This is a genomic window from Vibrio atlanticus, from assembly GCF_024347315.1.
Taxonomy (GTDB): Bacteria; Pseudomonadota; Gammaproteobacteria; order Enterobacterales; family Vibrionaceae; genus Vibrio; species Vibrio atlanticus.
This window is the reverse complement of the sequence record NZ_AP025460.1, coordinates 1,153,432-1,614,804: the sequence shown is the minus strand read 5'-3', so window position 1 is coordinate 1,614,804 and position 461,373 is coordinate 1,153,432. Positions and strand designations below refer to the sequence as shown.

Here is a 461,373-nt window from a genome sequence, read left to right as displayed (position 1 = left end):
ATAGAGACGATAGATAAGTTCATTGGCTCGACCCTTTCTAAATTTATCATCAGCTTCCTGACCGTGTTCGGTACCGCTATCGTGTTGCTATGGTTAGAGTGGCGTTTAGGACTGTTCATTTTACTGGTCAATCCTGTTGTGATTTATTTCTCCCGTAAACTAGGTAGCAGAGTTAAACACCTTAAAAAGTATGAGAACCAATCTTTCGAGCGCTTTCAAAACCGTTTAGTGGAAACCTTAGACGGTATTTACCAACTGCGTGCGGCAAACAAGGAACGTATCTTTCTCGATGAACTTAAGGTTCAAGCAAACCAAGTGAGAGTCGATGCAGACAAATACGCTTGGCAATCAGAAGCTGCTGGCCGTGTTTCGTTTCTGCTGTTCTTATTAGGTTTCGAGCTTTTCCGTGCCGTCGCGATGCTAATGGTGTTATTCAGTGACTTAACGATTGGTCAGATTTTCGCGGTATTTGGTTACTTGTGGTTTATGTTAGGCCCGGTACAAGAGCTGTTAGGGATTCAATTCTCTTGGTATAGCGCAAAAGCAGCACTTCAGCGCATCAACGACCTTCTTCAGTTAGAAGAAGAGAAGCGCCCTATCAGTAAAGTGAACCCATTTAATGAAGATCAAGAAGTGACAGTCGACATTGAAGACGTTACATTCTCTTACACATTAGAAAACACTGTTTTAAATAGGCTGTCGCTGCACATTCCAGCAGGTAAGAAAGTCGCTTTGGTGGGTGCGAGTGGTGGTGGTAAATCTACGTTAATCCAGTTACTGATTGGGGTTTATCAAGCGGATTCTGGATGCATTCGTTATAACGGTGAAACCACCGACGACATCAGCTTCGATGTAATACGCAGTCAAATTGCCGTTGTTTTACAACAACCTATACTTTTTAACGATACATTAAGGCATAATCTGACGCTTGGTGCTGAATACGATGAAATGTCGTTGTGGCGTGCACTTGAAGTCTCTCAAATGCAAGATGTCATCAAGCAACTGAGTAATGGCTTAGATACACAAATTGGTAGGAATGGCGTTCGACTGTCTGGCGGGCAACGACAACGCTTAGCGATAGCCCGAATGGTGCTGAGCAATCCTAAGTTTGTTATTCTAGATGAAGCGACATCAGCACTCGATACAGCAACAGAGTCAGCACTGCATAAAGCGCTGAGCGAGTTTTTGAAAGATCGCACAACTTTGATAGTGGCTCATCGATTATCAGCGGTGAAACAGGCCGATCTAATCTATGTTTTAGAAGATGGGCAAGTTACACAGACAGGAACACATGGTGAATTGGTTGAACAACAAGGATTATATCAAACACTCTATGGCAGTGTGCAATCGCACGCCTGATGTTTATTGTTCTAGAGATTTAAATCAGTGTTGTTCTAGGCATTTAAATCAGGTTAAAAGTCTGATTAGTGTTTCAACTTGGGAGGTCGCGTGACCTCCCCATCCGTAACCAACTCTTTATCAACTAAGCAGCAGTTATCGACTCAGCACCAGTGCGACAGTAGCTCTGTACGTCTTTGTCAGGGCTGCGAACTTCCCGTTGATAAAATGGAAATCCCTTTGGGGAAATCCGCTTACTGCCCAAGATGCGGTACTCAGCTTTATAGAGGCGGCACCCCTAGCCTGTCTGGAAACCTTGCAATCGCTATTACCTGCTTATTGCTGTTTATCCCCTCACACTTTTTTGAATTCATCAGTATTCGCCTGATTGGTGTCATGATACCTGCGACATTACCATCTGGCGTATTTACTTTGATGGGTGAAGGCTTCCCTCTACTTGGCTTGTTGATCTTATTCTGCAGTTCGATCGCCCCGTTACTTGTTTGTACCTCGGTACTCATCACCCATTTATCCTTGCGCTTTAAGATTTTCACACCATTTCGTTATGCATTAGCTATCATTCAGACACTTAAGCACTGGATGATGTTGGATGTATTTCTGGTGAGCGTGGCAATCTCGTGCTTCAAATTACAAGATTACTCAGATATTTTCGTCGGCCCTGGTTTAGTTGGTCTGATTCTACTGCAGCTTTTCAGTGTGTTACTGGTAAGTCGGATCAGTGTGCGTCGCTACTGGGAAGCTTGGGCTCAAGAGTCTCACTACTCTTTTGATAAAAGTAAGAACGTACACTGTCATAACTGTCACCTGTCTCAGCCTGACGGACACACTTGCGTGCGTTGTCACCATGACTTATATCATCGCAAACCCTACTCTGTACAAAAGACATGGGCTCTACTTTTTGCCGCCTCAGTGGCTATCGTGCCGGCCAACGTTATTCCAATTTCTATCGTGATAACAAACGGACAAAGATTAGAAGACACCATCATCTCCGGTGTCGCTTCGCTAATTAATAGCGACATGTATGGCATCGCAGCAATCATTTTTATTGCCAGTATCGTCGTGCCTGTCGCGAAAATACTTGGTCTAACGTATATCTTAATTTGTATCAAAATGAAGCGTGCGGTTTACCATAGACAACGTATGACCATCTATTTCATTGTGAAATGGGTGGGGAAGTGGTCGGTAATGGATCTGTTCGTTATTTCGATCATGATGACCTTGGTCGATCGTGGACAAATTTTAAACTTTACACCAGGTTATGGTGCAGTCGCTTTTGGCGTCGTGGTTGTTCTCACGATGCTAGCGGCGGAAAGCTTAGATCCTAGGCTAATTTGGGATAACTACACCTCTAAAGATGAGTCAGTGAATGAACAACGATAACCAATCACAAACGTCATATTCACCAGAAGTCAGGAAAAACAAAGGTATTTCCCCTTTGTGGATCCTGCCGATACTAACCGTCGCATTAGCGGGTTGGTTGGTCATGAAATCGATACACGATGCAGGACAACGTGTGCAGATATATTTCTCAGATGCCGCAGGTTTAGTCGCAGGTCGAACGACAATTCGCTACCAAGGCTTAGAGGTAGGTATGGTGCGCGACATTACCTTGTCCAAAGATTTATCGAGCATCTATGTCGATGCTGACATCTACCCAGAAGCGAAAAAGCTACTCTCAAAAGGCACGCGTTTCTGGCTCGTAAAACCAACAGCAAGTTTATCTGGTATCTCAGGGCTAGATGCGCTTGTTTCAGGTAACTATATTGCTATCCATCCTAGCGAAACCAAGCAAGAACCAGAAACCGTTTTCCAGGCCTTAGAATCATCCCCTTCTGACTTATTGGCTTCGGAAGGCCTGAATATTTCATTGACGACCAAAGACCTGGGGGGTGTGTCTGTTGGCTCTCAGATCGTTTATCGTAAAATTCCAATTGGTGAGGTTTACAACTATCAGCTAAACGACAACGCAAAATCCGTGACGATTCAAGCGGCGATTAAAGATGAATACAGCCACATCATTACCGACCAAAGCCGTTTTTGGAATGTCAGTGGCTTAGGTGCCAGTATCGGATTTTCTGGTGTCGACGTACGCTTAGAAAGCCTCAGTGCTCTGCTTGGCGGTTCAATTGCGGTCGACTCTCCGGGAGAAGGTCAACCCGTAGAGATGAACACCAAATTCAAACTGTACCCAGATTTGAAAACAGCCGGTCGTGGTATCTCGATCAAGATAGCCGTACCCGACGACAACAAGATCAGTGCAACGGGCGCTCCGATCATGTATCGAGGCATCGAAATCGGTCAAATCACTGACCTATCTTTAAGCGAAGGGCGTGAAAACGTCGTGGCATCGGCTGCAATCCAACCGGCATTCAGTGACTTTTTAAATAGCGGCAGTCAATTCGTTTTAGAGGAAGCTGAACTATCACTTACTGGAATGAAAAATATTGCCAACTTAGTCACGGGCAACTTTCTAACCTTGGTTCCAGGTGAGGGTGAAAAAGCGCGTCGATTTACTGCAATTCGCAAAAATGAGTTCAGTCAGGAACAAGAAAAATCCGTTGCGATTCGCTTAACGTCGAACAATTCATTCGGGTTAGATGTCGGTACACAGCTACTCTACAAAGGCATTGCTGTTGGCTCTATCATCCAAGTAGGTTTAGTCGATGGTGTAGGTACTGGCTCTGATAAGCACGAAGTGTTTTTGGATGCGCTTGTCGATAACGAATATGCTCACCTAATCAAAAGCCATAACCGTTTCTTTGTGACAGGCAGTGCGACTGCAGAGCTAACCGAATCTGGCTTAAGTGTAACAGTTCCACCGGCAAAACAACTTCTTACTGGCTCAATTAGCTTTGTTAGCGAAGGTCAGTCGAAAGCACGAACTGACTATCAGCTTTTCCAAAGCAAATCGTTAGCAGAAATCGCCAAGTTTAATCAGTCTGGCTCAAAGACGCTTTCGTTGTTTGCGAGCGAGCTACCTTCAATTTCTAAAGGAAGCCCACTACTCTACCGCAACCTACAAGTGGGTAGCATTTCTGATTTTCAGCTTGTCGATGGTGGCGTGAGAATCAAAGTCACGATCGAAAATCGTTACACACACTTACTCAATGAACATACTGTTTTCTGGAACCGCTCAGGCGTTGAGATTGATGCGTCGCTATCGGGTATCAGTATTAAAGCAGCCCCCGTTAAAACGCTTATTCAAGGCGGTATTGCTTTTGACTCTCTTCCGGGAATAGACAACAAACTCGGTGATGTATGGAAACTTTATAAAGATTCGAAATCCGCGCGAAAATTTGGTCGCGCGATTACGATTACCTCTTCTGGCGATCAAGAAGTCAGCAAAGGCATGGCGATCAAATATCAAGGCGTCACCGTCGGTGAGGTTACCTTGGTGATTCCTAACTTCAATAAAGGCGGTATTGAAATTACTGCGCGTATTTTACCTGAGTACGTAGACAAGATTGCCGTTGCGAAGAGTCACTTCTGGTTGGCAGAACCAGAAATCGGCCTTAATGGCATCAAAAACGTCTCTGCACTGCTCTCTAAGCACATTAACGTAGACCCGGGCAATGGTGAAAGAAATACGAAATTTAAGCTTAGCAAGGGGCCAGTACAGCCTGAAGGCAAGATATTCCAGCTACAAAGCGAAACGCGAGGCTCGGTATCAGAGGGCACACCGATCCTATTCCGAGAACTAGAAATCGGTAGTGTTATCGATGTTCAACTTGGCGAGTTTGCTGATCGAATCATCTCTACGATTCAAATCGAACCTGACTACGCGTATCTGATCCGCGCAAACACTGTGTTCTGGAACGTGTCGGGGGTCGATGTCTCTATCGGTCTCTCTGGTGCAAACATCAAAGCCGGAACGGTAGACAGTTTATTAAGGGGCGGAATTACCTTCTCAACGCCACCGACGAGTGAACTTCAGCCTGTGGCAAGCGAAGATCAGTCTTTCTATCTCTATCCTAAAGCCGAAGATGAGTGGAAATCATGGAGAACCGCAATTCCTCGCCCATAGAGTGAATCCTCAGAAGCTCCATGCAAATTAATACCGCTTGACGAAGAATAATTCATCATCAAAATGCAGCCATTCGGCTGCATTTTTGTTGTTTACTATAAATATGGTTTAGGACGGCCTCATTTTGCTTTAAACTCCCCCGCATTAATGCAATAAATCGAGACACTCTTTTGCACGCTAACGTATATATTCCTGAAGAATTCCTAACGCACATCGAAGCAATCATGCCTAGTCATCTAGATATGGCTTCTTTTGTCGCGTCATGCCAAAAACCACTTCGTAAAAGTATTCGAGTCAACACATTGAAAATCAGTGTTGAGGACTTCTTAGTACGAGCAAAAGAGAAAGGCTGGGAACTGGAACCTGTACCTTGGTGCGAAACGGGGTTTTGGATTACAGCGGATGAAAGTGAAGCGCCACTAGGTAATACGGCAGAACACATGTCTGGCCTTTTCTATATCCAAGAAGCCAGTTCTATGATGCCACCGTCAGCACTTTTCCAAGGTGAGGCAGACTACCAAGCCGTATTAGACACTGCGGCTGCACCCGGTTCTAAAACAACGCAAATCGCAGCGCTAATGAATAATCGCGGCGTATTGGTTGCCAATGAGTACGCAGCAAGCCGCGTGAAAGTTCTTCATGCCAACATCGAACGTTGTGGCGTTCGTAATGCCGCACTCAGTAACTTTGATGGTCGAGTTTTCGGTGGGTGGTTACCAGAACAGTTTGATGCTGTTCTGCTAGACGCGCCCTGCTCTGGTGAAGGTACGATTCGCAAAGACGCTGATGCGATGAAGAACTGGACGTATCAATCTGTAGTCGATATTGCTGACACTCAAAAAGATCTGATCGAAAGTGCTTTTCATGCTCTCAAACCTAACGGCGTGCTGGTTTACTCAACCTGTACGTTAAGCACGGAAGAGAACCAACAAGTATGTCATCACCTAAAAGAGACCTTTGGTGATGCGGTTGAGTTCGAGTCTTTGGAAAACTTATTCGACAATGCTAAAGCAACCACGACAGAAGAGGGCTTTCTACACATTTTCCCACAAGTGTATGATTCAGAAGGTTTCTTCGTTGCACGCATCCGTAAACTAGCGTCTGTGACACCACCAGAAGTGAAAAAACGTCTGGGCAAATTCCCATTTGAAAAAGCGTCAAAGAAAGCTCAACAAGAAGTCGCTGAACAACTGCTGGGCGCACTCGATATCGAACTACCAAGTGATACTCAAGTTTGGATTCGTGACAAAGACGTTTGGCTATTCCCGGAAGCGCTAGAACCTATGATCGGTGAGTTCCGTTTCTCTCGCATGGGCATCAAGATCGCTGAAACCCATAAAAAAGGTTACCGCTGGCAGCACCAAGTCGCGACAACGCTCGCAACAGGCAATGAAGCCAACATTGTAGACCTTAGCATTGAAGATGCTCGTGAATGGTTCATGGGACGCGATGTTCGCCCTGAAGGCTTGTCAGGCAAAGGTGAAGTACTAGTGAAGTACAATGGTGCAATCATCGGCCTTGGTAAGTGGGTTGGCAACCGAGTGAAGAACGGTTTACCACGCGAACTCGTGCGCGATAAGAACCTATTCTAAATAGCTTTCGGGCTTAACGGCTTAACGGCTTAACGGCTTAACGGCTTAACGGCTTAAAGAATCGCACAAACAAAAAGCCCAAACAATGTTAATTGTTTGGGCTTTTTGTATTCTACCAGTCATGTAACTCAATGTGCGAGCGCTTGTAAATCAACGACTAATTATACAAACATCAATTCAAGTCACTATTTCAAATAAGAAAAATCGCACTTTAGGGAATCTAAACTAGACTTCAACCTAATAGTCAAAAGATTGAAACGATTAGCGTAGGCTCTTTGGAGCCCTTTCCCCTAAGCCCAAACAGGAAGGTTTGGGCTTTTTTTTGACCGAAAGGATCGCTTATTTAACTAAGCTGATACCTTCTTTGTCGATAGTGATCTTGCCAGATTTGTACAAACCACCAATTGTCTTCTTGAACGTACCTTTACTTGTTCTGAATGCAGAGAAAATAGCTTCAGGAGAAGACTTATCATTCAAAGGCAGGTAACCGCCCTTCTTCTCAAGAAGATCCAGAACCTTAGTGCTTAGGTCATCCATCTTAGCGACACCAATTTTCTGAAGAGACAAATCGATCTTACCGTCTTCTTCACGAACGTTTTTAATGTAGCCTTTTAGTGTCTTACCAATAAACAGCTTACCGATGATGTCTGATGGGAAAATCATACCCCAGTGTTCACCGTTCACGATCGCTTTGTAACCAAGTTGGCTGCGCTCGGCGATAATGAGATCAACTTGTTCATTTTGCTTATAAGTCGCAGGCGTGTTGTCTAACCATTTGTTGAACTTCGTTGTACCAACGATACGGCTCGATGCTTTATCGATATACACATATACTAAGATTGACTGGCCTTCGTTTAAACGGCCGCGCTGCTCGCTGAAAGGAACAAGAAGGTCCTTACCTTTCACGCCCCAGCTCATGAATGCACCAGTGCTGTTAACACCTTCAACCGTCATCAAGCCAAACTGCCCTACTTGAGCGATTGGTTTTTCAGTTGTGGCAGCGATCTGGTTGTCAGAATCAATGTATAAAAAAACATCTAGCTTTTGACCAATTTCAACACCTTCAGGAGTAAATCGTTTCGGCAGCAACACCGTTCCATAGTCGCTCGCGTCAAGGAATACACCGAAGTCTGCTTGTTTTACTACTTCTAGGTTGTTTATTTGACCAATATTAATCATCAAGATTGTCTCTACTTTAAATTTGGCGGTGATTATACGTGATCTCTGATATGCTTTCGCTAGTTTCATTCATATTTTTATATTCTAGGAGACATCGTTGATCACCGTTGATAAACAAGATGCGATAACACTTAAAATTAACCATGCGATGGCGAAGAGCAAAAAGCTCGATATGGACGTTTATCTATTCATTCCCGGTGAACTCGGACTAACTCCGGAAGTACTTTCTGAAAGTGCCTTCTTCTACAGTTCAATTACTCAAAAGCGCGCTTACTACAGTGATAAGACACTATTACCATTGGTACACAGCCGCTTGGCAAAACGCGGACGCTTATCGACGACACAGTATCGTGTGAGTTTGAGTTTGTTCGCCTATCAATACGTGATTGCTTTAGATAAAGCCGTGAGCAGCTTGAACAAGACAGATAGTGACGACGTAACGGCTGATGACGTCGATGAAGTCATCGAACTGGCTTTGGATATCCTCAAGAAGCTTCGTCGTAGTATTCCTTATGAAGAAAACCTAAAGCGCTATTATGCCAATATTGATAATTACCTTTCTTGGTACACGGAGCAAAAGTTCTTATCTTTGGTATCACATATGCCACGTGGCAGTGAATACTCGACGATAAAAGAGCGACTCTTGACGCTTTGTGAAAAAGAGACCGCCCATCGAAAACTTAATCGCTATAACTCAGCGAAGGTACGAGAAGACGTAACACGTTTGAGCAACAAGATGCGACTGTTGCGACGTTTGATCGAACACCCTATCGTCCTAAAAGAAAAGACGACATCAATGGGTAAGAACGTGAAGAGAGCCGTTAAAGGCATCGCCACAGGCTTGGTCATGGTGGTAGTTACCACAACCGTTATATTAGCTCGCGACTTTCTAGGAGAGATTACTGCATCTTTCATCGTATCGATGTCATTCATTTACGCTTTGCGTGAAATCTTCAAAGATGATTTAAGAGACATACTGTGGCGCTGGCTGCGTAAAGGCAAACCCAAGTGGAAGCGTCGCTACTTTGATCCAACAACCAATAAATCTGTCGGCCATAAGCTTGAATGGTTGGACTACGCGAATTTTTCTAAGTTAGCAGACCGTATTCAATCAATACGCAAGAAACGTGTTGTTCAACGTGAAGAGCAAATTTTGCACTATCGTTCGCATACAGAAATGTCGACATCGACATTCATGAGTGGTTACGAAGAGACTCGTGAAACGGTATCGATCAGCCTCAGAGCACTGACACGCTTAATGGACAAGGGTTCAAATAACGTATATCGAATGAATGAAGGGCAAGTAAACCGAGAATCAGTAGAAAAACGCCACCTGCTCAACCTGATCATTAAAGAGAACAATCACGATGATGAGCCTACCTATTACCGCTGGAAAATAGTCATGAACCGTTCAAAAATCGTTGATATCGAGCAAATCACTCAAGAATCATAACGTTGTTAGGATGTGCGGTACGGTATGTGGGTATTCAATTCACATACCGCTCCTCCACTTGTTCAACGACTTCTGTCGAACTATGATCTTCAGATTCAGCCCAACCTTACACTTCCGAGCTATGATCTAGCTGGGACTTTCTTAATCGAAAGTGTTAGCGTGAATTCCGCCATTGGTTCGTCGCCATGCAAAGACGGGCAGGTCGCTATGATGGTCACTGGTTGATTCACACGCTCGCCAGTAGACATGGTTTCTGCCAACATAGTGTTGATCAGCTCACCATCGTTACAAGTGAAGTGTACGTCACCTTCTGGACGCTTCAAGAAATTACCTGTCACCTCTTTAAATGCCAAAGAAATCTTTTCGCCCTGCTGCTGAGATTTACTCATAGCAAGGAAACCACCTGCTACGTCAGCTCCCACAGCTAACACACCAAAATACATACTATTGAGGTGGTTCTTAGTTCGCCTTTTGAGAGGAATTTTCACTTCAACATGTTGATTATCCAGCGCGAGCAGTTTTGGTCGACATAGCCAGATCAGAGGTACTTTGAAAAAGCCAAACATGCTCAAGTAGAAATTTGCTTTTTGTAGAGGGGTCAGCATTCGGATTACCTAGTCAAATAAGTCATCAGACCAGTTAATCGATTAGCGATGTACATGTCAAAAAAATGTTACAAAAAAGAGATATCATCGCATAATGATATCTCCATTTTTCTCTAAGCTTTAGTGACTTAGATAAACTCAAACAGCAAGTTGATTTATCTAAACAATAAGCTGGTTTATGCAGTGATGACTGTTTCTACACCTTCGAGATCCGCAATGAACCCTTGTAAGCGCGGGTAGTCCACTAAGCCTTGAGTCACAAGCAGGACGGGCTTCTTTGCGTTCAGCGTTGCTTTAACAATCATACTCAACAAGGTAATAACCGCCTCGTTTTGAGGATCAAAAGCGTGTTGCTGAGCTTCATTGTGCTTGTCTACACCTAAAGTGAAAGACGCTAAGCTATCAACGTTCACCACAACACCATCGAAGTAATGAAGTAACCTTTCGCTTAGTAGCACAGCAGACGGCACATCGCACGAGAACAGAACTTTCAAGCCATTAAGCCCGCGTGGTAAGCCTTGCTCTGCAAGCAAATCAATAATCTTAGCGGCATCGCTTAATGCTCGTACATACGGTACAACCACTTCAACGTTATTACCCTGCTCTCGCAGCACTTTAATAACCTGACACTCTAAAGCGAAAGCCTTGCTGTACTCGGCTGTCGCATAACGCGCAACCCCACGAACACCTAGTGCCGGGTTTATCTCTTCGGCTTCACAGCTACCACCAAGTAGCGAACGGAAGCCATAGCTATCAGCACTACTTAACGCAATACGAACAGTGGCGTGGTTTGGCTGAACGGCTGCTTGAATGGCAATAACCAAGGTCGAAACAAAATGCTCATCGACTGTTTTATCGCCAAGGATCGCATCTAAAGAGGTTTTTTCGATATCAGTCAGTGTTTCTAAATGACTTTCAATACTTGGATGATAGAAGACACGATCCATGACCAATTCAGATAATGAAACGTATAAATGGTTGGAATTATTATTATCGTTGTAAGAAGGCAGCACATCACCTAAGACAAGTTCTGGGTGCAAAGTGCTTTGATTTTCTTGAGTCATTGCTGCTCCAGCATTTTTATGTTGTGTTCAAACGAAAATACCGATAGCTGCCTGTTAATACAAGTGAAAATCCCCCATTTGACGTTGGCCTGCTGATAAAAATGAGAATATTAGCAATAACAGAGATAACTTTGACTTAAGAGAGTTTATTCCTCTGTTCAATTCCGTTATCTTAACCACTTCGCAATAGAATAAAAAAGCTATCACATGCCATTAAAAACTGATGAGTTGAGAACCCAAGCTCTGGGTCCTATGCCAACTCCTGCCGAACTAGGCAATGCACACCCTATTACTGACGACGTTGCTGAGCGCATTAAGAATTCTCGCCGCCAAATCGAAGATATCCTAACGGGTCGTGATAATCGCCTATTAGTTATCGTTGGTCCTTGCTCTGTTCACGATACAGATGCGGCACTTGATTACGCTGAACGTCTAAGCCAGATTCAAGATCAATACAAAGACGAACTGTTCGTTGTAATGAGAACCTACTTCGAGAAGCCTCGTACTGTTGTAGGTTGGAAGGGTTTGATTACCGATCCGAACCTCGATGGTTCATACGCACTTGAAACAGGCTTGAATAAAGCACGTAAGCTATTGCTAGATATCAACAAGCTTGGCCTAGCTACCGCGACTGAATTCCTTGATATGATCACCGGCCAGTACATTGCAGACCTTATCACTTGGGGCGCAATTGGTGCTCGCACGACTGAATCTCAGATTCACCGTGAAATGGCTTCTGCACTGTCTTGCCCAGTTGGCTTCAAAAACGCGACTAACGGCAACATCAAAATTGCCATTGATGCGATTCGTGCTGCGCATGCTTCACACTACTTCTACTCGCCAGATAAGAACGGCCGCATGACGGTTTACCGTACTTCTGGTAACCCATACGGTCACGTAATTCTACGTGGTGGCGATAAAGGCCCTAACTTCGATGCTGAATCTGTAGATAACGCATGTAAGCAACTGGCTGAATTCGATCTACCTCAACGTTTGGTTGTAGACTTTAGCCACGCTAACTGTCAGAAACAGCACCGTAAACAGTTAGAAGTTGCACAAGACATTTGTGAGCAAATCAAATCTAACAAGAATCAAATTGCAGGCATCATGGCGGAAAGCTTCATTGTTGAAGGTAACCAACCAATGACAGATATCAACAACCTAGAATACGGCAAGTCTATTACTGACCCATGCCTAAGCTGGGAAGATACTGCAACAATGCTAGATATGCTTGCAACAGCAATTAAAGATAGAAACTTAGCTTAAGGAAACAACACAATGCCATCATTTGACATTATCTCTGAAGTAGAAGCAGTAGAACTGCGTAACGCGGTAGACAACGCAAACCGTGAACTATCGACTCGTTTCGATTTTCGCGGCGTTGAAGCAAGCTTTGATTACAAAGATGAATCTGTAAAATTGACTGCTCAAGACGATTTTCAACTGAAGCAAATGCGCGATATCCTTCGTAGTAACCTAACAAAACGTAATGTTGATCCTAACGCGATGGAAGCGAAAGCAGCAGACCAAACAGGTCGCACTTGGCACCAAACGGTTATCTTTAAGCAAGGTATCGAAACGGATGTTGCTAAGAAGATCGTTAAGCTAATCAAAGACAACAAAGTTAAAGTTCAAGCTTCTATCCAAGGCGACAAAGTTCGTGTAACGGGTAAAAAGCGTGATGACCTACAAGCTGTTATGGCTCTAGTTCGCAGCGGTGAACTTGGTCAACCTTTCCAGTTTGACAACTTCCGCGACTAATTTTCGAGTTTGAGCGACTGCTTATTGTGGTTGCTCATTCATCAGCACAATGTCGTGTTTAAAATCACAAAAAGCCACTTCTTTTAGGAAGTGGCTTTTTATTTATCGGTCAGTCTTATTCAGGGTCTCTAGCCGATTTGCAAACAACTAAAAAGCGCTCACTTCAACTAAAATCTATCAACTACCACTCACCTGAGCACTTTTGCAGCAGACAGTTTCAGGTCTTTACCTACCAATAGATTAAACTCTACGCTTGCTGGTGGAATAAACACACACACTCGTAATTTCTCAGCTCTGGCTTGCTCAAGCTTGGTTGATAGCTCTCCGCTATTAACATAGCTCTCTCTTTCTGCATCTCGACGGCATAAGTCTATAAATTCGAATGGACAATCGATTGGTGAAAGTACTAGCTCTGCCTCTTGCATCAGACGTAAAGCCTTCATAGAAAGTAGCTCAACATCTTCTTCAAATTCGATCCAAGTGACCTGCCCTTCACTATCAACTTGCTCAGTCAACGACTGTTGATAGTACGATTCAAGTTGATCCCTATCCGTCACTTGATTAATAAAACTGGACGACAAAAAGCGCTCCCAGAATTTTCGGCGTTCATCAACAGTAGGAAAGGACTCTTTAATTGAATTGCGTTTTGATGCACCGAAGTCCGCTATCAAACCTATGTTCTGTGGCAATACAGTTTCGAGTTTTTCTCTAATATTTCTCACCAAAACAGGTGATGCTCCCCCACTTGAGATCGCTATTTGGATTCGTCCGCGATTTATCATTGAGGGTGTGATGAAGTCACAATAGGGTAAGTCATCGACCACATTGACAAGAATACCCATTTTTTTTGCATCATTATGTACTTGATGATTTAGGTTTGGGTTATCTGTAGTTGCCCACACTTGTAAGTAGTTTTTCGAGATAAGCTGTGACGAGTAAAAATTTTGAACCCAACGAAGTTTGTCTTCATCGGCTAGCTCTTTTAAGTAAGGTGCGACCTTAGGAGAAACCAAAGTTACATTAGCACCCGCTCGCAGCAAACTGTCGACTTTTCGGCAAGCAACCTCGCCCCCACCAACCACTAGAATTGGCTTATTCTCTACATCCAAAAACATTGGGAAATAACGCATGTTCTTCCTTGAGACTACTTCAATAACTATTCAGACATGCTACCAAATTTGGAGCATATTCATAACTATCCAAGCGTAATAAAAATATTTATTGACCAAATTTCCACCTTTCTTAAGGCTAATGCGCCACCAATACGACTTTAATTCAGAATATTTACCTAGCCCACCATCAATATAAAAACCTAAATCTCGTTGCACCAACAGTGTGAACCGTTGCACTATTTACATTCAGTTAACATTTGGTCATTCTAATTGTGTTCGGATTTGTGATTTCATTCAAAATTCTTTTTAAATTATACATTTGTGAAACTACGGATCCTTTCCTAACCTTATAAACAGTTGTTTAAATCGCACACGGTTTCATTTGCAAAATGCAACTCGCTTAATTTGAGCAACAAGGTCATAGACAACGCAACACACAAGAGACACTCAAACGAGTATGAGTATCAGGTGTCACCTGGTTAACAAGGAAGGATACAAATGACAAATAAACTAACACTTCTTGCTTCAGTAGTAGCTGCATCAACTGCGATGATGGCAACATCAGCATCAGCGGCAGAAAGCACTCTGGACAAAGTCACATCTCAAGGTTTTCTAACTTGTGGTGTAAGTACAGGTCTTCCAGGGTTCTCTAACCCTAACTCAAAAGGTGAATGGGAAGGAATTGATGTTGAGTATTGTCAAGCTCTTGCAGCGGCTGTACTCGGTGACAAGACTAAAGTTAAGTATGTACCGCTAACAGCAAAAGAGCGTTTTACCGCGCTTCAATCTGGTGAAATAGACGTACTATCTCGTAACACAACATGGACGCTACATCGTGACACTGCTCTAGGTTTGAACTTCGTAGGCGTTAACTACTACGATGGTCAAGGCTTCATGGTTAAGAAAGAACTTGGACTAACAAGTGCTCAAGAACTAGATGGCGCTTCAGTGTGTGTTCAATCAGGTACAACGACTGAACTTAACCTAGCCGATTACTTCCGTAACAGTGGCATGTCTTACAAGCCAGTGGTATTTGATACGGCAGCACAAACATCAAAAGGTTTCGACGCGGGTCGTTGTGATGTTCTTACAACTGACCAATCTGGTCTATATGCACTTCGCCTGAATCTAGCTGATCCTAAATCTGCACAGGTACTTCCTGAAATCATCTCTAAAGAGCCACTTGGCCCTGTTGTTCGTCAAGATGATGACAAGTGGTTCAACGTAGCTAAATGGACCCTTTCTGCAATGATTAACGCAGAAGAATACGGCATCTCTTCTAAGAATGCTGACGAAATGCTTAAGTCAAAAGATCCAAACATCAAGCGTATTCTTGGTGTTGACGGTCCTAAAGGTAAAGGCCTTGGCATTCGTGACGATTGGGGTTACCAAGTCATTAAACAAGTTGGTAACTACGGTGAGAGCTTCGAACGTACTGTTGGTACAGGTTCACCACTACAGATCTCTCGTGGCGTAAACGCACTATGGAATGCGGGCGGCTTTATGTACGCTCCACCAATCCGTTAATAAATTTACAAGCATCAATTAGGGCGGACTTTTCCGCCCTATTTATTAAATGGATTTGAGGTTATAGCAGTATGAAACCTAATGAAACTATTTCTCCAACTCAAGAAAAACCACAGCCCAAAAGTGCCAACCTTTTTTACAACCCCACTTTTCGCTCAATTGTTTTCCAAATTCTCGCCGTCGCGGCGCTTTGTGCTTTCTTTTACACGATTGTAAATAATGCACTCACAAACTTAGACTCCCGTGGTATCGCCACTGGTTTTGATTTTCTCTCCCAAGAAGCTGGTTTTGGTATCGGCTTAACACTGATTGAATACGACGAAACATTCTCATACGGTCGTACATTCTTTATCGGTCTTCTCAATACAGCTTTAGTTTCAGTATTAGGCATCATGTTAGCCACAGTACTGGGCTTTAGTATGGGTATCGCTAGGCTATCTTCAAACTGGCTAGTTAGCCGATTTGCAGCTGTCTACATTGAGATATTCCGAAATATCCCTCTTCTTCTACAAATATTTTTTTGGTATTTCGCCGTTCTACAAGCATTGCCTTCCGCTCGTCAGAGTATGAGCCTTGGTGAAGCTATTTTCTTGAATGTACGTGGTTTGTACTTCCCAGCTCCAGTGTTAGAACAAGGCAGTAGCATTGTCATCGCATCATTGATTGTCGGTATCATCGCTACTTTTGTTATCAACATCTGGGCTAATAACAAACAAAAGCTAACCGGCCAACAAACACCAATGTTGCGAATTGCTGCAGCGCTGATTGTGGGCTTACCATTAGTCACTTACTTTGTTATGGGTATGCCTATCTCTGCGGAGTACCCTGTTCTGAAAGGGTTTAACTTCAAAGGTGGTATCAGCATCATTCCTGAATTGGCTGCATTGATGCTCGCTTTAAGTATCTACACAGCGGCATTCATCGCCGAGATTGTGCGTTCAGGTATTAACGCGGTAAACCATGGGCAAACAGAGGCTGCTATGTCTCTAGGGCTCCCGCGAACAAGAACTCTTAAGCTAGTCATTATTCCGCAAGCATTAAGAATTATTATCCCACCACTAACCAGTCAGTATTTAAACCTGACCAAAAACTCATCACTTGCGATGGCCATTGGTTATCCCGATCTTGTCTCTGTCTTTGCAGGAACAACATTGAACCAAACTGGACAAGCTATCGAAGTAATCGCGATGACAATGGGCGTCTACTTAACCCTAAGCCTATTAACATCTGCTCTAATGAACATATACAACCGCAAAGTAGCGTTGGTGGAGAGATAAGATGAGTACACATCAATTTCAACCTGATCTTCCGCCTCCAGCGAATACTGTTGGACCTGTCGGTTGGTTAAGAAAAAATCTATTTAATGGACCAATTAACAGTGTCGTCACTGTGGTGCTTGCTTACTTTGCTTTCACTTTATTATGGGCAATAGCTGATTGGGCATTCTTGAGCGCTGATTGGATAGGAACTACACGCGATGCCTGTACTAGCGAAGGCGCTTGTTGGGTTTTCATTAGCGTCCGTTGGGACCAATTCATGTACGGCTTCTACCCAGAAGCGGAACTGTGGCGTCCTCGCTTTTTCTACGCAACATTAGCTATTTTTGTTGCTTTGTTAGCTTACGAAAAAACACCTAAGCGTACGTGGATTTGGTTATTCTTCGTAAACATCTACCCGTTTATCATTGCAGGCTTACTATACGGTGGTGTATTTGGTCTAGAGGTTGTTGATACCCATAAATGGGGCGGCCTACTGGTTACACTAATCATCGCACTTGTTGGTATCGTTGTATCACTGCCTATCGGTGTCGCACTGGCGCTAGGGCGTCGTTCAGAGATGCCAATCATCCGCAGTATGTGTACCGTTTACATCGAAATCTGGCGTGGTGTACCACTGATTACGGTTCTATTCATGGCCTCGGTAATGCTTCCGCTCTTTTTATCAGAGGGGACGGAGACCGATAAACTGATACGTGCGCTTGTTGGGGTAGTACTGTTTAGTGCTGCTTATATGGCGGAAGTAATCCGTGGTGGTTTGCAAGCAATACCAAAAGGTCAATACGAAGCCGCTGACGCTCTAGGGTTGAGCTATTGGAAAAAAACGGGGCTTATCATTCTGCCTCAAGCTCTTAAAATCACGATTCCTTCAATTGTGAATACCTTTATTGGTTTGTTCAAAGATACCAGTCTAGTTTTGATTATCGGTATGTTTGATGTACTAGGGATTGGCCAAGCCGCGAATACCGACCCTGAGTGGCTTGGGTATTCAACAGAAAGTTATGTATTTGTCGCGTTAGTGTTCTGGGTGTTTTGTTTTGGCATGTCGAGATACTCGATTTGGCTGGAAAACAGACTTCACACCGGTCACAAACGATAATTAACAAGATCAAGGACGTATTATGACGCAGCAAACAGAAAACAACTCTCAAGGTCTTATGATCGAGTTAAAAGACATGAACAAATGGTACGGCGAATTCCACGTACTTAAAAACATCAATCTAGAGGTTAAGAAAGGCGAAAAAATCGTTATCTGTGGCCCTTCTGGCTCAGGAAAATCAACGATGATCCGTTGTATCAACCGGTTGGAAGAACACCAAAAGGGTCATATCTTCGTTTCAGGTAATGAATTGACGGAAGACCTAAAAAACATTGAAGCCGTGCGCCGAGATGTTGGTATGTGTTTTCAACACTTCAACTTGTTTCCACATCTGACGGTATTAGAGAACTGTACTCTAGCCCCTATTTGGGTCAAAAAGATGCCTAAAGAGGAAGCCGAAGCCATCGCGATGAAATTCCTTGAGCGTGTAAAAATCCCTGAACAAGCGGATAAATTCCCAGGCCAACTGTCAGGTGGACAACAGCAACGTGTGGCAATCGCTCGTTCTTTGTGTATGAACCCTCAGGTTATGCTATTTGATGAACCAACATCGGCACTAGACCCAGAAATGGTTCGTGAAGTATTAGACGTAATGGTCGAATTGGCCGAAGAAGGGATGACAATGTTGTGTGTAACGCACGAGATGGGCTTTGCTAAAGAGGTCGCAGATCGCGTTATCTTTATGGATGCCGGTGAAATCATAGAAGAGAACAACCCGGTCGACTTCTTTGAAAACCCACAATCGGATAGGACGCAGAACTTCTTGAGCCAAATCTTGCACCATTAATATGTTATGATGCATAAACTACAGAGGCGGCTTAGGTCGCCTCTTTATTTTTCGATGTTCTTTTTATTTTTCGATGTTATCGTTCGTTTTCCAAAGGTTATAAATCATTAGCCAGTAACTATAAAAGTTTGAACATCGAGTGTTAGCGACACTTTATCGTCATTAGAAATACTTTGTTACACCTTCAGAAACACTTAACCGACTATTTTGATTATTATTTTAGGTATACAAGAGGAATGAAAGACTTGATTTTTCGAACTTTCAGCCCCATAAATGTACTAATAACTATTGAAGTCACCTTACGAGGAAGATTATGAACAGCCCTATGTTTTCACGCACAGCATCTCAAGAAAGTGCTCTGCAAACCAATAAAGTGTTGCGTAACACCTACGCACTACTGTCTATGACATTACTTTGGTCTGCTGTAGTAGCAGGCGTATCTATGGCGATGAACCTTCCTCGCCCTGGTCTTATCATTATGCTAGTTGGTTTCTACGGCCTTCTATTCCTAACAGAAAAGAACCGTGACAACAGCATGGGTCTAGTCTTCACATTCCTATTTACAGGTTTCTTAGGCTACACCATCGGTCCAATCTTAAACATGTACGTTGGCGCAGGCATGGGTGATGTCATCCTAACTGCACTTGGCGGTACTGCACTGGCATTTATGGCTGCATCTGCTTACGCCCTAACAACTAAACGTGACCTTTCATTCCTTAACGGTATGCTAATGGCTGGTTTCGTTGTTCTGCTAGTCGGCATGGTTGCAAACATCTTCCTACAAATGCCACTACTATCACTGGCAATGAGCGGTATGTTTATCCTATTCTCGACTGGTGTAATCTTGCTAACAACGCAAAGCATCATTCGTGGTGGTGAAACGAACTACATCTCTGCAACGATTAGCTTGTATGTTTCTATCTACAACATCTTCATCAGCCTACTAAGCATCTTAGGCATTATGGGTAACGACGACTAATCGCTCCTATCATTGAATCATATCTAGCCCAAGAGCCTATCTCTTGGGCTTTTTTTATCCATAAGTGCAATATTTTTTGAGATAGCTACAATTTCTGTTGAGAAAGATAAACTTGGTCATATACTCTATCCGGATAGTTAATTGGACTCTGGATTAAACATGTTTGAATATAACGGCAAGCAAATCGAAACCGACGCTCAAGGTTATCTGTTGGATTACACTCAATGGGAAGAAGGTATGATTGAAATTCTTGCTCAAGATGAGGAAATTGAACTTACTGATGCACACTTAGAAGTCGTACATTTTGTAAGGAGCTTTTACGAAGAATTCAAGACATCTCCAGCCGTTCGCATGCTCGTTAAAGCAATCGAAAAGGCGCATGGCCCAGAAAAAGGCAACAGTAAGTACCTTTTCAAATTATTCAAAAAAGGCCCTGCCAAACAAGCAACCAAGCTCGCCGGTTTACCTAAACCAGCAAAATGCTTGTAGAACTAAAATAGCGCTAGGTTGATCTCAACGTAAAAAGTTAAATACTGTAGTGTCCTACAGTATTTTAAATTCCCCTACACATACGTCCTGCCGCTCACTATCTTTAACTTGATGCATGACGACATTGTCTACTGTCGCGCTCGATGGTCCAAGATTAAGCCAAGCGTGTAACTTCTCAAGTTTCAGCTCCTCTCCGACCGCTAACACTTCAACTCGACCATCATTTAGGTTCTTTGCATAGCCGGAAATGCCCAAATCCAGCGCCTGCCTACTGGTGTGATAACGAAATCCAACACACTGAACTACGCCTGACACGACAAAAATATACTGCAGAGTTTCCATAACGTTGCCTCATAAATTATATGGATGATATAGTTGCGATTCTATTCATTCACCATTTATTGGTGGGCTTACTTCGAGTATTACAATTATGAAAGAAATCCCGTTTCGTTGGATTGACAAATATCTCATTCACCTAAAAATCCAAGAAAAGTTCTATCTACTATTCTTATTACCTCTTATCGCTCTGGTTATACTTACTCTAGTTTTAGATAGCGCCGCGGACTCTTTACTTGCTCACCTTTACCAGGATGAATTACACCTGATGAAAGGGCTGATTGAAGCTGGACAACTCACTAAAGATCAGGTCGCTCAACTCGTTAGCAATTCTGACACCATCTCTTTAGGATATGGCGCAGGATCTGTTTCTGTCATGAATGGCGCCTTCAGTTTAGTCGCAAGCCATGACCAAAACTTATGGTCAGCTCTGTCTACTACTCAGGTATCGATTATTGCAGTAACTCTCACGCTGATAGCTCTGGGGGTTTACTACATCATGACTTTCATTGGTGGTGCTATGTTCTCGATGAACAAAGCACTCAGCACACTTGCGAGTGGCGATTTAACTTGTCGCATGAACTACTTTTTAGTTCGCGATGAGTTCAGTGAAATTGCTATTACTATCGATAAGGTAGCCGAGCGTGAACAAAACATGGTTCTCTCAATCCAAGAGTCCGTTGCTCTCATGCAGCAAATCAGCTCGGATTTGAACCAATCAACGCAACAAAGCTCAGATATCTCAAGTAATCAACAAGAGCACTTGAATAGCCTCGCCAGCGCAACTGAACAAATGGCAGCAACGATTCGCGAAGTCGCTACCCTTGCCCATGATTCAAGCACTCAAACAATGGACGCTCGTGGTGTCGCACAAAGTGGTCAAGTTAAGGTTTCTAATACTTTGGAATCGATCTCTAGCTTATCCCAAGAGATCCAATCGGCTTCGCAAGCAGTAGAAGAACTCGATGCTAATGCAGCGCAGATCGATGAAGTAGTCGCAACCATCAATGGTATCTCTGAACAAACTAACCTGTTAGCGCTAAACGCTGCGATTGAAGCTGCTCGAGCTGGAGAGCAAGGCCGTGGTTTTGCAGTTGTTGCTGATGAAGTTCGCGCTCTTGCCGGACGAACTCAACAAGCGACAGTTGAAATCCAGAGCATGATCGAGTCGTTACAGCGTAACAGTCAATCATTAACAAAACTGATGGAAGTGACAGTAAACAATGCCAATGAAGGCCAAACACTGATGTCGGAAGTGAACGTTGAGATCGGTTCTTTAGCTGAGAAAAACCAGTCTATTTCTGATAGTAGTACGCAAATTGCTACTGCTGCAGAAGAGCAAGGTGTCGTTGCGGATAACATTGCACAAAGTGTTGAAGAGATTCGTCATCAATCAGACGGCATCTGCGAGATGATCAGTAAGAGTAACTCTAACGTTGACCAACTTCGTAAGCAGAGCGATACGATGGAAGGTTTGCTGACAGGTCTTAAAGCTTAATACTAACATCTAACCACCATCTAATGATGGTTCAATACAAGGGCTGCTTTTGCAGCCCTTTCTTATTTGCTTTTCCCTTGTACTTCCCCGACAATACCCCTCCTTCAAATTCAACAAACAGAGTAAATTATGACTCCTTCAATTCATCTAGCTAAAGGCCGAGATAAATCACTACGCCGTAAACACCCTTGGGTATTTTCACGCGGTATCGATAAGGTCGAAGGCGAACCACAACAAGGTGAAACTGTAGACGTATATGCTCAGAATGGTCAATGGCTAGCAAAAGCGGCTTACTCACCAGAATCTCAAATTCGAGCTCGTGTTTGGACATTTGAAAAAGAAGAAATTAACAAAGCGTTCTTCGTAAAACGAATTCAAGACGCGCAATCACTGCGTGAAGACATCATTGAGCGTGATGGTTTAACTGGCTACCGTCTTACCGCTGCAGAGTCTGATGGACTGCCAGGTATCACTATCGACAAATATCAAGACTTCTTAGTTTGCCAACTACTAAGTGCGGGCGCTGAATTCAATAAGAGCGTATTGGTTGAAGCTTTAATCGAATGCTTCCCAGACTGTAATATCTACGAGCGTTCTGACGTAGCGGTCCGTAAAAAAGAAGGCCTAGAACAAGTTGTTGGCGTACTTCACGGTGAAGAGCCACCTAAGTCAGTGGTTATTGAAGAGAACGGCGTCAAAATCAGCGTAAACATTATGGAAGGCCACAAAACTGGCTTCTACATGGACCAACGTGATAGCCGTAAGGAGTCTATGAAGTATGTTAAAGGCAAAGATGTGCTTAACTGTTTCTCATACACTGGTGGTTTTGGCCTTTACGCACTTAAAGGCGAAGCGAAGCGTGTGATTAACGCTGACGTATCTCAATTAGCTCTTGATACTGCTAAGTTCAACGCCGAACTTAACGAGTTTGATATCTCGAAAAAACATGCGGTATTCCTAAATGCAGACGTATTCAAATTACTTCGAGAATACCGAGATCAAGGCACTAAGTTTGACGTCGTGATCATGGATCCACCAAAATTCGTTTCAAGTAAGAACAACCTAACGTCAGGTGCAAACGGCTACAAAGACGTGAACATGCTTGCAATGCAAATCCTAAATCCTGGTGGCACTCTACTCACCTACTCTTGCTCTGGCTTGATGGGCACTGATTTGTTCCAAAAAATCATCGCTGACGCAGCTCTAGATGCAGGCAGAACTGTTAAATTTGTCGAGCGCTTCGAGCAAGCCGCTGACCACCTAACGGATACAGCGTACCCAGAAGGTTTCTACCTGAAAGGATTTGCCTGTAAAGTCTTGTAACTGCAGCATGTTATAACTTCAATGTAAGGTCTTCTTCATCGTGATGACTTTACTAAATTGAGATATAAAAAAAGGGCCTTTCGGCCCTTTTTGTTTAGTTGCTTGTTGTGTCGTATATCTTCAGCAAGTCACTTAGGATTGCACTCTCAGATAGCCCCGCGTACTGGCCAGCAGCACCTTCAAGAACAATTTGTTGACTATTCTCACCAGCCGAAGTCCCTGCCTCAGAGATCGTAACGGTTAAATCACCATTACTCTCGACAACATCAATTTGATTGTTTTTTAGTAAACTATCAACAGTATCATTCGCACCTGTGTGAAGTAGTTCTGATAAATCAATCTTATCCTGCCCCTTTGTAAAGTCAGTAATAATATCTCTTTCACCATCTCTAATATCGTTCTGAGAACTAGCCTTATCCTGATCTACAAACTTAAAGATGTCGTCATCACTGCCGCCAGTTAATATATCGTTACCAAGACCACCGATAAGAATATCATCACCAGATCCACCTTTAAGTGTATCGTTGCCAGTACCACCTCGGAGGCCATCATTACCTTGTCCACCATCTAGGTAGTCATTACCAGCACTACCGAAAATGACATCAATACCTTTTTCACCGTATACATAATCATCGCCAGCACCACTATGAGCAATATCTAAATAAGCGTTACTTTGACTCGGCATAGAGTTATTAAAGGCAGCGCCTTCACCATTGCTGTTTGATGCTAACAAGCTACTGTCTGAACCGTTAGTAAATGATTCTAATGTTGCTTGAGCGTTAGCCTGCTTAGATGCAATATCGCCCGCTTCATCCAGCTTTGAATGACTGTCACCAAGCCAAATGATATCGTCGCCCTTTCCAAGGTGTACATGATCTCCTCCAGCGCCAACATTTACTTTAAATCCATTAGCCACTTCTGATTTCGTGAAATACTCTGTTGTTGAATCCGTTCCAACAGAGCTCCATTGGAGCTTAGCATTACCATTTTGATGATGGTATAGCTTAAGAGTATCGACCGCATCACCTGGCGCACTAATATCTAAACCGGATTTACTAGCAGGAACATTAAACACCAACTTATTACTACTAGTATCACCATCACCGTCTTTCAGTGTGTAATCAAAATTAAGTGTTGAAGGCTTATCTTGGGGTTTACCACTAAACTCATACGCTCCGGTGTCAAGGTCAATTACGAATGCGAACTTACCATCGACGGTTATGGTTAATTTGTTCGTTGCTTCATCCTTAGAGTAGCTTATATTCGAAGGCATAGTTCCCGACGTTGAGATAGTCGAACCATTAAAGTTAAATGAACCAGTTCCAAATTTGATCTGACTTACGTAACCACCATCTGCTCCAAAACCAGAACCAGAACCGCTATCTGAGATTGAACCTGTTACGTTTTGTACGATTGAATGAATAAGTGCATCACTCAGCTGAGATTCATCATCAATAAACTCTGCGTTTTTATCTTTGGGACCTGTTCCATCATATGCAACTTTGTTTATCTGATTTTTGCTACCTTTTAGATCAATTCCAACTGCATGCGCGGTAATATTGTTAGTAGTTAAATGCCACTTCCATGAAGCCTCTTCATATCTATCAATTTTATCATCGTCATGTGTTGCGCCATCGCTGATGAAATAACTGACGTTATTTGCGTTAGGTATACGTAAATTGGAGTCCGTATTCCAATAATTCTTACCACCCTGTATCGCATCATCATAAGCTGTACCACCGCTGGCCTGTAGTGCGTTGATATAACCCCTCACTTCGTCGACAGTCATCCATGCTTTGTTATTATGCTCAACTAGAGAAACGTTATAGTTGAATGTTATAAGCTGAACACGGACATTATCTGATGCTCCTGCATATTGACTAAGCATTTGCAATACAGATGCTTTCAGAACATCGAAACGATCTCCTTCCATTGAGAGAGAAACATCCAAAATAAGCTGAACATTAGTGCCTTGAGTATGAATAGTCGTATCAATTTCTTGATATTTAGCATCTGGCTGGTCGTCTTCAATTGAAACCGTAATCTGACCTCCAGAGCTAGACAACCCGGAAGTATCCTTAGCAATCACTGGAATATGAATCGATAAGTTATCTTCCCCACTGGTGTTAGGGTGATCAATAGGAGCTTTAAGTTGTACCGTATAATGTCCACTACTATTTAAAGTCGCTTCGATAACAACCTTTCCGTTAGCAGTGCCAGTAAGTGCATGACCATCAGGCGATACCGCCCAATCAATAGTATGCCCTTCTGATGTCAAAGGCTGACCGGTCGATGTTGTAATGTTGATTGAGCTTGTTTCACTAAACACAGTGTCAGACAAGTTGTTATTAGCGTCAGTAATAACAAGATTACCTTGTATAGAGTGACCATCCGTAGAGTCGCTAGGAATACCGGTAATATCTGCGATCCCTTCAGCCAAACCTTCTTCAGACACGCTAACAAATTGGTTCCTGATAACAGGTGCAACTTCATTATCTAGTATTGAACCTGTACCGGTATCGCCACCAATAGTAATCGTATAACTTTCAGTAGTTTCTACAAGAACGTCATCTAATGTCGGAACAATAACTTTAAAGTAATATACGCCTTTAGGCACGACAATAGATTGTCCATCGGCGCTCAATGTGACGCCATTAGTAAACGAAATGTCTGATTTTTTAACGTCACTACTATTAGGGAGGTTTATTGAGTATGTTACGTCTACATCAGAAGAACCAGTAAGTAAAACGCTATACTCTAAGGTCCCACCCTCAATTACCGAACGAGCATTGGCAACATTTACAGTTGGTTTATCAGCAGCGTCTTCGTTTATAGAACCCGACGCGCTAACACCGTGCTGACCGTGATTAATGATTACATCCTTACTAGCATCTGTTGAAGATTGGAAAGGTATCTCACTCAACTTAATCCCAAAGTCTTCAGATGTTTCGAAACGGTTGTCATTTATTGTATCTACATTAACTTTGAAATCCGTAACTTTCGCAGGAAGCGTGAATGTACCATCCACTTCATTTACCGGAATAGTCTTAATCACTCCGCCAGAAACATAAGTGACTGTAACCCCAGAAAACGGCTTACTACTGTCTGCGGCTAAATCCTCAAGGTTTGCTTTACCAACGCCATTAGAAAATTCGAACTCGACTTTCATCTCAATCGACGCTTCAGACACCTTCGATAGTTGCCCATCAAATATGGCCGTACTTCCTTCATCAACAGCATTAGCATTCGTCAATGTAAGTGTAGGGTTATCTGTATGATCTAACTTGATTGTACCCTGACCTTTCAGATCAGAATTAGCTTCATCAATACTTGACGTTCCGCCGACCTGAGATTTTGTATCTACAATGTGTAGTCCAAAACGTTCAGTCCATTCAAATTTATCGTCTTGCACGGTTTGAACCGTTACACGAAGCTCAGTTCTTCCTGCTGGAATTTCTACATAACCGTTAACGACATTAGCAACTTGGAATGTACCGCTAGCATCTTTGTACTCGTAAGTTAAGCTGTTTGGGTCGATGTCATCCGACTCGGCATCATAAATATCTTTTTGTGGGTTACCTTCCAAAAACTTAGTGAAAGCTTTGAATTTAACATACTGATTTTCAGAGGAAGCTTGGTTCAACGTCACCTTAAACTCAGCTACTTCACCCTCGTTCACAGCTACAGCATCGTGGACTGTTATTTTATCAACAAACTCTGTTTCATTAATCGTAACTGTCGCTGTTGCTGTGTCTGTTCCATCTGTGACTGTATAAGTAAATGTCGGTGGCGTTGTTAGTGGATCTTTACCATTTTGCGCATAACTAAAGTTACCAGCGGCATCCACAGTCAAAACGCCGTTACCAACGACAACATGAGCTTTTCCGTTCAAATCAAAGACTAAATTTTGCCCATTAATTTGAGTAACAGTTAAGGTGTCACCTTCAAAATCACTATCTACGCCATTACCTGTATCATCAGTTACCAAATTACCAGAAACAGATCCACCTTCAATTACGGAATAAGTTTCTGAGGTAGCAATAGGGCCATCGTTGATCGCTGTGATGTCGATCGTCAACGTCGACGTATCGTCCGACGAGCCATCCGTCACCACGTACGTCACCACTGGCACGTCACCGTTGTAGTTCGCCACTGGCGTGAACACATAACCGCCGTCCGCGTTCATCGTCAGTGTACCCACGCCCGCAATCGTCGCCGTTTGACCGGCATTGAAGGTGGTCTGTGTGCTGCTGCCATCCAAGCTCAACGTGAACGTTTTCACCGTCACGTCGCCGTCCACACTGCTGGTGCCGCTTAACACCGTATCACTCAACACAACATCTTCATTCGTTGTGTGAGTTTCGTTCGCATCGGTAAAGTCGTCGTTCACGGCATTGATGTCGATCGTCAACGTCGACGTATCGTCCGACGAGCCATCCGTCACCACGTACGTCACCACTGGCACGTCACCGTTGTAGTTCGCCACTGGCGTGAACACATAACCGCCGTCCGCGTTCATCGTCAGTGTACCCACGCCCGCAATCGTCGCCGTTTGACCGGCATTGAAGGTGGTCTGTGTGCTGCTGCCATCCAAGCTCAACGTGAACGTTTTCACCGTCACGTCGCCGTCCACACTGCTGGTGCCGCTTAACACCGTATCACTCAACACAACATCTTCATTCGTTGTGTGAGTTTCGTTCGCATCGGTAAAGTCGTCGTTCACGGCATTGATGTCGATCGTCAACGTCGACGTATCGTCCGACGAGCCATCCGTCACCACGTACGTCACCACTGGCACGTCACCGTTGTAGTTCGCCACTGGCGTGAACACATAACCGCCGTCCGCGTTCATCGTCAGTGTACCCACGCCCGCAATCGTCGCCGTTTGACCGGCATTAAAGGTGGTCTGTGTGCTGCTGCCATCCAAGCTCAACGTGAACGTTTTCACCGTCACGTCGCCGTCCACACTGCTGGTGCCGCTTAACACCGTATCACTCAACACAACATCTTCATTCGTTGTGTGAGTTTCGTTCGCATCGGTAAAGTCGTCGTTCACGGCATTGATGTCGATCGTCAACGTCGACGTATCGTCCGACGAGCCATCCGTCACCACGTACGTCACCACTGGCACGTCACCGTTGTAGTTCGCCACTGGCGTGAACACATAACCGCCGTCCGCGTTCATCGTCAGTGTACCCACGCCCGCAATCGTCGCCGTTTGACCGGCATTAAAGGTGGTCTGTGTGCTGCTGCCATCCAAGCTCAACGTGAACGTTTTCACCGTCACGTCGCCGTCCACACTGCTGGTGCCGCTTAACACCGTATCACTCAACACAACATCTTCATTCGTTGTGTGAGTTTCGTTCGCATCGGTAAAGTCGTCGTTCACGGCATTGATGTCGATCGTCAACGTCGACGTATCGTCCGACGAGCCATCCGTCACCACGTACGTCACCACTGGTACGTCACCGTTGTAGTTCGCCACTGGCGTGAACACATAACCGCCGTCCGCGTTCATCGTCAGTGTACCCACGCCCGCAATCGTCGCCGTTTGACCGGCATTAAAGGTGGTCTGTGTGCTGCTGCCATCCAAGCTCAACGTGAACGTTTTCACCGTCACGTCGCCGTCCACACTGCTGGTGCCGCTTAACACCGTATCACTCAACACAACATCTTCATTCGTTGTGTGAGTTTCGTTCGCATCGGTAAAGTCGTCGTTCACGGCATTGATGTCGATCGTCAACGTCGACGTATCGTCCGACGAGCCATCCGTCACCACGTACGTCACCACTGGTACGTCACCGTTGTAGTTCGCCACTGGCGTGAACACATAACCGCCGTCCGCGTTCATCGTCAGTGTACCCACGCCCGCAATCGTCGCCGTTTGACCGGCATTGAAGGTGGTCTGTGTGCTGCTGCCATCCAAGCTCAACGTGAACGTTTTCACCGTCACGTCGCCGTCCACACTGCTGGTGCCGCTTAACACCGTATCACTCAACACAACATCTTCATTCGTTGTGTGAGTTTCGTTCGCATCGGTAAAGTCGTCGTTCACGGCATTGATGTCGATCGTCAACGTCGACGTATCGTCCGACGAGCCATCCGTCACCACGTACGTCACCACTGGCACGTCACCGTTGTAGTTCGCCACTGGCGTGAACACATAACCGCCGTCCGCGTTCATCGTCAGTGTACCCACGCCCGCAATCGTCGCCGTTTGACCGGCATTGAAGGTGGTCTGTGTGCTGCTGCCATCCAAGCTCAACGTGAACGTTTTCACCGTCACGTCGCCGTCCACACTGCTGGTGCCGCTTAACACCGTATCACTCAACACAACATCTTCATTCGTTGTGTGAGTTTCGTTCGCATCGGTAAAGTCGTCGTTCACGGCATTGATGTCGATCGTCAACGTCGACGTATCGTCCGACGAGCCATCCGTCACCACGTACGTCACCACTGGCACGTCACCGTTGTAGTTCGCCACTGGCGTGAACACATAACCGCCGTCCGCGTTCATCGTCAGTGTACCCACGCCCGCAATCGTCGCCGTTTGACCGGCATTGAAGGTGGTCTGTGTGCTGCTGCCATCCAAGCTCAACGTGAACGTTTTCACCGTCACGTCGCCGTCCACACTGCTGGTGCCGCTTAACACCGTATCACTCAACACAACATCTTCATTCGTTGTGTGAGTTTCGTTCGCATCGGTAAAGTCGTCGTTCACGGCATTGATGTCGATCGTCAACGTCGACGTATCGTCCGACGAGCCATCCGTCACCACGTACGTCACCACTGGCACGTCACCGTTGTAGTTCGCCACTGGCGTGAACACATAACCGCCGTCCGCGTTCATCGTCAGTGTACCCACGCCCGCAATCGTCGCCGTTTGACCGGCATTGAAGGTGGTCTGTGTGCTGCTGCCATCCAAGCTCAACGTGAACGTTTTCACCGTCACGTCGCCGTCCACACTGCTGGTGCCGCTTAACACCGTATCACTCAACACAACATCTTCATTCGTTGTGTGAGTTTCGTTCGCATCGGTAAAGTCGTCGTTCACGGCATTGATGTCGATCGTCAACGTCGACGTATCGTCCGACGAGCCATCCGTCACCACGTACGTCACCACTGGCACGTCACCGTTGTAGTTCGCCACTGGCGTGAACACATAACCGCCGTCCGCGTTCATCGTCAGTGTACCCACGCCCGCAATCGTCGCCGTTTGACCGGCATTGAAGGTGGTCTGTGTGCTGCTGCCATCCAAGCTCAACGTGAACGTTTTCACCGTCACGTCGCCGTCCACACTGCTGGTGCCGCTTAACACCGTATCACTCAACACAACATCTTCATTCGTTGTGTGAGTTTCGTTCGCATCGGTAAAGTCGTCGTTCACGGCATTGATGTCGATCGTCAACGTCGACGTATCGTCCGACGAGCCATCCGTCACCACGTACGTCACCACTGGCACGTCACCGTTGTAGTTCGCCACTGGCGTGAACACATAACCGCCGTCCGCGTTCATCGTCAGTGTACCCACGCCCGCAATCGTCGCCGTTTGACCGGCATTGAAGGTGGTCTGTGTGCTGCTGCCATCCAAGCTCAACGTGAACGTTTTCACCGTCACGTCGCCGTCCACACTGCTGGTGCCGCTTAACACCGTATCACTCAACACAACATCTTCATTCGTTGTGTGAGTTTCGTTCGCATCGGTAAAGTCGTCGTTCACGGCATTGATGTCGATCGTCAACGTCGACGTATCGTCCGACGAGCCATCCGTCACCACGTACGTCACCACTGGCACGTCACCGTTGTAGTTCGCCACTGGCGTGAACACATAACCGCCGTCCGCGTTCATCGTCAGTGTACCCACGCCCGCAATCGTCGCCGTTTGACCGGCATTGAAGGTGGTCTGTGTGCTGCTGCCATCCAAGCTCAACGTGAACGTTTTCACCGTCACGTCGCCGTCCACACTGCTGGTGCCGCTTAACACCGTATCACTCAACACAACATCTTCATTCGTTGTGTGAGTTTCGTTCGCATCGGTAAAGTCGTCGTTCACGGCATTGATGTCGATCGTCAACGTCGACGTATCGTCCGACGAGCCATCCGTCACCACGTACGTCACCACTGGCACGTCACCGTTGTAGTTCGCCACTGGCGTGAACACATAACCGCCGTCCGCGTTCATCGTCAGTGTACCCACGCCCGCAATCGTCGCCGTTTGACCGGCATTGAAGGTGGTCTGTGTGCTGCTGCCATCCAAGCTCAACGTGAACGTTTTCACCGTCACGTCGCCGTCCACACTGCTGGTGCCGCTTAACACCGTATCACTCAACACAACATCTTCATTCGTTGTGTGAGTTTCGTTCGCATCGGTAAAGTCGTCGTTCACGGCATTGATGTCGATCGTCAACGTCGACGTATCGTCCGACGAGCCATCCGTCACCACGTACGTCACCACTGGCACGTCACCGTTGTAGTTCGCCACTGGCGTGAACACATAACCGCCGTCCGCGTTCATCGTCAGTGTACCCACGCCCGCAATCGTCGCCGTTTGACCGGCATTGAAGGTGGTCTGTGTGCTGCTGCCATCCAAGCTCAACGTGAACGTTTTCACCGTCACGTCGCCGTCCACACTGCTGGTGCCGCTTAACACCGTATCACTCAACACAACATCTTCATTCGTTGTGTGAGTTTCGTTCGCATCGGTAAAGTCGTCGTTCACGGCATTGATGTCGATCGTCAACGTCGACGTATCGTCCGACGAGCCATCCGTCACCACGTACGTCACCACTGGTACGTCACCGTTGTAGTTCGCCACTGGCGTGAACACATAACCGCCGTCCGCGTTCATCGTCAGTGTACCCACGCCCGCAATCGTCGCCGTTTGACCGGCATTAAAGGTGGTCTGTGTGCTGCTGCCATCCAAGCTCAACGTGAACGTTTTCACCGTCACGTCGCCGTCCACACTGCTGGTGCCGCTTAACACCGTATCACTCAACACAACATCTTCATTCGTTGTGTGAGTTTCGTTCGCATCGGTAAAGTCGTCGTTCACGGCATTGATGTCGATCGTCAACGTCGACGTATCGTCCGACGAGCCATCCGTCACCACGTACGTCACCACTGGCACGTCACCGTTGTAGTTCGCCACTGGCGTGAACACATAACCGCCGTCCGCGTTCATCGTCAGTGTACCCACGCCCGCAATCGTCGCCGTTTGACCGGCATTAAAGGTGGTCTGTGTGCTGCTGCCATCCAAGCTCAACGTGAACGTTTTCACCGTCACGTCGCCGTCCACACTGCTGGTGCCGCTTAACACCGTATCACTCAACACAACATCTTCATTCGTTGTGTGAGTTTCGTTCGCATCGGTAAAGTCGTCGTTCACGGCATTGATGTCGATCGTCAACGTCGACGTATCGTCCGACGAGCCATCCGTCACCACGTACGTCACCACTGGTACGTCACCGTTGTAGTTCGCCACTGGCGTGAACACATAACCGCCGTCCGCGTTCATCGTCAGTGTACCCACGCCCGCAATCGTCGCCGTTTGACCGGCATTAAAGGTGGTCTGTGTGCTGCTGCCATCCAAGCTCAACGTGAACGTTTTCACCGTCACGTCGCCGTCCACACTGCTGGTGCCGCTTAACACCGTATCACTCAACACAACATCTTCATTCGTTGTGTGAGTTTCGTTCGCATCGGTAAAGTCGTCGTTCACGGCATTGATGTCGATCGTCAACGTCGACGTATCGTCCGACGAGCCATCCGTCACCACGTACGTCACCACTGGTACGTCACCGTTGTAGTTCGCCACTGGCGTGAACACATAACCGCCGTCCGCGTTCATCGTCAGTGTACCCACGCCCGCAATCGTCGCCGTTTGACCGGCATTAAAGGTGGTCTGTGTGCTGCTGCCATCCAAGCTCAACGTGAACGTTTTCACCGTCACGTCGCCGTCCACACTGCTGGTGCCGCTTAACACCGTATCACTCAACACAACATCTTCATTCGTTGTGTGAGTTTCGTTCGCATCGGTAAAGTCGTCGTTCACGGCATTGATGTCGATCGTCAACGTCGACGTATCGTCCGACGAGCCATCCGTCACCACGTACGTCACCACTGGCACGTCACCGTTGTAGTTCGCCACTGGCGTGAACACATAACCGCCGTCCGCGTTCATCGTCAGTGTACCCACGCCCGCAATCGTCGCCGTTTGACCGGCATTGAAGGTGGTCTGTGTGCTGCTGCCATCCAAGCTCAACGTGAACGTTTTCACCGTCACGTCGCCGTCCACACTGCTGGTGCCGCTTAACACCGTATCACTCAACACAACATCTTCATTCGTTGTGTGAGTTTCGTTCGCATCGGTAAAGTCGTCGTTCACGGCATTGATGTCGATCGTCAACGTCGACGTATCGTCCGACGAGCCATCCGTCACCACGTACGTCACCACTGGCACGTCACCGTTGTAGTTCGCCACTGGCGTGAACACATAACCGCCGTCCGCGTTCATCGTCAGTGTACCCACGCCCGCAATCGTCGCCGTTTGACCGGCATTGAAGGTGGTCTGTGTGCTGCTGCCATCCAAGCTCAACGTGAACGTTTTCACCGTCACGTCGCCGTCCACACTGCTGGTGCCGCTTAACACCGTATCACTCAACACAACATCTTCATTCGTTGTGTGAGTTTCGTTCGCATCGGTAAAGTCGTCGTTCACGGCATTGATGTCGATCGTCAACGTCGACGTATCGTCCGACGAGCCATCCGTCACCACGTACGTCACCACTGGCACGTCACCGTTGTAGTTCGCCACTGGCGTGAACACATAACCGCCGTCCGCGTTCATCGTCAGTGTACCCACGCCCGCAATCGTCGCCGTTTGACCGGCATTGAAGGTGGTCTGTGTGCTGCTGCCATCCAAGCTCAACGTGAACGTTTTCACCGTCACGTCGCCGTCCACACTGCTGGTGCCGCTTAACACCGTATCACTCAACACAACATCTTCATTCGTTGTGTGAGTTTCGTTCGCATCGGTAAAGTCGTCGTTCACGGCATTGATGTCGATCGTCAACGTCGACGTATCGTCCGACGAGCCATCCGTCACCACGTACGTCACCACTGGCACGTCACCGTTGTAGTTCGCCACTGGCGTGAACACATAACCGCCGTCCGCGTTCATCGTCAGTGTACCCACGCCCGCAATCGTCGCCGTTTGACCGGCATTGAAGGTGGTCTGTGTGCTGCTGCCATCCAAGCTCAACGTGAACGTTTTCACCGTCACGTCGCCGTCCACACTGCTGGTGCCGCTTAACACCGTATCACTCAACACAACATCTTCATTCGTTGTGTGAGTTTCGTTCGCATCGGTAAAGTCGTCGTTCACGGCATTGATGTCGATCGTCAACGTCGACGTATCGTCCGACGAGCCATCCGTCACCACGTACGTCACCACTGGCACGTCACCGTTGTAGTTCGCCACTGGCGTGAACACATAACCGCCGTCCGCGTTCATCGTCAGTGTACCCACGCCCGCAATCGTCGCCGTTTGACCGGCATTGAAGGTGGTCTGTGTGCTGCTGCCATCCAAGCTCAACGTGAACGTTTTCACCGTCACGTCGCCGTCCACACTGCTGGTGCCGCTTAACACCGTATCACTCAACACAACATCTTCATTCGTTGTGTGAGTTTCGTTCGCATCGGTAAAGTCGTCGTTCACGGCATTGATGTCGATCGTCAACGTCGACGTATCGTCCGACGAGCCATCCGTCACCACGTACGTCACCACTGGCACGTCACCGTTGTAGTTCGCCACTGGCGTGAACACATAACCGCCGTCCGCGTTCATCGTCAGTGTACCCACGCCCGCAATCGTCGCCGTTTGACCGGCATTGAAGGTGGTCTGTGTGCTGCTGCCATCCAAGCTCAACGTGAACGTTTTCACCGTCACGTCGCCGTCCACACTGCTGGTGCCGCTTAACACCGTATCACTCAACACAACATCTTCATTCGTTGTGTGAGTTTCGTTCGCATCGGTAAAGTCGTCGTTCACGGCATTGATGTCGATCGTCAACGTCGACGTATCGTCCGACGAGCCATCCGTCACCACGTACGTCACCACTGGCACGTCACCGTTGTAGTTCGCCACTGGCGTGAACACATAACCGCCGTCCGCGTTCATCGTCAGTGTACCCACGCCCGCAATCGTCGCCGTTTGACCGGCATTGAAGGTGGTCTGTGTGCTGCTGCCATCCAAGCTCAACGTGAACGTTTTCACCGTCACGTCGCCGTCCACACTGCTGGTGCCGCTTAACACCGTATCACTCAACACAACATCTTCATTCGTTGTGTGAGTTTCGTTCGCATCGGTAAAGTCGTCGTTCACGGCATTGATGTCGATCGTCAACGTCGACGTATCGTCCGACGAGCCATCCGTCACCACGTACGTCACCACTGGCACGTCACCGTTGTAGTTCGCCACTGGCGTGAACACATAACCGCCGTCCGCGTTCATCGTCAGTGTACCCACGCCCGCAATCGTCGCCGTTTGACCGGCATTGAAGGTGGTCTGTGTGCTGCTGCCATCCAAGCTCAACGTGAACGTTTTCACCGTCACGTCGCCGTCCACACTGCTGGTGCCGCTTAACACCGTATCACTCAACACAACATCTTCATTCGTTGTGTGAGTTTCGTTCGCATCGGTAAAGTCGTCGTTCACGGCATTGATGTCGATCGTCAACGTCGACGTATCGTCCGACGAGCCATCCGTCACCACGTACGTCACCACTGGCACGTCACCGTTGTAGTTCGCCACTGGCGTGAACACATAACCGCCGTCCGCGTTCATCGTCAGTGTACCCACGCCCGCAATCGTCGCCGTTTGACCGGCATTGAAGGTGGTCTGTGTGCTGCTGCCATCCAAGCTCAACGTGAACGTTTTCACCGTCACGTCGCCGTCCACACTGCTGGTGCCGCTTAACACCGTATCACTCAACACAACATCTTCATTCGTTGTGTGAGTTTCGTTCGCATCGGTAAAGTCGTCGTTCACGGCATTGATGTCGATCGTCAACGTCGACGTATCGTCCGACGAGCCATCCGTCACCACGTACGTCACCACTGGCACGTCACCGTTGTAGTTCGCCACTGGCGTGAACACATAACCGCCGTCCGCGTTCATCGTCAGTGTACCCACGCCCGCAATCGTCGCCGTTTGACCGGCATTGAAGGTGGTCTGTGTGCTGCTGCCATCCAAGCTCAACGTGAACGTTTTCACCGTCACGTCGCCGTCCACACTGCTGGTGCCGCTTAACACCGTATCACTCAACACAACATCTTCATTCGTTGTGTGAGTTTCGTTCGCATCGGTAAAGTCGTCGTTCACGGCATTGATGTCGATCGTCAACGTCGACGTATCGTCCGACGAGCCATCCGTCACCACGTACGTCACCACTGGCACGTCACCGTTGTAGTTCGCCACTGGCGTGAACACATAACCGCCGTCCGCGTTCATCGTCAGTGTACCCACGCCCGCAATCGTCGCCGTTTGACCGGCATTGAAGGTGGTCTGTGTGCTGCTGCCATCCAAGCTCAACGTGAACGTTTTCACCGTCACGTCGCCGTCCACACTGCTGGTGCCGCTTAACACCGTATCACTCAACACAACATCTTCATTCGTTGTGTGAGTTTCGTTCGCATCGGTAAAGTCGTCGTTCACGGCATTGATGTCGATCGTCAACGTCGACGTATCGTCCGACGAGCCATCCGTCACCACGTACGTCACCACTGGCACGTCACCGTTGTAGTTCGCCACTGGCGTGAACACATAACCGCCGTCCGCGTTCATCGTCAGTGTACCCACGCCCGCAATCGTCGCCGTTTGACCGGCATTGAAGGTGGTCTGTGTGCTGCTGCCATCCAAGCTCAACGTGAACGTTTTCACCGTCACGTCGCCGTCCACACTGCTGGTGCCGCTTAACACCGTATCACTCAACACAACATCTTCATTCGTTGTGTGAGTTTCGTTCGCATCGGTAAAGTCGTCGTTCACGGCATTGATGTCGATCGTCAACGTCGACGTATCGTCCGACGAGCCATCCGTCACCACGTACGTCACCACTGGCACGTCACCGTTGTAGTTCGCCACTGGCGTGAACACATAACCGCCGTCCGCGTTCATCGTCAGTGTACCCACGCCCGCAATCGTCGCCGTTTGACCGGCATTGAAGGTGGTCTGTGTGCTGCTGCCATCCAAGCTCAACGTGAACGTTTTCACCGTCACGTCGCCGTCCACACTGCTGGTGCCGCTTAACACCGTATCACTCAACACAACATCTTCATTCGTTGTGTGAGTTTCGTTCGCATCGGTAAAGTCGTCGTTCACGGCATTGATGTCGATCGTCAACGTCGACGTATCGTCCGACGAGCCATCCGTCACCACGTACGTCACCACTGGCACGTCACCGTTGTAGTTCGCCACTGGCGTGAACACATAACCGCCGTCCGCGTTCATCGTCAGTGTACCCACGCCCGCAATCGTCGCCGTTTGACCGGCATTGAAGGTGGTCTGTGTGCTGCTGCCATCCAAGCTCAACGTGAACGTTTTCACCGTCACGTCGCCGTCCACACTGCTGGTGCCGCTTAACACCGTATCACTCAACACAACATCTTCATTCGTTGTGTGAGTTTCGTTCGCATCGGTAAAGTCGTCGTTCACGGCATTGATGTCGATCGTCAACGTCGACGTATCGTCCGACGAGCCATCCGTCACCACGTACGTCACCACTGGCACGTCACCGTTGTAGTTCGCCACTGGCGTGAACACATAACCGCCGTCCGCGTTCATCGTCAGTGTACCCACGCCCGCAATCGTCGCCGTTTGACCGGCATTGAAGGTGGTCTGTGTGCTGCTGCCATCCAAGCTCAACGTGAACGTTTTCACCGTCACGTCGCCGTCCACACTGCTGGTGCCGCTTAACACCGTATCACTCAACACAACATCTTCATTCGTTGTGTGAGTTTCGTTCGCATCGGTAAAGTCGTCGTTCACGGCATTGATGTCGATCGTCAACGTCGACGTATCGTCCGACGAGCCATCCGTCACCACGTACGTCACCACTGGCACGTCACCGTTGTAGTTCGCCACTGGCGTGAACACATAACCGCCGTCCGCGTTCATCGTCAGTGTACCCACGCCCGCAATCGTCGCCGTTTGACCGGCATTGAAGGTGGTCTGTGTGCTGCTGCCATCCAAGCTCAACGTGAACGTTTTCACCGTCACGTCGCCGTCCACACTGCTGGTGCCGCTTAACACCGTATCACTCAACACAACATCTTCATTCGTTGTGTGAGTTTCGTTCGCATCGGTAAAGTCGTCGTTCACGGCATTGATGTCGATCGTCAACGTCGACGTATCGTCCGACGAGCCATCCGTCACCACGTACGTCACCACTGGTACGTCACCGTTGTAGTTCGCCACTGGCGTGAACACATAACCGCCGTCCGCGTTCATCGTCAGTGTACCCACGCCCGCAATCGTCGCCGTTTGACCGGCATTAAAGGTGGTCTGTGTGCTGCTGCCATCCAAGCTCAACGTGAACGTTTTCACCGTCACGTCGCCGTCCACACTGCTGGTGCCGCTTAACACCGTATCACTCAACACAACATCTTCATTCGTTGTGTGAGTTTCGTTCGCATCGGTAAAGTCGTCGTTCACGGCATTGATGTCGATCGTCAACGTCGACGTATCGTCCGACGAGCCATCCGTCACCACGTACGTCACCACTGGTACGTCACCGTTGTAGTTCGCCACTGGCGTGAACACATAACCGCCGTCCGCGTTCATCGTCAGTGTACCCACGCCCGCAATCGTCGCCGTTTGACCGGCATTGAAGGTGGTCTGTGTGCTGCTGCCATCCAAGCTCAACGTGAACGTTTTCACCGTCACGTCGCCGTCCACACTGCTGGTGCCGCTTAACACCGTATCACTCAACACAACATCTTCATTCGTTGTGTGAGTTTCGTTCGCATCGGTAAAGTCGTCGTTCACGGCATTGATGTCGATCGTCAACGTCGACGTATCGTCCGACGAGCCATCCGTCACCACGTACGTCACCACTGGCACGTCACCGTTGTAGTTCGCCACTGGCGTGAACACATAACCGCCGTCCGCGTTCATCGTCAGTGTACCCACGCCCGCAATCGTCGCCGTTTGACCGGCATTGAAGGTGGTCTGTGTGCTGCTGCCATCCAAGCTCAACGTGAACGTTTTCACCGTCACGTCGCCGTCCACACTGCTGGTGCCGCTTAACACCGTATCACTCAACACAACATCTTCATTCGTTGTGTGAGTTTCGTTCGCATCGGTAAAGTCGTCGTTCACGGCATTGATGTCGATCGTCAACGTCGACGTATCGTCCGACGAGCCATCCGTCACCACGTACGTCACCACTGGTACGTCACCGTTGTAGTTCGCCACTGGCGTGAACACATAACCGCCGTCCGCGTTCATCGTCAGTGTACCCACGCCCGCAATCGTCGCCGTTTGACCGGCATTAAAGGTGGTCTGTGTGCTGCTGCCATCCAAGCTCAACGTGAACGTTTTCACCGTCACGTCGCCGTCCACACTGCTGGTGCCGCTTAACACCGTATCACTCAACACAACATCTTCATTCGTTGTGTGAGTTTCGTTCGCATCGGTAAAGTCGTCGTTCACGGCATTGATGTCGATCGTCAACGTCGACGTATCGTCCGACGAGCCATCCGTCACCACGTACGTCACCACTGGCACGTCACCGTTGTAGTTCGCCACTGGCGTGAACACATAACCGCCGTCCGCGTTCATCGTCAGTGTACCCACGCCCGCAATCGTCGCCGTTTGACCGGCATTGAAGGTGGTCTGTGTGCTGCTGCCATCCAAGCTCAACGTGAACGTTTTCACCGTCACGTCGCCGTCCACACTGCTGGTGCCGCTTAACACCGTATCACTCAACACAACATCTTCATTCGTTGTGTGAGTTTCGTTCGCATCGGTAAAGTCGTCGTTCACGGCATTGATGTCGATCGTCAACGTCGACGTATCGTCCGACGAGCCATCCGTCACCACGTACGTCACCACTGGTACGTCACCGTTGTAGTTCGCCACTGGCGTGAACACATAACCGCCGTCCGCGTTCATCGTCAGTGTACCCACGCCCGCAATCGTCGCCGTTTGACCGGCATTAAAGGTGGTCTGTGTGCTGCTGCCATCCAAGCTCAACGTGAACGTTTTCACCGTCACGTCGCCGTCCACACTGCTGGTGCCGCTTAACACCGTATCACTCAACACAACATCTTCATTCGTTGTGTGAGTTTCGTTCGCATCGGTAAAGTCGTCGTTCACGGCATTGATGTCGATCGTCAACGTCGACGTATCGTCCGACGAGCCATCCGTCACCACGTACGTCACCACTGGCACGTCACCGTTGTAGTTCGCCACTGGCGTGAACACATAACCGCCGTCCGCGTTCATCGTCAGTGTACCCACGCCCGCAATCGTCGCCGTTTGACCGGCATTGAAGGTGGTCTGTGTGCTGCTGCCATCCAAGCTCAACGTGAACGTTTTCACCGTCACGTCGCCGTCCACACTGCTGGTGCCGCTTAACACCGTATCACTCAACACAACATCTTCATTCGTTGTGTGAGTTTCGTTCGCATCGGTAAAGTCGTCGTTCACAGGGGTTACTGTCACGACAACATTCGCTGTATCTGAACCACCACTTCCGTCACTTATTTCGTAACTAATCGTCGCAGTTCCGGTGAAGTTCTCTGCAGGCGTAAACACGAGCTGGTCATTGATGATCGTAACGTTACCTTCTGACGCTTGCACAGTTGCCTTAGTAATAGTTAAACTGTCATTATCTACATCGGTATCATTTTTCAATACATCGATTGTCACTGATGTATCTTCCGCCGTTGTTTCTACATCATCAGTAGCTATGGGGCCATCATTAGTCCCATTAATTGTAATTGTAATTATGTGGTTATCTTTACCATCGGCAGTTTTAACCTCATATGTTTCGACTATTTTTTCGCCACTAGTTAAACCTTGAATTAACGGGTTGTCATTATTAGCAATGTACTTCCAATTGCCATTAGCATCGATAGTGAAAGAACCAAGTGAATCTAGCGGGCTTCCATTCTCATCAGTACCTGTTGTACTTTTTAGTGTGGGGTTACTATTAAATCCACCATTTGAATTACTAGCATTCAAGCTACCGGTTGCAACAAGATCAATCTTCGCTGTCGTAGGATCGGTATCTAAATCTTCTGTCACAGAACCTCTATCAGCTAAATTATCGCCATGGATAACTGTTTGTCCTGTTACCGAAGAATTACTAGTGTTCCCTCCAACATTGGTTATCTTAATACCAAAGTTTTCGTTTAACTCATCAATTTGATCTTGCTTAGCCTGCACATTAACTTTAAACGTCGTCACACCTGCAGGTATTGTTACTTTCCCATTTTCGAACTTCGCGACTTCTGTTGTAGTAATACCGTTTTTAGTCATTTGGTAAGTAATACTATCAATTGAAATGTCATTTTGACTTGCGGTATATCTGCTTCCAACCAATGCCTCTATGTTATACGTCATAGGAATTTCTGTAGTGCTATCTATAGAAACATCAAACGTAGCGATATCTCCTTCATCTACAGAATTAGGGCTATCTATGCTCAATTTAGGTTTATCGTTATCTGGCGTCACCGGCTTGGTTGGGTCTACCGGATCTGGATCTACTGTACCGGTGCCATCGTCTTTGATGGTCGCCGTCGCACTTTGTTTCGCGCTATCTGGATCCGTGATGGTGCCGGTTGCCCCCGCCACGCTGACGTTGAAGCTTTCGCTACCTTCGTAGACGTCATCATTTTCAGTGACTACGCGAACGTTCACATCTTTCACGCCCGCGGCAATGGTCAAGATGCCGTTCGCTGGCACCACGGTCCACACGCCTGGTGCGGTTTCGTACTCGTACGATTTGATGTCCGCCACTTCCACTTCGTCGTGGTCTAACGTCAATTGCACGGTCACGTCTGTGTTCGCTGCCGCGCTCAAGCTCACAGTGAAGTTCGCGGTGCTGCCTTCGTTCACATCACCGCCACCGGAGATGCTCACCGATGGGCGGTCATCTGGATTCACTGGCGGAATAGGATCGGTTGGGTCAACAGGGCCGGTGCCGTCATCTTTGATGGTCAACTCGCCCGCACCTGAGCCTGTCACGCCGGTGGCTCCCGTCACTTTAAGGCTCAGCTTCTCATCGCCTTCGTATGTGCCGTCGTCTTTGGTCTCGACTTCAACGACTAACTTAGTTTCACCCGCTTTGACGGTGTAAGAGCCGTCAGCGTTCTTTGTCACTACGTTACCTGCGGCATCTTTCACCACGATGCTGGAAATGTCGTCCGCGGTTGCGGTGCCGTACAGGGTTTCTAGCGTTACGCTCACGTCGACAGATGCGGCTTTGCTTAAGCTCACATCAAAGATCGCTGTCGAGCCTTCGTTAATCACTTTACTGTCTTCGATGCTCACCGATGGGCGATCATCTGGATTCACTGGCGGAGTAGGATCGGTTGGGTCAACAGGGCCGGTACCATCATCTTTTATGGTTAGCTCGCCCGTACCTGAGCCTGTCACGCCTGTTGCGCCGGTCACTTTCAGGCTCAGCTTCTCATCGCCTTCGTACGTACCGTCGTCTTTGGTCTCGACTTCAACGACTAACTTAGTTTCACCCGCTTTTATGGTGTAAGAGCCATCAGCGTTAGGTGTTACTACGTTACCTGCGGCATCTTTTACCACAATGCTGGTGATATCATCCGCTGTTGCAGTGCCGTAAAGGGTTTCTAGCGTTACGCTCACGTCGACAGATGCGGCTTTGCTTAAGCTCACATCAAAGCTCGCTGTTGAGCCTTCGTTAATCATTTTACTGTCTTCGATGCTCACCGATGGGCGATCATCTGGATTCACTGGCGGAGTAGGATCGGTTGGGTCAACAGGGCCTGTACCATCATCTTTAATGGTTAGCTCGCCAGTACCTGTGCCTGTTACGCCGGTTGCGCCGGTCACTTTCAGGCTCAGTTTCTCATCACCTTCGTACGTGCCGTCGTCTTTGGTCTCGACTTCAACGACTAACTTAGTTTCACCCGCCTTTACGGTGTAAGAGCCGTCCGCGTTAGGTGTTACTACGTTACCCGACGCATCTTTCACCACAATGCTGGTGATATCATCCGCTGTTGCGGTACCATAAAGGGTTTCTAGCGTTACGCTCACGTCGACTGACGCGGCTTTGCTTAAGCTCACATCAAAGCTCGCTGTCGAGCCTTCGTTAATCACTTTGCTGTCTTCGATGCTCACCGTTGGGCGATCATCTGGATTCACTGGGGGAGTAGGATCGGTTGGGTCAACAGGGCCAGTGCCGTCATCTTTGATGGTCAACTCGCCAGTACCTGAGCCTGTCACGCCCGTGGCACCGGTCACTTTCAGGCTCAGCTTCTCATCACCTTCGTACGTGCCGTCGTCTTTGGTCTCGACTTCAACGACTAACTTAGTTTCACCCGCTTTGACGGTGTAAGAGCCGTCAGCGTTAGGTGTCACTACGTTACCCGCGGCATCTTTCACAACAACGCTTGTAATGTCGTCCGCTGTTGCCGTTCCGTATAACGTCTCAAGCGTAACGCTTACATCGCCTGACGCAGCTTTACTTAGACTTACTTCGAAAATTGCTGTTGAGCCTTCATTAATAATTTGGCTGTCTTCAATACTTACGGTTGGCTCAACTTCAACTGATCGGAACAGATCAAGCAAACTCAAGCTTTGAGTTCGAGACAAACCCAAGCCTTCGAAACCAGTTGTTACAAATTCGGTAACTGGGATGGTTTCGTCACCATCACGCTCAATGGTTCCACTGCTCACTAGGCTCGATCCACGTACACCAGCAGCAGTTGCGAACTCTTCGCCTAACTCTGTAGGATCTTGCCCTTCTTCTAAAGCGGCAAAAATATTTTCAATGTCTTGGTCAAGTTCCACTTCATCGCCATCTTTTCCTTGTGGCGTAAAGCGCTTAACTGAAATCTGAGATTCAGAATTTGCATTTTGGGATTCTAAAACGACATCCCCAGCTTGTAATGGCTGGCCGTCTTCTAGGACCTTGATTGTGCCATCTATCGAAATAACAATGCGTTGACCTAATGCTAATGCACCGCTCGCATTCAATACTGTCATGTCCATATAAATCCCTAAACTCATTTTCTGTTTGTGACGTCAAAATAGTGACATCAATTTTATAATCTAGTGACAATATAACATCTAATGTCATATAATTCCTAGCTATGAATTGCATGTTTAATAACTTACAATGTAAACGAATGCTAACGGTCACTGAGTGATAATTAGGATGACGAAAACTTGCATATAAGTTATTGTCTTAGGGAAAGATAACCCAAACACTCAAATCAAATTTAAGTACTCAAAATCGACTTAAATTGTACGGCGATCGGTTAACAACTTTACAACCATTTACGAATGCTCATCGGGCATTCGTTGTTTTTTTGGCGGTTCATCTAAATTTGATATATTCAAGCTTAAAAGCGACAAACTTAGGTGATACTCCATTTTTGGGAGATTGAAATTGAACTGGATTAAAAAGACTACATTAGGGTTGGCTATTGCACTCAGTTTACCGGCTAGCGCGCAAACCTTAGAGCAAGCCGTCGCGTTTACTTTAGAAAGTAACCCTGAAATCAAAGCGGCATATAACCAGTACATTAGTCAACGTTACCTTAACGATGCTTCAGGTGGAGCTTACCGCCCGAGTATAGATTTAGACGGTGGCATTGGTTACGAATATACGGATTTGGCGACGAATTCGAGCTCAACAGATCTAACGCGTAAAGAAGCAGCAATTACGTTGACACAACTCATTTGGGATGGCGCGAATACTTCTAACGACATTGATCGTACCGCTGCTGATGCAGAGTCTGTCCGTTATCAATTGCTATCTAGCGCTCAAGATATTGCACTGCAAGTAACCAAAGTCTATCTTGATTCAGTTAAAGCTTATGAAGTGCTTACACTTTCTGAAAACAATCTGGCGACGCACAAAAATATCTATATAGATATCAAGAAACGAGTTGATTCAGGCATTGGATCTACGGCAGACATGTCTCAGGTAGAAGCTCGTATTGCAAAAGCGCACGGTAATTTGCTGGCAGCTCAAAATAATTTATTTGATGCCCATACTCAATTCAAACGCCTTGTTGGCCAAGCCCCACTAGGCTTGGTATACCCACGTGCTGATGCAGGCTCTATTCCTTATACGATCGACGGTGCTTTGGCAAAAGCCTTTAACCAACACCCGGTTATCAAAATTGCACAGGCTGATGTAGATTCAGCGAAGTTCCAGTACAAACAGTCGAAGAGTACCAACTACCCAACTGTTTCTTTTGAAGCAGCTCAAAGGTGGCGTGATGATGCAGGTGGTACGAAAGGCAACAGCGATGAATTTTCTGCGATGCTTCGCTTAAAGTACAATCTCTATAACGGTGGAGCCGATCAAGACCGTGCCGAAAGTGCCGCTTATCAACTCAACAAAGCAAAAGACCTACGTGAGAGTACTTACCGTAATGTAGAAGAAAGCTTACGCCTTTCATGGAGCGCTCTTGACTTAACCGTTCAGCAGAAAGATTTCTTGTCGGATCACGTAGATTCAGCTTCTGACACCGTTATCTCTTATGAAAAACAATACCGAATTGGTAAGCGTACCCTTCTCGATCTACTTAACACTGAAAATGAACTCTTCGAAGCACGTAAGGGATTTTTAGACGCTAAGTACGATGTACAGTACGCAAAATATAGAGTCATGAATGCAACAGGTAACCTATTAACAGGGTTACGTGTAGAGACTCCACAAGAATGGAACGAAAAGGTAGAATATTAATGAAGCTTCTCAAAACTATACTCCCACTATGCTTCGTGGTTGCTTCTGCCAACATCATGGCTGAAACAAATGATGAATTCACTTATCGTGGTCTTCCTAGCACCACACAAAGTTATGATCTCGAAGATGATGATAATGATGGTGTTATCAACGCTCGCGATTTATGTATAGACACACAAATAGGCGCTGAAATAGATAATGATGGCTGTGGCTCGTATCTAGAGTCTAGCGAAGAAAAAGATCTTCATATTTTATTTGCCAATGACTCAGCAGAAATTAAACCTGTGTTTCTGAGCCAAATTCGTCAAATGGCTGCGTTTCTAAAGCGTTACGAGAACACAAGTATTCAATTGCAAGGTTATGCTAGTAAAGTAGGTAATGCCGAATACAATCTCAAGCTCTCAGAAGAACGTGCGGTCAATGTAAGACGTGCGCTCATCAGCAATGGTATCCCGCCATCAAGAGTCTATACCGTAGGGTACGGAGATGCAGGCTTCCGTGATAATGACACTGAAACTAATCATGCATTGAACAGAAAAGTCGTAGCCTCTGTTGTCGGATTTAAAGGCAACATCAAAGAAGAGTGGCATATATTTACTAAAATCGGCAAATAGATTCTACCACACCCAAACCATACTGAAACGTTTGGTAAGCGTTTCAGTATCCTTATAATTCCTTGATCGCCATATACCTACCCCTTGTATAATGTTAATCTTGTCTTGTTATCAACATAGAGAAATTATTCATGAGCAAACTAACCGCTGATACTCAAGCAAATCTAGAACTTTTCGTTTCTGAAACACAAGAAACTAAACTGGTATGGGGCCTTCGCAACGAAGAAGGTTGGCTAGCATGTGACTCAAGTGAATTCGAAAACAGTGAAGTGATGCCGTTCTGGTCTTCAAAAGAGGACGCTCAGACTCACAACGTTGAAGAGTGGGCAGACTTCGAAGTATTAGAAATCCCACTAGATATCTTTGTAGAAGATTGGTTACTGACCCTAGCTGAAGATGGTGTTCTTGTTGGTACTAACTGGAATGCAACATTGGAAGGCAAAGAACTTGAGCCTTCTGATCTAGCGAAATTATACATCTAGCTTCCAAGATCGGTCGTACAATAGCGTACGACCGGTTACCTATGATAAGCCATTGAGAATTAGAGATTTACCTCACATAAAAAACCATTAACTCGTCAAAAAAATTGAAGCAATATCAAACTAACAATAGAATACCGTTCTTTATCTGATTGATATTATCTCGTGATTCACTCCATTTTCATTGCCTTTCTGCTTTTCATCAACCTTTATTCCTTTAGCCAAGCATCAACAGCGGATCATGAATCTTCTCCAACAATTAGCACCTCGGTAATAGATCCCCACACAACTCCAAATGCTGATTGGAACGCACTCTATCTCTCAACTCTAACTCATTCCCCTTCGCGCGCATTGAACATGCTGCAAACACGCTACACGAGTTCAACAACCTACGGGGATAAGCTCTACCTATCGGCACTGCTATATCAATACATGAGCCAGCGCGATCAACCGTTTTATGGAATCGCTTCAAACGACAGTGACTACCAAGCAATAGAACAAGCGTTTATTAATGCCTTAGTAAATGATGGACAAGGTCAGTACAAAGAAGCTCAGCAAGGCTTTTTGTCCATATTAGTAAAAATGCAATCAATCAACGATGTTACAGGTAGAGCATTATTAAAATACCAATTATGTCGTTCTCTCAATGAGCAAGCTAAATATCATCAAGCGAACTATTATTGTTCTGCACTTCAGTCGGATTTGCATGACATTGCTGACCCTGTATTACCAAAATTTGGCACTTATCGAGTGATCGCTAACAATCACCATTTCCGCAGCGACTATCAAGCCGCGCTAGATACTTACCTATCACTGATAAGCGTGTTCCCACAAGGACATGATATTTCGGGGATCTATAACGATGTGGGTAATTTGCTCAAAGAGTTAAAGCAATATGATAAATCGGCTGAGTACCTCATAGAAGCACTCGCTCTGAGATCGGATGCTTCTGATTTGATGAAAGCACAAGTTCATCATAGCCTTGCAGATCTTTACCTTAATCAAGGACAAAGTGACCTAGCAATTAATCACTTTCAAAAAGCAAAAGCACTGTTGACTACGTCATCTCATAGCTACGGCATTGCGCTAACAACTCTTGGTTTAGGAAAGGCATACACGCAGACGAAGAACTATGATTTGGCGAGAGACTACTTAGTAGAGTCTCTGTCGGCTTCAAGCAAGCTAAACAACGATGTCATTCGAATCAACGCTTTCTTAGCAATCAGCGATATGTTCGAAGACCAAAAACTTAAAACGGAAGCGCTCAATTATGCACAACAAGCTTTGGAGCTATCCGAACAAGTCACAAGACATAAGTACACAGCTCAAGCACTACTTCAACTATCTGATATTCATCAGACACTCAGCGATTACCAACAAGCTTTCTATTTCTATCAGCGATACTCCTTAATACAGTTCGAAACCCGAGATATAGATAACAGGTTGGCTTTTGAAGCACTAGATCTAGCTCATGCTAGGTACGAAAAAGAACTAGAGAGTTCTTTCCTGAGACATCAAGCAAATTTAGACCGACTTCAAATCGAAAAGATGGAACATCAAAGGATGGTGTATAACATCATTGTTATTCTATTACTGTGTGCGGCTAGCTTTATGATCTTCACAAACAAAGCCATTCGTGCGAAAGCAGCAATCGATGCCATGACAAAGGCGTATAGTCGCACCGAGATAATACGAAGAGTCAAGCGTATCAAAGCCTGTAAAGGAACAGAAAAACAACATGTTCTCGTTTTACTCGATCTAGATAAATTCAAGAAAATTAATGACCAATATGGCCACCCTACTGGTGATAGAGCACTCGTTCATATAAGTCAGCAAATAAGACAACATTTAATTAAAGGTGAGCTGTTCGGGCGCTTAGGCGGCGAAGAATTTCTGATTATGCTTACTGATACAAAACCAGCTGAAGTACAAGAGCGTGTAGAGGAGTTACATTATGCTATTTCGAGTGCAGTTTTCTTATCAGAAAGCAAAAAGCCACTTAATGTAACCGCGAGTTTTGCTTATCTAGCAACCTCAAACGCATTAAGTGACTTTGATGACTTGTATTCAGTGCTTGACCAGGCGCTGTATCAAGCAAAGAGCAACGGCCGAAACTGCATCATTGATGCTTATAACGAGCCTATTGACTCATGAGGTTATTTATTCTGACCCTGCTTGCGAACCAATTCAGCCATAATACCTTGGCGATCACCTAGGTAATCGCTAAGGCCTATTTTGCGTAGTTCACACGCAGGGCAATCGCCACAACCATCACCAACAATGCCGTTGTAACAAGTCAGTGTTTTGTTTCTAACAAGCTCAAGTGCTGAGTACTGGTCTGCTAACGCCCATGTCTCAGCCTTGTTTAACCACATTAACGGTGTTTTAATATCAAGCGGCTTGTCCATACCTTGTACAAGCGCAGAGTTCATCGCTTTCACAAAGTCATTACGACAATCAGGGTAGCCTGAGAAATCAGTTTCACACACGCCCGTGATTACGGTATTTGCACCGATTTGGTAAGCGTAAATACCCGCCAAAGTTAAGAACAGAATATTACGACCAGGAACAAAAGAGTTTGGTAGTCCATTCTCTTGTAGCTCATGAGACACAGGGATATCGTCGCGAGTCAGAGAGCTGATAGCCAGTTCATTCAACAGAGTCACATCCATCACTTTGTGTGCTTTCACACCAAGATCTTTTGACAACGACTCAGCCACTTCAATCTCGAGTCTATGGCGCTGGCCATAGTCAAACGTAATCGCATGAACTTCATCATACTCTTTTAAAGCTTGAACAAGACACGTTGTTGAGTCTTGACCACCACTGAATACTACCACTGCTTTTTTCATCTTAAATCCTTACGAGAATCTTCTACTAGCGACTTATCTAGGCCAGTAAACAAATGCAACCTATGCGATGCTCAAATATTTGTGAGTTTGTATTGATAAGCGCCAATTACGCTCAATGCAGGTATCAATACAAAGCTGAGTAGCGCGGTCTTTTTGGCTGATTGGTTGCAGAGCGATAACAGTGTCGCTAGCAACCGCAGCTCGCTCCAATAAACCGTCAAGCTGTTCGATGTCTTTGCTTGTGCCTACTGGATGCTTAATTTCGTTAGCACGTTGTAAGGCGCTATCTAAAATTTCCAGTTTCGCTTTCATCGCCACCTTCGGTGACACCGTAATCCAAGTGTCCGATGTCGCTTTTACTTCCGATGTTCCGCTGGTCTCAATCTGACAGCGACAACCGTGTTGCTCAAATGCTTCAGTGAGAGGGACAAGATCATAAATGCACGGCTCGCCACCGGTAATCACAATGTGCTTAGCTGTGTAACCTTGCTTGATGTATTCATTCACGATTCCTTGAGCATCAATTGCTGACCAAGTCGGTGAATCTTCTGTCTTAACCATAATATCGCCAAGGCTAGTTTCATCTTCAGGTAGTGCTTCCCACGTCTGTTTGGTGTCACACCAAGAACAGCCTACTGGGCAAATTTGTAGACGAACAAACACAGCAGGAACGCCGGTAAATACGCCCTCGCCCTGGATGGTTTCAAACATTTCATTAATCTTGTACAACTTACCCTCAGCTCAATCATTTGATGAAATTAATCAACCGCAGACCTTAAAGCACTTGCCCCTTTTGGTCAAACAAATGAGTACTGATAAATGAGTTGATCAAAGCCCTAGCCTGAGCTTTCAAGTTCCCTTATCCTTTCGCCCATTAGATTTTGTTAGCTTTTAATTTTTTGGTAAGGAACAACATGTACAAACTGATTGCTCTTGATATGGATGGCACACTACTTAACAGTGAAAAAGTGATTTCTCAAGAGAACAAAGACGCGATAGTTAAAGCTCGCGCTGCAGGTGTGAAAGTGGTTCTGGCTTCTGGTCGCCCTTTAGAAGGCATGCAGAGTAAGCTAGACGAGCTTTCCATCAACGGCGAAGATGACTTTGTACTCTTCTACAACGGCTCTATGGTTCAGAATGTATCTACAAAAGAGATCATTCACAGCGAGATTAGCAATGGTAAAGCCGCGAAACAGATTGCTGCATTAGCACAAGAGCTAGGTGGTTATGTGCATGCCTTCAGCAAGGTTCATGGCTTAATAACACCTGAAAACAATGAGTACACCGCTATTGAAGCGCGTATTAACGGCTTAGAGATTACCGAGTTCGACTTTTCTCAACTAGAAGACGACCATGAAATTATCAAAACAATGATTGTCGCAGAACCAAGCAAGCTAACCGAAATCATCGGCAAGTTGCCACAAGAGCTTAAGACTCAGTTTACTATCGTGCAAAGTGCACCATTCTTCTTAGAGTTCTTAAACCCAAATTCAAACAAGGGTGTAGGTATTGAAGCAATCGCTAAACATTTGGGGATTACAGCGGAAGAAGTAATCTGCATGGGTGACGCTGAAAACGATCATCATATGCTTGAATACGCTGGCCTTGGCATTGCAATGGAAAACGCAATGGAAGAAACCAAGAAACTGGCGGATCACATCACAGCGAGCAACGACGACCACGGAGTCGCCGTCGCGATTGAAAAGTTTATCTTCAACTCGTAAACGGTCAATAGGCTCGAGTGAGAATTACTTTTTGCTTGTTTCACAAATGACAAAGGCTGTGCACTGCACAGCCTTTTTTTGATTTTATGTTCGTCGGTTCGCCTACTCTCTTTTCCATGGCAGACGAAACGCCACGACACCAAATAGAATCAAGATTGGGAAACGTAAGGTCTCAACAATAAATGAAGCGATGCCACTGAATGAGACAAAACTTCCTGCCCAGCTAATCAGCAGATTCCCCGCTAACAACATCGCCATCACTCCAAATACAATCTTGAACGAGAACTGGCCGACCAAAGGCTTCGAATCCGTTAACGTTACTAAGCATGCAATCGTCATCAAAATTGCTACCCAGAAAGAGAATGTCGGCAATGGCCATATAACAGTGAGAACAATCGACAGTAAGCACAATGCCCACCAAATACCTTTAGAACTCAATAAAGCACTAATATCAACATCAGGTTTCGCGTCCAATCTCACGATGTGCCACGTCGTTAATGCGCCTAATACGCCACCCATTAATACATCACTAAAGAATGCACTACCTGAATAAGACTTAAATAACATGATCCATAGCAAACCAGCGAGCACTATCAGAATAGCTTTTTGCTCCAAGAGGCGCTTTAGTTCCCAAAAAACTAACAAGGTTAAACTGACCCATAAGGCAGCCAGTAGACTTGGGAAGCTATACCCACTGCTCATCACCAGTTTCAATGTTGGTAAGTAAGCGTGCGGACGTGGAAAGCTAAACCCTTGATGTGCGATTAAAGTGAGCAGTGTTACTGAAATCAAAGTGAAGCCAAACTTCAACGCGAAGTTACGGCCAAAGTACCAAGCAATTAGTGGCAATATTACAATGAAAACCCATGGCTTCGCTAACGAGTCAGTTAAAAGTACAGTATTCGCAAACAAGCTTGGCATGTTATCGAACGCGTTTTGAAGCGACACAATCCAATTTAGTTCAACTTGATGGATTTGGGGTGCCGCGCCCACCAGCTCAGTCACATACGTCACAGGTTGATCTGTCGCAGATAAAAACAACTCATTAATCTCTGACCACTGCTCTGGGTAACGATATTGCTTTGCTTCCAACTCAATGGGAGGAAGTAACATCGCTCTACTAACTTCCACGCCATAATGAGGAGCAAACCATATAGGTAGTTCAAAACCACCTAGCTCATTTCGAGTTTGAAAACTGATCACTTCAGAGTCAGAGACACAATCATATACAACGGCACTGTCGGTATATCCCAACACATCACCGACCGTCACGGACAAGCCCGCCTCTTCCCAAGTTTCTCGTTGCGCTGCGATGGCAGGCGGCTCACCAGAAACCACAGTGCCTCCCGGTAGAGACAATTGCCCCGTGATCAATTCATCAACCAACACGATTTGGTTATCAGCACGTACTACACACAAAGCGCCCGCGATATGATCGGGCAAAGTGTTGTTAGCCCAAGCGGAAGTAGTACTCAAAAGAGACAGTATGAAAACGAAAAAATATCTAATAACCAACGAGTTTACCTAAAAAATAATAGAAGAAATTTAAGACTGCTAATACACGAGTCTATTGTAATCAAAGCCACACAAAATCGCTGTCTACGTTTTGTGCAAAGCCTTCCTCATCCATTGAATGTGAGGTGTGAACCCCATTTTTTGATAGAAGTCCTTGGCAGGTGAATTAAAGTCCCAAACCTCTACAAAGACTTGTTCAACGCCATAATCATCAAAAGTACTTTCAACTTTGTTAAACAACTTTTCAGCAATTGATTCTTTTCGATAATCAGGTAAGACAAACAGTTCATCGACACTCCCCATCGGCACCGGTTTACTCACCGTTGAGATAAGCTCACAAAAATGTCCGGAGATAAAGCCAACAATGAGCTCACCTTTTAATGCCACGTAGACTAAGCATTCAGGATCATCTAAGTAACGTGCAATGCTTTTTTCCTGCTCAATCTCTTCTGCCGTTTTAAAGTGCTCTGGGCTTGCAAGGTGGTGGTGATGGTGGAGATCGAACATTAACTCGTTAAGTTGTTCCAAATCCGCGTGCTTTGCGGCCCTTAAGGTGACATTCATGACTATTGCGCTTCTCAAACCAAATTAATATCTAAACTGAGTCTAGTTTACTTGGCGTGAGTATCTATACAAGTTATTGAATTAATTCATTGTTTGAAGTGTGTATTTTAGATACAAAAACGACCACATTACGTGGGCATTCTGTTTGAATTATTTTGAATTAAACGAATATCGAAGCTATGGCTTTTGCTGTAGCTTCAGATTTATGCACCGTTATCTTCTTTCTCTTCTTTGAGATCAGCAAGTTGTTGTTCCAGTTCAATAAGCTTAATTTCCGCTTCTACTTCAGCGACACGCTTTTCTGCATCAGTGCGGTTATCCTGTGCCAAACCATCAGCTGTAACTTGGGTTCTTTGAGCATTTCGAGCGTCGTCAGTATCTTTCATCGAACCAGCAACACCGCCAGTCACGCCCCCCAGAGCTGCTCCCTTAACGGCCAAACTTGCATCTCCAGTCAATGCACCAGCCGTAGCACCTAGCAATGCACCACCTATCGCACCGCGATTACGCGCAGCGTTTTCATTTTCGTTGTCTGTCGCTGGTGATGCACAACCAGAAAGAGTCACAATTAATGTTGCTAGCAATAAAGGTTTAGTGAATGTCATGAGTGTCTCGCTTAGTTCTTCGTTTGGAATGAAGCTATCTTAAGCAGAACCGTTAACCAGATAAATAAAGCCACCTTTAGACGATACATCATACTTAGCTATGTATTTCGCAGTTAACACATAACCGATTGATGACGTATCGCATTGGTGTACCTAATTCATCAGACACAAAAAAGGCGACCAACAAGGTCGCCTCAAGAATGATTGCCGTTCAGGTTTAGTCTTTAGACCAAAAGTTCTGCATATCCGCAGCACTTGGAGGTGGTCTTACGCCACAATCTCGATAATGATTTTTATCACCTATTCCCAGTATTTTACCATTTTCATCATTAATCATCGCTGCGACTTTCACACCATCACCAACATGACGGGTCAACACGACAATTTCACCGGCTCTTTCAGATCTTACCGCGCCCAAGATTTGGTATTCATAGCGCCCTTTCCTTGAATTAACAATCATCTTCGAGTTAATAGGATCTGCTTCATACCCGACACCAATATCAAAAACCGCTTGATACAAATCGACACCAGTCTTAGATACGCATCTAAATACCTTGGGGTGACTCAAGGGTTCTAACAACGCTCTGCTCGCTTCATCCTTTGAAATACTGGCACTAGCAGCACCACTGACCAATAAAGCAATCAACAAAAAATAAGCTCGCATAAAAAGACCTCAATATGTGGGGTTCATAATGAGGTCATATTAAGCGCAATGGGTAAGCGGATGAATAAAGTAGAGTTTAGGTAAACCATCACGCTGGGTTATGCATAAATCAACAAGCCGAAGACCAGATTACCTAAACTACGACGTCTATTTGCCGAGCTTTTCTGCAATTTCCGTTAAGCTTGTTGGATCATCAATAGTAGAAGGCACCACATATTGCTCACCTTCGGCTATCTGTCGGATAGTTCTACGCAAGATCTTACCTGAACGCGTCTTAGGCAACCTCTCAACCACCAAGGCTTGCTTAAAACAGGCTACAGCACCAATCTCGTTACGAACCTTACCCACTAGCTCAGCTTGCAGTTCAATGCTATCTACTTTCACACCATCTTTTAGCACAACTAAACCCAGCGGCAATTGCCCCTTCAAATCATCGTGAATACCAACAACAGCACATTCAGCAATCGCAGGGTGACCTCCAACGATCTCTTCCATTTCACCAGTAGACAAACGATGTCCTGCGACATTAATCACATCATCAATACGACCCATGATAAATAGATACCCATCGTCATCGAGATAGCCACCGTCCCCAGAAACATAATAGCCCGGGAACTGACTCAAATAGCCGGATTCAAACCGATCATGATTGCGCCAAACCGTTGGTAAGCAACCTGGTGGCAATGGGCGTTTAAGAGCCACAAATCCTTGTTGATTAGGCAGAGCTACTTCGCCTAGTTCATTGAGGATCTCCACTTGGTAACCCGGTACGGGCTTCGTTGAAGAGCCGGCTTTCACGGGCAAAGACTCCAGCCCTGTTGGATTGGCAGAAATAGCCCAACCCGTTTCGGTTTGCCACCAATGATCGATAACCGGCTTATTGGTATGAGATTCAACCCAATCCAATGTTGGCGGGTCTAAGCGCTCTCCCGCCATGAAAATCGACTTGAGCGATGATAAGTCATACTTGGTGAGCAACTCGCCTTCGGGATCTTCTTTCTTGATTGCCCTAAACGCTGTTGGCGCAGAAAACAATACATCGACGTTGTACTCTTCACACACACGCCAGAATGCACCGGGATCTGGCGTTCGTACTGGCTTACCTTCAAACAGAATCGTAGTGCAGCCGTGAATCAGTGGCGCGTAAACAATGTAGGAGTGCCCCACAACCCAGCCGACATCAGAAGCCGCCCAAAATACACCATCTTGCGGCATATCGTAGATAGTACTCATTGAGTATTTCATCGCAACCGCATGACCACCGTTGTCACGCACAACACCTTTTGGCTTACCCGTAGTGCCTGATGTGTAAAGGATATACAACGGATCGGTTGCCAAGACAGGAACACAAATGTGTGGCAATGCATCGTTAACCGCTTGCTGCCAAAGTACATCGCGTTCATTGTTCAACTCGGCTAGAGACTGCTCTCTTTGGAATACTACCACTTTCTCAGGCTTCCAGCGGCTGTCCATGATTGCGCGATCGACCATCGGCTTATATGGCAAGACTTTGTTTATCTCGACACCGCAGGAGGCAGCAATCAACACCTTGGGCTCGGCATCTTCAATTCGAACAGCAAGCTCATGAGGAGCAAAACCACCAAACACCACCGAATGCACCGCGCCTAGTCGTGCACAGGCCAACATTGCCATCGCCGCTTCAGGAATCATTGGCATGTAGATCACCACACGATCGCCTTTGGTTACGCCTTGCGTGGCTAACATACCTGCGACTTTAGCCACTTGATCACGCAATTGGTTGTAAGTGTATGAGGATTGATTTCCTGTAACTGGAGAGTCGTAAATCAGTGCCACTTTATCACCACGACCATTTTCGCAATGATAATCCAACGCCAACCAGCAGGTGTTCATCACCCCATCAGGAAACCAACGTTCAATACCGTTATCGTCAGTTTGTAATATCGTTTTTGGTGGTTCAAACCAATCGATCGCTTGTGCTTGTGTTTCCCAGAACGAATTGGGGTCTTCCCTAGCCCATTGGTACTCGGTGATATAGTCTGTTTTTCTGTTCATTCGATTCGTAGCAGACATAGTGCCTCCTCCATGATTTATCCATTAGTCCAAGTGCCTAGCTTGTGGCCGTTCACTTGGGTGCACTCTTTTCTCAGCGTTGTGTTCGTGAACATTTAACCATTCACGAGAATCGCTTTACTTAGGAAAAGGCACACGGATGGCACCTTCCATGATCACTCGGGCACTACGACTCATGATCGCCCTTTCAATTTTCCAACCGCTTTCCGTCTGAATAGCTTTAGCTCCCACCTTTAAGGTTCCTGATGGATGACCAAAGGTCACAAAGTCACGGGAACCCTCACAGGCTGCCAAGTTCACTAACGTACCCGGAACACTCGCCGCTGAAGCAATGGCGACCGCAGCTGTGCCCATCATGGCGTGATGCAGTTGCCCCATAGACAAAGCTCGCACCAGAAGGTCGGTATCGTCAGCTAATACCGATTTACCACTGGAGGCTTGGTACGCTTGAGGATTAGCAACAAACGCGACTTTAGGTGTATGTTGACGTGATTCAGCTTGTTCTAAAGAATCAATAAGACCCATCGCTACTGCACCATGTGCTCGTATGGATTCAAACAGAGCCAAGGCTTTGGTATCACTATTGATATCTGATTGAAGTTCAGTGCCTTGGTAACCAACCGATTCAGCATCAACAAAAATGGTGGGTATCCCAGCATTAATGTATGTCGCTTTGATGCAACCCAGATCGGGAACATCTAAAAAATCGACAACATTCCCTGTTGGAAACATAGAACCACTCGCATCGGCTGGATCTAGGAAATCGACTTGGATCTCAGCAGCGGGGAAAGTGACACCATCGAGCTCAAAGTCACCTAACTCTTGGACTTCCCCATCAGCGATAGGTACATGAACAATAATGGTTTTCTCTATGTTCACTTGCCATACTCGCACCTCGACCACACCGTTTTCTGGAATACGATTCGAATCGACCAGTCCACTATGAATTGCAAATGGGCCCACTGCAGCAGACAGATTGCCGCAGTTACCGCTCCAATCAACGAACGGCTTGTCTATTGCTACTTGGCCGAATAGGTAATCAACATCGTGATCGGCTTTACTGCTTTTCGAAACAATAACAGTTTTACTGGTACTGGATGTTGCGCCACCCATGCCATCGGTTTGTTTACCATAAGGATCTGGACTGCCAATTACTCTCAACAACAACTTATCTCTCGACTCTCCAGCAACTTGAGCTGATTCAGGTAAATCACTTAGGTTGAAGAAAACGCCTTTGCTCGTCCCGCCTCGCATATAGGTCGCAGGCACTTTTATCTGTTTAGTGTTCATCACAAGCTCCTACTGGGCGAGAAAGTCTTTAGCGAAACGTTGCAATACGCCACCAGCGCTGTACACATTCACTTCGTCTGCCGTGTCTAGTCGGCAGGTCACAGGAACATCAAGCTTTTCACCGTTTTTACGAGTGATGACTAGAGCTAAATCAGAACCTGCTTCAATGTCACCGTACACGTCGTAAAGCTCGGTGCCGTCCAACTCTAAGGTATTGCGATTCGTTCCTACTTTGAACTGCAGAGGCAATACACCCATGCCAACCAAGTTGGTTCTGTGGATTCGTTCAAACCCTTCAGCCACAATCACTTCAACACCCGCTAAGCGCACCCCTTTGGCTGCCCAGTCACGTGATGAACCTTGTCCATAATCAGCACCAGCAACAACAATCAAAGGTTGTTTACGGTTCATGTAGGTTTCTATCGCTTCCCACATTCGCGTAACTTGCCCCTCGGGTTCAACTCTTGCCAATGAACCTTGCACGACTTCTCCAACGTCCTGCACCATTTCGTTATACAGCTTAGGGTTGGCGAATGTTGCTCGTTGCGCGGTTAAGTGATCACCTCGATGGGTCGCGTAAGAGTTAAAGTCCTCTTCCGGCACTTCCATTTTGGTGAGGTATTCCCCCGCAGCGCTCGAAGCGAGAATCGCATTTGAAGGGGATAAGTGATCCGTAGTGATATTGTCACCCAGAATCGCTAAAGGTCTCATACCAGATAGGCTTCGTTCTCCCGCAAGAGCACCTTCCCAATAAGGTGGTCTGCGAATATAGGTACTTTGAGGTCGCCAGTCATAAAGCGGTTCAGTCGTCACCTGTTCCTCGTCTGGCTGGAACATTTTCACGTAGATTTGTTGGAATTGCTGAGGTTTAACATGCTCACCGACAACCGCATCGATCTCAGCATCACTCGGCCATAAATCACTTAAGTAGATTGGCTTACCATTGTTGTCGGTGCCTAAGCTGTCTTTCTCGATATCAAAGCGCATCGTACCCGCTAAGGCATAAGCAACCACCAATGGCGGTGACGCTAAAAAGGCTTGCTTTGCGTATGGATGGATTCGACCATCGAAATTTCGGTTCCCCGATAACACAGCGGTTGAATACAGGTCGCGGTCGATGATCTCTTGTTGGATTTTAGGATCCAGCGCCCCACTCATTCCGTTACAGGTCGTACACGCATAACCCACGATACCAAAGCCTAATTGTTCAAGTTCAGGAAGCAAACCTGCCGACTCGAGGTAGAGCTTGGCAACTTTAGAACCCGGAGCAAATGACGTTTTCACCCACGGCTTACGAACTAATCCAAGTTGATTGGCTTTCTTCGCAACCAATGCCGCGGCGACCACATTTCTTGGGTTACTGGTATTAGTACAAGAAGTAATCGCCGCAATGATCACGGCTCCATCTGGCATTTGTTGATCAGAATATTGTTCAGCGTGTTGCTCTTTCCAAGAAGCTTGGCTGATACCTTGCTGGGCAAGTTCGCTGGTAGGCAAACGGCGATGAGGATTCGAAGGCCCCGCAAGATTTCGCTCAACCTTCGATAAATCAAACTCAAGCACACGTTCGTATTGAGCGGAATCTAAGTCATCAGCCCAAAGTCCGGTTTGCTTGGCATAGCGTTCGACTAGTTCAACTTGTTCAGGCTCTCGTCCTGTGAGTTTAAGGTATTGAATAGTCTGCTCATCGATGTAGAACATCCCCGCAGTCGCACCATACTCAGGCGTCATATTGGAGATGGTTGCGCGGTCACCAATGGTCAGTGCACGAGCCCCTTCACCGAAGAATTCCAAATAGCTTGAGACCACTCTCTCATTGCGAAGGAGCTCAGTAATCGCAAGCACAATATCCGTTGCCGTTATCCCTTCTTGTCGTTGACCCGTTAGCTTCACGCCGACGATGTCCGGCAATCGCATCATAGACGGACGACCGAGCATCACAGTCTCGGCTTCCAAGCCACCTACACCGATAGCGATAACGCCCAGAGCATCAACATGCGGAGTATGACTGTCGGTACCGACACAAGTATCAGGAAACGCTATGCCTTCTTTAGATTGAATAACTGGAGACATTTTCTCCAAGTTAATCTGGTGCATGATCCCGTTACCCGCTGGGATCACACTCACGTTTTTAAACGCGGTTTTACACCATTCAATAAAATGAAAACGGTCTTCGTTTCTGCGCTCTTCAATCGCGCGGTTTTTATCAAATGCTTCGTTATCAAACCCAGCATGTTCCACTGCCAAAGAGTGATCAACAATCAGTTGAGTTTCGACTACTGGGTTCACCTTGGCAGGGTCTCCGCCTTGATCGGCAATCGCATCGCGTAAGCCAGCTAAATCAACTAAAGCTGTTTGACCAAGAATGTCATGACACACCACGCGCGCAGGATACCAAGGGAAATCTAGGTCGCTCTTACGGTCAATGATCTGCTTTAAGCTGCCTTCAAGGGTTCTAGGGTCACAGCGTCTTACTAATTGCTCTGCCAATACTCGCGACGTATAAGGCAAGGTTTTATAAGCGCCCGGGGATATTGCTTCTACCGCTTCGCAAGCGTCGAAATATTCTAAACCCGTTCCCGGTAAAACCTTTCGATACTTGTTTTCATCAAGCTCTTGGTTTCTTTCAAGTTTTACATCAGACATACATCCACCATTATCTGTTAAATTCTATTCGTTGTTTCTTGAGGCCTTGTCGTATGAAGACGGAAGTCACCTCAGACATACATCCACCATTATCTGTTAAATTCTATTCGTTGTTTCTTGAGGCCTTGTCGTATGAAGACGGAAGTCACCTCAGACATAAGTCGGCTCGATATAGAGGACTAACGTAGATGGATAGGTAGCCAGTCTTGGTGCTCTGGCCCGGTGTAGTCTGCACTTGGACGAATGATGCGATTGTTTTCTCTTTGTTCGAACACGTGTGCTGTCCAACCCGTAAGGCGGCTCATCACAAAGATCGGAGTAAACAATTTGGTTGGGATGTCCATGAAGTGGTAAGCCGATGCATGGAAGAAGTCAGCATTACAGAACAAGCCTTTCTCGCGCTTCATAACAGCTTCAACACGCTCTGAAACGGCATAAAGCTGTTCATCACCCACCTCTTGAGCTAGCTCTTTCGACCAGCGTTTGATTAAGGCGTTTCGTGGGTCGCTCTCACGATAAATGGCATGCCCGAAGCCCATGATTTTGTCTTTGTTGGCGAGCATATTCATGATGTTCGCTTCCGCTTCATCGGCGGTTTGCCAATCTTGGATCATTTCCATCGCAGCTTCGTTTGCACCGCCATGTAAAGGACCTCGCAACGTACCAATCGCTGCGGTGACACACGAGTGAATATCCGACAACGTTGATGCACACACACGAGCAGCAAAGGTTGAAGCATTAAACTCATGTTCCGCGTAAAGAGTTAGCGAGCAGTGCATCACCTTCTTATGAAGTTCACTAGGCGCTTTATCCGTTAGCATCTTCAGGAAGTAGCCACCCAGACATGCTTCACTTTGATCTTCAGTATCAATTCGCACGCCATCATGGCTAAAGCGATACCAATAACAAATAATCGCAGGGAAAAGCGCGAGCATTCGTTCAGTCGCAGGCAGTTGCTCGGAGAAATCAGTCTCTTGCTCTAGGTTACCCAACATTGAACAACCCGTTCTCATCACATCCATCGGATGAGCGTCTGCTGGGATAAGCTCTAGTGCTGCTTTCAAAGGTTGAGGTAAGCCGCGCAGACCAACCAACAGTGTTTTGTAATCATCTAGCTCTTTTCCACTGGGTAAATGACCTCTTAGTAGCAGATGCGCCACTTCTTCGAACTGAGCGTGATTAGCAAGGTCAGTAATATCATAACCGCGGTAGGTTAAGCCGGTTCCTGATTTTCCTACCGTACATAGCGCTGTGGTTCCCGCACTCTGGCCACGTAGACCAGCACCACCGATTGCAGATGTGCTTGTTGTTTTTGTGCTTTGTTGTTCTATTTTTGAAGCATTTTCGACAGCTGCTTTATCACTCAAAGATACAGACATGGTGAACTCCTTTTCTGTGTTAGCCGCCTGCACTCTTTGGTGCTGCCTGTTTATGTGTCCGATGATCTTTATCATCGTTACTGGATATGGCGACTAACCATTTCACGTTATTGGATTAAGTTGATTTTTGATTAATTGAAACTGGTTTACCCTTCACTTGAAAACAACTGATCAAGCTTGTTCTCGTAGTCGTGGTAATTAAGGTGCTCGTAAAGCTCTTTACGGGTTTGCATTGAATCCAACAGAGCTTCTTGATTGCCTTCAACTAACAAGTGCTTGTAAACATTCTCCGCCGCTTTGTTCATCGCACGGAACGCACTCAATGGATAAAGCACCATGTCGACACTTGATTGGGCTAACTCGTTACAGTTGTAGAGTGGTGTTTGGCCGAACTCAGTGATGTTCGCGAGAATAGGCACATGCTTACCCGTTGCTGATTTCAAAGCTGCCGAGAACTTCACGTATTGGTCGAGTTGATTCATCGCTTCAGGGAAAATCATGTCCGCACCCGCTTCAACACACGCAATCGCTCGTTCAATCGCACTGTCTATTCCTTCAACCGCCAATGCATCCGTACGCGCCATAATCACAAAGCTGTCATCGGTTCTGGCATCGGTTGCCGCCTTAACTCTATCGACCATCTCTTGCTGACTAACAATTGCTTTATTTGGTCGATGACCACAGCGTTTCTGAGCTACTTGGTCTTCCATGTGAATCGCAGCTGCGCCCGCCTTCTCCATCGCGCGAATCGTACGCGCAATATTGAACGCGCCGCCAAAACCTGTGTCGATATCCACCAGCAAAGGCAAATCACACGCATTGGTAATACGTTCAACATCGACCAATACATCGTTCAATGTCGTAATACCTAAATCAGGCAAGCCATAAGACGCATTGGCGATGCCTCCGCCAGACAAATAAATCGCCTGATGACCCAAGTTCTTTGCCATCATCGCGCAATACGGATTCACAGTACCGACAATCTGCAATGGATTGTTGTCTTGCACAGCTTGTCGGAACTTAGCTCCTGCTGATAACTTCATAATGACGCTCCCTGTTAATTGATTATTTCTAGCTAACCTTTAAGACTTACGGCTTTTGGTTATCGCCAGCTCTGACCCGCTGACAGATACCAGTCGCCAGTTATTCAAGATCTTTGGATTGAATTTGTTGCTCTATAAGCAGTCGACTGCCCGAAATGTGTCTTCGCATTAGCATTTCTGCTAGCTCTTCATCACGATTGCGAATTGCTTGTAGGATGTATTTGTGTTCATCGAGCGCCTCTTTAGGTCGAGACTGAGCCCTAGGCGATTGATAGCGGTACATGCGTAATAAGTGATAAAGCTCATCACACAACAACGAAATCAGTTTGCTGTTACGACTCGCTTTGATAATGCGGTAATGGAAATCGAAATCCCCATGTTGATGAAAGTAAGAAGAGCCTTCGACTTCATCGATATGTTTAGAATGTGTCGACAATAAGCCTTCAAGCCCGATCAACTCTTCTTGTGTGATGTGTCTCGCCGCTAATCGAGCAGCCATGCCTTCCAATGCCTCTCGCACGGCGTAAAGCTCTAGCAGTTTGTCTGCCGAAAAGGTAATAACTCGCGCGCCAACATGTGGAATGCGTTCTATTAGGCCAAGCCCTTCAACACGCATTATCGCTTCACGTAATGGACCTCGGCTTACCTCAAAGCGTTTAGCCAGCTCAGGTTCCGAGATCTTACTGCCCGGTGCTAATTCACCGTTAACAATCGCCTCAACGAGGTACTCAGTCAGATTTTCCGACTTGGTGTTTTCTTTGTCGCTCACACGTGTTTTCGTGTTTGCACTTAAGGTGAGATCTTTTATCGCAGTATTCATATTCACGCTGCTCACTTCTGATTGCCGACCCTAACTGTCAACAATTTCATAACATGAACATAAAATACACGATCGAATTGTCGACAATCAAGTAGATTGTCGACAATTTAGACTAAGGTAGTATTTTTTATAGACGATAAAAACTCACCCAAAAGGACACTAAAAACAACTTAACTAATTGTTATTTATCGCTTCAAACAGATTAACAACCACCAACCCGATACATACTCTAAAATTATTTGGAATCGATGTGTCGACAACTTATCGCCAAACTTGTCAATCGCAGCTCCCTCTGTGTCTATCCACCTGCTCACCGATAAACAGATATAAAAAAGGCGCACTCATGTGCGCCTTTCATTCATCGAACCCGTTCTAACAAGCCAACCTTTAATCAAGCTATCTGACGAGTAACTTCTAGGTATTTATTGATATCAACGAAATCAATTTGTTCCGGTTTCAGATATTCTTCGGCATAACGCAGGTGAGTACCGCTAGTTAAGAACAATCTAAACAGCTCGATATCGAGATGCTCGTCTAATGCCATTTTGTACATGATGTCGACAGCAACACTAATCGGCTTCGCTTTCTTATAAGGCCTATCCGCAGCGGTTAACGCCTCAAAAATATCGGAGATCACCAGAATACGTTCTGGGATTGATAGGTCATCACCAGTCAATTTCCTTGGATATCCCGTACCTTTAAGTGTTTCATGGTGCGTCGAAGCATAGCGAGGAACACGGCTTAGCTCTTTCGGGAATGGCAGATTCTCAAGCATCTTAATCGTGCCAAGCATGTGCTCGTTTATCTTGAACCTATCTTCAGCGGTCAACGTGCCGCGTGCAATACTCAGATTGTAGACTTCGCCTAGGTTGTATAAGTGCTCAGGTACATCCATTTTAATTTGATGTTTCGGGTCAAACTCTAACGGCCTATCTCTTTTCACTATATGTTCAGGCTTATCACTTAACAGCAGCTCTGTCGCTGGCAAGCTTGAACTCGATTCTCGATTCAAGGCTTCTATCGGTGATAGACCAAGTTGGTCATCAAAATTACGCATCCAAGTCGTCTCAGCTATCGAACGAATACGAGCAACTTTGTCGTCACTCATGAACTCACCACCAACGTTCGACGTAGCGATAAAGGCAAAGTCATCTTGTAGCTGCTGCTTCGTTGCCGTAAGTTCATCGGCTATCAGTTGCCTTGATAGCGTACCATCAAGTTGTTTTCTCAAAGCGGTGATTTCCGCATCACGCCAAAGTACTTCAAATCGAGTTCTCACCTCGTGGATTCGGTTGTAGTTCGCTTCTAACTTCGTACCTTTATCGACGATGTGTTCCGGTGTCGTGATCTTGCCACAATCATGAAGCCAAGCCGCAATTCTAAACTCACGGCGTTCGTCATCATTTTTAAACTCAAAGTCTTTGAAGTGCTCAGACTGTGATTTTTCAGCCACATCAGCCAGCATCAAACCCAGTTCTGGTACACGGTTACAATGCCCAGCCGTATAAGCGGACTTATCATCGATAGCTTGAGCGATAAGTTTAATGAACGACTCAACAAAGGCTTCTTGGGTCTGTTCATGCCGCTTAATCTCTGCAGCCATACCTTTCACCGCAATAGACAGTTCCCATACCTCTTTAATTCGAGTCTCAACAAGCTCGACACTGTCATAATCACGCATCTTGATCTTATGAGTCTCCTCCTCTAATTGACGAATAGGACGCACTATCGGTGCACCAAAAACCCAAGCAATAGGCAAGGTCAAACTCATCAGTAACATCGTTACGCCAACAGAGGTTGCTAGACGTTTATTGACTGTACTAAAGATTTCAGTTTCGGGAATCAATACCGCAAAATACTCGGAGTAGTGTTCGCCCGTGTCTATTTTCTTTAAATAGAGATGCTTGACCTCGCCATTCAACTCTACCCTTATCATACTGCCTTCAACCGTTGCTTCCTTAGCCAAATCATAAAGTTCAGTATAAGGAACCGTCGTATTCGTATTAAAGCCGGTATCATGGAGCCACTTTTTCGCTAAGGCATCAAGTTGTTCACCACTTAACTTGCTGATAGCTTGATCAATGATTGGAAGCAATTGTTTATGCTTGCTCTGCAGCACCAAATGGAATTGATTTGAGTAGTTCTGTTTTAGATCTTCTAGAGACCCATTGACAACAAGGCCTGGCTGGAAAAACCTATCTAATGCAAACGAGAGCACGGGTTCTGCTTCTAAGAAAGCAAAGTTCTCTTCGCTTTCAATTGAATTAAATGCAGACTCTAGGTTTTCAAATTCAACTAAATCAATGTTCGGAAAGTCCTCTCTCAACTTAGGAATAATTGACCACCCAGATAAAATGGCAACTTTTTTACCCTCAAGCTCGGCATAATTAGTGACAACCTTCGCACCGACCCTTGTCACGACAGAAAATGGCAATTCATAAATTGGAGTCGTGTATAGGCCATCTATGCCATTATTTTTATAATTTTGAACCGATTGCAGGCCATCGATGCTTCCTTCTTGAAACTTACTGACAAGCTCTCCCCAAGAAAAGCCATTCACAAATTCAAACCTGATCCCAGTCATCTCACCGATCATTTTGAGAAGGTCTATCGCATAACCGTTTGGTTTTCCCGCCACAGAAAAGTCCATCGGCCCCCAATCATTTTGATTAGACACTAACAGCGGAGGGGTATCGTTAACCAAGGTTTGTTGCTCAGACGATAGCATCAATGTTGATACATCAAACTCCGATTCCTGATTGTTAACCTTGAGGTTAGACGCAATAATATTACCCGATTTCGAATATAAGAAAGACTCAACCTTACTATCTTCTGCTAAGCCAAGCGCCGTACCTGAGAGTTTGCTAGCCAAAGAAGACAACACAATATCAATACCAATCACATGTTGAACTTCAGAGTCGATTTTCGCATCAAACGCTAAAGAATAAGTTTGCCCGGTAATTTGTAAATGCTGAAAAAGATATGGCTGAGTTTTTTCGACCGACTGAACATTGGCAGAAACATACCAAGGCCTGGTTGTTGGAAAGTAGTTGCTCTGCTCTGTAGTTGAATCTCTTAGCGTAAACTCTTGGTCAAAATATTTCGTCGTACGGACGCGCTCCTCCCCTCTATTATGAATCTCAACCACAACCCAACGGTCCGTTTGTTGTGCACCGATTTTCTCTCTAACGACAGGGGCAGATTCTAGATTAATAATTTGGAAGAAGTTTTCATTGGATGAGCCAATGTAAATACTATAAAAGAGAGGGTTATCTTTAATGGCTTCAGAAAGAATACTACGCGACTCTTCTTTCGATATTTTGTTACTGATAGACCGTTTCACTGAAGCAAGTAAACGCGCGGTGTTGGCTGCGTCAGAATCAACCGCGCCGATATAGTTACTCAACTCTTGGGACACCATCGTCAACTTGGATAAGGTATTCTCAGTCGCCATTTTTTTACTGAAGTAATATTGCAGTGAAACCGCAACAACAGCGGTAAGAAATGTCGCGAGTAAAAACATTCCTCCAACAGTAAATCGTAAAGAAACTTTTTTGTCTGTCATTATTCGATCCTTGAATAACCATTAGCCCAGAAATGTAACATGCCAGCAATATTTATATTATTACAGTAGCATACCCCACCTAGCAACACATTATTCTATATATACAAGAGCGTCTCCCTATCCCTCTCTCTGTGTCACAATAAAGTACCTACTTTAATGATACCCAACAGTATAAAACGGCTAATAGTCAAAACAAATTGTTCACACAACCTTAAGAAAAAATGAGAATAATTATTTCTTGAAGAATCCTAGAGCCACGTCCCCGTGAACTTTATGCACTTTATTCACCCAATGTTCTTTATTCTCAATATCGCCGCATTACAGACAATTCTTTAACACATCGTTAACTTTAAAGTCATCTGCTAACCAACACCCTATTCGTGTAATTAGTAGCTGGATATAAAACATAAGTTTCTCTCCATTGAAGAGATCCCCTACATAAGGAACGTGAACCATGTTCAAGGCACTGAAACCTACTCTTGCGGCTTCTATCATCGCAGCAACCTTTTCTTTTAACACTTTTGCTGCTGACGTAGAAAAAATCCACTTCCTAATCCCTGGCGGCGCTGGTGGCGGTTGGGATATGACGGCTCGTGGTACGGGTGATGTATTAGTTAAATCCGACATCGTAGAAAATGTCTCTTTCCAAAACTTGTCTGGTGGTGGTGGCGGTAAAGCCATTGCACACCTAATCGAGACGGCTCAACGTCAAGAAGACACGCTAATGGTGAACTCAACGCCTATCGTTGTTCGTTCACTAACGGGGATCTTCCCACAATCTTTCCGCGACCTAACTCCTGTAGCAGCAACTATTGCCGACTATGGCGCAATCGTTGCGTCTGCGGATTCGAAGTACAACACTTGGGAAGATGTAGTAAAAGAATTCGAAGGCAACCCACGTAAAGTGAAAATTGCAGGCGGCTCGGCTCGAGGCAGCATGGATCACCTTGTTGTGGCGGCAGCGTTCAAAGGCGAAGGTTTTGATGCGAAGAAAGTACGTTACATTGCCTACGATGCTGGCGGTAAAGCGATGGCGGCACTGCTTTCTGGCGAAACACAACTGCTTTCGACAGGCCTTGGTGAAGTGCTAGAAATGTCTAAATCAGGCCAAGTAAAAGTATTGGCAGTAACGGCACCAAAACGTCTTGATGCGGCACCAAACATCCCAACACTAACTGAGTACGGCAACGAAACAGTATTTGCTAACTGGCGTGGCTTCTTCGCGGCACCTGGCACTAGCCAAGCGAAAATCGACGAGTGGAATGTAGCTCTAGGCAAGATGTACAAGACCGATGAATGGCAAGTGGTTCGTGACCGTAACGGTTGGATTGACAACTACAAAGCTGACAAAGATTTTTACGCCTTCCTAGAAGACCAAGAAAAACAGATGGGCGACCTAATGCGTGATCTTGGTTTCTTGAAATAACTAACAACCATAGAGGGTCTATGTGCCCTCTTACTCTTTCCTTGTTTCGCCGTACATGAGTTAACTTCAAACTCCTTTGTTTATTCGTAGACGTATTACTAACGCTTGCCGATTCGTTGTAAACGCAAGTGGCTGATAAACCAGTACCGTAATTCGCTTACCTTTGGTTAGTGATCCCAGACATTCTTCATTAACTCGCTCATGTACGGCTTTTTACTATTTATACCACCCCAAATGGAGTTGGATATGTCGGACTTACCAACCAAATTTCTGAGTAAGGAATCTTTGCTTTCAAAGGATCGCATCGGAGCCATGATCTTTATGCTGGCGTGCTTGTGCTATGGCTACCAAACCACGCTAATTCCTTTGTTCCCCGGTGACGAGTACGAACCCTTCACTGCAAGAACTTTACCTACCCTATTAACGTTTATCGGCATCGGCCTGTCGTTGATCCTACTAGTTACAGGACAACCGGACCAGAAGGTTTCATGCGACACCACGCCGTTGAACTGGAAGCTGCTCATTGGCTTTTTAGTGTTGATGGCTTTGTACGGTGTAGGACTGACTTATCTTGGCTTTGTTTTAGCAACTAGCTTCTTCTTGCTTGCTGGCTTTTACCTATTGGGTGAGCGCCGTAAATCTATTTTATTTAGCGCGTCATTTCCTTTCGTTATCGCGTTCTTTTTATTATTAACTCAAGGCTTAGATATCTACCTAGAGCCTGGCTTAATCTTCACTCTTTGGTAGGGATAACATTATGTTAGACGGAATTTTACAAGGACTTTCTACCGCTGTGATGCCAATGAACATCATGATGGTAATTGTGGGCTGCTTCGTGGGTACCTTCATTGGTATGCTCCCGGGGCTAGGTCCAATTTCAGCAATCGCGTTGATGATCCCGATTACATACGGCCTAGACCCTTCTTCTGGCTTAATCTTAATGGCAGGTGTGTACTACGGCGCTGTATTTGGTGGCTCAACGTCATCAATCTTAATCAATGCTCCAGGTTGTTCTTCAACGGTAGTAACCGCATTCGACGGCTACCCAATGGCACAAAAAGGCCAAGCAGGTAAAGCGTTGGCACTAGCAGCCTACTCTTCTTTCACTGGCGGTACTCTGTCAGCAATCATGCTTTTGATTGCAGCACCGGCTCTAGCAAGTGTCTCATTGAGCTTCCAGTCGTCAGACTACTTTGCATTGATGTTGTTAGGTCTATCGGCTGTAGCGGCTTTTGCAGGCCCGGGTCAGGTAATAAAGGCATGGATGATGACCATTCTTGGTTTGATGTTATCTACTGTTGGTATCGACAAAGGCGTTGGTGTTGAGCGTTTCACGTTTGGTCTAACAGACCTAATGGATGGCTTTAGTTTCCTACTTCTTGCTATGGCAACATTCGCTTTAGGTGAGACTTTAATGGGTATTTTGAAACCAGAGAAAGACACCAGCGGCGAAGAAAGCCAAAAGATGGCCGATATTGGCAGCATGAAAGTGACCAAAGAAGAGTTCAAAGAAGTCGCGCCCGTTTCGATTCGTTCTTCAATTCTTGGCTTCTTCACTGGCGTGCTTCCGGGTGCTGGCGCGACTATCGCAGCTTTCTTAAGCTACGGCATGGAACGCAGCCTAGCACCAAAAGACAAGCAGAAAGAGTTTGGTAAAGGCAGTATTCGTGGTCTTGTGGCTCCTGAATCAGCAAATAATGCAGCTTCGAGTGGTTCATTCGTTCCGCTACTGACACTCGGTATTCCGGGCTCTGGTACTACAGCAATTATGCTTGGTGCACTCATCGCTTATGGCATCCAACCCGGTCCTCGCTTGTTCGTTGAGCACCCAGATGTATTCTGGTCGGTGATTATCTCGATGTACTTTGGCAACATCGTGCTGGTTATCTTGAATCTGCCTTTAATCCCTTACATCTCTAAACTGCTAGCGGTACCAAGAACGGTACTACTGCCAATGATTATTTTCTTCTCAATCACAGGCGTGTACTTGGTGTCTTTCAACACGATGGATGTTTTTGTAATGCTCATTGTTGCGATGGTTGCGATTGCGCTGAGGTTAGCTAACTTCCCACTTGCCCCATTACTCCTAGGCTTTATCCTTGGTGGATTAATGGAAGAGAACCTACGACGTGCATTGATGATCAGTGATGGCGAGCTGAGCTTCCTATGGGAACGACCAATCACGATGACCTTCACTATTCTGGCTGTGCTGGTGCTATCTAGCCCAATCTTAGTAAAACTATTTAGAAGCTTTAAATCGAAGCCAGTAGAAGTGTAAAACTCTACCAATTCAACGAAACCTCAACGAAAGGAGCCATTGGCTCCTTTTTTCAATTAGGTGCTCAATTTGAACCAACGGTTAAAGATGGTAGCAAACTCACAAACCTACCTTTACAACACACATGACACTGATATTCGTAACGAAATCAAGTAAGGTAAACGGTCATTTAACGCATTGGATTCAAAACTATGGATTGGTTGATTCTATTCTTATCGGGAGTGATTGGCGGTGTGCTCAACTCAATTGCAGGAGGAGGCAGCTTCATCACCTTCCCCGCTCTATTGTTTGCAGGCGTTCCACCAATAGCAGCCAACGCGACCAATACCTTTGCTTCGTGTGCTGGATACATTAGCGGAGCCTACGCTCTACGCCACGAAATTCAATCTGGTACCAAACAACTCAAGCTCATTGTTGGACTATGTATAATTGGCGGCAGCATTGGTGCATTTTTACTACTACACACACCAGAAGCGCTATTTACTCAATCCGTACCTTGGTTATTGCTGTTCGCCGCTCTGCTTTTTACCTTTGGTGGCACTCTCAACAAATGGCTCAAAAAAGTAACAGCTAAACATAAGCACGCCACCAGCGCAGGCGCGTTCTTTTCAGCTGTATTGCTTTTGATCGTGTGTGTTTATGGTGGTTATTTTAATGCAGGCTTAGGCATTGTGACATTGAGCTACTTGGCACTGGCAGGGTATACCAATATCAACGTGATGAATGGCATCAAATTGTTGGTATCGGCATGCGCATCACTCGCGGCAATCGTGTTCTTTGTTGTGAATGGTTCGATTGATTGGCCGTCAGGCATGGCCGTTTTGTTTGGGACATTAGTCGGTGGTTACTATTCAGCAAAAGTTTCTCGTCGTATCCCACAACAATATGTTCGCACCACAGTGATCATCGCGAGCTTTTTGATTACCGCTTACTTCTTCTATGCTAACTAGGTTCTATACCAACTAGCTTTTATTCGAACTACTTCATGCAGCAATCACGGTTTTCGTTAGCAAAACACAACGCAAATCGTTAAGTATAAAGAATTGACAAAGCCCCTCGACTGGTTATTTTATGAACTATAAAATAGCCAAGCTAAAATATGTGAGGCGAGTCCTTCAATTAGCAAATTTGATAACAATTTAGACTATTTTTTAGCCTTTATTTTGCCAAAGGTGGGATAATTCTCCTGTCGAAAGTGAGACTTCATTAGGAGGCGTTATGAACATTAAACTCGGTCATGTCATGTCATCAAGTCGACTCATTTGCTTTGTCGCTTTTCTCGCTGCCACATTCGCGTGGATTCTAAAAATGCCCGCTCTGTTTTCTGTGTCAGCGCTATTCTTACTGATCAGCGCTATTGTCTATGTCGTTGATCTTTGGAAGAATCAAAGAAAGAACCGCGAAGCTTAAGACGAACGACTAAAGCAACACGCATTAAAAAAGGAGCACTTAGGCTCCTTTTGTATTTTTCAGTCAAGGCTTTGTCTATCTAACGATGCTCAACTTACGCCTTTACATAAAGACGTTAAAACTAACGACGCCCTATTAACGACGGAAATTACGACCGTTGCCGCCACGACGCTCTTTAAATGCTGACGCTGCTTTAGCTTGTGATGCTAGAATCGATTCAACCGTTAATTCCATTGGCTCACGAGGTTCTAACCCGTGACGGAATGTACGTGAACGCGGAGGCATCTGGTATTCGATATCAGAAGCTTTAGGCATGCGCTTGAAACGGTAAAGGTAGAAATTCTCTACTTTCTCACGAGCCCACTCTGTTTTCTTCAAGTATTTAACGGCACTTGCTACTGTCGGCTTAGTGTTAAAGCAGTTCATGCGCATTGCTGCATCCAAAATTTCCCAACCGTAATGATCCACTAATTCGTTGATCATAGTTTCAAGCTTTAAGCCATGCAGTGGGTTGTTTTGTTGCAGTTCGATTCTTTCTTCTTCAGTCATAACATTACCTTTTCCAAGGCAACTAAAGGCCTTGAATTTACTCTAGAACACCGTCATCACTGACCATTTCTAGCTCAATCACTTGGGCATTACATCCATTGCCCTTATTTATGCCTTTATGATGGCATAAAGCATACTCGTTATCCTATTTATCTTTGAAATTAATTTCGAATTGGTCACTTAACACCCTACCTTAGCTCGCTATACAGACTAAGACATTTTGCGAACAAAACTATCTCTTAAAGATTATGAAACTGGTTTAACTTAACAAAACTTATGGTAACCGTATGCAAAAGCCATATATTTAGTGATGACATTAAAGCTTTTCAGTACGCAGTGTTACATTTTAATAACACAGTGCTATGGTTTTATTGAATATCGAAACGGTAAAAGACCGGATTAAACAATGACATAATTATAAGTAAAGGTTGGCTTGCCACATGTTTGACTACTCCCATTTCAGTAGAGCAGCAGCCCAAGACAAGGACATCGTCGCCATAGTCGATGACCTCTTCCAGCTAGCTCGCGAACACTACCCCATATTATCTCGGCTATCCGTGGTGCTGTGCAGTGAAAATAAAGCATCCAACTATTTTGTTTCAGATTCACTGTGCCAAAACGCCAAGCATCACTACATCGAACAAGAGATCAAACCCAACTCTGCTTTGAGTCGTCTGGCTGAATCATTGGAAACAAGAATTGTTGATGACCTCTCTTTGATGAATCCGACGAAGCAAATCTCTCATCTACTCGAGCTTGGTCACCAAAGTAGCTATACCACTCCAATCCACTACCAAGAGAGTAACCTCGGATTCGTTTTCATCAACGCATCATGCACTGACTTTTTTGCTAAGCAGACAATACAAAGCGACATCGCCTACCTCACCCAAGCGATTTCGAACCTGTTTGTGCAACTCTTCGAACGCCAGAGACATTTTCAGTCCTCATTAGCCATCGCCCTAAACATGGGGCACGCACGTGATCCTGAAACCAAAGAGCATCTGATTCGCATGGGAAAATACAGCGAACAGCTCGCACGTACGCTTTCGCATAGTAACAATGAGATTACCCACCAATTCGTTCACCGCATTCGCTTGTATGCCCCGTTTCACGACATAGGCAAGTACCGAATCCCAGACAAAGTGCTCTTCAGTGCTGAGCGTTTTTCGGAAGAAGAAAGAAACATCATGAACAATCACACCTTGTATGGCGAAGATATGATTGATGACGTGGTTGCCCTTTCCCACCACAGCTCGATGTGCAGTGAAGAGATTCAATTCATCAAGAATATTGTGCGCCACCATCATGAACGGTTCGATGGCTCTGGATTGCCTGATGCTTTGAGTAACACAGCGATACCACTAGAGGCTCGAATAGTGACATTAGCCGATGTATTCGATGCGCTGATGAGCAAAAGAGCTTATAAGCACGCGTGGTCACTCGATGAAGTGATGGAATACATAGAAGCGCAGAACGGTTCAATGTTCGACCCAGAGTGTGTTGAGGCGCTTAAACAGAGCCTAGACGGCTTTATGGCAATTCGGGAGCAATACAACGACGATGTAAAACCCCAGGCCATGATGGCTTAGCCTAAGTGAATTTCTAGTGACTTATGGTAGATAACAGCCAACAAAAAAGGATGCCAATTGGCATCCTTTTGTTTTCTAGTTTCAGCTGAAAGAACAAACGTGTTCTTTACTGATTCTAACTAATGATTATACGTCGTAAGTTGTAGAAGCAGTGTCGCCGCCTGTACCAGTCCAGTTTGTGTGGAAGAACTCACCACGTGGACGGTCAGTACGCTCATAAGTGTGAGCACCGAAGTAGTCACGTTGAGCTTGTAGAAGGTTCGCTGGAAGACGAGCTGTAGTGTAGCCGTCTAGGAACGTTAGTGCAGAAGTCATACATGGCATTGGGATGCCTGATTCCATAGACTTAGCTGCAACTTTACGCCAAGCGCCCATGCAGTTGTCTAGGATGCCTTTGAAGTATGCATCTGAACCTAGGAAAGCGATCTCTGGGTTCGCTTCGTAAGCATCACGAATGTTGCCTAGGAATGCAGAACGGATGATACAACCGCCACGCCACATAAGAGCAACGTTACCGTAGTTTAGATCCCAGCCGTTTTCGTTCGACGCTTCACGCATTAGCATGAAACCTTGAGCGTAAGAGATGATCTTAGAAGCAAGTAGAGCCTGACGGATTGCATCAACCCACTCTTGCTTGTCGCCTTCAACTGGAGCAACAGTCTTGCCGAACAGTTTCTCAGCTTCAACACGTTGATCTTTAAGTGCAGACAGGCAACGAGAGAATACAGACTCAGTGATTAGAGTCAGTGGGATACCCATGTCTAGTGCATTAATACCTGTCCATTTGCCCGTACCTTTTTGGCCAGCAGTGTCTAGGATCTTCTCAACTAGCGCTTCACCGTCTTCATCTTTGTAACCAAGGATATCAGCAGTGATTTCAACTAGGTAGCTGTCTAGCTCAGTTTTGTTCCAGTCAGCAAATACAGCCTGCATTTCGTCGTGGTTCATACCTAGGCCATCTTTCATGAACTGGTATGCTTCAGTGATAAGCTGCATGTCACCGTATTCGATGCCATTGTGAACCATCTTAACGAAGTGACCAGCACCGTCGTTACCAACCCAATCACAACAAGGCTCACCCGCGTCAGTTTTCGCAGAGATACCTTGGAAGATAGGCTTAACCGCTTCCCAAGCTTCAGGAGAACCGCCTGGCATGATAGAAGGACCGAAACGAGCGCCTTCTTCACCACCAGAAACACCCGTACCGATGAAGTGGATGCCTTTCTCGCGAAGAGCGGCAACACGACGGTTAGTGTCTGGGAAGTTAGTGTTACCACCATCAATGATGATGTCGCCTTTGTCTAGAAGTGGTACAAGCTTGTCGATGAACGTATCTACAACATCACCAGCACGAACCATAAGCATCACTTTACGTGGCGCTTCTAGCTTCTCAACTAGCTCTTCTAGAGAGTAAGCACCAACAATGTTAGTACCTTTAGCTGGGCCTTCTAGGAACTCGTCTACTTTCGCAGCAGTACGGTTGTGAGCCACAACTTTGAAGCCGTGGTCGTTCATGTTTAGGATAAGGTTCTGACCCATTACTGCTAGGCCAATTACACCGATATCACCTTTCATTATTTTATCTCCTTGCGGCTATTCGCACTTATGCGATAGCACTTGCTGCATTTGAATCTAGGAACCACTCTGTCTCACCAGTTTTAGACTGGATTTTCGCTGCCGGGTAAGGCAGTTCTGAAGCAGGAGTTGTATGAATTTCTTTAACGATCTCAACTTTACCTGCACCCAGTACTAGGTAGCTGATTCGTTTTGCTGCTTCTAAAACTTTCGCTGTTTTAGAAACACGGATCTGGCCCGACTCTGGGTGAGAAGCTAATACAGATAGGTTCTCGTCTTGGTAGTGAGTTGCACCCGGGAATAGTGAGGCTGTGTGGCCGTCTGCGCCAACACCTAGCAGGATCCAATCGAAAACAGGCGTGCCGTTTTCTGTTGGAATCACGTCTGCCATTTCTTTCGCGAAACGCTCTGCTTCTGCTTTTGGCTCATCTTCACCATGGATGCGGTGGATGTTTTCAGCAGGAAGGTTCACGTTCGAGAAAAGTAGCGCGTTTGCTTCGCCGTAGTTGCTTTCCGCATCGTCTGGTGCCACGCAACGTTCGTCGCCCCACCAGAAATGGAGGTTATTCCATTGAATGCCTTCTGCGTATGGCGCTTGAGCTAAAAGCTTGAAAAGCATTTTTGGCGTGCTGCCACCCGACAATGAAATGTGAACAGGTTTGCCCTGCTCGCTGTATGCTTTCATTTCATTTGCTAGGTTTTCAACGACCAATTCAGGCGTTGCAAAGATCTTGTGATTGATCATAGTTCGCAGTAATCCGTATCTGTTAAGTTTTTGCATGGGAAACGCCATGCGCGGCCATCACGCTGCAGAAGCTCATCGGCTTCTTGTGGGCCCCAAGTACCACAAGCATAGCCAAACAGTGCTTGAGGGTCTTGCTTGAAATCTAAGATCGGTTGAACGTACTTCCAACATGCTTCTACTGCATCGGTACGTGCAAACAGAGTCGCATCACCGTTCAGTGCGTCAAGAAGAAGACGCTCATAAGCCGTTAGCATCTGAGTCTCAGGCAGATCAGAGTAAGAGAAGTTCATTTTCACTTCTTTTGCTTTGAAACCTGCACCTGGCTCTTTCAAACCAAAGCTCATCTGAATACCTTCATCCGGTTGGATACGGATAATCAGCTTGTTCTCTGGTGCATCTTGACCAAACACTGGGTGTGGCGTGCTCTTAAAGTGAATCACGATTTCAGTCACACGTGTTGGTAAGCGTTTACCCGTACGTACGTAGAAAGGAACACCATTCCAGCGCCAGTTATTGATGTGTGCTTTAAGACCAATGTACGTTTCAGTACGAGAGTCGTCTGCGACACCATGCTCTTCACGGTAACCTAGTAAGTGCTGACCACGAACATCTGATGCTGTGTACTGACCTAATACTAAGTCTTTACGCAAATCATCTTCTTCTAATGGTTTCAGACACTGAAGTACTTTGACCACTTCATCACGAATAGAATCTGCATTGATTTGAGCAGGTGGCTCCATACCAACCATTGCTAGCACTTGTAGCAGGTGGTTTTGGAACATGTCACGAACTGCGCCAGAACCGTCGTAATATCCGCCACGCTCTTCAACGCCAAGGAACTCAGCACCTGTGATTTCAACGTATTCAATGAAGTTACGGTTCCACAGAGGTTCAAACATCGCGTTTGAGAAACGAAGCACTAGAAGGTTTTGTACCGTTTCTTTACCAAGGTAATGGTCGATACGGTAGATCTGGTGTTCTTGGAAGTGATGATGGATCTCTTCATCCAGCGCTTGAGCTGATGCTAGATCGTAACCAAATGGCTTCTCAATAATCAGACGACGCCAGCCGTTCTTCTCATCGTTTAGGCCATGTGCAGCAAGGTTTGCTGGAATCACACCGTAAAGGCTTGGCGGGGTTGCCAAGTAGAACAATGTGTTATGGTTTTCGAATTGGTAGTCTTGCTCAAGCTTATCCAGACGTTGTGCTAGACGAGCGTAATCGTCTACATCTGAAGTGTTGATCGCTTGATAATGCAGATGTTCAATAAATGCATTCAGCGTCTCTGGCTCAGTTTTTTCCATTTCCTGAAGAGACTTCTTCAGCTTCTCACGGTAAGACTCGTCGCTGTACTCAGTACGGCTCACTCCAAGAATCGCAAAGGATTCTGGAAGTTGATTGCTAGCATACAGGTGGTACAAAGCAGGAATTAACTTGCGGTAAGTTAGATCTCCCGACGCACCAAAAATAACGATGCTGCTGTTTTCAGGTATTACCATCATCTTTCCTATAAAAACAAGGTTTTTAGTATTCGCTAAAGGTATCAGCGACATACGAAAATAGATAATAGGTCTTAGCTATTACATCAATAGCGAGTGCCTATTACACTTGAGAATGCGTTTGGTAAACGAGGGTGAAAGCTATCACCTCTATTCGGGACAGTATTGTCTATGAGTATTTGATTTACATCAACCACTGTGAAAGCAATCGATTAAATATTGACTGATTTCGAACAAATTATAATCGATAAGTCAGCTGTTCTATCTGGAAGAAGAAGCAAATCGGCATTCTCAAACATTGTAGTCAAGAAAGAACGGTATCTGGTCGGTGGAGTGAGCAATAAGAAAGGGAGAAAAAACCAAAACCAGCTTACTCAACTGGCTTTATATTTATTTGATAGCATCGCGTTTATCTTTGTGACTTGTTGTCGCTAAATCTATCTTCTAGCTTTGTTGTAGCAGCGTTCTGGGCGACCTACTGACCCGTAATTTAAGTCAGCCACTAACTCGCCAGTCGTGATAAGGAATTCCAAATAGCGTCGAGCGGTGGTTCGACTAGCTCCAATACGTTCACCTGCCTCATCAGCTGTAATATCAGCAATGTCGGCTTGTTGGAAAATAGCTCTAATTTTATCAAGCGTTACACCATCGATCCCTTTAGGTAACGTAGAAACCTTTCGAGAGTCTGCCTTGGCATTGGCTTACAGCATCTTGTCGACCAAGCCTTGGTTCAAATCAGACACACTTTCAAATTCTTGTTGTTGCGATTGGTACTTTTTCAGTGCCGCTTCCAAACGAGGAAACATCACAGGTTTCAGTAAGTAGTCGACGACTCCACCACGCATCGCCTGTTGCAGTGTGTCGACATCTCGAGCGGCGGTAATCAAAATCACATCACAGCCCTGATTACTGCCACGAACGTGGTTCAAAATATCAAGTCCGCATCCGTCCGGTAGATACACATCCAATAAAACCAAATTAGGCTTTAAGATGTCCAATTGCATTAATGCTTCAGACTGTGTGGTCGCAATCCCGACCACATCAAAGCCTCCCATCTGTTCTAAATAACGATGGTGAAGCTCTGCAATCGCAATATCATCTTCAATGACCATGACTCTCGTGATTGCGTTCATTTATGTTCTTCCTTTAACCATGCTTTTTCCGTCACTACGATCTTTACTCGATCGCTCCGTGCTCAATTATTATTGTTGTTCTTCTTTCGGTAAATACACCGTCATGCGTGACCCAAAATCAGGGTTATCAACCATTTCTAATTGCCCTTGATAACGATCTGCAAGTTGCTTAATGAGATACAAACCAACACCTCTGTTCTGCTTCGCTTTGCTCGATACGCCTTTTTCGGTGAGTGCTTTGGTCGCCAAGTCTTTCGGCAAACCACAGCCCTTGTCTTCTACTTCTACGATAATTTCATTGCCAAAATCACTGATCGACACATCGATTACGCGACGAGCTGGTGCTATTGGCCCTTCTTGTTTAATCGCCATCATGGTGGCATCAAACGCGTTATCAATCAGGTTGCCAAGAATCGTCACGACATCCTCTGCGTTTAACCAAGCGGGTAATGCCTCAAGCCTTGACCCCTCTTCAACTTTAAGCTCCAAACCAATCTCTCGAGCTCGCTCTGTTTTGCCTAAAAGCATGCCTGCAATCAATGGATCTTTCACCGTCTCTCTTAAGAACTCAATTAAGCTCTGGTAATGAGCGGTTTCTTGACCAATCAATTGTTGAACAGAGTCCAGCTCGCCCATCTGAATCAAGCCACTAATGGTGTTTAGCTTATTTTGATGCTCATGGGTTTGCGAACGCAGTAGATCAGCATACTCTTTGGTTTGTGAGAGCTGGTCTGTTAAATCGTTGATTTCATCTCGCAATCGGAAGCTGGATACCGCCCCAACCACCTCACCAGCCACTATAATTGGGCTGCGATTAGCAATGATTCGCTTATTGTTCAGGTACAGCTCAACATCATGATCAGTGTCACCCGTTGATAACAGCTGCTCTAAATCACTGCCCACCAACACATCTGATAGACGTTGCTGATGGAGTGCTTTATCTCTGTCTATCGATAAAATATCGCAGGCACTCTTATTAATTGAACGCAAAATACCGTTCTTATCGATACTTAAAATGCCCTCTTTCACAGTACTCATAGTCACATCAAGTTCTACGTATAAACGGCCAATCTCTTCTGGCTCAAAGCCTAAAATAGCACGCTGAAAACGACGAGATACATAGCTTGAAATCACAGCATTAACCGCAACCACCAGCAAGGCCATCACAATCAAAAAGGCTAAGTAAGGTTCAATTCGATCTTGCAAAGAATCCAATAGATAACCCACCGACACTACCCCAATAACGGCACCTTGGGGGTCTTTTACCGCAGATTTACCACGGACAGAGAAGCCAAGTGAACCTTTAGCCGTCGACACATAAGACTCGCCCAATACCAACGCTTTTTGGTTATCGCCACCACGCATTGGTTTACCGAGCCTGTCATCATAAGGGTGAATCAGGCGGATACCTTTGTCATCTCCCACAACGATAAACGCCGCGCCAATGAGCTGGGTAAGGTTTCGAAATTTAACTTGAGTTTCTTCAGGCAGAACGTAGGGAACGCCATTAGGATCCAACGTTCCATTTCCTTGAATAATGCTGGTGACAAGTGGCGATTCAGATAGAAATTCAGCAACACCTAACGCTTTCAAACCCATCTCTTGCTCTTGAGATTGTTTGATGTAGTAAAAACCAGCACCTGAGAGTATCAAAAGCTCAACAAGACCAGTGACCGTCATGATAATCAGTAACCTTTTACGGAAACTGATACTGCTCCATTTCATATTCCACCGTCCCTAGTGTTAGACGAATGATGTTAACACCAAGTTAATCGCATGACCTTTCTAGGTACGTGAATTTGTGACTGCTACTCAACTAAATAATTGAGCAGGTTGTTAATTGATAACCCTTTACGTTATTCACTTCGATTAATCGTTCATTTTTAGAACGAATTAGCCTAAAAAGAAAAATAAACGAATAAATATTGAGCTAGATCACTAAGCTTTTAGGTGTTTTTTAGGTTGTTTAAAATAAATACAATTATAATAGTTGCATATGAAGAAGTTCGTTGTTGCCAAGCCATAAGTCATGATTTTCAGACCGCGCTTTAAATCGAAATTTAGATTAACAAAAAGGCAACAACCCTTCGCTCACTGGACGTATCTATAACTAAAAGTTGCACGCTCGTCGTTACGATTGTTGAACAAACAGGTTACCTACCTAACCTCATTCATACATCTCTATTTACGCGACAGGCCAGTAGACAACTCAGAGGTGACAGATAAATCAGCGCCCAATAATAAAACATTGATGAGCAGGAAGTATCGATCAGTGGCAACGTCCAATAGAAACAGGATAAAAAACATAACGTATAAACATTGTTGAAAAGGAAACCAGGCAATGAAACGCGATAACTTTGGAATTTGTCTTACTAAGACTATGCTGTTCAAACACTTACAATCGACTTTTACTCATGTAAGAGCCTATGAGAAAGACGGAACCTCTCCTCTTGATCTCAAGGTATTGTTAGCGTTCCCGCAAATGTCAGGTAGAGATTTATTACAAACAATGCAAGGTTCAAGACAATTGGTGTGGCGCGCCGATCACCATTGTCCTAGCTTTAAATAAGCCACTTCATTTTGTAAGAACACTTCTATACTGAACTTAAAGAGCACGCTTTGTCGTGCTCTTTTCGTTTCAGTGATCTTTGTAGCCCACATCACGTACTTTATTACATTAACTTAACGAGTTATGAGAGTTTCTAAGCATGTGAGACAATCATCTCAAGACAAATGACTATCACCCTGTTAACATTAGAGCTAATACTCTAAATGGTATTTAATGCAGATGACCAAACCAAAATTTCGATACCTTGCGATCGCCAGTATGCTTCTCGGCACCATGACTTCGCCAGGCTATGCTGCCCCGCTCACTTTTTCTGAAGCGTGGCAAATATTACAAGAAAACAACAACTCACTTGCGGCTCAACAAGCCAACGTTGAACGTTATCAACACCTTCAGAACTCAACGAGTAGCCTCAACTTGCCTTCTATCACCTTAGGGGCTAACTACACGCACCTTGATAGTGACGTGACGATTAATGGTGAACAGTTTTCAAACAGTTTGAGTGGCGTACCAAATTTGGGGGCTATTGGAGGGATTCTTCAGCCCATATTAGGTGGCGTTACCTCAACGATTACAGAACAAGACATCTTTAGCTCTTCCATTCGCGCGGTTTGGCCTATCTTCACAGGCGGGCGAATTACCGCGGCGCAAAATGCAGCTGAAGGTAAAAGCGAAGAAGCGCAAAGCCAGCTGTTGATGGAAAGACAAGCTCGCTACGAAGACTTAAGTAAATATTACTTCTCGGTGATCTTAGCGGAAGACGTCGTGAAAACGCGTCAAGCCGTTGAAGCTGGCTTAACTCAGCATCGTGATTTCGCCATCAAGCTTGAACAACAAGGGCAAATCGCACGAGTAGAACGCTTGCAAGCGGATGCTTCACTAGACAAAGCAGTTGTCGAGCGAACTAAAGCTCAAAACGATCTTAAGATTGCTCAATTAGCGCTGACTCAAATCCTTGGTCAGAGCCAAAGTGTAGAACCTTCAGAGCAACTGTTTATCAATAAGAACCTGCCTCATATGGATGTGTTCATTGACCAAACACTCATGACCTATCCCGGCCTTAAGATTCTTGATGCAAAAGAGAAACAAGCAAGCAGCTTAATTAAGGCAGAGAAAGGTAAATACTATCCAGAGGTATACCTTTACGGTGACTACAGCCTGTATGAAGATGACTCTCTAGCCAGCGAAATGAAACCCGATTGGTTAGTTGGCATTGGTGTGAATGTGCCGCTGCTTGATACTTCTGGCCGTTCAGACAAAGTAGCCGCCGCTCACAGTGCTGTCTCACAGGTTCAATTCCTGAAGTCGCAAGCTAAGCAAGACTTAACTGTGTTGGTACAGAAGACTTACCTTGAAGCAAACCAAGCAATTGAAGAGGTTCAAGGCCTGAACTCAAGCTTGGCTTTGGCTCAAGAAAACCTATTACTCCGTAAAAAAGCCTTCACACAAGGGTTATCTAATTCGTTAGAAGTGGTTGATGCAGAGCTCTACCTTGCGAGCATCAAAACCCAGCAATCTGCTGCGCGATTCAAATACCTAATCTCTCTGAACAAGCTATTAGCGCTAACTAGCGAAATGAATGCTTACTCGAGTTACTTAACCTCTTCTGTTCCGTCTGACTTCGACTCAAAAACAGACACCGATAGCCAGTCAAAAGGATAATTCATGAAACCTATTAAGCCCCTTCTTCTATCTTTAGTTGGTATCGGCGTTATTGGCTGGGTCGGATACAGTTTTTACCAAGCTTATCAACCTCAGCCTGTTAAGCTTCAAGGTCAAATCGATGCGCAGCAATACAGTATCTCCTCGAAAGTACCTGGCAGAATTGATGAAATATTCGTGCGTAAAGGCGATTCAGTTGAAAAAGGCGAATTGATCTTTTCTCTTCTTAGCCCTGAGATTGACGCGAAGCTAGAACAAGCAAAAGCAGGTCAAAAAGCTGCGGGCGCATTAGCAAAACAAGCTGAGAATGGTGCGCGTACTCAACAGATCCAAGCAGCTAAAGACCAGTGGTTGAAGGCAAAAGCAGCAGCCGATCTCATGGACAAAACTTATCAACGTGTCAATAACCTTTACAACGATGGTGTGGTTGCCGAGCAAAAACGCGATGAAGCCAAAACACAGTGGCAAGCTGCGAAGTACACTGAAAGCGCTGCGTTCCAAATGTATCAATTAGCACGAGAAGGTGCGCGTGACGAAACCAAAGTCGCGGCCGCTCAAAAAGCGTTAATGGCAGCTGGCGCAGTAGCGGAAGTTGAAGCTTACGCAAAAGACACACAGATCCACAGCTGGTTTAATGGCGAAGTCTCTCAGGTTCTATTGAGCAGCGGTGAACTCGCACCACAAGGCTTCCCTGTTGTCACTGTTATCGACACCAAAGATGCTTGGGCCGTGCTCAATGTGCGTGAAGATATGCTTAAGCATTTCGATAAAGGCAGCCAGTTTGAGGCATACCTACCAGCTCTGGATAAATCATTAACTTTCCAAGTGACTCACATTGCCGTAATGGGTGATTTCGCGACTTGGCGTTCAACAGACGCAGCACAAGGCTTCGACTTACGCACTTTTGAAGTAGAAGCGCACCCTGTCGATACCAACGAAACACTGCGTATGGGCATGAGCCTAGTGGTTGAGCTTTAGGTGACGTATGTCTGCTAACTTTCGATCGATAGGCTCGCGATCTAAAGGCTCACAATCTAGAAGCTCACAATCTAAAGGCTCGCAATCTACAGCCTCGCAATCAACTGAGCATCATAGAGCGAAGAATACCTTGCTTAGGCAGTGGGCGATTGTCCGCAAAGACAAATGGTTGTTGTCTTGCCTAACTTGGATACCTTTACTGCTTGCTGCCAGTATTTGGCTGATTTTTTCGCAAGGGATCGCTCGTGACTTACCGGTTGCGGTTGTTGACTTGGAACACAGCCAAATTTCGCAGCAGTTCACACGCCTTGTTGATGCGTCACCAACGCTGCAAGTCACTCAGAAGTACAGCTCGGCGAGTGAAGCGGCGAAAGCGATGATTGAACGCGATATCTACGGTTATGTTGTGATACCAAGGCATTTTGACCGAGACCTTCTGCTCGGATTGAATCCGCAAGTGTCTGTGTTCTACAACAGTCAATTTATCTTGATTGGCAAACTGGTGAACTCGGCTCTGTTGCAGGCTCAAGGAACATTCAACGCGCAACTCGAAGTGGTTAAACAGCTTTCACACGGTGATACCACGGTACAATCTGCATTGGGGCAAGCGGTAACGGTACAAAGCCAGATTACGCCACTGTTTAACAAGAACACCAGCTATGCTCAGTTCTTAGTGTCTGCGGTTATTCCGGCTCTATGGCAGATCATGATTGTGGTGGGCACGATATTGGTTTTGACGGCGAACGTTAGAGCTCGTGGTCTTCATGCTTGGTTATCCAACGCCCCGATGAAATCACTAACATCAACACTAACGCCCTACCTTGTCTTGTTTTTGATGTTTGGTATCGCGTTTAGCTTTTGGTTCTATGTCCTCTTAGACTGGCCGTTTAACGGCAGTTTTGTGGCACTGACCGTCGCCCAACTGCTTACCGTCATCAGTTGTATCATCATGGGTTGTTTGTTTTTCTTCTTAACGCTTGATCCAGCGAGGGCGATGAGTTTCGCTGGCGCCTTTACAGCGCCAAGCTTTGCGTTCATGGGCATTACTTTCCCAGTCACCGACATGAACACGGCAGCGCAAATCTGGAGAAGCTTATTGCCCGTGAGTCACTACATCGAAGTACAAACAGCACAATCCAGTTATGGCGTGACCGCGGCACAATCGCTAATCAGCCTCTCCTCGATGTTGTGGTATGCAGTTCCTGCTTTCGTGGTGATGTTATTAATTAAGAAACATCTAATGCAAGCATCACTCTCAGATAAAACTAAAAACGAAGCAGAACAAGGAGTAAAACGATGAGCTTTACTCAACTACTCAAGCAAGAACTGTTAGCGGTACTGCGCAACCCTGTTGTACTTCTTACGGTATTTGGTGGTGTGTTCTTCTATTCATTCTTGTATCCGTTGCCTTACGTAAACCAAGTTCCTCAACAGCTTAAAGCTTCCGTTGTGAACTTGGATAAGAGCCAAAGCAGCTACCAGTTAGAAAGAATGGTAGATGCCACATCTCAAATTGACTTGGTACGCCGCGACTCCACCATCGCCGATGCTAAGCAAGCTGTTCTTAATCAAGAGATTGGTGGGTTCCTCGTCATCCCAGAGAACTTCTATAAAGACTTGCTCCTAGGTAAGAGCCCGACGCTTTCTTACGCCGGTGATGCATCTTACTTCTTGGTCTACGGAACCATTGTTGAAGGGCTTGCCAAGGCTGGTGGCACGTTAGCTGCGCAAGTTAAAGTCAGCCACTTGTTAGTTGAAGGTGTGCCGTTAGAATCCGCAGCCAAAGGCTACAGCGCGTTTAGCTTGAACCTAAAACCAACCTTCAATAGTCGCATGGGCTACATCGATTACGTAGTTCCAGCGGTGTTTGTGTTGATCCTACAGCAAACCTTGGCTATGGCTTCTGGCTTAATCGGTGCAACACAAAATGCTCAATCTACGTTTGGCTATTGGAGTAAGACCTCTTCGGCGAAACTGATGCTTGCTCGCTGTTGTACCTTAGTTGGCATTTATTACCTGTTGTCGATGTATTACTTCGGCGCAAGCTTTTCGATGTATGGCATTAACCTACTTGCCTCCATAACAAACATTTTGACCTTACTGCTGCCCTTCTTATTGGCCAGTTGTTTGATCGGGATTTTTATTGGTGAGCTAGTGCCAAGAAGAGAGTTAGTCACGGTTGTGGTGTTAATCAGTTCAATGCCGCTGATCTTCTCTTCAGGTTTTATCTGGCCTGTTGAAATGATGCCTGAATGGTTAGTACTGCTGTCACAGTTATTCCCAAGCACACCCGCTATCCAAGGTTTTTTAGCGCTCAATCAGATGGGTGCATCTTGGCAAGAAGTAGCGTCTCAATGGACATTGCTATGGATACAAGTCGCTCTATGGGGCTCGTTACTCGCACTTAAGCTTTACCACAAATCGAGTAAACGTATCATTGGCTCTGTTTAAATCTAGTCTCTATTCGTCAATCACTGAACCTCACGCTCATCGAAACCATTAACAAAGCTCTGATAAAGGGCTTTTTTAATGTCCTTTAGCTTGATTACATCTTCAGTTATCAATTGTTTAAACACCTCCACTATCATTCACCTTAGTTCATGCTATAACAGCCACTGCATATGCCTTTTCCAACCTAAAAAACACCTGCTTATTCCCAAACAATGACAAAACCCGAACAATTGTAAATTTATTGTAAAAAAATCTTTGATGGTATTATTTTTGTGTATAGGATTATCAGTAGGACTTGGCAGGCCGAATGCCATAGTCTAATTGGTGCACATACCAAAAGGATATCCATATAAAGCAAGATCAGTACTCATATTTATTTCATTTTTCGACCTAGCTACAGCCGTTTATGTTGCCGTCGAATTGCAATAAATAAGTCGCTGAAATGTAAAAAATCAAATAGAAAAAACACAACAGTAACAAACATAATTTAATAAAAAGACAGGGAAAACCATGAAAAACATACGTGAATTATTTTTGGGGTTTATATTATTATTTAGTTCCAGTGCATTTGCAGAAGAAGGATCATTTAATCAAGCTATCAGTAACTTAAGTCAAAGTGTTGATGGTTTTTTCAACGAATATACAGGTTGGTTCGTTGGACTGATATTTAAAAGCGTACCGGTAGGTGAAGCAAACTTCCCAATTATTGTTGGCTGGTTACTGCTCGCTGCGATCATCTTTACTGTTTACTTTGGCTTTGTTCAATTTAAACGTGTCGGGATGGCCATAGACATTATTAAAGGTAAGTACACAGACCCTAACTCCAAACACGAAGGGGAAGTTTCTCACTTTCAAGCGTTAACAACCGCGCTTTCTGGAACTGTTGGGCTTGGTAATATTGCCGGTGTGGGTGCTGCACTCGCAATTGGTGGTCCTGGTGCAACATTCTGGATGATCTTGTGTGGTCTTCTGGGTATGGCGTCTAAGTTCTGTGAGTGTACCTTAGGTGTGAAATATCGAACTATCCTACCTTCAGGTGTGGTTTCCGGTGGTCCAATGTACTACCTAAGCCAAGGTCTTGGTGAAAGAGGGTTGGGTGGACTAGGTAAAGCCCTTGCTATTGGTTTTGCATTAATGTGTATTTTAGGCGCATTGGGCGGCGGTAACATGTTCCAAGCTAACCAAGCACATGCCATGTTAACTTACGCATTCGATGTACCAAGTGAATACGGTGTCATCACAGGCCTTGTACTCGCCGCTTTAGTTTTCTCTGTGATTGTTGGTGGTATGCCTTCTATCGCATCGGTAACGGAAAAAGTTGTTCCTTGGATGGCTGCTCTGTATATCGGTATGGCTCTGATTGTTATCGGTTCTAATCTTGATCAAGTGGGTCCTGCGTTCAGTGCAATCTTTACAGGTGCGTTTACTGGCGAAGGTGTGGTTGGTGGATTCATTGGTGCCTTAATCCAAGGTCTAAAACGTGCAACGTTCTCAAACGAAGCAGGTGTAGGTTCAGCAGCTATCGCTCACTCAGCGGTTAAAACAAAAGAGCCAATCACTGAAGGTCTAGTATCACTATTAGAACCGTTCGTTGATACAGTCATCATTTGTACAATGACAGCCTTGGTTATCACTATCGCTGGTCTAAATACAGGTCCATTCGATGGTTCTGGCTTAACGGGTGTAACGCTTACTGCTGCATCGTTTACTGAAACGGCAGAAGTGTTCAAATACACACTCGCTCTAGCGGTAATCATGTTCGCGTTTTCTACCATGATCTCTTGGTCGTACTACGGTCTTAAAGCGTGGACTTACCTATTTGGTGAAGGCAAAACAACGGAACTGATTTTTAAAGTGATGTTTTGTGTGTTTGTTGTTATCGGTGCGACGATTCAGTTTGGCGCGGTAATCGACTTCTCTGACGCAGCTATCTTTGCCATGTCTATCTTCAACATTCTTGGTCTGTACTTCTTGATGCCAGTTGTGAAGAAAGAACTGCAATCATTTGTTGCTCGAGTTAAATCTGGCGAAATCAAAACTTACGAAAAATAGTGACTCGTCAATAATTTATTGTCGAATAACACTGTTCTAAAAATTTTTGTAAGACCCTTTGCTTGAGAAAGCGAGAACAGTACTGCAACTTAAAAAATCCCTACAGGCTCTGCTTGTAGGGATTTTTTATGTCTGAAGAGAAAATCAGCGGTACGCCTATAAGCTTTGACGACTCAGCCTAATATCATACCAATCGTAGTAAATAACTGGCCACCCTAGCTTGTTAAAAACCTCGATAACTTCGTTAGAATTTTTGATTGTAGAATAACTACTTATCGAAAAATTCCGCCTTGTTCTCAAGCTTTTTTCCTACGCTATGCTTGATCACTTACTTACTGTGATTGGTATCAGACCCGTTTTTATGTACTTACTCTCGAAAAATTGAGTACAACGCAAAACGCCCACATCACGTGTGCGATGTGGGCGTTCAAATTCTTACTGCAAGCAGTCGTGATATAGATATATTAAGCGCTCAGCTTATAGACCCATCTCTTCAGTTAGCGTTTTAATTTGCTTGATATCCATGGTGTGAACTTCAATCATTTGTCTGATGTCACTTAAGCGGGAATTGGCATTATCCTGTTTCTCACAGGCGTCAGATTTTGTATCCCATGACGTACCATCTAAGAAAACATCACACGCTTTCTTCAAAGAACCAAGATTCTGTTCAATGTCATCTCTTTCTTTCTCGAGTTTTTCAAGCTCTTGAGATATCTGTAATTCTTTGCGGAAAAGCTCACGCGAACGTTCAAAAAGGGTCGACTGCATATCAGCTTGACGGCTCAACTTTTGATTATTTTGTTGAGTTTGTTCTAACGTTTGCTTCTGTTCGTTTAACTGCTGCTCTAACGAGTAGTTTGCTTTCTCTAAAACTGCAGATTGTTTCGCTAAATCTTGGAGTTCTTTTTGATGCTCTTCTGCCTGTTTCACTAGAGCAGCTTCTACTTTCGCATCAATTTCGGTATCAACTTTTGCCACATTCTCTTCAACTGATGTCACCAACTGAGTTTTACTATCACGCAGTTCTTGATAACGAGTTTCTAGTACCTGATAAGTAGATTCCCACTTCGAAGCCGTGACTGTAGATCCGATTAAGCCTCCTAACGCCAAACCGATAACCGCAGCAATGCCGATATAGAGCTGACTACGTTTATCGCGTTCCTCAATAACAACCACTTCATCTTGTTCGCCTTGTCCAGATTGCTGGTTCACTAGCGGGTACTCCCAAAAATTTGTTTAACGTTACACGGTCACTGATACTGATACTGATACTGATACTGATACTGATACTGATACTGATACTGATACTTTAAGCTCAGTTAAACCTATTGCCCAAGCCAGAAGCACTTGAGCTTTGCTAACACGTTTATCCTATCTGCTCACAGACAGACTTAACGAGTTAACTCCGAAATCATCAGGCTGGCAGTATACAAAAGGAAGCTGCTAACGATAACTATCACTACCCATTTTTGCAGTTTTTCGTTTGTCCGGTAACGAAACAGCACAAATGCCAAAGCCAATAAAAAAACAATCGCTATTAATCGAGTCATAACTCCTCCTTGTTTCTCTATTTTATACCATTTAAATAAGCAAGTTACGTCAGAGACTCGTTGTTTGATCATTTAGTTGAACAACATTTGAGCAAACAGATATTTTGTAGCTGACATCACATTTTATATGATCTAGGATACGCCTACAGATTACCTAATTATTTAGGTAATTGTTCCGATGAAGACTGCAGGAGAGTGGTTTTTAACTAAATATTAACATTTAGTTAGATAAACCCGCCGAAGAAGTAAATCTTTCAGGCGCTTTATGCTGGAGAAATCCAGAAAAGTGAGGACTGTCGTTGGAGGAACCTCTGGAGAGAACCGTACTACTTTTTTTGTAGCAAGCGGTCGCCGAAGGAGCAAGCTTAGTGCCCGTTACTTATCTGTAAGTGATTCGCTAAGTGAAACTCTCAGGCAAAAGGACAGAGGAGTGGAAAGCAACAGCCTTAATTAACAAAAGAATTCTATCTAGAAATCCGTATGTATTAAGTAGTGCTCCCGATCCCTGTGATCTGCACTGCCTTCCCTCTTCTCCTTAAATTTTATATTTATTAAGGGGAATCTATGAACCACCTACAAGCTACACTACAAACCATCAACCAATTCGTTTGGGGACCACCACTACTTATTCTGCTAGTGGGTACAGGTATCTATTTTACTTTTCGCTTAGGCTTACTCCAGTTTAGACACCTCCCAACCGCGCTAAAAATGGTGTTCAGCAAAGACAAATCCGGTACGGGTGACGTATCAAGCTTCGCCGCTTTGTGTACAGCGCTTTCCGCAACGATTGGTACAGGCAATATTGTAGGCGTAGCGACCGCAATCAAGATCGGTGGTCCTGGCGCCCTATTCTGGATGTGGCTTGCCGCTGTATTTGGTATGGCGACCAAATACGCAGAATGTCTACTTGCTGTTAAATACCGTAGAACCGATAGCAATGGCGAAATGGTTGGCGGCCCAATGTACTACCTGCAATACGGTGTTGGCTCAAGAATCTTAGCGGTAATGTTCGCTGTCTTCGCGTTAGGTGTTGCCTGCTTCGGTATTGGTACCTTCCCACAAGTCAACGCTATCTTAGACGCAACTCAAATTTCATTCGGTGCTTCTCGTGAGATGTCTGCTGTCGTTCTTACGATATTGGTGGCAGTTGTAACCCTTGGTGGTATTCAATCTATCGCTAAAGTAGCAGGGAAAGTCGTTCCTACGATGGCGGTGATGTACGTCGTCGCGTGTTTAAGCGTTCTTATTTCAAATGCAGACCAACTACTGAATGCCATTACCCTTGTTGTTACCTCTGCGTTTACTAATACAGCAGCAACCGGTGGTTTCTTTGGTGCGAGCATCATGCTTGCTATCCAGTCAGGTATCGCTCGTGGCGTGTTCTCGAACGAGTCTGGCCTAGGTAGCGCACCAATGGCAGCCGCCGCGGCTAAAACAGACTCATGTGTGAAACAAGGGCTTGTCTCTATGACAGGCACCTTCTTCGATACCATCATCATCTGTACGATGACAGGTCTGGCACTTATCTTAACAGGCGCTTGGCAGACGGACCTTTCTGGCGCTGCGATGACCACTCACGCGTTCGCTGTTGGTTTGAATGCAGACACCCTTGGCCCTATGTTGGTTTCTGTTGGCTTAATCTTCTTTGCGTTTACAACAATTTTAGGTTGGAACTACTACGGTGAGCGCTGTGTTGTTTTCTTGCTGGGTACCAAAGCAGTATTGCCTTACAAGATTATCTTCATCGCCTTGGTTGCTTCTGGTGCATTCTTAAAGCTCGACATGATCTGGATAATGGCGGATATCGTGAACGGCCTAATGGCAATTCCGAACCTAATTGGGCTTATCTTACTGCGCCATGTTGTTATCGAAGAAACCAAGCTATTCTTCAAACCGTTAACTTCCTCAAAGGATTGCGAAGCAGTTAAAGCATAATAAGAATTGAGCGATCAAAAACGCCCGCAATGATGTGCGGGCGTTTTATTGTAAAACTAATGGCTATGTGCCAGTGATTTAGATTCCAATAAACTAAGTCACTATGACTTAGCTAGGTTCTTCCATTAAAAGCTTCACACCCAGCCCCACCAGCACCATGCCAGTCACGCCTTCCATCCACTTCATAAAACTCGCATTCTTAAGCAAGTTTTTAGCAGAATTAAGAGCCCCTGCCAAACCGCATTGCCACACCATCGCAATCATAAAGTGTACCGAAGCCATCAACATAGATTGCAATAAAGGCGAACCTTCAGGGTTGACGAACTGAGGTAAAAAGGCCAAATAGAAAACTGCCGTTTTTGGGTTCAGCACATTAGATAAGAAACCTTCACGCAAAGAACGTTTGGCACTGTAGGCTTGATGAGCTTGTTCACCCACCTTCAAACCGCCACCGTTTTTCATCAAAGCTCGTAAACTGCTTAAGCCAAGCCAGATCAGGTAAACCGCACCCACCATCTTAACGGCTTGAAAGAGTTCAGCTGACTGGGCGAGGATTGCAGAAATACCCACAGCAGAGAAAAACGCGTGTACATAGAGGCCGCTACAAATACCAAAGCTGGTCATCACGCCGTCAGATAAGCCCGAGCGGCTCGTATTGCGAATCACCAAAGCCGTATCTAAGCCCGGCGTTAGCGTTAAAATAGTGATGGCAATTAGAAATGCCTCAAAGTTCAAAATATCCATATCATTGTCATTGTCATTGTTGTTCAGCGATCTATCATCAATACCGTGTATCTGAACAATTCGCAAGCAACAATTGCCACCCGCTATACAACTCACTGATTTTGTGCACAATAGAACAGTTTAATTTGTTAAGAAATAGTAAATTCAAGGCATCGTACCGCCTCATGCTTTTCTCGCTATATCTTCGACTCCGAAGTTCAGCGTCTTTTAAAAGTAGAGCCCTAATCAAAGTACATGAGAGATGAACCTTAACGCTGACGCAGTCCTAAGGATCATTTACAGAAACCAAATTAAGAGTAGTCAAATGAGCGCATTCAAAAAACTAGTCGAGCACTCTCAAAAATGTTCACGCTTTCAACATCTAGCCTCTATTTGTGGTTGGGACCAAGCTTCAATGATGCCTGCCGGTGGTAACCAAGCGCGTAGTGAAGCGATGGCCGAGCTTTCGGTTCATATTCACGGGTTGATGACGCAACCACAACTTGGAGATTGGATTGCAGACGCTGAAAACGAAGCGCTAAATAGCGAACAACAATCATCTCTGCGTGAAATTAAACGCCAATGGCAACAAGCCAATCTACTCCCAGAAAAGCTGGTTGAAGCCAAATCTCTAGCTGGCTCAAAGTGTGAACATGCATGGCGCAGCCAACGTGGTAACAACGACTGGGTTGGATTCGAAAAGAACTGGCGTGAAGTGGTTGAACTGTCTCGTGAAGAAGCGCAAATCCGCGCCGATGCGGCGAACCTAACACCTTATGATGCCATGCTTGATATCTATGAACCAGGCACCAGCTCTGCTTCACTTGATGTCTTGTTTGCCGACGTTAAGACATGGCTGCCAAACCTGATTGATGAAGTCATCGAAAAACAATCGAGCGAGCAATTTAATGCGCCATCTGGCATCTATTCGACCGAGAAACAGAAAGCACTTGGTTTAGAAGTCATGAAGCTGCTTCAGTTCGATTTTGAACACGGCCGATTGGATGAAAGTGTTCACCCATTCTGTGGCGGCGTGCCTTCAGACGTGCGTATCACAACCCGCTACGACGAAGCGGAATTCGTTCAAAGCTTAATGGGTATAGTGCATGAAACAGGGCACGCGCGTTACGAACAAGGCTTACCTAAACACCTAGCAGGCCAACCAGCCGGTGAAGCTCGCTCTATGGGTATCCACGAATCTCAGTCTCTGTTCTTCGAGATGCAAGTTGGCCGCAGCGACCCGTTCATTGGACACTTAGCAAACTTAGCTGGTCAGCAATTCTCAGGCTCAGAGTTTGAAAAAGAGAGCTTCCAAAAGATCTACACACGCGTGAAGAAAGACTTCATCCGTGTCGATGCCGATGAGCTGACCTACCCTGCACACGTTATCTTACGTTACGAAATTGAACGTGACTTGATTAACGGCAAGATCAAACACACCGATGTCCCTGAACTTTGGAACACTAAGATGCAGTCTTACCTTGGTTTAAGCACTCAAGGCAACTTCACTAATGGTTGTATGCAAGACATTCACTGGACAGACGGCGCATTCGGCTACTTCCCATCTTACACATTAGGTGCGATGTACGCAGCTCAGTTCATGGCTTCAATGAAGAAAACGGTGGATGTGAATTCTGTGATTGAAAGTGGTGACCTATCACCTATCTTCACTTGGTTAGAGTCAAACATTTGGAGCAAGGGCAGCCTGCTGAGTACCGATGATTTGGTGAAAGGCGCAACGGGTGAAACCTTGAATGCTCAATTCTTCAAAGACCATTTAAGAAGCCGTTACCTTTAATGGAATAGGCTGTATAGAACAACGAATGAATTAAAGGCTGAGCAGATTACTGACTCAGCCTTTTTAATCACATTTTCAAAACATACTTAGGTTGATTTGAAGGCTTTATCCCTTCATCGAACTTAACAATCACGGAATATCCTGGTACCTGCTAGCACGGAATTGGACAAAGACGTGTTTCGGTTTTCAACGGAAGATGAGACTTCGGATAGCCTCTATTGATGAAAAGAGTCTAAACTCCCAACTTTACTTACTCACTCCAATCCTGTGGCTAAATGTCCAATTCACTAAGCTCACTATTACTTAAACCACTTTATAAGCGTTTGAAAGATGGCATAATTAAAGATATGAGAATGCCTCAATCAAATACACTTGGAGTACAACAATGCGTTACCTATTGAGTTTACTATTAGTGGCGACTTTATCAGGGTGCGGAACAGTACCAATGGCTTATCAACCAAAAGATATGTCATTAGAACAGGCATATATAGTTGTAGAGCAGATGGTTATGACACAGCACCGTAATTGGAAACCAGATTACTTTGTTATGACTGAACATTATATCGGTTGGGACTTCGGTACTGTGTCAAAGTCAGTAGGTACTGGTACAAGTTTTGGTAATACAACAACAAGAAATGTTGGTGAACGCGTTTACTACAATCAAATAGAAGAAGTAAAGTTATTAAGTTGGAAGCGAAAATTTAAACAATGGTACGTAGTATCATTAACTGATCTGAATGGCAGAGTATTAAAGCATATTTTTAGAACAAGACAATTACGTGATGCTGAATTAGCTACTGATGCATTAAACGTCATCCTAAAAGATCGCCAAACAACTAACTAATCTGAAACCCCATGAAATTTACAAGCCCATCGGTAGAGATATCAGTGTGTTTTTGAGTTCTACTTCGACAAAAGATATGAACTAATAAGCCTTCAAATGACGCAAATATTTAGCGTTGAGGTCAGGGCGTATTAAGTGACGTTAAATTAGACAAATAGTAATCATAATTGAGAGCCAAGTAAGAGCATTGCACCAGCTTGCTGTTGCCCTGAAAATGATTGCATTTTAGTAACATAAATGATTTTGCATTGCTCATTATTACTAAAAGTTACACCTCGACGCTCTAACTCTGCAAACGCAACGTCTCTATTCGCGTCATAAGCAGCCTCTGAACATAGCTTGGCGGTAGTCATGTTTTCAGCAGATTTTGGAGTGAGAACACAGCCAGCCAACAACAAAGGCAATAAAAAAAAGATAAATCGAAACAACATTAGATCTCCGTAATCCTAATTTTTTCCACACTAGTGAAAATAACTTCAATATCTTTGCAAGTCGCCCATCCTTTTCCTTCGGTACTTAATTTATTCAGAAACTGAATAGCCTCCATTGGCTTTTTTGATAATTTACCATCGAAAGATTGCAGTTCTCCATCATCTACAATTAACCATCGGCTTTTTTCCTTTTTAAGATTAATAAATATTGTTCCGTCAGGAAATGGGGGGAATGTATCAGCAAAAGATGCCCCAACACATACTGGACTGAAAGCTTTTTTTTGAAAAAATGATTCACTCATATCTCTTCCCTGTTTAATAAACGAGTTATTGATAATCAAAGTACAACAAAAAGGGGAGAAGGCAAGCATAAAAAAAGCAGCTCTAGCTTCAACCTCATTGGAAAACCTACGCATAATTTCTAAAGCACATGGATTAGATTAATTAGGTTTATTCTAGATCATTCAAGGATGTCGATTTGACGGGGCTGAGAAACTTTGGGGCATAAATGAGCTACAACTTCCCCTAAATTAACAATTCAGAGATAACTAAAGGTATGGAAAGTCGCTTAACGTAGCGTCCAGTATTGATGGTGCAGATCAATGCAACATCGACCAGTTAAACAAACGAATAAAAAAGGCTGAGCAGGTTATCTGACTCAGCCTTTTTACTGTTTAGAACTAGATCATTTATCGCCAATGAGCATATCGAAGAAGATCTGTCTCGACTCTGGGGTGTTGTCTCGATGAGTTTCGTATTTTATATGCGAATTGGCATCAACAGATTTTGATAACTTGATACTCCAAAGTGCTTTCATTTGATTCGGTACAATTGAGTATCGGACGTCGATAATACGCAACTCGTCCGTTGGGTCCTGAGCAATATAACCATTAGAGAACCAGCGGAAGCGTTCAATATCTTTTGCTTGTTGTGAATTAGGGTCAAGCCAAGGTAAGTCCCTGCTAACATTCAGCTTAGCGATCGACTCTCCTGGATATACGTTTACCGATGTGCCAACCCGCACTGCGTCTACATGATAATGAGCCTCTGTTTCGTACACCACTTTCCAAACCAAGATATTAGCAAAGCTCGGTTTTGCCTCTAATCGAATCGGCGTATGTTGTCTTTGTTCCGCTAATTGCCACCCAATCGCCTCAGCCCTATCTCTTTGTATCATCCCTAATGTTGGATAAATTAGAGCCCAAGCAAACGCAACACGTGCTAGCCAAGGTGCTCGTTTCCATGTTGCAAACACAAGCAAAACTAAGATGGGCAGCGTATAAACAGGATCGATGATTGATATGGTATTCCAAGCAAAACGCGCATTAGTCAAAGGCCAAAGTAACTGCGTGCCATAAGTGGTACAAGCGTCTAACAGTGCATGAGTGCCATAGCCCAGAGCGCAAAACAGCCAGCTTTGTTTGAAAGAAAGCCCACGCCTTTTTGCAATCAGGTGATGCAGAACCAAGGCACATATCAAACTGCCAATGGGGATAAAGAAGAGTGAATGGGTAAATTGTCGATGAAATTCCAACGCCAACAAAGGGTCACTTTGAGACTTAATCAGTGCATCTAGATCTGGTGCCAATCCAGAAAGCAGCCCTAATACCCCAGCAACAACCAAATGTTGTTTTTTGCTTGCCGATTGTGACAAAGAAGCGCCTAACACGCCCTGCGTTAAAGGATCCATAAATCACTCATTGATAGCATTCCGTTGAATCAAATAAGATACATTTAGCTATAGCAGTGAATTGGGTTAAATAACAATGTTTTATCAAGATAATAATGTTGATAAAACACCCTGACATTAATGGATTCCATGAAGAGTTAGCGTTAAACGTTTTGCTGTGTGGCCTTGCTTAACAGCATTTCCCAATCAGATTTATCAACCTGTCCTTTGTGAACATTCACTTTGTAATAGCCATTTTTAGTCAGTGATTTAACTTGAATATACTGACGAGAAAAGACAGAGTTTTTGATCGCTAAGTTCGCTTTAACGTCATGTAGATGTATCTCTTCACCGACTAAAGATAAATGTCTTCGGGTGAACTTGGAGACCAAAGCATAGACAGTGATCATGATTAAGATAGAAGTAACGAAAGGGAAAAACTGGAGCTCAGTCTGATAAAATAAGTTGATAGCTAAAGATGCGATCACGTAACTTATTGTCATTGATAGAGCCACGTTCCAACGTGGGCCGTTGCCCTTAAATGAAATTTCTCGTGCCATCGCTCGCTCCTTTAGATAAGTATTTGACCACATTTGAATATTTATTAAACGCGAACAATCTTATTATGAACTATGGTGCATTAAAAGGAGTGGCTCATATTATTGGAGGGCTCAGATCGCAATTAGACATTTACATGCATTTTTTCGCACCTAAATGTCTAATGAATAAAGAAACTGAATCAGTTACAGGTTACTGAATTCTTTAATTAACGAGCAACCATGCTGGTTGCGATAACCACCAACAGTACTGAGAAGATCTTCTTAATCGTTGGAACCGGTAAATGGTTAGTTGCTTTTGCGCCTAGCGGAGCTGTAAACCAAGATGTGCACACGATGCCTAGCAGCGCAGGCAAATAAACAAAGCCAGCAAAACCGTCGGTTAGCGCAAAGTGGCTGCTGCCTGAACTGATGTAACCTATCGAGCCAAACAACGCGATGACAATGCCACAAGCCGACGCACAACCAATCGCCTTTTTCATATCGACAGAGAAGAACGTCAATAGCGGAACCAGCAATGCCCCACCACCAATGCCTATCATGGCTGACAAGCCGCCCGTAATAGTTGTAAGAACCGTTAGTACGCCCTTGTTCGGTAGCTTTCGTTCTTTAGGCGCGTCATTTTTGCTGCTTAAGAACATCTTGATCGCAATAAGAACCACACTTACGGCAAACACAATACGAACAACTTTTTCCGGTAAAAGAGCCGCCATAAAGCCACTAATCAATGCACCCAGAGCAACACCCAACATGATCCAAGGTGCCAAATCCCAAGGCACGTTTCCATTCTTATGGTGAGCAAGCGCAGAAGAAGTGGAAGTAAACAGTATCGACGCCAGCGAGGTTGCAATCGCAGCGACAACAACTTGATCGGACGGTAGAACTTCTAAATAAAGTAAAATGCTACTTAACACAGGCACAATGAGCAGCCCTCCGCCAATCCCTAACAAACCAGCTAGAAACCCAACACCACTGCCTAATAATGCACAGTATAAAATCAACAACAGCAACTCACTCATTTCGTCCATCTCTTAATTAAATTAATTGTCTTAAATAACGCACTATTAATGTGGTTATATTTCCATCAAGCCAATTAATATAACTGACACCACCTAATATTTTCAAACATAATAGATCATGAATATTCCTCATGTTGAATGTGAAGGAATACCATTGTTAATCATTTATCGAACCAAGTATAAAAATACCAAGCGATTAACTTAATACCGTATTAATTTTCATACAGTATTGCCTTCAACTATTAATCCGGTCACAAGCAAAAATAAAAGCAATTTTAATTCTAAAGACCGCGAAAGTCAGACAACAGATTGGGATATCAGATCAACATGAATACAGAATTTAATTTTACAATTAAGAGCATTAGCCTCGACGAGAACTATCAACCTGCGGACAGCACACGTATCACCACCAACTTCGCTAACTTGGCGCGTGGTGACAGCCGCCAAGCAAACTTGCGCAATGCACTGCAGATGATTGACAACAGTTTCAACGCATTAGCACACTGGGACAACCCAAAGGGCGACCGTTACTCTGTAGAGCTTGAAATCATTTCTGTTGATATGGACATTGAAAGCAACGGCGAAGCATTCCCTTCCATTGAAGTACTGAAAACCAATATTCTGGACCGTAAAACCAACGAGCGTATTGAAGGCATTATCGGAAATAACTTCTCTTCTTATGTTCGAGATTATGACTTTAGCGTACGTCTATTGGATCATAATAAAGGCCAAGATAAATTCAGCATTCCAGAAGATTTTGGTGATTTACACGGCAAGCTTTTTAAATATTTCGTTAACTCTGACGCTTACAAAAAGAACTTTAATAAGCCACCTGTTATTTGCTTAAGCGTGTCAGATAATAAAACCTATTACCGCACTGAAAACCAACACCCAGTATTAGGTTTTGAATACCAACCGAATGAGTCTTCTTTAACTGAACAATATTTCAAGAAGATGGGCTTACAGGTTCGTTACTTCATGCCGCCAAACAGTGTTGCACCTCTAGCTTTCTATTTCTTTGGTGATCTACTGAACGATTACTCAAACCTAGAGCTTATCAGCACCATCAGCACCATGGGTACATTCCAAAAAATCTACCGTCCTGAGATTTACAACGCGAATGCAGTTGCGGGCAACTGCTACCAACCAAACTTGAAAAACTTGGACCACTCGCTAACTCAAATCGTGTATGACCGAGAAGAACGAAGCAAATTAGCTATCGAACAAGGTAAATTCGCAGAAGAGACTTTCATTAAGCCATACCAGTCAGTTCTAGAGAACTGGTCTGCCAACTACGCGCTTTAATCGAGCAATTACGCTCTTAAATCACCAAGGATAGGCAGTATTTATATGAAAACATTATTACCGACTTCAACCGCAGGCAGCTTACCTAAGCCATCTTGGCTTGCACAGCCAGAGACACTTTGGTCCCCATGGAAACTGGAAGGCGACGAATTAACCGACGGCAAACAAGACGCGCTACGTGTCTCTCTTCAAGACCAGCAACAAGCCGGTATTGATATTGTGAGTGACGGCGAACAGACACGTCAGCACTTTGTAACAACCTTCATTGAACACCTGAATGGCGTGGATTTTGAGAAGCGTGAAACCGTTAAAATTCGCGACCGTTACGATGCGAGTGTACCAACAGTTGTTGGCCCCGTTTCTCGTCAAAAATCGGTTTTTGTCGAAGATGCTAAGTTCTTACGCCAGCAAACGGATCAACCAATTAAGTGGGCTCTACCGGGGCCAATGACCATGATAGATACGCTTTACGACGCGCATTACCAAAGCCGTGAAAAGCTAGCATGGGAGTTTGCAAAAATCCTTAACGAAGAAGCAAAAGAGTTAGAAGCTGCTGGTGTTGATATTATTCAGTTCGATGAGCCTGCGTTTAACGTATTTTTTGATGACGTGAACGATTGGGGTATTGCTTGTTTAGAAAGAGCCATTGAAGGGCTTAAGTGTGAAACTGCAGTCCATATTTGTTATGGCTACGGCATCAAAGCAAATACGGATTGGAAAAAGACACTAGGTACCGAGTGGCGCCAATACGAAGAGGTATTTCCTAAGCTTCAGCAGTCAAATATCGATATCATCTCATTAGAGTGTCATAACTCTCATGTGCCGGTTGAATTGCTTGAGCTCGTTCGAGGTAAGAAAGTGATGGTCGGTGCTATCGATGTTGCAACCAATTCAATTGAAACGCCGGAAGAAGTTGCCGACACTCTACGAGAAACACTGAAGTATGTTGATGCCGATAAGCTCTACCCGTGCACCAACTGCGGCATGGCTCCCCTTCCTCGTGAAATTGCCTCAGCTAAGCTCAATGCGCTAAGCGCTGGCGCAGAGATCGTTCGTAAAGAACTTTCAGAGTAACGGTTTAAACTCAAACTAAAACCGAATTCTTGAAGCCTAAGTATCCTATTAATACTTAGGCTTTTTCTATATTAGTACATGATCTTTATAAGCAGCGGCTTACCAGGTTTTATCTAAGTCTTGAGCATATAAAGAGATCGCGCGTTGGTACTCTTTAATCGCATCGCTATTAGTCGTAGATACCAAAAGCTCAAGTAACAGCGACGTCGCCTCTTTATGGCGACCCAAATTGTACAAACACATTGCGTAGAAAGGTTTCACCTCTATCGAGTCAGGATACTCAGCCATAGTCTGTTCGAAATAGCCTAAAGCCTCTGCATAAAGACCAAGGCTTCGATAAGTACTCGCCAAACCGAACAGCGCATCAAAACGCTCTACTGAAGAAAGCACGCCAGACAGAGATAGCACATAGTGCTCAATCGCCTGTCGCTCTTTACCTTGATTATCGTAAGACCACGCGATCTGCAAGTGCGCTTTCGCGGCATAATTTTCATCAGTGAGTAGCGTTGCCAACAAATCACGTGACTCTTGGTACTTCTCTTCTTTTCGCAATTCGATTGCTTGTTTGATAATGGTGTCCATAGTTCTTCCTAAAATCAGTTCCATTTCAACAGTCCTTTCACTTCAGACAACTGAGTAAAACCTTTTGATTGATAAAGCTTAATAGCGGGGTTCTCACTGAACACTCGCAACACTAACTGAGCCGATGATTGATTGTTCGCATGTTCAATAGCTAAATCGAGACACTTAGAACCAAAGCCTCTATCTTGATATTCAGCTAATATCTGCAAGTCCCTAAGAAACGTTGTATCACAGTTGTAACTGAAGCGGATAACACCAATACGGCTATCCCCTACATAAACTTCATAGTTATCCAGTTCATCCCAGCTGCGTAAAAACTGACTATGACCCCAAGCGATGCCACGAGCTTGGTAGTAACTCGCCATATTCGTTTTAGTGATCGATTCAGCGAACTTAGGATCGGAACCTTTGACTAACCTTACTTCCATATTGTGTCCTTTGTTTCTAAATCAAACATTGAGCAATACGTAATTTAAGTACCAAGAGTATTGCATCGTGTTTAAACCATCCTAATCAATCTGGTTCCTTGGTTAACGCCTTCTCTAACCACATTGAACTGATGTATTGACCGTTTTTCTTCGCATATTCATTGAACACTCCGACTTCTCGAAATCCAAAACGTTTATGAAGTGCTATTGAAGCCTCATTAGGTAAAGCAACACCTGAGAGTACGCGGTGAACACCATAATCACTAATCGATGCAAATAGCTGAGAATAAAGCTTAGAGCCTAAGCCTTTACCTTGAGCTTCTGTCGCAAGATAAATAGTGACCTCTGCGGTATCTTCAAATGCCGACATAACCCGGTATTGCTGAGAACACGCGAAGCCTAATAACGCATCACCTTCTGTCGCGACATAAAGTTGATATTTACTTTGACTAGAAAATTGAGAAAACCACTGCTGGCGATTTTCCAACGACAACTTCTCTTCTTCAAAGCGCGCATTGGTATGTTCAATATAAAAGTTGAAGATATCGGTGATGCCTGCAATATCAGGTAATGTCCCTACTCTGATTTCCATGTAATGTCCTTTTAGTTGTCTATTTTGAATGACTAGTAAACAGGCATCAATAGTGACTGCAGAACTGACTCTCGCAAGGAATACCATCACGATCACCATCTATTTTCACATTGGGACAGTTTGCCAAATAAAACTTTGCTTCATCACAAGATAACATCTCACTGCAGTACATTTTTCCTTGGCAGCTAAAACCCATACTCTCATATGCCGGATTTAACTTTGGCTCTAACAAAAAAAGATAAAAAGCTGCCCCTATAAGACCAACGATAAGTGCAGACAAAATAAGTGATAAAGGATTGGATTTGAGTGGTTCTATACCAACTAACTGAGCACTCGAAGCGCTGAGTTTAGAAGAACTATGTGATAGTTGAAATTCAACGCTATCTCCCACTTTTGGAGAACGATAACCCTTTCGAAGTTTGGATATATGAACAAAAATATCGCCCTTTAATTCATCTGAGTTGATGAATCCAAACCCCCTCTCATCAACCCATCGAACAATTTTTCCATTCATAACTATTCCTCTCCAAACCGTCTCTTGGTCTTAGTTCAAATCACTAACAATATTCCGTTACGCTTAATAGGGTTCAAGTTTTCCCATTAAGGACTCTTAACTTTACCCATTTTAGTCAGGATGCCTTTGCCCTTCTCATAAACAAAAGATAAACCAAAGTAGACTGAAACCCACAAGACAAAATCAAGAGCGGCTAACTTGATATCAAGTGGATCTGAAAAGATGTTATAGGTGTGCCCAAACTTTGCTTCAATTGATTTAACTAAAATCACTGTAGCGATAAAAATCACAATCCTCATGGGTTTCCCTATCTATACGTTTAAACTAAATCGTACACATGCGCGTGGATATTGTTTAAGTTATTCCAAGTATATAATGCGTTTATAGCCCTACATGTCGTTGGCTTTTTCTATAAACCAAGTGCCTTTACACGGGCCATTGGTTAAATGCCAACGACCATCAAATCTATTGCCACTGCCATGTGCGGAAAAACGATAATCCCATTGGCGATGTTTAGCATATAAACGTAAGTCGCCGCTTTCCGTAACCCAGCCCTCTAACGGTGTTCCGTTGTAGGTAAACCTTAGAGTAGCCTTACCCCCACGAATGGTTCCGGTGATGGTTGTGCGTTCACACATATTATTGCCAGTGGTGTTAATACGGCGGCCTAGCCACTCACCGTCGAAATCGGTAGAAGGAACAAATTGGGGACTATCAGGAAGTTTAGGAAACGACTCGGAATTACTGGACCCGAACCACTGGAGTTCACGACCAACAAAGAAGAAGACAACAAAGCCGATTGATATCGCTATCACAAATCCCTTTTTCATGAGCCTCTTCCTAATCCACTGACCTTAAGAAAAGAACCCTAACATAATGAAAAGTAATAACTTACTATCAATTTAATTAATTTTGATATATTCCACAAATTGCATTCAAATGTTGAATATAGAGAAAGCGGCATCGTACGAAGTTCTGCTGCATGTTCAGGGAATAGTTCGTGAAGAAAATACAATGCATCTGTTGGTGTTGGCGTAGCGCATGAGTTTTAGACTTAAGCCAGCAACCAGTGTGTTAATAACTGAGTACTAAAACCTGAACGACTAAAAGAGATAGGTAATATATGCACCGAAAGATTACATCTTTCAAAGACAAAATCCTTCAGAAAGCGTCCTTCGGTGCATATAATTTCAAGCGACTGACATAGATGACTAGCGCAAGAACCTAACGTAAATGGCTAACGTAAGCGTCTCAATACAACCTGCTGGTCAAGCTCATTCTGATAGTCCGTGTAATCAAGCCCTTGATCAAATATGTACTCAGTGACAAGAGTGCGAATACATTCAACTAACGTGCTTGCTTGCCAAGGCTTTTCAAAGTAACGGTCGATGCCTGCTGCATTAATCGCATTGATGGTATCGGTGTGAGTGGCCTGCCCCGTAAGAAGAATTTTCTTTGTATTCGGAAAGCGGCTGTCATGGAACACTTCAGTGAGTAACTCCACACCCGTTTTCCCTGGCATCACATGATCAGACACGATGACGGTAATGTGTTCGCCTTCTGCGTCAAGTTCATCAATGAGATCAAGCACTTCTTGTGCTGATTCACAATCTTCAATATTCAGCCAACTCGCCAGCGGCTCTAAATCTTGTACCACTGCGCTCAGTACTTCTCTCTGGTCATCGACACAGATTAAATTAAGCTTCTCCATGTTCACCCTCTACTGGTAACTTGATTCTAAATACAGTTTTAGAAGCATCACTTTTCACAATGATACTTCCGCCATAACCCGCCACAATCCGCTTAACGATTGATAAACCCAAGCCCAACCCAAACGATAAACCACCCTTTTTAGTGGTGAAGTTGGGCTGAAATACCTTTCTACGAGTCGCCTCGTCTATCTCAGGGCCGTTATTCGTGATCGTAACTAATATTCTTTTCTTACTTAATCTGGTTTGAATTTCTATTGCAGCATCGTCTGAATTCGACATTGCATCGCAAGCATTCTTTACAATGTTGACCCAAATCTGAACGAGCTCTGTTTTCGAGCCTTTAAAAGTCGGCAAATCCGCAGGGCTCAATCGCACAGAAACTCTACGTAACTCACTTTGTAACAACGATAAGGCATGGTTAATGGAGTCGTTAATATCAACCGCTTCTTCGGTGTCGATATCAATTCTGCCAAGTTGTTTAACCGATTTTACGATGCCAACGGTGTGTCTAGATGCCAAGCGTAAATCATGTAAATCACAGCCCATCTGCCAAAAGCGAATCGCTTCTTCTGGGTTTTTCAGCCAATGTTTTGAAATAACGTCTGTTGCAGATAAAGCCTCTGTTGTAGATAAAGCGTCAATTGGAATCGCCTTTGCAAGAGAGCGAGCAATGTTTTTGTCTAAACCATATTTTCTTTCAAATTGTCGCCCACGTGTTCGTGCTTCTGACGACGACGTTTTCTGTCCATGCATTAACCCAAAATCGAAAAATTGACTGGCTTCTGGATGCACTTCTTCAAGTAGATCCATGATGACCGTTTCAAGTCGACCAGATTTACTATTTACTACACCAATAGCGTTGTTAAGCTCATGGGCAATCCCTGCAGCCAATTGACCCAAGGTCGTCATTTGCTCTGCAGTATGTAACTTCTCTAGCGCTTTTTGTTTCGCTATCGCTTCTTGTGTTGCGCGGCGTTGACGACGCGACAACTCATTGACAATCACAGGTGTGAACTGTGCGGTAAGAGGGCCAAATTTCCGTTCATCTTCTGCAGGCGTGTCTTTGTCGATCCACGCTAACTCAACATCGGTTTTAGCAACAACCGTTGAAGATGCTGTCCAATTACCTGAAAAGAAGCTATGAACACCTATAAAAGCCCCACTACCCGCGCTAAACACTCGCACTTGCGGTGTATTCGCTTCGGTATAAAAACCTTCCAGTTCTCCACTAAACACATAATATAAACGAGTGTTTAACGCTGATTGTTCAATAATGGTGTTACCGGCACGGCACGTCACCCGACGTTCTGTCTGATTAAAATAACGCTCGATAAGTGCTTCTAGCTTTTGTTGATACACGTATCGTTATCCTATGTGACCAATTGAATGTAGCAGCCACACCATAACAAAACTCAGTAGCACACCAACCACACCCAAAATAATACCGATTCTGGCCATTTGATTACTTTGCACATGACCCGTGGCATGAGCCAACGCATTCGGTGGCGTACTGATTGGCAGCGACATACCTAATGAAGCGGCAAAAGTCACAACCAGAATTAACGTTAACTCACCGCCTAGTGGCGTGAGTGAAGCCATAGACGAACCCAATGCAGCCATAATTGGCATTAACAAGTTAGCCGTTGCGGTATGAGACATAAAGTTTGCCATTACCAAACACAAGAACGCCGCTCCGAACAACACCACATAGGGTGAGTAAGCATCAAACGGAATGCTGTGTACCACGAGCCTTGCTAAGCCAGTTTTATCGAGAGCTAAACCAAGCGCAATACCACCTGATACAAGCCACAGTACGTCCCAAGAAATCTTTTTCAGATCTTCTTTATTGATGATCCCTGTGAGTGAGAACACAGCGACAGGAATCAGAGCGACGGTATAAGAGTTCATGCCATGGCTTGAGCCCATTAACCAAAGAATGATGGTCAGCGCAAAAGTGACGTATACCGCAATGGCTTTGGGCGTTTTAAGGAATTTACCTTTGATGCTTAGCTCGATTTTCTTTTGGTCAGCTTTGTACATAAAGCCTATTAAAAACCACGCTAACGCCATCATAATCACGACAAACGGCACACCAAACGCCATCCATTCACCGAACGTAATGAGGTTATCGCCAACTAAATATTTAAGGGCGATAGCGTTCGGCGGGGTACCGATCGGGGTACCAATGCCACCGATGTTAGCGGCAACAGGGATACAAAGCGCAAACGCTATCCGACCGGGGTCTTTCGGTCCAAACACAGCCAGTACCGGCGTTAAAATAGAGAGCATCATTGCCGTTGTTGCTGTGTTAGACATAAACATCGAAAAGATACCAGTGATCAACATTAAGCCGAGCATCACAAACTTTGGATCTTGTCCAAATGGCTTCAATAATACACGGGCTAAGTTTACGTCTAATCGATACTTAGTGGCGGCCATCGCTAAGAAAAAACCACCTAAAAACAGCATGATGATTGGGCTGGCGAATGTCGCCATGATGTCGCTGTATTTTAACAACTCACCAAAATGTTCCTGCCCATGCTCAAACCTTAAAAAGATCAGCCCTTTATCCGACAACATCAATAATTGCAGAACGATAATAACAACAGACGTCGCGTAGATCGGGATGGGCTCGAACACCCAGCACAATGCCGCTAATAAAAAGATCGCAATAACGCGTTGTTGAATAATCGTAAGGCCTTCAAATGGAAACGCTGATAGCGGCATGACGAGGATAATGAAAGGAATTAAAATAGGGATGATGTATTTAATATAGGGGCGCATAGCACAAAAACTCTTCCTGAGATAACAACTACTTAAAAATTAGATTTAAAGTTCTAATTTAGTCCGACAACGAATTATCGACCTCTTATCACTATCTCACTATCGGCTAGATCAATGATTCCGTAATCGCGATATCCCCTTTTTCGATTCTGTGCACTACCTCTACGTTTGTATATGATTTACTGTTGCAATACAACTTGATCAATCTCATCGTCAGGATCTTCCAAAGGGCTATTGGCCTGTCGATAAAGATTAAAAAGTATTACGTCAACTGCGAAATCTGCCTTGAAGCATTTACGTGCGTGGTTCAGATAGGTGTTCTATGCCCAACTCTCGTTGTTTACGTTTACTTAAACCACTAGCAACAATACGATAAGACTCAGACAAGTAATACTTTAGGTCATCGTCTAATTGACCGGAAGTTTCAACTTGCTGTATCCATTTCATCCCACGGTTAGCAAAGTACGGAGCCGGTTTATAACCCTCACATTCACTGAGAAAATCATAATTTAAGTTGGATGTCTTAAAAGTGAATGCCGCTTTTTTGCCATCACTCCAACCGCCAATGGCAAAGACTTTACCACCCACCTTCCAGACATCTGAATTGCCCCATTGAACGACATGACTCGTCCCAGTAAATGTCCCGCAAAAATGGTTAAACTCATCGTAATTCATACTCATTTCCTTATGCACACAACCTCGGATTAAATGGCTAACGTCAGTTCTTGTATGTCAATTAGATCGACTTCCCTACCTAATATTCGCTTGTACTCTACTAAATGATGAACTGGGATTACTGGCAATTCGATACCGAGATAGCTTTTAATGACTGACTCTGAAAAATCGATTTCGAGTTGATGCCAAGCCCCATCTAGAGCCGACTGTATCTTCGTATTATGAGATAAACCAATTTCAATTTTTTGGTCTTGGTAAACTAACTGGAAATACTCGAGATCCCAACCGTATTCTGCATAGTGAATTAACGGCTTAGATATGAATTGCGATACGCGAGCCAAAACCTTGTTTGCGTCAAAGTTGTGGATATAAAGGTCTATGTCTGCGATTTCACGACTACCACCATGTATCGTTGCAGCTAGCCCTCCGACAATTTGGTACTCAACACCCTCGGCATCCAAGAGCTCTTTGAGCCACTTCAGAGCTACTTTCACTTTTTCACTCATCTAATTCCCTTAGCTGAATTTTCCCTATACCAAAACATCTAATTGAGCAGCAATCATCAGTTATAGATGCCGTGTACGTTTGTTATGCCGCTATTTCAACTTAAATGGCTCTTTGAATATTCAAACAACTTGAAATCATCTGATTGGTCTGGCTGAACTTCACCGACTTTGATATAGCCTAACTTTTCGTAGAAATGGTGGTTTCTGTATGACTGTTAAGGGGGAATTAAAAAGTTAAATATCACTTTTATTTCAGTTGCTTAATAAAAAATCAAATCTAAAAATATATTTTATATAGCAAATATGTAGCTTTATGGCTCTACAGACTTGAACTTCCCACAAACTGTTTCTGCCACATTTCTGTATTAGTGACTTTGCTAAATTAGAAATTAATGGGTAAGCACAGGTATGGAAACTCATTGATTTAGTGTCCAGCGTGAATGGAAAAGATCAAAAATGATAATAGGTAACCATGAGTATTGTTACATCTCGCCTATAACTCTGTCTCCAAACAATTGCCTAGAGCACGTACCAATGCGCTTCAAAAATCAATTTAACGCCTGAAGAGATTCACCTTAATTTTATTATCAAATATTGTATCCTTTTTCCAAGTTGAAATAATTCTCCTAGATTCAAGCCATCTAACTAACTCTTGATTCTGTTGGTTGTCTATCAGTCGCGGCGAGCTATACCCAGTTTTTATTTCACAATATGGATCTGGAAGTTTTGTCAATATGTAACGAACGTCATCATCTGAAACCAGAGTATGGTATTTGTTTAACATCAATATCTGGGTTTCAATAGGCGAGGCGTTGATTATTAAATCACGTGCCGAATCTTCATTGACATTTTTTGGATTTGAATCACTTTCAGCGATTATATTAGCTATTAGAGCAGATCGTGAGCGGTTGTCAAAAAGAGAGGATAAATCCATCTGCTCTATGACTTTCAACTTTGATGTAATGGGAATTTCCGTTTCGAGTAGACTTTCTAAGTAATCATCATTCAGCAAAAACTCATCATTTTCTGCTAGATATTCATCGATGTAAGATGCTATAAAATGGATTTGTAGCTCTCTGTGCTCATAAATTGAATCAAAATTATCTTCTGAGAACTTAACTTTCTTCTGATCTATCAATATCCTAATCTTTCCAGGCTCGAGGCTACTTGGAAATGTTTTATAGATACTAGGTAAAACCTGAATATAATCGCTATAACTTGCATTTGTAAGCGAGTTCGCCTTAAGAATGAATGAGCGCAGGCTTTGCGATTCTTCATCACGTGGGATGGGTTGCTTCAGAATGACAGTACGAACATCATCTCTATCTAGAAATGTCGTTAGGGCATCTTCTGAAAAAACCGGACTTTCCATGAAAGAAAGGCAATTTTTCCAGCTTGGTTGTATTTTGTTCGATTCGAATAGAGGACAGTACATCCTTTCTGGGATGTGGTCTAGAGTCTGTAATTTGGTTGCCTGCTGTTCGATGAAGGCCCTAAGCACACTTAGCTCAAGGTCATCATGAGTAAGAACACTTTGAATGGCCGAAGAATCTTCTTCCGTGTTAGTTTTGAGAGGCAAAAGGATGTCTTGTAAATAGTAAGCAAAGTTCTCCTCAATCTTTTGATTCAGGACTTTGTTTTCTGTTGCTCGTATTGCTGTGTAGTTGTTTTTATATAGAGATTCACGATCATCAAAGATAAGAATTACTTCAAAAATGAACTCTATGTTTTCCATCGTAAGCGCGAAAAGACCTTCCTCGAATAATGCATTAACTATGTCGGAGTGCTGATGGATCGTCGAAAGCTCTTTGACTTCAAAGTTTAAGCATGTGAGACGTTCCGGCTCTAGTTCAGGTAAATTCAACAAAATTTCAGATAGGTTGTTTGACACAAATACAGGTAATTCTTCGAAATCCCTAGAATGCGACCTAAGCGTTGTTGTCGGTATATTCGATATCAGTTTCATTACATGCTCTTTGCTATTGGGACTTGAGAGCATAGCTGGTATCAAGCGACCCCACTTAGTCGCTAACTCAGTAAGAAGTTGCTTAACGTAAATCCCACTAGAGTAATAGGTATCTAGGAACTCTTCACAACGTTCAAAATCTGACATAACATGATCTAACAGCTTCTGAACTTGACTTTGGTAGCGAATCAGATTGCTCAAAAAGCTATCTACGAGCACAACATTTAAGACATAGCTTTGTTGAAAATCTTCGCTTCTCATCGCAGCTATGACTTCATGTGGATTGTCTATAAGGAAATCTGGTTCAGGCGTTATAAATGCACGTATTTGAATAAGAAACTTATTGTCATTTGGAGACATTCGCCCTGAATGAAAAAGTGATGTGTATTGATAGTACGTATCATCCAAGTAGCCCTCTAGTATTAAAAACCGTGCTAGTTCCCCGTTGTCGCCGAAGCCTTCGAACAAGTCTTGTTCGTGATCAAAGTCGACACGTAGTAACTCGTTGAGTTTAGCTGTACGAATTGAAGCAATCTTTGGTCGCAAGTCGCGAATTTTACTTAGAATTTTGGTTTTGTTCTCTTCTGCCTTAGCCTCTATTTCTTCTCTACGTTGTTGATAGCTCTTTATAGAGTTTACTTCATTCTGTAGGTTACTCACATTTATTGACGGTACGTAGTTATTATTCGAAGATTTGTAGTAAATAACCTTTGATTCAATAAACTCATCAAAGTTCTCACTCGAAGATAAATTAAAAACTTCAACGAACTGTGCATAGTTTTGATTGACATTTATAGATAATGTATTGGATGGTAGCTTTTCTAATAAAGCCATAGCATATATATTACGTAGTTCTTTTAGATCTCCGGGAACTTGACGCTCTCCTGCTTCAAGCGTCTTTTCAAGTCGCATAATTTCATTTCTATGTTTTCTTTCTCCATCTTCAACTAGCTTGTCTCGGAGGTCTAGTATTTTGGCTAAAGTGCCCAAGCCACGGTGGAGTTGCTCAAAGTCTTTTGGGTAGACATTTTTGTATATCAAAACTGCTAAGAGCTTATTAGTATCGAGAAGGTTTTCACCGTCAGTTTCTAAATTAGCTACATAAATTTTGTATTCATTGAAGATATTTTGAATCAATCGTAGGTCATTTAGATACCGAGATACTTCACGAAGAAACTGTCTATCGAGACCTACATCAAGTGATAATCGCTGCCCTTGAGCTAGAACCATGTCTATAGAGTTAGATGTATTAATGATTGGGATAACAGGTATAATAAACTCAAAAAACTTAGTCCGCTCAGTGCTGACGAACATATCGTCTCGTAGTGCATAGAGAAACCTAATGTGCCTTTTAACTCCCGAGTTGGCATTTACTAAGCTATTTATTTCACGTAAGGTTACAAAAATATCAGCATTGTTAAATCGGTCAAGGTCCTCGATAATAACCAGATCGTAATTGGTTCTTTGAAAGAAATATATTATCTCATCAAGGTGCCTGTTCAATATTGAGGTTTCGTCATCATTTGCTGGTTTTATTTCGACATCTTTTAGTGAAATACCTTTGAGTGATAAACCAAAACTCGCGACATAAAAATGGTGTAATACTACCCATGCAAATACGATTGAAAAAGAAAAAACGCCTAAGTTAAACCAATTTTCAAGAGAAAATGGAGTAAAGTAATCACCATTGACTATGTTTTCTTGAAAATTAAAGACATACGTAACCGATAGGATACCAAGCGTGATGAATAGAGATTTAATAATTGAAGTTACATCAGGAGATTGTATCCTCTTAAATCTAGATAATGGAAGTTTATTTGCATCAGCACCATAGAGCATTTGTTGTAGAATACTTCTCTCGATCTCCTGACGGTTTGCACTAACTCCTTTTTCATCAGTTTCAGAAATAAAAGTCGCTAGTGATATCTGTAGTGCATCTCGCTTATATCTTTTAAGAAATGATTGGATTATGCTACTTTTTCCCGAGCCGTAGGGGCCTGTTATGGCGATATTGAAGACTTTCGGACTATTCATTGCGAACTCTATCGCTTCTGCGTATATCCCTTTTTCATCTGCCTCATCTGTTGGAGCAAGATCTACAAATTTCGAGCGTTGAGTTGGGCTATTTTGTCTTCTTTCGAGCAACAAGATGACGCGATTAAGTCCATCAGAAAGTCGACGTATTAGAGAAGTGATCAGTTTTGTCATATGATGCAGCACTTTATGAATGATTGATATCGTATCCCAAATGATATCTATAGCATATAGCCAACACAAAATCACATAGATTTTATGCTATACAACAGTAACTTATCTATGAATTGAGCATTAAACTACAGCTATCTACTATTTTAGTTCTTGTGAGCTTTTGACTTTATCAGCCGCAATTCATAGCTAGCTTCTAAAATGTAGTAGATGAGCAAATTGAGTTACATAACTAAAGCTTCGCCATAAGGAAAAGTAAGTCAAACATTAAACTGAATGTCGTACAAAAAACAAACCTAAGAAACAAAAGGGCACTTTCGAGTTAGAAAGTGCCACAGATAAAGATTCAACCTATGAAAGTTCTGGCCAAAAGTAAGTTAATTCAATGAAACTCCCTAAACCTCAATAGATTAGAATAAGTATTTTAATATCTTAAACACTTGCTCACCGCTAGCCCGGCTGCTCAGGGAAAACCTTTACATTAGTTGGTATTTGGTACCAATCTAGTTTTTCACTAACCCAAACATGTGCTTGAGGTTCGAAAATATCAGCTGCCGACATATCAGTTGGTTTTAGCTTTAATTTAACCGTTTGCGGTGCATCTGGATTGAAATGGTAAATTCTGTTTCCACAATTTGGACAGAACATCGCGCAATTACGATTGCCACTATCAGCTAAACGTTCCCAAGTTTTCAGTTGACCAGAAAACTCTATTTTCTCGGCATCGACAACTGCTGTAATGCTAAATGGGCTGGTAGACAGTTTTTGGCACTCTGTACAGTGACAAGCAAAGACCATTAGTGGTTTTTCATACAAGTCATAGGTCACTTGCCCGCACTGACATGCTCCTATAAGTGGATATTCCATTTATTACTCCTCCTCACAACATGAGTGGCAGCTAACTCCGAATTAAGTAACGAGTAACACTACCGTCTAACCTAAGTCATTGCATCGTAAACATAAAGCTCAACTTGAATTAAAAATCCGAGAAGTATGTCCCTCCCCTAATTGTACGAGGAGTTTACCAAGACCATAACACCTAACAGTATAAAAATACTACCAGACCACCTTGAGAAAAAATCAACCCAATTACTTCTTGCTTGAAACTTTTTCTGTAGATGACTCGCCATCAAAACACTTAACAGATCAGCACTACTAAACAATAAATTCGTAACAACTCCCAAAATAAGCAGTTGGAGCCAAACAGCAACACTTCCTGCTTCATTCACAAACTGTGGGAGAAAAGCAAGATAGAAAATTGCTGCTTTAGGGTTCAGAATATCTACAATGACACTATCAATAAACGTTCTTTTAGGAGAGGTAAGACTGCTTTCGCAAGAAGTAATACGTAATTTTTTTGATAGATAGATACGTTGGAAACCCAACCAAACAAGATAGAGAGCTCCTAGCTTTTGAATGGCAGAATAGAGAGAAGGATTAGCTAAAAGCACAGAAGACAAACCTAATACAGCTAAAATTACATGAAAATAACCTCCTATATGAAGGCCAAAAGCCGCCATAATTCCTACTTTCTTCCCTCCTGACACAGCTTGAGCAATACTGTAAAGCATTGCAGGACCGGGCATAAACGCATATAGCAATGTAACAAATAAGTAGGTAAACAGTTCTGTAATTGAAATCATCGTCCACCCTCCAAGCTATATTTAAAGCCAGAAAATGTTGAGGCTAACTCACTTACTACATTACGCGCCTCCTTCAAATTGTAATTACCTTGTAGAACGCCTGCGATTACCTCAGCTAAAACAACTATTTGACTTTGTGTAATCCCTAATCGAGTAATTTCTGTTGCACCAAAACGTATCCCAGATAACAACTCTCTATCTTCAGGAAGTGGGACTGCATTAGCAAAAACCCCAACATCAGCTAAACGGTAGCATGCTAAACGCGCACCTTCTTCTCGAGTCCATTTCACAACAACTTGATGAGTTTCAGTAAAGCCTTCATCAGAACAGAGCACCTCCAACCCGTGCGCCTGTAAATTACTAGCAAGTTGCCTTGCATTAAGTATCCCTTGAGCCATATATTCAAGGCCATATTCCTTTAATTCTAAGCATGAGACCGTCAGGGCAGCAATTCGATTAAGTTGATGTGAACCAGTTAGCTTTGGGAATATAGTCGTGCTAATTGGAGAAGAAAACTTTTCCGAATTCCAACAAATTACTCCTCCCTGAGGGCCACTAAACGTCTTTCCTGTCGATGCAGTGTAGATATCAGCTCCCAAAGACAGAGGGTTTGGATAAACTCCACCAGCAATTAACCCTGCTTGGTGTGAGCCATCAAAAAGTAACATCCCTCCCCAACGAGAAATAATGTCTTTTATCTCTTTTACAGGAAAGGGAAAAAGGTTGAGACCTGATCCTAAACTCACTAATTTCGGTTGTCTAAACTTAGCCATGTATTCAAAGGCGTTTAAGTCAATTTCGAGGGTATTCGGATCCACAGGAAGATCTGAAATGGAATAGTTCAAGATCCCCGGGGGGCCTAAACTATGGTTACTTGAGTTACCACCATAAAATGTATTGAGGGTGGACATATCTGATACGTTGAAATGGTTTTTGAGAACTGCATAGACAACCGTATTAGCATGAAGCCCTCCTAAAAGCCTAGGGTCTGCATGATTGCATTCAAATAATTCCTTAAGTAATACTATGCAAAGTGCCTCTATTTCATCAGCTTGATCAAGCCCCGTAAAAAAGCGGTTATTTCGTCCAATAGAACCGCCTGAGGCTCTAGACCCCAAGTCACAACTTAGTAGTCCCCGAGCTTGTAAACGGCTTTGTTGCGTAATTCAGTGGAACTAAATCCAGAACCTACGATCTGATCAGCTACATTCACTCCCTCTCGTAGCCCTATGCCTAAACCTCGTTATAAAACAACCAACTGGAAGCAATACAATCAATCACTCATTAACCGTGGCTCTCTGACCTTTTGGATTGATGAAGAGGCGATAAGCGGCTGGGCGCAAAGCAAACAGAATAAGCGCGGGAGGCCGCGTCGGTTCAGTGATTTAGCTATCACGACAGCACTCATGGTGAAACGAGTTTTTTCTATGCCATTGAGAGCGCTGCAAGGATTTATCGACTCGATATTTAGGTTAGCCCATGTACCGTTAAGTTGTCCGCATTACACCTGCATCAGTCGTAGAGCCAAGCAAGTTGAGGTTTCATTTAAGACTAAAACGAGAGGAGCGATACAGCACCTAGCTATTGATGCTACTGGCCTTAAGGTTTATGGCGAAGGTGAATGGAAAGTCAAAAAACATGGGACGGATGGCAAGCGTAGAGTCTGGCGAAAGCTTCATATTGCCGTCGATACCAACACTCATGAGATCATTGCCGCTGAGCTAAGTTTATCGACGGTTACAGATGGAGAAGTACTCCCGAACTTACTGAAACAAACACGCCGAAGTATCCTTGAGGTGTCTGGTGATGGCGCTTACGACACGAGAGCGTGTCACGCTGCTATTAAGATTAAGGGAGCTATTGCGCTTATTCCCCCAAGAGAAGGGGCAGCCTTCTGGGAGCGTGGTCACTCTCGAAATCTCGCCGTGGGTTGCCAGAAATTATACGGCTCAAATAAGTATTGGAAAGAGCGGTATGGATACCACAAACGTTCACTCTCAGAAACAGCGATGTATCGAGTTAAACAGTTGCTAGGAGGGAAACTGAGCTTAAGAAATTACAATGCCCAGGTGGGTGAAACTTACGCGATGATAAAAGCGTTGAACAAGCTTACTGGGTTAGGTATGCCTGAAACTTGTCGTATTGATTAAGAAATACGCGAAACGGGGTAGTTCTATCTTTAAATTTAATTACGCAACAAAGCCCTTGTAAACTCATAGGGCCTTCTGCTGCCACAAGGTTTATTCCTGTCTTCACTCTCACAGTCTCGTGTCGCTCTATTAAGGCTCTTAATTTTTGATAGAGCTCTTTAGAAGTCGAACACCCAAGTAAGGCAGAAGCATCATTCAGAATATTCATGTCATGCATTTGTTTGCTGATAATCACTTTCTAACCTCCCTTCTCACGTATAACTGTTACGTGCGTTAGACAGATCCTTACCACAGAGCAGTAAGCTCGAATGTCTTGTGATATCTATGTTTGAGCCATCAATAAAGTCGCCTAAATATCGAAATGGATAAATTTCCGTATCCGTTGCCGTTACTCTAAAATTAATGCCAAACCGGTCATTAGAAGATGTATTAGGAAGAGAACCATGCATGGTTCTTTCCGTGAAAATAACAAATTCCCCTTTTTTCATAGGGATCGTCACTATATCTTCTTCGCTCTCGTCTACACCCAATGTTTTTTTTGCAGGTAATTTTGCAAGTTCAGCTCTAACATAGGTTTTAACATCCTCGAATGATTTCCCACTAATTTGATAATTTTCAAAAAGCCCACTGGTATCAACGTCCAATACTAGTGTGTGATTATTCGCCCTTTCGACAACATCTTCGATTGTTTTACAGTCAATAAATGGATCATGCCAAAACTCAGATTCCGTCATTGGAACCATGGTTTTAGGATATTGTTTTTTATGTGAACCACGAATGAAACGCAACGGAGCGCAATCAAGCTCAACATCAGTAAGGGCTACCCAAACAGTTAAATTCCACCAACGATCCCGCCTTTCATGTTTAGGCCTTAAACTAGGCTTATTATTGCCAATTTCTTCACCATCAAATTCTCCCCACTCTTGGTGCCAACCTGTACCGTTTTCTCCAGATTTCTTGTGAAAAATTTTTGAGCGCCAAAGAGCTAAATCGTCTCCAATCAGAGTCTGTAGCTTTGGGATCAAAGCTGAATCTGTGAGCAACTCTTTAATTTTCGTCGATACTAAATGCCAATCCCGGACAGAATAACGACCATACAGGGGATGCGGCTCTGGGCTTTGAGCTATCTCCCTAACTTCCGTTAAAACATCTTGAATTAATTCGACATTTGCGAACCTCGGTAATGGTCCTAAATAACCATCTCGGCGAAAACACCTTATTTGCTCTCTCGTCAATCCTTTACTCGTTTCCATTAATTTGTTGCCTACCCTCTGATGTTAAACAAAGAGTGTCGAACGTATCAGTCTTTATCGAATGGCCTAAAATTAATAATTAATAATTTATATTTAGAGAAAAGCGTTAGTCCTCGCGTACACTTATTCACAGAACTCCAAGTTAAAAAGCATAACGGGGAGTTGATTCCAATCGCCACTGAAATGTTCGCGTGATGATTTCACGCCCCGCAATCATGACTCCTTTCAACACTCTCACCATTTCATTTTCGTCATATAAACTACTTTTGATTACTCCAGTAGTTAAATCAAAAGAAAGAGCGTAGTAAGGCTTACAGACCTGATTCTTACGCAGACTGAACACACCACCCATCATCTCAGTAAACCGCTTCCAATCACCTTTGTCCGCCGCTTTTAAAATCCCTTGAGCAAGTAACGGTAAACCTTGTCTTTCTTTTAGGCGTCTCAACTCACGCCACACTGTCACAGAACAGCCTCCCAGTTGTTGAAATTGACGTATGCCCCAACAGGCCGCCCACGCATCAACTCTGGCGGCCGCGTCTTGAGGGTCTTCTTCGTAAACACCTTTATCAAGATCAGTTCCATCAATGTTCTTTGAAATGTACTTAGCGATATAACCCGTAGCGGAGCCCTTTGATGGATCTATCTTGATTTCAGTAAATCGGTGCTCAGTCGCGCCTTTTTCTTTACTATCTTCTCGTAACGCATAGTCCTGCATTACCTCTATCATTTGACGATAAGATTCCGGCTCCACAAACAATAATAAATGCCAATGTGGCGTGCCGTCATGTTGTGGCTCTGCTACACGGAAACCGTAAAAACGGATCCCTAAACGATTCAGTTTTGAACGTATTAATTGCCAGACCTTATTTAAGTAAGAGTGACCGTCTAGCGGGGTAAAGCCTCCCCATTTTGGATTGGCATGACCCGAAGCTGAATAGCTTCGGTGATACTTCGAAGGGCAAGTAAGAGTTAGAAAAGTTGCTACATGGTTAAGTTCTTGAGCAAGGTCTTCAAATCCCCTTGCTCTAACCATTAATTCAGCTTTACGTATCTTCGGATCAGAGACACCCTTTTGTGCTAATTCAAGCAACGAAAAGCGTTGCCCTAGCTCATTAACAGCAACGGTATTTTCTAAATAAGCGTTCTGATAGGCTCTTTGGTTCCTTCTTGCGATTAATGTCGGATAGGAGCAATACAGGCTTGTTTTCTTATTGATTTGGTTAAGATGGTGCAAAACAGTTTCTATATTACGTCTTAACGCCTTTCTGAGCTTTCTAAGCCACCATTTGGGGTCACTGTAACGGGCGAGCTCACCGGAGTGTGAATACAAATCTGCTTTAACGGGAAGTCCTTGTTGCTTGACTAGCTGACGAATATAAACAAGGGAAACGGATTCATTCAAATGTTGGCGTCGTAATGCAAGCGTCGAGGCCGCTAAGCGTTTCGCTTTGACCCTTAACTCCTCTTCAGAAAGGTTGAGTCCCACTTTCTCCAACGGGACAGATAAATGATTCGAGAGTGTGTCCGACGTTACTCGCAAATAAGTATTTCGTTCAAACTTGGTTGGCTGACGACAATACTCATTGAGTAAGATCCGCTGAATTTCAAATGGAAACAATGCTAACCTTTTAGTGACAAAAACTCTGTCATCAGGGTCAACGCACGATAAATCTAACACATTCATACTCGCTCACTCCCTTTCTGAGTCAAGGAGAAAACATCCCAACGAAGTCCATAAGATTTGTTGCTCACATAAGTTATCAAACCGGCTTGGAAAAGCTTCTCTATACTCTCTTTAAAGAGGCGAATAGGCAGTCGGTGTTTTGGGATCACCTCGCCATTTCTCGGGCAATAATCTGAGCACACTTCAAATGTATGTCCTCTTTTCATCCAAGCCAAAAGGGTCAATTGTTCTTTGCTCAAATTAATCATGATATCCCCCTCTGTGAGAGAGTTGTTCGCATTTACTGTGACTCTCTAGCCACTGGTCTAAATCTTCTTTTAGATAGCGTACCGCTCGCCCTATCTTAATAAAAGGTGGGGCGTCTGTTCGATTCTTTCGATGTCCTTCCATTCTTGATTGGCGTAAAAACGAACGACTCATACCAATGTAAGTCGCAGTCTCTTGTTCGGTGTAAGCACGTTTTTGGGTTAATTCTGAATTCATCTCTTTATTCCTCTTAGTCGATTCGAGTTCATCTAAGCAGAAATAAATTCGCAGTGTTAGAGGGTTGTACCTATTAGGTTTAGAGTTATACCTATTAGGTTAAACGATGAAAAAACGCGCTCTCAAAGGGAGTCATTTCTCGGTTAGGTACGATATAAATAAAATCAATGGGTTAATAAAAGCTTAACCGAAAGTAACCATTACCAAATCATGCGGTAACAAATCATCAAAGCCCCGTGTTTATTGGTTTCATCGGGTTACCTAACCGAAAATAACAACATGGTAAAAGATCCAGATGGGAATAAGACGGGATACAGCTGCTAACCAATCAAATTGACCGCATTGGCTTGGTGCTCAGGCGCTAAATGCGCATACCTAAGGGTCATCTTTAAATCAGCATGGCCAAGTAGCTCACGAACGATGTTTAAATCCACTGCCGCCATAACAAGTTTACTGGCAAAATGGTGGCGCAAATCATGAAAGCGAAAATGTTGTATACCTGCTTCTTTTAATAATTGCTCCCACTGATATTGATAGGTTTCCAAAGGCCTATTATTGACAACAAAAACAAATTCCGTAGTTGGATTCTGCTCTCGCCAAACGTTAAGCATGTCAAAAACTGTATTATTCAGAGGGATCGTTCGTTTGTTTTTGGACTTCGCATTTTCAGAACGTACCGTTAGATAACGATCCTCCATATTGACGTGCTCCCAACATAAAGAAAGTAATTCACCTTTCCTCATACCAGTATTCATCGCCATTAAAACCAGTGGCTCTAGATAATCGATATAACGTACAGAAAACTGTGTCGACGCCCTTTCTCCAAAGCGCTTTTTGATATCATTTTTCAGACGCTCACTACGATGATGTAGAGTGTCCAATAGTGACTTTTCTTCTTGATAGGAAAGGTAACGAACTCTCTTATTATCTTCCCTAGTTATTTTTACATTATTCAGATTATGTGAATCAATAAAATTCCATTCAACGGCACGGTTGAAAACCGCTCTCAGGCGATTATAGGCGTACGAAACCGTTGCTGGAGCACGCCCTAAGTTCCTGCGTTCAGTAACCCATTGTTGAATATCCCACGCAGTGATCTCTGCTAAGGGTTTATTCGCCAGATGTTTAAAATTGTTTGTTATACACATAAACGACTGCTTAGCCGTCTTAGGGTTCATAGCTATTAGGTAGGACTCATAATGTTCATCGAGAAATTTTTTTAGGGTTAGGCTACTTCTTTGCTCTTGCCTTTTAGCTTCATATCGGGCCTCTTGCACATCTTCACCACTTGCAACTAAACCCACTTTCTCTTTAGCTAAGTCTCTTGCTTGCGCCGGAGTTAAAGCATTAGCAGAACCAAGGAGATAATTTCGCTGCTTCCCGTTGAGACGGAAGTACAGATAATACTTAATCGTACCTAAAGGAGAGATCCGAGCATGAAAGCCACTGATTTCAGTATCATTCAATCGCTTCTGTTCAACCTTGAGGTTCTTAATTGAATTAGCTGTGATTTTCTGCTTAATCGCCATAACACTCTTCCTTTGTGTAGCGGATATGTAGCAGAATAATTGTATATCGATAGACTAAAGCGAACGAGCATGAACAAACATAATTAATCTAAATTATTGTTGTATAAGGTATTGCTATTCATTGTTGTATACTGCTGTCTACAGAGGAATATTAGTCAATTCCACTGATAAGGGGTGAACAAAGTCCAGTTTGTGATATGCGAATACTGGTGTTCAATAAGGCTCATGGCTTGAGAGCCAATATGTTTATTTTGATACTGAACATCAATGTAGAAATATCGGATCTCAATACTGCTCTGCTCACCACACTCTACGCAAATTGCCCCAGCATAGTCGCTGTTGTACAGCACTTTATAAAAGTTGCCTTTACTAACCTCAGCTTGGAACCACTCTGTTGATTCTATGTTTGGCGGGAACGCACCGTATTTTTCCACATCGTCTGCAAATGCGCTGAGTGCCGACCTCTGCAACTGTTGGATATCGTCAGTGCTGGCAAGTTCAAGTTGGAGGGAGATATCCGGCATAATTGTCCTTAATTCATATACTTTCGACCAAGTGCCCATTTATGTAACGCATTGTACCAGCGCAACATTTTCCTTTAGCACATAGATATTATGGAAATATAAACCATTCACACTGCCAATAAAATCGCTAACTTAACATGATCAAGCATAGCTCTCATGCTTAAGCCTTTGTGCTAGCGAACCAATAAGCTCATTAGCTGTAGACTTAAATGCTTCTGGCCAAATAACACTATTCTCGTTTTCAGATTTTAAAGTAAACGGGACAACCCATAACCTAAGCTTAGGTGGCGATTCTTTATCAAAGTCAAAGCTGCACTCAACCGCCTTATCAAAACCATCATGAGCAGGATAAATCAAAAACAGATCCCCTTCTCCCCCTAGGTATTTATGGCCGTAGGCAAACATTTGATACATGTCAGACTGCGATATACCGTAATTAGAAGCGGTTAGGTTGATAAGCTTCCATTTGGTGTCTAAAATCACTTTCAAATTATCTGATTTGGTAAGCACTAAATCAGGGCGAAGTTGGAACTGACGATCACCATTGTGGTGAACCAAATATTCAGACTTAACTTGCGTGCTAAGAGTAACGCCATCAGCTAAGTTCCTGCGTAATATCGACGCGACGTAACTTTCAAACACCGACTCCATAGGGAAAAGTAAAGACTGCGCATTCGCCGTACCTTTCATGCTAAGAGGTGAAAAACCTTCAAGGATCAACCTAGCCCATGCAAGCGGTGACTGGTAATAGTCCATGCCTCTGTCTAGTTTTACACGCGCAAAATCTTGCTTCACATTGGTACTTGCGGGTATGTCATCAAACGCAAAATCCAGCTCTCGAAGTAACCTTTGGCTTTGGTTTCTTCGGGTGTACGCCGCTACTTTTTTTAAGGCGGCGCGTATTAACCGATTGGCAGGTCTGTCTTGCAAAAACTCATCAAACTCACAATAAAATTTGTGTTTGTTCACTGAATTATAGCGCACCTGTTTGGCCACCAATAACTTGCCTTTTTTAAAGCCTAAGTTGTCTTGCTGTTTTACGTAGTCACTGCGTAAACCGCGCTTCACCAATTGGTTAACACTGTGCAAAAACTGCTGAATAAACACTTCAAGCAGCGGCATTCTCAAGGTATCAACGTTAGCCGACTGAGTGGCAATATGCCTAAATTCACCGAGGTGTTTGAGCATCATCAGCAAGAGTTTTCGCGACTCGTCGATGGCCTCTGGTGAGTTATCTGTTTTTTTCGCTACTTTGGGTAATACTTCAATGTGTTCACCATTGGGCGTAAACAATACGCCCACGTAGTTTCTTACTTGCAGCAACTTGTCGCCGTAACGGCTGCACAGCTTTAAAAAACGCCCTACATTACCTTTGTTTTCATTTAAACAGAGCCGTTCTAAATATTGAAACGCATTGGCTGAAATAAGCGTGTAGTCATCATTTGCTTGCGCGGCTTGTTCATCGCACGTTAAGTAGCCAAATTCAAAAACAATGGAAGTGGTCATTTTTTATCGTTAACTTCTGATGATTCTGATCCAGTGCTATCGGTCTGAACATCACTGGTTTGGGTTGCTTTCACGCTTTTAGGGTTGTAAATACCAATATAAGCGTCAGCGTTTTTCCATACTTGGTTATCTTTCTCTTTTAATGAATACTGCTGATAGTCTTCACCAAATTGATCCAACGTATGTTTGTCGCCAAATAGCGCTTTTAGGCTGCTTTGATTCATCGATTTTTTAGTAACGAATTGCAAATCATCTGGTTTTTGATTGTCGGCTAACACTAGACGGATCTTGTCCCAGTCTTCAAAAAAGTATTCTTCTAGAAGTGGAATGATCTTATTCTGAAATGCTGAAACCAACTCAGAAAACGCCAAGTGTTTTTGCTCTTCATCTTCCAGCTTGTTTTTGACAGGCATAAAAAAGGCGTGACCAAGGGTGTGTTCTCGGTCGTATAAAATCTCGATACGTTCATTGATCACCTTAAGCAGTCGCTCAAGGTCAATACCATTGACAACAACACCATTCAGAAGCTCGGGCTTTGGCATCATTTCCACAAAGTCGAAACGACGGCGCAGTGCCGTATCCATCATGGCTAACGAGCGGTCAGCGGTATTCATGGTGCCGATTAGGTACAAGTTATCAGGTACTGAAAACAGAGGTTTACTATGAGGCAGCTTGATTTTAAGTGATTCATCTTCGCCTTTTTTATCAAACGACATCCGTTTACTTGGCTCTATAAGCGTAATGAGCTCACCAAATATCTTGGAGATATTGCCGCGGTTGATTTCGTCGATAACTAAAACATAGTTTCCTACTTCTCGTTCTGAGTTCACAGGGTTTACATCAATCCCTTGCTTCTTCAATAAGTCGAACACATCAGAAACGGAGAATCGCCAAAGTTCATAGAATGTTTTTTGTGTAAAGTTCACACCACCATTCAACTCATGAAAATCGACATCAATATCGGTTACAAGCCAATTCACTGGTAACTGATTACAGTAATGATCGTACTCTGAGGTACCTGCTTGTTCAAAATGGTAACCTCCAGTAATCACCCCTACCGCTTGAACAGTGCGTTGGCTACCAATACACAGAATTAGATCGCCTACCGACGCACGTTGAGAGAACTCGAACAGAGAGCTTTTCACTTGAGGGCCAAGCTTTTGATAATACTCATTGCTGCTATCTAAATCTTCAGAAAGGAGGTCTCCAGCCTCTCCCCAACCGATTGCTGCAAGACCATTAGCTAAACAATAGTCTGATACTTCACTTTGACCAGTACCATCGATTGAAATTTTCCATATTGTTGCATCAGCATTAACGTCAAACGCTTTTCTTAAGTCACTACTTTTTGCATCTTCAACTATTGCCTTAAACACACCATTTTCAACGACATATTCAATTGACTTTTCTTCCGTTGTTTTTGCTTTTAACCCCTCAACAAATTCTTCATAACCGTAGCTTTGGTGAAAGGTGACAAAGCGAATGCGTTTTTGTGCCACCAACGCATCGTATCTTTTTTTAAACTCAACTCGGCGATCATCTGTAGATAAACCATCAACGGACGATCCATCCCTAAAGCTAGGATCGATAGCCATAACTGCGGCTTCAATGGTGTGGTAGGTTTTTCCTGTACCCGGTGGGCCATAAAGGATTTGATTAAGTGAAAGTTCTGACACTGACTTACAATCAGTTTTGTACCTCACTTTTTGAGGTTTTGAAGAATTATCAATATCAACAAATTGACTCATGCTTCCTTCGTTTGTAAACTCGGAACTAATCCGACCCGCTATTTGAGTCAGACCACTGGAAGGCTTAGCATGTTTTTTAGCTTGTTCTTCTGCTGCTTCAACGAGATCTGGGAAATACTCTTGTACCAATTTTGCCCACTCATTAACTGTCACCCAGCCTTCGGCATGACTAAGCGCCTGCAAATATTTTTCGTATGTTTTCATTTGCCAACTCTGTTTATCAAATACAAAAAAGCACGCTATTCAGCGTGCTTATAAATTTATCAATTAGCCTTTAGCGGCCGCCTTTTCTGCTTTCTTCTTTGCCGCCTCAGCTTTTTTGGCCGCCTTCGCTAGGGCTTCGGCCTCTTTACGAGCCTCGGCAATGCGCTCTAGCAGTTTTTCGGCTGGCTCATCGTTTGGATCTTGATCCACCAGCTCACCTCGGAAGGCTTTTGCCAAGATGCTTTGGGTTAGGTTGTCTACCCTCACCTGCGCTTTTTTCACTTGCGCTTCAATGGTGTCAGCGAAAGTGAAATATTGGCCGACGAGACGAACGATTTCTTTTTGTTCATCTACTGGGGGCAATGCTATTGGTAGCTTTCTCAAAATACCTAAATTCAAGATCTCCATCGTCCCTCCATGACTAAAGCCCTTAAAAAACTGTTTTGCGACAGGGCTGTCTAGATATGCTTTCACATACTGACGTTGAATTGATTCATTTAAGCTCAGCTTTACTAACCGTGGGTTAATAATTCCTTGTTCTACTTTGTCACTCAGGATTAAAACTTTACCGATAGTTCCAACGAGACTTATAAGTATATCTCCAGATTTAACTGAACAAGCTTCTAACTGTGTATATTTATCTTCATTGATGTAATAAGACACTAATGTTTCATCACCGGCGATTACCTGCTCTTGACCATAAACCCTGTAACCAGAGTCCGTGCAGTCACTTTTCTTTAGAGCAGAGCCAAATGGTCCAGCTTTAAGAGCATTATTTACATTGGCTGATATTTGGTCGAAACAAACCCACGACCAACTATTTGGTAAACTGGTTTCTGGATAAGTTATCGGCTCGTGCTTACCGAAACTAGGCTTCAACTTCTTTGCTGCCTTAAGATCTTTCCTTTCAGACTCAATATCTGAGATCAATAAGTCTACACTTTGACCACGATTTACTTTTCGCCACTCTTCCGTCAACTTCCCCGACACCGCAGAAGCGAGTACCGATTGGCGGAAGCGTTTTAGTAAATCTGGGATACCATCTAGGCGGGCTTTGATGGTGTCCACCTGTGCCAATACCTCATTGAGCTTTTCAACAATGCGTTTTTGTTCGGCTAATGGGGGCAATACGATATTAAGCTCACGAAGCTTTTTTAGATAGATGCCTTTTTGCGCAGTGCCTTTTGCATTTTCAATAACTTGTTGTTGGAACTTCGGGCTCTCAATATTATATTTTAAGAAATATGGCGAAATTAAAGGTGCACCCAAGACCGCGACGCTTCGTTGTAAAGTAAACTTCTCTGATGTAGATACAACTGCTGCACGTCCCAATGCTCCAACAATAGTCAGCAACACATCCCCTTCAACTATTCTGGTACGCTTATCTTCGGTAATAAACTCATCTTCAGAAATCAACCGCGAACCCAAGTCAAAATGTAACTTCCCATCTTGAATATTCTTTGCACTAAACATCGGAAAACCCGAGTCTTTTGCTTTAGGTGGATTATGTGAACCGTCAGTCACTTTTGTACATAAATCCCCTAACGCAGTTTCAATCCACCCCTTCGGCAACTCTCTCATTACTCTGCCTCCGGCTTTTCTGCCAAGCCAAACGCTTCTTCAAGTAACTGTTTTTGCCCCTCTGCTTCGTCATTCGCGCCAAGTGCTTGCATCAGTTGGTAAATCTCTGACATAGCTTCTGTGAGCTCTGCCATCGCCTCACCTGCTAATACTTCTGGCTCTGGCAGGTTTTCTGCGCTGGTCGCTTCTAGGTCTTTAAGCCAAGAGATCTCTAGACTGTCACCTTTCTGATCACGAATGTATTCACGGCTGAATTTGCGGAAACGCGCGTTTTCGAGGCTATTTTCCTTGTGCGCTTTCTCGCTCAGGCTTTCTACTGTTTCGCCTTCTGCGTAGATTGCACCCAGAGTTTCATAAACGCCCTCTTCACGAGGTGACTGACCGTTTTTATCTGCGCCATAAACATTGATAAAGGCTTCAAAGTGTTTTTCTGTTAGCGGGCGGCGTTTACCAAAGGTGTTCATGTTGGTACGCATATCGAATACCCATGTTTCCTTGGTACAGCCTTTATCTTGGTTCTTGTTCTCTGGCGTGCCTTTTTGGAAAAAGAGTACGTTAGTCTTTACCCCTGCGGCGTAAAAAATACCAGTAGGCAAACGCAAGATGGTGTGCAAGTTACATTTGTCCATTAAATCACGACGAATATCGGTACCTTTACCGCCTTCGAATAACACGTTATCTGGGATTACCACCGCTGCACGGCCGCCTGGTTCTAGCGCATCATAGATATGTTGCATAAAACAGAGCTGTTTGTTACCCGTTGGGTGAACAAAGGTACGAGTGACATTGGTACTTGATGCGCTGCCAAACGGAGGGTTAGTCAAAATCACATTCGCTTGTGGAAGCGTTTCACCTGCACTGCCCAGCGTGTTGCCAAGGCGAATTGCGCCCTCTTCTGCATCGCCTTCAATATCGTGCAGTAGGCAGTTCATCAGAGCTAAACGGCGTGTTTCTGGCACTAATTCTAATCCAACGAAAGCTTGTTTCATTTGGAAATCTTGGTCGTCCTCATCCATGCGAATTTTTTCGCCATTGACGACCTTCCACTCTAAATCACCAGTGTGTGATTTGATGTATTTATCCGCTTCAATTAAGAAGCCTGCGGTACCAGCGGCTGGATCTTGAATCACTTCACGCGGCTGAGGCTGCATCACTTTGATGATGGTGCTAATCAGTGAACGTGGCGTAAAGTACTGGCCCGCACCCGATTTTGTCTCGTTCGCGTTCTTTTGTAGCAAGCCTTCATACATGTCACCAAAGTCATCACGTGATTTACCTTGCCCTTCACCATCAACAGAGTCGTCAAACCATTCTAGTTTGTCCATGTTATCCACCAACTCGGTCAATTGAGCAGGTTGAGTAATGGTGGTGTTTACGTTTTGGAAAATCGCACGAACAATGGCATGGTCATCAGCACCAAGCTGAACCAGCATGTTACGGTAGAACTGGTGCTGCTCTTGGCCTAGCTTGGCTTTTAGATCTGCCCAGCGAAACCCTTCTGGTAACAAGTCATCTTCTTGCCCTGTCTCTTCACACATTTTGAGAAACAGTAACGACGCCAACTCGTTTACGTAGTTTTGATAAGACACACCGCCATCACGTAGGTTGTCACACAGTTTCCACAGTTTGGCGACCAGATCATTATTGTTCATGCTTGTTCTCTTGTTTGTACTGACTCGTGCCAGATAGATAATTCGTTTAAGACAAGTGCTAGCCAGAGATTCCAGATAGTTCGTGCCTCACTTCTGGAATGACGATACGGCGGCCTGAATTGTCAAAGGCACCGACTAAAGATTCCAGACAGTTCATTCCTTATTTTTGGAATGACGATGCGGAGTGCACTTGTTAGTTCGCACACTCCTTACTGAGTGTGCACTTTACGTTTGGTTCGATTGTACTGAGTTACGCGGGCTCGTCCCACATAAACTCGTTGAATTGGGTGAGTATGCTGTCTAATTCATCATTGAAGACGTTCATAAGCTTACGTTTGCCACCTTTACGCTTGTAGTTGCCCGTTTTAAAGGTGTCATCGTCGAGTACTACTTTGTCTTTAATAGATGACGCTAGGCGATCGAGCCAATTTAGTTGCTCGTCACTCCACTCTTTTTGCGCTTTGATTTTATCTAACGCTAACTCCACTCGATCTTCGAATGGTAGTAATGCGTCACCAATCGCTGCTTGTCGAATATGGCCAATTAAGCGCGCTGCTACATCTTGGTTTTTGGTCTCTTTCCACGCTTTTTTAAGGGTGGGTTCATTGAAGTTTTGCGCATCGAACCACTCTTGTAGTTCTAGCAACCCTTTACGAGTTAAGTCCCTTGGGCGGTTGATGACCACATCTAACGCTTCTTGTTGGTTCGACGATTTGTCCACCAGCGCATCAAAAGCTTCTAAGAAATCTTGCGCGGTTTCATGCTCGCCATACACGGTTTCTACTCGCAGCAGTGAATCGTCCACATCGGTAAAGATTGGCATATCACGCAAGTCATTAATCTCTTGCTTTAGCTGCTCTAAACGGCCGACCATATTGGTGACTTTGTTGAACACTTCTGCCGACCATTTGGGGCCTTTTTGTTTGAGTGTTTTCGCAAGGCTAGCAAAGTTACAGCCTGCTGAGTCTTGGCAAATCTCGTCAAAGCGTTTGATTTGGCTGTCTATCTCGCGTGATTTAAGGCGGCTAAACTCCGCGTGGCTTGAGATACGTTGTAGCTTGGCAATCAACTGTTCGTGGCTGTGCTCTGCAAAGCTTCGACCATCCGCTTCCATCACTTTATAGGTTTCAGAATCCGTAATTTCGTTGACTAAGGTTTGCAGCTCTACTTTAGGGCGAACAACCACAGGGCGCATGGTATCGACACTTTGCAGCGTGGAATACAGATCAACCGCATCGAAAATTTTAAAAGCGGTTTTACCGACGGCTGGGCATAAACGCGTTGCACGGCCTTTCATCTGCTCATACAAGATACGGCTACGAACCTTACGCATGAACACCAAGTTACAAATGCTTGGTATGTCGATACCGGTTGTCAGTAGGTCCACCGTTACCACGATGTTAGGCAAACGCTCTTTGTTAAAGCGAGTGATCATAGATTGTACTTTGGTGGAATCTTTGTCTGAGTCGCCAGTAATTTTGATTATCGCATCGTGCTCTAGCTGCGGGTATTTGGCTTTAAATGCCGTGCGCAGCTCTTCGACCACTGAATCGGCATGGGTGTTGTTCACACAGAATACGAGCGTTTTTTGTGGGCTGGTTGGGTCGATATGATTAACCAGCTCTTCACACACCACTTTATTGAAGTTTGAGGCAATTAGAGCACGGTTGAAATCCGCGACTTCAAAGCCTTGCTCATCCTCTAACGTATCGTTGATTAACTCACCTTGGTTAGACAAACGCTGAACTTCGCTACCTTGAGATAAGTACAAACCTCCTTCACTTAATTTGGTGATAATGCGAATTGGCGGCTCTTGATCGGTTAAGTAACCGTCGACGACCGCTTTTCGGTAACCGTAACGATAAACGGGTGTTTTCTTCTCGCCGCCAAAAATATCAATGGTGTGCGATGCTGGCGTAGCCGTTAACGCAATTTTTACCGCGTCAAAATGATCGATAATACGGCGATACGAAGAGATAAAATCTTGGTCGCTTCTGAACTTCTCTTCGCCTTCGGTTTGTTCTTTATCAAGAATGTAACCACGGTGCGCTTCATCAATAATAATGCAGTCGTAACGCCCTACTGGCATCACTTCATCGCTTTGGAGTGTGCGCTTCACTAAAGACTGAACGGTGGCAACGTGGATCTTGGTGCTGTCTTCAGGAAAGCGATCGGTTAACCCTTTCACATTGAAAATTGAGTTAAAGGTATCCCCTTTTATGTTGGTGTCTTCAAACGAATCGAGCGCCTGCTTACCAAGAGAGGTGCGATCGACCAAAAACAGAACGCGCTTAAAACGTTGAGACTGAATAAGACGATACATCAAGGCAATCGCGGTACGCGTTTTACCTGTACCCGTCGCCATGGCTAACAAAATATCTTGCTGACCATTCACAATGGCTTGCTCGGTCGCTTGCACCGCTTCTTCTTGGTAGTAACGTAAGCCGAGTTCGCTCATTTCAGCATTTTTGGTAAACCAGTTGTTGGTTAGCTGGTCATCGCTTTCGAGTTTGGCCACTAACTCTTCAGGTCGGTGCCATTCTGGTAATGCTTTGGGCATATTGGTGGCATGACGAACATCGCGATACCAAATACCACTTTTGGTTTTCACTGCCGCTTTGTAGCTGCGCCCGTTAGCCGAAAAACAGAATGGGATTTTAAACGTTTGCTGTTGAAGCGCCGAGGAGCCGTTTGAGTCGCTCCACGTCAGCAAGTAAGTAGGAAAAGCGTCAGCCACTTGATCAAGTTCATCTTGGCCGTTCGCGGCTTGTTTTAATTCGGAACGTAGGAAGTCATTATCGAAGTATTTACTGTAACGGTAAGCTTCTGTCAGCTTCGCCGACACATCTTTGTTTTTCTTTTTCGCCTCAACCACGCCGATCGGTTTCAAACCAACAAACAACACGTAATCGGCAAAGCCTGTTTTACCTGTTTCGTCTTCGCCAGTTGGCCACTCTGCGATGGCGATATTACGACCCACTTCTGGCCTTGTGCCGTTGGCGAAGTTAAGGATTTTACTGTCTGCATCCCAACCCGCTTTGCGTAGCTGGTTATCGATCAGGTAGCGAGTTTCATCTTCACTTAAATCTAGAGAGCGCGACTTCGCCTCTTCGATGATCTGTTTCTTATACGCTTTACGTTCGACTTCTGTCTTCTTAGACAGCTCAGTTTCTTGTTCTTTAAGTTTTGCTTCTAGTGCGCTAATTCGTGCTTGAGACTGCTCGTGTGTTTCTTCTTGCTTACTTTCTAAAACGGAGATGTAGCCATTTAACGCCGTTAACTTAGACTGTTGCGCTTCCAGCTCTGCTTTCGATTGTTCTTTCGCTTGATTTTCACTTTGACGAGCTAACGCCAACTCGTGCTTTAGCGACAACACTTCTTGTTCAAACTGTTCACCGCTATCTGAGCTTGGCAAAACAAACGGAGGGACAGGAAAGTCGTATTTCTTAGTGACAAGTCGGTAATACCAAACCGCAACGCGGAAAGCGAAACGCAAACACATTTCCGCATCTTGTAGGTCGTCATGATATTCATGGACGGCTTGGTTGCCAATTTTGCGTAGCTTATGGAAGACATTGAGAATGCTGTCGTCGACAAAAGGGATTTTACCGAGTTCACGTAGCAGTTCGTGCTGGTTATCGGGCACGTTGATGTCTAACAGCTTGGCTAAATGTTTAGCGGTAGCTTCACCAAAGATACGCAATTTAACGAGCGTGGTGTTTGGGTCATCTGGATAGTTTTTTTCTGCTGCGCGAGCAATAGCGTACAAGAAATCGTTAACGCCCTTGAGGAATTCGAAGTTTGATTTTTGCATTAAATACCAACCGACTCGTCGTAATTTAAAATGTAATTTTTATTGAATAAACCGTATCTTACAATAAAACCTTCATATAACACGATGACATTGGTTGCTTTTAAACAATTGATTGCGATTAAACAAATGATTGCAGTTAAATAAGGGGGCGCGATTAAATAATTGCTCACTATTAAACCATTCGTTTCAACAGTATTCCCCACCACTCACATCAAGTCCCTCCTCACAAAGAACCTCCCGCACTGCTTAATTTCCCAAGACTTAAATGTGGTTGGTTAGTTATCTATCGAATCGGGGGGACTTAACCATGGACCCTGAAACCTGAACCAATAAAACTGAGCTACAAAACAAAACAAAAACCACTGATTAACTTCAAACTCATTCGGATTACTGATAGATTAGAGCTGTAGAGTAAAAACCCTATCAATATAAAAATTCGAATAAGGGTTATATATGAGACTATCTTTTTCTATCAGTATGGCGCTTGCAACGACAGTGGTTGGCTTCCAGTCTTATGCAAATAATATCGACACGGCAAAATCAATCTCTCCCGTAGATCCACTCTCTATTTCAGAGCTGCACTTTATTTCAGAGCCCACATCTATTACAAAGAGCAGTGCTGCGCAAAAACAATCTTTGGCTTTGCAAATCAGCGAGCGTTATTCCGACCTTGAGATCCAATTAAAAGATCAGATCACAGAGAAACACCCATCAACCTCACTCGACACACTTGGCGCTTCTCAAGCTTATTCTGCATTTTCTTACGAGATGGAAGAAGCTGACCTAAGCTATCGTAAAATGAAAGGTATTGAAGATTTTAGCGACTCTGTATTAGAGATTCGCATGGCTGATGAAGCGATGATCCAAGCGTGGAAAAATGGCGAGAACCCATTATTTGCATTCGAACCATCGGGCGATGATTCAAATTGGCAATACATTGAAGCGTATGATGTATACGGACAAGTTCATCAATTAGACGTGTACCAAATGCCTGACGTTCCTGTGTTTGTTGTGGACAGCAATGGTGCTGAAGAACTCAAAGCAGGCTTAATGGCGATGCAAGCTGAGATGCAAAAGCTAGGGACAACCACGCAAATCAATGCCGATACTGACAGTGATAGTCGTCAATTTAATAACAAAAACAATCACGCTAGAACTTTCGCTTTTGTCGACCAGTTTGAACCAAAACCGTTAAGCACAACTCAATTAACTCAGATTCGTTTGGAAGTAGACCAAGAACCTTGGATCTCAGGTAAAGCGGAAATCTACGCCATTGTGACAGGTGTCGATTCAAGTCGTTTAGAGCCACAAATTGATCTCGTTGATATGCCTTATCTCGATTACGACAAGCAAACATATTACCCAAATCAAACCGTCGTCTTTTGGCCTCGCTACCGTTGGGGTGCTGCGGACATGATTTTGATGGAGCAGGATGATGGTACTGACTATAAAGCGCTAGCAAAACTCTTGGTGCAAGCAGCAGAAGAGATACTCAAGATGATTCCAGACCCTGAAGCTCAGGGCTATGCAATCATTCCGCAAATCACAGGTAAGATTATCGATGTAATTCCTGACGGCGTATTAGTAAATGATGATGACTTCGTAGACGTGTACTACAACTTAATGCAAAACACGCCTTATGCAGACCGCCCAGGCGCTGGTGGAAATGCTGTTGCATCGTTTGCCCCTGTGACTATCTCGCCGACAGAGTAAGTCGTTTCTTATTCAGTTAGGGCTTAATCGCTAGGCCCTAACTCTTCATTATCGAAGCTAAGTAAAACACAAGAGACCTACTCAGAACCTAATTACAGGGAGTAATCAAACACAATGATGTCTTCTAAAAGCGGACGAAACACATCTTTCAGCGCGTCATGCTCTGGGTGCGGAAGGTAGTTTTGACGCCCCGCTTCATCTGCGAACGTCATTAAAACGGAATGGGTATAACCTTGATTCTTGTTTTCTGGGCTGTCATTCAAGCCCCACTCTACCGAGTCAACACCTTCCACCTTACTGGGCATCGTTTCAAACAGTCCTTTCAGTTTCTCTATTTCAGAAGCTTCAGCATCTTGTTTAAACTTAATCAGTAAAATATGACGAATCATTCCCGTTTCTTTTCGATTCATTCCTAGGGCGTGTTGATCTTTGCTGTACATTTCGCGTTCAACAATACATCGGTAGCCACATTAACATGAATGCCAGCGATAACATGCTGGCATAATTCCTTTCTAGCTTGTCATATCTACTTGAAATAGCTCGATAATGCTTAATTCTCCCAAAGGCATTTTCGACCAAGTGACGATACTTGTATAGACACCAATCCATACTGTCTTTGTCTATATCTTGTCCGTAATTGCGTTTAGCAATTACCGTTTCTCCGCCACGTTCCTTAACAAAAGTACGGAAAGGTTCGCTGTCATGTCCTTTATCACAAACGATGGTATTAACTTCATCGAGTTGCTCAACTAAGCTTTCAGCATGCACTATATCGTGGCGTTGTCCCTCTGATAAATCAAAGCAAATCGGCAGGCCACCACTATCTACGGCTAAGTGAATTTTGGTTGAGTTGCCCCCGCGACTTTTTCCTATTTGCTCTGAACTTTCAGTAGCTGCACCTGTACTATGCTGATGTGCTCTAACTATAGAGCCATCAAGAAATACCCATTCAAAATCAGCCATGCTAGATAAGCTTTTGAAAAGATTATCTAAAATCCCTTTCTTTGACCAAAGATTAAATCGTCTGTAAACGGTACTCCACTCTTTGAACTCAGAGGGTAGATCTCGCCAAGGAATACCTGTTCTCATTCGATAAAGTATTCCTTCAAATGTCATTCGATGTTCAGTTTTATCGTAAATACGACCTGTACTTTTCATAACTTGGAGTAGCAGTTCCCAGCGAATATCAGTTAGCATTGTTCTTGGCATGGTATTGGTTATGGTTTTACTTTTGGCGAAGCAAATTATAACTCTTTACCATGCTGTTCAAAAAACACTCACGAAAGATCAACACGCCCTAGTCCTTTTCGAGTTTTCGTTTGCTCGTGTGTCATGCTGAGCCCACACTTCGTCACGAATTAAAGTTAATAGGAAGACAAAATGCCACACGTTACACAACATGCCAAGGCTAGATCGCTAGAGTTTATAAAATACTCCACAACCCAATAACGAAAAATGCTGCACCCGAGGGCGCAGCATTTTCATAATTATGTACTGGGTGTTCAAGCCCATCCCGATCGTAAGCACGATGTGAGCGTTAGTCACGACGACCTGTAAGCTGGATCGTTTGGTCTTGATCAACGTTCTTTTGGAATTGGATTCCGCCGTTAGACGCTTCATTTCTTCCTTCAAGTGTTAAGTCAGATTCAACACGCTCAGCCTTTACTTGATTACCTTCACTTCTCGTCATATCGAGAGTACTCGCATAAGTACCGTCAGCCGCGAAAGCTGTGTTCATTGATAGAGCCATCAATCCAAGTGCGATTAACTTGTTCATACATCACCTCGTTGTATTTTTAATTCTTTGTTCGTTTGGTATCTGTGTTTTTGTTGGAGTAACTTTAACAATCGAACATGAACCATTCGAGGAAAATCAAGGGATTAGCGAAGTTCTGACGCTGTGCTGTCTTATCCGTTTTGTACTGCCATTATGATATTAGAGTCACATATTTTCTGTACGCCAACCGCACAGAGATTGCTGCCTATAAAAGGAATCATTTGGAGAAAATGTGGACATCAATCTAGATATTCAAAATATCCTCGTCATCAAGCGTATGTATGAACTTCGCAATGTTGGACTGGTGGCGGAGTCGCTAGGAAAAACCTCTGGGGCGATCAGCAAGAACCTCTCGAAGTTAAAGTTGCAGCTCGACGATCCACTGTTCATTCAAACCAAAAACGGTTTTGAACCCACGACTTTTGTTGAAACCAACATCGAAAATTTTGAGCAGATACTCAGCAGTATCGAAGCCATAAAGCATCAAGTATTTTCGCCAGAGACTTACCAAGGCAATATCAAAATCTATGCGAATACGCTATTTTGGGAGCGCTTTGGCTCGAAACTCTACTTTGCTTTGAGTAAACAAGCGCCGCACGCAAACTATTCATTTGTTCGATGGGGAAGCAATGTTAAGAACCGATTGATTAACGGGTTAAGAGCTTAAAAGCGTAAAGGCTTAGCTGCTTAACGACATAACTCCCCTATCATCCAATAAAGAAAAGGCTCCCGAGGGCTGTCTCTTATACACAAATCCCTAAGCCACGCTTGGGGATTTTTTTTGAACTATTTTTAGGTTTCATGATCTGATCATCTAAGCAATGACAAGGATGATTATCATGACCTATATAGAGCCAACCCTTTGGGCACAAAAACAGTTCGGTCAAGCCCACCTTAATGACCCTAGACGCACTCAAAGACTCGTTGCTCTCGCAGCCTCACTGGCCGAGCAACCTGGCGTACCCGTCTCGAAACTCATTATCTCCCCTGCTGAAATGGAAGGGGCTTATCGCTTCATCCGTAATGAGCAAATCAAAGCAGAAGATATCGCAGAAGCGGGTTTTTATGTCACTGCACAAGAAGCATTAGAGCAACAGACACTTCTTGCCTTAGAAGACACCACTTCTCTCAGTTACTCCCATCGCAGCATTCGAGATGAACTCGGGCACTCCAATCAAGGTAATCGACATCGCGCCATGTTCGTACACTCAACCTTACTTTTTGCTCCCGACACTCAATCTGTTATTGGTTTAATTGAACAACAGCGCTGGACTCGTGATATAGAAAAGCGAGGTCAAAGGCACCAGCATGCGACTCGACCATACAAAGAGAAAGAAAGTTATAAGTGGGAACAAGCCTCTCGCCATGTCGCTGAGCGACTTGGCGATAAAATTTCGGATGTCATTTCTGTGTGCGATAGAGAAGCCGACCTATTTGAATACCTCACTTACAAGCGAGAGCAACAACAAAGGTTCCTCGTTCGCTCAATGCAAAGCCGCTGTATTGAAGAGCATGATAATCGTCTTTATAGCTATGCCTCTACCCTGTTATCAGCCGGAGAGAAAGTGCTCGAAATACCGCAAAAAGGCGGTCGTAAAGCTCGCAAGGCTCATTTAGATATCAAATATGCCCCCGTGACACTCAAGTCTCCTGCTAACAAGAAAGAGTTCGATAACATTCCGCTTTACTACGTGGGATGTATAGAACAAGGAGAGAGTGGTAATAAGCTCGCATGGCACTTACTGACTTCAGAGCCGATAACGAGCAAGGAAGAGGCACTCAAAATCGTCAGTTATTATGAGCGGCGCTGGCTAATAGAAGATTTTCATAAAGTCTGGAAAAGTGAAGGGACTGAAGTTGAGCAACTGAGAATGCAAAGTAAGGATAACTTAGAAAGGCTCAGCGTCGTTTTGGCTTTTATCGCGACTCGGTTACTCCAATTGAGGTTTATGAATGAATCAGACGAGTTATCTAAGACCAGTTGTGAGCAGGTATTAAAAGGCAAAGCGTGGAAGTTAATGTGGCTCAAGTTGGAGAGCAAAAAACTACCGAAAGAAGCGCCTAATATATCATGGGCTTACAACGGTATTGCTCGGTTAGGTGGTTGGAAGAATACCAAGCGAACAGGTCGCGCTTCTATAAAGACGTTATGGCAAGGATGGCTTAGGTTACAAACCATCCTTGAAGGGTATGAACTCGCTAAGTCTCTTGATTAACCAGACTTGTGATCAAGAGACAGCCCGAGGGCTGTCTCTTATACACAAATCCCTAAGCCACGCTTGGGGATTTTTTTTGAACTATTTTTAGGTTTCATGATCTGATCATCTAAGCAATGACAAGGATGATTATCATGACCTATATAGAGCCAACCCTTTGGGCACAAAAACAGTTCGGTCAAGCCCACCTTAATGACCCTAGACGCACTCAAAGACTCGTTGCTCTCGCAGCCTCACTGGCCGAGCAACCTGGCGTACCCGTCTCGAAACTCATTATCTCCCCTGCTGAAATGGAAGGGGCTTATCGCTTCATCCGTAATGAGCAAATCAAAGCAGAAGATATCGCAGAAGCGGGTTTTTATGTCACTGCACAAGAAGCATTAGAGCAACAGACACTTCTTGCCTTAGAAGACACCACTTCTCTCAGTTACTCCCATCGCAGCATTCGAGATGAACTCGGGCACTCCAATCAAGGTAATCGACATCGCGCCATGTTCGTACACTCAACCTTACTTTTTGCTCCCGACACTCAATCTGTTATTGGTTTAATTGAACAACAGCGCTGGACTCGTGATATAGAAAAGCGAGGTCAAAGGCACCAGCATGCGACTCGACCATACAAAGAGAAAGAAAGTTATAAGTGGGAACAAGCCTCTCGCCATGTCGCTGAGCGACTTGGCGATAAAATTTCGGATGTCATTTCTGTGTGCGATAGAGAAGCCGACCTATTTGAATACCTCACTTACAAGCGAGAGCAACAACAAAGGTTCCTCGTTCGCTCAATGCAAAGCCGCTGTATTGAAGAGCATGATAATCGTCTTTATAGCTATGCCTCTACCCTGTTATCAGCCGGAGAGAAAGTGCTCGAAATACCGCAAAAAGGCGGTCGTAAAGCTCGCAAGGCTCATTTAGATATCAAATATGCCCCCGTGACACTCAAGTCTCCTGCTAACAAGAAAGAGTTCGATAACATTCCGCTTTACTACGTGGGATGTATAGAACAAGGAGAGAGTGGTAATAAGCTCGCATGGCACTTACTGACTTCAGAGCCGATAACGAGCAAGGAAGAGGCACTCAAAATCGTCAGTTATTATGAGCGGCGCTGGCTAATAGAAGATTTTCATAAAGTCTGGAAAAGTGAAGGGACTGAAGTTGAGCAACTGAGAATGCAAAGTAAGGATAACTTAGAAAGGCTCAGCGTCGTTTTGGCTTTTATCGCGACTCGGTTACTCCAATTGAGGTTTATGAATGAATCAGACGAGTTATCTAAGACCAGTTGTGAGCAGGTATTAAAAGGCAAAGCGTGGAAGTTAATGTGGCTCAAGTTGGAGAGCAAAAAACTACCGAAAGAAGCGCCTAATATATCATGGGCTTACAACGGTATTGCTCGGTTAGGTGGTTGGAAGAATACCAAGCGAACAGGTCGCGCTTCTATAAAGACGTTATGGCAAGGATGGCTTAGGTTACAAACCATCCTTGAAGGGTATGAACTCGCTAAGTCTCTTGATTAACCAGACTTGTGATCAAGAGACAGGCCCGAGGGAGCCTTTGATTAGGGTTCTAGTGACTATTCGCTTATGTTTTTATTTTAAAATGCTTCTTCGAGCGTTTGTTCGTTCTTTTTTTCGGTTTGTTTTTCAACGGTTTCAACCTCTTTCAAGCGCGCAGTGAAGTGTCTTAACACCGGCGGTTCGTAGGTAAAATCGAGCCCTTTCACTTGTCCTGCATTCTCTTTCACTTTTTCGAATGCTTCGATAATGAAGTCCATGTGTGTTTGTGTGTAGGTCGCGCGAGGAATGGTAAGGCGCAACAACTCAGCAGGACATGGGTGTTGTTCACCGGTTGCTGGGTCGCGACCTTGCAGCAATGAGCCAATCTCAACCGCTCTGATACCCGCGACTTTGTACAACTCGCACGCCAAAGCATGTGCTGGGAACTGACCTGCTGGAATGTGTGGAAGTAGTTTACCCGCATCCACAAACGCAGCGTGACCACCTGCTTGTTGGCACACGATACCTATCGCTTCTAAACCATCGACTAAGTACTGAACCTGACCAATACGGTACTCTAACCAATCTTGGCGCATGCCGTCATAAAGGCCAACCGCAAGACGCTCCATTGCGCCACCTTCTAAACCACCATAGGTTGGGAAGCCTTCTTGCACCACACATAAGGTTCGACACTCTGTGTACACATCCATGAAAGAGTCGTCTTTAAAGCACAGCAAGCCGCCCATTTGTACCATGGCATCTTTCTTGGCAGACATGGCTAAGCCATCCGCGTATTTGTAAGACTCACGCGTGATCTGTTCGATTGTCCAATCTTGATAACCCACTTCTCGTTGCTGAATGAAGTAAGCATTTTCAGCGTAGCGTGCCGAGTCCATGATCACAGGAATATCGTACTTCTGAGCGATTTCATAAACGGCTTTTAGGTTGGCGATAGACACTGGCTGTCCACCAGCAGAGTTACAAGTAATGGTGCTCACAATGTAAGGAACATTTGCCACTCCCGCTTCTAAGATTGCTTCTTCCAGCTTCACCACATCGAAGTTGCCTTTGAAATCCGCGTTCACTGAGGTATCAAACGCTTCTTTGGTATAAACGTTTTTCGCCACACAGCAATTCACTTGGGTGTGACCTTGTGTTGTATCGAAGAAGTAGTTCGACAAGGCGACCATTTTGCTGCGATCAAGCCCTTTCTCCATTTCGCGCTTTTTGATAAGAACCGGAATGTAGATCTGCTCTGCACCGCGTCCTTGGTGTGTTGGAATCGTCAACTCGTAACCGAAGATATCCTTAACCGCGTTCGACAATGCGTAGTAACTGCGACTACCACTGTACGCTTCATCCCCCATTAACATCGCGGCTTGCATACGTTGGGTGATAGATCCGGTTCCGCTGTCTGTCAGTAAGTCGATAAACACATCATCACTATCCAGTAAGAATGGGTTCATGCCCGCTTCAACAATGGCTTGCTCACGATATGCAGAGGTTGTTCTTTTTACTGGTTCTACAACACGAATACGAAACGGTTCTGGTAGATGTTTGAAGTTTTCCATAATAGTACCTTTCTATACATTCCAATCAGGTCGAAATCTATTTTCTTTAGATGTCACGAATCCTCACCATTAATTTAATAGCTCCGCATAAGGATAGACGGAAATTAACAATGAAAATAAACAAGTTAAATAATTAGTTATTAATCGAACCTAAACAGAGGCTGAGATAATTAGCGATAACGACAAAACAACGAATATTCTGCACGAAATAATAAGTGCGCCATTCATGCGTTCAAAGGTTATCAAAGCTGCTGATAGGTAAACAAAGCATGCTGCTTTGCTGGCGCGTGACGCCTAGAGGGTACTACTCTGAAGAAAGGCGGAACGAGAGCTGGTGATCTAAGGTATACCAAGCTAACAAGGTTAGCCATGTTGTTGATTGCCATTTCAGATACATATTCACAATATATCCCTACGTTGAAATCAAGATGATCCGAAATTTAAATATAGTGCAATTGTTTTATAAATAAAGCTTAGAGAAGTATAAATGTGATCAATATTTAGAATGGTAATTAAATACGATAGCGTGTTATATAAACTGTGAATCACAGCCATTTATATACTATTAAACTAGTTCAGAGAGTTACTTAATAATATCGAATCTCTTTTAAACTCAATACCTCTCTAATTAGGGGCGAAGATGGCTGTTTTCTAAAAAGCTATCTTCTAGAAATCTACTGAGCTAAAAAGCCTAACTATAGAAAAGATAAGTTCTGATGAGGCTCAAACCTCACCAGAACCGTATTCGCAATGAATAACTTACTTTTTCTTCACGACTTGTTTGATGGCCATTTCAGCCAGTTTTGGCGTCGCTGCTTTCAATGCACTGGGGGCAACCTTCTTACCCGCCTTGACCGCTTTATTCAGTTGGCCTTTAACCGACGTGCCTCTTTTCATGGCTTCTAAACGTTGGCGATTTCTCTGAACGTTATTTGCGTCAGCGATACGCTCGATCAACGTCTGCCTTAAAGTATCTAAACCAAACTGTACCTTTTCTGGCGCAATCGCCAGCGGTAACACGATATCGGTTTGCAGCAATATATGATTGTATTCGAGCGCTTGAGCAATGATCTTCGCTTTGGTCGATGTTGGATTCTCTAAGTCATACGGCGGCTGCCAATCGTCTACAGGCTTTAATCTGTCTACCTGATTCACAACCGACACCACAATCGGCTTCTTGCGTGAGATGTTCTTAGGATCGTCATAGAAAGCATCAAATCTATCTTTCAATTGCTTATCCAAATCACGCGCAGATTGATTGGCTTTAAGCACCCATAACACCACATCGGCTTGGGTCATCTCTTTCAGCATTAAGGCTTCGGTTTTAGGATTGCCATCAAGCCCCTGAAGATCAACCACGCGAACATCATTGTCGTCGACAAACGCGTTGTAAACCGTTGAAGTGTCGGTTGATGGCAGTACATCCACTTCAGCTACCAACTCTTGCTTAAGCGCATTGATAAGCGAAGATTTGCCAGAGCTGGTTTGCCCCACCAGCACGATTCGCACAGGCTCTAATTCAGGAGCAAAGCGTTGTTCGTCGAGTTCAAACACATCGGACGCTTTAAGTGCTTCATCTTCAATGCTGAAACGTCCGCTATAGAGATCAATCGCCACCGCCGCAACTTCATCTAATAAGGCTTGTTTAGCGGCGTATTGCATGTCATCAACCACACCTCTTGTCATCGATGCGGTCGCTTGTTCTCGACCCAAATCGGAAATCACTTTTAGTGGGTTCAAATAGAGGTTTTTAAGGTGATTCCCCCAAATAGCGGCCTTAACGATCTTCTGCCCTAGCTCGCCATATTTATCATAGGCTTCGTAGCCCGCTTTGATGTAAGAAACCTTTAGATACTCAATGCCGGGTATATGCTCTCGCACTACCAGTTTGTAGCGTCGGCTGACCTCTTCGAAGAGTTTTAGCCCTTCAGGAATCGAGAAATCGAGCGATTTCTTATCAAACTTTTTCGCCACAAACTCAAGTACTTCTAAACCGGTTTGGTCTAGGTTGCCCCACTCTATGTCGACCATTAATTGTTGGCGTACATGGTGTTTTGAATCATTCCAGATCGACAGTTCTTTTTTAGACCAATCAGTCGAAGCCTTAACCAATGCATCGTTGATATCAGCTTTGTTATGTTGTGAATCAGATTCAGAACTTCCCTCGCCAAGGCCGTCGCTCTCTTTATTTGAGAAGGGCTCCGTACTTGAAGATCGGCGTGAAGAGCGGCTTGAAGAATCGCGTGAAGAACGGCTAGAAATGAATAAAGGAATGGTGAACACCAAGGTACTCACGGCAATGGCAATCGACATTTCGAGTAGGTAACCGTATTTGATCGCCAAGAAGACACCAAAACCCATCATGATAATGCTTGGGAAGATAGCCGAAATCAGGGCAATGCCCCAACGGCCGCTCGATAACACCGCCAGTAATCGAAATAGGTTTCTAATTTTCTTCATAACCCGACGCCGCCTTTCCTTTTTTCAGGGATTCTTTGTAGATCTTCTGCATCTCTTGCTCAGACACTTCTTCGCCTTTGTTCTTATGATAGAAGTAAAAACAAGCCGCGCGACCTAAACCATAAGAGGTACCGAAACTCATTGCCGCTGCAGCCACCGCCCCTACCGTTTGACCATAAACTGGAATCAGCTTTATCAACTGTCGAGTGCCCAGCTTCATTCCGTATTGCAACGCAAAGCTACTTCCCAAAGTGCCTATCAATTCACTGAAGACTCTCTTGTTCCATTCGACACCATATTGATTCGCCAAACTATGTAGCATTTTCGCTTGAATCGCAGGTACCGACACCAAACCAACACCCGGAATCAAGTCACTGGCGGCGGCACTTCCTGCGTACCAAAGCACTTCATTTTCTACTTGATCAAAGTTGGCTTCTTCTTGCGTGGAATGCTCTTTGTCTTGCACCATCATTCCAATAACAGGAAGAATACTGGTTAGCTTTTCTAACAAGATGTCATAGTTGTAAATTGAACCACTGTTATTGCTCGAGTCATCCGTTTCGAAATCGACCGCTACCGATTCAAACTCTTTACCCCAAGCCTTCTCTACTTGGTTGGTGTTGAACTGAACCTGCCTTGCTCGATCTGTTTCACCGGAAGACAACACTGCAGTATGAACAAGCAGCAAGTGTTTAATCTTCTTCTGTTTCTTAATCTGCTTTAGAGCCGCAAGCACTGAGGATTGTTCAGGTTCGTCGGCTTTCATTACAACGACTAACGCATTACCTGCCTGACCAATCTCTTCCAGATCCTCTTTCGCATCGTAATTCGCTTCGCTTAGTCCTCTGGTATCGAGAAAGCGCATCACCGGTTTGTCTTGTGGGAATTCATAAGACATCGCCGTCATGGTACAAGGCGCAAAACCATTGCCGACTTCAACAGAGGAGTCCCCCGTGACCGCTTGAATAAACGATGACTTGCCCGCCCCCGTTTTTCCCAATAGCCACAATGTCGGCAGATGCTGACGCTGGTATTCATGGGCCTGAGTAAGATCTGGGTTCTTGCTCGGATTAATGAAGTCTTTTATTTGGTCAAACATGTTTAGAGTAACGCTCACTTGATGTTGAGATTCGAGTTGATGACAAAGCAATACTGACTTATATAATCACAAATCATATTAAACTTATGTTTGTTCAGTCGCACAGGTTTACAATGCCTAAACGCTTGTTTTTATTTGCGCGCTCATTTTTATAGACGCTTTTTTATACGTGCGGGTATCATCGTATTGATTCACGCATCGAACAGACATAAGCAAACATCGACAAACACAGAGAAGTAAAAGGTAAGTATGGAACAAATTTATTTAGCTGGCGGTTGCTTATGGGGCGTACAGGAATTTATTAAGTACGTTCCTGGTGTTATCTGCACAGAAGCAGGTCGTGCCAATGGAAGCGCCCAGCTAACAGAAAACGGGACGACACAATGCGATAGCACGCAATGCAATGGCACACAAAGCGATTACGATGGCTACGCAGAGTGCGTACAAATAGAGTTTGATCCAAGTATCACGTCAGTAACGATTCTGATGGAACACTTGTTTGAGATTATCGACCCTTACAGCGTCAATAAACAAGGTGTCGATGTGGGAGAGAAGTACCGCACAGGCGTTTACAGCACTAACGCAGAACACTTAACCGAAGCTAAGCACTATATTTCTTCAAGAGATGATGCCGACCGTATCGCACTCGAGATATTGCCGTTAACTCACTATGTCGCGAGTGATGATATCCACCAGCATCACCTAAGCCAGTTCCCTGAAGATCACCACTTGTGCCATATCCCTTGGGATCTGCTGCATAAGTACAAATCCTAGACTTAAACGTTACGCCTTGAGCCTTGAGCCTTGAGCCTTGAGCCTAGAAACAGAACACTAAAAAGCCCCAATAAGCATTTACCTATTGGGGCTTTTTAAATTATTTCAGTATGAGCTAAAGCCAGAAAGCTTATTGAGTGATTTTCAAAAGCTCTCCGTACATATCACATTAAACTTTGGCAGTTCAAACGAACGGCTACCGCAATCGGTAGCAGCTGTAAAAAGTTATAGTTTTTGATTTAAAAGGAATTAGCCTTCGGCTGGCGTCACTTCGTCTTGTTGCTCGACTTTGTCATCGACCGCTTTAACAAGTAACAGGCCGACAGAGAACACAATCAAACCACACAGAACGAATACCATGCGTCCCCACATTGGGTTTGGCAGTACAAACATAGTCATTACGCCCACACCCGCTACCGCGATAAGTGAACCCAACATACGACGTTGCTTGTTATCCAGTTTCTTCTGTTCATTACTCTCAGCAACTAACGGTGTCGCTAGGTTATTGAAGAACTTGTCGACGTCTTTCTCACGGTGTTCCGGTAATGGCTTGTAGAACAGTGTTGAAAGAACGAAGAAGCCAGCAGTAAATACGATGTGACCGATAAGGCCGATAGCCACTTTCAGGTCAGCCCACTCACGGCCAGTTAGTTCGTTTAGACCGAACCAGTTTTGAATCATGTCCGCTGTGATAACGAAACCAACGAAGTAAGAAACCACACCACCGACTACTAGCGTACCCCAACCTGCCCAATCCGGTGTTTTACGGATGAAGAAGCCACAGAATGCTGGAATCGTCATTGGGAAGCCGATCAATGCGCCCACGTACATCATGGTGTCGAAAAGGCTCAGACCTTTAAGAGAGTTGATGAACAGAGCAACCAAGATGATCGCGATACCGAAGAAAGTAGACGTTAGCTTAGAAACAACCATTAGCTCTTTCTCTGTCGCTTTAGGACGAAGAATCGGCTCGTAGAAGTTCTTAACAAAAATACCTGAGTTACGGTTTAGACCAGAGTCCATTGAAGACATAGTCGCAGCAAACATCGCGGCAATCAGAAGGCCAACCATACCTGCAGGCATGTATTCTTGAACAAAGTAAAGGTAAGCGAAGTCAGCGGCTTTGCTGCCAGCTTCTGGGTAAGCTGCTGCTAAATCAACACCTTGACCTGCCATGAACCAAGAAGGCATGAACCAGATGATTGGACCAAGCGTCATTAGTACACAAGCAAGCAGTGCCGCTTTACGTGCGTTGTTTGAGTCTTTCGCTGCAAGGTAACGGTAAGAGTTCAGCATGTTATTGGTGATACTGAACTGCTTCAAGAAGATGAACACCGCCCAGATGCTGAAAATGCTTAAGTAGTTAAGGTTATCACCCGTAATAAATGAATCGGTTGGGAAATCATTGATGATTTGCGTGACACCGCCACCGTGGTAGACCGCTACTACAGCACACGTTACCGTTACCGCCATGATGATAACCATCTGCATAAAGTCAGAGGCGACAACCGCCCAAGAGCCGCCTGTTACTGACATTACCAGTACAACCAGACCCGTTAGGACAATCGTCGTTGTCATATCAAAGCCGAAGATACCCGATGCGATGATCGCAAGGCCGTTCAACCAGATACCAGCAGAGATAACGCTGTTTGGCATGCCAGACCAAGTAAATACTTGCTCATTCACCTTACCAAAACGCATACGAATCGCTTCAATTACCGTCACAACGCGCAGTTGGCGGAACTTCGGAGCGAAGTAAAGGTAGTTCATTAGGTAACCGAATGCGTTCGCGATGAAGATAATCGCTACGGCAAAACCATCGGTAAAAGCTTTACCTGCTGCACCTGTAAATGTCCAAGCACTGAACTGGGTCATAAATGCGGTTGCACCTACCATCCACCACAGCATATTACCTCCCCCACGGAAGTAATCACTTGTCGTACTTGTAAACGTTCGGAACATCCACCCTATCGCAATTAAGAATAGGAAGTAGATGCCAACTATCAGGGTATTGAGTTCCATCTTGAGACCTTTTTATTTATGTTTTTTTGTTAAGGTCACTATAGATAGATGGCAACTATATTTGTACTACAATAATTTAAATACGTGACAGTGATCTTACAGTCCAGCACTCAAATAATCATACAAGTGATCGAGTTCAAATTTGCAACAACAGTCAACACGATGCATCAAACTTACACCTCCCAAACGTTAATTTTCAGTTCAAACATCAAAGACAAGAACCATAAAACACTAAGATACTGATAGATAAGAAAATAAACACAAAGGACAAATAACTAACATAGATGCCAACGTCATATACGATCCATCTACAAGGTAAATGGATAGAGAAACTCCATTTACCAACAAAGTGAAAGTGTTTATTTTGTATGATTACTAGAATCTACAACTAAATAAAAAACCGAACCGCTCCGAAGTTCCGCAACTTGGCACCTCAATAATGAAAACTTGAAAACCACTAATAAAAGCTGACAGTCTTTCACGGAAGTGAAATGCTTTTAACACACCGATTACACTTTCCCCGTCCATTAAAAATGGTGCAACTGCAGTAGCGGGTCAAACGGATTTACTTGAACGTGCGGTGAGCAACCGAAAAGCTTAATCGTTAATCGTCTTGATAGATGCCCCAGATAACCCTCAACTCAAATTTCAGACAAAAAAACGCTCATGTTGCCTGTATCAACATGAGCGCAAGGGCAGATCTTCACTACCATGTCCTACCTTTCTAAACGAAAGCAGAAGTTATAATTAAAATAGTTGGGAGCAATAATTAAGGTGTCACCTAAAACACCTTAATCATTTTTTTTAACATAGACTGAAGACTGACAGCCTTCTCCACCTCTAGCTTACTGTCCCCAAAACAGATAAAGCCCACATGTTTCAATTCATTCAAAAATTCACATCGTCGATGGTTCATCCGACAGCATTAGACAACCTGCCCTCATACCAATCTCAAATTCAAGATCAGCTTTGTCGCTCAGCCATCATAGTGATCTTATTCACCCACCACCCGAACGCCAAAGAATAATAATGTATTACAAATAAAATCTACAGTGAAACATTACTATTTTTGCTATAGCGCACATTACAGAAAGAAGCCCCAACAAATAAATTAATATTTATTCTTTTAAAACAATGGATTACTTAATCATATCAATTTGTAACGATCTGTGTAAATGAGATTTATGATAACAACAAGATCTAATTCACAGATCGACCTTCACATTACCTATAGCATATTTGTATTATTTTAACGCAAACAGGACTCGGCGAATTCAACAGATTCAAAAAGACTGTTGCATTAATCAAACGAATTACCCTATTTGGCTCGAACTTGAGGCCAATACTCAACCTATAAATATGGAATTAATACCATGAATAAAACTAAAATCGTGATTGCTGTGGCATCTGTACTCGCTGCTGGCTCTGTATGTGCGGCGTCTTTCGATATGAGACACGAATACAAGAGTCATACAGATCAACATGCTACTCGTGTAAAACTGGGCGATAGCATTGGCAACTTCCTTGTCGATATCGAAGCGAAATTCAAGGGAGAAGACGGCGAGTTTATGGAAGATTTGAAGAATAATGGTTGGGAACTTGGTCTTAATTATCGCCATGTGCTTAACGATAACTGGACGATGACTTACGGTATGCCAATAGAAGGTCGCGAGTCTGGTGTCACATACAAACCTCAAGTTCGCGCGACATACAGTGTCGACAGCATTGACGGTTTAAGCCTAAGTGCACGTTACCGTTACGATATGAGACAGAACACAAAATCAATTGCAACTGACTCAGACGGCAAACCAATCTTAGATAACGGCTACTTAACTTATCAAAACGATGAAAACCAACGTCGCCATCGCTTAACAGCAAACATCAACTACTCAATGGAGAACTGGCGTTTCGGTTTTGAAGGTAACTACTACAAAGCAGATGATTACAACATCTACGACAACGATGATACAAACTACGAGTTAAATGCAAGTATTCGCCACATTATGGGTCAATGGGCACCATATGTAGAGTTTGGTGATGTGAGTACTTCATCGACTAAAGCGACTCGTGAACTGCGTAGCCGTGTTGGTCTAACTTACAGCTTCTAATCGATAGCTATATAAATAATCTAAGATAATTACTGTCCTAATTTTCTAAGACCTAAACAAAAGCCAGCTTAATCGCCTGTCTCTTGATCACAAGTCTGGTTAATCAAGAGACTTAGCGAGTTCATACCCTTCAAGGATGGTTTGTAACCTAAGCCATCCTTGCCATAACGCCTTTATAGAAGCGCGACCTGTTCGCTTGGTATTCTTCCAGCCACCTAACCGAGCAATACCGTTGTAAGCCCATGATATATTAGGCGCTTCTTTCGGTAGTTTTTTGCTCTCCAACTTGAGCCACATTAACTTCCACGCTTTGCCTTTTAATACCTGCTCACAACTGCTCTTAGATAACTCGTCTGATTCATTCATAAACCTCAACTGGAGTAACCGAGTCGCGATAAAAGCCAAAACGACGCTGAGCCTTTCTAAGTTATCCTTACTTTGCATTCTCAGTTGCTCAACTTCAGTCCCTTCACTTTTCCAGACTTTATGAAAATCTTCTATTAGCCAGCGCCGCTCATAATAACTGACGATTTTGAGTGCCTCTTCCTTGCTCGTTATCGGCTCTGAAGTCAGTAAGTGCCATGCGAGCTTATTACCACTCTCTCCTTGTTCTATACATCCCACGTAGTAAAGCGGAATGTTATCGAACTCTTTCTTGTTAGCAGGAGACTTGAGTGTCACGGGGGCATATTTGATATCTAAATGAGCCTTGCGAGCTTTACGACCGCCTTTTTGCGGTATTTCGAGCACTTTCTCTCCGGCTGATAACAGGGTAGAGGCATAGCTATAAAGACGATTATCATGCTCTTCAATACAGCGGCTTTGCATTGAGCGAACGAGGAACCTTTGTTGTTGCTCTCGCTTGTAAGTGAGGTATTCAAATAGGTCGGCTTCTCTATCGCACACAGAAATGACATCCGAAATTTTATCGCCAAGTCGCTCAGCGACATGGCGAGAGGCTTGTTCCCACTTATAACTTTCTTTCTCTTTGTATGGTCGAGTCGCATGCTGGTGCCTTTGACCTCGCTTTTCTATATCACGAGTCCAGCGCTGTTGTTCAATTAAACCAATAACAGATTGAGTGTCGGGAGCAAAAAGTAAGGTTGAGTGTACGAACATGGCGCGATGTCGATTACCTTGATTGGAGTGCCCGAGTTCATCTCGAATGCTGCGATGGGAGTAACTGAGAGAAGTGGTGTCTTCTAAGGCAAGAAGTGTCTGTTGCTCTAATGCTTCTTGTGCAGTGACATAAAAACCCGCTTCTGCGATATCTTCTGCTTTGATTTGCTCATTACGGATGAAGCGATAAGCCCCTTCCATTTCAGCAGGGGAGATAATGAGTTTCGAGACGGGTACGCCAGGTTGCTCGGCCAGTGAGGCTGCGAGAGCAACGAGTCTTTGAGTGCGTCTAGGGTCATTAAGGTGGGCTTGACCGAACTGTTTTTGTGCCCAAAGGGTTGGCTCTATATAGGTCATGATAATCATCCTTGTCATTGCTTAGATGATCAGATCATGAAACCTAAAAATAGTTCAAAAAAAATCCCCAAGCGTGGCTTAGGGATTTGTGTATAAGAGACAGGCTTAATCGCTGGCTTTTCTTCTTTTAAATCAGGTCATTCAACAATGATTCGCTTACAGGAAGATACAACCCTAACGGCTGATCCGATATAAAAAGGAAAGTGTCACTTCATCATTAGGCACGACTCGCTTCTGCTGAGCCAAAAACAATTCCGCTGTCGAAACGGCATCGGCTAATGCATTGTGGCTGTTGTACTCAGGAAGCCCATACCTGTCTCGCGTACCCGCTAGAGTTAAATCCACCTCTTCATGGTTACTGATCGCTTTCTCCATGCTCTTCTCAATACATAGTGTATCTAGCCAAAGTAAAGGCAACTGCCTTAAGCCATAGCATCTTAATAGATACTGGCTAATGAACTTCTCTTCGACCACACAAGCGTGCGCGACGATGATCTTACCTTTTGCGGCTTCGAAAAACGTCAGCATAGCATCATGAATTGAAGCGCCCTCTTCCAGCATTTGTGGTGTGATGTGGTTGATAACTGCAGTTTCAGCATTGATCTGCGAATCGTTATCCAGATAAATATGCTTGGCGGACGCTAAGTCTATTCGCCCCTTGACCACATCGACCCAACCCATAGATAGAATAAGGTCTTGCTCGCTGTCTAAGCCTGTAGTTTCAAGATCTAAAACGATATATTCGCTATCTTTGGCCAAGTCCGTCATCTCTGGGCAAGGTTGATCCACAAGAGCATGTAACGCCTCTGGCAGCTTAACCGTATTCAAATATTGCTTTCGTGTGCGCTTAATTTTCTCAAGAGGATGAAAGTAATTTAAAAACGATTTCATTAGCGTGCTCCGAAACGGATTTTCGCGGCTTCTTGAAGGTCAGCAATGATCCTAAAGGCATCTTTCAAGTGTTTACGCTCAAAGCTACCAAAGCTATCTGGGTTGATGTTGTTGTCAGGCACATCCCCGTTCTTCAGCGCTTCAAGTTGATGACCAAATCGGAAAGAGAGAATGAACTGGTAAGCGCCCAGAATGTTCTTGAATGCGTCGTCGCTCAGCATGCCTTTTTCATTGGCAGCTGCGAAACGTTCATCAGTGGCCGACAAATCACATTCCACCGCTAATCCGTAAATACGCGCAAGATCGATAATCAAGTTAATGGCGTACTTCTTCACATTGAGTGTTTTCTTGTTCTCACCCGATTTCTCTAGAACCAAACTATTGAAAATACCCAATGGCGGGTTGGTGTTTACCGCATCTTTCACTAGTGTGCTTAAAAACTCACGGTTACTGCGAATGTTAGAATGCAGCTCATCACGAAGAATACCTTCGAACTCACTGTTGCCATAGATAGTACGGATCTCTAGGAACACACTGATGTTGAGTAGGCGTTCATACTCAGGGTTAGCCACCCACTTCTTGTAGTAGTGCTTCCAAACGCTGAGTGGCTGACACCATTTTGGCGTCGCAGCCATGAATTTACCCGGACACAATGGATAATCACAACTCGCTAATCCGTTAGTCACCATCATCGCTAAATGTTTGAAGTAAATACGGTCACTGTCTGTCGCATCGTCAGAGAGTACAATAGCACTATCTTGATCCGACAGCATATGAACTTCATTACGAGCGTGCGAGCCCGCAACAATCCAAGAAAAATCACAAGGTGGTGGGCCTAACTTATCAATCGCTATCTGAATCAATCGGCGTGTGTAGGCGTCCATAATCATGGTCATGACCTTACCTACGGTTTCCGGTGCAACCTTGCCTTCCACCAGCGCTTCAAAAATAGCTTGTCGCTCTGGGGTAAACGAAGACATGGTTTTCACACTGCCCGCGTATTTGATTTTCTCGATTAAGAAGATCGCTTGGACACGGTGGTTTTGAACTAAGTGAGACGTAGTGAGAAGACCAACGACCTTATTCTCTTTCACAACGGGCAAGTTACGGATGTTGAATTGCATCATGATAGACGCAGCATGCAGCACCAGATCATCCGGTTTTACCGTCAGTGGAGAATGCGTCATCACCTCGGAGATCAGGCTATCAGTGCTGACACCGTGGGCGATCACTCGCTTAGTCATGTCACGGTCAGTAATCAAACCAACAATGGTTTCACCCTCATAGATCACGGCACATGGCGAGCGTTGATGAAGCATTTCAACCGCGACCGACTGAATAGTTTGTTCAGACTTAACGATAGCCACCTGCCCGCTTGCCACTTCTTCAACCTTACGAATGAACAAGCCTTTTTCTTTATTTGACCACACAACATCAAGTGCCGACTTCAACCGAACCTGCGCCTGTGATGCAAAGTGTTCTGCGCAGCTTGGGAATGCCTTGAACAACGCTTGAAGCGCCGAATGTGGAATCACATAAAGTAAGCTATTTTCGATTGCGATCGCTCTGTAGCCTTTCTCGTCATTAACTTCAGAATCTAAGAACGTAAAGCCGAACAAGTCTTCACTGCCTAAACGAGCACGAAGTACACCGTCTGACTTTCTTTGCTCCATAGAACCGGTTCGGATGATGTAAAGCGACTTTTCTTTACCCGACTCACATAGATCAACCACATCCCCCTTGCCGAGATAAGTGATCTGAACATTGGAGGCAAGTTCACGAAGTGCTTGTTTAGGGATCTTATCGAAAGGATCTATCTGACCGATAAATTGAAGAATATTTGGCAAAAGAGATTGAGGCATAACCATACTCGCATTTGTTTGATTAGTATTATTATATAATTAATATATCGAGTTGCGAGTTGATTTTTAGGTTGAATAGCAGAATTGATCAAGTTTTAGAGATCAGAATAAGAAGTGCAATGTCAGAAACATAAAAATACAGATACAAAAAAGCACGCTAAATGCGTGCTTTAAAATTTGTAAGGGCACATCAAGTGCTTTCAGTTAGCTTGTTACAGGCAATCGGTGATTTGATTCTTGCAAGTGACTTGCCGAAACTTGGCGTGCTTTATCACTATTGCCTGCCATAATGGCTTCGTATATTGCGCGATGTTCGTTAATGCATGTGCTGCCTTCTTCTGAAGAGTGCACAATAAAGTTAACAAACATCGTCGTCAATATGTTGCCAAACGGTAAGTAGAAATCATTACCCGTTGCATTGAAGATAAGGCTATGGAACTTCATATCAATATCTAACCAGCGAGCTTGATCAAGCGTTTCTTCGCTAGAAATCTCTACCATTTTTTGGAAAATTTCTGATAATTCAATACGTTGCTCTGCAGTTGCAAACTTAGCTGCCAATGCACACGCTTCAGGTTCAATCGCACGACGTAAACCTAAAAACTGATGACAAAACTGATCGGTATCAGCTAGTCCATCCATCCATTCGATAAGCTGAGGATCTAAAAAGTTCCAGTATGCACGATCAACAACGCGAGTGCCGATTTTAGGGCGTGACTCTAAAAGGCCTTTTGAAGTTAGAAGTTTCACCGCCTCTCGCAACGCCGTGCGGCTAATACCAAACTGCTCACACAGAGCCATCTCACCAGGGATAATCGAACCCTGAGGTAAATTACCCGACAAAATACCACGAGCGATTTCACGTGCTACCTGCACATGAAGGCTTCGCTTAGAGCCTGAAATAGATTTGAAAGTTTCTGCCATGAGTCTACTTACTTATTAGATATGTATTATTTAACTCGTACTATAGCATTGAAAGTATAATGCACCAAATGAGGGGGATAATAACGTGAGCTCCCTTATACTCTATGGTTCTATCAAAATCCCACAAACTTTTCGAAGCTTATCACTACCAGTCGTACCTTCTTATTTATACATACAAATAGTTCCTATTTACGCAATTTTGGCATGCGTAACATCACAAAAATCACCTTAACTTGTGAGTTCCCCTTCACTGCGACGCATTTCTATCGTTATACACTTGATTGAGCCAGGTGTTATTGTATGATTTATTAAAAATAATAGGTGACTGTAGATGTTTGACTCGATAGCCGCTACAAGCATTATCCCTCAAGCTTAAAGTCGCGCTAACTTAAATCTATCCGCTGTTTTTATACTTAATACGTCAGCCTGAGGTGGTTTATATGGCTATATTTTCATTGGTGGCAGATTCAAGCCGCCGAATTCATGTTCAAGTGGCTCGACAGATTGCGCGTAAAATTCTGTCGGGAGAGCTCAAAGAAAAAGAGAAATTACCCAGTGAAATGGAGTTGTGTGAAGTCTTTGGCGTCAGTCGAACTGCACTTCGCGAATCGACAAAGCTACTTTCAGCCAAAGGGCTTATCGAATCAAAACCTAAAGTGGGGACTCATATCAGGCCACGTACTCAATGGCACTTTTTAGACCCTCAACTCCTAGATTGGATTCAAGATCTGGAAGACACCAAACCCTTCTTATCTCAATTTTTAGGCTTAAGAAAAGCGATTGACCCAGAAGCGTGTGCGCTTGCGGCATCCAACGCTACGGTAGAGCAACGTAAAGAGCTTTCGATTCTTTTCCAAAAGATGACCATCGCTGCAAATGGCTTTGATTATGAAGAGTGGACAACCAACGATCATCTGTTTCACCAAACGATTTTCTTGTCGACGGGTAACCAGTTTTACATTCCGTTCGCGAACATTCTGTCGACGATTTTCAAACAGTTTATCGACCACTCTGCCGAAGGCGGTCGCTTCTGTTTAGAAGAGCATAAAGCGATATATGATGCGATTATGTCAGGCAATGCGAATCAGGCTCGAATAGCCTCTCAAGCTTTACTTGATGATGAAAATCAAAAGCTGTCTAGGGTTGAATTAGCCATCGCATAACCAAGATTGACCAAACTGACTCGTGTATCCCAATACACGAGTCAGTCAGTTTTAGCGCCCATTTTTAACCATCCATTACCGTAGTGTTTCATCTTTAAATGTTGAACTCGGGTCCTCTCAGAGAAAACTTACGGTTACACACATAAGGTGTTGTTTGTGTCTACACAATCGTATGTAAGGAAAAATTTCTCTCTCGCCTGGCCCCTAGCCCTAAACGGTATATTGATGCAGTCGATGTTGATGATCGATACGCTGCTGGTCTCTCCTCTTGGTGAAATACCTTTGGCTGCCATGGGAATTGCGACGACTATGGTTGCCTTTGTACTCGGTATTCAAATGGCGCTGGCAAACGGCACTCAACTAGTATTAAGCCGCGCCGTAGGTTCTGGCATCACCGCTTCATTATCCAAAGCGTTTTGGGCAGGTCTGTTCATTAACTTAGGTATCGCGACAATATTTTGGTTTCTACTCACCTTTTTAGAACAGCCTTTAATTCAAGCCTTAACCGACGATAAAGCCCTTTACTTAGAAATCAGCCACTACCTTGATATCTCAAAGTATCTCGTCATTTTCACAGCATTAACGCAAGTGATTATCGCCCTATTTAACGCATTAGGAAGAACCAAGATACCGTTTAAAGGGTATTTGATTGAATTGCCGATCAACGCTGTACTTTCTTATGGGCTCATTCACGGCTTTTCAAATTTCGAAGGTATTGGTGTTCAAGGCGCCGCGCTAGGCAGTGTTATTGCTATCACCCTTCGCCTTGTGTATCTGGTTCTTTGCGTGTATTTCAGCTCAGCAATTTCACTCAAATTAGACGCCCAACGATCAGAGTTCATGACAAACGTTCGCCGTCACTTTATCGAGATATTCCCTGTCGCAGCAAATGTAACCATGCTGTTGATTGGCGCAACGATTTATCAGTTACTGTATTCGCAACTTAACATCAACGCGTATGTTGCGATTACTTTGGTGATGCCTTGGATTAGGGCTGTCTCTCAATTTATTACCGCTTGGGCTCACTCTTCCGCAATTACTATCAGCCAAGCGATTGGCTCTAAAAAGATGGATGACCTAGTCAAAAACGTCGATACCAGCATTGATATTGCGGTAGTCATTTCTTTTGTGTGTGCAATCTTGTTCGCAGGCTTAAGTATGGTGATTGGTGACATTTACCCGAACTTGGACGAGTCTACATATCAAGCGTTGGCCGTTATCGCCCCACTCTACATCTTTTTACCGATTGTTCGTGGCTACAACACAGTCCATGGAAATGTATTGAGAGCACTAGGAAAAACAACCGCAGTCTTCAAAATCAACTTTACTGGTCAATGGGTAATTTCAATTCCATTGTGTGCATTGATCATCTTTGGATTAGACGGCTCTATCTTTTGGGCATTTGCCATTCAGCCCTTTGAAGAGCTAGTAAAAGCGCTGCCCTTCAGACATCTTGCTCGCAAGTCATTGATAGAGTTCGACTCAAACAAAGCCAACGAATTGATGTATGACTGATCGCCATCAAAAAGTAACAAAGTTACTGTCCCGAGAAAATGTCTGAACTGCTTGTGTAGTCTCAGGCTTATCTCATTTAGATCGATATAGCTCAAACGAAGAGCCTAGACATTTCGCTACGCCATAAAGAATAAGGCTGCATTAAGTACACTTCCTTAAAAAATATCGTTCCAAGAATGTCTAAAAACAAGCATAAAAAAACCCACTCAAATGAGCAGGTTCTTTATCCAACCGTGTCTAAACGACGTGATTACTTCTCTAGTTTAGCGAAGTAGTCGAAGATTACTGGTACGTCGTTTTGACCAAGGCCAGCATCTACAGCAGCTTGTAGGCTTGTTGCGGTACCTTGAGCGATTAGAGACTCAGTACCTAGTTCTTCGCAAAGAGCAAGGAAGTAACCAAGATCTTTGTTTGCGTTAGCAACAGAGAAACCTAGCTTCTCTTCGCCGTCTACCGCGTAGAATTTACAGAATTGCATGAACGGAGAGTTAGATGGACCTGCAGACATAATGTCAAACAATTGCTGACCATCAACACCAGCGCGTTGAGCGACAGCGAAAGCTTGAGACATAGTCGCAACCGTTGTCATACCCATGAAGTTGTTTACAAGCTTAGTCACGTGCCCAGCACCTAGAGCGCCTAGGTGGAATACGTTTTCGCCTTGCTCTTCAAGAACAGGTTTAACTTTGTTGAAAGTTTCCATGTCGCCAGCAGCCATGATGTTCAGAAGACCATCTTTAGCATGGGCTGGAGTACGACCTAGAGGTGCGTCGATCATACCCGCGCCTTTTTCAGCAAGAGCTGCACCGATTTGCTTAGTAGAAGCAGGGATAGACGTACCGAAGTCTACGAGTACTGCACCTTCTTTGATGCCCGCTAGAACACCGTCTTCGCCGTAAACGATTTTTTCAACAACAGCAGAGGTGGTAAGGCAAAACTGAACAATATCACTTGCAGCTGCAAGCTCTTTAGCGGAAGTGAAAGCTGTAGCATTGCCACGAGCAGTAACACGAGCCATCGCTTCTTCGCTTAGATCCATTACGTTTACGTGGTAACCGCGTGTTTGCAGGTTTTCAACCATGTTGCCGCCCATAAGACCTAGGCCAATGAAACCGATTACAGGTTTAGTCATGTTCAACTCCAAATATGTTATTGTATGATTATATGCTCATTATAATAACTAGCCGAATCCGCTAAGGCAACCGTTTTAGGACTTTCGTGCGTGATCCAGCGCATGAATTTCGAATGCGAATACTGACATCACTTATCGAATTGGCCTCATATAAACCCAAAGAATAGGTCTTGTGATTAATAAGTGACAAATCAGATAGCAACTCAGTCTTTCGTCCTTCATATCCGACAATATCTAACCGGATACGAATCAGTAAATCACTTACAGATAAAGCTTGATAGGTTTAATTAGTGTACATTCCTATCGTTCTGACCAAAGAAAAATGAGTCAGGCACACTCTTAAAGTTCCCCCCAATAAATCAAAGCGTCTGACACCTTTCCCTGCCCCCTAAAGGTACTAGAGTAGCTCACAACAAGAACTTGCTGAGTCAAGAATAATGCGGCAAAAACACTGTCATTTTTCAACAACCTTATCCAGTAAGTAATAAATTTCGGACAATACAACACCATCAATTGTATTACTTATAAGCACTAAAAGTCATTGGAAGTTATCGTAACAATACTCGCAGAACCAGATAACAACGTTCATTTTGTTAAATCGTTTCGTTGTCAATGCGCCGCTGCAGCATTGAACGTTTCTCTAAATTTAGGGGCTGTTGATCTTTCGAGCTGGGTTTTGCAGCATCTTGTGGAAAATTTATACAAGGAAGAGGCTTTGACGTGTAGCTGGCCTACATGAAAAGCCGATAACGCTGTAGAAATGAACCACAAGAGCTGCCCGAGGGTTCGGCTAAAATCGTTTTATGCTTTGTTGAAGAATATTTGCTTAGAATGCTAGGCTACATACTCTTCGCCGCGCCTAAAACGATTTTGACTAGGCGTCCCCATCCGAACAAAATTTAACCGCGAAAAGTCAACACGCCCTAGTCAATAAGATCAAAGCCTACTCACTGAGTAGGCTTTTTGTTTGTTGAACGTTCCATTTGTTTCCTACACACATAAAAAAACCGAGCAACTCGCAGTGAGTTACTCGGTTTGACTTATTCCCGATGTTTCAGTCGTTGTTGGTATCAACGAACGATTTTTCAATCACGACTGAATTTCAATGTGATGCTTCGTTCCCGCAAAGCACCACATCAATACATGCCCTCGTTAAACAGCATGTATGTTATACCAATCGTAGTAAATAACTGGTCATCCTAACTTGTTAAAAAGCTCGACAACTTCGTTAGAATTTTTGATTGTAGAATAACTACTTATCGAAAAATTCCGCCTTGTTCTCAAGCTTTTTTCCTGCGCTATTTCTGATCACTTACTTACTGTGATTGGTATTAATCATTTACAGTTGAGCAAATGATCCTTCCCACGAGTATGCCTCTCCCGCGAACTCAACAGTGTGAGTTGCTTGCTGCGTGTCTTCAGCTTGGTTTGAAATACCGTAATGGTAAGTGTTACCAGAAGTAGTCTGAATGCGAACAACAGTCCCGACACTGTTATGGCCCACAACAGACACTGATTTAACCAGACCACGAGCGCCTACAGAGGCTTCGATAGACTCGTTAAAGTAACCATGCGTTTCTAGTACAGAAGCAAACACGTGGTTTTGACCAGACTGACGTAAGATAAGCGCAGGCTCACTCTTAAGGTTAAAGTCTGGATCGTTAGCACCAGTGCGAGCAAAGATTACTTCACTGCCCGCATTCGCGCTGGTTACTAGGCTGTAGTAGCTGCTGTCATGTAGCCAGCTCACCAGAGAGCCCTCTTGGTTCACTTTGCCTGAAGCAACGTTCCATAAGTGCTGGTAACCGTTGTCTTCACCTAGCGGCTTCAGCGTGCTTTCGATGTTGTAGTCGAAGTCAGTACGGATGATTTGACCCGAGTGGTGAACGGGTAGGTCGTACTGGTGTTCAGCGTCAGCTTCGATGCGGTATACATCGATAACTAGTGGCTTCTCGAACTCAGGAAGTTCAGCAAGAATCACGCTGCGTTGCATGTCTACGCCGGTGTAGTACTCAGAAATTGTGCCGCTCATACCTTGCAGAGACTGGTCGTCTGCTACGAAGAAGTGCTTCTGACCAAACTTAGATTCAGCCAATGCCGTATCGAAGTTGTTCTGTGTTTTCTGATCAACCGTTACTGTGTTGTGAGCAACTGTCTGCTTACAGTAAGACTTGTTCTCTGGGATGTAACGACCGCCAAACTTAGGCTCAACGTTTACCCAGCGACCGAAGCCGTAATCGTGCAGCACTTCGTGGCCACGGTTGAATACGCTTAGGTGTAGCCCATCGTAGTGACCGTGGTCTAGCGCAGAGTGGTACTGGTGATCGCTGCCGTGCTGACCAAACCAGATCAACGCCATCGTGTCGTCGTCTTGTTCGTCACGGTGACGAAGAATGCTTACGCCGCCTTTTTCGCCTTCAGGCCCGTCCGTTACAAACAGGCTACCCCAGTTGAATGCTTTGATGTCGTCTGCTGCATTGACAGCGTCAGATAGCGTTTTACCTGAAGCATGGACCCAAACATCTTGTTGGTGATTAGCCATACCAAGTAAAGTTTCAGTCTGCTCATAGCGGTGGTAACACACAGACGTTGCCATAATAACGCCTTCATCGTTAATAGAAATCGTCTTCGATGAATCGTTCAGAGCTGGCAATGTACCGTCTGGGAATGCCGTTTTGAATACCGCGTAAGACGTTGTCTTGATCACTGAGTCGTTGAATTCGTAAATACCAAGATCTGGCTGACGACGTTCAATCGCTTCTGCGAACAAGTAGATTGGACGTAGTGAGAAACGGTGGTAGTAAGGACCTTCCATGTAGTAGCCGTCTGGCGAAAACAGTTGGTCAAGTTGCGCTAAGAAACCGCCGCTTACTTTGTCGAGTTTCAGGCCGTAAAGCGCTTTGTCTACTGACTCTTGATCGTTGATTGCGTAACCACAGATACCTACCGCTGCCACAGCCCATAAGCCGTGGTTGTGTACGATATCGAAGTCGTGTGCGTAAGTAACAACAAACATTTCGATCATTTGCTTAAGAAGATCGTCTTCAATCAGACGCTTTTGTTCTTCAGAAATGGTGTGGTAGATGCAGCTGTACGCACAAGAAGCGTAAAGCATCCACATATTTTCGTTCAACGTTTGGTGGAACAGCTTACCCGGAGGGTTAGAGTCACGGCTTACGTTACTTTCAAGTGTTGGGTACACCTTCGCGTACGCAGTTAACATATCAACGATGTAATCACGGTACTTTGTTTCCTCAGTGATAAGGAACAAACGACCCGCTAGATCCATGTGGATGTAGTTTTGTTTATGACGGTTATGTTCGTAGCCGCCGCCTTCACCGTGACCTGGAACTTCAATGCCAACTTCCGCCATGTAAGCGTCAGTTTGTTTAATATCGCGAGTCAGTGCGTTACCTAAAAGGCTATCCTTGCCAAGTTCTTTACGAAGCTCTGCTGCTTCCTCAAAGTTAAGTAAAAGTGGTTGATAGCTCATTATTATTTCCCCTGCTCTGCTGTGCTTGCTAATTCTGGGTTTAAAATTGTTTCTACTGAGTAGAAGCCTGTCCAGCTGTATACTTTACCGTTCAGTTCTACTTTGTGTTCAGTGCTCACAGTCGCGCCAAGTTGGTTGCTGATCATCACTGTCACGTTTGATTTCTCTGTGGTGATCTCAACTACCGAACCGACATTGGTGTGAGCCACTACTTTGATGTCTTTCACAACACCACGTGCATTAACTGATTGCTCGAATTCTTCGTTGAAGTAACCGTGCGTTTCTAGAACAGAAGCGAACAGTGTTGTTTCGCCTTTGCTACGCAAAATGAATGCAGGCTCTGAACGTAGGTTGAAGCTTGGATCGTTAGCACCAGTGCGAGTAAAGACAACTTCAGCATTGTCGTTAGACGTTGCACCTAGCCACGTGTAGTAGGTGTTGTTCTGTAGCCAGCTTACCAGTGCTGTGCCCTTCACTTCACCGCTTGCGACGTTCCATAGGTGTTGGTAACCGAAGTCTTCACCTAGCGTGTTCAGCTCTTTGTTTGCTTGGTATTCAAAGTTAGTGCGAACAATCTGACCTTGATATTGGTGTGAGTAGTCGTATTGATGCTCGCCTTCGCCGCCTTTCTCAGAATCTAAACGGTAAAGGTCTAATAGTAGCGGAGATTCCAATTCTTCAAGGTTTAGCATGAACACGCTGCGTTGCATGTCAAAACCTTCGTAATGATCGTTAGCAAATGCACTCATGCCGTTGATTTGCTCGCCTTCTACTTTAAAGAAGTGAGGCAAGCCGTGTACTGAGTCTGCACGCTCAACGTCAAAGTTATTCTGACATTTTTCATCAATGGTTACTGCATTATGAGCAATCGTTTGACGTGCGTAAGATTTGTTTTCATCTAGGTAACGACCGCCGAATTTTGGCTCAACGTTCACCCAACGGCAGAAGCCGTATTCACGTAGTACTTCTTGACCGCGGTTGAAGAAAGAAATACCCAGCGTATCGAAGTTGCCGTGACCCATGCCGTGTTGGCCGTAGTTCATCACTAACTGAGAAACGTCGCCTTTCTTATCCTGCATGCGGATAAAACCTTGCGCGCCGTTGTGACCTTCAGGGCCTTCGTTCAATTCAACACTTGGCCAGAAAGGCATGCCGATTTCTTTTTCAGCAGAAGCCGCTTCGTATGCTTTAGATAACTCAAGACCACATGGGTGCATCCATACTGCGTCTTGAATCTTCGCCATACCCAGAATGTTTTGGTCAACACCCTCAGCTGAAGAGTAGTGCTTACTGTAAACACTGACTGCAACCTGAACACCCATGTCTGTGATACCCATTGTACGAGAAGCATCATTCAGAGCCGGGAACTCACCGTTCGGATAAGCCGTCGCAAGCATGGCTTGTACCGTGTTACCAATCACGCCGCCTTTGTAGTTGTAGATATCTACTTCAGGCATATGACGGTGAATCACTTCCGCGAATACACACGTTGGACGAATTGCGTAGCGGTGGTAGTAAGGACCTTCCATGTAGTAACCAGAAGGTGCAAACAATTGAGAAATTTGCGCTAGAAAGCCGCCAGTATCGTTACGGTCGATGCCGTACACTGACATTTCAAGGTACTCGCGCTTGCCTAGAGCAAGACCACAGATACCCACAGCGGCTACTGCCCAAATACCGTGGTTGTGAATGCGGTCGAAGTCGTGTGCGTATTTAACCGTAAACATTTCTAGCATTGGTTCGAAAATGCGCGATTCAATGTTGTCACGCTGCTCTTGTGTCAGTGTTGAAGCAACACAAGAGTAAGCCAAACTTGAGAACATTAACCAGCAGTGTTCGTTCAAGATTTGGTGGAACAAACGACCTGTAGGGTTAGTGTTTTTCTGTACGTGGTAATCAAACGTTAGATATTTGTCTGCGTATTCTTCTAGTAGTTCTGTAACAAAGTCAGCGTACTTTTGCTCTTTAGTGATCAAGAACATGCGACCAGCTAAGTTCATGTACGTGTAGTTTTGCTTATGGCGGTTATGCTCGTAACCACCCGCTTCTCCGTGACCAGGAACATCAATAGGTAAGCACATGAACGCTTCTAGGTCTTTCGCGTTCGCTGCAATGGTTTTGCCCATTAAGCTAGAACGGCCCACTTCAAGGTGAAGTTGCTCTATTTCTGCTTCAGTCAACAATACTGGTTTAGTCGTCATATTCTTTGTCACCCTCAATAAAGAGTTTATCGGTTTAAACTTTGATTAAATTTTCAAACTCCATATAAAGTAATACAATATTAGCTTTAATTGTACCTGTTCGTCGCAAAATGATGAGCAGAATCACATAAACCCGCATAAGCCATTGATATGAATAGATAACACTAAATATCAGGCATTTGTTAAGTTGTTGATTTATTTGCGATATATAAAGTATCGCTTGATCAACATCACACAACTCTAGATATATTGTATTACAATTAAACTCATTCCCTTATGATGAACACAGTTAAGTAACACTTAAAAGATTTAAACAGATTAGGAGATACACAATGAACTCTTTCTTTATTCTAGATGAAAACCCATGGGAAGAATTGGGCGGTGGTATCAAGCGTAAAATCGTCGCGTACACTGACGATCTTATGGCTGTACACCTATGTTTTGATAAGGGCGCAATTGGCCATCCTCATACTCACGAAATTCACGACCAAATCGGTTATGTTGTTCGTGGTAGCTTCGAAGCTGAAATCGAAGGAGAAAAGAAAGTGCTTAAAGAAGGCGATGCTTACTTCGCGCGTAAACACATGATGCACGGCGCCGTTGCTCTAGAGCAAGACAGCATCCTTCTTGATATCTTCAATCCTGCGCGTGAAGATTTCCTAAAATAATAACTAGCGCAACCTCAGTTGCTAAGGTAAGCATATGAAATCATTAAACATCGCGGTCATTGGCGAGTGCATGGTTGAGCTACAACAGAAAAAAGACGGGCTTCAGCAGAGTTTTGGTGGCGATACACTGAATACAGCACTTTACTTGTCTCGCTTAACAAAAGAACAAGATATCAACACGAGCTACGTAACAGCACTAGGCACTGACCCATTCAGTACCGACATGTTAGAAAAGTGGCAAGCGGAAGGTATCGACACTAGCTTAATTGCTCAGCTTGATCACAAACAACCAGGGCTTTACTACATCGAGACCGATGAAACTGGTGAACGCAGTTTCCACTACTGGCGTAATGATGCTGCAGCAAAATTCATGTTTGACCAGCAAGACACGCCAGCTCTACTTGATAAGCTATTTTCTTTTGACGCGGTTTACCTAAGTGGTATTACGCTTGCTATCTTGACAGAGAACGGACGCGCACAGCTATTCAGCTTCTTAGACAAATTCAAAGCTCAAGGCGGCCAAGTATTCTTCGACAATAACTTTCGTCCAAAACTTTGGGAAAGCCAACAAGAAGCGATTTCTTGGTACTTGAAGATGCTTAAGTACACCGACACAGCGCTACTGACGTTCGATGACGAGCAAGAGCTGTACGGTGACGAAAGCATTGAACAGTGTATTGCACGTACGTCTGAGTCTGGTGTGAAAGAGATCATCATTAAGCGTGGCGCGAAAGACTGCCTAGTGGTTGAAAGCCAAAGTGCTCAGTACGTTGCACCAAACCCAGTAGACAGCATCGTTGATACAACAGCGGCTGGCGATTCGTTCAGTGCAGGCTTCTTGGCTAAACGCTTGAGCGGTGGCAATGCGCGTGATGCAGCATTAGCAGGTCACATTGTGGCAGGGACTGTGATTCAGCATCCAGGTGCTATCATTCCTCTAGAAGCGACCCCTGATTTGTCTCTATAATTGCGCACTTTAACTATTAATCAAGGGTTTGCTTAGTTGAAAGCAGACCCATTATTAACGTGAGAAAGAATTCATGACTACATTAAATGAACAACTAGCAAACCTAAAAGTAATCCCTGTAATCGCTATCAACCGTGCTGAAGATGCCATCCCCCTAGGCAAAGCACTGGTTGAAAACGGCATGCCATGTGCAGAAATCACACTGCGTACAGAATGTGCAATCGAAGCGATTCGTATCATGCGTAAAGAATTCCCAGACATGCTAATCGGTTCAGGTACTGTACTGAGTAACGAGCAAGTTGACGCATCTATCGAAGCTGGCGTTGATTTCATCGTAAGCCCAGGTTTTAACCCACGTACTGTTCAATACTGTATCGACAAAGGTGTTGCAATCGTACCGGGTGTTAACAACCCAAGCCTAGTTGAACAAGCAATGGAAATGGGCCTTCGCACGTTGAAGTTCTTTCCTGCTGAGCCTTCTGGCGGTACAGGTATGCTTAAAGCACTAACAGCGGTTTACCCTGTTAAATTTATGCCTACTGGTGGCGTAAGCTTGAAGAATGTAGATGAATACCTATCGATCCCTTCTGTTCTTGCGTGTGGCGGTACTTGGATGGTTCCAACTAACCTTATCGACGAAGGTAAGTGGGACGAACTAGGCAAGCTTGTTCGTGACGCTGTCGAGCTAGTCAATAGATAGGTTCGCGTTAACCGGCTGACACTTGTTCAACGACGAAAGCGAGCTCTGTGCTCGCTTTTTTATTACGTGATATAAAGTGGACACACCTATTTTATTTTTAACCATACTTATTAGAGTTTTGTCACTTCTAAATCAACACGCTCGCTCAACTAACCCCTATAACCACATGGATATTTGTATTATTATTTTAAATGCTTACTTTCAAGCATTTATCCGACGACAACGATGAAGTTTGAAATAATTGCAAAAAATTAAGCTCTTAAACGGCTTTAAGTGCCATCTATGATGAAATAAACATGCGCCCCAGATCACGCTAAAGACATATTGTAGTACAAATAGACAGGCGAAAGGAGTAATCTAGGTGTCAGTTAATTATGAAACTTAAAAGGCTGAAAAGATGACTATTGATACTTTTGTTGTTCTCGCCTACTTCTTCTTTTTAATCGCGATTGGTTGGATGTTCCGTAAGTTCACCACCTCTACAAGTGATTACTTCAGAGGGGGCGGCAAAATGTTGTGGTGGATGGTTGGTGCAACCGCCTTCATGACACAGTTTTCAGCATGGACGTTTACAGGTGCCGCAGGACGCGCGTTCAATGACGGTTTCGTTATTGTAATCCTATTCCTAGCCAATGCTTTTGGCTACTTCATGAACTATATGTACTTCGCTCCAAAGTTCCGCCAACTTCGTGTAGTAACGGCGATCGAAGCCATTCGTCAACGCTTTGGTAAAACGTCTGAACAGTTCTTCACATGGGCAGGTATGCCTGACAGTCTTATCTCTGCAGGTATCTGGCTAAACGGTCTCGCTATCTTCGTAGCTGCTGTATTCAACATCCCAATGGAAGCAACCATTGTGGTAACGGGTATGGTTCTAGTATTGATGGCAGTAACAGGCGGCTCTTGGGCGGTTGTTGCTTCTGACTTCATGCAAATGCTTGTAATCATGGCCGTGACAATCACTTGTGCGGTTGCGGCTTACTTCCACGGTGGTGGCTTAACTAACATTGTTGCTAACTTCGACGGCGACTTCATGTTAGGTAACAACCTAAACTACATGAGCATCTTCATCCTTTGGGTTGTGTTCATCTTCGTGAAGCAATTCGGTGTAATGAACAACAGCATCAACGCTTACCGTTACCTATGTGCAAAAGACAGTGAAAACGCACGTAAAGCGGCAGGCCTAGCATGTATCCTTATGGTTGTTGGTCCACTAATTTGGTTCCTACCACCATGGTACGTAAGTGCATTCATGCCTGAGTTCGCATTAGAGTACGCTTCAATGGGTGATAAAGCGGGTGATGCTGCTTACCTAGCATTCGTACAGAACGTAATGCCAGCAGGTATGGTTGGTCTTCTTATGTCAGCAATGTTCGCTGCAACGATGTCTTCTATGGATTCAGGTTTGAACCGTAACGCTGGCATCTTTGTAATGAACTTCTACAGCCCGATTCTTCGTCAAAATGCGACTCAGAAAGAGCTGGTTATTGTAAGTAAGCTAACGACTATTATGATGGGTGTTATCATCATCGCGATTGGCTTGTTCATTAACTCTCTACGTCACTTGAGCTTGTTCGATATCGTAATGAACGTAGGTGCGTTAATTGGCTTCCCAATGCTTATCCCTGTACTACTTGGTATGTGGATTCGTAAGACGCCTGACTGGGCTGGTTGGTCTACTCTCGTGGTTGGTGGTTTCGTTTCTTACATCTTCGGTATCTCGCTTCAAGCAGAAGACATCGAGCACCTATTCGGTATGGAAACAGCGCTTACTGGCCGTGAATGGAGCGACTTGAAAGTAGGTCTTAGCTTAGCTGCTCACGTAGTGTTTACTGGTGGTTACTTCATGCTAACTTCTCGCTTCTACAAAGGCCTATCGCCTGAACGTGAGAAAGAAGTTGACCAACTATTCACTAACTGGAACACACCATTAGTAGCGGAAGGTGAAGAGCAACAAAACCTAGATACTAAACAGCGTTCAATGCTTGGTAAGCTTATCAGCACAGCAGGTTTCGGTATCCTAGCAATGGCTCTGATTCCAAACGAACCAACAGGACGCTTGTTGTTCCTACTATGTGGTTCGATGGTACTAACCGTTGGTATCCTACTGGTTAATGCGGCAAAAAGCCCTGCAAAAAAGCTAAATGATGGAGCGATTCTCAAATAGTATAGAGAAAGAACACTATTCGCTTAGCTGATATAACACATAAAATAATGCCCATGCTTTCCCCCGACAGCATGGGCTTTTTGTTGTTTTATCGAGGCTATTGTTTTATCGAGGCTATTGGTTTATCGGGGCTATTGGTTTATCGGGGCTATTGGTTTATCGGGGCTCATTCAGCAAGATTTAATAAAAAATAGGCCAGCATTGCTGGCCTATTTCGTTATGGTTTAGTTATTCACTTCTAATCACTAGCGCTTATCAATTGAGCGTTAACCGTGAGTCATAACATTCTGCTGTACTAGCGCATCCAGAATATCAGAAGGCATGGTGCCATTTAACGTCAGCTGAGGCGCAAGATCTTCAACCACAATCACTTGTTCTGTCGTGCCTAAGCCATCAGGGTTAATCGTAAGTTCAATATCATCCCCGTCGACCTTCGCATCAATGTGTTGCAGCAGTGTTGTTATATCTGGTGAGGCACTTTTCAGCTCAGGTAACACTTCTCTTAGATCGAGTTGGTCTCCTTCAGATAGGCTAAAGTCGGTAATCGTATCTTCGACACCATCTTCGATGTTGAACCATACAAACGAATCCATACCGTCGCCACCAGTCAGAATATCGGAACCGTCTCCACCGATGAGAGTGTCGTTACCATCACCGCCAACTAACGTATCGTCACCCGAACCTCCTTCCAGACGATCATTTCCAGATCCCGCTGTCAGGTCGATATTGCCAGCCCCTGCCAATAACTGAACATCGTCGGTTTCTGTAGCTAAATCGATATCAACACCGTTAGACACAATGTTCAAGTTGAGGTCTATCGAAGCCGATGTTGCAGTATCGCTGTTATCTAGCTCTTCTGAAACCGCCTCCACTTTGAGTGTGTAGCTTCCCGGCGTATCAGAAAGCCCGACCACTTTCACAGTGTCAATCGCATCCGCCGTGGCAATCCAAACTCCACCACCGACATCAGTCACTGAACCCACATCACTCGTAATTTGAGCACCAACAGGCACATCACTGATACGTAGCGTTAGCTCTTCCGTAATATCGGTCAAGGCAGCAATAATACCAACCAAAGGAACGCCGCTAGCGCTTACTGACTGGTTAGCGGTGATATTTCTGACGTAGTTAGACGCAGTATCAATCGACAAGGTCGGCGCATTCGCCACAGGAGTCACTGCTATATCATAGATAACTGGCGTGGTTTCAATGACGATACCAGAAGGGTTTCCGCTATCTTTCGCGATGACTTCCAAGCCAATGCTATTGGTTGGAGACAGGCTCGTATCCAGATAAACACCCGCAGGGCTAGTCGGTGTGTCAATTAATGCATTTAGGTCGCTCAACGTACCTACTAAGATAACCGAACCTGTGTTGTTGCCGTTCACCATCACAGTTGTCACGGCAGGCAGCGACACATTTAACGTTCCGTAATCCACCGTCAAAGTGACCGTCATCAAGTCATTAGAAAATGAATCAACATAATCAGGATCACTGACATTGATGCCACTCAGCAGCTGTCCCGATTCTTCATCAATAAAATCAGTGACATTGTCACCATTAACAACAGGTGTATCGTTAACACCTTGTACCACAACGCTGATTTCCGCGGTATCCGTTAAGAAATCATTTGAGCCATTGGTTGTACCGTTATCTTCTACTGTATAGGTGAATGTAACATCGCCATTGTAATCATCAGCTGCCGTAAATACCCAGTATGGGCCATTAATCGAATTGTCATCCGCCCCACCAACGTTCTCAAACTTCTGAATTTGCCCTTGACCTTGATCGATTTCGACCTTAGTTACCGTAATGGCATGCCCCTCAGGGTCTGTCGTCGCTGTAATCAGGTCTTCAGCTTTGATGATTAGCTGACCTTCTTCAAGCATGGTGCCCAAATCAATATCGGTTGCCACTGGTTGGTCGTTAACTTCTGTAACTACAAGACTGATTTCCGCACTGCCCACTTTGAAGTCCGGCGAACCGTCGGTTGTACCATCATCGATAATGGAGTAATTGAATTTGACGTCTCCATTATAATCATCAGCTGCCGTGAACACCCAGTATGGGCCATTAATCGAATTGTCATCCGCCCCAGCAATGTTCTCAAACCTCTGAAGCTGACCTTGACCTTGATTTTGAGTAAGGCTGATATCTGTTACGGTAAGATTATGATTTTCGATATCAGAGCTTGCCGTAATCAAGTCACCCTCAACAATCACGATTTGGCCATCTTCCGGAATCGAGCCCAAATCAACATTGGCCGCTATCGGAGCATCATTATATTCCGTCACTTTAATAGTGAAGGTAGTTTGATTCATTTGAGCGGTATTCGGATCACCCGCATCAATCAAACCGTTATTACCACCGTCATCGATCGTAGCATTAATGGTCACTAACCCACCCTGATTGAGATAGTTCTGATCCGGGTCCGGTTTGAACGTAACCTCGCCATTAGTTAGCGCTGCATTGATGTCAGCTTCTTTACCTGTCATGACAAGTGAGCCATCAGCCTGCAATACAAACGTTACGCCATTAGGATTAGTGCTTGGGAGCACAAACTCGCCCTGCGCACCCGGCAGTGTTTGGTCAACTTTCAGCGTCAGTACATACGGAGCATCTGGATTATCAAAGTTAGCGTCGATATCGTAGATACTAAAGTTGTTAATCGGGACCCCATTAGAGTCTTCTGTCGTTTCAAGGTTAGTCACATTGACAAAGGTCGGTTGATCGTTGATAGGATCAATCACTAAATCAACATTGAAACTCGTTGGTGTGCCTAAATGCTCCGTGTTATCAGCATCTGTATCCACAGAACGAACGGTAATCTGCAGTGGACCATTAATACCCAAAGCATTACCTGTATCACTATTATGTTCGCCAGAGTTAAATACGATCTTATCTAACGACTGAGCTGGAACGTTTAGTGTCCAGAGTTGCGTCGCTGGATCATAGCTACCTATAGTGGTTCCGTCAGGGTAGTAGATAGAAGCATCTTGAGGAACACCTGCCACTTCGACTCGAAGGGTTTCGGGTGCATTTTCGGTATACGTTCCGCTTCCTGTGGCCGACAACTCTTTATCTAAAATAGTCGCATTGATTTCGATATCAATATTCTGCCCTTCGTTGCCTGTTACAGAGTCCGTAGGATTGGTATCAACATCGTCACCAACAGGCACCACGTGTAGTTTGAAGCTTGGTAAGTTTGCAGCCGCAGTCGGTACGCCAAGTAGCGACTCTTGAGTGAACACTTCAACACCAAACTCAGCAGTACCACTGAAGTTTTTAGGCGGTAAAATCGAAATTTCACTTAAGTCGAATGAAAGTCCAGAAGCTTGAGGCAATTGAACACTCCACTCACCGCCACCGTTGTTTTTCACAGTGTAAGCAGAGCCAGCATCTACACGCATCTGGAAGCCATCAGGTACATCGGTAAACTTAATCGATACAAACTGTTCTGATCCATCAAGGTCAGTCAGTGCAATCGATACAGGTCCTGTACCTGACAAGGAAATAAGCTGGTCTTCGTTGCCGGTAATCTCGATTACATCAGGATCACTACCCGGCCCAGAGACAAGTACATCATCAACAACCGGAACAACATCAAAACGAACACTTGTATTGAAGGTATCGGAGTCGGTTGCAGTGCCTACCGGAAAAGCAGAATCATTGTAGGTTGCGGTATCTGTAACTGTACCACTTACATTAATCTGCACTTGGTTAATATCATTTCCAGTTGGGTAGTTTTCTATCGCCCTAAAGAGGACATTATCGAGCGCCCCCGCCGCGATTTCAGCTTGATTAAACGTGACTGAGGTACCAAGTGAGGTGCCCGTATTGTCATAGAATGCCCCTATTGAAGGGTCATCCAACGTCAAGGTAATAGATGTAAACGCCTCTTGACCCCCTTCAACGCCTGATACCTGATCCGAAATAGTCGAATTGAAGTCGAGTTGAATGTAGGTGTCTTCGTAACCCACCTGATCTTGTCCAGCCTGACCGTCGTTATCAACAGGATTAAAGGCATCATCAAGCGAACCGACGACATTCACCTCAATCGTAGGGTCCGTCTCTGCATCTGGTGCGACTTTGATGACGACGTCGGTAACTAACGTTTTCTCATCACCAGAGAGCGTATCTTTGGTCACTATGGTTAGTGGTAATCTAAAGTCACCAGAGTAGTCTGCCGGCAAGTTAAGTAACAGCCCTGAGAAATCAGTTGGAACGCCCTGTTCAACGGTTGTTTCGAATACATATTTTCCATTAACAAAATCGACTTCACTGCTTCCCGCTAAACTAATTGGGAAAGTGCCTCCTGGGTTAATGGTCACAGAGTCATCAATAATAATGGTAACTAGATCTTTTGAAGCATCTTCTCCAGAGAAAGTGACCAGACTATTTAGCGCAGATCCCAAATCTAACTGTGTGTCCTCAATGGCATCGACAACACTGTTTGGTGTCATCGCAATGTCTGCAGCAACCTGTGTACTCCCAGAAACCACTTGAGGGAATGTTAGAGTTACTTGCCCGTCTCTGCGAGCCGCTGAAGATGCTTCAACCTCAACACCATCACCTCGGTCAATTACTGTGCTAAAGATGGCCATATTGATATCATTAAGCCCGTTGGCCCCGTTACTTCCTGAAGGAAAAACAAGACCATTCGGAGCACTGATACTAAACAGGTCTTCGTTTGTTACAACCCAACGACCATCGCCTTCATAAAAAGCACCAATAACGAGTAATTGATTCAATACGTCATCTGACAATGGAGTGCTATTCGTGTCATTATTTGTTAATTGAATCACCAGTTGGTCGACTTCTTCAATAGCAGAGGATCCATCGGTTTCTTGGTATCGAATGACAAATTCATCCGTAGCGGATGGGTTATCACTGTTGGTTGTAAACTTAAGTACACCAGTCAGAGGATCAGCGCTCACCGTTCCCAAAGAACCTGTTCCCGCCACGTCGTCGACGATAAGCTGATTATCGATGCCATCATGAGTCTCAACAACGGGTCTTACGATAACATTGATCGTACCTGTAACCGTCGCAGTCGCAATACCCTCACCAGGGTTAGATGAATCCACATATTCGTGATCACGCTCCTCAACGTCTACCTCTGTCGTCAATGTGAAATCAACGCTAGAGTCAGTTGGCGGAGTCATTTGAATAAAGTTATTCGCTAGTGCAATTTGGGTAAATTGTTCCGGCGTTTGATTCGCGTCTTTAGGGGTAATCGTTAACGTACCAGCACCATCATTCACAACAGTCACATCACCATTTACGGTGGGTGTGACACCCGGTGGAATACCGGAAATCTTAATTGAAGTGAAATGCTCGTCAGAGTCGATATAGTCAACGCCTTCAGGATGCCAATCGATGTTGATAGCAGTATCTTCGTTCCCGTTTGTGACGTTGTTGTAGGTTGCTGAGGTATCGATGATAGGCTCAACCAACACTCGAATTTCTTGATCAAAAGAAAGTGTGTGACCGTCGTTTTCCGTTACGATCACTTTGCCTTGAATATGGATATTCTCGGTCGAAGAGTCGACAGGTCGAATACGAATACCTGACGTTGTACCCGCCTCCGTAATGTTGGCTTCGTAGATAGGTTTTGATAAATCAGGGCTACCGCCAGGTCCGGTTTCGTAACCCACAAAGTTAAGATCAATAACCGTACCGTCACCATCTTCGATTATAACGCCATCAGGAATACCCGATAGAATGACAGTGATAGCTTCGGAACCATCGTCCGGTAATGGTGTTGTGCCTGAAGCAGGCTTTCTCTCACCCGACAATACCGTGAAATCAAGCAGAGCAAAGCTGTCGCCGTTTTGACTCTCTTGAATCGTAGTTTGAACGCCGCTTGCAGTGCCATCTGTAATTGCGGTCCAATCGGTACCATTCGTCCCACCATAAGGTGTGTCAGCAACCCCTTTCACTTCAACGTTAACCGTTTTAGTACCAAGTATTTCTACATCGACTTGTTGTGGGTTGGTTGACAGGTTTGCAGTGTCCTTCACTACACCTGTAACATCAAAAGTGAAATCCACATTGCTGTGTTTAGTTGGAACCACTTCAACGTTAGCCAAATCGGAATACGCTATTTCGTGGTAATTGGTACCACTGACAATAGGAACTGCCGTGTTTGTACCTACAAAGTAAAGCACTGCGCCTTCTGTAATATTGCTGATACGAACAAACAGTTCTTCAGAGCCATCCGTATCTACCGATCCTGTCATGGAAATGACTTCATCTAACGTGAATGCATCTTTGTTAGCTAGCGGACCTATGTAATCAGGATCATCTATATTGTCTTCATTGATTTGAATGCGATTAACACTGAATTTTCCAGGGTCCGCGTCAGCGGTGACATCAATAATGATGTTTTGCTCTACAGAACGGGCCTCAGTTTTATCATTTGCTCCGCTGTTGTCGGTATCTTCATAAGAGTTCAGTGTTTCCTCTGTAACTGCTGTTGCTTTGAACTCTATCTGACCCGAGAAATTATCAATTGGGTTAACCACGGTGCTGTTAATATCAGCTGCCGCTATTTTGTATACACCATCCGTCAGCGTAAGTACGTTACCGCCTGCATCAAGAAGCTCAAACTTCCCGTCACCTTCGACAACTTCTAACTCATAAGTGATCGTTTCAGTTCGGCTATTATCTTGCGATTCAGCGTTTAACTGTAACGTGACGTTGTCTTCATCTTCGTTGACTTGATACTGATAAGTGCTATTACCATCATCCCAAGTCGCAATATCCGCTACCGCTTCAATCTCGATTCTGAAGTTTGAGTTAATGGTGTGATCTAGGGTGCCATCATTATCAATTTCAAGTGCATAATTGATGCGTACCCCGTTGTCATTTGAACCAAAGTTTTGGTCAGGGACAAAGAACAGGTTATCGATAGTCGCAATAGTTTGTCTTACTTCATTTGGGTTTGGAGCAAAACTTTGTTGCATTTGAGGTGGCCCAAATAATATTTGACCATTAGGTTCAGCTGTTAGCTTGTGATATTCACCGTTCTCAAAGTAATAGAACGTCCCTCTATGGTTACTATTCTTAATCGTTAGTTGGCCTATAGACTCGTTGTTATCTTGGTCATACAGGTTAACTTGCAGCGAAACTTGAGCTGGCGCATTAGGTAAACCATTCTGGTTGTCTTGAACATTCTCAAAAGTCGGCTCATCACCAGTAGCATAAGGTATTGTTGAGTCTCTACCCGCGTCCTCGAAAGTGGTCACTTTCAGCACGATTCTCGACGAATTCCTATCGGTAATTGTGATATCCAGTGGCGTCGATGACGTATCTGAATCGCTGTCCTTAGCTGTTACGTTAATAGAGAAGTTAATTTCATCACCAACATGCTCTAAGTAATTATTGGCTCTAAATTCTATCTCACCATTTGAGTTTATTTGAAGTCGACCCAATTCACGAGTATCAACGCCGCCATTGCTCTGCTCGTATACTCGAATCTCCTGAGTTCCACTATTTAGATCGAAACCACTACTGTAAGGCCCACTAGTTCCAGAGCGGAAAACAATATTGACTCCATTATCAGTAATTCCTTCGATTCGACTTAAAGCCGCCCCATCAGCGCCTACATCAGTGGCATCAGCAAACATATCGACTATAGAACCGCGATAACCCTGACCTTCAACACGAGTAATCGATTGTGTTGTCACTAATGGAACATCATCCGTCACCGTGATCTTCAGATCGATCGCATTCGATTGGTCTTGATCAAAATCTTCAGCAACGATGGAGAAATCAAGATCTATCGTATTCTCGTTTGCACCGTCAGGGTGCTTCAGTGGTTTAAATAATTCGAATTGATAGCTGTTATCAGAGGTATCGAAAACAATCTCAAACACCGCTTCATTGCTGGTCACAGTTTGAGCAACGTATGTGAATTTTGTGCCGCTTTGTGAAACAGCTAGCCACTCTAAGCTTTCTCCATCGGAGGTTAAACCGGTCAAGACTAAATCTTCATCAACCAGTTCATACTTCACAACGCCATCGGCACCTTCATCGACGGTGAACAGTCCATTGATGATAGTGTCGTCAGATTGATCCGAACCTATGCCTGAAAGATCGTCTTCATCGACAACCGTTTCGCCCGTCGGCGGCGTCATTTCCGGAATATCATCAATGACTTGAATTGGTAATTGATACTGGTTGGAATCATCGCCATCACTGTCAACAGCCACTACATCAAAGGAGATAGGCAGCTTATTTCTCGCCTCTGAGCTAGGCTCATGATCTAGAGGACCAAGCAAGGTAAATGTGTATGACCCATCGTTACCCAGTGCAAAAGTAAAAATCGGAGTCCCGCTTATGGTCGCACCTTGGTAGGTGGTTGTGTTCGCCCCCCCAGTAACCTCTGTGATCGAAATCGCTTCGTTGCCTGATGTCAGAGCATCTTCTAGGTCAGATATATTACGTAGTTCATAAGCCTCAACTTTGTCTGCACCTTCTGTGCTCACAAACGAACCTGTCGCTTGAGCCACAACAGAGCCTAAATCATCTTCATCAACAACAAACGTACTCGCGACTGTTGTATCAGTGATAGTTGGCGCATCATCTAGCACCTCGATTGGCAATACATATTGGTTAGAATCATCGCCATCACCATCAACGGCCACAACATCAAACAGCATTGTTAATTTATCGAGGTTACTCGGTGTCGTAGCGTGATTGAGTGGGCCAAGCAAGGTAAAGGTGTAAGCACCATCATCAGTCAACACTAGTGTGAAAATTGGTGTTCCACTAGAGTCAGTTGTCCCTTGGTAGGTAGTCGTGTTAGCGGCACCTGTGATCTCAGTGATCTTGATACCTTCATTGCCCGACGATAGTGTCGCTTCCAGCATTGAGATATTGCGTAGTTCGTAAACCTCTACTTGGTCTGCACCTTCTGTGGTAACAAACGAGCCTGTCGCCTGAGCGATAACAGAGCCTAAATCGCCTTCATCAACGACAAACGTACTCGCGACAGTCGTATCAGTGATGGTTGGCACATCATCCGTCACCGTGATCTTCAAATCAATCGCCTTCGATTGGTCTTGATCAAAATCTTCAGCAACGATTGAGAAATCAAGATCTATCGCGTTCTCATTTGCACCATCAGGGTGCTTCAGTGGTTTAAATAATTCGAATTGATAGCTGTTATCAGAGGTATCGAAAACAATCTCAAACACGGCTTCATTGCTGGTCACAGTTTGAGCAACATAGGTGAATGTTGTGCCGTTTTGTGAAACAGCTAGCCACTCTAAGCTTTCTCCATCGGAGGTTAAACCGGTCAAGACTAAATCTTCATCAACCAGTTCATACTTCACAACGCCATCGGCACCTTCATCGACGGTGAACAGTCCATTGATAATGGTGTCTTCAGATTGATCCGAACCTATGCCTGAAAGGTCGTCTTCATCGACAACCGTTTCGCCCGTCGGCGGCGTCATTACTGGAACATCATCAATGACTTGAATTGGTAGTTGATACTGGTTGGAGTCATCGCCATCACCGTCTACCGCCACAACATTAAATGGTATGGTTAGGTCATTTGATCCAGTAGCGTGATTTAGAGGGCCAAGTAAAGTGAATGTGTATGACCCATCATTACCCAGTGCAAGAGTAAAAATCGGAGTCCCACTTGTGGTCGCACCTTGGTAGGTGGTTGTGTTCGCAGCCCCAGTGACCTCAGTGATCGAAATCGCTTCATTGCCTGATGTCAGAGTAGTTTCTAGAGTGGCTACGTTACGCAGTTCGTAAACCTCTACTTGGTCTGCACCTTCTGTGGTCACAAACGAGCCTGTCGCTTGAGCCACAACAGAGCCTAAATCATCTTCATCAACAACAAACGTACTCGCAACAGTCGTATCAGTGATGGTTGGCACATCATCCGTCACCGTGATCTTCAAATCAATCGCATTCGATTGGTCTTGATCAAAATCTTCAGCAACGATGGAGAAATCAAGATCTATCGCGTTCTCGTTTGCACCGTCAGGGTGCTTCAGTGGTTTAAATAATTCGAATTGATAGCTGTTATCAGAGGTATCGAAAACAATCTCAAACACCGCTTCATTGCTGGTCACAGTTTGAGCAACGTATGTGAATTTTGTGCCGCTTTGTGAAACAGCTAGCCACTCTAAGCTTTCTCCATCGGAGGTTAAACCGGTCAAGACTAAATCTTCATCAACCAGTTCATACTTCACAACGCCATCGGCACCTTCATCGACGGTGAACAGTCCATTGATGATAGTGTCGTCAGATTGATCCGAACCTATGCCTGAAAGGTCGTCTTCATCGACAACCGTTTCGCCCGTCGGCGGCGCCATTACCGGAACATCATCAATGACTTGAATTGGTAGTTGATACTGGTTGGAGTCATCGCCATCACTGTCAACAGCCACTACATCAAAGGAGATAGGCAGCTTATTTCTCGCCTCTGAGCTAGGCTCATGATCTAGAGGACCAAGCAAGGTAAATGTGTATGACCCATCGTTACCCAGTGCAAAAGTAAAAATCGGAGTCCCGCTTGTGGTCGCACCTTGGTAGGTGGTTGTGTCCGACGCCCCAGTGACCTCAGTGATCGAAATCGCTTCATTGCCTGATGTCAGAGTAGTTTCTAGGTCAGAGATGTTACGTAGCTCATAAGCCTCAACTTGGTCTGCACCTTCTGTGGTCACAAACGAGCCTGTCGCTTGAGCCACAACAGAGCCTAAATCATCTTCATCAACAACAAACGTACTCGCGACTGTTGTATCCGTAATGACGGGTACATCATCAGTAATAGTCACCGTAAGAGGCTTAATTACTGAATCCGTATTGTCTTGGTCGACCGCAATAACTGGCAAGGTGAAGATTTGAACGTTATTACCTTGCACAGGCAGGTGATCTAACTCTTCTAACAATGTGAAGGTATATTGACCAAGCACCAAACTATCAAAAGTGATGGTGAAAATGTCCGTTTGGACACCACCGTTTTGTACGAAACCAATATAATTGTCGCTGTTTAGAGGATCTTCTTTTAGCTGAACGACCAGACCATCCGATTTTAGATCACCAGTTGTATTGAATTGGGCAGTATCAATACGGAAGTGGCTCACATCATCACTACCAGATGTAAACGTCATTGTTCCGGTTTGAGTGACCGTTATGCTCGGAGAGGTGCCATCAAGCAAGTTTGCTTCAGCCAAGGCGACTGGTGGTATGTTATCAATAACAGGTGGAGCACCATCTGAAATGGTAAGCGTAACGGTCGACGTGACTTCGTCACCATCTTTATCTTCAGACGTGACCGTAATAGTCTTAACAATATCGCCCCCTGAATGATTGAGGTTGCGATTAGGTTCGAAACGGACATCACCTTCCAGAGTGATATACAGGACACCTTCATCGACTATAAACTGCTGTTCCCCTGTATTTGTCTGCACCAACGCCTTTTCAGCTTGATTGTCATAAACAAACTTAGTGATTGTCGCCCCGTCGGCACTTTGGTTTGGCATCACATCGACGGTGCCAGTCGACACCGTTCCAGCTGCCAGATCAGCCACCGTTGGTTCAGAAATACTCAGCGTTTGATTTTGCATGCCTTGAACGTCATCGCTGACCGTCACTTTCAGTGGCGACATTAACGAATCATCACCATCACGGTCTACCGCATAAACAGGCAGTTCAAAGCTCAGATCGTTCTTCGCTTGGCCATCAGCATGATCTAATGCTTCAAGTAGAGTAAAGGTGTACTCACCCACCGTGCTGGTAGAAAAGCTAATAGTAAAGACGGGAACCTCTGGGTTGGCTCCATCTTTCACAAAGCCGATGTACTCTCCAGTAGTGTTTGGATCAGCTTTAAGCTCAACAACCAACCCATTCGATTTAAGTGTGTCGTTGGGGTTAAATAAGCTTGGCTCAATACGAAAGCTGGTCACATTGTCGCTTTGATTAGTAAACTGAATAGTCTCGGTTTGACTCACAGGCACGGTGCTTGCTGCCGAGCCATCTGCAAGGTTAGATTCTGATAGCGAGACGCTTGGAATAGTATTGATGATTGGAATATCACCATCAGTGATGGTCAAAGTAACGGTGGATGTCACCGGATCTTTATCAAAGTCACTTGACGTCACCACGATGGTTTTAACGATGTCTTCGCTGCTCGTGTGGTTTAAATCGCGATTGGGTTCAAAACGCACTTCACCTTGAAGGGTGATGACTAACGTCCCTTCAGTGAAACCGAAGCGCTGCTCACCAGTATCTGTTTGAACCAATGTTCTAAGTTGCCCGTCATAAACGAACTGGGTAATCGTTGCCCCATCTGCACTTTGCACTGGCATCACATCAACCGTGCCTGTCGTGACAACACCAGCAGCCAAATCAGCCACCGTTGGCTCAGTAATGGTCAACGTTTGATTTTGCATGCCTTGAACATCATCGTTGACCGTCACTTTCAATGGCGACATCAATGAATCGTCACCATCGCGGTCGACCGCAAAGACAGGTAGTTCAAAGCTCAGATCGTTCTTCGCTTGGCCATCAGCATGATCTAACGCTTCAAGTAGAGTAAAGGTGTACTCACCCACCGTGCTACTTGAGAAGCTAATCGTAAAGACAGGAACTTCTGGGTTGGCTCCGTCTTTCACAAAGCCGATGTACGCTCCAGTAGTGTTTGGATCAGCTTTAAGCTCAACGACCAACCCATTCGATTTAAGTGTATCGTTGGTATTAAATAAGCTTGGATCAATGCGGAAGCTGGTGACATTATCGCTTTGATCGGTGAACTGAATAATCTCAGTTTGGCTCACCGGAGTATTGCTTGCTGCCGAGCCATCTGTAAGGTTAGATTCTGATAAAGTGACGCTTGGAATGGTATTAATCGTTGGAATATCACCATCGGTGATGGTCAACTTCACAGTAGATGTCACCGGATCTTTATCAAAATCACTTGACGTCACTACGATTGTTTTAACGATGTCTTCGTTGTTTGTATGAACTAAATCGCGATTGGGTTCAAAACGCACTTCACCTTGCAGGGTGATGACTAACGTCCCTTCAGTGAAACCAAACCGCTGCTCACCCGTATTAGATTGAACCAATGTTCGAAGTTGTCCGTCATAAACGAACTGAGTGATGGTCGCGCCATCAGCACTTTGAACGGGCATCACATCAACCGTGTTGGTCGTGACAACACCAGCATCCAAATCAGCCACCGTTGGCTCAGTAATGCTCAACGTTTGATTTTGCATGCCTTGAACATCATCGCTGACCGTCACTTTTAATGGCGACATCAATGAGTCGTCACCATCACGGTCGACCGCAAGTACAGGAAGCTCAAAGCTCAGATCGTTCTTCGCTTGGCCATCAGCATGATCTAACGCTTCAAGCAGAGTAAAGGTGTACTCACCCACAGTGCTAGTAGAGAAACTAATCGTAAAGACAGGAACCTCTGGGTTGGCTCCATCTTTCACAAAGCCGATATACGCCCCAGTCGTGTTTGGATCTGCTTTAAGCTCAACGACCAACCCATTCGATTTAAGTGTGTCGTTGGGATTAAATAAGCTTGGCTCAATGCGGAAACTGGTCACATTGTCGCTTTGATTAGTAAACTGAATAGTCTCGGTTTGACTCACAGGCACGGTGCTTGCTGCCGCGCCATCGGCTAGATTGGATTCTGATAGCGTAACGGTTGGAATAGTATTGATGATTGGAATATCACCATCGGTGATGGTCAAAGTCACGGTGGATGTCACCGGATCTTTATCAAAGTCGCTCGACGTCACTACGATTGTTTTAACGATGTCTTCGTTGTTTGTATGAACTAAATCGCGATTGGGTTCAAAACGCACTTCACCTTGCAGGGTGATGACTAACGTCCCTTCAGTGAAACCAAACCGCTGCTCACCAGTATCTGTTTGAACCAATGTTCTAAGTTGTCCGTCATAAACGAACTGAGTGATTGTTGCACCATCTGCACTTTGTACTGGCATCACATCAACAGTGCCTGTCGTAACAACACCGGCAGCCAAATCAGCAACCGTTGGCTCAGTAATGGTTAACGTTTGGTTTTGCATGCCTTGCACATCATCGCTGACCGTTACTTTCAGTGGCGACATCAATGAATCATCACCATCACGATCGACCGCAAGTACAGGAAGCTCAAAGCTCAGATCGTTCTTTGCTTGGCCATCAGCATGATCTAATGCTTCAAGTAGAGTAAAGGTGTACTCACCCACCGTGCTGGTAGAAAAGCTAATAGTAAAGACGGGAACCTCTGGGTTGGCTCCATCTTTCACAAAGCCGATGTACGCTCCAGTAGTGTTTGGATCAGCTTTAAGCTCAACAACCAACCCATTAGATTTAAGTGTGTCGTTGGGGTTAAATAAGCTTGGCTCAATACGAAAGCTGGTCACATTGTCGCTTTGATTAGTAAACTGAATAGTCTCGGTTTGACTCACAGGCACGGTGCTTGCTGCCGAGCCATCTGCAAGGTTAGATTCTGATAGCGAGACGCTTGGAATAGTATTGATGATTGGAATATCACCATCGGTGATGGTCAAAGTAACGGTGGATGTCACCGGATCTTTATCAAAGTCACTTGACGTCACCACGATCGTCTTAACGATATCTTCGCTGCTTGTGTGGTTTAAATCGCGATTGGGCTCAAAGCGTATTTCGCCTTCAAGGGTAACAAACAGTTTTCCCTCAGGCACAGTGATAAGCTGCTCTCCCGTTAAGCCCTGATTCAAGGTGTAAACGGTATTGTCGTACGTGATCTGGGTAATGGTCGCACCATCAGCACTCTGATCAGGCATCACATCAATGGTGGCAGTCGTCACCGTACCAGCAGCCAAATCCGCAACCGTCGGTTCAACAATATTGAGCACACCATCTTTCATGATTTGCACATCATCACCGATGGTCATTGTAAGCGGGGAAATTTGCGAGCTATCGCCATCAGTGTCCACGGCGTAAACAGGCAGTTCAAAACTTAGCTCGTTATTTGCAAGGCCATCTTCATGATCTAACGCTTCAAGCAGCGTGAAGGTGTATTCCCCTAATGTACTTGTAGAAAAGCTAATCGTGAATACTGGGACATCAGGGTTTACCCCATCGTTAACAAAACCTATATAAGTACCTAAGTTCTGAGGGTCTTCCTTGAGTTCAACGACAAGCCCATTCGATTTGAGCGTATCATTGGTATTGAATAAGTTTGGATCAATCCGAAAACTCGCGACATCATCACTACCGGCTGTAAACGTAATCGTTTCAGTGGCGCTAACCGCATTTCCGCTTGGCGAAGATCCGTCACCAAGATTCGTTTCAGATAATGTCACTGGTGGAACTAGGTTAATTACCGGATCTTGGCCATCAGTAATACTAAGATCAAGCGTTGAGAAGCTCTCGTCACCATCAGCATCTTCAGCTAAAAAGGCAAATTGTTTTACTATGGTTTCGCTGCTTGAGTGGTTGATGTCACGAGCGACTTCAAAACTAAAATCACCATTGAGTGAAATCGTTGCAACCCCTTCTGTAAATGGGAAAGTTTGTGCCGCATCTGGGAGTAGATTTTGGTCTAACTTGTATTCGACCCCATCGTAAGACAGTGATTGGATTGTCGAACCATCCGCACCCTCAAAGTTGAATAGATTGTAAGAAACAACAGTATCACCAGCTAAGGTCGGTTCATCGACGGAAACGACATTATCGATGAGTTCGACCACATCATCTTTTACACTGATTAAGATCTCAGCAGCTTCTGGTGTATTTGACCCACCAGATAGTGCAGAACGGTCACCATCCGCGTCAACCGCGTAAATGGGCAATACAAAGGTTAGCAACTCACCTTCAGAACCTTGATGTGAAAGCGATTCGTACAGAGTAAATTCATAATTCCCCAATGATGGACTATCGACTTTAACGTCAAAGACCGTAATTCGAGATCCATTGACCTCAACATAACCTTCATACGTTCTCACACCATTGGTTTGACTAACTAACTCTAATTGAACGGCAGCACCATTGGAAACCAAAGCTCCCGCTGTATTAAATTCAGTCGGTTCAAGTTCGTAATGGTCAATAATGTCACTTTCAAAAACACTTGCTGTGATACTGCCAATACCGCCTACTGGGGTTGTTCCTTCTTGTGAGCCGCCAACAATGCCTGACTCATCAACATCGATGCCATCAACATTAATAATGAACGGGCTATCACCATCAGAGATATCAACCTTAATCGTATTCGTTACGACATCCTGGTCAAAATCGGTAACCGTGATCGGTAGAGAGAATGAAAGCGTGTCGGAGCTCACTTCTTCTATTGGTTTAAACTGTTGGAAATTATATGTGCCATCGGTATCGAGAGAGATTGTGAGAACAACCTCACCTCTCCCTTGAATAGACAGAGTGATCGTTGTTCCGTCATCAGACAGTCTTGCTACCGTATTTTGGTTATCACTGAGCAACCCATCAAACTCTCCTAACGCACTTGCATCAAAGACAGCAGATTGAAGTTTATCACTTCCAATATTAGAAAAAGTGCCTTCAATAGGTGCACTACTCGTTTCTACATTATTGATATTCACGCTTTCAGCAGACGGATTCACCCCGTCAAATAAAGTAACCAGCGCATTAATTGGTGATGCTATTGGGTTTCCTGCGGAGTCTTCACCTTGAATATCAAAAGCAAAGTTAATTTGATCGCCAGTATAAGAGACCTGCCCACCACCGATAGACGGAACATGATCAATAGATTGAGAAATCGTGGTGGTTAGCGTGAGCTCAATATTATTGCCAACACTAGTCGCATCAATATCGATACGTAATACTTCGTCAGTACCTTGAACGCCAACAATGGAATTCGCCACCGAGTCGTAAGTAAACGTGACAACTTGGCCGCTTGATGTAATGTCGTTATTAAGCTCACTTAGGAGTGAAGCAAGGGAGAGTGTGTCTGGGACAAAAGAATCTGGGTCTAGAGCTAAACTGCCCGCAATAATCGTTTCTGTGGTTGTAATAGATTGGGGGTAGGTATTGCCAGAAATGGAACCTTCAGTGACTGATTCGCTGATCGATTGACCACCAGCTGAACGGGTGATCGTTCTAAATTCCTCTCGAGTTTCCTCTGCCTCTTCTTTCGCAAGCCCTGATGTCTCAAAGAATGTCGAGGGCTGAGTTTGAATATTATTGTATTCAATCGTAACAAAGCCAGCATTTGCAGAGCCTAGCCCTTCACCAGCAGCCGTTGCTTCCAAAATTTCAGTCGGATCGGCGCCGCCTAAAATAGCTTCTTGGATTGCCGCAATATCATCGTCAGTAAAGGCTCCGTCGTCAGATTGCTCTAGATCGAAATTGACCTCTCCGGCGATAGGGGCATCAGCCCAAGACAATTCTTGGTCAATACATCCAACACAATTCTCGCCAACCAGAACCTCACCATTTGGAGCACCTAATACAAGTTCTGCATTATTTGCGGTAATGACTATCTCATTTTCACGGATGATATCGCCAACTAGAACTTTTTTTGGGTTGCCGTCAGGTGTTACTACAACCACATCCCCACTTACTGCTTCAACAACCGCAGCTTGGCGCGAAACCTCAATATCCATATATCCCCCGTTATCACAAGCACTCTTATCTAGAGCTGTACAAATTATTTTTGTTAATCATTACAGGCTTTAATCAAATTCATACTTACCCCTCATCAATGGCCAATCTTTTGTTGTGCCTCTTCGAGTTGAAAAGAGATAAGTATTTAACCTGTTTTTTTTATAGTTTACTTACTGTTAAGCCTAGTCTTCCCCATAAAAAATGCCATGTCTGTGCTAAGAGACTCCTTTTCACAAATTCACTTATTCTCTATGGATTTCTAAAACACAAATTAAACGTTAGTAGTGCATTGATTTATATGCAAATAAACTCACAGCAATGTTACATCTCTTTAATCCTATAAAGATATACAGGAATAAAGTAGATAAATCATGAGCGAATATAAGACATTGCTTGAGGCAAACGATGTGATAGCAATAAAGCAGAGAGTAGTCCCAAACTTGAGACAATGTTCAGCACAAAGCGGATGAAAAACCATTTATTAAGCGTATATTTCGCCAATTTCATATATGCCCATCAACATATTAAGGTGCTATGGAGGAACAATAGTCATGACTTATCATTCGATATACACATATCAAAAGGAATACGTTTTAGGACAAAACAATAGATACAAAAAAGCCGCCCGAGTTTAACTCGGGCGGCTTTTAGAAGATCATGTACCGCAATATGGTGTTTATCCGTAAAACGAGATTGTCACGTTCAACATGGCTCGCTAACTATTTTATTTTGTTAAGCGATTTGCAGTCCAAACATAAAGCAGCTCAAGTGCGATAGTTGCGCCAGCTAGAGCCGTAATTTCGCTTTGGTCATACGCTGGAGACACTTCTACTACATCCATACCAACCATGTTGATACCTTGTAAGCCACGGATGATTTTGAGCACTTTATCTGAATTCAAACCACCACACACTGGTGTCCCAGTACCCGGAGCAAACGCAGGGTCCAGACAGTCAATATCAAACGTTAGGTAAACTGGCTTATCACCAACAATGCCTTTCACTTGAGCAATGATCTCATCCACGCTCATGTCATTCGCTTGCATCGCATTGATAACATTAAAGCCATGACCTTCCTGCTTATACTCTGTACGAATACCTATTTGCACAGAATGCTCAGGCGAGATTAACCCTTCATTTGGCGCATGGTAGAACATAGTACCGTGATCGTAACGACTACCCTGACTGTAAGTATCAGTGTGCGCGTCAAAATGAATCAGAGCCATTTCACCGTACTTCTTGCCGTATGCTCTTAGCAAAGGCAATGTAATGAAGTGATCGCCACCTAACCCTAACAGTGTTTTACCGCTGTTTAGAATCGCATCAGCGGCTGCTTCTAAACGCTGAGTTAAGTCTTCTGCATCACCGCAATCAAACACAAGATCGCCAGCATCAATCACCGAGGTGTGTTCAAATACATTGAAGTCCCAAGGAAATTTTTTGCCTTCCCACGCCAAGTTTACAGACGCACGACGAATCGCATCAGGCCCCATACGAGCACCCGGACGACCCGACGTCGCCATATCTAACGGCGCGCCCAACACAACCACATCAGCATCGTTATCAATTGGGTTCTGTACCAATGGACGACGCATAAAAGTCATCGCGTTGGAGTACAGCGAGTAATCTGGTTTGGTAAATAGATCGTTCATTAAAAATCCTCAAGATAGGTGTAACCCATCAAGCCTTGCTCTAACTCTTCAAGTACGCTTTGCTGCTCTTGTGCTGGTACTTTCGCCGTGACCAAATCTTTGTAGTTCTGACGAATCAGATCCGTATCAATGTGAACATAACGCATCATGTCTTCAACCGTATCGCCTTCATTGATGTAGTCGATATTCGCTTGACCACTTTCATCAACATTCACCACTACACTGTGGGTATCACCAAATAGGTTATGCATATCACCCAAGATCTCTTGGTATGCGCCTACTAAGAAAAAGCCCATCAGGTATGGTTCATCTGGGTTCCATGCAGGAACTGGCAGAGTCGTTTCAATACCTTGGCCATCAACATACTGGTCAATCGTACCGTCAGAATCACAAGTAATATCCAGTACTACAGCGCGTCGCTCGTCCGCATTATCCAAACCACTTAGAGGCAATACAGGGAACACCTGATCGATACCCCAAGCATCTGGCAACGATTGGAACAGCGAAAAGTTCACGAAGAACTTGTCGGCTAAACGCTCGCTCAACTCGTCCAAAATAGGACGGTGGTAACGGTTCTTAGTACTCATACGAGAGCTAAGTTCGTAGTTAATACGCAAAGACATCTGCTCTGCCCAAGCACGGTGCTGAAGATTCAGCATGCCTGTGGCAAATTGGTTGTGCGCTTCTGCGATATCGCTTTGCGTGTCATTGTAGATCTCGATCAACGCTCGATCATCGTTACCTGCATCTAGCTCTAAGAAGTTCTTCCACATGTTGTTTAGCAACATTGGTGCGTCAGCTTCAGGCGCAGCCATATCTTCCGGAGAATAGCTTTCTGTACCGATCACGTTAGTAACAAGCACAGCGTGATGCGCAGTCAACGAACGACCAGATTCAGAAATGATCACAGGTTGTGGCTGATTGTAGAGCTTACAAATATCCCCTACTGTCATTACGATGTTGCGAGCGTACTCAAGCAAGCCGTAGTTCATTGAGTTTGAAGACTGGCTACGTGTACCGTCGTAATCCACAGCCAAACCACCACCAACATCTAAGTACTTCAATTGAGCACCGATATCGCGCAGTTCACAGTAGAAACGAGCCGCTTCGCTCACACCATTTCGTACATCACGAATATTGGCCATTTGTGAACCAAGATGGAAATGCACTAACTCTAAAACATCGAGTTGGTCTTCTGCTTTCAAGCGTTCAATAACAGTCAGCACTTGTGATGCAGACAAGCCGAACTTCGACTTCTCGCCACCACTTGCTTGCCATTTGCCTGCGCCTTGAGAAGCAAGACGAATACGCAAACCTAAACGAGGTTTCACGCCAAGCGCTTTCGCTTCAGAAAGAACAAGATCAAGCTCTGATAGCTTCTCTAGAACGATAAAAACTTTATGACCCAGCTTTTCACCAATAAGCGCAAGACGGATGTATTCTCTGTCTTTGTAACCGTTACACACGATCACTGAGCTTGCTTTTTGAGCCAGCGCCAATACCGCTAATAGTTCAGGCTTGCTACCTGCTTCTAGGCCTAATTGCTTCTGCTCTAATTGAGCTTGGCTCGCTAAGATCTCGTCAACCACTTCTTTCTGTTGGTTAACTTTAATCGGGTAAACAAGCAGGTAACGGTTGTCATACTGATACTCGTCGATCGCTTGGTTGAATGCGTTACAGATATTGTGCACACGTTGATGCACTATTTGAGGAAAACGCACAAGAGCAGGCAAACCAATATTTCGCTGCTCTAACTGTTTTACGATCTGACTTAGCGGAACTTGATGATCGGTTTCGCTCGGTGAAACATACACCTCGCCATTATCATCAATTCCATAAAAACCTTGGCTCCAGTGCTTTACATTATACTCAGCACGGATGCGTTCCAAATTAACCGAATTTTCCAATTCTAGAGACCTCACACTATAGGGCCATCGACAGAAGATACCTCATTGGAATAGCGAGGTATAACCCAACAAAAAACGTTCGAAAACGATTTGTTGGCTGCATTAACCGATATTATTAAGAGTGAGTCCAACCATTGATATTTGTGGTTACGATTACGTTTTTTTATCGACGATCCGACTTAAAGTGACAGGTAAGGTATTACAAGGTTTTAGGCCAAAAAACAGGCTGAAGCGCATTAGATTTAAAGCACTTTCTAACAAAAAATTAGGTGAATAAAATAGCAATCACATCTAAAATTCTTGATTAATTTGGTGATGTTAAGTCAGGGTTGTGACAAATATGCGCACTTCCCAATCTGAACTCTCGCTATCACAAACACAACTTGTATCCCGTGATTCGATACCTATAAACACTTCGTTCTTCCAACTAAAACTCGCTCACTTCAATGTTGTAACCGCTCAATTATTGAACTTTTCTCGTGCATATCTTGTATTCGATTCGATCTTCTTGTAAATTCAACTGACCGACCAATCGGTCAGCTTTCGAATTTAGGGGATACTATGAGCCATAATCTAGACCTTGAACCAACCACGTCGAACATCAACGACATGGATCAAATATTCAACCGACAAAAAGATCACTACCGCAGTAATGTTAATCCAGCGCTTGAGCAGAGAAGAAAAGACCTCTCGGAATTAAAAGCGTTGCTAATGCGCTACCAAGGGCAATTGATTGATGCGGTGTCTGAAGATTATGGCCATCGAGCAAAACACGACAGCTTGATTGCTGATATCACCCCTTCTCTTCACCAGATCAATTACAACCTAAAGAACCTTAAGAAATGGTTAAAGCCATCTCGTAGAAAAGCTGGCTTAATGCTGACACCCGCGAAGATCACCGTTCATTATCAGCCAGTGGGTGTTGTCGGTATCATTGTTCCTTGGAACTTCCCGGTGATGCTCTCTTTAGGGCCTCTCATCACGGCGCTGGCGGCAGGTAATACTGCAATGCTCAAGATGTCTGAGTTCACTCCAGCGACCAACCGAGTTTTAAAAGCGATGTTGGCTGAAGGATTTAACGAAGATCAGGTTGCGATTATCGAAGGCGAAGCTGATGTTTCCGCGAAATTTAGCCAACTCCCGTTTGATCATATTCTATTCACAGGGTCAACCTCTGTGGGTAAGCACGTAATGAGAGCAGCAGCCAACAACTTAACGCCAGTAACTTTAGAATTGGGTGGTAAGTCTCCCACGATTATTGCTCCGGACTTTGATGTCGCTGACGCCGTTGAACGCATCCTGTTTGCAAAAAGCTTGAACGCTGGACAGATTTGTGTGGCGCCCGATTACATCTTATTACCACGAGAAAAAGTCGACGCGTTCATCACGGCTTATAAGCAGTACTTCAAAAAGCTTTACAAAGCCGGTATTGAAAGCAAAGACTTAACCTCTGTGATCGATATGCGCCAATACAATCGTTTGAAGGGTGTGATTGCAGATGCTCAGTCTAAAGGTGCGGTTATTCACACTGTCACCGAGCAATCACAAGACGATGTGAACCACAGAATGACGCCACACCTTCTAACCGAAGTGAACGACGACATGGTCGCAATGCAAGAAGAGTTGTTTGGCCCTATTCTGCCTATCGTGCCTTATGACTCTATTGAAGAAGCGATCAGCTATATCACAGCAAGAGAACGTCCACTTGCTCTGTATCTGATGAGTCATGATAAACAGACCCAAGAACAGTTCTTATCGAATACGCATTCTGGCGGTGTTTGTATTAACGACTCGCTAGTGCATGTGGCGGCAGAAGATGCGCCGTTCGGTGGCATTGGCCCTTCAGGCATGGGACACTACCACGGCATTGAAGGCTTCAAGACCTTTAGCCATGCCAAAACCGTTCTAAGTAGAGGAAAAATTAACTTCACCAAGTTAATGCACCCTCCTTACAACAACCCAATTAAAAAGATTCTGTTCAAAGTACTAAATAGATGATTACGAAAAGGCAAAAAATCCTAGATGCTGCGCTCCTGCTCTTCTCTCAGCAAGGGCTAGAGGGCACATCTACAGGACAAATAGCGAAAACAGCAGGCGTCGCAAAAGCGACACTGTTTCATCACTTTGAGAACAAATCTCTACTGATTGATGAACTGTTTCGTGAACTGAAAATAGAGCTATTTTCTACCCTTGACCAGCACACAGAAATCGCTGAACAAGATCGCTACCAAGTCTTTAAATTCATGTGGATCACAGGGCTTGAATGGGCATTAGAAAATCCAGTTGCGATGAAGTTTTTCACCAATGTTCATTTCGACCCGACGACTCAAACTCGAGAAGTGATTGTTTCAAAGATGTTCGCATCGTTAGACGAGATCATTTTGAAAGGACAAGAAACTGGTGAGCTGATGGTGTTAGACATCAACCTTGTTAGGCACTTCATCCACAGCCACTTTTTGATTTGTGCAAACTGGTTGATTGAGCAGAATGAGTTACCACCAGAGCAGTCAGGCAAGTACATCAGCGATAGCTTTGATATGTGCTGGCGAGGTGTCGGCGGACAAAACCTGTAATTTCCACATTCGTTGAAGCCCTTGCTTTCAAAGAACACTCTAAAGCGCCTCATGGCTATATCTATATAAAGGCATGAGGCGCTCTAATTATTTGGATACATTTTAATCACATCACCATATTGACTTTAAGCACCCTCTTTCAGTAACATCCCACCATCATTTCAAAAGAGAATAACGCCATAATGAAGTACTAACATCCTGACATCCGATTTATTTTTATAAAAATCATTTGGACACTCGGGGTTAGTGGGCGTTACTTCGTCATCTATTTTCGCGACAAATCAAGCTCTTAAAGATCCGTTTTTTGACAAGCTACATCTTTAAGATCAGTACCTTAAAGACAGAAATCAGATCAGCACTCTATTTCCTATCTTTGATTGGTACGCTACCTAAGTAACGTCTTGGCGATCTATTCTTAGACTCCTATGTTGGAGTCTATGTAGAAAAGCGCCTCACCCCTTTTACTCGTTTACACGTAAAGGGAGGTATTTTATGCCTACTATATTAGCCAACAATCTCTCATTCCAACTCGATACTGGTGAGTGGTTATTCAAAGACATCACCTTTAGTTTGAGCAGTCGCCTGACAGGCTTAGTCGGAAGAAATGGGGCTGGAAAGTCACTACTGCTTTCGTTACTGGTCGGGCAAACACAACCCACATCAGGCAGTGTTTCCAAACAAGGCTCGATCGGCTTTTACTCCCAGTTGCCATCAACGCTACTGGATTCCGCCACCACCATCGCTGACTTCTTAGGGCTCACCGAAAAGTTAGACGCATTGCACGCCATAGAACAAGGCAGTTGCGAACTTCAGCACTTCAATATCGTTGGCGAGGATTGGGATTTACAAGCGAACACGAAGCAACTTTTAGCCACATTGAAAATAACCAGTGGGTTAACCACGCCGTGCCATACATTGAGTGGTGGGCAACTCGCCCTTTTACAGCTTCATCGGTTATTCGCATCAAACCACGACATACTGATTCTCGACGAACCTACAAACCATTTGGATAACGAAGGGCGCAATTGGTTACTAGAACAATGCCAGTTGTTTGAAGGAAAAGTACTTGTCGTCAGTCACGATCGAAGCTTGTTGAGACACATGGAAGGGATCTATCACCTCAACAGTTTGGGCATGCGTTTCTATAAAGGGAATTACGATGATTACTTCACGCAAATGTCGAGTCAAAGTGAAGCACTGGACAAGCAGATAACGCATCACCAATCGGAGAAGAAACGACTCGAGCGCCAAGCTCAGACTAACAAGGAAAAAGCACAACAACGTGAATCTCAAGGTAACCGACTCCGAAAATCAGGTAGCCAACCCAAGATATTATTGGATGCAATGAAAGATAAAGCAGGACGAACCCAAGGAGCATCGGCAACAAGCCACAGGAACTTAAAGGATCAAAACCAACATAAACTTCAATCTCTTAAAGAACAGCAAGAGCAACTGAAGCCGCAAGCCTTGTACCTACAACAAGCGAATAGTTCTAAAAAACACTCACTATTAACCGTTGAAGAGTGTCGCCTGAGTTTTGGTTCTGGTGCTCCTATTAGCTTCTCTCTATCACAAGGGGAACGATGCTATCTAACCGGGGCTAACGGGTGCGGAAAATCGACACTGTTAAAAGCCATTCATGGCCAACACTCGAACTATATTGGATCCATTAAGCGCTTAGGGGCGACGGTATACTTGGATCAACACTTTGGTATGTTGGACACCAACGACACCATGTTCGATAGTTTGATGACACACAGCTTTGGGTTAACAGAAAGTGACGCTCGAACCTTGTTGGCAGGGATTGGGTTCAGACGAGACTCTGTATACCGAAAAGTGGCTTATTTAAGTGGTGGTGAAAAAATGAAACTGGCGATGTTGATCGTTAGCCATAAGCAAGACACCCCGCTTCTATTACTCGATGAACCGGACAACCACCTAGACATCGACTCAAAGCAAATATTGGCGTCCGCTTTACGTGAATACCAAGGCGCATTTATCTTGGTGAGTCATGATGCTGATTTTGTTAAGGAGGTCGGCGTCAGCCAAAACCATATACGACTTTAACCTTCGTAAATTCGTTCACTTAGTTTAGTTAAGCGAGCATCGCTCCGGTGCTCGCCTTTCTCGATTGAGACAAGTAAACTACGCGCCTCGAACATCTATTCATAAGGCTAAGGTTTGCATACTCTAGAACAACTTAAATCAGGGCAACTTAAAGGGATTAAGCACTTAAAACTGTCAGCAGATCTCACCGAATTTCCATTAGAGATCTTAGAGCTTGCCGATTCTCTAGAGGTTCTAGACCTTTATGGAAACCAGCTATCAAGCTTACCAGACGAGCTATCACAGCTGACTAACCTGCGTATCATTTTCGCGTCGAATAACCTGTTCACGCACCTTCCTGATGTTCTAGGTACTCTTCCTAAGCTCGAAATGGTTGGCTTCAAATCTAATCAAATTAAAACCGTCAGCGAGCAATCTTTACCTGCTCAATTACGTTGGTTGATCCTGACAGACAATGCAATCGAGGTTCTCCCTCACTCACTAGGTGAAAGATCACGCCTGCAAAAGCTCGCATTGGCAGGTAACAAGATTCGTGTTTTACCAGAAAGTATGGCAAACCTATCAAACCTTGAACTGGTTCGTCTGTCTGCAAACCAACTGACTGAATTCCCAGAGTTCCTTATCAAGCTACCAAAACTGGCTTGGTTAGCGTTTGCGGGTAACCCGTTTTGCAAACACCCAAGCAGCTTAGATAGCGTGCCTGCCGTAAGCTCAAAATACTACTCACTCAATCAAGTGCTGGGCCAAGGTGCGTCTGGGGTAATTTCTCATGCTAACTGGTTAAATCGTGACTTTGATTTCCCACAAGAAGTGGCGGTTAAAGTATTCAAAGGCGAAGTAACAAGCGACGGTTACCCACACGATGAACTCGAAGCCTGCCTTCAAGCTGGTCATCATAGCAACCTAGTGAAGTCTATCGCTCAAGTTGATGAAGAGAACTACCTAGCATTGGTGATGGAGCTTATCCCGAGCAACTATTACAACCTAGGCTTGCCCCCTACTCTTGAAAGCTGCACTCGCGATACGTTCAACGAAGGCTTCGAGCTTTCAATTGCTCAGATCAATAGCATTACCGAACAGATGATTGATGTGTTTGAACACCTTCATGCCAATAAGGTGTGTCACGGTGACTTATATGCGCACAACACCCTGGTCAATGAGCAAGGCCAAATGATCTCTGGCGATTTTGGAGCAGCGACTATCTACGGTTACCTAACAGAAGAGCAGCAACAAGGCATTCGACAAATCGAAGCTCGCGCTCTCAAGTACTTTATTGAAGACCTATTGACCGTATGTGTAAAGCAAGACCAAGACAGCGAGCTTTATACTAAACTGGCGAACTTCGAAGCTTAATAGTTCATTGATCAGAAGTACTCGGTCGAATTGAAAACAACAAAGCCAACATCACTGTTGGCTTTTTATTTGCTCATAAAACGAATCGGCGTTTAACTTTCAACTTGAACAAGTTTCAAGTACGAATGTAGCTCACCGTTCTTATACTCAACCGCAGAGTGGATATTGAGGTTTTTACACGCGACAACATCAAACTGGTAACGATTGTCACCTTTATTGATTTCGACTTGCAGCAACCCGCTTTTCAGCAACCAATGACCTTCGGTTTCAAATCGATCAAACAAACGATACTCCGTTAGACTACCATCAGAATGAAAGTGAACCTCGGTAATGTACCCTGCAGGGCAACTTTTTACCCAAGTCCGCCCTAAGACATCTTCTTCAACAAAGTTTCTTTTGCTCTCGCACCACTTTAAATAATCGGCACTCTCACTAAGATCGCTATTAAGGTCATTCTTAGACAGTAACGTTTGGTCTTGTTGTTCACGACAGTAAAGCTGAAGCAGTGTCTGCTGGTTATTACTCATTAATCGCCATCCCTAGCTAGTCAATCTAATCCAATCAGGCTTAAGCTACCAACTCATAAGAGACAACATACAGTTCAGAGATCCCTGGGTAGATATCTTGAATCACCCCCTTCAGGACTTCTAGCGTCATGTTCTCTTGCTGAGCATGGAACTCACCTAAGTCATCAAACAGGATTGGTTCAACGCTAATGATCTTAAGATTACAGAATACACGTCCCTGCTCTAGCGTGGATACTTCTACAACACTGCCCGGCTGGTAATCGCGCTCAGATTCATCGCGAATAGTAATGGTCTTTTTGCATGAAAGGATATCGGTTTCAAAACGTTCGAAGAACGTCATAGTGGTAGGTGCGGTCATTTATCTCGGTCGCTTAACATTTAGAGGTTAGGTAAATGTTTATATACCAGAATGCCTGTTCAAGCGAATAAAAATTAGATGCGGAATTTTATCTCGTCATTCCCAAGGCTGACGAAGGAAGGATTAGGGAAGCTCTAGCAAGAGCCAAATTACAGGCAATAAAAAAGGAGAACCGAAGTTCTCCTTTTATTAAACCTTTAAGCTAACTCTAAATTATAGAGATGCTTTCGCTTTTTCAACTAGAACAGCAAATGCTGCTTTGTCGAATACTGCGATGTCAGCAAGAATCTTACGGTCGATCTCGATAGATGCTTTCTTAAGGCCATTAATGAAACGGCTGTAAGATAGACCATTTTGACGAGATGCCGCGTTGATACGTGCAATCCAAAGTTGACGGAATTGACGTTTCTTGTTGCGACGGTCACGGTAAGCGTATTGACCAGCTTTGGTAACTGCTTGGAAAGCTACGCGGTAAACACGTGAACGTGCTCCGTAGTAACCTTTAGCTTGTTTTAGAACTTTCTTATGACGTGCACGAGCTTGTACACCACGTTTTACGCGAGGCATTATGCTTCTCCTAAACTAAACGAATTTATAAACTAAAAAGAATTAAGCGTATGGCATCATACGTAGAACTTGAGCAACTTCACATTTAGGAAGGATCGAGTTCGGACGTAGCTGACGCTTGTTCTTAGTAGTACGCTTAGTCAGGATGTGACGTTTACCAGCGTGCTTAAACTTAATACCACCAGCAGTTTTCTGGAAACGCTTAGCAGCACCTTTGTTGGTTTTCATCTTAGGCATGATGAATAACTCCGCATTGTTGAGTTGTTAATAACATAGTAATTAGGGCGAATAAAACCCCGCAACCTGAGGCTGCAGGGTTTAATTACTTGCAAAGCCGTTAATTACTTCTTTTTAGGGGCCAACACCATGATCATCTGGCGACCTTCAATTCTCGTTGGGAAAGATTCGACAACTGCAAATTCTTCAGTATCTACTTTCAAACGATTAAGAACGTCAACACCGATTTCTTGGTGAGCCATTTCGCGGCCACGGAAGCGAATTGTTACCTTCACTTTGTTGCCGTCTTCAAGGAAACCAGTCAGGTTGCGTAGTTTTACCTGATAGTCTCCAATATCAGTTCCAGGTCGGAATTTAATTTCCTTGATCTGAACCTGCTTTTGCTTTTTCTTCTGCTCTTTCGCAGCTTTGCTCTTCTCGAAGAGGAACTTACCGTAGTCCATCACACGACAAACTGGCGGCTCGGCGTTAGGGCTGATCTCTACAAGATCCATACCAGCTTCATTTGCAGCTTCCATCGCTTCAGCGATTGTTACTACACCAACAGCTTCGCCGTCTGCGCCAGTTAGACGCACTTCACGAACGCCACGAATGTCACCGTTTAAACGGTGCTGGTTTTGTTTGGCCGGTTGTTGGCCACGTCTTCCGCCTTTAATAGCTATTCCTCCAGATTGAGCTTACGGCTTGAAACCTCGGCTTGGATGTATGAAATAAAGTCATCCACTTTAAATTTGCCAAGGTCCTTACCTTTACGTGTACGTACTGCAATTTCGCCGGCTTCCATTTCTTGGTCACCACACACAAGCATGAACGGTACACGTTTCAAAGTATGTTCGCGGATTTTAAAGCCAATCTTCTCATTTCTCAAGTCTGCTTTGACTCTAAATCCACTTTTTTGCAGTTTTTTCGCAATTTCTTGTACATATTCAGACTGTTTGTCTGTAATGCCCATAACAATTGCTTGTTCTGGCGCCAACCACGTTGGGAAGAAGCCAGCGTATTCTTCAATAAGAATACCGATGAAGCGTTCTAGTGAACCTAAAATCGCGCGGTGAATCATAACTGGCGTGTGACGCTCGTTATCTTCACCTACGTAAGTTGCACCTAAACGTTCTGGTAATGCAAAATCGAGCTGCACTGTACCACATTGCCATGCGCGGTCCAAACAATCATGCAAAGTAAATTCAATCTTAGGTCCGTAGAACGCACCCTCGCCTTCTTGAATCTCGTATGCAATCTCCATCGCCTCAAGCGCTTGCTTAAGATCGGCCTCTGCACGGTCCCACATTTCGTCTGAACCTACACGCTGTTCTGGACGAGTAGATAGCTTAACAACGATGTTTTCGAAACCGAAAGTTGTGTAAGTATCGTAAACCATTTCAATACAAGCTTTAACTTCTTGTTGAACTTGGTCTTCAGTACAGAATACGTGAGCATCATCTTGAGTGAAGCCACGAACACGCATAATGCCGTGAAGTGCGCCAGACGGCTCGTTACGGTGACATGAGCCAAACTCAGCCATACGTAGCGGTAGATCACGGTAAGATTTCAAACCTTGGTTAAAGATTTGAACGTGACCAGGACAGTTCATTGGCTTGATCGCGTATTCACGGTTCTCAGAAGAAGTAGTGAACATCGCTTCAGCGTACTTATCCCAGTGACCAGAGCGTTCCCAAAGAACACGGTCCATCATTAATGGGCCTTTTACTTCTTGGTAATCGTACTCAGTCAGCTTCTGACGAATAAATACTTCTAGCTCACGGAAGATAGTCCAACCGTTGTGATGCCAGAACACCATGCCTGGTGCTTCTTGCTGCATGTGGAATAGATCTAAGTGCTTACCGATTTTACGGTGATCACGCTTAGCCGCTTCTTCTAGGCGCACTAGGTGAGCCTTAAGCGCTTTCTTGTCGTGGAATGCAGTGCCGTAGATACGTTGAAGCATCTTGTTGTCACTGTTACCACGCCAGTAAGCACCCGCTACGTTAAGTAGTGTGAAGTGTTGGCAGAAGCCCATATGTGGAACGTGTGGACCACGACACATATCGATGTATTCTTCATGATGGTACAGGCCTGGACGATCGTCTTTAGAAACGTTCTCATCCAAGATTTCGATTTTGTAAGTCTCGCCGCGAGCTTCGAATGCGTCACGCGCTTCCTGCCAGCTAACTTTCTTCTTAACAACCTGATACTTGGTCTTCGCTAGCTCTTTCATACGCTTTTCAATCTTTTCTAGATCTTCTTGCGTTAGAGAGTGCTCAAGGTCGATATCGTAGTAGAAACCGTTATCAATGGTAGGACCGATCGCCATTTTCGCTTCTGGAAAAAGCTGCTTAATCGCGTGACCTAAAAGGTGAGCACAAGAGTGACGAACGATCTCAAGGCCATCAACTTCATCTTTAGCTGTGATGATTTCTAGGCTTGCATCGTTTTCGATAAGATCACAAGCATCAACACGCTCGCCGTCTACACGACCAGCAATGGTTGCTTTCGCAAGACCAGGACCGATTGATAGGGCAACATCTAGAGTTGATACAGGGTTGTCAAATTGACGCTGACTACCGTCAGGAAGAGTAATAATTGGCATTATTTGTCCTTTACAGTGGTGTTGCACACCAAGCAACACATGAAAATGTTTAATATATGTTTTTCAACCAACAAGTATGTTGATCGGAGATATATGCATAATAAAGATACCCACATAAAAGCAAATACAGATGCCTCATTTGTGAGTAGCCGAACATTGTAACGAAATTATATGAAATGACAATGTTAGTCCCACAGCGCTACAAAAACTACATAACTTAAATGTCTCTTCTATATAGCGCCTTCTAACACCCTAAGCTAACGTTCAATGATTGATTCTTTGTCTTTATTTACAAACAAAAAAGCCGAACAGTTAAGTTCGGCTATGGAAATCGTACTATCTTGTCTCTATTAATAGAAAAGGCGACTACTTACAGAAAGGCAACTACGCACTCATGATTCTTGAGACGGCGTTGCGAATGTCTGAGTCAGCCGCGTTTGCAGGCAAGCTGAATGAGATGTATTGGTCGCCACGGAAACTCATTGAACGGTCGATTTCTGCTAGACAGTGAACCATTGAACCTTCAACGATGAATGACAGCTCGATCTCTTTATTATTCATAAAACCGCCGCTACGAAATTCAATCTCTTGGTAACAACCCGAACGTGAACCAAAGCTGTTGCCTTTTAAGAAGCCCTTCTCTACGTCGGCTTTCACCATTGCCATGCCCGATGCTTCCACACCTTGGATAATTTTAGCGACTGTTGGCAATGGGTGTACGGAGATGAAGTCACGGTCTTTAGGGTCAATCGCGAAGCCAATATCTAGGTTGGTTTCTACCCACACATGGCATTGGTTCATTTGTGCGTTCAACGCGGTGACTGGCGTTTCATCATTTAACTTGAGGCGGAATGGAACCAGTTTGGTTTCGCCCGGTTGGATAACGAAAGGCTCTACCGCTTGAATACGACCCAGTGAAAAAGTTTCGTAGCTGGTGCTGTCTTCCGTTTCTACTTTTACTTCTGTGTTGAGAACTAAGTTGATCAGGTCAATTTGTTGCTCAACGTCGCCGCCAACAATGTGAACATTGCCAGACAACTCTCCACCTTGGAAAACTTCAATATTATCTAAGACGGTATCAACTTTTGCTGCACCGATGCCCAACGAGGCCTTTAATTTCTTAAACATATTATTTCCCTTTCTAATTATTTGATTTGCGAATAGTTATTGCGTGACAATTTGCGACACTTGCCTTACAGAATCAAGCAATTTGCCCCATCTATGTTGAATAAGGTCACATTGCCCGAGGAAATGTTGAAATCGTGAAAAATTCCGTTACTCTATTTGTATAGTCAAATAAGGTTTCATTATGTCGAAAGCGCCGCTCTACCTTCAGATAAAACAGTTCATAGACGATAATATCAACAGTGGTCACTGGCCAGTGGGTTACCAGATAACCACAGAACTCGAACTTACCGAGCAGTTCAATGTGAGTCGAATGACGGTCAATAAAGCGATTCGAGATTTGGTGTCTGAAGGCAAACTCATCAGGAAGCCAAGGCTAGGTACTTTTGTTTGTGAACCAGACGAAAAGGCGCAATCTCCGCTGCTTGATATCAACAACATCGCGCAAGAGATCAAAGACCGTGGCCAAACGTATACTAGCCAAGTTATCAAACACGATAGCATCAAAGCTGATGAAAGCACGGCTACACGGTTAGGTGTGATGATTAATGCAGAAGTGTTCTATAGTGAAATCATACACTTTGCCGACAACGCACCGATTCAATTGGAAGCGCGTTGGGTGAACTCTCAAACCGCTCCAAAATACCTAGAGCAAGATTTTTCAACCTCTACACCCAACGAATACCTTTCAAAAAGCTGCCCGTTGAGTGCTATCGAGCATACGGTTGAAGCCATTATTCCTGACTCTCAAATTAGAACGTCACTAAAACTTTCTGAATCAGAGCCTTGCCTACTTTTGAATAGAAGAACATGGAGCAAAGAACGTCTCATCAGCTTTGCGTTGCTCTACCATCCTGGTTCTAAGTACAAATTAAGCTCCAAGATACTTCTAGATTAAAGAACATCATCCTGATCGCCGATCACATTTTTGCAACATCAACTTGATTCGGGTCAGAGTTTAGCCTATTTATTTGTATATACATTTAATGTTTAGCAAAGATCTAGGTGATTATGAATTTGATCCTCAAAAACGCACGAGTGGTCTCGATGAGCTCGGGAGCCGATGGTTATCAGCCCTCTTCCCCTAAAGATATCGTTATCGAAGACGGTAAGATCGTGTCCATCTATTGTTCAAACCAAGGCGTACGTGCTTCTGAGTTAGAACAAGTAAGTATTGATGGTTCTTTGGATTACATTACCTATGATTGCAAAAACAAGTTAGTCACCCCTGGGCTGATTGATTGCCACACTCACCTCGTATTTGCGGGTAATCGTGCCAATGAATTTGAGCAGCGTTTGAATGGTGTGTCTTACACCGACATCGCCAAGCAAGGCGGTGGTATTTTAGCAACAGTCACTGCGACGCGAGCAGCACAAGAAGCCGAATTGGTTGAGATGGCGCTGCCTAGATTAGACGGCCTGCTAAGAAGTGGCGTCACCAGCATCGAAATAAAATCGGGCTATGGTTTAACACTTGAAGATGAGCTCAAGATGTTACGTGCAGCGAAAGCGTTAGAAAATCATCGCCGAATTAAGATCACCACTACTCTCCTTGCAGCACACGCTGTGCCGCCCGAATATAAAGAGCAGCCCGATCGTTATATTGATCTGGTTTGCCAAGAGATCATTCCTAAAGCTGCAGAGCAAGGGCTCGCCGGTGCTGTTGACGTGTTTTGCGAATCTATCGGCTTCAACCTAGAACAAACCGAACGTGTCTTTGCAACAGCCAAAGAATATGGGCTCGCGATTAAAGGCCACACTGAACAACTTTCTAATATGGGTGGCAGTGCGCTTGCAGCAAAATACGGCGCACTCTCTGTTGACCATGTTGAGTACCTTGATGAAACCGGAGTAAAAGCACTGGCGGAATCAGGGACAGTAGCCACCTTGCTACCCGGAGCTTTCTATTTCTTGAAAGAGACTCAACAGCCGCCCGTTGCCCTACTTCGTGAACACAAGATTCCAATGGCGATCGCGACCGACTTAAATCCCGGTACTTCACCCTTTGCTGATTTAACGCTGATGATGAACATGAGCTGCACCCTGTTTGGTACGACGCCTGAAGAGGCGCTACGCGGTGTAACTTGTAACGCTGCCGCTGCCATTGGTGAGTCACAAACCAAAGGTAAAGTCGAAGTGGGTTATGCCGCTGATTTGGCTATCTGGAATCTCGAGCACCCAGCAGATCTGAGCTATCAAGTTGGTGTTCCTCATCTGCATAAACGCATTGTTAATGGCGAGGTGTGTCATGACTCAATCTAATTCCAACGGCATTCAAAAGAACTCAGAAACCGTACATAACTTCGTGTGGACGGGACGCAATGATCTTGAAGATGGCGCACTCGGCACACGCGTACATCACATTACCAAGCAAGTGCAACATAGTGACTTAAATAACGAGCTTACTGACGGCGCTATCGCCTTAGTTGGCTTTGCCAGCGATGCAGGTGTTGCAAGAAATAAAGGACGAGTGGGCGCAAGACAAGCACCTAACCTAATTCGTCAAGCGTTAGCTAATATGGCTTGGCATAGTGACGATCACATTGCGGACCTTGGTGATATCGAGTGCAATGATGGTCAATTGGAAGTCAGCCAAAAACAGTGTGCTTCTGTGATTGCCAATGCTCTATCAACTAACAAAGTGATTACCCTTGGCGGTGGTCACGAGGTTGCTTGGGCGTCGTTCCAAGGTCTTGCGGAACATTTACATAAAACGGAACGCCTACATAAAGCCGAACACCTTTATAAAGATCAGCCAGTACACAAACCTAAGATCGGCATCGTTAACTTTGATGCTCACTTTGATCTTCGTGAATTTGAAAGCGACATCGGTGATGTTAAACCCAGTTCAGGTACGCCTTTTAATCAAATCAGCGATTACTGCCACAAGCATCAATGGCCGTTTCATTACGCTTGTCTTGGCGTTAGCGCGGCCAGTAATACCAAAGCACTGTTTAACAAAGCTGACCAACTGGGTGTTTGGTATGAACATGACCGCAACATGACCCAAGTTAACCAAGTTGCTCAACTGGTTAAGTTGCAAAAATTTATCGCTGAGTGTGATTACCTCTATCTCACTATCGACCTTGACGTATTCCCAGCGGCGACTGCGCCGGGCGTAAGTGCACCAGCGGCAAGAGGCGTGAGCTATGAAGCACTCGCTCCTTTTCTAGAACAGATTTTCAAACACAGTGAAAAACTCATTATCGCGGACATTGCGGAATACAACCCAGACTACGACATCGATGGCCAAACGGCTCGATTGGCGGCACGTTTGTGTTGGGATATAGCCAGTGCAATGGCCAGCGACTAATCCAGCTATACCGATAACTACAACTACAACTACAACTACAACTACAACTACAACTACAACGATATAACGTGAAACAGAAGGAATTCCAAAATGACGGAACACCACAACAGTGACCCTCGTCTCGACACGACTCGCGAAATTCGCGCACCTCACGGCACCACTTTGCGCGCTAAATCTTGGTTAACAGAAGCACCACTGCGTATGCTGATGAACAACCTAGACCCTGATGTGGCAGAACACCCACATGCACTGGTTGTGTATGGCGGTATCGGTCGCGCGGCGCGTGATTGGAAATGTTATGACAAGATTGTTGAAGTATTAGAGCGTTTAGAAGACGACCAAACGTTGCTTGTTCAATCAGGTAAACCTGTAGGTGTGTTCCCGACTCATAAAAACGCACCCCGCGTACTAATTGCTAACTCGAACCTTGTTCCACACTGGGCGAATTGGGAGCACTTCAACGAGCTCGATAAAGAAGGCTTGATGATGTACGGCCAAATGACAGCAGGCAGCTGGATTTACATTGGCTCACAAGGCATCGTTCAAGGTACTTATGAAACGTTTGTTGCTATCGCGAAAAAGCACTTCCAAGGCGAAGCAAGCGGCAAGTGGGTTCTAACGGGTGGTCTTGGCGGCATGGGTGGTGCTCAACCTCTTGCTGCAACTATGGCTGGCTTCTCAATGATCGCGGTTGAATGTGATGAATCACGAATCGACTACCGCTTGCGCACTGGCTATGTAGACAAAAAAGCCACCAGCATTGATGAAGCGATGGCAATGATTAAAGAATCAGACACACCAATCTCTGTTGGCTTGCTTGGTAACGCAGCAGATGTATTCCCAGAGTTAGTTGAACGCAATATCACGCCTGACGTCGTGACTGACCAAACCTCTGCCCACGATCCACTGAACGGCTACTTGCCTCAGGGTTGGACGATGGAAAAAGCGGCTCAAGAGCGTTTAGCTGATGAAGCAAAAGTAGTGAAAGCTGCTAAGCAATCAATGGCGATTCAAGTTCAAGCTATGCTAGATCTTCAGTACCGTGGTGCTGCAACCGTAGATTACGGTAATAACATTCGCCAAATGGCACTTGAAGAAGGCGTGGAAAACGCATTTGATTTCCCAGGTTTCGTTCCTGCTTATATTCGTCCTTTATTCTGTGAAGGCGTCGGTCCGTTCCGTTGGGCTGCCCTTTCTGGCGACCCAGAAGACATCTACAAAACAGACCAAAAAGTAAAAGAGCTGATTCCAGACAACCCACATTTGCACAACTGGCTAGATATGGCGCGTGAACGCATTCAGTTCCAAGGCTTACCAGCTCGTATTTGTTGGGTCGGTTTGAAAGATCGTGAACGTTTAGGCCAAGCATTCAATGAAATGGTTAAAAATGGCGAACTGAAAGCACCGGTTGTTATCGGTCGTGACCACCTAGATTCAGGTTCAGTAGCGAGCCCGAACCGTGAAACAGAAGGCATGATGGATGGCTCAGATGCCGTATCAGATTGGCCTCTATTGAACGCTCTGCTAAATACTGCAGGCGGCGCAACATGGGTTTCTCTACACCACGGTGGCGGTGTTGGAATGGGCTTCTCGCAACACTCAGGAATGGTGATTTGTTGTGACGGCAGTGAAGATGCATCACAGCGCATTGCTCGTGTACTTCACAATGATCCGGCCACTGGCGTTATGCGTCATGCTGATGCGGGTTACGATATTGCCAAGCAGTGTGCTAAAGAGCAGAAGCTTGATTTACCTATGCTAAACGAAGAACTTCGTCGCCTTTAATGTCTGGAGAAAACATGTTGAATTTATTACTTAAACCAGGACTTCTAGGCCTACCTGAACTGCGTAAGATTAGCCGTAGCCCTGTGAACTTATCACTTGATCCAGCAGCGATTCCAGATATTGAAGCGAGCATGCACGTTGTCGAGCAAGTGATTGCTGAAGATCGCACCGTGTATGGCATCAATACAGGTTTTGGCTTATTAGCGAATACCAAAATAGCCCCTGAAGATTTAGAAGTACTACAGAAAAGTATCGTACTTTCTCACGCGGCGGGCATTGGTAAATTCATGTCTGATGAAACTGTGCGCTTGATGATGGTGCTAAAGATTAACAGCTTGTCTCGTGGCTACTCGGGTATCCGCCTCAAAGTGATTAATGCCCTTATCGATCTTGTGAACGCACAGGTTTACCCATGTGTTCCACAAAAAGGATCTGTGGGTGCTTCAGGAGATCTTGCCCCCCTCGCCCACATGAGTACGGTACTGCTAGGTGAAGGCCAAGCTCGCCACAACGGTAAGATCATCACGGGCTTAGAAGCAATGCAGATCGCTGGCTTGGAACCAATCACACTTGCGCCAAAAGAAGGTTTGGCGCTGTTAAACGGCACACAAGCATCGACAGCATTTGCATTAGAAGGTCTATTCGCCGCTGAAGACCTATTCGCGTCTGCAACCGTGTGTGGTGCAATGTCTGTAGAAGCTGCGCTGGGTAGCCGTCGTCCGTTTGATCCGCGTATTCACCGCGTTCGTGGTCATCGTGGCCAAATGGATGCAGCACTTGCTTACCGTCATATGCTTGATCAAAAGAGTGAGATTGGTGAATCACATACTTGCTGTGAAAAGGTTCAAGACCCTTACTCGCTGCGTTGCCAACCTCAAGTGATGGGTGCTTGTTTGCAGCAGATTCGTAACTCAGCAGAGACCTTAACGATTGAAGCAAATGCCGTATCCGACAACCCGCTTGTTTTCGCTGATGATGGCGACATCATTTCAGGCGGTAACTTCCACGCAGAGCCCGTCGCAATGGCAGCAGATAACCTTGCACTAGCGATAGCTGAAATCGGTAGCTTGTCAGAACGTAGAATGGCGCTGCTGATTGATAGCGCACTAAGCAAACTTCCACCTTTCTTGGTCGATAACGGCGGCGTGAACTCTGGCTTTATGATTGCTCAGGTTACCTCTGCAGCATTGGCAAGTGAGAACAAAACCTTGGCTCATCCGGCGTCAATAGACAGCCTACCTACTTCTGCCAACCAAGAAGACCACGTATCAATGGCCACCTTTGCCGCGCGTAGGCTTAGATATATGGCTGAAAACACCCGTGGGATATTGGCAGTAGAATATTTAGCAGCAGCACAAGGACTCGACTTCCGAGCGCCTAATCTATCTTCTCCTCGTGTGGAAGAAGCGAAGCAGATTCTGCGTGAGAAAGTGAGTTTCTACGACAAAGACCGATATTTTGCTCCAGATATTGAGCAAGCTAACCTGTTACTCAAGTTATCCGTTCATAATCACCTCATGCCAGAAGGTACATTGTCAAGTTTTTAGTACTTTCCGTATACTGGGCTGTACTCTCGTTACAGCCCACTTGTCCATAAAAAATGAATACACTTATTGATAGGAGTGATACTATCCGAAAAATCATCACTCACCGTCGGAAGGTTCATTACCAATGATAACAAAAAAATCCCCAATCCTGCTTACAACAGCCCTTATCAGCGCCTTATTCTTAGCCGGCTGTGGATCTGACTCAAGCAATAAAGCACCCGCAAAACCTACGACTCCTACGACTCCTACGTTAACGAAAGTCGCGACCTATACCAGCATTAAAAACTGTTCAACTGCTGCTGAAGTGCCAAACTGTGCTTTTGAAAAAGGTATTTACATTCTGCCGATTGGTCCAAACATTACTCAAGTTCAGCAAGATGCCGTAAAACTGCAAGTCGAAAATTTACTTAAATGGGCTCATGATGATGTGAGAAAACAGTTTAGCCAGAAAAAAATACTCATTGGCATTTCCGAAGAAGAGCCAAACCCATCAACAGCCCACGGTAAGTTCATTATTGCACTTGCACAAAACATCTATGCGAGCAGCCCTAATATCAATGGCTTAGAATTGATTTACACTACAAGATCGGGGATGGATGAAACGCAAAGTACCACAACATATCAAAAACTGCTGCAAATCTTCGATTACTACGTTGATGGTGATAACAATACAGCCGTGGGTGCTGAATTAACCAAAAGCTACGAAGGCTTCAAAACTCTTGTTAATAAGAAAATTGGAACCGGCACACAAGCTTTAGGTTACCTAAAATATAACGAATGTAATTACGGTAACGGACAATTAGGTTCAGATCGTATTGATGGCACTCCGAGTAAATGTCTGGCCGATAATGGTACGAGCATTAACGACGAAGGCGATGATATTTCAAACGGCAAGTTAGACTATACCCACACTATCAAAAAGAACCTCAACCCTGGCGCATTTTTGGGGTTAATTTATGAATACAAAGTAAACCCTGCTAACGGTAAGTTCCCGAATGAGCTGAAAGACGCAAACCAGCCAAAAGGCTTTACTGCGGTCGGTAAAATCGCAAGTGGTGAAACAACAACCGCTAATTACCCATTTAACTATGCGAACCTTGCTTTTACACCAATGAGTGATTATTTAGATAAGTGGTTCTTCCCTAATAAAAAATAAGCTTATATAAATAAAGGTCTAGATTTTCTAGACCTTTATTATTTTTCTCACCAGCCCGCCTTCTCATCAATCTCCCTCCTTTTCGGCCCTCGTAAACTGGATAGACCATTAAAACCAAGTTAGTTAGCTATAATCCCCGCCAGATTTGATGACTAATAGCGATACTATGTTTCTGACACCTTACTTTTCTACTGAAGACAATCAATTTCAATTCACTCGTGAACAGGCTAGCCACTTTGCTAAAAAAGTAGCTGCTGACTTCAACCCAATTCACGATGAAGACAACAAACGCTTCTGCGTGCCTGGCGATCTTTTGTTTGCAGTACTTCTGCAAAAAGAAGGCATCAGCCAAAAAATGCGTTTTGATTTTTCAGGTATGGTGGGTAACGGTATTGCGCTAAGCGTTGACAACAAGTGTGAGAAAGAAAGCTCACTGGTTGACGAGAAAGGCAAAGAGTACCTACACATGTCTTGTGAAGGTGAAAAGAGCCACGATCAAGCATTCATCGAACACGTAGTAACAAACTACGTTAAGTTCTCTGGTATGAACTTTCCACACATCATGGTTCCTCTTATGGAAGAACAGCAAATGATGATCAACTGCCAACGTCCTCTTGTGATTTACGAGAGCATGGAAGTTGAATTTACTCGCCTAGACCTATCTCACCCAGAAGTTGAGTTCTCTGGTGCGACTTTTGATGTTGAAGGCAAGCGCGGTATCGTGACACTAAACTTTGATTTCAAAGAAGACGGCGAAGTAGTCGGTAAAGGCGTAAAGCGCATGGTAGCAAGTGGTCTTAAGCCATACGACCAAGCTTCTGTAGACGACCTAGTAAACCGCTTCAACGAACGTAAAGAGATGTTTCTAGCTCAGTTCGCAGCTGCCGCTTAATCAGCACTCTTATTTACATCACTTGATGTAAATAGCTAGAGACAAGATCAATAAAGCCCAGCTTGGTATCACAAGCTGGGCTTTTTCATTTCGATGACTCATGACACTAAGCCACTAAGCCACTAAGCCACTAAGCCACTAAGCCACTAAGCCACTAAGCCACTAAGCCACTAAGCCACTAAGCCACTAAGCCTGCAGTCAAATCAATACTAAACCCAGCGCCTAACCTTTTGTTTATAGTCAACATACTCTGCGCCAAATAGCTGTTCTAGTGCTCGCTCTTCTGGCTTAATTTGGAACTGATTCATGTAAATTACGAATACAAAACTGAGTAAAACACTGAATAGGTTTTGGAAGAAATAGCCAAAGCAAAACAGTAGGATAAATAGCCCTAGATACATTGGGTTTCGCGTGTAGCCAAAGATTCCACTGTCCACAACTGCAGAAGCGGTGTCGACTTTGATCGGATTAACGGTGGTTTTCTGTTTGCGAAACTCCCATATGCCTGATATTCCAATAACACCACTCAAGACAATCCCGATACCGAGCACAACCATTCGATAAGGCAGTGCCAATGTTCCTTGGCTCAACTGCTGAGCGCAGAAGTATGATGCTACGAATACAATAATGAACAGTGCAACGGGTGGTACTTTTAATTCTAGAAATTTCATACTTTTCCTTATTAACATTCCTTTGTTAGTTTAGAAAAAAGCCCAGCAATTGCTGGGCTAAATGTATTAAAGAATTTTTGCTAGCGCTTGTAATGGGTGAGCAAGCTTCTCACCTTCAAAACGCTTCACTTGGCTACGGCAAGAATAACCCGTCACCAAACAACGATCTTTTGGTAAGTCCTGCATTTGAGGCTTCCAGCTTAAACCGTATATATCTTTCGACATTTGTAGCTTATCGACTTCATGCCCGAAGGTGCCCGCCATGCCGCAACAGCCGACAGGAACGCTGGTTAACGCAGCACCAAAGTGTTTGAAGATAGCGCCCCACTCTTTTTCAGCGTTCGGCATTTTGGTCTTCTCAGTACAGTGAGCGAACAAGTACCACATCTCTTCATTTGCAGAGCGCGCTTCAAACTCACCCAACGATGGAATTAACCATTCATGCACGGTAAGCACATCAAAGTGGCCACGTTTGTCACCTAAGATCTCAACATATTCATCGCGGTAACAAAGCACAAGAGCAGGATCAACACCCACCAAAGGAATACCGATATCAGCAACCATTGACAAGAAATCCGATGTTGATTTCGCTTCACGCGCAAAACGGCTTAAGAAACCTTTAATGTGCAGTGCTTTACCATTTGGTTTAAACGGCAATAACACCGGTGTTTTGCCAAGCTTCTGAGCCAAGGTAACGAAGTCTTCAACCACCTCGGCATCATAAAAGCTAGTAAACGGGTCTTGAACGATCAACACGTGCTGTTTCTTCTGCTCAGAAGAGAGCCCTTCTAGATACTGTAGATCGAACAGTTGCAGCTCTTTGCTCGCCAGACGATTTTTAAGTGTAGGTACCGACATCAGTGGTGCATCAACATAACCGACCGTTTTCGCCGTTGCGGTTTGTATCCATTTTTGACCCAAGGCAGCGTTAACAACCTTTGGCGCTTTCGCCATTAGCGGCAGCATGGTTTCAATGTTGGCGACTAAATAGTCTTTTGCAGGGCGTTGGTAGCGTGAGTAATAAATGTTTAAAAATCGAGAACGGAAACTCGGAACATCAACTTTAATAGGACACTGGCTCGCACACGCTTTACACGCCAAACAACCGTTCATCGCTTCATGAACTTCATGCGAGAAATCGTACTCATGGCGTTTGTTCATCGTGTTACGAACACGTTCCACCATGGTTTTAATCGGAGTATTGTCCTTCAGCGCTTCTTGCTCTAAATCGAGAATATCGACGCCTTGTTCCGTTAACTGACGTAACCATTCACGAACCAAGCCTGCACGGCCCTTTGGTGAATGACGACGGTCAGCCGTGACTTTCATCGAAGGACACATTGGCGAACTCGTATCGTAATTGAAACACAAGCCGTTACCATTACATTCCATCGCTTGCTTGAAGCTATCACGGACTTGTACGTCGATCTGGCGATCGTAGAAACCACGCTTGGTATCAGTGACTTTCACCAACTCAGCATCGCTTTCTAACGGCGTACAGATCTTGCCTGGGTTCATCTTGTTATGCGGGTCAAATGCCGCTTTAACTCGTCTTAATTCTGTAAACAGCTCTTCACCAAAGAAGTCCGGACCATACTCAGAACGGAAGCCTTTACCGTGTTCACCCCACATCAAGCCGCCGTATTTAGCCACCAGTTTAACCACTTCATCAGAGACTTCATGCATCAATGCTTCTTGCATCGGATCACACAAATCTAAAGCAGGACGAACGTGCAGTACGCCCGCATCAACGTGACCAAACATGCCGTAGTTCAGCTCTTTTGAATCGAGCAGCACTCTAAATTCAGAGATGAAATCCGCCAAGTTTTCCGGTGGTACACAGGTATCTTCAGCAAAAGCGACTGGCTTAGCTCGGCCTTTCGCCGCACCTAATAGACCTACCGCTTTCTTACGCATGTTGTAGATTCGGCCAATGCTCGCCAAATCACTGCACACTTGGAAGCCAATCACACCCGCTTCTTCAGTTGCTACCATGCTTTCAAGCTGTGCGGTTAGCGCTTGAACTTGTTGTTCAACTTCCGTTTCATCTTGGCCTGCAAACTCAACCATGTTGATGCCAAGCATCTCTTTATTTGGAACATCCATCAGCAAATCGCTCACGGTGTGCCAAACAATGTCTTGTTTCGCTAGGTTCAATACTCTTGAGTCAACGGTTTCAACAGACAGCGCTTTCGCTTCTACCATGAACGGCGCATTACGCAGTGCAGAATCGAACGTGTTGTATTTCACGTTGACCAACGTTCGCGCTTTGGGAATCGGCGTTAGGTTTAGCTTTGCTTCAGTGATGAATGCTAATGAACCTTCCGCACCACATAGAACACGAGTCAGGTCAAAGCTATCGTCTTGTTCGTTGATTGCATTCTTTAGATCGTAACCGGTTAAGAAGCGGTTCAATGGTGGGAATTTATTAAGAATTTGAGCGCGCTTATCTCGACAAACGGCCTCAGTTACTGCAAGTGCATGATGAGCAAATTCACCCTCAACAGGTAAGCCGTGTGATAAATCGGATTCGAGACATGAACCATCTGCGAAGACCGCTTGCAGCGACAACACATGGTCAGACGTTTTACCGTACTTCAATGACCCTTGGCCCGAAGCATCGGTATTGATCATTCCACCTAAGGTTGCTCGGTTACTGGTAGAAAGATCTGGAGAGAAAAAGTAACCATACGGACGCACAGCATCGTTCAATTGGTCTTTAACGATACCTGACTGAACTCTTACCCAGCCTTCTTGCTCGTTAATCTCAAGAACCTTGTTCATATAACGAGACAGGTCAACCACGACGCCTTTTGTTAAAGACTGTCCGTTAGTACCGGTACCACCGCCACGAGGGGAAAAGGTCACGCGTTCGTAAGCAGATTTTGCACCCACTTTACCGATCAACACAACGTCTTGAGTTGTTTTAGGGAGAATAACTGCCTGCGGCAATTGCTGATAGACACTGTTATCAGTCGCCACAGCCAAACGGCTCGAATATTGAGACTCAATGTCGCCAGTAAAGCCCGCTGTTTTTAGTTCATCTAAAAAGCGTACGACAACTGGATCGACATCAGCATTGAGTTGAAGTCTTGGTAACATTTGCTTCCTGCCCCTACTTCGCTGATCCTATCAGCATTGGGTTATCTGAGATTTTTAATATTTTTCTTTGAATTTCGTCACTTTACTACTATTAAGATCATATAAAAAGGTGATCAAATAAGAATCTCGGTGCAAGAATGGAGAAATAGTCACTTTCGTCTTAATTCAGTAGTAAGATAGTAGATAACTTTTTTACGACATCTCCATGAGCAAATAACAATGAAAAAAAGCAAAACAGTCACAACTGAAGATATTCTTCTTAAGCTATGCCAATCAGTCTCAAACGTACTTACTTCAGCGACGGCTTCACAGGTGTCCTACTCAGCAATGGTTCAAAAGATCAACAAGACAAGCCTTAAGCCAGATTTTGGTTGTTTCGTCTTGTTCGACGGCGGTTTTTCAGGTCTTGTTGTTATCAATTTTACGTCGAAAGCAGCGCTAGAGATCTATACAAATTACATGCGTAATATGGGCATGCCTGAAGACGAACTCGCTGTACTTCATACTTCAGACGAAGTAGGTGATGTATTAGGTGAGTTGATGAACCAGTTGGTTGGCGACTTTACCAACAAAATCCGTAAAGAACTGCAAACTAACATCACACAAAACCAACCGAAAATGCTGGCACTGAACAAGCAAGTGAACCTTTCTGTTGATACTAACTTAGATCGCCCGCAAGCTCGTCGTGTTACTTTCTCTACTGCCGACAACAACATTTTCTACCTTGAGCTTGCAATGGACAAAACAGAATTCATCCAATTGGAAGAATTTGAAATCGCTGAAGACGAATGTCCAGACAGCATTCTTGAAGCGACTCAGAAAAAAATGCAAGAACCAAAGCAGCCAGAGCAAAGTTCAGGCAACGATTCTGCAGCTGATTTACTCGATGAACTTGGAATCTAGTTTGCGAAAGCTCTAGCACTTCCTAAAAATCGTGTCACTAACGCCATCAATCCTCTTGATGGCGTTTTGTTTTGTCCGGGAGTCGCTACTTCCTTCATATATCCTTATCTTCCATAATCGTTCACCACATTCCTACAAATGACTTTTGACTTTGCTGTTACTCGCCAAAACATGTAAAATGTTGGACTTTTAAAAATTTGCGGTAATGATTAAGTTGTCGATGGATAAGAAAAAAGCCCTAAAGAAAATTGCCAAGTGTCTTGAGCTTGGAAACTCTGCGAACGTCAATGAAGCTGCCAATGCGATAAAAATGGCGCATAACTTGATGCTGAAATATGGTCTCGAAAAGGACGATATTGAATTTATCAAGATGGGAAAAACTCAATCCAGTCACCTGTTACCTGCAAATATCAGCTCTACACTGCTGCGTGTTATTCGTGGTATTAACACCAAGTTTGGCGTAGAAGCCGTGTTACTGAATCACAAAGGCCTTAAACGCGTTGAATTCATTGGTGAAGCCGATCGCGCTATCTTCGCGGCTTTTGCGTTCGATATTATTTATCGCGAACTGAATGAGCACACTGGCCAATTCAGAAACAGTTTTGCGGGCTCGGGAACAGGGACACTAGAAGTAACACGTCGCGTAAACTCTTACGTTTCGGGTTGGGTAGAAGGTGCGCTTGAAAAACTGCCTGTTATCACCCCAGACGACGAGTCAAACAACAAGATCAATAACTACATTGATAAAGAATTCCAAAACATCGACCGCGAAACGTTCAAACAACAACTCAGAGAAGCGATGAAAAACCTCACCGCAGACTATGAAGTTGGTTTGAAGAAAGGTCGAAAACTGTCTGTAAATCGACCTGTTGGCGGAACTCAAGCCGTTAAAAAAATAACTAAATCATAAAGCCACTTTACATTGCTTCAGCGTATTGATAAAAACCACCAATAGGACTTATTGTTGTCTTTCGTAATTCATGCGTTTGACAGAAGTACATGATGGAGAAATACGTTGAAAAAAATCACACTAGCCCTGGCACTCACTGTTGCTCTAACGGGCTGTCAAGCGACACAACGCCAAAACGCTACAACTGGCGAATCTGAGACTAATTCCGCAACTCAAGGTGCTTTAATTGGTGCAATCGCCGGTGCTGTTGCTGGTGCTGCTACGGGTGACGACTCTAAAGACCGCCGCAAACGTGCACTCATCGGTGCGGCAGGTGGCGCCGCTGTCGGCGGTGGTATCGGTTACTACTTTGACCAGCAAGAAGCTGCACTTCGTGAAGAACTCATGAACTCAGGCGTTCAAGTAGAGCGTGTTGGTGAGAACCAACTTCTACTTCGCCTAGAGAACGGCATTGGCTTCGATTCTGGTTCTTACGCTTTAGAATCAAGCATCCACAAAACACTTCGCGGCGTTGCGCGCATCTTAGTTGAATACCCAGACACTAGCCTAGTGATCGAAGGTCACACTGACAGCACAGGCAGCGAGTCTTCTAACCAAGTTCTTTCTGAGCGTCGTGCTGAATCGGTTCGTGCATTCTTGATCTCTCAAGACGTTGCTGCAGGCCGTGCCATTGCTCGAGGTAACGGTGAGCGTTACCCTCTATGTGACAACAACACCTCTCAAGGTCGCGCTTGTAACCGTCGCGTAGAAATTCAAATCTTGCCGCTTAAGTAGCACGATTAAAGCCCAGTTCGTCTTTATCTATTGAATTAACCTCTATATAGTTGCTTATCGTCGTGTTGCTTGTTCAAAGTCACACGACTAGCCATATTCATACTGATATACCGACTCTGGGCTTTTTTACGAGACTTATCTATTGTTTATCCTATCCAACTTTCTGTCATCATCACTTCTTAGAACTCTATTTTTCACCCTCATCTTTTCTACAATACAGTTCTCTACTGCACACATCGTTCATGCAGAAAGCAACGTTGCATTCTCGATAGAATCTCAACCTCAAGATCCAGTTTCTCAATACCAACTAGCTCAAGCTTATGAATCAGGTAATGATATCCCTTTGAGCACCAACGATGCATTTTATTGGTACTCGCAATCCGCAGAAAACGGCAATGCAGATGCGCAATTTAGGCTAGGTGAATGGTACTTGGCAGGTTCAGGTGTAGAGCAAAGCAACAAACTAGCTTTAGAATGGTTTATTAAATCAGCCTTACAAGGTAACCAACGCGCGCCTATCGAAGTCGCAAAGCTCTACGAATCCTCACTTGAGGAAGAACTCCTAAAACCATTAGATGAAGCACAGCTATGGTATGAAGCGGCCTTAAAAAACAATCCAACAGCCGAAGATGGCTATAACCGTATTCTGGAAGCGCAATTCAACCAGCAACGTGCCAAGCAGATCTCTTCGATTGAGAAGCTCAATTACAACGTCATTGCTGAAAGCAGCACGAATCATAGGCTATCTAATCCAGAGCGAGCAAGTAGCTCCCCTTCTTATCAGCCCCCTAGAGAGCAGGCAACACGTTCTAACCTAACGTATTCAGACTATCTGATTGGCGCAGCCTTAGCCGTGTTGATTTCAATTGTCAGCATTATCATGACTCTGGTGATATCAAAAAAAAGACACGCTCTAAAATCGGGTGAATTGGGGCAACAAAAGCAGACACTTGAAGCACAGCTTAGCTCGAAGGACTTCACTATTAAGCAGCAGAAACGTCAGCTGCACACGATGTTCCATGAGTTAAAAAAACAGAAAAATGACAACAGCCTGAACAATTTACAAGTAGCCTGCGCTCTATTTGGGTATACAACTAGCTCAATTCCGAATCAAAAAAGCATTAAAATTCGATATAAACAGCTATCCAAAATCTACCACCCAGATGGTTACGGATGTGACGAAGAGATGAAACGTTTGAACAATTCGCTAAAAACCATCCTTAAGAGTGTTGCAAAAACGTAAACAACCAAGCGGACTCGATTTCCAAAGTCGCAAAGATATCGATTTTATTAGTACTGCAATCGATCCCCCTCTCAAAAACAAGTAACAAACTATTAACTAATGAGTCTTACTTGTGTCATAATTTGCGCCGAAAATACACCTGACTTAAACAGGTGAGGAGAGAATATGTTCACAATAGAAGGCGTTTGTGATTGGTGCAAAAAGCCAAGCCTAGTTAAAAAGCACGACTACTTAGATGGTAAGTGTCATCATGCATGTCAAGAGTGCAATGATATGGCCACCATTGATGTTCGCCAGTTCAATATTGGTGAAATGGAAATGAGAGCAAAACTCTCCCAAGCGACATTGAGATAAGCAACACCGTTGAAATATAAGAAAGCGCCTAAGGCGCTTTTTTTGTATCTGAGATTTATCTTCTTATCTTCTTATCTTCTTATCTTCTTATCTTCTTATCTTCTTATCTTCTTATCTTCTTATCTTCTTATCTTCTTATCTTCTTATCTTCTTATCTTCTTATCTTCTTATCTTCTATACAGGTGTATACAGTACTTTTCTGTCAAAACCACTGTATACACCTGTATAAAGCTCACATTTCTTCAACTTATGAGACAAAACAACAAATTCATTCAAATTTAATTTTCATCCTATTTTCAATCACTTAAATAAAAGCCACCTCCATACCCAAGCAAGATCGTCCAATAATCCCTCAAAAAACGCTTGATCTTATAAGCAACAAAAACTACTGTATACACATACAGCATGTATATAAGGACAGCAAAATGATTCCAGCACACGTTAAAGCACAACACTCTAGCCCGCTAACTCACTGCGCATTTACATCCGTCTCTCGTGACACAAAAAGTTCAAACGAAGAAGCGTTGTTTGCCAAAATGGCGTTGCTGTCCAATCAACATCAGTGGTTACTGTTTACGGCTCAAACACCAAGACCATCGGCTAAACAGCTGCAGCAACATAATGTTTGCTGTGATCGTGTTATTCACATGAAAGCCTCTAATCAAATGACAGAAGTAGAAACCGTCGAGAAAGCCATTCGATCTAAGAATGCGAGCGCGATTGTTGCGAGTGCTTCGATTGATCAATTCAGTCAGCAATACCTAAGAACATTAGGAATGCGCTTTCAGTGCGAAGTCTTCTTTATTGATGCCAATTCAGAGCGTATTCACTAGACCGCCTGACTTAATAACATTTTGGATCAAAAACATAGCCCATAAACATAGCTTAATCTTTTAGCTAACAAACTTAAGTTAACTTAACAGCATAGCTCCAAAACACAGTCCAAATATACTGCCTTCCCCTGCCCTACAATTCGCCAATTTTCTAGCGAATAGTTAGGCGGGGGTTTTTATTTGATCAATAGATTTAGCAATCGTTTGCTTTTTCTCTGGAAGCAAATAGTAGATTGGGTATAATGCCCGTCTAATCATGTGCACACCGCACTTCTCTGTATGACGTTTGATAAAAGATAGGAATGTCTAAATGAGCCTTGCTGATCAAGTTCTTGCCGTAAATGATGACCTACCAATCCGTACTGATAAACCTGTCCACAGTGGCAAGGTTCGCTCAGTCTACTGGTTAACTGAAGAAGATAGCCAACGACTAATTAAAGAGAAAGGCTACGATGTAGCACCAGATGCGCCTTTAGCAATCATGGTGATCAGTGACCGTATCTCTGCATTTGATTGTATCTGGCGTGGTGAAGGGAATCTAAAAGGTGTTCCAGGTAAAGGAGCGGCTCTGAATGCTATCTCTAACCACTGGTTCAAATTGTTTAAAGACAACGGCCTCGCTGACAGTCATATTCTTGATATCCCTCATCCGTTCGTATGGATTGTACAAAAAGCTCGCCCAGTCATGATCGAAGCGATTTGTCGTCAATACATCACAGGTTCAATGTGGCGTGCATACGCAAACGGCGAACGCGAATTCTGTGGTATCGAGATGCCAGAAGGCCTTGAGAAAGACAAGAAATTGCCTGAGCTACTGATCACGCCTTCTACAAAGGGGATTTTGAAAGGGATTCCTGGCGTTCCAGAAGCTGATGATGTGAACATCACTCGCAACAACATCGAAGACAACTTCGCAGCGTTCAACTTTACTCAAGCAAGTGACATTGCGCATTACGAGAAACTTCTAAAAGAAGGCTTCAACGTAATTAGCCAAGCGCTAGCAAAAGTCGATCAAACCTTTGTCGATACGAAATTTGAGTTCGGCTACGTGAACGATGCCCAAGGCAAAGAAAAACTTATCTACATGGATGAAGTGGGTACGCCAGATTCATCTCGCATTTGGGATACTCAGGAATACAATAACGGCAACATCGTTGAGAATTCTAAAGAAGGATTCCGCCAGTTCTTACTTAACTACTTCCCTGACGCGGATATTCTTTTGAACAAAGAACGCATGCCAGAACGTGAAGCATTAGCTCGTGACAATGAACTTCCTTTGGATGCATTGATGTCTCTGTCGCGCACTTATCTTGATATTGCGGCGAAGATTACAGGCGCGGAAATCGTACTGAGTGAGAATCCTAAGCAAGAGATCATCGATGTATTGCGTGCTGACTATGGTCTAGTTGACTGATTGCATTCTAGAAAGCGAGTAAGCTCGTAAACACAAGTTCCAGATACTAAAAGGGCCTCATCATTATTGAGGCCCTTTTTCGTGTGCGATTTTTAATATTCTTTGAGCTCGCTCCTAAGCTCTAAGCTCTAAGCTCTAAGCTCTAAGCAATACTGATAGATTAAAGCTTAATAGTAAACTCTTCTCCAGTATTCTCGGCAATCACCAAATGACTGCGCGATTCAATGTACTCGATCTGCTTTTCTTCAAGAGAATATGGCATAGCAACTTTGAGTTCATTGATCCCCTCTAGCTTGGCTAGCTTGAGTAAGGTAACAATGTTTGACTCATCACTTTTACGCGTCGACATCGATTTCAATGCCATCTGCCATAAACGATCTTCAGGGCTTGCGAGCTCTTTAATGCTATCTCGCCAGACAGTACTAAATACTGGCGCAATCGTGGTTAGTGCTTCCAGAAAAGTCCATTTTTTACTGCATGAGGCGCCAAGAAATGTTGTGTAATCAAACTCTACACGCGTCTCTGTCTGTTTATCCATGATGTCCCCCGACACTTTGACAACACAATATACTCAATATCTATCAACTCTTTCTTTATAGCAATAGGATATAGAAGAATAGTCTTTTATGACCTTTTGATTGGTTAAAAAGGCATATAAAAATCAAACTTGTAACAAAATAAGCACTGAAAAAACATATATGCACCTATTTGATTAATATTTTAGAGATAAAACTAATCCATCTATTTGATATCAATTATCCGACTCGCTTTTTTGTACTGAATACGCCAGCCAGACCATGTCGGGAGCTCCCAACGTTTTGGCGATAACTTTCGACTGCCCGATTGATAATGAACGTAAATCAGCTTGCGTGCCGGCAGGTATTCGACTTCGAGTTGCAAGTCGGCAAGGCTCAATGCAAACGGGTACTTTTCCGAAAACTCTGAATAGAGCCAAGTCGGGATACCATCGAATGGAATATCTGCATGGTCGAACATTTCCAATTCGCTCACATCAGTGACACCTAACACTTCAAGCTGTTCTATAAACCATAACTCAAAGTTCATTTGGTCAATTTCTGGTGTGTATTGGGTTTGTTCATTGAGACCGAGTTTCACATACAGCTGCCAATGTTTGATTTGTTGAGTGCGAGCTTCTGCAAAACCGGGAAGTTTAACCCCATTCGATACAAGATCGACGATCGGCTTTAACGATAGTTGCCCTTCCGCTGCCACGAGCTTGGTCGTGATCGTACGGCCAGCGTACACCAATGTCATCTCAGTAAAAACGCCATCATCATTGACCACGGTTTCACCTTGTTGCCACTCTCCCATCTCCGCTTCAATCATAAGATCCAAAGGAATAGGTGCAGTGACCGTCGCTAAGGTCAGTGTTTGCTTAACGCCTCTTCCCGGCAAACTATGGGTATCAAGCACCAACATCGCTTGTTCATTATCAGGGAAACGATTCTGACGGCCGAGTACTACCTCTAAAACTCCATTAGCAAAGGCTTCTTTTCGTTTCAGTCTGCGTACGAACACCAGTTCAGGGTGAAGTTGAACAATAGTGTTAAGCAGTTCAATACGCTGGAAACGGGACGCGACTTCTAATTGAGGAAGTTCAAACACCTCACGCATTTGCTTAGCCAGTCCCTGTGCTTCATTCAATGCCTGCTGATCGATTTCTAGATTTGGATACTCGCGACCGCGAACGATCTGAATCAACAGGCTTAGATCACACCCTTCCTTTTCTTGCTGAGCGAGTGCTTCCAAATGTTCTGCATTGTTCGGTAATTGATACAAGCGAGCCGGAACGGACAACGCAGCTGTGAGATCGACCATCGCTTCTTTTAATGCTTTGGTTTTGATTCGAGTAACGATATCGGCATACAAAGCATCAATCGGCAGCGGATACAGCTTTTTGCCATGCTCGGTAATTTGATGGTCGGCTTTAATCGCTTCCATCGTCAGCAAGGTTTGAGTAGCACTGTTTAGTGATTTTTCAGGAATCGGATCAAGGAAAGACAAGCTCTCAAGCGGAGCACCACAACAGGCCGCGGCCAACATCGGTTCGATCAGCTCTTCACGCTGCAATTCAGGCGGTGTGACTAACTCTAACGCCGCATGCTCACCATACAGACGCACACAAGCGCCGTCCATTACCCTACCCGCGCGACCAGCTCGTTGCTTGGCACTGGCTCGTGATATGGATTTAAGCATCAGAGTCGTTCTACCGTTTCGTTGAACGGTGCGTCTTTCTAATCCTGAATCTATCACCACACCAATATCGGGAATGGTTAATGAGGTTTCTGCCACGTTGGTTGCAAGAATGACCTTTCTCAGGCCATAACCGTTAGCATTGATATCGATATTACGACCCGATAACGCTAAATCTCGCTCCTTATCACTGACCGACGCATGCAATTTCACCACTTGGATATCTGGATTTTTCGCTAAGGCTTGTTCGCATTGCACGATCTCTTTTTTACCCGGCAGAAAAACCAACATGTCACCAGAAGATGCTATCAGTTGGTGGTTCACTTCTTCGGCAATGCGTTGCTCTAGGTGTCGAATATCGGGCAATGCTCTGGACTCATTCGCTCGGTGTTCAATAGCAACTTGATAAGTTCGGCCTTCACAGCTTATTCGATTCGCATCCAAATAATGAGCAAGGCGTTCCCCTTCGATGGTTGCAGACGTGATCACCAAGCGATGGCTCGCTTTTTGTTTGAGAATCGCCACCAGCAAATCGATATCCCAACGCCTTTCGTGAAATTCATCGACTACGATGACATCAAAGCCAGCAAGCCCATCTTCAGATAGCCAACGCAGCGCGATACCGGGCGTCACAAAAACAACGTTAGTTTTCTCGTTGTATTCAGACTCAAGTTTGATCGCATAACCAATTTTGTCACCAAGCTTTTCGCCCGATTGTAGGGCGAGATATTTAGCTAATGAGGTACAAGCTATTCGTCTTGGTTCAACCACCAGCACTCGCCCATGTTGGCAAGCCCAAATTGGCAAGCGCGTTGATTTGCCCGATCCGGTTTCAGCTTCTACTACTAGGTGAGAATTAGCGATTTGTTCGTGAAATACGTTTTGATAAGCATCGATGGGAAGTAATGACATAAAAAAGAGGCGTCGCGAAAAAGTGTGAGCAAAGTATAACGAATTATGGTGCTAAAATTCGATAAGTGTGGGACATGGGTAAGAATATCATTTTGTTTGCAAAGATCGGAGGTAAACTATTTACAATTGAATAACTAAACCGTTATCATTTTTCGGTTACCCTTTCTCCCATATTAGGCATCTAATGAACAACGATAAACGCCCTCTATATATCCCTTATGCTGGTCCTGCTCTACTAAGTACCCCTCTTCTAAACAAAGGCAGCGCATTCTCTGCTGAAGAGCGCAGTTCTTTCAACCTTGAAGGCTTGTTACCGGAAACAACCGAAACAATCCAAGAGCAAGTAGGACGTGCATACAAGCAATATTGTAACTTCGAAAGTGATATGGATAAGCATATCTACCTTCGTAACATCCAAGACACTAATGAAACGCTTTTTTATCGTTTAGTTCAAAACCACATCTCTGAAATGATGCCTATCATTTACACGCCAACAGTTGGCGCAGCATGTGAGAACTTCTCAAATATTTACCGTCGTGGCCGTGGTCTGTTTATCTCATACCCGAACCGCGATCGTATCGATGACCTACTGAACAATGCGACAAACCACAACGTTAAAGTTATCGTGGTTACGGATGGTGAGCGTATTCTTGGTTTGGGAGACCAAGGTATCGGTGGCATGGGTATTCCAATTGGTAAACTAGCACTTTACACAGCTTGTGGCGGCATCAGCCCAGCTTACATGCTACCAATCGTGCTCGATGTGGGTACAAACAACCCGCAGCGTCTTGCTGACCCAATGTACATGGGCTGGCGTCACCCTCGTATCACAGGTGCAGATTACGATGCATTCGTTGAAGAATTCATTCAAGCCGTTCAACGCCGTTGGCCAGATGCTCTAGTTCAGTTCGAAGATTTCGCACAAAAGAACGCAATGCCACTGCTTGAACGCTACAAAGATCGCCTCTGTTGTTTCAACGATGATATCCAAGGTACAGCCGCTGTAACGGTTGGTTCTCTACTTGCAGCATGTAAAGCAGCGAACAGCAAACTGTCAGACCAACGCATCACCTTCTTGGGTGCGGGTTCTGCAGGTTGTGGTATTGCTGAAGCTATCATTGCTCAAATGGTGTCTGAAGGTATCAGCGATGCACAAGCTCGCTCTCAAGTTTACATGGTTGACCGTTGGGGTCTGCTACAGGAAGGCATGCAAAACCTACTTGATTTCCAACAGCGTCTAGTTCAAACCAACGCGAACACCAAAGATTGGGAAAGCGACGGCACTGGTTTCTCTCTACTAGACGTTGTTCGTCACGCGAAACCTACGGTTCTGGTTGGCGTATCTGGTGCTCCGGGTCTGTTCAGTAAAGAAGTCATCAAAGAGATGAACCTACACTGTGAACGTCCTATCGTGTTCCCACTGTCAAACCCAACAAGCCGTGTTGAAGCAACACCAAATGACATTATTCGTTGGACTGACGGCCAAGCGCTTGTTGCGACAGGTAGCCCGTTTGAGCCAGTGGTTCACAACGGCACCACTTACCCAATCGCTCAGTGTAATAACAGCTACATCTTCCCAGGTATTGGCCTTGGTGTATTGGCTGTGAATGCTTCACGCATCACTGACGAAATGCTAATGGAATCAAGCCGAGCACTTGCAACGTGTTCCCCACTTGCTATCAATGGCTCAGGTGCTCTACTTCCACCATTGGAAGAGATCCACACCGTATCTAAAAAGATTGCTTTTGCCGTTGGTAAAAAAGCGATTGAGCAAGGTGTTGCTCTAGAGATCACTGAAGAAGCACTACAACAAGCGATAGACCAGCACTTCTGGCAGCCGGTTTACCGTCGCTACAAGCGTACTGCATTCTAATAAAGCGTACTGCGCTTGGAATAAAGAGCGTTAACTACTCTTACAAGAGCCTCTGCAACTGCGGGGGCTTTTTTCTTTACACTGTCTTGTCTTTTTAACTGATTTTTCTCATTTTTATTTGGTATTATCGAGCACTCAAAAATTAATGCTCAGTCAAAGGACCATACCGAGAGTGAAATTTGATTCTCACATTTTCCGTAGCCACTTATTAAAAGCTTACAAAAAACTGCAAAGTTTTCTGTTTGGCGCTTTCCTCGTGTTCTTAGTAGGCAGCGCTGCGGTTATTGCGATCGATTATTGGGTTTCATGGCAAGCGGAAGATCGCATCATCTACGATATAGATGAAGTGCCCGAGCTTGAGGTCGCCGTTGTGCTTGGCACGAGCAAATATTTGGGTCGAACACTCAACGACTATTATAAACACCGAATCGAAGCCGCGATTGAGCTGTTCGATCGTGAAAAAGTGGACCAATTTCTACTGAGTGGCGATAACGCTCATCGCTCTTACAATGAACCGTGGACGATGAAACGCGACTTGTTAAAAGCGGGCGTCCCCGATGAACGCATCAATCTAGATTATGCGGGGTTCAGAACCCTAGATTCGATTGTTCGCGCCAAAAAGATATTCGATACCGATAACTTCCTAATCATCACTCAGAAGTTCCACTGTGAAAGAGCGCTATTTATCGCTAACTCTTACGATATTAATGCGCAGTGTTTGGCGGTTTCAGGACCAACCCATCATTCAGGAACCTCAATACGTTTACGTGAAGTGTTTGCACGTACCAAAGCGTTTCTTGATCTGTATATTATTGGTACTACGCCAAAATTCCTTGGCCCTAAAGAGCCGATCCAACCCAGTCCAAAACCAGAATCATTGCCGATTCCTAGCCCTATTACGGACCCCAATGTAAATCCTATAGCAGACCCCAATACAAACCCTACTGAAAATCCGATTGCAACTCCTTCAGTAAGCCCTATTTTAGAACCAGCAGAGACCGATGTGTAGAAAACTACACATTTTGAATTTGTTGCCTCACACTTCCCCATTGTTAAGCAAAAACACACCAACACTCCTTTATTAACTTGAGTAACATTCTCCCAACAAAGTCTGACCCTACATCAAGTCTATATACCTCGAAAATAATAAGCACCGCTCAACGAAGTCGTGCACCAATAAAACGAGGATAAACAAAAGGAGCGTCTTATGACGGCACTTGTTACTACACTGAAACACTGGTTGTTTACCCGCAACAGCATGATATTAATTGGTAATTTCACGCTATTTGCAGTTTTGCTCAATTCCCTGCCATTCGAAGCGCAAGTGAATACGGGTTTAAGTATTCTCGTGTTCGTTGCCATTCTATGGTTAACAGAAGCTATCCACGTCAGCATCACCGCTTTGCTCGTTCCCCTATTGGCTGTCTTATTTGGTGTATTCAACACGCCCGCAGCACTGGCTAACTTTTCGAATCCCATCATCTTCTTATTCATGGGCGGATTCGCGTTGGCAGCCGCACTGAACAAGCAAGAGCTGGATAAAGCGATAGCTGACAAAGTATTGCTGATAGCAAAAGGCAGAATGTCGGTCGCCGTGTTCATGCTGTTCGGTGTGAGTGCGGGCTTATCAATGTGGATCTCAAACACAGCCACCACAGCAATGATGCTCCCTCTTGTACTAGGCATCATGAACAAAGTTGACCAAAGTGAAGACCGAAACACCTACGTGTTCGTGCTATTGGGTATCGCTTACTGTGCTTCAATCGGTGGTATCGCAACTTTAGTTGGTAGCCCACCAAACGCCATTGCTGCGGCAGAAGTTGGCTTAAGCTTCACAGAATGGATGGCACTTGGGCTACCTATCTCGATGATCTTACTGCCAATCACGATGATTATTTTGTACGTGATGACTAAGCCAAAACTTGACCACAAATTCGAGCTAGACCATGCACCTGTTGAGTGGACAAACAGCAAGAAAATCACACTGTCTATCTTCCTTTTAACCGTAACGCTTTGGATATTCGGCAAGCCAATCAACGCAATGATTGGCGGATTCTCTAAGTTTGATAGTTTGGTCGCAATTGGTGCCATTGTACTGCTTGGCGCTTCTAGAGCCGTGGAATGGAAAGACGTTGAGAAGACAACGGATTGGGGTGTACTTATCCTGTTCGGTGGTGGTATCTGCTTAAGTAACATTCTAAAAGCGACAGGAACAAGCGTATTCTTAGCACACTCACTAAGCGGATTTTTAGAAACAGCAGGCGTACTTCTTACAATTCTAGCTGTGGTAGCCTTCGTGGTATTCCTAACGGAATTTGCAAGTAACACAGCGAGTGCGGCACTGCTTGTCCCAGTATTCGCAACCATTGCTGAAGCGCTAGGTATGTCGCCAGTTATCTTGTCTGCACTGATTGCGGTTGCCGCTTCTTGCGCCTTCATGCTACCAGTTGCGACACCACCGAATGCGATAGTCTTTGGCTCGGGTCATATCAAGCAGAGAGAGATGATGCGAATCGGTATGGTGTTGAACCTAGTTTGTATCCTAGTACTGACTCTGTTTGCTTGGATCTTCTGGTAAGCACTAACGCTTATAGAGAAAGCTTTACAGGCAAGTGCTTAGAAACACATATTTATAGGTAAATACTTATAGATAAATGTTTACAGGAATGCCCCCTCTCAAAAAATCTGGTTGCAGCTTCCCCCGGCTCAACCAGTACAAAAATGCCCGCTCTGCTAACAAGATCCGTTTAACTAACAAGATCAGCCAAACGGGCATCTAAAAACAAGAAACACTTTTCCCTTTTGGTGGCCCCGCGCCACCTTTTTTGTTTTGGCTATTGGGATAAGAACCATAAAAATGCCACACGTCACATATGCACGTGTGGCTTATAAACCAATAAACTCTACTTCCGATTAGTGGCTCAAGACCACCTGATTTCGCCCTGAATGCTTCGCTTGATATAAGGCTTCATCAGCGCGGGCAATGGTCTCTGTCACCCGCTCTTGTTTCATCTCGGCAATGCCGATACTGCAAGTGAGAGAATCCCCATGAATCCAAAGATGTTGGCTAACCAAAAGTCGGATTTTCTCTGCCTTTCTCTGCGCTTCGCCAGCTTCGGTTTCAGGGCAAAAAACAATAAACTCTTCACCACCCCAACGTACAAGTTTGTCCGTCGCACTGATAGAACTGCCAACCACCATACTGAATTCACGCAAGATATGATCACCCATCTGGTGTCCGTATTTGTCATTCACACTTTTAAAGTAGTCAATGTCCAGGTAGATCATACTTAACTTGCCGTGGCCTTGCTTCACCTGTTGCGACTGCATTTTCAACCAATCACGAATCGCGTGTCGGTTAAGTATCCCAGTCAATTCATCACGATGAGCCTTTTCAGAAAACTCGAAGTTTTGCTCTCTCAATGCCCGATTGACGTTTTTTAAGTGATGGTGTCTTTTTTCAGCGATCGCGATACGTTTTCTTGAGCGGTGTAATTCTGAAAGCAGAAACACAGTGCCTGTACCCACCCAGATAAACAGCAAGATCAGGAACAGGCTTTCAGCCGAAATATACGAACCCTCAAACTCAATACTTCGAATAATTATTCGATGATGACCTAATTTGGCACCAGAAGCGGTCGCAAATTCGACCATGTTAACGTTCGAATATTCAGGTGCTGAGTGCTCTAACGCAATCTCGTTATCCGCTAACCACCACGTCATGACTTGCAAGTTTTTGATCGGGATCTCGATCACGCCACCATCGATTCCTGGAGAGAACTCCATCCCATTGTACTTATGTGTGTACTCATCATCGGGAACCGAATAAGCAGGATTGTAATTACGTAGGTACGTTCTCAGACGACCACTAGAATCAGCCTTCGCATGGTAATCAATATTGACTCTAAAGGTGTGGTACTGCGAAAGGTCAAGACCAGTGGTTATATCTGGGCTAATACGAATCGATAGCCCACAGTAAGGCCACGGATATTCGGATTTTTTAAGCTCACAATCGAGAATATACTGCCCATTTTCATAGGACAATTGGGAGGTACTGACTCCTCTATCAACTTGATCGCTGGTCGCGATAAATTCATATTGTTCAGGAGTAATTGTTGTTATCACACGATTTCCACTTACTTGGTAATACTGCACAATGGCGAGTGTTGCGATAACTAGAAAGATAACAATTTTATGAATCCACTTCACATCTAAGCTTCCGGCTTTTGGTCCCTATAGTTGGGATTTGACGATATAAACAAGCAAAATTAATCATTAGATTGCATACTAACAATTGACTTAAAAACGTTATATCACACCTTAACAAAATGTCATACTATAATTTAGATGACGTATTTCCAGTCAATTATTCACTGCATGAATCAAGTAATATTGCGTATAAATTGAGGCTCTATTTGTTATACTCATCGCATAATCATCGTTAACCGTAGCGACTGCTTACAAGGCGTTCGAGTCGACGAAATAATAATCAAAATACAACGAGTAATGTCATGTCTTTATTAGCAAAAGGAACACTCAAGAAAATGAGTGCTTCCCTTGATGGTGCGGTTACCTACCGTTTACCTGTAGGGGAAGAGTTTGTAGAGCTAAACCCTCTGATTGGAAAAACCATCAACCTTACCCACACTGGTAATATTTTTTGTTGTTCGTGTGGTAAGAAAACTAAGAAAAGCTACTCTCAAGGTCACTGCTTTGTGTGCATGAAAAAGCTAGCGAGCTGCGATATGTGCATCATGAAGCCGGAGACTTGCCACTACGATCAAGGCACTTGTCGTGAACCTCAATGGGGTGAAGAAAATTGCTTCGTCGATCACTTCGTTTACCTGTCGAACACATCAAGCCTTAAGGTAGGAATCACTCGCCATACTCAGATTCCAACTCGCTGGATTGATCAAGGTGCCACTCAAGGTCTACCTATTTTGAAGGTAAAAACGCGTCAGATTTCTGGTCTTATTGAAGTCGAATTAGCGAAGCATATTGCTGACAAAACCAACTGGCGCACGCTGCTAAAAGGCGACGGTGACGATATGGAGTTGGTTGAAAAAGCCAAAGAACTATTGCCACTTGTAGAAGATAAGATTCAAGAGATCAGAACGAAGTTTGGTGATGATGCTATCGAGGTACTCAGTGAGAGCATTACTTCATTGAGCTACCCAGTTGAACAGCACCCTGTGAAAATTGTATCGCACAACTTTGATAAGAACCCAGAAGTGACGGGCGTACTTCAAGGCATTAAAGGCCAATACCTTATCTTGGATACTGGTGTGATTAACATCCGTAAATTTGGCTCTTACGAAGTGGAAGTGTCTGCCTAATTTATAGAACTAAGGCGTTTCTCATAGTGAGAAGCGTTCAGTTAATAGCCAAAAACTAAAATGCCGTCAAGTGATGACTTGAGGGCATTTTTTGTTGTCGATTCTATTCGTCTTTGGGTGACGGTTTTAGGCGTTAAAGCGCGACTACATCTCCGTCTACACAATTCTTGCCATTGGCTTTCGCGCGATAGAGAGATTGGTCGGTTAAATTCACGAGTGCGTCAATAGTGACACCGTCTTCACACGCTCGGCTATCGCTGATTCCGATACTCACGCTAGAGTTAAAACGAATTTGTTCACCCACTTTGAACTCGACTTGATTGAACTGTTGGCGAATCTCTTCTGAAACTTCGAGAGCTGTTTCAAGAGGCGCATTCGGGATAAATATAATGAACTCTTCACCACCCCAACGGCCTGCTACTCCACCAACTTTCTCGGCATTGCGCTTGGTTATACTAGCCAAAGCACAAATTACCTCATCACCTACCATATGACCATAAGTGTCATTAATCGACTTGAAGTCATCGATATCTAATAGCATACAGACAAGGTAGTTTTTAGAGAACATGTGCTCTCTCAACCATTCATAAATCGCCCTACGATTAAGCAGATCCGTCATTTCATCGTAATTCGCTTGGTGAACCAACTGCTTCTCCAACATCACCTTTTGAGTCACATCTTCGAGTACCACTTGAACGGCCCGCTGACCTTTCCAAGTAATAGCATTATCGTAAATATTAAAAAAGCGATGAACACCGTCAAAGCCAATGTTTTCAACCACGGTACTGGTTCCCGACAACTCACCCGACACGATCGCTTGATAGTGTTTATAGATGCCGTCGCTATTCTGCTGTGGTACTAAGTCAAGAATCGAATCCAGCGCTAAGACTTGCTCTATGGAAGATCCACCTTGCAGTTTTACCCAGGATTGATTGACCATCAACGGTTTGAAATCTCGGTGAACCAAGATGCCCTGCCCTGATTGCATGATCATGTCGTGATACATCTTATCTTGCTCACGCACTGCATTTTGCAGCTGAATCGCAGGGGAAAGATCGATAACCGTGACTTGCAGTGCAGGTCTTCCCTGCCACTCCGTCACATGATCGATAGAAAACACGGTGAACTCTCTGCCATTACGATCAATATTAGTATAGGTGTGAACCTGAGGATCTCGTTGACCACTGACCGTTTCAAGGTAATTTTGATAGGCTAAAACATGGTACTCTTCTGAGATGAGATCTAGAAAGCTATCGATATCAGAAAGTAGTTCTTCCGGTGATTGGTATCCATAGATGCGAGCATAGTTAGCGTCAACACTCACTACATTCATATCTTGAATCGTTATTACACCATACGTGGATTCGAAATTTATTGAAGACATTGCCAACTCCGCATTCTCGCTACACTTCATAAGCCGAAGCATAACAACACATCCTGCCAACGCTTCCACACAATCTATCACGCGCTAGGGACATTAATATGATATCTAGTATATCGTACTGCTTTAGGCTTCTCTACAACTCAATCGTAAGCATAAGTCATCAAAAGTAGACAAATAGCACCTTCTTATTACGCACATCAAAAAACAACAAGGATATTGTATAGCTATGTAAGCACTATCTATTCGGTTACTCATTCCAATCGGAAAAATAAGCAACTAAGAAGTCGATAGCCAGCCTTGCTCTCTGTGGAAGAAAGCGACGGTTTTGATATACGATCCAACTGCTTGTACCTGCTCCCCAATATTCTTCTAGCACTGGAACGAGCTTCCCATTGGCAAGACCGCCGTTGAAGCTGCTTTTGGGAAGATAAACAATGCCAAGCCCTTCTTCACAAGCTTTAAGTACCGCACTCGAGTTATTGCTTTTCCAACGCCCATGTACTCGAACTGCATTTAACGGTTTTCCATCTTTCTCAAACAACCACTGATCACTGTTGGCAATAATACAGCTGTGCAACTTCAACTGTTCAGGCTGTGTTGGAGAACCGAATTGATCGATATAGTTCTGACTCGCGGCCGCTGCCATTGGGCGATCCACCAGCTTCCTTGCCACCAAACCCGAATCATCAAGTCGGCCATAACGAATCGCGAAATCAATACCATCTTCGATGAAGTTAACCATATTGGTATTGAAGTTCATTTCGATAGTCAGATCAGGGTGGTCTTTCGCAAATTCCATCAGCGCCGCGGCAACATGATTTTCAGCAAACGCACCCGCCGCACTGACACGTAAAGTACCGCTCAGCTGAGCTTGTTGAGACGTGACTTGTTCATTCGCCTGTTGCAGCCCGATAACTAGATCTTTGCACTGCTGATAATAGGTGTGACCCGATTCGGTCAGGCTCACCATTCGTGTAGAGCGTGCCAGTAAAGCCACACCCACCCGCTCTTCTAATCTCGATACTTGGCGACTGACATGACTGGTACTGCAACCCAGTTGTTTCGCGGCCGCAGAAAAGCCGTGACATTCGGCTACCGCAACAAATTCATTAATACCTTCAAAGCTATCCATACTTCACCTGTTACATCTAACGAATTCACATCCGATTAATTCACACCCACTATTGCTATATAGCAATAATGTTTTGCCTGCTCGGCATATTATCACTCAAATGGTTTACTACTAGTATTACAGGTAACGAAACAGCGGTATCTAAATTGAAAGCTTTGGTTTTCTAAATAAAAGCCACGACGCTGAAACCAAACAAACGTGCTCAAAGGAACGAATCATGAAAAAAATACTAATCCCAGTAACTAACCACGCAACACTAGGCGATACAGATCAAGCGAACGGTACATACGCTCCAGAACTGACTCATGCACTGAAAGAGATCATTGCTGCGGGTTTCGAGTACGACATCGCGTCTATCAAGGGTGGCAAAGGTCCACTGTATGGAACCGATATTGAAGGTGATTCAGTAAACGCAGAGATCTTAGCTGATGATGACTTCCAGAACCGCATTAACAATACAATTCCGGTAAGCCAAGTTAACATAGAAAGCTACGATGCTATCTTCTACCCAGGTGGATTCGGCCTACTTTCTGACTTAGCAACCGACGAGCAATTCGCAACGATTGCTGCTAAACATTATGAAGATGGTGGTGTGATCGCATCAGTATGTCACGGCCCAGCAGCACTGCTTCCGATTGTTTTAAGCAACGGCGAGAAGCTATTAAGCTCTAAATCGGTGACTGGTTTTACACGTGAAGAAGAAATCGACTTTGGCACCATCAACGACATCCCATTCCTATTGGAAGAGTCTCTTGCTCGCAGCGCAGCGCGTTTCAACAAGGTTCAACCTTGGCAAGAGCTTGTGATTGTTGATGATCGAGTGATTACTGGCCAAAACCCAACCAGCGCGCACGCTGTAGGTGCAACTCTGGTTAAGCACCTGTCTTAGTTAAATCAAGGGCTTATTCGAATAACTGGCGTTGATCAAATAAGCTCAATCAAATAAAAAGAGCATACTTACACCTCAATATTCATGAGAGAAGTATGCTCTTTTCTAATTCTGTCGCTATTAAGTGATAGCGACTTCTTGCTAATTACTTCTGCTAGTGGCTTCGCAAGATCCCTTCAAGCACATTGAACAACAAGTCGATCTCTTCAATCGAGTTGTAATGCATACAACCAATACGCACCACGCCCTGCTCTTCGATACCTAACTGTTTCACCAAACCTAATGCGTAGAAATGACCATTCCACACACAGATATTATGCTCGCCCAGCTTCTTAGCGATGAACTCTGGAGAATGGTTTTCAAAGGTAACCGCAAAGGTTGGCGTTCTTAGGTTCGAGTCAAACTCGGCTTTTCCATAAAGCTTTGCCCCTTCTAGATCAGACAAGCGTTTAAGGAAGTACTCGCTGAGTTGGCTTTCATGCTTATTATACAGCGCGTAGCTTTGCTCTAAACGAGAACGCAATGAATCGGCAGGATCACCTAACTGCGCCAAGTAATCCACCGCTGCAATCACACCGGCAAGGCCTTCGAAGCTTTGCGTGCCTGTCTCAAATCGACCTGGGCCAATATTAGTTGCAGGCTCTACCTTGTATGGCTTTAAAGTATGCAGCCATTGAGGCGCGACATAAGCAATGCCAACATGCGGGCCGAAGAACTTATAAGCTGAACACGCTAAGAAATCACAATTCAATTGCTGAACATCGACCAAATGGTGTGGCGCGTAATGCACTGCATCGACATAAACCTGCGCGCCATGCTGATGTGCAAGCTCAATAACTTTTGCCATGTCGACAATCGAGCCTGTCGTGTTCGAAGCAAACGTCACCGCGACAAGCTTGGTTTTCTCGTTAAGCAGCGATTCAAAATGCGCCATATCCAAACTGCAATCCGACTCGTCTACGCGAACTTGGCGAACAATCGCGCCTTTGTCGTCTGCCGCTTGCTGCCAGCTCGACACGTTCGAGTAATGATCTAGCGCAGTGACGATAACTTCATCGCCCTCTTTCCAATCGCGGCTGATCGCTCGGCTTAGTTGGAAGGTCAGCGATGTCATGTTCGCTCCGAACACAACGTTGCCAGAAGACTCCGCATTAAGCAGTGCTTGCGCCGCTTCTCGCGCTTGCTGCATTAAACTTGTGGTCTTTTGGCTAGAAAAATAGTGCCCGCCTAGGTTTGAATTGAAATGCCCTAGGTATTCGGTCATTGAAGCTAAAACATTCTCAGGCACCTGAGAGCCACCCGGCCCATCAAAGAAAGTGACTGGCTTGCCATTATGATATTGGCCTAACGCGCTAAACTGTTGGCGCACGTCATTAAGAGTGAAGGACATTGCGCGCATCCTTAGCCGTTAGAACAAACACATCCATATAGCCCATCTCGCCGTGGTCTATGGTACGAATCGGTTGTGCATTGTGCCAAAGCTTACTGTCTGCCAGCATCGCAACCTCACCATCGCCTAATACTTTTCTGAAGAACGGTGCTTCGTGGCTATCTTGATAAAGCATCACTTCACCACCAACGATGTTGTGACGAGTAACACCAATGATCGCGATGTGGTCAAAACCGTCTTGGTGAACACCTTCTGGTGCAACCTGAGTTTCTTCAAAAATAGCGGCAATACGGATTTGATGGATTTCGATTTCTTGTCCGTCTTCAAGCCCGTTGGTTTCAATAAACAGTTCACACATCTCTTGCATGCCTTCGCTGCCTAAAATATTCGCTTCAATCGGCTCGAACTGACGAACGACGTCACCTTGAAAGTGATTAATGTTTTCAGACTGAACAAAGTTATGTTTGTCTAGCTCAACGACTTGTCCATTACTGAATTCAACCACTGAGTACCTTCTCAATCGGAACTGGCCATCTGCATGCTCTGTGCTTGGTAGCTTAGAGAATGATGGTGACAACTCCTTAACTGCATGGTTACTGAGGTGGGTAATATGTAGGGTATTTTCGTGAGCATGTAACATCATCGACTCCTTAATGATTGTTAATTAACTTTCGATATTTAACGTTTTATTTACATAAAGGATACTTGAAGATCTTGCCAAATCAACATTAAACAATCATTTATCCCGCCAGATTTAATAATTCAGACACTAAATCCAATCTAGAAATAAAAAGCAGTGTATAACACCAGAATAAAAGATGACCAACTCTTAAAACTAGCACACTCCACTAGCCAGTTATAAATACCTACAATTTAAATAATAACGATATTATTAACTAGAAAGACAAGTTTCATATTGTGTCGGCCCTTTCACTTCAATACGCCAGCCTCCTTGCATGAACTCAGGCACCACGGTTGCCACATTCATTTCTATGATTTGCACATCGAAATACGATCTACCTATCAGTTGCCAAACTATTGATTATTTACACAACAAACTGAAATTGGTTAATTTATCAGTAAGCCAGAAACCAAACGCCTTTGCTTGCGCGTCTGGAACAGGTCGAGTTCGGGGGGAACTCGGCCGCCCTCAAATCAAACTGCTTCCTTTCATGCAGCGGTTCTGCTGATCTTTCTGTCACGAAAACGTCTGTCTCTATTAAGCTCTAGCCTCACACACCTATCGTTATGCTCAATAACACAACTGAATAATGAGAATGCTCAGCTTCAGACGGCGTGCCGCCTAATTCGAATTAATGATGTGGTTTATGTTAAGTGCTTGAAGTGGAATATTGCGAAGGAAATTTACTTAGTGGATTCTGAAAACTAAGAGCATGAAGCTTTTGAAGTCGACTACAACAATGGCCGTAATTTCAAGATTATCGTCAGGTATTTATCAATGTTTGGTGTTCTCCGCTAACACGTTTATGCCCCTTTATGCGTTAGACATTTTACACATTCACATTCTGTTCATACACTTATTTAAAGCTATCCATTTACCTAATCCTGCTTGCAGAGATTTCAGTGATGTAATACGGGTGAAAGTCTGGTACTTAGTTTATGTGACTAATCCAATTTACAAATCATCCATCTCAAAGTACTGTATATACATACACAAACCAACTTACACCATATGCAATAAAGAAAATTCATTGTAAAATAACACTTTAGTTTAATTTTCACTTGAGATGGCAATGAATTTTTACGCGTTAAGGGTTTCATTAGTAGCAATGGAACCGCAGTTGTTTGTTAACAAGAACATGTCTGAGGACATTTATGCGTTTGAAGACGCACTGAGATATTCAGAGCACTCACCTCCAGAAAATGAGCATAATGAAAAGCTATTCTCTCTGAAAATTATGATCGATGGCCGAGATGAAGGTGTTATGGCAGGGATGGTAGCTAAAGCAAAGTCCCTACATGGTCATGATGCAAACTTTAATGAATATAGTGTTGATGACTTTCCACCTATGGTTTGGCTGTGGGATAGAGAACAACAGGTGATTCTTGTTGAAAAGAAGACTAATGTTTTTTCTACACCGACTGCGGCATGTAAAGCGTTTCAATCTCTAGCTAATAATATCGAATTGGCAGAGATTAACCTAAGGGCAGATATTACCCCTGTGTTGAACTCCACGGTTCATACATTCTGGGAAGAGTACGATAGATTTGAATCAGTTCAGACAGTTACTTTTGATTTAATACCACCAAACCTCTTTGGTAACACAGAAAAAGAGATGAAGAAGGCTCTGTGTGATACTACAGAGAATACCAACGCTAACGTAATTAGAACCACGTTTGAGAATAAAGATTCAACTTTAAAGCTAAAAAGTGAGGGTTGGCTAAACAATATGGTTAGGTGGTGTAGAAAAGGTGGTGGTGAATGGACATTAAAAGGTCGCTTAGCCGGACACAAAAAGAAACTAACTAGTGTTGGTAGTGAACGCGTAGCTAAGATTGTAGCTATGTCGGGTAAAGGGGTTACAGAAATAGAGTTGTCCAACTATAGTGCCGGAGATGTTGTAGAGGTTTTATCATTATACAGAGAAAAATACGACTACCACGATGAGGTTTTAGAAGAAAACAAAGATGTTTAGAACAATACTAATAACAGCGTTTATATTTTTAGTTTGTCTTGGCTTCTCAACTGATAGTGAGATGGCATATAAACTATTAGAATCTTCGACTCCAGGTATTATCGGAGCCATACTTGGCGGCCTTACTGCCGGAGTATCTGTTATTTTTAGTGTTTTGATTACTCTTGCAACTACGACTGGCTCAACAATTCAGTTGAATAGATTTACCAGTTTTTTAATGTGCTTGAAGCGAGACATACTTATACTTGTTTTCTGTCTTCTAGCTTCCCTTCTCCTACCATATCTGAGGGTTACGGGTATTCCTTTAATGTCCTATCCTGCGCACCCTCTAGTTCCTCCAAGAGATACTCTAATCACGGCGGTTGAGTTGACAGTTATTATTGTTTCCGTGGCAATTATCATCGAAGTTATAAACATCATGTTTTCTTTGGTTATCCAATTCCCTCAACTTATGTCAAGAAAAGACACCGATAAAGAATAAGGCTCCTTAAGGCTGTCTCTTGATCACAAGTCTGGTTAATCAAGAGACTTAGCGAGTTCATACCCTTCAAGGATGGTTTGTAACCTAAGCCATCCTTGCCATAACGTCTTTATAGAAGCGCGACCTGTTCGCTTGGTATTCTTCCAACCACCTAACCGAGCAATACCGTTGTAAGCCCATGATATATTAGGCGCTTCTTTCGGTAGTTTTTTGCTCTCCAACTTGAGCCACATTAACTTCCACGCTTTGCCTTTTAATACCTGCTCACAACTGGTCTTAGATAACTCGTCTGATTCATTCATAAACCTCAATTGGAGTAACCGAGTCGCGATAAAAGCCAAAACGACGCTGAGCCTTTCTAAGTTATCCTTACTTTGCATTCTCAGTTGCTCAACTTCAGTCCCTTCACTTTTCCAGACTTTATGAAAATCTTCTATTAGCCAGCGCCGCTCATAATAACTGACGATTTTGAGTGCCTCTTCCTTGCTCGTTATCGGCTCTGAAGTCAGTAAGTGCCATGCGAGCTTATTACCACTCTCTCCTTGTTCTATACATCCCACGTAGTAAAGCGGAATGTTATCGAACTCTTTCTTGTTAGCAGGAGACTTGAGTGTCACGGGGGCATATTTGATATCTAAATGAGCCTTGCGAGCTTTACGACCGCCTTTTTGCGGTATTTCGAGCACTTTCTCTCCGGCTGATAACAGGGTAGAGGCATAGCTATAAAGACGATTATCATGCTCTTCAATACAGCGGCTTTGCATTGAGCGAACGAGGAACCTTTGTTGTTGCTCTCGCTTGTAAGTGAGGTATTCAAATAGGTCGGCTTCTCTATCGCACACAGAAATGACATCCGAAATTTTATCGCCAAGTCGCTCAGCGACATGGCGAGAGGCTTGTTCCCACTTATAACTTTCTTTCTCTTTGTATGGTCGAGTCGCATGCTGGTGCCTTTGACCTCGCTTTTCTATATCACGAGTCCAGCGCTGTTGTTCAATTAAACCAATAACAGATTGAGTGTCGGGAGCAAAAAGTAAGGTTGAGTGTACGAACATGGCGCGATGTCGATTACCTTGATTGGAGTGCCCGAGTTCATCTCGAATGCTGCGATGGGAGTAACTGAGAGAAGTGGTGTCTTCTAAGGCAAGAAGTGTCTGTTGCTCTAATGCTTCTTGTGCAGTGACATAAAAACCCGCTTCTGCGATATCTTCTGCTTTGATTTGCTCATTACGGATGAAGCGATAAGCCCCTTCCATTTCAGCAGGGGAGATAATGAGTTTCGAGACGGGTACGCCAGGTTGCTCGGCCAGTGAGGCTGCGAGAGCAACGAGTCTTTGAGTGCGTCTAGGGTCATTAAGGTGGGCTTGACCGAACTGTTTTTGTGCCCAAAGGGTTGGCTCTATATAGGTCATGATAATCATCCTTGTCATTGCTTAGATGATCAGATCATGAAACCTAAAAATAGTTCAAAAAAAATCCCCAAGCGTGGCTTAGGGATTTGTGTATAAGAGACAGCCTTAAGGAGCCTTTTTGACTAAATCGTCTAGATAAGGGATACTTGAACGTCATCATTGCCGAGGTTCTAGTCTGAGCTAAAAGTGATTTAAAAAGTTGACAAACTTTGACGCTAAGGTCGATAATCAAGTTTGATAACTATGTTTTGGTTTTATCGTATCCTGAGTTTTGAGAGTATTTATGAAAGCAGTTAGAAATTCAAGCAATTGTATCGATGTAATAATTAGAGGTTCAAACACTCCAAGCAAAGTGTCTATGAATCTTAAAAAGCTTGAAAAATCTATCTTTGATAATGTGCGTCTATCTTTCGAACTAGAAGGACACAAAATCTCTGATGCAGATTGGAAACGAATCGCAAACGCTAGTAATCGTTTGGCTGCTTTGATATAGGTTATTTGCAGCTCTAACCTAGGGCTGCTGCAATGATTCTTCTCAAGTGACTCCTATCTTGGTTCCCTTCTCTAACACAAGATCGTACTGCATAATGATAGTATCTTTTGTTCTTTGAAATTGCTTTCATCAGGTTAAACTCAAAACCACGAGTTCTTGCTACGATCTCAAGGTACAAGCGAATTGTCCTCCCATTCCCATCGGAGAAGGGGTGAATCCAAGCCAACCTTTCATGAGCAAAAACTAAAGCATCTATCAACTTTTCTTTGTCGTTTTTTACCTTACTTAAATACTGTGAAGCAAAATCAGAACAAAAAGATTTCATCTGTCCTGGTACTTCATCAGGATGCATTGTTGGAAAATTTCTAGCAGAAATAACAACTTCATCATTTCGATACTTGCCACCCCAGTCATAAATCCCCCCAAACAGCTCAGTGTGACATTTTATGAAGATGGATTCACCAAGACTTTTGCTCCGTGTCATATATTCCTCAATCAGCTTTTTAGACTTGATAGCTGAATATATGAATTCAATTTTCTCTAACTCGTCTTCATAAGCTGCAAACACTTTGTTTTTTGTCGCTAACCTTCTATTGAATTTTTTGTTATTGGACACAATAAAAAATAGCGATTTATCATAAGGAGCTAAAGTACCAACTATAGGACATTGAGCTGATGTTGGCTCAAGATAAAGCCACAGCTTACCGTGTTCTCTTTTTTTTCCAATCACTGAAGCACACATTATTGGTAAAGCTTCCGCGTACAAAAGATACGCTACAGAGTCACCAATCTGTATTTCACTACGAGGGAATGCATAACAAGCCTCTCTTGTTACAGAAGCAGATGCTAGAGACTCAACAGGAAATTGGACTTTACTACCACAAATCAGCTCAGAACGGCTTTTGTTCCAATAAAAGTGGGTTCCCCCTTTTGAAGCTGGATCAGTCTTAATATGGACAATTTTTCCATTCGCCTCATCGATATTGAGAGCACTTCGATTCTTGATATGTTTCATTGTGTATAGTTTTGTGACTCTAGTTTCTGTTGCTCAATAATATATAACTTTTTCTCTTTCAACGATATGCATAAAAACAATTCAAAGTGTTATACTCTTTCTTTAATGATCAGAACATCGTACCAACGCTCTAGCTAATTTAAGCAATTTAGAAGATGTTCTTATCTCCAATTCGGACTTGATATCTAACAAGCAAACTGCGGTAAGTAATTTATTGTGAGATACCTTTCGACCAATAGGAAGCTCTAGTTTCTGATTGCACGTTCTAAAACCATCCTAGTCTTTGACAATCCTTGCACTTTCAAAAAATTCGCAGTCTCTGTAATTGATTGCCCGCATTCAAATCCACGAAAAGTCTATTTTTGGTCATTTCGTGATACTTCATGGTTCACTTTCTCAAAAGCGAAAGAGTTTATAAACTCATAAATTATAATGACCCGAGTTGTATTAAGCACAGGAACACAAAGTATGTACTGTAAAAAACGTACTGACCGTTGTTGTACTCTCTACCTCAACACCCCATAAACCTTTTCGTGCTTTCACCGATCTTTCAGCCACGAAAACGTTTGTCTCCATTAAGTTCTAACCTATAACGATTAATTACACCTCAACCCTTGTTTAACCTTTTATTGCCTCCATATTTTCCATACAATCCTAAGCGATTATAAATAAAAACAATTTCAATTTCGGAGTCCTCATGAGCGACGTAAAGCACTGTAATTTATTGATTCTTGGTTCTGGCCCTGCTGGCTATACAGCTGCAGTTTACGCTGCTCGTGCAAACCTAAACCCTGTACTTGTTACCGGTATGCAGCAAGGTGGTCAGCTTACAACCACAACAGAAGTGGAAAACTGGCCGGGTGATCCTGAAGGTTTAACGGGTCCAGCACTGATGGATCGCATGAAAGAGCACGCAGAGCGCTTTGAAACAGAGATCCTGTTCGACCACATTAACGAAGTCGATCTATCAAACCGCCCTTTCCGTCTTAAAGGCGATTCTGGCGAGTACACGTGTGATGCATTGATCATCTCAACGGGCGCATCGGCTAAGTACCTAGGTTTAGATTCTGAAGAAGCATTTAAAGGCCGTGGCGTTTCTGCTTGTGCAACGTGTGATGGTTTCTTCTACCGCAACCAGAAAGTAGCGGTAGTTGGTGGTGGTAACACGGCTGTTGAAGAAGCACTTTACCTATCTAACATCGCATCTGAAGTTCATCTAGTTCACCGTCGTGACACGTTCCGCGCTGAAAAGATTCTAGTGAAGCGTTTAATGGACAAAGTAGAGAACGGCAACATTGTTCTTCACACAGACCGCACGCTAGACGAAGTTCTGGGCGACGACATGGGCGTGACTGGCGTTCGTATTAAAGATACTCAGTCTGATAAAACAGAAGACATCGAAGTAATGGGCGCATTCATTGCTATCGGTCACCAACCAAACACTGAAATCTTCAAAGGCCAAGTCGACATGAAAGATGATTACATCATCGTTCAGTCTGGTCTTGAAGGTAACGCAACACAAACTAGCATCCCAGGCGTGTTCGCTGCTGGTGACGTAATGGACCACAACTACCGCCAAGCAATCACTTCTGCTGGTACAGGTTGTATGGCTGCCCTGGATGCTGAACGCTTCCTAGATGGCCTTAACGATAAGTAAATCTGAGATTGCAGATTTGATTATCGGTGCTCTCGCCTCAGTAGATGCAGGGCGTCATCACATTTTGTTGTAAATCCCTAGAGCCCAGTGGTATATCCACTGGGCTTTCTTTTGTATACTAGCCGCCCTCAACAAATAATAATTATCATTAAGCCTTCATAATGGATAAGAAAAAACAACGCAGCTTGAACAAGTGGCTTAAGCAACAGAGTAAGTTAGCGAAACGCTGGCTTATGATTGCGATTAGCCTTGGCGTACTTTCAAGCGTGTTTTTAATTGCTCAAGCAGCTCTTCTCGCCTCTATTCTTCACCAGCTGATCATCGAAAATGTCGATAAATCTGAACTGGTTGGTCATTTCGCAGGCTTGGCATTATCGGTCGTTGGCCGTGCTGGCTGTACATGGGGACGTGAAATCGCAGGTTATCGCTGTGGTGAACAGATCCGTGTCTACATCAGGCAACTCATCCTAGATAAATTACGTGAGTTAGGCCCTGCTTACATTAAAGGTAAACCTGCTGGTACGTGGGCAACGCTGTTGCTAGAACAAGTCGAAGACATGCAAGACTTCTTCTCTCGTTACTTACCTCAGATGTCTCTGTCGGTAATGATTCCATTCATTATTTTGGTTGTGGTGTTCCCAGTAAACTGGGCAGCAGGACTGATCTTCTTGATTACTGCTCCACTGGTGCCGATGTTCATGGCACTTGTTGGTATGAAAGCGGCCGATGCAAACCGTAAAAACTTCAAAGCGCTGCAGCGTCTTTCAGGTCACTTTTACGACCGTTTGCAGTCAATGACAACCATTCGTCTATTTGACCGCACCAACGCTGAAACAGAAGTACTGAAAGGTGCATCTGAAGTGTTCAGAACGCGTACTATGGATGTGTTGAAAATCGCTTTCTTGTCTTCTGCGGTACTTGAGTTCTTCACGTCTATCTCTATCGCGATGACGGCGGTTTACTTTGGTTTCACTTACATCGGTGAGCTTAACTTCGGCCACTACGGCGCAGGCATTACGCTATTCGCGGGTTTGTTTATCCTTATTTTAGCACCAGAGTTTTACCAACCTCTGCGTGATTTAGGTACTTTTTACCACGCGAAGCAACAAGCGGTTGGCGCAGCCGAAAGTATTGTCGAGTTCCTAGAAACCGACATCACTAAGGTTAAATCAGGCAACACTCAGCTCGATCCGGCTCAAGGCATTAATATTGAAGCTACCGACCTAAAAGTGTTAAGCCCTGAAGGTGTTCAATTAGTTGGTCCTATCTCGTTCGCACTGAACACTCGCCAATCGACTGCATTAGTTGGCCCAAGCGGTGCGGGTAAAACAAGTTTGATCAACGCTATTCTTGGTTTCATGCCTTATGAAGGAAGCTTGAAAATCAATGGTATTGAATTGCGTGACTTAGACTTAGCCTCTTGGCGTAAAACCATTAGCTGGGTTGGTCAAAACCCGTTGCTACTGCACGGCAGCATTCGTGACAACGTCACTCTAGGTAAGCATAATATCGCTGACCAAGTTGTTGAGAATGCACTTGAGCAATCATTTGCTAGCGAATTTGTAAACGAGCACGGCTTGGATTACATGATTTCTGATCGCTCTGGCGGCCTGTCTGTTGGTCAATCTCAACGTTTGGCGTTGGCTCGTGCAATGATTCAAGACGGTCAGTTCTGGTTGCTTGATGAACCCACTGCCAGCCTAGATACTCGCAGTGAGCAGCTCGTGATGAAAGGCATCAACAGCAACATCGAAAGTCGCACTGCCCTGCTTGTGACGCACCAACTTGCCCCTCTTCAATCGGTCGATAACATTCTGGTTATGCGCGACGGTGGTCTTGTAGAACAAGGTCATTACTCTCAGCTTTCGACTGCGGGTGGTTTGTTTGAAGAGATGCTGAACGCGAACTTAGCTCAACAAGATAATAAGGGTAATTTAGATGCGTGATTTACTGCCTTACCTGAAACTCTATAAAAAGCATTGGTTTGGCCTATCGCTAGGCATGCTATTGGCTTTTGCTACTCTGTCGGCTTCTATCGGCTTGTTAACGCTATCGGGTTGGTTCATTTCAGCTTCTGCGGTTGCAGGCCTGACGATTGCACGTGAAACCTTCAACTACATGCTACCGGGTGGTGGTGTACGTGGTTTGGCAATGAGCCGTACTGCGGGTCGTTGGGGTGAACGTGTTGTCAGCCACAATGCAACATTCAAACTGTTAACTGATCTGCGTATCTTCTTCTTCAAGAAGCTAGCTCCGCTGATCCCAGGTCGTATCTCAAACCTTCGTGATGCTGACCTTCTCAACCGCTTGGTTGCAGATGTAGACGCCATGGATCACGTGTACCTGCGTTTAGTAAGCCCAGTGACGGTGGGTGTGTTCGGGATTTTCTTCCTGACTCTATTCTTGATGTGGTTCGATAGCTCGCTTGGTTTGATCTTGGGTTCTATCCTTCTGATCATGCTTTTGGTTTGGCCAATCTTGTTTTACAAGCTGGGCAAGCGTAACGGTGGTGAACTGACACAGAACAAAGCGGATCTTCGTGTGACTACGCTAGATTGGATTGAAGGCTACAGCGAACTGACTCTGTTCGGTGCGGAAGAACGTTACCGTAATGCGATTTTAGAGACGCAACAGAAGCTGATGGCGAATCAGTTTGTGAATGCCAACCTAACCGGTATGGCGTCAGCAGCGCTAATGCTGTTCAACGGTTTGACACTTGTTCTTATGCTTTGGCTTGCGGCTGACGGTGTGGGTGGTAATGCACCAGACCCGTTCATCGCGCTAATGGCGTTCGCAACCATGGCAAGTTTTGAACTGCTGATGCCAATTGCAGGCGCGTTCCAGCATTTAGGTCAAACTCTGTCTTCAGCACGTCGCTTAAACGAAGTGATTCTGTCGGAGCCTGAAGTTCAGTTTGCTGAAGAGAAACTCGACATCAACAAGCCGCTTGATATTACGTTCTCAAACGTGACGTTCAACTATCCTGATTCTGAGCGTAGTGTTCTTAACGCTGTTGACCTAACGATCCCTGCCACGAACAAGGTTGCGATTGTGGGTCAAACGGGTTCAGGTAAATCGACTCTGATTCAGCTTCTGACTCGCTACTGGGATCCTAAAAAGGGCTATATCTCAATCGCGGGCATTGAACTGACACAGTGGAATGAATCACAGCTTCGTGAATCAATCAGTGTGGTAAGCCAGCGTGTCGACATCTTGAATGGCAGCCTACGCGACAACTTGTTGATTGCGAAACCAGATGCCAACGATGAGCACCTAGCTAACATCCTTAAAGACGTTGGTCTAGAAAAGCTGCTTGAGAATGACGGTCTTGATAGCTGGTTGGGTGACGGTGGTCGTCAACTGTCTGGTGGTGAGAAGCGCCGTATTGGTATCGCACGTGCGATTCTTCATGATGCCCCTATCCTGCTTCTAGATGAGCCAACAGAAGGCTTAGATAAGCAAACTGAGCAGAGCATCATGGCGCTGTTCGAGAAGCACTTCGAAGGCAAGACGGTTATCTTCATTACGCACCGCTTGATTGGTCTGGAATCGATGGATTCGATCGTTCTGATTGAACAAGGCGAGATTGTTGAAAACGGCTCTCATGAGAAACTGTTAAACGAAGCAGGACGTTATTTCCAACTTCGTCAGGCAATCTAGCTCCTCATAAGTTATAAAGAAAACCATTCAAAGCCCGAGTTTATACTCGGGCTTTTTAGTGTCTTTATGTTTTTGTATCTTCACTCTTGAGCAATCTATTAGGCAAGTTTGGTTTTAAGCCTCTTTACTAAATCACTGACTTATCGAATTGGTTTTAAACAAAGTTCTGTTTGAGCTTCTCTTCCAACGCTTGAATACAAAGTTTAATGGCGATAGGTGTGTTTGAAGAGAATGGGTTCAACGCATAAACTGTGTTGGTTGGTAATTGAAAACTTGGGATGATATCGACCACCTCACCGGATAGCTGATGAAGGTAGAAGTCTGGGATCACACCGATGCCAACGCCAGATTTGATCAATGCGAGGCAACTATGAAAGGAGTTCGTAGTACAGCTTGCTCGTTGTTGGTAAGTAAAATCTTGTTCAGTTTGAGAAGTAAAGTGATGAGAGACTTGCTTGCCTTGCCATGAATTAGCAATGTAGGGAATAGCGTCCAGCTTACGAGAACGCATGCTTTCAACGCCACACAACACGTCTTTGAACTCGCCCAAACGTTTCTGCTTTAGGTTACTGTCACGAGAACTGCCCACTCGTACTGCGAGGTCAATATCGTGTTCCATGAAATCTAAGTGCTGATCATCGCTGATCAGCTCTGGTTTTAACTTCGGGTATTGCTTCATCAAGTCTGCAACAACAGGCGCGACCAATAAATCCATCAACGCATTCGGAGCTGTAATTCGAATTCGACCTTGTGGCTCTTCTAGCTCAGCTTTGGCCATATCCCAAGCCGAATCAGCAATCACGTTAATGTCTTTGCAACTCAAATAAAAACGTTCACCCATACTAGTCAGAGTTTGTCTGCGTGTTGTGCGCTTGAGAAGTGAAGCCCCTAACTCTTGTTCCAGAATTTTGAGGTGCTGACTGACGACGGACTTTGACAACTCAAGCTTTTCAGCTGCAGCTGATACTGAACCCTGCTCTACGATGTGAGCGAAAATCGACATCTGCTTTAGCTTACTCATTCCATTGTTCTCTTTTTACATACAGTATTTTCTATTATCTCTGTTTTTCAATTTAATTTCCAAGGCTAAACTTAATCCAACTTATCGAGACACCCAAATCAAAGACGCAGTGTTTGAAAGAAGACTGCTATGGAGAAAAGCAATGTTAAACAACCAGGTATTAGAAGCATGTAAGCAAGGCATTAACGCATGGCAGAAAGCATTCAACAGCCAAGATGCGAAAGGTTGTGCAGATCAATATGCTGAAAGCTGTGTAATGGAAGCGCGTCCATTTGGTACTTTTGAAGGTCGAGAAGCGATTCAAGCATTTTGGCAAAACATCATCGACCAAGGCTTCAAAGACGTTGATTACACAGACGTTACGTGGGAAGAGCACCCAGAAGGCGGCTACATTTTGACGGCTAGTTGGACAATGAACAAAGCGTTTGGTGTTGTGCATCGTGAGCACTGGGCACTAGAAGCAGATGGTTGCGCTCGTTTAGTCAGCGATGATTTTGAGGTTCAAGGCGAACGCTAGCCTGCTCGCTTTTAAAAGAACAAGCCGCTTTAAAAAATAATGCGATAACAGTAGTTATGTCGCTAAAAATAGTTATGTCGCTAAAAAACAGTTATGTCGCTAGAAAAACAAAGGCCGGTAGTCTGAATCAGACTACCGGCCTTCTCTTTTTATTCCAGCCGGTTATCGATTGCTTACGAAAAACAACCGTTATAGTGCCGCTTTCTTCGCTTCTGTAATCCAAGCATCAAACGTATTTCGGTTCGCTTTGATCCAACCGTTTACGTGCGCTTCGATATCAGCCGAGCTGTTCTTACCTTTACTCATCATCATGTTCTGAGCACTTACATCATTGATGTTAAGTTTGATGATTTCAAAAAGCTTCGCCGCAGATGGGTTGTTCTTAGCAAACTCTTTGTTCGCAATAATACGCATCGAGTTCATTTCGAAGCCGTAGTTCTTACCGTTAGACAAAGTAGTATCAACATTCGCACGATCACCCGGAAGTGAAGAGAATGGAACTTCTAACCAAACTACGTCTTCGTTAGGAACCAATACACCACTTACCCAATAAGGTGTCCACGTGTAGTAAAGAACTGACTCGCCCTTTTGGTAACGTGAAATCGTATCTGCGATGATCGCTGCATAGTTACCTTGGTTGTGAGTAACGGTATCGTCCAATTTGAATGCAGAGATTTGGTGTTCGATGACCATCTCACAACCCCAACCAGGGTTACAGCCCGTCAGGTCTGCTTTGCCATCACCATCAGCATCAAACAGCTTAGCGATTTTTGGATCAGTCAATTGACCAATGTTAGTGATGTTGTACTTTTCAGCGGTTTTCTTATCAATAAGGTAACCTTGAGCGGCACCACTTACATACTGGCCTTCACGGTAGAATTTGTCATCGCCACCCGCCATTTTGTATTTGTCAGCGTGGAGTGGGAACCAACCTACTGTTAGGAACGTTGCGTCACCTTTTGCGATAGAAGTGTAAGCTACGTTGTAGTCCACTTCTTGCGTTGATTTCACATCATAACCAAGCTCTTCTAAAGCACGGTTAACAATCAGTGTTTGGAACGTTTCTTCAGCAACTGAAGATTGAACAGGCTGAACTGATACACCTTCACCCGGTAAGCTTGCAGCCCACACGTTCGTTGATACAGCCAGTGTCGAAACGATGCTAACGGCTAGCTTACTCTTCCATGAATTATTCATTGGTGTTTTTCCTTAGTTGTAGTTCTGATTGTTTACCGCGATTTAAAGCTTTTAGCACAAGGGAAACAGGCCCCATGTGATACCAGCGTAATTTTGTATTACCTGCATTTACCCCGAGAACTTGGGTAATGCGGTCAAGTAGGATTGCAAGAATAACAATGCCTAGGCCACCAACAGCGGCCAATCCCATATCCAGTCGGCCAATACCTCTCAGTACCATTTGACCTAATCCACCTACCGCGATCATTGATGCGATAACCACCATCGATAGCGACAACATCAGTGTTTGGTTCACGCCCGCCATGATGGTTGGCAGTGCAAGCGGTAGTTGAATTCGGTAAAGCATCTGCTTTTTGCTGGCACCAAATGAGTGACCCGCTTCGATCAACTCTTCCGGTACTTGCTGAATACCCAAGATAGTCAAACGTACAACAGGAGGAAGTGCGAATATGATCGTCACCACCACACCCGGAACGTTACCGATACCAAACAACATTACGATGGGTACAAGATAAACGAAGGCTGGCGTCGTTTGCATGGCGTCGAGAATTGGGCGTACGAATTTAGCCGCGGTATTGCTGCGGGCGAGCCATATCCCCATGGGTAAGCCGATCAGCAGACAGAAGAATACCGATGTCATGACCAGTGAAAGCGTGGTCATCGCTTCAGACCAAGCGCCAATCAAGCCAATAAAAGTCAAAGAAACGGCTGTAGCCAAACCAAGCTTCAGGTTTGAAAACTGCCATGCAACGAGAAACAAAATGATCAACATGAATGGTGCAGGTGTCGACACCAACGCTGTTTCAAATGAACTTAGAATGAAATCGATAGGCACACGGATTGCTTGAAACAATGGACGTCCGTGCTCAACTAACCAATTCAGTCCAGACTCTACCCAAGTGTCGACGGGCAACACTGCTTCTGCAAAAGGGTTAAGTGGGTCAAAAGGTGTCGTTTCGACTGTTTCGCTGCTTAACCAATCTGCTGATGGTGAGGTATCAGCTGCTTGACCCCAAGGATCACTTGCAGGTTGAGCTGCTGGAGCTGATTGAGACCATGGGTCATTATTTGTTTGTTCAGACGACATGATCTACCCCTTATCCAATGTTTGTAACAGTCGTGACTTAGTTACCACGCCAAAGTAATTACCTTGCTCATCCACAACAGGAACGGAGTAAGGCACACCGCCAACAAGGCCAAGCACATCATTGATTGGTAAATCAGGGTTCAGCGTTAGGCCATCATCGAGCTGCGCACTGGCCAGTGATTTGTTCTCTTTGTGTGCTTTACGAAGGGAATCAACAGAGACAATGCCGGAGTAACGACTGCTTTTCTCAACAACAATGCCGTATTCACGGTCGTTATCCATCAAGATTTGTAGAGCGGACGCTGGGCCGTCATGTTCTGATTTTTTAAATACCGCCGCTGGCTTCTTACGTGCAATGTCTTTCACCGTAAGAACACTTGCTACATTCACACCGCGGAAGAAAGCTTCGACATAATCGTTCGCTGGGTTGTTAAGAATTTCGTCTGGGGTACCCACTTGAACCACCTCACCGTTTTGCATAATGGCAATACGATCACCGATTCGCATCGCTTCATCCAAATCATGGGAGATGAAAACAATGGTTCGTTTATCGTCATTTTGAAGGCGAATAAGCTCATCTTGCATTTCAGTACGAATCAAAGGATCGAGCGCCGAGAATGCTTCATCCATCAACAAGATATCAGGGTCACATGCTAGAGCACGAGCCAAACCAACACGCTGCTTCATACCGCCAGACAATTCATCAGGGTAAGATTCTGAATACGGCCCGAGACCGACTCGTTCCAACGCTTCAAATGCGGACTGTTTTCTCTTATCGACTTCAACACCCGCTAGTTCAAGACCAAACGCGGCGTTTTCAATCACTGTCATGTGAGGCATCAATGCGAAGTTTTGGAAAACCATGGAGATGTTGTTGCGACGGACTTCGCGGAGCTCATCTTCTGAGGTGTGGGCAATGTCTTTGCCTCGAAGAAGCACATTACCTTTGGTAGGTTCAATCAAGCGGTTAAGAAGGCGTACTAGGGTTGATTTGCCAGATCCTGACAGTCCCATTATGACGAAAATCTCGCCTTCTTGAATGCTAAGAGAAACATCGTTAACGCCGATCGTTAACCCTGTTTCTTCGAAAACTTTATCTTTGTTCGCGCCTTCATTAATCATTGTAAAAGCACGGTCGGTGTCTTCACCAAACACCTTGTACAGTCCCTTAACTTCCAGTATGGGATCCATGTAATTTAATCCTTTCTTAGTTATCTAAACTAATAGTTATTTAAACTCAAAACCGATTATTTAAACTTAAAAACGGTTATTTAAACCCGAAAAACGATTAGCACTCTAAGCAATTAACCCATGCAAATTAAGGGGCATCGTTCTGTAAAGCCGATGAAAAACCGTTAAAACCCCAGCCCAAACAAAGGTCAAATATCAAGCCCATACAAGGCAAAATATTGATAATAAAGAAATTTAAATCACACTCAACACCTGCGGCATTATGTATTACTTACAGATAGATTATTGAATATTTATTTCACATCAGAACAATTAATAGGCTAAATAGACCAAGAATATGCACAAATAGTTCGTGTACAAATAATTCGAATACAAACCAATTAAGAGGATTTAAACGCCACTAAGACCGGTAAATTAACACCATTACGAGGCGCGCACTCCCAATGACTTTTACACACATATGAAGGGCAATCTGGATAGAGTCCGTCCAATTAGGCACAGATCGGATTGATACCTTCATCTCCGATATAGAAGACATAACACCAACTGTGATACTTGCTGCAAACTGTCAAAGTCGATTACCCAGGCCGAAAGACAACTTGTAGAGTACACATTGCTGTTCCATTCTTTATCTAAAGGTTGGGCACTCTTTCGGACGGATAAAAGGACAGGTATTAGAATGATAAAAATGCTGGTGTGTGACTTTGATGGAACGCTTGATGGCGGCTCGTCTCATGGGGTTGATCAGTTGTTTAACTACTTAACAAAGCAACCGGATATCCGCTTTATCATCGCGACAGGTAGAACACTGCCCTCAATTCGTGTGGGTTTAGCTTCTGACAACTACCCGAAACCACACACGATTATCAGCGACGTAGGCACGAGAATTCATCACGAGCACTCCCAAACACCGGATCACACCTGGCACAATCAATTAGAAGCGTCTTGGAACAAGTCAAAGGTTGAGTCTGCACTTGCATCGCTCGATTTCATGGGAGAGCGCTTAGAGATCCATCAAGGGGAATACAAGATCACTTTCGAAGGAAAACTCTCAGAGCCTCAACATGAGCTGATCGCATCTCGTCTGGAATCACACGGTTTAGATGTACACCTTACTTATTCCCACGATTGGTACTTAGATATCACGCCTAAGGGTGTCAACAAGGCCACAGCGATTCATCATCTACTTAAACAACATCAGTTAAGTATTGAAGAGGTATGCGTGGCTGGCGACTCAGCGAACGACACCTCGATGCTAACCATAGATGGCGTAAATTCAATATTGGTCGCGAATCATTACCCTGAGATCGCTCACCTGTCCGATCGAGATAACGTATACACCAGCAGAGCAACACATGCAGAGGGTGTGTTAGAAGGCCTTAAATACTGGCAAGGGCTTGCTGCGTCGGGTAATTAATACAAGTGTATCAAGCAGATCGCCTCGACTTGATACACTTATTTCCAACCAGGAAGCCAATGATCCTTATCGGTTAGATCGCGCCAGTTAATGTCTTCTTCTCGTTTCGTCATCACTGCTTCTATCAAACAACGAATGACCTCCCCTTCCTCGAATTCGACCTCCGTGATCATAAAGTGCTTTTCTTTCTTTACTGGGCTAACGGCCGTCCATTTACTGCGAAGTAGTTTCTTTGGATTGATTCGATTCATTTATCTTATCTCTCGCTGTGATGTCGTTGATTAATATTAGTTGTCTACTCGACACTGGGTAATAGTCTCTATGACGCAAAAAAGATCATAAAAAAAGCCAGCGATTAAAGCTGGCTCTATTCTGGTGATTGTTTCTCGTTAGAGATTAACCATTTTTAGGTGGATCAAATGCCGTCAGTTCTAATGCTGGGCCTGTGTATTTTTCAATTTTCACAAGCGCAGAATTCGCAGCACAACCATTTGCCAAACGAGAAGTTGGAATATCCAACGTGAGCACGTTACAGCCACCATTTTTACATAAACCTGTCTCTTTATCTAAATCTGGCCAACCGCCTTCATGGATACATACAGCACCCTGTTTGATACCATCAGTCACTAATGCACCAACCAGTACTTGTCCACGATCGTTATATGCACGAACCAAATCTCCGGTTTTGATGCCACGTACTTTCGCGTCTTCTACGTTAATGGAGATAGGTTCACGGTTACCGATAGCGTACTCTTCACGCAGTTTTGCATAGTTAAATTGACTGTGTAAACGGTGCGCCGCATGCGCTGTCATCAACTGAAGTTCATCACTCTTCGCTTTACCAAAGAACTCTGTAGGCTCAATCCACGTTGGATGCGCTGGACAATCCGCAAGATTGTAGCCTTCGATTGTTTTAGAGAAGATCTCGATCTTACCACTTGGTGTACCTAGCGGATTCATCACAGGGTCTTTACGGAAATCAGCATGGCGAACGAACTGTGCAGCTTTCTTGTTGTATTTCATTTCAATAAGCTGGTTATCATCCCAGAACTTACCAAACTTAGGCATACGTACACGTGCAGATTTACCCGCTTTTTGCGCTGCATCGTAGAAGCCTTTCAACCAAGCCATTTCGTCTTTACCTTCAGTAAAGACATCGCGACCACCGGCTTTGATCATCTCAGACATATCTGCAAATACATCAAAGTCGTTACGCGCTTCACCTTGAGGTTCAACTACCTTCTTCATTGGTACTAAATGTTGGTTACTGTAGTCACCTGTCATCGTCATATCATTACGTTCAAATGACGTAGTGATTGGCAATACAATATCCGCATGCTTAGCCGCTGCAGTCCAGTAGATCTCAGAGATAACCACAAGTTCAGGTTTTTGCCACGCTTTGATCAAACGGTTGGTATCTTGGTGATGAGTAAAGTTACCACCGCCCGCCCACCAAATCATTTTCAGGTCAGGGAACGTCAGTTCATGACCATTGTGCATATATGATTTGCCTGGGTTTTCCAGTGCTTCTGTAATACGAGCAACAGGGAAGCTGTTCACCGCACCTGAAACTGCCCAGTCGTTACCTGCTGAAGAACCACCACCGATCGAAGCTGAAATCGCAGGTAATACACCAGCATCGCGTGTTGGGTTACCACCATTAGAATAGTGGTAAGACAGACCAAAACCACCGCCAGGAAGACCAATCTGACCAAGCATTGCAGCTAACGTCGCAATCATCCAGTGGCGTTGCTCACCGTATTGTTGACGCTGAATGCCCCAACCAGCCATAAGCATAGTGCGGTTCTGGCTAAAGATGTCTGCTAGAAGCTCAAGTTGTTTCGCAGGAACGCCTGTGATCTCTTCAGCCCATGCTGGCGTCTTTTCAACACCGTCTTCTTTACCCATTAGGTACGCTTCAAACTTATCGTAACCACTGGTGTACTTATTCAGGAACTCTACGTCATGCTTACCCTTCTTAACTAAAGAGTGCGCGATACCCATCATCATTGCGACATCGGTCATTGGGCGCGGCGCAATCCATTGAACTGTATCACCAAAGAAATCAACGGTTTCGGAACGCATAGGGTCAATCGCGATGATTGTCTTGCCGGACTTCTTAAGTTGATGGAAGAACTCTAGGCCTGAACAGTCGGTTGAACTCCATGCAATCTTAAGCGTGTTCATGGGGTTCATACCCCACAACACAACAACGTCTGAGCTCTCTAGTACCACAGGGTGAGTGGTTTGCTGTTCATAAACTTCGATCGATCCCATTACGTGCGGCATGATCACTTGTGCCGCGCCCGTTGAGTAATCACCTAAGTGACCAGAGTAACCACCAGCCAAGCTCATGTAACGTTGCAGCAACGTTTGTGCTTTATGTAGTACGCCACTTGAACGCCAACCGTAAGAGCCCGCAAATACAGATTCAGGTCCGTTCTCTTTACGAATACGCGTTTGCTGTTCGTGGATCAGCTTATAAGCTTCATCCCAAGACACTCGAACGTATTCATCTGCACCACGAGTTCCTGTTGGGTCGGATGGATTGTCTAGGAAACCTTTACGTACCATTGGGTATTTGATACGCGCTTTGGTATGAACCTGATCAGGGCCTGTCGTTTGCAAGCTGTTTGGCACTGTTTGTGCCAGAGCATTAGTCGTTGAAACCAACTTGCCATCTTTTACTTCACACAACATCGGTCCCATGCGGCCTGCAGTTAATACACCTTTACCACGCTTATTCGCAGCTGATGCTGTCATTGGCGTCAATGATGTAAATGCCAGCGCACCAGCAGCCATGCCCGATCCTTTGAGGAATCCGCGACGAGTAATATCTGTCATAATTATTTCCCTTTTGTTTCTTAGTGGCCAGCCACATCTTTTGCGTGGTTCTGGAAGTATTTAGTAAGAAGTTCTAAATCTTGGTCTGAAATGTCAGTTCTTTCGCCCATGCCTTTTGCAACAGGGCCCCAAGCATTAACGGTGAAGTGGTTCGCGCCAATTTTTGCGTGGCATGTCGAGCAGTAAACGTTGTCGAGTTCTTCTGCGTACTCCCAGATTGGCTCGAGTGAATCCAGTACAGGCGCATCAACGTTCGCGGTTAGCACCGCCGTTCGCCATTCATTACCGTACGCATCCGTTTTAAAATCACCAACGTCAAGGTTCTGTTGCCCTTGGTCTGTCAGCATCGCAACGATTGAGCGTTGACCTTCGCCGTAGTAAAGCACCTGTTCTGCACCCTTCATTTGGTAAGCATGCAACTCGATTGTGCGCTCAGTACCTTCAACACTTTTCACATCTAGGCGTGCCGTTGGATTAATAGTGCCAAGGTCACCAATACTGATGGTTTCTGCTGAGTAAACGACTTTCGCATTCGGGTCTGTTTTTTCGGTGAATGCCATCAAATTATCAAAGGCTTCGCTGTCCATTTCTGGCTCAGGAGCAAAGTGAGCAACACCTTTGTGGCAGTCGATACAAGTCTGATTATTCTCTTGTCCGTACTCATGCATTTTTGCTGCATCTTCAGATTGCTCGTAACTGTCCATCGCATCGAAAGTATGACAAGAACGACACGTGGCTGAATCGCTTTCACGCAGTTGCGCCCACACTGTTTCTGCCATTGCCATACGATGTTCTTCGTATTTATCTTCTGTATCAATTTTGCCGGTTACGAACTCATGATAAATATCTTTAGACGCACGAATTTTTGTGATTACGTAGTCAATTGGATCAGAAGGAATATGACAGTCAGAACACTCAGCTCGAATGCCTTTTGCATTGCTGAAGTGGATTGAACCTTCATATTCTTCATACGGAATTTGCATAGTGTGGCAAGAAGTACAGAACTCAGTACTCGATGTGTAGTGCATAACGGCTGCAGTACCGCCCAGCGTTAGCCAACCAATACCTATACCTATACCAACAGCGGCAATAAGAGCGATATATCGTTTTTTAATAGACATATTTAGAAATCATCTTCAACAATTAGTAACAATTGCGATCAGAATAATACTTTAGGGGTAGTCACTATTGATTCACGTCATAAATTGTCTTTATTGACAATAAAGAAAGTGAGCAATGAGACTTCAATACAACTCACTTATAACCGTGACTGCGCAACCAATTGGTTTGATATTCACAAAACAAATAAAGCCGATCTCATTTATAAAATTCAACTAAAAATAACTACACGCCTTCCTATTTAAATCGCACTAAAATCAAGATAAGGAGTAATGAACCCGCCTATAATATTTGCAAAATTACGGCATTGAATTAGGCATGAACCAAACAGAGTTCCAACAAAAAATAGCGAGTTTTACTTCGATTGAACAAGCCCTTGATTACTTTGAAATTGGGTTTGATAGCAAGTTCATCGACCAAAATAGAATAGAGCTTGTGAAGCGCTTCAATGGTTATCTGATCCTGTCAAAGCCGGATGATTGGTTTGCTGGAAGAAGAGCGCTGAAAAATGCGTACTGTAAGGTGCAACGCAGTAAACTCGATCGCTATACACGCTCTGCCTGTCGTGGTTGCACGACTTGCCAACGTCGATAGCTCAAAGTTAACCGTTAAATAGCTGTCGATTTAAAAGTAGGCAGCTAAAAAACAGATAGCTGAAATAACATCTCATTACGATTTAGTTAGTGGTTTGCTCGAAAAAAAGTGTGCTAATCTTACGGCAACTCAACTACGAGATAAAAACTACAATGAAAATTTTCAGCAACTTCGAAAGCGGCAACATTCACGTCGTTTCAGCAGATTCACCACAAAACATTCAACTAACTATTCCAGCGGATAATCAAACTGAAATCGCACAATGGTTTCATTTCCGCTTAGAAAGTGAAGCTCAACAAGCTCACCACTTTGAAATCGGCCAATTGGCAACATCTGCCTACCCTGAAGGCTGGAAAGATTATGATGTGGTTGCATCGTATGACCGTGAAGAGTGGTTCCGCATTCCATCTCAATTCGATGGCGACACATTAAGCTTTGATATCATTCCTGAACACGATTCAATGTACTTCGCGTACTTCGCACCGTATTCATACGATCGTCATCAAGATCTCTTGCACAGTGCTCAAACGCACCCTGCTTGTAAGCTAGAAACTCTGGGCCATACGTTAGATAACAACGACATCACTTTGCTAACCATCGGTGAGCCAAGTGCAGAGAAGAAAAACATCTGGGTTATTGGTCGCCAACATCCGGGCGAGACCATGGCTGAATGGCTGATCGAAGGTCTGCTACAACGCTTGCTTGATGAGACAGACACAGTAGGCCGCTCACTGTTAGACAGCGTTGTATTCCGCGTTGTACCTAACATGAACCCAGACGGCAGTATCCGTGGCCACCTACGCACTAACGGTATTGGCGTTAACCTAAACCGTGAATGGCAGTCACCTTCTATGGAACGCAGCCCTGAGGTTTTCCTTGTTCGCGAGCGCATGCTAGAGACTGGTGTTGACCTATGTCTAGACATCCACGGTGACGAAGCGATTCCATATAACTTTGTTGCTGGTAGTGAAGGTACGCCTTCATACAATGAGCGCATTGCAAAACTAGAGAATCACTTCAAGCAAGCTCTTCTGACTATCACGCCAGAGTTCCAAGATGAATTTGGCTACGATAAAGACGAACCGGGCAAAGCAAATATGACCGTCGGTACAAACTGGATCGGCGAACAGTTCAAGTGTTTGGCATACACTGTCGAGATGCCATTTAAAGATCACATCAGCCACGCTGACGAACTGTACGGTTGGTCTCCAGAGCGCAGTGTTGCATTTGGTCACGACATGCTAGCAGCGGTTTGGGCAACAGTAGACGAGCTATAAGACGAAACAAACTCGTTAGTTTGTCTTTAGAAGTAGTTTGTTCATATAGATGACAAAGCCCAGCACTTGTCAAAGTGCTGGGCTTTTTATATCAGATAACGATGAGTTACTTGGGTTTTAGGCGTTTAGAAGCTTTGCTTATGCCACTCTGAGGTTCGCGAAGAAAACCGGGTACCTTTGCCTAATGTGTCGTTGTTCAGCCACCATATCTTTGAAACTCGGGCCTTGTGATAACAGAACGATCACTTCATCGCCTTCTTGCCTCAATACAGAACCACGAATATCAATGCTGTTATTACCATGCAACCATAAAGTGCCTGCCATTGAGAAGCCTCGATAGACCGGGATGATGTTACTCATCATCAAGCGCACGCCTTTTTCAGAAACTTCACTGACATGAAAAAGTTCATCTTTGATTCGTATCACTGGGCGCGCCTTTTTAGGGTACTTCAGGCGGTAATACTCACGTTTCTGGGTGAATGACTCTTCACTCATCGATGACTCCCTATCTTTGTTTCATGTTTCTGTTTCTTGGTAAAAATGAACAAGCTAACTATCCGTTGTTTTCTGTTTCAAATCTAAGCTCGAAACATACACATTCATCCAATTGATGACTGTCCATTATATCGACTTTACATAGCAATGCTTTAGCCATTTATGAAGAGACTCTAAAATTCCTGAGGATTCAGTAAAAAATGAGAACTGAATAGAATATGGTATATGCCCCATTCTTAGCAACACTACCTCAGAGCTGAAACAATGCTAGTTGAATACTAAAGCCCACAAATAGAACACCACAAACAATGTTCATCATTTGTGAGGTTCGCTTTTGAACCAACAAGCACTTGAACGTATCCGCCATTAAGATCACAATCAAGAACCACATCGACACTACTGTCGCCTGAATCCCACCAAGCATCAAACTGTCTGTCACAATCGCATCTTTTGAAACAAATTGAGGGAATATAGAAAGATAAAACAGGACGATTTTAGGATTCAGTAGATTAGTGAGGAGCCCTTTGATAAATTGATTGTATAGCTTACTTCCCGATGCACTTACCGCATAAAGTACACCCTCTTGAGCACGCAGGGCCGCGCGAAAATGGTTATACCCAAGCCAGACAAGATACAAAACCCCAGCCCACTTAAGCCCTTCAAAGGCCATTGGGGTGTTCGACAATAACAAACTTATGCCGTTGGCCGAGATAAAGGCGTGAAAAAAGAAACCACATGACACGCCCAACACGTTCACAAATGCGAACAGCTTCCTTTGAGTTAAGGCTGTGCTTAATACCAGCAAAGCATTAGGGCCTGGAATAATGGCAATAAAAAACACGATAACAATAAACAGCGATATACTGTCCCAACTCATTTCGAACTCATTTCATGAACATTTTTAGGGCGGACATTGTACGTCCATTCAATGCCATTACAATATGATGAACGTTTAATTATCGCGTATGGCTAACATGCATAATTCACGCATATAATGAGAGCGTTTATCGTGTAACGTTACAAAACTGATTTTCTAACATTTGCAGCCCTGTTAGACTCCACCTCCCTTTTGATACTTGGTTCATTTATGTCATTTGATAGCCTAGCCCTTAACCCAAAAACCGTCTCCGCGATCCCATCTCAATTCAATAAGCCGACAGAGATACAGCAAGCGGTAATTCCTACAATTATTGCGGGGAAAGACGTGCTGGCGTTGGCTCAAACGGGTAGCGGAAAAACGTTGGCATTTGGCTTACCTTTGCTGAACAGCATCAAGCATGATGTAAATGAACTACAAGCGATAATCATTGTTCCAACCCGTGAACTTGCCTCTCAAGTAGCCAAAGCACTAGAACCCATCGCAACCACACTTGATATCAAAACAGTGACACTGACTGGTGGAGTTGATATCGAGATCCAGCAACAGCAATTGTTAGAAAAGCCACAACTCGTGATCGCAACTCCTGGCCGAATACATGCCGTTATTCAAGAGAACAAGCTCGAGCTAACCCAATGCAAGTCTTTAGTTCTTGATGAGGCAGACCGTTTACTCGACATGGGATTTTGGCCAGATGTTCAAACCATTATTTCTGCTCTTCCTAAAAAGCATCAAACACTGTTGTTTTCGGCTACGCTGCCAATAGAGCTGATCAGTCAGACTGAGGCGCTTCTTGTTAATCCAGTAAAGGTCACAACGCATCAAGAAAACAGCGTGGTCGCGGCTATTGAAGAAACTCTGTACTTAGTGAACAAAGGCAGTAAAGCTCAAGCGCTGATCGCCCTACTCAATCAGCACACATGGTCGCAGGTATTGGTATTTATTGGCGCAAAAGATAATGCAGATGCATTAACCAAGCGATTGAATAAAGCCAAAATCAGTGTGAATGCGCTACACGGAAATAAGAGCCAAGAAGAGCGAGAGCAAGCATTAGAGAATTTCAAAAATGGCACGACTCGTGTGCTTATCGCCACCGACGTTATGGCTAGAGGCATCCATATTGATCAACTACCTGTCGTAATTAACTTTGATTTGCCATCGCATTCGGCGACTTACGTACACCGAGTTGGTCGCACAGCAAGAGCAGGAAGCACGGGGCGCGCAATCTCTCTGGTTAGCCACAGCGAAACTGACTACCTGAATGCAATTCGTACTCTGACCAATAAACCTCTTATGCTACAAGCGTTGGAAGGTTTCCCTGTTACAGACAAACCTGCATCTGAAGCGACAGCTCGCAAACGTCCGCCTAAAGACAAAATGGCTAACCGAAGAACCGCAAAAAAGAAGAGTGTTAAGCAATTTAAGAGCAAACCAAGTTCTTCGAAATAACCAGTTCTTCAAAATAACCACAGAAAATCGATTAGCCCAGTTTGCACTGGGCTTTTTTATGGTTCATCTCATATTAACAGGACAAAAATACAAACTTACGCCCTCAAACCTCCATAACGTTGCCAACCTAAATGACACTTTTATGAATTATGATGCCAAGGTATTGATTCTTGGTTGCTCAAAAAAAATACTCTGAAATCACGTTGACGCCCCTATATCTGACAACTAGATTTTTCTATTAGTGTCTAAAAACCGGGAGGTCATTGAAATGAAACGTGCAAGCTCTACATATCGATTACAACTGATTAAGGAAGTGGCCACTCGCCGAGATCGTCAGCGTTCTAATGACCCGATGGCAAACTACATACAAAACCTAATAGACAACAAAGATGACTGTGATACCTCGGTGGAGCGTAAACAGAGATTCAGTGGCAGTCATTTTGATGAGCATATTGGTGGTTGGGTTAGCGACCATTGGGGTAGCAAGTAAGCCTATATCTCTAGTCACTGATATAGTCGATAGAACAGCATCGTTAGCTGTAGAATTAATATCCGTATTAACCTATCATCTGCAACAATTCCCTATCCAAGAGTAAGCAGAAAGTGCCTGAGTTAAAAAGAGAAAAAGAAGTGATGGTTGCCTTCCAAGTGATCCCTCGCGTTAAAGAAGGCAACAACTTCGAAGTGGTTGATAAAGCCATCGAAGTTGTGAAAGCTGCTGATGTGCCTTTCCAAGTCGGAGCTATGGAAACCACGATGAAAGGTGAACTCAACCAACTCCTCGATATCGTTAAAAAAGCAGAACAAGCTTGCTACGATGCAGGGGCTGTAGAAGTGATCACAAACATTAAAATTCACAGTAAAACCACGGAAGCCGATGATACATTTTGCACGTATCATCGTGGTGTAACGAAAGCGAATCACATGTTTGTTTAATAACATTTTTATTTTAGAAAGCTGTTTATTTAAGAAAACAGGGCCTTTAAGAAAGACTCTGAAGAACCAGCGGTATTATTGAAAAGGCATGTCTGAAAGGTGAGAAAGGATTTCCATTCGCTCTTCTTCTGACATCGAATGCCAATCACGCGGAGTCTCTTCAGGGTCATCTTTCGCCCCGATTGGTTTTCGATCCAGTGCTTTAACTGGCTCTTTTTTGAATTTTCCGTTCTTTTTATTCATACCGACACCACTCCTTCAGGTACAAAGGTACCTACCTTAATATTACACCCCAACCATTATGTAAAGTAATAGTTACCTCGAGGTTAAATAAAATTTCAATACTTCCTCTTTAGCCGAAAAGATCTCTTTGGGGACTTGTACTTCCCTCTTCGTCAACCGAGTTACCAACCAAGTTTTTTTGCTTCATTATTTTTCTTCTATAGCGTTGACGACACAGCTTTATGACGTGTAACTGTTCTGACGGCGTCATCGACATCCAATTAAAGCGCTCCTCCCTTTTACGCATACAGCCATTGCAATAGCCTTTGTCATCGCTTGAGCAAACCCCAACGCAAGGGCTTGGAACTTGGAAAAACTCTAACTGCTCCACCGCGCCTCCTTACATATTCAAAATTACGCTTACTATCTCAAAAATAAGCGATTAATTTGTCGCCTAGCTCATAAAATCCATACTAAACTATGACCTTATACTGACACATATAGTGTTTTGTAAACTATACTTTGAACCCATCAAGTTACACTTATTCGGTAACTTCGTTCTTTCCTTTGGAGCCTTATAATATGAAGTTTAGTTCAAAAAAATTACTAGCAGTAGCCGCTTTACCTATGATGCTAGCAGCATGCACAACAACAGGTGATAACGCGATGCAAGTAACACCAACCGATCTACAGCACCATAATTGGGAACTTGCGCAAATTGATGGCAAGAACATTGAGAAAAGCGAACACCAAGCGACACCTCGTCTAGAGATCGGCGAAAAGATGACGGCAAACGGCATGGCTGGTTGTAACAACTTCTTCGGTCAAGGCGAACTAAAAGACGGTCAATTCCGCATTAAGCAAATGGGCATGACCATGAAAATGTGTCACGGCTCAGCAATGGAAATCGAACAATCGGTTTCCGCGACTCTAAGCGAGTGGAGCGACGTAACACTAACAAACGATACGCTAGTATTGAAAAACGATGTACACACGCTAACGTACACAATTCGTGACTGGGTAAACTAATCAGTCAGAGAAACCAAATATTGATTGAAGGAGCCCTAGTGGCTCCTTTTTTATTGCTTTTTTACACTCATGATTCCTTCAAAACTGACACTCATCGCTTACTTTTCGTACCAACCTCCAATAAACCTAAAAAATCTATCATTTGAGTGCAATAAATTCATCAGTTCAACGGTCTGTTGCTAGGATGGTAAGAGCCCTTAAGTAATTGATTGAATTTACTGTTGAATTAGAAATTATTTCAGAAACAGATAGAATAACTGTAGGGAGTTCGAAATAACAATGCTCTTGCCCGTTCACTACCAAATGGAAAAGTTTATGAACAAGATAGTAAGTACGTTAGGAATCATGGCAACCGTTGCATACAGCGCAGCCATTTACGCTGATGAAGCAACATCAACCAATAGCTGGAACCAAATAGAACAGCAGGCAGAGGGACAAACTGTCTACTTTCACGCTTGGGGCGGAAGCCAAGAAATTAATCGTTACCTACAATGGGCAGGCAAGGAGTTACAAAGTGACTACGGTGTGACCTTAAAGCATGTAAAAGTAACCGACATTGCTGAAACGACTACTCGACTACTTGCAGAAAAAGCCGCAGGCAAGAACAGCGAAGGCAGTGTCGATATCGTTTGGATTAATGGTGAGAACTTCCGCTCGATGAAAGACAATGCGCTGTTATTTGGACCATTCACAGAATCACTTCCAAACTGGCAGTACGTTGATAAATCTTTACCAATTGATGTCGATTTCTCGGAGCCAACCGAAGGCTTAGAAGCGCCTTGGGGCGTCGGACAACTGGTGTTCATCCACGACCAAGAGACGCTAAACAATCCGCCACAATCGTTTTCAGAAATGTTGAGCTACGCTCAAGCTTTCCCTAACCGCTTAAGCTACCCTCGCCCACCTGAATTTCATGGCACCAGCTTCATCAAGTCTCTACTCATTGAGCTAACAGACAACAACCCTGCGCTGGCTCAACCTGTTTCGGAAGACAACTTCCAAGAAGTTACAGCACCACTGTGGGCTTACTTAGATAAATTCCATAAAGTGGCATGGCGTGGTGGCAAACAATTCCCAGCAGGCACATCTGAAAGTATCCAACTTCTGGATGATGGACAACTCGACCTAGCCATAACATTCAATCCAAACTCTGTTTATTCAGCACAATCAAGTGGCCGCCTAGCTGAAACTACCAAGGCCTATGCTCTAGAAAGTGGCGCTCTGTCTAACATTCACTTCCTTGCGATTCCTTGGAATGCTAATGCAAGTGCTGGCGCTCAGGTAACCATCAACTTCTTGTTGAGCCCAGAAGCACAATCGCGCAAAGGCGACCTCAATGTTTGGGGTGATCCTTCTGTATTAAGCAGCAAGTACCTGACTGGTAGCGCTAAGAATACTCAACAATTTAAATCGATTGATGAACCACACCCAAGCTGGCAAAACGCGCTCGAGAAAGAGTGGCTTAAGCGATACGGTAACTAAAATTCATGCTACGCGCTCTATATTTTGTTGTTATAGCTGTGTGCATTGTCCCTACGATTCCTGGGGTAGCGGGAGTAGTGGCCTCGTCACTGAGTTTCATCCCGCCCCTAGGTTTAGAGGAACCAACACTCAACGGTTTTAACCAAGTCTTTCAATGGGAAGGGGCTTGGCACTCTATTGGTTTGAGCCTCGGTTCAGCGGTCGCCAGCAGCTACATTGCCTGCTTCCTGACCTTTTGTATTCTTCAGGCTTCTTGGGGAAACAAGTTTTGGAGAAAGATTGAGCTAACGCTATCGCCAATGCTTGCCATTCCGCATGTGGCTTTCGCTATCGGCTTTGCTTTTCTGTTTAGCCCAACAGGGCTTGGCGCAAGAGCCGTACATCACTTGCTCGGCGAATCGGCTACGAGCTCTGAATTGGCGCTATTGGTAAAAGACCCATACGCGTTTGGCCTTATCATCATGTTGGCGCTCAAAGAAGTTCCTTTCTTGTTGCTGATGAGCATATCGATACTTCAGCAAGTCGATGTTGAACGCATCACTAAGGTCAGTGCCTCTCTGGGTTATAGCCGTGCTCAGATCTGGTGGAAGTGTATTTTCCCACAATGGTTTACCAAGCTTCGCTTCCCTATGTTGGCGGTGCTTGCTTACAGCGTGTCGGTTGTCGATATTGCTCTGATCATTGGCCCAACCAATCCGCCGACCTTTGCCGTTTTGGTATGGCAATGGTTTAACGACCCAGACCTTAATTTATTGCCACGAGCTGCCGCTGGCGCGATCGTTTTATTCGGTTTAGCTTCGTTGATCATCGCCTTAGCGCGTTTAATCGAATGGTCAATTCTGAAGTACTTTAGAACTTGGCAATATTCAGGAAGAACAGGTATTAACCTTCCAGGAAAAACGATCTTCGCAGTGCTTGCTGCATTGTCACTGCTGATCATTCCACTAATGGGGATTTGGAGTGTTGCCCAACGTTGGCGTTTCCCTGATTTACTTCCAAGTCGCTACAGCATGCGTTTTTGGGAATTTGAGTGGGATGGCATCATGAGTACTGTCGGGCAAAGCTTATGGATTGGCCTTATTGCTGCTTCAGTCGCTTTGTTGCTTGCGCTGGTAGCTCATGAGTATCGAATCAAATACAAGTGGCAAGTTCCGGGCTTTATTATCGCGATTCCCATGTTGATACCTCAACTCTCGGTTTTGTTCGGCATGCAAGTGACCACGCTTTATATCGGCAGCAGCGCCTATGAGTTCTGGGTGATTTGGGCGCATGTTTTCTTTGCTTTCCCGTTTGTGTATCTGTCTTTGGATGGCCCTTGGAAAAGCTTCAATAATGGTCTGATAAAAGCCTCGCTGAGCCTTGGTAAATCTCCATTTCAAAGCTGGTACTCCATCAAACTGCCTATCTTGTTACCTGCTATTGCCTTTGCTTGGGCGGTCGGGATCAGCGTGAGTTTGGCCCAGTACCTTCCAACATTGATGCTCGGCGCAGGCCGTATTAGCACGATCACCACAGAAGCCGTTGCCCTAACCAGTGGTTTCGACCGCAGGGTAACCGCAATTTATGCTATCTGGCAGGCCCTATTGCCTCTGTTCTTTTTCTCTTTAGCGATATTAGTCAGCCGACTTCAACTCAGATATCGCCGTCTTACTTTTAAAGGTTTTCTAACGAATGAGTCTGCACCTCAACGACCTCGCCATCCGTAAAAACGATGGTGTATCGCTGTTTTCAGCGCTAAACGTAACATTAGAATCAGGCCAAGTATTGGCTTTGATGGGGCCGAGCGGCTGCGGAAAATCGACCTTGTTGGACGCCGTAGCTGGGCACTTAAATGATGAGTTTTCGTATTCTGGCACCGTTATTTTGAACGACATTCAGCTGGATGACCTGCCTTCACATCAGCGTGAAGTCGGTATTCTTTTTCAAGATGACTTGTTGTTCCCTCACCTCAAGGTATGGGAAAACTTGGCGTTCTCTCTGCCTAATTCAATTAAGGGCTCCGCTCGTCAACAGCAAGCGATGGCTGCACTAAAAGACATAGAGCTAACTCACTTGGCAGAGTCTTTCCCGGATCAAATATCTGGCGGTCAACGTGCAAGAATCAGCTTAACTCGTATGTTATTGGCGAAGCCGAAGCTCGCCCTACTCGACGAACCGTTTAGTAAGTTAGACCAAGAGTTAAGAGCACAATTTCGCGATTGGGTCTTCGAACAGCTGACAAAAGCAAATATCCCAACATTAATGGTCACGCACGACGAAGCTGACGTACCTCAAGGGGCGCAAGTGCTGTCTTGGCCATGGAGAAGTCATCATGCTGGATAAGTACTCCATCAAGGTCATTAAGTGGCCATTAAACCAATCAGCTAAGTTGCTGAGTCAATTCGGTATCACGGCAAATCAAACCACCTTATTTGGCTTTCTGGTCGGGTGTTTAGCGTTTCCGGCGTTGGCATTTCAACATTACGAATGGGCGCTAGGCTTCATTGTGTTCAACCGAGTATGTGATGGGCTTGATGGGGCCTTGGCTCGAATCCAAGGCATTAGTGACGCTGGCGGTTTTCTCGACATCAGCCTCGATTTCCTTTTCTATTCGTTAATTCCTTTTGGCTTTGTTATTGCGAACCCAGAACACAACGCCATTGCCGGTGCGTTTTTGATCTTCTCTTTTATCGGTACTGGCAGCAGCTTTTTGGCGTTTGCCGTGATGGCAGGCAAACGAGGCATCGAAAACCCAGTCTATAAGCATAAGTCTCTCTACTACATGTCAGGGCTAACCGAAGGCACTGAAACCATCGCTTGTTTCATCGCGTTCTGTATTTGGCCTCAACACTTTGCGGTTATCGCTTACACCTTTGGTGCAGCTTGTTGGCTAACTACATTCATGCGAATTTACTTTGGGTTCCAGACACTCAAAAATCAAACTGAGTAGCCTATTGCTTATGTGTTAACAGTCCCGACTAGAGGCTGTATTCCTCATAATAAAGCGCCACTCAAATGAGCGGCGCTTTTTTTCATAACGTATTTCTAAGAATTAGCTATTAAAACCCAAAACACAACTTATGAAGAATCATTTAGTAAGCAATTACTTAATAAGCAGTTATCTAATAAGCAAAGCGAGCCTCTTCTTTAAATAAGCTAGCTATAACCTCTTGGTATTGCATAAGGTTAAACGTAGAGTTGTCATTGTTATATTTTTGTTGCTTATTTGCTAAGTATGGTTGAGACACTAACGACGTAACCAACATCTGGTAATAATGAAAGTTTGACTCGTTACAGCCATCAACTAAATAAAGAAGATTTTCAAGAGTCTTATTGTAGGTGTAACCAAACTTAGACTCTTTAAGGCGTTGAACATTTTCGTAATTGTATGAGCTTCCGCCAAAAGTGAATAGTAAAAAGATGTTAGGCGAAGCTTCCCAAAACTCGATAAGTTCAGAAAGTAAGTGTTGTAGTTGTATTCCATCCACTCTCTGATACTTTGAGAACTGATCTTGAAAACGACTTGTATGCTCTTCGATGAGCTGATCAAACAATTGCTCTTTGTTATTAAAGTAATAAAGAATTAACGCGGGGCTTACACCCGCAGACTTAGCAATAGACCGAATTGAAACTTTACTATAAGGCTGAGAAATAAATAGCTTTTCTGCTGAGCTCAAGATTTTCGTTCTTTTGTCATTTAGCATCAGATTGTATCCTCACCTATTTGTTTATATTACCCGCGCATTCTATAACCCAAGCAGATAATCTCAACATGCCCACTTTTATATCAAACAAACTAAATGCATAAAAATATAAAAATTTTGGATTTTTTAGAAAATAGAACAAAAAACAACCAGCAAGATTGCCTTATAAAACAATAGGATAGGAAATTGACAAGCGAGTGTAAGCGGTAAGTAAGAGAGTTCGAGCAGTATGTAAGCCAATGTAAGAGTGGCGCCCTATTAGAGCGCCACACGAAAAGCCTTTACTTTTCAGCTCAAGCTTTTATTTTAAAGCTCAAGATTAAAGCTTTAGAAGAACCTTAACTGAACTATCAACTAAAGAGTCATCGATATAAGCAATTTTGTTTGAAGAGCTAGCGACCATGTCTTTCGCTAAGCTTTCTTGACCTACAGCTTTAGGTGGTTGACCTTTCCCCGTAAATACTCGCTTTGCCCAGTAAGCTTGAAGCTGTGCTTCTGTCTTCTTTGTAATTGCTTGGTGAAAAGTACCCTTAAGTGGGTGACCGTCTTCCAAGTCTACCGCTTCAATCTGTAGAGACTTTGCTTTACCTAGATACAGTTTTTTAACTGTTGAAGCGTCCAGCTCACTCATTGATGGATTACCAACAACAACCAAACCAGCGAAAGCGTTCATGCTGCTCAGAAGAGCAGCGGCTACCAATGCTTTTTTAAACATAATTCTCTTCCTTAAAATACAGCGTCGACTTTAACCGTGTACAAGATGTTGTCTTCGTTCTTGTAAGACGCGTTAACACCACCATTAGTTGAACCGAAGTTGGTTAGGTAGCTAACATCACCTTTCAGCGCGATATTAGGCATAAAGTCCCAACGAGTACCGATGCTGTAAGTTGTGCGTTGGATATTCATGTTGCTAGAGATAGCGGCTGCAGAGCCGAAAGCATATTTAGTAGCAGCACTTGGGTTCTTAACCATGTTTACGTATTGACGTTTAACCTGGTTGTTACGTTCTGCATCGTCTGTCGATTCCATGTGCGCTACAGTTACGTAAGGCGTGAATTCGTTCACACGGTAAGCCGTTGTCAGGTAAGCAGAATCTACATCGTGATAGAAACCTTCAACCGTTGTACGAGTAACTTCTGAAACTAGCGATAGGTTACCGTTGTCGTATCGACCACCAACACCGTAGAACTTCGCTTTCTCATCGTTAAACGTTGTGTTTAAAATAGGTGGCTTATTCTTAACGTTCCAGTTTGTTGTTGAGCTTACCACTGCTTGAGCGTAAACCGTACGTAAAGTCCAAGTGTCGTCTGTCCAGTTGATCACACCACCAGCGATGTCATCAAACTGCGTATCAGCATTGTAGCTATGCTTAGACGCTGAAAGCTTTTGTGAACCTACGAAACCTTGGAATGATACTGTGCTGTCGTCTAACTCAACGTCATAGATGAAATCACCACCAGTAAGTGACGTAAGAACCACAGAACCATAAACTTCACTAGGAACGCGAACGCTTGTTTGAGCGTAACCCACTTCTAGGTAGTCAGAGTACATGAACAGAGGAAGACGTAGCTTACCGCCACGGACTGTCAAATTTGGTGTTACTTTATGGCTTAGAAATGCCCACTCAACATCCGGTGTCCAGTTTTCTTTCTTGTTACCGCGAGCAACCATTTGCACTACAGCTGAAGTAGAGTCGTTAACTTCAAACTCACCTTGCAAACCAATTAGAGAACCTTCATCAAAGCGTACTTTGTTTTGTGACTTCATGAAACCATGGCTATTGTTACCAAGTTGCATGTTCAAAGACGCAAAACCATTGAAGCTAAATTTATCAGCGACTGAATTTAGTTCTTTTGCTTCAAGAATAGCGACCTTGTTCTCAAGCTCAGCCAATTTTTGCTCATCTGTAGCGTGTACAGCGAATGAAGTCGCAAGTGCTACCGCTAACGGCAATAAGCGAAAAGAGGAGTTAGTCATTGTTGTTCTCCGTTATACTTTAAATTGTGATGTTGATTTACTCAGCTCTGTAACGATGCCACTCAGTTGGTGACTTAGAGCTTCGAGTTGATCTGTCGACTGAGACACTTGATGAGAGCACTGTCTAAAATCATCCATATGGGTGTGGATTTGTTTTGAAGCACGAGCTTGATGCTCTGTAGTACTTGCAATTTGTTTGTTGAGCTCGGTAATTTCTTCTACCTGGCCACTAATTTCTAATAGATAGTCACCCGCGTTTTGCGCGTCTCCAACCGCCTGTGACGAGCTCGCTAAGCCTTGGTCCATAGCGCCAACAGCAGCGTTAGAGCCGGACTTAAGGTCGACCAACAAGGCATTAATTTCTGTTGCGGATTGTTGAGTATTGTTCGCTAACACGCGCACTTCGTCGGACACAACAGCAAAGCCTCGGCCATGTTCACCAGCTCGCGCAGCTTCAATTGCAGCATTTAGTGCTAACAAATTCGTTTGCTCAGCGACACTTTGTATTGTGTTTAGTATTGAGCCAACATTGCTTGCATTCTGATCGAGTTCTTTCAACTTACAGGCTGTATCACGGATGTTTGTCGCAAGCTCTTCAATTTCTTTACTCGTTTTAAGAACCACTTGTGTTCCTGTTTGAGCACTAGAATTGGCTTTTTGAGCTTGAGAATCTGCATGCGATGCAAAGTTAACAACTTGTTCTATGAGGTCGATGATGTTATTGACCGCCTCGGTAACCTCTTCGATGTGATCACGTTGAGTGCTATTTAGAGCCAAGGTTTGATTCGACTCGCTACGAATCTTGTCGCTGACAACCTCAAGCTCGTGTCCAATGCTTAACGTACTCGCGATAATGCCTTGTAGCTTTTCAATGAATTGATTGAAACTCTCAACAAGCGTTGATATCTCATCTTTTCCTGCGTAGTCGATGCGTACTGTTAAGTCACCATCCCCAGTCGCAATCGCCTTCATCTTTTCTGTCACAAGCAGTATTGAGCTAATAACCGATTTGAATATTGCGTAACCAACCGAAATCACAGAGATCAAAAAGAACACACCTAACCAAATAGATTGATTCGCAGCGTCGTTTGCGGCTTTTTCAGAGTGCAAGATGGTGTCTACGACCTTCTGACTCGCGGATGCACGTAACGTCTCGCTTAACGCAACTAATGAATCATATTCAGTGCTAAGTTGGTTCGCTCTGGAGGTCAGGCTCTCGAAAGAGTCATTGAGATTAATAAAATCTTCGCTCAGCGCGTACGCAGAATCCGTGTACCTTGCTAGTTGTTGTGACAGTTTATTAAAAGCTGTCGCTTGTGAAGGTAAAACATCGGCACCACGACTCGCTTCAACTTGCAGTTCAGAAGAAATTTGACGTGCAAAATCGAGAGCTTGCTCATCTTCCATCACGACAGCAGCTTCGAACTGTTGCTTCACGTTAGGTAAAAGAGAATATATTTTCGTCGCATGCTCAAGTGCAGGGTAGTAACTTGACTCTAACTGCTTTAGGCGCTGACTATTATCATTATGAATAAAGACATTTATTGAGATAATGGCAGCTAGGCTAAGAGATATTATTGAGAGCAGTACAATAAACTGTACTTTAATGTTGATATAGCGAGACAATAGCATAAGGTTTTTTCATTAGCGCTGGTAGTGGCTGATGGTAACGTTTGTTCATATTTAATAGCGAACACATTCACTAAACAAATTTACCGTTATGTTCAAAGCCCGCTTATTTAATTTCTTTAATTAAGTTCAGCTCTTTAATTTTTCTGTCCCAGTCTTCTTTCCACTCTAATAGTTTACGAGCAGGCATTGGACGAGCGATAAAATAGCCCTGAACCAATGTGTCGACATTACTGATTTCACGAATGTCCATCCAAAGAGAATGGTCCTCAACCCCTTCAGCAACCGTACTCAGTTCTAATAAGTGAGCCAAGTAGAGAGTAGCGCGAACAATGGCATGGCTTGAACGACTGCTCTGAATGTTTTTCACAAAGTCGATATCCAGTTTCAGTGCTGAAAATGGCAGGTCATCTAATTGCTTTAGTGAAGAGTAACCTGTTCCAAAGTCGTCAATCGCCAGGGGAATACCGCGCATGCAGATCCTCGTGGTGGACGCTAAAGCAAGAGCGACACTTTCAACTAAATCAGATTCTGTTAATTCCAATTTTATCTGCTCTGTCTCAAGTTCACCTTGGTCGATCAAAGCGAAGATATAATCAACAATATCACCGTCAATAATATCTTTAGCTGTCAGGTTTATTGCAAATCTCCGCTCTCCGAGAAATGACTTCTCATTGATCGCTTGATTGATTAAATACTTCATCACCTCTCCCATTTTTCCTGACTCAAGTAACCGAGACAAAAAGAAAAAAGGGCTGAGTACGCCATAACGAGGGTGCTGCCATCGAATTAGCGATTCACTTTCTCGCCATTCACCACTATGGATACACACTATCGGTTGGTAATAGAACATAAACTCTTGGTTGCTTACCGCTTTTGCTATGTCTTCATCCGTAATAACGATGTCGCTATTAGAATTGGAAGCAGCCGCTTCTTTTGTAGAGTTAAGGTTAATTAACTTTGACAGCGACTCTTTTGCTATTGGCTTCTCAAGAACACCAAGCAAATTCAGGTTAAACGCTTTACACATCTTCCTTGCGGCATCGAGCACTGTTTTGCTTTCCGCACTTGTGATGATGATATTGCCTTGAAAATCGGCCTCAGCAAGGCGTTTTAGGAGTTCGATACCATCGATCATCGGCATATTCAGATCACATAAGATCAAATCGACAGAAGAGGCTTCAATAAACTCTAGAGCCTTATATCCACATTCAAAAGGTTGGACATTTTCCATACCCAAACTTTTTAAAACCATCCCCATTACATTCAATTGAAAAGGGTGATCTTCTATCACTACAACATGCTGGTTCATGGTAGCTCCTTAAATGGTTTGATTGATTCTGAACAATAAGTCTTCAATTGGTTCGTCAGCTGTTCGAGGTTATCGTAATGTGCTTGAATACCATCTAAGTCACTTAAGGAGACCAATTCCATTGTTTGCAATTGATTGGCAATGTCCTCTGTGCCTACCATTTTTGCAGCTCCCTTCATCTTATGAGCTACCTGTTTAATGGCTTCGAGATCTCGCTGTTCACACGCAGCTTGAAGCAAAGGCATGTCAGCTTGATGGCTCTTGATAAAGTCAGTGATGATCTGCATGACGAGCTCTTGGTCACCAAACAATTCAGTTAAGTTGGCGAGATCAATCGGAGCAGAGCTCGGCTCACTTTTAGGCTCCGAGGAACTAATACAAGGCTTATCGACAACAGATTGCACCTTATCAAGATGTTTGATTATGGTGTCGCCAATCACCCTTAATTTGGTTGGTTTTGATAAGAAGTCATCCATACCAATCTCAAAGCACTTATCATTTTCACCTTGCACAGCGTTTGCGGTTAACGCAATGATCGGAAGACGAGGTTGGTTTTGGCTCTGCTCTTTTACTCGGATCTGCCTTGTTAACTCATACCCATCCATCTCTGGCATGTGGCAATCAGTAATTAGCAGCCCATAATCTTCATTATCTAAGGCAACAAGTGCTTCCTTGCCGTTATCTACCATGTCGGCATGGAAACCTAATTGCTCAATTTGTTGAAGAATTATCTGTTGATTGATTGGGTGATCTTCCGCTATTAAGATAAGTCTTTGATTCTGTTTGGCAGACTCGCGCGACTCAGTACTCAATTTCAGATTATTATCATCTTGGACAACATCTTCCACAAACGCAGGACAGTTGTGCAAACAGTGCATCAACTGCGAAGGCAACAATGGGTTTGCTGACAGATTCCAGCCCAATTTGCATGGCGCAGGCGAAAGCATTCCTTGTTCACTGACACAAATAAACTGCACGCTTTCGGCGAACGTATCAATGCTCTGATCTAGCTCATGAGGAATAAACACAAAATCAGGCTCAATGGTATCGACCCAGTGTGCGAGCTCTTTAGTCACCTGAACATTCTTTGAGATAACCTTAATACCCCAAGATGTTAGATAGTTCTCTAATTCAGATTGCTGCATGAACGTTTTGGTAAGTAGCGCCACCTTGCCATTCATGTCCGCCCTGTTATTTTCAGCGAGCGTTTTAAGCGGCAGCGTAATAGAGAACGTTGAACCAATGTTGATCTTACTCGTTACGTTAAGACTCCCACCCATTTGTTCAATAAGTTGCTTCGAGATAGTCAAACCAAGGCCTGAACCACCATATTTCCTCGTGGTTCCTTCATCGGCTTGAACAAAAGGTTGGAATAGGTTTCGAATGTGTTCTTCACTGATACCGATGCCACTGTCAAACACCTCGAAACAAATTTGTTGCTGTTCACCATCCAGGTCGAGTAACTTTGCCGCTAAACCTACGGTTCCATATTCTGTAAATTTAATGGCATTGCTCAACAAATTATTCAGAACTTGCCCAATACGAATGTCATCCATTAAGACTAAATCATTCAACTCAGGGTCTAACCAAAATTTGAACTGTAACCCTTTGGCGTGAGCTTGCCTCGCCTGCAACTGAGTCACTCTAAGAGTCAATGTATCTAGACTTGCAGGCTGATAATCTAGGGTCAGCTTACCGGCTTCAATTTTCGAGAAATCGAGTATATCGTTAACAATATGCAGTAGGTTATTCGCCGATTGACTCAGCGTTGTATGGATTTTCTGAACTTCATAACCAACTTCATATTGCTCAGACAATTCCAACAAGCTAACAATCCCTCCCAATGGAGTTCGGATTTCATGACTCATGTTTGCCAAAAATCGAGACTTGGCCTCAGTAGCAGCGATAGCACTTTGTCTTGCTTGTGTTAACTCTTCTTGCTGCAATTTAAGCTCTGTAATATCAGTCAGTACCGAATCCCATTCATAATACTCACCCAAGTCAGAAATCTTACTCTGTAAGTTAAGCCATCGATTTTGATTATCAATATTCACCCCAATATCGAGGCTTAGTTTCCCCTCTTTATTCCCACTACGTACTTTCTTAATTAGGGTTCGACGATCTTGAGCATTAAGCGGCGCGAAAAAACTAATTGGAGAGCGGCGCAGTTGAGCAGGCGTAAGGCCCAAAAGCTCCTCTACCCCATTACTAATAAAGACGAATTCAATGTCATGTAGACTTCGTTTGGGCTGAATATGCTGTATAACCGCACCATGTAAATTGTTCGCAAGTTTCTGAACTCGGTCATCGGCACTTTTAGCAACTTTTTTCGCTTCGTAAAGCTCAGTAAGATCATCAAGAATGGTCACTGAACCTTCGATATTCCCGTTAGAGATATACGGGCACTTCCAATACGCGTAGTGTTTACTGCCTTGCGGCGAAGCGACTTCTTTTTCTAAGCGAGGCAAAACAACCCCGTGATGGATCATTGTGTCTTCATCGGAGTTATTAACGATGGCTCCTTCTATCAACTCAAAACCGGTAAGCTGCTGCGCGGCACTGTTCAAACTGATTATCTGGTTATCCAAGTTACGCACAACAATGGGAAACGGCATTGCGTCCAACAATGAACGCTCGAACTCCACTTGATGTTTGAGGGCGGATTCAGTTCGCTTTCTGTCTTCAACTTCACGTCTCAGTTTCCAGCTCCATGCCATAACAAGCATAATGAGCACCGATGCGACAGAGATTAAAATTGCAGCGCCCAAGACAACATCTGCCGTATCCACGCCCGATTCATAAGATACATCCAACCAATGTTTCTTAATCTGCTGATACTTGTGGTGGGGTATGGCGAACAGTGCTTTATTGATAATATTGTTCAGCACTTCTTGGTCGGCTTCGACACTGTATGTTACAGGTACATCATTGTCCTTCGACAGTAAGCTCGTTACACGTAGATACCCAGAATATTGCCCTTGTAATAGAGGTGATGCCAAATAAAGCGAAAGCATCGCTGAATCAATCTCACCTTTATCCACAGCATCGAGTAAAAGCAACTCAGAGCTATAGGTCTTGATTGGACAAGCCTCACAATAACGCTTAACAAGTTGTATGCCGACACTGTCATTTATGGTTCCAATGATAGAGCTCTTCGTTAATTCACCGAACACAGCCAATTTACTCGTATCACTTTTACCAACCAGTGCCCATGGTTCAACCATGAACGGTTTAGAGTAGAGGTGATGATCATCGCCACCAGCAGAAGGTGTCGCCTTGGTGTGAATCACAGGAAGAGGTACGGGGTGAGCTTGGTTACCTTGAAGGTCGAGGTCGTTTTCAAAAACAAAATTTAACCCAGTGAGTCGGGATATCTCGTTCAATATATCAATTGAAATACCATCTGGCTTACCTTCACTATTCTCGAAAGAAATAGGCTTCGAGTCTGTCTCAGATGATACATATATGTTCGGATTGAGAAGCAGGAACTGCTGCTCTTTTTCAGTTAATAGCAGCTTATTTTTACTAACGACCAACAACAAACGTCTCTGTATTTCATTCAGCCACTTCTTACGAATATTAACAAGTTTGTTAGAGTTATCTTGGTTTATAGCGGTATTGATAATACCCAACACCTTCCTATTCTCAGGAGTATCCAGCAAGGCAATAACATAATTATTTAGGGGTAAATCATCATGCAAGTTAACCGACAAGAATAACTCATAGGGGCTATTCATTAACTTATTGTGTAGTAGCACACCATCATCAACAATGGCTAATGCTTTCTCGCGAGCAACATCAGCGATCGCGCTTTGATAAGATGAATATGACGAAAAAGAAGAGAATGGAAGGAGTGACTTAACAGAAGACGCGTTACTTGAGCCTTCAAAATAAGCGAGATTTCGGCCCTTCATCAATAAATGAGTTTCAATAGGCTCGCTACTTAGACTAACCATTCGGCTAGATAAAATAGGTTTAGAGTAAATAACACCGCTACTAGAAATATTTTGTTCAGCCGTAATTATGGCACCAACTTGCTCCGTTTTAAGCACGTTGTTTAGATCAGACGGAGAATGAAAACCAACAAACTCCAAGCCATTCAATTCGTCTTTAGCATAAAAGTTAGCTAATTCAGGTAACAGTCCCGAAATCTCTCCACCTTGTACAACTACATACGGAGAAAAGCCTGAAGTTTGAACTCCGATGGTAATCGAACCACTAGCCTTACCGAAAAAAGATACGGAAGAAGCCAGAATAATTAGAGAAAGTAGATTAAAAGCGCGGAACATGAATAACCTAGAGTTTTATTTATTAATGCACCTTATATCGTATTAACCGTATCAACTCACCAATTTGCACTGAACAAAAAGTAACTTTCGTTCAACGCAATCGATTGCTCAGCTTAAGTAGGTTCAATTATAAATAGAAATGTAAGCAGTTGATACAAAGCTTAATAACAAGATCAGCTACTGGGTTGATCTCACCGATATTAGATGAGGTTCCATAACTATGATTAAATTCCTACAAATCAGCGCAATTATACTACCCATAGCTTTGATAGGTTGTGGAGGGGATAGTTCTAAAAAATCAACCACTACTTCAAAGCCTAAAACCCAGCAAGTGACCGCGACAAAATCTACTCTAAACCAAAAACTGAACAAGGTAGATTTGCAATCAAAAAAACTGAGCTCTGAAGGCGTTGATACGATTATGAATTTGCCTGTAGGCAAGACGAGTCTATCTATTTCCACACCGACTAAATTCAGTCAAGTTAAACAATAGATATTGAAGGATTAGCATTATGAAAAAAACAGTTTTAGCTTCAACCATTTGTATAGGCTTGCTCTCTTCATCTATCGCTAACGCCAACTATAACGGTGCTCATGAGGTAGGTCAGAACATGCGTAGTAGCATAGATGAGATGATTACAACTAAGCTTAAAGCGTCATTTTTTGACTCAGCTGCACTATATATGGATGCGACAAATGCTACGCAACTAAAAACATCACCAAGTGGATTGCTAACATCTTTAGTTACAGGATCTCAAAATACTCAACTTCCATTGGAAACAAGGCAAGAACTGATTGACGCTTCTCAAGAAGTTGGTTTTGTGGTCGACTATTTGAAGAAAAACCCTAAAACAAAAGGTGTCGATAAAGAGGTAATGGATTTCTGTATTGCAGAAAACATAGAAGCGAAAAACTGGCCGGGTATTGATTATGTTGTCGATCAATACGGCACAAAAAATGGTATCACAACGCTCCCCGTATCAATTATCTATTTCGCATCTAAGGGCAATTGCCAAGATCCAAATGACTGGGCAGTGAAATTAAGTAAGAGCACAACGAAATCAGAGTTTGAATCTTCTATCCCTTCCGAAGTGATTGCTTACAGCTCTAATGTAGGTAATACCGGTGGTGAACTGGTCTACATTCTTGAAAACAGTTATAATTTCAGTGACGAGCCCGAAGAGCAATTTGAGTCTTTTACTTTCTATCAGGAATCAAGTGATGACACTCCTGGGACTGGTCTATTTAGACGTACTCAAGTTATGAAAAACTCGATAGATCCTAACCAAGCGTATTCAAAGTTTACGAATGTAGTATGCAAGGATTGTAATAGTGATAACGAGAAATTTAAGGTTGAAAGTCGCTCTGAATTCGGCAGTAATCAAGTATCACTTGCTTCGAGTGCTGTTGTATCCGGTGGTAAGCTAATTCCAGGCTTTGTGAGCGAAACATCCACCGAAGCTGAATATTTTGTTCAAGTAAACTTGGACCCTGCGACCCCAAATGTTGCAACCTCATTGTTCATTGATGCGTTTAAATTCGAAGACTCTTTGGTTCATGGTCGTTATTACTATGATGGGAATAGTGGCGTTAAATTCAACGCAGAACAGCTAAAAGCAACAAACCTAGTAGGTGAATTTTCCCTTGCGGACTCGCTCAATCAAAACAACATTTTTTCTATTTCGGAGCTTGAAACAACGCTAACCAGTAGTTCTTACGCCTTGCAGAAACAAAGTGACAATTCAGTCATTGTAGATCCAGTAACTGTGACGGACGCAGAAGATATTCAATTATTAAATGAGATATCTAAGGTTACAGCAGAAGCTATCAATTACGACAATAGCGATGTGACGATTGCTGATTGGAATAAAATATACTAATCAGATCATTAGTTACGATTGTTCGCAAGGCACTGCCTACTTTCCTTGCACTAAGCCACTCAGTCGAGTGGCTTTTTTTGTACGTCTCTTCTCCCCTTCCCAACTACACACCTAAACACTTAAGCAATGGTCTTTTGGAGCCAATAAAAATCCGAGAGCCTCACAGCCCTCGGGTTTTTATTTGTGTTCTACTTTCAGATGTTAGGCGAATTACAAATCAGCGCCATAGATATCAAATGTGAAGTACTTCGCTGCGATCTTATCATAGGTGCCATTTGCTCTAATCTCTTCAATCGCGGCATTGAATTGTTTCGCCAGTTTTGAATCCTGCTTTCTTAGTGCTAAAGCCGTACCTTCGCCAATGTAGGCTTTGTCGGTAACTGCTTTGCCTTTGAACTCAAAACCCTCACCTTCTTTCTTGTCTAAGAAAGCCAATGACAGTTGGTCTGAGTTGCCGAAGGTTAGATCTAAACGGCCGTTTTGCAGATCCAGATACACTTCATCTTGCCCTGTGTAACGCTTAATGTTGGCAACACTGCCAAACTTATCCGTTACGTAGCGATCGTGAATCGTACCTTGCTGAACACCGATGGTTTTGCCCGTTAAGCCAGCCTCATCAACGCTGAACTCCGCGCTTTTAGCAGCAACAAACACGGCTGGTGTTTGGTAGTACTTATCAGTAAATAAGATTTTACGCTTACGCTCTTCAGTAATGCGCATCGAAGCCATAATCACATCTGACTTTCTTGCCAATAAGCTTGGAATTAGCGAGTCCCAGCTTTGTGAAACCCAAGTACAATCGAGTTTGGCTTGCTCACACAGTGCATCAGCTATCTCAATATCAAACCCGACAGGCACACCGTCACTGTTTTTATAGTTGAATGGCGGATACGTAAAGTCTGACGCCAAACGGATTTCTTTCGCCTGTACCGTTGTACCAAGTAAAGCGGCCGCACAAGCGAGTCCTAGTATTATCTTTTTCATCATTGCCATCCTAGATATGATCTTTATCGAGTTGAGTTTGAGTTTCTATATATTGTTCTTGTTGCTCCTGTCGCTTCTGCTGATCTTGTTGATTCTGTTGCAGCTCGGTTTGGTAGCGTGTTAGTGACGTTATCACTTCTAGCATGCTCTCTTGGCTACCAATACTGATTCGTACACAGTTACGCAAAGCAGGTTCGTGGTTTTGGTTCCTTGTCACAATGCCATCCTTCGCCAATACGCTAAACACATGGTGCCCCGGTTTTTGACGTAGCAAAACGAAATTGGTCGATGACGGATAAACCTGTTCTATAAATTCAAACCGCGTTAGCTCACAAGCAAACCGATTACGCAATTCGACCAACTTTAACGTCGCGCTTTCCATCAACGCAATTCGTTCATCAGACAATGCGTCTAGTACAATTTGAGATGAGCAATCTGGCATCGGATAAGGTGGAATCAACTTCGCGACATACTGCATCACATTTTGACTCGCTAAGATAAAGCCACAACGAACCGCAGCCAACCCAAACGCCTTAGACAAGGTGCGAATCACAACCAAATGCGGATAACGCGCAATAAGGCTCACCGCTGACGTTTGTGGTTCAAATTCGATATACGCTTCATCGACTACCACTAGCGACTTGCCAATCGTGCCTTCCAGTACCTGAATCAAATCCAATTTAGGGATCACATTGCCCGTAGGGTTGTTTGGTGAGCAAAGAAACACGATATTAGCCAATTCCGCTTTATTCACGATATCAGCAACATTAAGGCTGAAGTCTTCCTGCAATGGAGAGTCTAAGGTATTAATCGCCAATGCATCGGCGCAAAACTCATACATCGCATACGTTGGAGAACAGATAAGTATGTTATCGCTCGCCGGTTTACAGAATGTTCTGATCAGCAAATCAATCGCTTCATCTGCACCACGGACAGCAACCGTCGCGGCATCAGTGCCACAGTAATCTTGGTAAGCCTTAGCAATATCTTGTGGTAAGAAGTCCGGGTATCGGTTGTGACTTGCTTCTCCTTGAAACAGCGGGCTTTCCAATTCATTAGCGTTTAGCCAGACACGTCCATCACCACCAATTCTTCTTGCCGATTGATAAGGTATTAATTTTTTTACAGCCTGAGGCACTAAGCTATCAATAAAAGATGTCAAGAAGCTATCCCTTTCACAAAATCACAATGTCTTCATCATTGCCTTCATATTCAAAAAATGTGACTTATACACATATTGAATCACTAATGATGAGTAAGTATTTACATTCAAACAGAACACCATTGATAAATGAATCGAAATAATCACATAATAGCCATGATAAAAACTCATAGGTAAAGATATGAATCGCACACTTCCTTCAACCAAAACCTTGCTCGCATTTTTGTCTACGGCAAGGCATCTCAACTTTACGCGCGCGGCACATGAGCTCAATGTTACGCAAGGTGCAGTGAGTCGTCAGGTATTGTCGTTTGAAGAAAGTCTTGGCTGCGATCTTTTCTACCGACATGCTCGCGGGTTGTCATTAACACCTAAGGGAGAAGAACTGGTTCCGCTGATTCAAGATACCATCCAACAACTGCAATCGGCGTTAAATCAAATTGCCAGCTCTCCATCGAAGATCAAGCTCAACGCACCAAGTTGTATCACCTCTTGGCTACTGCCTAAGTTGATGTCTTTTCAGCAAGCCTATCCTGAAATTGATGTCGAACTCACGTCGACCATCAAGCACGTCTTCGAACCAAGCTTTGACCCGTTTGACGCCGTAATTACCTATGGTAAGAAGCCAAACCAGCAATCGATTATCAGCCAGTTATTGTTTAACGAGCAGCTAGCGCCCGTTTGCCAAGCGCAAAGCATTACGCAAAGCCATCTTGTCAACGACGCGTCGACCATCATCAAGCCACATCAGCTCGCCCAATACACTTGGTTGCACGCCAACAATGAGCAGAGTGATTGGCGGCTTTGGTTGGAACACATAGGCAGCCACGACCTTTCAAGCAAGAACAACCAACAATTCGCGACGCTCGATCAAGCGATGAACGCAGCCATTCAAGGGTTTGGTATTGCCATAGGCGACATCACACTGGCCAAGCAAGATATTGATTTGGGTAGATTGGTGAAAGTGAGTGAAGGCAGTGTCTTCTCTGGAAATGGTTACTTCTTACTGCAACCCAAGAATCGACAAAATACATCTTTATCTACGCTGGTTGATTGGCTCGTCGATTAGCGGCAATCATCTTTGGTAAGTCCCCACTGTAGCTTTAATAGATCGTCATAATGAGAATTTTACCCTTCTCAAAATGAAACTATTTTCCGGTAGCTACGTATTGGTGTTTAGAGTTTAGAACGGACGTTTCTTTAACTAGTTGAAAAGAAAATTAATTCAACTTTTTACGTCAGAAATTCTATCCCAATGGATAAAATGGCATTCGAATTGCTTTGTCATAGATAACCCAACCAATATACAGCAGGTTGCACCAATAACATTGCAGCTTGTCACGGAGGATAGGCTATGACCTTACAAAGACATACATATTACGGCTTAATTCACCATGGAATTAAAACCCTATTAATGGACAGAATTGGCCACTTCACAGAGCGTGAATATCACGAATACCTTGACCTAACGACCGGCAAATCGACATGTTTTGCCATGAGTGAACAAGAGCTCGAGAATACCTTAGACAGTTTAAAGAGCGAAGGTTACCTTGAAGATATCAAGAAGCTAATACCTCGCTACCAAACCACATCAATGCAATAACGTTCTTAATCTCGATTGGGCGCTTCAATCCTTTATTGGGGTTAAACTCGCCAAAACGGTTAGATGTAATTAATTGGCATCCAATTGTCTCGAGCTATTTAGCATCGAGACAGTTTTGGTTAGACTGTCTGCAACTCAACTAACTGGATAGTCAGTGTCACATGAAGCAAATTCTTGATTTCATTCCTCTCATTATTTTCTTTGCGCTTTACAAGATGTACGACATCTACACGGCTACAGGTGCATTGATTGTTGCTTCCACAGTACAAATCATTTTGACGTACATCATCTACAAGAAAGTAGAAAAAATGCAGATCATCACCTTTCTAATGGTTGCCGTATTTGGTGGCATGACCATCTTTTTGCATGATGACAACTTCATAAAATGGAAAGTGACCATCGTTTATGCGCTATTTGCTATCGGCCTTACAGTCAGTCACCTAATGGGCAAATCAGCGATTAAAGGCATGTTGGGTAAAGAGATCTCTCTTCCTGAAGCAGTATGGGGCAAGATCAACTGGGCTTGGACTCTGTTCTTCACATTGTGTGCGATCCTCAATGTTTACGTTGCTTTCAACCTGCCATTGGATGTGTGGGTCAACTTCAAAGTGTTTGGCTTACTGATCGCTACTTTTGCATTTACCTTACTAACGGGCGTTTATATCTATAAACATTTACCAAAAGACACGCTTCCGTCAAAAGATCAAGAAACACAAGACGATAAGCAACAAGAGCTCTCAGGTAAAAATACCGACGAGAAATAACCCTTAGGGATGAGTCCTCATCCCCTTTTTGATACAATTATTATCAATATGCGATTTAACAGTGGCCAATGATACTCGTGATCATTGGCCACTGATTGTTTGTGTTCGGTGAATACGTTAAAAATACGACCACCGCGAACCCCGCAAACACATCTATTTAAATTTAAAACAATCAATACCATTAAGAGTACAACAATGACTATTCAATCAACTTTGAACCCGATTGGTTCTTTACTTCTTCGCACTTTGGCGATGCCTTCTGATACCAATGCAGCAGGCCAGATTTTCGGTGGTTGGATAATGTCTCAACTGGATCTGGCTGGCGGAATATTGGCTAAAGAGATCTCAAACGGAAAAATAGTCACCGTGTCAGTATCAAGCATCGAATTCAAACAGCCAGTGTCGGTTGGCGATGTAGTCTGTGTTTATGGCGACTGCACCAAGATTGGTCGCAGCTCGATGAATATCGACCTAGAAGTATGGGTTAAGCCAGTACTTGATCACGGCATTGGTGATCGCTATAAAGTTTGTGGCGCGACATTCAACTACGTTGCTGTAGACGAAAGCGGTAAACCTCGCCCAATCAAAAAATAGCAATTTTCGTTGAGCTCATGATGTCGATGGTCTTTAGTTTTTATAAATGAAATTACTAGAGACCATACAATTCTCTTGTACCAATTCACCTCGCACCAATTCACAATTTCTTATCATTGGCTCTTCCAATACCAATTAGTTCGCGTAAATTAGCCAGATAACTAATTTAATCGCTCTAATTCAGTGAAGTAACATAAGGATATCTCAACATGTGGTACGTAATTTTTTCTCAAGACGTCGAAAACTCATTAGAAAAACGCCTAAGTGTTCGCCCACAACATCTAGAACGCCTACAAACACTTCACGATGAAGGCCGACTGTTAACAGCAGGCCCAATGCCAGCCATTGATTCAGATAACCCTGGCGAAGCAGGCTTCACAGGCTCTACTGTTATTGCTGAATTCAACTCTTTGGAAGACGCACAAGCATGGGCTGATGCAGACCCGTACATCGCTGCTGGTGTCTACCAGAATGTAATTGTTAAACCATTCAAGAAAGTATTTTAACGTGAAAAAATGGATTATTGGGTCACTGGCTATTGCCCTACTCGCAGGCTGTAGCTCATCAAGTGAACAAGACAAACAAAGACAGTTAGAGATGATGGCTCACCATCGTGCGGGCGTTTTATCTGCCGGCCTACCTATTGAGTATGGTCCACTCTCTATCATGCGTGTGCTAGCAAAAAATACTGTCGTCGAAATCATGATGATCTACAACCAAGATGCAAAAGGTGCTAAGCCTTTAAACCAAGTTGTAGATATGAGTGTGAATAGCTACTGCACCAACTCTGAAGTAAGAGCTAACCTCGACATGGGCTTAGCTTACAACATCAAAATTCGCAATACACGCGGACAACTGATGGTTGAAAAGCTGATCAGCAAAGAGACTTGCCAGAGCAGCAGCTAGATTCGATATTCGAACAAGCATAAAACCAGAAGGCCTCGCAAATGCGAGGCCTTTTTTGTGGTTCATCGTGGAGTAGAGGGTCAATCAAATCTTAGACTAAATTATGCCTCAGCGGATCCCCACTCTTTACGCAGTGTCTTCGTCGCCGAAACTAAGTTAGTAAGTGCCGCTTCTGTCTCTGCCCAGTTACGAGTCTTTAATCCGCAATCAGGGTTTGCCCACAAACGTTCTGCAGGTATTTTTTCTGCCGCTTTCTTAAGTAAATCTACAATCCACTCTTCTGAAGGGATGTTTGGCGAGTGAATATCATAAACGCCAGGTCCAATCGCATTCGGATAGTTAAACTCTTCAAACGCTTTCAGCAATTCCATGTTCGAGCGAGAAGTCTCAATGGTAATCACATCGGCATCTAGCGCGGCCACTGAATCAATGATCTCGTTGAACTCGCTATAACACATATGGGTATGAATCTGAGTTTCTGGTTTAGCACTCGCCGCTGAGATCTTAAAGGCATCCACTGCCCATTCTAAGTACTCTGCATGGTCGCGTTTTTTCAAAGGCAAACCTTCGCGAATAGCAGGCTCATCGATTTGGATTATGTTAATACCTGCGTCTTGTAAATCAGACACTTCATCACGTAGAGCAAACGCCAGTTGGTTAGTGATCTCTTTGCGTGAGATGTCTTCACGAGGGAATGTCCAACATAGAATAGTGACTGGTCCGGTCAGCATGCCTTTCATCTGTTTCGAGGTCAGGGATTGCGCATAAGTCGACCACTCGACCGTCATTGGTTTTTCACGCTCGATATCCGCAACCACAATCGCCGGTTTCACGCAGCGAGAGCCATAGCTTTGTACCCAACCAAACTTAGTGGTTTGGAAGCCTGCTAGGTTTTCTGCAAAGTACTCCACCATGTCATTGCGTTCCGCCTCGCCATGCACAAGCACATCCAAATCTAAGGCTTCTTGGCGTTTAACCGCATCAGCAATATGACCTTTCAATGCGGTTGTGTATTCCGCTTCATTCAGTTTGCCAGTTCGGTAAGCACTACGCTGAAGACGAATCTCTCCTGTCTGTGGGAACGAACCAATGGTTGTGGTTGGTAACAGCGGTAAGCCGAGAACTTCAGACTGATGCGCTGCACGCTCTGCGTATGGAGCACTGCGTTCTGCCAGTGCTTTGGTAATGGTATTGATACGAGCCTGAACTTGTGGCTTGTTCACATGAATCGCGCTCTTACGGGCAACAATTGGTTGGCTGTAAGTCTCACACGCCAAAATGGCCTTTTGATCGCCGTCTAACGCCGCACCCAACAAGCTCACCTCGGTCACTTTCTGTTTTGCAAAGGCAAACCAACTCTTCACTTCTTCGCTAAGCGTTTCTTCTAACTCCAAATCAACAGGACTATGCAGCAATGAACATGAACTTGCGATCCAAAGCTTATCTCCTAGTTTGTCTTTCACAGGTTGCAGTAACTCAAGCTGCGCGGCTAAGTCAGCTCGCCACACATTGCGTCCATTGATTGCACCCGCAGAAAGTACCCAATCTTCCGGTAGTTTATTAACCACTTCATCGAGTTGCTGCGGTGCTGCTGCTAAGTCGATATGTAAGCCGTTGATAGGCAGATCTACGATTTTATCTAATGTATCTGTGACCGAATCAAAGTAAGTGGTAAGTAGTAGTTTTACATCGCCTTGAATCACTTGGTAAGCCAGCTTGAATGAATCTACCCACTGATTATCAAGCTCCAAAGCCAGGATTGGCTCATCAATTTGGACCCACTCTACGCCAAGCTTTGAGAGCTTTGCCAAAATGGCTTGATACGCGGTAAGAAGGCGAGGAAGTAGAGATAAGCGGTCAAACCCATCTTCCACTTCTTTGCCTAGGTATAAGTAAGAGAGTGGCCCAAGGAGTACAGGCTTAACTTTGTGTCCTGCTTTAATCGCTTCATTCACTTCATCAAACAGTTGAGGCCAACTTACTTCAAAAGAGTCATCTTTGCTGAACTCAGGAACAATGTAGTGATAGTTAGTGTTGAACCACTTGGTCATGTCAGAAGCAGCTGAACTGTCTTTAGTGACATCATTCGACGTATGCGAACCACCGCAGCAAGTAGATTGAACTTGAGACTGACCACGACCAACGCGGAACAAGGTATCTAAATCTGGGAAGGCTTTTTCATCTTCTGATCCACCAGCATGGCGCTTGGGAACGTGGCCTAGAAGTAGAGTCGTAGTTAGTACATGGTCATACCATGCGAAGTCACCCGCAGTTGCAAAGCTTAGATTCGCGTCAGCTTGTACATTCCAGTTACGATTTCTTAATTCACTGCCGGTCTGCTTGAGCTCAGATTGATCGATCTCACCGCGCCAGTACTTCTCGAGAGTGAATTTGAGTTCGCGTTTTTCACCGATACGTGGGTAGCCAAGAATATGCGTTGTTGTCGTCATGTGTCTGTTCCTTATTCGATAATTTTAATTTCCGGTCAGACGGTTTAGTCCGTAGTTTTAACTTTCAACCGAGGCGTCTGGATGGCTAAACTATCTCCCTAATCTGAACGATGAACAAGGTCCAAATATTCATCTTGTTTATTAATAATTTTCATCTTTGATAATCTAACTGCTAATTTATTAAATCCATCTGGACATCTAGACGTTTACAAATGAAAGAAAACACCGTAGGGTGATTATTAAGAAATATTGAATTGGCTTAGGGAATATGAGGAATACTCATGATAGAGCTTAAACACCTTCGGACATTGACCACCTTGAGAGACAGCGGCTCGCTAACCGCGACTGCAACTTCTCTTCATCTGACTCAGTCGGCACTTTCTCACCAGTTGAAAGACCTTGAGGCCCGTATTGGCGGTCAGCTCTTTTTGCGTAAAACAAGGCCGGTTAAATTTACCTCGGAAGGCGAAATTTTGTTAAAACTGGCTGATGAGATACAGCCACAAATCGCAAAAGCTGAAAACGAAATCGCAAGCCTAAAAGAGGATGTGAATGGCCGATTGCACATGGCGATCGAGTGTCACTCATGCTTCCAATGGCTAATGCCCGCTTTGAAGGAATACCAAGTTGCTTGGCCAAGCGTGACCTTAGATTTCTCGTCAGGGTTTGGGTTCGAGCCTCTACCGGCATTGATGGCTGGAGAACTCGATTTGGTGATCACCTCTGATATACAGCCCCGTTCTGAAGTTCACTACGAACCGCTTTTCGATTTTGAGATGCGTTTGATCACCGCGATCAACTCTCCTTTAGCCGAAAAGCCGAGTATTGAACCGCAAGATCTTAGTGATATTACGATGCTCTCTTATCCGGTTCAAAAGCAGCGTCTCGATGTAGTGAAACACTTTTTGCAACCAGCAGGCGTTGAACCAAAGAAATGGAAACAAGCAGACAACACATTGATGCTGGTGCAAATGGTATCGGCAGGCTTAGGGGTTGCTGCGTTGCCAAATTGGGCAATCAGTGAATTTTCGAGACAAGGGTTAATCGCCAGTAAACCATTGGGTAACGGGCTTTCAAGAAGGTTGTTCGCAGCGGTAAGAAACTCAGAAAAAGACAAACGTTACCTACAAGCTTTCTTTAGCACGGCAAGACAGCAAAGTAAGAGTCACCTAGATGGCATTGAGGTCGTTTAAGAGACTCGTTGTTGGGTTAATTTATGCATGCGTTGAACCTGATAGGTATGCGCCAAAAACAAAAAAGTCACAGATTATCTGTGACTTTTTTATTTCCAATACCGACAACAGGCAATGAGTGTTAATTCGCGATAGAAGAAACTCTCATTGTGAGCTTATCTTGAGTAAGACTTGAACTGGTTAGTCAATGGATCGTATTGATAGCCCAACATATCAAGCTTGCCTACAACACTTTCTATATCCATTTCATACATACTGATCAGCTCTTCAAAGCTATCGCATTCTAAGCGAAGTTTTTCATTCACGATTCCCAGCAAAATAATGCTATCGAAACCTTTGACGTTGCTTAAATCCATCCCGTACTCCTAACGAACACACCGACTAGATTTAAGTTTAGAACGCTTACCAACACCACGCTAAAAAACAGATCACACTTTTTCGATTCAACACCGAAAGGCTTGTGAGATCAGTAACCGCCTACATCGCCCAAACTGGCGTTAAACCAACAGCCGCCGCCAATAACATCAACAATGAAATAGTCAGCTGAAGCTTTTCAGGGGTTTTAACGAACAATAAATGCCAACACCACACCACGATAGCTGAGATTAGCAAAGCAAAGCTAAACAGCAGAGTTGAAATCATGGGCTCTAATTGAGCTTCAGACAGAGAGTAAACATTGATGACCGTCGCCAAAACCACCAACATCCCCGTCAGCACACCAACAACGGGCAGAACACGGTGAAAAGCCTGTAAGCGTGTTCTTGCAATCGTCAGCAGTAAATGACCAAACGCTGCCCCCAATAAAACCACGAGTAATAAAGTGCTAATAATACCGACTGTGGTTGCTTGCTCCGTCGCTTGTATAGCAACGTATGACAGTGCTAAACCACAAGCTAAATACATCACCCAAATAGGGCCAGAATCTCGAGTCTTCTTGGTTTGAACTTGAGAATAGAAATAAAAGATCGCGAACACGACAAGAAATGCTTCAATTCTTAATGAGGCAACGGCAAGCCAAAGCACGCCAATTGCAGGCAACATCTTGTGAATGCGGCCACGTTGTCCCGGGCAAATATCCCCTTTCACTAAGATGAGGGTTAAGATCAGTTGGGCTCCTAATAGCATCGGAGCAAATTGTACTAATAACGTTTCGACCATTGTGGATCTACTTCTTCAAACTTATTTTCGCGAATAATATCAAAAACTGGTGCGAACACTAATCAAAATCATAAATTAGAGACGAGATTCAAGGCTTCAACTATGCTGATGTATGGCTCTTCTGTCGCCATTTACCGTAAAAACACGAAAGACATCAAAACTAACATGGGCATGTTCTACTGGCTAGTCTAGTCTCATGCCGCTATAATTCCCGCCTCAAAAATCAGAGGTTGAAATATGTACAGCGATATCACTCCTATTCACGAACACAAAAAATACTGGGCCGAGTGCTACGGAACTGCACCTTTTTTGCCTACCAGTAGAAAGGAGATGGATGCTCTTGGATGGGATAGCTGTGACATTATTATTGTAACTGGTGACGCTTATGTCGATCACCCGAGCTTTGGCATGGCTATCATTGGTCGCCTTCTTGAAGCTCAAGGATTCCGCGTGGGCATTATTGCGCAACCAAAGTGGGACAATAAAGACGCCTTCATGAAGCTAGGTAAACCTAACCTATTCTTCGGCATTACAGCGGGTAACATGGACTCCATGATCAACCGCTACACCTCTGATCGCAAATTACGTCACGATGATGCTTATACGCCAAACAACGAAGGTGGCAAGCGTCCTGACCGTGCAACTCTAGTTTATTCCCAACGTTGTCGCGAAGCCTACAAAGGCACGCCAATCGTTCTTGGTGGTATCGAAGCAAGTTTGCGCCGTGTGGCTCACTACGACTACTGGTCAGATAAAGTTCGTCGCTCTGTATTGTTTGACGCAAAAGCAGATATTCTTCTTTTTGGTAACGCTGAGCGTGCACTGGTTGAAGTGGCACACCGCATTGCCGATGGCGAAGACATGTCTACGCTGACCAATATCCGCGGTACTGCTATCAATCTTCCTGCTGCCCCAGAAGGCTTCAAGATCATTGACTCTTCTCGTATCGAAAAGCCGAACAAAGCGTACGTTCCGGTTAACCCTTACGAAGTTGAAACCCAGTGTGATACTAAGAAAGACGAAAAAGAAGAAGTAAAAGCGCAACCTATTACTATTCGTCCTTCTCGTCACGACGCAAAAACAACCGCGGTTCGTATCCCAGGTTACGAAAAGCTAAACAATGACCGTATTCTTTACGCTCACGCTAGCCGTATTCTGCACCTTGAGACAAACCCGTACTCAGGTCGAGCTTTGATTCAACGTCACGGTGATCGCGAACTTTGGGTTAACCAAGCGCCGATTCCATTGACCACAGAAGAGATGGACTACGTGTTTGGCCTTGCTTATAAGCGTGTTCCGCACCCTATGTACGGCAAAGCGAAAATCCCTGCATACGACATGATCAAAACCTCGGTTAACATCATGCGTGGTTGTTTTGGTGGCTGTTCTTTCTGTTCAATCACAGAGCACGAAGGTCGCATCATCCAGAACCGTTCGAAAGAATCTATCTTGGATGAAATCGAAGACATTAAAGATAAAGTGCCGGGCTTCACCGGTACTATTTCTGATTTGGGCGGCCCAACGGCGAACATGTACCGTTTAGGTTGTTCAGATCCTAAAGCAGAAATTAACTGTCGTCGTCCATCATGCGTGTTCCCGAAAATCTGTGAAAAGCTAAACACAGACCATCAACACACCATCGACCTGTACCGCTCTGCGAGAAAAGTACCGGGCGTTAAGAAGATCATGATCGCTTCTGGTGTACGTTACGACTTAGCGATTGAATCTCCAGAATACGTTCGTGAGCTTGTGACTCACCACGTTGGTGGTTACTTGAAGATTGCTCCAGAGCATACTGAAAAAGGTCCACTGGATCTGATGATGAAGCCGGGTATGGGCACTTACGATCGTTTCAAAGAGATGTTCGAGAAATACAGCGCTGAAGCCGGTAAGAAACAGTACCTAATTCCTTACTTCATCTCTGCTCACCCGGGCACAGAAGATGAAGACATGCTTAACCTTGCAATGTGGCTGAAAAAGCACAACTACGAGTGTGACCAAGTACAGAACTTCTATCCATCGCCAATGTGTAATGCAACGTCGATGTACTACTCAGAGACCAACCCTCTGAAACGCGTGAAATATAAGAAGCGTGAAGATGTTCCTGTACCGAAAGGTGATCGTCAACGTCGTCTGCATAAAGCGCTGCTTCGTTACCACGATCCTGAAAACTGGAAGATCATCCGTGAAGCGCTGATCAGCATGGGTAAAAAACACCTAATTGGTGACAAAGCAAACTGTCTAGTACCAGAAGAAGATTTTGAAGCTCAGACACCGGCGCAGCGTCGTAAGTCTGGTCGTCACGGCTCACAGCGCTTTGCGACTAAGCACAGTAAGTCTCAACCAGGTCTTGGTGGCGAAAGCCCACGTAACCATTCTAAGCCTGGAGGCAATAAGCCTAAGCCAGGTGGCAATAAGCCAAAACCGGGCGGTAAGAAGCCAACGGGTAGCCAAGGTAATGGCAATCAGGGCAACGGAAAGCAGAACGGCAATGGTAACGCGCATAAACCAGCGACGGGCTTCATCAAAAAAGCCCCTGCTAGTCAGCAATCTCAAGGCAATAGCGGCGGGAATGGCAAGCCAAACCGTAACAAAGCGGGTAATGGTCAAGGTGGTAAACCTGTGAGTAACGGCAAGAATCGCCAACGCGCAGCACAACGTTAAGACAGCAACCCATTGACTTCGCTATGGTAAAAACACAAAGCGCAGCTTTTTAGCTGCGCTTTTTTGTGCCCGTTGCCAATGGCTAGCTCCTTAGCCACGTAAATACTTAGATACCAAGGGGGTTACCTACTTATCTAACGCGTAAACACCCAATACTGGCTAAATAGGTAATTGGTGACCATTCCGACAAGAGTCCCCACTGCCATTGCGATAAAAACAGCTCCGATAAAGGTAGGAAGCAATTCCGTCATCAGCTTAAAGCACAGCAAATTAGGTACCGCTGATATTGATGCGGTAAACATGAACTTTTGCCACTGAATCAGCTTCTCAGACCAATGACCTCGCCCTTTATATTCAAAAGTCAGTATACGATTACCCAACCATGTCGTCGTTGCAGCAGCAATAAAGGAGCTAATTCGCGCCATCATTAAAGGCAGCCCAACAACATAATGCAGCAATGCAAAAACCAAACAATCAACAACAAACCCACCAACACCAACCACAGCAAATCGAACCATCTTGTGGTGGGACTGTAGTCTTTGGCTATGTGATTGAAGCTTGTCATTGAACATTCGTAGCCTTGAGTTAACGCTGAACATCATTTTCACTTTCAATATGATTCAACGAAAAATTTGGTGTGTTGCTCTGGTTATGGCAGCTGAACAAAGCACGCTTTATTTTCACCGTTGGCTCTAGAATACACGTTAATGCGTTCTCTTTAATCTTGGTTTCCACTTCAGATCTTTTACCAATCAGATAGAACTTATCAATGCCATCTATCTGCTCGATATCGAGAAGTCTTTTCGCTTGACCATGACTGTAAAATTGCCCAGAGAATGGTCGTTTACCCACGTAAAAGCTTGGCGCAGAATCCGTAATCTGTTCGAAAATAATACGGTCACTTTTCTCGTTCGCCTTTCCGAGATTCAGGTAGACCATCGCAATCATTAGCAACACAGGTAGAACCAAAGCCACGCTCGAGAACCACTTCTTATCTTTTTCCACTACGAGTATAGCAATCAACAAGCCAAGGGCCGGAATACCTGGCAGGACGTAAGCTGGGAGAATATTGCCCGCCATAGTGAAAAGAATCAGAGGTGAAATCAACCAACAGACAAGAAATGAAAACAAGCCGCGATTTTCAGTATTAATTTCTGCAATTTTCTTACGACGAGCGAAAGTTAAAATAGGTAATACAATCGACCACGGCGCAGCGGCCTGAATCCAAAATACCCAGATCATGCCTCTGGTTTCATCATGAGCAGAACCGTATAAATCGCCCTCCCAACCACTCACAACAAAACGCTTAAAGTGTTCGCCAACAATAAAATAATCAATAAAGCCCGGAGTAGCCATTTCAGCCATAATGTACCAAGGCAAGGCAATCGCCAGCATGACACCTAAACCAGACAACAGTGGAAAGCGTTGCCACAACACTTTAAAAGCCCCAAAAATACCATGTTGTAATAGCAACCAAGGGAATACTGCGATACCCATGATCACAATCGCAACAGGACCTTTTGCAAGCAAGCCCAACGCCAAGCCTACAAATCCAACGTAACCCCAGGTTTTGTTGGTTCTCTCACTTCCTTCGCCTTTACAGTCTTCTCCACCGAGCCAACATAAGTAAAAGCCCAGCATCGCGATGGTCATGGCTAACGTTAACGCCATGTCGGTCATCACAGCACCCGCGGCGATAGAGAAAATCCCACATGTTGCCAATACAACAGCCGCCACTAAGGCACTTTGTCCCGTACGCTTCGCCAGATACGCGACCAATAGAATCGTCGCGAAACCTGCTAACCAATGCGGAGCACGCACAGCAAACTCACTCAAGCCGAACAACTCAATACCAGCAGCACTCATCCATGTGAACAACGGTGGCTTACCCCAAAAAGGAATACCGTAATCAAACTGAGGGGTTAACCAATTGCCAGTTTCTACCATCAAGCGAGCCATTTCTCCATAGCGAGCTTCAGTGGTGTCCATTAACGGATAAGTCGCCAAAGATAAAAGCCTTAAAACTAGTGCAAAAGCCAACAAATACCATAGATGCGTTCTGTTCAAACTCATGCTGATTCCTCTAATTTAAAATGTGTTTTCAATGCGGGAGTATCAACGACCGATTGGATCAGATAAAGAGGGCGATTCTTGGTTTCGATGAAAATACGACCTATGTACTCCCCCATTAAACCAATACTCAACAGTTGGATTCCGCCAAGTGCAAGTTGCACGACCATCATTGACGGATAACCCGTAATTGGCTCGCCAAACATCATGGTTTTGAACACGATGAAGACGCCATATACAAAAGCAGTAAGAGCCACTAAACCACCAACGGCCGTCGCAATACGCAGAGGGCGGATAGAGAACGAGGTAATCCCATCCATCGCCAAACCGATTAACTTGAGGTAGTTCCACTTGGTCTCGCCACAGAAGCGAGCATCACGCTTAAATTGGAGTGTCGCTTGTCGGAAACCCGGCCATGAAAAAATGCCTTTCATGTAGCGGTTACGTTCTGGAAGCTGATTGATATGGTCGACAACCTCTCGGCTTAACAGTCGAAAATCACCCACATTCTCAGGAACATCAATCTTCGCAGCCACGTTCATGACTTTGTAAAAGCTCGCTGCTGAAAACTTCTTAAACCATGTTTCACCATCACGCTGGCTGCGCTGCATATTGACGACGTCATAACCTTCGCGCCACTTGGCAATCATTTGCGGGATAAGCTCAGGTGGATCTTGTAAGTCAGCGTCTAGCAAAATCACCGCTTGTCCACGACAGTGCTCAAGGCCTGCGCTCATCGCTGATTCTTTGCCAAAATTACGGCTTAAACCGATAACAGAAATTGAGCTATTGATTGAAGTGAATGAACTCACCAACTCCAAGCTGTTATCTTTGCTGCCATCATCGACATAAACGATTTCACTGGTGATGGGTAAGCTATCCAGCACCTTGGTAAGGCGAGAGTGGAACTCTTCCAATACCTCTTGTTCATCGTAAAAAGGCACAATGATAGACAGAGAAACCGCAGGGTTGATCTGCGATGTAGATATCTTAGGGCGGCTTATATGAAGTTCAGACATAATACGTTCTTCTATTTTTTAATCTGAATCCAATCTACCCTCCCATAAGTGAAAGTTATGTTATTGACATATTTTTCACGCTCACTCAGGATAATGTTACCGTCTATTTCTGTATGAGAATCAAAATGAAACGAGTTCTATTAGTCGAAGATAACCGTGAAATCGCAGGTGTCTTGATTGATTATTTTGAGTGTATTGGTATGGAACTCGATTATGCGGACAACGGCGAACTCGGCCTGCAACTCGCGTTGGAAAACTCATTTGATATCATCATATTGGATCTGATGTTGCCAAGAATGGACGGCCTCACGGTTTGTAATAAATTGCGAGACCAAGGCAACGCGACACCTATTTTGATGCTGACCGCGCTAGATAGCCGCGATGATATGTTGAAAGGGTTTCAGCATGGTGCCGATGACTATCTAACCAAGCCTTTTGATTTGGATATTTTAGAAGCAAGAATGAACGCACTAGTTCGTCGTTACCGCGGAAAAGTAGCCTCTTCAAAACTTCAGTTCGGTGAACTCACCATCGACCAAAAAACCCGTAAAGCTTACCGCCAAGATAAGCTTCTTGCGCTAAACCCAACCACTTACACCATACTTGAGATGCTCTGCCAAAACGCACCGGAAGTGGTGACTCGTGAAGATATCTCCTACAAATTATGGGAAGAAGATGAACCCAATAATGATGTGCTGCGCAGTCACATCTATCAATTACGAAATCAACTCGACAAGCCTTTTGACAGTCAAATGTTGATTACGGTTCCTAAAATAGGATTCCGCTTGGAGTCATCGAATTGATTTCCAACTTTCTGACAAGCACTAAAACCCTCACCGGCCGCTTAGCTGTTTTCTTTGGGCTAATGGCCGTGATTGTGTCTGCGTTCGTCTATATCGTTTTTATTGTCGCGCTCTACATGTCTGAAGACCGGGTCGGAGAAAGACGCATCTTGATTGACCGCAATTACGCCGTCGAGCTATTTCAAGCCGGAGAAAGTGGTGAGTTAAGAATTGATGATCTGACAGTCGCCTATAACGACCCGTCATTCGTACCTCCCGAATATTATAAGCTCATTGCAAATAAAGAGAGCTTTCTCGGAGAGATCGGCGAAGAGCCAGAGTCAAGAATGGTCTATGTTGGCGAGTATTCTGACAAAGGAAAAACCCACCCAATAATCCTACTTTCCGAAATAGACCGTGTTGAATTTGCTATTTCTGAACTTGTGTACGCGACCGCCTTTGTGCTCACGTTACTTTCTATCTTAATTTTTAGTTTTGGTGCTCTGCTCTATCGACTGTCAAAACGACTGATTGAACCATTCAACTCTCTCTCTGAGCAACTTGAGTCGAATAAACTCAATCTCAACGAAGAGTTCGGTGTGAGTGATGATGCGGCAGTTGAATTTCGTCAGCTAACCGATCAACTGAATCAGTATCGTCGAGAAATCAATTCCTTGGTCAAGCGTGAACAAGCCTTTGCTCGATACTCAAGCCATGAGTTAAGAACACCACTAACCGTTGCTCGTGGTGCGAATAAATTACTATTAAGAAGCGAAACCACCGAGTTTCAATCTCGGCAGGTTGAACGCATTGATGAAGCCATTGTTCAGATGTCTGAGATGGTCGATGCCTTGCTTGGCCTAGTTCGTTACGAAAGAAATAGTGACGATGCACCGCTGCGCTTGTTTAGCCAGCAAGAATTAGAGACCATCGTTTCCAAAAATACATTACAAGCAAATGAGAAAGCAGTCGAAATATCCCTACTCGTTCAATCTGAGCCTATAATTCAAGCCACCAGTGCGATCATGAACATGTTGGTTGGCAACTTGTTGAGAAATGCGATTGCAGCGACCAATAGTGGCACAGTGAGCATCACTCTCTCACAAGACAATCTGGTAATTGAAGACCAAGGAGAAGGCCTTCAGGAACAGTACAATCCGAATGGTCATGGATTAGGTTTATTGATTGTCGACGACTTGTGTCAGCGCTTCCATTGGGACTTTGAGTTGGTCAATCGCAACTCTGGAGGGTGTACTGCAAGAATCGCCTTTCAGACAGATTCCTCCTTATCCACATTAAAGCAAGCAAACTCGTAATACGAAGCTCAATACCCTATGAAAACTTGATTTAGCTGGTTTACAGCACTCGCTAGCTACTAGATACTCAGTAGTCCTTTTTGATTTAAAAATGCTGGCTCTTGAGTCAGCATTTTGTCTAAGTGCGATGAAACTAAATAATAGCCCTGTAACTCAGCATCAATACAACGATCACACCTTTTTCTTAAAGCGAGACGATAAGCTTCACTCCCACTTTTGCGGCAACAAAGCCAGAAAGTTCATGAAGCTACTGGAAGACGATCACCCAAACACCACCACTCTAATAAGCTATGGGTCCGCTCAAGCTAACTCCTTGTTCTCGCTAGCCGCACTTGCAAAAATCAAAGGCTGGACGCTTGAGTTTTACGTCGACCACCTTCCTCAATGGCTACAAGAACGCCCACTCGGCAACTACCGTGGCGCTATCGATCTTGGGGCTAAGGTTATTTCAGTCAAAGAAACAGGCTCTGAGCTTCATCCACAAGCGTATATTGAACAAATAAGGCAACCAGGTTCCGATTGTATTGTGTTACCTGAAGGTGGACGTTCTCAGCTTTCTGAATATGGCGTGAAGCAACTGGCGATGGAAATACTCAGCTGGACGCGCTTCGAAAACAAACACGATTTTGTGGTTGCACTGCCCGCTGGTACTGGTAGCACAGCGCTGTATCTTCATAAGCATTTAAAACTGCACAACATCCCGGTTTTAACCTGTGCTTGTGTTGGTGGCAGTGACTATTTAACGCAGCAGTTCAATGAGCTTGGCGAGACCGATCACCCGCAGATCTTACCGCTCAAAACCAAACACCACTTTGGTAAGTTGTATCAGCAGGATTATCAAACTTGGTTAGATCTACAAGAGCAAACCGACATTGAATTTGACCTGCTCTATGACCCTTTGATGTGGCAATGCTTGGAACGTTGGCAAGAAGACAACCCGACCAAAACCATCATCTACATCCATCAAGGCGGCATCTTAGGCAACGAGTCGATGTTGCCGCGCTATCAGCGGAAGTATCCGGAGATGAGCATTAGCAAAACCAACGCATCTTGGTAATTTTTTTCCTTTATTCTCCAGTTTAGCTATTCAAGTTATAAACTGAAATCTGGCGAGAATCATCGCGTTATCTATACTTTCGATTGGAACGTCAATTGTCATCGAAAGGAATAACGCATGCGAAAACTCACAACGCTCGGCCTGTTTTCAGTTTTACTGCCCTTCTCTGCGATTTCAGGAGAAAACATCACTTACCAAGTCGATGGTATGGATTACGAAGGTTATTGGAGTGAGGCCAGTGACCAAGCGCCTTTGGTGCTGCTAATTCACGATTGGGATGGCTTAACTGATTACGAAAAGAAACGTTCTGAGATGCTCAACGAACTCGGTTACAACGTGTTCGCCATCGACCTATTTGGTAAAGGCATTCGCCCTACCGAAGTGAAAGACAAAAAACAACACACAGGCGAGTTGTATAAAGACAGAGAAAAAATGCGTGCACTACTTAATGCGGGAGCGATGGAAGCGAAAAGGCTTGGTGGTAACTTAGATAACAACGTGATAATGGGTTACTGTTTTGGTGGCGCAGCCGTTTTAGAAGCCGCTCGTGCTGGCATCCCATCGAAAGCTTATGTCACCTTCCATGGCGGTTTATCGACACCTAAAGGACAAGACTACTCTGAGACAAAAGCTCCAGTTGTCGTGTTCCATGGTACAGCAGACGCCATGATCTCAATGCACGACTTTGGAAGCCTCGCAGCTCAACTTGAATCAAGCAAGGTTCCGCATGAAATGATCACCTACAGTGGTGCGCCACATGCCTTTACCGTATTCGGCTCAAACAACTATCAACAAGAAGCTGACCAGAAATCGTGGGATAGATTTACCCATGTACTAGGGCGTGTTGATCTTTGCTGTACATTTTGTGTTCAACAATACATCGGTAGCCACATTAACATGAATGCCAGCGATAACATGCTGGCATAATTCCTTTCTAGCTTGTCATATCTACTTGAAATAGCTCGATAATGCTTAATTCTCCCAAAGGCATTTTCGACCAAGTGACGATACTTGTATAGACACCAATCCATACTGTCTTTGTCTATATCTTGTCCGTAATTGCGTTTAGCAATTACCGTTTCTCCGCCACGTTCCTTAACAAAAGTACGGAAAGGTTCGCTGTCATATCCTTTATCACAAACGATAGTATTAACTTCATCGAGTTGTTCAACTAAGCTTTCGGCATGCACTATATCGTGGCGTTGTCCTTCTGATAAATCAAAGCAAATCGGCAGACCACCACTATCTACGGCTAAGTGAATTTTGGTTGAGTTGCCCCCGCGACTTTTTCCTATTTGCTCTGAGCTTTCAGTAGCTGCACCTGTACTATGCTGATGCGCTCGAACTATAGAGCCATCAAGAAAGACCCATTCAAAATCAGCCATGCTAGATAAGCTTTTGAAAAGTTTATCTAAAATCCCTTTCTTTGACCAAAGATTAAATCGTCTGTAAACGGTACTCCACTCTCCGAACTCAGAGGGTAGATCTCGCCAAGGAATACCTGTTCTCATTCGATAAAGTATTCCTTCAAATGTCATTCGATGTTCAGTTTTATCGTAAATACGACCTGTACTTTTCATAACTTGGAGTAGCAGTTCCCAGCGAATATCAGTTAGCATTGTTCTTGGCATGGTATTGGTTATGGTTTTACTTTTGGCGAAGCAAATTATAACTCTTTACCATGCTGTTCAAAAAACACTCACGAAAGATCAACACGCCCTAGAAACCACCACCAAATAATCTTCTCCTTGAGAACCCATAACCCCATTCTACAGTTTAAAAATGGGGTGACTTTAGTTAACACGGTGTCATGCCGCTACAAATAACGATGGATACTTAAGTCATCAGATTTAATATCACTGGCAGAGCCACTGACTATGCTTGCTAAGATCTTTCCTGAGCCACATGCCATTGTCCAACCTAATGTCCCATGACCTGTATTGGTAAATAAATTTTTGATAGGCGTCTTGCCGATGATAGGCGTGCCATCTGGCGTCATTGGTCTTAGCCCAGTCCAGTATTCAGCCTTAGAAAAGTCCCCCGCTTGTGGGAAAAGATCTTTTATCACCATATCAATCGTGGCTTTACGTTTTTCTGGGATTAGGTAGTCAAAACCAGCGAGTTCTGCCGTACCCGCGATACGAATACGATCATCAAATCGCGTCATCGCGACCTTGTAGGTTTCATCCATAACAGTCGAAGTCGGTGACTTATCTACATTCACGATAGGCAATGTTAGTGAATATCCTTTCACTGGGTAAACCGGTATAGACAAGTCGACTTGCTTTAATAGTTCTCGAGAATAGCTTCCTGACGCGACCACGTAAGCATCCGCTTTAAACTCGCCTTGAGTCGTTGTAATAGTCTCAATGGCTTGATTCTGGTGATTCAAACTTACCACTTCAGTATCAAACACGAACCTAACACCGAGTTGCTTGGCTTTCTCAGTCAAGGTTAAACAGAACTGATGGCAATCACCGGTTTCATCATGAGGTAAGTATAAGCCGCCCACCAGCTTGTCTTTGACGTCCGCTAAACCCGACTCCACTGACAGACACTGGTCAACATCAAACAGCGAGTGTTCGATCCCACTCTCTGTTAATAGCTTCATATCCTGCTGAATAGCATCGAGTTGCTTCTCGCTTCTGAATACTTGCAAGGTGCCTTTCTGCCTGCCCTCATAAGCTAAATCTTCACTGGTTCTTAGATGAGTAAGACACTCTCGACTGAAGTTTGCCACTCTTAACATGCGTGACTTATTCATGGCGTACTTGGCTTCATTACAGTTGGCCAACATCTTAGTCGCCCAAGCAACTAATTCAGGAGAAAGTGACGGCTTCACTTTTAGAGGCGCATGCTCTTGGGTAAGCCATTTCATTGCTTTCAACGGAATCCCCGGTGCCGCCCATGGTGAAGAATATCCGTAAGAAATTTGCCCTGCATTCGCAAAGCTGGTTTCCTTGCCACTGCTATCTTGACGATCAATAACCGTCACTGTATGACCTTCTTTCGCAAGGTACCAAGCACTGGTTAACCCAATAACACCGCTACCAATTACAATAACTTCCATTCTCTTCTCCTAATGCCCGACAAAGCCAAAATCTGTCGAACACAGCTGTCAGTCTAAAACTCGTTTCGTTAATAATTTGTAACTTATTCCGCGCATGTTGACTTAACAATAGAGGTAGCGTTGACAAAAACTCAATTCAACTTAAAAACGAATTCGGCAATTTGGAACTGTGATATTGGCGGTATTTGGTCGCTTAGGAGGAGTCGCGAAGTAAATCTACTATTCTTAGATATTGTAAGCGTCATGACTCAAGAAAGTGGCGTTTTCAAGTAAGAAATCTAACAAGGTTTCGGCCTGTAGCGTGAGTGCGCGGTCTTTTAAAGATTGAACCTTAACCGTCGCCTTCGATAGCATCTCCAACTCGGTCGCAACCACTTCAATCTGCCCTGACTTTATTTCATCGATCACCGTGAGCTTAGGCATAAAGGTGACACCCAACCCTGCTGAAACAAAGTTAGTCAGTGCAGTGACTGAGTTCGTCTGAAGCTTAGGTTCTAACGTGAAATGTGACATTTGCTCGGCATGCTTGACCAATCGACCCATCCCTGTTGAGTTGTCGATCAACGCCAAAGACACATCCTTAATATCTTGCAGTGTCACAGGTGCTTCTTTCATCGTAAGGAAGTGCCCCTTCGGAGCAATCAATTCGAGCGGATGGCTACGTTCAACGTGGGAGTGCAGTTTAGGATGTGGAGCAGAAGCATAGGTTATTGCGAAGTCTATCTGTTGATCTTCCAACATCTTGACCGCGTCCAATGCCCCTGCAATTTCAATAGAAAGGTTGATATCAGGATAACGGGTCATAAAGGTTTGCATCGGCTTTGACACCAAGTTGGTAATAAACCCTTCACCGATGGCAATACTTACACTGCCTCCTTTGAGGTTTTTAAGCTTGGCTAGTCGAGTAAGCACTGCAGCCTCTCCACGAACAATGGAACGATAGTAATGCAGCAGCTCATTACCCGCCTCAGTTAACAGTGATTGGCGGTTGTTGCGTTCCCAAACTTTCATTCCCGCTTGCGCTTCGAGCTGGGTCAGCATTCTGCTCATTGCAGCAGGGTCAACATTCATCATCTTGGATGCCTTACGCAATGAGCCATACTTAGACAACGCGTTTAAATACTCAAGAGCGCGGATATTAAAGTGATGCATTCAACTTCCTTGTGATTCGACTGACACTAGATCAAGCGTCTCACAAATTGGCTGCGAACATGTATCCCATTTTATCAAGAACGTATTTACACTTACTAACTTGTGCACCGAGTCACTTCAAGACAGCTAAAGGCTCATGCTCGTTTATTCGATCTACTCTTGATAGACAGATGGAAAGAGCTTAAAGAACCTGTTTGAAACCGCTTAACGAAACATTTTCGATGACATGGCACCTTTGAAGTTCGGCTTTCACTTGAGTAATACCAATCACAGTAAATAAGTGATCAAACATAGCGTAGGAAAAAAGCTTGAGAACAAGGCAGAATTTTTCGATAAGTAGTTATTCTACAATCAAAAATTCTAACGAAGTTATCGAGGTTTTTAACAAGCTAGGGTGACCAGTTATTTACTACGATTGGTATAATACCAATCACAGTAAGCAAGTGGTCATAAATAGCGTTGGAAGGCGTGATAACTAGGCAAAGGACTTTGGGCTAGAGATAGAGATAGAGATAGAGATAGAGATAGAGATAGAGATAGAGATAGAGATAGAGATAAAATATAGGTGCTCTAAAACGAGAAAACCCCAGCATTTCTGCTAGGGTTTTGAATAGTGGTGGAAGGATGGGGATTTGAACCCCAGATACGCTATAAACGTATACTCGCTTTCCAGGCGAGCGCCTTAAGCCACTCAGCCATCCTTCCACAAATTGTGTGTTGAGCTTGTCACTCAACGAGGCGCTACTTTATTGATTCTGCTTGCTTTGGTCAAGAGGCATTATCAAAAAAAGTGCTTTTTTCAGTTTGTTCGATTACAAATTAACTCATTAGATCAAAAACAAACCAAATTTCATTCTATCGTTGTACTTACGCTTGTTGCTTTTCTTAAGCTTGTTGATAGTAGCCCGGAACTCTAAACCATTTACGGCACATATCTAAGAAGTAACCGTACAGCACGCCCATACCACATGAGATAACAGCGTTACTGGTTACAGCCGTAACAATCTGGTCGCTCGAAGCACCTACTGCCAATAAAATACCGGCATACACAGGTGACTGGAATAACACGTACGCCACCAAGTCAGACAAGTTTTTCATCAATGAGCTTTGTGAAAGCTTTGCGCCGTTACGCAAGAACCAATCACGAAAGACTCCATAAGGCCAAGCGATAGCTATGTTTACCGGAATAGATAACGTTCGAGAAGCAAGAGACTGCTCAAACGTCATACCAGAAATAAACACTTCAACAATCATTCCAGAAATAAAACAGAAAACGACCATAGCGAATGTATCCGCAGCTGCGTTTCGAATACAGAATGGACCACGAGACTTCATTGACGATAAACCTAAAATATACCACTACTTAATTAGTGATTTAACAACACATAAACAAGGTGAGATTACACCTAGCCAGATAATGTCACTATTAAATCACAACACAAGCAGTCATACATTCCAAATTAAAAATAAAGTTGTAAATTAACAACCAAAAACCACTTTAAAAGCAGTCACTTCCACCAAAAAAAAACACAAAGGTTAAATAACGAGCGATTTGTTATTATATTTCCGTAATTAAACAACAACTATGCCATAGGAAGATTTACCGTAATGGTATTGATGATTTCTTGTTCAGGAGTGAAACCGAGAGAAACCTGTTCTAAAGCTTTATCGACGTGATCTGTGAGCTTTGCATTATTCATAGGTTCAGCATGAACACGCAAGCTCTCTAATGCAGACTTAATCAGCGCTAAGTTATTATCTTCGAGCGCAACGTACAGCGTGACGAGTAGCTCTTCTGTGTTATCTTTGTTTCGTAGATCAGGTTTAGGTAGTGACTCGCTGTTACTTTGCGAATCGTTTTTTTCCACATCCAGGCAATCAAGATCATGAGCTTTAACTTCATGGTATTGGTAAAGCTTGTTTGAATAGCGGAATAACGCATCATCCAACTCACGCTCATCAATCGGCTTGGCAATAATATAATCCACACCCGCACCAAGCATACGTTCGCGAGTCTCTTTAAAGACATCAGCCGTACAACCAAACACCAGTACCGATGATATCTCGCCTATCAAAGCTCGAATTGCAGTGGTTGATTCAACGCCGTCCATCACTGGCATATGGTTATCCATTAATACCAAATCAAAGCGCTCAGCCACCACGGCTTGTATCGCAAGTTCACCATTTTCGACGCTCTTACAAGTAAATCCTTTACTGCTCATAAAGGTTTCAATAATGACGGTATTGGTTCGGTTATCTTCGACAATCAGTACCTTTAAGCCAGAGTAATCTAACTTCTTATGTGGCAAGCTCTCTATTTCGCCAGGCTGGCAAGGCTTAATCTTCAAGCGAACATCGAAGCTGGTGCCTATCCCTTCTTCACTGGTGACACTAATACTGCCTTCCATCAATTGGGTAATTTTCTTCACAATCGCTAACCCGAGACCAGTACCGCCAAAGCGTCTCGTAGTCGAAGACTCAGCTTGTTCAAACGGTTTAAAAATACGTTTTTGTGCTTCTTTAGATATACCAATACCGGTGTCGCGAACTCGAATACTAAGGTAGGTGTCACTCCCCTCTACGACTTCTTTAAGGTATACCTCGACAAAGCCTCGAGAGGTAAACTTGACTGCGTTGTTTAAGAGGTTAAATAAAATTTGGCGAAGGCGTGCTTTGTCTGAGAAGTACCAACGGCCAGAAGGCACTTCTGAGTACACTTTGAATTGAAGCCCTTTCTCGGAAGACAATGTGTAATAGACACTATTGATACTGCCTATGATTGAATCAAGCGGGAATCGTGTTTCATCCAGATCTAACCGACCCTGCTCTATCTTTGAAAAATCCAAAATTTCATTGAGTAACGTCATCATATGATCACCCGAATCATACAGGCTCTTAAGATGCTTCTCTTGCTCTGTGCTCAAAGGGGTTTTAAGTAAGATCTGAGCCGTTCCTAATACACCATTCATCGGGGTACGAATTTCGTGTGACAAGGTCGCAAGAAAGGCCGTTTTGGCATTGGTTGATGCTTGAGCTTTAACCTTCTCAGCTTCGAGATAGATGGTTTTTTCGTTGAAGGTTTTGATCAAATGTCCGATTTCATCATCACTGGAGTAGTCAACATCGATGATCTCGCCTGCTTTAGAACTATCAACTTGGGCGGCAATCGTTGTGATTGGGCTTATCAAATAGCGATTCAGTAAGTAATAACCTGCCATGACACACAATAATAACAGCGGCACAATACCGCCTTCAACGCTCATTACCTGACGAAACACTTCGTCTGCTACTCGTGATTTTGAGTTGACGACATCCACTTGCCATCCAAACTCTCCAAATTGGTTACTACTAATATAAATCCCATCAACGAGATTGAAGTTATGAGAAACCAACACTTGGTTGAGTTTGTCTCTTAGAGTAATACCAAGGTTGTATTCTTCCGCATGGTTCTTGATAAAGCCGAGTAACTCTTCGAGTGAGAGATCCACCGTCGCGACACCTGCAAAAGTTCCATCGTAATAGTAAGGTGAAGATGCTGTGATCATTTGAACATGTGTATATGGGTCAATATACACATTGCTCCATGCAATGGTTCCCTGCGCTTTGTTTAATACAGATGTATACCAATATTCGTTTTGATAAGGCGTATTTTTGGGGTTGTTATAAGAAAAGATCTGGTCAATATCACCATCGTCGGCTTTGTTGAAAAAATAACTGTTAAGGATTTTATCAGAATCCAATGCATGCGGTTCTGGCCAAATACCTGCGCTGACGATCGTGTCATCGCTAGCCGCCAACATTGACTTAATAAATAACGGTATAACATCAGTATCACTGCGCTGCGCCTGAGCGAAACCAACCAAACTATCAACAAAACCTTGAGAGCTGCCGAGGGGTGCTGTAATCAATTCCGATAACAGTTGTGTACGTAAGTCGAGGTTTTGTTGCAACTTAGCGCGTACAGGAGATTCTACGACGTAATACGTCACACTACCGACAATAGCAATGAACATTGCGAGGTATACACCAAGCGCTACCATACTTTTTTTCTTGAGAGACGAGCGTATTTGCATAATTATCTTGTTATTTTCTTTTCTGTTTAACCTAGTGTTTATCACTAATGACATCAAGCGTTTTTAGATGAAGCTTGATTGGCGCAAGTTCATTGGTACTATAAGCACAAATATGTTCCCTTTTACGGTACCTCACTTTGACTTTACAAGATATTCTTGCGCTTCCAGAGTTGGAAGGAAAGCTAATCACAGAACACAAAACCAAGGGCTTTGTCACTGCAATGGCAGCCGCTCCAAATGTGTTAACCCCTCATGAATGGCTGCCATTCCTTTGGGGTGGCGAAGAAGTCGCACCTTTTACCGACGGTGAACAGCTGGAAAGCTACATTGAAGTTATCATCGCGCTTTGGAACAAAACCCGCCCAGAACTGATCGAAGGTACTTGGGTATGGCCTGAAGCTTGTCAATTAGATGATGCAGAAGTTGTAAATACAGCAGCTCGCGATTTTTGTGAAGGCTTACTTCAAGGTTGGCAGATAGCCCGTGATGATTGGGAAACACTGATGCCCGAAGACAGCGAAGACAACGCATTGGTCGGCGGCGTGTTGCTTTCACTAAGCATGCTTTACGATCCAGAAACTTCCATTGCTACGCTTGCAGAACAAGGCATCGAAGGCCTTGAGCAATTTGAAGAGATCTTTAATGCTGTGCCAGTGATGCTTTGCGGGTTAACGCAACGCGGTATCGCATTAGCCGAAGCTCAATAATTTTCCATTCTCTCTAAAGCGAGAGATATAAAAGAAATAAGCTGCGCTATATTCGAACGATAGTAAGAAGGCCTCACAATGAGGCCTTCTTTCGCTTCAGGAGAGACTAAATAGCCGTCTAAAAGCCTTTCCAATCGAAATGATCAATTCGCTCATCGGCAATGTAAAACAACTTAGTGCCGCTGCTGACAACTTGGTCTAACTCCGGATTAAGCTCTATACCACTCCCCGTATCAATCGCGATCAGCGTTGCTTTATACTTCTCTTTGAATACAGAGAAAATAGGCGCGACGGTTACAGGTTCGGCATCTTTAGGGTAATACGTCGAATACTGTGTCATACCTCTAGTTGAGCTTAAAAGCTCTTGATGAAGCGCACTTGAACCGGGATCAACCGCAGATTTAGCCAGCATTTCGGCACCCACTGCCGGAATACATTCAGAGTTTGGGCAATGTTGATGCAGTAAATCGCTCAACGCCTCATCTTTAAAGTAAACCAGAAGATGAGCCTTAGGGTTTCGGTTCGCACAATAAAGCGCTGCAGACAGCGTGATGTCGTCTTCGGGGTTATCAATAAGAATACAGCTGGCTGACTCAATGCCCGTTTTCTCCATCTCTTTACCATCGGTGTAGCTGTTTACCTTAACGAAATTGATCTCACCGGGTAACGGATTTTCGATATCTGAACGCGTACATAATACGATTGGTCGCTTGCCCGTTTCTTCATGTTGCAGCATACGGATGAGATGAATGGTTCTTTGTTCATTCCACCCCAACATCAAAATGTGGTTTTCCACTCTAACTCTCCTTTTACCTAACAAGCCCGCTCGCCAATATTCAACACCTTCTGTTGCCACCTTACCCAGTAAAGCAGCGAAAAGGCTGAGCCCTCCAGGGATAACAAACAAAATAACAATCCATCGCCCCGCTTCCGTTGTCGGTGACAAATCGCCATAACCAACCGTAGAAGCCGTCACGACTAAATAGTATGCAAATGTAGTAAACGAGTTGGTTAAGTCCGTTTCACCCGCTAAATACAATGTCGACCACGATAAAAACACGTAGCCGAGGAAAGTAAACAGTAGGTTTTTACCATTCAAAACAAAGATATTCGCTTTGACCCAACGTTTGAGTTGTAACCAGATTATCATTAGAGCCTCTAATCCATTTCTCTTAGTTACATGCTAGAAAAAATAAATGATATCAACAAGATGTATCTTAAGAAAAAGGCACATGAGCCCAAAATAATGCCAATAGTCCACATTTAGGTACAAAAAGACTTAGAAATATCTACAAACAATTTCTGGAGTTAATCAAAACTGAGCAAAAAGTCATATGAGTTACTTCCCCAAAGGCACAATCAATGGAGTATGACTTACGGGATCATCAATAATAACGCTATCTAAGCCAAATACTTGCTTAACGAGTTTGGCGTCAATTAAAGACTTAGGTTCCCCTTGTGCGACAATTTCTCCACCAGCAAATGCAATCAGATGATCCGCATAACGACAGGCTTGATTCAAATCATGCAGCACGGCGACGATAGTGTGTTTTTTCTCTCTATTGAGGCTGCGGAACAACTCCAACAAATCGATCTGGTGTGCGACGTCCAAATAAGTTGTCGGCTCATCAAGTAATACTATCGGTGTCTTTTGTGCTAATACCATTGCAATCCAAACTCGTTGTTTCTGACCTCCTGATAGTTCATCAACCTGCCTCTCGGCCAAATCGGTGACACCAGTATCTTCCAGCGCTTGGAAGACCGCCTCTTGATCATCTAAGCTCCACTGCTTAAATAGTTTCTGATGCGGATAACGGCCTCTTGCTACCAAATCAACGACTCGAATCCCTTCTGGAGCTTGTGAGCTTTGCGGCAGTAACCCCAACTCTCTCGCCAACTCTTTAGCTGGTACTTTTTGGATATTCTGACCATCTAGACAAATTTGGCCTTTAGAAGGTTTCAATAAACGGCATAAGCTTCTCAATAAGGTCGACTTTCCGCACCCGTTGGGTCCGACAATGACCGTAAATTTACCTTCAGGAATATGAAGTTCGAGATTTTCACAAATAACGCGATTCTCGTATGCAAGTTTAAGGTTACTTCCATTTAGTCGAGAGATAGTTTTGGATTTAACCGGTGTCGATAGGCTCATAAGTTTCTGATTTAATTTATGTTAAACAATATCCCCAAGTAACTTTTAGCTATTTGCTTATTTAGCTAATTACTTAACTAATTAGCTCTAACTATTCAGTTACTTGGGAAAGCGTAGCATCAAGAATAGACTTGTTGCTGCTCAAGGTTACGCTTGGTTTCTTCGGGGCTAAAACAGGCAGCGTTACACAATTTCAAGTTCAGTTGGGTACCCCATAACCCATTGGAGCAACTTGTCATTTTTGAGTACTGATCTAACTCGGTAAACTTAAGAGGTATCGCTCTCATTGATCGTATGAGTACCTATGCTTAAAACTGGCGAGATCGGGTCAATAGCCAAATTAAATATATGCCACCAACAATACCCGTCATCCTGCCTATGGGCACGCTTGCTTGAAAAGGCAACCATTGAATTAAAATGTCCGCAGTTAAGACCAACAACGCGCCCATAAGGGCTGAGGAGAATAAGGATAATGCTCGCGACTTTCTCAATCGACCAACTAATTGAGGAGCAGCAAGGGCAATAAAGGCAATAGGCCCAGCAGATCCTGTCGCGAATGCGGCTAAAACCACAGCAAAGAAAATCATAGAAAGACGGACTCGTTCAACTCGGATACCCAGCTGAGTTGCAATGTCATCCCCCATCTCTATCATGGCAAGCGCACGCTTTAGCATCATCATAAAAGGGAGGAGGAGAAATCCCCCTATAAGTACAGGATAGACATGTGTCCATGTCCTAGCATGCAGTGATCCTGCAAGCCATAGATTAGCCAAAATGGCATTGTCCAAATTACCCTTAACTAACATCAGGCTGTTCAGCGCACTCAAAATGGACCCGATCCCAATACCAGTCAGTATTAAGCGATACCCTCCAACCACTCCTGCTTTTACCGCGAGTAAGTAAACGATAACGGCCGTGATTACTCCGCCGACTATCGCCGCGATTGCCACTTCGATAGCCCCTTGCTCAAACAAAACTATTTGAGCAATTGCCCCGGTAGCAGCCCCCGTTGTAAAGCCAATGACATCAGGAGAACCAAGAGCATTTCTTGATACCGATTGAAATACCGCACCAGAAATGCCTAACGCAGCCCCAACAAAGACCGCAGTAAGAACCTTAGGTAGTCTTATGTTAAGAATTATTCGATCTTTTACGCCCCTCTCTCCAGCCCCAAGAATGATATCGGCCACTTGAGGCAACGAGATATTAAACTTACCCAATGTCATGGAATAAGTTGCAATAGCGCAAACTGATATCAACAAAATCAAAGCGATAAGTATATGAGACGGTTGATAACAGAAAGAAAACTGACCGAAGCGTACAACACTTCCCGAGCCAGAATTTTGAAGAGTGTAAGGCTCAATCATCATAGGAGAGATATCTTCCAACGTTTCACTAAGAATACAAAGAATGGCCCGCCGATTAGAGCAATCATAATACCTACACTGATCTCATTGGGATACCCGACGATCCGGCCTAGCACATCGGCGACAACCGCCAGAATGGATGCAATCAGTAAAGAGAAAGGCATCAACCATTTATGATCCGGCCCCGCCGCCATCCTTGCAATATGAGGGGCAGTAAGACCAACAAAGCTGATAGGACCAGCCGCCGCAGTAGAGGTCCCCGCTAAAACCACAATAGCAATAGAAGCAAAACACCATATTTTGATCGGGTTAACACCTAAGGCGTGACCAATATCGTCCCCTAACGAGACAGTATCTAAGGCTTTACTTAATGAAAATGCGATTACTAATCCAATGGCTATTAACATGGCAGCCGGGATCAAGACATCGTAACCTCGCCCTTGAAATGACCCCACAGCCCAATGTCTATATTGTTCAAACACCATTTCATTGCTGTTTATTGTGATCATATGAGTCAGTGCAAGCAACACAACCGACAAAGCAGTTCCCGCCAATACAACTCTTACAGGGTTAACCCCTTTATTGACCCCAGCAAGTGCAAAAACACCCGCTCCGGAAACAGCCGCCCCAAGTAAACCAAACCACATCACATAGGCCATATCATGGATGCCCAGAAAGGCTATCGCTGAGACTATGGCAACTGTCGCCCCCGCATTGACACCGAGTATCCCAGGATCTGCTAATGGGTTACGAGTTAAGCTTTGCATGATAACGCCAGCAACACCAAGCGCACCGCCAACAACTAAAGCTAACAAGGTGCGTGGAATTCGAAGGTGGACAACCAATAGATGATCACTGTTGGTTGGATCAAAAGAAAAAATCGCATCCAAAGTCACTACCGGCGATATGTAATGCGTGCCGATAAAAAGGCTAAAACACGAGGCAAAAAATAACAACACGACTCCCGCCATCAGCCATCGTCGTCGTTGTCCATTTCTTATCTGTTCAAATGCTTCTGCAGGACCAGCAATACTTGTCATTACGGACATCCTTTACCCATTGGCATTAGCCATTAACCTGCATTTGTATCTCGTTCAAAAAGCTGAACAATGTCGTTAACGATTTCAGTGGCACTATACATATCGATACGAAATGAATTCTCACCTAGGCCAAAGACTTGTTTATTCTGGACGGACGGAAGGTTGATCAAGATTGGGTCATGCATGAATCGATTAGCGCTATCATCACTCGCTTCTAGCAAAAATGTCGTATCGGCTTTAAGTTGAGTCAGCAGTTCAAAGTGGACGCGCATAAAATCTGATAAAGGCACGGTGTTGTCATGCCATTGACGATTTTGCACTTCCATTTTAAAACCAAGATCAGTGAGCAAGTCCGCATGAACGCCATCCTCTAAAGCGATAGCATTGGTAGCTCCAGGTCCAAAATACGCCACAATATTGGTTTCGCCTTCTGGTATCTGTAGCTTGTTTTTACTCTGGTTAACGAACAACTCAAACTGGCTAATTTTTTGTTGGGCTTGTTCTTCTAACCCTGTCGCCTGTCCAAGCCTCAAAGCCAAGTCTTGCCATGATTGTGCGGTGTAATCCAAAATAATGGTTGGTGCTATTTGCTTAAATTCAGCGATTTGATCTCTCGCCGAATCACCGCCGCGCCATGCTACAACAATCAAATCAGGTTCATAGATATAGGCAGACTCTAAATCAACGCTGCCGGCAGGCCATGCCTTTTCCACGCTTCTCTGTTCAGCAATATCTGCCCATTGACTAAAAAACTTCCCTTCATAAGTGAGTGCTGTTGCGGCTAAAGGAGCATCAATAGCCAGTAGCGTCCCACTAATCGTCACCGAGGTAGAAAGGATTCGAGTCGGTTTAGATGGGATCACTGTCTGTGAGCCATCCGCATTAACGAAAGTCTTGGGGTAAGTATTTTGAGATGTCATTTCGGTTTCTGCGAAAACAGAAGCCGAAGCTGAAATCAAAAAAACAACAACGAACTTAAACACAATATTGATTTTAAAAATTACATTGATTCTCATTTACTACTTGCACTTCATTTAGTCTGCGTTTAATTATTAAGATGGACTTGCTGTGGTGATTACTAGATCAGAAAAATCATGGCTGAAACATCTATCGAATAACTTCAATAAAGCTGATTAGTACTCTTCATCCATAACTTCATGACGTTCATCATGGTACGCTTCTTCATCCTTACCTCGTTTCCAGTAAGGAATCGCATACATATCTTTTTTAGACAGCTTGTACTCTTGTTTAAGCGCTTTACGACACGCAATCACGCTTTCATTTTCACCCGCAATGAAAGCCGAAAGCGAGTGAGATCCATTCGGTGCAATTAAGCCGGAAATAGCTTCGCTCAATAGAGATTGATCGCTATTTTCGTCTCTAATTAGCCACTTCAGAACCAGACCTTGCGGATGCTGAATATCATGCTTATCTGCGGCATCCTCTATCTCGATAAATACATAGCCTTGAGTGTCAGAGGGAAGGCTCTCCAAAATCGCACTAATGGCTGGTACTGCTGTTAAGTCTCCCGCAATAATATGCCAATCTGCGGGTTCAAGTAATGGGTCAGGCCCAGCAGGACCTACAAGGCCAATTTGGAAACCTTGTTCTGCTTTAATTGCCCACCCGCCGCCGGGAGAATCGGTTCCGTGGATCACGAAATCGATATCAAGCTCATTCACATCAGCTCGATACTTTCTTACGGTATAGGCTCGGGGCACGGGTTTATGCTCAGGCCAAATCACAGTTTCACCTTCTCGGTAAGGTAACTGCAATATCCCACTAGCTCTATTGGGGAAAAACACTTTTATGTGTGTACCATTTTGATCTTCAGGGAACCCTTTTAAAGAGTCGCCCGTAACAGTTACTCGCAGTAGATGCTTTGAGATCTTCTCCTTACGAACAAAGTCCAACAACATCGGATGTAAACGCACTGGTTGATCGCTCATCAATTTTCCTCTTAAAGAGATCTACAGTATTGAGGGGAAAGCATGACTTTGGTGGGAGCCTCTCCTAATGTTCAGAGTTTTACTCATAGGGTCTTCGCCACTTTCCATGCTAATGATTTCAAAATAAACGCCTTGTTTTGAGCAAGGCGTTTTCTTATATCTAACCGATTAGAAGTACAATTCTACTGAACCACCAATTTGGCGAGGTGCTTGCTTCGTAATATCGTCTCCACCAAAATTGAATGTTTCTTTTTCAGAATCAAACAAGTTTGTAGCGAATAAAGACATACGTCCGTTAGTAAACACATAGGCAACTTGTGCATTTGCAACCCAGTAAGCATCAATACTCTGGTTAGCTGAGTTTTCAACGTCACTGAAGTAATCTCCAGTGTAATTCGCATTACCACTCAATTCGAAATTCTCAGCAAACATGTATAAAGCACCGAAGCTTGCCGTCAAAGAAGGGGCTCGAGCGAGTTCTTTTGAGCTATTAGCATGATCTTTGTAACTTGTTTTCAACAAACCAAGTGAAGCCAATAGTTCTAAGTTAGATGTCGTTAACCAACGGCTTCCTAGTTCTGCACCGTAGGTATATGCTTCATCAACATTATCAACTTTCACATCACCTTTTGATGAAGTCTCCAGAACTTGGAAATTATCGTAGTCGTTGTAGAAGACGTTAGTTGTTAACTCAAGTTCATTATCTAGCAGACTATGGCGAGTGAAGAATTCATAGTTCCAAACGTATTCGTCTTCGTACGTATATGAAGAAAATGCCCACGTTTTGTTATTGAAGCCAACGCCGGCACCTCCAGAGTTAAAGCCCTTAGCTGCTCGGATACCCACGGTTTGGTCTGATTCAGGCTTATAGGCAACTTCAAGCTTGGGAAGGAATACATTTGATGTTTCATCATAATCTAAGCCAAAACGACCCGGGGCAACATAGCGTTTTTTGCTTTCGCGTTCGAATCGCCCTGCCGCTACAACTTCGATGCTCGGCATCACCAAGTACGTCACTTCAGCGAATGCCGACATAGCACGGTTTTTGCCTTCCATTGGTATAGATGACCCAGTCTGTTCAAATACATCGTCATCTTCAGATTTGAAGTAGCGTAAACCAAACAAACCAGAGAGATCTTCGCTAAGGGAATCAAATCGAACCAAAGGCTCTATTTGGAACTCATTACCTTTGGATTTGAAATCCTGCTTTCTGCCTGCAGGGTCAGTGATTCGGTCGTAAGTGCGATCGGTGTAGATCAAATTATTTTCAAACACTAACGTATCTGAGATGTCATAAGATACATCCCAAATGCCGCTTGTTGACTGAGTTTCGTAAACAGCTCTATTGATCTTTGTTTGTTGAGATTCAGATTGAGGTCCCACAGTATCCATATGGGCAATCGTTAACGTGGTTTTGAACCCAGGAAGGCCTGCTGGCTCTAGCAAAAATTTACCACGAGCTGTCGTCATTTCAATGCGATTAGGGTCACCGACAGGTTCATAAGCAGTAAGGTCTGCGTAACTACTGCGTTTTTGTTGATCAACACTCAATCTGAAGGCCAGTTGATCTTCTAGTATTGGCGCCGAGATAACCGCTGCGGTTTGAGAATAGTCTTGCTGACCAATAGCAGCCTTTACTTTGCTCTCAAAATCGTAAGTCGGATCATTAGATTTTAAAACGATCGCACCCGCAGATGCATTTCGGCCTTGAACGTAGCTTTGCGGTCCAAGATAAATTTCCGCTTGCTGCATATCCCATAAAGAACGAGGGCCAAACGCAACTTCAGAATAGCTGAGTGAACGTCCATCAATTGAAAGGTTCAACCTTGGCACGGAGCCACCAAAAGCAGCCAACCCGCCAATAGAAGGTCCAGAACCATCAACACCACGAATCGATGGTAGGTTATTACCCTGCCCTGAATCCACAATGTTTGGTGTTAACTGCAGCAGATCGTCGACCTCAGATGAGCCTGGAGTACTCGCGATACGATCTTCATCATACACATGCACGCTTGAGCCTGTATCATAAATCGAACGTTCTATTTTTTCGCCATACACGGTAACTTCAAAAGTAGTTTTGTCTTCGTTAGTGGTAGTTTCATTATTATTGTTTGTCGCTGCAAAAGCTTGACCACTTACACTAAGTCCCATGATGATTGCAGATAAGGTGCGAAGTTTGAATCTGCTATTTCCTAGCTCATTCACTGTCGCGGGGCGTAATGCTGTCATTTAAAATTCTCCTTGATTAAGCATTAACTTTAGGTGGGCTCATGTAACGGCATTTATAATGAAAACTAGGGAAGACATTCAAAAGGTGTTGAAAACGCAACAACTCAAAATGAGTATAAGCTGTACTTCCTTAGCTCCTTATTGACCACTGCTTTAATACATGAGCCAAAATTCCGACTGAAAACCGTCACATTGAACAAGCCCTAAGTCACTCAACGAATAAATTGAAAAATGATTTCCCTTTCAATGACCTGACGAATTTTCAACCGTACCTTATCGGTTGCATATTTAAATGTAAAGCATTCTCATTTAATATTGATAATAATTATCACTGACATTAATTAACTTGAATTGAGAATTCTGATTTTTGATGGTTCGAGCACCTAACGAGACGCCCTATTCATGAAGAAGGGAAGAAAAATTAAAAATAAGACAGTATTAAGCTTATGTAGAGTTAATCTGAGACAGAGTTAAGAGCTTTAGAGAGGTACTTGAGCAAATGATTAGCAGGCTGAGTACGTAATCCTACTCATCTCATGAACAGTTAAGCGGTAACCTGCAATTCCGCTATCACTGACACCAATAATCGAATATTGCTCTCCTCCTAAAGCGCTCGTGCGGACTAACCATCTCGCTGATACTGGCTCGTGAACACTCTGTCTCAGACGTACCATGTCCATAAAAATCAGGACTTATTAACTGATAGCTATTACTAATAGTGGTATTTGCTACGATTGGTCATACCTAGTGTAAATTGCAGCAGCTAATGAGACTAGACTAAGGCTAATATTCAGATACAAAAAAACCAGCACTGCGGCTGGTTTTTTAATGATGACAAATGCACCACATTATAAAGACTGCATAGTTATAAATATTGGATTATTTATAACCTCACGTCATTAGATTAAGCGTTGCCTTTCACTTGCACGTTAAGCTGCTCAGCAAAATCTAGCATGCGGTTCAATGGGATAAGGGACTTCACGCGCAGTTCGTCAGAAACGAAGATCTCGTGTTGCTCGCCACCATTCTCAAGCGCATTTTCAATCGCTTCAAGGCCGTTCATTGCCATCCAAGGACAGTGTGCGCAGCTACGGCAAGTTGCACCGGCACCTGCTGTTGGCGCTTCAATCAGTTCTTTTTCAGGAACCAGTTGCTGCATTTTGAAGAAGATACCTTTGTCTGTCGCGACAATCATCTGTGGATGAGGCAGCTCTTTTGCTTTCTTGATCAGTTGACTTGTTGAACCAACAGCGTCAGCCAGTTCAACCACGCTTGCTGGTGATTCTGGGTGAACCAAAATAGCCGCTTCTGGGTATACTGATTTCATTTTCTTCAAAGCATCAGCTGAGAACTCGTCATGAACAATACACTCACCTTGCCAAAGCAACATGTCAGCGCCAGTTTGATTTGCGATGTAAGAACCTAGGTGACGATCTGGGCCCCAAATAATGGGTTTGCCTTCAGCGTCTAGGCTTTCAACGATTTCTAAAGCGATGCTCGACGTAACTACCCAGTCTGCACGAGCCTTAACAGCCGCAGAGGTATTCGCGTATACAACCACTGTATGGTCAGGGTGAGCATCACAAAATTCTGTAAATTTGTCTGCAGGACAGCCAAGATCAAGAGAACATTCAGCTTCTAGTGTTGGCATTAGAATGCGTTTTTCAGGTGTAAGAATCTTTGCTGACTCCCCCATAAAACGAACGCCAGCGATGATCAAAGTGCTTGCAGAATGGCGGTTACCAAACTTAGCCATTTCTAATGAATCGCCAACAAAACCACCAGTTGCTTCAGCCAGGGCCTGAATTTCAGGATCTGTGTAGTAGTGTGCAATTAGAACTGCATCTTTTTCTTGAAGTAGTGTTTTTATGTTTGCGATGTGGGCCTGCTTCTGAGCGTCGCTCGGTGGAACTGGCTTAGGCGGAAACGGGTAAACTGTATCGATTTTATCTAGTATATGACTCATTGCTCTTGCTCTACGCAACTTCTTCCGAGAATTAGAGTATTCTACACAGGACAGCGATTGGGATCAAAAAGGATTGGTTTCAAGCGATGACTAACTAATGCTTAAAACGCATAAACAAAGCGATGCGTTGGCATTACAAAGAAGAGAAGTAGACACAAAAAGAAAGTGATCAGATATAAAAAAGAGGTACCTGAGCACCCCTATTTTGTTTACAAATGGGTTTTAGCCACTTTAGCCGAAGCACTGTTTGGATACTCGGTTACAACTTGCTGGTAATATTTCTTAGCTTGCGTCGCGTTGTTGTTACGCGTAGCTATGTCACCAAGCTTAACCAGAGCATCAGAGCGCTTGTTGGAGTCTTTGTATGACACAACAGCGGCAAAGCTCTTCACAGCTTCCTTATCTTGCTTTTTAGCGAAATAAAGCTGACCTAACCAATAATGGGTGTTAGGCGTGAAGGTCGAGTCTGGGAAGTCTTTTTGAAACTTTTGGAATGCTGCAATCGCACCCGTGTAGTCTCGCTGCTTTAGAATCATATCTACAGCATTTTGATAAGCGGTTTGCTCATCAACATCAGTACTGAACGTACCAGAAGCATCCTTAGAGCCTTCGCTCGCTGCTACTGCTACCGTTGCTGTTCCTGCTGCTTTCACCTCGCCTCTCACACGATCCAGTTCAATGAACAATTCACGTTGGCGATCGAGCATTTGTTTCATATCGTAGCTGTTTCGCTCCAACTCACCACGAAGTTCACTGATCTCCAGTGACATATCGTCGATTTGCTGCTGCATTTGAAGCTGAACGAGATTACGATTTTGAAGCAAGCGCTCTAAACGCTCAATATCTGATTCGTTAGATGCTGATCGAGAGGAAGATGATGAATTTGTTGCGGTGCTATTGAGATCGGATACTGGAGCTGGTGCAGCGAACGTAGTGTTCGCTGCACTTGCCAGTAACGAAAGCAAAATGACTCGCTTTGTGTTACTGAACATGAGGCAATTCCTCAATTATATAGCCTACTGAAATTAGTAAACTAGTACTGCACGACGGTTTTTAGCGTACACGTCTTCAGATTGACCTAGAAGAAGTGGCTTCTCTTCACCGTAGCTTACGATAGAGATTTGGTCTGCTTGAACACCTAGAGCTTGTAGGTATTTCGCTACAGCTTGTGCACGACGCTCACCAAGTGCGATGTTGTACTCAGGAGTACCGCGCTCATCAGCATGACCTTCAACAGTAACGTTCATATCAACGTTCTTAACTAGGTATGCTGCGTGAGCTGCAAGCATTTCTTCGTAGTCGCCAGCGATAGTAGAGTTATCGAATGCGAAGTAGATTGTTTGAGTTTCGCGTAGCGCTTGCTCTTTAAGCTCTTGCTCAGACAGTTGACCGTTAGCGTCAATTGGCGTTACAACAGTTGTATCTACGTTGCCTTCTGAACCTGAAGTTGTTTGGTTGCTTTCTGTGCCAGATGTAGCAGAAGTTGCTTCATCAGTTGAGCTACATGCCGTTACTGCCATCACTGGTAGTGCAATCATCAAGCCTTTAAGAACTTTGTTAAGTTGCATCTTTTTTTCCTTACGTTATCAAACTTAGTTTCTACAGCGACTAAGTGCTATAGATAGTTAAATGCCACAATAGTTAACACTATCAATAGCTAAAAGAATATATCAAATCAACTAGAGAAACGGTGACCACGAAGGCGCTCTTACGCGTCCGTTCGTTGCTGGTAATCTAGCCTTAAAACGACCATCGATAGAAACCATCGATAGTACGTTTGTTTTATTGTAAATAGAGCTATAGATAACCATACCTCCATTCGGTGCAATACTTGGAGATTCATCTAACAATGTTTTTGTTAGCACCTGAACCGCACCGGTTTCCAAATCTTGTTTAGCCAAATTAAAGCCCGAATTGCTACGATTAACCATAATCAGGAATCGTCCGTCAGGGGTGATCTGGCCACCTAAGTTTTGGCTACCTTGCCAAGTAATACGAGATGTCGAATTATTTGACAAATTTACATTATAAATCTGTGGTTTACCACCACGATCAGATGTGAAAATTAGAGACTTGCCATCTGGGTGCCAGAATGGTTCAGTATTGTTAGAACGACCGCGGGTAATTTGAGTCAGCTTACGGCTAGCAAGGTCGAGAGTGTACACCTGAAGACTGCCTGTTTTCGACAATACCAACGCCAATGTTTTACCATCTGGCGAGAATCTTGGCGCACCATTATGACGAGGGTATGACGTCACTTTCTCGCGCTCACCCGTATAAATATTCATTATAAATATTTCTGCTTGGCCATTTTGGAAACTCACATACGCAAGCTTCTTACCGTCTGGCGACCACGCTGGTGACATAAGAGGCTGCTTAGAACGAAGCACCAAACGCTCGTTAAAGCCGTCGTAGTCAGCAACACGAAGCTGGTACGGGTATTTGTCTTTGTCGTTCACAACTACGTAAGAAATACGCGTTAGAAACGCCCCTTTCTCACCCGTTAGCTCTTCATACACTAAATCAGAGATTCGGTGTGCGTACTCTCTCAAGCGTTTACCAGGCACTGTCGCTTTCTTGTTGAACAGCACATGATCTTTAGAAAGTACTAATTGGCCTTCATCGCTTAGTGCACGGCTTTGCCCTTTAGTCAGTTGACCACGGACAATGTCGATCAGTTGGTAGTTCACCACATACTGCCCTTCGGCATTTTTAGTGATGCTACCTGTTAGTAGTGAATCAACACCTAGGTTAGTCCAAGCATCAAAATTCACCTCGGTTTCGCTGTAAGGCGTTTGAGGCATTTTACTTGTCGCAACTGGGCTGAATTTACCACTGCGTTGCAAGTCAGAAGCGATAACTGCTGACACATCGTGAGGCAATGGTCCTGCGCCTTCCCAACGGAAAGGAACAATAGCGATAGGTCGTGCAGAGTTAATACCATCTGTAATAACCAGCTCCAGTGCCGCATGGGCAAACTGGCTGCTTGTAGCTATTAAGAAAACAAAACTCAGTAATAGTTTCTTTAACACAAGTTCGTCCTTTTACTCTGGTGATACAGTTAAGTTAATGTCTTTCAGTGATTTTATAATGTCTGGGTCCTTAGGTAACGGGTAAGATTGCACTTGTGCTACCGCACGCTTCGTTGCGGCACATAAACGGTTGTCGCCATCTAAGATACTCAAACTACCCAAAATAGCGCTTGAACCCGCAGGAATAAGCTTAAGATTCACTCTACATGAGCGCCCTCTATAGCTGTCTTCTAACAAGAGGTTCTGCTGAATCAGTTGGGTATAGATAGCACCAATACGCTGCACTTCATCACTAATAAATCGTTGTCTTGCTGAAGAGTTTTGAGTCGCCTCAGTTTCAAGCCCAGCAAAAATATCATTCAATGCCGCTTCTTGCTGTTTACGCTCTTTCTCCGCTCTTGCTGCCGCTTCTTTCGCTTTACGAGCTTTTTCTGCTGCGGCTGCCGCTTCTTTCTCTTTCGCTATACGTTGTTTCTCAGCACGCTCAGCAGCTTCTTTTTCTTTACGAGCTTTTTCAGCGGCCTCTTTCGCGGCTTTTTCTTTCGCCACGCGTTCTTGTTCAGCTTTAGCAATGGCCGCTTCTTTTGCCTTGCGTTCTTTCTCTGCTTTCACAACCGCGGCTTCTTTCAACTTACGATCAGCTTCTGCTTTAGCGGCTTTCTTTTTCTCTTGTTTTAAGCGAGCCTCTTCAACTTTACGTTGCTTTTCATTTTCAACTCGACGCTTTTCCGCGTCGCGAGCCGCTTTGGCTTCTTTAGCTTGCTTTTCTTTCAGCTTTCGAATGTTCTCTTCTTCAGCTTTACGGTTTTTTTCAAGTCGTTCGCTTTCACGTCTTAGTTTATCTAAACGCTCTTGCTCTTTTTTGCTCGCCGCTTCTCTTTGTTGACGAATCTGTTGAGCTTGTTGGCGAACCAACTGAGGATCAATCACCACAGCTTGAACCATCTGCCCTGTAGGCTTTGGCTCTGACATGGTGAAATCCGCTCCCCAAATGAGCGCAACGAATAAAACGACGTGCAGCCCAAGAGAAATAAGAAGCGGTGATCTAAAATTATTGGATTTTTTATTATTCGCTTTCATGAATGCTACGGAGCTATTCCCTTATATCCGTTAAAAGGCCAACCTTTGGCACACCTGCACGGCTTAATTCATCAAGTAAGATAACCACTTCAGCGTAAGGCGTTGCAGCATCACCGCCAACCGCCACTGGAGAATTTGGGTTCAGAGACAGTTCCGCCTTCACTCGGACGATAATATCTTCCAGAGACAAGCCTCGCTGAACCTCTTCGTTATTAACGCTCAAACCAAGCTCACCATCTTTGTTCACTTCAACGATAATGAAACTCGCGTTGTCGTCACCCAATAGATCTTGTGCAGATTTGGCCGTTGAAGCTTGAGGCAATTCAACATCTACGCCTTGAGTAACAAATGGCGAAGTCACCATAAAAATGATCAGCAAAACAAGCATAACGTCGATGTAAGGTACAACGTTAATCTCTGCTGTCATTTTGCGTTTTTTAGGTTGGTATCCGGCCATCTATTATTCCCTGCCAGCCATCGCTTGACGGTGAAGAATGCTATGGAACTCTTCAGAGAAAGTCGCGTAGTTGTGCTCTAGCTTACCAACTCGGCTGCTAAAACGGTTATACGCCATCACAGCTGGAATCGCCGCGAATAAGCCCATTGCTGTCGCGATCAGTGCTTCTGCAATACCAGGAGCAACCATTGCTAATGTCGCTTGCTTCACTTCACCTAATGCAATGAATGAGTGCATGATGCCCCAAACCGTACCAAATAGGCCAATGTATGGGCTGATAGAACCGACGGTCGCCAAAAAAGGTAAGTTCGTTTCCAGTTCATCAACTTCGCGAGCAACCGCAACACGCATTGCACGACCAGTGCCTTCCATGATGAAGTCTGGAGACGCTGCATTTGATTTTCGAAGGCGAGCAAACTCTGTGAAGCCGGCGTAAAAAATCTCTTCAGTACCAGAGAGTTCGTCTTTGCGCTTATTACTCTCTTGATACAATTTAGCGAGATCAACTCCAGACCAGAACTTATCTTCAAACACGTCAGTTTGTTTAGTAGCTTGAGATAATACTTTGCTTCGTTTGATGATCATCGCCCAAGAAACAACAGACATGCCCATGAGAATTAGCATGACCATCTTAACTAGTAAGCTAGCTTCTAAAATTAGGCCTAAGATTGAGATTTCAGCAGTCACTATTCGTTAGCTCCGTGAGAATAAATGTTGGCATTGCTTTGGGTTTCATTTTTTGATTGTCGATACATGCTACCTTAACCATTGCTTTACACAATGCTTTGCCATCAGGATTTACGATCTCTTGACAGAAGACCAAGGTAGCTCGCTTCAACTCGTAAATATTTGTAATGACTTGTAAAGAATCATCAAGGCGCGCACCTTGAATAAAATCGATGTCCATATGTCGGACTACAAAACCGATATTTTGTTCTAACAAGACTTGCTGAGAGACGCCAATTGAGCGCAACATCTCAGTTCGAGCGCGTTCGAAAAACTTAAGATAGTTTGAATGGTATACAACACCACCTGCATCGGTGTCTTCGTAATACACTGTCACTGGCCACGTAAATGGCTTAGATAATCCCTGCAATTTGATACCACAATTCAAAACGATAAAGATCTCACTATAACCTAACTCCTTATCATTAATAGTATATCGCTGTGAATTTTTTGATTTAAGAGACGAAAAAAAAGGCCATCTGTATAAGATGACCTCTTTTTGGCTAAAAACCCAACAAGTATAAAGGTTCACGTCGTTATGAACCTAAATCCTTTGCCTTTTATAAAAGGCGCAGCACCGTTAGGTAGAGCAAAATTGTGAGTGAAACGTATGGGCTGAACAGTAGTTGCCACATCCAAGCTCTCGGCTTAAATCCGATACCGTAAACCATGCTTGAACATGCTGCCCAAATGAACATTGGCCCGATAATCGCGTTAAAGCCACCGATGCTTGTCGCATACGCTTCAGGTTCCCACATCACTAAACCTACATGCATGAAACCCAATACTAGAGATAAAGCTCTTAACAGAGTCTTATCCATTGGTTGATGCAGTTTAGCGATTTGCTCTGCGAGATTACTCACTGTCTTTATCCATCATTTCTGAATGCTCTAACCATAGAGCATTGATGATGCCGAATGCACATGCTAGAAGTACACCCAAAATCCATGCGAAATACCACATAAAATTTCTCCTAAGTTATTTAACTTCTAGCTTAGTAAGCTGAAACGTCGTTATCTTCGATGTGTTTCTTATCTAGACGACCGAACATTTTGTAGTATGTCCACGTTGTGTAGCCAAGAATCACAGGAACCATTACCGCCGCAACTCCAGTCATAAGACCAAGCGTTAGCTCACTTGCTGTTGAATCCCACATAGTCAAACTATGGTTAGGGTTCCAGCTTGATGGCATTACGAATGGGAACATTGCAAAACCAGCCGTTAGAATAACACCAGCGTTAGATAGGCTTGAGAACAAGAATGCGAAACCACCGCGTTCAAAGCGAGATGCAATCACAGCAAGCAGTGGCATTGCTACACCAAGAATCGGCGCAGCCCACATTGCTGGATACGTTTCGAAGTTTGTCATCCAAGCACCAACTTGAAGTGATACTTCTTTATTTAGTGGGTTTGAATCAGCAAACGTGTCTATCGTGCTTGTAATTACATAGCCTTCGATAGATTGAACCCAGAAACCACCGATAACGAACAGAGCAATAGCAATTAGGCCAGTGATCTGAGCAACGTTACGTGCGCGGCTGTGCAGTTCTTCTGTTGTCTTCATTTGAAGCCATGTTGCACCTTGCATGACGAACAACATCAGAGCCAACACGCCACATAGTAATGCAAACGGGTTTAGCAGAGCGAAGAACGTACCATGATACTTAGACATCATCAGGTAGTTCAGTTCGAATGGAACACCTTGCAGTAAGTTACCAAACGCTACACCAAAGATGATTGGCGGAACTGTGCCACTAAAGCAAAGTGCGTAGTCCCATGCCTTACGCCATTTTGGCTCTTCAATCTTTGAACGGTAATCAAGAGCAAGTGGACGTAGCCAAAGTGCTGCTAGCGTCACGTACATTGCGAAGTAGAAACCAGAGAAAGACGTCGCGTAAACCAATGGCCATGCAGCGAACAATGCACCACCAGCCGTAATTAGCCATACTTGGTTGCCATCCCAGTGAGGGGCAATCGTGTTTAGCATAATACGACGTTCAGTGTCGCTCTTACCGATAACAGGAGACAGAGCAGCAACACCCATGTCAAAGCCGTCAGTTACGGCGAAACCAACCAGTAGAACACCGATCAATACCCACCAAATAAGTCGTAAGCTTTCGTAATCAAACATAATATTCCCTCACTTATACTTCGACTGAACGGCTAACTTTGTCTTCAACAGAGTTATCGTTTTGTTCAAAGTGGTAACGGCCTGTCTTTAAGCTACTTGGACCTTTACGTGCGAATTTCAGCATTAGGTAAACTTCAGCAATCAAGAACACTGTGTACAGTGCAAGAATTGCAAATAGAGAAGTCCAAAGCTGTTCAATAGTCAGTGCTGATGCAGCAACGTTAACCGGCAGGATTTCACCAACCGCCCATGGTTGACGACCAAATTCAGCAACAAACCAACCTGCTTCAATCGCAATCCAAGGTAGTGGGATTGAGAATAGCGCCGCTTTAAGTACCCATGGTTTCTGTTCGATCTTCTGACGACACGTTTGAACAAACGCCGCACCGAATACAAACAGCATGATGAAGCCACAAGCAACCATCAGACGGAACGACCAGAATAGAGGCCAAACTGTTGGGATAGAATCATCCGCAGCCATTTGGATTTGGTCTTCTGTTGCATCAACAACGTCGTCTGTATAGCGCTTAAGAAGTAGTCCGTAACCTAGGTCACCTTTTACTTCATCAAATGCTGCTTTGTTCTCTTCTGAACGATCACCACCACGTAGCTTTTCAAGCAGCTCGTATGCGTACATACCAGTACGGATACGATCAACGTGATCATCACGTAAGTCACGCAGGCCCGTAACTTCAGTATCAAGCGAACGCGTTGCGATGATACCCATTACGTAAGGGATTTTAATTGCGTAGTCAGTATTCATTGTTTCTTGGTTTGGAATACCAAAAACAGTAAATGCTGCTGGAGCTTCTTCAGTGTGCCACTCTGCTTCTACCGCAGCGAGCTTCACTTTTTGAACTTCACCAAGCTCGTAACCAGATTCATCACCTAGTACGATTACTGACAGGATCGCCGCCATACCGAAAGATGCTGCAATCGCAAAAGAGCGACGAGCAAAGGCAAGGTCACGACCTTTAAGAATGTAGTATGAGCTGATACCAAGGATGAACATTGCACCCGTTGTGTAACCAGACGCCACTGTGTGTACGAATTTAACTTGCGCTACTGGGTTTAGTACAACTTCAGCGAAGCTCACCATTTCCATACGCATGGTTTCAAAGTTAAATTCCGCACCCACTGGGTTTTGCATCCAGCCGTTCGCTACCAAGATCCAAAGCGCTGAGAAGTTAGAGCCAAGTGCTACTAACCACGTTACCGCTAAGTGCTGACGCTTTGACAATCTGTCCCAACCGAAGAAGAAAAGACCAACAAAAGTAGACTCTAGGAAGAATGCAACAAGCGCTTCAATAGCTAGCGGAGCACCGAAGATGTCTCCAACGTAGTGAGAATAGTAAGACCAGTTCGTACCAAACTGAAACTCCATGGTTAAGCCCGTCGCTACACCAAGAGCAAAGTTAATACCAAACAATTTACCCCAGAACTTGGTCATGTCCTTGTAAATTTGTTTGCCAGTCATTACATATACTGACTCCATAATGGCAAGAAGAAATGCCATACCTAAAGTCAGTGGAACAAATAGGAAGTGATACATCGCTGTAAATGCAAACTGCAATCGCGACAGATCAACAACATCAATCATGGTAACTCCTTTGTGTCGGCTGAATGACACTTGTGTGATTATTCACCGCAAATATCCATGTTAAAACAATTTATATAATTGTTATTACAAATTGAAATTTGTAGCAAAAACGTACCGTTATAGTTAGATTATTGTTAAGCATGAGCTAATATAGCTGGCGCTAATATTACTGGTAAAATCAGTATGTTTCAAAAGGTTTATAGGAGAAGTCTGCGTTGATTTGTATCAATTTTATTCAAGCAAATTAGAGTTATTTTTAAACAATCATGATTAAAATCACACCAATTTTAGCGTTGTTAATAACCGCGCATGATATCTGTGACAAAAGCTCAGCACCACTTCAACATCCAAATTACAACTACCTATAAAGTATTAACAAAAGATATGACAGTTTATTTCATTTTTTGTTGGCTAAATCAAACTTGAAATCAAAGTTTCCATTTTTGAATTTCTCTATTTAGCCTTTTTATCGATTTGCTCAAAGAGTTGTTATTCAATAAAAACCAAAAAATCCCAGCGCTTATGCAACTGGGATCTTTAGACATGAATAAGTTAACGATTTGAGGGCTTGTCTATTCCGAAGTGTAAATACGCTCTGTCGGTAGCAATTCGACCTCTTGGTGTTCTTTGCAGATAACCCTGCTGAATCAAATACGGTTCCAATACATCTTCAATCGTATCTTTTTCTTCACCAATCGCGGCTGCCATGTTGTCGATACCGACCGGACCACCACCAAACTTTTCCATAATCGCAAGTAGAAGCTTTCTATCCATGTAATCAAAGCCTTTGGCATCCACGTCCAACATGTTGAGTGCCTTATCCGCTACGTCCGGGCAAATATGTCCGTCGGCTTTCACTTCCGCGTAATCTCGTACACGGCGTAATAAACGGTTCGCGATACGCGGTGTACCACGAGCACGACGAGCAATTTCTAATGCCCCATCCGACTCCAATGAAAGTCCAAGGCAATCAGCGCTGCGCTGAACGATGTTTTGAAGATCTTCAACCTTGTAGTACTCAAGACGCTGAGTAATACCAAAACGGTCACGTAATGGCGATGTCAGTGAGCCAGCACGAGTGGTTGCACCAATCAAAGTAAAAGGAGGAAGGTCAATCTTGATAGAGCGAGCCGCAGGGCCTTCACCAATCATGATATCCAGTTGGTAATCTTCCATTGCTGGATACAGAACCTCTTCAACCACAGGGCTTAAGCGGTGGATCTCATCAATGAAAAGCACATCGTTTTCTTCGAGGTTAGTTAATAGCGCGGCTAAATCGCCCGCTTTTTCTAAAACTGGACCTGAAGTCGTGCGGATGCTCACATCCATTTCATTGGCAACAATGTTCGCCAACGTGGTTTTACCTAAACCGGGAGGGCCAAAAATCAACAGATGATCCAGAGCTTCATTTCGCATTTGAGCGGCTTGAATGAAAATCTCCATCTGGTTACGAACGTGGTCCTGCCCTTGATAGTCGGCTAACGCTTTTGGACGTATTGCACGGTCGATAACATCTTCATCTTTGAATACTGGGTTGTCCGGTGCAATAAGGCGATCGGCTTCAATCATAAATTCTGCTATTCCTAACTATGCTCTTGTTGACTCTGCGCTTCTTGATTCTGTGTAAAGGCAAAGTGAATGAGTCTATTTTGTAGAACAAGTATATCGGGTATTAAACCATCGATTTCAGAGCTTCGCGAATCAACTGTTCGCTGGTCATGCCATCTTTAGCTACTTGAGAAACCACCTTAGAAGCTTGAGTCGGCTTGTAGCCTAATGCAAGTAGCGCACTTACCGCTTCTTCTTCCGCGTCGTGCACAGTTGGCATAGAGTCAATAGGAGCTGCATCCGTCGCTGGAGTAAACAGGTCCCCCGCGCCCCACCCTTTTAGGCGGTCTTTCATTTCAACAACCAGACGTTCTGCGGTTTTCTTACCAACACCCGGCAGTTTAACCAGCGTAGAGATATCTTCTCGTTCAACACTTTGAACGAATTGGCTAGCGGTCATGCCTGAAAGAATCCCAAGACCAAGTTTAGGACCGACACCATTCGCTTTAATCACTTCGCGGAACAAGGCACGCTCCTTAACCGTGTTAAAACCATAAAGTAGCTGAGCATCTTCACGTACCACAAAATGAGTGTAGATAATTGCTTCTTCGCCTACGTTTGGTAACTCATAAAAACAGCTCATTGGCATTTGAACTTCATAACCAACACCACTGACTTCAATCAATAATTCTGGTGGCTGTTTTTCTATTAATGTACCGCGGAGACGTCCGATCACAATTCACTCTCTTGATGGAATTTAATTTGGAAGACAGAATATAAAAGAACTGGATACTTATCCAGTTCTTTGTGTTTTTTCGAAGTGAATTATTTGAGCTTGGGGAGCTACATGCTTTGAAAACTATATGCTTGGAAAACACATGGCTCAGTTTTTTAGAAAACGCAGAACCTAGATTAACGGTAACGCCCTTTTCTTGCTCCCGTTGCTTTTCCTGCAAGTGCGACCAAGGTTTTATTGGTGTTAGCGTGAGTGATCGCTACGCCTAGAGCATCGGCTGCGTCGGCTTGTGGCTTAGCGGGTAGTTTGAGCATGCTCATCACCATATTCTGAACCATAGACTTATCAGCGCCACCATTACCAGTCACCGCTTGTTTGATCAAACGAGCCGCATATTCATGAACAGGTAAATCTGCATTCACCGCTGCCACAATCGCGCTACCTCGAGCTTGTCCAAGCTTAAGTGCAGAGTCAGCGTTCTTCGACATAAAAACCTGCTCGATCGCAAACACATCCGGTTGGAACTGAGTGATGATTTCGCTCACACCGGCATAAATCTGTTTTAGTCGACCTGGCAGTTCTTTTTCGGAAGTACGAATACAACCACTACCTAAGTAATATAGATGGCGACCATTTTGACGAATCACGCCATAGCCGGTAATGCGAGAGCCAGGGTCAATCCCCAAGATAATAGACATAACTTCAATACTGATTATTTATACATGCTTTTCAGCTTAGTATATCGAACGCAAAAAAAAATGCCCGTCAAATTAACGGGCATTTTCTAATTTACTCACAAATCTTGGCTAATTAATTAAGAGCTCTCTATCAACTAGGATCTCTTCATCAACGAGAAAGATAACAGGCTTACGCTTGCTCTTTCTTCTCTGCCAATTTAACAGCGATTGCTAGCTCTTCCAGTGATGCTGGGTTTGCTAGGCTTGGCGCATCTGTTAGTAGACATGCTGCTGCTGTTGTTTTCGGGAATGCGATAACATCACGGATATTCTCTGTACCACAAAGAAGCATAGCTAGACGGTCAAGACCGAATGCTAGACCTGCGTGTGGTGGCGTACCGTACTTAAGTGCTTCAAGTAGGAAGCCGAACTTCTCTTGTTGCTCTTTAGCTTCAATACCTAGGATACCGAATACAGCCGTTTGCATTTCTGCGCCATGAATACGTACCGAACCGCCGCCTACTTCGTAGCCGTTGATTACCATGTCGTATGCATCAGAGTTTGCTGCTGCTGGGTTCGCTTTTAACTCTTCCGCGTTCACACCTAGTGGCGATGTGAATGGGTGGTGCATTGCGTGTAGGTTACCTTCGCCGTCTTCTTCGAACATTGGGAAGTCAACAACCCACAGTGGAGCCCATGCAGATGTGTCTGTTAGCTCTAGATCAGTACCTAGTTTAAGACGAAGTGCGCCCATTGCTTCAGCAACGATGCCCGCTTTGTCTGCGCCAAACAGAATGATATCGCCAGATTCAGCTTGAGTGCGATCTAGAATACCGTTGATTACGTCTTCGCTTAGGAATTTAGCAACTGGAGATTGAATACCTTCCATGCCTGCAGCACGGTCGTTAACCTTCATCCAAGCTAGGCCTTTCGCGCCGTAGATGTTTACGTGTTCAGCGTAACCGTCAATTTGCTTACGAGTTAGCTTAGCACCACCTGGAACACGGATAACCGCTACGCGACCTTTTTCGTCGTTAGCTGGGCCAGAGAATACTTTGAACTCAACGTCTTTAACCAAGTCAGCAACGTCCACTAGCTCTAGTGGGTTACGTAGATCTGGCTTATCAGAACCGAAACGACGAATCGCTTCAGAGAAAGGCATTACTGGGAATTGACCTAGTTCAACATCTAGAAGTTCTTTCCACATATCGTGAACAAGCTTCTCAGTCACGTTACGCACTTCTTGAGAAGTCATGAAAGATGTTTCGATATCGATTTGAGTAAATTCAGGCTGACGGTCAGCACGTAAATCTTCATCACGGAAACATTTAACGATTTGGTAGTAACGGTCAAAACCAGACATCATCAGCAGTTGCTTGAACAGCTGAGGAGATTGAGGAAGTGCGTAGAAGCTACCTTTGTGAACACGGCTTGGTACTAGGTAATCACGAGCACCTTCTGGTGTCGCTTTCGTTAGTACTGGCGTTTCGATGTCTAGGAATAGGTTCTCGTCTAGGAAACGACGAACGAAGCTAGAAGCACGCGCACGAAGCTTGATACGGTCGCTCATTTCTGGACGACGAAGATCGATGTAACGATACTTAAGACGCTGCTCTTCAGAGTTCGTTTGGTTGAAGTCTAGTGGAAGCGCTTCTGAACGGTTGATGATCTCAAGGCCTGTTGCGTAAAGCTCAACTTCACCCGTCGCCATATCTTTATTTACTTGGCTGTCCGGACGAACGCGTACTTCACCAGTAAACTTGATACAGAATTCATTACGCAGTTGGTTAGCGATCGGGAAGATATCTTTCATATCTGGATCGACAACAACCTGAACGACGCCTTCACGATCTCGCATATCGATAAAGATAAGACCGCCTAAATCACGGCGACGGTTTACCCAGCCGCACAATTCTACAGTTTGTCCCGCCAGGGACTTGTTCAGGTTACCACAGTAATGGGTACGCATAATGAATTTCCCAATCTCTTAATTATTTACTAATTTCCAAGCTGTCAGTGGTCATTCCACACAACAGAGCAAAGGAACATTTATACGCGGAAACTCGCTTAAAATCGACCTTCCACATTCGAATTTATTGTGTTTTATCTGGCTTTGCTGATTTTTAGCCCATCAAGTGCGCAAAGATTCATCAAAACCGAAAAAATTGCGATAATTATATCTCGAAAGTACCTTAATCAGCAAAACTCTCGTAAAGTAGATTTTAGGGCGCGTTGACCTTTCGTGGTTAAATTTTGTTCGAGATAAAAGCGTTTTAATCGCGGCGAGGGAGAAGTAGCCTAGTCATTCTAAGCAAATCTCCCTCAACAAAGAGTAAAACGCTTTTTGCGGGGGCGCCCAGCTCGAACCCTTCGGGCAGCGTTTGCTGGTCATTTCTACTACGTTATCGGCTTCTCATGTAGGCTAGCTACACATCAAAGCCTCTGCCTTGTATAAATACCCAGCAACTCGCTGCAAAAACCAGCTCGAAAGATCAACACGCCCTAATTTCAACCCAAAAATTTTTTGTAATGACTGATGGCGTGATAAATAACGGTGTAATAGATGGATGCTCGTGTAATAACAACAGAAACTTTACCTCTAAGACTTGGGTTAACAATGTGGTCTCACTCCGAGTGGCAAAGTCAGTTCTATGGTAAAGGAACAAAACCCGCTGAGCGCTTAGAAAAATACTCCCAAGTTTTTCATACCGTTGAAGGCAACACGACTTTCTATGCGACACCCAGTGTCTCAACGATCAATAACTGGAAAGCCGCGAGTCACGATGATTTCAAGTTTACTTTTAAGCTGCCTAAGTTCATCACCCACCAGCAGCAACTCAGACACTGCCAAGCCGAACTCAAGGAATTTCTGCTCACCATGTCGCCCCTACATAGGCGCATTGGTCAGTGGACGATTCAATTGCCCCATAGCTTCGAACCCAGCATGCTTCCTGCCCTGCAAAAATTTTGTACCTTGTTTCCAAAAGACATGCAGCTCGGCGTTGAAGTTCGTCACCTTGGTTTCTTTGATAAAGGCGATGCTGAAAAACGTTTCAATCATTGGTTAATAGAAGAAGGGATCAATCGCATCATTATGGATAGCCGTCCTGTTTTCTCCGCACCACCCACCACAGAAGCGGTGATCGACGCGCATCAAAAGAAACCACGTGTTCCGGTTCATGCCATTGCGACGGCAAACAATCCGATGGTTCGCTTTATTGGTCATCCAGATAAGGAACCCAATCTGGCTTTCTTTAAACCTTGGTTCGCGAAATTACAGACTTGGTTAAACGAAGGAAAACAACCTTATTTAATGATCCACACCCCAGACAATAATCACGCCCCTGAGTTGGCGATTGCTATCTATAAGCAATTACAGACGCAAGTTGCTGAACACACAAAGATAACCTTGCCTAATTTGGCGGAGTTTCCTGCTCAAAAAGGCGACCATCAAATCTCGATGTTTTGATAGTAAACAACTACTAACAAGCGTTCACTTTCATCAATCTCAGTTTTCGTGACAGCCGCGCTTTTTTTACGTAAAATACGTCCCCTTTTATTTGGTATAAATTTTGTGCCAATTACGCTGACTGTCGAGAGAAAATGCCATGAGCAACACAGACAATATCTTTTCCGCTCCTATTGATAAAATTGGAGACTTCACCTTTGATGCAAGGGTTGCTGAAGTATTTCCGGATATGATTCAACGCTCGGTGCCTGGTTATAGCAATATCATCTCTGCAATCGGCATGCTGGCTGAACGCTTTGTAAAGCCACATTCAAATATTTACGATCTTGGCTGCTCGCTTGGTGCTGCGACACTTTCTATGCGTCGTCACATTCAGCAAGAAGGCTGCACGATTTTCGCTATCGATAATTCAGAAGCCATGGTTGAACGCTGTAAGCTGCATGTAAACGCCTACCGCAGTGACACACCGGTAGAAGTGATTGAAGCCGACATCCGTGAAGTGGAAATCAAAGACGCCTCTGTTGTGGTGCTTAACTTTACACTGCAATTTCTGTCTCCTGACGACCGATACGCTCTGCTTGAAAAAATTCATGCAGGCTTACGCCCGGGCGGAATCTTAATCCTTTCTGAAAAGTACGTATTCGAAGACGAAAGTTCAAATGAACTGCTTATCGACCTGCACCATGACTTCAAGCGTGCAAACGGATACAGCGAGCTTGAAGTCAGCCAGAAACGCAGCGCAATTGAAAACGTGATGCGTCCTGACTCGATTACAGTTCACAAGCAACGTTTTGAAAAGATTGGCTTCTCAAGTCGCGAAGTGTGGTTCCAATGCTTCAACTTCGGTTCAATGTTCGCGATTAAATAGCGCACATACCCAGTCAGCTCGTACTAAAATGTCATCCTCAAGAGCGAGGAAGGAGCGTGTTGGGGGTCTCTATCAAGTACGATAAACCGAGACTCCCTATCATGTTCGTCCCTCACTGTAGGGAATGACAAATTTAATTTCTATTTTAGGGTTTATTGACCCTATTAACTCAGTGAAAAACTATGTTTAATTTTGCCAATTTTTATCAACTCATTGCCCAAGACACTCGCCTTCAGCCGTGGCTTAATGTTCTTCCTCAACAGCTGACGGATTGGCAAAATGCAGAACACGGCGACTTCGACCGTTGGTTGCGTGCACTGAATAAAATCCCGCAAGGTGTGCCTGACCAAGTTGATCTGAAAAACTCAGTGACGATTGGCAGCTCTACACCGTTCCACACGGGTGAACTTAAAAAGTTAGAAAGCTTACTGAAGACTTTCCACCCTTGGAGAAAAGGCCCTTACACAGTTCACGACATTCATATCGATACAGAATGGCGCAGTGACTGGAAATGGGATCGTGTGCTTCCACATATCTCTCCATTGAAAAACCGTTCGGTTCTCGATGTAGGTTGTGGCAACGGCTACCACATGTGGCGCATGCTAGGTGAAGGCGCTCGCTTGACGGTGGGTATCGACCCTTCTCACTTATTCTTGGTTCAGTTTGAAGCCATTCGTAAATTGATGGGCGACGACCAACGTGCTCACCTATTACCTCTAGGTATTGAGCAACTGCCAAAACTGGAAGCTTACGACACTGTATTCAGCATGGGCGTGCTTTACCACCGCCGTTCACCACTTGATCATTTGATTCAACTAAAAGACCAATTGGTATCTGGTGGCGAACTGGTACTTGAAACGTTAGTGATTGAAGGTGACGAAAACGCTGTTCTTGTGCCTGTGGATCGCTACGCGCAAATGAGAAACGTTTACTTCTTCCCATCTGCACGCGCACTAAAACGCTGGCTTGAACAGGTAGGCTTTGAAGACGTGCGTATCGTTGATGAAAATGTCACAACGATTGGCGAACAACGCACAACAGAGTGGATGACACACAACTCTTTACCGGATTACTTAGATCCTAATGATCCAAGTAAAACCGTAGAAGGTCACCCTGCACCAAGGCGTGCGATTCTAGTAGCGACAAAACCTTAAGCTCTGTTACACAAAACCATAAGCTCTGTCGTCATACAGCCATCGTTATTTATATGTGGGAATTTTGATAAAAAAGAGAACTAATTGTACAAAAGTTGCGCTCATGTTTAATAAGTAAGCGCCCTTAAGTGACAATAATTTTCGTTGCGCTCACATTGCGATTCAATATGACCAGACTCTTACAATAGGATGCTTCACGCATCCTTTTTTGTGGGATAAACTTCTAAATAGTCTGAACTATTCTCTAATTTCCAAAGGTTTTTATATGTTTAAGCGATTATCGCCTATCGTGGCGGTTGGTTTGCTCTCTGGTTGCACCCTCACGAGCGGTGCTACCTACCATCAAGAAACTCTCGACGCTATTTCCCGCTCAGAGACAAACATCGCAAACAAGGTTCAAAATCTTGAACTGCAGCTAAGTAATCAAAGTGACTATATTGAAAGCTTGGAAGACGAAATTACCACTCTTTCTAGTCAATTAGATGTTCACCTGACCAGTATGGAACACAGGGTCATTGAAGAGCTAAAAGAAGCCGAGCCTGTTGCCGTTGCAGCTGCACCTACCGCTCCTACATCACAGCCGACTATTCTAGGCGGTATTGAAAAAGTATCGATCGACTCTATCAAACAAAGCTTCGATGCTCGTGTTGATACTGGCGCAACCACCTCTTCTTTAAATGCCGTCGACATCAAAGAATTCGAACGCAACGGTAAAGATTGGGTTAAGTTCCATTTGGCAGATAAAGCACAAGCAAAAGAAGACCAAAAATGGATCGAAGCGCCCGTTGTACGTTATGTGAAAATCCGTCAGTCAACCAATGACCAGACAGAACGTCGAGCTGTGATCGAATTATGGGTAAAAGTCGGAAAAATCCATGAAAAAGCGCAATTTACATTGGCGGATCGCTCTCAAATGAGTCACCCTGTATTACTAGGGCGCGAATTTATCAAAGACATAGCGCTAGTAGATGTAAGTAAAAAGTACGTACAAACGGAAGTTAAATAACAATAGTAGGGTAAGCTATGACGTCAAGAATTCCATTTTATATCTCTATTTTCCTGCTCATCGTGGCAGGTATAACCCTGAGTATGTTCAGACATACAACCTACGGTGTACCCTGGACTCCAGGCGAGACTAATCAGGTTTGGGACATTGAAGCTCGTATCGAATTCAATGCAGTGGGCAAAGAAGCAAAAGTTTCACTAGCCGCACCTCACACACAGTCTAACTTTACACTTATCGGCGAGTCAGCTTCATCACCAGGCTATGGCATTTCGTACTTGAATACAGATTCAGGTCGCCGTGCTGAGTGGTCAATTCGTCACGCAGATGGTCCGCAGACTATCTACTACAAGACACAGTTCTTAGTCGATAGCCAAGCGAACGTTACCTCAACACCTCCAGAAGGTGATGTGGCTCAACCAAGCTTTGATGGTCCTGAAGAAGCCGCGGCCCTTGCTTTGATTGACAGAGCAACCAAGCGCTCAGCAGACAACATCACCTTTACTCGTGAGTTAATCAAAACGCTTAACGATCCAGACAGCCAAAACTCAGCGCTGATTCTGAATAACATGACCAAAGTGGAAGCGACACACAAGCTACTTTCTGCCGCTAAAATCCACAACAAAGTCGTCGGTGTTATTGAACTGGAAGACGGACGTCGTCGCCAATCAATCCAACACATGAACCAAATTTGGGATAATAACCAGTGGGTTCTATTCTCTCCTGAATCGAGCGAGCAGCAAGTTCAACCAAACCTGTTAATTTGGGATGAATCAAATGTATCTCTATTAGACGTGGTTGGCGGTCAGAACAGTAAAGTTCACTTCTCTATGATTGCTCAGGAAGTTACTCCAACTGAAGCAACCAACAGTAAAGTATCAGCGGATCAACTGTTAAACCTTTCCATTCATAGTCTACCGCTAGAAGAGCAAGCGATGTTTAAAACCATCATGCTGATTCCTATCGGTGCTCTGATTGTTGTGTTCCTACGTGTCATCATAGGTCTTAAGACTTCTGGTACGTTCATGCCCGTTCTGATTGCTGTGGCATTCGTTCAAACACAGTTGGTTACCGGTATTGTTGGCTTCCTACTAATTGTCGGTACCGGTCTTGTAATACGAAGTTACTTATCCAAACTCAATCTATTGCTCGTGGCCAGGATATCCGCTGTAATTATTACAGTAATTATGATTATTTCGATATTTACTGTAGTCGCGTTTAAAATCGGACTTACAGAAGGCCTATCAATTACGTTCTTCCCAATGATTATCTTGTCTTGGACTATCGAACGTATGTCTATCCTTTGGGAAGAAGAAGGCGCGAAAGAAGTTGTACTTCAAGGTGGCGGCTCTCTATTTACCGCGGTGCTTGTTTACTTAGGTATGACTAACCCGTTCATTCAGCACTTAACGTTTAACTTTATTGGTTTACAGCTTGTTATTCTAGCGACCATCTTGTTACTAGGTAACTACACAGGCTACCGTCTAACCGAGCTTCGTCGCTTTAAACCGCTAACGGAGGACTAAGTTATGTTTGATCAATTTACTTCACCGTTTAAGTTGAAAGACAAAGGCATAATGGGAATGAACAAGCGTAACCATAGTTATATTGGCCGCTACAATGATCGTTCCAAGTACCCACTCGTTGATGACAAGCTTAAGACTAAAATCATTGCTGAACAGGCTGGCGCCACAGTGCCAAAGCTTATTGGCGTTATTAGTCACCAAGCTGAAGTAAAAACAATCCACAAGATGGTTAAAGAGTGGCCGGGTTTTGTAATCAAGCCCGCTCAAGGCAGTGGTGGTAAAGGCATCCTTGTTGTGATCTCTCATAAAGATGGGGTTTACACCAAACCATCGGGTTCTACTATCAATGAAGAAGACGTGGAGCGTCATATCAGTAACGCGCTCGCGGGTCTTTTCTCTCTGGGTGGTAAGAACGATGTAGCCGTGGTCGAAAACCTCATCAAGTTTGACGAGTGTTTTGAGGGCTTCAGCTACGAGGGTGTGCCAGACGTACGAATCATCGTATTCAAAGGCTACCCTGTGATGGCGATGATGCGTCTGTCTACTTCAGATTCAGATGGTAAAGCTAACTTGCACCAAGGTGCTGTTGGTGTGGGTATAGACATTGCGACAGGTAAAGCGGTTCGAGCTGTTCAGTTCGACCAGCCAGTTACACACCATCCAGATACAGGTAAAGAACTCGCGTTATTACAAGTTCCTCACTGGGAAAAGCTGCTAACTCTAGCGTCGAGTGCATGGGAAATGACAGGCTTAGGCTATATGGGTACTGACATGGTATTAGACCAAGAAGAAGGCCCAATGGTACTAGAACTTAATGCACGCCCTGGTTTAGCTATCCAAATCGCGAACGGCGCAGGGCTACTTCCTAGACTGCATCATATTGAAAACCTTGGCACACCAGCGGAATATCCAAAACCTGCCGAGCGTGTTGCTTACGCTGCAAAACAGTTCGGTCACAACTAGTCAAATTTTTGTCACTCAACTTTTAGGCTAAAAATTGGGATGCAAGAGGCTATAGCCTCTTGCATCCCAATCCTTTCTATACACTTACTTCAGCAACATATTCACGCCAAAAATAGATTAAAAGGTACTTATTTGTGCTAATTCCGCTTAGGAAGTAGAAAAATACGCACCATCAAAATCAATTAAAACCCATCAAATTTGTGTAGATACCCTATTCACTGTAAATCCCACGCATAAGTATTCACACCGCCTATTTGTAACGACTTTCCCTTACAAAACGACCAGCAAATGAATTATAACCCTATGTTAGCATACGGATAATTTAGTCAATAAAATAAGCAACAACTGTTAAGGAAATGCTCTGATGACCGTCAAAAATAAGATTATGCTAACAATTAGCGGCCTAATCTGTTTAACGATTTTAGTTATATCTACGATAGGATATTTCGAATTTAAGTCTGCCACCACGGATGACTACCGTCATAACTTGTCTACGAAATCGTTTCTTGTAGCCAAAGCTGTCGAAGGGAAAATGGAAGCGTATTTCGGCGCTTTGGAAAGCATTTCAACCAGTATCCATACTGATAGATCCGGTAACATCATGATCAACCCGATGCTGTTGAAAATGATGACGAACAGTAAAGAATCTCTTGGTGTTCTTAATATTTACATCGGTCTTCCTGATGGCAAAACTTACGACGTTAAAAATCAAGGTATCATTCCTAATTTTAATGCTAAGCAAAAACAACGCGAATGGTTCAACCTTGGGTTTTCAGGTGCAAAACGATCAGTAACTAACCCTTACCTAGCAACAACAGGGCATTTAACCATGTCGGTTGTTATTCCTTTTAAAGCCAGAGGCGAAACGAAAGCAGTTATTGGCCTTAGTCTTAAAATGAGTGATATTACAGACTATATAAACGAGCTATCTGAAGAGCCAAACTTATTTGTCTCTCGCCAAGATGGTTTCCTTGTTGCCGCTAGCTATGAAGATTTTATTGGTAAAAATATCTACGATCTTCGACCATCATACCGTGAACACGGTAGTAAGATGACCAGTGAGCACTCTTACAATGTTCCAGATAAAGGTGACTTTTATGTGGTTTCGTCTCAAATTGAGTCATTAGGTTGGAATACCTGGGCTTGGGCAAGTTGGGACGACATTGAAGCGCCTTCAAATGCGATGGTGAAAATAAATACTGTAGTTGGTCTAATTTTCGCGGTTATGGCAACCGGAATAACATTCTTATTAGTCACCCGATTAATGTATCGTCCTATTGGCGGAGAGCCGCAATACATCGAAGCTCTTGTTAGTCGAATCTCGGCAGGAGACCTGACCAATATCCCTAAATTAAATGGTGACGAAACAGGGATCTATCGTTCAACTCTTGAAATGGCAGGTAACCTCCAAGGCATTATTGGCAATATTGAGCAGTCTTCAAACTCTCTCTCATCACAATCTTCATCTCTTGAGACCTCGTCAAATCAGTTAAGCACCTCATCAGAAGAACAAATGATGCAGCTAGAGCAAGTTGCAACCGCGATGAATCAGATGACCGCGACTGTTGCGGAAGTGGCTCAAAATGCGATGCAGGCGTCATCATCATCCAATGAAGCAAGCCTTTCATCTCAGTCTGGTCTTGAAACTGTGGGTGACATGAATCAACAAATCAGCTTACTTGTAACGAATATTGAGCAGGTTCAAGATTCAATTCTTGGTGTTGAAAAAGAAACTCAAAATGTAGGTAGCATACTTGATGTTATCCGAGGTATTGCTGAGCAAACAAACTTGCTGGCACTAAACGCAGCAATTGAAGCAGCTCGAGCGGGTGAGCAAGGTCGCGGTTTCGCCGTTGTGGCTGACGAGGTGCGTAACCTCGCTAACAAAACACAAGAAAGCACGAACGAAATACAAACCATGATTTCATCACTTCAAACTCAAGCAAAACAATCTGTTGAGCTTATGGTTGAAAATGCGGAAACAGCTAAAGTAACTCGTGAAAAGTCAGATCAAGCGAGTCAAATGCTTAATACTATTCAGCATGAGATTGGGACGATTCAAGACATGAACAACCAGATTGCAGCGGCAGCGGAAGAACAATCGCAAGTAGCCGTTGAAATCAACGAAAATGTAGTGAATGTAAATGATTTGGCGCGAGCGACTGTCGATGACGTCCAGCAAAATGTTCAAACAGCGCAAAATGTTAATAATGTTTCGGACGAACTGCATCAAACGATAAAGATGTTTAAGATCTAATCTTAGACAAGCTAAACGTACCGACAACCTATACGTTAAAGCCCTAGTATCAAAACCTTAGGTATCAAAACCTTCGGCTTGAAAAAGATAACGTAAGTAAAAACCGCCTTCTCTTCCGAGAAGGCGGTTTTTTATATGGTAATAAGTTCTGGCTGAGTCATACCAATCACAGTCAGTGATTATAAATAGCTCAGGAATACCACCCTCACCCTCACCCTCACCCTCACCCTCACCCTCACCCTCACCAAAAGAATACGAGACCCGTGAAGCTGCCAAACAAAAAAAGCTCCGAAGTGTATACTTCGAGGCCATTAATTTAAGGTAGATAGATTACGCTTCTAAGGTGTTTCGATAAGCTCTTGAACAGGAGATACCGGTTTGTTTTGAGCAAAACCACGCAGACCAACAACGTGTACGTGTTCGTGATCTTTGAAAACCTTACGTACCAGTTTGTAGGTAGTACCTTTCTCTGGGCTAATGTTCTCTGGCGCTGCAATCAGAAGTTGCATACCTAAACGGTCACACAGTTCAAACAGCGTAGAGATCGACTTAGAATCCAGACGTGCGGCTTCATCAAGGAACAACAAACGACATGGAACAATGTCTTTACTACGAAGTCGACGAGACTCTTCTTCCCAGCTCTGGATAACCATCAATAGGATTGATTGACCAGTACCGATCGCCTCACCCGTAGACAATGCACCCGATTCCGCTTGTAACCAACCGTCTGAACCACGGTTAACTTCAACACTTAACTCTAGATAGTTACGGTAATCCAGTAACTCTTCACCAAGAACTTGTGGAGAACGTTGACCCATATCGATATGCGGATTGACACGTTGGAACAACTTCGCCATTGCTTCTGAGAAGGTAAAGCGCGTTGATTCAAACAAGTCTTTGTGTTGCTCTTGTTGAGTCGCTAAGCCTGATAGCAAAATCTCGTGGCTTTCACGGATCTTAACGTTCAGACGCACGCCCTTAACCTGACCAAAATAGATGTTAGACAGACCTTGGTTGAGCATACGAATACGGTTCTGCTCGCGCTGAATCGTTTTCTTTATGATACTTGCTACCGACTCAGAGCTGATCGCTAAGCGGTTTTCACGCTGCGTCAGTTCTTCTGTTAGTCGAGCTAGCTCTACTTCCATCTCTTCGATTGCTTCAACCGGATCATCCGTATGAATGATGTCTTGGCGAATGCGCTCTCGAAGGTGTTGGTAAACCGCAATGTAGAACAGAACCTTACGCTCTGGATGTGCGTTGTCTTCAGAGAGACGCAGCGAATCACGCAGGTCGTCATTGTCAGCTACAGCCAGACGTAGCGCACCCAGTGATTTATCCGACATAGAGCGAAGTTCGCCCGCCGTTAGATAAGCCAGTTCACGTTTGTGCAGACGACGTTCAACGTCATTCTCACGAGCTAAACGAAGTACTGAACACCAGCCGGCTTTTGCTGCAACAACGAAGGTACGAAGCTCTGTGTACTCTTTCTGAACTTTCTTAAGACGCTTAGCCAGCGCTTTCATCTCAAGTTCAGTTGAGGTAATCGTGCGTTCGTATTCACTCTTACGGCTACGAGAAGTATGCAAACGCTCTTGAAGCTCGTCACGACGACGAACCGCGCGCTCTTCAGCACCTTCATCAGCGTTAACACCGAACTCTTGAAGCTCTTGCTTAAACTCTTGAACCGTCTCTTGCTTCGCTTGATGTGAGCTCTTCAGCGCTGCCAATACTTGGTTGTACTGGTTCATCTGTTCGCGAGCTTGCTTCAAACCATCACGGCCTTTTGCTCGTGCTTGTTCTGCTTGAACCAATTTCGCTTTCAACTGCTCGCTCAGTTCGCTGCTCTTGTTAAGCAGGTCAACAGAGTCTGCGTAAGCAAAGTAGTGACGACGCTCAATCAGGTCAGACAGTGCGAACACTTTGCCTTTTAGCGTTTGCAGAGCGTTGTCTGCTTGACGGTACTCCGCTTCCAAAGCTTCAAATTGCTCTGGGTCAGCGTCTAGTGCAGAAACGATTTGCTCTAATGACGCAAGCGCTTTGCCGTGAGTGTTCAGGTAAGACTTAGCTTCACTCAAACGCTCTAGTTGTGCTTCTAATTCAGCAAGACGCTCAGCTAATGTTTCGTCTTCAAGAATACGAACCATAGGCGCGAGTTTGTCTAATGCACCAAGTGCCTGCTTGCTTTGTAGAAGCTGACTGCGTTGTTGTTGCTCTTTAGAGTCAAGCTCAGCCAGAGAGCGAACAATTTGATTACGCTTATCACGAATAGCAGCCAGTGCTTGTTCTGGATCTGCGTTGAACGCAACGTGCAGGTGCTTCGCAACAAAACTGTTGAATGCTTGGTATAGACGATTCAGTTTTTGAGAGTCAAACGCTGCTTTGGCGTGGTTTTCAACGACTACATCACGCTCTTCACGCAGTTTCTCAAGGCGTTGTTCACGAGCTGCACGACCAAACAGTGGAATCTCAGGGAAGCGAGAGTAACGCATTTGACGATCGTTCAGTTGAACACACACCGCACCTTCAAGCTCATCGGCATTGAATGAGCTGTCATCAAACGCATCTACATCACCTTCTAGGATGTAAAGATCTTCTGGACAATCATCAAGATCCACCAGCTTCTCTTTAATGCCATCAAGGTCCGAAACCACAATTGCGTGACGAGCCGGGCCGTACATCGCACTGAAGTACGGCGCATCGCCAATCGTGATGTCATCGTAGATCTCAGAAAGCAGCACGCCACCAAGCGTATCCGCTAGACCTTTCAGGCGAGGATCGTTAGAACCACCTGGAGAAGCTAAGCGTTCAATCTCTTGCTCAAGTTCAGCTCGGCGCGTAGCCAACTGATCTTTTGCTACCGCTTGAGATTTCTCGTCTTCAAGCACTTGCTGCATTTGAGTCATTACTGCTTGGCTATCTTCTAGCTCAGCTTCTGTTTGATCTCTTAGGGCTTCAAGTGCATCGTTCGCCGTGATCCACGCTGGAGCAATGGACTCAAGTTTTTGAATCTCTTGGTCTTGGTTTTGTTGCACACGACGTTGCTCACTCTTCGCTTCACGCAGCTCTTCTTGAGCATACTCAAGAGACTCGATCTGCATTGCATGGCGTTCACGTTCTTCATCGAAAACCGCTTCATCAGTCAGCGAGATGTTGTGTTGCTTTTGGTATTCAGTCGCAAGCTCTTTTGCTTGACGCTGCTGTGCTACATCACGAGCCATATCGCGGTGCTGTGCACGCCACTGCTGTTCGTTTTCAACAACGTGTTTTGCGTTACGGCCTTTCTCTAACGCTTGTTTAGCGCTGTGAGAGGCATCTTTACGCTCAACATCACCAACAATGCTTTTAACAAGAGACAGCGCTTTGTCGAATTGTGCAGAGGCAGCAGAAGACATGTCTAGCTTATGTTTAGTCGACAGTAGCGTTTGAGTGCTTGATTCTTCTTGTGCTTTTAGCTCAGAAACCAAAGTTAATGCGCTTTCTGCGGTAATAGAGTCGTCACCCAGCAACTGCTTGGTTTTTTCTAACGCTTGAACTGCTTGTTGGTATTGAAGTGCACGAGTCTGCTGAACATCCAACGCTTGTTGGTAGTCAGCAAGCTGAGTTTTCAGGCTATCCACTTCTTCTTCAGTAATGGTTGCCTGTTCTTCAGCAAGAAGTACTCGTTCTTGAGCTTCTTCAACCACCATCATCTGCTCTTCTAGACGCTCATTAAGCTCTTCTAGATCTTCGCTATAGCGAGCAATTTTCTCTTGCTGACGAAGTGCAGTTTGAACCAATTGAAGATGATCCGACGCCGCTTGATAGTCTTGCTCTAGTGCCGATTCTTGATCGACCAACAACTCAAGCTCTTCTTGAACGCGGTTCAACAAGTTGTTTTGATCAAGCAAGGTTTCGCGAGAACCAAACAGTTCACCACGGAACTTCATGGTTTGATCAAGCTTGTTACGACGATCGTTGGCATGGCGCATGTAATCTGCTGCCACGTAGTTCGTAGATTCAGTGATCAAGTGCTTGAACAGGTCACGATCCGACTGAGTCGTTTTGATCGCTTCTAGCGTCATGCGGTTTTCGCGCAGTGCTGATTCCATATCTTGGAATGCTTTCTTCACACCGCCATTTTGCGGTAGAAGGTAATCACGCAGAGAACGTGTAATCGCACTTGAGATACCGCCGTAAAGTGATGCTTCAATCAAACGGTAGAACTTAGAACGGTCACTGCTGTTACGCAGTTTCTTAGGAACAACACCGTACTCAAACATCTGTGAGTGGTAATCAACAATCGAAGAGAAAGCTTTAAAGTACGCCCCTTCATATTGCGCTACCGCTGCTTTCACGTCGTTCAGTTGACACACACGAGCGTGGCTGTTTGAAACGTTCTGAATCAATACATCCGTTGGCTTCACATGGCTTGGAAGGCCTTGGATTACAAACGGTTTGATGTCGACCTTCTTATCACGACCCGCAACTTGCTGCAGTTTTACTGCAAACAATAGGCGTTGATTACGAGAGTTCACAACATCTAGCGCGGCATAACATGCACCCGGCTGAAGCTTACCGTAAAGGCCTTTATCGCGTGATGACTGTGAGCTACCCGCTTCCGTTGTGTTACGGAAATGCAGAAGGCTTTGGTCAGGAATAAGTGCAGTGATGAATGCCGCCATTGTGGTCGACTTACCCGCACCGTTACCGCCAGAAAGCGTTGTAACCAATCCATCGATATCAAAAGTACGCGCAAAGAAGCCGTTCCAGTTGATCATGGTTAATGATTGATACTTACCTCTTTCAATCATGCTTCACCTTCTACTTTTGTTTGTTCGCCATCGTTTGACTCAAGGTCAAAGCCGGCTTGATCGTTAAAAATATCTTGTTGACCGTTTTCGTCTACGTCTAAATCTATTTCTGATACGGCTTCTGCTTGTTCTTCATTCAACAAGCTACCTTGGTTAGGCTCTTGAGTATGAACAACAGCTTCGCCATCACGAATAAGACGTAATTGTGCTTCTTTCATATCATCGCCAACACGAACGTCCGCACCAAAACGGAACACCGCTTCGCTGATACGGAATTTACCTGTTTCACCAATTACGATCAGCATGCCGATACGACGTAAACGGCGTAAAGAAGTACGTACTTTTTCAAACAGCTTTTCTTTGTCTAAGTCAGAACCAGACGCACGGTTGGTTGCTAGCTTCATGAGTTTTTTCTCATCCGCTAACGACATCAGTTCATCAAATAACTCTTGATTGGTGAAGATGCCTTCATGAGCCAAACGCTCTGGGCTTAGGTATAAGAAACACAATACTTTGCCAACCAGCATGTCGAGCTCAGACAACACACTACGACCAATTAAAGACGTAGAACGCGGGCGCAGATAGAAGAAACCTTCAGGCGCTTTTACCAGTTCCGTATTGTAGCGTTGATAAAAATGCTGAAGCTCAACTTCAAAATCAGAAAGCAACGCATGGTTATCGAGGTCTTCTGTTGAAACATGCTTGCCTGAACGCAACATGCTATCTAGCGCAGGAAACAATGGGTTCGCTATCGCTTTTACCAGTTTCTCTGGCATGTAATCATCAGTACTTGTTAATGACATTTGCTTGTACCTTTGCACCGAAATCGTTGATTGCCTGCCAATCTGGCTGAATAGCCTGATAGTCAGACTCTGAGTAACCTAAGCGAACGGCTTGGTCGACAACAATTCTGGCTAAATCAAAATGGTGTGTGCGAGGGTGCGCTGCGAGGTAATCACGCAGCACAAGGCCAAGATCAATTGGCGCACCTTGCTGTTTGTGAGCTTTCAACATATCTGCGATTCGTTCTGAAAGTAGATCGTTCACTTGCTCAAATTCTTCGTATTCTACGTCGATTGGGGCTTGCCCCATCACTTCGTCATCACGGAGCACAAGTGCTTCATCGCGAAGATCCGTGAGTTTTTCTGCGTCTGCGTAGGTCAATAACCAAGGCGCATCAAAGTAGTCAGTGACTGACTGACGCAAGCGTTGGCTAAAGGCACGGTTTTTATCCATATCGATCGCGGTACGGATAAATTTATGCACGTGGCGATCGTAGCCGATCCACAAATCAATCGCTTGTTGGCCCCAACTAGTGATTCGGTCTAGCTTCATTTGCAAACCAAATAGGGTTTCGCCAACGAACTCGAGCTCATCGTCACCATAAACAATTTCTTGAATATCAAGAATCTGGGTTTGCAGTTCATCACCCGCCGCTTGCAAGGTGTCTTGCAACTCTTTTAGCGTGGCTGAGGTTTCTGATAGCAAAGACTCACAGTTGTTGATTGCTTCTCGCCAATCTTTATTTAACAGATCCGCAATTTGCTGCTTGACGGTTTGTTGCTGTTCATCCATAACCCGCTGGTTGAGATCGATCTGATCAAAAATTTCGCCAACAGAATACTTGAGCACGCCGTAAACATTCTTTCTCCAATGCCCTGGAGTTCCACCTTTCTGGGCGGCTTCAATGGCTTTTGCCATTTCATCGGCAACCATAGAAAGCTGGATAGACAGTTTTAATTTAGAAAACTGGCGGTGACGTAAGTAATAATCTGAGATACCAATCGCCAATGGCGATAAGCGATAAATGCTTGCACCATCTGTGATTTCGCTGGTAAAGCGGCTGATCAACTTCTGTTTAACCAACTCATTGATAGCGTTGTTGGCACGAAACGCAGACGCTTCGCCAGTATCTTCAAACAGTCGAGTGACAATAGTGAATGCATCGTGCAGTTCACCCTCGCCCAACTCTTCATCGAACCTTTCATTGCTTAGTACGGCGATAGCAATCAAAAATGCTAAGCGCTCTGGTGGCAAGTTTAATGAAAAATCATGCTGCTTGACCCAGCCCACCAACTCATCAATTGGCTGCTCTTCGGCAGTTTGAGTCATTTCACTCATTGTGGTTCCTGTTACTGTTGTTCGTCATATCGAACGTATTAGATATGACGCCTATTTCTTTATGACGCGGCTTCTTACGATGGCATAGCGCATGTTGTGGCTTCTTTTACCACATTCACCGCTGTTATTGCGCAGGTTTTTGAGCCCAAACGTGAATATAACGGCCTAGCGACAGATATGGCTCTTGGCGACATAGCTGTTTCTCTAGTTCCAACACATCTTCAAATTGGTAATCGCCCATGTACTCCATATTACCTATGTAGTCACTGAAAGAGCGAATACCTGATTTACCACAGATATCTAGACCAGCGTCTTCTATCCATTGATAAACCTCTTCAGGCTTCAAGCCTTTTTGTGGTTGCAGCTTAAACCTTTTTCGATGTGGCATCCCATTCAATACATGAGGAATGTTGCCACAAATCACATTTTTCAGGACTAAACCATGGTGGTTGTAAAACATTATCGAGGCAATACCACCGGGTTTTACTTGTTCCAACAATAAATCAAGTGCCTGTTTAGGGTCTGCTAACCATTCCATTACGGCATGAAACATCACAAAATCGACTTTCTCTTCGAGATGCTCTGCCACTTTTTGTACCGGTGAATGAATAAATCGATATTGATCGAGCAAACCCGCTTCGCTGATACTTTCTTCTGCGAGCTTCAACATTTCAGAAGAGAGGTCGCACAAAGAAACGTTGTGGCCTAGTGTCGCAATTTTTTGTGACATCTGTGCAAGTCCACCACCGGCATCAAGCACATGCAACGGCGAAGCGGATTGCTCAAACTTGCTCAAAGCTTGTTCTAAATCTTCCCATACGATGCACTGACGGATCTCTCCTTTGTCAGAGCCGTATATGTTTTTTGCAAATTTGTGGGCAATATCGTCGAAATTACGGTCTTCAGTCACGGCTACTTGAGTTATTATGTCCTATCGTGCCTGCTATTCTGTCACAGGAATTTCAGGAATAAAGAGGCGATGTCTCTTTTTACTACTAAGTGATGTTTTTTCGGACTATTCGGATATGTTTGAGCTGAAAAAAGTAGTGTCTTCGTTACTGATGCCACTGCCAGCAATGTTAATTCTCGCTTTTCTGGGTTTAGCCCTAGTGATGTTTACTGCAAAAAGGAAGACAGGTTGCCTAATTACCCTTTCAGCCCTCTGTGGTATTTTCCTAATCGCTTTCCAGCCTGTTTCTAGTCAACTTTTAATGCCAATGGAAAGGCAACACACCGCTTTTTTACCTATCGATGATACCGTCGATTACATTATGGTTCTTGGAAGTGGTCACGTTGTTGATGACCAAATCCCACCAACATCAGAACTTAGCCGCACCGGTCTGATGCGCTTAAGTGAAGGGATTCGTATCTTACGTCTTTACCCTGGAGCTAAACTCATTTTGTCTGGTTATGGCGCAGGCACTGAGGTGAGCAACGCAAAAATGATGGCTAAAGTAGCGCTAGCACTCGGCGTGGCAAAACCCGATATCATTCTGCTTGAAACTGCGAAAGATACGTGGGAAGAAGCTCGCCAAGCCGCTGCATTTGTTAAGAATAAGAAAATGGTGCTCGTGACATCAGCTAGCCATATGACTCGCGCCCTTAATGAATTCAATGCCGCGGGCATGAAACCATTACCAGCACCAACCAACTACCTTGCACAAGAAGGCATTGTTGAACCATGGAATAAGTATATGCCTAAGGCTATCTATCTCGAGCAGACTGAGCGCTATTGGCATGAGACGATGGGATTGGTTTGGCAAAGCTTGCGAGATTGGCTAGACACAAGTAATGACCCTGTCGAGAGCAGTACTCCGATAATAAACAATTAAAAAGTTCAGTAACAAAAAAACCGAGGCATCATTGATGTCTCGGTTTTTTTACGTTCAAGTATCGTTACTGAAACCAGCTTTCCACGGAAAATTAGTCACCAGCAAACATGTAACCTTCACCGTGAACCGTCACAAAAATTTGTGGGTTCTTAGGGTCAAACTCCATTTTTGCACGCATACGACGGATTAACACGTCGATAGTGCGGTCATTCGGCGCGTCTACTCGATGGCTGATCATATTCAAAATACGTTCACGGCTTAATACTTGGTTAGGGTAAGAAGAGAGTGCAACCAATAGTTCATATTCAGCTTTGGTCAATTTCACCGGCTCGCTGTTCTTGCTTAACGCACGGCGAGGTATATCAAACGTCCATTCACCAAAACGAACCACAGATTCGTCTTCTGTTTGTTCTACCGCAACCGCTGCAGTTTTACGAGCAGCCGAAATACGCCACAAGAGGTTTTTAACTCGAACCAACAACTCGCGAAGTTCGAAGGGTTTAGTAACGTAATCGTCTGCGCCCATTTCAAGGCCAACGATCTTGTCAATGCTATCCGTGCGTCCAGTAACTAAAATTATTCCAATGTCTGATTGACTGCGTAATTCGCGAGTTAGCATCAATCCATCTTCGCCTGGCAAGTTGATGTCTAACATAATGAGGTCAACGTTATTTTCTTCTAACATTTTTCTCATTTGAGCCCCGCTTTCAGCTTCGCTCACTGTGTAACCTTCGTTCTGGAAATATCCAACCAGTTTACTGCGGGTTACCACATCATCTTCTACGACTAATACGTGATAGCTCATCTACACCACTTTTCTTATTTAATAGTTTCAGTGACCATTCTATTCATAACTCGTAACAATTCTAGTACTACAGAAGATAAAAGCCAGAAACATGATTTTTTTTTGATACAAGACAATCTTAAACCTTGCTATTTGTCTCCCATCGCAATTCAATATAGGCATTACTACTAACGAGTAACTTTGCGTTTCGCAAATAACCTTGTTATTCAGCCTTGGTGTGCCTATACCCAAATCACTCGACGATGCTAGGTATACACACACCACAAGACTAAATCAGGATCTAAGAAATGAAAGATACGAAAGCATTCAACGAACAACGAGCAGAAATATACTGGTGGCTATCAAGCTTGTTCGCTAAAGAGCTCACTCAAGAAGAACTCGATCACTACCACTCTGTTGAAATTCGTTCTTTCCTAACTGGTTTAGGTGAAAATGAAACACTAAAGCCGGCGATTGATAGCTTAGTGGATGCGCTAAACCGTCTACAAACACGTGAAGATGCTCAATTAGAATTGTCTGCTGACTTCTGTGACTTATTCTTAAAGACTGATAAACATGGCGCACTTCCTTACGCTTCTATGTATATCGGCCAGACTGGCCTTTTGAACGATAAGCCAGCAAAAGATATGGAAGAGATCATGGCTAAACACAACTTAGTGGTTAACCAAGACCTAAAAGAGCCAGCTGACCACATTGCTATCGAACTCGATTTCCTAGGTAATCTAATCATTCGTTCGAACGAAACTGAACTTGAAGAAGAACTAGAGAAATCCTTCGCTGTTCAACAGCAATTTATCGAACAGCAACTGCTTACTTGGGTACCAAAGTTCAACGTTAAATGTCATGACATTGACACATTCGGTTTCTACGCTTCAGTCTCATCTCTGCTATTGGCATTCTGTAAATTAGACACTCAATACCTAGCGGGCGAATAAGCTTTTTTTGACGACTCGATAAATAAATTCAATAGAATTGTGACCATTCACCCGGATTTCTGGGTGAATTTTATTGCGAGTAATTTCTAGTCAGTCTAAAATTGTGACCGCAAACGATAAAATATGAAACATTCACGAAATGCTACACTTATTGAAGTTCAGAGCATTTCGGTGTTAAGACAAGCCGCTCAATAGCGGTTTTTTGTTTTTTAGCACTTTAGTACCCAAAGAGCCCTACAAATTTAAGCTCTTAGTTAGGTAGCTTAACGGCTACTTCATTCCGTACTTTGGGAAAGTAGCTTCTAATAGGATAAAAACATGGCCACTATAAAAGATGTCGCACGCTTAGCCGGCGTATCAACAACAACCGTTTCTCACGTAATCAACAAAACTCGCTTTGTTGCTGAAGCGACTCAAGAAAAAGTAAACAAAGCCGTAGACGAACTGAACTATGCGCCAAGTGCCGTTGCTCGTAGTTTGAAGTGCAATACAACACGCACCATCGGTATGCTAGTGACTCAATCAACTAACCTATTCTTCTCTGAAGTTATCGATGGTGTTGAGAGCTACTGCTACCGTCAAGGTTACACTTTGATCTTGTGCAATACGGGCGGTATCTACGAAAAGCAACGTGACTACATTCGAATGCTTGCAGAGAAACGTGTAGATGGCATCTTAGTTATGTGTTCTGACCTGACTGAAGAACTAAGAGAGATGTTAGACCGTCACGCAGACATCCCTAAAGTTATCATGGACTGGGGCCCTGAAAGCTCTCAGGCTGATAAGATCATCGATAACTCTGAAGAAGGTGGCTACCTAGCAACCAAATACCTCATTGAGCGCGGTCACTCCAAGATTGCATGTTTAAGTGGCCACTTAGACAAAGCAGCGTGTGTTGAACGCATCTCAGGTTACAAGCGCGCACTCAATGAAGCGAAGATTACTGCCGATGAAAATATGATCATCGAAGGCAACTTTGAATGTGACACAGCTGTGATTGCTGCTGACCAAATCATTGAGATGAAAGATCGTCCTACCGCAGTATTCTGTTTTAACGACACGATGGCATTAGGACTGATGAGTCGATTACAAGAAAAAGGCATTCGTATTCCTGAAGATATCTCAGTGATCGGTTACGACAACATAGAATTGGCTGAATACTTCTCTCCACCGTTAACGACGGTTCACCAACCTAAGCGCCGTGTTGGTAAAAATGCATTCGAAATACTACTAGAGCGTATAAAAGACAAAGACCACGAGAAACGCGTCTTCGAAATGCACCCTGAAATTGTTGAGCGAAGTACAGTTAAAACGTTAAATTAATTGATGTAATGAGTTTAGTTTAATCAAGCGCACCTTTAGGTGCGTTTTTTTTTTCAACAAACAAAGTGCACTTGCATGCATAATTCAAAGATCATTAATTGAAGCAACATCACATTTTGAAATAAGAAGTGTGAGCCTAATTCAACAAAAACTTTATTCTAATAACCCAGTCACGCACAGGGCAAACCACTTGAAAAAGTGGGACGCAAAGCTTCCGGCCTAAACCACTCGTTGGTATGGTAGCGGGGTTACCGATGGCAAAATGCAGTAACTACTAATACTTTAGTAATTTACAGCCTATTGACAATTTAATTGCAACATTTTGCTAATCTCTCGGACCTGCTTATTTGGTGGCGTAGTTCAAATACACCGAGATAAATAACATGGATAAACCGATACTAAAGGACTCAATGAAATTATTTGAGCCCCTAGGAAAAATTAAGTCACGCTCAATGTTTGGTGGATTCGGGCTTTTTGCTGATGACACTATGTTTGCCCTGGTTGTGAATGACCAGTTGCATATACGAGCTGACAAATGCACAACGCAACAATTCGAACAACAAGGATTTCAACCGTACGTCTACAAAAAACGTGGTTTTCCTGTCGTTACTAAATATTTCGCTTTACCTGAAGGCTTATGGCAAGACCAAGAGAAAATCTTGCAGCTTGCGACTACGTCTTTAGGTTTTGCTAAAGAAGAGAAAGCTGAACAATCTTCTGCTAAACCAACTCGACTCAAAGATCTGCCTAACCTTCGACTCGCCACCGAGCGGATGTTGAAAAAGGCAGGGATCGATTCTGTAGAACGTTTATATGAATCTGGCTCTGTAAACGCATTTAACGCCATCAAAGAATCGCACGCGTCTTCTGTCAGTATTGAACTGTTATGGGCGCTAGAAGGCGCGATCAATGGTACACATTGGTCTGTTATACCGCAGCAACGTCGTGAAGAGCTTATCAATCACGTCAATTAACATTGTCAGTGCAAACTATCTAGATAACTAAGCCGCATTTTTGCGGCTTTTTTTATATCTGGTGAAAGTTATTCTATGCTTTGCCTGTCTATCTATACTAATCGTATACATTGAAAAACTAATGGTATGCATTGAAAATTTAGAGGAAGTATCAATGAGTAAAAAAATGATATTGGGTATTGTGTTGGTCATAACCATCATCTTGTTAGGCGTCAATTTCGGCCAGTACTTAACGCTTGAAAATGCAAAAGCCCAGCAAGCTGTTTTGAATGACTACATCGAGAGCAATTTCATTGCCGCTGCCGCTATCTACTTTGTCGCGTATGTCATGATTACGGCTTTCTCAATTCCTGGCGCCGCCGTTGTTACGCTGTTAGGCGCAGCGCTGTTTGGGTTTTGGAACAGTTTACTGCTGGTGTCTTTCGCGAGCGCTATTGGCGCAACCCTCGCCTTCTTAAGTAGCCGTTACTTGTTACGTGACTGGATCCAAACCAAGTTTGGCGACAAGTTAGCTACCATCAATAAGGGCGTTGAAAAAGACGGTGCATTTTACTTATTCTCGCTACGTCTAATTCCTGTTTTCCCGTTTTTCCTTATCAATCTATTGATGGGTCTAACACCGATGTCGGTGAGTCGTTACTATATTACTAGCCAAATCGGTATGTTGCCGGGTACCGCCGTTTTCTTGAATGCCGGAACTCAACTCGCAGAAATTGATTCACTTTCGGGTATCGTGTCTCCCTCAGTACTGTTGTCATTTGCCTTACTGGGTGTGTTCCCAATTATTGCTAAATGGTTGATGAACAAATTTCGCTCAGCACCTGTCGCTGAGTAACGTATATAGCTAAATAACTAAATAACTAAATAACTAAATAACTAAATAACTAAATAACTAAATAACTAAATAACTAAATAACTAAATAACGCATGCAGCCAAATAAGGTTCTATTTCAATGAAAATCTTCAGTGCATCGAATCCGACAGAAGCTCATATCATCTGTGGATTGTTAGAAAGTGAGAATATTGCGTGTGAAGTCCGTGGTGAGGGTTTGTTTGGTTTAAAAGGTGAAATCCCATTTACCGAAGATACAGACCCTTACGTATGGTTATATGAGCCAGAACTCGCTAGTAAAGCCCGCACGATCGTCAATGACTACCAAAAACAGCAAGATTCGATCATCTATGAAGAGTGGCGTTGTGGTGAGTGTCATGAAATCAATGAAGCACAATTCGGGTCTTGTTGGCAGTGCGGCGCTGCTTCGCCTGAATAGCAGAGTTTCAGTTATTACAGACACGATTCGATCAAATACCTCCTCCAAATAAAAACGAGAAGCTAAATTAGCTTCCCGTTTTATTTTAATTCTATTGGATCATCTAGTCTGATAACCAACCCAGAGAATCACTGAATTTGCTTTTGGATAAAAGCGATTGATTGTTGATTGAATTCTTCAGGATTTTCTACATTACATACATGCCCACAGTTGGCAATTTCTACCAACTCGCTCGACTCGTGCGCTTCGACCATTTCTTTAACGGGTTTGATGAACATGTAATCGCGCTCGCCCATCAAATACAAAGTCGGAATCGGCAACTCCCTGTCTTTAAAGTATTTCATCAGTGGGTTCACATCAGCCGTGAGGATAAACCAGCGCTTGAACTCTTTTTGGCACAGCTTTTTCGCTTCGCGGATAAACAGGTGACGTGATTCTTTCTGACTTTTTTGCGGCATCACAACATAAGCAAAAAGGCTGTATAGCCACATATAAGGAATGATGTGCTTACTCAGGTTTCCTAATTTGATTAAGACTTGAGATCGAGTGTTGAGTTTAGTGACAGCACCACCAAGCACCATCGAACGTACTCTGCTTGCCGCCAGTTCGGCCACGTTACGAACGATAATTGTACCCAAAGACATACCCACAAAGTGTGCGGATCGGATTTTTAGATGATCTAACACTTTAAGAATATCGAGCGTTACTGATTTGAACGTATAACGGTTCGAAATCAGATCTTTAAGTATGTTGTCTGATTTACCGTGCCCTCTCAAGTCAATGAGAAGCAAGTTGAAATGCTGTTTATACGCTTTGATCTGCTTAAACCAAATGGAGGAACTGCCCCCTGCGCCATGCACAAACACAACCCACTCATCACTCGTAGGGTGAGTAAATGTTTTATGAAATAATAAACTCTCAGACATACCTATCGCTTAATTTATTTATGGAGCTAAGCCTCATCACAAGGCGATGACTAAGGATATCACGCAATTAAGAATTTTAAGTGATAATAGTGTCAAACCCAACACTAGTCATGTGAATACCTGACCACCTTTTCTACCTGACTAAAATGAGTTTGCAAGCTTTGTCTTTGGAAACGTGATGTGATCTGACCAGAAAACAAAAAGGCACTCTATCAGTAGAGCGCCTTCTTTTATTATGAACGGTTGTTATTCAACAACTGAATTTTAAAGCTAAGTCAACAAGTTAAAATGCAGAATGGTACATCGCAAGATATTCTTGTGCCGCATCTTCCCAACTAAAGTCTTGTTGCATCGCGTAAAGTTGAACGCGCTTAATTTCAGATGGATTTTGAGCATAAAGTAGTAATGAACGATGCAATACCGCTAGCAATGCTTGCGGTGTTGGCTCTTCAAAAGCAAAGCCTGTTGCTATCTCGGGATCCTGATCGTAATCATTCACACTGTCCTTTAAACCACCAACAGAGCGCACAATAGGCAAAGTGCCGTAAGCCATGCTGTAGATTTGGTTCAAGCCACAAGGCTCAAATTCAGAAGGCATCAAGAAAAAATCAGAGCCCGCTTCAACCAAATGCGCTAGTTCATTATTGTAGGCTTCTACGAATGAGAACTTGTCTGAATGAAGTGCTGATAACTCTTTCAATTGACTCGCCAAAACCGGATCACCAGTACCGACAATCACGATCTGCAATTCGTTTTTCAAGAACTGCTCGATGATAGGCAGTAAGTAATGAACGCCTTTTTGGTTGGTCAGACGACAAACCATGCCATAAACCGCACAATCGGTAACGGGTAAACCAACATCTTGTTGCAGTTTTTGCTTACAAGCAGATTTTCCACGAGTCATGCTGTGTTTCGTTGCTTTGAATTTACGAGGAAGGAAAGCGTCTGTTTCCGGGTTCCAAGCTCCATAATCACAACCGTTGAGAATACCAAATAAGTCGGCCGAACGATGTTGGAACTCTGCTGCCATGCCATGGCTACCTAACTCCGTTTTCAGCTCTTCTGCATACGTTGGGCTTACTGCATTGACCTTATCGGCACACATCACCCCTGCTTTTAGCATGGTGACATGTGTGTCACTTACAGATGCTTCAGGCACATTGTAACTGTGCATCTCTGGCAGACATTGCAGTTCATCGTATGCGAACACCCCTTTGAAAACTGCATTGTGAATCGAGATAACACTGCGCGTATTTTCAAAGAAATCATGTTGTTGATAACGTGATTTAAGCAAGAAAGGCACAAAGCCTGTGTGCCAGTCATTTGCATGAATGATATCAGGTTGGAACGCGAGCTTAGGAAGCATATCCAAACAAGCCGTACTGAAGAACGAGAAGCGCTCTCCGTTATCAGCATACGCTTGATTGTTCTCTGCGTACATTTCAGGACGGTCAAAATACTTGTCACATTCAATAGCGAAGATTTGAACACCTTCGACACTCAACTTTTTGACTTGATAAGCAGTATGAGGCCAATAATCGAGCTCGGTCGACAAAATCACTTCAGCTGAATCAATGTTTGGAATGTTTCTATAAGCAGGGATGGTCACTCGAACATCTTGTTCGAGTGTTTGTAACGCTTTTGGCAGTGCCTTGGCTACATCAGCCAAGCCACCACTTTTAATCAAGCCTTCAACTTCAGACGCTACAAAAAGTACCGAGAGAGTCTTAGTAACCAACTCGAGCTCCTTTGGAAATAACTACTACACCATCGTCAGAGACATGGTAATGCTTTTTATCTTCTTTCAGATTTACGCCAATCTGTGTTCCAGGTGCGATATCTGCATCTTTATCGACGATGACACGACGAAGTACGCAACCTTCACCCACTTTCACATCACCGAGTAAGATACTCTCACTAATATCACACGCTGATGCGATATTACTGCGGAAACCCAATACACACTTCTCAATGCGAGAACCACGTACGTAGCTGCCGTTACACACTAAGCTATCGATGATCTGAACACGGCCGTTTGCCGAATCAGTAAACGTAGCCGGCGGTAGTGGCGGATAGTACGTATGTAGTGGCCACTTGCGGTTGTATAGCGAGAATGGCGCATCTTTCTCAAGAAGATCCATATGAGCTTGCCAGTACGCGTCAATCGTACCTACATCGCGCCAATAAACTTCTTCTTTCTCACCAGTAATACGGTTAGTACTGAAGTCATAAACAAACACATCACCACGCGGAACCATGTTTGGAATGATGTCTTTTCCGAAATCATGTGTCGAGTCTTCTTTATCTGCATCTTCAACAAGTTCTGCGAACAACTCGTTAGCTTCAAATACGTAGTTACCCATAGACACAAGCGCAGACTCCGGGTCACCTGGAATTGGTTTCGGGTTAGCCGGTTTCTCTTCAAAACCAATCATACGGCCTTCAGCATCCACTTCGATAACGCCGAATTCAGATGCTTCAGCAAGCGGCATACGCAATGCAGAAACGGTTAAAGCCGCTTTCTTCTCTTTATGGAAATCAAGCATCTGCTTAATGTCCATTTTGTAAATATGATCTGATCCAAAAATACAAACTTGATCAGGTTCTTCCAACTGCATGAAGCGAAGGTTTTGATAAATAGCATCTGCAGTACCTTCATACCAACGCTTACCTGTACGCATTTGCGCAGGGATTGGGTCGATAAAACGGTCGGTTATACCACTGATATTCCAACCTTTTTTCATGTGATGGAACAGTGATTGTGACTTAAACTGTGTTAATACGTAGATCTTCATTAGATCAGCATTAACGAAGTTATTCAGAGCGAAATCAATTAAGCGGTAACTACCACCGAAAGGAACCGAGGGTTTGCTGCGAGATTCAGTTAAAGGTCTTAAGCGAGAGCCTTCACCACCAGCAAGAATCATTCCCAATACACCAGCCATTTTATTCTCCATATATTTATAGCTTGTCGATGTTAGTGCTCTAAGAGGTATCTTCCTCTGGGGGATGAGCACCAACACTTATTTCGGTACTTAACGAATATCCATTCACATGCAGTGAAAATATCCTAAGCCAAACGTTGTTAAGTGTGCACTATTGTTTGCACTTGGTTTTATATACGTTATCGACTTTCCGGCCGATTTCAATTTTTAATACGCCATTCTGTGTTATGTAAGCCGATTGCTTTCCTAAGACTTAAAGCAGCTCACATTACACCGTTTTTATGAAACATTAAGTTAACACCCAGAACACATCAGGTATACAACTAAAACCTGATCTGTGACTTACAATATTTTAATTAAGTTACAATCACGTTAAAGTTGCATAATTAAAGATTATTATCCATTTCATTTATTTCATGACCTGAATTTAACAAATAGACACAGGTAAGGCCGACGATCGAGAGACAGCATAATTAGTCATATTTAGATCAAAAAAAAGCAGCCTAATGGCTGCTTTTTCATCAATAAAATGCCAACCCATATCAGATCGGGTCACACATTCAGTTACTTCTCTTTAGGCTTTTTACGCTTATCCGTAACTTCCCACTTACCGTCGATGTACAAAGCGGTCCAACCTGAAGGTTTACCGTCCACTTCGGTACGAACGTAGTTTTCTTTTGTCTTACGACTAAAACGAACGACTGTCGGCTTGCCATCAGGATCAGCAACCGGTGCTGATGCCAGATACTGGAATTTAGGTGAAATACGGTCTTTAAAACGAACCAGCTCTTCCACTAATGGTGCACGTGTTTCACGTGATTTAGGGAAATTACTCGCGGCCATAAACAAACCAGAAGCCCCGTCACGAAGTACGAAGTATGCATCTGAATTTTCACATGGGAGTTCAGGGAAATGCACTGGGTCTTCTTTAGGTGGCGCTACTTCGCCATTCTTCAGAATCTTCCGAGTGTTCTTACAATCTTCACTCGTACAGTCCATGTATTTACCGAAACGACCATTCTTCAAAACCATGTCAGAACTACATTTGTCACACTCAACAAGCGGACCATCATAGCCTTTCACTTTGAATTCGCCGTGTTCAACCACATAACCTTCACAGTTAGGGTTGTTACCACACACATGCATCTTACGCTTATCATCGATCAGATAAGCATCCATTGCCGTTTCACAAATCGGACAACGCTTTTTCGCTCGAAGTGCTGCGGTTTCAACGTCTTCTTCAAGAACGTTGATAATACCGTCTTCATCGCCAAGGTTAATGGTTGTCTTACAGCGCTCTTTTGGTGGAAGTGCATAACCAGAACAACCTAGGAATACGCCAGTCGAAGCTGTACGAATACCCATTTTACGACTACAAGTTGGACACTCAATATCGGTTTCAACGATATGATTTGGCTTCATGCCACCAGCGTCTTCATCTAAATCGGCTTTTTCCAAATCGCCTGTAAAGTCTTCGAAGAAGTTATCTAGCACGCCTTTCCAGCTTGCTTCGCCTTCTGCAATTTGGTCTAACTTCTGCTCCATACGAGCCGTAAAGTCATAGTTCATTAGGTCATTGAAACTGCCATCTAGACGGTCAGTAACAATTTCACCCATCTTCTCAGCATAGAAACGACGCTGTTCAACTTTTACATAACCACGGTCTTGAATCGTAGAGATGATTGATGCGTACGTTGAAGGACGACCAATACCACGCTTCTCAAGCTCTTTAACTAGCGCCGCTTCAGTAAAACGGGCTGGCGGCTTAGTGAAGTGCTGTTTAGGGTCTAATGCGATTAGGTCTAGCTTTTCACCAACCTGTACAGCAGGAAGAATCGTATCTTCATTTTTACCCATTGGACGTTGAACGCGAGTCCAACCATCAAATTTAAGAATACGACCTTTCGCTTTTAACGTGTACTCATCCGCTTTAACGCTTACCGTCGTTGAATCGTACTGCGCAGGTGTCATTTGACATGCAACAAATTGATTCCAAATCAGCGAGTAAAGCTTGTGTGCGTCTGCGTCTACGCCGTTTAGGTCTTCAGACTTAACATCTACACTTGAAGGACGAATCGCTTCGTGAGCCTCTTGTGCGCCCTCTTTGCTGCCGTATACAAGCGCCTTCGGTGGAAGGTATTGTGCGCCAAACTCAGAACCAATATATTCACGAGCGGCTTCTACAGCTTCTGAACTCAAGTTAGTTGAGTCAGTACGCATATAAGTGATGTAACCCGCTTCATACAAACGTTGAGCCAACATCATGGTTTTCTTTACGCCGTAACCAAGACGTGTGCTCGCCGCTTGTTGCAGAGTCGACGTGATGTAAGGTGCAGACGGCTTACTCTTAGTTGGGCGGTCTTCACGTTTACATACTTCGTATTGCGCTTTTTCTAAAACGCTTACTGCAGCTTGTGTTTGCGCTTCATTATCAGGTTTAAACGCAACACCGTCTTTTTGAGCGACTTGCAGTCTGAAATCTGTTTTCTCTGCCGTTTTGGTATCAGCATGCACATCCCAGAACTCTTCAGGGATAAAAGCGTTGATCTCGCGCTCACGTTCAACCAGTAGTTTTACAGCTACAGATTGAACACGGCCAGCGGATAGGCCTCGTGCTACTTTTTTCCAAAGCAGTGGTGACACCATAAAGCCAACAACACGGTCCATAAAACGTCGTGCTTGTTGTGCGTTTACGCCGTCGATATTTAGCTCGCCTGGAGTTTCGAAAGCTTGCTGAATAGCATTTTTAGTGATTTCGTTAAAAACCACTCGTTTGTATCGCGTTTCATCACCACCGATGATCTCACGAAGGTGCCATGCGATAGCTTCTCCTTCGCGGTCCAAATCGGTTGCGAGATAAACATGGTCTGCGTTCTCAGCCAGTTTTTGCAATTCAGCAACGACTTTTTCTTTGCCCGGTAAGATTTGGTAATTCGCTTCCCACTCTTGATAAGGGTTGATACCCATCTTTTTAATAAGCGCTTTGCGATCTTTTTCTTTCTTGATACGAGCTTTATCTTCTGGGCTCATACCCTTGGTTGAAACTGCAGCAGCCTTTTGACCTGTACTTTGACCCGCCGTTGGTAAATCACGAACGTGACCTACACTCGACTTAACGACAAAGTCTTTGCCAAGATATTTATTGATAGTTTTAGCCTTGGCTGGCGACTCCACTATAACGAGCGATTTACCCATATTGACTCTAACGTCCTTAATCACGATGCTTCACCACCAACAATTTTACTTGTGGGCTTTTACGCATGATATTCTAAATTCATTGCTTCTTTTTTTACTATTGTGCGAGATTACTAGAAGATCAACCGCTTTTTTCAAAATTGGATCTGATCGCTCGACAATTCGACGACTCATAGAGAAAAGAGTCACAATATAAAGAAGCTATAAAGTACTCACTAAGAATACTTGCAAGAGCCTATTCATCAGGCATTACGTCTAAACGCGCTCATACTAAGCTTGTCGGCGAATCTAACGCGAGCCCCATTCAATTATTTTTGTCATAAATCACAAAATAAATTGTGGATGTTTGAAAAGACTCTCTTAATCGGTTGTGAAATCATTGAATTTCTAGTTCGACACCATAAACTCAACGTTATATTCAGTTATCAGAGATAAACTCATGACAAAGAAAGTAATAGCAGAATTTGATTTACTGCTTATCGCAAACCAAATTATCCAATCACATGATGACTACATTGAAGGCATGCGCGCAAACAGCGTAGTAGAAAAAGACGATGTACTCATTTTCAAAGGTGAATACTTCTTAGACAACAATGGAATGCCAACAGAAAATACAACCGCGGTATTTAACATGTTTAAGTACTTGGCGCATCACCTTTCGAAAGAATTTACAATTCAGCAATAATTAAAAAGCTTGCCATCTAGGCAAGCTTTTTTGTTCCTGGACCTTTATATACTTATCATTTTTATAGACTTAGTATTTTTATAGACTCAGCATTTTCAGCTTATCGAAGTAGTCAGGGAATGTCTTGGATGTACAACCTGGATCATTGATCGTCACCGGGGTGTCACTCAAAGCAACCAATGAGAAACACATCGCCATGCGGTGATCATCGTAAGTATCAATCGCCGCGTGCGTCAGTTCAGCCACAGGGTTAACAATGATGTAGTCTTCACCCTCTTCCACCTCAGCGCCTACTTTACGTAGCTCTGTTGCCATTGCCGCTAAGCGATCCGTCTCTTTCACACGCCAGTTGTAAACATTGCGGATTGCGGTTGTTCCTTTAGCAAACAGAGCCGTTGTCGCAATTGTCATCGCCGCATCTGGAATATGGTTATAGTCCATATCAATGCCTTTTAGCTCACCACAACGAGAGATAACGTAGTCATCACCCCACTCGATTTCAGCACCCATTTTCTCAAGTGCATCAGCGAATTGGATATCACCTTGGATACTGTTTTTGCCAATACCTGTCACTTTAATCTCGCCACCTTTGATAGCAGCGGCTGCAAGGAAATATGACGCAGATGATGCATCACCTTCAACCAAGAAATCACCGGGTGCTATGTAAGATTGCCCAGTTGGAATCACAAATTCTTGGTAGTCATTGTTGATAACATCCACACCAAATTGCTTCATGATATGCAGCGTAATATCGATGTAAGGCTTAGAAACCAATTCACCTTCGATTTTGATGGTCACTTCGCCTTCAGCTAAAGGTGCAGCCATCAAAAATGCCGTCAAGAATTGACTAGAGATAGAACCATCGATAGAAACTGTACCACTCTTTAGCCCAGTACCCGTGATCTTCAGCGGTGGGTAATTTTCGTTCTCTAAGTATTCGACGTTGGCGCCGGCCTCTTGCAGAGCAGTCACTAAGTGACCAATTGGACGCTCTTTCATACGTGGCTCACCAGTAAGAACGTATTCACCGCGACCTAAACAAAGTGCAGCAGCCAATGGACGCATTGCTGTACCCGCGTTACCTAAGAAAAGCTCTAGGGCTTTGTCACTTGAGAATGCACCACCAACACCTGTCACTTCACAAACTGTTTTGTCTGCAGACAACTGATAATCAACACCTAACTGTGTTAATGCATTCAACATATGACGAATGTCATCACTGTCTAGTAAGTTTGTTAGGCGAGTTGTTCCCGTTGAAAGTGCAGCCAAAAGAAGCGCACGATTAGAAACACTTTTTGAGCCAGGTAGGTTAACTTCCCCGCTCACTTTCTGAATTGGTTGTAACGTAAGGCTTTCCATTAGTTCTTATAGTCCTTGTACCACCCGAAGTCACTGGCGCGTATTTATTTTCGGGTGATGAATAATTCTTCGTACTTGCAGACTAACGAACTTTTCCGACGAACTCCAGAGCTAATCCCCTCAATAAAGGCGATTAATTAGCCAACCAAACACATTTACATACTAGTACACTAGATCAACTCGAACGCCATCTGAAAAATAGAGAATCCGCACATCATCACCCCTATTGAACAACATCGAATTGTCAACGTCTTGAATGATGTTAACCAGATTGTCATCCTTGGTTTTAACCAATAATTCAACGAGTTTATATTCCACCCGATATTGCGTATTGCCGCGATTACGAGCGATCCCCGCCCCCGCTACAGCACCAACCGCCGTTGCGACTTCTTTACCTGTGCCGCCACCAAACTGATTACCAACCAAACCACCAATTGCCGCACCCAACAAGGTTTCCCAACCATTCGCTTTCGACTCTACGATCTCCTGTTGGGTAATGTACCTGACCGTATCAACCTCACCGTAAACGACCTCATTCACTGGTCTGGCTTGGTTTCTGTTGTAAGCTGCATTTGCCAACATGGGCAAAACAAGTAAAATCCAAAGCAACTTCTTCATGGTAAAACTCCTAAAGACCTCTTGGTCAATGATTAATCTGTAATGCGGTACTTATGACTATATACCTAACCGAACTTGATACTACTAGTATAGAGTTTCCTTCGCCCTTTGACGCGCTTGATGAACCCAACGGTCTACTCGCGTTCGGTGGTGATTTGTCACCGATACGAATTCTGAACGCTTATAGCCAAGGTATATTTCCATGGTATGGCCCAGGAGAGCCTATACTTTGGTGGAGCCCTGCACCGCGAGCGGTATTTAATCCTAAGACATTCGAACCATCAAAAAGTCTTAAAAAATTTCAAAGAAAGCATAATTACCGTGTCAGCATCAACCAAGCGACGAACAGAATAATTGGTTATTGCTCTTCACTGAGACCCAAAGAGGAAACTTGGTTAAACAATGACATGCAAGCAGCCTACCGTGAACTCGCTTCATTAGGGTTCTGCCACTCAGTTGAGGTTTGGCAAGGTGACGAGCTAATTGGCGGGCTTTATGGGTTACAAAGAGGCCAAGTCTTTTGCGGTGAATCGATGTTCAGCCTGAAGACTAATGCCTCTAAAATTGCGCTATGGTACTTTTGTGAGCACTTTACACAATTCGGCGGACAACTCATTGATTGCCAAGTCATGAACCCACACTTGGAATCCTTGGGCGCTATCGAGGTTGATAGGGATGAATTCCTGAGTTCTCTTCGATTACTCAAAGAAACGTCCGTTAACGATGCATGTTTTAAAAAACAATGGCTAAAGGAAATGCCTTAATGAATCCAGATTTACAACAAATCAGAATTGGATTAACAGACAATCACGCTTGCAGTTACTTACCCCATCTCGAAGAAAGAGTGGCAGTCACGCTTGATGAACACATGCACACCGCAGATAACTATGAAGTTCTGCTTGCGAATGGATTTCGCCGCAGTGGAACAACCATTTATAAACCACATTGCGATAATTGCTCATCGTGCCAAGCGATTCGACTGTCGATTCCCGAGGTCAAGTTTTCCAAGAGCCAACGACGAATACTCAACAAGGCCAAAGCGCTGCGTTGGGAGCTGAAAGATGAAATGGATGACAACTGGTTTGACTTGTATAGCCGCTATATAACCGCTCGCCACCGTTCGGGAACCATGTATCCACCGAAGAAAGAAGAGTTTCTGCATTTCTCTAAAAATGAATGGCTTGCTACAAAGTTCATGCACATCTATGATGAGGGGCAGTTAGTCGGCATTGCCGTTACAGACATCATGTCTCACTGTACGAGCGCGTTTTATACCTTCTTCGACCCTGATATCGACATTTCCATGGGAACTCTTGGCGTTCTATTCCAGATCCAACATGCCCAGAAAGAACAAAAACAATGGTTATATTTGGGTTATCAAATCGATGAATGCCCTGCGATGAACTATAAAGTACGATTTCAACGTCATCAAAGGCTAGTAAATCAGCGGTGGCAAGGGTAGAATACGCGACAACTTTACATATTTTGATTTTAACGGCACAATCAAGCCGTTGAAAACCGCCAAATTTCGAAAGAGGATTAGATGGCTAAAGAAGACGTAATCGAGATGCAAGGCACTGTCCTTGATACTCTACCAAACACAATGTTCCGTGTTGAGCTTGAAAACGGTCACGTAGTGACAGCACACATCTCTGGTAAAATGCGTAAGAACTACATCCGTATTCTTACTGGTGATAAAGTAACTGTTGAGATGACTCCATACGACCTTTCTAAAGGCCGCATCGTCTTCCGTGCTCGTTAATTTTTAATTACCGAATACGATAAGAAGCGGAGCCCTCAAGGCTCCGTTTTTTATCGCCTGAACTTTTTACCACTCCAACAACACCAACCTCGCATCTAGCATCTAGCATCTAGCATCTAGCATCTAGCATCTAGCAAGCATAAAAAAACGCACAACCGAAGTCATGCGTTTAATATCGTGATTAACTGTACTCAGTGCTCTTTATAAGCCGTTAGTGTTTAAGGAGTATGCCTAATGCATAACCTCTTCTTTCGCACCAACATAGATGAAATCCAGTTCGTCTTTTTTCAGAGATACTTTAACCGTACCGCCGTCAACCAAACTTCCGAACAGCAACTCATTAGCAAGAGGCTTTTTAAGCTTCTCTTGAATCACACGTCCCATCGGACGAGCGCCCATGGTCTTGTCATAGCCTCTTTCGGCTAACCAATGACGAGCATCCTCAGAAACCTCTAAAGATACACCACGAGCGTCCAGTTGGACCTGAAGCTCAACAATGAACTTATCAACAACTTGACTGATCACACTTGGATCAAGGCTGTTGAACCAGATGATATTATCAAGACGGTTACGGAACTCAGGAGTAAATACCTTCTTGATTTCACTCATTGCGTCTGGCGCATGATCTTGTTGGATCAAACCGATCGATTTCTTCTCGGTTTCTGCAACACCAGCGTTGGTCGTCATCACTAGGATCACATTGCGGAAATCTGCTTTGCGACCGTTGTTGTCGGTTAGCGTACCGTTGTCCATCACCTGTAATAACAAGTTAAAGATATCTGGGTGTGCCTTCTCGATCTCATCAAGTAGCACAACAGAGTGTGGGTTCTTGATAACAGCATCGGTTAGCAGACCACCTTGATCATAACCAACATAACCAGGAGGCGCACCGATCAAGCGGCTTACCGAGTGACGCTCACCGTACTCAGACATATCAAAGCGCAGAAGCTCAATACCCATCAATTTAGACAGTTGAACAGTCACCTCTGTTTTACCGACACCAGTAGGGCCAGCAAACAAGAATGAACCAACAGGTTTATTGTCTGCTCCCAACCCTGCACGAGTTAGCTTGATCGCTTCGCTCAATACATCGATCGCTGGGTCTTGTCCGAATACCAACATTTTCATGCGGTCATCCAGTTTCTGCAGCGTATCTTTGTCTGAAGACGATACTGACTTCTCAGGAATACGCGCCATTTTCGCAACCATTGACTCAATATCAGCCACGCTTACCGTTTTCTTACGACGACTTGCTGGCGCCAAACGACTACGAGCACCCGCTTCATCGATAACGTCAATCGCCTTATCTGGAAGGTGACGTTCATTAATATACTTAGCAGACAACTCCACAGCGGCACGTAACGCTTTGTTGGTGTAACGTACTTCGTGGTGAGCTTCGTATTTTGGCTTCAAGCCAATCAGAATTTTGGTTGTATCATCTAGCGATGGTTCAACAATATCAATTTTCTGGAAGCGACGAGATAAAGCACGCTCCTTCTCAAAAATACTGCTGTACTCTTGGTAAGTGGTTGAGCCAATACAACGTAATTTACCGCTGCTTAATAGCGGTTTAATTAGGTTTGCCGCATCCACCTGACCACCCGATGCTGCACCCGCACCAATAATGGTATGGATCTCATCGATGAACAGGATAGCGTCTTCTTCTTTCTCGAGTTGCTTCAGAATCGCTTTAAAGCGCTTCTCAAAGTCACCACGATATTTCGTTCCCGCAAGCAATGAACCAATATCCAAAGAGTAAATCACACTGCTCTGAATAATTTCAGGGACTTGGCCTTCAACGATGCGCCATGCAAGACCTTCAGCGATAGCAGTTTTACCCACACCCGCCTCTCCCACTAATAGAGGGTTATTCTTACGACGACGACACAGAACTTGAACGGTACGTTCTAGCTCTTTGTCACGACCGATTAGTGGGTCAATATTACCTTGCTTCGCTACTTCGTTAAGGTTGGTCGCAAAATTTTCTAGACGATCTTCTGAGTTAGCTTCTTCGGCATTCTCTGCACCACCAAATGAATCAGGAGATGAACCGCTATCGCCTTCATTGCTGCCTTTGGTAATACCGTGTGAAATAAAATTCACTATGTCTAAGCGGCTGATGTCGTTTTTCTTAAGAAGATACGCCGCGTGAGATTCTTGCTCACTAAAAATAGCCACAAGTACATTTGCACCTGTTACTTCGCTGCGACCTGAAGATTGAACATGAAAAACAGCGCGCTGAAGTACTCGTTGAAAGCTCAGCGTGGGCTGGGTTTCACGAGTCTCGTCGCTTTCAGGGATGAGTGGGGTCGTTTGGTCGATAAAAATATCGAGCTCATTGCGAAGAGCATCGAGATCAGCCTGACAAGCTTGGAGCGCTTCCTTGGCCGCATCATTTTCTAATAATGCTAGTAGGAGGTGTTCGACAGTCATGAATTCATGTCGCTTGTCTCGCGCACGAGAAAATGCGCCATTTAAACTCGTCTCTAATTCTTTATTTAGCATAAGTACCTCCTAAGGGAACAACAGTGTTGTTCGAGCAATTTACACTTGCTCCATTGTACATAGTAGCGGATGCTCATTTTCCTTTGAGTACATCGTTACCTGCGCTACCTTTGTTTCCGCTATTTCAGCACTGTATGTGCCGCAAATAGCTTTACCTTCATAATGAACCTTGAGCATCACTTCCGTTGCTTTTTCGATATCTAGTGAGAAAAATCGCTCTAGGATCTCGATTACAAAGTCCATGGGCGTGTAGTCATCGTTATGTAATACAACGTTATACATTGCCGGTGGCTTTACTTTCGTTCTCTCTTTCTCCAGTAAATCTGAGCCTGGAGATGCCCATTCAAAGTTTCTGCTCATATTAGCTTTGCTAAGGGTTATTTTTCGGAAGTCGTGAATGTTTAGTTAACTCAAATTTACCACATTCACGCATTACGGTGTACTAAGAAACTGCACCAAGAAACAGTACCAAAAAATATTCCTCTATACTGAGCCTAATCCACCATTTCCATCGCTGCAAATAAAAGATCTCGATTAACAGGATTAACATATGTGATTGATTAAAAAGACACCACAACTATTGATGGTGACGATAAGATCGTCGTTAAGTTACTATTTAGTTAATAGTATGCAGCCAATCTCGAATGTGATTTGTTATTAAAATTGATCATTTTTATACCAATTTGCTATTGACTGTACTCAATCATTAGCTACATTGGAGCTAAAAGGTTTTTCTGATACAACTTCGTAACACGATTCTAAACCTAGTAATAAGCGTTAAAAATTTATAATAAGGAATAATTACGCAGGGTAGCGTTAATTTCCGTAAGCAATGTATGAGATTCAAGCTATCAGCTGAAATTGTTTAGTTGATAGGAATAATATCAATCGAACTTACATTGATTTGATATAACAACGTTAGTAACAAAATGCATGAGGGATGTATAGCATGGCTACAGGTACAGTAAAATGGTTTAACAATGCCAAAGGGTTTGGCTTTATTTGTCCAGAAGGTGAAGATGGCGATATTTTCGCGCACTACTCCACAATACAAATGGAAGGTTATCGAACCTTAAAGGCAGGTCAACAGGTCGATTATGAAGTAGAAAGTGGACCTAAAGGCTCCCATGCTAGCTCCGTTGTTCCTGTAGAAGGCAGCGCCGTAAAATAGGCGATTGCCAAACATGTAGACCTCTATCAGTCTTATTAAACGACTGTCAGGTAAGCAGAACATTGAAACCGCTCATTTGATACCTGTAATACAGGCTTAAATGGGCGGTTTTTCGATCTGAGAGCTAAAAGCTATTCACCAGTACAAATCGTCCGAGAGATCCCTTTAGCTAGGTCTAGGTCTAGGTCTAGGTCTAGGTCTAGGTCTAGGAAGCATTATGAATAAAAAAAGACGCTTTAACGTTATCGTTAAAGCGTCTTTCGTTTTGACTTTATCTGTGACTTAACTGCCAGACCAAGCAACTCGTTAGTAAATCATGTTCATGACTTACTAACGATGAGTCCAATCACTATGCGTCAATAAATGCGTTTAGCGTTGAGCTTGGGCGCATTAGTGATGAAACCAATGCATCATCAAGTAGGTAATAACCGCCTAAGTCGCCAGCTGGACCTTGAGCGTTATTCAGCTCAGCAACAATAGCTTCTTCACTTTCAGCCAATTGAGTTGCAACACCTGCGAACTCAGCAGCAAGGTCAGCGTCAACCGTTTGCTCAGCCAGCGCTTTCGCCCAGTATGCTGCAAGGTAGTAGTGGCTACCACGGTTATCAAGCTCACCCACTCGACGTGAAGGAGACTTGTTGTTATCTAGGAATTCACCCGTCGCTTTATCAAGCGCGTCAGCGAGAACTTGTGCCTTAGCATTCCCCGTTACTACGCTTAGGTGCTCTAGAGATGCCGCTAGTGCCAAGAACTCACCAAGAGAGTCCCAACGCAGGTGGTTTTCTTTCTCTACTTGTTGAACATGCTTAGGCGCAGAACCGCCAGCACCTGTTTCAAACAGGCCGCCACCGTTCATAAGTGGAACAATCGATAGCATTTTAGCTGACGTACCAAGCTCTAGAATCGGGAACAAATCCGTTAGGTAATCACGTAATACGTTACCTGTAACCGAAATAGTATCTAGGCCTTCTTTGATACGAACCAGTGAGTACTGAGTTGCTTCTAAAGGAGCAAGGATCTTAATTTCAAGACCATCGGTATCATATTCAGGAAGGTAAGCGTCAACTTTCTTAATAAGCTGAGCATCATGCGCGCGAGACGCGTCTAGCCAGAATACTGCAGGAACACCCGAAGCACGAGCACGAGTTACCGCTAGCTTAACCCAGTCTTGAATCGGTGCATCTTTAACCTGACACATACGGAAGATATCACCTTCCTCTACGTCTTGCTCTAGAAGCACAACGCCTGAAGCGTCAACAACTTGAACCTGACCAGCAGCTTCAAGGATAAAAGTCTTATCGTGAGAACCGTACTCTTCGGCTTTTTGAGCCATCAAGCCAACGTTTGGTACACTACCCATTGTTGTTGGATCGAAAGCGCCGTTCTCTTTGCAGAAATCAATAACTGCTTGGTAGATGCTTGCGTAGCTGCGATCAGGGATCATAGCTTTCGTGTCTTTTTGCTTACCTTCTGGATCCCACATTTGACCTGAAGAACGCAGCATTGCAGGCATAGATGCATCAACAATGATGTCGCTTGGAACGTGTAGGTTAGTAATGCCGCGATCCGAATCAACCATCGCTAGTGGTGGTTGAGTCTCGTATACCGCTTGTAGGTCAGCTTCAATCGCTTCTTTCTGCTCTTGAGGAAGCGCAGCAATTTTTGCGTATACATCGCCGATGCCGTTGTTTACATCAACACCAAGCTCTTCAAACAGTTGACCGTGCTTAGCGAATACGTCTTTGTAGTAAACCTTAACTGCATGACCAAAGATCACAGGGTCAGATACTTTCATCATCGTCGCTTTCATGTGAAGAGAAAGCAGTACACCTTGCTCTTTAGCTGATGCGATCTCTTTCTCGAAGAACGCAACCAAAGCGGCCTTGTTCATCACTGACGCATCAATGATCTCTTTATCTTGCAATGCAAAAGCGGGCTTCAGAGTTTTCTTCGCACCATCTTTACCAACGAATTCAATGCTAACTTCTGTAGCACCTTCAATTGTTACTGACTTTTCGCTGCCGAAGAAGTCTTTGTCGTCCATACTTGAAACGTGCGACTTAGAATCCGCAGACCAAGCACCCATTGAGTGTGGGTTCTTCTTCGCGTAGTTTTTAACAGAAAGTGGAGCGCGGCGATCCGAGTTACCTTCACGTAACACAGGGTTTACAGCACTGCCTTTGATTTTATCGTAAGTCGCTTTAACGGCTTTCTCTTCATCAGTGTTTGCTTCTTCTGGGTAATTAGGAAGTGCGTAACCTTTTGACTGAAGCTCTTTGATTGTTGCTTGAAGTTGAGGAACAGATGCAGAGATGTTTGGAAGCTTGATGATGTTCGCTTCTGGTGTCTTAGCCAATTCACCAAGTTCTGCTAATGCATCACCAATACGTTGCTCTTCGTTCAGGTAGTCAGGGAAGTTGGCAATAATGCGCCCTGCAAGTGAAATGTCGCGAGTATCAACGTTAATACCAGAAGAAGCCGTAAAAGATTGAATGATAGGCAGCAGAGAGTAAGTTGCTAGCGCCGGAGCTTCGTCAGTAATGGTATAGATGATCGTTGGTTTTTCAGTAGGCATGAAATTTCCCTATAGTTCTTACAAGCTCACTTAAAGCAGTGAGAGTGTTATAAATTGACCAGTAAGCCACTCTGAGAGTGAAAACTGCTTACTCGATAGTCGTACTCTATCTTATTTTTCATGCAATCTTGACGACAGCATGAGCCAAATCCGTGAGTGCATTGTTTTAATAAAAGAGCCAGTTATAATAAAACACGAAGGTATAATTAAACAAATCAGGCTTAAGAGTCCATCAACTTGTTCTATTTTGTGTCTTTTAGGCGCGCAAATGATAGCTCAATTCCGTTTCTATGAAAACTTTTCGGCACACTTCGTTTACATTTTTGCAAGGTAGTTAACATGTCTACTCGCTCACGCAGCGCATCTCGTTCAGACAAACCGGCTCGTTCTGGTACCACATTAAAACAAAGCGGTAATAGACAGAATCAACACAGTGGCAAAAATGACACTGGCAGTTCACACAAAAAACCGCACTCCAGCAAACACCGATATAAAGGCAAAACTACCAACGCAAAGCCTAAGGTAGCACCCGAAGATCGCAAAGTGATTCTATTCAACAAACCTTTTGATACTCTCAGCCAGTTCACTGATGGCGAAGGTAGAAAAACGCTAGCGGATTTTATTCCCGTAAAAGATGTTTATGCTGCTGGTCGCTTAGATCGAGATAGTGAAGGTTTATTGGTCTTGACCAATGATGGCATCTTTCAAGCTAAGTTGACTCAGCCGAACTCAAAATCGCCCAAGACTTACTGGGTACAGGTCGAAGGCGCACCTTCTGAGAAAAATTTAGATAAATTGAGAAAAGGTGTTGAACTAAAAGATGGCATGACATTGCCTGCAGAAGTAGAAGTGATGCAAGAACCTCAGGTTTGGGAAAGAACTCCTCCTGTGCGCTTCAGAGCGGCGATACCAACAACATGGTTAGCGATTACCATCATCGAAGGACGTAACCGTCAGGTAAGACGAATGACAGCAAACATAGGCTTCCCTACCCTGCGTCTAATCCGCTACTCAATGGGCAATATGAACGTGGGTCAGCTTCAGCCAGGTGAATGGAAAGAGATTTAGCTCTTACTGATACAGAAAAAGTACCAATATAGCAAAAGCGAGACTCTTATTAGTCTCGCTTTTTTTGTAGATGAAGATTGATTACTCTTGGTCAATCATCCATTTACGGAATTCTTTACGTTCTTGCTTAGAAGCTTTGATGTACCAAGCCTGCAATTGCTCAATATTCTGAGTCTCAGCCAGTTTCACTGGTTTCTGAGCTTTGCCGCTTGTCTGTGCTGTCGTATTATCTACCACAGAAGTTAATACTACCGCTTCAGCTGGCTTATCAAGTAACACGCCATCTTTAAAATAGACTGCCTTACTTGCATTGTGCTCAGCTAGTCGAGACTCTAGACCGCCAAACGGTGCAAAACCGGGCTTACGTTCAATGACATCCTGTTGATATTTAATGGCTACATCATCCTGCAAAACTACCCATGATGGATTCACAGCTTCAAAGATCTTCTCAGCTTCCATATAGCTACGTACTTTTGGAGACTTAATTTCAACCTCTTCACCAGTAACATCAAAATTCAATACATAAGGTGCCGAAGAATAAACACCGCTGTTACCAAACTTTTTATCAAAGCGAACTAAAACCTGGTTAAAACCCTCATTAATTTGGTTTTCACTGATTTTATTTTGAGCAGCTTGACCATTAATGTACAGAATTGATACGCCTTTCTGAGGCGTTAGAGTTGCCGCACTTACACTGCCAAAAACGCTTGTAAGTAAGCCCAAAGCTAACAGTACTTTCTTCATCATGTCTCTCTTTAAAATCTAATAAAGTGTTCTTTATCCTAACAAAAAAGCCACCCTAAGGTGGCTTTTTTTCTAAAACTCGATTACGAGGTCATTAGAATGATGCTTCAACACCAATTGCTAGACCAGTATCTGTTTTGTAGTATTTTGCACCTTTGTCGTTAAGACGTTTTGAATCGTAGTCAATACCACCGACTTCCGCGTACACTTTAGTGTTTGGTGCGATTGCGTAAGTAGAGTTAACGAACCAACGATCTTCTTCTTTAACTTTATCGTCGTGGTCACCGATTGAGTAACCAGTGTTGAAGCCCCAAAGACCCATAGTGTAACCTGCAGCAAATGCGATTACAGAGTTGTCATCGTTCGCAGTATCAGAGTTTACACCGTAGTATGCTGTAGATAGGTAAACATTCTCAATACCAGAGAATACTAGCTCAGCACCGTAACCTTGGTGATCGCCTTTTGCTACGTTAGTATCGAAATTAGCAACGAATGCAGAAACATCGAAATCAGCAAAACGGTAACCCATACGAGCATCGAAGTACTCAGTATCTTTACCTTGCTCTTCTTTGTTGTTCTCGCCATTTACTTTGTCTTGTACGTAACCTAGAGTTGCGTATAGAGCGCCATTGTCGTAATCGTAACGAACAGCTTCGTCAGCACACTCGTTAGTTGCGTTGTCTAGAAGTGTAGAGATACCGTAAGCTTCATCTTTACCAATACCTAGATCATCAACAGCAGTACATAGACGACCAAACTTGATTGAACCGAAAGTGTCGTTGTATGCCGCTACGTAAGTATCACCATTGCGAGTTTTTTGAGCGTTTGCGTTCTCAGAACCGTTGAATTCCCAGTAAGCTCCAACTTTCCAATCTTCGTTTACCATGTACTTGATATCAAAACCGAAGTCAGCGTCTTCGATTTTTTGTTCCATTGAAGAACCTTTTTTGTACTCGTTGCTGTATACAACTTCGATGTCGCCTTTAAGGTCAACAGAAACGCCGTCTTGGTTGTAAATTTCGATTGCTGCGTTTGCAGAACCAGCTGCTGTCATAACTGCTAGAGCTAATAGAGTCTTTTTCATAATAAATCCACTGCCTTTTCTAAGAATGGGAGATCCTTGCCCGGTTCCCTTTTATTTTTTATGACTGGTCATTACTACTCTTTGGTAGTTAATCACCGCCACTAAATTTCGTGGTCTAGATTGCAAAAGATTATCCTGCGTGTCAAATAAACTAAAAACAAACCTAAAAAAAACAAAAATACATAAAAATCATAGGTTTACATTTTTTTTCATCATTTTACGAGCAACTTACCCTTAAATTTAAAGGGAAATATAATAGCCCAAATAAAGAACAATTCAGTACAATACTCCACTAACTTAGGTTTAAATCGCGATTCGCAGAATTTAACGCCTGCATCGTGCGATTTTTTAATATATATATTTCGTAACATAAATAAAATCGTTAAGTTCCTGAAGGTTCAGTTTTTTTTTGTGAACGAGATCTACCTTTGATTCAAAAGCAAGCTATTTTGCGGTAAATGTACCGACTAGTGATATGTGCTACTATCCTCGCTCCGTTACGTAGGTCACAGTATGCTAACTACTAAAATTCAAAATTCTATACGCACCAGTTATCAAAACCTCCAAGATCAGTTGGATAACTTTGTACCTCGACGTGCTCAAAATTACCTTGTTGCAGAAATAGCGAAGACACTTTGTGGTCAATATCACAAAAGTAATCGCATGATTGTTGCTGAAGCTGGTACCGGGATCGGGAAGTCACTGGCTTATTTAATGGCAACAATTCCTGTCGCCGTGCTCAATAATCGAAAAATCGTCATTTCAACAGCGACCGTTGCGCTACAAGAACAGCTCGTCAATAAAGATCTCCCTCTATATAGACGACTTACTGATAGAGAGTTTTCTTTCATCTTAGCGAAAGGAAGACAGCGTTATTGTTGTACAGAGAAGTTGGCCGCTGCGTGTGGGGTTGATGGTGGTCAAATGGCGATGTTCGAGTCCAAACCAAAAAAGAAAGACATCGAGCAACTGCAAACCATGTACCGCAGCCTCACCCAAGGTAAATGGGATGGCGACCGTGATTCGTGGCCAAAACCTATCGACAACATGATTTGGCAGATGATTGTCAGTGATAAGCACAGCTGTAACAACAGTATGCCTACACACAGAGACTGCCCTTTCCAGAAAGCTCGCTCAGAGCTAGATAAAGCGGACGTGATTATCGCCAATCACAGTTTAGTGATGGCTGATGCGGACCTAGGCGGCGGTGTGATACTGCCAGAACCAGAAAATAGCATCTATATATTTGATGAAGCTCACCACTTGCCACACGTAGCGAGAGATCACTCATCTGCTGCCGCAAGCTTAAAAGGTGCTGCCTCCTGGTTAGAGCGTTTGAATCAATCGATCACTAAGCTTTCGGGGCTAGCAGACGAGAAACGTGTTCATAGATTTAGAAATGAGTTGCAAGACTCAGTACAACAACTGATCCCGACTCTGACTCAAATGAGCAAACAGTTTGACGCTAGCCACTTCGAAGATGGCTTGTATCGCTTCGAGCATGGTGACTTACCTGAATGGTTAGAAAGCGAATCGAAAGATCTCAAACAATTAACGCAAAAGGCGAGCCAAGCCGTAGCAAAAATTGCAGACTTGATTGCAGAACGAGTTAAAGACGGAGAGCTTTCAGCAAAGCTTGCAGAGCCTGCGCTTGCAGAAATTGGCTTCTATATACAAAGAACAGAAAACCTTGCTCAAGTATGGCGATTAATGGCCGAACCTAAGAGAGAAAAAGGGGCGCCTTTGGCTCGTTGGCTTGAATTAAGCAAAGAAAGCGAGGGAGACTTTGTTGTTAATGTCTCACCATTAGAAGTCGGTTGGAAACTGGACCAACAGATTTGGAGTCGTTGTGTTGGTGCAGTGTTAGTATCTGCAACCATGAGAGCACTCAACTCTTTCAGCTTTTTTTGTCATCAATCAGGTATCAGCCAAAAAGCAGAAGATGGCGTACAATTTCTTGCTTTGGCATCGCCGTTTGATTATCAGAACCAAGCTGAATTAGTGGTACCTGCAATGAAGTACGAACCACAAGCACCTCAGTTTACCGAATATCTTATTGAAATTTTGCCTAAGGTAATAGAAGACAACAAAGCCAATCTCATTCTATTCTCTTCTTATTGGCAAATGAACCAAGTGGCAGAAGCTTTGGCAACAGATTTCGTTAAAAAGTCGTGGGCGTTACAGGTTCAGGGGGATACCTCACGAACTGAAATCCTAAAAAAACATAAAAAGCTCATAGACCAAGGTAAAACAAGCGTTCTTTTTGGAACGGGTAGCTTTTCTGAAGGTCTTGATCTACCTGGCGAGCTGCTTGAAAACCTTGTTATTACCAAGATTCCTTTTGGTGTTCCTACCTCACCTGTAGAGCGGGCACATTCAGAATATATTGAATCTCGTGGCGGTAATCCGTTTATGCAGATTACTGTTCCAGAAGCGAGTAAAAAGCTTATTCAATCTGTGGGTAGATTGCTGCGTAAAGAACGAGATTCTGGTAAAGTCACGATCCTTGATAGACGCATAGTCACGAAGCGATACGGAAAGTCCCTACTCGATTCGCTACCGCCTTTTAAAAGAACAATAAAATACTAATTTTTCTACCCTCGTGGTAGTTATGGGTCTGCCATCGCTAGGCCCTTGCATTCACAACCCAGCATGACTAATCCCTCGATTCTTCATGTGGCTGCCCGAACAGCCGATAACGAGAACACTAGCTATTTATGGAAATGATTGAGCCAACCATGTTGGTCATACTTGCCTTGGTTGCATTTGCTGCAGGCTTTATTGATGCTGTCGCCGGTGGCGGAGGAATGTTAACTGTACCAGCTTTGCTATCGCTTGGTTTACCACCACACATTGCACTCGGTACTAATAAGCTGGCCGCAACATTCGCCTCATCAACAGCCGCTTTTACTTACTATCGCAAGAAGCTGTTCAAACCTGAATGTTGGGTCAGTGCTTTCATATCTACTTTAATAGGTGCAACAATCGGCACCCTGACTGTTGATGCCATAAGCACAGAGTGGTTAGAGAAGGTATTACCGCTAGTCATTCTTGCAGCAGCGGTCTATACCATTTTTCATAAGACTCCAGATGTGAGCCATAATGTGTCTCCTAAACCGTGCCCGGTACTCAAGAGAAAGCAAAAGTACCAAGGATTCATTCTCGGCTTTTATGATGGTGTTGCAGGCCCAGGAACCGGCGCTTTTTGGACTGTGAGCTCGATGGCGCTTTATCGTCTCAATATCTTACTTGCTTCAGGTCTATCTAAAGCCATGAACTTTACCAGTAACTTTACGTCTTTGGTTACCTTCGCAATTCTTGGTCATATTGATTGGGTTCTTGGTTTAACTATGGGTCTTTGTTTGATGGCTGGAGCATTTGTTGGGGCACATTCTGCTATTCGTTTCGGTGCTACATTTATACGACCTGTCTTTGTGACTGTTGTAAGCGTACTTGCGATTAAGCTGGCTTACGAAGCTTGGTTTGTAACCTTATAACCCAGTCGCCAGTCGCCAGTCGCCCAAGGTAAGTAAAATGAATCACTTCTCTAAATTAAAAAGCGTCATTGATACCTTAATTGGCCATTGCTCGCAGGTTGATAAATCTCGAGGGGCTTATCATCAAGCCTTGTTCGATAGAACCTTGTTTAAGTGCAGCTCTTCTATTTTACTGCCCTACGCACTCGAAACTCAGGCAACGTACAACACTATTGTTCGAGAACAAGCGACAAACCAACTTACTGCTTCTCGGGCCAACTACCTGACAGAAAAACTCACTAATCAGATAGCTGCAATCCAAAGAGAACTAGCCAACCATGATTTAAGGTTAGATCGAAAAAGTAAGTCAGGAAAAAACCTTAACGACCTATACAACGAACTCGCTCAGCACCAAGATTGGCAAAAGCGACTGGTCGATTTAGTACGAGTACGCAAGTTAGCGTTTGATTCTGCGCCTCGCCACAGTAAGAAAAAAGCGGACGAGGCTTGGCAATTAGCAAAAGAACGATTAGAACGCTGCGAAGACTCAATGAAAAATATTGAGAGACTGATTAACTTAGAGAACCCCAAGCGAAATGAACACTGATAACCCATCATCACCACTGGATAACGCCCCGGAAGAAGTTAAGTTAGCTGTCGACCTGATCTATCTGCTCGAAAGCAACGAAATCGACCCAAAGGTTGCGTTAGAAGCAATTAAGATTGTCCAACAAGATTTACAAGCCAAACTAGCATCTAGCATCTAGCATCTAGCATCTAGCATCTAGCATCTAGCATCTAGCATCTAGCATCTAGCATAAAAACATACAGGATTCACATGTACCAACTTAGCTTTTCTATGCCCGAGTTTCTTGAAAACTACTGGCATAAAAAACCAACCATCTTGAAAGGTGGCTTCCAAAACTTCGTCGACCCAATTTCGCCGGAAGAACTTGCTGGTTTATCGATGGAAGAAGAAGTGGATTCTCGCTTTGTTTCTAATCTCGACAACCAATGGACTGCAGAACATGGTCCATTCTCCGAAGAGAAGTTTGGCGAACTCACTGAAACACATTGGCAATTGATCGTTCAAGCGGCTAACCACTGGCATCAGGGTGCCAATCAGCTGACTGAAGCGTTCCAAGCGTTACCAAACTGGTTATTCGACGATCTAATGATCTGCTATTCAGCACCAGAAGGTGGCGTAGGCCCCCATATTGATCAATACGATGTATTCATCATTCAAGGCCAAGGTAAACGCCAGTGGAAAGTCGGCGCAAAAGATATTGGCCAATACAAAGAGACCGTTCAAGCTTCTGCACTTCGTCAAATCGAAAGTTTTGACCCGATCATTGATGAAACTTTAGAGCCAGGCGATATCCTTTATATCCCACCAGGTTTCCCGCATGAAGGGAACACTTTAGAGCCGTCAATGAGCTACTCTATTGGCTACCGCTCCCCTAAAGAACAAGAGCTGATCAGCAACTTTGCCGACTTTGTACTTGCTCATGATATGGGTGATGTTCACCTGCATGATCCAGAGTTCAAAACGCAAGAAGGCTACGGCAAAATTCGTTCATCGGATTTAAGCAATCTCACTGACATGTTGAAATCTGCACTAGAGCAACCTGAAACCATCAGTGAATTCATGGGGTGTCTGCTAAGCCAATCACGCCACCAGCTTGATATCGTCGCTCCTGAGCCATTATGGACAGAAGAAGAGATCGCTCAGCACTTAGAGTCAGAAGGCGAGATCTGTCGAGTATCGGGATTAAAGGCGCTATACCATGAGAATGAAAGCAACACAGCTTACATCAATGGAGAAGTCGTTAAAGTTGAACAGGCTGATTCTTCGCTACTAAACGTACTGTGTGATGATTCGGTAATTAACTCAACAACTCATCTTTCTCCTTCAGGTGTAACCGTCGTGACGGAATTGGTGAATAAAGGTTACTGGTTTATCGAAGACTAACTTCGTTAATCGGTTTCGCGGATATCGCCTAGCCCTAGAGCGTTAGAACCCAAGAAAAATAAAAGGGACAAATGAAATCTTCATTTGTCCCTTTTTCTATTCAATTGTTAACTAAGCTTAAAAGCGATACAGTGAACAACTAGACTAAACCTTGAACTGGTTAACCAGTTTCTGCTGCTGTTGGGACAGTTGGTCAATTTCGCTACCCACTTGTTCAGAAGCTGCGGCTTGATCCAAGATCTTCGCACTCAAATCACGGATATTAACGACACTTTGGTTCACTTCACCGGAAACCGATTGTTGCTCTTCTGCCGCTCTCACGATCTGGTTGTTCATATCACTGATCGCTTCTATAGAAGTAAAGATCGAACCCAGATCTTCGACCGCTTTTTGAACATGTAATGCCGTGTCGTTAGCGAGAATATTACCTTCTTGTATCGCTTCAACGACATCTTGAGTGCCCGCGTGGACTTTGTCGATCACCGCTCTGATTTCACCAACCGATGACTGTGTGCGGCTTGCGAGATTTCTTACCTCATCAGCAACGACGGCAAAACCTCGACCTTGCTCACCTGCACGAGCCGCTTCAATCGCGGCATTCAATGCCAGTAAGTTGGTTTGCTCAGAGATCCCTTCAATCACACTTAAGATCTCAGTGATGTTACCGTTATTTTTAGCCAACTCTTCAACAATAGGCACGGCGCTCGACATACGATCCACCAGCTTTCTCATTTCACCGGCAGAAAGTTCGATAACCTGTTGGCCTTGCTGAGCAGAACGATTCGCTTCACAAGCGGCATCAACGGCTATTTCAGCATTTTGTACCACTAAGCCCGAAGTCTGAGTCATCTCTTCTGCCGCGGTCGCCACAAGATCCACTTCTTTAAACTGAGACTCACTACTTTCACGAGTACTTGATGCAGAGGTCTTCGCCTGGCTTGTCGTGCTCGCCACTTGCTCAGTGGTCTGAATCACCTCTTTAATAGTGTGTTGAAGCTTGTCTAAGAACAGGTTAAACCCTTGTGACAACTGACCAATTTCGTCTTGAGATTTCACTTCCAAGCGTTGCGTTAAATCACCTTCACCAGAAGCAATATCGTTCAGTCTCTCAACTACCTGTCGAATAGGCTTAACAATGGACAGTGAAGCAAAAGCGATGATCGCTAGACCGAAAAGAATAAAGCTAATACCCGCAATCACTTCAGTCTTAATACCTTCACTTAGCTTAGTACTAATAATGGCATCCAATTGATTCGCGTCAGCAACCACACTCTCTCTTGGAATCTCAAACAGCACACCCCAAGTTTGATTGGCGGCAACAACAGGTGCAAATGCGAGTAACCACTCACCATTCTCACTCCATTGAGTCGTGACTTCACCACCAAAGATAAAGTCCGTCATTAGATCGCTACTTGTATTGTTGCTTTGAAAACTCGAACCAACCGCAATACTTTGATCATCAGAAGCGATAACGGAACCATCTAAACTCACGACGTAAACCGCGCCTGCACCTTCAAACAAGCTTTGATCCGATTGAGTGACAACATTGGTCAAACCATCGAGCCTTAAGTCGATGCCCAAGAAACCAATCGCTACATCATCAACGATGATAGGCACCGAAATCGAAGACGTAAGCAGTTCTTGACCACCGCTACTCACAACTCTTGGCGTACTAATACACGTTTGGCCAGATGACAAAGGACAGAAAAAGCGTTCGCTATTGCTGTTATCACTCAATGTTGATTCTGATAACACGTTTGGAAGAACGTTCTCGCCATTATCTGCGACCTTCCAATAAGGAGCAAAACGCCCTCTTTCATTCGAGCCGACATAATCCGCATCGACATAATTCGCATCTTCAGCATCAAGTAAATCGGGCTTGAAGACTAGGTAAGCTCCTTGAATAGAATCAAAGTTCAAAACAGAACGACGAACCATTTCATCTAACGCAGTACGAAGCTCTTCACTTGGGGTAAAGTTTTCGTCTGCGTTGTTCTTTAGAAACTGAGCACTAGAAGCCAACATTTCTGCTCGATAAATAGCTTCATCGACATAACGTTGAGTTTCCTGAGCATTAAGCTGAGAAACGGATGCCAACAACTGTTGAGTTTTGTTAATCACCGATTCTGAGCTTTGAGATTTTATGACCTGTTGATTGCTCGTCGCGTTGTAGATCGAGAAACCAATGAGAGACAGTGACGTAATGATTAAACAACAACCTGCTAAGAGGGTTATTTTCCACTGTACTGATAGAGAGCGCATTTAATATCCTTATTTAAGCCAAAAGACTTCCATAACCGTAACCATCACATTAGTAACAAACTGCTATGCACAATGTGAATGAGTTAGACGAATAGCTTAGCGGATAATTACAGCACAAATTACGTGCATATAAAACGAAAGTTTATAGAAATGTTAATAAATCGTGTATTTTGTCTGTTATTGCTTTGATTTCAAGAGCTTTCAGCTTGTCAGACTTAGGCTTCTTTGTGCCTACGCTTCCGGTCATGAATAACGTAAATTGATTCAGAGTAATTGCAACATTTCAAGGAAGCCAATAACTCCTTTTATTTTATAACCTCAATAAATTCGGATTAGTTTTTATAATCCAAGCTATAGATTTTTATCTTGATCAACTTCACACTTTTTGGTTGCTAAGTAGATGCTCAATCTCTAATATCTCGCGCCTAGATTCCCAGGTTACTTTACTTATTTGGCTCTCCTTAATGGAACGTCAAGGCTTTTTACGTCCTAATTTTTGGAGAGATACGCAAATGTCCGCCTCGTTTCCATTAGCGAAACTTACCTTTTTAATCGCTATCCTGACTGCCGTGGGTCAAATGACTCAAACGATGTACGTGCCTTCTATCGGTCATATGGCGGGTGAGTTCTTGGTTTCAGCATCTTCGCTTCAAGCTGTGATGGCGTGCTACCTGATCCCTTATGGTCTGTCGCAGTTTGCATACGGTCCACTTTCTGATCGCCTAGGTCGCAAACCAATCATCGTTGTCGGTTTGATCATCTACATCATCGGTACTTTGGTAGCATTGTTTGCTCACGAATATGAATGGTTCTTAGCAGGTAGCTTTATACAAGGTTTAGGCATCGGTTGTGGTGGTGCGATGTCTCGTACATTGACTCGCGACTGTTTTGAAGGCGCAGAACTGCACCGCGCAAACAGCTTAATTAGCATGTGTGTGATTTTCTCACCATTGATGGCTCCTGTATTAGGTGGGTACTTAACAGAAGCTTTCGGTTGGCGTTCTAGCTACTTGTTCCTGGCGCTGTTTGGTATCGCAGTGGTGATTACCATGATGACGAGCATGATGGAAACTCTGCCAAAAGAACGACGCAAACATGAATCGGTTGCCAACAGCTACAAGTTCGTTCTATCTGACAAACGTTTCCAAGGTTTCTTATTGGTATTGGTCGCAACATTTGCAGGTGTAGCGGTATTTGAAGCTGCGGCAGGTGTATTACTTGGCGGAGTACTTGGCTTGCCAGCAACCACAGTAAGCTTGTTGTTTGTATTACCCATTCCAGGTTACTTAGTCGGTGCTGGCCTATCCAGTTACATCGCACAACGTAGCAGTGAGCGCCGCGCTCTGAATGTTGGACTAGTTGCTATCTTGGTAGGGTCTACCGTGGTGTTGATACCAGGTCTATTTGGTCAAACAACAGCATTAACTTTGATCGGTGGTGCTACGATTTACTTTTTGGGCGCTGGTATCTTATTCCCGGCGGCAACAACAGGGGCGCTTTCGCCATTCCCGTACCACGCAGGTACTGGAGGTGCAATTTTGGGTGGTATGCAAAATCTAGGTGCTGGCATCGCAACACTACTGGCCTCGTTCTTCCCAGCTCAAGACCAACTTCCGCTCGGTTGCTTGATGATTGCAATGTCATTCATCGCCATGCTTGGTTTACGTTGGGTTAATCGTAAACCTGACCATTCAAACGAAATGCCATTGGCTATCTAAAGTAAACTCTACCTCAGCTCAAACAACGAAGAGGGACAGACTGAAAAGTGTGTCCCTTTTTCATTGCACGTTTTCCCCCAGCTCACATCTACCATCGATTCCATTAAACATTACTTTGATTTATTGAAAACAATAACAGACACTTACGCTGAAAGTACCAATCCAGAATCCAATTATAAATAACATCACTGGAAGAAAACTAACCACTAAAGGATGCTGGCATTAAAACGAGTAAGGTACACAATAGGATATACAGATGCGTTTCGCTTTAACCACATTAGCCGTATCGGCCGCACTTGTCGCCGGATGCAGCAATCAAGGAATAACAACCATGGACCACAACTCTCCATCGCAACTCATCGCACATCAAACCCAAGCTCCCGTAGCTAAGAAAGTCCCTCATGCAATGACGATTCATGGTAATACCCGAATCGATGATTATTACTGGATGCGTGATGATGAGCGCCAAGACCCAGAGATCTTGCAGCATCTTGAGCAAGAAAACCAGTACGCAGAGGCCGTGCTGAAACACACTGAAGCATCACAAGAACAGTTATTTGAAGAGATCAAAGGCCGAATCGAAAAAGACGACCATTCGGTTCCAGTTCGCAAAGGCAGCTACTACTACTCGAATGAAGTCACAGGTGACAACGAATACCCAGTTCACTTGCGTGAAAATGACTTTTTAGGTACAGACAAGCAAGTCATCTTAGATGTTAACGAACTAGCAAAAGACCATGAATTTTTCAGTATTGGTGGCTTAACGATCAGCCCAAGCGAAAACTTGTTGGCCTATGGCGAAGACACGCTGAGCCGCCGTATTTACACCATCAAGATTAAAGACCTCACGACAGGTGAATACCTAACAGATGAAATTGAAGGGGCTTCGAGCGCGATTGCATGGCAAAACGACAACCAAGCCTTTTACTACATCAAAAAAGATCCACAAACATTACTTGGTTATCAAGTTTACCGTCACGTTTTGGGCACACCTCAGACAAGCGATGAGTTAATCTACGAAGAAACCGACAGCGCTTACTACACCTCTTTGAGCAAAAGCAAAGATGGTGAACAGGTCTACATTTGGCACTCGAGTACAGAAACTAGCGGTGTTTCAGTCATAGATGCCAACAACCCAAACGCTAAAGCTGAAGCTTTCTACCCACGAGAAACGGGTATCGAGTACAGCATCGCTAAGCTAGGTGATTGTTACTACATCTACACCAACTACCAAGCGGTCAACTTCCGTTTAATGAAAGTCACTGCTGAAGAGATGCATGACCGCTCTAAATGGGTCGATGTCATTCCTGCTGACGAGAATACTCAGCTTGTTGACTTCGAGCTGTTTGATGACCATCTGGTTTACGAGCAACGTGCGAATGGCTTGTCTACAGTGAAAGTTCGTCAACTCTCAACAGGGAAAGAGTTCCCACTTGAATTTAACGACACTGCTTTTGCTGCTTACCTAACAAGTAACTATGAATTAGATAACTCAAAAGTTCGCGTCTATTACAGCAGCTTAACCACACCAGGTACTTACTATGATTTCGACCTAAGTTCAGGAGAATCCGAAGTCATGAAACAAACACCTGTATTGGGTGATTTCGAAGCGGATAACTACCAATCAGAGCGAATTATGGTAACGGCTCGCGATGGTAAGCAAGTACCTGTGTCTTTGGTATATCGCAAAGACTTATTCAAGAAGGACGGCACTAACCCAATCTACCAATACGGCTATGGCTCTTACGGCTCTACGATTGAACCTACCTTCAGCTCAACTCGCCTAAGCCTACTGGATAGAGGTTTTGTTTTTGCGATAGCTCACATCCGCGGTTCAGAAATGCTTGGTCGCCCTTGGTATGAAGATGGCAAAAAACTGACCAAACAAAATACGTTCAACGACTTTATCGATGTAACCAAAGGGCTGGTTGAAGAAGGCTACGGCGCACAAGATAAAGTGTTCGCCGTTGGTGGTTCTGCTGGCGGTCTATTGATGGGCGCAATCATCAACCAAGCACCAGAACTGTACCGTGGCATCGGAGCACATGTTCCGTTTGTAGACGTTGTCACAACCATGCTTGACGAATCGATTCCTCTCACCACCAACGAGTATGACGAATGGGGCAACCCGAACGAGCAAACCTATTACGATTACATGCTAGGTTACTCACCATATGACAATGTGAAGGCTCAAAGCTACCCGAACATGTTGGTAACAACAGGCCTGCATGACTCACAAGTGCAATACTTTGAACCCATGAAGTGGGTGGCGAAGCTGCGTGAGATGAAAACAGACAACAACGTGCTGCTGTTCAAAACCGATATGGAAGCTGGTCACGGTGGCGCTTCCGGTCGATTTAAGCGATTAAAAGAAGACGCACTTGAATACGCGTTCTTTTTAGACTTGCTAAAGACTCAGTAGATTCTGCGTAAAAGTGAGTATTCACACCATTTTGTCGCCATTTAGGGGCGACAAAATGGCGACAGAAATTATTAAGCATGCTTAAATACGATTAATCATGAAACCCACCAAATCAGCAAGCCCTTGAAAAGCAAGCAATCACAAGGGTTTACGAGAGGTATAAAAACAAATGAAAGTAATCAGCTTCAACATCAATGGCCTTAGAGCCCGTCTTCATCAGCTTCAAGCTATTATCGATAAGCACCAACCTGATGTGATTGGTCTACAAGAGATCAAAGTGCACGATGAAGCCTTCCCGCTAGCCGATGTTGAAGCTATGGGTTACAAGGTCTACTTCCACGGTCAAAAGGCTCACTACGGTGTGGCTATGCTTTGTAAGCAAGAGCCAATTTCGGTACAAAAAGGCTTTCCTACAGACAATGAAGACCATCAAAAGCGTATGATCATGGCGACGTTTGAAGATGAAAACGGTGAGAAGGTCACTGTACTAAATGGTTACTTCCCTCAAGGCGACAACATTAAGCATGAAACCAAATACCCGTACAAGCGCCAGTTCTACAAAGACTTAATGACGTACCTGAACGATTACCACAACAAAGATGAACAAGTGATCGTAATGGGCGACATTAATATCAGCCCTACCGATATTGATATCGGCATTGGTGAACCTAATGCGAAACGTTGGTTGAAAACCGGTAAATGTTCTTTCCAACCAGAAGAACGCGAATGGTTGAAAACATTGATGGATTGGGGCTTTGTGGACAGCTTCCGTTTACTACACCCTGAAGTGAACGATCAATACTCATGGTTTGATTACCGCTCAAAAGGCTTCGTGGACAACCGCGGCCTGCGCATTGATGTGGTACTTGCGACTCAGAAGCTTGCTGACAAGTGTACTGAAGCGGGCATCGACTACGAACTACGCGGCATCGAAAAACCGTCAGATCACGCGCCAATTTGGTCGACGTTTAAGTAGTTACTTTTAGGTAACAGAACTTAGCCATATCAAGTAGCTGGTAAATCGTGTTCACTAGGCTAACCAGAAGCGAATAACGAAAGAGAGGAGTTAATATCTCCTCTCTTTTTTCTTCGTGACTCTATCTGCCATATACCTAATTAAGCGGCCAAGCGGTCGTGCCGTCAACATCTAACGGCGTCTTAGCAAATTCATCTAAGCAATAGCCTTGATTAGACGATGCAAAATATGTCAAAGGCATGTTACTTAGACTAAGAGCTGTGACTTGTTGCTTCGCTTTATCACTGAAACTGAATCCCCACATATCTAAGTATTGCTTCATATCCCTTTCTGCTACGTAGCTTAATGCGATAAGCAACCAGTCATTGTTGGTGATGCCTTCGGCTTCTTGTTTGGTGTAATCAGAAAAACCAATAGAGCCTTTACCGTTGTTCCAAAGAGTATCACTAGCTTTCAAGCGATTAAACTCGCGTTCAATCAAGTGTAAGCGCCCTAGTAAATGCCAACCTGAATTCAATACACCTTGCTGCTCAGTCAACATCATCATTTGAATGAACATACGAGCCCCCCAACTCCAACCCGTTTGATTTTGAGCCGCCATAAAAGCGTTTGGATCTGGTTGAGTTCGGCTCTGCTGTAAAAGTTGATACTGCCCTTTAAAGTCTAGGCTTTGGCAAGACGATACCTTTGCCGTATCTTTGTAATACTTTGATTTACTGAAATACGAATAGTAGTTGGTTGTTGAGTGGCCTTCCCACCCAGAGAATCTAAAACGTCCTCTTTCCAGTCCATGACCAAGCTCGTGCAAATCACCATGCCCTAGAGGATGAAAAGACCAATAAGCATCGTAAGGGTTTCCTGAACAACCGTAACCACAAGTCGCTTGATCGGCATTCATGTGCTTTACAATATCAATGTTCGCAATTTCCCAGCCCTTTGCCTCTCCGTATTGGTGTATTTCAGCAATTTCATCAATTCCTGGCCCTTTGAAACCCGCAAGTGCATGAGGAAGGTTGTGTACGTAACGCTCTGTGGCGAGAGCCATATCATGCGGCTGTGCCCAATCAGAAGCTCCGATAGACTCTTTCATCTTGTCTAGTTTAGAGTGAACTTCAAATCCGGGAGTCACCAACTCAGCCCAGTCAAAGTTACCTTCTTCGAGCTGCGCGACAAAGCTATCGTTGTCCGCTTGACTTCGCCAAACAGGGTGTTGGGCAACATTTTCAAAACGCAGCTCTACATCGATATCGTTGGTATCAAAATGAACTTGTAATGTCCCGCCATAGGCAGAGGTCAGGTATATCGTTTCTCCATGTTTTACGGGGTAAGTTACCGAAGTCAAAAACTTCGGCCTTGCATAGCCGTCTTTACCCGAAAACTCATGAGTCGCACCGCTACGTAGTGTGTTAAGGGCAATCGACGTTGCCACTTTGTTATTATCTAATCGCGTCACTTTGATCGTCTTACCCGGTAAGGCATATACACCCGCCGCACGGAAGTTTTTCTTTGACTCTAAAGTAATAATCTTGGTGATGAGAGGGACATTCTTAAAGTTCTTGGTGCTGAAGTTCCCTAAACTCGGCTGTGCTGCGTTATGTTGTCGAGTGTTGTATGTCGCGTAATCACTGTAATACGACCGAAGAAAGTCGATTCTATCTGTTACGTCTTTACCCATTGGGTACTTAACGTCTTGTCGGTAGCGATCAGCAAGTAGCAGTAACAGCTTTTCATATTCGTAGTTCTTGGATGCAAAGAGATCAATTTTTTTGCTATCAAGCGTCGTTAGGTGTGAACGAATACTGTTCGCGGCCTTATAGAACTCTTCATCCATGTTGGACTCATCTGGGCAAGATTTGTCATCACATAAATTCAAGTCAACAGTGAAACTATCGAGTTTCAGGCGCTGTAAAAGTGCTTGTTGTTTGACGATATTATCTGGCATTCGATCAATCAGTTGCGTTGAATCCCAATTTGACAGCCCTAGCCTGCGCCAATAGTTATCACCAACATACGTCATATGCATTTCTGCAAATAGTGCGTTGCCTAAGTCCGTCATACCGCCATCAAGATGCAAATACAGTACGGGGATCTTTTTGTTGAACGCCAAACGTAACCCCGTCATTACATCGTTAATTTCGTCACCATCATTTAACTTTTGAGACAAAATCAATAAATCAGGGTTGTTCGTTTCAATACATTGGCTTAATTTGCTGCCGTCACAGGCGTTGTCATCATTGATAACCATCGAAGGATTGATGTTGCTCGTTAGCCAGTTTCGCGTTGCTTTGTCATCAGGAAAATAATAAGACTGCTCCATCTGAGCCAAGACAACATTCTTAGGTGAACTTGTGCCTGATGCCCAACCCACCAAGTTTTTTAACCACACATCCATTTCTGCGTTGACTGAATCCGTTGAACGTTGCTTAGTTCGAAATGGGTTACTTGCTAACGCAGCGTAACGACTACCGCTCGATGTATAACCTGCAATACCAATCGCAAGCTCTTGGTCAGTATATCCACTCTGCATCGCTTTATTGGTTTGCAGGATGACATCGTTGAAGCCGTAAGTTGGTAAGATTATCGCGGCATCGTGTGTTGGATCCCAATGAAGATTGCGCAGCGGCGTGCCGTCTGAATTTTTAGACAGAGACTGTTTAATTTGACTGTAATCGGATTTGTATTGGGCAACGAGCGCTTGGCTGGCGTCAATAAACTCATTGGCATTAGATACAAGGGATGCATCTCCGGATTCAAGCGCTTTTTGTACCGCCGTTTTACTCGGAGGTTGAGCGGAATCACTAGAACCACCACATGCAGAAAGTAGTAGAGACGACGGCAAAATTAGACACAAAGATAAGATGTTTTTTTTCATTGTTATACGACACTCAAAAAAATTGGAGCAAGTGTATCTATGGGTTCACTTAAGTCAATTGATTCGACTAATGGGTTCGTAATTTATGGAGTGAATTTAACAAATACCACTTAAACTTATTGGTACCCGAACAATTGAATTGAAATTAAAAACGGCGCTACAAGAGCGCCGTTTGTCTAAGAAAATCTGTATCGTAGAGTTAACTTAACGGCCTTAGGTAAGCAAGGAAACGCTTCTCTGCGAATTTGAAAATCGCAATGATGATAAACGTTAGCGCCATGTAGAATAGACCTGCAGTTAGGAAAGACTCGAATGGAGCGTAGTAGCGAGAGTTGACCAAACGTGCAGCACCAGTTAGATCCATAATGGTTACGATACCTGCTACCGCTGAACCATGAAGCATAAAGATAACTTCGTTACTGTAAGCCGGTAATGCACGACGTAGAGCACTTGGTAAAATGATGCGGCGGTATGTCTTGGGTGTGCTCATACCATACGCTTTTGCTGCTTCAACTTCACCTTTCGGTAATCCGTTGATTGCACCACGGATGATTTCTGCGGTGTATGCCGATGTGTTCAGAATAAACGCGACCAATGCACAGAACCATGCGTTTTCCCATAGTGTATCTTTTACTGGGAAGAATTGGTCCATACCGTAGTAAATCAGGTACAACTGCACCAATAACGGCGTACCACGGAAGAAATAAATGAACGACCAAGCTGGTGCATTAATCATCATATTTGGACTGTTACGAGCGATAGCTAATGGTATGGCTACGAATAAGCCAACAATCAAAGCGACACAAACCATCCAAGCCGTTGTCCACAAACCACCAAGGTAAATCGGCAGGCTTTCAATTATCAATGAAAAGTCCATAACTACCTCGCGTGGATACTGAATTTACGTTCAACCAACTTAAGTAAGCCCGTCGAAACACTGGTGAAGAATAAGAAGATGATTGCTACCGTCATATAGAAGGTAAATGGCATTTTGGTTGAACCCGCCGCCAGAGCGCTAACACGTACCATGTCTTCAAGGCCAATAATAGAAACCAGCGCGGTAGTTTTTAGTAAAACCAACCAGTTATTACCAAACCCCGGCAGTGCGTGACGAATCATTTGCGGTAATAGAATACGACGGAACGCTAAAACAGGGCCCATGCCATAAGCCTTTGCCGCTTCCATTTCACCGCTGTCGACAGCCATTATCGCACCACGGAAGGTTTCTGCCATGTACGCGCCGAAGATGAATCCAATGGTTAAGACGCCAGCAATGAATGGGCTGACATCAATATAATCAGGTAGGTAAGCGGTCCATTCGTGGTTAGGGTCACTTGATGTGAACCACTCATTGAGCCACTCATTGATGGAATACAAACTGTTGTTTAAAAGGATTTGTCCACCAAAGAAAATTAGCATCATCAATACGAGATCGGGTATACCTCGAATAACGGTTGTGTAGAGGGTTGCAATTGCACGAGCCCAGCGATAAGGCGCGAGTTTAGCTAAGGCACCTAGCATACCAAGAACCATAGCTAAAATTAGCGACAGTAAGGCAACTTCGATTGTAAGCACCGCCCCTTTCAGGATCGACGCTTCATATCCTTGTAAATCAAACATAATGAATTCCAACAGAACTGCGAAAAAGTTGGTAAGACAGGGAGAGGTGAGCCTCTCCCTTAAGAAGTGACGCTAGAGATTACTTACCGTATACGTCGTAGTTGAAGTATTTAGCAGCGATATCTTGGTAGATGCCTTTTTCACGTAGTGAAAGGATTGCAGCATCTAATTGCTTAGTCAGATCTTTGTCTTGCTTACGTAGAGCAATACCAAAACCTTCACCGAACCATTTAGGATCAGTTAGTGATGGACCAACAAACTCGTAGTCTTCACCACCCGCTTTGTTTAGTACACCTTCTTCTAGAGCAGATGCATCACCCAGTACAGCAGCAACACGACCGTTAGCTAGATCAAGGTAAGCTTCGTCAAATGAACCGTAACGAACGATTTCTACTGTGTCGCCGTAGTTATCTGTTAGGTACTTGTCGTGAGTTGTTGCACGTTGAACGGCAATTTTTTGACCACTTAGATCATCAAAGTTAAGGCCTGCATCTTTTTTAGCGATGAACTTGTTCGGGATAAGTGCGTATTTACCTGTGAAATCGATCTTTTTCTTGCGCTCTTCCGTGATAGACATTGCCGCAATGATCGCATCATATTTACGAGCAAGCAGAGAAGGAATAATACCATCCCAATCTTGTGCAACGATCTTACACTTCACCTGCATTTCAGTACAAAGCGCGTTAGCCATATCGACATCGAAGCCTTTCAGCGAACCGTCAGCTTCTGTCCAGCTAAATGGAGGGTAAGCACCTTCAATACCGAAACGTACTGTTTTCCATTCTTTTGCTTGAGCTACGCCCGTTGCAGCAGTTGCAGCAAGTGCCGCGACTAATAACCACTTTTTCATATCCCTACTCCTGTGATTTAGGTTTTTATGTTTTGCTAATTTTAATATTGTGTTTGTTGTTACTTATTAACTTACTTGTTGTGTTTCATTGTTAACACTGTCGCCATTTACCTTAGCAACAGCATTTCAATTCTGATTAGTAAATCGATGAGATAAATTGTTGTAATCGCTCAGATTCAGGCTCAGTAAACAGTTTAGCTGGATCGCCCTGTTCTTCCACCAAGCCTTGATGTAAGAACATCACATGATTTGATACGTCACGAGCAAAAGCCATTTCATGTGTTACCACAAGCATGGTTCTTCCTTCTTCTGCTAGATCGCGCATTACACCAAGTACTTCCCCTACTAACTCAGGATCAAGTGCCGATGTTGGTTCATCAAAAAGCATCACTTCAGGATCTACCGCTAATGCTCTTGCAATCGCCGCACGCTGTTGTTGTCCGCCAGATAAATGACCCGGGTAGTAGTCTTTGCGTTCATATAGCCCTACTTTCTTCAGTAGCAGCTCAGCATTTTCAATCGCTTGTGCTTTAGGTACACCTAAGACATGAACAGGCGCTTCGATAACATTTTCGAGAACGGTCAGATGAGACCACAGGTTGAAACCCTGAAAAACCATTGCTAAGCGAGAACGGATTCGCTGTACTTGTTTTTCATTGGCAGGAACAGAAACACCTTGGCGGTTGTTTTTCATTTGAATTAATTCGCCATTAACCCAAATCTCGCCAGCGGTAGGTGTCTCTAAAAGGTTGATACATCTAAGGAAAGTACTTTTACCCGATCCTGAAGATCCGATAATCGATACTACATCGCCTTTATGCGCAGAAAGTGAAATTCCCTTTAAAACTTCATTTTGACCAAACGTTTTGTGTAAATCCTTTATGTCCAGCGCTGGTACATCTTTCATGCGCTTTCTCTCCCAAGTTTGTGAAAATGCAAGGTACTCCGACCTTTTCATGCGATACAAACTAGCACCACACGAAACAACATGCAACAAATTATTAACCTGATAATTGAGAATAAATAGCGATTAGTTCTGACTTGTTATGCATCAAATAGCGTTTTAATCTCAATTTACTGAATGAAATGTATCGACCAACTGTAATTGCAACTCTGACATTGTTTAAATAAAGTTAATCAAAATGAGATTCTCGTAGCCCTATGCCTCACAAGAAAAACACGTTTTGTGAACTTAAAAACTGCGCTGCCAACAAAATTTAACACCCGCAGTAGTACACCAAACTCACTATACGAGAACGTTATTTGAAGGTTATTGAGTAGTAAGAACGTCACGAATGAGTAAAAAGTAAATGGTTAATAGTGAAACCACCCAATAAGTAAGAGGTATCCGGCTGATGCTATGTAGAGCAAGGCATGAAGAAGATAGGTAACGTCAATTTGTGAAAACTAATTACACGATTAATCAACGGTACGTTAATGAATCGCTGTGTTTTGTAGCTTTCTTTCACATAAACTCATAAAGTGATCAAGATCAATCACCCTAAAGGGTAAGCTTGTTAAACTTATCAGCAAAGAATAAGGCGTTAAAAATGCCAATCATTTCTTTTAACTTAGCTGCATAAAGCACATCAAAACCGTGCAACATAATATTAATAAGTTATAACTAAGAAATAACGCAATTACGCGAAATTTTATAATTCAATTTTAGAATTACTAACATAAAAATATGAGGAATCTATGTCAGACGTTGTGAATAATGCGAACTCTGAAGTAGAAGAGAAAAGCTATAAAGAGCTACACCGCCCTGCTTCTGAATTTGAGAGCCGCTCAGATTACTTAGATCACGAACTTCAAATCATGAAGCCTCGTCGTTTTGGCCTAAACCTTCCAGGCCGTGATTTCCGTTTTGAACTTGAAGATCTTGTTCCTGCACTTGCTGGTACCATCGGTATCATCGCAATGTACTCAGCAGTAATGATGTCTTGGGCTGATGGCTTAACTCAAGCTTGGGATCACGTCAACCTAGGTAAAGACTTCGCAATTGAAGTTGCTCGTGTAGAAATGCTGATTCCTGCACTGCTGTTCTGTATCCTTGCTTCTGGTTTCTTCAACCCGAAAGCAAACCTTGCCGGTAACCACGGCCCAATGATCCCTCTTATTGGTACCATCGCTCTCGCTGGTGCTCACCCTCTTGCATTGGCTATCCTTATCGGTGTCTTCGGTCTAATCCTAAGTTTCCTAAAAGGCGGCTCCAAGCTGGTTAACCTGACTTCGGAAGGTACCGCTGGTGGCTTGCTCATTTTCTTAGGCCTAACAGGCACCATGAGCCAAATTAACTCAATTCAAGCATGGGCGGTTGGTCTTCAATCTTCTACTGTTGAAGCGGGTAGCATGGGTTACGTTGGTTTAATCGTTCTTGCTATTACTATTGCTATCTATGCTTTCTTAGCAAAAGTGAACAAGCGTTGGTTAGCTATCCCAGTTTGTGCATTCACAGGCCTTGCTATTGCATTAGCATTGGGCGCTGGTTTCGATATCGTATTCGAAACTGAAATGGGTATCCCAAACCTAAACCCAGTTTACTGGTGGGGTTCGACTTCTGAAGGTTGGATGCTTGGCTTGCCAAACGTTGAACACTTCATCGCTTCTCTACCATTCGCAATTCTTGCCGTAGCAATGTGGTCGCCAGATTTCCTAGGTCACCGTATCTTCCAAGAACTGAACTACCCTAAACGTTCTGAAAAAGTTCTGATGGATGTTGATGACACAATGACTATGTGTTCTGTGCGTCAAATGGTAGGTACAGCGGTTGGTGGTGGTAACATCACTTCTTCTTGGGGTACTTACATGATCCCAGCAGCAATCGCGAAACGTCCAATTCCTGGCGGCGCAATCTTGCTTGGTTCTCTATGTATTATTGTTGCGATTCTTGGTTTCCCAATGGACGTTGCAGTATGGCCACCAGTGATGCGTGTTGCGCTACTTGTAGGTGTATCTTTACCTCTACTTGAAGCGGGTATGCAAATGGTTAAGGATTCAAAGGATTCTCAAGCAGCTGGTATCTGTATCTTCGGTTCAGCGGTTGTTAACCCTGTATTAGCATGGGCTCTGACTATGCTTCTTGATAACAACGGTCTAATTGGTGATAAAGAGCGTGCGAAGCGTCTATCATTTGTAGATAAGATTGTAATCCCAGTTGGCGTTTTAGTTATCTGTTTAGTAGCAATGCTTGCAGTTGGTATGCTAGAAAGTCAATATGGCCTAAAAGCTTGGCTATAATGCTCATTACTACACAAAAGTAGTATTGGGATTAAAAAAAAGTTTGGGTGGCAACCCCTGCCACTCAAATTTTTTCAACTTTTTTTGGCATTTATTGATTTAGTTTAAGGTTTACAGAAATTTTTTAGCGTAGTCTTGAATACATAGAGTAAAGACAACATATAAAAGGTAGTGACAATATATATAACCATATGACGCTCATATGCTCATATATATTGTTATTAATAAGAGTGTACTACCCTTACGAGGGGCGCTGGCTCAACAGTGTTAATGTACGTATTTTTTCTACTAAAAAGGTAGGTATGTCATGGCAGAGCAATTTGCTAAAGCTTGGGAAGATTTTGCTGCAGGTGAGTGGCAAAGCGAAGTAAACGTTCGTGATTTCATTCAAAAGAACTACACGCCATATGAAGGCGACGAGTCTTTCCTAGTTTCTGAGGGTACTGAAGCAACTAACAAGCTTTGGTCTTCGGTAATGGAAGGTATCAAACAGGAAAACGCAACTAAAGCACCTGTAGATTTCGATACTTCTGTTATCTCTACCATTACTGCTCACGATGCAGGTTACATTGAGAAAGATCTTGAGACTATCGTTGGTCTACAAACTGAGAAGCCACTAAAACGTGCAATCATCCCTAACGGTGGTGTACGTATGGTTGAAGGTTCTTGTAAAGCATACGGTGAAACTCTTGACCCAATGGTTTCAAAAATCTACTCAGAATACCGCAAAACACACAATGCTGGCGTTTTCGATATCTACACTCCTGATATCCTAAAATGTCGTAAGTCTGGTGTTCTGACTGGTCTTCCTGATGCTTACGGCCGTGGTCGTATCATTGGTGACTACCGTCGTGTTGCACTTTACGGTATCAACTTCCTAATGAAAGACAAAGCTGCTCAATTCGCTTCTCTACAAGAGCGTTTCGAGAACGGCGAAGATCTTGCTGCTACAATGCAATTGCGTGAAGAGATCTCTGAGCAACATCGTGCTCTAGGTCAAATCAAGCAAATGGCTGAGAAATACGGTTTCGATATCTCTGAGCCAGCTCAAACTGCTCAAGAAGCTATTCAGTGGACTTACTTCGGCTACCTAGCTGCTGTTAAATCTCAAAACGGTGCTGCAATGTCTCTAGGTCGTACTTCGACTTTCCTAGACATCTACATCGAGCGTGATATCGCTGCTGGCAAAATCACAGAAGACCAAGCACAAGAGATGATCGACCACTTCGTAATGAAGCTGCGTATGGTTCGTTTCCTACGTACTCCTGAGTACGATGAGCTATTCTCTGGCGACCCAATCTGGGCTACAGAGTCTATGGGTGGTATGGGTGTTGATGGTCGTACGCTAGTAACGCGTTCGAACTTCCGTTTCCTTAACTCTCTATACACTATGGGTCCTTCTCCAGAGCCAAACATCACAGTTCTTTGGTCTGAGCAACTACCTGACGGCTTCAAGCGTTTCTGTGCGAAGGTATCTATCGATACTTCTTCTATCCAGTACGAAAATGATGACCTAATGCGTCCTGATCTTGGTTCTGATGATTACGCAATCGCTTGTTGTGTATCACCAATGATCGTTGGTAAGCAAATGCAGTTCTTCGGCGCTCGTGCTAACCTTGCAAAAACTATGCTTTACGCAATCAACGGCGGTGTGGACGAAAAACTTAAGATGCAAGTTGGTCCTAAAGAAGCGCCAATGACTGACGCTGTTCTTGATTACGATAAAGTAATGGACCGTCTAGATCACTTCATGGACTGGCTAGCTAAGCAATACGTGACTGCACTAAACAGCATTCACTACATGCACGACAAGTACAGCTACGAAGCGTCTCTAATGGCTCTTCATGACCGTGACGTTCGTCGTACTATGGCTTGTGGTATTGCTGGTCTATCTGTTGCAGCTGACTCTCTATCTGCAATCAAGTTCGCGACTGTTAAACCAATCCGTGACGAAGATGGCATCGCAACTGACTTCGAAATCGAAGGCGATTACCCTAAATACGGTAACAACGACTCTCGTGTAGATGATATTGCTTGTGAACTAGTTTCTACGTTCATGAACAAGATCCGTAAGCTTAAGACTTACCGTAACTCTATCCCTACACAGTCAGTTCTTACTATCACGTCTAACGTGGTTTACGGTAAGAAAACAGGTAACACTCCAGACGGTCGTCGTGCTGGCGCTCCTTTCGCTCCTGGTGCAAACCCAATGCACGGTCGTGATGAGAAAGGCGCTGTAGCTTCACTAACGTCTGTAGGTAAACTACCGTTTGCTGACGCACAAGATGGTATCTCTTACACGTTCTCTATCGTGCCAAACGCACTAGGTAAAGAACAAGACAGCCAACGTGCTAACCTTGCAGGCCTAATGGATGGTTACTTCCACCACGAAGCTGGCATTGAAGGTGGTCAACACCTTAACGTTAACGTTCTTAACCGCGAAACTCTTGAAGACGCAGTTAAGCACCCTGAGAAATACCCTCAGCTAACGATTCGTGTTTCTGGTTACGCTGTACGCTTTAACTCTCTGACTACAGAGCAGCAAGCTGACGTAATCGCACGTACATTTACTGAGTCTCTATAAGCTCACGCTCAATAGACAGTAAAAACTATTAGCCTCGCCAATGTGCGGGGCTTTTTTATATCTACTCTAAATCTCATCAATACCCCCTCCCCCAAGAAAGATTAGATTGGCCACAAAAAGCACACTCGCATTCACTTTTTTCTACAAATCCACTCAAACTACGGTACTATTTCTGTTCATCATTTTAGAGTAACCGCTACATGAAATACCTTCGTTATTTACCACTGATTCTCCTCTCTTGTTCATCACTGGCATCTGAACGCTCTACGTTAACTTTTGCGTTAGACAACGATGGTATCTTTGGTGTCGACCAAGACTATACCAACGGTTTATTTCTGGGTTACACATCGTCAAGTATTACGCCATACGCTTGGGTAAAACCATTGAGCCTTTCCTATTGGGGCGCAAGCTCTTTAGATAAGTGGGAAATCACCATTGGTCACAAGATGTACACGCCTTCTGACATTGAATTAGAAAAACCATCAGCCAATGATCGTCCATACGCAGGTTACCTACATACAGAATTCAACTACATCAGCTTGAACCCACAACAAGCCCAGCGTTTTAACATCACGTTTGGTACTACAGGAGAGCGAGCACTTTCCGAAGACGCTCAAAAACTGGTTCACTCAATCACTAAATCAGACGAACCTATGGGTTGGAAGTATCAAGTTGATGATGAGTACGCAGGTAGCCTTGGTTACTTAAGTCATTTCAACCTAATACGTAATCAAGCATTAGCGAATACTGACTTCGAGATATCTAACGTATCAGAGATCAACGTTGGTAATTTTAGAAGCGACATTTCTACTGGATTTATGTTCCGTTGGGGTACTGACTTGGGCGGCAACTTTGGCGCAGCGAACATCAGCACAGAAAACCCATTCAAAGCAGGCATGATCGGTGCTTCAAATACAGGTTGGTTTACTTACGCAGGTCTTGAAGGGCGTTACCGATTTAATGACCTGACTGTCGAAGGAGATCGTTCCGGTGTTAATGATTATGCAAAGAAAAATGGCCAAGATCCTGCGATCTACGATGTCACTTTAGAGAACATTCAAGCGACAGCGATACTTGGTGTTGCTTGGTATAACCAATACGTTGGTGCATCTTTCGCACTTACCGCAAAAACACCCGATTACCAAGAAGCAACAAAGTCAGTGTACGGTACTGGTGGCATCACTATGTTTGCTTTCTTCTAGCCATAGAAAAGGCTTTCACCGCCTGCTTTTCAAGTTAAATAAAGGCAATCATCTTCACAGGTGATTGCCTTTATTTTTAAAGACCTAGTTACCATTTGACCCTATTTTATGTACCGTTTTTGTAATAAAATAAACGGTATAAATTCCTATACGAGAATAGCTCATGTCTACAACTGGTCGCATTCACTCATTCGAATCTTGTGGTACTGTCGATGGCCCTGGTATCCGCTTTATTGTGTTTCTTCAAGGCTGCTTAATGCGTTGTATGTACTGCCATAATCGCGATACATGGGATCTTCATGACGGAAAGGAAGTAACGGTCGAAGAGATCATTAACGAAGCAAAATCATACCGTCATTTCATGAAAGCCTCTGGCGGTGGTATCACCTGTTCAGGTGGCGAAGCGATGCTACAACCTGAGTTTGTTCGTGATTTTTTCCGCGCGGCTCAAGCTGAAGGCATCCACACTTGTCTTGATACTAATGGCTATATTCGTAAACACACTGAAGTGGTCGATGAAGTACTAGAAGCCTCTGATCTGGTAATGCTGGATCTTAAACATATGCGAGATGAAATTCACCACGATTTCATTGGTGTATCCAACCGACGTACTCTGGATTTTGCACGCTACCTACACAAAATAGGTAAGAAGACGTGGATTCGTTATGTGATTGTTCCTGGCTACACAGATACGCCAGAAGATGCGCATCTTCTGGGTGAATTCATTAAGGACATGGATAACATCGAAAAAGTAGAACTGCTTCCATACCACAAGCTAGGTGCTCATAAGTGGGAAGCATTGGGTCACGACTACCCTCTTGAAGGTACAAATCCGCCAAGCAAAGAAAAAATGGACGAGATTGTTGCTATCCTCAGTCAATACCATTCAAACGTAAAATACTAATTTAGACTTACGTTAATAGTGATTTCAAACGCCTCAATTTCGATTGGGGCGTTTTCTTTTTTGGTTAAAACAATCCTTTCACTTTTCTTTACAACTTTTGTTTATCAATTCAAAAAATCATATTAAATCCGTGTTGAGATCATGTTTCCACTCTTAGGAATGCTGTTACTCTTACTGCAACAAAATAATATAACATTTAGTTTTTTAGTGAGGTTCCTCCCATGGAAATGACCAATGCTCAGCGTCTAATTCTATCAAATCAATACTACCTAATGTCTCAAATGGATCCTGAGAACTCAGCTAAATACCAGCGTCTACAAACGATTGTAGAACGTGGTTACGAACTCCAAATGCGTGAGCTTAACAAAGAATTTGGTTGTTTAACTGAAGCAGAATGTCGCGAAATTATCGACATTATGGAGATGTACCATGCGATGCAAGAGTCGAATAAAATGCTTGCAGATCAAGAGCGTGCGGAAGTCGACCAACGTCGTCTACAATTCCTAGGTTTCGATATCGCTTCTGAAGCACAAATCGTACATTACGTGCGTTTCCTTGTTGACTCTGAAGGACTTTACCCTCAATTTGACAAAGCAGATCACCACTTCAATAGTCAAATGCCAATGTTAGAAAAGTACCGTCGCATGCTAACAACGTGGCGTAACTGCCCTCGTCAGTACCACCTATGTGCGACAGAGCTATCTCAAATATTTAGTGCTTAGTGCATTAGAAGATTAGCTTTAACTAGGCTTATAAAATTTCAAAAAAAGGGTTACTCATCATGAGTAACCCTTTTTTAATATTCATATATAAAGCGATAAGCCAAAGCACCTAGAATACATAAGCGACACCGACGTTAGCGGCCATGTTAATGCCACTTTCAAGTATTGGGCTATTTTCAATATCACCTTCAAGGTTGGTATAACGAACACCACCAGCGATGGTCTTTAAAGAAATGGCATTGGCTGCTTGATATTGGAGAGTGTCGTACTTCGCAGTTGAATTCGGGCATGTAGAACTTGTTTTATTTTAAGTCAAAGATAATAAACAGTAATGGCATAACCACCGCTGAAATTACATTCCATAACATATGAGAAATAAAGACAGAAAGGCAAGCATAAATATTGCCATATCTCATCCGTACATATTCATATGTTAAAGCTAGAGCAAGTCCAGTTGCCAACACTATAATTGCGTTTATCGTAGAATTACCTAGGTGACACAAAGAAAATATAGTAGCTGAACCTAAAATTGAGAATGTTGGGCTTCCTTGTGCATGACGAAGAATCGTTTGTATAAAACATTGAAATATTAGAGTTTCAGTAAATGGTGCATCAATTAATATAAAAAACAATGCAGAAAAAATTTCATCATCACTCGTGTCCAGAAGAGTATTACCAAAGCCATTTAGAAGGAAATAATCTAAAAAAACAAAGATCAATGCCCATAACCATGCTAAACCGTAAACGCGAATAAAAAACTGTTTACTATTTAATTCTAACGCATCGTAAATTAAAAAATTCATCCTGAAAACCAAGTTAAATCTCCATATTTAATACTCATTAAAGCTATTTAATCCATATCCCTCAGCATAAATAAAATAGCTATCAATTTTTATTGATAATAATTAATCATATTATTTTCGTGCAAAACGTGACACGCAAGGCATATACACATGACTTATATGTAAAATAAGATTTCGAATGTAGTTGACATCTAGATCAAATAGGTTCCATCGAAAAGAAGGGGCTCTGGGAGGTGTTATATGAACAGGTATAAGAGAGTGGAATTAAGCCATTGAAAGAGTTCGTTCAAAAACTGAGTCCTTATCTTCACGGCATTATCGCATCGGCAAGTTCCCCGTTAAATACTTGCACATTGGAATATGGGTAAACAACAAGATAAAGCTAATCAAGTGAATGTAGCACTTATTATCTGAAATCGGGGGTATCGAGATACAGTCTACTTCTTCTTGAAGATAAAAGTGGCTTTCTCCGGAAAGCCGCGGTGAACCAATAAAAAGGGTTTATCATCATGAGTAACCCTTTTTTCTTTTCGTCTATAACGAGAAAAACAACAGCACCTAGAAGACGTATGCTACGCCAACATTCGCTGCCATATTAATACCGCTTTCAAGTATTGGGCTGTTCTCAATATCACCTTCAAGATTGGTGTAACGAACACCGCCGGTCACTCGGACATTTGGGGTGACATGTAAGTAACCACCTAAACCGATAAAGTACTGACCGTCCCAGTCAGCGTCAAATTCATCTAAATTGGTTCTCGCCGCTTCCGATGAACTCACTCCGTACAGGTGATTATTCAAACGCTTACTGTTATACGAGTAACCAATAGATGGTGTAATCGCCCAGCCATTACGACGAATTGGTAGGCGCCATGCCGCTTCTGCATAAATTCCATTATGTCTAAAACCTAAGTCTGAGCCCGCTGTCGCTTCAAACATACCGACCAATGTAATCACTTGATAACTAATGCCGCCTAATACTGAGGCTTTACGCTCATCGAGCTTCTGGATATCAACATTATCAGAGTCACTTGGCTTTAATGTTCTTGGATCATAAACCGCTCGAAACACAATATTCTGTGGTGAGCCTGCAGGTAGCAGGCGGTAGCCCGCACTGAATCCACGCATGAAGAAATGCTCACCTTCATAACCAATCATGGGGATCACTGTACAATTTGACGGCGTCTCTTTATAGACTGCAGGAGAATAAGAGGCGGCAACGCCCAATGACCACTGCGATATTTTTGCATGCGTTACTGTCGAAGCCAGTAACGCCACACTGATAGTCACTATTTTTAACCCATTATTCTTCACTATATTTACCTATTTATTGAGCAACTTTGGATAACGCAGCGCATTATATGGTACTTCATTCCAAAAAATCAATAGAGCTCAGTTATACATCTAATACACATAAATCCAGTGTGAGTATTGTTAAGCGACCTAAAATCACAAAACAAACGGTTAGCCCCCCTCGAATGTAAAACAATTCGATTCTGAGCGCGTCAAGTTGCCTATGGCCTTAGCGGGTCTTTCAACACGCAAAATTGTAAATAAATACATAATTGTTAAGCAAAATTGTCGAAGCGGGTCTAATCTTAAAATGTAGGGAGAGCCTATTTTTCAATCGCTCGTCAGTTTTGACTGGTTAACAAGGGGAATGTGACTATGAGTATTTTTGACCACTATCAATCACGTTATGAAGCAGCCAAGGAAGAAGAGCTGACATTGCAAGAGTTCTTAGGGCTGTGTAAAGACGATAAGAGTGCTTACGCTAACGCAGCAGAGCGCTTACTATTGGCCATTGGCGAACCGGAGGTCATTGACACCGCTCAAGATCCTCAACTAAGTCGTATTTTCTCGAACCGTGTCATCTCACGTTACAGCGAATTTAAAGATTTCTACGGCATGGAAGATGCGATTGAACAGATTGTTTCTTATCTAAAACATGCAGCGCAAGGTTTAGAAGAACGTAAGCAAATCCTTTATCTACTTGGCCCTGTGGGCGGTGGTAAATCTTCCCTTGCTGAAAAACTCAAAGCACTGATGCAAAAGCTACCAATCTATGTGCTGTCTGCCGATGGTGAGCGAAGCCCAGTGAATGATCACCCCTTCTGTCTATTTGACGTAAACGAAGATGGCGATCTTTTGAAACAAGAGTACGGAATAGAGAAACGTTACATACGCTCTATCATGTCACCTTGGGCTGCGAAACGCCTCCATGACTTCGGTGGTGACATCTCCAAATTCAAAGTCATCAAACTGCGCCCTTCTATTCTAGACCAAGTTGCGATCGCGAAGACAGAGCCGGGTGATGAAAACAACCAAGATATCTCTTCACTTGTAGGTAAAGTCGATATTCGTAAACTTGAGCATTTCTCTCAAGATGATCCGGATGCCTACAGCTACTCTGGTGCGCTATGTAAAGCTAACCAAGGTGTGATGGAATTCGTGGAAATGTTCAAGGCGCCAATCAAAGTCTTGCACCCACTTCTAACGGCAACGCAAGAAGGTAACTTCAACGGTACCGAAGGGCTCTCTGCACTGCCATTTGACGGCATGATTCTGGCTCACTCAAACGAATCCGAGTGGCAGACCTTCCGTAACAACAAAAACAACGAAGCCTTCCTCGACCGTGTGTACATTGTAAAAGTCCCTTACTGTCTGCGCGTCTCTGAAGAAGTTAAGATCTATCAAAAACTGCTTGAGCACAGTGAGCTATCCAAAGCCCCTTGTTCGCCAAGCACACTCGATCTGCTATCGCAATTCAGCATCCTATCGAGACTGAAAGAGCCTGAAAACTCTTCTCTGTTCTCAAAAATGCGGGTTTACGATGGTGAGACTCTAAAAGACACCGATCCAAAAGCGAAGAGTTACCAAGAGTACCGAGACTACGCTGGTGTTGACGAAGGCATGTCTGGGCTATCAACGCGTTTCGCCTTTAAGATCCTGTCTCGTGTATTTAACTTCGACCAAGCCGAAGTGGCGGCAAACCCGGTTCACTTGTTCTACGTGATTGAACAGCAAATTGAACGTGAGCAGTTCCCTCAAGAAACCGCTGAGAAGTATCTTGAGTTCTTGAAAGGATACCTAGTACCGCGTTACGTAGAATTCATTGGTAAAGAAATTCAAACCGCTTACCTAGAGTCTTACTCTGAGTACGGACAGAATATCTTCGACCGCTATGTCACCTACGCGGACTTCTGGATTCAAGACCAAGAGTACCGCGATCCAGAAACAGGACAGCTATTTGACCGTGCTTCTCTGAATGGTGAACTAGAGAAAATCGAGAAAACAGCTGGGATCAGTAACCCTAAAGACTTCCGAAATGAGATTGTGAACTTCGTGCTTCGTGCCAAAGCCAACAATAACGGTCAAAACCCAGTTTGGACGAGCTACGAGAAACTGCGCACTGTGATTGAGAAGAAAATGTTCTCCAACACAGAAGAGCTACTTCCTGTTATTTCGTTCAATGCTAAGACCTCAACGGATGATCAGAAAAAACACGACGACTTCGTTGCTCGTATGATGGAAAAAGGCTACACCGAGAAACAAGTGAGACTGCTATCTGAGTGGTACCTAAGAGTTCGTAAATCCTCATAACCAAACTGTATTGAGCTGCTCAACTGAGCAGCTCATACAAACCAATAACTTTATACCCTAACGAACGAATAGCTTTAGTAAACTAATAACTCTTATACCCGAATAAAAAGTAGGATCGCAACATCAGCTGAGAGGGAGTTCTTATGGCACAATTTATCGATCGGAGGCTCAATGGCAAGAATAAGAGTGCTGTGAATAGACAGCGTTTCTTACGACGCCATAAAGAGCAAATCAAAGAATCTGTGGCCGATGCAGTCAACCGACGCTCAATCACCAATACTGAAACCGGTGAAGACGTCACTATTCCTCATAAAGACATCAAAGAGCCAAGCTTTCACCAAGGTCAAGGCGGCGTAAGAGAACGCGTTCACCCAGGTAATGACCAGTTCATCACGGGCGATAAAATTGAACGCCCTAAAGGTGGCGGTCAAGGTGGTGGCTCAGGCCAGGGTGACGCAAGCCCTGATGGCGAAGGCCAAGATGAATTTACATTCCAAATTTCAAAAGATGAATATCTTGATATTCTCTTCGAAGATTTAGCTCTGCCTAATCTAGAGAAGAATCAGGTCAACAAAATCACCGAATGGAAAACACACCGCTCTGGTTACCAAAGCGCGGGGATTCCATCTAATATCGCTATCGTTCGTTCACTGCAACAATCTCTGGCTCGTAGAACCGCGATGACAGCAGGTAAAAAGCGCGAGCTCAACCTACTGATGGAGCAACTTGACCAAGTAAAAATGACAGAACCAGCACAACCTTTCGAAGAGAGTCGTTTAAAAGAAGAGATTGCCGAGTTACGTAAAAAAATTGAAAGCGTGCCATTTATTGACACCTTCGACCTGCGTTTTAAAAACTACGAGAAGCGCCCTATTCCATCTAGCCAAGCCGTTATGTTCTGCCTAATGGACGTATCTGGCTCAATGGATCAAGCCACCAAAGACATCGCTAAGCGCTTTTATGTGTTGCTCTACCTGTTCTTGAACCGTACTTATGAAAACGTCGATGTAGTGTTTATTCGTCACCATACTCAGGCTAAAGAAGTCGACGAACACGAGTTCTTCTATTCGCAAGAAACTGGCGGCACCATCGTTTCTAGTGCACTGAAACTAATGAAAGAAATTGTCGCAGATCGTTATCCTGCTAATGAGTGGAATATCTACGCAGCACAAGCTTCTGATGGAGATAACTGGGCGGATGACTCGCCTCGCTGTAAAGAACTGCTGGTCAATACGCTATTGCCGACTTGCCAATATTACTCGTACATCGAGATTACGCGCCGTTCACACCAAACGCTTTGGCACGAGTACGAGAAGCTAGAAGCAAGCTTCGATAACTTCGCCATGAAGAACATTAAAACGGTGGATGATATTTTTCCTGTGTTTAGAGAACTGTTCCAGAAAGAGACAGCGTAAGGGGGCTTGCCATGACAGCGAAATCAAACGTTGCAGAAAAAGACAAAGCGACACAGAAGAGAAACGACAAGATGCTGCCTGATGGTCCAGATTGGACGTTCAACCTCTTAGAGCAATATCACGTAGAAATTAAGCGTGTGGCGCAGCATTACCGTTTGGACACTTACCCGAACCAGATTGAAGTGATTACCTCTGAGCAGATGATGGATGCTTACTCCAGTATTGGTATGCCCATCAATTACAACCACTGGTCTTTTGGTAAGAAATTCATCCAGACAGAACAAAACTACAAACACGGCCAAATGGGCTTAGCGTACGAAATCGTGATCAACTCAGATCCGTGTATCGCTTACTTAATGGAAGAGAACACGGTCACAATGCAGGCGCTGGTAATGGCTCATGCTTGTTACGGCCATAACTCTTTCTTTAAGGGTAATTACCTGTTCCAAACCTGGACGGATGCAAGCTCGATTATCGACTATCTATTGTTCGCGAAAAAATACATTACTGATTGCGAAGAAAAATACGGTGTGGCTGAAGTCGAGAAACTTCTCGATTCTTGTCATGCTCTCATGAACTACGGCGTAGACAGATACAAACGCCCTGAGAAGATTTCCATAGCTGAAGAGACAGCAAGGCAAGAAGAACGTGAAGCGTATCTGCAATCTCAAGTCAATGATCTGTGGAGAACTGTGCCTAAAAATCAAGACAAGGAAAAAGAGACCAAAATCCGCTTTCCTAGCGAACCTCAAGAAAACATTCTCTACTTTATCGAGAAGAACGCACCACTACTTGAACCTTGGCAGCGTGAGTGTGTTCGCATCGTTCGCAAGGTGAGCCAATACTTCTACCCTCAAAAGCAAACTCAAGTAATGAACGAAGGCTGGGCAACCTTCTGGCACTACACCATTCTTAACCACCTTTACGACGAAGGTTTGGTGAGTGACAAGTTCATCTTAGAATTCCTACACAGCCACACCAGCGTGGTCGCACAGCCCGCCTACAACAGCCCTTATTTCAGCGGGATAAACCCTTATGCGCTTGGCTTTGCGATGTTTAGAGACATCCGACGCATCTGTGAAGAACCAACCGATGAAGACAAAGAGTGGTTCCCTGAGTTAGCCGGAAGTGATTGGTTAGAAGCGGTGCACTTTGCGATGCACAATTTCAAAGATGAAAGCTTCATCAGCCAATACCTTTCACCAAAGATCATTCGAGACTTTAAACTGTTCTCTGTGCTCGACGACGATCGCAAAAACACCATTGAGATAAGTGCTATTCACGATGACCCAGGCTATCGCTTGATTCGTGAAAAGCTTGCGGCGCAATACAACCTAAGTAACCTTGAGCCGAATATTCAGGTGTTTAACGTCGATGTTCGTGGTGATCGCTCGATGACACTACAATATGTGCCTCACGGTCGTATCCCGCTTGATAAAGGCTACGACGAAGTGATGAAACATCTCTATCGCTTATGGGGCTTTGATGTGATTTTGGAAGAGCTCAAAGATACGGGTCACAGAGAGATTCTGACTACTTGTCCAAAACGTAATGATTATGGAGCCAAGATTTAATACCAATCACAGTAAGTAAGTGCTTGGTATAAAACTCCGCTCCCCCTACAACATAGTGGTCACCGCTCGGAAGTGGAGCAATAAAAAAGCGCATAAGTCTGATGACTTATGCGCTTTCTTTTTAAGGCTCAAACGTCTTCAATAGACGCAAGGCACTAAACCTAGATACTAGATACTAGGGCGTGTTGATCTTTCGTGAGTGTTTTTTGAACAGCATGGTAAAGAGTTATAATTTGCTTCGCCAAAAGTAAAACCATAACCAATACCATGCCAAGAACAATGCTAACTGATATTCGCTGGGAACTGCTACTCCAAGTTATGAAAAGTACAGGTCGTATTTACGATAAAACTGAACATCGAATGACATTTGAAGGAATACTTTATCGAATGAGAACAGGTATTCCTTGGCGAGATCTACCCTCTGAGTTCGGAGAGTGGAGTACCGTTTACAGACGATTTAATCTTTGGTCAAAGAAAGGGATTTTAGATAAACTTTTCAAAAGCTTATCTAGCATGGCTGATTTTGAATGGGTCTTTCTTGATGGCTCTATAGTTCGAGCGCATCAGCATAGTACAGGTGCAGCTACTGAAAGCTCAGAGCAAATAGGAAAAAGTCGCGGGGGCAACTCAACCAAAATTCACTTAGCCGTAGATAGTGGTGGTCTGCCGATTTGCTTTGATTTATCAGAAGGACAACGCCACGATATAGTGCATGCCGAAAGCTTAGTTGAACAACTCGATGAAGTTAATACTATCGTTTGTGATAAAGGATATGACAGCGAACCTTTCCGTACTTTTGTTAAGGAACGTGGCGGAGAAACGGTAATTGCTAAACGCAATTACGGACAAGATATAGACAAAGACAGTATGGATTGGTGTCTATACAAGTATCGTCACTTGGTCGAAAATGCCTTTGGGAGAATTAAGCATTATCGAGCTATTTCAAGTAGATATGACAAGCTAGAAAGGAATTATGCCAGCATGTTATCGCTGGCATTCATGTTAATGTGGCTACCGATGTATTGTTGAACACAAAATGTACAGCAAAGATCAACACGCCCTAGATACTAGATACTAGATACTAGAGCTAAAACTAAATAAGCTTAAACAATCGGCTTTTGGCCGCGTTCAATCAGCTTCATCAGCACGCTGTCTGCAGATTTACCTGCCACGCCCGCTAGTTTGTCTGACAGCTTTTTCTTCTGTACGTAGTGAATCGCTAGAACCGTTTTGTCCTTACATGCCGCTACGACTAAATCATCAGAAGTGCTGATCTCATCCACCAGCCCAAGCTCATGTGCTTGTGTACCAAACCAGTGTTCACCCGTTGCTACTTTTTCAAGATCGAGTGTTGGACGATGGTCACGGATGAAGTCTTTGAATAGGCCATGTGTCTCTTCGAGCTCTTCTTTAAACTTCTCGCGTGCTTTATCGCTGTTCTCACCAAACATAGTAAGCGTGCGTTTGTACTCACCCGCCGTTAGCTGTTCGAACTCAATATCATGCTTTTTAAGCAGTTTATTGAAGTTTGGCAATTGAGCAATAACACCAATAGAGCCAACAATAGCAAAAGGTGCAGATACAATTTTGTCCGCGATACATGCCATCATGTAACCACCACTCGCGGCTACTTTGTCTACAGAGATAGTCAGAGGCAGGCCTGCTGCTTTGATACGGTCGAGTTGAGAAGACGCCAAACCATAGCCGTGAACCATGCCACCGCCAGACTCAAGTTTAAGCAAGACTTCATCGCCTTCACGAGCCACAGCCAGAACCGCCGTTACCTCTTCACGTAATGAAGTCACTTCTTTCGCATCAATGCTGCCGTTAAAATCGAGAACGAATAGATGTGGTTCACGCTTGCTATCAAGCTCACCCTCTTTCGCTGCTTTTTTCACTTCTTTGCCACGTGATTTTACTTTTTCTTTTTCCGCTTTCTTTTCTGCTTTATCACGGGCTTTGATGAAAGCATCATCGTGTAGATGGTGCTCTAATTGTTCAATCGTCTGTTTATGGTGCTCAGATAGGTTCGTGATTTCCAGCTCACCTTTAATCGCGCTTGATTTTCCACCCACCGATTTAGCAATCACTAAAATTGCAATGATGGCGATTACAACGGTCGCAATCTTGGCTAAAAACAAGCCGTAGTCCAACAAAAATTCCAATGTCATATCCCCTAATGTATGAATTAGTGTATTGTAACCATCTTGTCACGATTACCAAGAATTTCTCATCATTCCTGCGTTTATCTGTGTGATTAAACACCAATGGAATGACGAACATAATAAAAGAAAGAAGGATAAGCACAGTGGATTACCCAATCTCTACAGATGCCCTCAAAGATAAAGTAATTTTGGTTACAGGTGCCGGTGCTGGCATTGGTCGCCAAGCCGCACTAAGCTTCGCTCAACATGGTGCAACTGTCATTCTGTTAGGCCGCAATGTTAAAAACCTTGAATTCATTTACGATGAAATCGAAAGTGCTGGTTACCCTCAGGCTGCGATCATTCCGCTAGACCTCAAAGGAGCAACAAAGCAGAACTACATTGATATGGCTGAAACCATTGAATCACAGTTCGGTCGTTTAGACGGCCTACTGCATAACGCAGGTGTGCTTGGCACGTTAAGCCCATTTGATCAAATCGATGAAGAAACATTTGATGGCGTCATGCAAATCAACGTTAAAGCTGAATTTCTAATGACTCAAGCATTACTGCCTGTCATTAAAAAAGCTGAAGCCGGTCGTATCGTATTCACCTCTTCTACAGTTGGTCACTCTGGCCGCGCGTTCTGGGGCACTTACGCGATTTCAAAGTTTGCTACCGAAGGCATGATGCAGATCTTAGCCGATGAGCTTGAAGGTACCGATATCCGTGTTAATGCGATTAACCCAGGCGGTACTCAAACACGCATGCGTGCAAAAGCGTACCCAGGTGAAGATGCGAACAAGTTAAAAACGCCACTAGACATCATCCCGCTGTATCTACACTTAATGAACCCAAGTGTGACAGACATTCATGGCCAATGTATCGATGCTCAACCTAAGTAGCTGATATTATGAGCAATAACAAAAAGTCGCTTTAATAGCGGCTTTTTTTGTATCTAAATCAACCATCTAATATTTAGTTCATCTGATTTTCGTCATTTTGCTTTGCATCTTTTTCATTGTTAAATATACTGTATAAATACACAGGTATTTAATTATGCATGAACTAATAAAAAACTTACAAGACCGCCAGCTAATCTGGACAGGGTTACAATCAACAACGCAAGGCAGCACCACTTCGACAGGCTATCCTCAATTGGATAAACAGCTTGATGGCGGCTTCCCGACGCACGGCGTTATTGAGGTTGAATCACAACAAGGGATCGGCGAACTTCGTCTACTCACTCCTTATTTAGCTCAACAAAAATCGCAGAAGTTGGCCATTTTCATCAACCCTCCAGGGAAGATCTGTGCCGAGTTTTTTAGCAACCAAGGCATTGAATTAGAGAACATTCTCGTTATTCAGCCTCAACGTGATCTCGATGCGTTATGGGCCGCAGAGCAGTGTCTCAAGAGTGGTGCCTGTCATTCTGTTTTGCTATGGGGAGCGGATCTAGAAATTCACCAAACCAAGCGCCTGCAAGCGGCAAGCGAAACGGGCAAGTGTCTGCAATTTCATTTTAAAACCACCAGCCATAACCAGTTATCCCTACCCGTGTCTTTAAGCATGAAGCTGTCTTCTCACGCCCAAGGATTGAAGGTAGAGGTAACAAAAAGAAAAGGCAGTTGGTCGTATGGCAGCTTTATTCTAGACATGACACACAACTGGCCGTTACTCACAGAGAAAGTCATTCATGAAGACAATTTAGATCGTGCTTTGTCAGGTAACACTGTGCTGGCTTTTCCTATTGCGAAGCAAGGCTAACGTATGCTGTGGTTGTATCTGCATTTCTCATCCCTACAATTGGATACCTTGTTTAACTCTAATGAATTGGGTTCGAGCGAAGACTCACGCGAACAACCCATTATCATCGTCGATGAAAAAGATCACCGAGTACTGCAAGCAAACCCAGCTGCGTTGCAATCGGGAATTTCACTTGGTATGGGCTTAGGATCTGCGGCGGCGCTGTGTCACAACTTACACGTCCACCCTTACAGTATTGAACTGGAGAAAAGTAAGCTCAAAGAGATCGCTCAATGGGCGTATTTGGTCACTTCCGACATGGCGTTATTGCCACCTAATGGTTTGTTGATTAAAGCCTCTAACATGCTGTTACTTTACGACGGGCTAGATAACTACTGGCATGAGCTCAAAAGCCACTTGGAGACGCTCAATATCCAGTTCAGCTTCGCTACGGGTTATTCGCCGCTTGCTGCGATCCTTTTGGGTAAGCAAGCGATCAATCAAGCAACAAACAATATTGAGCAGATGAAAACTTGGGTCAATCAACAAGCATTGAGTTCCAGTGAGCTACCGACCAAGCAAGTGGAACGCCTGAACCGTGTCGGTATCAATACCGTTGAAGACTTATTAAAGCTGCCTTTGCAAGAGGTCGCGCGTCGCTTTGATATCGACCTGGTGAATTATGTCGGTCGCCTTAATGGGCAGTTCAAGCACCCAATTGATTTCTATCACCCACCAGAGAATTTCCAGCAATATTTGGAGCTGTTGTTTGATATTGAAAACATCCTGTTTATTGAAAAGCCGTTACTGAAATTATTAAATCAACTCGAGTGTTTTTTGAAGCTACGCGACCGAGTTGCTTTCGAGTTAACACTGACTTTGCATCTGAGAGATAAAGATGACCACCCTGTCTCTTTCTATTCAGCACAAGGCGATTACCTTGCTGCAAAGTGGGCGAACCTGACTCATCTAACCTTAGAGTCACTGAAGATCACGGCACCGGTTCAGGGGCTGACCCTTTCCGTAATTCGTCATGGAGAACCGCAAATGGCCTACCGTGATCTTTTTGATGGCAATACAGGAACACTTGCCGCGTTAGATTTGCTCTCATTACTGCAAGCTAAGTTAGGGCAAGCCTGCATTCAAACACCGAAAATACAGCACGACCCAAGGCCAGAAAAAGCCAATCAGTACTCGATTCCAACACTGAGTAAGTCTATGGCAAAGAGGCAAACACCCCCAGAGTTCGAGCAACAAACCACTGCTTTCAACATCAACCAACAGCGACTCAGGCCCAGTATTTTATTGCCAGAGCCCGAAGCCTTAACCGAAAGCGTCACCTTATCTCAAGGCCCTGAGCGCATTGTCTCTGGCTGGTGGGACGGAGAGAAGGTCATTCGTGACTACTTTATTGCTCACAGCGAAAACGGTCGGTGGCTCTGGATATTTAGAACGCCAGATAAGCAGTGGTTTTTGCACGGCTTATTTAGCTAACCTTTAGGAAAATAAGTCAGTAAGAAAACTTCGTTAGCTCGTCCGTTCTACTTATTCAATTTCAGCGTCCCTTTTCAATCATGTTCACTCGCAATGGTTAAGTGAGATTACTTTATGTCTCAGCAATACTCAGAGCTTTTCTGTCAAAGTAATTATTCCTTTCTAGAGGGAGCTTCGCATGCGGAAGAGCTTGTTTTACAGGCCGACTTCTTACGTTACAAAGCACTCGCAGTTACTGATGAGTGCTCAGTCGCGGGCATCGTTAAGGTTCACTCAGCAATCAAGCAACATAAACTGTCGCTCAAGCAAATTGTCGGGAGCATGTTTTGGTTAAATGAAGAGTGCCAAGTGGTTTTGCTATGCCCAAATAGAGAGGCCTATGCCGAGCTGTGTCGTATTATTACCAACGCGAGACGTCGTAGCAGCAAAGGACATTATCAGCTCTCTGAGTGGGATATCATGTCGGCTAAGCACTGCTTCATTCTTTGGCTTCCTCAACAGAAGAATGAAGACGCGCACTGGGGGCAATGGCTATCTCAGCATCATTCAGGTCGGCTTTGGATCGGCTTACAACGACACCTAAAACAAACCGACCAGCAGTACACGGATTACTGTGTTGAGCTGTCACAACATCACCAACTGCCGATTACTGCCTGTGGTGGCGTGCTAATGCACAACGCGAATCGCTTACCCTTGCAGCATTCACTCACTGCTATTAAGTACCAAAAACCCATTACCGAAGTGGGCAGTCACTTACTCGCCAATGCCGAGCGCTGTTTACGCAGCATCAATAAGATCTCTCATATATTCAAAGCTGAGTGGCTAGAAGAGAGCAACCGAATCTCTGAGCTGTGTGAATTTGATTTAGCCAGCTTGCGCTACGAATACCCGAGCGAGCTGATCCCTCAAGGTGAGACACCCATGAGCTATCTACGCATGTTAGTAGAGAAAGGAAAACGAGCTCGCTTCCCACAAGGTGTACCTAGTGACATCCAACAGATCATAGATAAAGAATTGAGGCTGATTGACGAGCTAGACTACCCTTTCTTTTTTCTCACGATCCACGACATCGTCATGTTTGCCAAAAGCCAAGGCATTCTTTACCAAGGTCGTGGCTCCGCGGCCAACTCCGTGGTCTGTTACTGCCTAGAAATAACCTCTGTCGACCCAAGACAGATCTCGGTGCTATTTGAACGTTTCATCAGTAAAGAACGCGATGAGCCGCCCGATATCGATGTCGACTTTGAGCACGAGCGCCGTGAAGAAGTCATCCAATACATCTACAAAAAATACGGTAGAGAACGCGCAGCACTTGCCGCAACTGTCATTTCATACCGCTTCAAAAGTGCAGTAAGAGATGTCGGTAAAGCATTGGGGCTACAAGAAACTCAGCTCGACTACTTCATTAAGAACACCAATCGCAGGGACAAAAGCTTAGGTTGGCAGGCTCAGCTCACTCAATTGGGGCTACAGCCTGATTCTTTGAAGGGACAGCAGTTTATCCATTTGGTTAATGAGATCATCGGCTTTCCACGTCACTTATCTCAACACGTTGGTGGTTTTGTCATATCTTCTGGGCCTTTGTATGAATTGGTTCCCGTCGAAAATGCGGCTATGCACGATCGAACCATAATTCAATGGGATAAGGATGATCTTGAAACATTGGGACTGCTGAAAGTTGATGTACTCGCGTTAGGTATGCTCTCTGCGATTCGTAAATGTTTCGACCTGATCAAACGCATTCACGGGCGATCACTGACCATTGCTGAGATCACTCGCCTTAAGGACGATCCTCAGGTTTACGGCATGATTCAGCGAGCAGATACGGTCGGGATATTCCAAATTGAGTCACGTGCGCAAATGAGCATGCTGCCAAGGCTTAAGCCGAAGACTTATTACGACTTGGTGATTCAAATCGCTATCGTACGTCCTGGGCCTATTCAAGGCGATATGGTTCACCCATTCTTAAAGCGTCGAGATGGTATTGAGCCAATCAGTTATCCATCTAAAGACGTGGAGTCGGTTCTGTCGCGCACTTTGGGGGTGCCAATATTTCAAGAACAAGTGATTAAGCTCGCGATGGTTGCCGCAGGATTCACCGGCGGAGAAGCAGATCAGCTCAGACGCGCCATGGCTGCTTGGAAGAAAAATGGCAACGTCTTTAAGTTTAAAAACAAGCTCATCGAAGGAATGCAAAAACGCGGCTATGAGACAGAGTTTGCTGAGCAGATCTTTAAACAGATATGCGGCTTTGGCGAATACGGTTTTCCAGAAAGCCACTCGGCTTCGTTTGCGGTGCTAGCCTATTGCTCAGCTTGGTTGAAATGCTACTACCCAGAATGCTTCTATGCTTCCTTGCTCAATAGCCAACCTATGGGGTTTTATAGCCCATCACAGTTGGTACAAGACGCACAACGACACAATGTGGTAGTTCTTCCGGTATGTGTGAACGCCTCACAAGACAACCACACTGTCATCGCTCATCAGAATGGTTTAGCGATTCGCTTAGGGCTGCGACAAATCAAAGGATTCAGCGAACATGGGATTCAAAGCGTGCTCGCCAATCGTCCACAATCCGGTTATCGCCACCCTAGCCAGGTGAAACAGTTATCGATGAATAAGAAAGATATCGAGCTACTGGCATCGGCCAATGCGCTACATAACGTATTGGGAAACCGCTTCCAGACTCGTTGGGCAATCATGGACTCCGCTTCTGACCTACCTCTATTTCGTCAGGCTTATGACAAGGTAGAGCACGCCTTGCATAAGCCAAATGAGATGCAGGATCTATTGGAAGATTTCACCAGCGTTGGCGTATCGTTAAACAAGCACCCTATCACTTTGCTAGAAGAAGCGGGACGATTAGGTCGATTCACCCATATGAAAGACTTAAAACAACAAAGACACAAATCCATGGTCACGGTTGTTGGATTGGTCACTGGCAAACAATCACCCGGTACCGCAGCCGGTGTCACCTTTGTCACATTAGAAGATAACACAGGCAATATTAACGTTGTGGTATGGGGAGCCACTGCACGCGCACAGCAGCAAGCTTATCTGACAGCGAAGGCTTTAAAGGTTCAAGGAGTCTTAGAGAAGGAAGGCGAAGTCGTGCATGTAATTGCGGGGAAACTTATCGATATAACTGATGAAATTGTTGGCTTGAACACCAAATCTCGAGATTTTCATTAGCGATTCAAGTTGCCCTCCAAGAAACGCTAGAAACGAAAAAGGGAAGCATCCGCTTCCCTTAAATTCAATTTGTTGAGTTATACCTCAACGTCCGCTTCCGTACGTCTTTTCTTAAATTCCCTATACAGTAATAAGCTCAAAGTCATGACGACTTTAGACGTTAACCATATCATTCAGAGGAACTACCTTAGATTGTGCATGAAAAGTTACGTTAGTCGTTGAGCATATTTTGTTAAAAACATGCTGTATCAAATACTAGCAAACGTTTCCGCCAAGGTCATTCGAAACAAACCGTACAGCTGCATTAATTACAAAATCTGACGCATTCGCTCTTGAGTTACTTCAACTAAGAGGTCTGGTTGGAATTTAGAAATAAAGCGATTACACCCTACTTTCTCAACCATGGCTTCATTGAAACTACCACTTAATGAAGTATTTAGCGTAATAAACAAGTCATGCATTCGAGGATCAGTTCGAACTTCATGAGTCAGTTTGTAGCCATCCATTTCTGGCATTTCGGCATCGGTGATCATCAACAGTATTTCTTGATTGATGTCTTTGCCTTCATCACACCACTTCTTAAGTAAAGTCAGTGCTTCTAAGCCGTCACAACATTCGATAATGTTCAAACCAAGTTGCGACAAGGTGCCTTTGATCTGGTTGCGTGCTGTTGAAGAGTCATCCACGATAAGCACATTACGGCCAACCATTTCATTCGCTAACTGCTGATCTAGAACACCGTCAGAAATCGACACATCGTAGTCGATGATCTCCGCTAACACCTTTTCAACATCGATGATCTCAACGATTTTGTGCTGCTCTTCTTCTTGGATATGCGTGATAGCAGTTAAATAGTTTGCTCGACCCGTAGTCTTTGGTGGCGGTTGGATTTCTGTCCATGTCGTATTCACGATATTGCGAACTTGTCCAACCAAGAAGCCTTGTACGGTTCGGTTGTATTCGGTAATGATCAAGTTGTTTTCTTGAGTCTCATCACGTGATGGTGGGAAACCAATCGCACTGCGTAAGTCAATCACAGGTACAGATTCACCACGTAAAGAAGCAACACCCGTAATATGATGGTGAGAGCCTGGCAAGCGAGTGAGTACAGGCACTTTTAATACTTCTTTCACTTTAAATACGTTAATCGCAAATAGTTGGCGACTATTTAAGCTAAATAACAAGAGTTCCAGACGGTTTTCACCGACGAGTTTAGTTCTCTGATCAACAGAATTTAAAACGCCAGACATACAACACCTTAGTGACAAATAATAACTGTGGCTACAATAGCCTAATTCGATAGGTTAAAGCAAAGCGCAAATACACAGATGCTTAAACTAAGTACAACAAATGCTGTTATACATAGTTTAAGTGCATGGAAAGGGTTCAAGGAAGGCTAAAAACGATAAAAAAAGGGTTAGCCTTCAATCACTTTCATTAACAATTGGCCATCATATAAAGCTTGTTTAACAAGCGCAGCACCTGGCATGGTGGCTTGTTTATAGAATCGAGATTCCACCAGCTCTAAATCTTGATGGTAAACCGATAAACTCTGCTCTTCGATACACTTTTGAATCGCAGGATACAACACGCTTTTAGCCTGATTGATAACACCACCTATCAAGATTTTCTCAGGATTGAAAAGGTTGATCACAATCGCTATCGCGGCACCTAAGTAACGACCTAACTGTTCTATCACTTCAACAGCCAGTGGATCACCATCAGCAGCAGCAGCGCAGATCTGTTCAATTGTGACATCTTCAAACGCCGTTAGTGATGATGCTTCACCATTAGCCAACCGTTCTTTGACTTGCTCACGGAGAGCCTGTGAACTCGCAACCGTTTCTAAACAGCCATGATTACCACAATGACAAAGCTTGCCTTGTTTATCGATCTGAATATGACCCAGCTCACCGATGTTACCGTGGCGACCTTGCAATACTCGGCCGTCGAGAATGATCCCTGCGCCTACACCGTGGTGAATCGAGATCAAAACGGAATTATCGTTATCTTGAGAGTGACCAAACAGCTTCTCTGCTAATGCCCACGCTCGGGTATCATTGGCAATAAAGACAGGTAGACCTGTTTCTTTGTAGATCTCAGGACCCAACGCTAAGTTTTTAACGTTGTAGTGTGGCATCTGCAACACAATTCCCTGCTCAGAATTCACAAGCCCCGGTAGCGTAACCGCAATACTTGTTACCCTATCGAGTTGCTCTGCATAAGTTTGAAAAAACTCATCAATTTCATGCAGAAGACGCGCAAGTACATCGTCTTGGTCACGTTCATGAATATCAATCTTAGTATCGATAAGTACATCGCCGCCCAACTCATGGAGCGCGATAGTGAGATACCCACGACCAAGACGCATCGACAGAAACTGCCAACCTTCGTTATTGGTTTGCAGACCGACAGCAGGGCGCCCACGAGTCGTGGCTTCTTGAACCGTCGTTTCGTGAATAAGGTGAGCTTCAATGAGTTCACGGGTAATTTTAGTAATACTCGCCGGAGCCAACTCACTTTGCTTGGACAGATCGATACGAGAAATAGGACCTTTAAGGTCAATTAGTTTATATACACGACCAGCATTGACCTGTTTGATATGATCAATATGGCCCGGTTGAGCCATGTACATTTTACGCTCCAGAAATCATCAACGCGGTAATTTTTTTACTTTGCGAAGTAATTGTGAAGTCACTTGGTATATCGCCGTGACCAGTATCACGTATATACATGAATCTTTGTGTATCGAGTCAAATAGTTCGAGAAAAATTAGTACCGACATCGATAAATTGAGACTTAATTTTCTTAATGAAACATCGTTATTGAGTCCTGAATACAATAATTGGATACAAATAAAGAAATATCCTTCTAGCTCCCAATAAATAATCAATTAATGCATATACTTAATTAAGGCGCGTTGACCTTTCGTGGTTAAACTTTGTTCGAGATAAAAGCGTTTTAATCGCGGCGAGGGAGAAGTAGCCTAGTCATTCTAAGCAAATCTCCCTCAACAAAGAGTAAAACGCTTTTTGCGGGGGCGCCCAGCTCGAACCCTTCGGGCAGCGTTTGCTGGTCATTTCTACTACGTTATCGGCTTCTCATGTAGGCTAGCTACACATCAAAGCCTCTGCCTTGTATAAATACCCAGCAACTCGCTGCAAAAATCAGCTCGAAAGATCAACACGCCCTAGTCTTTTAAAAGATTACTTGGCCTCACTCTAGGAGTATTCATGACAGCCGAATTAAGAAAAACGAAAATCGTCACAACGCTAGGCCCTTCTACTGATAAAGGTAACGTGCTTGAAGAGATCATCAAGGCCGGTGCCAATGTCGTCCGTATGAACTTCTCTCACGGCACTAGCGACGACCATATACAACGTGCAGAAAATGTCCGAGCAATAGCCAAAAAACTTGGTACTCAGATCGCTATTCTCGGTGACTTACAAGGTCCCAAGATTCGAGTGTCAACATTCAAAGATGGCAAAATCCAACTTGCCGTTGGTGACCAATTTACTCTCGACAGTAGCCTTGGTTTAGGCGAAGGCAACCAACAAGCGGTCGGCCTTGATTATAAAGAATTACCTAACGACGTTTCAGCTAACGACATCCTGCTGCTAGACGATGGTCGTGTACAGCTAAAAGTAACCGAAGTGGAAGGTTGTCGCGTTCATACCGAAGTCATCATTGGCGGCCCTCTCTCGAATAATAAAGGCATAAACAAGAAAGGCGGCGGCCTGTCCGCAGAAGCGCTGACAGAAAAAGACAAGCGCGACATCGTCACCGCCGCACAAATCAAAGTGGATTACCTCGCGGTGTCTTTCCCACGCAACGGCGAAGACATGCACTACGCTCGTCAACTCGCACGTGAAGCAGGTTTAGAAGCTCACCTTGTAGCAAAAGTAGAGCGAGCAGAGACGGTAGCCACTGTTGAGAACATGGATGACATCATAATGGCCTCAGATGTGGTCATGGTGGCTCGTGGTGACCTCGGAGTCGAAATTGGCGATCCTGAATTGGTCGGAGTACAAAAGCAGCTTATACGCCGTGCTAGAGCGCTTAACCGAACGGTGATCACCGCAACCCAAATGATGGAATCGATGATTTCAGCGCCAATGCCAACCCGTGCCGAAGTCATGGACGTTGCCAATGCGGTACTTGATGGAACAGATGCGGTCATGCTTTCAGGTGAAACAGCTGCAGGTGATTACCCGGTCGAAACCGTAAAATCGATGGCTGAAGTGTGTATTGGTGCTGAGAAAATGGCGGGGATTAACAACCAATCCAATTACCGAATTGACCGCACGTTTGTGACCGCCGAAGAAACCGTTTCGATGGCGACTATCTACTCGGCAAACCATATGGAAGGCATTAAAGGCGTAGTCACTCTCACTGAATCAGGCCGTACTGCACTGATGATGTCTCGTCTAAGTGCAGATATGCCTATCTACGCACTATCTCGTAACGAAGGAACACTTAATCGCTGTACCTTGTACCGAGGTGTAACACCTATCTACTTCGAGACAGAAGCCAAAGACAGTTTTGACATTGCCCTATCTACGCTCACCTGCCTAAAAGAGCAAGAGCATCTTAAATTTGGCGATCTCGTTATCGTCACTCAAGGCGACATTATGGATGTGGCGGGATCAACCAACTGTATGAGAATCTTGCCTGTCACCTAATGTTTGCCCGTAAGGCGAAACGATTTGCCTAATCTCAAGACAAAAAAGGGTTATCGAACCAAGTTCAATAACCCTTTTCATTTCAGAACACGACTCACTAACGATCAGTTTAAACAGCACGTTCAGCTCACAGCATGCTAACTCATCAACTTCAAATATTATTAATCAACCTCAAGCATTACTTCTCAGCAGTAATGGTTGCCAACTGTGGCATGTGTGAACTGCGGGCATTTTTCGTAGAGGTATAAGTTTCAACAAATCGGTAACCGGCTTCTAAACCCAATTCATAATCGTGCAGTAAATCTTCTTTATTACTCATTAATGAATTGGATTTCAGCGGCTTACTCGGGGCAATTTGCACTACAAAAGCATCGTCTGGTGGGGAGTTCAAAAAATCCTGAGTCAATGAGTAAGTTTGGTAATGCACCATCAGCATATCTGCTAAGCCGGAATCAAACTTATCACCAATTAAATGACTTAATCTATAGATGTCATCCGCCCCGAATAACCATCGACCACCATTCAGTAAATCCAAATGTGATCTGTCGCGCTTCTGTTCTTTTGAGCTGAGAATTTGTTGTTGAAAGAACGAGCTCCAATCGGTTTTCCACTGTTCCACTTTTTGTTGCCAATGACCTTGAACACTGTCAAAAGATTCGCGGAACCATTCCAGTTCTTCGGCTGATATCGGTTTGGGTGTTTTTAATCTCGTACTGTTAGCTTGAACCTCGACCTCTTCCTCTAGCGTAGGCTCAGTTCGGATCACAACAATGGAACGGGCTTGTCTACGCCACGCTTCTTGAACTGGGATGCAAGCTGATACACCACCATCCACATAAGCATTGTCGCCAATAAAGATTTCATCATTGTATAAGCGAGGAATCGCACAGGTTGCAATCATCACTTTGTACCAATCTTCACCCAATACAGGGAAGTAGTGATCTCGTAAATCTTTAGAATCCGTGACGGCTGCATAGAAATGGCGATCGCCTAGCGTTTGTCGTCCTAAATCCAAATCAAGCTTGTATGGGTAAGCCATGATTTGTTCTAAGGCCCACTCTAATCCAAGGTTCTTTCTGTGTCGTATATAAGAAAAGAGATTGAAGAATTCAGGGGACGTTGTAAGGTCGAGAAGGAAAGAACGGCCAAGGCCTTTATCGCGGCACAGATAGGCGCATAGGTTTAAAGCACCTGCGGAAGTACCAAAGAATTCGTCGAAGGGGTCAAAATTAGAAAGAAGAAAGGCATCCAGCACTCCAGAAGTGAAAATACTTCTCTGCCCCCCACCCTGAGCGACCAGTGCTGTTTTTCCAGCAATAAACTTAGCGTAATAATCTAAGTCTATTGCTGTATCAATATTGGTTATAATCCCACTATTCATTATTCCCTGAGTATAAAAACTCAGCCTCGCAATAGAAGGTATTAACTACCAATTGCAATAAAGCCAAATGAAAGAATGATTGTGTAGATAAACACTGTTATTTGTAGGGCATTTTTCAGATTATGGTCCATAGACACCTCTGGATTATTATTAATTTGTCGAGTCTCTATTTAAGTATTATCAGGTGTGTGATGTATCTTCAAGAATCGTCGAAATTAGTCGCACAATATTGATGTAACCATCACAATTAGTAAGTGTATGGATAAGGATATACTCATGAATAACAAAGTAAATATGATGGCACTGATAGCACTTCTCTCTGTTTCGAGCGTGTATGCTTCACCGGAGATCATCATTACCCCAATGGTGGGCTATACTGGCGGCGGTAGTGTCGAAGATCAGGACGGTAAAACCTATGACATGAAAGGGTCTGAAAACTACACCTTTGCGATTGAAACGCCACTGGAGAAAGGACGCATCGGCTTTTTCTATTCTAATCAAAGCTCTGAATTCGAAACGCTCAATCTAAACTCTTCCATCCAATATCTACACTTTCAAAGCAGCATCTACTACCCAGCTTCCTCGGTGTTGTCTGGCTATTTAGGGCTAGGTCTTGGGGCATCTTACGTTGATGTAGATTGGGCAAAAGATAAATATGGATTCTCAACTTCTATCTTTGGTGGCTTAGAGTACAAATTGAGTGATCGCTTAGCGTTAAATACACAAGTACGCTGGCTAGGTACCGTTGTCGACAACGACACCTCCGGTGTTTGTAACATCCCGAGCAACGGCCAAGAGTGCATCATCCGCTTTGATACCGACTGGATGAACCAATTCCAAGCCAATGTCGGACTGAGTTTTACCTTCTAAGTATCGATGACCATAAGCATCTCATACCAATAGAACCTCCGAATAGTTGGTCAGTTCAACTATAGAGTGTATGAATTTCAGTCATACGCTCTACTTTTAAATAAAGTCACATAACCTAATAAATCCGAAAAAATCAGACACATAAACCAATCAGAAAACCCCAAACCAATTAATACCTCTAAAATAACCACCATTTAACATCTTAAAGACCATAAGCCTACAGTTATTAAACATACCTAATCTATTGCTTTAACCATTCTAACTAGGTAGGCTCATTAGCACGCATCAGCTGAATATTTCAGGTTATGCAAACACACATCAAACAATTAAGAATTATCCGCTGAGTTCTCCAATCGCTAACAACATAATAATCTAAACTTTTGCTTAATCACGGAAGATAAAGTAAACAGTCAAACCGTTTGCCTGTTTTAACTATCATCTCCTTACCAAGCACAGCGTGACGAGAAGCTTCATACCTCAGGGAAGTTGTAAAGGAGTTAAATATGAAGCGAGAACAGTGGGGATCCCGAGCAGGATTTATCCTTGCCGCAGTAGGATCTGCTATTGGTTTAGGAAACATTTGGCGTTTTCCATATATGGCTTATGAAAATGGCGGCGGTGCTTTTTTCATTCCATATCTATTTGCCATGCTTACGGCTGGTATCCCATTTATGATCCTAGAGTTCAGTATGGGTCAAAAATATCGTGGCTCTGCACCTGCAACCTTAGCGCGCATCAACTCAAAATTTGAGTGGCTTGGCTGGTTCCAAGTAGGTGTAGCGGCTGTCATCGCGGTCTACTATGTTGCCGTTATCGGTTGGGCAATTTCATACTTCGGTATGTCATTCAATCAAAGCTGGGGAACAGACACTAACGCATTCTTCTTCAGTGAATATCTAGCTCTAGGTGATAACTCACCGACGAACCTAGGTAGCATCCAATGGGGCATCGCTGGCGCAATGTTACTCGCTTGGGCAATCACTTATGCAGCTATCGTGGGTGGTGTTAAAGCTGGTATCGAACGTGCTTCTAAAGTAATGATGCCAGTGTTGTTCATAATGGTGATTTTGCTTATCGGACGCATGGTTTTCCTTCCTGGTGCTCTAGATGGTGTGAACTACATGTTCGAACCTGATTTCAGCAAGATCTGGGACGTAAAAGTATGGGCTGCTGCTTATGGACAAATCTTCTTCACGCTAAGTATCGGTTTTGCGATCATGCTGGCTTACTCAAGCTACCTGCCTGAAAAATCAGATATCACGAACAACGCGTTCATGACGGTTCTTATCAACTGTGGTTTCTCAATTCTTGCGGGTATTATGATTTTCTCTGTTCTTGGCTACATGGCTCAAGAACAAGGTAAACCATTAACTGAAGTTGTATCAGCAGGCGTTGGCCTTGCGTTTGTTACGCTACCTGCTGCGATTAATTTACTTCCAGCACCGTATATTCTGGGTCCACTATTCTTCTTTGCACTTGTTGTGGCTGGTTTAAGCTCTCATATCTCAATTATGGAAGCAGTAACATCTGCAATTATGGACAAGCTGAACTGGAGCCGTAAAAAAGCAGCAAGTATTGTTATTGGCGTTGGTGTTGTGGTGTCTATGGCATTTGCAACTAACGGCGGCCTACTTCTACTAGACCTAGTCGATCACTTCGCTAACAACGTCGGCATCATGGTAGGCGGATTCATTGAAATCCTTCTAATGGCATGGCTACTAAACAAAGTTAGCGATGTACGTGCGTACGTCAATGAGATTTCAGATTTCTCTATTGGCGTATGGTTTAACGTATGTTTACGCTTCGTCACTCCAGTTATGCTTGCAATCATTCTTGCAACTAAACTAAGCGCATTGTTTACAGACGGTTACGGTGGCTACGACCTGACTCTTGGCTGGGCGATGATCGCAGGATTACTAGCAATTGGCATTATCATAAATATGACAAGTAAGAAGGAAGCATAATCATGACAACGAGTGCGATTATTATGATGGTTCTTGGTCTTGGTATCACTTGGGGTGGTGCTGCAATTTGCATAAAGCGTGCAATGGACAAACAGAAATAACCTTATTTAAACCATTCAAAAATGCCAGCTACTAAGCTGGCATTTTTTTGTCTCATCACCTAGAACTTGTAGGTGATACCCAGTGCACCACCCACTTGTAATTCAACACCTTTATACATGTCGAGCTCAGGGTGAACTTGAGCGTACGCATTCCAACCTTCGTAGAAATTCACTTTAACACCTAAAGGCAAACGTAAGCCAAAATCATCATTCCACTCAGCCCAAGCACCTGCACCGACATACCAACTCAACGGAGCTTCAGTCTCAAACTGACCACGCTTCAAAATGTAGTCAAATGCAGCACCGTCGTTGCCAATCGTGGCACGGTATTTCTGATCAAATTCGACAACGACACTCAGGTCTTGGTCAATGGCTAATCCAACTTCCAAATCTGGTGCTTCAGAAGCATGCACAAACGCGGCTCCGCTGCAGCACATAAGGCCGATCAAATAACGATGTTTCATAATATTCTCAGACTGTTTTTAAAAATGGTAGTGTACTGGGTTCACAAAGAGAGGTGTCATCGCTAGGTAAAAGCGAACTGGCGCTCAAGGTTCGGTATCGGCCTTCAACACATAGAGTTGAGTAGAACTAATTGAGTAAGAAGAGCTTAAGCGTGAGGATATTTTGCATATTGCAGAAAACAAAAAAGGAGGCCGTAAGGCCTCCTTTCAATTTATTGAATCAGCGAATTAACCGTTGTTACGGATCCACTCATCCATGTCTGTCTTAAGGTTGTCAGACTTAGTACCGAAGATAGCTTGTACGCCACCAGCAACTACAACAACACCTGCAGCGCCTAGTTTCTTCAGTTTGTCTTGGTCAACAAGAGCAGTATCAGCTACTGCAACACGTAGACGAGTAATACAAGCGTCAAGACCAGTGATGTTCGCTTTACCACCGAATGCAGCAACTAGCTCACCAGCAAGTTCAGAACCTGTAGCAACTACTTCTTCTTCAGATTCGTCTTCACGGCCCGGAGTTTTAAGGTCAAGTGCTTTAATCACAGTGCGGAATACGATGTAGTAAATTGCAGCGTAAGCAACACCACATACAACCATTAGACCCATCTTAGACGCATTGCCAGATAGAACTAGGAAGTCGATTAGACCGTGTGAGAAAGATGTACCGTGTACAAAACCTAGAGTGTTCGCAAGAACGTATGCAGAACCAGCTAATAGAGCGTGGATTGCGTACAGTACAGGAGCAACGAATAGGAATGAGAATTCGATTGGTTCAGTGATACCCGTTAGGAATGAAGTCAACGCAGCAGAAGCCATGATGCCCATTACTTTAGCACGGTTTTCAGGTTTAGCTGAATGTGCAATCGCGATTGCAGCAGCAGGTAGACCGAACATCTTGAACATGTAACCACCAGCTAGCTGACCGAAGCCATTGCCCGCTGCACGAGATGCGTCATCAGCAACTAGGTAACAAGTAAGAACACCGTTTTGAGTTTCGCCAGCAGCGTTTACACAAGTACCAGCTTCGAAGAAGAAAGGTACGTTCCAAACGTGGTGAAGACCAAATGGAATCAGAGAACGCTCAACGATACCGTAGATACCAAACGCCACTTGTGGGTTTTGGTGAGCAGCCCAATCAGAGAACGCAGAAATAGCGCCGCCAACTGGTGGCCATACTACAGATAGTAGGATTGCTAGACCAATCGCAGAGAAACCTGTGATGATTGGCACAGCACGCTTACCAGCGAAGAAGCCAAGGTACTCTGGTAGTTGAATACGGAAGAAACGGTTGAATGCCCAAGCAGCAACACCACCGACTAGGATACCACCTAGTACACCAGTGTCGATTTTATCAACGCCCATTACACCAGCCATTACGCCTAGTGTAGCAGTCATGATGCCGTAACCAACGATAGCAGCTAGACCAGCTACACCGTCGTTATTAGTAAAGCCAAGTGCTACGCCTACTGCGAACAGTAGTGCCATTTGACCGAATACTGAACCACCCGCTTGTTCCATTAAGTTTGAAACGATTTCTGGAATGAAAGGAAGGTCTGCTGCACCGACACCTAGCAAAATACCCGCAACTGGTAAAACTGATACTGGTAGCATCAGAGACTTACCAACTTTCTGCAGGCTAGCAAAAAGGTTCTTAAACATGTTTATGCTCCTGATAAAGATAAAATAATTATATGGGTCCTAACGGCACACCCCCGTAGCCTATATGTTAGCACCCAGTGAAAATGTAACCATGTATTGCATTATATTTTCTGCCGCTAAATATATATTGATGGGGAACTAACTTTCTAGTCACTTACGAAATTTAGTTTCAAAACACGTCTTGGATCACATGTCAAATATAGAAATGCAATGCTTTACAACCCGCTAACCAACTGAAAAACAAACAAATTATAATCACCCTCTATTATTTTACTGAGTAAATAAAATAGAGGGTAATGTTATTTTTAGTAACAAAATTACAAATGTTGTAATTCACGCTCTCAAGTTCAACATATTCCGTAAACATTAAAAAAAAACGCATTTTTGGTGATCAAAAACACAAAAAGGGAGCTTTCGCTCCCTTTTGTTTGTTTAGTTAGATTTCTATCGCAAAAAAAGTTTTTGGTAATTTTTGGTCGTTTGTTCAGCAACCTCTTTCATTGATACCCCTTTTAACTGGGCGATATAAGCCGCAACTTCGACTACATATGCAGGCTGATTCTCTTTACCACGATATGGAATTGGCGCCAAATATGGCGAATCCGTTTCGATCAGCAACCTATCTAGAGGTAGGTTTTTCACAACGTCTTTAAGTTCTGTGGCTTGTTTAAAGGTCACAATACCTGAGATCGAGATATAGAAACCTAATTCCATTGCCGCTTCAGCGAACGCTTGATCTTCAGTAAAGCAGTGAATCACACCACCACACTTCTCTGCTCCACCATCGCGTAAAATAGCTAACGTATCTTCACGCGCGTTACGCGTGTGGATGATCAAAGGTTTATTAAGCTCAACAGCCAACTCAACGTGCTGCTTGAACCTAAGCTGTTGTAGCTCTGCAGTCTCTGGTTGGTAATGATAATCTAGGCCAGTTTCACCAATCGCCACCACTTTAGGGTTGCTCGCGTACTCACGCATTCTGTCTAAACAGAAGTCGCTCTCTACGTCGAGAGGGTGAACGCCACACGAAGCCTTAACGTTATCAAACGGCGAGATCATCTCAAGCATGTTTTCAAACGAATCCAACGTCACACCGACAGAAAGCAGTTGGTCAACGTTGGCTGCTTTCGCTTTATTAACCACGTCTTCTACGCTGGTGTGTAAATCTTGGTAATCCAGTTTGTCTAAATGACAATGGGAATCTACGAACATGTTTCCTCGCAAGTGGCTATCAGCCAATTCATTATGAGTAGCTCCGTATTGAGCCCAGGGTGTTGCTTTAACTGCTCAATCAATATCAGCAGTTTATTCGACGCTGCATAAGCACTTTGATAAGACATCACCTCATACAGTGCTTTCGCACTCGGAATAATAGCCTGATTAGCTAAACCAAAATGCAGCTTTTGTACATCTGACAATAAATGCCAAAGCCAGCTAAGTTGAATCAAAGGGTCTTTGCTAAGCTCTGTAGAGAACTTCAGCATGTCGGGTTGAGTGCCTTTTATCACATTCACAAAGCCATCGAGCGCTTTTGTTGAAGCTTCGACACCACCTTGATCAAACATTGCTTTCGCTTTCAGGGGGGCGTTGTCGTTCAATGTCAGTATGTACTGAGGAACCGTTTTACCAACTTCTCCATTTAACCATGCCGATCCTGCATCCAATTGTGGGCACACCACATTAAATTGCTGGCAACGGCTAAGAATAGTTGGCATTAAACGATTACTGTTGCGCGTCGAAAGAATGAAAATACAGTTACTCGCAGGTTCTTCCAGCGTTTTCAACAGCGCATTAGATGCCGATTCGTTCATCGCTTCAGCCGGATTCAGCAAGATGACACGCAGGCCACCTAACTGGGACGATTGTTGAGCCCAGCGGTTACTCGCACGCACTTGGTCAACCGTAATCGATTTACCTTCTTTCTCAGGTTCAATCACATGGAAATCCGGGTGACTCCCCGACTTCATCAGTTCACAACTGTGGCAAAATCCGCACGCTTCACTTTCGTAATTAACACACATCAATGCATCGGTAAGTTGGCTAACCAGCGCTTCCACACCAAGCCCGTCAGGCGCATTAACGATCACAGAGTTAGGAAAACGTTCTGCATCGAGACTTTTTTTCCACTCACTCCATACAGGTGTGAGCCAAGAATAAACTTCAGCCATGACTACCTACTGTTTATTGAGCCAAGCACTGAGCGCGACTTTAATATCAGCGGCTACTTGCTCAATTTCTTGCTGCGCATTAATCACGAGTACAGAATCGTCTTGCCCTGCAATTTCTAAGTAACGCTCACGCGTGCGATCGAAAAATGAGATGTCCATCTTTTCAATTCTATCAAGCTCACCACGACCTCTAGCGCGTTCAAGCCCGACTCTAGGGTCTAGGTCCAAATATAGTGTTAAATCTGGCTTAAAGCCGCCTAGCGTGGTTGCTTTCAGTGATTCCATAGTGCTACGAGCGATCTGACGACCACCACCTTGGTATGCTTGAGAAGACATATCATGGCGATCACCCAATACCCATTTACCGCTGTCTAATGCGGGCTTGATGACGTTTTCTACCAATTGAACGCGTGCTGCGTACATCAGCAGTAGTTCAGTCATATCTTGAAGCTTCTCACCTTCGTGCTCTTCTTTAACTAATGAGCGCATCTTTTCAGCCAAGACAGTGCCACCCGGTTCACGAGTATTAACGATATCTTTAACACCCGATGCTTTTAATGTCTCGACAATGGCATTGATTGCTGTACTTTTACCAGCACCTTCAAGGCCTTCAACTACGATAAATTTCGACTGATTCATAATTCTTTCTTTATTTGTTTTTTCTTAATTGCTTTAAGTAAGCTCGTACTGCACGGTTATGCTCAGTCAAACTCTTTGAAAATACGTGACCGCCCGTTCCACTCGCAACAAAATACAGGTAGTTGCTCTTCTCTGGATTCAGAGCCGCGTTGATAGACGCTTTACCCGCCATCGCGATCGGTGTTGGCGGTAAACCGCTCATTGTATAGGTGTTGTACGGCGTTGGTGTGCGTAGATCTTTCTTACGAATATTGCCCTTGTAGCTATCGCCCATGCCGTAGATAACCGTTGGATCAGTTTGCAGACGCATACGCTTGTTCAAACGGTTAACGAACACAGAAGACACACGCTCACGCTCTGACGCTACTGCAGTTTCTTTCTCAATGATAGACGCAAGAATCAGCGCTTCATACGGCGATTTAAGAGGCAGCTTATCGGCTCTGTTTTCCCACTCATCATTGACCACGTTCATTAGATCTCGGTGGGCGCGTTTCAACAAATCTAAATCCGTTGTGCCGTAGGTATAGTGGTATGTTTCCGCTAAGAAAAGGCCTTCTAGTTTTTCATTTTCGATACCAAGCTTTTGTGCGATCTCTTTTTCAGACACCCCGTCCAACGTCTGCTGAATAAATTCGTTGTCTTTTAGCTGAACAAGCCACTCATCAAAACGACTGCCCTCTACGAAGGTAATGGTAAATTGGTGCTCTTTCCCTTCGACAAGCACTTTTAGCGCTTGTTCGAGGGTTAAACCTGGCTCAAGCAGGAATGTACCCGCTTTTACGTCTACAAGCTCAGGATGTAACTTACGGATTAATTTCTCATAAGGAGAAGCCTCGAAAAGCCCCTCGTTAATCAACTGGGCTAGAACGCGGTTAAAGCTGCTACCTGAAGCAACAGTCACGACTTGTGGTTTTTCTAATTGAATAACTTGTTTCAGGTTATCTTGCGCTTGGTTGTAAACGTAGAACCCAGCAGCTGCGGCTGCAATTAGGCACAAGATAATAAAAATAAATAACTTTTTGATCACGAGTTTAGTTGTCCTTGAAGGCTACGAGTAACGGTTCCAATGTTGAATTGGGTATCACTAATACGGGTAACTGGGGCAACCCCTAAAATGGAGTTGGTCATGAAAACCTCATCAGCTTGCATGAGTTGAGATAAGCAGTAGTCACTAATAGTAACGGAAAGTTCAGCTTGATTCAGCGCGGTTAACACTTGCTTACGCATAACCCCAGCAACGCCACTTTGCGTCAGTTGAGGAGTGTGAATCGTCTGCCCTTTTCGCCAAAACAGATTAGCCATGGTGGTTTCAATCACGTTACCTGATATATCCAGAACCACGCCATCCACTTCACCGGCCTGATCCATTTCATCTTTCATCAAGATTTGCTCAAGGCGATTATTGTGCTTATGACCGGCCAATAATGGGCTCAAACCCAGGGCTTGTTGGCAGATACCGAGTTCTACACCGGAATCTTGCCACGCGGAATAATGATTTGGGTAATCAAATGTACTGATGGTTATCGTTGGCTTGGCGATATTCTTGGCACTGTAGCCACGACCGCCAGCCCCACGGCTAACGTGCAGCTTGAGCCCTGCTTTTTCATTATGAGGCTTGTTTTTGTCTTGAAGATTCGTTGAACCATTAAGGCTCTTTGTACCAGGAAGCGCATTGTGTTGGATATGTTCAAGTGCATTATCGAGCCAAAGGTTAACCGTATTCCAATCAAGTTCGGAAATGCGTAACGCTTTAAGACAATCATCAACACGACGCTGATGATCGTGAAAATATTGAATCTGGCCATCTTGAACAAGCATGGTAGTAAAACAGCCGTCTCCATACTGAAACGAGCGATCTAAGATATCGACAGTTTGCTGACTTTCTCCATCAACCCAAAACATGTTTTTCCCCATAAAAAGAAACGGCTCAATGCTAAAGCATCGAGCCGTTTAAAAACAGTTCTAATTATGACTATCTACGATGTTTGACTCTTATATAAGATGATTAAATCTTTTTGAAGATCAAACAGCCGTTAGTACCACCGAAACCGAATGAGTTACATGCAGCATATTCCATACCGCTAACTTTACGCGCAGTGTGAGGTACTAAGTCAATATCTAAGCCTTCTTCAGGATCATCTAAATTGATTGTTGGTGGAACAATTTGATCAATTAGAGACATCGCAGTGATGATCGCTTCAGCAGAACCCGCAGCACCTAGAAGGTGGCCAGTCATTGATTTCGTAGAAGAAACCAAGACTTGCTTGCTGCCTGCTTCGCCAAGAGCACGCTTGATGCCCTTCACTTCCGCTACGTCACCTGCAGGAGTCGAAGTGCCGTGTGCGTTAACATAACCGATTTGTTCACCAGTAATGCCAGCATCACGCATAGCCGCTTCCATTGCTAGTGCGCCACCAGAACCATCTTCACTTGGAGATGTCATGTGGTAAGCGTCACCCGACATACCGAAGCCAACTAGCTCACAGTAAATCTTAGCGCCACGAGCTTTAGCATGTTCATACTCTTCAAGAACCATCATGCCTGCACCGTCACCAAGAACGAAGCCGTCACGGCCTTTGTCCCATGGACGAGAAGCTTTTTGAGGCTCATCGTTACGAGTAGACAGTGCTTTAGCCGCACCAAAACCGCCCATACCTAGTGGTGTCGATGCTTTTTCAGCACCACCCGCTAGCATTGCGTCAGCATCGCCGTATGCAATCATACGAGCCGCGTGGCCAATGTTATGTAGGCCAGTCGTACATGCTGTAGAGATCGCGATGTTTGGACCGCGTAGGCCACGCATGATAGACATGTGACCCGCAATCATATTCACGATCGTCGACGGTACGAAGAACGGGCTGATTTTACGAGGGCCTTTTTCAGTTAGAGCCTTGTGACCGGCTTCGATCAAACCAAGACCACCAATACCAGAACCGATAGCAACGCCTACACGAGGAGCGTTTTCTTCAGTAATAGTTAGGGCTGAATCATCTAAAGCTTGAATACCTGCTGCGACGCCGTACTGGATGAACAAGTCCATCTTACGAGCATCTTTTTTAGTCATATACTCTTCGCAGTTAAAGTCTTTAACTAGACCTGCAAAACGAGTTGAGAAATTGGTTGCATCAAAATGATCGATATTAACGATACCACTTTGACCAGCTAGCAGGGCTTTCCAAGAAGATTCTACAGTGTTGCCTACCGGCGACAACATACCCATGCCAGTGACAACTACACGACGCTTGGACACGATATTACACTCCGGGGATTGAGGTGATTTAAGATGAGGATAGATGAGTTAGATAAAACACAGGCGGTCGAGGTGACCGCCTGGGAGAGATTATTACTGAGCGCTAGTTACGTAATCGATAGCAGCTTGAACAGTAGTAATTTTCTCAGCTTCGTCATCTGGAATCTCAGTGTCGAATTCTTCTTCTAGAGCCATTACTAGCTCAACTGTGTCTAGAGAATCTGCACCTAGGTCATCAACGAAAGAAGCTTCGTTTTTAACTTCAGCTTCGTCTACACCTAGCTGTTCAACAATGATTTTCTTTACGCGTTCTTCGAGGTTGCTCATTTTTTCTTTTCCTTTACAGAGTTCGCTTTATGCGATGTTTTCCGTAGTTTATTCAATCTATTGAAAGTTGCAAGGTCAACTTTTCTGGTCAAACCACAATTTTCACGATTTTAACCGAAATTACGTATGATCTTGACTTAAATCATGCACAAATGTTGCACATAATTTACACCATGTACATACCGCCATTGACGTGAAGTGTTTCACCTGTGATATAAGCTGCCGCAGGTGACGCCAAAAATACCACAGCTTCAGCGATTTCGCGAGGGTCACCTAGTCGACCTGCTGGTACATTCGCCAAAGTTACTGCACGTTGGTCATCATTTAGCGCTTTAGTCATGTCAGTTTCGATGAAACCAGGTGCTACAGTGTTCACTGTAATACCACGAGACGCAACTTCACGAGCCATTGATTTAGTAAAACCAATTACGCCTGCTTTTGCAGCTGCGTAGTTAGCTTGACCAGCGTTACCCATAGTACCGACTACAGAACCAACGTTTACGATACGTCCTTGACGCTTCTTCATCATGCCACGCAATACAGCTTTAGACATGCGGAAGATAGGCGTTAGGTTAGTATCGATGATGTCATTCCATTCATCGTCTTTCATACGCATAAGTAGGTTATCACGAGTGATACCTGCGTTGTTAACCAGAATGTCAATCGCACCGAATTCATCGTTGATGGTTTTCAGTGTAGCTGCAATTGAGTCAACATCCGTTACATTAAGAGCAAGACCTTTACCGTTCTCACCTAGGTACTCACTGATTGCAGCAGCGCCGCCTTCAGACGTAGCAGTACCGATAACTTTAGCACCACGCTCAACTAAAAGTTCAGCGATTGCACGACCGATACCACGGCTTGCGCCTGTAACTAGTGCAACTTTGCCTTCTAAATTCATCATAACTTCTCTATTAAGTGTTTATTTACTTAGCAGCTTCTAGTGATGCAATGTCATTAACTGCAGCAGCTGTCATAGTTTTTACGATTCGTTTTGTTAGACCGGTAAGAACTTTACCTGGGCCTAATTCTAGTAGCTTCTCTACGCCTTGCTCATTCATAGCTTGTACACCTTCAGTCCAACGAACTGGGCTGTATAGCTGACGAACAAGTGCGCTTTTGATTTTTGCAGGGTCTGTTTCAGCAATAACATCGACGTTATTGATAACAGGCAGTGCCGGTGTGTTGAACTCTAGAGCTTCTAGAGCAACCGCTAGCTTGTCTGCTGCAGGCTTCATAAGGGCACAGTGAGATGGCACAGATACAGGTAAAGGAAGAGCACGTTTAGCGCCTGCTTCTTTACATAGTGCACCAGCGCGCTCTACTGCCGCTTTGTTACCTGCGATAACAACTTGGCCAGGTGAATTGAAGTTAACTGGAGACACAACTTCGTCTTGTGCCGCTTCTTCACACGCTTTAGCAATCGCCTCATCATCTAGACCGATGATTGCGTACATTGCACCAACGCCCGCAGGAACCGCTTCTTGCATCAGTTGACCACGTAGCTCAACTAGCTTGATCGCTTCTTTAAAGTCGATAACACCCGCACACACTAGTGCAGAGTATTCGCCTAGGCTGTGGCCTGCTAGGTTTGCAGGTTGCTCTAGACCAAGCTCTTGCCATACACGCCAGATTGCAACAGACGCTGTTAGTAGAGCCGGTTGAGTACGGAAAGTTTCATTTAGATTTTCTACTGGACCATCTTGAACCAATGCCCATAGATCGTAACCAAGTGCTTCTGAAGCTTCAGCAAATGTCTTTTTAACAACATCATACTGTTCGCCTAGGTCAGCAAGCATACCGATAGCTTGAGAGCCTTGGCCTGGGAATACGATAGCAAATTTGCTCATTGTAATTTTCCTTTAAGCAAAGCAAAAAATTGAATAAGGCACATAAGTTATGTGCCTTGTTTGTTGATTATCGCTTGGGGTTAGAATTTAACTAACGCAGAACCCCAAGTGAAGCCGCCGCCAAATGCTTCAAGTAGAAGCGTTTGGCCACGTTTAATTCGCCCGTCGCGAACAGCCTCATCAAGGGCCGTTGGTACGGTAGCTGCCGACGTATTGCCGTGCTTATCAAGAGTAATCACAACTTGATCAAGCGACATCGTCAGCTTTTTAGCGGTTGCCGAAATAATACGGTAGTTCGCTTGATGTGGAACTAACCAATCAAGCTCTGACTTATCCATATTGTTCGCAGCTAATGTGTCTTTCACTAGCTTAGAAAGCTGAGTTACCGCCACTTTAAATACTTCGTTGCCCGCCATGTGCAACCATTTGTCCGCATCACCGCCACGCTCTGGAACTTCTAGGCTTAGAAGCTCACCATATTTACCGTCAGAGTAAATGTGAGTAGACAAAATACCTGGCTCTTCGCTTGCGCCAACAACCACCGCACCTGCAGCATCACCAAATAAGATGATAGTAGAGCGGTCAGTCGGATCACAGGTTTTTGACAGTGCATCCGCACCGATTACCAAAACGTTCTTACACATGCCAGTCTTGATGTGTTGATCAGCAACAGACAGTGCGTAGACAAAACCAGAACACGCCGCAGCCAAATCAAACGCAGGGCAGCCTTTGATACCAAGCTTGCCTTGTACCTGACATGCCGAAGACGGAAATGTGTGGCTACTGCTGGTTGTCGCAACGATGATTAAATCAATATCTTCTTTGTCGATACCTGCCATTTCAATGGCATTCTCAGCAGCGTAAAACGCCATATCCGCAACAGTTTCGTTTTCCGCTGAAATACGACGCTCTTTAATACCTGTTCTAGCAACGATCCACTCATCGCTAGTCTCTACCATTTTCTCTAAGTCTGCGTTAGTACGCACCTGAGATGGCAAGTAGCTGCCAGTACCTAAAATTTTGCTATACATGAAGACTAATAATGCCTCTCGAGTAAAACCGCTTCCAAACGATCGCTAATGCGACTGGGGACTTGTCGTTTGACCTCGTGTACTGCCTCACCAATCGCGTTGACGACTGCAGACACATCAGCACTTCCATGGCTTTTAATGACAATGCCGCGCAATCCTAACAAACTTGCGCCGTTATACTGGTCGGGGTTCAAGGTTTTTAATTCAGTAAATAGCTCAGAAAACAACATTCTGGCGATCCAACCCTTTATTGTTGAAGCCATCATGCGCGTTTTTAGCTTATCAATAAAGAGCTGAGCCGTACCTTCACACGTTTTTAAGCAGACATTGCCCACAAAACCATCACATACGACGACATCAGCAGCATCTTGAAGTAATTGATTACCTTCAATATAGCCTATGAAGTTCACAGACTGAGTATTCGACAACATTTCAGCGCATCGTTTTACAAGGTCATTGCCTTTGATTTCTTCAGCGCCGATATTCAAGATAGCGACACGAGGCACGCGACCTAAATGTTGTTCTGCTAATGCACTGCCCATTACGGCAAACTGAAACAGTGAATCCGCGTCACTAGAAACGTTCGCTCCTAAATCAAGCATCCATGTACGGTTGCCAGAAGCGGTAGGCAAAGCTGAAACCAATGCAGGCCTATCAATACCAGGAAGGAGTTTGAGTCGGAAACGAGATAACGCCATCAGTGCGCCGGTGTTGCCACCACTCACACAAGCATCAGCTTGTGACTCGGCAACCAGATCGATAGCAGCACGCATAGAGCTACCCTGACTGTTGCGTAGGGCCAGTGAAGGTTTTTCAGAATTGGAAATGACTCGATCACAATGCTGGATACTCAAACGAGAATCAGGCATTCGACCTAATGAAGATAATTGAGATGTGATCGCGTTTCGATCACCTATTAGAATGACTTTTAGCTCTGGGAAATACGACAGTGCCTGCACGGCGGCAGGCACTGTAACACGAGGACCGAAGTCCCCGCCCATTGCATCAAGCGCAACGGTTAGATTTTGCAAAGGTCAACCTTACTTGTTGATAACCTTTTTGCCGCGGTAGAAACCTTCGGCAGTCACGTTGTGACGTAGGTGAGTTTCACCTGAAGTTGCGTCTACAGAAAGTGCAGCTGTAGTTAGCGCATCGTGTGAACGACGCATGCCACGCATTGAACGTGATTTCTTGCTCTTTTGTACGGCCATTGACCCTACTCCTATGTAAATTCTTAAAGATACTTACTAATAAGTTACTTCTTTAAGTTTTTTAAAACATCAAATGGATTCGGCTTTTTATCTTCCTCAATTTCTTCAGGAAGTTCACCAAACACCAAGTTATTTGAGTTAACGCTACATTTCGCATCGTCGTGCATTGCTATTTGTGGCAATCCAAGGATGAACTCGTCTTCAACTAATTGAATCAGGTCTAACTCACCGTACTCGTTCAGATCTACCAAATCGTACTCTTCCGGTGCTTCCTCTTCACTTTTCTCGCTGTAAACAGGAGTATAAGTAAATTGGACATCGCACTCATGTGCGAAAACCTCATTACAACGTTGACACTCTAAATCGACTTCGACGTTAGCTTTACCAGAGATAACGACTAATCGTTGTTCATCAAGCCCAAATGACATTGAGACTTGCGCGTCACGTTTTACGCCTTCAGTTGTTTCGGTTAAACGCTTTAAAAGACTGACTTGAATGATACCATCCATATCGAGTCGTTTTTGAGCCGTTCTTGCCGGATCAACTGTACGCGGTATTTTTTCCTTTTGCATAGGGCGCGAATCTTATCTTCCAAATCGTGTTTAGTCAAAGGAAATGGCAAAAAAAATGTACTTTCCTACCTTTCCTGTTCAGAGCATTATGAATAGCAGGCTAAGTTACGTTATCCTGAACTAAATGCTTACACGAATTGTAAATTAAAATGAGAAATTACCAACTAGTTTTAGCTTCTACATCTCCATTTAGGCAAGAGATCCTCAAAAAACTACAGTTAGACTTTGTCACAGCGAAGCCTGACTGCGATGAAACGCCACTTCCAGAAGAGACTCCTCAACAATTGGTAATGCGTCTTGCTGAAACCAAAGCCAAATCTTGTACTGTCGAACAACCAAGCCTAGTGATTGGTTCCGATCAAATATGTGTGATTGACGAAGAAATCATTGGCAAACCTCATACTCGTGAAAAAGCGATTGAGCAGTTGTCTCGTCAAAGTGGTAAGAGCATCACTTTCTATACTGGGATAACGGTATGGAACAGCGAGACCAGTAAAGCTGACACGCGTCTCGACACCTTTGTTGTGCATTTCCGCGATTTAACTGAGCAACAGATCATTTCTTATGTTGAGAAAGAGCAGCCTTATTACTGCGCGGGCAGTTTTATGTGCGAAGGGTTAGGTATTGCATTGTTTAAACAGATGGAAGGTAAAGACCCAAACACGCTGATCGGCTTACCTCTGATCGATTTAGTCGATATGCTTGAGGCACAAGGAATGAACGTGTTGTAAGCAATACTTACCACTCTGTTGGAGATTCCCTACTCCTTCCTTCGTCAGTCTAGGGAATGACGGAACGCGTAATTTTATCTAATCCGCTAATGATATAGAACGTGACCTTAAAAAGTCATCATCCTCAAGAGCGAGGAACGAGCGAGTTGGGGAGCTTCTGCAACATATGAAAACAAAAAAAGGTTGACGATATTCGTCAACCTTTTCCATTTGATGCATCTGATACTCAATTCACGAAAAATCTCGTATCTTCTTAAAGCTTACGTAAACCAGTTAAGGCTTTCTCTAGCCTTCTTTCCATTGGCGCAGAGATATCCATCTTCTCTTCGCTACCCGGGTGGATAAACTTGATGTTGGCTGCATGTAAGAACAGACGATTCAGTCCTACTTTACCCGTATAAGCATCGAAACGACGATCACCGTAACGATCATCCCAAGCTATTGGATGACCAGTATACTGAGCGTGCACACGGATTTGGTGTGTACGGCCTGTAATTGGGCTAGCTTGAATCAACGTCGCCTCTTGGAATTTCTCTAAAACCTTAAAGCGGGTTTCAGAAGCTTTACCATTCGGGTTCACTCGAACAATGCTATTCACTTCATTTTTTAACAAAGGTGCGTTGACGACTTTACAGCTGTTCTTCCATTCGCCCATCACTAAAGCGAAATAGTATTTTTGAACCGTTTTTTCACGGAACTGTGCTTGAAGGTGTCTTAGCGCCGAGCGCTTCTTAGCAACAAGCAAAATGCCAGACGTATCTCTATCAATACGGTGCACTAACTCAAGAAAACGAGCATCAGGGCGAAGAGCACGCAATGCTTCAATCGCGCCAAACTTCAAGCCGCTGCCACCATGAACCGCAGTACCTGATGGTTTATTGAGAATCAGCATGTGATCATCTTCATAGATGATGCACTGTTCCAATTCCGAAACCTTATTGAGTTTCGTACTCGGTACGTTCTCTTCCGTTTTCTCTTCAATAGTAACGGGAGGGATACGTACTAAGTCGCCAGCTTTTAGTTTGTACTCAGCCTTGATACGTTTCTTGTTAACGCGGACTTCGCCTTTACGCACGATTCGGTAAATCATGCTTTTCGGGATGTTTTTTAATTGGTTGCGTAAGAAGTTATCAATACGCTGACCAGCCATATCTTCGTCAATGTCGACAAATTGGACTTGGGTTCTAATTTCGCTCATTGGGTTATTGTATCACTGTCACTTTTGATAATTGAGATTTTCTTAACCCTATTCTGAACTTATTTATCTAAAATCCCTGCGACTCTATCCCTAAAAGGTCATTGAAGTTCTATATTTCTTTGATTCTCCGAACAAAAAAGCACCAAGCTTCCTGCAAATTAAAATATCAATTGATAAATTATTTATAGACAGTGAGTTAGAGCTATCAAAACCCAAACAAAAACTGTTTTTTTTACCGCATTACGACAAAGCAGATTGCTGTGTTTACCGACCACTGCTATAGTTCACAGCTGCTATCAATGGATTGACTAATATTTAAACAGCTAACCATTCATAAGCAAGTAAATGAGTAGATGACTCAGATTAGACAGTGCTGCAATCGGCGTAAGACACGGTCAACTGAGTTCCTTATCGCTCTACTCACGTACACTCATGTTGAGTATTCACCGCCACATCGCGGATCATAGGCTAACTCCCTATGATGACTGACGTGCCCCAGAGCATCCCTCTCCAGCCGGGAGGCTGCACCGATAAAGCCATGGGATCTGGCACCATGAGAAACGAACTAAAGCGATAAGACCAATGATGAAAATAAGAAAAGACAATGAGAATTTCTAAATGAAAAGAATGTTAATTAACGCAACTCAAAAAGAAGAGTTGCGTGTCGCTTTGGTTGATGGCCAGCGACTGTTCGATCTAGATATCGAAAGTCCAGGTCACGAATCAAAGAAAGCGAATATCTACAAAGGACGTATTACCCGTATTGAACCAAGCCTAGAAGCGGCATTTGTTGATTACGGCGCAGAACGTCACGGTTTCCTCCCTCTTAAAGAAATTGCCCGCGAATACTTCCCTGAAGGTTATACATACCAAGGCCGTCCTAGCATTAAAGAAGTGCTAAGAGAAGGACAAGAAGTAATCGTACAAGTTGAGAAAGAAGAACGTGGTAGCAAAGGCGCTGCACTGACAACTTTCATCTCTTTGGCGGGTAGTTACTTAGTTCTTATGCCAAATAACCCTCGCGCTGGCGGTATTTCTCGTCGTATCGAAGGTGATGAACGCACTCAACTGAAAGCAGCATTAAGCACTCTTGAGCTTCCTCAAGGTATGGGCTTAATTGTGCGTACAGCGGGTGTAGGCAAAAGTGCAGAAGAGCTAGAGTGGGACTTGAACGTTCTATTGAATCACTGGGGCGCTATCAAGCAAGCTTCTGATTCAAATGCAGCTCCTTTCCTTATTCACCAAGAAAGTAACGTTATCGTTCGTGCGATTCGTGACTATCTACGTCGTGATATTGGCGAGATTCTAATCGACAGCAATACTATTTTTGAACGTGCACAAGCGCACATTCAATTAATACGCCCAGATTTCATGAATCGCGTTAAGAAATACGATGGTGAAGTACCACTATTCAGCCATTACCAGATTGAAAGCCAGATCGAATCTGCTTTCCAACGTGAAGTTCGTCTTCCATCTGGTGGTTCTATCGTAATCGACCCAACAGAAGCTCTGACTTCTATCGATATCAACTCTGCTCGTGCAACAAAGGGCGGCGATATCGAAGAAACAGCACTTAACACTAACCTAGAAGCAGCCGATGAAATTGCACGTCAATTACGTCTACGTGACCTAGGTGGTCTTGTTGTTATCGACTTTATCGATATGACTCCGGTTCGCCACCAACGCGAAGTAGAAAGCCGTCTACGTGATGCCGTTCGTTTAGATCGCGCACGTGTTCAGATTGGTCGTATTTCTCGCTTTGGTCTTCTAGAGATGTCTCGTCAACGTTTGAGTCCATCACTAGCAGAAGCAAGCCACCACATTTGTCCTCGTTGTACAGGTACTGGTGTTGTTCGTGATAACGAATCTCTAGCACTATCTGTTCTACGTCTGATCGAAGAAGAAGCTCTAAAAGACAACACTGCGCAAGTTCTTGCTGTAGTCCCTGTTCCTATCGCTTCTTACCTATTGAACGAAAAACGTCGCTCAGTAAACCACATCGAGAAGAACCAAGAAGTTAAGATCACTGTAGTTCCTAACTCTGACATGGAAACACCGCACTTTGAGGTTATCCGTGTTCGTGAAGGTGAAGAGTTCGACCTACTGTCTTACTTGCTGCCTACCAAGCTAGAAGCTCTAAAAGAAGCAGAAAGCAAAGAGCCTGCAGAACAGACTATTCGTCCTAAGAAGATCGAAGAGCCAGCTCTTAAAGGCTTCGCAGCTCCTGCTCAATCAGCACCGACTCCTGCTCCAGCTCCTAAAGCTGTAGAAGAGAAAAAAGCTGAATCAGCAGCGACTCAAGAACCAGGTTTAGTTGGTCGTTTCTTCAAAGCTATCGGTAGCTTCTTATTTGGCTCTTCAACTCAAGAAGAGAAAAAAGAAGAAGAGAAGCAAGAAGAGAAACCTAAGAACAATCGCAACAACGGCAACCGTCAACGCCGTGATCGTAACGATAACCGTCGTCGCAACCAACGTGGCGAGCGCGGTGAACGTAATGAGCGCAGCGAGCGTGGTGACAATCGTAACGAAAACCGTGACAACAAACGCCGTCGTAAACCAGTTCGTGATGAGAAACCTGAAGAGCAGAAAGAAACTGCTCCGCAGCAAAATCGCCAGCCTCGTAAGCCTAAGCAAGACCGTCGCAATAAGCCACGTGATGAGCAGAAGCTACGTGAAGAACAAGCTCCATCTAAATTAGCAGAAGAAGGTCTACAGCTAGCAGCAGAAGCGCAAGCTGATAAACCTGAAGCGCCGAAGGCGAAGCCTGAAGCAAAAGCTGTGAAGATTAAAGAGCGTCGCCAGCGTCGTAAACTGAATAAGCAAGTTCGTGTTAAAGACCAACTAGCTCAAGCAGAAGCTGACAACAATGCCGATAACGCTTCAAAAGAGCAAAAGGCACAAGCAGCAAATCACGAACAAGCTGTAGCTCAAGAACAGAAGGTTGCTGAGCAAGTTGAAGTAACTCAAGTAGACTCAGAGCAAACTGAACAGGAAGAGCCGAAGCAACGTCGTAACCGCCGTTCACCACGTCACCTACGTGCAAGTGGCCAACGTCGTCGTCGCGGTCGTGATCGTCGCCCTAACCCATTCCGCCTACGTAAAGGTGGTGTAGCTTCTCCAGAGATGGCTATGGGTAAAGTGATGCCTCGCTTCATTCCAAAACCTCACCATAATCAGACAAAACCTGAAGTGGCTGAAGTTGAAGTAGCAGTTGAAACTCAAGTTGCTGTACAAGAGCAAAACGTAGCTCAAGAGACGGCACCGCAAAGTAACACTGCTATGGCTGGCGGCTTTGCATGTCCTGAACTTGCGATGGGTAAAGTCATTATCCGCCGTGAAGAAGCTGAAACTGTCGTTGAAACTCAGGTAACTGAAGCTCCTGCGGTAGTTGAAACTGAGAAAGTTGAAACTCCAGTGATTGCTGAAACTGCGAAAGTTGAATCGCCTGTTGTAGCAGAAGCTGTGCAAGTAGAAGCAACACCAGTTGTTGAAGCTGAAGCACCTAAAGCTGAAAGTGTAAAAGTAGAAGAAGCTCCTGTGGTAAAAGCAGAAGCTCCTAAAGCGGCACCAAAGGCAGCTGTTGCTAAAAAACAAGCAGGTTCACCAATGACTAAAGCTCCTGGTCCTCAAGAGATCAAAGAGATTCAAGTTGTTGCGGCTCCATTCCGTACTGAGCGTTTTGTATCGAAAGGTGCAGGTAGCCAAGCAGCGTCAAATAAAGCCGGCGCAGGCATGACTAAACCTCAATACTAATGAGCTTCGCAGAGTAATCTGCAGAGAACTATCTAAGGGCGACTTATTCATAAGTCGCCCTTTTTTTATATCCACAGTTCCGATTAGTTATAATAGATATATTACTCAAAATAGGGTTCAACCTTGAACTTAATCACATTTTTGGGTAGCATTCGCGCACTTATATTTTCGACACTTAGCTATTGCCGCTCTTTTTCATCACTGTTTGGCTACGCAATACACTCGTGTCGGTAAACCCATTTTAAGCATAGCTGAGCAAACATGTTCGAATTCCCACAATTTTCAAAGCACTCTGTAAAAAATGATGTGCTTTCAGGTCTTACCGTAGCCTTAGCTCTAGTACCTGAAGCCGTAGCATTCGCCTTTGTTGCAGGCGTTGACCCAATGGTTGGTCTTTACGCAGCATTCATCGTAGGTTTAATCACTTCTGTCTTCGGCGGTCGTCCAGGTATGATTTCTGGTGCAACTGGCGCAATGGCTGTTGTAATGGTTAGCCTAGTAGCAACCCATGGCGTTCAATACCTATTTGCGGCAGTTATGCTAGCCGGCCTTCTGCAAATTGCAGCGGGTGTATTTAAGCTAGGTAAATTCATCCGTATCGTTCCGCACCCAGTAATGATTGGTTTCGTGAACGGTTTAGCGATCGTTATCTTCTTAGCGCAGCTTGGACAATTTAAAGCACCAGACGTAACAGGTGCGCTAACTTGGTTACCAAGCGGTCAAATGACACTAATGCTAGGTCTAGTCGCACTCACTATGGGTATCATCCACTTCCTACCTAAGCTCACTACAGCAGTACCTTCTTCATTGGTAGCTATTGTTACAGTAACAGCTTTGGTTGTAGGCCTTGATCTTGAAACTCGCACTGTTGTTGATTTCCTACGTACTATGTCTGGTGACGAAGCAGCAACACTAGCGGGCTCTCTACCAACATTCTCTATTCCAGCAGTACCGTTTAGCCTAGAAACGCTATACATCATCCTGCCTTACGCAGTGATTCTTGCAGCGATTGGTCTAATCGAATCACTACTAACGCTAACCGTACTAGACGAAATGACAAACACTCGTGGCCAATCTAACCGCGAATGTGTTGGTCAAGGTATGGCGAACGTGACGTGTTCAGTATTTGGCGCGATGGGTGGTTGTGCGATGATCGGTCAATCGATGATCAACGTAAACTCAGGTGGTCGTGGTCGTCTTTCAGGTATCGTAGCGGCAGTTGCACTACTGATGTTCATCCTGTTCGGCTCTGCACTGATTGAAATGATTCCTCTAGCAGCACTTGTGGGCGTTATGTTCATGGTTGTTATCGGTACGTTTGAATGGGCAACCTTCAAGTTGGCACGTCGCGTTCCTAAGCAAGACTTCTTCGTTATCGTCCTTGTAACTGTAGTTACAGTACTAACAGACCTTGCGGTAGCAGTTGGTGTGGGTGTTGTTGCTTCTGCACTAATGTTTGCATGGCAACATGCTAAGCACATCTACGCAGACACATCGGTTAACGCTGAAGGCTCTAAAGAGTACAAAGTTAACGGTCCAATCTTCTTTGGTTCAACCGCTAACTTCCTTGAGTTGTTTGACTCATACAACGATCCACAAGATGTTATCGTTGATTTCGCAAACTCACGCGTTACTGACCACTCTGCTATTGAAGCGATCGACACGATTGCTGACCGTTACGCGGCACTAGGTAAAACACTTCACCTTCGCCACCTAAGCCAAGACTGTGTTGCTATGCTGCACAAAGCCGGTAGCTTAGTTGAAGCGAACGTTGCAGAAGACCCAATCTACAAAGTAATGTCTAAGTAAGCTTAGTCATAGCTTAAAGCTAGATTTAGAAAGGCCGACATTCAATGTCGGCCTTTTTTATATCGATGAACCTTGATACTTTATCGCCCACCAAGAACACAGCCTCTACACTATATTGAACGCAGTATCGCTTCGCTCGACTCTTCGATTAAATCCAACACTAATTCAAAGCCATTCCCCTCACCATAATAAGGATCGGGAATTTCTTGATATTGTGACTCTCCAAAACTCAAAAATAACGCGAGCTTGTATTGGAGGTGAACTGGACACTGGCTCACTAAGTCATCTAAATTCGCCTTGTCTACCGCAAGTATCAGGTCAAACTCTTCGAAGTCATTATCTACCACTTTACGAGAAGTAATCCCTTTAAAGCTGTAGCCTCGCTTCTCTCCTGCTGATTTTGAACGTGAGTCTGGCGCATTACCTTGATGAAAGCCAATCGTCCCAGCGGAGTCGACCGTTACATTAATATCCATCTGCTGAGCTTTCTTTCTCAGCACCGCTTCACCTGTTGGCGAACGACAAATATTCCCCATACAAACCACGAGTATCTTTTCCATCCGTAATCACCTGTTCTTCCGATGGTTTTTGCTATCGTTAAGTTAGGCTATGATAGGCGTAATCACAACTTAAAAGGATTTGTTATGTCGACCGAAGACAACAAAGAACAACGCCATAAAGCAAGACAACAGAAAGTAAAAGAGCAAGTCGATGCACGTGTTGCAGCAGCGCAAGAAGTGAAAGGACTGTTATTGGTTATTACTGGCAACGGTAAAGGGAAATCGACATCAGGCTTCGGTACGATTACACGTGCAGTCGGTCACGGTAAGAAATGTGCCGTTGCTCAGTTTGTAAAGGGAACTTGGGATAACGGTGAAAAGAACGTTCTTCAAAAACTCGATGTAGAGTTCCAAGTGATGGGTACAGGCTTTACTTGGGAAACTCAAAATAAGACGAAAGATATTGAAGCCGCACAGCGCGTATGGAAAGAGTGCCAACGCATGCTAACTGATGAGTCGATTGATGTGATTCTGTTTGATGAGCTGACGTACATGGTGAGCTATGGCTACATTGAATTGGATGAAGTGGTAGAAGCCCTGAATAACCGTCCTAAAATGCAATCAGTGATCATCACAGGCCGTGGAGCGCATCGTACTTTAACGGACATGGCCGATACCGTGTCTGAAGTTCGTAACGTTAAACACGCTTTTGAGTCTGGTGTAAAAGCTCTGCAAGGTGTGGATTGGTAACAGCCTTTCAACTAGAAATCTCCGACTCGGTCATTCTTCCCTCTCGGGGGTGACGACCACTAGACTGTCACGTCCTTGAATAAAGCAAGACTACCTATCGTCATTCCCTAGGACCAGGAACGAGTCTCATAGGGAACCTTTTTGCTTACTAAACCCGGATAATAATCAGCGCCCAAACAAAAGCGCCATTCCTCGTAATAAGGAATGGCGCTTTTTATATGCTATTTATTTAAAATAGCGATTAGTTAAACAAGCCTTTGAGTAAACCATTGACTGCATCTCTAGTTTTCTCATCTTTGATCTTGTCACCGTATTTTTCTTCAAGTTTCTTAATACCGCGATCAATCTCTTTTTCAGCTTTCTGTTTCAACACATCATCAAAAACAAGCCCAAATTTCGGGTCAGCCCACTGGCCGGTTACCTTAATTGGAATCGTCACATCTTTGAGATCATCAATGCTCTTACCACCCTGGCCTTCAAGCGAACCAACAATTGACGTGCGAACCAGGAAGTCGACCGTTTCATTGATGAAGTTTGCTTTACCTTGACCTGTCACGCGTAAAAGAGGCGACTGTGCCGATAGGTCGTTCGTTGAAACCCAACCTTTATCAACCTTGAGTGTTGCTTTCATTGCACTAAAATCTGTCTTTTGAGACTCATCTTTGCTTTCGACTTTTTCGCCTTTGATCTTAGCGTAGTTTTCTCTAATCAGTTGCGCGATGTTGATGCCATTAACCGCACCATCTTCAAAGTTAATCGCAATAGTACCTACCAAGTTCTTCTTGATTCCTGTTGGCGTCAAGCTCTTACCTTTAACGTTAACATCGATATTACCGGTACCTTCCAGCGTATCGTTGTTCGCTACGTCAACCAGTAACGGTTGTACTTTTACGCCTTTAATCTTTTTCTTAGCCGTGTAAGTCGCAGGCGTCTTGCGTGCATCTAATCGTGCTGTTGCCGAGATAGAGCCTTGGTAAAGATTCGAGGTAAACGATGTCAGATCTGCGATACCACGGTTAACTGAGAACGCAGTTTTCACGTTCTGCATTTTTGCGTTGTTCGCCTTGAACTTATCGATTGTGATATTACCTTTCACATCGAGCGTTTTCAGAGCTGACAGATCAGGTTCTACTTCTTTCGCAGGAGCCGAGTTATCTGAACTTGACGTCGAAGAAGCTGTAGTATTTGAAGTTGAGCCACCAGCAGAATCAGAAGGCGCAGCGCTCGCTGTTTCTTCTGTATTACCTAGGCCTAAGAACTCATCTAAATCGATGTTCGGGCTATGAAGAGAAAAACGAACCTTTGGTATTTCAGATAAAGTGATTTCCGCTTTACCGTCTAGTGCGATAGCGTTAGCTTGCAGCTTCTCTAGCACAAAGCTCAAGTGACTCTTCGTTAGATCAAAGCTTAAGTCAGACAGCATATCCACTTTCATTGGTGATTGAGGAAGCGTTTCACCTTTGAATGTTGAGTCTAATGTTAACTTGTTCAATGTTATTTTTGAGATCGCGCTATCGACAGTTAAGTCACCGCCACCTTTAAGATCAAGGTCAAGACCAGCAGCATTACCAATCACCGCATAAGTCAGTTGGTTAACCTTATCGAACTCAAACGTATTTAAGCCAATCTTCGCTGACTCGATCGACGTTGCTGGATCATTGAACTTCGCATTAAGGTCAATATTTCGTAATGCGTAGCTTGCAAAGCCTTCCGCTAATTTGAATTCAGCACTGCCATTTGCAGAGAACTTCTGTTGGTTGTTTTCACCAGAAGCCGCAAACGTCGCGGCCGTCCATGTATCAACGGCAAACTCAGAAAGACTCAAAGACACATCGTATAGCTTAGTGAATGAACCTGCTTGCTTGTCGTCCATCTCAAACAATGCGTTTGAGACTGTTACACCTGCAAGATTGATCGTCCAACCAGATGTGTCTGTAGAAGTTTGCTCTTGAGGCGCCGGTGTTGCTTCAGAACTTGTATCCGCTGCAGGTTCAGACTCCTTAGGAGCAGACGCTTGTGTGAGCGCATCGATGTTCTTGCGACCATCTTTAAGCGTTTCTAAATAAAATTCTGCACCATCTAGAGTGATATTGCCGATCTCTAGTTGATTGCTAAATAGCGGAGTAACCGAAACATCAACGCCAACCGTATCAACCTTAAACAGGTTTGGTTGAGTGAACCCTTCAGGGTTACGTAATTCAGTTTGACCAAGTTCGAAGCCAATAGATGGGAAGAATTGCCAACTGATATCACCCTCGATCACGAGCTCTAGGCCTGTGTATTTTTGGGCTTGTTCGACAATTAATGGCTTAAATTGGTTGGGATTCACTAACAGCACTAGTACCAGAATTGCTGCAACGACAACAAACACTGGTACAGCTATGAAAATGAGTAGTTTCTTCATCCGCATATTCCTTGCTTAGATTCCAAAAGAAAGTGGCACTATAAAAGTGCCACTGATTCGGTAAAAAATAAAGCTAAGTGAGTCACTTAGGCAAAATTTTATTCGATTAAGACTTCAACAACTTCGCAATATGCGCTTTTAGCACATCAATCGCAATACGGTTTTTACCACCACGAGGAACGATGATGTCTGCATGTTGTTTTGAAGGCTCGATAAACTGCATGAACATTGGGCGTACTGTTTCTTGGTATTGTTTAAGTACCGTATCCATTGTTCGACCACGCTCTTCTACATCACGCTTAACGCGACGTAGTAAACAGATGTCCAACGGTGTATCCATAAATACGCTTGCGTGCATTAGTTTACGAAGACGCGGGTCTGTCAGAAGCAGAATACCTTCTAAAATGATCACTTTCTTAGGAGTAAGTGTAGTCGTTTCAGAAGTGCGTGTGTGCTCTGTGTAGCTGTATTCAGGAACTTCCACGGCATTGCCACTCATTAGCTGCTGTAGGTGTTCGCATAAAAGGTCATGATCTAGTGCATTTGGGTGGTCGTAGTTAGTTTTAACTCGCTCTTCCATACTCAAGTGACTTTGGTCGCTGTAATAGCAATCTTCCGTGATAACACCAATTTGATGGTCGCCTACTTTTTCGCGCAGCTCATTATAAATCGTACTCGCGATCAGGCTTTTTCCTGAAGCTGAAGCGCCAGCGATACCTACGATGACACATTGATTATTATCAGACATTAATTTGCACCCGATATGGTTTGGTGGTGGGAAGAGATAAACCGCCTGATTATAGGGGCTAAAGCATATAGATTCTAGTCGCGATGTTAGCTAATTGCAGTCAAATTGATGATCTCAATACATTTACTTAAAGCAATCGTTTGCTTTCAAATAACTTAAATACAACTATGTGCACAAGCCCTATGGCTATCCACTTAATCCAACCGTTGTTTATCTCACCCAAACATGATTTACACGGCTTTTTGATCAGCCATTGCTATTCAACCAAAGAAAAATTAATCGCTTCTGGTCTCGCCTTACCCGTCCAGAACATCTTCGCAGCCACGTTCTCAGCAAGCTCTAAATAATGACGCGTGTGTTCACTATCTGGACGACGTATAACGGTTGGGCAACCTGCATCAATATCTTCACGTACATCAATGTGCAGCGGGATTTGCGCCAAAATATCAAGGTAGAATTCTTCCGACATAGCTTCCGCGCCACCAGCACCGAAGATATGCTCTTTCTCACCACAGTGGCTACAGATATGGTAGCTCATGTTTTCCACTAAGCCTGCCACTGGCACGCTCACTTTATCGAACATCGCCACACCTTTACGTGCATCGGCTAAAGCCAAGTCTTGAGGAGTCGTCACGACTACTGCGCCCGTCACTGGGATCTGTTGCGACAACGTTAACTGAATATCACCCGTGCCCGGTGGCATGTCGATAACAAGGTAATCCAACTCTGGCCATACGGTTTCGTTAACAAGCTGACCTAACGCCTTAGCCGCCATTGGACCACGCCAGATAGCTGCATCATCTTTTGATACAAGGTAACCGATAGAATGCGTAAAAATGCCGTGCGCTTCGATTGGCATCATCCATTTGTTATTCTGTACTTCTGGTTTTGCGTCTAGCTGACCAAGCATCATAGGCACAGATGGACCGTAGATATCCGCATCCAACAAGCCCACTTTTGAACCTGACTTAGATAACGCAAGCGCAAGGTTTACAGAAGTAGTCGATTTACCCACCCCACCCTTTGCCGACGTCACGGCGATAATGTTCTTAACACCCTTCAAAGGTGTCGCGACTGTTGTTTCTAGCGCAGACGGCTTCACTTTTACTTCAAACTGAAAAGCACTAACAAGTTGCTGTTCAATCTGGGAGTGGATCCACTGTTCCAGTTCAATCGCGAGCTGATTCGCAGCAAAAGGCAAGGTAATAACGAATGATCCACGCGGATCAACCGATACAATATTTTGGTGTAGCGCCCACTCTGGGATGAGGATTGGTGACTCGAACTCATTCAACCATGAACAGAAATCTTGCTTAGAAGTAAAGTTACGCATTGGGGCTCCTTTTTTATTTATGCTATCACCCACGAGATGAAGACTGAACCCCTAAAAAACTAGGGGAATCCTTTGTCTGATAACTTGGCGTATCACACGTTATAAAGTAGTATTACCTCTCAAAATTTATACCTATCAAAAAAGCGAATTATTAAGTATGGCAACTGATCCAAGACAACTTTTGGTAACTTGTGCGCTTCCGTACGCGAACGGCTCTATTCACCTTGGTCATATGCTTGAGCATATCCAAGCTGATATCTGGGTTCGATACCAGCGTCTACGTGGCAACACTGTAAACTTCATCTGTGCTGACGATGCTCACGGCACGCCAATTATGCTTAAAGCTCAACAGATGGGTATCACGCCAGAAGAGATGATCGCTGCTGTTAGTGAAGAGCACCAAAAAGACTTCGCTGGCTTTGATATCAGCTTTGATAACTACCACAGCACACATAGCGAAGAGAACCGTGAACTGGCTTCTCACATCTATCTCGAACTTAAAAAGAACGGCTTCATTTCTAGCCGCACTATTTCTCAGCTTTTCGATCCTGAGAAAGAGATGTTCCTACCAGACCGCTTCGTAAAAGGTACTTGCCCTAAGTGTAAGTCAGAAGACCAGTATGGTGATAACTGTGATAACTGTGGTGAGACATACAGCCCAACTGAGCTAATTAGCCCTAAATCCGCGGTTTCTGGCGCAACTCCAGTAATGAAAGATTCTGAGCACTTCTTCTTCGACCTGCCTCAGTTCGAAAGCATGCTAAAAGAGTGGACTCGTTCTGGCTCTCTACAGAATGAAACTGCAAACAAAATGCAGGAATGGTTCGAGTCTGGCCTGCAACAATGGGATATCTCACGTGATGCACCTTACTTCGGTTTCGAAATCCCAGGCGAGAAAAACAAATTTTTCTACGTTTGGCTAGACGCTCCTGTTGGCTACATGGCTTCTTTCAAGAACCTATGTGACAAGCGTGACGATCTAAACTTTGACGAATACTGGAAGAAAGACAGCACAACTGAGCTTTACCACTTCATCGGTAAAGACATCGTTTACTTCCACAGCCTATTCTGGCCTGCAATGCTAGAAGGCGCTGGTTTCCGTAAGCCAAACAACGTATTCGTACACGGCTACGTAACGGTGAACGGTGCGAAGATGTCTAAGTCGAAAGGCACATTCATCAAAGCAAGTACGTACTTAAACCACCTAGACCCTGAGTGTCTTCGCTACTACTACGCTGCGAAACTAAACAGCCGTATAGATGACCTTGACCTTAACCTTGAAGACTTCACTCAACGTGTAAACGCTGATGTAGTAAACAAGATTGTTAACTTGGCTTCTCGTAACGCAGGCTTCATCACTAAGCGTTTCGAAGGCAAGCTTTCTGCTGAATTTGCAGAACCTGAGCTATACAACGAATTCGTTGCTGCTGCAGAGCGTATCGGTCAGCTATACGAAACTCGTGAGTTCAGCCGCGCTATCCGTGAAATTACTGCACTAGCTGATAAAGCTAACCAGTACATTGACGAAAAAGCACCTTGGGTTCTTGCGAAAGAAGAAGGCAAAGAGAAAGAGCTTCAAGAAGTTTCTTCTGTCGGTATTAACCTATTCCGCGTGCTAATGGCTTACCTTAAACCCGTTATGCCAGAGCTTGCGGCTCGCACTGAGGCTTTCCTAAACGAAGAGCTTACGTGGGAAGCGATTGCTACTCCGCTAACTGATCACGAAATCACTAAGTTCAAGGCGTTGTTTAGCCGTATTGATCCGAAGAAAGTAGAAGCAATGATCGAGTCTTCTAAAGAAGATGCAGCCGCTGAAGCAGCAGCAAAAGAAAAAGCAGAAGCTGAAAAAGAGCAAGCAAGCCAAACTGAGCTAGACAAAGAGCCAATCGCAGACGAGATTGAATTCGATGCCTTTGCAGCAGTCGATATGCGTATTGCTCGTATTATCTCATGTGAAGAAGTACCAAAAGCGAACAAGCTACTGAAGTTCCAACTGGACATCGGTGGTGAAACTCGCCAAGTATTCTCTGGTATCAAGTCAGCGTACAAACCTGAAGAGTTAGAAGGCAAACTAACTGTCATGGTCGCAAACCTTAAACCTCGTAAGATGAAGTTTGGTATGTCTGAAGGCATGATCTTAGCTGCTGGTCCTGGTGGCAGTGACTTGTGGATCCTTGAACCACACGAAGGTGCTCAACCTGGCATGCGTGTAATGTAGCTCTGGCTTCAGTCAGATAACAAGCACTCATAGCGAAATCCCTAATGCACTTTTAACTTGAATGAGTTGATAAGCATTGGGGATTTTTTATATCTACCGAAAATAAGCGTTCTCTGTTAGAGTCGCCGTCAACTATGCTATGTAGAGTAGAAATTGGTGTGCCGACAATAACAGGCTAACCAACACCTCTTTACTCTTCAAACCCTTTTTAGGAATCCCCAGTGACTAACAACGAAATCTTGCGTCGTATTCAACACGCGCTAAACCTTAAAAATGCACAGATCATTAAAGCTATCGAGCAAGCTGATGTGACCGTTGCTCATGACCAAGTGATTAATTGGCTAAAAGACGACAACGACAAGTCATGCTCTAAGATGAAAGATAAAGAGTTAGCGGTATTCCTAAATGGTTTTATCAATCTTAAGCGTGGCAAAAAAGAAGGTGTTCAACCTAAACCTGAAGTTGCTCTGACTAACAACATGATTTTCATGAAGCTGCGTATTGCATTGAACATGAAAGCAGAAGATGTATTAGATATATTAGAAGTGGTAGGCATCAGCCTAAGTAAGTACGAGATTGGTGCCTACTTCCGTAAGCCTGAGAACAAGAACTACAAAGTATGTGAAGACCAACTACTTTGCGATTTTCTAAATGGCGTGCAATTTACTAACCGTCCAGACTCAGAAGAGTTTGCAGGGTAAGTTACTGCCTATTGATACGTTTTCACCAACTATCAATAAATAAAAAGCGGCGAGATAATTTGATTATCTCGCCGCTTTTTCGTTTCTTTACGTCGTTTACTCAATAAGTAAAACAACCGAACAATACTTTTATAAAAAGACTTAGCTGTCGTCTTCAGTAAAGTTTGTCGGTAACGTTGTCTTCATCTCGTTCCAAATCTGTGCGCTTGCGATACCGTAGTTACGAATCACAAGTGGTAAATTCTCACGCTCACCGCTT

At 44.0% G+C, this 461,373-nt stretch carries 347 protein-coding genes, 1 tRNA gene, 6 pseudogenes and 2 riboswitches (2 of these 356 cut by a window edge); of the genes and pseudogenes, 157 read left to right on the top strand and 197 right to left on the bottom strand.

All coding sequences use genetic code 11. The features are described from left to right. The 4 genes from OCV30_RS07090 to rsmF form a co-directional block, all read left to right on the top strand. Positions 1-1,359, top strand: the 3' portion of a protein-coding gene (locus OCV30_RS07090; protein WP_065678351.1) for an ABC transporter ATP-binding protein. Its footprint begins 438 nt before the window's first position; 1,359 of the gene's 1,797 nt are visible here — the last part of the coding sequence; its start codon lies beyond the left edge, outside the window; its stop codon occupies positions 1,357-1,359. A gap of 78 nt (positions 1,360-1,437) precedes the next feature. After that, on the top strand, positions 1,438-2,739 hold the full coding sequence (locus OCV30_RS07085) for a paraquat-inducible protein A (protein WP_065678350.1): 1,302 nt from the start codon (positions 1,438-1,440) through the stop codon (positions 2,737-2,739). Next, complete coding sequence (locus tag OCV30_RS07080; protein ID WP_065678349.1) at positions 2,726-5,383, top strand: MlaD family protein; 2,658 nt, start codon at positions 2,726-2,728, stop codon at positions 5,381-5,383. The genes OCV30_RS07085 and OCV30_RS07080 overlap by 14 nt, the downstream gene beginning before the upstream one ends. A gap of 170 nt (positions 5,384-5,553) precedes the next feature. Then, positions 5,554-6,975, top strand: a complete 1,422-nt coding sequence (gene rsmF / locus OCV30_RS07075) for a 16S rRNA (cytosine(1407)-C(5))-methyltransferase RsmF (protein ID WP_065678348.1) — start codon at positions 5,554-5,556, stop codon at positions 6,973-6,975. A gap of 339 nt (positions 6,976-7,314) precedes the next feature. On the opposite strand, the gene OCV30_RS07070 is transcribed toward rsmF, so the two are convergent. Next, positions 7,315-8,223: a CvfB family protein gene (locus OCV30_RS07070; RefSeq protein WP_009846647.1), complete on the bottom strand. Its 909-nt coding sequence runs from the start codon at positions 8,221-8,223 to the stop codon at positions 7,315-7,317. A 28-nt stretch (positions 8,224-8,251) separates the two neighbouring features. Here OCV30_RS07070 and OCV30_RS07065 point away from each other — a divergent pair, with 28 nt between their 5' ends. Beyond that, positions 8,252-9,607 carry a hypothetical protein gene (locus OCV30_RS07065; RefSeq protein WP_065678347.1) on the top strand — a complete coding sequence of 452 codons (1,356 nt, stop codon included), beginning with the start codon at positions 8,252-8,254 and terminating at the stop codon, positions 9,605-9,607. Positions 9,608-9,726: 119 nt separating this feature from the next. On the opposite strand, the gene OCV30_RS07060 is transcribed toward OCV30_RS07065, so the two are convergent. After that, on the bottom strand, positions 9,727-10,212 hold the full coding sequence (locus OCV30_RS07060; protein WP_017101198.1) for a PaaI family thioesterase: 486 nt from the start codon (positions 10,210-10,212) through the stop codon (positions 9,727-9,729). 176 nt (positions 10,213-10,388) lie between these two features. After that, on the bottom strand, positions 10,389-11,276 hold the full coding sequence (locus tag OCV30_RS07055) for a putative PEP-binding protein (RefSeq protein ID WP_065678346.1): 888 nt from the start codon (positions 11,274-11,276) through the stop codon (positions 10,389-10,391). A gap of 207 nt (positions 11,277-11,483) precedes the next feature. Here OCV30_RS07055 and OCV30_RS07050 point away from each other — a divergent pair, with 207 nt between their 5' ends. After that, complete coding sequence (locus OCV30_RS07050; protein WP_009846643.1) at positions 11,484-12,542, top strand: 3-deoxy-7-phosphoheptulonate synthase; 1,059 nt, start codon at positions 11,484-11,486, stop codon at positions 12,540-12,542. A 12-nt stretch (positions 12,543-12,554) separates the two neighbouring features. After that, on the top strand, positions 12,555-13,037 hold the full coding sequence (locus OCV30_RS07045) for a YajQ family cyclic di-GMP-binding protein (protein WP_004733632.1): 483 nt from the start codon (positions 12,555-12,557) through the stop codon (positions 13,035-13,037). A gap of 188 nt (positions 13,038-13,225) precedes the next feature. Here the strand turns inward: OCV30_RS07045 and OCV30_RS07040 are convergent, their stop codons facing one another. Next, on the bottom strand, positions 13,226-14,167 hold the full coding sequence (locus tag OCV30_RS07040; RefSeq protein ID WP_009846642.1) for a precorrin-2 dehydrogenase/sirohydrochlorin ferrochelatase family protein: 942 nt from the start codon (positions 14,165-14,167) through the stop codon (positions 13,226-13,228). 480 nt (positions 14,168-14,647) lie between these two features. Here OCV30_RS07040 and OCV30_RS07035 point away from each other — a divergent pair, with 480 nt between their 5' ends. The 6 genes from OCV30_RS07035 to OCV30_RS07010 all read left to right on the top strand — a co-directional run bounded on the left by OCV30_RS07035 (position 14,648) and on the right by OCV30_RS07010 (position 20,307). Further along, positions 14,648-15,676: an amino acid ABC transporter substrate-binding protein gene (locus OCV30_RS07035; RefSeq protein WP_004733634.1), complete on the top strand. Its 1,029-nt coding sequence runs from the start codon at positions 14,648-14,650 to the stop codon at positions 15,674-15,676. 71 nt (positions 15,677-15,747) lie between these two features. Continuing rightward, complete coding sequence (locus OCV30_RS07030; protein WP_009846641.1) at positions 15,748-16,953, top strand: amino acid ABC transporter permease; 1,206 nt, start codon at positions 15,748-15,750, stop codon at positions 16,951-16,953. A gap of 1 nt (position 16,954) precedes the next feature. Further along, on the top strand, positions 16,955-18,052 hold the full coding sequence (locus tag OCV30_RS07025; protein ID WP_065678345.1) for an amino acid ABC transporter permease: 1,098 nt from the start codon (positions 16,955-16,957) through the stop codon (positions 18,050-18,052). 22 nt (positions 18,053-18,074) lie between these two features. Continuing rightward, positions 18,075-18,839: an amino acid ABC transporter ATP-binding protein gene (locus tag OCV30_RS07020; protein ID WP_009846639.1), complete on the top strand. Its 765-nt coding sequence runs from the start codon at positions 18,075-18,077 to the stop codon at positions 18,837-18,839. A 313-nt stretch (positions 18,840-19,152) separates the two neighbouring features. Then, a complete protein-coding gene (locus OCV30_RS07015; RefSeq protein ID WP_012603870.1) occupies positions 19,153-19,818 on the top strand; it encodes a Bax inhibitor-1/YccA family protein in 666 nt (221 codons plus the stop codon). A gap of 159 nt (positions 19,819-19,977) precedes the next feature. Then, positions 19,978-20,307: a TusE/DsrC/DsvC family sulfur relay protein gene (locus tag OCV30_RS07010; protein ID WP_065678344.1), complete on the top strand. Its 330-nt coding sequence runs from the start codon at positions 19,978-19,980 to the stop codon at positions 20,305-20,307. Between the two features lie 54 nt (positions 20,308-20,361). Here OCV30_RS07010 and yccX read toward each other — a convergent pair whose 3' ends face one another. Then, positions 20,362-20,649 carry an acylphosphatase gene (yccX, locus tag OCV30_RS07005; RefSeq protein WP_065678343.1) on the bottom strand — a complete coding sequence of 96 codons (288 nt, stop codon included), beginning with the start codon at positions 20,647-20,649 and terminating at the stop codon, positions 20,362-20,364. Between the two features lie 88 nt (positions 20,650-20,737). Here yccX and OCV30_RS07000 point away from each other — a divergent pair, with 88 nt between their 5' ends. Together OCV30_RS07000 and OCV30_RS06995 are read left to right on the top strand one after the other, a co-directional pair. Further along, the gene (locus OCV30_RS07000; protein WP_065678342.1) at positions 20,738-22,141 is read left to right on the top strand and encodes a methyl-accepting chemotaxis protein; all 1,404 of its coding nucleotides are present in this window, start codon (positions 20,738-20,740) and stop codon (positions 22,139-22,141) included. A gap of 129 nt (positions 22,142-22,270) precedes the next feature. Continuing rightward, positions 22,271-23,464: a class I SAM-dependent methyltransferase gene (locus tag OCV30_RS06995; RefSeq protein WP_065678341.1), complete on the top strand. Its 1,194-nt coding sequence runs from the start codon at positions 22,271-22,273 to the stop codon at positions 23,462-23,464. 94 nt (positions 23,465-23,558) lie between these two features. On the opposite strand, the gene OCV30_RS06990 is transcribed toward OCV30_RS06995, so the two are convergent. After that, on the bottom strand, positions 23,559-44,717 hold the full coding sequence (locus tag OCV30_RS06990) for a tandem-95 repeat protein (RefSeq protein WP_261879039.1): 21,159 nt from the start codon (positions 44,715-44,717) through the stop codon (positions 23,559-23,561). A gap of 400 nt (positions 44,718-45,117) precedes the next feature. On the opposite strand from OCV30_RS06990, the gene OCV30_RS06985 reads away from it, so the two are divergent. The 4 genes from OCV30_RS06985 to OCV30_RS06970 all read left to right on the top strand — a co-directional run bounded on the left by OCV30_RS06985 (position 45,118) and on the right by OCV30_RS06970 (position 49,672). Beyond that, a complete protein-coding gene (locus OCV30_RS06985; RefSeq protein WP_065679840.1) occupies positions 45,118-46,425 on the top strand; it encodes a TolC family outer membrane protein in 1,308 nt (435 codons plus the stop codon). Then, a complete protein-coding gene (locus OCV30_RS06980) occupies positions 46,425-47,039 on the top strand; it encodes an OmpA family protein (RefSeq protein WP_065679841.1) in 615 nt (204 codons plus the stop codon). Before OCV30_RS06985 ends, OCV30_RS06980 begins: the two co-directional genes overlap by 1 nt. 131 nt (positions 47,040-47,170) lie before the next feature. After that, on the top strand, positions 47,171-47,521 hold the full coding sequence (locus OCV30_RS06975) for a DUF2750 domain-containing protein (protein ID WP_017062305.1): 351 nt from the start codon (positions 47,171-47,173) through the stop codon (positions 47,519-47,521). A gap of 162 nt (positions 47,522-47,683) precedes the next feature. Continuing rightward, positions 47,684-49,672 (top strand): tetratricopeptide repeat-containing diguanylate cyclase, encoded by a 1,989-nt coding sequence (locus OCV30_RS06970; protein WP_065679842.1) that lies wholly within the window; start codon positions 47,684-47,686, stop codon positions 49,670-49,672. Between the two features lie 2 nt (positions 49,673-49,674). Here OCV30_RS06970 and queC read toward each other — a convergent pair whose 3' ends face one another. After that, the gene (gene queC / locus OCV30_RS06965) at positions 49,675-50,370 is read right to left on the bottom strand and encodes a 7-cyano-7-deazaguanine synthase QueC (protein WP_065679843.1); all 696 of its coding nucleotides are present in this window, start codon (positions 50,368-50,370) and stop codon (positions 49,675-49,677) included. 60 nt (positions 50,371-50,430) lie between these two features. Then, a complete protein-coding gene (gene queE, locus OCV30_RS06960) occupies positions 50,431-51,099 on the bottom strand; it encodes a 7-carboxy-7-deazaguanine synthase QueE (protein WP_306345588.1) in 669 nt (222 codons plus the stop codon). A gap of 185 nt (positions 51,100-51,284) precedes the next feature. Between queE and OCV30_RS06955 the strand changes: the two genes are divergently transcribed. Continuing rightward, complete coding sequence (locus tag OCV30_RS06955; RefSeq protein WP_065679845.1) at positions 51,285-52,094, top strand: Cof-type HAD-IIB family hydrolase; 810 nt, start codon at positions 51,285-51,287, stop codon at positions 52,092-52,094. A 102-nt stretch (positions 52,095-52,196) separates the two neighbouring features. Here OCV30_RS06955 and OCV30_RS06950 read toward each other — a convergent pair whose 3' ends face one another. From OCV30_RS06950 to OCV30_RS06900, 11 genes are all read right to left on the bottom strand, one after another. After that, positions 52,197-53,609 (bottom strand): bifunctional NUDIX hydrolase/phosphatase PAP2 family protein, encoded by a 1,413-nt coding sequence (locus OCV30_RS06950; protein WP_065679846.1) that lies wholly within the window; start codon positions 53,607-53,609, stop codon positions 52,197-52,199. A gap of 84 nt (positions 53,610-53,693) precedes the next feature. Continuing rightward, a complete protein-coding gene (locus OCV30_RS06945) occupies positions 53,694-54,173 on the bottom strand; it encodes a GNAT family N-acetyltransferase (RefSeq protein ID WP_009846623.1) in 480 nt (159 codons plus the stop codon). Positions 54,174-54,376: 203 nt separating this feature from the next. After that, positions 54,377-54,778, bottom strand: a complete 402-nt coding sequence (locus tag OCV30_RS06940; RefSeq protein ID WP_065679847.1) for a glycine zipper domain-containing protein — start codon at positions 54,776-54,778, stop codon at positions 54,377-54,379. Between the two features lie 217 nt (positions 54,779-54,995). Continuing rightward, positions 54,996-55,442, bottom strand: coding sequence for a hypothetical protein (locus OCV30_RS06935; protein ID WP_065679848.1), 447 nt, complete (start codon positions 55,440-55,442; stop codon positions 54,996-54,998). Between the two features lie 147 nt (positions 55,443-55,589). Beyond that, positions 55,590-57,494 (bottom strand): propionyl-CoA synthetase, encoded by a 1,905-nt coding sequence (locus tag OCV30_RS06930; protein ID WP_065679849.1) that lies wholly within the window; start codon positions 57,492-57,494, stop codon positions 55,590-55,592. Positions 57,495-57,611: 117 nt separating this feature from the next. Then, positions 57,612-58,784 carry a 2-methylaconitate cis-trans isomerase PrpF gene (prpF, locus tag OCV30_RS06925; RefSeq protein ID WP_065679850.1) on the bottom strand — a complete coding sequence of 391 codons (1,173 nt, stop codon included), beginning with the start codon at positions 58,782-58,784 and terminating at the stop codon, positions 57,612-57,614. A 9-nt stretch (positions 58,785-58,793) separates the two neighbouring features. Continuing rightward, complete coding sequence (gene acnD, locus OCV30_RS06920; protein WP_065679851.1) at positions 58,794-61,430, bottom strand: Fe/S-dependent 2-methylisocitrate dehydratase AcnD; 2,637 nt, start codon at positions 61,428-61,430, stop codon at positions 58,794-58,796. Positions 61,431-61,609: 179 nt separating this feature from the next. Further along, positions 61,610-62,809: a bifunctional 2-methylcitrate synthase/citrate synthase gene (gene prpC, locus OCV30_RS06915; RefSeq protein WP_065679852.1), complete on the bottom strand. Its 1,200-nt coding sequence runs from the start codon at positions 62,807-62,809 to the stop codon at positions 61,610-61,612. A 146-nt stretch (positions 62,810-62,955) separates the two neighbouring features. After that, complete coding sequence (gene prpB, locus OCV30_RS06910) at positions 62,956-63,852, bottom strand: methylisocitrate lyase (protein WP_065679853.1); 897 nt, start codon at positions 63,850-63,852, stop codon at positions 62,956-62,958. A 100-nt stretch (positions 63,853-63,952) separates the two neighbouring features. Continuing rightward, positions 63,953-64,672 (bottom strand): GntR family transcriptional regulator, encoded by a 720-nt coding sequence (locus tag OCV30_RS06905; RefSeq protein WP_065679854.1) that lies wholly within the window; start codon positions 64,670-64,672, stop codon positions 63,953-63,955. A 391-nt stretch (positions 64,673-65,063) separates the two neighbouring features. Then, positions 65,064-68,237, bottom strand: coding sequence for an HD domain-containing phosphohydrolase (locus OCV30_RS06900; protein WP_065679855.1), 3,174 nt, complete (start codon positions 68,235-68,237; stop codon positions 65,064-65,066). Positions 68,238-68,691: 454 nt separating this feature from the next. On the opposite strand from OCV30_RS06900, the gene OCV30_RS06895 reads away from it, so the two are divergent. The 5 genes from OCV30_RS06895 (at position 68,692) to OCV30_RS06875 (ending at position 73,351) form a co-directional block, all read left to right on the top strand. Then, complete coding sequence (locus OCV30_RS06895; protein ID WP_065679856.1) at positions 68,692-69,663, top strand: tripartite tricarboxylate transporter substrate binding protein; 972 nt, start codon at positions 68,692-68,694, stop codon at positions 69,661-69,663. Between the two features lie 246 nt (positions 69,664-69,909). After that, positions 69,910-70,410, top strand: coding sequence for a tripartite tricarboxylate transporter TctB family protein (locus OCV30_RS06890; protein WP_065679857.1), 501 nt, complete (start codon positions 69,910-69,912; stop codon positions 70,408-70,410). Positions 70,411-70,420: 10 nt separating this feature from the next. Next, entirely contained in the window at positions 70,421-71,941 is a 1,521-nt protein-coding gene (locus OCV30_RS06885; protein ID WP_065679858.1) for a tripartite tricarboxylate transporter permease, read from the top strand. Between the two features lie 191 nt (positions 71,942-72,132). After that, on the top strand, positions 72,133-72,891 hold the full coding sequence (locus OCV30_RS06880) for a sulfite exporter TauE/SafE family protein (protein ID WP_065679859.1): 759 nt from the start codon (positions 72,133-72,135) through the stop codon (positions 72,889-72,891). 268 nt (positions 72,892-73,159) lie between these two features. Beyond that, a complete protein-coding gene (locus tag OCV30_RS06875; protein WP_004733590.1) occupies positions 73,160-73,351 on the top strand; it encodes a hypothetical protein in 192 nt (63 codons plus the stop codon). A gap of 135 nt (positions 73,352-73,486) precedes the next feature. Here the strand turns inward: OCV30_RS06875 and OCV30_RS06870 are convergent, their stop codons facing one another. Further along, positions 73,487-73,900 (bottom strand): VF530 family protein, encoded by a 414-nt coding sequence (locus tag OCV30_RS06870; protein ID WP_012603790.1) that lies wholly within the window; start codon positions 73,898-73,900, stop codon positions 73,487-73,489. Between the two features lie 428 nt (positions 73,901-74,328). Here OCV30_RS06870 and OCV30_RS06865 point away from each other — a divergent pair, with 428 nt between their 5' ends. Then, positions 74,329-75,489 (top strand): HD-GYP domain-containing protein, encoded by a 1,161-nt coding sequence (locus OCV30_RS06865; protein ID WP_065679860.1) that lies wholly within the window; start codon positions 74,329-74,331, stop codon positions 75,487-75,489. A 126-nt stretch (positions 75,490-75,615) separates the two neighbouring features. On the opposite strand, the gene gnd is transcribed toward OCV30_RS06865, so the two are convergent. The 5 genes and pseudogenes from gnd to OCV30_RS06840 all read right to left on the bottom strand — a co-directional run bounded on the left by gnd (position 75,616) and on the right by OCV30_RS06840 (position 82,166). After that, positions 75,616-77,064 (bottom strand): decarboxylating NADP(+)-dependent phosphogluconate dehydrogenase, encoded by a 1,449-nt coding sequence (gene gnd, locus OCV30_RS06860; RefSeq protein ID WP_004733587.1) that lies wholly within the window; start codon positions 77,062-77,064, stop codon positions 75,616-75,618. Positions 77,065-77,092: 28 nt separating this feature from the next. Next, complete coding sequence (pgl, locus tag OCV30_RS06855; RefSeq protein WP_065679861.1) at positions 77,093-77,809, bottom strand: 6-phosphogluconolactonase; 717 nt, start codon at positions 77,807-77,809, stop codon at positions 77,093-77,095. After that, entirely contained in the window at positions 77,806-79,308 is a 1,503-nt protein-coding gene (gene zwf / locus OCV30_RS06850) for a glucose-6-phosphate dehydrogenase (protein ID WP_065679862.1), read from the bottom strand. The genes pgl and zwf overlap by 4 nt, the downstream gene beginning before the upstream one ends. A 437-nt stretch (positions 79,309-79,745) precedes the next feature. After that, positions 79,746-80,441, bottom strand: a pseudogene (locus tag OCV30_RS06845) (response regulator). Between the two features lie 69 nt (positions 80,442-80,510). Continuing rightward, positions 80,511-82,166 carry a sensor histidine kinase gene (locus OCV30_RS06840; RefSeq protein WP_065679863.1) on the bottom strand — a complete coding sequence of 552 codons (1,656 nt, stop codon included), beginning with the start codon at positions 82,164-82,166 and terminating at the stop codon, positions 80,511-80,513. Positions 82,167-82,782: 616 nt separating this feature from the next. Here OCV30_RS06840 and OCV30_RS06835 point away from each other — a divergent pair. From OCV30_RS06835 to OCV30_RS06810, 6 genes are all read left to right on the top strand, one after another. Continuing rightward, on the top strand, positions 82,783-83,010 hold the full coding sequence (locus OCV30_RS06835) for a hypothetical protein (RefSeq protein ID WP_009846577.1): 228 nt from the start codon (positions 82,783-82,785) through the stop codon (positions 83,008-83,010). A 213-nt stretch (positions 83,011-83,223) separates the two neighbouring features. Then, positions 83,224-84,669 (top strand): TolC family protein, encoded by a 1,446-nt coding sequence (locus OCV30_RS06830; protein WP_017089070.1) that lies wholly within the window; start codon positions 83,224-83,226, stop codon positions 84,667-84,669. 3 nt (positions 84,670-84,672) lie between these two features. After that, positions 84,673-85,647, top strand: coding sequence for an HlyD family secretion protein (locus OCV30_RS06825; RefSeq protein WP_065679864.1), 975 nt, complete (start codon positions 84,673-84,675; stop codon positions 85,645-85,647). Positions 85,648-85,654: 7 nt separating this feature from the next. Continuing rightward, the gene (locus OCV30_RS06820; protein ID WP_065679865.1) at positions 85,655-86,947 is read left to right on the top strand and encodes an ABC transporter permease; all 1,293 of its coding nucleotides are present in this window, start codon (positions 85,655-85,657) and stop codon (positions 86,945-86,947) included. Then, positions 86,944-88,098, top strand: a complete 1,155-nt coding sequence (locus tag OCV30_RS06815; RefSeq protein ID WP_065679866.1) for an ABC transporter permease — start codon at positions 86,944-86,946, stop codon at positions 88,096-88,098. Before OCV30_RS06820 ends, OCV30_RS06815 begins: the two co-directional genes overlap by 4 nt. 510 nt (positions 88,099-88,608) lie before the next feature. Beyond that, positions 88,609-90,150, top strand: coding sequence for an alanine/glycine:cation symporter family protein (locus OCV30_RS06810; RefSeq protein ID WP_065679867.1), 1,542 nt, complete (start codon positions 88,609-88,611; stop codon positions 90,148-90,150). A 477-nt stretch (positions 90,151-90,627) separates the two neighbouring features. Here OCV30_RS06810 and OCV30_RS06805 read toward each other — a convergent pair whose 3' ends face one another. Next, on the bottom strand, positions 90,628-91,362 hold the full coding sequence (locus tag OCV30_RS06805) for a chromosome partitioning protein ParA (RefSeq protein WP_065679868.1): 735 nt from the start codon (positions 91,360-91,362) through the stop codon (positions 90,628-90,630). A 639-nt stretch (positions 91,363-92,001) separates the two neighbouring features. Next, positions 92,002-92,136: riboswitch (glycine riboswitch) on the top strand. 128 nt (positions 92,137-92,264) lie between these two features. Between OCV30_RS06805 and OCV30_RS06800 the strand changes: the two genes are divergently transcribed. After that, positions 92,265-93,635: an alanine/glycine:cation symporter family protein gene (locus tag OCV30_RS06800; protein ID WP_017101086.1), complete on the top strand. Its 1,371-nt coding sequence runs from the start codon at positions 92,265-92,267 to the stop codon at positions 93,633-93,635. 108 nt (positions 93,636-93,743) lie between these two features. Here the strand turns inward: OCV30_RS06800 and OCV30_RS06795 are convergent, their stop codons facing one another. After that, on the bottom strand, positions 93,744-94,379 hold the full coding sequence (locus OCV30_RS06795; protein WP_065679869.1) for a LysE family translocator: 636 nt from the start codon (positions 94,377-94,379) through the stop codon (positions 93,744-93,746). A 304-nt stretch (positions 94,380-94,683) separates the two neighbouring features. On the opposite strand from OCV30_RS06795, the gene OCV30_RS06790 reads away from it, so the two are divergent. Next, the gene (locus tag OCV30_RS06790; RefSeq protein ID WP_065679870.1) at positions 94,684-96,156 is read left to right on the top strand and encodes a carboxypeptidase M32; all 1,473 of its coding nucleotides are present in this window, start codon (positions 94,684-94,686) and stop codon (positions 96,154-96,156) included. Between the two features lie 385 nt (positions 96,157-96,541). Further along, positions 96,542-97,000, top strand: coding sequence for a hypothetical protein (locus OCV30_RS06785; RefSeq protein WP_065679871.1), 459 nt, complete (start codon positions 96,542-96,544; stop codon positions 96,998-97,000). 161 nt (positions 97,001-97,161) lie between these two features. On the opposite strand, the gene OCV30_RS06780 is transcribed toward OCV30_RS06785, so the two are convergent. From OCV30_RS06780 to OCV30_RS06760, 5 genes are all read right to left on the bottom strand, one after another. Beyond that, entirely contained in the window at positions 97,162-97,431 is a 270-nt protein-coding gene (locus OCV30_RS06780) for a hypothetical protein (protein WP_017097640.1), read from the bottom strand. After that, the gene (locus OCV30_RS06775; protein WP_241816776.1) at positions 97,431-97,733 is read right to left on the bottom strand and encodes a hypothetical protein; all 303 of its coding nucleotides are present in this window, start codon (positions 97,731-97,733) and stop codon (positions 97,431-97,433) included. The genes OCV30_RS06780 and OCV30_RS06775 overlap by 1 nt, the downstream gene beginning before the upstream one ends. 383 nt (positions 97,734-98,116) lie before the next feature. Then, positions 98,117-99,121, bottom strand: coding sequence for a metal-dependent hydrolase (locus OCV30_RS06770; RefSeq protein ID WP_065679872.1), 1,005 nt, complete (start codon positions 99,119-99,121; stop codon positions 98,117-98,119). Positions 99,122-99,264: 143 nt separating this feature from the next. Then, a complete protein-coding gene (locus OCV30_RS06765; RefSeq protein ID WP_083994626.1) occupies positions 99,265-99,693 on the bottom strand; it encodes a hypothetical protein in 429 nt (142 codons plus the stop codon). Positions 99,694-99,866: 173 nt separating this feature from the next. Then, positions 99,867-100,676 (bottom strand): sulfite exporter TauE/SafE family protein, encoded by an 810-nt coding sequence (locus tag OCV30_RS06760; protein ID WP_065679875.1) that lies wholly within the window; start codon positions 100,674-100,676, stop codon positions 99,867-99,869. 327 nt (positions 100,677-101,003) lie between these two features. Between OCV30_RS06760 and OCV30_RS06755 the strand changes: the two genes are divergently transcribed. Both OCV30_RS06755 and OCV30_RS06750 read left to right on the top strand, forming a co-directional pair. Beyond that, entirely contained in the window at positions 101,004-101,981 is a 978-nt protein-coding gene (locus OCV30_RS06755) for a DUF1852 domain-containing protein (protein WP_009846560.1), read from the top strand. A gap of 45 nt (positions 101,982-102,026) precedes the next feature. Beyond that, positions 102,027-103,055: a methionine synthase gene (locus tag OCV30_RS06750; protein WP_009846559.1), complete on the top strand. Its 1,029-nt coding sequence runs from the start codon at positions 102,027-102,029 to the stop codon at positions 103,053-103,055. A gap of 99 nt (positions 103,056-103,154) precedes the next feature. On the opposite strand, the gene OCV30_RS06745 is transcribed toward OCV30_RS06750, so the two are convergent. The 15 genes from OCV30_RS06745 to OCV30_RS06680 form a co-directional block, all read right to left on the bottom strand. Further along, positions 103,155-103,637: a tetratricopeptide repeat protein gene (locus OCV30_RS06745; protein WP_029222928.1), complete on the bottom strand. Its 483-nt coding sequence runs from the start codon at positions 103,635-103,637 to the stop codon at positions 103,155-103,157. A gap of 14 nt (positions 103,638-103,651) precedes the next feature. Then, entirely contained in the window at positions 103,652-104,065 is a 414-nt protein-coding gene (locus OCV30_RS06740; protein WP_141678305.1) for a GNAT family N-acetyltransferase, read from the bottom strand. 85 nt (positions 104,066-104,150) lie between these two features. Beyond that, a complete protein-coding gene (locus tag OCV30_RS06735) occupies positions 104,151-104,657 on the bottom strand; it encodes a GNAT family N-acetyltransferase (RefSeq protein WP_009846557.1) in 507 nt (168 codons plus the stop codon). 46 nt (positions 104,658-104,703) lie between these two features. Next, positions 104,704-105,171, bottom strand: coding sequence for a cold shock domain-containing protein (locus tag OCV30_RS06730; RefSeq protein WP_065679876.1), 468 nt, complete (start codon positions 105,169-105,171; stop codon positions 104,704-104,706). A gap of 86 nt (positions 105,172-105,257) precedes the next feature. Then, positions 105,258-105,470 (bottom strand): hypothetical protein, encoded by a 213-nt coding sequence (locus OCV30_RS22885; protein ID WP_017099097.1) that lies wholly within the window; start codon positions 105,468-105,470, stop codon positions 105,258-105,260. 90 nt (positions 105,471-105,560) lie between these two features. Next, positions 105,561-106,001 (bottom strand): hypothetical protein, encoded by a 441-nt coding sequence (locus OCV30_RS06725; protein WP_065679877.1) that lies wholly within the window; start codon positions 105,999-106,001, stop codon positions 105,561-105,563. Between the two features lie 407 nt (positions 106,002-106,408). Then, positions 106,409-106,882, bottom strand: a complete 474-nt coding sequence (locus OCV30_RS06720; RefSeq protein ID WP_017062404.1) for a response regulator — start codon at positions 106,880-106,882, stop codon at positions 106,409-106,411. Then, a complete protein-coding gene (locus OCV30_RS06715; protein ID WP_065679878.1) occupies positions 106,869-108,242 on the bottom strand; it encodes an ATP-binding protein in 1,374 nt (457 codons plus the stop codon). Before OCV30_RS06715 ends, OCV30_RS06720 begins: the two co-directional genes overlap by 14 nt. Before the next feature lie 6 nt (positions 108,243-108,248). After that, complete coding sequence (locus tag OCV30_RS06710; protein ID WP_065606706.1) at positions 108,249-109,667, bottom strand: SLC13 family permease; 1,419 nt, start codon at positions 109,665-109,667, stop codon at positions 108,249-108,251. Between the two features lie 294 nt (positions 109,668-109,961). After that, a complete protein-coding gene (locus tag OCV30_RS06705) occupies positions 109,962-110,342 on the bottom strand; it encodes an MmcQ/YjbR family DNA-binding protein (RefSeq protein WP_065679879.1) in 381 nt (126 codons plus the stop codon). Positions 110,343-110,371: 29 nt separating this feature from the next. Continuing rightward, complete coding sequence (locus OCV30_RS06700) at positions 110,372-110,848, bottom strand: MazG-related protein (protein ID WP_065679880.1); 477 nt, start codon at positions 110,846-110,848, stop codon at positions 110,372-110,374. A gap of 553 nt (positions 110,849-111,401) precedes the next feature. Further along, a complete protein-coding gene (locus OCV30_RS06695; RefSeq protein WP_065679881.1) occupies positions 111,402-115,022 on the bottom strand; it encodes a YobI family P-loop NTPase in 3,621 nt (1,206 codons plus the stop codon). Positions 115,023-115,469: 447 nt separating this feature from the next. After that, a complete protein-coding gene (locus OCV30_RS06690; protein WP_017102639.1) occupies positions 115,470-115,886 on the bottom strand; it encodes a GFA family protein in 417 nt (138 codons plus the stop codon). Between the two features lie 137 nt (positions 115,887-116,023). Then, a complete protein-coding gene (locus OCV30_RS06685) occupies positions 116,024-116,662 on the bottom strand; it encodes a LysE family translocator (RefSeq protein ID WP_065679882.1) in 639 nt (212 codons plus the stop codon). Beyond that, positions 116,659-117,780 (bottom strand): serine hydroxymethyltransferase, encoded by a 1,122-nt coding sequence (locus OCV30_RS06680; protein WP_244499054.1) that lies wholly within the window; start codon positions 117,778-117,780, stop codon positions 116,659-116,661. Before OCV30_RS06680 ends, OCV30_RS06685 begins: the two co-directional genes overlap by 4 nt. Positions 117,781-117,891: 111 nt before the next feature. On the opposite strand from OCV30_RS06680, the gene OCV30_RS06675 reads away from it, so the two are divergent. Further along, positions 117,892-118,812: an IS5 family transposase gene (locus OCV30_RS06675; protein ID WP_065680243.1), complete on the top strand. Its 921-nt coding sequence runs from the start codon at positions 117,892-117,894 to the stop codon at positions 118,810-118,812. 251 nt (positions 118,813-119,063) lie between these two features. Here the strand turns inward: OCV30_RS06675 and OCV30_RS06670 are convergent, their stop codons facing one another. From OCV30_RS06670 to hsdR, 10 genes are all read right to left on the bottom strand, one after another. Continuing rightward, complete coding sequence (locus tag OCV30_RS06670; protein ID WP_065679452.1) at positions 119,064-120,065, bottom strand: phytanoyl-CoA dioxygenase family protein; 1,002 nt, start codon at positions 120,063-120,065, stop codon at positions 119,064-119,066. Positions 120,066-120,207: 142 nt separating this feature from the next. Then, complete coding sequence (locus OCV30_RS06665) at positions 120,208-121,752, bottom strand: replication endonuclease (RefSeq protein WP_065679453.1); 1,545 nt, start codon at positions 121,750-121,752, stop codon at positions 120,208-120,210. Between the two features lie 240 nt (positions 121,753-121,992). Continuing rightward, positions 121,993-122,235 carry a helix-turn-helix transcriptional regulator gene (locus OCV30_RS06660; RefSeq protein ID WP_065679455.1) on the bottom strand — a complete coding sequence of 81 codons (243 nt, stop codon included), beginning with the start codon at positions 122,233-122,235 and terminating at the stop codon, positions 121,993-121,995. Between the two features lie 320 nt (positions 122,236-122,555). Beyond that, positions 122,556-123,764, bottom strand: a complete 1,209-nt coding sequence (locus OCV30_RS06655) for a site-specific integrase (protein ID WP_065679456.1) — start codon at positions 123,762-123,764, stop codon at positions 122,556-122,558. Positions 123,765-123,919: 155 nt separating this feature from the next. After that, a complete protein-coding gene (locus tag OCV30_RS06650) occupies positions 123,920-124,288 on the bottom strand; it encodes a GNAT family N-acetyltransferase (RefSeq protein ID WP_244499041.1) in 369 nt (122 codons plus the stop codon). Between the two features lie 141 nt (positions 124,289-124,429). Next, positions 124,430-125,794 carry an McrC family protein gene (locus OCV30_RS06645; protein WP_065679457.1) on the bottom strand — a complete coding sequence of 455 codons (1,365 nt, stop codon included), beginning with the start codon at positions 125,792-125,794 and terminating at the stop codon, positions 124,430-124,432. Then, positions 125,791-127,746: an AAA family ATPase gene (locus tag OCV30_RS06640; protein WP_065679458.1), complete on the bottom strand. Its 1,956-nt coding sequence runs from the start codon at positions 127,744-127,746 to the stop codon at positions 125,791-125,793. Before OCV30_RS06640 ends, OCV30_RS06645 begins: the two co-directional genes overlap by 4 nt. Before the next feature lie 63 nt (positions 127,747-127,809). Further along, positions 127,810-129,327: a restriction endonuclease subunit S gene (locus OCV30_RS06635; protein WP_065679459.1), complete on the bottom strand. Its 1,518-nt coding sequence runs from the start codon at positions 129,325-129,327 to the stop codon at positions 127,810-127,812. After that, entirely contained in the window at positions 129,327-130,979 is a 1,653-nt protein-coding gene (locus tag OCV30_RS06630; RefSeq protein WP_065679460.1) for an N-6 DNA methylase, read from the bottom strand. Before OCV30_RS06630 ends, OCV30_RS06635 begins: the two co-directional genes overlap by 1 nt. A gap of 250 nt (positions 130,980-131,229) precedes the next feature. Further along, entirely contained in the window at positions 131,230-134,793 is a 3,564-nt protein-coding gene (hsdR, locus tag OCV30_RS06625) for a type I restriction-modification system endonuclease (protein ID WP_065679461.1), read from the bottom strand. Positions 134,794-135,411: 618 nt separating this feature from the next. Between hsdR and OCV30_RS06620 the strand changes: the two are divergent. Beyond that, positions 135,412-136,506, top strand: a pseudogene (locus tag OCV30_RS06620) (DUF3103 domain-containing protein); the annotation flags it as partial. Between the two features lie 92 nt (positions 136,507-136,598). On the opposite strand, the gene OCV30_RS06615 reads toward OCV30_RS06620, so the two are convergent. From OCV30_RS06615 to OCV30_RS06605, 3 genes are all read right to left on the bottom strand, one after another. Next, a complete protein-coding gene (locus tag OCV30_RS06615) occupies positions 136,599-136,916 on the bottom strand; it encodes a Dabb family protein (protein WP_065679464.1) in 318 nt (105 codons plus the stop codon). A 37-nt stretch (positions 136,917-136,953) separates the two neighbouring features. Next, entirely contained in the window at positions 136,954-137,715 is a 762-nt protein-coding gene (locus OCV30_RS06610; protein WP_261879038.1) for an IS5 family transposase, read from the bottom strand. Between the two features lie 328 nt (positions 137,716-138,043). Next, on the bottom strand, positions 138,044-138,283 hold the full coding sequence (locus OCV30_RS06605; protein ID WP_065680286.1) for a VPA0252 family protein: 240 nt from the start codon (positions 138,281-138,283) through the stop codon (positions 138,044-138,046). A 232-nt stretch (positions 138,284-138,515) separates the two neighbouring features. Here OCV30_RS06605 and OCV30_RS06600 point away from each other — a divergent pair. From OCV30_RS06600 to OCV30_RS06590, 3 genes and pseudogenes are all read left to right on the top strand, one after another. Next, positions 138,516-138,947 (top strand): annotated as a pseudogene (locus tag OCV30_RS06600) (LysR family transcriptional regulator); the annotation flags it as partial. 175 nt (positions 138,948-139,122) lie between these two features. Then, entirely contained in the window at positions 139,123-140,499 is a 1,377-nt protein-coding gene (locus OCV30_RS06595) for an IS4 family transposase (RefSeq protein WP_261879028.1), read from the top strand. Between the two features lie 134 nt (positions 140,500-140,633). Further along, the gene (locus OCV30_RS06590; RefSeq protein WP_261879028.1) at positions 140,634-142,010 is read left to right on the top strand and encodes an IS4 family transposase; all 1,377 of its coding nucleotides are present in this window, start codon (positions 140,634-140,636) and stop codon (positions 142,008-142,010) included. A 77-nt stretch (positions 142,011-142,087) separates the two neighbouring features. Here the strand turns inward: OCV30_RS06590 and tnaA are convergent, their stop codons facing one another. From tnaA to OCV30_RS06575, 3 genes are all read right to left on the bottom strand, one after another. Continuing rightward, positions 142,088-143,560, bottom strand: a complete 1,473-nt coding sequence (gene tnaA, locus OCV30_RS06585; protein ID WP_065679898.1) for a tryptophanase — start codon at positions 143,558-143,560, stop codon at positions 142,088-142,090. 759 nt (positions 143,561-144,319) lie between these two features. After that, positions 144,320-146,020, bottom strand: a complete 1,701-nt coding sequence (locus OCV30_RS06580; protein WP_065679899.1) for a GTPase family protein — start codon at positions 146,018-146,020, stop codon at positions 144,320-144,322. Further along, the gene (locus OCV30_RS06575; protein ID WP_029225580.1) at positions 146,007-147,119 is read right to left on the bottom strand and encodes a YcjF family protein; all 1,113 of its coding nucleotides are present in this window, start codon (positions 147,117-147,119) and stop codon (positions 146,007-146,009) included. The genes OCV30_RS06580 and OCV30_RS06575 overlap by 14 nt, the downstream gene beginning before the upstream one ends. A gap of 249 nt (positions 147,120-147,368) precedes the next feature. Between OCV30_RS06575 and OCV30_RS06570 the strand changes: the two genes are divergently transcribed. Continuing rightward, entirely contained in the window at positions 147,369-147,893 is a 525-nt protein-coding gene (locus OCV30_RS06570) for a peptide-methionine (S)-S-oxide reductase (RefSeq protein ID WP_065679900.1), read from the top strand. Between the two features lie 249 nt (positions 147,894-148,142). On the opposite strand, the gene OCV30_RS06565 is transcribed toward OCV30_RS06570, so the two are convergent. Next, positions 148,143-149,915: a sodium:solute symporter family transporter gene (locus OCV30_RS06565; RefSeq protein ID WP_065679901.1), complete on the bottom strand. Its 1,773-nt coding sequence runs from the start codon at positions 149,913-149,915 to the stop codon at positions 148,143-148,145. 1,373 nt (positions 149,916-151,288) lie between these two features. Between OCV30_RS06565 and OCV30_RS06560 the strand changes: the two genes are divergently transcribed. Then, on the top strand, positions 151,289-152,023 hold the full coding sequence (locus OCV30_RS06560) for an oligogalacturonate-specific porin KdgM family protein (RefSeq protein ID WP_065679902.1): 735 nt from the start codon (positions 151,289-151,291) through the stop codon (positions 152,021-152,023). Between the two features lie 99 nt (positions 152,024-152,122). On the opposite strand, the gene OCV30_RS06555 is transcribed toward OCV30_RS06560, so the two are convergent. The 4 genes from OCV30_RS06555 to OCV30_RS06540 form a co-directional block, all read right to left on the bottom strand. Then, complete coding sequence (locus OCV30_RS06555) at positions 152,123-153,499, bottom strand: IS4 family transposase (RefSeq protein WP_261879033.1); 1,377 nt, start codon at positions 153,497-153,499, stop codon at positions 152,123-152,125. Positions 153,500-153,673: 174 nt separating this feature from the next. Beyond that, a complete protein-coding gene (locus tag OCV30_RS06550) occupies positions 153,674-154,390 on the bottom strand; it encodes a 3'-5' exonuclease (RefSeq protein ID WP_009846527.1) in 717 nt (238 codons plus the stop codon). Next, positions 154,390-156,252: a DUF294 nucleotidyltransferase-like domain-containing protein gene (locus OCV30_RS06545; protein ID WP_065680253.1), complete on the bottom strand. Its 1,863-nt coding sequence runs from the start codon at positions 156,250-156,252 to the stop codon at positions 154,390-154,392. The genes OCV30_RS06550 and OCV30_RS06545 overlap by 1 nt, the downstream gene beginning before the upstream one ends. Positions 156,253-156,456: 204 nt before the next feature. Beyond that, on the bottom strand, positions 156,457-157,176 hold the full coding sequence (locus tag OCV30_RS06540; RefSeq protein ID WP_009846525.1) for a FadR/GntR family transcriptional regulator: 720 nt from the start codon (positions 157,174-157,176) through the stop codon (positions 156,457-156,459). A 440-nt stretch (positions 157,177-157,616) separates the two neighbouring features. Between OCV30_RS06540 and OCV30_RS06535 the strand changes: the two genes are divergently transcribed. Both OCV30_RS06535 and OCV30_RS06530 read left to right on the top strand, forming a co-directional pair. Next, positions 157,617-158,339, top strand: a complete 723-nt coding sequence (locus OCV30_RS06535) for a FadR/GntR family transcriptional regulator (RefSeq protein ID WP_029222931.1) — start codon at positions 157,617-157,619, stop codon at positions 158,337-158,339. A gap of 147 nt (positions 158,340-158,486) precedes the next feature. Then, positions 158,487-159,854, top strand: coding sequence for an MATE family efflux transporter (locus tag OCV30_RS06530; RefSeq protein ID WP_017099070.1), 1,368 nt, complete (start codon positions 158,487-158,489; stop codon positions 159,852-159,854). Between the two features lie 250 nt (positions 159,855-160,104). Here the strand turns inward: OCV30_RS06530 and OCV30_RS06525 are convergent, their stop codons facing one another. The 3 genes from OCV30_RS06525 to OCV30_RS06515 form a co-directional block, all read right to left on the bottom strand. Continuing rightward, entirely contained in the window at positions 160,105-160,986 is an 882-nt protein-coding gene (locus OCV30_RS06525; RefSeq protein ID WP_012603741.1) for an NAD(P)-dependent oxidoreductase, read from the bottom strand. Between the two features lie 1,339 nt (positions 160,987-162,325). Next, complete coding sequence (locus OCV30_RS06520; protein WP_065680254.1) at positions 162,326-164,479, bottom strand: heparinase II/III domain-containing protein; 2,154 nt, start codon at positions 164,477-164,479, stop codon at positions 162,326-162,328. 2 nt (positions 164,480-164,481) lie between these two features. Further along, the gene (locus OCV30_RS06515; RefSeq protein WP_065680255.1) at positions 164,482-166,680 is read right to left on the bottom strand and encodes a heparinase II/III domain-containing protein; all 2,199 of its coding nucleotides are present in this window, start codon (positions 166,678-166,680) and stop codon (positions 164,482-164,484) included. 332 nt (positions 166,681-167,012) lie between these two features. On the opposite strand from OCV30_RS06515, the gene OCV30_RS06510 reads away from it, so the two are divergent. From OCV30_RS06510 to OCV30_RS06495, 4 genes are all read left to right on the top strand, one after another. After that, entirely contained in the window at positions 167,013-167,348 is a 336-nt protein-coding gene (locus OCV30_RS06510; RefSeq protein ID WP_009846518.1) for a cupin domain-containing protein, read from the top strand. 34 nt (positions 167,349-167,382) lie between these two features. Further along, complete coding sequence (kdgK, locus tag OCV30_RS06505) at positions 167,383-168,315, top strand: 2-dehydro-3-deoxygluconokinase (protein ID WP_017103048.1); 933 nt, start codon at positions 167,383-167,385, stop codon at positions 168,313-168,315. 73 nt (positions 168,316-168,388) lie between these two features. Beyond that, positions 168,389-169,015 carry a bifunctional 4-hydroxy-2-oxoglutarate aldolase/2-dehydro-3-deoxy-phosphogluconate aldolase gene (locus tag OCV30_RS06500; RefSeq protein WP_065680256.1) on the top strand — a complete coding sequence of 209 codons (627 nt, stop codon included), beginning with the start codon at positions 168,389-168,391 and terminating at the stop codon, positions 169,013-169,015. 397 nt (positions 169,016-169,412) lie between these two features. After that, positions 169,413-171,182: a sodium:solute symporter family protein gene (locus OCV30_RS06495; RefSeq protein WP_017099072.1), complete on the top strand. Its 1,770-nt coding sequence runs from the start codon at positions 169,413-169,415 to the stop codon at positions 171,180-171,182. A 266-nt stretch (positions 171,183-171,448) separates the two neighbouring features. Here OCV30_RS06495 and OCV30_RS06490 read toward each other — a convergent pair whose 3' ends face one another. The 3 genes from OCV30_RS06490 to speA form a co-directional block, all read right to left on the bottom strand. After that, the gene (locus tag OCV30_RS06490) at positions 171,449-188,785 is read right to left on the bottom strand and encodes a retention module-containing protein (protein WP_065680257.1); all 17,337 of its coding nucleotides are present in this window, start codon (positions 188,783-188,785) and stop codon (positions 171,449-171,451) included. Between the two features lie 725 nt (positions 188,786-189,510). Beyond that, positions 189,511-190,437, bottom strand: a complete 927-nt coding sequence (gene speB / locus OCV30_RS06485; protein WP_009846513.1) for an agmatinase — start codon at positions 190,435-190,437, stop codon at positions 189,511-189,513. Further along, positions 190,437-192,326, bottom strand: coding sequence for an arginine decarboxylase (gene speA / locus OCV30_RS06480; protein WP_170967440.1), 1,890 nt, complete (start codon positions 192,324-192,326; stop codon positions 190,437-190,439). Before speA ends, speB begins: the two co-directional genes overlap by 1 nt. A 579-nt stretch (positions 192,327-192,905) precedes the next feature. Here speA and OCV30_RS06475 point away from each other — a divergent pair. The 4 genes from OCV30_RS06475 to OCV30_RS06460 all read left to right on the top strand — a co-directional run bounded on the left by OCV30_RS06475 (position 192,906) and on the right by OCV30_RS06460 (position 198,337). Continuing rightward, the gene (locus tag OCV30_RS06475) at positions 192,906-194,342 is read left to right on the top strand and encodes a coniferyl aldehyde dehydrogenase (RefSeq protein ID WP_065680259.1); all 1,437 of its coding nucleotides are present in this window, start codon (positions 192,906-192,908) and stop codon (positions 194,340-194,342) included. Beyond that, positions 194,339-194,917 (top strand): TetR/AcrR family transcriptional regulator, encoded by a 579-nt coding sequence (locus OCV30_RS06470; protein WP_065680260.1) that lies wholly within the window; start codon positions 194,339-194,341, stop codon positions 194,915-194,917. The genes OCV30_RS06475 and OCV30_RS06470 overlap by 4 nt, the downstream gene beginning before the upstream one ends. Positions 194,918-195,409: 492 nt before the next feature. Continuing rightward, complete coding sequence (locus tag OCV30_RS06465) at positions 195,410-196,984, top strand: ABC-F family ATP-binding cassette domain-containing protein (protein WP_065680261.1); 1,575 nt, start codon at positions 195,410-195,412, stop codon at positions 196,982-196,984. Between the two features lie 114 nt (positions 196,985-197,098). Continuing rightward, on the top strand, positions 197,099-198,337 hold the full coding sequence (locus OCV30_RS06460) for a leucine-rich repeat-containing protein kinase family protein (protein WP_065680262.1): 1,239 nt from the start codon (positions 197,099-197,101) through the stop codon (positions 198,335-198,337). A gap of 92 nt (positions 198,338-198,429) precedes the next feature. Here OCV30_RS06460 and OCV30_RS06455 read toward each other — a convergent pair whose 3' ends face one another. From OCV30_RS06455 to OCV30_RS06425, 7 genes are all read right to left on the bottom strand, one after another. Then, positions 198,430-198,864: a hypothetical protein gene (locus tag OCV30_RS06455; RefSeq protein WP_065680263.1), complete on the bottom strand. Its 435-nt coding sequence runs from the start codon at positions 198,862-198,864 to the stop codon at positions 198,430-198,432. 40 nt (positions 198,865-198,904) lie between these two features. Next, positions 198,905-199,222, bottom strand: coding sequence for a N(4)-acetylcytidine aminohydrolase (yqfB, locus tag OCV30_RS06450; protein ID WP_065680264.1), 318 nt, complete (start codon positions 199,220-199,222; stop codon positions 198,905-198,907). Between the two features lie 213 nt (positions 199,223-199,435). Further along, positions 199,436-199,789, bottom strand: a complete 354-nt coding sequence (rplT, locus tag OCV30_RS06445) for a 50S ribosomal protein L20 (RefSeq protein ID WP_004733517.1) — start codon at positions 199,787-199,789, stop codon at positions 199,436-199,438. A gap of 42 nt (positions 199,790-199,831) precedes the next feature. After that, positions 199,832-200,026 (bottom strand): 50S ribosomal protein L35, encoded by a 195-nt coding sequence (gene rpmI / locus OCV30_RS06440; protein ID WP_004738430.1) that lies wholly within the window; start codon positions 200,024-200,026, stop codon positions 199,832-199,834. 104 nt (positions 200,027-200,130) lie between these two features. After that, the gene (gene infC, locus OCV30_RS06435) at positions 200,131-200,601 is read right to left on the bottom strand and encodes a translation initiation factor IF-3 (protein ID WP_009846505.1); all 471 of its coding nucleotides are present in this window, start codon (positions 200,599-200,601) and stop codon (positions 200,131-200,133) included. An 83-nt stretch (positions 200,602-200,684) separates the two neighbouring features. Next, the gene (gene thrS / locus OCV30_RS06430) at positions 200,685-202,613 is read right to left on the bottom strand and encodes a threonine--tRNA ligase (protein ID WP_029223062.1); all 1,929 of its coding nucleotides are present in this window, start codon (positions 202,611-202,613) and stop codon (positions 200,685-200,687) included. Between the two features lie 384 nt (positions 202,614-202,997). Next, complete coding sequence (locus OCV30_RS06425) at positions 202,998-203,741, bottom strand: sporulation protein (RefSeq protein ID WP_065680265.1); 744 nt, start codon at positions 203,739-203,741, stop codon at positions 202,998-203,000. Between the two features lie 181 nt (positions 203,742-203,922). Here OCV30_RS06425 and hutC point away from each other — a divergent pair, with 181 nt between their 5' ends. The 7 genes from hutC (at position 203,923) to OCV30_RS06390 (ending at position 212,431) form a co-directional block, all read left to right on the top strand. Beyond that, positions 203,923-204,636 carry a histidine utilization repressor gene (hutC, locus tag OCV30_RS06420; RefSeq protein WP_065680266.1) on the top strand — a complete coding sequence of 238 codons (714 nt, stop codon included), beginning with the start codon at positions 203,923-203,925 and terminating at the stop codon, positions 204,634-204,636. A 113-nt stretch (positions 204,637-204,749) separates the two neighbouring features. Next, the gene (gene hutI / locus OCV30_RS06415) at positions 204,750-206,000 is read left to right on the top strand and encodes an imidazolonepropionase (protein ID WP_065680267.1); all 1,251 of its coding nucleotides are present in this window, start codon (positions 204,750-204,752) and stop codon (positions 205,998-206,000) included. Then, positions 205,987-207,051, top strand: a complete 1,065-nt coding sequence (hutG, locus tag OCV30_RS06410) for a formimidoylglutamase (RefSeq protein WP_065680268.1) — start codon at positions 205,987-205,989, stop codon at positions 207,049-207,051. The genes hutI and hutG overlap by 14 nt, the downstream gene beginning before the upstream one ends. Positions 207,052-207,141: 90 nt before the next feature. Next, entirely contained in the window at positions 207,142-208,836 is a 1,695-nt protein-coding gene (hutU, locus tag OCV30_RS06405) for a urocanate hydratase (RefSeq protein WP_065111157.1), read from the top strand. A gap of 14 nt (positions 208,837-208,850) precedes the next feature. Continuing rightward, on the top strand, positions 208,851-210,383 hold the full coding sequence (hutH, locus tag OCV30_RS06400; protein WP_032555189.1) for a histidine ammonia-lyase: 1,533 nt from the start codon (positions 208,851-208,853) through the stop codon (positions 210,381-210,383). 124 nt (positions 210,384-210,507) lie between these two features. Next, positions 210,508-211,539: a histidine ammonia-lyase gene (locus tag OCV30_RS06395; RefSeq protein ID WP_065680269.1), complete on the top strand. Its 1,032-nt coding sequence runs from the start codon at positions 210,508-210,510 to the stop codon at positions 211,537-211,539. A 166-nt stretch (positions 211,540-211,705) separates the two neighbouring features. Further along, the gene (locus OCV30_RS06390) at positions 211,706-212,431 is read left to right on the top strand and encodes a DUF3581 domain-containing protein (RefSeq protein WP_010438254.1); all 726 of its coding nucleotides are present in this window, start codon (positions 211,706-211,708) and stop codon (positions 212,429-212,431) included. Positions 212,432-212,640: 209 nt separating this feature from the next. Here OCV30_RS06390 and OCV30_RS06385 read toward each other — a convergent pair whose 3' ends face one another. Beyond that, positions 212,641-213,102 (bottom strand): methyltransferase family protein, encoded by a 462-nt coding sequence (locus tag OCV30_RS06385; RefSeq protein ID WP_065680270.1) that lies wholly within the window; start codon positions 213,100-213,102, stop codon positions 212,641-212,643. Positions 213,103-213,168: 66 nt separating this feature from the next. Further along, complete coding sequence (ydiJ, locus tag OCV30_RS06380) at positions 213,169-216,204, bottom strand: D-2-hydroxyglutarate dehydrogenase YdiJ (RefSeq protein WP_065680271.1); 3,036 nt, start codon at positions 216,202-216,204, stop codon at positions 213,169-213,171. Between the two features lie 219 nt (positions 216,205-216,423). Here ydiJ and OCV30_RS06375 point away from each other — a divergent pair, with 219 nt between their 5' ends. The 7 genes from OCV30_RS06375 (at position 216,424) to OCV30_RS06345 (ending at position 222,635) form a co-directional block, all read left to right on the top strand. Next, on the top strand, positions 216,424-217,107 hold the full coding sequence (locus OCV30_RS06375; protein ID WP_009846485.1) for a DUF3334 family protein: 684 nt from the start codon (positions 216,424-216,426) through the stop codon (positions 217,105-217,107). Positions 217,108-217,327: 220 nt separating this feature from the next. After that, a complete protein-coding gene (locus OCV30_RS06370) occupies positions 217,328-218,017 on the top strand; it encodes a DUF2786 domain-containing protein (RefSeq protein ID WP_009846484.1) in 690 nt (229 codons plus the stop codon). Positions 218,018-218,122: 105 nt separating this feature from the next. Continuing rightward, positions 218,123-218,791: a YiaD family glycine zipper/OmpA-like lipoprotein gene (locus OCV30_RS06365; protein ID WP_009846483.1), complete on the top strand. Its 669-nt coding sequence runs from the start codon at positions 218,123-218,125 to the stop codon at positions 218,789-218,791. Between the two features lie 142 nt (positions 218,792-218,933). After that, a complete protein-coding gene (locus tag OCV30_RS06360) occupies positions 218,934-220,034 on the top strand; it encodes a tetratricopeptide repeat protein (RefSeq protein WP_065680272.1) in 1,101 nt (366 codons plus the stop codon). A 165-nt stretch (positions 220,035-220,199) separates the two neighbouring features. Then, positions 220,200-220,388 carry a hypothetical protein gene (locus OCV30_RS06355; RefSeq protein WP_048659540.1) on the top strand — a complete coding sequence of 63 codons (189 nt, stop codon included), beginning with the start codon at positions 220,200-220,202 and terminating at the stop codon, positions 220,386-220,388. A gap of 425 nt (positions 220,389-220,813) precedes the next feature. Beyond that, positions 220,814-221,221 carry a SulA-like leucine-rich domain-containing protein gene (locus tag OCV30_RS06350; protein WP_009846480.1) on the top strand — a complete coding sequence of 136 codons (408 nt, stop codon included), beginning with the start codon at positions 220,814-220,816 and terminating at the stop codon, positions 221,219-221,221. Between the two features lie 310 nt (positions 221,222-221,531). Further along, positions 221,532-222,635 carry a phosphoribosylaminoimidazolesuccinocarboxamide synthase gene (locus OCV30_RS06345; RefSeq protein WP_065680273.1) on the top strand — a complete coding sequence of 368 codons (1,104 nt, stop codon included), beginning with the start codon at positions 221,532-221,534 and terminating at the stop codon, positions 222,633-222,635. 160 nt (positions 222,636-222,795) lie between these two features. Here OCV30_RS06345 and OCV30_RS06340 read toward each other — a convergent pair whose 3' ends face one another. Both OCV30_RS06340 and OCV30_RS06335 read right to left on the bottom strand, forming a co-directional pair. Continuing rightward, positions 222,796-223,173: a hypothetical protein gene (locus OCV30_RS06340; protein WP_017103776.1), complete on the bottom strand. Its 378-nt coding sequence runs from the start codon at positions 223,171-223,173 to the stop codon at positions 222,796-222,798. A 203-nt stretch (positions 223,174-223,376) separates the two neighbouring features. Continuing rightward, positions 223,377-225,761: a helicase-related protein gene (locus OCV30_RS06335; RefSeq protein WP_065680274.1), complete on the bottom strand. Its 2,385-nt coding sequence runs from the start codon at positions 225,759-225,761 to the stop codon at positions 223,377-223,379. 184 nt (positions 225,762-225,945) lie between these two features. Here OCV30_RS06335 and OCV30_RS06330 point away from each other — a divergent pair, with 184 nt between their 5' ends. From OCV30_RS06330 to OCV30_RS06320, 3 genes are all read left to right on the top strand, one after another. Continuing rightward, positions 225,946-227,634, top strand: coding sequence for an NAD-dependent malic enzyme (locus OCV30_RS06330; protein WP_012603704.1), 1,689 nt, complete (start codon positions 225,946-225,948; stop codon positions 227,632-227,634). Positions 227,635-227,806: 172 nt separating this feature from the next. Continuing rightward, positions 227,807-228,643, top strand: a complete 837-nt coding sequence (locus OCV30_RS06325) for an ElyC/SanA/YdcF family protein (protein WP_065680275.1) — start codon at positions 227,807-227,809, stop codon at positions 228,641-228,643. Between the two features lie 198 nt (positions 228,644-228,841). Further along, entirely contained in the window at positions 228,842-230,212 is a 1,371-nt protein-coding gene (locus OCV30_RS06320) for an SLC13 family permease (protein WP_017103773.1), read from the top strand. Between the two features lie 335 nt (positions 230,213-230,547). Here OCV30_RS06320 and OCV30_RS06315 read toward each other — a convergent pair whose 3' ends face one another. Then, entirely contained in the window at positions 230,548-231,843 is a 1,296-nt protein-coding gene (locus OCV30_RS06315) for a GGDEF domain-containing protein (RefSeq protein ID WP_065680276.1), read from the bottom strand. Between the two features lie 302 nt (positions 231,844-232,145). Here OCV30_RS06315 and OCV30_RS06310 point away from each other — a divergent pair, with 302 nt between their 5' ends. Continuing rightward, entirely contained in the window at positions 232,146-232,970 is an 825-nt protein-coding gene (locus OCV30_RS06310; RefSeq protein ID WP_065680277.1) for a DUF2797 domain-containing protein, read from the top strand. A gap of 133 nt (positions 232,971-233,103) precedes the next feature. Here OCV30_RS06310 and OCV30_RS06305 read toward each other — a convergent pair whose 3' ends face one another. Next, entirely contained in the window at positions 233,104-234,354 is a 1,251-nt protein-coding gene (locus OCV30_RS06305) for a sensor domain-containing diguanylate cyclase (RefSeq protein WP_370736711.1), read from the bottom strand. A 247-nt stretch (positions 234,355-234,601) separates the two neighbouring features. Then, entirely contained in the window at positions 234,602-235,486 is an 885-nt protein-coding gene (locus tag OCV30_RS06300; RefSeq protein WP_065680279.1) for a LysR family transcriptional regulator, read from the bottom strand. Positions 235,487-235,703: 217 nt separating this feature from the next. On the opposite strand from OCV30_RS06300, the gene OCV30_RS06295 reads away from it, so the two are divergent. Continuing rightward, positions 235,704-236,375, top strand: coding sequence for a type 1 glutamine amidotransferase domain-containing protein (locus tag OCV30_RS06295; protein WP_065680280.1), 672 nt, complete (start codon positions 235,704-235,706; stop codon positions 236,373-236,375). Positions 236,376-236,529: 154 nt separating this feature from the next. Here the strand turns inward: OCV30_RS06295 and OCV30_RS06290 are convergent, their stop codons facing one another. Together OCV30_RS06290 and OCV30_RS06285 are read right to left on the bottom strand one after the other, a co-directional pair. After that, the gene (locus OCV30_RS06290; protein WP_065680281.1) at positions 236,530-237,765 is read right to left on the bottom strand and encodes a cysteine desulfurase-like protein; all 1,236 of its coding nucleotides are present in this window, start codon (positions 237,763-237,765) and stop codon (positions 236,530-236,532) included. Then, on the bottom strand, positions 237,749-238,405 hold the full coding sequence (locus OCV30_RS06285; RefSeq protein ID WP_065680282.1) for a 2OG-Fe dioxygenase family protein: 657 nt from the start codon (positions 238,403-238,405) through the stop codon (positions 237,749-237,751). The genes OCV30_RS06290 and OCV30_RS06285 overlap by 17 nt, the downstream gene beginning before the upstream one ends. Before the next feature lie 1,114 nt (positions 238,406-239,519). Between OCV30_RS06285 and OCV30_RS06280 the strand changes: the two genes are divergently transcribed. Then, positions 239,520-240,422, top strand: a complete 903-nt coding sequence (locus tag OCV30_RS06280) for a hypothetical protein (protein ID WP_065680283.1) — start codon at positions 239,520-239,522, stop codon at positions 240,420-240,422. Beyond that, the gene (locus OCV30_RS06275; RefSeq protein WP_065680284.1) at positions 240,415-240,903 is read left to right on the top strand and encodes a hypothetical protein; all 489 of its coding nucleotides are present in this window, start codon (positions 240,415-240,417) and stop codon (positions 240,901-240,903) included. Before OCV30_RS06280 ends, OCV30_RS06275 begins: the two co-directional genes overlap by 8 nt. A 35-nt stretch (positions 240,904-240,938) precedes the next feature. Here OCV30_RS06275 and OCV30_RS06270 read toward each other — a convergent pair whose 3' ends face one another. After that, positions 240,939-242,315 carry an IS4 family transposase gene (locus OCV30_RS06270; protein WP_261879028.1) on the bottom strand — a complete coding sequence of 459 codons (1,377 nt, stop codon included), beginning with the start codon at positions 242,313-242,315 and terminating at the stop codon, positions 240,939-240,941. 283 nt (positions 242,316-242,598) lie between these two features. Between OCV30_RS06270 and OCV30_RS06265 the strand changes: the two genes are divergently transcribed. Further along, complete coding sequence (locus OCV30_RS06265) at positions 242,599-242,808, top strand: hypothetical protein (protein WP_065679124.1); 210 nt, start codon at positions 242,599-242,601, stop codon at positions 242,806-242,808. Between the two features lie 13 nt (positions 242,809-242,821). On the opposite strand, the gene OCV30_RS06260 is transcribed toward OCV30_RS06265, so the two are convergent. After that, on the bottom strand, positions 242,822-243,823 hold the full coding sequence (locus OCV30_RS06260; RefSeq protein ID WP_065679123.1) for a Fic family protein: 1,002 nt from the start codon (positions 243,821-243,823) through the stop codon (positions 242,822-242,824). A 697-nt stretch (positions 243,824-244,520) separates the two neighbouring features. On the opposite strand from OCV30_RS06260, the gene trxB reads away from it, so the two are divergent. The 3 genes from trxB (at position 244,521) to cydC (ending at position 249,140) form a co-directional block, all read left to right on the top strand. Continuing rightward, the gene (gene trxB / locus OCV30_RS06255) at positions 244,521-245,480 is read left to right on the top strand and encodes a thioredoxin-disulfide reductase (protein ID WP_012603688.1); all 960 of its coding nucleotides are present in this window, start codon (positions 244,521-244,523) and stop codon (positions 245,478-245,480) included. A 161-nt stretch (positions 245,481-245,641) separates the two neighbouring features. Further along, entirely contained in the window at positions 245,642-247,426 is a 1,785-nt protein-coding gene (gene cydD / locus OCV30_RS06250) for a heme ABC transporter permease/ATP-binding protein CydD (protein WP_065679122.1), read from the top strand. Continuing rightward, positions 247,419-249,140: a heme ABC transporter ATP-binding protein/permease CydC gene (cydC, locus tag OCV30_RS06245; RefSeq protein ID WP_065679121.1), complete on the top strand. Its 1,722-nt coding sequence runs from the start codon at positions 247,419-247,421 to the stop codon at positions 249,138-249,140. Before cydD ends, cydC begins: the two co-directional genes overlap by 8 nt. Positions 249,141-249,294: 154 nt before the next feature. Here cydC and OCV30_RS06240 read toward each other — a convergent pair whose 3' ends face one another. Next, a complete protein-coding gene (locus tag OCV30_RS06240) occupies positions 249,295-250,161 on the bottom strand; it encodes a LysR family transcriptional regulator (RefSeq protein ID WP_065679120.1) in 867 nt (288 codons plus the stop codon). A 142-nt stretch (positions 250,162-250,303) separates the two neighbouring features. Here OCV30_RS06240 and OCV30_RS06235 point away from each other — a divergent pair, with 142 nt between their 5' ends. After that, complete coding sequence (locus OCV30_RS06235; RefSeq protein WP_065679119.1) at positions 250,304-250,678, top strand: YybH family protein; 375 nt, start codon at positions 250,304-250,306, stop codon at positions 250,676-250,678. A 189-nt stretch (positions 250,679-250,867) separates the two neighbouring features. Here OCV30_RS06235 and proX read toward each other — a convergent pair whose 3' ends face one another. Genes proX through proV form a run of 3 tightly spaced genes read right to left on the bottom strand, consistent with a single transcriptional unit; the run spans position 250,868 to position 254,153 of the window. Beyond that, entirely contained in the window at positions 250,868-251,875 is a 1,008-nt protein-coding gene (proX, locus tag OCV30_RS06230) for a glycine betaine/L-proline ABC transporter substrate-binding protein ProX (RefSeq protein WP_009846457.1), read from the bottom strand. Continuing rightward, the gene (proW, locus tag OCV30_RS06225; RefSeq protein ID WP_017098640.1) at positions 251,868-252,962 is read right to left on the bottom strand and encodes a glycine betaine/L-proline ABC transporter permease ProW; all 1,095 of its coding nucleotides are present in this window, start codon (positions 252,960-252,962) and stop codon (positions 251,868-251,870) included. The genes proX and proW overlap by 8 nt, the downstream gene beginning before the upstream one ends. Before the next feature lie 3 nt (positions 252,963-252,965). Continuing rightward, positions 252,966-254,153, bottom strand: coding sequence for a glycine betaine/L-proline ABC transporter ATP-binding protein ProV (proV, locus tag OCV30_RS06220; protein ID WP_065679118.1), 1,188 nt, complete (start codon positions 254,151-254,153; stop codon positions 252,966-252,968). Positions 254,154-254,832: 679 nt separating this feature from the next. On the opposite strand from proV, the gene OCV30_RS06215 reads away from it, so the two are divergent. Then, positions 254,833-255,570: an HAD-IIB family hydrolase gene (locus OCV30_RS06215; protein ID WP_065679117.1), complete on the top strand. Its 738-nt coding sequence runs from the start codon at positions 254,833-254,835 to the stop codon at positions 255,568-255,570. Between the two features lie 38 nt (positions 255,571-255,608). On the opposite strand, the gene OCV30_RS06210 is transcribed toward OCV30_RS06215, so the two are convergent. The 3 genes from OCV30_RS06210 to OCV30_RS06200 all read right to left on the bottom strand — a co-directional run bounded on the left by OCV30_RS06210 (position 255,609) and on the right by OCV30_RS06200 (position 259,535). Next, positions 255,609-255,821 (bottom strand): TIGR02450 family Trp-rich protein, encoded by a 213-nt coding sequence (locus OCV30_RS06210; protein WP_009846453.1) that lies wholly within the window; start codon positions 255,819-255,821, stop codon positions 255,609-255,611. 145 nt (positions 255,822-255,966) lie between these two features. Further along, a complete protein-coding gene (locus OCV30_RS06205; RefSeq protein WP_065679116.1) occupies positions 255,967-258,414 on the bottom strand; it encodes a molybdopterin guanine dinucleotide-containing S/N-oxide reductase in 2,448 nt (815 codons plus the stop codon). 20 nt (positions 258,415-258,434) lie between these two features. Further along, positions 258,435-259,535: a NapC/NirT family cytochrome c gene (locus tag OCV30_RS06200; protein WP_065679115.1), complete on the bottom strand. Its 1,101-nt coding sequence runs from the start codon at positions 259,533-259,535 to the stop codon at positions 258,435-258,437. A gap of 316 nt (positions 259,536-259,851) precedes the next feature. On the opposite strand from OCV30_RS06200, the gene OCV30_RS06195 reads away from it, so the two are divergent. Then, a complete protein-coding gene (locus tag OCV30_RS06195) occupies positions 259,852-260,127 on the top strand; it encodes a nitrogenase-stabilizing/protective protein NifW (RefSeq protein WP_065679126.1) in 276 nt (91 codons plus the stop codon). A 152-nt stretch (positions 260,128-260,279) separates the two neighbouring features. Beyond that, positions 260,280-261,404: a M14 family metallopeptidase gene (locus OCV30_RS06190; protein WP_029223162.1), complete on the top strand. Its 1,125-nt coding sequence runs from the start codon at positions 260,280-260,282 to the stop codon at positions 261,402-261,404. A 138-nt stretch (positions 261,405-261,542) separates the two neighbouring features. On the opposite strand, the gene OCV30_RS06185 is transcribed toward OCV30_RS06190, so the two are convergent. Then, positions 261,543-261,899, bottom strand: a complete 357-nt coding sequence (locus OCV30_RS06185) for a hypothetical protein (RefSeq protein ID WP_012603678.1) — start codon at positions 261,897-261,899, stop codon at positions 261,543-261,545. A gap of 250 nt (positions 261,900-262,149) precedes the next feature. Next, positions 262,150-262,776 carry a LysE family translocator gene (locus OCV30_RS06180; protein ID WP_065679114.1) on the bottom strand — a complete coding sequence of 209 codons (627 nt, stop codon included), beginning with the start codon at positions 262,774-262,776 and terminating at the stop codon, positions 262,150-262,152. A 210-nt stretch (positions 262,777-262,986) separates the two neighbouring features. Here OCV30_RS06180 and OCV30_RS06175 point away from each other — a divergent pair, with 210 nt between their 5' ends. The 3 genes from OCV30_RS06175 to OCV30_RS06165 all read left to right on the top strand — a co-directional run bounded on the left by OCV30_RS06175 (position 262,987) and on the right by OCV30_RS06165 (position 265,161). Beyond that, the gene (locus tag OCV30_RS06175; RefSeq protein WP_065679113.1) at positions 262,987-264,225 is read left to right on the top strand and encodes a DEAD/DEAH box helicase; all 1,239 of its coding nucleotides are present in this window, start codon (positions 262,987-262,989) and stop codon (positions 264,223-264,225) included. Between the two features lie 268 nt (positions 264,226-264,493). After that, positions 264,494-264,715, top strand: a complete 222-nt coding sequence (locus OCV30_RS06170) for a hypothetical protein (RefSeq protein WP_065679112.1) — start codon at positions 264,494-264,496, stop codon at positions 264,713-264,715. 143 nt (positions 264,716-264,858) lie between these two features. Then, positions 264,859-265,161, top strand: a complete 303-nt coding sequence (locus OCV30_RS06165) for a thiamine-binding protein (RefSeq protein WP_017065764.1) — start codon at positions 264,859-264,861, stop codon at positions 265,159-265,161. A gap of 75 nt (positions 265,162-265,236) precedes the next feature. On the opposite strand, the gene OCV30_RS06160 is transcribed toward OCV30_RS06165, so the two are convergent. Further along, positions 265,237-265,404, bottom strand: coding sequence for a hypothetical protein (locus tag OCV30_RS06160; RefSeq protein ID WP_017098648.1), 168 nt, complete (start codon positions 265,402-265,404; stop codon positions 265,237-265,239). 109 nt (positions 265,405-265,513) lie between these two features. Then, positions 265,514-265,774 carry a DUF1289 domain-containing protein gene (locus OCV30_RS06155; RefSeq protein ID WP_009846445.1) on the bottom strand — a complete coding sequence of 87 codons (261 nt, stop codon included), beginning with the start codon at positions 265,772-265,774 and terminating at the stop codon, positions 265,514-265,516. Positions 265,775-265,965: 191 nt separating this feature from the next. Here OCV30_RS06155 and OCV30_RS06150 point away from each other — a divergent pair, with 191 nt between their 5' ends. The 5 genes from OCV30_RS06150 to OCV30_RS06130 all read left to right on the top strand — a co-directional run bounded on the left by OCV30_RS06150 (position 265,966) and on the right by OCV30_RS06130 (position 270,823). Next, positions 265,966-266,412: an META domain-containing protein gene (locus tag OCV30_RS06150; protein WP_009846444.1), complete on the top strand. Its 447-nt coding sequence runs from the start codon at positions 265,966-265,968 to the stop codon at positions 266,410-266,412. A 315-nt stretch (positions 266,413-266,727) separates the two neighbouring features. After that, the gene (locus OCV30_RS06145; RefSeq protein WP_032555185.1) at positions 266,728-267,894 is read left to right on the top strand and encodes an ABC transporter substrate-binding protein; all 1,167 of its coding nucleotides are present in this window, start codon (positions 266,728-266,730) and stop codon (positions 267,892-267,894) included. A gap of 5 nt (positions 267,895-267,899) precedes the next feature. Next, positions 267,900-269,600: an ABC transporter permease gene (locus OCV30_RS06140; protein WP_065679111.1), complete on the top strand. Its 1,701-nt coding sequence runs from the start codon at positions 267,900-267,902 to the stop codon at positions 269,598-269,600. Continuing rightward, positions 269,566-270,216 (top strand): ATP-binding cassette domain-containing protein, encoded by a 651-nt coding sequence (locus OCV30_RS06135; protein WP_012603669.1) that lies wholly within the window; start codon positions 269,566-269,568, stop codon positions 270,214-270,216. Before OCV30_RS06140 ends, OCV30_RS06135 begins: the two co-directional genes overlap by 35 nt. Further along, entirely contained in the window at positions 270,206-270,823 is a 618-nt protein-coding gene (locus tag OCV30_RS06130) for a CDP-alcohol phosphatidyltransferase family protein (protein ID WP_009846440.1), read from the top strand. Before OCV30_RS06135 ends, OCV30_RS06130 begins: the two co-directional genes overlap by 11 nt. A 172-nt stretch (positions 270,824-270,995) precedes the next feature. On the opposite strand, the gene OCV30_RS06125 is transcribed toward OCV30_RS06130, so the two are convergent. The 6 genes from OCV30_RS06125 to OCV30_RS06100 all read right to left on the bottom strand — a co-directional run bounded on the left by OCV30_RS06125 (position 270,996) and on the right by OCV30_RS06100 (position 280,784). After that, entirely contained in the window at positions 270,996-271,577 is a 582-nt protein-coding gene (locus OCV30_RS06125) for a TetR/AcrR family transcriptional regulator (RefSeq protein ID WP_065679110.1), read from the bottom strand. Between the two features lie 319 nt (positions 271,578-271,896). Then, positions 271,897-272,292 carry a phosphate ABC transporter substrate-binding protein gene (locus tag OCV30_RS06120; protein ID WP_017104256.1) on the bottom strand — a complete coding sequence of 132 codons (396 nt, stop codon included), beginning with the start codon at positions 272,290-272,292 and terminating at the stop codon, positions 271,897-271,899. A gap of 11 nt (positions 272,293-272,303) precedes the next feature. Then, complete coding sequence (locus OCV30_RS06115) at positions 272,304-273,554, bottom strand: hypothetical protein (RefSeq protein ID WP_009846437.1); 1,251 nt, start codon at positions 273,552-273,554, stop codon at positions 272,304-272,306. Between the two features lie 12 nt (positions 273,555-273,566). Further along, positions 273,567-275,186 carry a methyl-accepting chemotaxis protein gene (locus OCV30_RS06110; RefSeq protein ID WP_009846436.1) on the bottom strand — a complete coding sequence of 540 codons (1,620 nt, stop codon included), beginning with the start codon at positions 275,184-275,186 and terminating at the stop codon, positions 273,567-273,569. Between the two features lie 103 nt (positions 275,187-275,289). After that, the gene (locus OCV30_RS06105; protein WP_065679109.1) at positions 275,290-276,495 is read right to left on the bottom strand and encodes an EAL domain-containing response regulator; all 1,206 of its coding nucleotides are present in this window, start codon (positions 276,493-276,495) and stop codon (positions 275,290-275,292) included. Beyond that, the gene (locus tag OCV30_RS06100; RefSeq protein WP_065679108.1) at positions 276,492-280,784 is read right to left on the bottom strand and encodes an ATP-binding protein; all 4,293 of its coding nucleotides are present in this window, start codon (positions 280,782-280,784) and stop codon (positions 276,492-276,494) included. Before OCV30_RS06100 ends, OCV30_RS06105 begins: the two co-directional genes overlap by 4 nt. Positions 280,785-281,004: 220 nt before the next feature. On the opposite strand from OCV30_RS06100, the gene OCV30_RS06095 reads away from it, so the two are divergent. Together OCV30_RS06095 and OCV30_RS06090 are read left to right on the top strand one after the other, a co-directional pair. Beyond that, a complete protein-coding gene (locus OCV30_RS06095; protein ID WP_041472770.1) occupies positions 281,005-281,277 on the top strand; it encodes a hypothetical protein in 273 nt (90 codons plus the stop codon). Positions 281,278-281,296: 19 nt separating this feature from the next. Next, positions 281,297-282,664 (top strand): hypothetical protein, encoded by a 1,368-nt coding sequence (locus OCV30_RS06090; protein ID WP_012603662.1) that lies wholly within the window; start codon positions 281,297-281,299, stop codon positions 282,662-282,664. 210 nt (positions 282,665-282,874) lie between these two features. On the opposite strand, the gene OCV30_RS06085 is transcribed toward OCV30_RS06090, so the two are convergent. Both OCV30_RS06085 and hisC read right to left on the bottom strand, forming a co-directional pair. Continuing rightward, a complete protein-coding gene (locus OCV30_RS06085) occupies positions 282,875-283,648 on the bottom strand; it encodes an ABC transporter substrate-binding protein (RefSeq protein ID WP_032555229.1) in 774 nt (257 codons plus the stop codon). Between the two features lie 10 nt (positions 283,649-283,658). Continuing rightward, positions 283,659-284,810 carry a histidinol-phosphate transaminase gene (hisC, locus tag OCV30_RS06080; RefSeq protein WP_065679107.1) on the bottom strand — a complete coding sequence of 384 codons (1,152 nt, stop codon included), beginning with the start codon at positions 284,808-284,810 and terminating at the stop codon, positions 283,659-283,661. Between the two features lie 181 nt (positions 284,811-284,991). Here hisC and OCV30_RS06075 point away from each other — a divergent pair, with 181 nt between their 5' ends. The 6 genes from OCV30_RS06075 (at position 284,992) to OCV30_RS06050 (ending at position 288,677) form a co-directional block, all read left to right on the top strand. Continuing rightward, positions 284,992-285,879 carry a LysR substrate-binding domain-containing protein gene (locus OCV30_RS06075; protein ID WP_012603659.1) on the top strand — a complete coding sequence of 296 codons (888 nt, stop codon included), beginning with the start codon at positions 284,992-284,994 and terminating at the stop codon, positions 285,877-285,879. Between the two features lie 285 nt (positions 285,880-286,164). Further along, entirely contained in the window at positions 286,165-286,413 is a 249-nt protein-coding gene (locus OCV30_RS06070; protein WP_012603658.1) for a hypothetical protein, read from the top strand. 161 nt (positions 286,414-286,574) lie between these two features. Further along, a complete protein-coding gene (locus OCV30_RS06065; protein ID WP_065679106.1) occupies positions 286,575-287,177 on the top strand; it encodes a septation protein A in 603 nt (200 codons plus the stop codon). Between the two features lie 195 nt (positions 287,178-287,372). Further along, complete coding sequence (gene yciA / locus OCV30_RS06060; RefSeq protein WP_017098521.1) at positions 287,373-287,771, top strand: acyl-CoA thioester hydrolase YciA; 399 nt, start codon at positions 287,373-287,375, stop codon at positions 287,769-287,771. A 209-nt stretch (positions 287,772-287,980) separates the two neighbouring features. Then, the gene (locus OCV30_RS06055; protein ID WP_012603655.1) at positions 287,981-288,277 is read left to right on the top strand and encodes a YciI family protein; all 297 of its coding nucleotides are present in this window, start codon (positions 287,981-287,983) and stop codon (positions 288,275-288,277) included. A gap of 1 nt (position 288,278) precedes the next feature. Beyond that, positions 288,279-288,677 (top strand): GspS/AspS pilotin family protein, encoded by a 399-nt coding sequence (locus OCV30_RS06050; protein ID WP_029223165.1) that lies wholly within the window; start codon positions 288,279-288,281, stop codon positions 288,675-288,677. A gap of 101 nt (positions 288,678-288,778) precedes the next feature. On the opposite strand, the gene metE is transcribed toward OCV30_RS06050, so the two are convergent. After that, positions 288,779-291,127: a 5-methyltetrahydropteroyltriglutamate--homocysteine S-methyltransferase gene (metE, locus tag OCV30_RS06045; protein ID WP_065679105.1), complete on the bottom strand. Its 2,349-nt coding sequence runs from the start codon at positions 291,125-291,127 to the stop codon at positions 288,779-288,781. Positions 291,128-291,408: 281 nt separating this feature from the next. Between metE and OCV30_RS06040 the strand changes: the two genes are divergently transcribed. Further along, on the top strand, positions 291,409-292,320 hold the full coding sequence (locus OCV30_RS06040; protein ID WP_065679104.1) for a LysR substrate-binding domain-containing protein: 912 nt from the start codon (positions 291,409-291,411) through the stop codon (positions 292,318-292,320). 155 nt (positions 292,321-292,475) lie between these two features. Here the strand turns inward: OCV30_RS06040 and OCV30_RS06035 are convergent, their stop codons facing one another. Next, entirely contained in the window at positions 292,476-292,676 is a 201-nt protein-coding gene (locus tag OCV30_RS06035) for a DUF4250 domain-containing protein (protein WP_009846421.1), read from the bottom strand. A gap of 121 nt (positions 292,677-292,797) precedes the next feature. Further along, a complete protein-coding gene (locus tag OCV30_RS06030) occupies positions 292,798-293,478 on the bottom strand; it encodes a hypothetical protein (RefSeq protein WP_009846420.1) in 681 nt (226 codons plus the stop codon). 330 nt (positions 293,479-293,808) lie between these two features. Between OCV30_RS06030 and OCV30_RS06025 the strand changes: the two genes are divergently transcribed. Further along, positions 293,809-296,142, top strand: coding sequence for a YgiQ family radical SAM protein (locus OCV30_RS06025; RefSeq protein ID WP_065679103.1), 2,334 nt, complete (start codon positions 293,809-293,811; stop codon positions 296,140-296,142). Positions 296,143-296,276: 134 nt separating this feature from the next. Here OCV30_RS06025 and OCV30_RS06020 read toward each other — a convergent pair whose 3' ends face one another. The 3 genes from OCV30_RS06020 to OCV30_RS06010 are packed head-to-tail and all read right to left on the bottom strand — an operon-like array spanning position 296,277 to position 299,231. Next, positions 296,277-296,741, bottom strand: coding sequence for a GtrA family protein (locus OCV30_RS06020; RefSeq protein WP_012603650.1), 465 nt, complete (start codon positions 296,739-296,741; stop codon positions 296,277-296,279). Next, positions 296,728-298,215, bottom strand: a complete 1,488-nt coding sequence (locus OCV30_RS06015; protein WP_065679102.1) for an ArnT family glycosyltransferase — start codon at positions 298,213-298,215, stop codon at positions 296,728-296,730. Before OCV30_RS06015 ends, OCV30_RS06020 begins: the two co-directional genes overlap by 14 nt. After that, on the bottom strand, positions 298,212-299,231 hold the full coding sequence (locus OCV30_RS06010; protein WP_017101037.1) for a glycosyltransferase family 2 protein: 1,020 nt from the start codon (positions 299,229-299,231) through the stop codon (positions 298,212-298,214). Before OCV30_RS06010 ends, OCV30_RS06015 begins: the two co-directional genes overlap by 4 nt. A 125-nt stretch (positions 299,232-299,356) precedes the next feature. Here OCV30_RS06010 and OCV30_RS06005 point away from each other — a divergent pair, with 125 nt between their 5' ends. The 4 genes and pseudogenes from OCV30_RS06005 to OCV30_RS05990 all read left to right on the top strand — a co-directional run. Beyond that, on the top strand, positions 299,357-300,034 hold the full coding sequence (locus tag OCV30_RS06005) for a response regulator transcription factor (RefSeq protein WP_065679101.1): 678 nt from the start codon (positions 299,357-299,359) through the stop codon (positions 300,032-300,034). Continuing rightward, positions 300,031-301,329 carry a sensor histidine kinase gene (locus tag OCV30_RS06000; RefSeq protein WP_017098515.1) on the top strand — a complete coding sequence of 433 codons (1,299 nt, stop codon included), beginning with the start codon at positions 300,031-300,033 and terminating at the stop codon, positions 301,327-301,329. Before OCV30_RS06005 ends, OCV30_RS06000 begins: the two co-directional genes overlap by 4 nt. Positions 301,330-301,456: 127 nt before the next feature. Beyond that, on the top strand, positions 301,457-302,386 hold the full coding sequence (locus OCV30_RS05995) for a pyridoxal-phosphate dependent enzyme (protein WP_065679125.1): 930 nt from the start codon (positions 301,457-301,459) through the stop codon (positions 302,384-302,386). 117 nt (positions 302,387-302,503) lie between these two features. After that, positions 302,504-303,223, top strand: a pseudogene (locus OCV30_RS05990) (dienelactone hydrolase family protein); the annotation flags it as partial. Positions 303,224-303,255: 32 nt separating this feature from the next. Here the strand turns inward: OCV30_RS05990 and OCV30_RS05985 are convergent. From OCV30_RS05985 to OCV30_RS05960, 6 genes are all read right to left on the bottom strand, one after another. After that, the gene (locus OCV30_RS05985; RefSeq protein WP_102552608.1) at positions 303,256-304,017 is read right to left on the bottom strand and encodes an IS5 family transposase; all 762 of its coding nucleotides are present in this window, start codon (positions 304,015-304,017) and stop codon (positions 303,256-303,258) included. A gap of 185 nt (positions 304,018-304,202) precedes the next feature. Further along, positions 304,203-305,456 carry a D-amino acid dehydrogenase gene (locus OCV30_RS05980; protein WP_017101033.1) on the bottom strand — a complete coding sequence of 418 codons (1,254 nt, stop codon included), beginning with the start codon at positions 305,454-305,456 and terminating at the stop codon, positions 304,203-304,205. A 225-nt stretch (positions 305,457-305,681) separates the two neighbouring features. Next, positions 305,682-306,608: a LysR family transcriptional regulator gene (locus OCV30_RS05975; RefSeq protein WP_065678732.1), complete on the bottom strand. Its 927-nt coding sequence runs from the start codon at positions 306,606-306,608 to the stop codon at positions 305,682-305,684. Positions 306,609-307,222: 614 nt separating this feature from the next. Further along, positions 307,223-307,313 (bottom strand) — tRNA-Ser (locus OCV30_RS05970). A gap of 180 nt (positions 307,314-307,493) precedes the next feature. Continuing rightward, positions 307,494-307,943 (bottom strand): L-alanine exporter AlaE, encoded by a 450-nt coding sequence (locus OCV30_RS05965; protein WP_009846408.1) that lies wholly within the window; start codon positions 307,941-307,943, stop codon positions 307,494-307,496. A 248-nt stretch (positions 307,944-308,191) separates the two neighbouring features. Continuing rightward, positions 308,192-310,681, bottom strand: coding sequence for a hybrid sensor histidine kinase/response regulator (locus OCV30_RS05960; RefSeq protein ID WP_442478151.1), 2,490 nt, complete (start codon positions 310,679-310,681; stop codon positions 308,192-308,194). 137 nt (positions 310,682-310,818) lie between these two features. Here OCV30_RS05960 and OCV30_RS05955 point away from each other — a divergent pair, with 137 nt between their 5' ends. Continuing rightward, positions 310,819-311,388 (top strand): UPF0149 family protein, encoded by a 570-nt coding sequence (locus OCV30_RS05955; RefSeq protein WP_065678734.1) that lies wholly within the window; start codon positions 310,819-310,821, stop codon positions 311,386-311,388. 118 nt (positions 311,389-311,506) lie between these two features. Here OCV30_RS05955 and OCV30_RS05950 read toward each other — a convergent pair whose 3' ends face one another. From OCV30_RS05950 to aspS, 23 genes are all read right to left on the bottom strand, one after another. After that, the gene (locus tag OCV30_RS05950; RefSeq protein ID WP_065678735.1) at positions 311,507-312,538 is read right to left on the bottom strand and encodes a potassium channel family protein; all 1,032 of its coding nucleotides are present in this window, start codon (positions 312,536-312,538) and stop codon (positions 311,507-311,509) included. 189 nt (positions 312,539-312,727) lie between these two features. Next, complete coding sequence (locus tag OCV30_RS05945) at positions 312,728-313,540, bottom strand: ABC transporter ATP-binding protein (RefSeq protein WP_065678736.1); 813 nt, start codon at positions 313,538-313,540, stop codon at positions 312,728-312,730. 308 nt (positions 313,541-313,848) lie between these two features. Then, the gene (locus tag OCV30_RS05940; RefSeq protein WP_065678737.1) at positions 313,849-314,910 is read right to left on the bottom strand and encodes a FecCD family ABC transporter permease; all 1,062 of its coding nucleotides are present in this window, start codon (positions 314,908-314,910) and stop codon (positions 313,849-313,851) included. Beyond that, positions 314,907-315,947, bottom strand: coding sequence for a FecCD family ABC transporter permease (locus tag OCV30_RS05935; protein ID WP_065678738.1), 1,041 nt, complete (start codon positions 315,945-315,947; stop codon positions 314,907-314,909). Before OCV30_RS05935 ends, OCV30_RS05940 begins: the two co-directional genes overlap by 4 nt. 32 nt (positions 315,948-315,979) lie before the next feature. Next, positions 315,980-316,963: a Fe2+-enterobactin ABC transporter substrate-binding protein gene (fepB, locus tag OCV30_RS05930; RefSeq protein WP_065678739.1), complete on the bottom strand. Its 984-nt coding sequence runs from the start codon at positions 316,961-316,963 to the stop codon at positions 315,980-315,982. Between the two features lie 117 nt (positions 316,964-317,080). Then, positions 317,081-317,896, bottom strand: coding sequence for a siderophore-interacting protein (locus OCV30_RS05925; protein ID WP_012603634.1), 816 nt, complete (start codon positions 317,894-317,896; stop codon positions 317,081-317,083). Between the two features lie 168 nt (positions 317,897-318,064). After that, positions 318,065-320,125 carry a TonB-dependent receptor gene (locus OCV30_RS05920; protein WP_065678740.1) on the bottom strand — a complete coding sequence of 687 codons (2,061 nt, stop codon included), beginning with the start codon at positions 320,123-320,125 and terminating at the stop codon, positions 318,065-318,067. A gap of 904 nt (positions 320,126-321,029) precedes the next feature. Then, positions 321,030-322,091, bottom strand: coding sequence for a quinolinate synthase NadA (gene nadA, locus OCV30_RS05915; RefSeq protein ID WP_065678741.1), 1,062 nt, complete (start codon positions 322,089-322,091; stop codon positions 321,030-321,032). A gap of 209 nt (positions 322,092-322,300) precedes the next feature. Beyond that, entirely contained in the window at positions 322,301-323,083 is a 783-nt protein-coding gene (gene ybgF / locus OCV30_RS05910) for a tol-pal system protein YbgF (protein WP_065678742.1), read from the bottom strand. Between the two features lie 33 nt (positions 323,084-323,116). Next, entirely contained in the window at positions 323,117-323,659 is a 543-nt protein-coding gene (pal, locus tag OCV30_RS05905; protein WP_009846381.1) for a peptidoglycan-associated lipoprotein Pal, read from the bottom strand. A gap of 111 nt (positions 323,660-323,770) precedes the next feature. Beyond that, positions 323,771-325,123, bottom strand: coding sequence for a Tol-Pal system beta propeller repeat protein TolB (gene tolB / locus OCV30_RS05900; protein ID WP_009846380.1), 1,353 nt, complete (start codon positions 325,121-325,123; stop codon positions 323,771-323,773). A 12-nt stretch (positions 325,124-325,135) separates the two neighbouring features. Then, positions 325,136-326,203 (bottom strand): cell envelope integrity protein TolA, encoded by a 1,068-nt coding sequence (gene tolA / locus OCV30_RS05895; RefSeq protein WP_065678743.1) that lies wholly within the window; start codon positions 326,201-326,203, stop codon positions 325,136-325,138. Between the two features lie 13 nt (positions 326,204-326,216). After that, positions 326,217-326,660, bottom strand: coding sequence for a protein TolR (tolR, locus tag OCV30_RS05890; RefSeq protein ID WP_009846378.1), 444 nt, complete (start codon positions 326,658-326,660; stop codon positions 326,217-326,219). A 3-nt stretch (positions 326,661-326,663) separates the two neighbouring features. Further along, a complete protein-coding gene (tolQ, locus tag OCV30_RS05885) occupies positions 326,664-327,347 on the bottom strand; it encodes a protein TolQ (RefSeq protein ID WP_009846377.1) in 684 nt (227 codons plus the stop codon). After that, on the bottom strand, positions 327,337-327,774 hold the full coding sequence (gene ybgC / locus OCV30_RS05880) for a tol-pal system-associated acyl-CoA thioesterase (RefSeq protein ID WP_017104273.1): 438 nt from the start codon (positions 327,772-327,774) through the stop codon (positions 327,337-327,339). The genes tolQ and ybgC overlap by 11 nt, the downstream gene beginning before the upstream one ends. A 172-nt stretch (positions 327,775-327,946) precedes the next feature. Then, positions 327,947-328,249, bottom strand: coding sequence for a cyd operon protein YbgE (gene ybgE, locus OCV30_RS05875; protein WP_009846375.1), 303 nt, complete (start codon positions 328,247-328,249; stop codon positions 327,947-327,949). Next, positions 328,242-328,349: a cytochrome bd-I oxidase subunit CydX gene (gene cydX, locus OCV30_RS05870; RefSeq protein ID WP_000270284.1), complete on the bottom strand. Its 108-nt coding sequence runs from the start codon at positions 328,347-328,349 to the stop codon at positions 328,242-328,244. The genes ybgE and cydX overlap by 8 nt, the downstream gene beginning before the upstream one ends. Before the next feature lie 31 nt (positions 328,350-328,380). Continuing rightward, complete coding sequence (gene cydB / locus OCV30_RS05865; protein WP_065678744.1) at positions 328,381-329,517, bottom strand: cytochrome d ubiquinol oxidase subunit II; 1,137 nt, start codon at positions 329,515-329,517, stop codon at positions 328,381-328,383. A gap of 13 nt (positions 329,518-329,530) precedes the next feature. After that, a complete protein-coding gene (gene cydA / locus OCV30_RS05860; protein WP_065678745.1) occupies positions 329,531-331,117 on the bottom strand; it encodes a cytochrome ubiquinol oxidase subunit I in 1,587 nt (528 codons plus the stop codon). A gap of 552 nt (positions 331,118-331,669) precedes the next feature. After that, positions 331,670-332,686: a Holliday junction branch migration DNA helicase RuvB gene (ruvB, locus tag OCV30_RS05855; RefSeq protein ID WP_017105751.1), complete on the bottom strand. Its 1,017-nt coding sequence runs from the start codon at positions 332,684-332,686 to the stop codon at positions 331,670-331,672. Between the two features lie 103 nt (positions 332,687-332,789). Beyond that, a complete protein-coding gene (ruvA, locus tag OCV30_RS05850; protein WP_017062079.1) occupies positions 332,790-333,401 on the bottom strand; it encodes a Holliday junction branch migration protein RuvA in 612 nt (203 codons plus the stop codon). Positions 333,402-333,577: 176 nt separating this feature from the next. Next, a complete protein-coding gene (gene ruvC / locus OCV30_RS05845) occupies positions 333,578-334,099 on the bottom strand; it encodes a crossover junction endodeoxyribonuclease RuvC (protein WP_009846369.1) in 522 nt (173 codons plus the stop codon). A 169-nt stretch (positions 334,100-334,268) separates the two neighbouring features. After that, positions 334,269-336,047 carry an aspartate--tRNA ligase gene (aspS, locus tag OCV30_RS05840; protein ID WP_065678746.1) on the bottom strand — a complete coding sequence of 593 codons (1,779 nt, stop codon included), beginning with the start codon at positions 336,045-336,047 and terminating at the stop codon, positions 334,269-334,271. Positions 336,048-336,641: 594 nt separating this feature from the next. On the opposite strand from aspS, the gene OCV30_RS05835 reads away from it, so the two are divergent. The 7 genes from OCV30_RS05835 (at position 336,642) to OCV30_RS05805 (ending at position 345,318) form a co-directional block, all read left to right on the top strand. Next, the gene (locus OCV30_RS05835; protein ID WP_065678747.1) at positions 336,642-337,547 is read left to right on the top strand and encodes a DUF72 domain-containing protein; all 906 of its coding nucleotides are present in this window, start codon (positions 336,642-336,644) and stop codon (positions 337,545-337,547) included. Between the two features lie 139 nt (positions 337,548-337,686). After that, on the top strand, positions 337,687-338,415 hold the full coding sequence (gene cmoA, locus OCV30_RS05830; protein ID WP_065678748.1) for a carboxy-S-adenosyl-L-methionine synthase CmoA: 729 nt from the start codon (positions 337,687-337,689) through the stop codon (positions 338,413-338,415). 182 nt (positions 338,416-338,597) lie between these two features. Further along, the gene (gene cmoB / locus OCV30_RS05825; protein ID WP_009846365.1) at positions 338,598-339,569 is read left to right on the top strand and encodes a tRNA 5-methoxyuridine(34)/uridine 5-oxyacetic acid(34) synthase CmoB; all 972 of its coding nucleotides are present in this window, start codon (positions 338,598-338,600) and stop codon (positions 339,567-339,569) included. Between the two features lie 265 nt (positions 339,570-339,834). Continuing rightward, entirely contained in the window at positions 339,835-340,575 is a 741-nt protein-coding gene (locus tag OCV30_RS05820; protein WP_009846364.1) for an ATP-dependent zinc protease family protein, read from the top strand. 17 nt (positions 340,576-340,592) lie between these two features. Beyond that, positions 340,593-342,098, top strand: a complete 1,506-nt coding sequence (locus tag OCV30_RS05815) for an inactive transglutaminase family protein (protein WP_065678749.1) — start codon at positions 340,593-340,595, stop codon at positions 342,096-342,098. Positions 342,099-342,101: 3 nt separating this feature from the next. Next, positions 342,102-343,061 carry an alpha-L-glutamate ligase-like protein gene (locus tag OCV30_RS05810; RefSeq protein ID WP_012603623.1) on the top strand — a complete coding sequence of 320 codons (960 nt, stop codon included), beginning with the start codon at positions 342,102-342,104 and terminating at the stop codon, positions 343,059-343,061. A 364-nt stretch (positions 343,062-343,425) separates the two neighbouring features. After that, positions 343,426-345,318, top strand: coding sequence for a methyl-accepting chemotaxis protein (locus tag OCV30_RS05805; protein ID WP_017097716.1), 1,893 nt, complete (start codon positions 343,426-343,428; stop codon positions 345,316-345,318). A gap of 338 nt (positions 345,319-345,656) precedes the next feature. Here the strand turns inward: OCV30_RS05805 and mukB are convergent, their stop codons facing one another. From mukB to cmoM, 4 genes are all read right to left on the bottom strand, one after another. Continuing rightward, on the bottom strand, positions 345,657-350,111 hold the full coding sequence (gene mukB / locus OCV30_RS05800) for a chromosome partition protein MukB (protein WP_065678751.1): 4,455 nt from the start codon (positions 350,109-350,111) through the stop codon (positions 345,657-345,659). After that, complete coding sequence (mukE, locus tag OCV30_RS05795) at positions 350,108-350,914, bottom strand: chromosome partition protein MukE (RefSeq protein ID WP_065678752.1); 807 nt, start codon at positions 350,912-350,914, stop codon at positions 350,108-350,110. The genes mukB and mukE overlap by 4 nt, the downstream gene beginning before the upstream one ends. Next, on the bottom strand, positions 350,895-352,232 hold the full coding sequence (mukF, locus tag OCV30_RS05790; protein WP_065678753.1) for a chromosome partition protein MukF: 1,338 nt from the start codon (positions 352,230-352,232) through the stop codon (positions 350,895-350,897). Before mukF ends, mukE begins: the two co-directional genes overlap by 20 nt. A 124-nt stretch (positions 352,233-352,356) precedes the next feature. Next, positions 352,357-353,142 (bottom strand): tRNA uridine 5-oxyacetic acid(34) methyltransferase CmoM, encoded by a 786-nt coding sequence (gene cmoM / locus OCV30_RS05785; protein ID WP_065678754.1) that lies wholly within the window; start codon positions 353,140-353,142, stop codon positions 352,357-352,359. 115 nt (positions 353,143-353,257) lie between these two features. Between cmoM and elyC the strand changes: the two genes are divergently transcribed. Continuing rightward, a complete protein-coding gene (elyC, locus tag OCV30_RS05780) occupies positions 353,258-354,064 on the top strand; it encodes an envelope biogenesis factor ElyC (protein ID WP_065678755.1) in 807 nt (268 codons plus the stop codon). A 91-nt stretch (positions 354,065-354,155) separates the two neighbouring features. Here elyC and torR read toward each other — a convergent pair whose 3' ends face one another. Next, complete coding sequence (gene torR / locus OCV30_RS05775) at positions 354,156-354,869, bottom strand: two-component system response regulator TorR (protein ID WP_009846355.1); 714 nt, start codon at positions 354,867-354,869, stop codon at positions 354,156-354,158. Between the two features lie 287 nt (positions 354,870-355,156). On the opposite strand from torR, the gene torD reads away from it, so the two are divergent. From torD to OCV30_RS05750, 5 genes are all read left to right on the top strand, one after another. Further along, entirely contained in the window at positions 355,157-355,804 is a 648-nt protein-coding gene (gene torD / locus OCV30_RS05770; protein WP_012603615.1) for a molecular chaperone TorD, read from the top strand. A gap of 318 nt (positions 355,805-356,122) precedes the next feature. After that, positions 356,123-357,127: an HTH-type transcriptional repressor PurR gene (purR, locus tag OCV30_RS05765; RefSeq protein WP_017099945.1), complete on the top strand. Its 1,005-nt coding sequence runs from the start codon at positions 356,123-356,125 to the stop codon at positions 357,125-357,127. A gap of 170 nt (positions 357,128-357,297) precedes the next feature. Continuing rightward, positions 357,298-357,383: riboswitch (cyclic di-GMP riboswitch) on the top strand. A 127-nt stretch (positions 357,384-357,510) separates the two neighbouring features. Beyond that, positions 357,511-358,101 carry a TfoX/Sxy family DNA transformation protein gene (locus OCV30_RS05760; protein WP_009846352.1) on the top strand — a complete coding sequence of 197 codons (591 nt, stop codon included), beginning with the start codon at positions 357,511-357,513 and terminating at the stop codon, positions 358,099-358,101. Between the two features lie 154 nt (positions 358,102-358,255). Continuing rightward, entirely contained in the window at positions 358,256-358,936 is a 681-nt protein-coding gene (locus tag OCV30_RS05755) for a TVP38/TMEM64 family protein (protein ID WP_065678756.1), read from the top strand. A 118-nt stretch (positions 358,937-359,054) separates the two neighbouring features. Then, positions 359,055-359,372 carry a putative signal transducing protein gene (locus OCV30_RS05750; RefSeq protein ID WP_009846350.1) on the top strand — a complete coding sequence of 106 codons (318 nt, stop codon included), beginning with the start codon at positions 359,055-359,057 and terminating at the stop codon, positions 359,370-359,372. Between the two features lie 128 nt (positions 359,373-359,500). Here OCV30_RS05750 and OCV30_RS05745 read toward each other — a convergent pair whose 3' ends face one another. The 4 genes from OCV30_RS05745 to topA form a co-directional block, all read right to left on the bottom strand. After that, positions 359,501-360,298, bottom strand: coding sequence for an alpha/beta fold hydrolase (locus tag OCV30_RS05745; protein WP_009846349.1), 798 nt, complete (start codon positions 360,296-360,298; stop codon positions 359,501-359,503). Positions 360,299-360,581: 283 nt separating this feature from the next. Further along, the gene (glgA, locus tag OCV30_RS05740) at positions 360,582-362,036 is read right to left on the bottom strand and encodes a glycogen synthase GlgA (RefSeq protein ID WP_065678757.1); all 1,455 of its coding nucleotides are present in this window, start codon (positions 362,034-362,036) and stop codon (positions 360,582-360,584) included. Further along, entirely contained in the window at positions 362,026-363,243 is a 1,218-nt protein-coding gene (glgC, locus tag OCV30_RS05735; protein ID WP_009846347.1) for a glucose-1-phosphate adenylyltransferase, read from the bottom strand. The genes glgA and glgC overlap by 11 nt, the downstream gene beginning before the upstream one ends. A gap of 564 nt (positions 363,244-363,807) precedes the next feature. After that, positions 363,808-366,438 carry a type I DNA topoisomerase gene (gene topA / locus OCV30_RS05730; protein WP_012603610.1) on the bottom strand — a complete coding sequence of 877 codons (2,631 nt, stop codon included), beginning with the start codon at positions 366,436-366,438 and terminating at the stop codon, positions 363,808-363,810. A 439-nt stretch (positions 366,439-366,877) separates the two neighbouring features. Between topA and OCV30_RS05725 the strand changes: the two genes are divergently transcribed. Further along, positions 366,878-367,123, top strand: coding sequence for a YciN family protein (locus OCV30_RS05725; RefSeq protein ID WP_009846345.1), 246 nt, complete (start codon positions 366,878-366,880; stop codon positions 367,121-367,123). Between the two features lie 78 nt (positions 367,124-367,201). Here OCV30_RS05725 and aroA read toward each other — a convergent pair whose 3' ends face one another. Continuing rightward, on the bottom strand, positions 367,202-368,482 hold the full coding sequence (gene aroA / locus OCV30_RS05720; RefSeq protein WP_017097711.1) for a 3-phosphoshikimate 1-carboxyvinyltransferase: 1,281 nt from the start codon (positions 368,480-368,482) through the stop codon (positions 367,202-367,204). Positions 368,483-368,644: 162 nt separating this feature from the next. Then, positions 368,645-369,100 (bottom strand): outer membrane lipoprotein, encoded by a 456-nt coding sequence (locus OCV30_RS05715; RefSeq protein WP_009846343.1) that lies wholly within the window; start codon positions 369,098-369,100, stop codon positions 368,645-368,647. 53 nt (positions 369,101-369,153) lie between these two features. On the opposite strand from OCV30_RS05715, the gene aat reads away from it, so the two are divergent. The 3 genes from aat (at position 369,154) to infA (ending at position 370,862) form a co-directional block, all read left to right on the top strand. Further along, a complete protein-coding gene (gene aat, locus OCV30_RS05710) occupies positions 369,154-369,864 on the top strand; it encodes a leucyl/phenylalanyl-tRNA--protein transferase (protein WP_065678758.1) in 711 nt (236 codons plus the stop codon). After that, positions 369,864-370,562, top strand: a complete 699-nt coding sequence (locus tag OCV30_RS05705; RefSeq protein ID WP_029223169.1) for an arginyltransferase — start codon at positions 369,864-369,866, stop codon at positions 370,560-370,562. Before aat ends, OCV30_RS05705 begins: the two co-directional genes overlap by 1 nt. 81 nt (positions 370,563-370,643) lie before the next feature. Further along, positions 370,644-370,862, top strand: coding sequence for a translation initiation factor IF-1 (infA, locus tag OCV30_RS05700; protein WP_001040192.1), 219 nt, complete (start codon positions 370,644-370,646; stop codon positions 370,860-370,862). A 231-nt stretch (positions 370,863-371,093) separates the two neighbouring features. Here infA and clpA read toward each other — a convergent pair whose 3' ends face one another. Continuing rightward, positions 371,094-373,367: an ATP-dependent Clp protease ATP-binding subunit ClpA gene (gene clpA / locus OCV30_RS05695; protein ID WP_012603605.1), complete on the bottom strand. Its 2,274-nt coding sequence runs from the start codon at positions 373,365-373,367 to the stop codon at positions 371,094-371,096. A 39-nt stretch (positions 373,368-373,406) separates the two neighbouring features. Then, entirely contained in the window at positions 373,407-373,727 is a 321-nt protein-coding gene (clpS, locus tag OCV30_RS05690) for an ATP-dependent Clp protease adapter ClpS (protein WP_009846337.1), read from the bottom strand. A gap of 589 nt (positions 373,728-374,316) precedes the next feature. Between clpS and cspD the strand changes: the two genes are divergently transcribed. Further along, on the top strand, positions 374,317-374,538 hold the full coding sequence (gene cspD / locus OCV30_RS05685) for a cold shock domain-containing protein CspD (RefSeq protein ID WP_009846336.1): 222 nt from the start codon (positions 374,317-374,319) through the stop codon (positions 374,536-374,538). A gap of 349 nt (positions 374,539-374,887) precedes the next feature. On the opposite strand, the gene OCV30_RS05680 is transcribed toward cspD, so the two are convergent. Further along, positions 374,888-377,113, bottom strand: a complete 2,226-nt coding sequence (locus tag OCV30_RS05680) for an NADP-dependent isocitrate dehydrogenase (RefSeq protein ID WP_009846335.1) — start codon at positions 377,111-377,113, stop codon at positions 374,888-374,890. Between the two features lie 339 nt (positions 377,114-377,452). Between OCV30_RS05680 and OCV30_RS05675 the strand changes: the two genes are divergently transcribed. After that, a complete protein-coding gene (locus tag OCV30_RS05675; protein WP_065678759.1) occupies positions 377,453-378,181 on the top strand; it encodes a pseudouridine synthase in 729 nt (242 codons plus the stop codon). Between the two features lie 81 nt (positions 378,182-378,262). On the opposite strand, the gene OCV30_RS05670 is transcribed toward OCV30_RS05675, so the two are convergent. Continuing rightward, complete coding sequence (locus OCV30_RS05670; RefSeq protein WP_083994591.1) at positions 378,263-378,925, bottom strand: YccT family protein; 663 nt, start codon at positions 378,923-378,925, stop codon at positions 378,263-378,265. A 94-nt stretch (positions 378,926-379,019) separates the two neighbouring features. Continuing rightward, positions 379,020-380,009, bottom strand: a complete 990-nt coding sequence (locus OCV30_RS05665) for a porin (protein WP_065678761.1) — start codon at positions 380,007-380,009, stop codon at positions 379,020-379,022. 513 nt (positions 380,010-380,522) lie between these two features. Between OCV30_RS05665 and dinG the strand changes: the two genes are divergently transcribed. From dinG to OCV30_RS05640, 5 genes are all read left to right on the top strand, one after another. Further along, positions 380,523-382,598, top strand: a complete 2,076-nt coding sequence (gene dinG, locus OCV30_RS05660; RefSeq protein WP_065678762.1) for an ATP-dependent DNA helicase DinG — start codon at positions 380,523-380,525, stop codon at positions 382,596-382,598. Positions 382,599-382,726: 128 nt separating this feature from the next. Then, positions 382,727-383,506, top strand: coding sequence for a sulfite exporter TauE/SafE family protein (locus OCV30_RS05655; protein ID WP_012603599.1), 780 nt, complete (start codon positions 382,727-382,729; stop codon positions 383,504-383,506). Positions 383,507-383,543: 37 nt separating this feature from the next. After that, positions 383,544-384,092, top strand: coding sequence for a primosomal replication protein (locus OCV30_RS05650; RefSeq protein WP_009846329.1), 549 nt, complete (start codon positions 383,544-383,546; stop codon positions 384,090-384,092). Continuing rightward, a complete protein-coding gene (gene rsmS / locus OCV30_RS05645; protein ID WP_009846328.1) occupies positions 384,082-384,252 on the top strand; it encodes a pleiotropic regulatory protein RsmS in 171 nt (56 codons plus the stop codon). The genes OCV30_RS05650 and rsmS overlap by 11 nt, the downstream gene beginning before the upstream one ends. A gap of 71 nt (positions 384,253-384,323) precedes the next feature. Then, the gene (locus tag OCV30_RS05640; RefSeq protein WP_065678763.1) at positions 384,324-385,457 is read left to right on the top strand and encodes a ribosomal protein uL16 3-hydroxylase; all 1,134 of its coding nucleotides are present in this window, start codon (positions 384,324-384,326) and stop codon (positions 385,455-385,457) included. Between the two features lie 144 nt (positions 385,458-385,601). Here the strand turns inward: OCV30_RS05640 and OCV30_RS05635 are convergent, their stop codons facing one another. After that, positions 385,602-387,719 (bottom strand): methyl-accepting chemotaxis protein, encoded by a 2,118-nt coding sequence (locus OCV30_RS05635; RefSeq protein ID WP_065678764.1) that lies wholly within the window; start codon positions 387,717-387,719, stop codon positions 385,602-385,604. A 512-nt stretch (positions 387,720-388,231) separates the two neighbouring features. Here OCV30_RS05635 and emrD point away from each other — a divergent pair. From emrD to xthA, 3 genes are all read left to right on the top strand, one after another. Further along, entirely contained in the window at positions 388,232-389,437 is a 1,206-nt protein-coding gene (gene emrD / locus OCV30_RS05630) for a multidrug efflux MFS transporter EmrD (protein ID WP_065678765.1), read from the top strand. A 331-nt stretch (positions 389,438-389,768) separates the two neighbouring features. Beyond that, a complete protein-coding gene (locus OCV30_RS05625) occupies positions 389,769-391,859 on the top strand; it encodes a S9 family peptidase (protein WP_065678766.1) in 2,091 nt (696 codons plus the stop codon). A 169-nt stretch (positions 391,860-392,028) separates the two neighbouring features. Then, positions 392,029-392,835, top strand: a complete 807-nt coding sequence (gene xthA / locus OCV30_RS05620) for an exodeoxyribonuclease III (protein ID WP_017102068.1) — start codon at positions 392,029-392,031, stop codon at positions 392,833-392,835. 136 nt (positions 392,836-392,971) lie between these two features. Here xthA and OCV30_RS05615 read toward each other — a convergent pair whose 3' ends face one another. The 5 genes from OCV30_RS05615 to OCV30_RS05595 all read right to left on the bottom strand — a co-directional run bounded on the left by OCV30_RS05615 (position 392,972) and on the right by OCV30_RS05595 (position 399,084). Next, the gene (locus OCV30_RS05615) at positions 392,972-395,707 is read right to left on the bottom strand and encodes an ImpA family metalloprotease (RefSeq protein ID WP_065678767.1); all 2,736 of its coding nucleotides are present in this window, start codon (positions 395,705-395,707) and stop codon (positions 392,972-392,974) included. 199 nt (positions 395,708-395,906) lie between these two features. Then, positions 395,907-396,584 (bottom strand): ABC transporter permease, encoded by a 678-nt coding sequence (locus tag OCV30_RS05610; RefSeq protein WP_009846321.1) that lies wholly within the window; start codon positions 396,582-396,584, stop codon positions 395,907-395,909. Between the two features lie 2 nt (positions 396,585-396,586). After that, complete coding sequence (locus OCV30_RS05605) at positions 396,587-397,327, bottom strand: ABC transporter permease (protein WP_012603591.1); 741 nt, start codon at positions 397,325-397,327, stop codon at positions 396,587-396,589. Between the two features lie 79 nt (positions 397,328-397,406). Further along, on the bottom strand, positions 397,407-398,177 hold the full coding sequence (locus OCV30_RS05600; protein WP_065678768.1) for an ABC transporter substrate-binding protein: 771 nt from the start codon (positions 398,175-398,177) through the stop codon (positions 397,407-397,409). 136 nt (positions 398,178-398,313) lie between these two features. Beyond that, complete coding sequence (locus tag OCV30_RS05595) at positions 398,314-399,084, bottom strand: ABC transporter ATP-binding protein (RefSeq protein ID WP_004736532.1); 771 nt, start codon at positions 399,082-399,084, stop codon at positions 398,314-398,316. Between the two features lie 791 nt (positions 399,085-399,875). On the opposite strand from OCV30_RS05595, the gene OCV30_RS05590 reads away from it, so the two are divergent. The 5 genes from OCV30_RS05590 (at position 399,876) to OCV30_RS05570 (ending at position 406,829) form a co-directional block, all read left to right on the top strand. Next, positions 399,876-401,417, top strand: a complete 1,542-nt coding sequence (locus tag OCV30_RS05590; RefSeq protein ID WP_016767646.1) for a DUF3360 family protein — start codon at positions 399,876-399,878, stop codon at positions 401,415-401,417. A 307-nt stretch (positions 401,418-401,724) separates the two neighbouring features. After that, a complete protein-coding gene (pflB, locus tag OCV30_RS05585) occupies positions 401,725-404,001 on the top strand; it encodes a formate C-acetyltransferase (protein WP_065678769.1) in 2,277 nt (758 codons plus the stop codon). 200 nt (positions 404,002-404,201) lie between these two features. Continuing rightward, positions 404,202-405,203, top strand: coding sequence for a lipid A deacylase LpxR family protein (locus tag OCV30_RS05580; RefSeq protein ID WP_065678770.1), 1,002 nt, complete (start codon positions 404,202-404,204; stop codon positions 405,201-405,203). 163 nt (positions 405,204-405,366) lie between these two features. Then, positions 405,367-406,107 (top strand): pyruvate formate lyase 1-activating protein, encoded by a 741-nt coding sequence (pflA, locus tag OCV30_RS05575; protein WP_009846312.1) that lies wholly within the window; start codon positions 405,367-405,369, stop codon positions 406,105-406,107. Positions 406,108-406,328: 221 nt separating this feature from the next. After that, positions 406,329-406,829 carry a YfbU family protein gene (locus OCV30_RS05570; protein ID WP_009846313.1) on the top strand — a complete coding sequence of 167 codons (501 nt, stop codon included), beginning with the start codon at positions 406,329-406,331 and terminating at the stop codon, positions 406,827-406,829. 109 nt (positions 406,830-406,938) lie between these two features. Here OCV30_RS05570 and OCV30_RS05565 read toward each other — a convergent pair. Beyond that, positions 406,939-407,049 (bottom strand): annotated as a pseudogene (locus OCV30_RS05565) (MipA/OmpV family protein); the annotation flags it as partial. 82 nt (positions 407,050-407,131) lie between these two features. Then, positions 407,132-407,632 carry a CPBP family intramembrane glutamic endopeptidase gene (locus OCV30_RS05560; RefSeq protein ID WP_065678771.1) on the bottom strand — a complete coding sequence of 167 codons (501 nt, stop codon included), beginning with the start codon at positions 407,630-407,632 and terminating at the stop codon, positions 407,132-407,134. 254 nt (positions 407,633-407,886) lie between these two features. Here OCV30_RS05560 and OCV30_RS05555 point away from each other — a divergent pair. Beyond that, positions 407,887-408,118 (top strand): annotated as a pseudogene (locus OCV30_RS05555) (transposase); the annotation flags it as partial. 72 nt (positions 408,119-408,190) lie between these two features. On the opposite strand, the gene OCV30_RS05550 reads toward OCV30_RS05555, so the two are convergent. After that, positions 408,191-408,946 carry a MipA/OmpV family protein gene (locus OCV30_RS05550; RefSeq protein WP_065678772.1) on the bottom strand — a complete coding sequence of 252 codons (756 nt, stop codon included), beginning with the start codon at positions 408,944-408,946 and terminating at the stop codon, positions 408,191-408,193. A gap of 354 nt (positions 408,947-409,300) precedes the next feature. Between OCV30_RS05550 and OCV30_RS05545 the strand changes: the two genes are divergently transcribed. The 4 genes from OCV30_RS05545 to OCV30_RS05530 all read left to right on the top strand — a co-directional run bounded on the left by OCV30_RS05545 (position 409,301) and on the right by OCV30_RS05530 (position 415,253). Beyond that, a complete protein-coding gene (locus OCV30_RS05545) occupies positions 409,301-411,235 on the top strand; it encodes a PrkA family serine protein kinase (protein ID WP_029222896.1) in 1,935 nt (644 codons plus the stop codon). Positions 411,236-411,378: 143 nt separating this feature from the next. After that, positions 411,379-412,650, top strand: a complete 1,272-nt coding sequence (locus OCV30_RS05540; protein WP_009848997.1) for a YeaH/YhbH family protein — start codon at positions 411,379-411,381, stop codon at positions 412,648-412,650. A gap of 11 nt (positions 412,651-412,661) precedes the next feature. Then, positions 412,662-414,224, top strand: coding sequence for a SpoVR family protein (locus tag OCV30_RS05535; RefSeq protein WP_065678773.1), 1,563 nt, complete (start codon positions 412,662-412,664; stop codon positions 414,222-414,224). 267 nt (positions 414,225-414,491) lie between these two features. Then, positions 414,492-415,253, top strand: a complete 762-nt coding sequence (locus OCV30_RS05530) for an IS5 family transposase (RefSeq protein ID WP_102552608.1) — start codon at positions 414,492-414,494, stop codon at positions 415,251-415,253. 74 nt (positions 415,254-415,327) lie between these two features. Here OCV30_RS05530 and sohB read toward each other — a convergent pair whose 3' ends face one another. Continuing rightward, positions 415,328-416,395 carry a protease SohB gene (gene sohB / locus OCV30_RS05525; RefSeq protein ID WP_065677973.1) on the bottom strand — a complete coding sequence of 356 codons (1,068 nt, stop codon included), beginning with the start codon at positions 416,393-416,395 and terminating at the stop codon, positions 415,328-415,330. Between the two features lie 137 nt (positions 416,396-416,532). On the opposite strand from sohB, the gene OCV30_RS05520 reads away from it, so the two are divergent. From OCV30_RS05520 to OCV30_RS05505, 4 genes are all read left to right on the top strand, one after another. Next, entirely contained in the window at positions 416,533-417,273 is a 741-nt protein-coding gene (locus OCV30_RS05520) for a YciK family oxidoreductase (RefSeq protein WP_065677972.1), read from the top strand. A gap of 154 nt (positions 417,274-417,427) precedes the next feature. Continuing rightward, positions 417,428-418,135, top strand: coding sequence for a translesion DNA synthesis-associated protein ImuA (gene imuA, locus OCV30_RS05515; RefSeq protein WP_065677971.1), 708 nt, complete (start codon positions 417,428-417,430; stop codon positions 418,133-418,135). 3 nt (positions 418,136-418,138) lie between these two features. After that, positions 418,139-419,608, top strand: a complete 1,470-nt coding sequence (locus OCV30_RS05510; protein WP_065677970.1) for a Y-family DNA polymerase — start codon at positions 418,139-418,141, stop codon at positions 419,606-419,608. Positions 419,609-419,722: 114 nt separating this feature from the next. After that, a complete protein-coding gene (locus OCV30_RS05505) occupies positions 419,723-422,800 on the top strand; it encodes an error-prone DNA polymerase (protein WP_065677969.1) in 3,078 nt (1,025 codons plus the stop codon). 308 nt (positions 422,801-423,108) lie between these two features. Here the strand turns inward: OCV30_RS05505 and OCV30_RS05500 are convergent, their stop codons facing one another. Together OCV30_RS05500 and mlc are read right to left on the bottom strand one after the other, a co-directional pair. Further along, complete coding sequence (locus OCV30_RS05500) at positions 423,109-424,050, bottom strand: chemotaxis protein CheV (protein ID WP_009848992.1); 942 nt, start codon at positions 424,048-424,050, stop codon at positions 423,109-423,111. A gap of 167 nt (positions 424,051-424,217) precedes the next feature. Further along, the gene (mlc, locus tag OCV30_RS05495) at positions 424,218-425,435 is read right to left on the bottom strand and encodes a sugar metabolism global transcriptional regulator Mlc (RefSeq protein ID WP_017102815.1); all 1,218 of its coding nucleotides are present in this window, start codon (positions 425,433-425,435) and stop codon (positions 424,218-424,220) included. A 598-nt stretch (positions 425,436-426,033) separates the two neighbouring features. Here mlc and pyk point away from each other — a divergent pair. Then, the gene (gene pyk, locus OCV30_RS05490; RefSeq protein ID WP_012603578.1) at positions 426,034-427,482 is read left to right on the top strand and encodes a pyruvate kinase; all 1,449 of its coding nucleotides are present in this window, start codon (positions 426,034-426,036) and stop codon (positions 427,480-427,482) included. 178 nt (positions 427,483-427,660) lie between these two features. On the opposite strand, the gene OCV30_RS05485 is transcribed toward pyk, so the two are convergent. Both OCV30_RS05485 and cydH read right to left on the bottom strand, forming a co-directional pair. Then, positions 427,661-428,863: a patatin-like phospholipase family protein gene (locus OCV30_RS05485; RefSeq protein WP_065677968.1), complete on the bottom strand. Its 1,203-nt coding sequence runs from the start codon at positions 428,861-428,863 to the stop codon at positions 427,661-427,663. Positions 428,864-428,904: 41 nt separating this feature from the next. Beyond that, complete coding sequence (cydH, locus tag OCV30_RS22935) at positions 428,905-428,994, bottom strand: cytochrome bd-I oxidase subunit CydH (protein WP_102308674.1); 90 nt, start codon at positions 428,992-428,994, stop codon at positions 428,905-428,907. Between the two features lie 145 nt (positions 428,995-429,139). On the opposite strand from cydH, the gene OCV30_RS05480 reads away from it, so the two are divergent. The 3 genes from OCV30_RS05480 to OCV30_RS05470 all read left to right on the top strand — a co-directional run bounded on the left by OCV30_RS05480 (position 429,140) and on the right by OCV30_RS05470 (position 431,798). After that, complete coding sequence (locus OCV30_RS05480; protein WP_065677967.1) at positions 429,140-429,733, top strand: outer membrane beta-barrel protein; 594 nt, start codon at positions 429,140-429,142, stop codon at positions 429,731-429,733. Between the two features lie 503 nt (positions 429,734-430,236). After that, positions 430,237-431,697 (top strand): sodium-dependent transporter, encoded by a 1,461-nt coding sequence (locus tag OCV30_RS05475; RefSeq protein WP_009848987.1) that lies wholly within the window; start codon positions 430,237-430,239, stop codon positions 431,695-431,697. Positions 431,698-431,699: 2 nt separating this feature from the next. Then, on the top strand, positions 431,700-431,798 hold the full coding sequence (locus OCV30_RS05470; protein WP_009848986.1) for a methionine/alanine import family NSS transporter small subunit: 99 nt from the start codon (positions 431,700-431,702) through the stop codon (positions 431,796-431,798). Positions 431,799-431,857: 59 nt separating this feature from the next. On the opposite strand, the gene OCV30_RS05465 is transcribed toward OCV30_RS05470, so the two are convergent. From OCV30_RS05465 to yceD, 15 genes are all read right to left on the bottom strand, one after another. Next, the gene (locus OCV30_RS05465; protein WP_065677966.1) at positions 431,858-432,262 is read right to left on the bottom strand and encodes a hypothetical protein; all 405 of its coding nucleotides are present in this window, start codon (positions 432,260-432,262) and stop codon (positions 431,858-431,860) included. 228 nt (positions 432,263-432,490) lie between these two features. After that, the gene (ptsG, locus tag OCV30_RS05460) at positions 432,491-433,921 is read right to left on the bottom strand and encodes a PTS glucose transporter subunit IIBC (protein WP_009848984.1); all 1,431 of its coding nucleotides are present in this window, start codon (positions 433,919-433,921) and stop codon (positions 432,491-432,493) included. A gap of 444 nt (positions 433,922-434,365) precedes the next feature. Further along, complete coding sequence (locus OCV30_RS05455; RefSeq protein WP_009848983.1) at positions 434,366-435,133, bottom strand: TatD family hydrolase; 768 nt, start codon at positions 435,131-435,133, stop codon at positions 434,366-434,368. Continuing rightward, positions 435,124-436,089, bottom strand: a complete 966-nt coding sequence (locus tag OCV30_RS05450) for a DNA polymerase III subunit delta' (protein WP_065677965.1) — start codon at positions 436,087-436,089, stop codon at positions 435,124-435,126. Before OCV30_RS05450 ends, OCV30_RS05455 begins: the two co-directional genes overlap by 10 nt. A 6-nt stretch (positions 436,090-436,095) precedes the next feature. Continuing rightward, complete coding sequence (gene tmk / locus OCV30_RS05445; RefSeq protein ID WP_065677964.1) at positions 436,096-436,728, bottom strand: dTMP kinase; 633 nt, start codon at positions 436,726-436,728, stop codon at positions 436,096-436,098. A 10-nt stretch (positions 436,729-436,738) separates the two neighbouring features. Continuing rightward, positions 436,739-437,755: an endolytic transglycosylase MltG gene (gene mltG, locus OCV30_RS05440; protein ID WP_065677963.1), complete on the bottom strand. Its 1,017-nt coding sequence runs from the start codon at positions 437,753-437,755 to the stop codon at positions 436,739-436,741. After that, positions 437,752-438,630 (bottom strand): aminodeoxychorismate lyase, encoded by an 879-nt coding sequence (pabC, locus tag OCV30_RS05435; RefSeq protein ID WP_065677962.1) that lies wholly within the window; start codon positions 438,628-438,630, stop codon positions 437,752-437,754. Before pabC ends, mltG begins: the two co-directional genes overlap by 4 nt. A gap of 103 nt (positions 438,631-438,733) precedes the next feature. Next, on the bottom strand, positions 438,734-439,978 hold the full coding sequence (gene fabF / locus OCV30_RS05430; RefSeq protein WP_004736554.1) for a beta-ketoacyl-ACP synthase II: 1,245 nt from the start codon (positions 439,976-439,978) through the stop codon (positions 438,734-438,736). Between the two features lie 93 nt (positions 439,979-440,071). Then, the gene (gene acpP, locus OCV30_RS05425; protein ID WP_012603569.1) at positions 440,072-440,305 is read right to left on the bottom strand and encodes an acyl carrier protein; all 234 of its coding nucleotides are present in this window, start codon (positions 440,303-440,305) and stop codon (positions 440,072-440,074) included. 166 nt (positions 440,306-440,471) lie between these two features. Beyond that, positions 440,472-441,206, bottom strand: a complete 735-nt coding sequence (gene fabG / locus OCV30_RS05420) for a 3-oxoacyl-ACP reductase FabG (protein ID WP_029222897.1) — start codon at positions 441,204-441,206, stop codon at positions 440,472-440,474. A gap of 25 nt (positions 441,207-441,231) precedes the next feature. Next, on the bottom strand, positions 441,232-442,155 hold the full coding sequence (fabD, locus tag OCV30_RS05415) for an ACP S-malonyltransferase (RefSeq protein ID WP_065677961.1): 924 nt from the start codon (positions 442,153-442,155) through the stop codon (positions 441,232-441,234). 80 nt (positions 442,156-442,235) lie between these two features. Further along, a complete protein-coding gene (locus tag OCV30_RS05410) occupies positions 442,236-443,186 on the bottom strand; it encodes a beta-ketoacyl-ACP synthase III (RefSeq protein ID WP_010437276.1) in 951 nt (316 codons plus the stop codon). A gap of 5 nt (positions 443,187-443,191) precedes the next feature. Continuing rightward, positions 443,192-444,217, bottom strand: coding sequence for a phosphate acyltransferase PlsX (gene plsX, locus OCV30_RS05405; protein WP_012603565.1), 1,026 nt, complete (start codon positions 444,215-444,217; stop codon positions 443,192-443,194). A gap of 9 nt (positions 444,218-444,226) precedes the next feature. Beyond that, positions 444,227-444,397, bottom strand: coding sequence for a 50S ribosomal protein L32 (rpmF, locus tag OCV30_RS05400; RefSeq protein ID WP_004737376.1), 171 nt, complete (start codon positions 444,395-444,397; stop codon positions 444,227-444,229). Positions 444,398-444,441: 44 nt separating this feature from the next. Beyond that, on the bottom strand, positions 444,442-444,969 hold the full coding sequence (gene yceD, locus OCV30_RS05395) for a 23S rRNA accumulation protein YceD (protein ID WP_004733994.1): 528 nt from the start codon (positions 444,967-444,969) through the stop codon (positions 444,442-444,444). Between the two features lie 149 nt (positions 444,970-445,118). Here yceD and OCV30_RS05390 point away from each other — a divergent pair, with 149 nt between their 5' ends. Continuing rightward, the gene (locus tag OCV30_RS05390) at positions 445,119-445,700 is read left to right on the top strand and encodes a Maf family protein (RefSeq protein WP_065677960.1); all 582 of its coding nucleotides are present in this window, start codon (positions 445,119-445,121) and stop codon (positions 445,698-445,700) included. Positions 445,701-445,953: 253 nt separating this feature from the next. Here the strand turns inward: OCV30_RS05390 and rluC are convergent, their stop codons facing one another. Next, positions 445,954-446,898, bottom strand: coding sequence for a 23S rRNA pseudouridine(955/2504/2580) synthase RluC (rluC, locus tag OCV30_RS05385; RefSeq protein ID WP_012603563.1), 945 nt, complete (start codon positions 446,896-446,898; stop codon positions 445,954-445,956). A gap of 618 nt (positions 446,899-447,516) precedes the next feature. Between rluC and rne the strand changes: the two genes are divergently transcribed. Together rne and OCV30_RS05375 are read left to right on the top strand one after the other, a co-directional pair. Further along, complete coding sequence (gene rne / locus OCV30_RS05380; RefSeq protein ID WP_065677959.1) at positions 447,517-450,651, top strand: ribonuclease E; 3,135 nt, start codon at positions 447,517-447,519, stop codon at positions 450,649-450,651. Positions 450,652-450,912: 261 nt separating this feature from the next. Next, on the top strand, positions 450,913-452,460 hold the full coding sequence (locus OCV30_RS05375) for a SulP family inorganic anion transporter (protein WP_017102825.1): 1,548 nt from the start codon (positions 450,913-450,915) through the stop codon (positions 452,458-452,460). Positions 452,461-452,570: 110 nt separating this feature from the next. Here OCV30_RS05375 and OCV30_RS05370 read toward each other — a convergent pair whose 3' ends face one another. Then, positions 452,571-453,020, bottom strand: coding sequence for a low molecular weight protein-tyrosine-phosphatase (locus tag OCV30_RS05370; protein WP_065677958.1), 450 nt, complete (start codon positions 453,018-453,020; stop codon positions 452,571-452,573). A gap of 84 nt (positions 453,021-453,104) precedes the next feature. Here OCV30_RS05370 and cobO point away from each other — a divergent pair, with 84 nt between their 5' ends. Further along, positions 453,105-453,710: a cob(I)yrinic acid a,c-diamide adenosyltransferase gene (cobO, locus tag OCV30_RS05365; RefSeq protein ID WP_065677957.1), complete on the top strand. Its 606-nt coding sequence runs from the start codon at positions 453,105-453,107 to the stop codon at positions 453,708-453,710. Between the two features lie 241 nt (positions 453,711-453,951). Here the strand turns inward: cobO and OCV30_RS05360 are convergent, their stop codons facing one another. The 3 genes from OCV30_RS05360 to apbC all read right to left on the bottom strand — a co-directional run bounded on the left by OCV30_RS05360 (position 453,952) and on the right by apbC (position 458,195). Continuing rightward, positions 453,952-456,114 (bottom strand): AsmA family protein, encoded by a 2,163-nt coding sequence (locus tag OCV30_RS05360; RefSeq protein WP_065677956.1) that lies wholly within the window; start codon positions 456,112-456,114, stop codon positions 453,952-453,954. A gap of 106 nt (positions 456,115-456,220) precedes the next feature. Next, positions 456,221-456,862, bottom strand: coding sequence for a uridine kinase (udk, locus tag OCV30_RS05355; protein ID WP_004734002.1), 642 nt, complete (start codon positions 456,860-456,862; stop codon positions 456,221-456,223). Positions 456,863-457,118: 256 nt separating this feature from the next. Beyond that, positions 457,119-458,195, bottom strand: coding sequence for an iron-sulfur cluster carrier protein ApbC (apbC, locus tag OCV30_RS05350; protein ID WP_065677955.1), 1,077 nt, complete (start codon positions 458,193-458,195; stop codon positions 457,119-457,121). 157 nt (positions 458,196-458,352) lie between these two features. Between apbC and metG the strand changes: the two genes are divergently transcribed. Beyond that, positions 458,353-460,413 (top strand): methionine--tRNA ligase, encoded by a 2,061-nt coding sequence (gene metG, locus OCV30_RS05345; protein ID WP_017102828.1) that lies wholly within the window; start codon positions 458,353-458,355, stop codon positions 460,411-460,413. Between the two features lie 221 nt (positions 460,414-460,634). Continuing rightward, positions 460,635-461,114 (top strand): YehS family protein, encoded by a 480-nt coding sequence (locus OCV30_RS05340; protein ID WP_009848621.1) that lies wholly within the window; start codon positions 460,635-460,637, stop codon positions 461,112-461,114. Positions 461,115-461,255: 141 nt separating this feature from the next. Here OCV30_RS05340 and fadR read toward each other — a convergent pair whose 3' ends face one another. Continuing rightward, positions 461,256-461,373 carry the final stretch of a fatty acid metabolism transcriptional regulator FadR gene (fadR, locus tag OCV30_RS05335; RefSeq protein WP_009848622.1) on the bottom strand. 722 nt of this gene lie beyond the right edge of the window, so the window shows 118 of its 840 coding nt (coding positions 723-840); its start codon lies beyond the right edge, outside the window; the stop codon is at positions 461,256-461,258.

Coding starts and splice junctions, on each gene's coding strand:
- OCV30_RS07080 (WP_065678349.1), top strand. CDS start 2,726: ATGAACAACGATAACCAATCACAAACGTCATATTCACCAGAAGTCAGG.
- OCV30_RS07070 (WP_009846647.1), bottom strand. CDS start 8,223: ATGAAACTAGCGAAAGCATATCAGAGATCACGTATAATCACCGCCAAA.
- OCV30_RS07060 (WP_017101198.1), bottom strand. CDS start 10,212: ATGCTGACCCCTCTACAAAAAGCAAATTTCTACTTGAGCATGTTTGGC.
- OCV30_RS07055 (WP_065678346.1), bottom strand. CDS start 11,276: ATGACTCAAGAAAATCAAAGCACTTTGCACCCAGAACTTGTCTTAGGT.
- OCV30_RS07050 (WP_009846643.1), top strand. CDS start 11,484: ATGCCATTAAAAACTGATGAGTTGAGAACCCAAGCTCTGGGTCCTATG.
- OCV30_RS07045 (WP_004733632.1), top strand. CDS start 12,555: ATGCCATCATTTGACATTATCTCTGAAGTAGAAGCAGTAGAACTGCGT.
- OCV30_RS07040 (WP_009846642.1), bottom strand. CDS start 14,167: ATGCGTTATTTCCCAATGTTTTTGGATGTAGAGAATAAGCCAATTCTA.
- OCV30_RS07035 (WP_004733634.1), top strand. CDS start 14,648: ATGACAAATAAACTAACACTTCTTGCTTCAGTAGTAGCTGCATCAACT.
- OCV30_RS07030 (WP_009846641.1), top strand. CDS start 15,748: ATGAAACCTAATGAAACTATTTCTCCAACTCAAGAAAAACCACAGCCC.
- OCV30_RS07025 (WP_065678345.1), top strand. CDS start 16,955: ATGAGTACACATCAATTTCAACCTGATCTTCCGCCTCCAGCGAATACT.
- OCV30_RS07020 (WP_009846639.1), top strand. CDS start 18,075: ATGACGCAGCAAACAGAAAACAACTCTCAAGGTCTTATGATCGAGTTA.
- OCV30_RS07015 (WP_012603870.1), top strand. CDS start 19,153: ATGAACAGCCCTATGTTTTCACGCACAGCATCTCAAGAAAGTGCTCTG.
- OCV30_RS07010 (WP_065678344.1), top strand. CDS start 19,978: ATGTTTGAATATAACGGCAAGCAAATCGAAACCGACGCTCAAGGTTAT.
- yccX (WP_065678343.1), bottom strand. CDS start 20,649: ATGGAAACTCTGCAGTATATTTTTGTCGTGTCAGGCGTAGTTCAGTGT.
- OCV30_RS07000 (WP_065678342.1), top strand. CDS start 20,738: ATGAAAGAAATCCCGTTTCGTTGGATTGACAAATATCTCATTCACCTA.
- OCV30_RS06995 (WP_065678341.1), top strand. CDS start 22,271: ATGACTCCTTCAATTCATCTAGCTAAAGGCCGAGATAAATCACTACGC.
- OCV30_RS06990 (WP_261879039.1), bottom strand. CDS start 44,717: ATGGACATGACAGTATTGAATGCGAGCGGTGCATTAGCATTAGGTCAA.
- OCV30_RS06980 (WP_065679841.1), top strand. CDS start 46,425: ATGAAGCTTCTCAAAACTATACTCCCACTATGCTTCGTGGTTGCTTCT.
- OCV30_RS06975 (WP_017062305.1), top strand. CDS start 47,171: ATGAGCAAACTAACCGCTGATACTCAAGCAAATCTAGAACTTTTCGTT.
- queC (WP_065679843.1), bottom strand. CDS start 50,370: ATGAAAAAAGCAGTGGTAGTATTCAGTGGTGGTCAAGACTCAACAACG.
- OCV30_RS06955 (WP_065679845.1), top strand. CDS start 51,285: ATGTACAAACTGATTGCTCTTGATATGGATGGCACACTACTTAACAGT.
- OCV30_RS06945 (WP_009846623.1), bottom strand. CDS start 54,173: ATGAATGTCACCTTAAGGGCCGCAAAGCACGCGGATTTGGAACAACTT.
- OCV30_RS06940 (WP_065679847.1), bottom strand. CDS start 54,778: ATGACATTCACTAAACCTTTATTGCTAGCAACATTAATTGTGACTCTT.
- OCV30_RS06935 (WP_065679848.1), bottom strand. CDS start 55,442: ATGCGAGCTTATTTTTTGTTGATTGCTTTATTGGTCAGTGGTGCTGCT.
- OCV30_RS06930 (WP_065679849.1), bottom strand. CDS start 57,494: ATGTCTGCTACGAATCGAATGAACAGAAAAACAGACTATATCACCGAG.
- prpF (WP_065679850.1), bottom strand. CDS start 58,784: ATGAACACTAAACAGATAAAAGTGCCTGCGACCTATATGCGAGGCGGG.
- acnD (WP_065679851.1), bottom strand. CDS start 61,430: ATGTCTGATGTAAAACTTGAAAGAAACCAAGAGCTTGATGAAAACAAG.
- prpC (WP_065679852.1), bottom strand. CDS start 62,809: ATGTCTGTATCTTTGAGTGATAAAGCAGCTGTCGAAAATGCTTCAAAA.
- prpB (WP_065679853.1), bottom strand. CDS start 63,852: ATGAAGTTATCAGCAGGAGCTAAGTTCCGACAAGCTGTGCAAGACAAC.
- OCV30_RS06905 (WP_065679854.1), bottom strand. CDS start 64,672: ATGAATACTGCGATAAAAGATCTCACCTTAAGTGCAAACACGAAAACA.
- OCV30_RS06900 (WP_065679855.1), bottom strand. CDS start 68,237: ATGACAGACAAAAAAGTTTCTTTACGATTTACTGTTGGAGGAATGTTT.
- OCV30_RS06895 (WP_065679856.1), top strand. CDS start 68,692: ATGTTCAAGGCACTGAAACCTACTCTTGCGGCTTCTATCATCGCAGCA.
- OCV30_RS06890 (WP_065679857.1), top strand. CDS start 69,910: ATGTCGGACTTACCAACCAAATTTCTGAGTAAGGAATCTTTGCTTTCA.
- OCV30_RS06885 (WP_065679858.1), top strand. CDS start 70,421: ATGTTAGACGGAATTTTACAAGGACTTTCTACCGCTGTGATGCCAATG.
- OCV30_RS06880 (WP_065679859.1), top strand. CDS start 72,133: ATGGATTGGTTGATTCTATTCTTATCGGGAGTGATTGGCGGTGTGCTC.
- OCV30_RS06875 (WP_004733590.1), top strand. CDS start 73,160: ATGAACATTAAACTCGGTCATGTCATGTCATCAAGTCGACTCATTTGC.
- OCV30_RS06870 (WP_012603790.1), bottom strand. CDS start 73,900: ATGACTGAAGAAGAAAGAATCGAACTGCAACAAAACAACCCACTGCAT.
- gnd (WP_004733587.1), bottom strand. CDS start 77,064: ATGAAAGGTGATATCGGTGTAATTGGCCTAGCAGTAATGGGTCAGAAC.
- pgl (WP_065679861.1), bottom strand. CDS start 77,809: ATGATCAATCACAAGATCTTTGCAACGCCTGAATTGGTCGTTGAAAAC.
- zwf (WP_065679862.1), bottom strand. CDS start 79,308: ATGGTAATACCTGAAAACAGCAGCATCGTTATTTTTGGTGCGTCGGGA.
- OCV30_RS06840 (WP_065679863.1), bottom strand. CDS start 82,166: ATGAAATGGAGCAGTATCAGTTTCCGTAAAAGGTTACTGATTATCATG.
- OCV30_RS06835 (WP_009846577.1), top strand. CDS start 82,783: ATGAAACGCGATAACTTTGGAATTTGTCTTACTAAGACTATGCTGTTC.
- OCV30_RS06830 (WP_017089070.1), top strand. CDS start 83,224: ATGCAGATGACCAAACCAAAATTTCGATACCTTGCGATCGCCAGTATG.
- OCV30_RS06825 (WP_065679864.1), top strand. CDS start 84,673: ATGAAACCTATTAAGCCCCTTCTTCTATCTTTAGTTGGTATCGGCGTT.
- OCV30_RS06820 (WP_065679865.1), top strand. CDS start 85,655: ATGTCTGCTAACTTTCGATCGATAGGCTCGCGATCTAAAGGCTCACAA.
- OCV30_RS06815 (WP_065679866.1), top strand. CDS start 86,944: ATGAGCTTTACTCAACTACTCAAGCAAGAACTGTTAGCGGTACTGCGC.
- OCV30_RS06810 (WP_065679867.1), top strand. CDS start 88,609: ATGAAAAACATACGTGAATTATTTTTGGGGTTTATATTATTATTTAGT.
- OCV30_RS06800 (WP_017101086.1), top strand. CDS start 92,265: ATGAACCACCTACAAGCTACACTACAAACCATCAACCAATTCGTTTGG.
- OCV30_RS06795 (WP_065679869.1), bottom strand. CDS start 94,379: ATGGATATTTTGAACTTTGAGGCATTTCTAATTGCCATCACTATTTTA.
- OCV30_RS06790 (WP_065679870.1), top strand. CDS start 94,684: ATGAGCGCATTCAAAAAACTAGTCGAGCACTCTCAAAAATGTTCACGC.
- OCV30_RS06785 (WP_065679871.1), top strand. CDS start 96,542: ATGCGTTACCTATTGAGTTTACTATTAGTGGCGACTTTATCAGGGTGC.
- OCV30_RS06780 (WP_017097640.1), bottom strand. CDS start 97,431: ATGTTGTTTCGATTTATCTTTTTTTTATTGCCTTTGTTGTTGGCTGGC.
- OCV30_RS06775 (WP_241816776.1), bottom strand. CDS start 97,733: ATGAGTGAATCATTTTTTCAAAAAAAAGCTTTCAGTCCAGTATGTGTT.
- OCV30_RS06770 (WP_065679872.1), bottom strand. CDS start 99,121: ATGGATCCTTTAACGCAGGGCGTGTTAGGCGCTTCTTTGTCACAATCG.
- OCV30_RS06765 (WP_083994626.1), bottom strand. CDS start 99,693: ATGTGGTCAAATACTTATCTAAAGGAGCGAGCGATGGCACGAGAAATT.
- OCV30_RS06760 (WP_065679875.1), bottom strand. CDS start 100,676: ATGAGTGAGTTGCTGTTGTTGATTTTATACTGTGCATTATTAGGCAGT.
- OCV30_RS06755 (WP_009846560.1), top strand. CDS start 101,004: ATGAATACAGAATTTAATTTTACAATTAAGAGCATTAGCCTCGACGAG.
- OCV30_RS06750 (WP_009846559.1), top strand. CDS start 102,027: ATGAAAACATTATTACCGACTTCAACCGCAGGCAGCTTACCTAAGCCA.
- OCV30_RS06745 (WP_029222928.1), bottom strand. CDS start 103,637: ATGGACACCATTATCAAACAAGCAATCGAATTGCGAAAAGAAGAGAAG.
- OCV30_RS06740 (WP_141678305.1), bottom strand. CDS start 104,065: ATGGAAGTAAGGTTAGTCAAAGGTTCCGATCCTAAGTTCGCTGAATCG.
- OCV30_RS06735 (WP_009846557.1), bottom strand. CDS start 104,657: ATGGAAATCAGAGTAGGGACATTACCTGATATTGCAGGCATCACCGAT.
- OCV30_RS06730 (WP_065679876.1), bottom strand. CDS start 105,171: ATGAATGGAAAAATTGTTCGATGGGTTGATGAGAGGGGGTTTGGATTC.
- OCV30_RS22885 (WP_017099097.1), bottom strand. CDS start 105,470: ATGAGGATTGTGATTTTTATCGCTACAGTGATTTTAGTTAAATCAATT.
- OCV30_RS06725 (WP_065679877.1), bottom strand. CDS start 106,001: ATGAAAAAGGGATTTGTGATAGCGATATCAATCGGCTTTGTTGTCTTC.
- OCV30_RS06720 (WP_017062404.1), bottom strand. CDS start 106,882: ATGGAGAAGCTTAATTTAATCTGTGTCGATGACCAGAGAGAAGTACTG.
- OCV30_RS06710 (WP_065606706.1), bottom strand. CDS start 109,667: ATGCGCCCCTATATTAAATACATCATCCCTATTTTAATTCCTTTCATT.
- OCV30_RS06705 (WP_065679879.1), bottom strand. CDS start 110,342: ATGAATTACGATGAGTTTAACCATTTTTGCGGGACATTTACTGGGACG.
- OCV30_RS06700 (WP_065679880.1), bottom strand. CDS start 110,848: ATGAGTGAAAAAGTGAAAGTAGCTCTGAAGTGGCTCAAAGAGCTCTTG.
- OCV30_RS06695 (WP_065679881.1), bottom strand. CDS start 115,022: ATGACAAAACTGATCACTTCTCTAATACGTCGACTTTCTGATGGACTT.
- OCV30_RS06690 (WP_017102639.1), bottom strand. CDS start 115,886: ATGGAATATCCACTTATAGGAGCATGTCAGTGCGGGCAAGTGACCTAT.
- OCV30_RS06685 (WP_065679882.1), bottom strand. CDS start 116,662: ATGATTTCAATTACAGAACTGTTTACCTACTTATTTGTTACATTGCTA.
- OCV30_RS06675 (WP_065680243.1), top strand. CDS start 117,892: ATGCCTAAACCTCGTTATAAAACAACCAACTGGAAGCAATACAATCAA.
- OCV30_RS06670 (WP_065679452.1), bottom strand. CDS start 120,065: ATGGAAACGAGTAAAGGATTGACGAGAGAGCAAATAAGGTGTTTTCGC.
- OCV30_RS06665 (WP_065679453.1), bottom strand. CDS start 121,752: ATGAATGTGTTAGATTTATCGTGCGTTGACCCTGATGACAGAGTTTTT.
- OCV30_RS06660 (WP_065679455.1), bottom strand. CDS start 122,235: ATGAATTCAGAATTAACCCAAAAACGTGCTTACACCGAACAAGAGACT.
- OCV30_RS06655 (WP_065679456.1), bottom strand. CDS start 123,764: ATGGCGATTAAGCAGAAAATCACAGCTAATTCAATTAAGAACCTCAAG.
- OCV30_RS06650 (WP_244499041.1), bottom strand. CDS start 124,288: ATGCCGGATATCTCCCTCCAACTTGAACTTGCCAGCACTGACGATATC.
- OCV30_RS06645 (WP_065679457.1), bottom strand. CDS start 125,794: ATGACCACTTCCATTGTTTTTGAATTTGGCTACTTAACGTGCGATGAA.
- OCV30_RS06640 (WP_065679458.1), bottom strand. CDS start 127,746: ATGAAAACATACGAAAAATATTTGCAGGCGCTTAGTCATGCCGAAGGC.
- OCV30_RS06635 (WP_065679459.1), bottom strand. CDS start 129,327: ATGAGAGAGTTGCCGAAGGGGTGGATTGAAACTGCGTTAGGGGATTTA.
- OCV30_RS06630 (WP_065679460.1), bottom strand. CDS start 130,979: ATGAACAATAATGATCTGGTCGCCAAACTGTGGAAACTGTGTGACAAC.
- hsdR (WP_065679461.1), bottom strand. CDS start 134,793: ATGCAAAAATCAAACTTCGAATTCCTCAAGGGCGTTAACGATTTCTTG.
- OCV30_RS06615 (WP_065679464.1), bottom strand. CDS start 136,916: ATGAATCGAAAAGAAACGGGAATGATTCGTCATATTTTACTGATTAAG.
- OCV30_RS06610 (WP_261879038.1), bottom strand. CDS start 137,715: ATGCCAAGAACAATGCTAACTGATATTCGCTGGGAACTGCTACTCCAA.
- OCV30_RS06605 (WP_065680286.1), bottom strand. CDS start 138,283: ATGAACAAGTTAATCGCACTTGGATTGATGGCTCTATCAATGAACACA.
- OCV30_RS06595 (WP_261879028.1), top strand. CDS start 139,123: ATGACCTATATAGAGCCAACCCTTTGGGCACAAAAACAGTTCGGTCAA.
- OCV30_RS06590 (WP_261879028.1), top strand. CDS start 140,634: ATGACCTATATAGAGCCAACCCTTTGGGCACAAAAACAGTTCGGTCAA.
- tnaA (WP_065679898.1), bottom strand. CDS start 143,560: ATGGAAAACTTCAAACATCTACCAGAACCGTTTCGTATTCGTGTTGTA.
- OCV30_RS06580 (WP_065679899.1), bottom strand. CDS start 146,020: ATGAAGAAAATTAGAAACCTATTTCGATTACTGGCGGTGTTATCGAGC.
- OCV30_RS06575 (WP_029225580.1), bottom strand. CDS start 147,119: ATGTTTGACCAAATAAAAGACTTCATTAATCCGAGCAAGAACCCAGAT.
- OCV30_RS06570 (WP_065679900.1), top strand. CDS start 147,369: ATGGAACAAATTTATTTAGCTGGCGGTTGCTTATGGGGCGTACAGGAA.
- OCV30_RS06565 (WP_065679901.1), bottom strand. CDS start 149,915: ATGGAACTCAATACCCTGATAGTTGGCATCTACTTCCTATTCTTAATT.
- OCV30_RS06560 (WP_065679902.1), top strand. CDS start 151,289: ATGAATAAAACTAAAATCGTGATTGCTGTGGCATCTGTACTCGCTGCT.
- OCV30_RS06555 (WP_261879033.1), bottom strand. CDS start 153,499: ATGACCTATATAGAGCCAACCCTTTGGGCACAAAAACAGTTCGGTCAA.
- OCV30_RS06550 (WP_009846527.1), bottom strand. CDS start 154,390: ATGAAATCGTTTTTAAATTACTTTCATCCTCTTGAGAAAATTAAGCGC.
- OCV30_RS06545 (WP_065680253.1), bottom strand. CDS start 156,252: ATGCCTCAATCTCTTTTGCCAAATATTCTTCAATTTATCGGTCAGATA.
- OCV30_RS06540 (WP_009846525.1), bottom strand. CDS start 157,176: ATGGCAGAAACTTTCAAATCTATTTCAGGCTCTAAGCGAAGCCTTCAT.
- OCV30_RS06535 (WP_029222931.1), top strand. CDS start 157,617: ATGGCTATATTTTCATTGGTGGCAGATTCAAGCCGCCGAATTCATGTT.
- OCV30_RS06525 (WP_012603741.1), bottom strand. CDS start 160,986: ATGACTAAACCTGTAATCGGTTTCATTGGCCTAGGTCTTATGGGCGGC.
- OCV30_RS06520 (WP_065680254.1), bottom strand. CDS start 164,479: ATGAGCTATCAACCACTTTTACTTAACTTTGAGGAAGCAGCAGAGCTT.
- OCV30_RS06515 (WP_065680255.1), bottom strand. CDS start 166,680: ATGACGACTAAACCAGTATTGTTGACTGAAGCAGAAATAGAGCAACTT.
- OCV30_RS06510 (WP_009846518.1), top strand. CDS start 167,013: ATGAACTCTTTCTTTATTCTAGATGAAAACCCATGGGAAGAATTGGGC.
- kdgK (WP_017103048.1), top strand. CDS start 167,383: ATGAAATCATTAAACATCGCGGTCATTGGCGAGTGCATGGTTGAGCTA.
- OCV30_RS06500 (WP_065680256.1), top strand. CDS start 168,389: ATGACTACATTAAATGAACAACTAGCAAACCTAAAAGTAATCCCTGTA.
- OCV30_RS06495 (WP_017099072.1), top strand. CDS start 169,413: ATGACTATTGATACTTTTGTTGTTCTCGCCTACTTCTTCTTTTTAATC.
- OCV30_RS06490 (WP_065680257.1), bottom strand. CDS start 188,785: ATGGATATTGAGGTTTCGCGCCAAGCTGCGGTTGTTGAAGCAGTAAGT.
- speB (WP_009846513.1), bottom strand. CDS start 190,437: ATGAACGATCTATTTACCAAACCAGATTACTCGCTGTACTCCAACGCG.
- OCV30_RS06475 (WP_065680259.1), top strand. CDS start 192,906: ATGAGCCATAATCTAGACCTTGAACCAACCACGTCGAACATCAACGAC.
- OCV30_RS06470 (WP_065680260.1), top strand. CDS start 194,339: ATGATTACGAAAAGGCAAAAAATCCTAGATGCTGCGCTCCTGCTCTTC.
- OCV30_RS06465 (WP_065680261.1), top strand. CDS start 195,410: ATGCCTACTATATTAGCCAACAATCTCTCATTCCAACTCGATACTGGT.
- OCV30_RS06455 (WP_065680263.1), bottom strand. CDS start 198,864: ATGAGTAATAACCAGCAGACACTGCTTCAGCTTTACTGTCGTGAACAA.
- yqfB (WP_065680264.1), bottom strand. CDS start 199,222: ATGACCGCACCTACCACTATGACGTTCTTCGAACGTTTTGAAACCGAT.
- rplT (WP_004733517.1), bottom strand. CDS start 199,789: ATGCCTCGCGTAAAACGTGGTGTACAAGCTCGTGCACGTCATAAGAAA.
- rpmI (WP_004738430.1), bottom strand. CDS start 200,026: ATGCCTAAGATGAAAACCAACAAAGGTGCTGCTAAGCGTTTCCAGAAA.
- thrS (WP_029223062.1), bottom strand. CDS start 202,613: ATGCCAATTATTACTCTTCCTGACGGTAGTCAGCGTCAATTTGACAAC.
- OCV30_RS06425 (WP_065680265.1), bottom strand. CDS start 203,741: ATGTTTAAGAAATTAAAGGCCTCGTTGGGCATCGGTGCAGCAAAAGTT.
- hutC (WP_065680266.1), top strand. CDS start 203,923: ATGTCGAAAGCGCCGCTCTACCTTCAGATAAAACAGTTCATAGACGAT.
- hutI (WP_065680267.1), top strand. CDS start 204,750: ATGAATTTGATCCTCAAAAACGCACGAGTGGTCTCGATGAGCTCGGGA.
- hutG (WP_065680268.1), top strand. CDS start 205,987: ATGACTCAATCTAATTCCAACGGCATTCAAAAGAACTCAGAAACCGTA.
- hutU (WP_065111157.1), top strand. CDS start 207,142: ATGACGGAACACCACAACAGTGACCCTCGTCTCGACACGACTCGCGAA.
- hutH (WP_032555189.1), top strand. CDS start 208,851: ATGTTGAATTTATTACTTAAACCAGGACTTCTAGGCCTACCTGAACTG.
- OCV30_RS06395 (WP_065680269.1), top strand. CDS start 210,508: ATGATAACAAAAAAATCCCCAATCCTGCTTACAACAGCCCTTATCAGC.
- OCV30_RS06390 (WP_010438254.1), top strand. CDS start 211,706: ATGTTTCTGACACCTTACTTTTCTACTGAAGACAATCAATTTCAATTC.
- OCV30_RS06385 (WP_065680270.1), bottom strand. CDS start 213,102: ATGAAATTTCTAGAATTAAAAGTACCACCCGTTGCACTGTTCATTATT.
- ydiJ (WP_065680271.1), bottom strand. CDS start 216,204: ATGTTACCAAGACTTCAACTCAATGCTGATGTCGATCCAGTTGTCGTA.
- OCV30_RS06375 (WP_009846485.1), top strand. CDS start 216,424: ATGAAAAAAAGCAAAACAGTCACAACTGAAGATATTCTTCTTAAGCTA.
- OCV30_RS06370 (WP_009846484.1), top strand. CDS start 217,328: ATGGATAAGAAAAAAGCCCTAAAGAAAATTGCCAAGTGTCTTGAGCTT.
- OCV30_RS06355 (WP_048659540.1), top strand. CDS start 220,200: ATGTTCACAATAGAAGGCGTTTGTGATTGGTGCAAAAAGCCAAGCCTA.
- OCV30_RS06350 (WP_009846480.1), top strand. CDS start 220,814: ATGATTCCAGCACACGTTAAAGCACAACACTCTAGCCCGCTAACTCAC.
- OCV30_RS06345 (WP_065680273.1), top strand. CDS start 221,532: ATGAGCCTTGCTGATCAAGTTCTTGCCGTAAATGATGACCTACCAATC.
- OCV30_RS06340 (WP_017103776.1), bottom strand. CDS start 223,173: ATGGATAAACAGACAGAGACGCGTGTAGAGTTTGATTACACAACATTT.
- OCV30_RS06335 (WP_065680274.1), bottom strand. CDS start 225,761: ATGTCATTACTTCCCATCGATGCTTATCAAAACGTATTTCACGAACAA.
- OCV30_RS06330 (WP_012603704.1), top strand. CDS start 225,946: ATGAACAACGATAAACGCCCTCTATATATCCCTTATGCTGGTCCTGCT.
- OCV30_RS06320 (WP_017103773.1), top strand. CDS start 228,842: ATGACGGCACTTGTTACTACACTGAAACACTGGTTGTTTACCCGCAAC.
- OCV30_RS06310 (WP_065680277.1), top strand. CDS start 232,146: ATGTCTTTATTAGCAAAAGGAACACTCAAGAAAATGAGTGCTTCCCTT.
- OCV30_RS06305 (WP_370736711.1), bottom strand. CDS start 234,354: ATGTCTTCAATAAATTTCGAATCCACGTATGGTGTAATAACGATTCAA.
- OCV30_RS06300 (WP_065680279.1), bottom strand. CDS start 235,486: ATGGATAGCTTTGAAGGTATTAATGAATTTGTTGCGGTAGCCGAATGT.
- OCV30_RS06295 (WP_065680280.1), top strand. CDS start 235,704: ATGAAAAAAATACTAATCCCAGTAACTAACCACGCAACACTAGGCGAT.
- OCV30_RS06290 (WP_065680281.1), bottom strand. CDS start 237,765: ATGTCCTTCACTCTTAATGACGTGCGCCAACAGTTTAGCGCGTTAGGC.
- OCV30_RS06285 (WP_065680282.1), bottom strand. CDS start 238,405: ATGTTACATGCTCACGAAAATACCCTACATATTACCCACCTCAGTAAC.
- OCV30_RS06280 (WP_065680283.1), top strand. CDS start 239,520: ATGAATTTTTACGCGTTAAGGGTTTCATTAGTAGCAATGGAACCGCAG.
- OCV30_RS06275 (WP_065680284.1), top strand. CDS start 240,415: ATGTTTAGAACAATACTAATAACAGCGTTTATATTTTTAGTTTGTCTT.
- OCV30_RS06270 (WP_261879028.1), bottom strand. CDS start 242,315: ATGACCTATATAGAGCCAACCCTTTGGGCACAAAAACAGTTCGGTCAA.
- OCV30_RS06265 (WP_065679124.1), top strand. CDS start 242,599: ATGAAAGCAGTTAGAAATTCAAGCAATTGTATCGATGTAATAATTAGA.
- OCV30_RS06260 (WP_065679123.1), bottom strand. CDS start 243,823: ATGAAACATATCAAGAATCGAAGTGCTCTCAATATCGATGAGGCGAAT.
- trxB (WP_012603688.1), top strand. CDS start 244,521: ATGAGCGACGTAAAGCACTGTAATTTATTGATTCTTGGTTCTGGCCCT.
- cydD (WP_065679122.1), top strand. CDS start 245,642: ATGGATAAGAAAAAACAACGCAGCTTGAACAAGTGGCTTAAGCAACAG.
- cydC (WP_065679121.1), top strand. CDS start 247,419: ATGCGTGATTTACTGCCTTACCTGAAACTCTATAAAAAGCATTGGTTT.
- OCV30_RS06240 (WP_065679120.1), bottom strand. CDS start 250,161: ATGAGTAAGCTAAAGCAGATGTCGATTTTCGCTCACATCGTAGAGCAG.
- OCV30_RS06235 (WP_065679119.1), top strand. CDS start 250,304: ATGTTAAACAACCAGGTATTAGAAGCATGTAAGCAAGGCATTAACGCA.
- proX (WP_009846457.1), bottom strand. CDS start 251,875: ATGAATAATTCATGGAAGAGTAAGCTAGCCGTTAGCATCGTTTCGACA.
- proW (WP_017098640.1), bottom strand. CDS start 252,962: ATGTCGTCTGAACAAACAAATAATGACCCATGGTCTCAATCAGCTCCA.
- proV (WP_065679118.1), bottom strand. CDS start 254,153: ATGGATCCCATACTGGAAGTTAAGGGACTGTACAAGGTGTTTGGTGAA.
- OCV30_RS06215 (WP_065679117.1), top strand. CDS start 254,833: ATGATAAAAATGCTGGTGTGTGACTTTGATGGAACGCTTGATGGCGGC.
- OCV30_RS06210 (WP_009846453.1), bottom strand. CDS start 255,821: ATGAATCGAATCAATCCAAAGAAACTACTTCGCAGTAAATGGACGGCC.
- OCV30_RS06205 (WP_065679116.1), bottom strand. CDS start 258,414: ATGACAGATATTACTCGTCGCGGATTCCTCAAAGGATCGGGCATGGCT.
- OCV30_RS06200 (WP_065679115.1), bottom strand. CDS start 259,535: ATGTCTATTAAAAAACGATATATCGCTCTTATTGCCGCTGTTGGTATA.
- OCV30_RS06195 (WP_065679126.1), top strand. CDS start 259,852: ATGAACCAAACAGAGTTCCAACAAAAAATAGCGAGTTTTACTTCGATT.
- OCV30_RS06190 (WP_029223162.1), top strand. CDS start 260,280: ATGAAAATTTTCAGCAACTTCGAAAGCGGCAACATTCACGTCGTTTCA.
- OCV30_RS06185 (WP_012603678.1), bottom strand. CDS start 261,899: ATGAGTGAAGAGTCATTCACCCAGAAACGTGAGTATTACCGCCTGAAG.
- OCV30_RS06180 (WP_065679114.1), bottom strand. CDS start 262,776: ATGAGTTGGGACAGTATATCGCTGTTTATTGTTATCGTGTTTTTTATT.
- OCV30_RS06175 (WP_065679113.1), top strand. CDS start 262,987: ATGTCATTTGATAGCCTAGCCCTTAACCCAAAAACCGTCTCCGCGATC.
- OCV30_RS06170 (WP_065679112.1), top strand. CDS start 264,494: ATGAAACGTGCAAGCTCTACATATCGATTACAACTGATTAAGGAAGTG.
- OCV30_RS06165 (WP_017065764.1), top strand. CDS start 264,859: ATGGTTGCCTTCCAAGTGATCCCTCGCGTTAAAGAAGGCAACAACTTC.
- OCV30_RS06160 (WP_017098648.1), bottom strand. CDS start 265,404: ATGAATAAAAAGAACGGAAAATTCAAAAAAGAGCCAGTTAAAGCACTG.
- OCV30_RS06150 (WP_009846444.1), top strand. CDS start 265,966: ATGAAGTTTAGTTCAAAAAAATTACTAGCAGTAGCCGCTTTACCTATG.
- OCV30_RS06145 (WP_032555185.1), top strand. CDS start 266,728: ATGAACAAGATAGTAAGTACGTTAGGAATCATGGCAACCGTTGCATAC.
- OCV30_RS06140 (WP_065679111.1), top strand. CDS start 267,900: ATGCTACGCGCTCTATATTTTGTTGTTATAGCTGTGTGCATTGTCCCT.
- OCV30_RS06135 (WP_012603669.1), top strand. CDS start 269,566: ATGAGTCTGCACCTCAACGACCTCGCCATCCGTAAAAACGATGGTGTA.
- OCV30_RS06130 (WP_009846440.1), top strand. CDS start 270,206: ATGCTGGATAAGTACTCCATCAAGGTCATTAAGTGGCCATTAAACCAA.
- OCV30_RS06125 (WP_065679110.1), bottom strand. CDS start 271,577: ATGCTAAATGACAAAAGAACGAAAATCTTGAGCTCAGCAGAAAAGCTA.
- OCV30_RS06120 (WP_017104256.1), bottom strand. CDS start 272,292: ATGTTTAAAAAAGCATTGGTAGCCGCTGCTCTTCTGAGCAGCATGAAC.
- OCV30_RS06115 (WP_009846437.1), bottom strand. CDS start 273,554: ATGACTAACTCCTCTTTTCGCTTATTGCCGTTAGCGGTAGCACTTGCG.
- OCV30_RS06110 (WP_009846436.1), bottom strand. CDS start 275,186: ATGCTATTGTCTCGCTATATCAACATTAAAGTACAGTTTATTGTACTG.
- OCV30_RS06105 (WP_065679109.1), bottom strand. CDS start 276,495: ATGAACCAGCATGTTGTAGTGATAGAAGATCACCCTTTTCAATTGAAT.
- OCV30_RS06100 (WP_065679108.1), bottom strand. CDS start 280,784: ATGTTCCGCGCTTTTAATCTACTTTCTCTAATTATTCTGGCTTCTTCC.
- OCV30_RS06095 (WP_041472770.1), top strand. CDS start 281,005: ATGATTAAATTCCTACAAATCAGCGCAATTATACTACCCATAGCTTTG.
- OCV30_RS06090 (WP_012603662.1), top strand. CDS start 281,297: ATGAAAAAAACAGTTTTAGCTTCAACCATTTGTATAGGCTTGCTCTCT.
- OCV30_RS06085 (WP_032555229.1), bottom strand. CDS start 283,648: ATGAAAAAGATAATACTAGGACTCGCTTGTGCGGCCGCTTTACTTGGT.
- OCV30_RS06075 (WP_012603659.1), top strand. CDS start 284,992: ATGAATCGCACACTTCCTTCAACCAAAACCTTGCTCGCATTTTTGTCT.
- OCV30_RS06070 (WP_012603658.1), top strand. CDS start 286,165: ATGACCTTACAAAGACATACATATTACGGCTTAATTCACCATGGAATT.
- OCV30_RS06065 (WP_065679106.1), top strand. CDS start 286,575: ATGAAGCAAATTCTTGATTTCATTCCTCTCATTATTTTCTTTGCGCTT.
- yciA (WP_017098521.1), top strand. CDS start 287,373: ATGACTATTCAATCAACTTTGAACCCGATTGGTTCTTTACTTCTTCGC.
- OCV30_RS06055 (WP_012603655.1), top strand. CDS start 287,981: ATGTGGTACGTAATTTTTTCTCAAGACGTCGAAAACTCATTAGAAAAA.
- metE (WP_065679105.1), bottom strand. CDS start 291,127: ATGACGACAACAACGCATATTCTTGGCTACCCACGTATCGGTGAAAAA.
- OCV30_RS06040 (WP_065679104.1), top strand. CDS start 291,409: ATGATAGAGCTTAAACACCTTCGGACATTGACCACCTTGAGAGACAGC.
- OCV30_RS06035 (WP_009846421.1), bottom strand. CDS start 292,676: ATGGATTTAAGCAACGTCAAAGGTTTCGATAGCATTATTTTGCTGGGA.
- OCV30_RS06030 (WP_009846420.1), bottom strand. CDS start 293,478: ATGGTCGAAACGTTATTAGTACAATTTGCTCCGATGCTATTAGGAGCC.
- OCV30_RS06025 (WP_065679103.1), top strand. CDS start 293,809: ATGGATGCTCTTGGATGGGATAGCTGTGACATTATTATTGTAACTGGT.
- OCV30_RS06020 (WP_012603650.1), bottom strand. CDS start 296,741: ATGTTCAGCGTTAACTCAAGGCTACGAATGTTCAATGACAAGCTTCAA.
- OCV30_RS06015 (WP_065679102.1), bottom strand. CDS start 298,215: ATGAGTTTGAACAGAACGCATCTATGGTATTTGTTGGCTTTTGCACTA.
- OCV30_RS06010 (WP_017101037.1), bottom strand. CDS start 299,231: ATGTCTGAACTTCATATAAGCCGCCCTAAGATATCTACATCGCAGATC.
- OCV30_RS06005 (WP_065679101.1), top strand. CDS start 299,357: ATGAAACGAGTTCTATTAGTCGAAGATAACCGTGAAATCGCAGGTGTC.
- OCV30_RS05995 (WP_065679125.1), top strand. CDS start 301,457: ATGAAACTAAATAATAGCCCTGTAACTCAGCATCAATACAACGATCAC.
- OCV30_RS05985 (WP_102552608.1), bottom strand. CDS start 304,017: ATGCCAAGAACAATGCTAACTGATATTCGCTGGGAACTGCTACTCCAA.
- OCV30_RS05980 (WP_017101033.1), bottom strand. CDS start 305,456: ATGGAAGTTATTGTAATTGGTAGCGGTGTTATTGGGTTAACCAGTGCT.
- OCV30_RS05975 (WP_065678732.1), bottom strand. CDS start 306,608: ATGCATCACTTTAATATCCGCGCTCTTGAGTATTTAAACGCGTTGTCT.
- OCV30_RS05965 (WP_009846408.1), bottom strand. CDS start 307,943: ATGAAGTCTCGTGGTCCATTCTGTATTCGAAACGCAGCTGCGGATACA.
- OCV30_RS05960 (WP_442478151.1), bottom strand. CDS start 310,681: ATGCAAATACGCTCGTCTCTCAAGAAAAAAAGTATGGTAGCGCTTGGT.
- OCV30_RS05950 (WP_065678735.1), bottom strand. CDS start 312,538: ATGATAATCTGGTTACAACTCAAACGTTGGGTCAAAGCGAATATCTTT.
- OCV30_RS05945 (WP_065678736.1), bottom strand. CDS start 313,540: ATGAGCCTATCGACACCGGTTAAATCCAAAACTATCTCTCGACTAAAT.
- OCV30_RS05940 (WP_065678737.1), bottom strand. CDS start 314,910: ATGATGATTGAGCCTTACACTCTTCAAAATTCTGGCTCGGGAAGTGTT.
- OCV30_RS05935 (WP_065678738.1), bottom strand. CDS start 315,947: ATGACAAGTATTGCTGGTCCTGCAGAAGCATTTGAACAGATAAGAAAT.
- fepB (WP_065678739.1), bottom strand. CDS start 316,963: ATGAGAATCAATGTAATTTTTAAAATCAATATTGTGTTTAAGTTCGTT.
- OCV30_RS05925 (WP_012603634.1), bottom strand. CDS start 317,896: ATGAGCGATCAACCAGTGCGTTTACATCCGATGTTGTTGGACTTTGTT.
- OCV30_RS05920 (WP_065678740.1), bottom strand. CDS start 320,125: ATGACAGCATTACGCCCCGCGACAGTGAATGAGCTAGGAAATAGCAGA.
- nadA (WP_065678741.1), bottom strand. CDS start 322,091: ATGAGTCATATACTAGATAAAATCGATACAGTTTACCCGTTTCCGCCT.
- ybgF (WP_065678742.1), bottom strand. CDS start 323,083: ATGTTCAGTAACACAAAGCGAGTCATTTTGCTTTCGTTACTGGCAAGT.
- pal (WP_009846381.1), bottom strand. CDS start 323,659: ATGCAACTTAACAAAGTTCTTAAAGGCTTGATGATTGCACTACCAGTG.
- tolA (WP_065678743.1), bottom strand. CDS start 326,203: ATGAAAGCGAATAATAAAAAATCCAATAATTTTAGATCACCGCTTCTT.
- tolR (WP_009846378.1), bottom strand. CDS start 326,660: ATGGCCGGATACCAACCTAAAAAACGCAAAATGACAGCAGAGATTAAC.
- cydX (WP_000270284.1), bottom strand. CDS start 328,349: ATGTGGTATTTCGCATGGATTTTGGGTGTACTTCTAGCATGTGCATTC.
- cydB (WP_065678744.1), bottom strand. CDS start 329,517: ATGTTTGATTACGAAAGCTTACGACTTATTTGGTGGGTATTGATCGGT.
- cydA (WP_065678745.1), bottom strand. CDS start 331,117: ATGATTGATGTTGTTGATCTGTCGCGATTGCAGTTTGCATTTACAGCG.
- ruvB (WP_017105751.1), bottom strand. CDS start 332,686: ATGATTGAAGCCGATCGCCTTATTGCACCGGACAACCCAGTATTCAAA.
- ruvC (WP_009846369.1), bottom strand. CDS start 334,099: ATGTCTATTATCTTGGGGATTGACCCTGGCTCTCGCATTACCGGCTAT.
- aspS (WP_065678746.1), bottom strand. CDS start 336,047: ATGCGTACCCATTACTGTGGTAACCTGAACAAGTCCCTGGCGGGACAA.
- OCV30_RS05835 (WP_065678747.1), top strand. CDS start 336,642: ATGGATGCTCGTGTAATAACAACAGAAACTTTACCTCTAAGACTTGGG.
- cmoA (WP_065678748.1), top strand. CDS start 337,687: ATGAGCAACACAGACAATATCTTTTCCGCTCCTATTGATAAAATTGGA.
- cmoB (WP_009846365.1), top strand. CDS start 338,598: ATGTTTAATTTTGCCAATTTTTATCAACTCATTGCCCAAGACACTCGC.
- OCV30_RS05820 (WP_009846364.1), top strand. CDS start 339,835: ATGTTTAAGCGATTATCGCCTATCGTGGCGGTTGGTTTGCTCTCTGGT.
- OCV30_RS05815 (WP_065678749.1), top strand. CDS start 340,593: ATGACGTCAAGAATTCCATTTTATATCTCTATTTTCCTGCTCATCGTG.
- OCV30_RS05810 (WP_012603623.1), top strand. CDS start 342,102: ATGTTTGATCAATTTACTTCACCGTTTAAGTTGAAAGACAAAGGCATA.
- OCV30_RS05805 (WP_017097716.1), top strand. CDS start 343,426: ATGACCGTCAAAAATAAGATTATGCTAACAATTAGCGGCCTAATCTGT.
- mukB (WP_065678751.1), bottom strand. CDS start 350,111: ATGATTGAAAGAGGTAAGTATCAATCATTAACCATGATCAACTGGAAC.
- mukE (WP_065678752.1), bottom strand. CDS start 350,914: ATGTCATTAACAAGTACTGATGATTACATGCCAGAGAAACTGGTAAAA.
- mukF (WP_065678753.1), bottom strand. CDS start 352,232: ATGAGTGAAATGACTCAAACTGCCGAAGAGCAGCCAATTGATGAGTTG.
- elyC (WP_065678755.1), top strand. CDS start 353,258: ATGTTTGAGCTGAAAAAAGTAGTGTCTTCGTTACTGATGCCACTGCCA.
- torR (WP_009846355.1), bottom strand. CDS start 354,869: ATGAGCTATCACGTATTAGTCGTAGAAGATGATGTGGTAACCCGCAGT.
- torD (WP_012603615.1), top strand. CDS start 355,157: ATGAAAGATACGAAAGCATTCAACGAACAACGAGCAGAAATATACTGG.
- purR (WP_017099945.1), top strand. CDS start 356,123: ATGGCCACTATAAAAGATGTCGCACGCTTAGCCGGCGTATCAACAACA.
- OCV30_RS05760 (WP_009846352.1), top strand. CDS start 357,511: ATGGATAAACCGATACTAAAGGACTCAATGAAATTATTTGAGCCCCTA.
- OCV30_RS05755 (WP_065678756.1), top strand. CDS start 358,256: ATGAGTAAAAAAATGATATTGGGTATTGTGTTGGTCATAACCATCATC.
- OCV30_RS05750 (WP_009846350.1), top strand. CDS start 359,055: ATGAAAATCTTCAGTGCATCGAATCCGACAGAAGCTCATATCATCTGT.
- OCV30_RS05745 (WP_009846349.1), bottom strand. CDS start 360,298: ATGTCTGAGAGTTTATTATTTCATAAAACATTTACTCACCCTACGAGT.
- glgC (WP_009846347.1), bottom strand. CDS start 363,243: ATGGCTGGTGTATTGGGAATGATTCTTGCTGGTGGTGAAGGCTCTCGC.
- topA (WP_012603610.1), bottom strand. CDS start 366,438: ATGGGTAAATCGCTCGTTATAGTGGAGTCGCCAGCCAAGGCTAAAACT.
- OCV30_RS05725 (WP_009846345.1), top strand. CDS start 366,878: ATGACAAAGAAAGTAATAGCAGAATTTGATTTACTGCTTATCGCAAAC.
- aroA (WP_017097711.1), bottom strand. CDS start 368,482: ATGGAAAGCCTTACGTTACAACCAATTCAGAAAGTGAGCGGGGAAGTT.
- OCV30_RS05715 (WP_009846343.1), bottom strand. CDS start 369,100: ATGAAGAAGTTGCTTTGGATTTTACTTGTTTTGCCCATGTTGGCAAAT.
- aat (WP_065678758.1), top strand. CDS start 369,154: ATGACTATATACCTAACCGAACTTGATACTACTAGTATAGAGTTTCCT.
- OCV30_RS05705 (WP_029223169.1), top strand. CDS start 369,864: ATGAATCCAGATTTACAACAAATCAGAATTGGATTAACAGACAATCAC.
- infA (WP_001040192.1), top strand. CDS start 370,644: ATGGCTAAAGAAGACGTAATCGAGATGCAAGGCACTGTCCTTGATACT.
- clpA (WP_012603605.1), bottom strand. CDS start 373,367: ATGCTAAATAAAGAATTAGAGACGAGTTTAAATGGCGCATTTTCTCGT.
- clpS (WP_009846337.1), bottom strand. CDS start 373,727: ATGAGCAGAAACTTTGAATGGGCATCTCCAGGCTCAGATTTACTGGAG.
- cspD (WP_009846336.1), top strand. CDS start 374,317: ATGGCTACAGGTACAGTAAAATGGTTTAACAATGCCAAAGGGTTTGGC.
- OCV30_RS05680 (WP_009846335.1), bottom strand. CDS start 377,113: ATGCCTACTGAAAAACCAACGATCATCTATACCATTACTGACGAAGCT.
- OCV30_RS05675 (WP_065678759.1), top strand. CDS start 377,453: ATGTCTACTCGCTCACGCAGCGCATCTCGTTCAGACAAACCGGCTCGT.
- OCV30_RS05670 (WP_083994591.1), bottom strand. CDS start 378,925: ATGAAGAAAGTACTGTTAGCTTTGGGCTTACTTACAAGCGTTTTTGGC.
- OCV30_RS05665 (WP_065678761.1), bottom strand. CDS start 380,009: ATGAAAAAGACTCTATTAGCTCTAGCAGTTATGACAGCAGCTGGTTCT.
- dinG (WP_065678762.1), top strand. CDS start 380,523: ATGCTAACTACTAAAATTCAAAATTCTATACGCACCAGTTATCAAAAC.
- OCV30_RS05655 (WP_012603599.1), top strand. CDS start 382,727: ATGGAAATGATTGAGCCAACCATGTTGGTCATACTTGCCTTGGTTGCA.
- OCV30_RS05650 (WP_009846329.1), top strand. CDS start 383,544: ATGAATCACTTCTCTAAATTAAAAAGCGTCATTGATACCTTAATTGGC.
- rsmS (WP_009846328.1), top strand. CDS start 384,082: ATGAACACTGATAACCCATCATCACCACTGGATAACGCCCCGGAAGAA.
- OCV30_RS05640 (WP_065678763.1), top strand. CDS start 384,324: ATGTACCAACTTAGCTTTTCTATGCCCGAGTTTCTTGAAAACTACTGG.
- OCV30_RS05635 (WP_065678764.1), bottom strand. CDS start 387,719: ATGCGCTCTCTATCAGTACAGTGGAAAATAACCCTCTTAGCAGGTTGT.
- emrD (WP_065678765.1), top strand. CDS start 388,232: ATGTCCGCCTCGTTTCCATTAGCGAAACTTACCTTTTTAATCGCTATC.
- OCV30_RS05625 (WP_065678766.1), top strand. CDS start 389,769: ATGGACCACAACTCTCCATCGCAACTCATCGCACATCAAACCCAAGCT.
- xthA (WP_017102068.1), top strand. CDS start 392,029: ATGAAAGTAATCAGCTTCAACATCAATGGCCTTAGAGCCCGTCTTCAT.
- OCV30_RS05615 (WP_065678767.1), bottom strand. CDS start 395,707: ATGAAAAAAAACATCTTATCTTTGTGTCTAATTTTGCCGTCGTCTCTA.
- OCV30_RS05610 (WP_009846321.1), bottom strand. CDS start 396,584: ATGGACTTTTCATTGATAATTGAAAGCCTGCCGATTTACCTTGGTGGT.
- OCV30_RS05605 (WP_012603591.1), bottom strand. CDS start 397,327: ATGTTTGATTTACAAGGATATGAAGCGTCGATCCTGAAAGGGGCGGTG.
- OCV30_RS05600 (WP_065678768.1), bottom strand. CDS start 398,177: ATGAAAAAGTGGTTATTAGTCGCGGCACTTGCTGCAACTGCTGCAACG.
- OCV30_RS05595 (WP_004736532.1), bottom strand. CDS start 399,084: ATGAAAGATGTACCAGCGCTGGACATAAAGGATTTACACAAAACGTTT.
- OCV30_RS05590 (WP_016767646.1), top strand. CDS start 399,876: ATGTCAGACGTTGTGAATAATGCGAACTCTGAAGTAGAAGAGAAAAGC.
- pflB (WP_065678769.1), top strand. CDS start 401,725: ATGGCAGAGCAATTTGCTAAAGCTTGGGAAGATTTTGCTGCAGGTGAG.
- OCV30_RS05580 (WP_065678770.1), top strand. CDS start 404,202: ATGAAATACCTTCGTTATTTACCACTGATTCTCCTCTCTTGTTCATCA.
- pflA (WP_009846312.1), top strand. CDS start 405,367: ATGTCTACAACTGGTCGCATTCACTCATTCGAATCTTGTGGTACTGTC.
- OCV30_RS05570 (WP_009846313.1), top strand. CDS start 406,329: ATGGAAATGACCAATGCTCAGCGTCTAATTCTATCAAATCAATACTAC.
- OCV30_RS05560 (WP_065678771.1), bottom strand. CDS start 407,632: ATGAATTTTTTAATTTACGATGCGTTAGAATTAAATAGTAAACAGTTT.
- OCV30_RS05545 (WP_029222896.1), top strand. CDS start 409,301: ATGAGTATTTTTGACCACTATCAATCACGTTATGAAGCAGCCAAGGAA.
- OCV30_RS05540 (WP_009848997.1), top strand. CDS start 411,379: ATGGCACAATTTATCGATCGGAGGCTCAATGGCAAGAATAAGAGTGCT.
- OCV30_RS05535 (WP_065678773.1), top strand. CDS start 412,662: ATGACAGCGAAATCAAACGTTGCAGAAAAAGACAAAGCGACACAGAAG.
- OCV30_RS05530 (WP_102552608.1), top strand. CDS start 414,492: ATGCCAAGAACAATGCTAACTGATATTCGCTGGGAACTGCTACTCCAA.
- sohB (WP_065677973.1), bottom strand. CDS start 416,395: ATGACATTGGAATTTTTGTTGGACTACGGCTTGTTTTTAGCCAAGATT.
- imuA (WP_065677971.1), top strand. CDS start 417,428: ATGCATGAACTAATAAAAAACTTACAAGACCGCCAGCTAATCTGGACA.
- OCV30_RS05510 (WP_065677970.1), top strand. CDS start 418,139: ATGCTGTGGTTGTATCTGCATTTCTCATCCCTACAATTGGATACCTTG.
- OCV30_RS05505 (WP_065677969.1), top strand. CDS start 419,723: ATGTCTCAGCAATACTCAGAGCTTTTCTGTCAAAGTAATTATTCCTTT.
- OCV30_RS05500 (WP_009848992.1), bottom strand. CDS start 424,050: ATGTCTGGCGTTTTAAATTCTGTTGATCAGAGAACTAAACTCGTCGGT.
- mlc (WP_017102815.1), bottom strand. CDS start 425,435: ATGTACATGGCTCAACCGGGCCATATTGATCATATCAAACAGGTCAAT.
- pyk (WP_012603578.1), top strand. CDS start 426,034: ATGACAGCCGAATTAAGAAAAACGAAAATCGTCACAACGCTAGGCCCT.
- OCV30_RS05485 (WP_065677968.1), bottom strand. CDS start 428,863: ATGAATAGTGGGATTATAACCAATATTGATACAGCAATAGACTTAGAT.
- cydH (WP_102308674.1), bottom strand. CDS start 428,994: ATGGACCATAATCTGAAAAATGCCCTACAAATAACAGTGTTTATCTAC.
- OCV30_RS05480 (WP_065677967.1), top strand. CDS start 429,140: ATGAATAACAAAGTAAATATGATGGCACTGATAGCACTTCTCTCTGTT.
- OCV30_RS05475 (WP_009848987.1), top strand. CDS start 430,237: ATGAAGCGAGAACAGTGGGGATCCCGAGCAGGATTTATCCTTGCCGCA.
- OCV30_RS05470 (WP_009848986.1), top strand. CDS start 431,700: ATGACAACGAGTGCGATTATTATGATGGTTCTTGGTCTTGGTATCACT.
- OCV30_RS05465 (WP_065677966.1), bottom strand. CDS start 432,262: ATGAAACATCGTTATTTGATCGGCCTTATGTGCTGCAGCGGAGCCGCG.
- ptsG (WP_009848984.1), bottom strand. CDS start 433,921: ATGTTTAAGAACCTTTTTGCTAGCCTGCAGAAAGTTGGTAAGTCTCTG.
- OCV30_RS05455 (WP_009848983.1), bottom strand. CDS start 435,133: ATGTTCGTAGATTCCCATTGTCATTTAGACAAACTGGATTACCAAGAT.
- OCV30_RS05450 (WP_065677965.1), bottom strand. CDS start 436,089: ATGGCTGAAGTTTATTCTTGGCTCACACCTGTATGGAGTGAGTGGAAA.
- tmk (WP_065677964.1), bottom strand. CDS start 436,728: ATGAATCAGTCGAAATTTATCGTAGTTGAAGGCCTTGAAGGTGCTGGT.
- pabC (WP_065677962.1), bottom strand. CDS start 438,630: ATGTTTTGGGTTGATGGAGAAAGTCAGCAAACTGTCGATATCTTAGAT.
- acpP (WP_012603569.1), bottom strand. CDS start 440,305: ATGAGCAACCTCGAAGAACGCGTAAAGAAAATCATTGTTGAACAGCTA.
- fabG (WP_029222897.1), bottom strand. CDS start 441,206: ATGAATTTAGAAGGCAAAGTTGCACTAGTTACAGGCGCAAGCCGTGGT.
- fabD (WP_065677961.1), bottom strand. CDS start 442,155: ATGAGCAAATTTGCTATCGTATTCCCAGGCCAAGGCTCTCAAGCTATC.
- OCV30_RS05410 (WP_010437276.1), bottom strand. CDS start 443,186: ATGTATAGCAAAATTTTAGGTACTGGCAGCTACTTGCCATCTCAGGTG.
- rpmF (WP_004737376.1), bottom strand. CDS start 444,397: ATGGCCGTACAAAAGAGCAAGAAATCACGTTCAATGCGTGGCATGCGT.
- yceD (WP_004733994.1), bottom strand. CDS start 444,969: ATGCAAAAGGAAAAAATACCGCGTACAGTTGATCCGGCAAGAACGGCT.
- OCV30_RS05390 (WP_065677960.1), top strand. CDS start 445,119: ATGAGAAATTACCAACTAGTTTTAGCTTCTACATCTCCATTTAGGCAA.
- rluC (WP_012603563.1), bottom strand. CDS start 446,898: ATGAGCGAAATTAGAACCCAAGTCCAATTTGTCGACATTGACGAAGAT.
- rne (WP_065677959.1), top strand. CDS start 447,517: ATGAAAAGAATGTTAATTAACGCAACTCAAAAAGAAGAGTTGCGTGTC.
- OCV30_RS05375 (WP_017102825.1), top strand. CDS start 450,913: ATGTTCGAATTCCCACAATTTTCAAAGCACTCTGTAAAAAATGATGTG.
- OCV30_RS05370 (WP_065677958.1), bottom strand. CDS start 453,020: ATGGAAAAGATACTCGTGGTTTGTATGGGGAATATTTGTCGTTCGCCA.
- cobO (WP_065677957.1), top strand. CDS start 453,105: ATGTCGACCGAAGACAACAAAGAACAACGCCATAAAGCAAGACAACAG.
- OCV30_RS05360 (WP_065677956.1), bottom strand. CDS start 456,114: ATGAAGAAACTACTCATTTTCATAGCTGTACCAGTGTTTGTTGTCGTT.
- udk (WP_004734002.1), bottom strand. CDS start 456,862: ATGTCTGATAATAATCAATGTGTCATCGTAGGTATCGCTGGCGCTTCA.
- apbC (WP_065677955.1), bottom strand. CDS start 458,195: ATGCGTAACTTTACTTCTAAGCAAGATTTCTGTTCATGGTTGAATGAG.
- metG (WP_017102828.1), top strand. CDS start 458,353: ATGGCAACTGATCCAAGACAACTTTTGGTAACTTGTGCGCTTCCGTAC.